The sequence below is a fragment of the Candidatus Manganitrophus morganii genome, from assembly GCA_021651055.1.
Lineage (GTDB): Bacteria > Nitrospirota > Nitrospiria > SBBL01 > Manganitrophaceae > Manganitrophus > Manganitrophus morganii.
In genome coordinates this window covers 2245015-2706387 of the sequence record JAJHOH010000001.1, presented here as the reverse complement: position 1 = coordinate 2706387, position 461373 = coordinate 2245015, and the positions used below count along the sequence as shown (strand labels likewise).

Genomic DNA, 461373 nt, shown 5'->3' with positions numbered 1-461373 from the left:
TCGCCCAGCGGGCGGCCCCTTCTTTTTGCGCGGCGGCCGCTGCTTCCGCCTCCGCTCGGAGGGCCTCCCACCGTTGTCGCTCTTCTTCCGCCTTACGACGTTCTCGCTCCAGTTCGGATATGATCCGTTCCAGCGTCGTCTCGTCGGGACGAAGATGTTCTTTCGCTCGCGCAAGGATCGAGTCGGGCAGCCCCAAACGGGCCGCCATTTCCAGGGCGGCGCTTCGACCGGGAGTTCCTAACACCAGGCGATACGTGGGGGCGAGTTGTTCCAGATCGAAGGCAAGACTTCCATTCAAAAATCGAGGATCGGCCTGGGCCAGTCCTTTGAGGGAGGGATAATGCGTCGTCGTCACGATCCGCATTCCCCGATCGGCCAACTCCGTTAATATCGCCGCGGCGAGGGCTGCCCCTTCGGCGGGATCGGTCGAAGTGACCAATTCATCGAGCAGAATCAGCGATCCACCCGGAGCCGTTTCCAGGATGGCTAAAATTTTAAGGAGGTGGGCCGAGAAGCTCGAAAGGTCGCGCGAGAGATCTTGATCATCGCCGATGTCGGCAATGACCGCCGGGAAGAGGGGAATCTCCGAACCCTCCCGGCATGGAATCGGAAGACCGGCTCGAACCATCAGCGCCAAAAGGCCGACGGTCTTCAAGAGGACCGTCTTCCCGCCGGTATTCGGACCGGAGAGAATCAAGGCGCGGCGCCCCTCTTCCAAAAGGATGTCGTTGGGAACGATGCTTCCCTTCCAGAGCAGGAGGAGCGGGTGCCGGGCCTCGAAGAGACCGATCGCACCCCCGGCATTCACCTTCGGGCAGATCCCGCCGATCCGTTCGGCCAGGTTCGCCGACGCGCGGAGCAGATCGATCTCGGCAAGGATCTCCAGGTTCCGCGTAAGCCGCCCCGCTTCTCTTCCGACCCCCTCGCTGAGCGATCGCAAGATCCGCTCCACTTCACGGGAGACCGCCAACTGGGCGACCCTCAGGCGGTTGTTCGACCCGACCAGCTCTCTCGGTTCGACGAATGCGGTCGCCCCGCTCGCCGAGAGATCATGAACGACCCCTCCCTCTTTGTTCTGATCGGCGATCTTGAAGGGGAGGACATACCGTCCCTCCCGCTCGGTATAATACGGCTCCTGCAAAAGTTTTTCATAACGGGCCGATCGAAGAATCTTTTCGAGCTGATCGGTGATCGCCTCCCGCGCCCGGGCCGCCTCGGCGGTCAGGGCGCGGAGGGCCGGCGTCGCTCCCTCCTGAATCCGTCCCTCCGGGTCGACGGCTGCCGCGATCTTTTGTCTTAAACCGGCCGGCGGCTCCAGTTGCACCGCGATCTGAAAAAGGCGGGAAGCCTCCTCTTTTTTTCGGATCAAGAAAGAGCGGACCGACTCGGCCTGTTCGAGCAGATCATGGATCCCCCGCAACTCGATTCCCTCCAGAACCGCTCCTTTGGTCGCGCGGGCCAAGAATGGGCGGGGATCGGTAAAAGAGGAGAGAGGGATATGGCTCCCCTCCTTTAAAAGGAGAACCCCCTCCCAAACAACCGCAAGCCGCTCCCGAACCGTTCCCGGTTCCTCCAGGAAAGGGAGGGCGCGGCAGCGCTCCGCCGTGATCGGCAACGCGGCCTGCCGGGCGAGAAATTCAACGATCTCGGGCCAGCCGAGTGAGGTGAATGACTGTTCGTAGAGAGGGTTCGATTGCATGTCGATCTTGTTCCTTCTTCTAATGATCCACTTCAGCGATGCGCAAGCCTGACCAGGTTGCTTAAATAAAAACGTCCCGGTACAATCAGGACTTCGCAACGAGGTAAATTAACACAACGCTTGGAAAAGGGTCAAACGAATGTCGCTCAGCGCCGGACAGATTGGGGAGGTCCTTGCAGAGATCGGGGACACGCTGCGGGGCGGGGTCCTTCAGAAAATCGATCAGCCCCAACCCTGGAGCCTGGTTTTCGAGATTCATCATCGGCGGGAGAGATATCACCTCTACTTTTCCGGACAGCGGCGCTTCTCCCGAATCCACCTGACCAACGAAAAACATCCCAACCCCTCCTCCCCTCCCCGGTTCTGCCAACTCCTGCGGGCGCATCTTCGATGGAAACAGATCGTCTCTCTTGAACAGATCGGAGGAGACCGGATCGTCCGAATGACCTGCGCCTGGCCTTCGACCCGAACGGAGATAAAGACGGAAACGTCACAAGAAGTCGGAGGCGATGCCCTACCACCTTCATCAACGAAAGAAGGAGAGACGCAAACCCTCTCTCTGGTCGCGGAGCTGATGGGGACGGCGTCGAATTTCTTTTTAATCGACCATCAAGGGATTGTTTTGGGCTCGCTCTTCCCCCCTCCCGCCGGGCGCGCCTTACAGGTCGGTCTCCCCTACCTCCCTCCTGCGCTGCATCCGACCGGTCTCTTTAAAGAAACGGAGATTCTCCTTGTCGAACCGGGTCCCCACCGATTCAACCGGTCGGTGGAGGCCACCTATCGCCCCCTGCAGGAAAAAACGGCCGCGGAGGAAGAGAAGAGGCGGCTGACGGCCCTGATCGATGAGGGAATTCGCCGCTGCCGGAAAAAGTTACAGCAGATCTCCATCGGCCTGGCCGAGGCCGAAAAAGCCGACCGGTTTCGCTACGAAGGAGAGCTCCTGAAGGGTCATCTTCGCCAAGTCCGGACAGGAATGACTGAGGTGAAGATTCCCGATCCAGCGCATCCGGATCAGGCGGAGATGACTCTTTCGTTGGACCCCGCCCTCTCCCCGTCGGAAAATCTGGAACGGTTCTTCAAGAGATATAAAAAAGCCCAGGCGGCGCAGGCGGCCCTTCAGACGCAGAGGGAGAAGACGAAAAAAGAATTGGAAGCGCTGGAACGGAATCGAACGGTCCTTCTGGAAGGGGGGACCGTCGCCATGGCGGGAAAAACGCCCGTCCCGACCCGAAGGGAGAAGGGGAAGCGGGCCGGCCCTCCCACCTTTCTCTCGGCAGACGGCTGGAGCGTGATCGTCGGAAGAAATCATCGGGAAAACGAAGAGATTACTTTCCGGACGGCGCGGGGAAACGATCTCTGGTTTCACGCCCGCGGCGTTCCCGGGTCCCATCTGATCGTCCGGATGGACCGAGGGAAGGAGATCCCCTACCAGACCCTGCTCGACGCGGCGACCCTGGCGCTTCATTTCAGCGACGGGAGGAAAGAGGGGAAGGGAGATGTCGTTTATACCTTTCGGAAGTATATCCAGAAACCGAAAGGGGCCAAGCCGGGGGCCGTCCTCGTCTCCCAGGAGAAAAACATCTACATTGAGATCGAACCGAAGCGGCTGGAGCGCCTCTTGGCCAGCACCCTTTGAGAAGAATAAAGGATGAATCGGATCAATCCGGAGGGAAGAAGATCAACTTTCCTCACACTAATGTCTTCAACGCGGGACAGTGCTCTTTGACCTTCAAGAGGATTTCATCCGGATTGATCGGCTTCACGATATAATCTTTCGCCCCCAATTCCATGCTGCGCGCCTTGGAAGCGTGATCGACTTTCGCCGAGATCACCACCACCGGAATCTGACTCATCCCTGAATCGCCCCGCATGACCTCCATCACCCCAAAACCGTCCAGCTTCGGCATCATGATATCCAAGAGAATAAGCGCCGGCGCCGCTTCCTGAATCTTTTGGAGGGCCTCGACGCCGTCCCTGGCCGCAAAGGTGGAATACCCCCCCTGATTTAAGATCACCGTTAAAATATGGATCGTATCTTGATTGTCATCGACAATCAGAATCCGCTTTGACAAAGAACCACCCTCCCCCATTCCCGCATCAGAGGAGACTTTCCCCTCACCCAACTGATGCAACGAAGCAAATGTTGTTATTCTAATCAATGGAGAAACCCGATTTCAATAAAATACGTAAAAATAGTGAGGCCCCTGTTTTTCGCAAGGAAAGAGGGTTTCTCTCATAGAAAAACGCCTCCGGCTGGGGTTAAATCCCGAAAGAGCTTGAAAAATATTTCTGAAGGATTAAGATAAGGCGTTGGCTCCTTATCAATTCGATTGTTCGCGCCGATTGCTCGCGGCAACCGCCGGTCCGACCAGAAGGGCGACCGCTTAACCGGCTTCGCCTTATCCTCAAAAGGAGAATCGATCCAATGAACTTGAGATTTGAAAAGCTCCCAGGCCCCATCTATCCCGCTTACCTCCACGTTGGAGATTATTCCATCGCGCTCGAGCCCGAACTGGTCCAGACCTTGAAAGAGAGTACGCAGCTCGACCAGACGCGATTCTTTGAAAATCTGATTCAAAAAGTCGGAATGAACCGATACCTGAGAGAAATGATTCAGGAGGCGGTTGCAAAGGCGGAAGATCCCGGATTGTTGGCAAAACAGCTACAAGCGGAGTTGCAGACCCTCTGACGAATGCGGAGCTTTTATGGGCGGGCTTCGATCGGGAGGTAAGGAAGCTCCCTGGGGCCGGTATAAAGGCAGCGCGGGCGGATCAATCGGTTGTGGTCGTGCTGTTCGATGACGTGGGCCGACCAGCCGGCGATCCGGCTGCAGACAAAAAGCGGGGTGTCGAACTCGACCGGAAGGCCGAGAAGGTAGTAGGCCGAAGCGGAATAGAAATCGAGATTGGGATGAAGCCCCTTCTCCTGCCGCATTCTCTCCTCGATCCGGCTTGAGAGCGCAAACCATTTTCGGTCGTTCTTCTTTTCCCCCAACTCCTTTGAATATCTCTTGATGATATCGGATCGGATATCCCCCCCCTTCAGCACCCGGTGGCCGAACCCCATGATCCGCTCCTTCCGGGCCAAGCGGTCACGGATGTATCGCTCCTCGTTTTCAATCCCGCCGATCTCCAGAAGCATCTTCATCACCGCCTCGTTCGCGCCGCCGTGCAGCGGTCCCTTGAGCGACCCGATCGCCGAGGTGATTGCGGAGTGCATATCGGAGAGGGAAGAGGCGGTCACCCGCGCCGCGAAAGTCGAGGCGTTGAATTCATGTTCGGCATAAAGAATCAGCGAGATCTCCATCACCTTCTCCGAGAACGGATCGGGCCGTTTTCCGGTGATCAAATAGAGAAGGCTCGCCGCGTGCGACAGGGACGGATCGGAAGAAGGAGGCTCTTCGGGCGCATGCCGGAACGCGGCCAAAAGCGAGGGGATCTGAGCAATCAGCCGGATCGCCTTGCGAAGATTGGCCGGGCGGTCGTTCGATCCCCGATCGGGATCGTTGAGCCCGAGAAAGGAAACCGCAGTCCGGAGCATGTCCATCGGGCCGGCGGAGGTCGGAACGGTCTTCAGAAAACGGCGGACGGTTTCGGGAAGCGGGCGCGACCGGACCAGCTCCCCCGAAAAATCGGAGAGCTCTTTTCGATTGGGCAGTTTTCCCATCAGCAGAAGATAGGCCACCTCTTCGAACGAGGCCCGCTCGGAAAGATCTTCGATCCGGTAGCCGCGATAGAAGAGTCCCCCGGTCGTCTCCTCCACGTCACAAATCTCGGACTCTCCCGCCAGAATCCCTTCGAGCCCATGATAAACCCGATCGGCGTCCCCTTTGCGAACGTCACTCATTTTTTCCTCCGGTTGCTTCGCCTCGGGCCGGGTTTCTGGGAAGCCAGATCCTGATCGAGCCGCTCATAATCGGCATATCGGATGACTTCATAGAGCTCTCGGCGGCTCTGCATCCGCCCCAGCAATCGCCTCGACGTCCCCTCCTTCTTCAGCACCTCCAGGGTCTCCTCCATCGCTTTTGCCGCCGTTCGAAAGAGGGTCATCGGGAAGAGAATCAACCGATAGCCGATCCTTGAAAGTTCTTCGGCGGAAAGAAGCTGGCTCTTGCCGAATTCGGTCATGTTCGCCAACAAAGGGGCCTTGATCTTCTCCGCGAATTTCGTAAATTCCTCTGCCGACTTCAACGCTTCCGGAAAAATCACATCGGCGCCGGCGTCGAGGTAACGGCGCGCCCGATCGACGGCATCACGAAAGCCGGTCACCCCCCTGGCGTCGGTTCTGGCGATGATCAGAAAATCGGGATCGCGCCGCGCGCGGGTCGCCGCTTGGATCTTCTGAACCATCTCCCTGGCGGGGATCAGACTTTTTCCGGGCAGATGACCGCATCGTTTCGGGAAAGCCTGGTCTTCGATCTGAATCCCGGCCACCCCGGCCGTCTCGAACGCCTCGACCGCCCGGACCAGGTGTATCCCTTCGCCGAAGCCGGTATCGGCGTCGGCAATCGCCGGAATCTTCACCGCCCGCGCGATATAGGCCGCCTGGGCCGTCACCTCCGCCAGAGAGAGAAGCCCGACGTCGGGAACCCCCGCCACCCCGTTTGCAAGGCCGGCCCCGGAGATGTAAACCGCCTCGAAGCCGGCCCGCTCGATCAACTCCGCGGAGAAGGCGTTGAACGCCCCCGGCAGGAGAAGGGTGCGCTTTTCGATGATCTGCCGGAGCCGTCTGCCGGGAGAGGTCATCCCTTCCCCCTCACCTTCAGCAGGTTTAAAATTTCCCCCATCGATTTCACCTTCTCCAACGCCCAAATCCGGGCCAGCACCCCTTCAATTTGTCTTTTCGAAAGGAGCCGGCCGGCCAACCGCCGGAATTTCTCCTCCACCTCGGCGTCGGTCATCGGATTCTTCGGATGGCCTCTCGGGTGGTCGACCCGCTCAATCTCGCGTCTTCCCCCCGCCTCCATCTCGACGATATTCGCAATGGCGCCGGGATAAGCGGCGGAGAGATCGGGGTCGGAGAGGACACGCACCTTCTGGATCAGGAGATGAAGTTTCGGATCGATCAAACGCCGCGGTCCAAACTGCCGAAGCCCCACTTCTCCATCCATCAGAGCGACCGCGACACAATAGGGAAGGGAGTGATCGGCCGTCTCCCGGGTCTTCGGATGCCACTTCTCCGGGTCGCGCCCGATGATCTCATAAGAGATATCGGGGGTGCGGACTGTGATCGCGTCGATCGAATCGATCCCCCCTCCCATTCGCTCCCGCAGCAGAAGCGCCGCCTGGACGGCGCTCTGGGCATGGTACTCCACCGGGAAATATTTGATGTACGTTTCCATGATCTTGAACGGACCGGACGGATGGAGCGGCGGGAGGTCGAACTCGCCCGAAACAATCCGCATGAAACCTTTCTCTCCCTCGAAGATCGGCGCCGGACCGGTCATCCCCAGCCGGGCGAGCTCCACGGCGAAAAGCCCGTTGCGCGCCGCATTGGCGAAGGCCGCCGCCTTCCACATCGAGATCTCCCCGACCCGCGTCTGGCGGAGCGCCTGATTGGGCGTGCCGGCCAGGCCGACGGCGTGGATCGTCTTTGCCTCTGTCAGTCTCCAGAGCTTGGTCGCCACCAGCGCGCTGGAGAAGGCCCCGTAGGTCACATGATCCCATCCCCGCGGACGAAGGGCGGCGGCGTCACAGAGACGGCATTGAATCTCGTAGCCGAGGACGATCGCCTCGATCAGCGCCTTTCCGCCCCGCCCCGCGGCCTCGGCCGCAGCCAGAGCGGCCGGAATGTTGTCGCTCGGGTGGGCCGGCTCCTTGGACAGGTAAGTGTCGTTATAGTCGAGATAGCGGACGGCGGTGCCGTTGGCGAAGGCGGCAAGGTCCTCCGTCGTTCGATGCGCCTCCCCGAGGAGCGTGGCACCTTCTCGGAACCGGACCGACCGGGTCACCTTGCGTGCGATCTTCGCCGGGGGGTCTTTCCAGCCGCCGAAGGCGCAGCCGAGCGTGTCGATCAGGCGGCGCTTCACCTCATGAATCACTTCCGGCGGCAGATGGCGGTAAGATAATTCGCGGCTAAAACGCGCGAGCCGCTCTGCCAACGTGGAATCGACTTTGGGATGGGCGGTGTGGGCCATCGCTCCTCCTTGTTTTATTTTCGATGGTTTTAGTCTACAAACCTTTGCGGGAAGTGTCAATGCAACCGTGGATCGTTTGCTTGAACCGCCCCTCTTCCTCCCCGTTAACTCACCATGTTATAATCAATATGCGTTCGTCCTTCTCGATTTTTTTCTGAGTTGCGCGTCGCCAAGCCTCTTTTCCACCCGGGAGTATTTTCCATGCAAACAGAACCATCCCCACGCAAATTAATCGAAGATGACGACATCCAAAGCGTGCTGGATGATCTCATCCTAGTGCAGGAACGAACCCAAATACCTTATGTGTTTGGAGGAGGCCTTGCCGCCAAATGTTTGGGAAGGGAGCGACGGACAAAAGATATCGATATCTTCGTGCGGCCGGAGCATGCCGAGCGGCTGCTCAGCGCCCTGGACCAGATCGGGTTTAAGACCGAGATGACCGACCCGAAATGGCTCTACAAAGCCAAGAAAGACGACGTTCCCATCGATATCATTTTTAAATCGGCGGGAAATATTTATCTCGATGACGAGACCTTTCGAAGGGCGACGCCGATCGATTTTATGGGAAAGCGAATTCCGATTCTTCCCGCCGAAGATCTCATCGTCATGAAGAGCCTGGCCACGGAAGAGTTCGGCCCACACCACTGGTTCGACGCCCTCGATGTAATCAAATCCGGAAAGATCGATTGGGACTATTTAAAACGGCGCGCCAAACATGGACCCCGCCGGGTCTTGGGTCTTCTCTTCTATGCGCAATCAATCGATCTGCCGGTCCCCGATCGCGCCGTCTTGGACATCTTGCATACCTATCTTGAATGATTTGAGGAAGCGATGACAGAAGATCATTATCTCCGGGAAAAAATCAGGCAGACCCTTGCGACCGACCCCCATGTCGGCATTCTGAACGTCCGGGTCCAGATCGAGGGGAAGCGGATCATTCTCTATGGAGAGGTCTCCTCTCCGGAGAAAGGAGAGTACGCGCGAACGGTCGTTCAGCGGCAATTGCCCGATTTTGAGGTCATCAGCGAGCTCACCCCGCCGATCCCGCCGGAAGCCCCCCCACCGGAAGGCCCCTATGTGAGGATCGCGGCAGCGGGCGACCTTCACTACGACGCGCTCTCACGCGGGAAGCTTCGTTCTCACTTCCAGAAGCTGGAGGGAGAGGCCGATCTTCTCCTTTTGGCCGGCGATTTGACCGACACGGGAACCGCTAAAGAAGCCGCCGTCCTCGTCGAAGACTTAAAAGAACTCCGGATCCCGATCGTCGCCGTTTTAGGGAACCACGATTATCACTGCAATCAAGTCAAAGAGGTCCATCGACTGTTGGAAGAAGCCGGGGTCACGGTCTTGGAAGGAGATTCCACCGTGGTTCACTGCCGGGAGCTGTCGATCGGCATCGCCGGGACGAAGGGGTTCGCGGGGGGATTCGAGGGGGCCTGCGGGACCGTCTTCGGCGAGCCGGAGATGAAACATTTTATCGCCCATACCGAAAAGGTGTCCAGCCGGTTGAAGGAAACCCTCCTCTCCTTGGAGACCGATCTCAAAATTGCGCTTCTCCATTATGCGCCGATCCGAGAGACCCTTGCCGGCGAGCGCGCCGAGGTCTTCCCCTTCTTGGGGAGCTATCTCTTGGGAAAAGCGATCGACGAAGCGGGAGCCGATCTTGTCGTTCACGGCCATGCGCACCACGGTCGAGAACGAGGCATGACCCGCGGAGGAATCCCCGTCCGCAATGCCGCCATCCCGATGCTCAAGAAAGCCAACCTCTTCTATTCTCTCTCTCCACGTGCAAAAAAAACACATTCGTAAGAGGAGAAATACCGAATCTGACGTGATCCTTCCCATCCAGGCGGGCGCATTCTGGCCCGGTCTACCACATTGCCTTCAGACTCCATCATCCCCTTCACTTCCTTAGAGGCACCCTTTTTGCAAAATCTTATATAGGGGTATTACAAATCCATTTTTCCTTTTTCAATAGCAGCAATTTATTGTCGAGGAAGAGGAGGTTCATAATGGAAATGGAACGTGAAGGAGTCAGGGAGCCGTATAGAGAGCCTTATCCAACAACGAGAGAATCTTCCCTCTATCCGGTGAGTCGAATCGGGTGGGGTGCGGTGATTGCCGGGTTTTTTATCGCTACGGTGACGCAGATCTTACTCAACACACTCGGTGTCGCCATCGGATTAAGCATGGTCGGCGCAGAGGGACAAACTTCCGGAGCCGCGATCGGCATCGGGGCCGGAATTTGGACGATTCTCTCGTCGATCATCTCTGTTTTTATCGGTGCCTGGGTCGCGGGCCGCTACACGTCGATTCCTGAACGGGGTGAAGGTTCCCTCCAGGGCGCCCTCGTCTGGTCGCTCTCGCTGATCTTCTTTATTTGGATCGCCACGATGGGGGTCGGCACGGCCCTTGGGGGTCTCATGGGCGTGGTCGGGCAGGGTGTCCAGGCAGGCGCACAAGGGGCCGCCTCACAAATGGGACAGGGGGATCAAAACGTGGGACGCGGTGCAGGTGGCGGAGCGGAGATGGACCGTGAGTCGATGATTCAAAACCTGATGAATACCACCCAGATGTCGCGGGAACAGGCGGAAAGCGCCGTCGATCAACTCGGCAATCCCGAGCAGATGAAGCAGCAAGCGGCGGAGGCTGGCGAAACAACCGCGAAGTTTGGTGCCGCCGCAGCATGGTGGTTCTTCATCACGGCGCTCTTGTCTCTCGGGGCCGCTGTCTGGGGAGGACATCTCGGATTCTCGCGGCGCGGTTATTACGACCGGCCGGTAAGAACCTGAGGGGGGATTCTGAAAGATTCTCCTGAACGATCAAGGCGCGTCGCCCTCATCGATCTAATGATAGATCGGGAAGCGACGCGTCTTTTTTAAAGCGGTTTGTTTTGGAAGGAGCCGCGAACCGCCGGACCTCCGCCGGGGTCAACGGTCGATGCCCCCCCGTCGGGAGATCTCCCAATGCCAGATCGCCGATTCGGACCCGGATGAGATCTTCAACCTGATAGCCGAGCGCCTCGCACATCCGGCGCACCTGGCGGTTTCGCCCCTCCCGGAGGGCCAGCGAAATACACTCCTTACCTTCAGCCTGCCTCAGGCGGGTCGCTTCCGCGGGGGCGGTTTGCCCCTCCTCAAGAACGACACCCGACCGAAGCCGCTCCAAATCGTTCTCTGAGATCTGCCTGTTCAGCTTCACATGGTAGATCTTGGAAACTTTTGATTCCGGCGCCGTGATTCGATTTCCCCACTGCGTATCATTGGTCAGGAGCAACAGTCCGGAGGTCTCTTTATCGAGACGACCGACCGGGAAGAGCCACTGTTCATCTTTTCCAAGGAGATCATAGACGGTTTTCCTTTCCCTTTCATCCGAACGGGTCGTCACCACCCCTTTCGGCTTGTGCATCATCAGATAAACCGGGGCCGCAGAGCGGATGATTTGCCCATCCACCCGGATCACCTCCCGATCGGGATCGACGCGGACCTCCGGATTTCGAATCAATCGCCCATTCACGGAGACCCGCCCCGATTCGATCAGCGGCCGCGCCTGGCTGCGCGAGGTAAAACCGAGCTTCGAGAGGGCGCGCCCCAGACTCACCTTTCGCTCCAGCGGGCGTCCCGGAGAGCCGGGGCGACCCCTTTTCGCTATTTTTTTTTCTTTTCCAGAAGAAGGGTGATCCATTCTCCCCTTTGTATTCTTCGAACCAGGGTAAAGCGCTCGCGATATCGGAGAAACACGCCGCGCCATTCCGATGCCAGTATTCCGGAGAGAATCAGCGTTCCTCCCGGGCCGACCCGATCGGTCACGGCTTCAGAGAACGCGATCAAGACCGGCGCCGTGACATTGGCAACGACCCACCGATAGCGGGAACGGGAAGGAAGCATCTCGCGGAAAACGATTTTGGAAGCCACCCCATTGATCCGCGCATTTTCTCTGGCCACGGCGAGAGCGACCGGATCGACCTCGACCGCCGTCACTCCAATCGCGCCCAATTTCGCCCCGGCAATCGCCAGGATGCCGCTCCCCGTCCCGATATCGAGGAGCCTCCCCCGCTCCTCATCCCCGAGCCGTTTTTCCAGGAGGATCAGACAGCTTTTTGTCGTCGCGTGTGTTCCGGTTCCGAAAGCCATTCCCGGCGTCAGTCGAATAACCTCTCGCCCGGAACGGTTCGCAAGGGGGAAATGCCATGTCGCGCCGATCAACAAACGTTTCCCGATCCGCTGAACCGGGACGGAATGCTTCTGCCAAGCGGTTTGCCATGCCTCCTCCGGCCGGAGCGCGGTGAGGAATGCGACCTTCCCCTTCGAGACCAGTCGGCGAAGCCCTTTCCGGACGGCGTCGACTCTTCCCCCCTCTTGGAGAGGGAAAAAAACATGGAGATGCACCTGGGAGCCATTCGATTCAACCCATACTCCACCCGCTCCCTGTTCAATGAGAAAGGCAGAAACGCGCGCTTCATCCTCGGCCGGCACGGTCGCCGTGATCTCTCGCCAATGGGCGCCTTCGGTGGACATGGGGCGATTGTAACATGGAACCGGGCGGAGGCTCCATTCCGATCCGGAAAATCATTGCATTTATTCTGCAAAGAAAATCAGGCCGTTGTAACCGAGGCGCCACTCCTTCGCTAATTTCCGAATGATTCGGAAATTAGCGGATGGCATCGGCTTTGCTACTCTCTCGGAGTAGTTCCGAAAGAGGGTGAACCATCATTCGATCGGAATAGACCTTTCTGTAAGAAAGAAACTGTGAACCCTGTTTTCTCTCGCCGTCTCATCTCGTTTCTATTCAAACTCACCACTTCTTTCCGGGTCTTCGCGCCGTTTTTCTTGTCACTCTTCCTCATCGCCTGCGGGAGCGGCGCCTCAACCTCTTCACCCAATCCCAAACTGCCCGATTCCCGATCGAAACAGCCGTCGGTTGTCTCAAAGATAGAAATCGCCCCGACGGAAGCGACCCTTCTGGTCGGAGAGATCCGGCCGTTCGCGGCGACCGTCCTCGATGAAGCGGGTGAAGCAATAAGGGGGATCGCGGTCTCCTGGAAAATCGCCGATCCGACGGTCGGGCGGGTCTCTTCGGACGGCTCCGTGGAGGGACTCAAAGAGGGGACGACGACGTTGACCGCCTTCATTGGAGAGGTAACCAGCAACCCCGCAACCTTAAACGTCGTGCCGCCCTCCCCTTTCCCTCCCGTTGCCTCAATCGATCTGACCGGCCCATCTCAGCCGCTCTTCGTCGGCAACCAGGCCCAGTTCGTCGCAACGGCGGAAGATGCCGATGGAAAACAAATCCCCGGCGTGACCTTTACATGGACTTCCAGCGCTCCGGAGGTCATATCGATCAACCCGCGCGGATCGGCGACGGCGCTGGCGGCCGGAAGCGCCACCGTCACTGCGACGGCGGAAAACGGCATCAACAATTCAACGGTGGTCATGGTGAGCGCCGACAACATTGCTCCCACCGCTCGGATCACGACCACCGCGACGAGCGGGATCGCCCCCCTCACGGTCACCTTCGACGCCGCAGGATCGTCCGACCCCGACGGTTCAATTCTCTCTTATACTTGGACTTTTGGTGACGGCTCTCCCTCCGTACAGGGCTCGGTCATTAACCACACGTATGAGAGCACCGGCGAGTTCACGGCCACGCTCGAAGTGGCCGACAACAGAGGGGCTCTCGGGAGAACGTCCGCCACCATCACGGCAAATTCGCCGTCTCCTCCCCCGCCGCCCGGAGCCGGTTGGCGGCGCAGCGGGGTGAATGGCGATCTCTTCGGGGTTCACTTCGTCTCCGCCTCCGAAGGATGGGCCGTCGGAATCGACGAGGTGATCGCCCACACCACCGACGGCGGCGCCACTTGGGTACTCCAGAAGAACCTGGTTTTCAACGGATCGCCTTCGCCAGACGCCGCGCCGATTGATTTCTACGATGTTTTCTTTACCGACGCCCGGACCGGATGGGCGGTCGGCTGGCCGGAGGCAATCTTTAAGACGACCGACGGCGGCGCCACCTGGGTAGAGCAACATCTGCATCGCGTTTACTGGGGAGACCGCAACGGAGACGGAACATGGGACCATCAAGACTGGTGCACGACTTGGAACAGCACAGAACAATATTGCAGCAAAAAGGTCGGCGTCTACCTGCGCAAGGTCGGGTTTGCCGACGCCCGGAATGGGTGGACCGTCGGACGCTTCGGATTCATTTTCAAAACCGACGACGGCGGGGCGACCTGGCGGGCCATCCCGCAGACGAGCGCCGTCCGCCCCCTTCCGGTGCCGTGCACCTATCCGGCGGGACATTCGCAGGCCGGTCAGCCGCGGCCGGACGTGGTTTCTTATAATCCCCATCTCTTTACGGTCGATGTCATTTCCCCGAACGAAGTCTGGATCGGAGGCGGATCGGAGGCGGACGAACCGTGCGCGACCGGCTGGCTTCGGATGCTCGGGCACACCACCGACGGCGGGCAGACGTGGCGGTACCTCTATGAGGCCGAAAACGGCGGACAACTCGAAGGAAACGGCCGTCTCTTTGACCTTAAATTCAGCCGAAACGCGGACGGCTCGGCAGGGCCGATCGGCTGGGCGGTCGGGGGAAACGGAACGGCCCGCGCCAATGCCCTGCAGACAACCGACGGGGGTCAAACATGGCGTCAGGTGAGATCGGCGTCGAACTTCTCCAACGCCTATTACGGTCTTGCCTTCCTCTCCCCCTCCGACATTTGGATGGCGGGGTGGGGCGGGCTGATTCTCCACAGCGGTGACGGAGGAGCAAGCTGGAGGCAGCAGACAAGCGGGACGTCCAGCCAACTGCGCCGGGTCTTTTTCTTCGATCAGAACAACGGCTGGATCGCGGGTCAGGGTCAGGTCTTCAGGACGGTGTCCGGCGGGGATTGACCCGCCCCCCTCTTTCGAGGGGATTGCTCAAAATGAATTTATACCATACAGTAATATACAACATCGGGAGAAATGATCGCCGGATCGTTTCCCTTCCTTCAACACGAAGAAGAAAACGCGTTTCATCGGAGGAACCTTTAACATGTTCACCCCCTTTGTTCAATTACGGATTCATTTTAAGATTTGGCTGCTCCAACGCGCGGTCCGGGCCTTGGAGGTCAAAACCGCCAAGCCGGAAGTCGCCCAGAACACCACCCATCTTCAGAGATAATCCCGCCCATCTTACCGGCAGGTAAAAATCACGCACTTTCATGCATGTTGATCCAAACTTCCTGCCACCGACACACTCATCCTCTTCCGCCCCAGTGATGTCTCTCTCAAATTAAGATCACTCGATCCCCTCTCCCTCTTTCTCTTGGCGAAAGCAAAGGAGAAACAGGCACCTTCATCCGGTACGGATATTGCTTTTTAATCATCCTAAATATCCCACTTATTCACCGGCAAGGAGGGTTCGATGCGTAGGAGGATCAGCGATTCGGTGATCGTCATTACCGGTGCCTCAAGCGGTATCGGCCGCGCCGCCGCGCTGGCCTTCTCGAAAAAGGGAGCATCGGTCGTCATCGCCGCTCGGCGGGAGCAACCGTTGCGTGAAATTGTCACGCAATGCAAAAACTTGGGTGGAAAGGCGCTCGCGGTGCCGACCGACGTGACCGATGAAGCGGCCGTTCGGAATCTGGCGCGGCGCACCGTGGAGCATTTCGGTCGGCTCGATGTCTGGATCAATAATGCGGCCGTCACCCTTTTCGCCCGTTTTGAAGATGCACCGATCGAGGCCTACCGGCGTGTGATTGAGACAAAACTGTTCGGCTTTATCCATGGGGCACGGGCCGCGCTCCCCTACTTCCGCGAGCAGGGAAGCGGCGTGCTGATCAACAATGCCTCTCTCGCCGCCAAACTCTCTCAACCCTACCTCAGCGCCTATGTCGCCGCCAATCATGGCGTCCGAGGCCTGAGCATGAGTCTGAGACAAGAGCTCCTGCTGGAGGGGGCCGAGAACATCCATGTTTGCACGGTGGTTCCGGCCAGCATCGACACGCCTCTCTACCAGCATGCCGGCAACTACACCGGCCGCGCCGCCAAGCCGCTCCCCCCGGTTTATACGCCCGACCAGGTCGCCGAAACGTTCATCCGTCTGGCAGAGAATCCGCGCCATGAGGTTTACGTCGGCAATGCGGCCCGCACGCTGAGTTTCGAATCTCTGCTGGCGCCTGAAATGACGGAGCGACAACTTGCGGTCATGACCGACAAAATGCAGCTCATGAAAGATCAACCGATTCCTCCCACGGCGGGGAACCTCTTCGAACCGATCCCCGAGTGGACCGGTATTCGCGGAGGATGGAAGGTCAACGGTCACCTCTCCCTTCGCCGTTCCGCCGTAGGGGGAGCGGCGATCCTTGCACCGATCTTGCTGATGGCATGGTTTCGTCTCGGCATGAGAACCGCTCTTCCGAGGAGAAGCGCGCCACGCATGATCGATTTCCTAAGCCCGCTGGCGGAAGCCGTTGGACACGCGATCGCCGGTCGGATGTTCGGTCGCTCTATCCCTTAAGGAAAAGGATGGCGTTGCATCCTCATTTTAGAAAATCCCTTTTATAGAGAGAAAGAGATGGCGAAGAAAGAAGATCCATGCGGCGAGTCGGCCTTGTGGCATGTCGGTATCGATGAGTTTCCCATGAACGATGAAAATCAGACCGCTTACCGGGTTGCGACCTCGGAATTTACCGCCGCCGAGAAAGCGGAAAAATTCGATTGGTGGTTTGCCGATCGGGCCGAGGCCGATCAAGCGAAGATGGTCCTGGAGCTGCACGGCTTCACCGTCTACGGGCCGGACCACGTCCCTTAGAATCATTCAGGTTGGTTTTTAAATGAGAGACGGGAGAGGGATCTTTAGAATCCCTCTCCCGTTCAACGTTTAGCGGAGTCGAGCCAAAACCCGAATCTTCCTCCAAACCACCCCGCAGAAGGGGGAGAAAAAGAGGAGAAGATAAGCGACCGCTTCCATCGGGCGGGATGCCTCCCCCGTCGTTCGCAAGAGACTGCACCCGCCAAATTGCACACCCGAAGAAGATCCGCTCTCTCCAGTGGAGGGGGTAATCGGACCGGGATCTTTTGAGATTGGATCGGGATCTTTCGAAATGGGAGGATCCGATTCCGAATCAGGATCAGGGTCCGTTCCCGATCCGGCCCCCGCCCCGGCGTCAGGGTCCGGATCGGAACCGGGATCGGCCGGCGGAGGGGGTTCGGGGGTCGGTGCAGGATTCGCTCCACCCTGGAGAACCGATATCCGCGTCCCCATTTTCTCACGGGCGTCGTAGAGGAGGAGCGGGTTCTTGCTCCAGGTGTAGACATTCGTGACCACCTGGGCGACCTGCTCATCGGCATAAGCTTCCTCCCCGAGGGTCTTTAGGAGATGCATATATTCGTAATCTTCCATCCCCTCCCGAAGAAGCTTCAACCGGATCGACTCGATTGGAATGTGGCTCGTCCCGCCGATCTTGTTCGGCCGCCCCGGATAGTAGAGGGTCCCGTCGCCGTTGCCGCCGAAATCATACTGGCCGACCCAAGGATCTCTCTGTCCGAAGGCGTAAACCATGTCGTAGTAGAGCTCTCCCTGAAGATTATATTTGAAGCTCATCCACTCCATGATCCGGCTGAACAGAGCGGGGAGATCGATCATATAGCTGGGCCAATCGAGATGGTACCCCTCCGAGTCGAACACTCCCCCCCCCACCATCCCGCAGCCGTGACTGCCGCAGGCCTGATACCACCAGGTCTCTTGGGGATATTTGCTCCGCTGATTCCCGATGGTTCCCGCGCCGCCGGGGACCTCGCCCCCCGGTTCCCGTCCGTACGGCTTGTTGTCCATGAACCGGATGGTCGGGATGAACAGGTCGATGAGACCCGCCACGTTGTTCGAGGTGGCGTTTTGAATGCTGGTCGTGACCCCCGCCATAAGTTCGGGGTCGGCCTGATGGAGGGCGTTGGCCCGGGTTCGAATCGTCTGCCAATGGGCGCTCGTGCTCGGCTCATCGAGGGTGTACTGGAAGAGACGATCGAACCATCCCTTCGCCTTCGCATGCGTCGCGATGCCTCGGAGAAAAGTGGTGTTCGTATCTTGTCCCGAGAAAGACATACTATAGCTCGTCATCTTTGCCCCCGGGAGCTTTCCCCCCGGAAGCGTCTCCGTCCCATCAAAGAGGGGGCCGAAGGTCGTATCGAACGGTCCCCAGTCGATCTGGCTGTTGGAGAGCCCCCCCATGGCTTGCGGCGCCGGCAGATAATTTGTCGTCAGCCGATGAAGCAGATTGGCTTTCGCGTAGAGCTTTACCAGTCTAAGATGGCTCGAACTGGGGGGGGAAGTATAAGAACCCAAACCGTGCCCGACCGGCACAAGGTGGTAATCGATGGAGTGCGCCGACTTGAGGGTTGAAGTGGAAGGAAGGGTAAAATTCCAGACGGTCAGCTGAATCGGGACGATCACCGGGCTCCGTCCGGAGGCCGTCACGGTCGCCGAGCCGGAATAGACCCCCGCCGTCGCCGTGGACGGAACGTAGACCTCGATCCAGACCGGTTGGCTTCTGCCGGATGCGACAGAGAAGGGGAAGGCGTTTCGGACTTCGCCGAAGTAGGCATCCTTCTTCGGAATCAACGCGTCGGGCCACTCTCCCGTCCCCCCCTGGATGGTCGAAACGGTGGCCACGTTGATGTAAGCCTGATTATAAATCATGATCTGATCGGCGGGGATCGTATTGCCGTGAGCGTCGCGCAAATCGCTCACATTTACATCGACACCCGAAAGGGCGCCGCTGTTCGCCGTCACCACCAGCTGGAAGGCTTCGAATTCGTTTCTGGCCGCTTTCAGGACGGCGGCGGTCTGGTTTGTTTTCGGAGAAGTTGTTCTTCGAATTTTGACGGTGGCATGCTCCGTCCAGACGGTCATCGCATCGGCCGCGCCGGCGGACCAGAGCAACACAAAAAGGGTGAGCGCGGCGAGGGCCGTGGTTGCGAAAACAGACTTTCTCTCTCTCATTCCACCTCCATTACATAGGCGTTGATGATAAGGAGGGGGAGCGCCCCCCCTCCGGGCGATGATCGCGGAAAAGTCTCCTTACCGAGAACAAGCTCTACAGTAAGCCCACGGCCAAAGATAACAGAGATTATTTTTGTGACTATTGGGAATTGTCTTAGTACAGGGGTGTGAAAACACTTAGCAGGGTTTTATCGATGATTTTTGTAATGAAGAGGTGCGAAAAAAAGTGACGAGGGACACACCTTTTGAGAAAAGGCGAATGAGGCAAGCTGAGAGAAGGTCGGCTATGAAGCCGCTTTTAAATCGGTCGAGAACTGAACCCGGGACAAAAGCTGCATGAGGTCCCGCGTCCGGAGCGCTTCGATCCGTGAGACCCCCTCCCGAATATCGCGGCGCAGGGAGGCGTCCGCGTATCGTTTGCTGAGCTGCTCGAATTTCCGGGAGACGGTCTCCCACTGCATCGGGCGGGTGTAGAACCCTTCATAATCCCGTTTCTCTTTGATGAGCATCCGCCCGTCTCGTAGAGAGACGATCAGCCGGCACGGCATCTCGTCGGGAAACCGGTCGCTGAAATCTTTCCGGGGGCGGACGGTGATCTTATGAAGGAGCGTCTGAACGTCCCGCCGCTCGATCCGGTCAGGGAGATATTGTTCCGGCATCACCTGGTCATCCAGGAGGGCGGCGGCGACCATATATTGCAGGCTGTGATCGGCCTGCTCTTTGTTTAAAACGATCGTCTTGTCCCCTTCTTCTCCTCCGCCGATAATTTTGTGCGCGACGTCGAAGATCTCGATCTCGATCCGTTCCACGTCGGCCGGAGAGAAAGGGTCCTCCTGCTTGAGCTCCAAAATTCCTTCAATCGCCGATTGGGAATGAATCTCGGCGTTGTACTTCTTGATGATGGTGCGCGTCACCCGTTCGAGATCTTCTCTCTGCCAATCGATCTCAAACCGCCCCGCGATGCTCTCCATGAACCCCTTGTTCCCCTCGAAGACCTCCAAAGGACCGGTGATCCCGCGCATCGCCAAGAAGGCCGCGTGGGTTGCGCCGAAGGCGGTGTTCGGATAGGCCAGCCCCTTCCAATGGGAGAGGAGCCCCGTCCGGGTCACCCGAAGCGCGTTGAAGGCGGTTCCGCTGATGGCGACGGCATGCGCGGTCCGGGTTGGGTCGAGACCGAGCGCCCGGGCTACTCCCGCCGCGGCGGCGTAGGACCCCTGGGTGGTATGATCGAACCCCTTGTCCCGGACGGGAGCGACGTCGCTTAAGCGACACTGAACCTGGTAGGCGACCGCCAGGGCCGCGAGGAGATCTTTGCCCGATCGATCCGAATACTCGGCGGCGGCCAGGACCGACCCGAGGTTGTCGCTCGGATGACAGGTTTCCCCCTTTGCCAGATAACTGTCGTTGAAGTCGAGGTAGCGGACCAGGGCGCTGTTGTAGAAAGCGGCCCGATCGGGGGCGTTCCGCCCGCCGCCGACGAGGGTGCAGCGCTCGGCGCCGCCGAAGTCTTCCAGATGCGCTCGGATAAATCGGATCGGCTCTCCATCGAGCGCACCGATGGCGCAACCGATCGAATCGAGGATGCGGATCTTCAGCGCCTGACGGGCGGCCTCGGAGAGGTTTTCATAAGATGCATTGACGACGAATGAAGCGAGCTGTTCGACAAGGGTCATGGACGTCTCCCCTATTTTGAGAAGGATGCCGAGTGCGGCTTACCTCTAGCGTAAGGAATAGATAAGGGAGGTGTCAAGGAGGGCGATTGACTCTCCGGCGGTTCGTCTGTACACTCCTTCTTCGAAATGAAAAAGAAGGAATTGCCAAAAGAAAAAAGGGCGAATCCGCTTTTATGGATTGTGCTTCTGGTGGGAGCGGCCGCGGGTCTCTTTGCGATCTACACCTTCCGTTCGGAAGCCCCCGTCCAAGCGGAGCGGCGTGAGGCCGAGAGCGCTCCCCCTGCTCCACCCAAACCGGTCCCGGCCCAATTTCCGGTCCGGGGAGCACCGGCGGCGCCGGTGACGATCGAGGAGTTCTCCGATTTTCAATGTCCCTTCTGCGCCCGGAGCGTTTCAACCGTCAAGCAGATTCTCGAAGAGTACCCCGGCGAGGTCCGATGGGTCTTCCGCCACTTTCCGGTCTTTGAATCTCATCCAAACGCCCCGGCGATCCACATGGTCGCCATCGCCGCCGGCGAGCAGGGCCGCTTCTGGGAGATGCACGATCTTCTCTTTGAAAACCGGGACCGCGTCGCCCGAGACGACGTTTTCGGTTATGCCCGCCGGCTGAATCTCGACATGGCGCGGTTTGAGTCCTCCCTGGGCGATCGGAGTCTTATCACCCGGATGGAGGCCGATTATAACGAAGCGATCGAACGGGGGGTCCGGGCGACGCCGACCTTCTTCATCAACGGGCGCAAGGTGGAAGGGGCGATCCCCTATTCCCTCTTCAAACGAGAGGTCGAAACGGCCCTCGCCTCCATGAAGAGAGCCGTGAAACCCTAATGCGGATGGGAAATCCGTAGAGACGTCCCGGCGGGACGTCTCTACGCCTACGCCGCTTCTTCGTATTCCTCCATCTCTTGATAGTCGGAGAAAAGCTCGATCATTCCTTGATTAAAAATCGGGATATCTTTCGGAAAGCGGCTGCTGACCCAGTTATCGTCATGTACCAGCGGCAGATCCCACCAGCGTCCTCCGGCGTTGCGGATGTCGTCCTGGAGAGTGTAGTAGCTGGTCAATGTTCGGCCGTTGACCAGCCCCGCCGAGACAAGCAGCCACGGCGCGTGGCAGATAAAAGCGATCGGCTTGTTGGCCGCTTCGATCATCCTCACGAACTCCTGCGCTTTCCGCTCCATTCTCAAGGCATCGGCGTTGATCACCCCGCCGGGCAAAAGAACCGCATCATAATCATCGGGGTTCGCCTGATCGAGCGTCTGATCGACATTGAAGCGGTCGGCCTTCTCATCGTGATTCATCCCCTGGACCTGACCGGGATGGGGAGAGATAATGGCTGTTGTCGCACCGGCCTCCTCCAGTGCCTTCTTCGGCTCCGTTAACTCCACCTGCTCAAAATCATCCGTGACCAAAATCGCAACCCGCAGTCCCTCTAATCTGATATTCTCTGCCATGACGAACCTCCTTTCTATTAGAACAAACTTAGTCTTTTGCCCGGCGGCCTGTCTATTTGCCGCAAAGAGTTAACTCTTTCGAGTATGAACTTCTTCAATCTCCTCCAGATCCTTTCGCCGGCAAAATTCGCTTGACAGGAACGCCGCAACCGGATAGTATTCATTTGAATACTATCCGGAGATTAAGATGACTCAGTCGCTGACAGACCGTCAGGCACAGGTCCTCCAATTTATTACCGGCTACCTCGCCGACCACGGATTTCCGCCGACGCAGCGAGAGATCATGCGGCGGTTTAAGATGAAGAGCACCCGGGGGGTCGCACGCCATCTGGAAGCGCTGGAGAAGAAAGGCCATTTGAGCCGGCCCCATCGCGGCGCGCGAGCGCTGGAACTGCGCGGAGCAACCCGCGGCATTCCGGTGGTCGGAAAGGTCGCGGCAGGGGAGCCGATTTTGGCGACCGAGAATATCGAAGGGAGAATCGACCTCAATCGAAGCCTCGCCCGATGGAAAGATGCTTTTCTTCTGAAGGTAAAAGGAGACAGCATGATCCAGGCCGGGATCCTGGAAGGGGATTATCTTCTGGTGAAGCCGCAGCCGGGCGCCGAGGAGGGAGAGATCGTCATCGCCCTCTTGAATGGAGAGGCGACGGTGAAACGTTTTGAAAAAAAAGGAGAGCGCATTCTCCTCCACTCCGCCAACCCCGCTTATCGACCGATCGAAGTGACCCCGCAAAGCGGCGACTTCCGGATCGTCGGAAAGGCCGTCGCGGTCATTCGCTCCCTGGAAAGCCCGATCGACTGACTGAACCGGTCACTCTGAGCATCCGCGCTCATGAAAACCCCGCGAAGGATTTCTAATTTCATCATGTAAAAACCATCACACCCGGGAGGACCGAATGAAAATGCGGTTTCTGGAGAAGGTCGGAATCGATACCGACGTCATCCCGATCTGGGAGAAGCGCTACGGACCGGAGCTCCTCCCCGTCCAGGAAAAGGCGATTCAACACACGTCGCTCCTTCAAGGGGGCAACCTCGTCGTCTTTGCTCCCACGACTTCCGGAAAAACCTTCATCGCGGAGATCCTGTCGATCTTCGCGATCCGGAAAGGGAAACGGGTCTTCTATCTGGTCCCCACCAAGTCGCTCGCCGAGGAAAAGTTCGCTCAATTCCGGGAGGCGTACCGATCCCTCGGCATTGTCACGGCGATCTCCACGCGCGATCATCGGGAGTGGGACGCGGCGATTCTGTCGAAGGGTTTCGATATCGCGATCGTTGTTTATGAAAAACTTCAATCGCTCCTGGTGACCCGTCCGTGTCTGCTGGAGGAGGTCGGCGTGGTGATCCTCGACGAGTTGCAGATGATCGCGGACGAAGAGCGGGGCCCCACGATCGAGCTGCTGCTGACCAAGCTCCTTCACGCACGGGTCCGGCCGCAATTTCTGGGGCTCTCGGCGGTCCTCGGCGAGGGAGAGGCGCTGGCCCGCTGGCTTCAGGCCGATCTTTTAATCGAGGAGAAGCGGCCGGTTGAACTGCGGAAAGGAATTTTCTGCCGCGGGATTTTTTCCTATCGGGAACACAACAGCGGCAAAGAAGGAGAAGAGCTCTGGAAAGAAATGCGGGGGGAGGAAGAGATCGATCTGATGGTTCCCCTCGCCTCTTTTCTCGGCGGGGAGCGGGAAGAGTCGACCTTGCTCTTTCTCAAAGACAAGCCGACGGTGGAGAGAGTCGCCGTCAAAATCGGCGAGCAGGTCGGCCTTGCCCCCGCCGAGGAGGCGGTTGAGGAGCTACTGGCGTTGGAAGAGACCACGGCCCGCGACTTCCTCATCCGGCTCCTTCGAAAAGGGATCGGAATCCATCATGCCGATCTTCCCCTGGAGCAGCGGCAGGTGATCGAGCGCCACTTTCGGATGGGGGCGATCCGCATCCTCGCTTCGACAAGCACCTTGGCGATGGGGATCAACTGCCCGGCGAAAAATGTCCTGATCGAATCCCGCCAGTGGCATTACTTCCGGCGTTATCACGGGACCGACACCCGGCCGCTTCCCCGCTCCCTCCATGAGAACATGGCCGGCCGGGGAGGGCGTTACGGCTACATCGGCGATTTCGGCCGGGCGATCCTGGTGACCCATTCTTCGTTCAGAAAAAAAGTCTGGATGGATCAATATATCGCCGGGATGATCGAGCCGCTGGAACCGGCCCTCCGAATGGAGGAGATAGAAGAAATCCTCCTGAACCTGGTTGCCTCCGGCGAAGCGGCAACGTCAAAGGAGCTGGCGGGGTTTCTCAAGTCGACGTACACCGCTCAACGAAGGTGGGGAGAAAAAACGGACGGTCTCGAACCGCTGATCGAATCGGCCGTCGAGAAGTGCCAAAACCAGGGAGCCCTTCAAGCGGTCGGAGAGGATCGTGTTGTCGCGACCGAACAGGGGAAGATCACCGTGCTGAAAGGAATCCGGCTCGCGACCGCCGTTGAAATCAGCCGTTGGATAAAGGCAACCGATCCGAGCCGCCTGACCGAGATCGAGATACTCTACGCGCTCGCCCTCACCGAAGATGCAAAGCGGATCTACGTTCCCCTCCCCTACCGGGAGCGCCGGGCCAGGAATTACCCGACCCTCCTCCGGAAAGAAATTGCGCATCAACAGGAAGGGGGGAAGAGCATTTTTCAGCCACGCTCCGACGCCGTGCGGCCGAGCGAAGCGGAGGAAGCGCGCGCCGTCAAAAAAGCGCTGATTCTCCGGGAATGGATCACCTCCCGATCGACTGTCGAGATCGAACAGTCGTACGACATCCATGCCGGCGCGATTTCGCGGATCGGCGAGGCCTTCTCCCGGCTGGCGGAGGCGGCCTCGGCCCTTGCCCGGGAGATCGGCTGGACGCCGGAGACGGTCCGGAGCCTCTCCGAGCTTTCCGAGCGGCTCCTCCAAGGGGTGACCGCCCAAGGGCTGGCGTTGTCGCGAATACGCATCAGGGGGTTAAGTCGAACCGCCATCGCCCGTCTGGTCAGAGAGGGCTACGACAGTCCGGAGGCGCTCTTCTCGCTTCCGATCGAGATTCTGGAGAAATACCTATCGGAGCGGGTCGCCGCGGCCCTTTCTCTCAGCCCTCTGGAGAACGATCCCATTCAGCAGGAGATTCCGGATTTCCACCGGCAGAGGGATCACGCCCGCGAGCCGTCGCCGGGATACCCCCGCCGGTCCGAGGCTTCCCCCGTTTTGTCGATCGATTTGGATCAGCAGTTGATCACTTACAAGGAAATTCGGGTCGAGCTCTCCTCCTATCCCTTCAAGCTCCTGGCGGCCCTCGCCCGAACGCCGGGCCGGGTGGTCAACAAGGTCACCCTCTACGATGCGCTTTATGGAAGCGCGGAGAAAGAAGACGAAGATGACAGGCCGTATGAGCGCCAGCTCGCCGATCACAAGAGAAAAATTTTAGCCCAGATCCGGAAAGCGGTGGGAAACCAGAAGAAGCGGGTGATTCTCTCCGAAGAGATCGAGAATCTGATTGCGGTCCGCCGCGGGGTGGGGTATACCCTGAACCTAAACCATACGGAAGTGTCGATCCATAAAGAGGCAGCACTTCAATAAAACGACCGAAGACATCGCCTTATCCCTCCTGATCCAATTGCATCGACCATGGAGCGCTTAGTTTTTTCTCAAGCGCTTCGGAGGAAAGCGGCTTGCTGAAGTAATACCCCTGCATTCCATCACACCCGTTTGCGCGTAAAAATTTTAGCTGCGCCGCGCTCTCAACCCCCTCTGCGACCACCCTCAGGCCGAGGTTCCGCGCGAGGGCGATGATGGAGGTGACAATCGCCGCGTCGGTGGCATTCGTTTCAATCTCCCGAACAAAGGATTGGTCGATCTTCAGAATGTGAATCGGAAAACATTTCAGATAACGAAGGGAGGAGTAACCGGTGCCGAAATCATCGATCGAAATCTGAATCCCCAGCTTGTTCAATTGGGTTAATGTGGCAACCGTTCTCTCTTCATTCTCCATCAGCATGCTCTCCGTTAATTCCAAACCAAGATGCCGCGCGGAGAGGCCTGTCTCTCCTAGAATCCGTTCAACGGTTTCGATGAGTTGCGGCTGTTTGAACTGCCGGATCGAGAGGTTGACCACCATGTGCATCAAGGGGAGGTTCGCCTTCTGCCAGGCGGCCGCCTGCGCGCAGGCGGTGCGCAGCACCCACTCCCCGATCGGCACGATCAGCCCCGTCTCCTCCGCAATTGGAATAAACTCTTGTGGGCTCACCAGTCCCAACGAAGGGTGTTGCCAACGCAAAAGCGCCTCCACGCTGGCAATCCGACCGGTCTTCAGATCGACCTGGGGCTGATAGTGAATGAGGAACTCTTCCCGCTTCAATGCATAACGGAGACTGCTCTCCAGCGTCAGCTGCGCGATCGTCGCCGTGTTCATCTCGGCGGAGTAGAATTGATAGTTATTGCGGCCCATCTGTTTGGCGCGGTACATGGCGGTGTCTGCATTCTTCAACAAAAGATCAATGTCGTCGCCGTCGAACGGATAAAGGGTGATTCCGATGCTCGGTGTGACAAAAAGCTCCGGCCCCTGCAACCCAAAGGGGCGCGAGAAATCATCGAGGATTTTCTGGGCCACTTTGGCGGCATCATGAACGGAGGTGATATTGGTCAGAATCACGATAAACTCATCGCCGCCGAGGCGGGCAACGGTATCGCTTTTCCGGACGCAATGCGTCAACCGGCCGGCGGCCTCCTTCAGCAACAGATCGCCGACGGTATGCCCGAGCGAATCGTTGACAAGTTTAAAGCGATCCAAGTCGAGAAAAAGGAGCGCGACCAGCTTTCCGTTGCGGCTTGCCTGAGGGAGCGCTTGGCGTAGTCGATCCTGGAAAAGCGTCCGGTTCGGAAGCCCGGTCAGCTGGTCGAAATGAGCCAGCTCGATCAGCCGCTCCTCCGCCCGCTTCCAGTCGGTTACATCGCGGAAACTCCAGACCCGCCCGACCGGTTCCCCGTCCAAAAGGTGGGGTTGCGAAAGTTGTTCAAAGACCCTTCCATCCTTGAACTCCAGCAGATCGAAACTCTCGGCAAGAGGGTTGGCATAGACCTCTTTGATCTTGGTAAGGAATCGCTCCGGGTCCTTCAGCTGCGTCATGACGAATTTGAGAGCTTTCGTGTTGTCCTTCGTGTCGAGGATCTGCTGTGGAATCCGCCACATCGTTGCAAATTTCCGATTAAAGCGGATCATCTTCCCGTCTTGATCGACGACCAAAACGCCGTCTGCCGTCGCCTCCAGGGTCGACAAAATCAGGGAGGCCGAACGTTTGAGCTCACCCTCGGATCGCGCCAGCGCCTTCTTCGTTCGCTCGTCGGAAAGCACCCGCTTAACCGCCTCCGGAAGATAATCGAGATATGCGGTTGATTTCGTCACAAAATCACGAACGCCCGCCCGCAGCGCTTTGATAATGGTCGCCTCATCGCTGAATGCCGTCACCATGATGACAGGAAGATCTTGTCCCTTCACCTTTAGATTCATATAAAAATCGAGGCCGGTCATTCCCTTCGGAAGGGTATAATCGAGCAGAACCAAATCGATCTCTTCCTGTACCACCCTTTCCTCCCCCTCTTCAGCGGTCGCGGCGGTAAGGATGCTGTAACCGGCCCGCTCCAAGCACCTGCGCTCGAGGACCGCCGTGGTCTCGTCGTCTTCGACGATGAGGATGGTTTCTTGAAGTTTGTCGGTCATTGGCGAGTCAATCCGGATGGACCTATCAAGGAGAGGGCGATGTTGTTCTGTCCGAAGTTCAACCGGTATACCGGGCGATGCAGAAAAAGAACGACGGCACTTTGCCCACATTCCTCAAAAGATTAACAGGTTTTAGTCTGTTGTCAATTTGGGATAATGGCGAGGGGAACCTTCACAAGGACGAGCGGACAAACAGATAAAACAAGGTTTATCGTTGAGACACGGCAGGCGGCGACTCCGGGTTGGCGCCGGGGCGGATGATGTTCATCGCCATCGCGATCATGGCGCTCACGTCGCTGAGCGTGGCGGGGACCACGAGGGTATTTCCCTCTTTGGCCAGATTTCCGAATTGGTTGATGTATTGTTCGGCCACCCGGAGCTGAACCGCCTGGTAGCCGCCGGGGGATTGGATCGCTTCGGCGATCTTGCGAATCCCCTGCGCGGTCGCCTCGGCCACGGTGAGGATGGCGGCGGCTTCCCCTTCCGCCTCGTTGATCTGCTGCTGTTTGTTCGCTTCCGAGGCCTTGATCACCTGCTGCTTCTCCCCTTCGGCCGCATTGATGGCCGAATCGCGGACCCCCTCGGAGTTGAGGATCACCGCCCGCTTCTCCCGCTCGGCCCGCATCTGTTTTTCCATGGCGGCAAGGACATCTTCGGGTGGGGTGATGTTCTTGATCTCATAACGGAGCACCTTGATCCCCCATGGCTCCGTCGCCTTGTCGAGCTCGCTGACGACCGCCAGATTGATTGTGCTTCGCTCCTCGAAGGTCCGGTCCAATTCAATTTTTCCGACTTCGCTCCGGAGAGTTGTTTGCGCCAGCTGGATGATGGCAAAGGTATAATCGGTGACGCCGTAGGAGGCCCGCTCCGGATTCATCACCTTGAGATAGAGCACCCCGTCCACGCCGACCTGGACGTTGTCCCGGGTGATACAGAGCTGCTCCGGGATATCGAGCGCTTGCTCTTTGAGGGAATGGCGGTATCGAATGACATCGAGAAAAGGAAGGAGGATGTGGAAACCGGCGTCGAGTGTCCCGCTGAACTTTCCCAGCCGCTCGACGACGTAGGCGCTCTGCTGCGGCACGACCACCGCGGTCTTTGCCAGGACGACGATCACGACCGCCGCGAGGACCAGAACAACAATCATCCCTTCACTCATTGTTTCTCTCCCTTAGATTCATTCCGTTTCTAGAACGACCTCCGTTAGAGACCCTTCAGGCGCTCCGCACCCACAAGGTCAAACCTTCCACCTGAACGACCTTGCATCGCTGTCCTTTCGTCACCGGGGTTTCTCCGACATTCCGCGCGCTCCAGGCCGCCCCTCTCAGCTCAACCTTCCCGATTGCATCGACCGCAATCGGATCGAGAGCAACGGCAACCTCCCCGACCAGACTGTCGATCTCTTTGCCCGTATCGGCCGTTTGAAACCTTTTCAGCAGCGGCTGCCGGAAAAACAACAATGTAACGATCGAAAACAGAGAGAAAAGCAGCCATTCCATCCACTCGGGCCCGGTGAGTTTGAATGCTGCGAGCGTCCCCACGATCAGGGCGCTGGCGCCGAAGAAAATGAGATAAAATCCGCCCGGCGTCATCATCTCCGCCAGCAAAAAGAAGAGGCCGAGTAACAGCCATCCCCACCAAGGCATCATTTCACGCTCCAATCTACACGCTGCAAGAGAAACCGGCTAAGTATAAACAGAGGCGAACGAAGTATATCAAAGGGGAGTCCTCTGTCAAGAAAATCCGCTAAGGCCCGAAGCCGATCGAACGGCTCTTTTTGACGGCTATCAATCAATCTCTATCCAGAATCCAACTAAAAACCGAAGAAAGACCATTCAAAGACCAAGATCACTCTCTCCTCCTCTGTTACCCTCCGGGATGAAAGAAGAGAACGCTTCAAAATCGATCAACCATGGAGGTGCTTCAATGTCAAAAGAGATCCTATATTTTCTCCTTTTAATCGCTCCGGTCTTTACGGCGTTTGTGGTGCTCACCCACGACACAGACTTGCCGAAAGAAACCAGGAGAGGCGGAGCCGACCGGCTGCGTAAGGACTAGGGGAATGATGCGATATAAAGGGAGGGGGTGGGATTTCATCCACCCTCTCCACGCGCTTTCGGATCTCCGATATTCGAAATCGGATTCCGGGGATCGGAACATCTCCCTCGCGCAGGAGTTTTTTCACACCAGGAGAAACCCCCTCCTCAAACGTACGCTCCGAATTGAACCGACGCCTCGGTTCCGCTGCTCTGAAAAGAAGGCCCTTTCTTTGCAAAACAGCTTGATCGAGGCTGCACGGACAAGCCTCTGAGTAGGAGAATCTCACATGATCGTTCCACTCTCCGAACTTTATAAAACGGTCGATCCCGCGCGCATCTACTTTGTGATTCTCGATCGGGAAATTCCCCTCCCGCCCGACGGCGCCGCCTCTTCTTGGAACTCAACCCAAATCGGAATCTGGGCGAGCAAAGGGCAGGTGATCGCGGTGCGGAATTCTCGATTCATTCCGGGCATCGATAATGCCCCGGTGGAGGTGGTCTCCTTCCATCAGGCCTATCTGGTCAAGCCTGACCTGAGCGATTTGATTCTTTATCAACGCAAAACCAAAAACGGCATCCTGATCAGCGCCCTCGAAAAAAGATCGCTCTCCATGGTCGTGAAGAGAGCCGGCGAAGCCATCCACCTTCCGGAGAGCGCTCCCTTCGATCAGACGGCGGAGCGGCTCATGGAAGGGAGGATGACGCTTCAGCAGCTGACAGCCGGGCGGTCCGGAAATATCATCGTCGATCCTCGCGAAGAAACATTGGATAAAACCGGATTGATCGAGCTGGTGATCGTTCCGCGCGGCCTTCTCTTCCGATCCCTCAAGCGACAGTCGGTCGAAAGCAGCCCCATTTCCTAAGTTCATTTGACAGAATTCAGCAGCCGGGCTATCTTAATGATTATTGAGGATGGAACAACCGGTCAAGCGGCTCGAATCCCTGCGGATACACTCTCCGCTCTTATTCGCTTGTCTTCCCGTTCACTCCTTTTCGATTCCATCCATTTCCTCCAAACAGCTCATTACCGCATAACGAAAGGATACCGATGCGTCGATCGACACTCCTCCTTTTGGCCATTCCGATCGGGTTATGGTCGACTTTACCTTGGGGCCTTTCTGTTTCTGCAGAAGATTCGGCGATAGACAAAATCATGGAAATGGCCGATGACGAAGAAACGACTTCATCTCAACTTGAGGATCAAGCGACCATTCGGAACCATCCGCTCTGGCGGGGAAAGCTTCGCAGACAGGAACAAAGTATTCGGATGAGAGAATTCATCACCGCCTTGAAAAAGATTCAGATGAGAACCGAGCGGTCTCTTTTTCAGGAATTCATCGACGATCTCGGCGTCAGAAGAATCGTCGAATATATTGAAGGGATAAACCCCTTCTGCCATGGCGAGCTCCACGCCCTCGGAAGCATTATCCGCGAGCGGACCAACAATCTGGAGACCTCTTTTCAGCTTTGTCAGGATGCCTGCACTTATGCCTGTCTTCATGGGGTCCTGAAGGCCCACTTCTCAGACTATCAGATCGAGCAGGCCGATTTTTCTCTGAACGAGGGGGGGCTCACCCCGGAGACCGAGCGGCTGAAACAAGATGTCCACCAGCTCTGTAAAGAGGACTCCACCGTCATGGAGGACTTTTATCGCGGGAATTGCGCCCATGCGGTGGGACATGCCTTCGCCAACATCGCCCAGAACGTCCCGACGGCAAAAGAGTACTGCACCCTTTTCGAGGAGGCCGCCATGCAGTATTATTGCCAGTCGGGTCTCTTCATGGACCTGCGAGATGAAATTGGAAAAGAGCTGACCTCCCATACCGTAGGAGAGAGATGGGAAACAGCAGTGGCTTTTTGCTTTGACAACTCCCAGTGGCCGAGCGCCTGCCTTCATTTCTTCCTGGGACATGCGACCGCGCTTCGCCAAATCGATGCCGTCGCCCTCAAATGCGCAGAATTGAAGGGAAGGTCTCGCCTGAGCTGTTTTTTCGGAGTAGGCGTCTTTAGCAGCGCCTATGTTGCCGCAGCCCCCAAGGAGGTCAATTATACTTGTCAGTATGGAAACACAACCGATCGCAAACTCTGCATCAGCGGCCTCTTCCTTCGAAAGAAGGGCCATAGCGGGGCGGCGGCGCTGAAGGTCGCCTGCCGAACGATGAGAGACGAGGAGCTGAAATCGGTCTGTCAAGATCAAACGCGGCGTTACCTCTACCAGATCGACAATCCGGTAATGGGTCTGATGTTCGACGAAGGATAATGCATTTCTCGTGATGCCTCGAAAGCAGAGCAGCGCTATTTTTTATTGACAAAAACAAAATGACCGGGTTATCTTAGCTATGATTTATGAATGAAATCAGTCCTCAACGATAATACATCCTGCGGAATGGCTTTCCCTCTCTCGTTAAAGGTTTCTCTTCTCCCTCTTTTCCGATCCATTCATGTTTCGTAATATTACTTTGAAAAATAAAGGATCTCTATGCTTTTGAAACTTTCGAAGTTCACTGTTTTGGCGACTCTGGTCGGGTTGGGGTTGGCTTCATTCTGGAGCCTCTCGATTTCAGCAGAAGAGTCGACGATGGATGCGATCGAGCACGAAGTAACCCATGAAATGACGCATGGAATGGCCGATGACGGGGAGATGACTCCATCCCGATTCGGAGATCAAGAAACCATTCGGAATCATCCTCTCTGGCTGGGAAGACTTCGGGGGCAGGAACAAAACCTTCGGATGAGAGAGTTCATCACCGCGTTAGAGCAGATTAAAACGAGGACGGAGCGATCGATTTATCTGGAGTTCATCGACGATCTCGGCGTCAGAAGGATCGTGGAGCACATTCAAGGTCAAAACCCCTTCTGCCATGGCGAGCTCCACGCCCTCGGAAGCATTATCCGCGAGCGGACCAACAATCTGGAGACCTCTTTTCAGCTTTGTCAGGATGCCTGCACTTATGCCTGTCTTCATGGGGTCCTGAAGGCCCACTTCTCAGACTATCAGATCGAGCAGGCCGATTTTTCTCTGAACGAGGGGGGGCTCACCCCGGAGACCGAGCGGCTGAAACAAGATGTCCACCAGCTCTGTAAAGAGGACTCCACCGTCATGGAGGACTTTTATCGCGGGAATTGCGCCCATGCGGTGGGACATGCCTTCGCCAACATCGCCCAGAACGTCCCGACGGCAAAAGAGTACTGCACCCTTTTCGAGGAGGCCGCCATGCAGTATTATTGCCAGTCGGGTCTTTTCATGGAACTGCGCGAGGAGATTCAGAAGAAGTTGGCACAGAATGCCACGGGAGAAAAATGGGAAGCGGAGATGGATTTTTGCCTCAATAACACGCAGTGGCCGAGCTCCTGTCTTCATTTCTTTTTGGGACGCCCGACCGCGCTTCGCCAAATCGATGCCGTCGCCCTCCAATGCGCCGGATTAAAGGGGAAGTCCCGCCTGAGTTGCTTTTACGCGGCGGGCGCCTATGGCCATTCTTACATCGCTGCGCATCCCAAAGAGGTCAATTTTACCTGTCAGTACGGAAATGCAACCGATCGAAAACTTTGCGTCAGCGGCCTCTTCCTTCGAAAGAAGGGCCATGAGCGGGCGGAGGCGTTGAAGGTCGCCTGCCAAACGATGAGAGACGAGGAGCTGAAATCGGTTTGCCAAGATCAAACGCGGCGTTACCTCTATCAGATCGACAATCCGGTAAAGGGTTTGATGTTCGACGAAGGGTAATGCTCCCCTCCCACGAACATTAAATGCAACCTTTTCTTACCCCCCGAACGTCTTCCGATCCAAGCTCCGGTATTGCACCGCCTCGGCGATGTCGGTCGCCGAGATCCGCTCGCGCTGCTCCAGGTCGGCGATCGAGCGGGCCACTTTTAAAATGCGATTGTACGCGCGGGCGGAGAGACCCAGCCGCTCCATCGCCATCTCCACCAAGCGCCGGGAAGGCTCGTCGATCGGACAGTATTTCTTGATCTGTCTCGGCCGCAACTGCGCATTGCAGCGGATTCCATCCTTCTCATAGCGCGCCCGCTGGACCTCGCGCGCGGCGAGGACCCGCTTGCGGATGATCTCGGAGCTTTCATCTTGGGTCTCGGTCGTCAGATCGCGGAACGGAACGGCGGGGACTTCGATATGCAGGTCGATCCGGTCGAGCAAGGGGCCGGAGACCTTGGCGCGGTAGCGCTGGATCGCGACCGGCGTGCAGGAGCAGCTTCGGGTGGGATCGGTCAGGTAACCGCAGGGGCAGGGATTCATTGCCGCCACCAACATGAACTGTGACGGATAAGTCAACGATGCGCTCGCGCGCGCGATTGTGACCCTTCCTTCCTCCAAGGGCTGCCGTAATACCTCCAAGACGTTGCGCTTAAACTCCGGCAGCTCATCCAAAAAAAGAACCCCGTTGTGGGCCAGGCTCACCTCGCCGGGCCGCGGGAGTTGCCCGCCGCCGATCAAGCCGGCGTCGGAGACGGTATGGTGCGGGGAGCGGAAGGGGCGGGCGACGATCAACGGCTTCTCGGTGAGAAGACCGAAGATGCTGTGAACCAGCGTCGTCTCCAGCGACTCCTCGAAGCTCATGTTCGGAAGGATCGTCGGGAAACGCTTCGCGAGCATCGTTTTTCCGGAGCCGGGGGGACCGACCATCAAAATGTTGTGGCCGCCGGCGGCCGCGATCTCCAACGCCCGCTTCGCGTGCGCCTGGCCGCGGACCTCTGAAAAATCCTCTGCATAAAGCGCCTGCTCGGCAAAGAGGGGGGAGAGGGGGGTCTCGACCGGCGAGAGGGGAAGCTGGCCGTTGAGGAATTCGACCACCTGCGGAAGCGTCTCGACCCCGAGGACTTCGATTCCAGAGACGACCGCCGCTTCGGGACCGTTTTTCGCGGGCACGACCAGGCCGCGCTTTCCGGCCCGCTTCGCCAAGATCGCCATCGCCAATGTCCCCTTGATCTCCTTGATCCGGCCGTCGAGCGACAACTCTCCGACGATCAGGTAATGGCCGAGCCGGTCTTCTTTCAGCACCCCGTCGGCGGCGAGAATGCCGAGCGCCATCGGCAGATCGAAGGCGGCGCCTTCTTTCTTAAGATCGGCCGGGGCCAAGTTGATCGTGATTTTCTTGATGGGAAAGTGGAAGCCGGTGTTCTTGATGGCGGAGCGGACGCGGTCTTTGCTCTCTTTGACCGCAAGGTCGGGAAGGCCGACGATATTCAGCAGCGGAAGGCCCTGAGATAGATCGACCTCCACGTCGATCGGCTGGGCCTCGATTCCATACAGGACGGCACTGAAGATCTTTGAGAGCATGATCGGACCCTCGGGTGGGGTCGAGCGGGCACGTCAGAACTGAAGCTTGGAGCTCATGTCTTGGGAAATCTGGGCCAGGAGCGGGTCATTCGTCTCTTTTACCCATCGCCCCAACTCCATCGAGAAGGCTTCCACCTCCAGGGTGAGATGGAGGCGAAAAGGAGATTTGCTGGCGACATGGCCGATTAAACGGTTGCGTCTCACCGGGATTCCGATGTTCAAACCGCTCTTTTCGATATTCCAGGCGGTCTGAAAAAATCCCCCCTCTTTATCCTCGACGGCGATCCGTTCGTAATAGTTCAGGCTGGTATTGAGGGCGACCTGCCAGGCGCGGTCGTAGGGAACAGTCGATTGAGGAAGGGCGACACGGGCCGCCATCGGAGCACAGCCGAAAAACAAAAAGAGGAGGAGGAGAGAAAACCACTTTTGATACATGGTTCGATTCCTATGAGGAGGTCTCTTATCGTCCCTGACGACAACAAGAGGAGAGCCGTGCGAGACCGATCCGCAGGATGATCGGGCAGTCTCTGGGATGGAGGATCAGTTATCCCTTAAAAAGGAGGTGATTCCTTTTTTTCGGCTCCCCGTCACGGAAGCAAGGAGGAACGGCTGACGCGACTCGTCAAGATAAGCGCCGAATTGAAGCCCAAAGGAATTGCCGGCGCTGCCTCGGTGAACCGCCACGATTCTCCCGGTCACCTTTTCCTCGAACTCTTTTCCTCGATGGGTTCCTTTGATCTGAATGACCATCTCCTTGCCGAGTTCAAAGTCTTTTTTGGAATGAAAGAGGAGACCGCCGAGGCTAATGTTGCTGATCATGACCTCGACCGGTCGTACGGCCGTGGAGATCTTTGCTTTGCCGAAAAAAGGAATGCGTGAATGCCGACGCTTCTCCATAACTTTGACCTTATACCATATCTAAATGGATTTCACAACCTTTGCCTTCAACAAGGCAAGAAACCCTTCGGTTCATTTTCTCGATCCATTTTTTTGAAGCGGATGGATCTCTTCTGAATTCCTCCAAAACCATATATGGTGTTCTTTTCCCCCGCTTTTCAACATATAGTGCTCTATCTAAAGGCCTCATTTGGCGACTTTTACGAAGAAACCCGAAGTGGCCCCCAAAATAGACATAAGGCATTGAAATATAAATGAAAGTTAATGCCTAATTTTTGAGCAATCTTCTTTTCAAGCCGGAAAGACGCGTTAAATATGACGTTCGGAACAATTTTATCCACAGTTTATACACATATTCTGTGGAAAACGTGGGGAAACCCCTTCCAATCAAGAAAAAGGGTGACTCATTTGCGTCCATAGGATGATTTTCCATCGGTCTCTTTCTTTACCCGATCGTGACTTGCCTGATGAAAAAGATCATCATCGAGGTAGGTGGTCGAATAACCGATCCCTTCCTCCAATTCATCTCTCTCCAAAATCAGGCGGGTCTTTCCGTCATCCCAGAAGAATAAATCGGTTCCGGGAAGGGAATTGATCCGGGGAGGTCCATAACGCGCGGTGATCTGCGCTTTCAGCTCTTCTACGGCGCTCGATTCCTTATCGACAGGGCGATAGTTGATCTCAATTCGAAAAAGCTGCCCCTTAAAAAAATCGGCAAGAACACCGGAAGCGGCCGGCGCAAAAAGAGCGGGATCGGCATGGAAGCGTTTTTCTTCCTCAAACTGTCCAATTTCTAACGCTGCCTCCTTGCTTTTGACCGCTTGAAGAAAATCGGGAAGGGCCATCCCCAATTTCAGCGGGCCATGTTCTCGTTGAATACGCTCATTGCTGTTGATGACAAAATGAATCGCATGCAGATCAGGCGGACGGAGCATCAAAAGCAGCATTCCCGCACAGAAGGCTCCCCTCCAGAGCGGTTTGAAGCCTCCCCGATTCACCCGAAACCGGTCAACCATAAACACCTTTTATATAAAAGAGAGAAAAAGCGCTCGGAAAACCCGACGGGTGGGAGAGAGCGACGGAATCGGCGCGACGCCACACTCTAAAACTTCCACTGCCTTAACATCGAGGCGAGGAAGATGATAATGAGTCCGATAATCAGCGTCAATCGGGTGTTTACAAATTCGGGAAGGGCCGGTTGATTCTCTCTCGGTCTCTCATCCTGCTCATCTTTATAACGAGAACGAAGAATACTGAAGAAATAAATCGAGGCAATCGCGGCGAACAGAAAGACCTTCACCCCCAGCGCAGAGATATAACCGGGAGGGACGAATTCATATCCTTTGGTCCGGACCCCGAAATTGATCCCGCCGGTGACAACCAAGATGAAGAGAAGCGGACCAACGATGCGACGGAATCGATGGTTGACCCCTTTCAGGAAATCGTAAGAGGGGTCTCCCGTTTTGAGCAGGGGCGCGGCGACAAAAACCAGAAAAGCCGCTCCCCCCACCCAGATGACGACGGAGATCAGATGAAGCCAGTGATTGAGGACAGCGAAGAAATTCATTTACACCGAAGTAACGTGAGGGGTGAGGAGTGAGGCGACAAACGCCCCACGACATTACATCTCCTTTTTTGTCGGGTCTTTGAGGTAGTCCTTCATCTTCTGAAGCATCTCTTCATCGATGAGACCGACCTTCCCCCGTTTTCCCATATAATCTTTTATATCATCCAATCGCTTCGACGCTTCGGTGTTGTCTTTGAGACGGCGGATCTTCTCTTTCGCATCTTCGAAGGCGTCGAAGGTCATTTCATCGTATCCGAAGGCGCGAAGCCGCTTCATCGCTTTCATCATCGCTTCATTGCGGAACTTGGTCAACAGCTCTGAAGTCACGGTGGTGACCCCCATCTTGCGGGCGCGGCGCTCGGCCGCTTTCTTGATTCCGCTTCGGACAAAATCGGGCGAGGTCATCAACCGCTTGTGGGCTTCTTCAGTCCAGGTCACGTCGGCGCGCGGCGCGTCCCAAATCTGGGTCAGCGCCGCCATGTCGATCCGCGCGATCCCCAACTCCCGCGCCAGATCCTCCGCGTCATTCTTCAACATCGTCCGGACGAAATCCCGGGCCATCTCGGGAGATTCGGCGATCTTCTGATCAAGGCGGACCTTCGCCGCATCGGTCCAAGGAAGCTCCGGATGCGCTTCTTCCTGAGGTTCATCTCCCAACGCCTCCGCTTTTTCCAAAAGGGCCAGGTCGACTTCGAGATGCCCCCGCTCCAGAGCAACCTCCTCCGCGATCTGCTTGATCATCGCCCGCATGAACTCCGGAACTGTCTCAAGGCGCTCCTGCGCTTCGCGCGTCCAGGCCAATGGCTTCGTCTCGACCCCCGCCGCCTTGTGCGCCGCGCCGGTCCCGGCGCCGGCCATCGGGTTCATCATCTTATCTTTAAATCCGGCGAGGACCTCTTCGGTGATGGTGGTGATTCCGAGCTCCCGCGCTTTTTTCTCGGAGAGCTTGCGGACCATCCCCCGTAGAAAGAAAGGCGCTTTTTTCAGGCGATCTTCCGCGTCCGGCGTCCAGGTGATTTCGTTTTCATTTGCATTTCCCATATCATGACCTCAAATTCTTAAAATTAACCGGGGAAGAGATCTTTACCAATGGCCGATGTCTTCTCCGGAACCGTTCGGGTGAATTCGGAAAATTTGAAGCTCCTCCCGAGACGGACTTCGGCCTCCTCCTTGACCTTCTGCATCACCTCCGGGGTGATCAGATCAATCTGGTGTTCGGTCGCATACCGCTCCACACTGCTCGCCACCATTCCCCTTGCGAAGGAAGGAAGCCTGTTGAGACGCTCTTTTGCCGCGATCGACCAGTTCAAGGTAAACTTCGCCTCGAACCCAAAGGTCTGCTCCGCCGGAAGCTCGATTCGTTTTCCCCCATATTGCCCCGGCTGATAATCGCAGGCGGGATCTTCCGCCAGGTAGCTGCCGTTCACGGCATACGCACGGCAGCGGCAGCCGCCGCAAATCTGAGAGAACTCGCACTCTCCGCATCGCCCACCGAGCTGCGGCTCGCGCAGATCATTTAAAATGGGAGAGGTATTCCATATTTCGTCAAAGGTCTGCCTCCGAAGATTTCCCGCCGAGACCGGCATGTACGGACAGGGGGTGATGTCCCCTTCCGGTGTGATCCGGCAATAATGCTTGCCGGCGGGGCAGCTCCCCTGCGCATAATTTTTTAACAAGGGAGAATTCGGATCGAGCTCATAGATGATCTTGCGGAAATGCGGGGCGCATTTGGCCCGAAGGATCAGATCGCCCAGCTGCCCGGCGGAGGAGGTCCAGGGGTCATCAAAATTTTGGAAGAGGCTCGGATTGTTTTCCTTGGCACCGACCCCCTGCGCCCGCGCGAGATAGGTCAGGATCTCCCGATACTGGCTGGGACGGATATCAATCAGGTTTTCGCCGCGGCCGGTCTGGACGAGAAAGAAAAAGTTAAGAACCTTCGCCCCGATGTTGCGCGCGAGCTCGATCATCGGCGGAATTTCGGAGACGTTCCACGACATCACACTCATGTGCAGGGAAAAATCGAGCCCTTCCGCTTTGAGATGCTCAATGCCGCGGAGCGCCGACTTCCACGATCCGGCCAGCTGACGGAAGTTGTCGTGCCGTTGCGGATCGACCGAATCGAGGCTGATCGAGGCCCCTTGCAGGCCGCTCTCGCGCATCCGTCTTGCTTCCCGCTCACCGAGCAAGACGCCGTTGGTGCCGAGAACACAGGTAAAGCCCTTGTCGGAAGCATACGAGGCGATGTCGAAGATGTCTTTTCGGACAAGCGGCTCCCCTCCGGTCAGGATCAGGAAGAGATTCGGGTTGACCTTCGCCATGTCGTCGATGACCTTGAAGCACTCTTCGGTTGTGAAGTCGTGCGAGATATCGGCGTGGGGAAAGGCACTCATGTAGCAGTGGGTGCAGAAGAGATTGCAGCGCTGGGTGAGGTTCCATGAAACGGAGTACGCTTGATGTGCCATTGAAAGAATCTCTAATGAAAATACAAAACAGTAAGCCTGTTCAGGAATGGCCAGATGCAAGGCCGCAGGGAGCGAGGCAACCGGAATGTACTGTGTGGTACATGAGGATTGCCGAGCGACCGAGAACGTAGCAGGTGGCCGTTCATGGACAGGCGACTAGAAACCTTGCGACCGCATCGCTTCCGCCCACCGCTCGGTGACTTGATCGAGGATCTCGATGGTGATCCGGCCGATTCCCTTCTCATTGGCGTACGATTCAATCTCCTTGATCACCGTTCCCCGGACGAAAGAGGGGATGCGGGCGATTCGGCCCTCCGCATCAGCATCCCAGGCGTGATGTCGCTCGACATTCCGGGAAAGCTGCGCCCATTCACTGTATTTTGCATCGATAATCGAGGGGTTAATCTCGCGGAGCCCCTTCTTGCGGGCATCCACCTCGATCCGCCAGCGGGTCATCTCTCGAATCAATCCTTCCGGGATCTCCAGGAGCTTCGTATTTGCCGCATCGGTCCAGCTGATGGGGGCGAGCACTTTGTCCAGTCCGCTCTCCTTACGCTCCAGTTTTTTATAATATTCCCCCGGGGCGCCGCAGAGAGAGCAATGGTCAGGAATATGCTGCGAGGCAACCTGGCTGCAAAGCGTACAGACGAAGTAATCAAGCTCTTTCTTCATAAAGATGAACCGCGATGCCTTGGCCTCGCAGACGGGACACTGCGACGGAACCTGTCGGACAACATGGCCGCACATTCCGCAGAAATGGAAGCTCTCTTCCGCAGCCGGTTCCCCCTTCGTCATGGTGGCAATTCGCTTTTTGATCTCTTCGAGGCTGGTCGCGCCGGAAAGAACCGCCTCCATCTCCTCGGTCGCCTTTTTAATTCCCGCCTCTGCGACCTCGAGCGTAATCTCGGTAATCGCGTGACTGAAGGCATAATTCTCGATGTGCTGACGGGTTCCGTCCCGCATGAAGCCGACCGGCACACGCGCCAGCCGCTCCTGCGCATCGGCCGTCCAGGTGAACTGGGGTGTCTTTACTTCAGGGGCCTTTACTTCAACTTTTGGCGTGCTCTGCGGAAGAACCGCCTCGGCGATCGCCTTGGCACTCATCTCAATCGCCTGATCGTCGTCCTGGCCTCCTTCGATCATCCGAACGGCAAATTCTTTTGTGATCGTTTGGAAGCCCATCTTTCGGGCCATCTTCTCCGCCTTCGCTTTGGCGCGACGGCGCTCGAAACCGGCCGGAACCTTGCGGATAATGTTTTTGGCATCTTCGGTCCAGTTCAGCGGGACCCCGTCGTAGCCGACCTCTTGAACCAATCCCCCCTCGGCCTTGGCCGCCGCTTCGAAGATCGACTTATCAAGAAATTGGAAGGCGCTCCCTTCGGCGCTGCAGATCGGGCATCGGACCGGCTTCTCCCCTTTGGCGGTATAGCCGCAGCCGCCGCAGATAAAGAAATCCATCTTCGCCTTCTCGTCGTAGCTCGCGGCGCGCTCGGCATCGCGGTCGCCGACGATCTGGGTCATCATCCCGGCAAGACCGTTCCCCTCGAGGGTTTGAGAAACCCCTTCGGCGGCGGTCATCTTGTTCCGGTCGATCCCCTTCTCATCGAGCACCCGGCCCAAATTCTTCATCGCTTCGATCGCCGACTTCGGCAAGATATCCCCCATCGCCGCATCGACAACCGAATTGCTGATGATGGTGAAACCCTTTTCGATCGCATACCGGTAGACGGCGGTCTTGGCGACCCCCCGCGCGAAGATGGGAACCTTCTCCATCCGCTTGGAGGCCTCTTCGGTCCAGGCGACAGTATACTCGGCGATGGCATCGATCGGCGGAATATATTTCTGGTTCGAGACCAGCACGTTGCACGGCGCCATCCGGATCAGGTTCTCCGAGTTGCTCCCGACATCCATCTCTTCATCGGAGTGGACGCCGATCCGGCCGACGACGAGAAGCCACGGTTTCTCTTTCTTCACATATTGAAGGACCTTCTCGAAAGGCTTGCCGTCGAGGAGCGAGGTTTTGACCGTCACCCCCTCCGCCTCGGCGATCTTAAGGCAAATTTCAAGGTGGGACTGATAGATCTTGGCGAGGCCGGAGTCGATCACCTCTTCGTGGAGTTTCTCCTGTTCCTTGAACCGGAAGACTTTTCCCGCCTCTTCGGAGAGAACCCCGGAGATCGAATTGAAAACGGCATAGTGATAATAGGGATCGAAGGCCGAAACGACGTCGATCTGAAGCTGATACGCCTTGGCGAGATCAAGGGCCGTTTTGAAGCCGGCGAAGGAGAAGTGGCTTCCATCGACCGCCACGACGATCTTTCCCATTTTTCCCGGCTCGGGCGGCTTCGTCTCCTTGACGACGAAAACATCCGACTTGCGGACCCGGCGAATCGTCCGCTCGGTCACGCTCCCGATCATGCTCTCACGGACGGCGCCGACGCCGAGGGCGCCGAGGATCACCAGATCGTAGCCGTTCTTCACAATGTCATCGACCAGAACCTTGTAGTTCTTCCCTTCGAGCGAGACCCGCTCCATCGGGATGTTTCCCTCTTTGCATTTTTCGTCGACGATATCCAGGTAGGAATCGGTGATGATTTCCAGTCCGCGGGTAATCAGGGAGTCGTGGATCTTTCTCTGCCGCTCCAGTTCGTTCTCGTCATGATACTCTTCGGGGAGGCCCGCCTCCATCTGCTTGAATCGCTTGTCGTGGAGCTTGGCGGCATAGGCGTGGCTTCCGATGACCTTCGCCCCAAATTGCTTCGCCAACATCACACCGATATCGATGGCCGTGTTGGAATAGTCTGAGTTATCGACAGGGATATAGATCGACCGATACATATGAGAAGCCTCCCCCTTGAATGCAAGCCCCGGAGATCGAAGCGGATCATGCCGAATATTCAGGCATCCTATCAAAAGTGGCTGCATTATAGCACCCTCTTTTTTTAAAAACAACTTTTTTTCTATTGACAGTAAGCGCGGAAAGGACAACGGTCATCCCACTTACACTGGCGAAAATTCGGAGGAAATCACCCGCGGGATCGAAATGGTTTTTATTCTGAAACCACCCCGACGCCCCCCCCTTCTTTATCGACCACCGGCATCGATTTATTGCAGTGGGGACATTTGACATAGACGAGGTTATCGAAGAGGCCGATACTGTAATGGTTGACGAGCAGGTCGAATTCCTTTTTACAGGAAGGACAGGCAGCAAGGTAACGCTTTAAAAAGAGCTTTACTTCCGATTGAAGGGTTTGAAGCTGGTGTTGTAGCCGAAGGACTTCCGATTCGAGACGATCGATCCGTTTCTCTATTTCTTCCGCCATAGTGGTCGTATCATAGACAAAAAGAGTTGACCTGTCAATCGAGAACTATCCACCCGACCTAAGCGTGTCCTTTGTGTTTAGGGGGGATAAAACGTGTCTCCGACCCCTCCATTCCACAATCAACGTCCCCGCCTCTTAAAAAAGCGGCATTGAACTTGTTATTAGAAAAATACGCAAAAAGTTGGATTGACAATGGGTCAATATAGGAGAAGATTATTCCACAAGAGAATTTTCCGGCGAAGAACTCATCTCAGACCATCTAGAGGAGGTGGAATGATCAAAGCAACGAGATTTCCCGTGTTATGGTATGGGCTCCCGGCATTAATTGTAACGGTCCCGTTACTGTTCCTCTGGCCGGGATGGTTCAAGAACTTATTCGCTTCAGAGGGTTTTTTACCCCACCTTTACTGCTATCTTGAAAAACCGGGTCTCGTTCTGCTCCATGTCGTTTCTGATTCACTCATCGGATTGGCTTATGTTGCCATTTCAGCCACCTTGACCTATCTTGTCTATCGGGCGCGACGAGACATCCCCTTTCACTGGGTCCTTCTGGCATTCGGACTTTTTATCATCACCTGCGGCGCCACCCATTTCATGGAGGTCTGGACCACTCTCTGGACGCCGGTCTATTGGTTGGCCGGAAATATTAAATTGATGACGGCGATCGCTTCGGTTGCAACCGCCGTCATCCTTCCCCCCCTGATTCCCAAAACCCTCGCGCTTGTTCAATCGGCAAAGATTTCCGAAGAACGCCGGATCAAATTGGAGAGCACCCACGCGGAGCTGGCCGAGCTTTATACCCAGCTCAAAGAGCAGGACCGATTGAAAACGCAATTCTTCGCCAACATCAGCCACGAATTGCGAACCCCCCTCACGCTCGTCCTCGGACCGGCCCAACGGCTTCTCGAATCCGATCGATTGACAACAAACGAGCGACAGAATCTGGAAACGATCGACCGCAACGCCCGGCTGCTGCTCAAACATGTCAACGACCTCCTCGATCTCTCGAAGATCGAGGCCGGGAAAATGACGGCCAACGCGATCGAAACCGACCTGGCGCAACTGGTCCGTTTCACCGCGGCTCACTTCGAATTATTCGCGACGGAGCGACAGATCGCCTATACCGTTGAAACCGCCGAATCGGCTCCCGCCCGGATCGACCCGGAAAAGATTCAGCGCGTCCTCTTAAACCTTCTTTCCAATGCTTTTAAATTCACCCCGACCGGGGGAAAGGTGCGCTGTCTTCTTCGCATCGAAGAAGGAGACGCCCGCCTCTCCGTCCAGGACAGCGGCCCCGGTGTACGTCCCGAACTGCGTCAGGTGATCTTTGAGCCGTTCCGGCAGGGAGATGAAAGCGCCACACGCCGGTTCGGCGGCACCGGTTTAGGACTCTCCATTGCCAACGAGCTTGTCGCGCTGCACGGCGGCAAGATCACGGTCGGCGATGCCCCCATTGGAGGCGCGCAATTCGATATCACCCTTCCCCTTGTCGCCTCGACTGGAGAGGAGAAGAGACCAGCGAGTGGACCGGTCGCTGAGATTCCCTTCCCGCTGTCACAACCATTCATCGATCTGGAAACCGAACGAAAACGCCCCGCACAGGACATGCAATCGGTTCAAACGCCATCCGCTACGGCGAACGGAGGGGTCGGGACAACCCTCCCCCTGGTTCTCGTCGTTGAAGACAATCCGGCGGTGAATAGCTTTATCACGGAGTCATTGACCCCGCATTATCGGGTCGTGAATGCCTTGAATGGACAGGAAGGACTGGAAAAAGCGCTGGCCCACAAGCCCGACCTCATTCTCAGTGATATCATGATGCCGGAGATGAGCGGTGACCGAATGATCCGTGAAATACGCGCTCACTCGGAGATGGATATGGTCCCGATCATTGTTCTGACCGCCAAAGCCGACGATGAATTGAGCGTCCGAATGTTGCGGCAAGGGGCGCAGGAATATTTAATTAAGCCTTTTCCCGTCGAAGCGCTTCGGGTCCGCGTCGGGAATCTCATCGCGATAAAACAAACTCGAGAGCTCCTCCAACAAGAAGTCGCCGCCCAACACCAAGATCTGGTGATATTGGCCAATGAAATCGTCCTTCACAAGCGGGCGCTGCAACAGAAAACCGCTCAGGCTGAAGAGGCGAGCCGCCTGAAGACGCAATTTCTCTCCAACGTCTCTCACGAGCTCCGGACCCCGCTTCATGCCATTATCGGTTATACCTCTTTGGCGCTCGACGGAACATATGGACCTCTCGATCCGGCCCTCCGGCCTGCGATGGAAGGGGTGACCCGAAATGCGGAGGGTCTTCTCTTATTGGTGGACGACCTGTTGGATCTGACGCGGATCGAGGCGGGAAAGTTGGCGATCGAACCGTCGTCCCTCGACCTCATTCTATTGCTCCGAGAGACCGCCTCCGGCATTCAACCGCTTCTGGAGGAGAAACGACTCGTTCTCCAATGGCGCCTCGCCGATCCAACCCCGAATATCGAATCGGATAGAATACGGGTCGGGCAGATCTTGACGAATCTCCTCGCCAACGCCGTGAAGTTCACTCAACAAGGGAAAATCACCATCGGAACGGAAGATCATCCGGAAAGAGGCGGCATCGCGATTTGGATTCAAGATACAGGGGTTGGTATTCCAGAAGAAGAATTGCCGAAGATCTTTGATACCTTCCATCAGGTCGACGGCGCCAGCACACGCGAGTTCGGGGGGGTGGGATTGGGACTGGCGATCGTCAAGGAATTGGCCGGACTGCTTCAAGGGAAAATTCGGGTCGAGAGCAGGGCAGGAGAGGGATCGACCTTCACCCTCTTCCTGCCGTACCGCCTCGAAGGAAAAGGGTGATCCCGCTCCGGGAAGGCGCCTACGCCGACTCCATCTCGGCGACGGTCATCGTCTCCACTCGATTTCCTCCCGCGCGCTTCGCCCGGTAGAGGGCAAAGTCGGCGGCCAGGATCGCCTGGCGCGCATCGCGCAGTTCCGGATCGGGGAAGCCGGCCACCCCGATGCTGACGGTGACCCGGTGTTTCTTTCCAAGAATCGGAAACGCCGTGCCGCCGACCCGTTCCAAGATCCGCTGGGCGACCTGGGCGGCATCCTCCCGGAGCGATTCAGGCAATAGAACGGCGAGCTCATCCCCCCCATACCGGGCCGCCAGATCGACCTTTCTGATCTCCATTTGAATGATCTTCCCCAACTCCTCCAGGACCTTGTCTCCCGCTTCATGGCCGAATTTGTCGTTGACCTGTTTGAACTCATCAACATCAATCAACAAACAAGAGAAGGGGGTACAGTACCGCTGCGCGCGGGAGAACTCCTGGTTGAGCACCTCTTGCAGGTAGCGCCGGTTGAAGAGGCCGGTGACCGGATCGGTAATCGCCAGGGTCTGTACCTGCTTGAGGAGGACTTGATATTCTTGGTTCTTTCCGGCCAGCTCTTTGTTTTTCTGGATCAGCTCGTCCTGAAGGCGCTTCATTCGAAGGGCGGCGGCGACCCGCGCCTGCAGCTCCGCCGGATCGAACGGCTTGGTCACATAATCGGTCGCCCCCTCTCCCAGACCCAACACCTTGTCCTCCGTTTTTCCCTTGACCGTGACGATGATGATCGGGATGCCCCGGAGTTCCTCTTGCCCCCGGAGATGGCGGCAGGTTTCGCGCCCGTTCATGTCGGGAAGAACCATATCGAGGAGAATGAGATCCGGGAGGACCTCTCGGGCCAGCTTCAGCCCCTGAATGCCGGTATTGGCAAAGAGAACCTGATAGCCGACTGCTTCCAAAGCGGCCTTGATTTGTTCGAGCTCAAAAGGGCTGTCTTCGATCACCAGAACACGCGGCACCTTCTCCTCCATCTCCGGCCTCCATCCCTTAAGGTGAGGATAGCATAGAAAAAAGGGATGTCAATTTATACTTCATCGCCGTACTAAGGACAAGGTGACTTCATCTTTGTGAATGAGTTTTCACTCTTTTGCACATATTTGCATCCCATCCAAAACCGATCACCTTACATCTTCAATAAGATAGACCTTCTTGGAGTATTCCGAACGGTACCGGATGGATCTCGTACGGAATGGTGTTTGCATTTTTTTAATTTCTATCTGCAAACTTCCTTGACACTTTCCGCACAGCTCCCCCCTTTCCGCAGGTCGATATTTAGGGAGATTCTATGCTGAGTTTGCTAACAACAAACATACAAAACGCTTATTCTAATCCGCCTTCTCAAGAAGTTCCTCAGGTTTTCATCTTCTTCCTTTTTCTTTTCCTGATTCGTTTCTACCTCTTTATCTCCCGACGGTCTATCCCCGCCGCCACCCTCTCATACTGGTCTTCAGCGGAATCTGCAAAGCGCGAAGAGACCCGCGCATCCCAAAATACCTCCGAAACTGACAGCGGGCTCTAAGACAGACCACTGCATCCCGCTCGAACAAGGCGATAGAGGGGGGGCTCCGGTCGGATCGAGATGGTTTTGATGCGCGGAAAACGTGCGGTGATCGGTCGGTATCTGCTTCAGCGTCTCTTTTCGCTTTCGCTTGCGGAGGAAGCGGAATCGGTCCGAAATATATGGACGCGGTTGCGGCCGGCGCGCTTCGCTTCGTAGAGCGCTTTATCGGCGCGATGAATAAATTCCTCGGGGGTGGGAAGCGTCTCCTCGTTCCCTTTCATCGTGCTGATTCCGAAGCTGCACGTCACGGTAGTATCCTCCGGAAGGAATCTCTCGGCGGCAGTCGCCTCCCGCAGCCGCTCCGCCGCGGCGAGGGCTTCCGCTTCAGCCGTATCGGACATCAAGATGAGAAACTCCTCTCCTCCATACCGGGCCACGGTGTCGTAAGGCCGGACGATGACGCCCAAGAGCCTCGCGAGCCCATTGATCACTTGATCCCCCATAAGATGTCCGAAGCGGTCGTTGACCGACTTGAAGTGGTCGATATCCATCAAAAGAAGGGAGAGAGGCCGATGCAGGCGGAACGCCCGGTCCATTTCGGAGACGAGAATTTCATTCAGGTAACGGCGGTTGTAAAGACCGGTCAGGGGATCGCGGATGGAAAGGCTTTTGATCTCCTCGAATGCCTGTTGTTTTTGAATTGCAATGACGGCCAGCGTCGCCAGCAGCCGGAGGGCCTCGAGCATGGAGGGGGTGAATGTCCTGGGCTTAAAATCATCATTGTAGAGAATGCCGACCGGTCCCTTCTCGGAGAGAAGCGGAACGGCGATCAGGGAGCGGACCCCCTCTTTAAGGAGAATCGGGTTGTTGAAAGAGGGGAATTCGGAAATATTCGGGATCACGACCGGTTCATTACGCGAAAGAATATGTTCCGTCAGTCCCCCGGCCCGGACGGAATAGATCGCCTGCCTAAAAAAATCGGACGAAAAGCCTTTGGCCGCAACGAGGAACAGTTGCTGCTTGTCCTTGTCAAAAATCGAGAGGGAGCCGGCCGGCATTCCGGTCATCCGGATCCCCCCCATCACGATCGCTTCGAAGATCTGCTGGGAGGTTTCGGAACGGGAGAGGAGCTGGTTGATTTCCAAGAGAACCCGATGCTCCGCCAGATGCGCCCGTAATTGGATCTCCTGCTCCTCCAATTCATGAATGACGCTCCAAATAAGAAAGGAGACCTGTCCCGTCACCACATCAAAGGAGCGGGTGGGGATATTGATCAGGCGCGTGTGCATCTGTTGATTCCCGGTCAAATCGAAAACCAGATCGACATCGATCCCTTGCATGTACTGAACGGGATCTCCGATGAAAACGGGAAGCGCCGCTTCTTGGGCGAGAAGGATGCCGGGCGCCTTTGGGTCCAGATCGGAGACCCCGGCGATTTGCACCCAGTTAAACCGCAGCAAGCGGCTTAAGACCGCTCTTCCTCCTCTTCCCGCTCCGATCAGGAAAATTCTTGTAAGACCCTCTTTGTTTACATTGTTTTCGATTTTTGTGCCGTGGGACATGCGCCTCACTCAGGTAAAAGATGGTTCACACTCGTCAGATTTCGATGATCCTGTTTCAGAAGTTTATCGCAAGCTTTCCCATTGTCAACTTCGTCTCCTGGGATTTCTTCTTCCGGAATTAGGGTCGATTCCCAATACCGCAACGAGAATAGTTTGCTACCCTTATTGACGGACCGCACATCCTCAAGGCTTTTAACATAAAGAAAGATCAACGGCGAGAGGGTTGAATACTTTTAGCGGTCCTTACATTCAGCAATCTTATCGTAAGATCCTAATTGGCAATAGGTATTCATCTGTTAAGGAGAAAAAATGAGACGTGTCGAATTTATGCTCGGTGGCGAGGATTTTAAAAAAATGACCGCGGCCCACTTTATGGAGTCCGATGTTTATTACTACTCCCAAAACGCGCCCGCGACCGAGTTGATCAACGCCATGACGCGGGGCGGATTCGGAAGCTTACCGATCGTGGCGCCCGGCAAAGTGCTCGTCGGCATTGTCAGCGAGTACGATTTATTAAATGCGATCATGGCCGGCAGAGATCTTAAAACACTCACAGCCGGGGAGATCATGACGGCCGATCCGGTCACCGTAAGCGAGGAAACCCCGGCGCAAGACATCCTGGCGATCCTCCAGGCGAAGCACTTTATTCGGGTGCCGGTCGTTGATGAGAACAGGATTCTGGTCGGCGTTGTCGCCCGACGGGATATTCTTCTCGGATTTAAGAAGTCGATCGAAAAGGCCCCCCAGATGGCATTCAATCTGTTGTAAGAGACCCTGCGATGATCTAAGGCCCTGCTTTCTTTGAAAGCAGGGCCTTTTCATTCCCGGAACCGAATCAACAGAAGAAAATGCGGCCTGTTTTGGGTAAAAAATTTTTCTTGAGACCGCCCGGGCGAGTATGTTATATTCGGTTTCGCTCGGCAATCTGACCGCTGAGCGCCTCCGGAACTCTCATGGGGGTTCTATTCATCGGGAATATACATTCACGATGACGTTCAGAACAAATACGGCGGCGCTTAAGGGGGCGCCGTCGGGATGGTCGGATCACTCGTCAGCAACAAGGGAGAAGAAAATGGCCACAAACACAGGCTCAAAAACAATCGTCGCCCCAGGTTTTGACCTCTTTTTTGATATGATGCATAGATATGGGTTACTTCTCGTGTTATTTGGCAGCTTGGCGTACTTTGCCTACGTCCAGTTTAACGTCACCACCTTTATCCCAGGCTCCGCTTGGAGCGTTCCCGCTGCCGCTCCGGCCGCCCCAGCGCCGAAGTAACAGAGAAGACTCGAGTACCGCTTTTTGTTCGGTCCTAGCGCCAGGATCGTCTTTAAGATCGTTGCCGGGTGGAAAAGGGGGTTAGACTCCTTTCCACCCGGCGCTCGTCCCGCAAAAGACCTCAGAGTTGAAGTTTGTCCACGCCGTTCTTTCCCTCCCTGGAGCTCCAAAATCTTTATATTCCAAGCGTTTCTGATTCCTACGACGTAACCTGACGCGGCGCCTTTTTGCGCCTTCAGTCATCGGAAAATTCACACTCTCCGGCCCTTCCATCCCCCCCTGCGAAAAAGGAATCCCCCCGCCACCGCCAGGGTGGAGTAAGCGGCGGTCACGGCGATGAAGACGCCGCGCGGACCCATCCCCGCCGTCACCGCCAGCAGGTAAGCCGCCGGGATCTTGAACAGCCAAAAGCAAAAAAAGTTGAGGAACGTCGGGGTGGTCGTGTCGCCCGCGCCGTTGAACGCTTGGGCGAAGACAAAACCATAAGCGTAAAAGAGAAATCCGAGCGCCACGATCCGAAGACAGTCGACGGCAAACGGGACGACCGCCGGATCGACGGTGAAGAAATGAACGATCGGCCCCGGCAAAAGGACAAAGACGACGCTGACCGATCCCAAGAAGACGAAGTTGTAGAAAGCGGCGATCCAGACCGATCGTTCCGCGCGCTCCGGCCGGCCCGCCCCCAGGTTCTGCCCCACCAGGGTGGCCGCCGCGTTGGCAAAACCGAACGAGGGAAGGAGCGCGAAGATGGCGACACGGATTGCGATCGTGTAGCCTGCCAGCGCCGCGCTTCCGAAGCCGGACAAAATTCGCACCAGGCCGAGCCAGCTTGCGCTCTCGACCAAGGTCTGCAAGATGCCGAAGGCCGAGATGCGCAGCAATCGAACGGTCACTGAAACGTCGAAGCGGAGGTGCCGTCTTCCGATCGACAACGCCGCCTCGGAGCGGGACAGGTTCGCCAGCTGATAGAGCACACCGACTCCGCGGCCGATCGTCGTGGCGACCGCCGCCCCCGCGACCCCCATCTCCGGAAACGGCCCCCACCCGAAGATGAAGAAGGGATCGAGGACGATGTTGATCACATTCGCCAGCCAGAGCGACCGCATCGCCGCCGCGGCGTCGCCTGCCCCGCGGAAGATCGCATTCACAAGAAAAAGGAGAACGATGGTGACACTCCCGCCGAGCATCATCGCCGTGTAGCCCGATCCGCGGCTCACCACAGCGGGGGAAGCCCCCATCGCGGAAAGGAGCTGAGGCGCAAGCCAAATGCCGGCCCCCCCGATGACGGCCGAAATCACCACCCCGGCCCAGATCGCCTGAACGGCGGCAAGGGCAGCCCCTTCCCGATCTTTCTCGCCAAACCGGCGCGCCACTGTCGCGGTCGCCCCCGCCGACAGCCCCATCGCCACCGCGTAGACGACGGAGAGCATCGCCTCGGTCAGACCGACCGTCGCCACCGCTTCCGCGCCGAGCTTGGAGACCCAGAAGATGTCGACGATCGCGAAAAGCGACTCCATCGACATCTCGAGCACCATCGGCACCGCCAGGAGGACAACCGCCCGCCGGATCGGCACCTCGGTAAAGTCCTGCCGGCTCCCGCGGACCGCTTCGCGAAGGGTCGCCCAGACACCGGCGGATAGCGCGGGCCGGGACGAAGGGGCCGTCACCGAACCGCCGGGAGAAAGCAGAAAAAATTTTGCCAAGAAACGCCATACACGATCGATCATCGGTTTGTTTTTCCCACCTTCATTCTCACGACAGAATAAGCGGTCCAGTTTACAACCAACTTCAATCAGGTGCAATACGGTCCCAGGGGGCGTTCTTTTGTAGGGGCGTATTGCAATACGCCCCTACCGCCGTGATGCGTATTCACCTGTGAGAGGACTTTTCCAGAGGAGGAATGACGTCAAACCTTCATGCTCAAAATAATCTCTTTGAGCAGATGGCGATGGCACTGTTTTTCTTCTTCCGCGCAATGGCAGAGCAATGTCACCGGCTGGGTCTCCGCCAATTTCTTGATCAGTCTCAATGTAAACTTCTGCCCGTGGTTTCGGATGACCCTGTTCTGCCGATCGGCCCCGCCGCGCTGAAACATCTCCGCCTTATATCGGCGCGTATAGGTTTTCCAATCGATCTCCTCGTTCAGAAAACCTCTCAGCAGCGGTTCGCTCGGTCCCAAATTCGCCATCCAGACGTCGTAGCGATCTTTCTTTATCCCGCGACCCCGAAAGCGGGCCACCAGGATGCGCAAGCCGTCTCTTTTCGGATCGAGGGGGGAATGGATTGATTTCGTCTTCAACATCGCCTTTCAAGCTCCATACAAGGCTTAGACTTAGGTCAGCAATGCGTCTCGTTCCGCCTACTCCATTGGAGGGCCGAAGACTCCTCCTTCCGTCTGATTGACTCATTCCCGAAAGGTTCCTACGATAGAAATTGGAAGTCATTCGGCTCGAACCAAACAGCGATTTTTGACGCCGAGGACGGAGGAGAAAGCCTCTCCGGACGACCCTTTCGGAACGCCCGGCCGGAGGGCTTCGTCTCACCACGATTATGACTCACCCAAACACGTTTGAAAAGGAGACCTTTATGAGAAAGTTGTTTGCGACGATTGGATTGTTAGTTTTGCCCCATCTGGTTCATGCCCAAGAGGCGGCGGTCGTTACGCCGGGAGGCGCGGCGATCCTCTTCTCGGGTCCCCATTTTTTCGCCGCGCTTCTGGTCGGAATTGCCCTTGCGGTGGCGTTTCAGCTGGCGCTCACCCATCTTTCCGTGGCGGCCGGCGTCAGCGCCGTCGGACCGGTCGATAAGAGAGAGACCGACACCTCCCGGGACGAGAATAAAGAGAAGGAGGATCAAGGGGCGATGGCGACCGTTCGCAAGATCACGACCGGGTACGGCCTCTGGACACTGGTCACGGCGAGCATCGCCCTCTTTTTTGCCAGCTGGCTCGCGGTCGAGATCAGCTTGACGCCGAGCGTCTTGATCGGCGCGATTTTGGGCCTAACCGTCTGGGGGCTGTTTTATCTGGCGATGACCTATCTGCAGTTGGGCGCCGCCACCTCGCTGATCGGCTCGCTGATCAATACCGCCACCTCGGGGCTCCGCTCCATGGGGGAAGCGGCCTCCTCCCTCTTCGGGACCTCCCCCGAAAAACAAGCGGCCGACACCGCCGCGCAGGTGACCGCCGCGGTGCGGGACGAAATCTTCGGGGAGATGGCGCCGGAGGATGTCCGAAACCGGATGCAGCAGTTCATTCAGGAGCTCAAGCCCAAGCCGATCGACCCCCGGCAGATCCGCGAGGAGTTGGAGCAGCTCTTCAGCGAAACCGAAATCCGGGCGATGACCGTTCACGACGATCGATTGGACCGCGATAAACTGATTGCGTCGTTCGACACGAAATACGGCTCTCCCGAACGGAGACGGGAGAAGATGGCGCGGGCCAAAGGGGCCGTCGCCACGGCGCAGGAGGAGGCAAAATCGAAAAAACCGGTCGCCGAGAAAGTGGTCGATGCCGGATTGCGCGTGGCCGCCGGCTACTCCAAAGAAGAGGCGGAACGAACCCGCCGGGAGTGGGAGCAGTATCTGCGTAACACCGGCAAAGAGGCGCTCAACCCCGACAGCATCAAGCGGGAAATCGAAACGCTTGTCCATGATCCCAAGAAAGGGGCGGCCCTCCTTCAGAGCCGGGCCAACGAGGCCTTCAACAAATCGACGGTCGTTTCGCTCCTAGAACAGCGGGAGGATATGTCGCACGAAGAGGCGGAGCGGACCGCCGATCGGGCCGAGCAGATCATTCGGGAGTTTCGACAAAGAGGGGGCGGGGTCCAGGAAAGTCTGAGCGCCCTCCAGGAGAGCGCCGTCGCCCGGGTGCGGGACTATCTCGACTCCCTGAATCGCCCCGACCAAAAATACGGCGGATTGCGCGACGATCTGATGCGTCTTTTCCGCGATCCGAAACGGGGGGCGGAGGCATTGGCCGATCGTCTTAAATCGATCGACCGGGAGACCCTCAAATCGACCCTCGCCTCCCGCACCGATCTTTCGGAGGAAGATGTCGAACACATTCTCAACCAGATCGAATCGACGCGCGACAAGGTGGTCGGAAAAGCGGAAGAGATGAAGGCCGAGGTGGAGCGCCGGATGAACCGCCTGAAAGAAGAGGCGCTGAAACAGGCCGAAGAGACCCGGAAGGTCGTCGCGGCCGCGGCCTGGTGGACCTTCATCACCGCCGTGGTCTCGGGCGCGGCGGCCGTGGCGGGAGGGATCGTGGGAGCGACGTGACGCAGAAAGAAGAGGGATGCGTTCCATTCCTGAGAAGAAAAAAGAGGAGAGACGCCGACGAGAAGATCCCCTCTGGCTGACACGGTCGGAAGCGAGGAAAACGGAACGACGGTTCGCCCTCCGCCACAGTCGGAGGTTGTGCGTGCAATGCATACTCTTCACGGAAATCCTCGTTTTATATCCTCCATATGACAAAATAAAAGGGGTGGCCGAAAACGGCTACCCCTTTCAGTTGAAGACGAGATGAAGCATCGCGAAGAAGCAATACGAGGTTAATTCCCATCCTCGCGAGACTTATACGACTTGTCGGCGCCCAGCATGATCTCGCCTCCCTCCACCGCCTCTTTAAAGTTGTTCAGATCGTCTTCGATCTTCCGGGCCGGATCTTCGCCGAAGAATTCCGCGAGCGCCTCGCCGATCTCCCCGCCCGGAAGGGTGTATTCCATCGACACCCGAAGCTCCGTCTGTCCATCGCCGGCCTTTTCAAAATAAACCGTCCCTTCGTTCGGCACATCGGCATCGGCCAACGCGCGCCAGGAGATCATCTCATTCTTTTTATCTTCCACAATTTCGGCATCCCATTCGATCGGAACGCCGGCCGGGCCTTTTGCCACCCAGTGCGATCGTTTGCCGCGGGTACCGGTGACCGATTCCAAGTGGCTCATGATGTTCGGAAGGTTTTCAAAATTGCGCCAGAATGCATAAAGTTCTTCGGGTGATTTGGCAATAACGATCCTTTTTTCCACCTGAATCGGCCCGCTTTGGCCTCTGAACCGCTCGATTTTCCCTTTGAACTCGTCGGCCCATCCTTGGGCCCATCCCTTGGCCCGCTCCGTCAGGCTCTGAATTTCTTCGGTCAGGCGCTCGGTCCCGATGGCGGCCTTGATATTGAACGGGCGATTCGTGACCCCCCGATAAATCAAAGCTCCCGCAGCGCCGACCAGCAGGGCATCGGCCAAGCTCACCTTTCGAAGGTAATAGAAGAGCAGCGCCCCCCCGCCGGCCGCGGCTGCAATCTGCTCGATATTGTTGACGGAGATTCCTGCCATATACGACGACCCGCTCCGGGAAACAGCCGCCGGCTTTTGTTTCGCGTGATTTTTGTTTTTAGACGACATACCCATCCTCCTCATTTCTGATCCATTCAGAATTTTCAGAACGTGGTTCCTAAATGCGTTCAGACTCGGTTTTCTTCATTTTGCCGGAGACGGAAAGGAATACCCCTCCTCCGGATCGGGAGGAGACAATGACGGACTTCCCTTCACTGGTATTAGCATAACGTTTCAGTCGAGGCGGAGTCCATGCAACTTCCGGGTTAATACAAATGGGTGATAAGGCAGTGCGGAGTAGGTCGGCAAGGGATGGAACCCGGCGACCCTCGTCATAAGCCGATTACCGATTAATTCTTAATTCATAATTCCTAATTTATAATCTCCTTCTGTTTTTCGAATTCCGAATTATGCTACGATTTTTAGGGATAGCCATCTTTGGTCCTCTTAAATGCACTTCGAAGAAAAAATAAATATCTTGTTGGTGGATGACAAACCCAATAATCTTATCTTATTGGAAGCGATTCTGGATTCCCCCGAGTATCGTTTGGTGAAGGCGTCTTCCGGAAGGGAGGCGTTAAAACATCTCCTTAACGAGGATTTCACCCTCATTCTGCTCGATGTCATGATGCCGGAGCTGGATGGATTTGAGACGGCGGAGATCATTCGGCAACGCCCCCAATCCAGGAACACTCCAATTATGTTTATCACCGCGATGGACCCGGATGAAGAAGCGATGCTCAAGGCCGACTCGGTGGGGGCGGTCGATTATTTCTTCAAACCTTTTGATTCCGATCTATTACGGGCGAAAGTGTCTCTCTTCGTCGATTTGTACAAAAAGAATCGGCTGCTCCGGCGCAATTGAAACGCTTTTTCATCCGGAAGGATACGGATCAACCGCGCGTCCATGACCCGCCCTTCTTCACCCTTCCCTCTAGTAAAAAACCGCTCCGCTTTTTGATCTTGGTAAAACAGCGGTGAAAGATATCTTCCAACCAACGGCGGTCCCTTCCGATTAATTCCATATCATCAACGGCGCACGTCTCACTCCTGAATGGTATACTAATCGGCATCAATCCGCGCCCTCGCCGCTTGAATCGAACACGAGTGATCGACCGGGTCTATTTCGACAGAATCCACGAAATCACGACGGCGCGATAGAAGATCCAAATAACATCCAGTGAGAGGTAAACATGGCCTTACCGATTCAGATTCATACCCTCATCGTCGAAGACTCCGAAGAAGATACCGAGCTGCTGTTGCGGGAACTTCAGAAAGGGGGGTATGACCCGATCCATGAACGGGTTGAAACGCGGGAATCGCTGCAAGCGGCGCTCGACAACCGTCGGTGGGACATTATCTTCTCCGATTATACGATGCCCCAATTTAAAGGAACGGAGGCGCTGGCCCTCTTGAGAGAGCGCGGGAACGACACCCCCTTTCTTTTCGTGTCGGGGACGATCGGGGAAGACCGGGCCGTGGCGGCGATGAAGGCGGGTGCCGATGACTACATCATCAAAGGGAATTTAAAACGGCTGATTCCCGCCGTAAACCGGGAGCTGCGTGAAGCCGAGGTGCGGCGGGAGCGGAAGAAAGCGGAGGAAGCGCTTCAGGAGAGCAATCAGACCCTGGAGGCGGTCGTCCAGTCGTCGCCGCTCGCCATCATTGTGATCGATCCGACCGGAAATGTTCAGATGTGGAATCCGGCCGCCGAGCAGATCCTCGGCTGGAGCGCACGGGAGGTCCTGGGACATCCGATCCCCATTCGCCCGGAAGAGACAAAGAAAGAGACCCGGAACAGGGGGGCGGAACGCGAGGTGAAGCGATTCGTCAACTTGGAGCGCCGGTATAAAAGGAAAGACGGCGTCTTGATCGACACCAGCATCTCGACCTCCCTTCTCTGCAACAACAATGGGGAGATCAGCGGCGTCATGTGGATCATCGCCGATATCACCGAGCGCAAGCGCGCGGAGGCGACGATCAAACAGATGGCCTATTACGACACCCTGACCGCGCTTCCCAACCGGACCCTTTTACACGATCGGCTGCAGCAAGCGATTCCGGCCGCCGCCGACGAAAATAAATCGGTCGGCCTGCTCCTTCTTGATTTAGACCGCTTCAGAGAGATCAACGACACCCTGGGGCACCCTCGGGGCGACGCGTTATTGCAACAGATCGGGCCGCGGCTGCACGCGGTCCTGCAACCCTCCGATACGATCGCACGTTTGGGCGGGGATGAATTCGCCGTGATGCTCCCCCGGATCGATTCCGAACAGGCGGCCCTCGCCGCGGGCCGGCTTCTCAAAGCCTTGGAGAAGCCTTTTTTGATCGAAGGGATTCCGATTGTGATCGAGGCGAGCATCGGCATCGCCCTCTCGCCGGAGCACGGCGAAAATCCCGACAGCCTGATTCAGCACGCCGACATCGCCATGTATGTCGCCAAGGAAAACAAAAAAGGGGTCGCCCTTTACTCCTCAAAGGTGGACAAACACAGCCCGCGCCGCCTCGCCCTTCTCGGAGAGCTGCGGGACGCGATTGAGAACAACCATCTCTTTCTGGTCTATCAGCCCAAGATCCACCTCTGGACCCGACGGGTGATCGGGGTGGAGGCGCTGGTCCGCTGGCAACATCCTCAGTACGGTGTGATCCCCCCCGATCAATTCATTACGATTGCGGAACATTCCGGACTCATTCAACCGCTCACCCTTTGGGTGGTGAAAACCGCGCTCGACCAATGCAAGATTTGGCAGCGGGAAGGGAAGGCTCCCAATGTGGCGGTCAATTTGTCCGCTCGGAACCTTGAAGATCCGGAACTTCCGGATCAAATCGCACGATTGTTGGAGGCCAGCGGCGTGGGATCGGCCTCTCTGAATCTGGAAATCACCGAAAGCGCCCTGATGGTCAACCCCGCGCAGGCGATGGAGACCTTAACCCGTCTGAACAACATGGAGATTCAGCTCTCGATCGACGATTTTGGCACCGGCTACTCGTCTTTAGGATATCTGAAAAAACTGCCGGTCCATCAGATCAAGATCGACAAATCATTCGTGAAAGAGATGGCGACCGACGAAGAGGATGCCATCATCGTCCGCTCGACGATCGAGCTCACCCATAATCTCGGTCTCAAAGTGGTGGCGGAGGGGGTGGAAAGCGAAGAGGTGCTGGAAAAACTCGCCGCGCTCGACTGCGACGCGGCGCAGGGATATCACATCAGCCGCCCCCTTCCCCCGTCCGAGCTGAATGCCTGGTTCACCGAAACGGCGCCGGCCAAGGGATGGAATCTGTGAAAATCAACGAGGATGAAATAGGATTTAGAAGAACGGATTAGGAGTGCAATTCCACGCGCAGGCTCGTTTCTCTCGATTCATCAAACAAATTCTTCGGCAACGAAAAATAAAAAACGGCCCCTTGATCGACCTCTCCCTCGGCCCAGGTCCGGCCGCCATGGCGGTGGACGATTCGGCGGACGTTCGCCAGCCCGATGCCGGTCCCCTCGAACTCGTCCGCGCTGTGCAGCCGCTGGAAAACGCCAAAGAGCTTGCCGGCGTATTTCGGGTCAAAACCGGCGCCGTTGTCCCGAACAAAGAAGATGTTCTCTTCCCCCTCCGAGAGAAGGCCGATATCAATTTCGGCGCGCGCGCGGGTTTGGGTGTACTTCACCGCGTTGCCGATCAGGTTGGCCCAGACCTGCCGCAGCAGCGCGGCGTCCCCTCTCACTTCGGGAAGATGCCCGATCGTCCAAGCGATCTGCCGCCCCTCGACATCCGGCTGCAATTCTTGGATCACCTCCCGGACGGTGGAATCGATGCTGACCGGCCGAATGCGCATCTCGATCTTTGCCGTCCGCGAGAAGTCGAGCAGATCATCGATTAACCTTTCCATTTTTTTGGCTGACTTCATGATTGTGTCGATATAGCGACGTCCCTTTTCGTCGAACTGCGCCCCGCGATGTTCTCTCAGCATTTCGACGAAGCCGCTGATGTGGCGCAGCGGCGCCCGCAGGTCGTGCGAGACGGAGTAGCTGAACGCCTCCAATTCCTTGTTCGCCGCTCCCAGCTGCCCAGTTCGCTCCTCAACGCGCCGCTCCAGACTGAGATTCAACGCCCGGACCTCCGCTTCCGCCGCCTTGCGCTCCTCATTCGCCCGGTCGATCGCCCCCCCGATGATCCGGGAGAGCTGCGAGACGATCGCGCTCATCACCAAAACCGAGAACAGCGCGAGCAGCGCGGCCATCATCGCCGGGTTCGTGAATCGCCGGAAGCTGAGCGTATTGAGCCAGCCGCCGATCAGGATGACCCCGGCCGTAAAAGGGAGGAACACCCGCATCAAGCGCGCCTGCGTCGATTCGCCGATCCAGGAACGAAGCGGCCAGCTCTCGGGACCGCAGACCGAGATAATCCCGATGCCGAGGATCAGAAAGGCGATCGCCGTCGTCAGCGCCACCGGGATGACGGTGCCGCCGTACAGCAGCGGGGTTCGATACAGATAACCCAAGCTCACGACGAATCCGACCGACAACACCCCCGTTGCCAGGAAAGCCGCGAGGCCGCGCCGCCGCGGCCGTTCCGGGGACGCCGACCAGAGGAAGAAGAGCGAAAGACCGGCGAGGAGGAAATTCGCCGCCGTCACCGGAGACATCCGGCCGATGAGGACCGCCCCGAATTTCTCGGAGCTGCTCACCAGCCACTGATCGATGTCGATTTGGAAATCGAAGAGGTGCTGGCCGAGGGTGAGAGCGGCCAGGACCAAAACAAAACCGCTCCCTCCCCTTCCCAGTTTTCGTCCCCAGGGGGAGTCGGGCCGGTGAACCTGGAGGAGCAACGCGCTCCCGAGCATCACAAAAGCGAGGGCGGTGTTGGGCGCCATCGGAATATACTCCAGCCGGATGCTGGCGAGCAGGTGGAAGCGGATCATCCAGCCGATCAGGGCGACGCCGCCGATGGCGCAGGCGATCCATCCGCACAGATGCGCCGCCCGGCCGAACGGATCGGCTGACTTTGTTTCCGATTGCATGGGGGCCTCTTCAAGGGTGGAAGGAATTCCATCCAAGTATATCGGGAGAGACCGATCTGTCAATTTTTCGGCGGGTGAGGTCGGGACGCGGCTGAAGAAGATCAACTAGGAATGATTCACGAGGAAACCTCCCGATCCATGACAAAGAAGCGTCGGCGGGTCACCCTTCTTGTTGATCGTCCGATTCGGTTTCTTCCTCGGGCGGGGCCAAAATTGTTTTGCGGCAGTGGGGGGTGCCGCATCGGCAGGCGTAGCGTTTCTCGGCGTCCGGATCTTCTTCTCCGTCTCTTTCGTAGGCGTAATCGAAGAAGAGCTCTTCCCCCGCGGCGATGTCGCGGATCGCGTCGATGAAGACCCGCCCCTCCTCGACGACCGATTCGCAGTTGGGGTCGCAGGAGTGGTTGATGAACCGGGCGTCGTTCCCCTCGTGGGTGGCGTCGATCACGGTCTGCTCGTCGACGGCGAAGAGATAGGTATGGTGCCGCTCCATCTCGAAGTCGTTGTAGCGGGCGTCCGCTTGCGCGTGGGTGATCCGCTCTCCGGTATATTCGATGATCCGCGTTCCGTTTGGAATCGGCCGGAGGGCGAAGGCGCCGGACCCCTGGATTTGAGAGGAGCGGATCTCGAACCAGGGCCGGGTCCGTTGACGCGTTATTTTTTCGGTGACAATCTCATTCGGTTCGACCAGCATAAAGAGGTGGCTTTCTAGAATCCCTTCGAGTGGGCCGGCCGACGACAATGACGGACAGAGTCAGGCGGGGTGATCCCTACTTCCGAGGTCGATTCTGTTTTTATATGGGTTTGAGTGATCTCTGACCAAGCGGTTACAGCAGCGAAGTCTAACAAAGAGTTTCTTTTTTGTAAAGAAGAAGGGAGGAGGTTCTTCGAAATTGGGATCTGTTTCTACTTAGTGAAGGGTTCATTGGAATGGGGCCACGGTGCTTGTTACCGTTGAATGTCGTCCTGCTGATTCGTGGAGAAAGATCTAAACTAAAACAGCGATGAACTTTCCAGATCAGGGGTCAGATGATCCCGGAGCAACTACAATACTCTTCCCCTGCCACCCGCGCGATGCACTTACATTGGGCGCACTTGGCTTTCCGCAGACAGGCCTCCCCTCCGCCGCAGTCATCGATAATTTTGGTGGCCATCTCGAAGCACTCGGGAATCATCGGGGCATTGGCCGCGTAGCAGCAGACGCCAAGCCCATTTGCGACCTGGCACGGATAGCACTTTTCCTCCCCCGCCGGCGAGGCGCCGCTTTCCCTCTCCGGCGCGGCGACCTGCCGCTGAACCTGCCGGTTTGAAAACCCTTGCTGCACCACATGGGCCAGCTCGTGCGCCAAGAGCTGCCGGCCGGATGTGGTTTGCGGCGAATAAGACCCGGCTCCGAACACCACATCCCGCCCAACGGTATACGCCAGGGCATTGATCGATCGCGACGATTCGGCGGCTTTCAGATCGGCATGGACCCGCACGCGGCTGAAATCCTGTCCGAAGCGGGGCTCCATGAAGACCCGCGTGGCGGCATCGAGCGGCTGTCCCCCGGAGCGAAGGGTCTCCTGTACCATCGGCGGCACCGTCGCGGGGGCGGCGGGATCGGCGGTCCCGCGCTTCATCGAAAGCTTTTCCTCCGCGGCGCACTTGGGGCAAGACCCGCCGCCACCGGCACAAGGGGCACATTTCTTCTGCAGCTTCTCCCCTCCCGAGCCGGAAAGACCGGCGACTTCAGCATCCGGCATCCGCATCACCTGCTCGGCGACGCGGTCGGCCTCCTGTTCATGGATGTCTCCGGGCGTGCTGACGGTGAGCTTGGCCTGGAGCCGCTGCACCGCTTGGTTTCCGATGGTGCGCTGAAGGCGGAGAAGAGAAGGGGCGGGATGATCCGGCACGGAGGGTGTTTTATCCGGTCGGGTCGGCTGGGAGGAGATTTTCTTCTGAAGGGGCGTCTGGGTTTGTACAGCGGTTCGCACGGTCTCTCTCCGATTGCTTGCGCCGGCGCAGGGTTACCGACTTGAATTTAATTTGAGAATATTAATCGATCAGATTCCAAATTGCAATTCGATAAAGCGGTGGGGCTTGGACGAAGCCCCTTCCAGAATTCAGGCAGCCGAACTTTGACCCCCGGCGTGGGTTTGCACCCACTTCACAATCGCTGCCGCGTTCATCGCGCCGGATTGGCGGGCCACCTCCCGCCCGCCGCGAAAGAGCGCCATGGTCGGAATGCTCATCATGTTGAAGCGCGCCGCGAGGCCTTGCTCTTCTTCCGTATTCACCTTCGCGAAGCGTACATGGGGCTCAAGGGTCTTGGCCGCCTTTTCGAATTCGGGGGCCATCATCAGACAGGGCCCGCACCAGGGGGCCCAAAAGTCGACGACCACCGGGATGTCGTTGCTTGCGATCTGGCGGGCGAAGGCGGCTTCGTTCAGTTCCACCGGACGGCCGGTAAAGAGGGGTTGATGGCATTGGCCGCATTTCGGCCCCTGTCCGAGACGCTCCGGCGGAACGCGGTTGGTGGCGTTGCAGTGGGGGCAGACGACGCGAAGGGAGGCGCTCATGGGAGATCCCTTATCGAATGGATGGTCATGACTCCAGGTTAAATCCGATTCTCACACCCTGTCAATCATGTCATTGAACAAACCTGTCGGCGGCCTCTCGATCCCTCTTTCGCGCGATCTTGACATCGGTCAAACGAAATTGTAATTGCAATCGGGGTAGTCGCTCCGGAGGCGCTGGAGCCAGCGGTTGAAATAGAACTGGCGCAGCCCCATCCCTTCCCCCATCAGGTCGCTTCCGGCCACATCGCGGCCGTGGATGTCGCGCCCGGTGTATTGATACTCGGCCTCCGAGCTTCGCGCGATCCCGGCGATCCCCCGCCCCGGGTGCTCCAGACCGATCGAATGCCCGAACTCGTGCACGGCCGGCGTCTGGCCGCCGGACGATCGGACGTCGGCCTCGTCGAGGAAGCCGAGCTCGTCGGACGTGGTCCCCGCGCTCGACCGATGGTAGGTGCCGGTCGGGTTCGCGAACACGGTCGTATTCCAGTCGCCGGAGCGCGAATTGATCCCCCCGCGCCGCGGCGTGAGGTCGACGCGCGGCGAAAACCCGGTGCCGTGACAGGGGCAAGCGGAGGTCCACAACCCCATCAGGCTGCTGTAGCTGCTCGCGGAGGGGGTGATACGGTAGGGGTTCGCGTTGAACGCCGTTTCGATCGCGCTCTTGAGCTCCGTCATGAAGGTCTCTTCACGCGGCGGCGTCCACCCGTGGCTCGATGAGGACAAGAAGGCGAGCGAGGCGGTGTAGTGGGCGGTGAGGGTGCAACTCGACGCATCCTCCGTGTAGCTCAGGCGCTGGATCGCCGGGCGGCCGGTGCTCCCCTGCTGGACCACATGCGCCAGCTCATGCGCCAAAAGCCTTTGCCCCCGGTCGGTCTGCGGCGCATATTGGCCCGCCCCGAAGACCAGATCCCTTCCCACCGTATAGGCAAAGGCATTCACCGCATGGGCCGACGCCGCCGCTTCCGCGCCGGTATGGACCCGGACGCCGCCGAAGTCGTACCCGAAGCGCGGCTCCATGAAGGCCCGTGTCGCCGGATCGAGCGGCCGCCCCGCGGAGCGAAGCGCCGCATGGACGATCGGCGGCGCGGCGGAAGGCCCGGCCGGATCGGCCCTCTCCCGTTTCGGGGAGAGCTTTTCCTCCGCCGCCGCGCATTTCGGGCAGGGCCCCGCCCCGCCGGCGCAGGGGGCGCATTTTTTCTGCAGCCGCTCCCCCTTCGAACCGGAGAGATCGCCGGACGCTTCGTCCGGCATCCGCATCACCGCTTCGGCGATCCGGTCGGCCTCCCGTTCATCGCTGTCGCCGGGAGCGCTGACGGCGAGCTTCGTCTGAAGCCGCAGGGCGGCCTGATTTCCGATCCTCTGTTGCAGGAGGAGGAGAGAAGCGAGGTGATCTTCGGGAACGGAGGGGGTTCTGTCCGACCCCGCCGGGTGGGAAGAGGTTTTCTTCTGAAGTCCCGTTTGATTTTGTACGGTGGTTCGCACGCGCACTCTCTGATCGTTTGCAGCGGGGCCGCTTCGGCGGGTCGGATTTAATTTTAGAATATTAATCGATCGGATTTCAAATTGCAATTCGCGATTGGAACGGAAGGCGGTGTTGCAGTGGAAGCCTTCAGCCGAGCCATTGCGGGAAGAGGGCGGTGCCGTCGAACATCGAAGAGGTCTTGAAGCGTTCGTATCGCCCCTCGGCGGCGGCCCCGGCGGTCCGCTGAAGGAGGGCGGCCACTTCCGCCGTCGTCATCGGACGGAAGGTGCGGGCCGCTTCGAGCGCCTGATCGAGAATCGGAAGGCTGTCGATCCCGGTGATGACGACCGACGTCGGCAGGTTCATCGCATAATGGAGGCACTCGATCGGGGTGACCGCCTTGCTCTCCAGGATGATCTTCCCCCCCATCGACTTCATCCCGAGCACCCCGATCTGGTCTTTGACCAAGAGGGGAAGCACTCTGTTTTGAAAGCTGCGGAAGTGGGCGTCCATCACATTGAGCGGCATCTGGACGGCATCGAACCGGAAATTATATTTTTCCGCAATCTCCAGCATTCTCAAATGGACGAGCGGGTCTTTGTGGCCGGTGAAGCCGATGTAGCGGATCTTTCCCGCCTGCCGCGCCGCCAGCAGCGCTTCGTGCGCCCCTCCTTCGGCAAAGATCCGGTCGGGATCTTCCAGGCGGATGATTTCGTGGTGTTGGAGCAGGTCGATGTGGTCGGTCTGCAGCCGCCGGAGCGATTCATCGAGTTGTTGGGCGGCGGCCTCTTTGGTGCGGCTGTCGATCTTGGTCATCAGGAAGACCTTCTCCCGGTAGCCGTCGCGCAGCGCTTTCCCCATCCGGATTTCGCTTCCGCCGTCATGGTAGTCCCAGCAGTTGTCCATGAAGGTGACCCCGTGGTCGATCGCTTTGCGGATGATCCGGATCGCTTCCGCCTCATCGGGCGGATCGCCGATATGGTATCCGCCGAGCCCGATCAGGGAGACCTCCTCGCCGGTGCGGCCGAGGGTGCGGTAGAGCATTTCACCTTTGCGGGTAGAGGGTGGGGTTTGAAAGACCGGCGTCTGGGACACCATGGATGACTCACTCATTCATTTCCTCCACCTGAAAAAGAACCAAAAGTAATATGAATGACTTTATCTTCTTTCTTGTGAGGAGGACTGTAATGAGGATTACAGTTGGAATGGGGCTTTGCCCCAAACCCCACCGTGGAGAATAATGTAGCGGGGCTGCTCGCCCCACACCCCCGCCGCGGGGGGTGCGTGCCCACCCCCCTTCGGATTCCCAGGGCAGCGGGGGCTGCCGCCCCCCAGCACCCCCCACGGTCACAACTCGCACAACGCACGGAAGAGCACCGTGGATTGTGCTTCAAACAATGGTGACCTGATTTGGTAGATGAAACGTCTGGACAGAAGAACGCAGGAGAATGGGGGGCACAGAACGCCCACGACGCGCAGGCTCTTTGCTCTGGGGTGTTGATTTAATTCTAACAGCACTGGATTTAGTGGGTAATGTTCTGTGGGCCTCTGTGCCCGCAGCGCAAGGGACCCACTGGGGGATGGGTGGAGCGAGGACGCAGAGGCCCACTATAAATCAAATCGTCTCACCTACCCTACAAGGTCAGCTGTCTGAAGCACAATCCATCGGTGCTCTTCCGTGGGTGTGCGAGTTCTGACCGGTATGGGGGGTCCAGGGGGTTTACCCCCGGTGTCCCTTAGGAAGCCGAAGGGGGTTGGGCAAGCAACCCCCGCGGTGGGGTATGGGGCGAAGAGCCCCATTCCAATATTCATCGGTCATCCCGGATAAGATTCTTTAGTTCGGGGTGCGCCGGGCGCCTGTTCGTCGAGCGACTGGCGATACTTGATGCACCCTTGCAGGAACTGCGGCCAATCGGGGACGACCGGAAGGGGGTCGCTCTTCTCCGGCAAGAGGCCCCAGAGGGCGGGGTGATGCCAGCAGAGCGCATGCTGCGTGCTGTCGCGATGCCGGCGGATGCCGTTTCGCAGCTTCTTGGCCTCTTCGATCAGCTGCTCCCGCGACATAGTTTCCAGATCGTTGTCCATCGGGTTCTCTCCGCTCTCTTTGGTTTGACGCGCTGAGCCGAAACGAAAGCCGGCCTCCCTGCTATGGGCGGGCAAAATCGGGGATGCGGAAGCGCTTGCGGTAGGCGCCGGGGGCCATGCCGGTCGTCCGCTTGAAGAGGCGCCGGAAGAAGGCCGCGTCCTCGTAGCCGACCTGCCAGCTGATTTTGTCGATCGGTGCCTCGGTCCGCTCGAGCCGCCGTTTCGCATCTTCGATCCGCAGGCGCTGGACATAGACAAGCGGGGTGAGACCGGTCGCCTGCATAAAGCGCCGCTTGAAGGTCCGCTCGGCGAGCCGCGAGCGCTTGATCATCTCCTCCACCGGATGGGCGACCGAGAAATGGGTGTCGAGCCATTGCTGCGCGCTCTGGATGTCGCCGTCGCCATGGTCGCGCTTCCCTTCGAAAACGATGTACGGGGTCAGCCCCTCCTGGTGCCATTGCAGCGCATAGAGGCGGGCGACCTCCTGCGCCGCGGTCGCCCCGGCGTAACGGGCGATGAGGTAAAGCACCATGTCGTGCCAGCTCGTCGAGGCGCCCGAGCTCACGAGTTCTTCGCGCGCGCCCGAGATGATCAGCACCCGTTCCGGATGAACCGGCACCGCCGGATAGGCCGCCGCGAACGCGCCGGCGTAGCCGAAGTGGACCGTGGCGTCCCTGCCGTCGAAGAGGCCCGTTTCGGCCAAGAGAAAGATCCCCGAGCAGGCGGAGCAGAGGACCGCCCCGCGGTCGTACATCGTCCGAAGCCAGTCGACCAGACCGGGATAGCGCCCCTTCTTCCACCCTTCGGGTCGCAGCAGGACCGAGGGGACGATCACGATATCGGTCGTCTTAATTTCGGCGACCCGACGCTGCACCTGGATCGGAACCCCGCTCGCCAGCGCCAGGGGACCTGTCTTTTCGCCGACGATCTCGATCCGAAACGGCGCTTTTGGATTCGGCAGGTTCATAAGCGCGAACGCATTCATGACATCGTAGATGCCGCTTAGTGTCGAGACGACCGCATCGGGCAGCGCGACGAGGCTGACGTGAAGCGGATCCGATCCGGGGGAATGCGAATGTCGGGTCATGGCGAATGATTCCGAAGTTGGCTCTGATCAGCGGGAGGTTACCACAAAACCGGCCGGCGGCGCCACGGTCGCGCGGTGGCATAAAGGGACCGATTCGGGGCGATTCCGCCTCTGGCGGCATGTCTGTTCCTGTGCGATCCTGTGAACGTCCACTGAAACTTACAACAGGAGGTGAAGATGAACACACAGACGATCGATCAAACGAAGCTCGACACTTTTATCAACCGCGCCATCGGCGACCTCTCCGCCGGCTACGGCGGGGTGATGGTCAGCCTGGGCGCCAAGCTCGGTCTCTACAAGGCGATGGCCGGGGCCGGTCCGATCAGCGCGAAGGAGCTGGCGGCGCGGAGCGGCTGCGCGGAGCGCTACGTGAGCGAGTGGCTGAATGCCCAAGTCGCCGGCGGCTACGTCGACTATCACGCCGTGAGCGGGACCTACGAGCTTTCTCCCGAGCAGGCGATGGTGCTGGCCGACGAAGAGAGCCCGGTGTATATTCCCAACGCCTGGAACGTCCCGGCCTCGATGTGGCTCGATGAGGAGAAAGCGGTCGAGGCGTTCCGCACCGGGAAGGGGGTGGCATGGGGCGATCACGCCGACCGGCTCTACTGCGGGGTCGCCGCCTTCTACCGCAACGCCTACCGGGGAAGTCTGCTGTCGGCCTGGCTCCCTGCGCTCGACGGCGTGGTGGCGCAGCTGGAGGCCGGCATCGCGGTGGCCGATATCGGCTGCGGCCACGGTCACTCGACGGTCTTGATGGCCGAGGCCTTCCCGAACTCGCGCTTTTACGGCTTCGATACGCACCGGGCGTCGATCGACGCGGCGCGGGGCATCGCGGCCGACGCCGGTCTCGATGGGCGGGTTCACTTCGATGTGGCCGGGGCGATGAATTACCCCGACAAGCAGTACGGGCTGATCTGTTTCTTCGACTGCCTGCACGACATGGGCGATCCGGTCGCCGCCGCCCGGCACGCGGCCGAGGTGTTGGCGCCCGGCGGGACAGTTCTGCTGATCGAGCCGTTCGCCAACGACCGGGTTGAAGAGAACATCTCGCCGGTGGCGCGGCTTTACTACGCCGCTTCGACGACGCTCTGCTGTGCGCATGCGGTCTCGGAGGGGGGACGTCTCGTTCTCGGGGCTCAGGCGGGAGAGGCGCGTCTGGCGGAGGTCTTCCGCAAGGCGGGGTTCACGCACTTTCGGCGCGCGGCCGAGACGCCGTTTAACTTGATTCTCGAAGTGAGGCGGTAATGACTTGAGGGAGGAGCCGGGCTGGATCAGGGGCTCCTCCCTCGTGGGTGAATTTTTCAAGAAAGGAAAGTCAATAATTTTGTACGGTGTCCCCGGAATTCAGGGAGAGCGTCCTCCATTATTTATCCAGATCTTGCTCAATCACTCGTTAAACTATCTGGGGTAATAGTCAAAAATCAAGACCGACACCAATTCGTTGTGCTTGATTGAAAGGCCCAAATTCCTGTATAAGAAAGTCTTTTAAGATTTAATTCTTGCTGACTAAACCCCGAACTTTTCATGTTTTCTTATCTCTCGCCTTCTTCTAAATATTCCGAGTAGCATATTTTGCACCATGACCTATATCGAGGGATAAGACCTAATTTTTCATCTTTCTCATCAAACACTTTTTCAAATTCAGCCTCTAGAGCAGACTTTCCGCAGTGTTCACAGTTCTTAGGTGGGCGGAGAAGGTATAGAATAGGTTTTTGGCTCATTAATTTTCCTTCACATATACTAAGGTTTCTAATTGTCGCAGAATGGGAACTGCCCAAGGAGATGCACGAGGTTAATTGCAGCCTCCCGAAGAGTTCCGAGAAACACCATACTTAATTCAGTTTTTGCTTAGGTCTTGTTGTTTTGCGACGGAGAATAGACCCCGGAATTCTATACGCTTTTGGCGGCATCCCGATGGGCGACGTTAACACATACAGGTAAATAGGAAGAATTTAGGAATTTATAAGGAAAAAGAATGGAGAAAGTTAAGGCACCTTTACTCTCTCGGATGTGTTATTTTTTGTTCATACTCTTTAATACCTGATACGATCTGAGATCGCTTTGGCTCCTGACGACAGCGATCTAGTATTGTTAACATCCTTTCAGATTGCTCAACACATGCTTTGGCTGTTGCCTGGTTTTCTACCGACTTATCTGCCATATTATAATCTGCTTTGTTCCTCTTTACACGCAATTCGTCCAATTGTGATCCAACCCGCATAACTTCAAGGTCTCCACAGTTATGAAGTCTATGCTGGACCTCGCCATGGCCTCCTGGACCCTTTTGTACTTTAAAACCCATTGACTCCAAGATCTCTGCGCTAACATTGAAGACTGCATAATAGGCTCGACCAATCGCCGTACGGTAATCAACTGGGCTAGAACGATTTACCAGTTCTATCGCAATACGATGGAAGTCGCGTGGGTCCATTTGTTAGAGAATATTATATGATAGTCTGAACAGAACCCTTTCGGGCCAAGGGACAGCGGAGATCCACGAATCGGTATATTGATCGTATTTATCTAATATCTGCGAGACTTCCCCTGAAACCGTAATATTAATTGCAAGCCATTCTTCCTCGGTTTCCGGGTCTTCTTCTATTTCAAATGAAACTTGATTAACAGGAGAAAAGAACTTCTCGATTAGACGAAGAGCAATAGGGAAAAATTGTAGAATCCCTCTTTCTTTACAGAAGCGCAGGGCCTCAATAGAGACTTCCCTTTGTAGCACCTGATAGTAAACTGGAACATGAACAAGCAAACCTGAGGAGAGCCAGGATGATATCCCTCGGACAACAGGTAAGGCACTAGCCTCCACCTTTCTTACGTGGACATATACAGTCCCGGAACCAAGTCCTTTCTTCTCCAAACCGTCTAAAGTAATAAATAGCCTGCGAAAAGTATCCGCATTATTCTGACGATTTGATAAAGCACTATGTAGGGAAGATACTGAAGAGAACAGCCGCTCTCGGTCATAGTCAAACGGCTGAGTATTGTCCACGCTTCCGGATGGAGCCGGCAAATTTTGCATTGCGGCAACTGCTAGAATTTCTTCTCCTGCAGCAATCGTTGTTTCTTCCAATTTACTGAATCTCCATCCCCAGCCCACCACATAGCTGTTTAAATCTTACCAATATTTCTGGGAATAAATCCAAATTCCTTAAAAAGGAGTCAATGTCCTTGTAACGGAACTCATAATTAAATGTCATTGCTGCTGGTTGTGATCGGTCTTTCAGTTTGGTAACTTGAACTTCTATCATTCCTTCTTTCCATGGAAAACTGAAGGAGAGACCACTCCGTATATCACTAACCCCGGAAAGGGCGATGAGTCTATCTCTATTGATTCCCAATAACTGATCCAGTTTCTTCTCATCCTCGGCATCTTTGAAATGTATGTTTCCAATTAAATTAACACCGCCAAGTTGCAGAGGAGTATAGCGTAACAGATCTCCAAAATATTTTTTAGTAATCCCAAGAATAGGGCTCGACGTCGCATTCGTGAAGATGGAATCTGTTATCTGATACCTATTCTCTTCCACAACAATCGAGATGGGACCATATTTGATCATTGAGAGGACAGGGGTCGATACAAACTCTGAAAAAGGTGCCGCATCTTTTTTGTCTAAAAGGCTTCGGAACGGTTCTATATTTTCGGGAAGGGCATGATGTGATTTCAGAAAATCATGGTTTAAGATCTGCGGGTTCTGTCTTCCTATAAAAACAATGTTGAAGGCTTTCCCTTCGAATTTCGGCATTTATACTCCTTCAGCAACTACTTTAGTATAACCTTTATTGTGAGCAAGTGAAAGGCCCCTAAACCAATTGAAATTTCGTGGGAAATCCACCGAAACCATACTATTTGAGGCGCCACAACTGAAATATGGAGCTGAATTGCCTTTTTAAGGACGGCCATTAAATCTAACTATTACTAGTGATCAAGGCGTTGGTTCTTTGTTGCGCTCTTTTACAATTATCTTCTTAATAAAACGGTCATTCTTTTTAGTTTGAGCCGTAATGGTAGCAGAATCACTGTGGGCATTAGCTGCCCTTTTAGAATAATAGACAAATCCTTTAGCTTTCTCATTATCGAAAGGAGTAATCTTTCTCGGCGAACGCTGTTTGAAGATCGCCACCGTGTTAATCTTATGGTCTCTCTTTTTATGTTTTCTAACAAGTTGAACAGTTTTTCCACGGTCTTTGGATATACTGCTATTTCGAATAAAAACATTCTGACCGTCAAAATGAAAGCCAAGATATTGAGCTTTAGAAGGTTTAAGATTTAGGTCAAAGACTCCGAAGCCATTCTTCGGCTTCGACTGATAGATTCTCTTTTCAGTTTTTTTATCATTGAGCTGAATGCTCCCGGCACAAGACTCATTAAGTTGTTGTTTGACGAAATCTTCTATCTCGCTAAACCCTACCGTAGTCGGAACAGCAATAAGGATATCATCGGAATATCTCCTGTAAATTCCCTTTTTTGATTCCACATAGCCTTTAACTGCTATATCAAAATCCGCCATAAAAATATTCGATAACAGGCCTGATATGGCAGTTCCTTGAGGAATGCCTGTAATCGACAAGATTTCTTTTTCTTTAATCAACTGGTTTCCTTGTTGTCTAAGTATCTTCTTAAGCTCTCTTAAGTCACGGCATTCACAAATTCTGTTTTTCAAGCTTCCCCCAGAACCTCTATCGAGTCCATGCTGTCTGGGGTTCGTTTCAAATCTATCCTTGAAGTGTCCAACTAATTGCGCTTCCTCTATATAACAAAAATTAACTAAACTCTCGTACACCTTAAAATGATCACTGGGCAACCATTTCTTACCTAGAACTTGAGCCCACTTTTCCTTCAAGACGCCCACAGAGAGCTTGTCGAAAAACTTACTGATATCGAAGCAAAGAATATGGCATTCACTCATTGACCGTATGAAATTAAATGCTTCATCGGCCAAATGAGAATTACAAAACTTTATTCCATTTTTGGTGATGGGTCGATAAGCGATTACGTTACTGGTAAGTTTTTTTTCTAGCAGAAACTTCTCGTAGGCTTTTTGGATTTTAAATCCGTAGTAACTGTAGATATATCCATCCACATGGCTGGTATAAAATATATTCCGAGACTTCTCCTCGACTATTAACTTCGGTTTTTCTCCTGTTTTACCACCGAGTCTATATGCCTTCTCGCTATCCTTATCTCGCCGAATTTTTCTTGAAATCTTGAAGTAGTGGATCAATGGCGAAAAGCGGTGTCTTAAAATATTTTCTGGTCGGGTAACATACTTCTCAGCCTCAGATCTTTCAAGCGCTAAATCGAAATGAAGATAATTTTTTCGTTTGAACCATGGATGTTTTTTGGGCTTACCTTTAGCGGTCCTACGCAAAGTTCTCCCCAAAATGCACTAAGCGGGAGACCGACAACGGCATGTCGAAAAATGTCTCCCGCTTAACTGACCAATCCAGCAACTGGTAGGATCAGACTATAGTCATGGCTTACCCTACAACCCTTCTCCAATCGTTTCGCCTAAGGGTAAGCTGGTTATCCTTTTGGCTAGCCGCAGCCCTATTAGGCAATAGCCTAATCGGGCTTGATCTGCATGATCTGTGTTATTATCGTCAATCAAGGAGCTATCCCTATCATGGCTTTCATAACATTCAGCATACGCATAGTTGTTCTCTGGCCGGAGCCGCTCGAACACTTATGTTTCGAGTCAAGACGATTTCTCTTGCTCTTCAGCTGTCATCGTTAACGCCATTTGCGCTAAGCGTTAACAGCATACCAAGATTGTTTTTCTCTTTCAAGATAAAAAACTAAATCGTTATACCGAAATCATTTTACCTTTATTCAAGCTGTGAGGAACACTTCCAGTGAGCGACAAGGGGTCAGGTCTTGCAATCAAACATTCACTCACATATGTGGTAATGCAAGATCAGGTTTCGGGTTAGGTTGAATATTGACTTGCACAGATGGCACCACGTCTTTCACCTCGCCCCGGCTTGTAAACAAAAATGCGTTTCATTAAACTAAAATGAGTTATATAGATCGCATCCGACTTCCCAATCGATGGAGGGTTTGAAGATGGAAGATGGACAGGTGTTAAAACACATCGATGAGCTCGCAAAAGAGGAACACCAACTCTATTCCAACGAGAACTTGAGCGACGAGGAAATGAAACGCCTCAAAGAAGTCACCACGGAGTTGGACCAATGCTGGGACCTGCTGCGACAACGGCGCGGCCTGCGGGATGCCCAGGCCAATCCCGATACGGCGAAAGTGCGTTCCGCGAAGGTGGTTGAGAACCAACAGGGTTAACCTCGGGCGCCGCGAACGAATGAAAATCCACCTGATCGACGGCACCTACGAGCTCTTCCGAAACCACTTCGGCGCCCCGCCGAAGAAAGCTCCCGACGGCCAAGAGATCGGCGCCACCCTCGGTCTGGTAAGAAGTCTCCTCGCCCAGTCCCTCTCGCCAAGAGGCGGTCTTCCGTACGCGCTCCATTGCTGAAAGAGATTCGTTTTCCTCCGGAAACCTGCTAAAATGTGGCTTAAGAACTCACTGGAGAGGGCAATGAGCAAAATCGAACAGATTGAAAAAGAAATCCAAGCACTCACCCCGGAAGAGCTTGCGGCCTTCCGCAAGTGGTTCCTTGAATTCGATGCCGCAATTTGGGATCGGCAGATCGAAGAAGATGTGCGGACAGGAAAACTCGACACCTGGCGGATAAAGCACTGAAAGACTTTAAATCCGGGAGAGGCTCGGAGCTGTGAAGCACTTTGCTTCCCCTGATTTTTGGGCCTGCTATAAGGCGCTCCCCCAACCGGTTCAAGACCTCTCCACTTCAAACATAAGCGACACCAATGAAAATCCACCTGATCGACGGCACCTACGAGCTCTTCCGAAACCACTTCGGCGCCCCGCCGAAGAAAGCTCCCGACGGACGGGAGATCGGCGCGACCCTCGGCCTGGTAAGAAGCCTGGCCGCATTACTGGCCAGGCCGGAGGTGACCCACGTCGCCTGTGCCTTCGATCATGTCATCGAATCGTTCCGCAACGCGCTTTATCCCGGATACAAAACCTCCGCAGGGATCGATCCGGACCTCCTCGCCCAATTCCCCCTGGCCGAAGAGGCGGTCGCCGCCCTCGGCGTGGTCGTCTGGCCGATGGTGGAATTTGAGGCCGACGATGCGTTGGCCGCCGCCGCGATGAAGTGGAAGAACGACCCCGCCGTCGAACAGATCATCATTGGCTCGCCCGACAAAGACCTGACGCAATTGGTCTCCGGCAATCGGATCGTCTGCTGGGACCGGCGGCGAGATATCATGTTGGATGCGCCGGGGGTGATGGAGAAGTTCGGCGTGAGTCCTCAGTCGATTCCCGACTGGCTGGCGCTGGTGGGAGATGCCGCCGACGGCTATCCCGGCATTCCGGGCTGGGGGGCCAAGTCCGCATCGGCCGTGCTGGCGCGTTATGAACATCTGGAATCGATCCCGAACGACCCGAGTCAATTCGGGCTCGGCCCCGGCCGCGCCGCCCGCCTGGCGGAGAGCCTGGCCGCCCACCGGGAAGAGGCGCTCCTCTACCGGAAGCTCGCGACGCTGCGCGAAGACGTTCCGCTTGCGGAGAAGTTGGATGATTTAGAATGGCAAGGCGCCCGGAGCCGGCTTAAAGAAATGTGTGAGACGTGGGGTGTGACAGATCTTCCAAAGCGGATCTCCCGCTGGAGTTTAGATAATTAGGAATCTGAAAATTAGGAATTAGGAATTTGAAATCCAAGAGCAAAGAGCCCACGCGTCGAGGGCGTCCTGTGCCCCCCATTCTCCTGCGTTCTTCTGTCCAGACGTTTCATCGACCAAATCAGGTCACCATTGTTTGAAGCACAATCCACGGTGCTCTTCCGTGCGTTGTGCGAGTTGTGACCGTGGGGGGTGCTGGGGGGCGGCAGCCCCCGCTGCCCTGGGAATCCGAAGGGGGGTGGGCACGCACCCCCCGCGGCGGGGGTGTGGGGCGAGGAGCCCCACGACTTTGATCCTCGCAGATGAATCTTGGAGCAAAGCCCCATTCTAATTCTTTACTCCTGTCGCCGGCGTAGAAGCCGAACGTTATCTGTGCGCAACGAAATAGGGGTTCTTTCCCCCGGCATGGTCGGTAACATCCAAAACATCGACGATTTCAGGAACCGCCTTCTTGATAGCGACGATTACCCCCTGCTTAAGCGTCACCTCCGCACTCCCGCACCCATGACACCCTCCCCCCAAACGAAGATAGGCGACATGGTCGCGCACACCGACCAGGGTGATCACCCCGCCGTGGCTCGCGACCGACGGATTGATCTCCGTGTTCAAGAGGTGCTGGATCGCCTTGGCCTCCGGGTTGTCTAAATCGGCGGTCGGCTCCGGCAATGCCCCCTTCGGATTCTCCACTTTAAAACCGGTCTGGTCGAGCGTGGTGACAAAGTCGATTTTCACATCTTCCAGAAACGAGGCGTCCCGCGGCTCCATAAAAAAGGCGAGGCCGTCGGCCTCCGACACGACATCGTCTTCCTTCCGCTTGCCCGCTTCTACGAAAGCGAGGCTGTATTCGGTCTTCGCCGCCCCCCCCTTCATCGTCAGGCGAAGCCCCTCAATCTTTGTCTTCTTTTGCGTCTCCTGGTCCTTCGTCAGCGCGTCGATCTTCTTCCTGGCCGCTTCGGTCACTTGAATCATTGGACAGTCCTCCTTAATGTAGCCGGATCATAGCATACCTCTGTGGGGATGTTCCGTAAAATTGTGAGGTTAGGTTGAGGCAAACTAAAACCACGTCGTGGGGTGGAACCCCGCGACGTTGGATTCAAGCAGGGGGGCTTGGACCGGTTCACTCTCCACTTTTCTTCTCCTCCTCCCCCCACTCCCGCAACCGCGCCACATTCCGCTCCCAATAATGATCACCGAGCCATCCCACCCCCAACTGATCGCTGTAAGTGGTATGCAACCCCAAGATCCAAAGATGCCGCACCTTCACCATCGCAGGCAACGCCGCGCGTTCCGCCTCCGAGAGGGGCCGGACCGTTTCATAACCCTGCAAAACATCGGTCCAGGTCGTGCCCATCTCCGGCCGAAGCTTCGTCGACCAGAGAAAGTTCGCCAGGTCGTAAACGCGCCAGCCGTACCCGCACATGTCAAAGTCGAAAAAGGTGAGCCGATTCTCCGAAGAGAAGAAGTGGTTCCCCCCATGAAAATCCCCTCCGATAATGCCGTAGAACGGCGCCGATCGGGGCAGACCCCGCAGGGTCTCTTTTAAAGAGGGAGCGAGCCCGCGGAAGAACGCGACCGCCTCCGGCCGGCGGCCTTCGAGAAAGGTGTCGATGCGCGCCAGCGGCGCGTCGATGAGCCAGTCGGTGTCTTGATGAAAGCGGCGTTGCTTTGGCTGAAAACGGTCGGAGGCCAGATGAATCCGGGCGATCCCTTCGCCGAAAAGACGGCTTTGCCCGGCATTCATCGGATGCACAACGCAGCCGGGGGCAAAGCTGAAGAGCGCATAATAACGCTCCCCCTCCGGGGCGTCGAGGCGGCCGAGAAGATCCCCATTCCGCCGTGGGATCGGATAAGTCACCGGCAGGCCCTGTTCGTGCAGATAGGCCAGCCACTCCAGTTCGAAACGGTAGTCGGACTCCTTCGTCAGCCAGTACTTTCCGCGGCGGTAGATGCGGAAGACAAAGTTCGTCTCACCCGCCGTCAGCAGATAGTGGTTATTGTCGGTGTCGCTGAGCAGCCGGCCGGTCGGCAGAGCACCGAGGTCGTACTCCCGTGCAGCGATCTTTGCGACCTCCGCCGCCGCGATGACAGAATGGGTCACCCGCATCCGTTTCTCCTGAAAGGGGAACGAAAATAAAAAACCCAGAGATTTTAAAATCTCCGGGTTCCATGATCCGGATCCGCATTCCGCATTGCCTCTGTCGGTTCCTCATTGGTCATTTCTCCGCGCTTTCTGCGGAGAAAGCGGAATCTGGACGGAAAGGGTGGTTCCTTTGCCCGGCTCTCCTTGAATCGACACCGTCCCCCCCCAGAGGAGCGCCCGCTCCCGGATGCCGAGCAATCCGAGCGATTTCGAATTGACGATCTGCCCCTCGGTGATCCCCTTTCCGTTATCGCCGACCTCCAGAAGGAGGTGATCTCCCCTTTTCTCCAGCCGGACGTCGATCTCATCGGCGCCGGCGTGCCGGACGATGTTCGTGAGGGTTTCCTGAAAGATCCGAAAGACGGTCGTCGAGCGGTCCCGGTCGAGGGTGATCTCCTCCGGCCGGGCGGTGAACCGGCAGCGCATTCCGGTCCGGCTCTTGAAATCCTCGACCTGCCATTCCATCGCCGCCGTCAACCCCAGATCATCGAGGACCACCGGCCGCATCTCCGTCGAGATCTTCCGGACGGTTTGAATCGTTGCGTCGACCAGATTGACCATCGATTGGGTCCGCTCCCGGAGCGGTTTCTGATTTCGAGACAATTGCTTCTTCAACCAGGAGAGATCCATTTTCAGAATCGTCAGCTGTTGCCCCAGCTCGTCGTGGATCTCGCGGGAGATCCGCGTCCGCTCCTCCTCCAGGATCGTCTGGAGCCGCGCGGAGAGATCCCGCAGTTGCTGCCGAGAGTTCTTCAGCGCCTCTTCCGCCCGCTTTCGCTCGGTGATCTCGACGAAGGTGACGATGGCGCCGGAAAGTTTTCCGTTGTCCGGATCTCTCATCGGAATGGCGCTGTAGATCGCCCAGGAGGTGTTCCCGTCGGGACGGCGGACGCCGATGATCACACCCGGCTGGGGCCGCCCCGTCGCCATGCATTTCGAAACGGGGTAGTCCTTGCTCTCGCACGGGGTGCCGTCTTCCCAAATGGTTTTGGTGTCGAAATCGGCGACGTATAAATTCTTCAGCGCGTCGAACCGGAGGCCCAAAATCTCCTGGGCCTTCTCATTGGCCATGCAAATCGTCCCGTCGGCCGCCACCTGGACGATCCCGGCCGAGACCCCCTCGATCATCCGGCGGTTGAGCTCGCTGCTTTCCAAAAGGGCCCGTTCCGTCCGCTTCTGCGCCGTCATATCGGTGGCGATGACCAGGGCCGATTCCACTTTTCCGCCCCGCTGGATCGGGAAGATCCGGGTGAGCCAATGGGTGGGGCCGACGGCAACCATCTCCACGCTCTGGGGCTCTCCGGAATCGAACATCTTTTCCAGCAGCCGCTGAAACCGCGCTGCATCCTCCGGCGTGTGATAGTCCGAGGCGTTCGTCCCGATCACCCGCTCGACCGTATATTGGGGCAGCGTACGGTTGATAAATAAGATCGTACCGCGGCGATCCAGATTCGAGATGACGTCGGGAGAATTCTGAAGGAGGGCGCGATAGTGATGTCCCGACCGGTGGACGGCCGGCCTGTTTCGCTTTCGGGGGGCCGGCGCCGAAGCGGCCGATTTTTTTTCTTTCTTAGGCATGAGGAAAGAGCCCTTTCGGTTTCATCTCTGTCCGTTGCTCTTTAATAAAACCTGCGGGATGGGAGTGGTTTCTCGGATTCAGCGGGAGAGGGAAGCCGGACAGAGAGCCGAACGAACACCGGGCGAGCAAAACGGTCGTACCGGGTCACAAAAGCGGAGATCAAGCCGCTTCAGTGCACATCGCTGCGGACTTTATCATATCGTTTGGAAATATTCAAACGCCCCCCCGCTCCTCCGCCGCCCGCGCCGCCCGCTGCCCCTCCTCCACCTTGACGAACGACAAAAGAATCCCCCCCGCCACGAAAAAGAGAACGATCAACAAAATCGCGTTGCGGGTCGAGCCGGTCGCCCAGATCGAAAAGGCGAAGACGGCCGGGCCGGCGATCCCGGCGAACTTTTCGAAAATGCCGAAGAAGCCGAAGAACTCGGCCGATTTGTGGCGCGGAATCATGCTGGCGAAAAGAGAGCGGCTCAACGCCTGAGCCCCCCCTTGAACGGTGCCGACGAGGATCGCCAGGAGCATGAAGTGGAAGGCGGTGGTCATGAAATAGCCGAGCACCGTGATGCCGGCATAGACCGTCAGCGCCAGAAAGATCGCCCGCTTCGCGCCGATTTTTCCGGCGAGCGCGCCGAAGAGAAACGCGAAGGGAATGCCGACGAACTGCGTGATCAGGAGGGCCAGGATCAGCGCCCCCTGGGAGATGCCGATCTCCGCGCCGTAGATGGTGGCCATCCGGATGATCGTCTGGATGCCGTCGTTGTAGATCATGAAGGCGATCATCATCAGGAAAGCCTGCTTGTAGCCGCGCAGATGACGGAGGGTCTCCCGCAGGCGTCCCAAAGCGATCGCCGCCCAATGGCCCGCCCGGGGTGGCCCCGCCTCCGTCCGCGCGGCCGGTTCCGGCACCCGCCGGAAGAGCGGAAAAGAAAAGAGGAGCCACCAGATCGCAACGCTGAGGAAAGAGAGCCGGGTGGCGGTTCCGGCGTCGGGAATCCCGAAACGCTCGGGCATCTGGATGCAGGCCAGATTGATCGCCAACAGCAGCCCCCCGCCGAGGTAGCCGAGGGCATACCCCGCGGCGGAGACGCGGTCCATCTCCTCATCGCGCGCGATGTGGGGGAGGAGCGAATCGTAGAAAACGTAGCTGCCGGCCGCCCCGATGTTGCCGAGGACGAACAGTACCGCCGCGAGGAGCCAGTCGCCCCGCTGGATGAAGACCATACAGGCGGTGGCGACCACCCCCAGGGCGGCGAACGCGCCGAGCATCTTTTTCTTGAGGGCGGCGTAGTCGGCGAGGGTGCCGAGAAGGGGCGAGGCGACCGCGATGAGGATCAGTCCGAATGTAGTGGCGAGGGCGAAGCGGGTGGTCGCGCCGGCCGGATCGAGATCGGCCCCCGCGACCCGCTGAAAGTAGATCGGAAAAACCGCCGCGACGATGGTGGTGGTAAAGGCCGAGCTCGCCCAATCATACATGGCCCAGGCCCGCAGCTCGGAACGGTCCAGCCCCAGGCGCCGGAGCAATTTCGCGATCACGCTTCTTTTTTTCCTCCCAACCCTTTGGATAAAACGGCCCCGACAACCGGCCGGGGGGTCGATCTCATGCCGAAGCGTCCACTATACCATCAGAGAGGGTCCGCTCACTATAGGGATCTACATTTTAAAATGGAGGGCAGGAAGGACCAGATCAAGAGAGGGGTAGAGGCGGCGTTTAGGCCGCCTTTTTCCCTTTGAGTTGATCTTTCACCGACTCCCGGCTGACGAGCTTATTGAAGGTGCTCGGCTCCCCGTCGGCTTTTTTCTCCTGATAAAGGAAGGCCAGCCCCTTCTCTTCGAGCTTTTGGAAAAACTCCGGCCACGAAATATTCTCCAACTCCGCCTCGGCCCCGCCGGGAAAGTTGATCCGTAAGATATCGGTCCCCTTCACTACCGCCGGTTTTCCCCCGCGCGCCTCCGCCCACCGGCGGATCTCCTCGGGGTCGGTGGTCACTTTCGATTCCGTTTCCGCTGCCATGGCATCCTCCTCGATTAAATCTGTTTTAGTTCATCTTAGCGCCCCTCCGGAACGAGCCGCAATTAGACCCAATGGAGTAGATTACTTACGAATGAAGCACGATGGATGAGGAAACGGTGGGGAAATTGACAAATCGTGCGTCACGATATACTCTGTCATTTGATGCGCGGCGATCTGAATTGATAGAATAGAAGAAGCTTTCCAAGGCATTATTTTAGGAGGACCGAATGATAGAATCTTTGCTTCCGGGGATGACGATCCTGAAGAACAACCTTCATCCCCTGATGATCCACTTCCCCATCGCCTTCTTTGTCGGGGCGCTGGCGATGGAAGCGATGGCGGTGTTCCGGGATGAGAAATTCCACTTCGCCGCAACCTGGATGCTCTACCTCGGAACGATTTCGGCGTTAATCGCCCTGCCGACCGGCTTCATCGCGGGGGAACTGGCGGCGCAGAACGACCCGCGCGGCCACAGCGCCCCCGGCCATGAACTGATCCATGTGCACCGGGACTGGATGGTCGCCACCACCGGGGTCGGGATTCTTCTTACCATCTATCTTTTCTGGATCAACGGATGGGGAAAGTGGCGCTCGCAACGGTGGGCCTTCCTCTTCGGGCTGATGATTCTGTCCGCCCTCGTCGCCATGGGAGCCGACCGCGGCGGCCGGCTGGTTTTCGAATTCGGCACCGGGATCAACCCCGAAGTCCTCGCCAAGCCGACGGAAGAAGAGGCCCACGAGGACGACGGCCATTCGCATTAGCCTGTTGGCTCTGACTCTTAATTCCTAATTCCAGATTCCTCATTGTCTGTTGCCTCTCCCCGCGCCACATAGACCGCCGCCGCCAGATCTCCCGTGACGTTGAGGGTGGTCCGGCACATATCGAGCAACCGGTCGACCCCCAAGATCAAACCGAGCCCCTCCAACGGAATGCCGAACATCCCCAAGATCATCGCAATCACCGGAAGCGACCCGGCCGGCACCCCGGCTGTTCCGATCCCCCCCAGCACGGCGATCAACATGATCAGCGCCTGCTGCGACAGATCGAGCGGCACGTCGAAGAGCTGCGCGAGAAAAAGGACCGTCACCCCCTCGAAGAGGGCGGTGCCGTTCTGATTCATCGCCGACCCCGCGGTGAGAACGAACCGGCTGACATGTCGGGGGAGCTTCAAATCTTCTTCGGCGACCTTCAGCGCGGTCGGGAGGGTGGCGCTGGAAGAGGCGGTGGCGAAGGCGGTGATCATCGCCGGCCGGATATCCCGAAAGAAAGCGCGGGGCGACCGCCCCCCCAAGAAGCGGACGGAGAGGGAATAGACGACGAACATGTGGAGCGAGAGGGCCAGCAACACCACCCCGACATACGCCGAGAGGGGACGGAGGAGATCGACCCCCAGCCGGGCGGTCATCGTAAAGAGAAGGGCGCCGACGCCGAACGGCGCCAGCTTGAGAACGCCGTGGATCAGGGTAAGGCTGACGTCGTAGAGCCCCTCGATCGTTTCCCGAAGCCGAGCCCCCCCTTTCGTCTCGGTCATCGACAGGGCGATCCCAAAGAGGAGCGAGAAGAGGATCACCCCGATCATCTCTCCTTCGGCCGCCGCCCGGATCGGGTTGTCGGGAAACATCGAAACGATCAGCGCGATCCCCGACCGCTCCGGCGGCTTTGCGGCGAACGGTGCCGTCCCCGACGCGGCGAGGGCGCGGAGCGACGCCGGGACCCCTTCCCCCGGGCGGATCAGATTGACCAGCCCCATCCCGATCGCCACCGCGATCAGAGAAACAACGACCGTATACGCCAACGTCCGGACGCCGATCCGCCCCAGCCGCAGCAGGTCCAGCCCCCCGATGCCGACCACCAGCGCCGAGAAAAGCATCGGAATGACCAACATAAAAAGAAGCCGAAGAAAAATCTGTCCCACGGGGAGGACGATCTGGTTCACCAGCGGGTCGAACCACGGCGCTCCTTCCCCCAACCACCGCGCCGCGATGCCAAGGAGCGTCCCGGCCAAAAGACCGATCAGAATCGGGGCGCTCGGGTTCGAATGTTTCCTTTTTTCTCGTGTCATCCCGAAACTCATACACTGTGGCGGCGATCAAGCCGCCGAAGCAGCCCAAAAAACGTCGCACAAGAGGTGAAGCCCAAAAGCAAAACGGCGCGCGGATCGGCTCCCCTTTAAGACGGCTCTCCCTGACGGGTCTTCTCCAGCAACCGCTCCGCCTCCTGCCAGCGTTGAACCGCCGGAGGGAGATCGGGCGAGGGGTGGGTGACGCCGACCGCTTTCAACACATCGGCGATCGGGACATTCCCGTTCCGGCCCCGGAACAAGCCCTTCACCAATCCGATCGCGATCAGCTCTCCGTTGCGCTCGAAGCGCTGCTCGACAAAAAACCACTTCTCATCCCAGCCGACGACCCGGCTCTTTAACCGATACTTTTGGAACGGATTCAGCGGGCGGAAGTAACGGATGAGGGCCGAGGCGACGATCGGCTGCCATCGGAATCGGACGACCGTTCTCCCCAGCGGGGTCCGCGCGATCAGATCGAGCCGGCCGAGATCCATCACCGTCAAAAATCGGCCGTTGTTCATATGGGCGTTGATGTCGAGATCGGTCGGCCAGACCCGCAACGTCAAAACCGAGGTGTCGAGCGGTTTTAAAGAAGGCCGGAAGAAACTGCCGAACAAAATGGCGACCAAACGGATAAACAGATTCATAAGGATGCTGCGGAAAATCCTCTTCTCGGGGGGCCGTTCATTCTGCTCCCGGCCGGCCCCCCGCATCCGGCGTGAACGGTAAACCGGAGCCGAATTCCATGAGAGGATATAATACTCCCGGAGGAAGGGAGAGTCAAAGAGAGAGGACCCATCATTCCCCGGTGACGCAGGGCACATTTTCGCCTCCTACTCGAACGAGGGATAAAAAGGCAAGCGAATTTTCATCTCTCGGTCGCGCAACGCCGGCGCGGGGTTGATTTTTATTCTTCAGAACCTTCATACTTAATATGAGTCATCCACTGTGGCAATACTCACTTCATATTGGAATGTACCGATTTCAAATCGACCGACAAGTCGTTCTTGGAAGCTTCGATAAGGAGGAAACGGATGGTTGCTGTTCTCGTTGTCATCGCTTTGGTGCTCTTGATTGTCTTTTTGGCTCAGCGGGTGTGAGAGGCCGTTCAAACGCGCCCATTTCAAAAAAAAAGGAGGAACGGATGAGTGCGATCGGTATTCTGGCGGTGGTTGCTTTGGTGCTGGTGATTATCTACTTGGCTCAGCGGGTATAAGCGAGCTCCCCGTCCCTGACGCGGTCAGGGACGGGCAAAGAATAAAAGGAAATAAATCGAAGGCACCCCCGGGGAAGATTCGATGCAGATTGAGGCGCACCAGCTGAAAAAGATCTATCATAGCGAAAAGGGGCTTCACGCCGCCAGCTTTAGCGTAGAAAAGGGGGAGCTTATTGCGGTGGTCGGCCACAACGGCGCCGGCAAATCGACTCTTTTGAAAATCTTGGCCAACTGGATTGTCCCCGATAGCGGGCATGTCTTGGTGAACGGAGTCGATCTGAAAAACAGGCGGGCGTTGGCCAGAACAATCGGTTTTGTCCCGGAGACGCCGAACCTCTTCGATCTCTTTTCCGTCGAATACAATCTCAAACTCTTTGCCCGGCTTTTTCAAATTCCCTTTTCACGCATCGACGAAACGTTGAAGGAATTTAATTTGCGCTCCTTCCGTCGGCATAAAGTCGCGGAACTGTCGAGGGGGCTCAAGCAACGGGTCAGCATCGGGCGCTCCCTTTTACCCGATCCGCCGGTGCTCCTTTTCGACGAGCCGACCTCCGGCCTTGATTTTGAAATGACGAAAGAGATTTACAAGCTTCTGATGCAGCTTCATGCCTCCGGGAAAACCATCCTTTTTACCTCTCATCGGCCGGAAGAGATTCAAACCCTCGCCACACGGATAATGGTGCTGCACCAAGGGGGGGTCGTCTTCGATGGGTCGCCCCAGAAGTACTTTCAATCCAACATTCATCAGAACCTCTACGCATGATCAGAAATATCATCACGCTGACCTCAAATGATCTGGCGATTGCATTGAAGAACAAGACCCTCTACCTGATCCTCTTTATTCCTCTGTTTGTTTTCTTCACCTTGCAACTCGTCGATCAGACCGATGCCGGCTTTCAAAAAATAAAAATCGGGCTGATTGAAAAAGAAACCGATTCCTCCGCCATCATCAAAAGTATCCAATCCGCCGATCAGACATTCGAGATCTTCCGGTTTGCCGATGAAGCGGAAGGAAAAGGGTGGCTCAAAGAAAAAAAAGGGGACGGCCTTTTAATCCCGTCCGAGAAAGAGCCCCCCCGTTTGGAGCTGATCGTTTTGACAAAGGCCTCTTTCCAAACGCTCGCCATTGTCGAAAGCGTTTCCGCGTTGCAAAATGCCGTCGAGGGAAATCGCGAACATTGGATTTCCGAGATTCGGCCGCTTCAGGAAAGCGCGGTCCAAAAGCAGACACTGTCGACTTGGGTCTTGATGCTGGTCTTGCTGGTGGGTTTTATTATCTTGCCGGCGCAAGTCGCCGAAGAAAAAGAGAAGAAACTCCTCTTGGGGCTTCTGCAGACGCCGGTCCGGGAAACGGAGTGGCTGGCGGCGAAGTTATTTTTAGGGATGATTTTAATCTGCACCGGCGTGCTCTTCCTCCATCTGCTCGGAAGATTCGGTTTCGATCTGGGAGGGGGCTTCAGTTATGCGGCCTTTCTGATCGCCGGGAGTTTCTGCTTCAGCGCCTTTGGAATTTTTGTCGGTTTTTTATGCCGCAACCAGGCGAGCGCCCGGACGCTCGGGGTTCTCGTCTATCTGCCGCACCTCCTCCCTTCCGCGCTCTCCGATTTTTCGCAAAAACTCACGGCGGTGGCGCCCCTTCTCCCCTCCTACTGGTTTTATGAGCCGATCCGGTCGATCCTTTTGGAGGGGAACCGGTTCTCGAATTTCGCCCCGGAATGGGCCTACTTGTTTTTGGTCGGACTGGCCGCCTCTTTTTTCTCTTATTCGTTGATGAAAAAGCGGTGGCTGATGTAACCCAATGCGGGAGCGCGCCGGCTCAAGGGGTTTCGGAAAGCCCGAAGAAATAAAAGAGATAAATATCGCGGTGCGGAACGTCCTTCCGATTTACGATCGTCCGGAGAGGGTTTCCTTCGGCATCTTGGTAGACGAGGATGACGTGCGACTCCCCTTTGGTCGTTTCGCTGTACCAGAGGGGGATGGAAAAGTTCCCGCCACTGCGAAGGCGAAAGCTCCTGCTGAAAGCGGCAATTCCGGCGGCATCGATCTTCGCGGTGATGGAAAGCTCTCCTTCGGGAACCACCGCTCCCCCGGCCGTTTCGACCTCTTCCACCAACACCGACCGCGCATAAGCGCGGATCGCCGAGGAAAGCGACACCTCCCCCAACGTTTCGACACGCACCGAAACCTTCTTACCTTCAACCAGATCGGTCTCTAAGGCAAGATTATGATCGAGCGCCGCCGCGATTCCCTTTTGGGCGGTCGATCCCATTCCGGAGGTCGGCTCGGTCGGGATCATCGTCGCACAACCAGCCGGGAGGAAGATCAGAAAAAAGAAAAGAACGATTCGAGGAGATCTCATTTAATCCACCGTCCGATTCGGCCCGATGATGTAAAACCAAAAACTCTCGCGAACCGAAACCCGCTCGAAGCGGTCGAACGTGGCAAGGAGGCGTCCTTCCTTCAGATCGTAGAGGGCGAAGTGGAAATCGGCCAGGCCGCGGGTAACCTCCGCGTAATAAATAAAAGGGAGATCGCGTCGGATGCGATCGACCCCGAACGCGCGGGCCCGGGCGGTCAGCCTCAGATCGGCGTCGGCCTCGGCGTCAACCACGCGAACCCCCTGGTCGAAGAGCTTCTCCGTCAACCAGGAATGGATAAACGCTTCCTCGGGACTGCGCTCCGTCAGTCGCTCGGTGAGGGTCACAACATCCAGGAAGACATTTTTTCCGGAATACCCGCTGAAATCGAGCCGATCGACCACCTTTCCAAGGGCCAACGTCTGTGTGAGCTGGGCGTTGGCCGAGATGCCGCTGACCGGCCCCTGATACCGCTCCGTCGCACAGGCGGAGAGGAAGAGGAGAAGAAAAACAACAAGAACCGGCGAAACCGCCTCTTTTAAATAGACGACCCTTTTCCCTTTGTGGAATATCCCCATCAATGCGATCCCTCCCGCGACATCGGCTTGCGATGGATAGTATACCATCTTAGGAAATTCCGTTCGGCAAAGTCAAATTTTCAAATCAACGGACGGCCATAACGATCTTGCCGGTGTGCCGGCCCGACTCCGTCGTAAAAATTCCGGAAACAACGGCCCCCGCTCCTCCCTCTCCTTGGCCGGTCCTCCCGCAAAACACCCCGTTTGTGGTGTTGCCCCTCGTTGAGGGATGAGGCAGACTGGGGATTGTAAACGATTGACCCGTCCACCCACTCAAAACAAGGAGGTCTGCTATGGAATCTGTGGCCTGGTTGACATCGGCGCTCTCCCCCTGGATCGGCTTTCTGTCCGTGGGAGTTTTCGCTCTGATTCCGGCCGTCTATTTTCTCTCCGTCGCGCGGCCGGCGCGCAAGCGCGTTCCGGTGATCTGTCCCGAAACGGGAGACCCGCTCCGGGTCGGGATGGAAATCAACATTTTCCGGAATCCCCGAAAAATCGGCAAAGGACTTGACGTCGTGAGCTGCCCGCTCTTTTGCAGCGAGGAGATCCTCTGCTCGAAAGAATGCCTGCTCGAGAGCAGACCGCAGCAGATCCACCGGAGGGCGGTCGAGCGGCACCTTAAAAAAACGGCGATGGTCGTCTCTTAACCCACGGAAAAGGAGTGGACAATGAAGGTGGCAGCGTTGGTCCTGATTTCTTTCATCCTTATCGGCGCCGGAACGGCCCACGGCAAAACGTATCTCCTCAAAACGGAGATGTCGGGCGAGTTCGCATTTATCGGAGAGGATGGAACCAAGAACCCGACCCTGGAGGTGTATGAGGGAGAGGTGGTCGAATTAATCATCGAAAACGGCGACGGGGCGCCGCATGTTTTGTCGATCCCCGAGCTGGCGGTGAAGTCGGCGCGGGTCGACACGGTGGGCGAACGGACGATCATCAAATTCGTCGCGAAGGAAGGAGCGTTCCCCTACTTCTGCCCTCTCCCCGGCCACCGAAGACTCGGCATGGAAGGGAAAATCATCTGCCGGCACAAAGAGGCGAAACGTCGGCCCGCTTGAAGCGGGCAACGTCTTCGCCCTTGATTCCGAAGGGTCCTCTAAGAAGGCCGGACAGTCATAAAGAAGGTCCGGCCTCCCCGGTCGATCAATAGGAGCACCGTTTGATCTTTCTTCATTTTTGAGATCACCTCTTTGTACTCCTTCACATTCCCGAGCGGTTTTCGATTGACCTCCACAAGGATATCCCCCTGCCGGAGCCCCGCCTCCTCTCCGCCGCTCCCCGATGCCACCCCCTCCACGACGACCCCCTCCCGGCTATTGTTCAGGATACGCTCTTCCAACGCCTCCGGGGAAATGTCGCGGACCTCGATGCCGTCCATCGGCGCGCTCGTCTCCCTCTGCTCGACTTGGGGCGGCGCTTCCCGAACGGCTTCTCCCACATTTTCCTCGACGGTGACGCCGATCGTCTGCGGACGCCCTTCCCGGTAAATGTTTAGCTTGAGCGGGCTTCCGACCGAAGCGGAGGCGGTCAAGTTCCGAAATTGCCCCACGCTCTCGACCGGCTCTCCGTCCGCCTCTAAAATAATATCCCCCCGCCGCAGCCCCGCCTTGTCGGCGGGACCGTTGATCAGAAGATCTCCGACGAGGACCCCTTTCGGATTGGAGAGACCGAACTCTTTCGCCAGCTCCGGGGTCACCTCCTGAATCGAGATCCCTAGCCAGCCCCGAACGACCTTTCCCGCTTTCATTAAACTCTCCATCACCGGTTTCGCCATGTTGCTCGGAATGGCGAAGCCGATCCCCATCGATCCTCCCCCCTCGCTGAAAATCGCCGTATTCACCCCGATGAGCTCCCCCCGGATATTCACCAGCGCGCCGCCTGAATTTCCGGGATTGATCGGCGCGTCGGTCTGGATAAAGTCTTCATAATCGGCGATGCCGACATTCGCCCGCCCGACGGCCGAGATGATGCCGAGGGTGACCGTTTCCATCAGTCCGAACGGATTGCCGATCGCCAGCACATATTCTCCGACTTGCAGTTTTGAAGAATCTCCCCAGGAGGCCGACGGCAGGTTCCGGGCGTCGATCTTCACCACAGCGAGATCGCTCTTGATATCGCTCCCCACGACCTTGGCGGAAAATGCCCTTCGATCGTTTAAGATCACCCGGATCTCCTTCGCGTCGGCAATGACATGGTGATTGGTGACGATGTATCCATTCGGATCGATGATGACCCCCGACCCGATCTGGCCTTGCACCTGATGGAGATGAGAGGGGGAGTCGCCAAAGAACCGCTTGAAAAACGAGTCCTCGGAAAAGGGGTCCAACGAGGGGAGATCGCGCCCGCTATGGAGACTGGTGGTCGAGATGTTCACAACCGTCGGGATCATCCGTTCCGCGATCTCCACAAAAACCGGTTCCGACAGAGGGGGATCCGCCGGAAGCGAACGGCTCTCCCTGGGCGGCTCCGCGGCATGGGCGAGGAACGGAAGAGGGACCCCTTCGGAAATAAATCTGAGAATGAAAAAGAGAGCTAAAACCGTTTTGAACAGATGGTTCATGACAGCCCTCCGTATCGGATGTAATTAGATTAACACCGACATGGAGGGGCGGTCCGTGAAAGCGCTTACAACGGAGAGGGAGGCGAATGGTTCAGGGAGTGGTGGGATTGTGTTGAAGCAGCAAACCGGATCGGCGCCCAAATGATGGGGAGCGTGCCGAGGGGAAGCTTCGCTTATTGTATTCGTCGTGGAACCCACAGAGGGTCGCGGGTAACATCGGCAGGAATCGATCGCTTCTACTTAAAATTGATGAAAATTTGGAGCGGGAAACGGGATTGGCTCCCATAAAGACGGGAGCGCGCCGTGTGGAGGCTTCGCTTCAATTATATTCGGCGTGGAACCCGCTGAGGATCGCGGCATCCCTCACCCTGTTAGCCCTCTACACGTGTTTGGGATCAAATTGGAGCGGGAAACGGGATTTGAACCCGCGACCCTCGCCTTGGCAAGGCGATGCTCTACCGCTGAGCTATTCCCGCATAGGAGGTCAAAATGCTTGGAAATATTATCGCAGAGAGGGGGGGGCTGTCAACAGATCAATTAGGAATGCTGGAATGTAGAATTTGATTCCTCATTCCTAAGCGAAGGGAGTGGGGAAAACGTCCCACTCCCTTTCGCTCTAGCTCGTTGCGTCGCCGTTTCGGAGAAAATTACCGCGGCCGGTCGGCCAGAGAACCAAGTTGGTGCCGGAGCCGGGGAGATCATAAATTAAGATTCCGCCCGCGGGGGTATTGTCTTTCAGGTTCACGATCACCTCCAACTCCCCGTTGCGGTAGAGATCGGCCACGGTCGGCGCCGCCATCGCTCCCCGCCCCGGGAGCGGCACCTGGGCCAACTTTGCGCCGAGGCGGTTCAAAACAATCAATGCCCCTTTTCCGGCCGTCGTTTCATATGTCGTAAACAGAATTTCCGGAAGGCCGTCCTTGTTGAGATCGGCCACGACCGGCTCCGAGGCAAACCGGGCGCCGTTGGCCGCAAAAGAGAACTTCCAAAAGAGCTTCCCGTCGGAGCGGACGGCGTACATATTCCCATCGTACGACGGGAAGAGGATCTCCTTTTTCCCATCCCGGTCGAGATCGACCACCGCGGAAGCCGGAGTCACATCGACGATATTCGCGCCGGGGTCCCCATAAACCAGCGGCCCGCCGGTGTCAAAGGGCCACTCGAAACCGGGCGCGCGCGTGGCGTCGGCCTGAAAGACGAAAAGGGAATTCCCCCGATTGACGGTGTTTCCGGCGAGCTCATGGTCTCCCACCAGGATCAGCTCTCTTTTTCCATCGCCGTTGATGTCGGCGACGACCGGGGGAGAGTCGGTAAACTCGCTCCGATCGGTCCCGTTCAATCCCCATCCTTGGACCGCCAACTGCGGATTGTGAAACGCCGGAACGCCCGGAAAATAGCGGCGCTTAAAGTGCGGCGCGGTTGGAAAAGGAACGCCGTTCATGTGGAAGACGCCGGCATAGGCGTTATCGTAACCGATCAGCATGTCGTTCTTTCCATCGCCATTCAAATCGGCGATCCCGACATTCTGATTGTAAGTGCCCGCTTCGAAGCAGGTCACTTTCGGAGTGCAGCCGGTGGCGCTGGAGAGCTGCGGCCAACCCGGTTGGATCGCTCCCGACGAATTGAGTAAAAACGCGATCGGCTTCACGAGCGTCCGTGAGGCGAGGAGCCCTAACTTTCGGTCGCTGCCGATCTGGCCGGCGGCGATTGACCTGATTTCAGTGTTCCCTCCCAAAACCTTCGGCCATCCCGCTTTGGGTTGTCCGTTCCACTGCCAGACGGAGATTCGCTCCTGATGGCTGCCGACCGCCACTTCCAGCCGTCCATCCGCATCGAGATCGGCGACGACCGGCGGCGCCCAGATCCGTCCACTGGTGGCGGCGACGGCCTTCCAGTAAAGGGTCCCGTCCGAATGCCACACATAAACGGTTCGATCTCTCGCCGCAATAATCTCCGGATACCCGTCTTTGTCTAAGTCGGCCACCGCGGGAGAGCCCATCCACCCTTCGAATCCGCCGCTCAACGTCTGGTGAAGTCGCGGCGCCCGCACAGGGGAAATCAGAGATGCGGCCTGTTGCGCGGCGATGGAATCTTGATCAGCCGGTTGGGTGGCCGGAATGGAGTCTTGATCGGTCGGCTCGGTCGGTGTCGCGCCGCCGTCTGCGATCCGATCCGGGGTGGATGGGAGAGAGGAGTCGGAACAGGCGGCCAGGGAAAAAGACAATGAAAAAAACAGACCGATAAAAGTCCTTCTGATGAAATTGCAAGAAAAGATCAATACACACCTCCTTGGACGAAACAGACACAAAGCGTTCATTCTACCCTTTTCAAACGAAAAGGATAGTCTGCCGGGACATGCCTGTCTTGACTTTAAAGTGGGAGTGTGATCCAAAGGAATGGGATATCAGTGACTTGTATCACCATTCCGCAGGAAATTACCGCGGCCGGTCGGCCAAAAGAGCCGGTTGGTTTTCGATCCGGGGAGCGCATAGATCTGCACCCCGCCTTGGGATGAAACATCTTTGAGGCTGACGATCGCTTCCAACTCCCCGTCGCCGTCGAGATCGGCGAGCGTCGGCGCAGCCATGGCGCCACGGCCCGGCAGGGAAATCTTCGTCAGCTCCGCGCCGAGATGATTCAGAATCACCAGAGCCCCCTTCTCTCCCTCGGTCTCATAGGTGGCAAAGAGAACTTCCGGGACCCCGTCGTTGTTCAGATCGGCCACGACCGGCTCCGAAGCAAACCGGGTCCCCAAATCGGAAAACGCAAACGTCCAGAAGAGCTGCCCGTCGGAATGGACCGCATACAGCACGCCGTCATACGCGGGGAAGAGGATTTCTTTCTTCCCATCCCCGTCGAGGTCGGCGACGGCCGGCGCGGGGGTGACATCGACGATGTTCCCGCCGGGGTCTTCGGTCACCCGCGGGGAATGATGGCCCCTCGTCTCAAACGGCCGCTCGAAACCGGGAAAACGGGTGGCGTCGGAGCGGAAGACGAAGAGGGAGTTTCCCAAAATCGTGGTGATCCCGGCCCGTTCATGATCCCCCACCAGAATCAGCTCGCGGGCGCCGTCGCCGTCGAGGTCGGCGACGACCGGCGGGGAGTCGGTGAACTCGCTTCGGTCTTCTCCGTCCGGCCCGAACCCCTGGATCGCCAACGCCGGATCGTGGAAGGCGGGAACACCGGGGAAGAAGGGGCGATTGAGAAAAGGGGTTCCAAAGGGAACGCCGCTGAGATGGAAGAGGCCGACATAGGCGTTGTCGTAGCCGATGATCGCATCGGTTTTCCCGTCCCCGTCGAGATCGGCGAGCCCCACGTTTTGATTGTAGGTCCCCGCCTCAAAACAGTTTGCATCTTGGGCGGGAAGAAGGACGCACCCGCCCGACGCGGCAAGCTGCGGCCAGCCGGGGAGAACCGTTCCTTGAGAATCGAGCAGAAAGGCCACCGGGACCTTCGTCGTTCGGGTCCGCGACGCCAGCAGGGCCGATTTGCCGTTGCCGAGGGGGCCGGCCGCGAGCGACCGGATCTCCCGATCGGCCGACCCCGCCTCTCCCCCGACGATCTTCGGCCAACCCGCTTTCATCTTTCCGTCCCAGCTCCAGACCGAGATCATCTCCTTGTGGCTGCCGGCGGCGATTTCAAGTTTCCCGTCGCCGTCGAGGTCGGCCGCGACCGGCGGCCCCCAGATCCGCCCGCTGATCGTCGCCGGGCTCGTCTCCGCCGAAAAACCGTAGGCCGATTTCCAAAAGAGGGTTCCATCGGCATGCCAGACGAAAAGAAAACCGCCGCGCGGCGCGATGATCTCCATCCGACCGTCGCCGTCGAGATCGGCCGCCGCAGGAGAGCCGAGCCAGCCTTCGCCGCCGCCCGCCAGCGTCTGCCTTAGCTGCGGAGCTTGAACTTGAACCGGAGGTGGAGAGGTGCCGGCCGGCGGCGCCCCGGCGGCGGGAGCGGTTTCGGCCGAGCGGGGAGTCGAACTCGAACAACCCTCAAGGAAAAGAAACGCGAGGAAAACCGGGAGGAAAAACCAAAATCGGGAGCGAACCTGCAAAACCAAAAACAAATTCCTATTACAAGCAAGTGAAAACCGGATGAAGCTGTTTCTACTCTAGGAGGAGAGGGCCCTTCTGTCCATCTAAAAACGGGAGAGACTTAGACCGGACTTTTGTCATCTTGGGTCCTTCGCGGAGAACTAGAAAATCTCGCGGCTGAGGTCGGCCTGCTTCAGGATAATGATCTCTTTTCCCTCGGTCCGGATCGATCCGGCGCGCTCGAACTCTTTCAGAACCCGGATGAAGGTCTCGCGCGTGACGCCGGCCATTGCCGCCAACTGCTGCCGGGTGAGCGCCAGCCGCACCCGGATTCCCTCTCGCTTCCCTTCCCATTCCCCTTCGGGGATCAGGTCGAGGAGGACCCGGCTCACCTTGCCGTGGGCATCCGAGAGGATGGCGGAGCTGATCCGCTCGTTCGCTTTCCGGAGCCGGCGGCTCATCGTGGCGAGCATCTTCAGCGACCACTGGGGATGACTCTGAATGAACCGAAGAAACGAGTCGCGGTCGAGGGTGGCGGCGTAGCTCTTCTCCAAGGCGGTCACTGTCGCGGAGCGGGGATATCCATCCAGCACCGCCATCTCTCCGAAAATCTCTCCCGGCTGCAAGACCCGAAGGATCACCTCCCGCCCGTGCCGGTCGGTCAAGGTGACCTTGACCCGCCCCGACCGTAAGATATAAAGGGTGTTCCCCGGATCGTTCGTCCGGAAGAGAACCTCATTTTTCCGATAACTCGTCTCCCTGAGCAAAGGGGCCAACTTCGCGAGCTCCTCCGCAGAGAGATCCTGAAAAAAAGGAACATGCCGCAGCACGAGCTGCCGATCATCCGTCATACGTCGAAACTCCGGGTAAAACATGGAAGGAAAAATGCCGAAGCGTAGTATAGCGCTCCTTTCGAGAGGAGGCAAGGGAAATTACAATTATGAATGCTCCAACTCCGCGCTTCTCCTTGACTTCAAAAGGCCTCAACGTTATAGTGTCCCTTAAGTTTTAGGGATGATGAGATGGCCAAATTCGCATCGTTGAGAGGCTTCAAAGACATTCTTCCGGAGGAATCCGACCGCTGGCTCTGGGTCGAATCGACCGCGCACGAAACCTTCAACGTCTTCGGCTTCTCCCACATCCGGACCCCCATTCTCGAAAACACCGAGCTCTTCACCCGAAGCATCGGCGAAGCCACCGACATCGTCGAAAAAGAGATGTACACGTTTGAAGATTGGGACGGAAAGAAAGTCACCCTCCGTCCCGAAGGGACCGCTTCGGTTGTCCGCGCTTATCTGGAGCATCACCTCAGCGAAAAAATTCCCCTCTCGAAGCTCTACTACATCGGCCCCATGTTCCGGCACGAGCGGCCTCAAGCGGGCCGCCTCCGCCAGTTCCACCAGATCGGCGCGGAGATCATCGGCGATATCGATCCGCGCCAGGATGTGGAGCTCCTCTCGCTGCTGACCCGCTTCTTCGAGCGGATGCAGGTGACCGACCTGACGCTGGAGATCAACTCCCTCGGCTGCCCGGTCTGCCGGCCGACCTATCGCGCGGCATTGCAATCTTATTTCGAGAAGTATCTTCCGGATCTCTGCGAAGATTGCCGGCGGCGCTTTAAGACCAATCCGCTCCGCATCCTCGACTGTAAAAAGGAGGCTTGCAAAGCAATCGCCCGGAACGCTCCTTCACCTATTGACCACCTCTGCGCCGAATGCCGGGAGCACTTCAAGGCCGTTCAGGAGGGGCTCGACCAACTCGCGATTCCCTATCAAATCCAGCCGCATCTGGTGCGGGGACTCGACTACTATACCAAAACCGCCTTCGAGCTGACGACCAATAAACTCGGCGCACAGAACGCGGTCGCCGCCGGAGGACGTTACGACGGCCTGGTCGAAGCGCTCGGCGGACCGCCGACGCCGGCCATCGGCTTCGCCATCGGGGTGGAGCGGCTGGTCCAGTTGATCGATCCGGCATTGGTTCCCACTTCGCGCCTCCAGCTTTTTCTCGCCCCGTTGGGGAAGGCGGCCGGCGCGGCGCTTTTCCCGCTTCTTCTGGCCCTCCGGCGGAAGAATATCCGGAGCGAGATGGGGAACGACGCGATCGGCCTGAAGAGCCAGATGAAACGGGCCGACCGGTTGGGGGCGGCGTATGTCTTGATTGTCGGCGAAAACGAAATGACGCAGGGAAAAGCGATTCTGCGGAACATGTCGACCAAGGCGCAGGAGGAGATCCCATTATCGACCCTCATCGAAACGCTGGCCGCAAAACTTTCTTAAATCTCCTCTTCGTCCTCCCGCTCCTCTTTTTCTCCCTCCTTCTCACCGCCTGCCCGGACGGCGGCGGAGACCAATCGATCCGCATCCCCCGGACCTACTTCGTCGCTCCCTCTTCTCAGGGAGGAAGCGACCTCCAGCCCGGCACCGCCGACTCCCCCTTCGCAACGATTACACACGCGCTGAATGCCGCAGACCAAGGAGATACCGTTCAGGTGGCGGCGGGGACCTATCGGCCCGGCAGCAGCGGACTTCCGACCGATCCCGGCGAGCGCTTCCCCCTCCGGATCAAGGAGGGGGTCTCGCTCGTCGGAGAGCCGACCGGCGCAGCCCAGGGGACGGTGATTCAGGGAAGCGGCGCCCACACCAGCGCGTCCGCCGGCGCTTTCCAGGCGGCGATGATCCTCACCGAGGGGGCGGCAATTTCCCGGTTGACCGTTCGAAGCGACGGAGAGGTCGGTGTGGTCGCGGAGGGGGTCAACGGAGAGATCAGCAACGTTCAGTTCACAAACAACGAAACCGGCGCGCGGCTCATTTCAAGCAACGTCTCCATCTCGAACAATACCTTCAGCGGGAATACGATCGGGATTCAATCGATGTTGGGGGATTCAAGTCGGATCGAACAGAATACGATCCAGAGCAACACAGGAGATCCGGGGATCGGTGTCCAAATCGTAAATGCCGGTCCGGCGCTCCGTCAAAACCAGGTAACGGGCAATCCGGGAGGAGGGGTGGTGGTCGACGGACAATCGAACCCCGATCTCGGGGGCGGGGGAAGGAGCGACGGCGCCAACACGCTCAGCTGCAATCCCGCGGGCGACCTCATCAATAACGATAATAATACGATTTTTGCCCGGAATAACTTGTGGGATCATCTCAATCCGGACGGGATCGACGCCGTCGACAACGGCGCCGGAATCATCGATACCACCGGCGCCGGGATCGCTGCGCTCCCTTGCGGATAGGATTCATTAAAGGGATCGGGAGAGAAGAGACAAGGAGAAGTCGGGAAGAGATCATTGAAAAGAAGATCAAGTCTCGCAGAACGGAAAACCGGTTATCCCCGGTCGACCAGTTCCTTCAGCTCTTTTCCGGCCTTGAAGAAGGGAACCTTCTTCTCGGGGACCGAGACCAATGCGCCGGTCTTCGGGTTTCGCCCCTCTCGCATTCTTCGGTGCCGGAGCCGGAAGCTTCCAAACCCCCGGATCTCGATCTTGTCCCCCTTGGCCAACGCCTCTTTGATACTGTCAAAGAAAGTGTTGACCAGGATTTCCGTCTGACGTTTGGTCAGGACGGTGTAATGTTCCGCGACTTTTTCGATCAGTTCTGCTTTGGTCATCATCCCCCCATGTGACTGGATTGTTCCTTGATGGTCAGGCTCTCTGAACCGTGACGATCGACTAGAAGGAGAAAAGATAGTTCAGCCGGACCGAACCGCCCGGGAAGCGAGCCCCCTCCCACTTTCCCAGAAACCGGTTTTGCAGAAACTCAAATAACGTCGACCGCTCCTGCTTCTCCACTGTCTGGGGTTCCCCTTCAATCCCCGCCAGCTCCGCCGTCCGCTGGATGGCATCCTGAAGGTTCCCCAGCTCATCGACCAGACCGATCTCCTTCGCCTGGCGGCCGGTAAAGATTCGCCCGTCGGCGTAGGGACGAACCGTCTCGATCTTGAGAGAGCGCCCTTCGGCGACCGCTTCGATAAATTGCGCGTGGACGTCGTCCATCACATTCTGCAGCAGCGCACGCTCCTCCTCGGTCATCTTCCGGAAGGGGGAGCCGACATCTTTATTCTCTCCGCTCTTGATGACCGTTCCCTCCACGCCGATTTTTTGAAGAAGCCCTTCGACGTTGACCAGCTCCATAATGACGCCGATGCTGCCGGTGAGGGTCCCGGGGTTGGCGATGATTTTCTCCGAGGCGGCGGCGATATAATAGCCGCCGGAAGCGGCCACCGTCCCCATGGAGGTGACGATCCTTTTCTTTCCCGCGTCGCGAATCCGCTTCACCTCATCATAAATTTCTTGGGAGGGGACCACGGCGCCGCCGGGGCTGTCGATTCGGATGAGAATCGCCTTGATACTGTCATCCCGGTGGTAGCGCCGCAGATCTTCGACCACGGTTTTTGAATCGGCGATGACCCCTTCAATACGGATGAGGGCGATCCGATCTCCGCCCCCCCACGCCGCTCCCTCCCCGCCGTCGATGTAACGGCTGGTCCAGAACATAAAGGCGAAGAAGAGGAGGAGGAAGAGAAGAAAGTAAATTCCGCCGATCAGAATTGATTTTCGATTCATCGTTTAATTTTGGGGTAAACGGGCAGCGCTTTTCGAGGAGGGTTCCGCCGATCCGCCGGCGGAGAGCATAGACCCTCCGCCGGCGTCTCAACCGGTTGGAAAGAGAGGAAGGCTTCGGACCTTACGACTCTTTTCCCTCGTCGTTTTTCTGCCGCCGTGTGATCTTGCTGGCAACCGCCCCGATCGATTGATCGAGCTTTCCCTGCGTGTGATGGAAGCGGTCGACCGCTTCTTTGTCCGAATCGCGCCGGTGCTCTCGAACCGACAGGGCGATCTTTCTCTCCGCCGTATCGATCCGGATGATCTTCGCTTCGACCTCGTTTCCGATGTGGAAAACATCCTCCACGCGAGCGGGCGCTTCCACCCCCGATTCGCTGATATGGATCAGGCCCTCCACATTCTCTTCGAGCTCGACGAAAACCCCAAAGTCGGTAATTTTGGTCACCTTCCCACGAACACCGCTGCCGACCCTGTATTTCTGCGGGATATCGGTCTCCCATGGATCGGAGGTCAGCTGCTTGAAGCCGAGCGAGATTCGCTCCTTCTCACGATCGACCTTCAGCACGACCGCTTCAATCGGCTGTCCTTTTTTGAAGACCTCCGAAGGATGTTTGACATGGCGGGTCCAGGAGATATCGGAAATATGGATCAGCCCGTCGATTCCCTCTTCCAGGCCGACAAAGACGCCGAAGTCGGTGATGCTCCGGACCTTGCCGGTGATCTTCGCCCCCGGCGGATAACGCTGCTCGACGACGTTCCAGGGGTTCGGCTCGACCTGCTTCATACCGAGCGAGATTTTTCTTCCCTTCCGATCGACGTTGAGGATGACGGCGTTGACCCGATCGCTGACCGAAACGATCTTCGACGGATGCTTCGCTTCATGCGCCCACGACATCTCCGAGATGTGGACCAGCCCTTCGACCCCCGGCTCCAACTCGACGAAGGCGCCGTAATCGGTCAGGCTGACCACTTTGCCGGTGATGCGGGTTCCGACCGGATACCGCTCCTCGACATGGCTCCAGGGATCGGGCATCTTCTGCTTGTAGCCGAGCGAGACCCGGCCGGTCTCCTTGTCGTATTTGAGGACGACGACCGAAACCTTGTCCCCCACCATGAAAAGCTCGGAGGGATGGCCGACCCGGCCCCACGACATGTCGGTGATGTGCAGCAGACCGTCGATGCCGCCGAGATCGATAAACGCGCCGTATTCGGTGATGTTCTTCACCACCCCTTCGACCACCTGCCCCTCTTGGAGCGAGGAGAGGGTCGTCTGCCGCTTCCGATCGCGCGACTCCTCCAGGAGAACCCGGCGGGAAACGACGATGTTGCCGCGGCGGTGATTCATCTTGATGATCTTCATCGGAAAGGTTTTTCCGATCAGCTGGTCGAGATCGCGCACCGGCCGAAGATCGATCTGAGAACCGGGTAAAAACGCCTTGACCCCGATATCGACGATCATCCCCCCCTTGATCCGGGAGATCACCTTTCCTTCGATCACGGCATCTTTCTGGTAGACCTCTTCGATCTCCTTCCAGATCTTCATCCGGTCGGCTTTTTCCTTCGAGAGGATAATGTTTCCCTCGGAGTCTTCCCGCTCTTCAAGGTAGATCTGGATCTTCTCCCCCGCTTTGAGCTTGCCGATCTCTTCGGGGGTGAATTCCTGTCTGGCGACCATCCCTTCGGACTTATATCCGATATCGACCATGATCCCGTCTTCTTGAATGGAAAGGATGATCCCTTCTACGACGCTCCCCTCTTGGAGATTTTTGAACGTCTCGGCATAGAGCGCTTCAAGCTCCATCCGCTCCTGGCTCTTCTCGGAGTCAAGCATCTCATCGGCATCAAAAACCGTTCTTTTTCCTTTTGCCATAAAAACTATTCTCTCCCCTCTTCTTCGAATTTAGCGGCCGGCCTGTGCGGAGTGGAATCAGGCCCTCCGATGCCGGCCTCTATATTGGTCATTTCTCAAACAACGGAAACGGCGGCCTGAGGCCGCCTCTGATTCCTTTAAATCGTTTTTAAATAACTGATCACCTCTTGAATAATCCAATCGGGCGTTGAGGCCCCCGCCGTCACCCCGGTCTTCTGAACCCCTTCAAACCAATGCCGATCGATCTCCTGCGCCGTCTCAACGTGGTAAACCCGGACCCCCTTTTCGCGGCAGATATCGGCCAGATGGGTCGTGTTCGCGGAGTTCTTTCCCCCCACCACCACCATCACTTCCACCGTTTCCGAAAGGCTCTGCGCCTCCGTCTGGCGATCCTCGGTAGCGTAACAGATGGTGTTGAAGATTTTGACCTCTTCGCAGATTTGGAGGCATTTTACTACAATTTCAGAAAATTTTCCATAGGTTTGCGTCGTTTGGGAAATGATGCCCAATCGCTTCCGGGTGAACCGGTTCAACATCTGCTTGATCTCGTCGAAATCCTCCGTCACCAGGATCTCTCCCCCGGCATGCCCGAGGACGCTCTGAGACTCGGGGTGATTCCGATCCCCGACCATCACCACCTGATATCCTTCATCGACCAGTTGTTTTGCATATCGCTGCGCGTTGGTCACAAACGGACAGGTGGCGTCGATGATGTGCAGCCCCTGTGCTTCGGCATCCTGGACTACTTGAGGGGAAGAAACACCGTGCGATCGAAGAATGACCACTCCATTCTCAATCTGGTCCAAACGCTCGACCTTTTGAACCCCCTTTTGTGCCAGCCGTTCGACGACCTGCGGGTTATGGATCAATGGCCCGAGGCTATGGACCTCTCCTTGATAGCTCTCGGCCGCGTCGAACGCCATCTTCACCGCCCGCTTCACCCCGAAACAGAAGCCTGCATTTTCAGCAACGTAAATTTCCATCCCCACCCCTCAACGATTGGTCTCCGCCAATGTCCGTTCTAGTGCCGCAATCTCGCTCATGATTTCCTGTGAAATTGTAGCATAAAGTATTTTGGGATTGATACCTTCTTTTTCAACCCTTTCAATCTCTTGAATTTGACCCTTAAAATCGATCGGCTTGCCGAAGACCACCGTCACCCGCCGAAAGGGACGGACCGGCGCAGTTCCATCGATATAGGCCGGAATGACCTTCACCCCCGAGAGCGCCACCATCATTCCGATCCCCGGCTTCGGAGACTGGAGCCGGCCGTCCTTACTGCGTGTTCCTTCCGGATACATCGCCAGAAGATGCCCTGCTTTCAATCGCCGCACCGCCTCGCCGATCGCCTGCCGATCGATTGTCCCGCGCCGCACCGGAAATCCGCCGAGCGTCCTGAAAAGGGCGGCGAGGAGCCGATTTCGGAAAAGCTCGCTCTTCGCAATGTTGTCGGCCCGGCGGGAGAGGACACAGCCGAGAAGGGGAATATCAAAATAGCTGTTGTGATTGGCTGCGACAATCACCCCCCCTTCCCGTGGAACGTAAGACTCACCGATCACTCTGATCCGGAAAAAGAGCCTCGCCAGGGTCCAAACCACCACATGCGCGATTCGATAAAGCATCATTTGGAAACTATTTCAGTTTCTTCGCCTGTTTGGCCGTGAGCTTTTTCTCGACTTCTTGGACCATCTGCGCGATCACCTCCTCCAGGTTCAGCGGGGTGGAATCGATCACAATGGCATCCTCGCTCTTTTTTAACGGGGCAACGTGCCGACGGCTGTCTTTGAGATCCCGCTCCTCGATCTCCCGGGTCGTTTTCTCCAGGTCGGACGGGATCCCCTTCTGCTCGAGCTCTTTGTGCCGGCGCAGCCCCCGGACCGGGGTGGTCGCATCGAGATAGAACTTCAGATCGGCCTCGGGAAAAACGACCGTGCCGATATCGCGTCCTTCCATCACGACCCCGCCGCCGCTTCCGATCGACCGCTGAATGGAGAGGAGCTTCTTTCGAACGCCCGGATAGGTCGACGCAATCGAAGAGACCCGGGTCACTTCCGGCAATCGAAGGGAAGGGGTAACATCGATCCCCCCGACCCAGATCTCGGTCTGCTCTCCCTTCAGTCGGAACTCGATTTCGATTGATTGGGCCGCCGCCTCGACGTTCTCCTGGGACTCCGGATTGATCTTTTCTTGAAGAAGCTTCCAGGCAATGGCGCGATAGAGCGCACCCGAATCGAGATAGAGATAGCCGAGCCGTTTGGCCAAATTCTTCGCCGCAGTGCTCTTACCGGCCGCCGCCGGACCGTCAATGGCAATGATTAGTTTTCGCACACGCAATCTCTCGTAGGGGCGGACCTTTGTTTCCGCCCTATTCTGTCAACGTTGCCAACAACCCCAAAAATCCCGGGAAAGAAGTGTCGATGCAGGCAACGTCGTCGATCTCATTTCCCCCCTCCGCGACAAGCCCGGCGATCGCCATCGACATGGCGATTCGGTGGTCTCCATGTGTCTCGCAGAAGGTTCCCTTCCACTTTTTCTTCCCTTCGATCCGCATCCCATCGGGAAACTCCTCCACCGCGATCCCCATTCCCCGCAACGCCTGGGCCATCGCGGCGATCCGATCGCTCTCTTTGACCCGTAGTTCTTGCGCGTCCCGGATCACCGTTTCCCCTTCGGCCGCCGCCGCCGCGACGCAGAGGATCGGGAACTCATCGATCGTGCGGGGAATCAGATCCCCCCCGATCACTGCCCCGTGGAGTGAGGTGGAACGGACGGTCAGGTCGGCGACCGGTTCGTCTCCCATCGGCTCAAGAGGGGTCACCGTGATCTCCGCCCCCATCTCCTTCAATACTTCCAGGAGACCGGTCCGGGTCGGATTGACCCCGATTTTTCGGATCGTGATCTCCGAACCTTCGATGATCGCCCCGGCGACCAGAAAAAAGGCCGCCGAGGAGAGATCCCCCGGAACCTCGATCCGCTTGCCGGGATAAGACGAGCCGCCGACGACGGAAAGCCGCCCGTTGTTTTCCTCGAACCGGACACCCAGGGAACGCAGCATCCGTTCGGTGTGGTCACGCGACCGGCTCGGCTCGGAGAGGGTCGTCACCCCCGAGGCGGTCAGGCCGGCCAGCAGGATCGCCGATTTCACCTGGGCGCTTGCGATCGGGAGTCGATAATCAATTCCGTTGAGTTTCTTTCCGGAGATCGCCAGCGGAGCCAACGTCCCTCCCGATCGGCCGAGGATTTCCGCCCCCATTGTCTGGAGAGGATCGATGACCCGCCGCATCGGCCGTTTCCGAAGCGAGGCATCTCCCGTCAGCACCGAGAAAAACGGCTTCCCGGCCAGCAATCCGGTCAGAAGGCGCAGCGTCGTTCCGGAGTTGCCGCAGTCGATGACCCCTGTCGGCTCCGTCAGTCCCCAGAGCCCTTTCCCTTGCACATGGAGAGAGGGAAGACCGTTCACCGTCTCGACGGAAATGGCAATCCCCATCTCTCGAAACGCAGTGATCGTCCGCTCGCAATCTTCAGAAGGAAGATAGCCGATGACCTCGCTCGACCCCTCCCCCAGCGCCGAGAAGATCACCGCCCGATGGGTGATCGATTTATCCCCAGGAACCGTGATCGTTCCCCGCAGGGGGCGTTTTTTCACAGGCGTTTTCATTCTAAATTTTTTATCTCGTAGGGGCGATCCTTGTGATCGCCCTGACCCGTACCATGGGCGAATACCAGATTCGCCCCTACAAACAGACGTTCATGACAGCGCTTTCTGGCGGATCGCCTTGGCCCGTTCGAAAATTTCCATCAAGCCCGCCGCGTCCCCCTCCAGGATCTTCTTCTTCACCTTCTCAAGCGACTCCTGGTAGAGATCGACCATCTCGACCACGGCGTCCCGGTTGAGCAGAAAAATATCGCGCCACATCTCCGGGGAGCTCGCCGCGATCCGGGTGAAATCGCGCAGCCCCCCTGCCGAGAACTGGACCGGATTTTTCTTCGCGATTTTCGGATGGGTTAATGTTTCCATCAACACATAAGCGACGAGATGAGGAAGATGGCTGACCGCCGCCAAAATCTGGTCATGGTCGGAAGGGTTCATCTCCGAGACGCGCGCCCCCGCCTTTTCCCAAAGCGCGGCCACCTTCTTGAGCGCCTTCGGGTCGGTTTGAGCGGTCGGCGTCAGAATGCAGCGGCTTCCCTGAAAGAGTTCAGCCGTCGCCGCCTCGACCCCCGACTTCTCGCGCCCCGCAATCGGATGTCCTCCCACAAAAAAAGCGTGGCGCGGCATCAGCGATTCCATCCGGGCGACCCAGGCCCCTTTGACGCTTCCGACATCGGTCACGATCGCCCCTTCTTTCAGATGCGGGGCGATCGCCTGGCAGATTCGCTCAAAGGTCCCGACCGGCGTGGCGAGGACAACCAGATCGGCCCCCTCGACCGCCTTCGGGAGGGTAAGGACATACCGATCGATCACCCCCATCGCGGTCGCCTTCTGAAGGCTTCCCCGTTTCTTGCCGTATCCGACGACACTTTCGACGATCTTCTTCCGCTTGGAGATCAGGCCTAAAGAACCGCCGATCAGGCCGACGCCGATGATGGTCATTTGTTTGAAGAGCAATGGAACTCCTGTGAAAACATTTAACGAATGACGTTTTTATAATTCTCTATCTACTGCCGCCGCGATCCGCCTCAGCTGCGCCATCAAGGTTTTGAAATCCTTCGGCAGCATCGCCTGCTCCCCGTCGCAGTAGGCCTCCTCCGGATTGGAGTGGACTTCGATGATCAGACCGTCGGCCCCCGCCGCCACCGCGGCCTTCGCCATCGGGGCAACCAGGTTTGTTTTTCCGACCGCATGGCTCGGATCGATGATGATCGGGAGATGCGACAGCTCCCGGATCACCGGGACGGCGGAGAGATCGAGGGTGTTCCGCGTCGCCGTCTCGAAAGTTCGAATCCCCCGCTCGCAGAGAATGACCTGAGAATTACCGGCCGCCATGATGTACTCGGCCGAGAGAAGAAACTCTTTGATCGTGGCGGAGAGACCCCGTTTGAGCATCACCGGCTTGTTGTAAGAGCCGACTTCCGCCAGCAGACGAAAGTTTTGCATGTTCCGCGCCCCGATCTGAATAATATCGGCGTGTTTGAGCATCATCGGCATATCGCGCGGGTCCATGATTTCGGTGATAATTAAAAGACCTGTTTTCTTCTTCGCCTCGGTCAGATATTCGAGCCCTTCTTCCCCTAATCCCTGGAAAGCATAAGGAGAGGTCCTCGGCTTGAAGGCCCCGCCCCGCAGGATCACCGCCCCCGCCTCCTTCACCTCCTGGGCGATCGAGGAGAGGAGATCTTGCTTCTCGACCGAGCAGGGACCGGCCATCATCACCAGCCGCTTTCCGCCGATCTGGATTCCCTGCACATCGAGAACCGTGTTTTCTTTCTTGAACTCGCGGCTGACCAGCTTGTACGGCGCCAGGATCGGCAGAACCCCCTCGACCCCGGGGAAGGCCAAGAGCGGCTGGCTCTGGAGAGCCCGTTCATCGCCGACAACGCCGATGATCGTCCGCTCCTCTCCCTTGCTGATGTGCGATTTCAAGCCGGCCTCTTTGATCTTGGCGACGATATGCCCAATCTCCCGCTCGGTGGCGCTCGGTTTTAAGACGATGATCATTTTGAACTCCTTACTACTTTAAAGACAAAACTTCTTTCAGCGATTGAATGAATCGCCGATTCTCCTTCGGAAGGCCGATGGTCACCCGAAGATGGAGCCCCTCCAGATGCCGGATAATCACCCCCTTGTGGAGGAGCGCGGTAAAAACTTTCTTGCCGAGCGAAAGGTCGGAGCCGTTGAGATTAAAATAAATAAAATTCGTCTCGGATGGGAAATAGGAAAGTCCCATCTCATCAAACTGCCGACAGAGAGACTCCTTTCCCTCCTGGTTGATCCGAAGCGACTTGGAGAGGTGGGCCTCATCCGAAAGGGCCGCGAGCGCCCCCTGCTGCGCCGGCAGATTGGTATTAAACGGCTGCCGCACCCGGTTCATGTAGTCGATCACCTCCGGCCGGCTGATCCCATAACCGATCCGAAGACCGGCAAGGCCGTAAATCTTCGAAAAGGTCCGAAGAAAAATCACCGACGCCCCTTCTCGGAGGGAATCGATCGTCTGAGGAAAATCGGGGTCGGTGGCATATTCGGCATAGGCCTCGTCGAAAATCACCAAGATCCGCCTCGGAACCCGCAGCAGAAACCGGGCGACCTCTCTTTTGTCGACAATTGTCCCGGTGGGGTTGTTCGGGTTGCAGACAAAAACCAGCTTGGTCTTCGGGGTGATCGCCTTCGCCATCTGGGCAAGATCGTGTCTCCCCTCTTTCAGCGGAATCTGAACCGGCTTGCCGTGGCCGGTGGTAACCACCAATGAATAAAGCGAGAAGCTCGGATCGGCCATGATCGCCTCATCCCCCGGCAGGATGAACGTTCGGACAAGCAATTCGATGATCTCGTTCGAGCCGTTCCCGATGATCACCTGCGAGGGCTCGACCTTCCATTTTTCGGCCAACGCTTCCCTCAGATAATAACCGGCCCCGTCGGGATAGCGCTGGATCTTCTCCATCCCTTTTCGGATCGCCGCCACCGCCTTCGGCGAAGGCCCGAGCGGATTCTCGTTCGACGCAAGCTTGATCGATCCTTTGATCCCGAGCTCCCGCTCGAGCTCCTCCATCGGCTTGCCGGGAGGATAAGGAATGATGCCGGCGATATCGGGGCTGACTTTAATCATTTCTTCTCGTTTTTCATCTCTTCCGCCATCGGATAGGAGCCGAGGACCTTCAGAAAAACCGCCTGGCCCCGGAGCTCTTCGATGGCGGTCCGGATCATCTCGTCTTCCAGATGGCCGATCATATCGATGTAGAAGATATACTCCCACGCCTTCTTCTTCGACGGCCGCGATTCGATCTTCGTCAGGTTGATCTGTTGGGCGGAAAAAGGACGGAGCATCTCATAGAGGGCGCCGACCCGATCCTTGATCGAGAACATCACCGAGGTTTTGTCCCGTCCGCTCCGCGGCGCCCCTTTCTGAGAGACCACCAAGAACCGGGTGAAATTATTGATGTTGTCCTCGATCCGCCGCTTGATGACGACCAGATTATAAAGCTTGGCCGCCAGCTCGGAAGCGATCGCCCCGGCGGTCGGATCTTCCTGCGCCAGCTCGGCCGCCCGCGCGGTGCTGGAGGTCTCGGTCACCTGAATCCGCGGCAAGTTCGTCTCCAAAAAGTTTTTACACTGCGCGATGGCGTGCGAGTGAGAGTAGATCCGGCGGAGATCCCCGATCTGACCGGTCTTCGACATGAGGTGATGCGAGACCTCTTGCAGGATTTCTCCGAAGATCTTCAGCGGGGAATCGACGAAAAGGTCGAGCGTATGATTGACGACCCCCTCGGTCGAATTCTCAATCGGCACCACGCCGAAATCGGTCCGTCCCCGCTCGACCTCATCGAAGACCTCCTTGATGCTGTTGACCGGGATGTCGGTGGCCGAAAAACCGAAGCGCTGCATGGTGGCCAGGTGCGTGAAGGTCGCGCGAGGCCCCAAGTAGGCGACCTTGATCGGCCCTTCAAGGGAGAGGGAGGCTGAGATGATTTCTCGGAAGACGCTCTTGAGCGCTTCGTTCGGAAACGGCCCGGGATTGAGATGGGTCAATCGATCATAGATCGCCTGCTCGCGGGAGGGGGCGTAAAAATCGGCCTGCTGATTTTTTTTGATCTTTCCGACATCTTGGACGATGCGGGCCCGATCGTTTAAAAGCGCAAGAATCCGCTCATCGATTTCGTCGATCTTCCGACGAAGCGGGACCAGGGGATCTGTTTCGGACAAACGAGGCTACCTCCATTCAGGGAAATTTTAGGAGTATAGCCCATTTAAGCCTGTTTTTCAAGCGCTTTTGTAGGCTGTCCCAGATTCAAATCGGACCGGGAGGGATGATTCTTTATAAATGATCTGAACCGATGGGAGGGAAAGAAAAACAGAATATCGGGCCTCAATCAGTGAGAGGATGGTCCTTTTCCGCCCGATCGGTCGAGCAGAGCCCTCACCTTCCGGGCCAGATCGTCCGGATGGTAGGGTTTGGAGATGAACCCGGCGGCAGGGCCGCCGAGCGCGGACAAATCGCCGCCGGCCGGAGGGTGGCCGCTTGAAATGAGGATCTTCACGCCGGGGGCGAGGGCTCTCAATTCCCGGAACACCTCTTCTCCCGACCGGCGCGGCATCATCAGATCGAGAACGACGAGGTGAACCCGATCAATCTCGCGCTGAAAAATCCCCACCGCCTCGACCCCGTCTCCCGCCAGGAGGACACGGTATCCATACTGCTCCAAAACCGTCTTGGCCAATTGTCGGATGGCCACCTCGTCGTCAATAAAAAGGATCGTTTCATCCCCGCCGGCGACCCGCTTCGGCCGGCCCGCCTGTTGATCGAGGACCTGCGCATTCTGTCCTGCTGGGAGATAGATTTTGAAAACCGTCCCCTCGCTCTTTACGGTCTGCAGCTCGATCCATCCCAGATGCTGCCGGATAATCCCATAGACAGCGGCCAAGCCCAGGCCGGTGCCGCGCCCCACCTCTTTCGTGGTGAAGAAGGGCTCGAAAATCCGGTGCCGGATCGCTTCGTCGATCCCGATGCCGTTGTCGGAAACCGACAGGCAGACATACTCCCCCGGTTTGACCTTCGGGTGAGCGCGAAAGAAGTCTTCATCACAAGGGGCATTTTCTATCCCGATGACGATCCGGGGCTCCCAATCGGCCGGCTCTCTTGGGTTCTCCGTCTCCCCCAACCGCTCCAGGAGGGCATCCCGCGCGTTCACGCAGAGATTCATCAGGATTTGGTTCATCTGACCTGCATCGGCAAAAACCGGCCAGACCCCTTCGACCGATTCGACGCGGAGACGGATGCGCCGATCGAACGTCTGGCCGAGGAGACAGACCACCTCCTCGGCCACGACCTGCAGATGGAGCGGTTTCAAATCGATCCTCGATCGCCGGCTGAAGGTCAAAAGCTGCTGCGTGAGCACCGCCGCCCGTTGCGCCGCCTGATCGACCCGGGACAGGGTGGCGTGCAGACGTGATCCCGACACGGTCTCCCCCAGCACCAATTCGATATTGCCGATGATCGCCGTCAGGAGGTTGTTGAACTCATGGGCGATCCCGCCGGCCAATTGACCGATCCCCTCCAGCTTTTGAGCGTGGCGAAGCTCCGCTTCCAGGCGCTTCTCCTCGGTGATATCGGTGAAGATTCCCATGATGCCGTTGACCTTGCCGTCGGCATTGCGCAGGAGCGCGGTCGAAACCCGAACGTCGATCACCGTGCCGTCTTTTCGGACCCGCCGCTTGGGGGTATTCACAAACGTCGGTCCATCCTCCACCAAACGGTCGACGTAAAGCTGAAACTCCTCCTGCTTTTCCCGCGGGATAATCGGAAGGGGGCGGCCGAGGATCTCCTCGGTGCGCCATCCGAAGAGGTGTTCGGCCGCCGGGTTCCACATCTTCACATTCAGCTCGAGGTCGATGGTCACGATGGCCAGAGGAGACGCTTGAATCAGCGGACGGAGCGTCTGGTCGGTCTCCCGCAACGCCTCTTCCGTTTTCTTATGGGTTTCGATGTCTTCCACTTCGACAACGATGCAGGTCGGCCTTGCCCGGTCGTCCCGAAGCAGAGAAGCATTCAGACGGACCCAAAAGGGACGGCCGTCTTTTCGGATGTAGCGCTTTTCAATCTGCAGGGACGGGATCGGCTGTTCGAGAAGGGAGCGTATCCCTTTGAGGTTTTTTTCCAGGTCTTGGGGGGCGGTAATGCTTTGAAAATCGCGCGCCAACAGCTCTTCCCGGGAATATCCGGTCATCCGGCAGAATGCCGGATTGACCTGGATAAACTGGCCGAGCGGATCCATGGCCAGCACCACCATGCCGACGGAGGCTTGATCAAACGCCAGACGAAAAAGGATCCCTTCTTCCAAACGCGACCTCGGATGCTCGATTCCGGGAAAACCGGAAAGACTCGATCCCTTGAGAGTATACTACAAGAGCCATCGAAGGAAAAGAAGAGAATTTGGAAAACTAGACCCTCTCATTGCGCGGAGGGATTCCGCAATCTTCTTCATCCCCTTTCATTTTCTCAATGGCATGAGGGAGGGCCGGGAGGAGGATCTCAAAATTCTCCCGGACGGCGCGGGGGCTGCCGGGGAGGTTTACGATGAGGGTCTGCTTGCGGACGCCGGCGATGCCGCGGGAGATGATCGCCTTGGGGTTCTTTCGATATCCTTCCATGCGCATGACCTCCCCCATGCCGGGAATCAGGCGATCGAGGACTTGCATCGTCGCCTCCGGGGTGACATCGCGGGGAGAAACGCCGGTTCCTCCGGTCGTCAAGACCAGATCGACCTTCCATCGATCGGAAAAGGAGATCAGCTGATTTTGGATCGCCTCCTTCTCATCCGGGATGACCTGGTAAACCGTCACCTTACCCGGAAGCTGATCGACCAGTTGGTGGAGAAGCAGGCCGCTGGCGTCTTCCCGTTTTCCGGCCGAGCCCTTGTCGCTGATGGTCAGAATACCGACTGTAAACACAGTTCCTCTTTCCATTTACCAAAGCCTCGGCTGAGTGTTCTCGGGGCGCTTCACTCCGAAATGTTGATAGGCCAGGTCGGTCGCCATTCGCCCGCGGGCGGTCCGGTCGAGATACCCCCCTTGGATCAAAAACGGCTCGTAGACATCTTCGAGCGTCTCGCGCTCTTCACCGAGGGCGGTCGCCAAGGTTTCGACGCCGACCGGCCCGCCGCCGAATTTCTCGATCATGAGGAGAAGATATTTTCGGTCCATCGCGTCGAATCCGGCGGCGTCGATCTCCATCTGCGACAACGCCTGGCGGGCGACCTCCAGGAGAATGCGGCCGTCCGATTTCACCTCGGCAAAATCGCGGACCCGCCGCAAGATCCGGTTGGCGATCCGGGGGGTTCCCCGCGTCCGGGCGGCAATTTCATACGCGGCCGTCTGTTCAATCGTAATGTTCAGCAACTTGGCGGAGCGGAGGACGATCTGCTCCAGCTCCTCGGGGCGGTAGAATTCGAGGCGGCTGATGACGCCGAATCGCTCGCGCAGCGGCGAGGTAAGAAGACCGGCGCGGGTGGTGGCGCCGATGAGCGTAAATCTCGGCAGATTGAATTTCAGCGTCCGGGCCGAGGGGCCCTGGCCGATGATCAGGTCGAGCTGAAAATCTTCCATGGCGGGATACAAGACCTCTTCCACCGCCGGGTGGAGCCGGTGGATTTCATCGATGAAGAAAACATCCCCCTCGGAGAGGTTGCTGAGGATCGCCGCCAAGTCGCCGGGATGCTCCACCGCCGGGCCGGAGGTCGCCTTGAGATTCACCCCCAATTCCCGCGCGATGATGTTGGCCAGGGTCGTCTTGCCGAGACCGGGAGGACCGTAGAAGATGACATGGTCGAGGACATCGCCCCGCTTCTTCGCCGCCTCGATATAGATCCGGAGATTCTCCTTGATCCGCGTCTGGCCGACATATTCATCGAGCGAGGCGGGTCGAAGGCTCGCCTCCATCCGCTTTTCTTCGTCATTCAATTGCGTCGATAAAATACGATCCATCATGACCCGCCCGCTAACCCACCTTTGCTAATTTCTTCAGCGCTTTCTTGATCAGCCCCTCCACCGACTCGGAGTCGGCAGTTTCTTCGGCGATTTTATCGACGGTCCGCTTCGCTTCGGTTCGATGATAACCCAAGTTGACCAATGCCGAGAGGGCGTCCTCTTTGGTCTTATCCGATTCCGAACCGGCCGAGACCGGGGTTTGAAGGCCCGCCAGACTCAGGGCGTTGACCTTCTCTCTCAACTCCAGGACCAGCCGCCCGGCCGTCTTCGGCCCGACCCCCGGGATGGCCCGGAGCCGGTCGACGTTCCCGTCCCGCAAGGCCTGAACCAATTCGGTCAATTCCATTCCGGAGAGGATTCCCAGGGCCACCTTCGGTCCGACGCCGGAGATCCCCAAAAGAAGCAGAAAGAGTTCCTTTTCGAGCGGCGAGAGAAACCCGTAGAGTTGAAGGGCATCTTCCCGAACGTGCGTGTGAATGTGAAGCGAGACACTCTCCTTCACCTCGGGGAGTCGATAAAAAGTATTCAGCGGGATAGAGATCTGATATCCGATCCCATGCACCTCGACAATCAGGGCGCTGGGGGTTTTCTCAAGAATCGTTCCGGTGAGGAATGCAATCATCTTTCAACCGCATTTAATATCGCGTGAATTCGTCCGATCTCTTCTCGGCCGCTCCGACCTTCGCGTGAAATTGAGCGGAGTGGATGTGGCAAATCGCGACCGCGGCGGCATCGGCGGCATGCTCCGAGGTCAGGAGGCTCGGAAGCTGTAGCAGCCGGCCGACCATCTGCTGGATTTGATCCTTGGTCGCTCCCCCATAACCGACCACCGCCATCTTCACCGCCGTCGGCGTGTATTCAAAGACCGGGATCTGATGGAACTCGGCCGCCAGCAGCGCCGCCCCGCGGGCCTGTCCGAGCTTGAGGGCCGACTTGAAATTTTTGGCGAGAAAGGTATCTTCGATAGCGACGGCGGTCGGAAGCTCTTTCTGAATCACCTGCAAGAGGTCGTCGAAGAGATGTTTGAGTCGTTTCGGAAAGGGGTGTTTTGGAATCGTCCGGATCTCGCCCGATCCTTTCAAGATCAGACGGCCTGCGGGGGCTTCTTCCAGGATCGCATATCCTGTGGCACCCATTCCCGGATCGATTCCTAAAATCGGCATATTGGGTTAAATTACCCGGCCACCTTCGCCATCACCTCATCGGGGATATCGAAGTTCGCGTAGACGTTCTGAACATCGTCGTGATCTTCGAGCGCTTCCATCAACCGGAGCATCTGCTCCGCCTCTTTCCCATCGAGCCGGATATAGGTCTGCGGGAGTAAGGTCACTTCGGCATAGGACGGGGTGAGGCCGGCGTCGGTCATCGCCTTTTTGACCTTTTCGAAATCGGCCGGCGCAGCGATGACTTCAAAAATCGTCGGATCGTCCGAGCGGATATCCTCCGCACCCGCATCGAGCGCCACCGACATCAACTTATCTTCGTCGGCCTTCTGCTTCTCGATCGAGAGGTATCCCTTCTTCTGAAACATCCAGGCGACGGAGCCCGACTCTCCCATGTTGCCGCCGCTCTTGGAGAGGAGGTGGCGGATTTCGGAAACCGTCCGGTTCTTGTTGTCCGACAGGAGCTGGATGATGATCGCCACCCCGCCCGGCCCGTAACCCTCATAGGTCATCTCCTCATACGAGACGCCGGGAAGCTCGCCGGTCCCCTTTTGAACCGCCTTTTTGATGTTATCGGCCGGCATGTTGTTTTCTTTGGCTTTGAGGATCGCCGTCCGAAGGCGGGGATTTCCTTCCGGGTCTCCTCCCCCGATCTTTGCCGCAACGGTGATCTCGCGGATGATCTTGGTGAAAATTTTCCCCCGCTTCGAGTCCGCCGCCGCCTTTTTATGTTTGGTCGTCGCCCATTTAGAATGTCCGGACATGGCTTCTCCAATTGTATAGACATTTAAATAATCTGCGTATTTTTAGCATAATTGAACGCAAAGTGTCAATGTGGAAGGGCCATTAGGAATGAAGCGACTCAAATACTTTTTGGGCGACCGCCTTGTTCATGGAGGGGGCCGCTTCGAGCTCCTCCAGACTTGCCTCGCGAATCTTTGAGACACTTCCAAAATGCTTCAGCAGCGCCAGCCGCCGGGTCTTCCCAATTCCCTCAATTTCCTGCAGCGGCGACTCTAACATCTTCTTGTCCCGAATCTTCCGATGATAGGAGACCGCAAAGCGGTGCGCTTCATCGCGGATCTGCTGAAGCAGATGGGTTGCCGGGGAGCCGACCGGAAGCGCGATCGGATCTGAAAGATCGGGCAGATAGACCCGCTCCCATCGGTCTTCCCGCTCCTTCGCCAACCCGATCAGATCGACCGATCCGAGATCGAATTTCTCCATCACCTCCCGCACCGCCGAGATCTGCCCCTTTCCGCCGTCGATCAGGAAGAGGTCGGGAGGCGCCTCCCCCTTCTCTTTTAACGAATTTAATCTCCGCGTCAGAACCTCCGCCATCATCCCGAAGTCGTTTGCCCCCTCGATCGTTTTGATCCGGAAGTGGCGGTAATCCGATTTCTTCGCCTTGGCCTCTTCAAAAACGACCATCGACCCGACGGCGCTGGTCCCCATGATATTGGAGATGTCGTATCCCTCGATCCGGCGGGGAAGACGGGAGAGTTGCAAAAGATCTTTCAGTTTCTCCAGCGTCGCCTCTCCCCCCTCGCGGATCTGAACGTGGTTCGTCAGGGAGGCGCGCGCATTCTCAAGGGCCAAATCGAGCAGATGCGCCCTTCTCCCGCGCGAGGGAAAGACAAGATGAACCGGCCCGCCGCGCCGCTCCGAGAGCCACTCTTCCAGGACGGAGGCTTCCGTCAGCGGAATCGGAAGGAAGATCTCCCTCGGAATCAGCCCTTCCTTATTGTAGAACTGCTGAATGAAGGTGGCGCAGAGCTCCTCATCGAGCGTTTCCCCGACATTTTCGAAGAAGAAGTCTTTTCGACCGACCATCATCCCGCCGCGGATGAAAAGGATCTGAAGGTCGGCCGCCTCCCCTTCCCGTGCCAGGGCGATCACATCGTGATCCTCGATCTGCGTCGAGGTGACCCGTTGCTGCTCCAACGCCCGCTCGATCTTGGCGATCTGATCGCGAAGCCGGGCCGCCGCCTCAAAGTTGAGCTCGCCCGCCTTCTTCTCCATCAGCGCCCGCATCGCCGTGAGGAGGACCTTGTCCTTCCCTTCGAGGAAGAGGCGGACCTGCTGGATCATCTGGCGGTAATCTTCCTTCGATTGATTTCCGGTGCAGGGGGCCAGACATCTTTTAATCTCGAATTCGATGCAGGCCCGCTCGGCGTTGCCATCAATGTCGATCGTGCAGTTCGGAAGGGGGAAGATCTTCCTCAGCAGCCGGAGCATTTCATAAAGTCCGCCGGTCGGGACATACGGGCCGAAGTAAAGCGCGCCGTCCCGCTTCACCCGGCGGACGATCTCAAGCCGCGGATAGTCGTCCTTCATCGAGAGGCGAAGGAGCGGGTAATTTTTATCGTCCCGAAGAACGACATTGTACTTCGGGCGATGTTTCTTGATGAGGTTGCTCTCCAGAATCAGCGCCTCGAGGTTACTGACGGTGACGATATATTCCAGGTCGGCCACCTGCGAGACCATCGATCGGATCTTCGGGGTCACATCGGCATTGGGACGAAAATAGCTCCGCACACGGCTCGCCAGCTCTTTCGCCTTGCCGACGTAGAGGACCTCACCCTTTTTTCCCTTCATGAGGTAAACACCCGGGGTATGGGGAAGGGCTTCTATTTTTTGCTTCAGTTCCATCTATTCTTTCTTCTTTCTATTCCAGGCCGGAAATGCCGCCGATCCAGGCCCATTTTATCAAACTTCCGCGGCAAGGAATAGCGCCCTGTTTCCTGAACGACCAATAAAAAAGCCCCCCGGCTGAGAACCGGGGGGCTTTTCATTCGGAGAATTTGAGGAGAGTTAGAACATGTAATTGAGGGCAATGATCCCTTTGAGCTGATTGTCATCGCCGCCGGTGAGGGTCTGCCAAGCATCACCGGAGAGAAGATAGCCGAGGTTGACGGCCACGGCGACGTTGTCATCCAGTTTGTGTTTGTGGTTCAGGTCGATCTCAATCCCGAGGTCGCTGTCCCCAGCGGTACCAGTCCCATCAACCGGATCTTCCGACGTCTGGGCCCAAATGGCTGCCAACTCGGTGTGGCAGGTCTTGCCGAAGGGAACGCCCTCAAGTCCAGCCGAGACCTTCAACGCCATAATACCCAACCCGCCGACACAGGAGGAGCCCCCGGAACCGATGCGGGCCCCGCCGATGCTGGCACACTGTCCTTCCCGATCGCTGAGGATATTGTCATTCACCAAGATATTGCCGAGAACGAAATTGCCGGAGAGCCCGTTGATATTTGTTTCATCACCATCAGCATCCTGACCGGTCGTATAAAGAGCGGTGACGCCGACATCAACGGCGGCCACATCGAGTCCGATTCCCACCAAAACGTTCATTCCTTCCAGATCGACACCATCTCCGGCTGTTACATCCGCGCTGCCGGTCAGATAATTAAACTCGGCTCCAAGGTTGATCGCACCGAATTTTCCGTCGGCGGTGATACCGAAAACCATCAGATCGGTCTTATCCGCTCCTGGACCGGCGGGCAAGAAGAAAGGACCACGATCTTTAAGATAGGTCGCGAAAACGCCGATATTATGCATGTCGCCATGAGTGAAGCCGGTTTTCGCAATGTAAAGATCGGTATCGCTCCCTGTTCCTCCGCCTGTGGGGGCAACCGTCGAATTGGTGTCAAGCAATTTTCCATTCGCCAACGTCACCTCGAACCCGCCGACCATGAATTTTCCGACGATTGCATCCATCGTATCATCCAGGATGAGGCTATGTCCGAGTCTGAATGGCTTACGGCCGAAGGCGAGTTTTACCATGTTGAGATCAAGCTTGAGGTAGGCTTCCCGGACACCGACGATGTTGTAGCTCCCGCCGAAGTTGGCCGAGCCGAAGCGATAGTTTCCGGTCGTGCAACCTGTCGCAGTACAATCAGCGGCGCCGCCAGCTCCGGTTTGTCTCGGATCGCTGAAAGAGCTGGTGAAGTCAACCACCACGACCCCGGAGGTAATTCCAGCCGTCGCAGAGGTTCTTAATCTAAAACGTCCATCCGCAAACGCCTGCTGATCGTCGACATCCTCGTTCGCGTCGAGGTCGTCGGCATAAATCCCGCGGACGCGGAAGTCCCCTTCGAATTTAACATCTGCTGCATAGAGTGACGCGGTCTGTAGAAGAAACGCCGTTCCTAAGGCCATGACCCATAACTTCTTCATTCGTAACCTCCTTTTCCGAATTAACCAGAGTAGAACTAAACAGATTCACAACCGAATAGAGATATAGAGATATTAACGAACAAGCAAATAGAGTGATGCCTTGGTAACCCCGTCACCCCCTTTCAATCAGATTTGATAAGTAGTTTAAATATACTTAAGCGGAAATATACTGGCAATAGATTTAAAAAAACCGGCCCGACTATATCACTTACGTCATTCGGTTGTCAAGGTTTTTTTAAGACAAATTTGTCGGATGGTCCGCCTTGGCGGACTCGGTCAGGAGGACGACCTCGTTTTTGAGAATATCGAGAAAGCCGGGACCGATGAGGAAGGACTGCACTTTTCCTTCGGGAGAGGTGACCGAAAGCCGGCCGGTCTGGAGGGTGGTGATGAGCGGGGCATGATCGACCAAGACCCCCAGGCTTCCGTCGCCTCCGGGGGCCACGATCGATCGAACCGGGCCGTCGAAAAAGACCCGATCGGGTGTAATCACGGTGAGATGAAATGTTTTTTCAGCCATTGTCTATTCGTTAAACGTGGCTCGCGATTCGTTAAACGTGTGAGGATTCGGATCTTAAATTTACGTTTAACGAATAACAATTCACGAATAACGTTCCCCTTATTTTCTGAGTTTTTCCGCCTTTTCCTGCGCCTCTTCGATGGTTCCGACCATGTAAAACGCCTGCTCGGGGAGACTGTCGTATTTTCCATCGACGATCATCTGGAAGCTCTTGATCGAGTCGGCCAGCTTCACATATTTCCCCGGGATGCCGGTGAAGGTCTCCGCCACGAAGAACGGCTGGGAGAGGAACCGCTGGATCTTCCGGGCGCGCTGCACCGTGACCCGATCTTCTTCGGACAACTCGTCCATCCCCAAGATGGCGATAATGTCTTGAAGATCTTTGTAGCGCTGCAGTGTCCGCTGGACCGCGCGGGCGGTTTGATAATGCTGGTCGCCGATGATTCGCGGGTCCATGAGGCGAGAGGTTGAATCGAGCGGATCGACCGCCGGATAAATCCCCAGCTCCGCAATCTGCCGGGAAAGCACCGTCGTCGCATCAAGGTGGGAGAAGGTCGTCGCCGGCGCCGGATCGGTGATGTCGTCCGCCGGAACGTAAATGGCCTGAACCGATGTGATCGACCCCTTGGTCGTCGAGGTGATCCGCTCCTGCAGCTCGCCCATCTCGGTTCCGAGACTCGGCTGGTATCCCACGGCGGAGGGCATTCTCCCCAACAACGCCGACACCTCGGAGCCGGCCTGAACGAACCGGAAAATATTGTCGACGAAGAGAAGCACATCCTGCCCCTTTTCATCGCGGAAATATTCGGCCATCGTCAATGCCGAAAGACCGATCCGCAACCGGGAGCCGGGCGGCTCGTTCATCTGGCCGAAGACGAGAACGGTTTTGTCGAGCACTCCCGATCCGCTCATCTCCATGTAGAGCTCGTTCCCCTCGCGGGTCCGCTCTCCCACGCCGGCGAAGACGGAGTAGCCGCCATGCTCGGTCGCGATGTTCCGGATCAACTCCATGATGATGACGGTCTTTCCCACCCCGGCGCCGCCGAAGAGTCCGACCTTTCCTCCCTTCGCGTAAGGGGCGAGAAGATCGACCACCTTGATTCCGGTTTCCAGAATCGAAGCGACCGGCACCTGCTCTTCGAAAGAAGGGCTCGGCCGATGGATCGGCCAACGCTGATCGGGCTTGGCAATGCCTCCCTTGCCGTCGATCGTCTCTCCCAGGACGTTGAAGATTCGCCCGAGCGACTGTTCACCCACGGGGACGGAGATCGGCGCGCCGGTATCTTTGGCCTCCATGCCGCGCACCAGACCATCGGTCGACCCCATCGCGATGCAACGGACGATGTCGTTTCCGATGTGCTGGGCAATTTCCACAATCAGGTTAATGCCTAACTTGGCATCTTCGATCTTCACCGCATTGAGGATGGGAGGAAGCTGTTCGGCCGGAAACCGGATATCGACCGTCGGACCGATCACCTGAACAATATGCCCTGTCGTTGTTGCTGTTGCCATCTTCATCTCCTTGTCATCTTTAGTCATCGCTCCATCTAAAGAAGGAGCATTTCACCGGTGCTAAGCCTTCAGCGCCTCACCCGCCGTGACAATTTCCAAAATCTCTTTCGTAATCGCCGCCTGTCGCGCTTTGTTGCGCTGGAGGGTGAGTCGCTCGATCATCTCCTTCGCGTTATCGGTCGCCGTTTTCATGGCGATCATCCGCGCCGAGTTCTCCGCCGTGAATGCCTCCATCAGAGAGATATACATCTTGGACGTCACAAACTGCGGCAGGAACTGATCGAGGATTTCAGGAAGACTCGGCTCCAAAATCGTCTGGATCGGCTTGACCTCCCCTTCCTGCTGAAGGTTGAGGAACTTCACGCAGATCGGTTTGACCGACAGGGCCGAAATATAGCTCGTAAAAATCAGATAGACCGCGTCGACCTCGCGCGAGAGGTAGGCCTGGATAATCTGCTGGGTAATCTCGGAAATTCGTTGGAAGTCCCCCTTGCCGGCGATATCGAGCGCATTCAGATGGATCGGCCAATCCCGTTTTTTGAAATAGTCGTACCCCTTCTTTCCAATCAGCATCAACTTGACGGTCTGCGCCTTGTGCTCGGCAAGAAACTCTTCCGCCCGCGCGATTACGTTGCCGTTGTAAGCGCCGCAGAGGCCCCGATCCGACGTGACGACCACCAGGCCGATCGACTTGACCTCCCGGCTCTCGAAGAAAGGATGCGTAAACTCCTCGCTGAACTGCTGAAGATGGGAAAGGATCATCTCCATCTTTTTAGCGAACGGCTTGGCCTGCCGGAATTTCTCCTCGGACTTCTTGAGGCGGGAAGCGGCGACCATCTGCATGGTCCTGGTGATCTGCTTCGTCTTCTGGGCGCCGCGAATTCGCTCGCGGAGCTGCCGAAGGGTCAGAACCGGCATCTCTAACGCGCCTCCACCGGACGCCACTCCTTCTTAAAGGCGGTAATCGCTTCGTCCATCTTCCGGGTCAGCTCGTCGGTCAGCGCTTTGTTCTTTTCGATTTCGAGGCCGACCTCCGGATAGCGCTCATCCATCATTTTCAGATAAGCCTTCTCGAACCGGCGGACCTCCAGGACCTCGATATCGTCCAGGTGCCCGGACGTTCCGGCATAAATCGACATCACCTCATGAGAGAGCGAATACGGCTGGTACTGGTCCTGCTTTAAGAGCTCGACCATCCGCTCTCCACGCCGGAGCTGCGCCAGGGTCGCCTTGTCGAGGTCGGAGCCGAACTGGGCGAAGGCGGCCAATTCCCGATACTGCGCGAGGTCCAAACGCAACCGTCCGGCGACCTTTTTCATCGCTTTGGTCTGCGCGTTTCCGCCGACGCGGGAGACCGAGAGACCGACGTTGATCGCCGGCCGGATGCCGGCATAGAAGAGATCGGTCTCCAGATAGATCTGCCCGTCGGTGATCGAAATGACGTTCGTCGGAATGTAGGCCGAGACGTCGCCCGCTTGGGTTTCGATGATCGGCAGCGCCGTCAATGAGCCGGCGCCGAGGCTTTGATGAAGTTTCGCCGCCCGCTCCAGAAGACGGGAGTGGAGATAGAAAACGTCGCCCGGATAGGCTTCGCGTCCCGGCGGACGCCGGAGCAGAAGCGAGAGCTGCCGGTAGGCCGCCGCATGCTTCGAGAGATCGTCGTAGATCACCAGGGCGTGCCGGTTGGTGTACATGAACTCTTCGCCGATCGTGCAGCCGGCATACGGAGCGATATACTGCATCGAGGCCGCTTCGTTTGCGGTCGCGGAGACCACGGTCGTATATTCCATGGCGCCATATCGTTCCAATGTCTTCACCACCGCCGCCACGTTCGACGATTTCTGGCCGACCGCGACATAGACGCAATAGACGCCGCTTCCTTTTTGATTGATGATGGCATCGAGCGCGATCGCGGTTTTTCCGGTTTGGCGGTCGCCGATGATCAGCTCCCGCTGGCCCCGGCCGATCGGAATCATCGCGTCGACTGCTTTCAATCCGGTTTGAACCGGCTCGTGCACCGACTGGCGCTGAACCACGTTCGGCGCGCGGCCTTCGAGGGGCCGGGATTTATCGGTGACGATCGGTCCTTTTCCGTCGATCGGACGGCCGAGCGCATCGACCACTCGCCCTACCATGGCATCGCCGACCGGAATCTGCGCGATCTTTCCGGTTCGCTTGACGACATCGCCTTCTTTAATGTTGTTGGTCGCGCCGAAGAGAATCGTTCCGACATTGTCCTCTTCGAGGTTGAGGACCATGCCCATCACATTGCCGGGGAAGGAGACCAGCTCGCCCGCCATCACATCGTCGAGACCGTACACCCGCGCGATTCCATCGCCGACCTGCAGAACGCTCCCGACACTTTCCAGATGGAGCTCGCTTTCATACTGCTCCAGCTCGGTCTTAATAATGGAGGTCACCTCTTCCGGCTTAAGTGCCATGCCACATTCTCCTTAGTCGTCATCTAAATATAAAGTAAATAAAAGAAACACACTGAAGGACCTTGAGCGATGTATAAGAGACAATTCGAACGGCTCAAGGCAAAAGACTGTATACTATAAACTTTTTTCAAATCGGTTGTCAAGATTGTGTGGGAGCATTTCTGGAATTAAATACGGACAAACAAGAGGAAATTCGTTCGCCGGCAGCGTATGGGGACGTGAACCGGGTTACGCACCTGCGGAGCGTTTCTTGGGAGGTCGGATATCGATCATTTTTTCTCCACGGATATACTCCAGCGTCTTATCCTGAACCTGATCGAGCTGTTTAATGATTTCGCTGATCCGAAGGCCCATTTCATACATGATCTTAAGCTTGCTCCGGACCTCCTCCGGGAGGTCTTTTCGTTGAAGAAGCAGCTGCGCCTGCCCGCAGATCACGGCCAACGGATTGTTGATCTCGTGTCGAACCGTCAGGCTGATCTGCCCGATCGCCTCGAGTCGTTCCAGCAGGACCTTTTCCTGGTAGGCCCCTTCGGTGGCAAGAAAGCGGCGGACCCGGGAGACGACTTCGCGCGGCTCGACCGGCTTGACCAGATAATCGTTGGCGCCCCCTTCAATCCCCTGAATCTTGGCGTCGATATCCGATCGGGCGGTGAGCATCAACACAATCAGCTCTTTTGTCTTGGGGTCTTTTCGAATTTCGTTGCAGACCTCGTAACCGCTCATCTTCGGCATCATCAAATCGAGGATCATCAGGTCCGGCGCCTCTTCGCGAACGCGTTCCAGCGCCTCTCTGCCGTCATAAGCGGAAGCGACGGAAAAACCGGCCCCTTCCAATGCATCCCGGATAATCCGGACGGTGTCCCGATTATCGTCGACGACGAGGACTTTCTTTTTTCCTTTCATGAATCACTCCACCTTCTCCCTGCAAGCAGGGAGTCTATCCTTACTCTCCGAACAGCCTCCGTCATAATCAAACCGACGCTCCGATGAATCTGCGGCAAGGAACTTTCCCGGTTGAGTGGAGGGACAGCTCAGGTTCGGCCGTCAAGAAATCCTCCTGCAAGGATACACACTTCCTTATAGCAATTCAATCCTCTCGTGGAGGATGCCCGATACGGAAGGAGGTCTTTATAAGGTCAGTGAGAAAGGCGGGTCGGGGAACCTGTTCACCCGATGATTAGGCAACCGGGAGGGTTCTTAACCTCTCTCCCAATTCGTCCAATTGTCGTTGAACGCTGGCATCGATGAGGGTGGTTCCGGTCGAGAAGACAAATCCGCCGAGAATCTCCGGGTCCTCCAAGTAGGTCAACTCCAATGTACGGCCGACTTCGGCTTCGAGTTTTGATTTTAACCGGGCGAGCACCTCCGGGTCGAGCGGGTGAACCGTCGTCAGCGTTCCCTTCAACACCCCGCGCTTGGCATCGTGAAGCTTCGGGTAGAGAGCGAGGATATCTTCCAGATAGTCGATCCGCCCCTTGCGGAGAAGAAGACGGACAAAGTGGATCATCACTTTTTTCGCCTCTCCCTCGAAGATCCGGCCGATCAACGCTTCTTTCTTCTCCTCAGGAACGCGGGGACTCCCAAGAAAGCGGCTCAACTCCGGATAGTGGGCGGCCGCCTGGCGGAATCGATCGATCTGCTCCAGGATCGACTCCCCGAGGGCATGCCCCTCCGCGACCTCCAACAGGGCTTGCGCATACCGTTCCGCCGTGACCTCGCTTTTCATTTATTTAAAACCCTTCAATTCGTCGATGTACTGCAAGACCAGCTCTTTGTCCTTCTGCTTGTTCATTTCCTGACGGACGATTTTCCCGGCGGCGGAGACCGCAATGGTGGCGATCTCATCTCGAAGCTGGGCCTTCGCCTTCGCCATTTCACGTTGGATATCTTCTTTTGCCTTTTCCAGAATCTGGTGCGCCTCTTCTCGAGCCCCTTCGGCGATCTCTCTCGCCATCCGCTGCCCCTCCACCACCGCCTCTTGAATCCTCAAGCGCGCCTGGTTTTCGATCTCCGAAAGCTTTGTATCATACTCCGTCTTTATCTGCGCCAAAGACTCTTTTCCCTTTCGGATCTCTTCGAGCTCAGTGACAATCTTTGTTCGCCGTTCATCTAAAACGCCGAGCAAGGGGATCCACGCGTATTTTTTCAATAACCAGAGGAGGAGAAGAAAACCGACGATCTGGGTTAAGACCTGTTGAATTTGAATATCCACTTCATTCCCCCTAAAACATCAGAGCCTGCTCCCGGGCTCGGTCGGCAGTGATTGATTCTCTATCCACCGTCCCGGCAAACCTCTTTATCCGGTGATACGGCCCTGAAGAATAAAGACGGTCAACAAGGCGTAGATGGTCAACGCTTCGATAAACGCGGCTCCGATGACCATCGCGAGCTGAATTCTCGGCGCTGCTTCCGGCTGCCGGCCGATCGCTTCCATGGCGGCGCTGACCGCTTTACCCAATCCGTACGCTGAACCGATCGCAGCCAAAGCAACAGCCAAAGGAAGTGCAAAACCTAACGCAACTGCAGGTGTCATGTGTCTCTCCTTTTTTAGATAGTAACGGGAACTTTTCCCGTCGGGTTAATGATGTCCTTCCTCCGCGTGAGGGAACATCAAGAAAATATAGATCGTCGAAAGCAGCGAAAAAACAAGCGCCTGTATGGTGCTGGTCAAAATCGCCAGAAGATAAAATGGAAATTGGAGCGGAAGCCCGACCGGGCTGTGCATGAAGGCGAGCGCGGCGACCCCCAGGACCAGCATCTGACCGATGAGGACATCCTCTCCGAAAATATTTCCGAAAAGACGAAGCGAGAGGCTCAGCGGTTTCGTCAATTCACCCAACGTATGAAGGACAAAATTAAACGGCACCGACACGAGCGCGATCAGAAAACCGATCACCCCGTGCGGACGGGGGCTTCCGGCCAGATGATCCAAATAGCCGAGGATCCCGTTCATCCGGATGGCGGTATATTGGACATAGAAAAAAACGGTCAGCGCCAGCGCGACCGTGGTGTTGATGCTGGAGGTGGGGGCCTTCATTCCCGGCACGATCCCGATCAGATTCTGGACAAGAATGTAGAGAAAGAGGGTCCCGATGAAAGGGGTGAATCTTCTGCCGGCCGGACCCATCACGCCGGTGACGAAATCATCCAATGACTCGACCGCCGTTTCAACGAGATTTTGGAGTTTCCCCGGGATTAATTGCGTTTTGCGCGTCGCCTGTCTGGCGACAAACACCAAAATAAAGATCACAATCGCCGAAAAAAACGGGTTCTCAAAGTGATGTAAAAACTCAACGATGGGGGAATGCGGAAAATAGTGATGGAGCAACAGGATAATATTAGGCGGCTCTAAACTCGCTGCCCCGCCGCCGGCGGCTTCCGCCGCTTGTGCTACGCCTACAAACATGATCGCTCCGTATGTGCCATTGAAGAAGGTCGCTTTCCGAACGAGACCTGCCCCGCCGTCTTCAAGACGATAACAACAAATGGCAAGATGAATCCGATGAAAAAGGCGCCGAGAGAAACAGGAATAAAAACCAAAACCAGAAGCAACAGACCGTAGAAGATGGGAAACTTCATCCCGAGATAAGAGACCGTCTTCACCTTGGAAGATCCCTCAAAAATCGATCCGAAGAGCGTTCGCAGGATCCAGAGATTCAACCCGCTCAGAAAAACTCCGATCGAGACCCCCCAGGTCACGGGGATCGGCGAATACGGGGTAAGAAAGACAAAAAGGACCGCCCCCGTCACCCACGAGAGCTGAATTGTCCGATCAATGAAATTAAGACCCATGGGACCCTTGATCTGTCGCTCTCTTGATTAAGGTAATCGTTTGTTTCACCCCCGAAAGAGCGCCCATTGCAGTAAAAATGATCATGAGCCAAGGGGAGGTGCCAAACAGTTGATCTAAAAAATCGCCGATAAAATACCCGACGAGCGGTCCGAACAAGAGGATCATCGGGATGCTGGTCAGCAACGCTACCTGCCGCCATCCGTCGTATTTCGGGTCCGGACCGTTCATTAAATTAGAGCGGGTCGGCGACACCCGCGTGCAGCAGACAAATTCTTGGAAATATAGATCATCCATCCACCGAATGTCAAGAGATTCCGCCGTGAATCTTAGATCAAAGTGGGGGGGGCCGTCAAGAATGGAGGAGGTCGTAAGAGGTTCAACACGATAAACCCTTACAAAAAACGGATCCGGTCCCTTCTGTTGGATCTTACAAAAAGATTTGGATGGAGTGGAGCGCGGCGCGGATGAGCGGTTCGGGATAAAGGCCGATAAAAAGCGTCGCAAAAGCGGTGACCCCGAGCGCCACGGTCAGCGGCGGAGAAAAAGAGAGGGGGGTGCTCCCCTGCGGCTCTTCCATATACATCGCCATGACGATCTTGAAATAATAGTAAAGAGAGATCGTGCTGTTGAGAATGCCGATGATGGCGAGCCAGTAAAATCCGCCCTGAATCGCCGCGTTAAATAAAAAGAGTTTTCCGATAAAGCCGGCCGTCGGAGGAATTCCGATCAATGAAAGGGCAAAGAGGACGAAGGCGGCCGCGACCGCCGGATGGGTCCGGGCCAATCCTTTAAAGTCGCTGATCTGATCCCCCCGCGAATTGATTCTGCAGAGGAGAATGACCATCGTAAAAGCGCCGATCGTCATAAAGATATAGGCGACCAGATAGATGAGGATCGATGCGAATCCGACCTTCGAGGCGGCGATCAGTCCGATCAGAATATAGCCGGCGTGCGCAATAGACGAATAGGCAAGCAGCCGTTTCACATTGGTCTGGAGCAGGGCGGCCACGTTGCCGACGGTCATCGTCAAGACCGCGATGATCCAAAGAAACTGCCACCAGGTACCGTAACTGAACGACAGCCCCGAGATAAAAACGCGCAACATCGCCGCCAGCGTCGCCGCCTTAGAACCGGTCGAAAGAAAAGCGGTCACCGTGGTCGGGGCGCCTTCGTACACATCGGGCGCCCACATGTGGAAGGGGACGGCGGCGATCTTAAAGGCAAACCCGGCGGTAAGCAAGATCAGCCCGAGGATGAGGGTCGGGCTCCCGCTGATATTCGCTTGCGACAGAAAGGCTTGGATCGCCTTCAGGTTCGTCGTTCCCGCGGCGCCGTAGAGAAATGCAATTCCATAGAGGATCAGGCCGGAGGTGAAGACGCCGGTCAGAAAATACTTCATCCCCGCTTCGACCGACTTCGCGTCTTTTCGCATAAAGGCGGCGAGGATATAAAACGACATCGACATCAGCTCCAACGAAAGGTAAAAGGAGAGGAGGTCGGTCGACGCCGGCATCAACATCATTCCGACCGTCGCGAAGAGAACCAAACCGTAATATTCTCCCAGATGAACCCGCTCGATCTTGAGATAAAGGGTCGAGACAAGGATCACGAGGAGCGCGATGATCAGAAAGAGGACTTTGAAAAAGATGGCATACGAATCGAGTGCGATCATCCCCGAGAAGGCCGAGACGGTTTTTCCCCAAAGGGGAATGATCAAGAGACCGGAGACGACCAGCGCTCCGATCGAGAAATAACCGAGCAGATCCCGCTTCTCTTTCGGCACAAAAGGGACCATCACAAAAACCAGACAGGCCAGTAGCGCCAGGACCAACTCGGGAAGAATCGCGATCATTCCGAGATCGGGCATCGGGGTCTTCATGGTTTCTCTACCTCAAGGGCCGTCTCGGCAGCCGGGAGCTCGGCCACGGCGGGAGCGACCGGCGCTTTTTCCTTTTCCGCCGCCATCGGTTTATTCTCCCAATTCGGATTCACCTTTTGAACGATGTTGAGGACCGCCGGCTCCATGATTCGGATAAACGGCTTGGGGTAGAGTCCGATCCAGAACATGAAAACAACCAGCGGAACCATGTAGGCGATTTCGCGCCGGTTCATGTCGAGGAGGTTTCTGTTCTCCGCTTTGTCGATCGTGCCGAACATCATTCTCTGGAAAAGCCAGAGCATGTAGGCCGCCCCGAGAATAATCCCGAGCAGGGCCACGGCGGCATAAATTTTATTGTATTGAAAAGCGCCGACCAGGATGAGGAACTCCCCGACGAAACCGTTCAAGCCGGGAAGTCCGATTGAGGAAAACATCGTGATGGCAAAAAATACGGCGAAGATCGGCATTTGATAAGAGAGCCCGCCGAAATCGGCGATCAGACGGGTATGGCGGCGCTCATAGATCATGCCGACGATCAGGAAGAGGGCGCCGGTCGAGATCCCATGGTTGATCATCTGAAGGACGCTCCCGGTAATCCCTTGGGGATTCAGCGCGAACATCCCCAACATCACGAAGCCCAAATGACTGACCGAAGAATAGGCGACCAGCCGCTTGATGTCTTTTTGCGCCAGCGCCACCAGCCCTCCATACACAATCCCGACAAGTGACAGAATCGCGATGAGCGGGACAAAGTAATGGCTCGCCGCCGGAAAGAGGGGGAGGCAGAAGCGGACGAAGCCGTAGGTCCCCATTTTCAGAAGGACACCCGCCAGCAAAACGCTCCCCGCCGTCGGCGCGTCGGTGTGCGCGTCGGGAAGCCAGGTATGGAAGGGAAACATCGGCACCTTGACCGCAAAACCGAGAAAGAAGGCGAGGAAAAGCCAGAACTGGAAAGGCCAGAGGGGAAGGTTCATTTTCGAGAGCTCGATCAGATTGAATGTAAATTCCCCGGTTCCGTATTCGGGATTCCGGTTGAGGAAATAGAGGGCCAAAATCGCCAGGAGCATAAAGAGACTGCCGAAAAGGGTATAGAGAAAGAACTTGATCGCCGAATAAAGCCGGCGCCCCCCGCCCCAGATCCCGATGAGGAAATACATCGGCACCAGCATGACCTCCCAGAAGATATAAAAAAGGAAGAGATCGAGCGACATGAAGACCCCCAACATGCCGGTCTGGAGAAAGAGGAGCGAAACATAATATTCTTTGACCCGCTCGTGAACGGCGGTAAAAGAGCTGACAACGGCGATGGCGCAGAGGATCGTCGACATCAAAATCAAGAGGAGGCTGATCCCGTCGATTCCGAAGTGGTATTCGACCCCCAAGGTCGGAATCCATGACCCCTTCTCGACGAACTGCATCTCGGCCCGGGAAGAATCAAAACCGAACAAAAGAAGAAAGGAAACCAGCATATCGACGATCGTGACGCCGAAGGCGGTGTACATGATCTTCTTGTGATCATCCTTGTTCAAGAACAATAGGATAAGGCAGCCGATGAGCGGGATATAGGCGACCAAGGATAAGATGGGAAAACCGAAACTGTTCATGAATCCTCCCTAAAACATGAAAACGACGGCAAGGACCACAATCCCCATCACCATCGCCAGGACATAATTTTGAACCGCGCCGGTCTGCAGCCGCCGCAACCCCCGCGCACCGACATCGAGGGTGGCCGAAACACCGTTCACCGTGCCGTCGACAATATAGATATCAAAAATTTCCGAAATCTTACTCTCCATGAGCGTGATCCAGCCGGAGGCGTTCACCAAACCGTCGAGGACCCATTGATCGAAGGTCCAGAGGAAATTCGCGAACCAAAGGAGCGGCCGAACGATCACCGCCTGATAGATCTCATCCACCCAATATTTGTTAACGAGGACCGTATAAAGTCCGTGTGCCCGCTCTGCCAGCATTTTAGGGAGCTGCGGTTCCTTGATGTAAAAGTGGCGGGCCAACGCCCATCCGGCCACGGCGATCACCGTGGAAAGCGCCATCAGCCCCAGCCCTACGGCGAGAGAGGGATGATGCGCCTCGTGGCCCCCCTTCGCGATAATCGGGGAGAGGAAATGGTGGATCCATCCCGACTCGGGGGGGAAACCGACCACCATCCCGATCAGCAGGGAAAAGGCGGCGAGAATCATCAAAGGGATTGTCATCGTCGAAGGGGACTCATGGATATGATGCGCCACCTCATGGTCGACCCGTGATTGACCGTGGAAGGTCATGAAGAGAAGGCGGAACATATAAAACGAGGTCATCAGGGCGGTAATGACGGCGACCCCCCAGAGAAGATAATGCCCCCCCACGAAGGTCGATACGAGGATCTCATCCTTGCTCCAAAATCCGGCAAGCGGCGGGATTCCGGCGATGGCGATGGTTCCGATCAAAAACGTCTTATAGGTAATTGGAATCTTGTTATAGAGTCCCCCCATCTTCCGCATGTCCTGCTCCCCGGAAAGCGCATGGATCACACTTCCGGAGCCGAGAAAGAGAAGCCCCTTGAAGAAAGCATGCGTGAAGAGATGGAACACGCCCGAGACATACGCCCCCACACCGCAGGCCAGAAACATATAACCGAGCTGGCTGACGGTGGAGTAGGCCAAGACCCGTTTGATATCGGTCTGCACCAGTCCGATCGACGCGGCGAAAATCGCCGTGATCGCCCCGACCACCGCGACCACCTCCATGGAAAAAGGGGCGAGGGCGAAGAGGGCGTTCGAGCGAACGACCATATAGATCCCCGCCGTCACCATCGTCGCGGCATGAATCAGGGCCGAGACCGGGGTCGGCCCTTCCATCGCATCGGGAAGCCAGACATAAAGGGGAACCTGAGCCGATTTCCCCATCGCCCCGATGAAGAGAAAGAGGGTAATCGCCGTGGCGACCGACTCCGTGGCGAGGTTTGCGTTCGGAAAAACATCGAGATAACGGACCGAGCCATACGTCACGAAAATAGTAAAGATGCCCATCAGGAAACCGGCGTCGCCGATTCGGTTGACGATGAACGCCTTGTTGCCGGCCGTGGTGGCCGAAGGCTTCTGGTACCAAAAGCCGATCAGCAGATACGAGCAGAGCCCCACCCCTTCCCAGCCGACGAACATCAAAAGATAGTTATCGCCGAGGATCAAGATCAACATCGAGAACATGAAGAGGTTCAGATAGGTGAAGAAGCGGGCGTACCCCTCGTCATGATGCATGTAGCCGGCGGAGTAGATATGGACCAGCAACCCGACCCCGGTCACCACCATCAGCATGATCGAGGTGAGCGGATCGATGAGGAAAGCGATGTTGACCCGGAAATTGGCCGAGGCGATCCACTCATAGAGGGTAATGGTCGTGGCAGGAGCGCCCGTCGCCATCGAGATGAAAACCAAGCATGAGATCAGGAACGACGCCGCAACCGCCCCGATGGCGACCAGATGGGCGCGCTCTTTGGTATGGGTCTTCCCGAAGAGCCCGTTAATCAGGGCTCCCAGCGCGGGGAAGATCGGAATAAGCCATGCAAGCTGAATCATTCTAAATCGTCCTACTTTCGATGAAGATGAGACGGGAGAAAAATTCTTCGAATTACCATCGCATCAGGTTGATTTCGTCGACATTCATGACGGCCCGAACGCGATAGAGCGCGATCACCAAGGCCAGTCCCAGCGCCACCTCCGCCGCGGCCATCGTCAAGACGAAAAAGACAACGACCTGGCCGGTGATCGATTGAAGATAATACGAATAGGCGACGAAGGTGATATTGGCCGAATTCAAAATCAACTCGATCGATAGAAGCACCATGATGATGTTTCGTCGAATCAAAACCCCCGTCACGCCGATGGCGAACAGGGCAAACGCGAGAAGAAGATACCACTCTAAAGGAACCATCTGATTACACCATCAAATCCGAATTATTGCCAGATAATCGTTTCAGCGACTTCTATCCTTCATTCACAATGCGGCGCGCTTGAACGGTCAGAGATTCATCCTCCTTCACCGTTTCACGAGAGGAGGACGATTGGGCGTGGACGGCTTTCCCGTTTTCCGCCATTCCATTGGATGCAGATTTCTTCTGAGGAGCGCCTCGCCTTCCCGCAAGAAGAATGGCGCCGAACATCGCGACCAGCAAGATAAATGAAGCGATTTCAAACGGGAAAATAAAGTCGGTGTAAAGGACCTTTCCAATCGACTGGGTATGCCCGGCCGCTCTCACCGACTCAACCGTAAAGGTCCCCTTCTGGGCGATGAGCTCGGTCTTGAAGGCAGCCAAAAACATCAGGCCGAGAATAACCCCTCCCAGAAAGATCCCCACCGGGAGCTGTCGGTGGAGATAAAATCGTTCCTGCTTGGGATTAAAGAGCATCAGGACGAAAAGATAGAGAACGAGAATGGCCCCCGCATAGACGATAATCTGGACCGCCGCAATAAACTCGGCGTTTAAAAGAACATAAATACCGGCGACATGAATAAAAGTCACCAGAAGGGCCAGGGCGCTGTAGATGAGGCTCGGCGACGCCACCGCCACAATCGCACCGGCCAGAATCATTGCCGCAAAATAAAGGAAGAGAAGTTGCGCCGTCACTAAGCCGCCCCCTTCTTTGCGGTCGGGAATCCTTCTTCCTTCACCTGATTGAAGAAGGCCAGCCGCTCTTCGGTATACTTCGGACGCTTCTGGCGGTTCGGGAAATATTTATCCCCCAGCACCAGCATCATCTCTTTGTCCATGATCAGGCTTCGCTTGTTGCCGGTCGCCATTTCATACTCTTTGCTCGACGCCAGCGCGTCGACCGGACAGGCCTGGACGCAGAAACCGCAGAAGACACATTTCGTCACATCGAGGATATATTGTTTCGCATAACGCTTTTGCGGCATATCCTCCCGCTCGGCGCTCTCCACCGTGATGCAGTGCGAGGGGCAGGCCGCTTCGCAGAGGGCGCAGCCGACGCACTTCTCGGTCATGTCGTCGTAGCGGAGGTGGACGATCACCCCCCGGTAGCCGTCGGGTAGATTCCGCTTTTGGTGCGGATACTGATTGGTGATCGGCTTCACGAACATATGTTTGAAGGTCAAGCCGAGTCCTTTTGCGATCTCCGCAAACGACACCTTCTTAACCCAGTCGACTAAATTAGGCATGATTCCCTCTAGCGATTAAGGAAATAAACAACTGTCGATGTCACCAAAATATTCGCCAAGGACAACGGAAGCATAATCTTCCAACCGAATGCCATCAGCTGATCGAAGCGGAGGCGTGGCACCGTCGCGCGAAGCCAGATGTAAAAGAAGAGGAAGAGATAGACCTTGCCGATAAACCAGACGACCGGCGGGATAAACTCCAAAAACGGGAGCGGCGCGTGCCAGCCGCCGAGGAACGCCACCGTCGCAATACAGGAGACCAGAATCATGTTGGCATATTCGGCCAGGAAGAAAAAGGCGAAGCGCATCCCGGAATATTCGGTAAAAAAGCCGGCGACCAACTCGCTCTCCGCTTCCGGCAGGTCGAACGGAAGCCGGTTCGTTTCCGCGATGGCGCAGATCAGGTAGATCACGAAGGCGATCGGCTGGACGATGATGAACCACTTCCAGAAGCCTCCCCCCTGCGCCTCGGTCATCTTCACCATCGAAAGCGACTGGGAAAGCAGGATCGGACCGACCAGCGCCAATCCGAGCGACAGCTCGTAGCTGATCACCTGCGCCGCCGAGCGAAGTCCACCGAGGAGCGAGTATTTGCTGTTGGAAGCCCACCCGCCGAGCAAGATGCCATAGGCGCCGAGCGAAGCAAAGGCCAGGATGTAGAGGATGCCGACGTTGATGTCGGTGATCACCGGTTTCAATTCAAGCGGGCCGATATGAAGGCTGTCTCTTCCGAACGGAACCACGGCAAACCCGATGAGCGCCGGAATGAGGACAAGAATCGGAGCCGCCGAGAAGATAATTTTATTGGCGCCGGCGGGGATAATATCTTCTTTGAAGAAGAGCTTCAAGCCGTCGGCGATCGGCTGCAGCAATCCGTGGGGGCCGACCTCCATTGGTCCCAAGCGATCCTGCATATCGCCCAAAACCTTCCGCTCAAGATAGGTCAAATAAGCCACATGCAGCAGGACCACCCCGAGCACGCCGCCGATCTGAACCAGAATGACGACCAATTTTAACATTACATCCATGTTTTTATATGACCTATACGACTTATAGGTCCTATCGGACCTATAGAATTAAATTATTTTACCGAGACCGACACCTTCGAGAGGGTGACTCTTCCCCGTTCGGTGTAGAGGGCCCGTGTTTTCGGGTCTGTCGACACAGGAAGCAGCCGCTTGATCTCCATCCCGAAATGCTCCGGGAAGAGGAGCGTTCCGATTGCCACCTTCTTGCTTAATTTCACAGGCGCCTGGACCGCCGCTTCCCCGCCGTCGGCGGAAATCTCGACGACCTCTCCATCCTCCAGACCCAACCGCTCCCCGTCGTCGGGATGCATCAACACCGCCTCTTTCGGGAAGAGCCCCAAAAGTCCGCCGGCATAGGTCGACATTTTCCCCGAATGGAAGAGAATCTGGCCGATTTGAAGATCGAAATGCCCGTTCGTCGCTGAAGGGGCCGGAGCCGACAGCCGCCGGGTCGCTCCCTGCGCATGCGCCGAAATTCTGGCGGCCACCCCTTCCGGTGAAGAAGACGGCCATCCGGCCGGCAGGGCCATGACGATCTCTTTCCAGATCGCATCGGCATCTTTGTAATTAAACGACTCTGCTCCCCCAAACTTCTTTCCGAGAAGGGAGAAGATCTCCCAATCGGGCTTCGCGTTCCCGAGCGGCTCGATCGCTTTCCGAACCTTCTGGATCTCCCCTTCATGGTTGGTGAAGCGACCCTCTTTTTCGGCGTAGCTCGTCGCCGGGAGGACGATGTGCGCCAGCGCCGTCGTCTCATTCGGGAAGAGCTCCTGGCAGATCAACAGATCGAGCTTACGCAGCGCCTCTTCCACCTTTTTCTGGGGAAGCGACCGAAGCGGGTTCTCTCCGACCAGATAGAGCGCCTTGATCTCTCCCCGCGCCGCCGCATCGATCATTTCGCTGAGGGTCAGACCGCCGGAGGTCGGCGTTAAACCGGGAAGGTATTCGGTGACACCCCCCATCTCAACCGCCCCCTGCGCGTTGTTCTCCTTCGCCAGGGCAAGGATGCCTGCACCGGGCTTGTTGACCTGTCCGGCCAAGATCGCCAACTCGGCGAGCGCCACCACATTCTGATAGCCGTTCTCGCTTCGGGTGATCGCCCGGCCGAAGAGCAACACCCCGCGCTTCGCCCCGGCATAAAGTGCCGCTGCGGCCTTGTAAGCCGATTCGGAAACGCCAGTGGCCGCCTCGATCTGTGCGAAAGAAACTGCGGCCGCCGACTGCTTCATCTTCTCGATAAAGGGGGCGGGCGCGGAAAGAGGGGCACTTCCTTCGACCAGCGCCTTGGTCAGCCCAAGAATCGCCGTTCCCTCGCTCCCCATTTTGATCTGAAGATGCTGCGCCGCCAACCGCGGCAGGTGGCTTCGATAAGCATCGCTCTGCCGGTTGAAGGCATCGACCGCGATCACCTTCGCTCCCCGCTTCTTGATCGCCTCCTTCACTTTGAGGCCGGTAATCGGATTCGACTCGGTCAACTCCCCGGCAAAGGCGAGGAGAACGTCGGCTTCGACGATGTCTTCATACCGCGCCAGCCGTGTGGTCCCGAAAACATCGTTGAGGCCGGCGACGGCATTGATGTGGCCGTAGCGGGCGCCGCTGTCGATGTTCGGAGTTCCAATGACCTTGCGCATCAGTTTCTGGAAGAGGTAAATCTCTTCATTGGTGCAATGGGGCGAAATCATCCCGCCGATCGCTTGCGGTCCGTATTGGGCTTTGATGTGCTTCAGACCGGCGACGATCTTGTCGGTCGCCCCTTCCCAGGTGGTCTGGAGCGGCCGACCTTGCACCCGGACGGTCGGACGGGTCAGACGATCGGGGTGATTGATCGTTCCATAACCGAAGAAGCCGCGGGCGCAGAGATCTCCTTCGTTTCGCCCGGTTCCCAACTCCGAGCTGACCCGCTTCACGTCGTCTTTCACCGCCTCAATCGTCATCAGACAGCCGTCGCCGCAGTAGTTGCAGATCGTCTCGGTCTTCTTGAGCTGCCAGGGGCGGTAGTCGTACATCGCCAGCCGGCTGGTCAAGGCGCCCACGGGGCAGATCTGGATGCAGCCGCCGCAGAATTCGCAATCGAGCTCGTGCTGGGCAAAAGCGCCGATTTGGTGGTAGGTGCTCCGGTCGATCGAGCCGAGCGCATTGGAGTCGATCACTTCATCGCAGTAGCGGACGCAGCGAAGGCAGGAGACACAGCGATTCATCTCCTTCTCGACCAGCGGCCCGAAATAGGTCTTCTCGAAGACCCGCTTCTCCTCGGTGAACCGGCTCGTGGTCGGGGAGTAGGCGTGGGCGAAATCTTGAAGCTGGCATTCTCCCCCTTGATCGCACTCGGGACAGTCGAGGGGATGATTGCCAAGGAGAAATTCCATCACGCCGAACTGCGCATCCTTCACCCGGTCGGAGACCGATGAGACGACCATCCCCTCCGTCGCGGGGGTGCTGCAGGAGGTCTGCAGCTTCGGCATCTTCTCCACTTCCACCAGGCACATCCGGCAGTTGGCATCGGGCTTCAGCTTCGGGTGATAGCAGAAATGAGGGATCTCGATCCCCGCGCGCTTGGCCGCCTCGATCAGGAGGGTCCCCTTTTCGACCTCGATTTCGACGCCGTTAAATTTGATTTTAATTAAATTGCTCATTAATGACCCCCCGCCATCGCCAGTACCACGTTGGGACGGAACGGACAGCGCCGCTCTTGGATGTGGGTCTCGTATTCTTCCCTAAAATGTTTCAACGTGGAGAGGGCCGGCGCGACTTCCGCGTCGCCGAAGGCGCAGACGGTCCGCCCCTCGATCCGCTTGGAGAGGCTGACCAGCAGATCGAGGTCTTCCATCCGCCCCTGACCATATTCAATCCGCTGCAGAATCTTCAGCAACCAGGCGCTCCCCTCGCGGCAGGGGGTGCACTTGCCGCACGACTCATGATGGAAGAACTCCATCAGGTTCATCGCCGCCCAGACCATGCAGGTATCTTCATCCATCACCGTGACCGCCCCCGATCCGAGCATCGAGCCGGCCTGCGCGATCGATTCAAAATCCATCTTCACATCAAGATGGGCCTGTGTCAAAAACGGCGCCGAGGCCCCCCCGGGGATGATCGCCTTCAACTGTTTATTGCCCCGCATTCCCCCGGCATGCTCGTAGATCATCTCGCGGAGGGTAATCCCCATCGGAACTTCATAATTGCCGGGCCGGTTGACATGGCCGCTGACGCAGAAGACCCGCATGCCGGCGCTCTTCGGGGTGCCGAGAGCGGCGAACCACTCCGGCCCGCGATTGATGATGTAGGGAATGTTCGCCAGGGTTTCGACGTTGTTAACCACCGTCGGCTTTTGATAAAGTCCATGCGTCGCGGGAAAAGGCGGCTTGGTTCTCGGCTTCCCCCGCTTTCCCTCGATCGACTCCAGCAGCGCCGTCTCCTCGCCGCAGATATAGGCGCCGGCGCCGCGGTGCAGGACGACGTCGAGATCGAACCCGGTCCCGAAGATGTTCTTTCCGAAAAGGTTCGCTTCGTACGCCTCTTCGATCGCCCGTTGGATGATCTCCGCCCCTAAATCAAATTCTCCGCGGATGTAGACATATGCATTGTGAGAGCCGATCGCGTAGCAGGCGATCCCGATTCCTTCCAGCATCTGATGCGGGTCGTTTTCAATCAATTGCCGATCTTTGTACGTTCCCGGCTCGCTCTCGTCGGCGTTGCAGCAGAGATACTTCGGTCCCGGATGGTCCTTCGGAATAAAGCTCCACTTCATCCCCGTCGGGAACCCGGCCCCCCCTCTTCCCCGCAGCCCCGACTTCTTGACCATCTCGATGACTTCCGCCGGGGGAATTCCTTTGAGGACCTTCTCGAAGGCGGTGTAGCCGCCGGTCTTCCGGTATTCATCGAGCGTACCGGTGTAGCCGGGCTGGGACATGTTTTTCAATAACACCAGTTCGTATTTCGGCATCAGGCCTTTCCTCCTAGCACCGGCAGCTGGAACGGCCCGGAGGCCATGGCACTTTTTCCCTCCCGCTTGAGATCATCCAAGATCCGGTCGACCTTCTCGGCGGTCAGGTTTTCATAATAGCGGTTGTTGATCTGGACCATCGGAGCGGTTCCGCACGAGGCGAGGCATTCAACCAACTTGAGGCTGAAGAGGCCGTCCGGGGTGGTCTCGCCGATCCGGATTCCAAGGCGGCTTTGAAGGTGTTCGATGATCTGCCCCGCACCAACCAGCGCGCAGGAGAGGGTTTTGCAAACCTGGATAACATGTTTGCCGACCGGCTTGAGATTATAGAGGGTATAGAAGGTCGCGACATCGTAGACCTGGACCGGCGTCAATTCCAGGAGCTCGGCGACATCGACCATCGCCGCCTCAGAAAGATAGCCAACCTCTTTCTGAGCGATATGAAGCGCAGAAAGGAGAACCGATCGCTTGTCGGGATATTTTGGAAACTCCGCTTCGATGGCTGCTTTGGCTTTATCGGATAAAACTTTGAGTCTCATGTTCTTTGTTTCCCTTTACTCAAACGACCTTACCTGTCGCATTCTCCCATCACGATGTCGTAGGTTCCGAAGATCGTGACGATGTCGGCGATCATATAACCCCGCGCCATGTGATCGAAGGCGCCCATATGAATGAACGACGGCGGACGAATGCGTAGACGATACGGCTTGTTCCCCCCCAGGCTCCGGATATAAAAGCCGAGCTCTCCCTTCGGGGCTTCCGTCCCGCAGTAGACCTCCCCTTCCGGCACGTCGAATCCGCGGGTGGCGATCATAAAATGGTGGATGAGACTTTCCATATCGGTCATAACCTTGTCGCGCGGAGGATAGGTGATCGTCGGGAGATTGGCGATGATCGGCCCCTGCGGGAGCTGGTCGAGACACTGCTTGACGATCTTCGCGCTCTGCCGCATCTCCTCGACGCGGATCCAGTAACGGTCATAGGTGTCGCCGTTTTTCCCGAGCGGAACTTCCCACTCCACCTTGTCGTAAACCCCGTACGGCTCAGCCTTCCGGATATCGTAACTGACCCCCGATCCCCGGAGCACCGGGCCGGTGAGGCCGAAGTTGATTGCATCTTCCGCCGAGATGACGGCGATGTTCTTGGTTCGGGCGATCCAGATCCGATTGGTCTCAAGGAGGGTATTGTACTCGACCACTTTCTCCGGAAAGGTCTCCAGGAACTTGTAGAGCCGATCGATGATCTCCGGGGTGAAATCGCGGTCGACCCCGCCGACACGATAGTAGCTCATCGTGAGGCGTGCGCCGCAGATCAATTCAAAGAGATCGAGCAGAACCTCCCGCTCGCGGAAGGTATAGAAGAAGACGGTCATCGCGCCGATATCGAGCGCCTGTGTTCCCAGCCAGAAGAGATGGCCGGCGAGCCGCTGCACTTCGGCGACGATCGTCCGGATATACTCCGCCCGCTCCGGCACCTGCACCTGGAGGAGCTTCTCGACCGTCCGGACGAAGGCATAGTTGTTGGTCATGGCGCAGACGTAATCGAGCCGGTCGGTCAAGGGGATGATCTGGGGATAGGTCGAATTCTCGGAGAGTTTCTCGACGCCCCGATGGAGGTAGCCGAGATGAGGGGTCGCCTTGACGATCGTCTCCCCTTCGAGATCGAGGACAATCCGGAGCACCCCATGGGTGGAAGGATGCTGCGGCCCCATGTTAAGGAGCATGTCTTCGACCCGCTTCACCCCCTTTTCGGGAACGAGAACCTGATCGAAATCGTCGTCGTCATCATACCGGATGATTTCGGGGGGGGCGGCTTCCATCTTCTTTTTCTGATCAAGCTCTTCCATTACTACCCTAAAATAGCCCGCTTCTATCGCAACGGGCCGAATACCGATTGTTCTGTTTATGAGGGCATAAACTCAAAGGTGTCCCGCCATCCTTTTCCCTCCACCGGAAAATCTTTTCGAAGGGGGAAACCTTCATCGTAATCTTCGGTCATTAGGATGCGGCGGAGGTCGGGATGGTTGTTGAAGACGATCCCCATCATGTCATAAACCTCCCGCTCCATAAAATTCGCCCCCTGCCAGATGCCGGTGACCGAATCGATCGTGCAGTCCTCTTCGGGGACACGGGCCTTGATCCGGATGCGGTGGTTCCGCTGAATCGAATAAAATTGATAGATCATCTCGAACCGAAGCTCTTCGTTCGGAAAGTCGACCGAGCAGATATCGGTGATCATGTCGAAGGAAAGGGCCGGATCGTCGTGAAGAAACCGGCAAATCGCGACGATCTTCTCCCGCTTGACCGAAACGGACACCTCCCCGAGGGCCTCGATCGACCCGACGAAGGCGTCGGGAAATTTCTCCTGAATTTTTTGGGCAATCGGATGCATAATAACGGCTCTGTAGGGTGTAAACCGAGCGGCCCCTGACGATCTCAGGCGCGCCACCGGCACGCTTCTACTTGGTAAAGACTTTTTGTTCCATGATTTTTTCCTGAAGCCGTAAGATTCCTGCAAAGAGGGCCTCAGGACGTGGCGGGCATCCTGGCACGTAGATATCAACCGGAACGAAGCGATCGACCCCCTGCACCACGCTGTAGCTGTTGTAAATGTTCCCCGATGTGGCGCAGGAGCCCATCGAAATCACATAACGCGGCTCCGGCATCTGGTCGTAAATTCTCCGGATCACCGGAGCCATCTTACGGCAGACCGTTCCCGCGACAATCATCAGGTCCGACTGCCGAGGGGAGGCCCGAAAAACACCGGCCCCGAATCGGTCGATATCATATCGAGAGGAAACGGAGGCGATCATTTCAATCGCACAACACGCAAGCCCGAACGTCATCGGCCATAAGGCCGATTTGCGAGCCCAGTTCACCAACGAATCGAGCGAGGCGGTCACAATATTCGACTCGAACTGCCGATCCATCAATCCCATTCCAGGGCTCCTTTTTTCCAAGCGTAAAAGTAACCGACAAACAAAATCGAAAGAAATAAAACCATTTCTACAAGGGCAAAAAGACCGAGCTGTTGGAAGGCCACCGCCCACGGATAGAGGAAAACCACCTCGATGTCGAAGATCACGAAGAGCATGGCGATCATATAATAACGAAGAGGAAACATCTGACGCGCATCAGTCAGCGGATGGATGCCGCTCTCATACGCGTAGAGTTTTTCTTTATAAGGGTTGCTGGGACGAACGAGGTATCCGACTAAAATGGTGACCGCGCCGAAGCCGAAAGCAATGGCGATAAAGACAACAATGGGAAGGTAATTGGCCGGTAAAAGATCGGTCGACACCGTCGTCTGAAACCTCCAAAAAGACAGCAGGTTTCACATCATAAAGAAGAAAAAAATTAATGTCAAGAGCTTAAAAAAAGGTTTAAATTGGAGTCCGTCCAATGAAGGCCCGGGTGGGATATTTTTCCCCTGAATTAAGATTTTGAAGACCCGTCCCATCCGTTCCGGGGCCATCAACTGCTTCATTGCGAGGAACTCTTTCTTGGCCTTTTCCGACCGATCCATCTCCATCGCGTACGGCTCCATTCGCTGTGCAATTCCGAGCCCCATGAGAAAATGGGTTTGATCGGTGAATCCGATCACGGAGAGCCCGGCCTCCTCTCCCGCTTTGGCCAGCGAAGTAAAATCAATGTGGGCGGTCATATCTTGCTCCCCCACATGATCGTAAGGATTCTCGTTGGTTGCATGCCGGTAATAACAGAGGAAGGTTCCCTGGGGGCGGCGGGAAGTATAAAGCATTTCCGCCGGATAGCCGTAATCGATTGTGACGACATACCCCCGCGCCAGCGATTGTCCGACCTGGCGCATCCAATCGACCGCTTGGAGATTGATTTCGATTTCGGTCGGTCGATCAAACTGGACTTCGATCTTTTTAAGATAATCGAGAAGCCTCGGCGTGGAGGGGGGGCCGAGTGTTTCGACAAACCGGTCGCCCTTCCAGTCGACATAGATCTCCTGAACCGATTGTTGCTCGACCCGAAGACGATGGACCGGCATCGCATCGAGCAGTTCGTTCGAGAAGAGGAGACCCACGAGCCGATCGGGGATTTCATTTTCCCATCGAACCTGATTCGGGAAAGAGGAATTCAATCGCTCCCTCTGCCGTTCTCTGAGCGCGGGGCTTTTTTCGATGATGATATATTTCAGGCGGCTGAAAAAGGGGGGGGATTCTCTCTGAAAATAGCTGAGAATATCGAAGCAGAGGCTTCCCTTTCCGGCCCCCATTTCGACCAGCATATAACCCGATTCACCCTCACCGAGGGGGAGGAGCATCTGATGGAATTGCTTGGCAAGAAGTTCCCCGAAAATGGGGTGGACCGAACTGCTCGTGTAATAATCTCCTTGGGGACCGATCTTCTCGCCGGGAGAAGTGTAGTAGCCGAAGACAGGGTGATAAAGGGCCTCCTCCATGAAGCGGGAAAACGGGATCGGCCCCTGTTTCACGATTTCTTCACGAAGGAAGGCAATCAATTCGGGTTTCGACATGGTCCTTACTCTACCGAAACGAGCCGGAAGAATCAATAAGTCCGGTTTCGTTTCCGTCAGGGGCTGGCGATACAACCACAAATCGCATATACTGCAAGCGTTTCGATTCATCGCCTCGTAGAAAAATGTTATAATGGCTTAAATGATCATTCTATTATTCCCCCTTCTCCTGCTCATCGCGAACCCCGCCCACGCTTCGGCATCTACCCCTCGATACGATATTGTAGCCGCCTATTCCGAGGAAGAGCACCGCATCTACGGCTCGGAGAAAATCGCCTTCACGAACACCGGCGACGAACCTCTCTCGGAGCTTTACCTCTTTCTTTATCCGAACCTCTATCTTGAAAGAGATCCGGACATCGATCAAAATCTATATAAGCGGGCCTACCCGGTCGATTTTAATCCGGGGGAGCAGATCATCACCTCCGTCCAAGACTTGAAAGGTCAAAACCTCCCCTATTTCCCGGAGCTTTTTAAAAAACGGATTCTGATGAAGATCCGCCTCCCGACCCCGATTCCTCCCCAGGAGACATTCGAGTTTCTGGTTCATTTCATTACTGTGATTCCGCAGAAGTACGGCGTCTTCGGTTATCATTGGAATCTCGTCACGCTTCAAGGAGGTTGGCATCCCTATTTGCCGCAGTTCTCCGAAGGAAAGTGGGATTTTCTCCTTCCCCCTCCCATCAGCCGATTTCAAATCCGTCTCACCTTGAGTGAGCATCTTGATCTTCTTGCCTCTTCTCCGCCGGAATTCGAAAGCCGGGAGGGGGGGGATGTGACCTATTCATTACAGGCCGATCTCCTTCCTTACTTTTCACTCTCCATTGGAAAGAAGCTTGCCAAAAAAGAGAAAAAGATTGACCAGGTTGACCTTGTCTACCATTTCCTACCGCGAGATCGCGCCTATGCGAACCAGGTGATGAAGGCCGCCCGGAAGGCGGTCTCTCATTTTCTAGAACATTCCGGTCCGCTCCCTCCGACGCGACTGCAGATGGCCGAGGCCTACCTTTACCAAGATTTCGTCACTGCAGGCGCCAAGCTCCTCTTTTTGAACAACCGGCTTTTTAAAGTCTTTCCGTTGTTGAAACGGTTCCATGAAGCCAGCGTCGCCCGAGGGATTTTCCTCCTGCTTTGGCGAGAGAAGCTTCCCTGGGAAGAAGCTTGGCTCATTGAAGGAATGGCCGATCTTGAAATGGAAAGATTCCTTGAGAAAACATACGGGGACAAACCGAATCTTGAAAAGTGGCTTCGGCCGATCGGATTCATCCCCGTCATCGACGAAATTCTCTATTCAAAAGATCTTCCGTTTCGGCAAAGTTACTTTAAAGAGAAGGTGGCGCCGATCATGAACGAGGATATCCAGTTTTTCAATCACCCCCGTCCGGAAGGGACCGCGATCTTTTCCAAGCTGGAAAACCTCTTGGGCCACGAGACGATCAGAAGGGTCGTAGAGGATTATCGCAAGGAAATCCAAACGGGCGGGCAAACCCCTTTCAGAAAGGTTCTTTATCGCGCCTCCGGGCATACACACGACTGGTTTTTCGAGCAGTGGTTGATGTCGAATCCGGCGCTCGACTTTGGAATAGAGGAAATCGATCGAGAGCAGGTCGGAGAGGCTTACAAAACCACGATCACTCTTCGAAAACATGGGGAAGGGGTGGAGCCGGTGGAGATCCTCGCGATCGAAGAAAACGGCTCCAGAATTCCGCTTGTCTGGGAGGGGGATGGAGAGGTTCATCAGGAGGTTTTAATCACCCCGTCCCCGATCAGCGTGATCGAACTCGATCCGGACAAGAACTCCAGCGATCCGAATCGGTTGAACAACCGCGACCCGAAACTCTGGAAGATCCTTCTGAATCGGTACGGCGCCAGCTACGATGTCAACACGGGTCAACTGAGCTACAAGGCGGGGCTTCTCTTCCAGCCCGTTTATGACAGGGAGAATCGGATCGGATTCGATTTTTCTCACAAAGAGGAAGGAGACACCGCCCGGGTGGAGTTCAGCCACATCTTTAAGAACAACCACACCGTCACGGTCGGGCTTTCCTATCAAGGTCCGCAAGTGCCGAAAGACAAGCCGCCGGAGGACCGGGCGGGGACCGTTCACGTCGGCTACTCCCTCAGCTACCCGAATATCCCGCTTCTTGCCAACTTAAACATCCAGCGGCTGACGGGACGATTCCCCAAATTCAACATTAACCTCGGTTATGATCAACGTTTTACCGGGGGGAAATATGAAAATCTCTTCCAGGTCACCCTCGATCTGCGCCGCGTTTTCTCCTTCTCGAATTATCACGAATTCGCGGGGCGCTTTCTGATCGGCCAATCGTTCGGTTCGCTTTTCGAGAACAGCCGGTTTTTCTTAGGAGGAGATGAAGGGATGCGCGGTTTCACGCCGCTTCGATTCGAGGGGGATAATATCGCGCTGATTTCGGTGGAACACCGTTTCCCGCTCGTCTACGACAGCGACATCAACCTCGCCGGGCTGGCGTTAACCCATACCTTGCAGGGGGCGCTTTTCGCCGACACCGGCATGGTAACCGACTCCCACAACGTCTTTCAGTTCGACGAATACGAGGCCGATGTCGGCGCGGGGATTCGGTGGCATGTCGACACGCTGGGGTTCTATCCCATTATTTTCCGGTTTGATGTGGCGATCCCGATCGGCTCCACGATCAAGGCCGAAAAGAAACCCCATTATTACATCGCAGCGGGATTCCCGTTCTGAGCGGATCGTTCTTCGTTCAACGTCAAAAGTGAACCGTAAAAGAAACAAGACGGTTCATCGGCTGGCTTTACATTTAACGATTGACGAATAACATTTAACGATTTTTTCACGCCAGGAAGATCTTATCTCGCCCCATGACCTTTGCCTTGTACATCGCTTGGTCGGCGAGGCGGATCAGATCGGTCTTATTCTTGGCATGCTCCGGAAATCCGGCGATGCCGAAGCTGGCGGAAAGGTGAATGGAAAGTCCCTCCCGCTTTAGGAATTCATGGGTGCGAATGGCGTTTCGAACCCGATGGGCGATCCGGGAAGAGGTCTCCACGTTGGTCTCCGGAAGAACGACGACAAACTCGTCCCCTCCATACCGCGCGATGATATCGACCTCCCGAAGCGTCTTTCGGAGGATCTGGGCCACCTCGATCAAAACCTGACTTCCCATCAGGTGGCCGTATTGATCATTAACCAATTTGAAATGATCCATATCGAGGAAGATCAGCGAGATACACGAGCCATAGCGCTGGCATCGCTTGATCTCGATATCGAGCGTCTGATCCAAAAATCGGAAATTGTAGAGGCGGGTCAGGTCGTCGGTCGTTGCAAGATCGGACATCTTCTGGTAGAGCGAGGAGCGCTCGATCGCCAGGGCCGCCTGGTCGACCAACTTTAACAAAAGATCGAGATCGTTCTGATCAAACGCTCTTCGGTCCGACCGGTTGATCATCTGAATCACGCCGATCACTTTCCGTTTGCTGATGATCGGCACGGAGAGGACCGATTTCACTTTTGTATGAGGATAAAACTCACTTCGCTGGAATTGCGTCTCCTTGGAGAAATCGGTGATGAGCAGGGGAATTCCCTTCTCCGCGACCCAGCCGACCGGTCCCTCCCCCCATTTGTAACGAACCCCCTTGATCGACTTCGGATTGATCCCCTTCGTCAACTCGAAATAAAGTTCATCCTTCATCTCATCGCTCAAGAGAAGCGACCACGATTCGCCTCGGACCATTTTCTGAGCGGTGCTCATAATGACGCGGAGCATTTTCTTGAGTTCAAGGGTCGAGGTGAGGGCCTTCCCGACACTGATGAAATAGGCCAGCTCTCTCGTTTTTTGGCGGAGCTCTTGTTTTAGGCGGGCATTTTCTTGAGCCAGAAGGCGAAGAGGAGGATCATTTGAAATAGACGTTTTGCGTGAAATAGATGTTTTGCGGCCTGATCGGATTTCGGTGTTTCTTTTCTTCACACTTATCTTCCGTGGCACTTCTTATATTTTTTCCCGCTCCCGCAACTGCAGAGATCGTTCCTTCCGATCTTTTTCTCGGAACGTTGAACGGTCCGAACCGGCGCCGAATCTCCCCGGTTCATCTGCATCTCTTGCGCCTTGGGGAAAACCTGAGCGATCGGTTTCTTCTCCTCCCGCATCACTTGCACGCGCAGAAGATGCTCAATGGTATCCCGCTTGATCCGGTCGATCATTGCGGAGAACATTTCAAAACCCTCCCGCTTGTATTCGCTGAGAGGATCTTTCTGTCCATACCCGCGCAGGCCGATTCCTTCCTTCAGGTAGTCCATTCCAAGGAGATGATCTTTCCAATGGGTGTCGATCATCCGCAAAAAGATCTGCCGCTCCAGATGCCGCAATAGTTCGGACCCGATCTCCGATTCTTTTCGGCCGTAGGCCTCCTCCACCCGCCGGACGACTTCCTCTTTCAGAGCCTCTCTTCCAACGGAGGGCAGACCCAATTCGTCTTTGGTGAAGGGGAGATTAAACTGGTGAGAGAGGGTTTCCAGAAGGCCGTCGGTATCCCATTCCTCGGGATAGGCCCCCTCCGGGCAATAGAGCCCCAAGATCTCATCGACCTGCTCTTCTCTGATCTCCTTCAAGTCCTCTTTGACCTGTTCACCAAAGAGGACCTCCCTGCGGCGATTGTAGATGACGGTCCGCTGCTTGTTCATCACGTCGTCATATTCGAGCAGCTGTTTTCGAATGTCGAAGTTGTGCGATTCCACCCGTTTCTGGGCGTTCTCAATGGCGCGGGTGACCATCCGATGCTCGATCGGAACCCCCTCTTCCATTCCAAGACGGCCCATCAAGTTGGAGATCCGATCCGATCCGAAGATACGGAGAAGATCATCTTCCAGGGCAAGATAAAATCGTGAAGAGCCGGGATCACCCTGCCGTCCCGACCGGCCCCGCAGCTGATTATCGATCCGCCGCGACTCGTGCCGCTCCGTCCCGATGATGTGAAGCCCGCCCAAGGCGATGACCTCCTGTTTCTCGCTCTCGCATGTCTTCTTTATTTTTTCCTTCGCCGCTTCAAGGACCTGCGGCTCCGCGTCGGGATGTTGCGCATGATATTGCTTGAACAAGAATTCCGGATTGCCTCCGAGAAGGATGTCGGTCCCGCGTCCGGCCATGTTGGTCGCAATCGTCACGGCCCCTTTGCGCCCCGCCTGCGCGACGATTTCCGCCTCCTTCTCGTGATACTTCGCATTCAACACCGCGTGGGGAACCCCCTTCCGCTTCAACAGAGCGGATAGGCGCTCCGATTTCTCGATGGAGATCGTTCCCACCAAGGCGGGATGACCGGTCTTGTTCAACTCGATGATCTCCTCGACGATGGCATCGAATTTCTCCCGCTCGGTCCGATAGATGACATCGGAGAAGTCCTTCCGGATCATTTGTCGATTCGGCGGAATGATCAAGACCTCCAAATTATAAATTTTCGAGAACTCGGCCGCTTCCGTATCGGCCGTCCCCGTCATCCCGGCCAATTTCTTGTAAATGCGAAAATAATTCTGGAAAGTAATGGAAGCGAGGGTTTGATTCTCATTGGCGATCTTCACCCCCTCTTTCGCCTCCACCGCCTGGTGCAGGCCGTCGCTCCAACGACGGCCCGGCATCAAGCGACCGGTAAACTCATCGACAATGAGGACCTCGCCGTCCTTGACCACATAATCGACATCCGCCTTAAAAAGGGTATGCGCCTTCAGCGCCTGGAGCACATGGTGCACCAAAGACATGTTTGTGATGTCGTAGAGGTTGTCGACACCGAGCAGTTTTTCGACCTTGGCATTGCCCTCCTCGGTCAGGGTCGCCGTCTTCGACTTCTCTTCAATCGTATAATCTTTATCCTGTTTCAAAGAGGGGATGACCTGATTGACCCGATAGTAGAGGTCGGTTGAATCTTCAGACGGACCCGAGATGATCAGCGGGGTTCGCGCCTCGTCGATTAAGATGCTGTCGACCTCATCGACAATGGCATAATTCAATTCCCGCTGGACGAAACTCTGCGGGTCAAATTTCATATTGTCTCTGAGGTAATCAAATCCGAACTCGTTGTTGGTCCCATAAGTTACGTCCGATCCATAGGCGATCTGGCGTTCGCGGTCGGTCGAATCGTGCTGGATGGTTCCCACCGTCAGTCCGAGGAATCGATAAAGCTCGCCCATCCATTGCGAGTCTCTTCTCGCCAGATAGTCGTTCACCGTAATCACATGAACGCCGCGTCCCGTCAGCGCATTAAGATAAACGGGAAGCGTCGCGACCAACGTCTTCCCCTCCCCCGTCTTCATCTCGGCGATCTTCCCCTCGTGCAGGGCCATCCCTCCTACAATCTGTACGTCAAAATGGCGCATCCCGAGGACGCGTTTCGATCCCTCACGAACCACGGCAAAGGCTTCCGGCAGAATGGCTTCGAGTCGTTTGGATAATTCTTCGTTGGTCGGCGTCCCCTCCGCAAGTTGTTGACGGAAGGCGGCTGTTTTCTCACGGAGCCCATCGTCCGAGAGCGGGGAAATCGACTCCTCAAGCTCATTCACTTTGGCTACGACGGGCCAAAGCCGCTTGAGCTCCCGGTCATTTCTGCTCCCGATGACCTTCTTTAATAGAATATCTAGCATTGCAATTCCCTTAACCTAAGAGAGTACTTCTCAAAATGTTTTGATTATATCATAGAACATTCACCGTTACTATCTGCCCCCAAAAAAAAACCCCGACAAGACCTTTCTTGTCGGGGTTGAAACCGCTCCATTCTATTCCTTTATCACGTTGGCAGCCTGCGGACCCTTCTCACCCTGGATAATCTCAAACTCGACCGTTTGTCCTTCAGCCAATGTCTTGAACCCCTCCCCCTTGATCGCTGAAAAATGGACAAACACATCTCCCCCATCTTCCCTTTCAATAAAACCATACCCCTTCTTTTCGTTGAACCACTTGACTTTCCCTTTCACCGCCATCTGACCTCAAACCCTCCTGCTGCCCATCTTGATCAGCCTCCCCGGCCCGAACCAGGATGGGGTGTTGATAATCCAGAGAGAAACCCGCGCAGTCTCTCCCCCCTTCAAAGAGAAGGAGATCTCCTTCTCTTGAGCTTTCTTAATTCAAAATATATCTCATTGGATTGACGGGTACGTCATTGACATAAATTTCATAATGGAGGTGAGGTCCGGTGGAGAGGCCGGTGCTTCCAACGTAAGCGATGACATCTCCCCGCTTTACTTTTTGTCCGACTTTCACTGCCGCCTTCGCCAGATGGCCATAATAGGTCATAATCCCATACCCGTGATTGATCTTGATCAGCTTTCCGAGTCCACTATCAAATCCGGTATAACTCACCACACCGGCTGCCGGTGCAATGACAGGGGTATCTTGGCGGGATGCGATATCAATACCGTTGTGCTTACTCACTCTCCCCGTAAAAGGGGAGACGCGATTACCATAACCAGATGTCAACCAACCGGTCGTCGGCCAGATCGAGGGGGTCGATGCCCACAAAGATTGGCGACTCTGGACTGCTTCGGTCAATTCCTGGAAACTCTTTTCTTGCGCGATCGCTTTGGCTTGGAGATCTCCTAAATCGAGCTGAATCGACGTCATTAACTTTGAGGAATCTGGATGAGACAGATCGACCTCTTCCTGCCCCCCTAACCCCATGACGCCCACTTCTTTCCTCGGTCCGATGTCGGTAATGACGCGCAATTTCTGGTCCAACTCGATCAGACGGTTCATCTGATTCTTCAAATCATCAATGCTCGTCAAAAAGCTCTGGATTTGGATTTTTTGGGTTTTTGTTTCTTTTCGAAGGTCTTTTAGTTCTGTGATTTGGCCTAACATTAAGAAGTATTGTACGAAAAAACCGGCAAGAACTAATATGAGGACCGATGAAAATCCGATTAAATATTTGCAGGTTTTTTTACTGAGCGAAAATCGGTATGGCTCTGATGTGGGACTTGGGAGAATTACAACCGTATAGGAGTCGTCCGTCTTCCCCATCACTCTCTCCTAAAAATTTGGCCGGGATGGTATCACAGCCATTTCCGCTTTGTCAAGCTGGATATCCCCCGAAATCATAAATCCCGGGCCGCGACACGTTTTATCGCCTCTCTACAGCACTTAAATCTAGCAGCTTTTAACCTCTTGTCAAGACAAAAGTAAGGCATTATGCCTAGCCATTTGTGACATAATTTTTATTTCATTTTTTGGGATATTTTTTATTAAAAATCATAATAATAACAATACGATATTTATTTAATATTTTATCTCGACTCGACGTGAAGAGCGGTATCGGGAAGTGACCCGTTTTTATCTTATAAAGTGATGCCGGAAGAAGATACCTTTTTGATTGATTTTCGAAAGTTTTAGACTCCTTTTCCAAAGTTCAAGGCAGGAGAAATGTCACGGCTGAGTATTCTCTCGAATCCAATTGAGATAGTCCGAAGAACCTTCCACCAGGGGAAGGGCGATAATCTCCGGCACGGAATAAGAATGGCGTCTTTTCACTTCTTCCGCCAGCCGGGCGAAGCACTCTCTTCTCGATTTTAGGATCACCAGCGCTTCCTGCTCCTGACATATTTTCCCCTCCCACGAGAAAATCGATGAAATCGGAGAGAAGATATTCGCGCAGGCGGCCAGCTTCATTTCAACAAGCGCCCGCCCGATCTTCTCCCCTTCTTCTTTGGAAGAGGTGGTCATCAGAACGACGATTTCATCCATAGGACAATTCGATTCGGCGAGAAAATAAACGGCGAGGCGGTTTCGTCGGCCCGGGTATCTTACTGCCGGGCGACCTCGTTCCCTCCTTTATAGACGGTCGGCGTAATGAAAATCAAGAGTTCATTTTGGATGTCCATTTTTGTTTCTTTTTTGAATAACCAGCCTAAGATGGGAATCTTTGAGAGCCAGGGAACGCTCTTCTCTCCGTGCGACTCGTTACGGGTATAAATTCCGCCGATTACGACGGTCTCATTGTCTCCGACTAAGAGATCGGTCTCGGCGGTGCGAGTCGTCAGGGGGGGGATGTTCTGGACTTGGCGGTTAAAATCGGGATCTTTTTTTTCGGTCTTCACATGAAGCAAAATTTGATTGTCCGGTGTAATGTGGGGCGTTACGGTGAGCTCTAATTTCGCATCGATGACAGTAACCCCTGTTGTCGTTGTGGCGCCGGCTGTTGTTTCCGTCGCCGAGGTTGCCGTCGATAAAATTGAAGTTGTCGGTATGAGGATTTCTGTTCCGCTGGAAATTTTCGCTTCTTTATTATTTAAAGTGAGAACACGGGGATTGGATAAGATCTTCCCCCGCCCGGTATCTTCCATTGCGGAGAGCTGAAGATCCAGCTGGAGGCTCGATCCCGCATTGGCGAAGGTAAAACCCAGCCCCCCGCCCGAGCCGATGCCGACCGCCGCCGGAAGATTGACTGCAAAGTTATTCCCGGAAAGACCGGCTCCCCCGGTCAGGGCATTTGAACCGGTTGTTGAGGTCGTTCCCCTCGTCGCTCCAGTCACCTGAAACCGATCCGACTCGTACGCTCCTCCCCACTGGACGCCCAACTCTCGGGTAAAATTGGCATTCACCTCGACGATCCGCGCTTCGATCATGACTTGAGGGGTCTTGCTGTCGAGTTCCTTCACCACCTCATTAATTTTCGCCATGTTCCAGGCATAATCACGGACAACCAAAGCATTGGTTCGGACATCGATCGTAAGGCTTCCTTTTTTGGTCAGCAGCCCTTTCACGCTCTCCTGCATCTCTTTGGCACTCCCGAAATGGATCGGGATGATCTTCGTCGCAAGATCAGCCTCTCCTTCTCCGAAAGGAGATTTCATCACGCGGATAATGTCTCCCTCCCGGAAAGAGGTCAGGTTGTTGATTTTCAAAATCGATTCGAGCGCCTCCTCGAACGTGACCTCCCGGAAGCTGAGGGTCAACTTCCCGTCGACATCGTCACTGATAATGATATTGAGATGATTCTCTTGACCCAGGGCGCGAAGGACATCCTTCAACTCGGCATTTCGGAATTCCATCGAAAAGAGGGAATCATCTTTTTTAAGCGAGATGGACGCGCGCTCGGCCGCTTCCTGTGCATCCGCCCGCATCGCTGCGGGGACAAAAATCAGGAAGAGGGAAAAGTATATCGCTACATTGATGAGAGCCCCTCTAGGCCGGGCCGTGAAAAATGCGTTCATCGAATATCCTCCGCATAAGCGTTCATTACTTCGCTAAAAATTGGTCTACTTTCAATTCCATTATCTTAGAACCTTCTCTGAGAACTACCCGATCGGAGAGAATTTCTTGCACCATCATCCCTTCAATCCGATCCCCCAGACGAAGAATACGGTGATTGATGATCGCCGCCCCTTCCCCATCCCGGTAGATGATCGCGCTCAAAGAAAATGCTTTTCCGGCATCGTTCTCGACACTGTTCAACAGCGCCTGCTCGGGGAGTGGGGCCGGAAGAATAAACGGATCCCTTCCCCAATCGGTCGCACTCTGCTTCTCTTCAAGAAAAGCGCGATTCATGTCGATCAATGAAGGGGCATTCTGGGCCGAGAAAACAGGCAGCGTGAGAAGGAGTAAACAAATGGACAGGATGACAACAGCCATTTTCTTCATACGCCTCCTCCCTTATAAACCTGTAGGACCATCTCGGCGATGACGTCGGGACTGGTCTCGGCGGTTGATTCAATTTTGAGACGTTCGATCACAATGGGGCGCGGGAGACGCTCCAGCGCCGAAATATAATCTCCCAGATTGAAAAATCGGGAGCGGCTCTTGATCTGAATCTGCAAAATTTCATAGCCCTCTTTCTTTTCAGCCGGACTTGGTTTGAGCTCCATCAGTTGGACCTCCTTGATCCGCGCCTGCCGGCTGAGCTCTTCCAAGATCATCGAGAGCGACGCATCCGAAAGGACCGGCGCCGGCTCGGATTCAGAGGGGTTGGCGGCTTCGGCTCTTCGCATCAGCACGGGGATCGTGGAGGAAAGCATCGAAATTTCTTGTTGAAGGGTTTTCTTTTGCTCATCGAGTCTCTGCCGTTCCGCCATCCTCGGCTGCAGGAAAAAGAAGACAAACGAATAGAGGAGCGCAAATAAGGTGGAGACGAAGAGAATTCGCTCTCTTTTTGATAATTTTGACCATTGTAGTTGGGTCAATGCGCTCATCTCTTTCCCAATTGGACTTCCGGATCGACCTTCTTCAATCGGGTGTTGATTGAGAAGTCAACCTTCCGCTCGGTATTCTGCCGTGAAAAATCAAGCAGCACATCTTGGAACATCCGGGAGGCTTCCAGTGAGGACAGAAGATCGGTCACTTTCTGATAGGAGACCGCGAAGCCATCGAAGCGAACCCCCTCCCCTGCATTGTTCTCAAATCCGGTGATCCATACCCCTTCCGGAACCACCCGGCTGACCTCGACCAACACCCTCGACCAGGCGATCCGCTCTTTTAAAATCATCTCTTCCGTCAAGGAACCCTCCCTGCGGGTGAGGATTCCCGGGGCCAGCGCCGCCATTTGCTGTTCGAGTTCTTGGCGCTGTTGTAAAATTGCATCGACCTCTCTTTTCAGCAGGATCTGCTTCTTCTCCTCTTGAATATAAAATAGAATGAAAAGAACAAGGAATATCCCGGCCGAGGCGACCGCCCACTGCTTTTTGCGGGGGGTCCTTGCCTTGGCGGATCCTTCAAGGAGATCCGGTTGAAAGAGGTTAATATGTTCTTTCATCATCCTCATCCGCCCGTTCCAAATAAACGGAAAGAGCGGCCTTAATTGTGAGAACGGAGGGCCAACCCAATCCCGCTCGAGAAGCGAGGGGCGATTGCCCGGATCGCGCCGACCGATTCCGTTCCGATGATCTCCGCAAGGGGATCATCAATTTCCATCTCGGCATCAAAATAACTACCAAAATAATCGGAGAAGCCGGGAAGAAGCGCCCCTCCCCCCATCAAGATCACCTTCTTGAAAACCCCTTCCCGGAACTGAGCCCGGTAATAATCGATCGACCGCTGGATTTCAACGATAAACCGGTCGATTTCATTTTTGATGATCGCCTGCGGCCCCTCTTCCGCGCCGAGCCCTTTTTCGCGTTTCAGCTTTTCCGCCTCGTCATACGGAAGGCCCATTTCCCGTTCGAGTCGGCGGGTAATCTGCTCCCCCCCCATTTCCAATCGCCGGGTAAATCGCAGGACACCATCTTTCAAAATCGTCATATCGGTTTTCACGGCGCCGATGTCGATATAGATGAAATTCCCCGTCAGCTCTTTCCCATAGCTCATCCGAATCGTATTCAGCAGAGAGAGGGGGTTCACATCGATGGCGACAATGTCGAGTCCCGCCCGCTGCATCATCGCCCACTGCTCGCGGAGGGAGTTCCTCTCAGCCACCACCAGAATCAAATCGTATCGCTTCGTTTCCCGCTCCTGCCGCCCCCCCGCGATGATAAAATCGAGGATCATCTCCTCCATCGGAATGGAAACCAGCTTTTTCGCCTCCCACTTCACCGCCTCCGCAAGCTCCTCTTTCGGCATGGCGGGGAGGGTTAAATATCGAATAAGAGGCGCCTGGCCGGAAAAATTAATGACCGCCTTCGGCCGCTTTTTCTCTTTGATCAACTCGTCCAGCGCCGCGGTGATATTCTCCTGCCGGAACTCCTGCTCCATCGGAAGCTCTTTGAGTCCGATGTCGAGCAGCTTCATCCCTTGCCGCGTCCGGCCAAGCCGGACCACCTTCACCGAGCTCGCCCCGATATCAATCGCCCAAAATGGCTTTTTAAACGGCAGCCACCCCATTAATTTCTCCCTTCTCCGATCCCTGGCGCCCGACACCGACCCCGGCATTTAACTCCTCCATCGCCATCTCGTAAGCGACCTTGTGTTTGAATCCCTTGCTTAAATATTTCCAGATAAATTTGATCTTGAGCAGATCTTCCCGGCTGTACTCCCGGGCTTCAAGGTCTCCCATCGGAATCCGTTTCGGCGTGACATATCCCTTCTGCTCCAGGTAGTAGAGTTTGTGCCTGGGGATATCGATCTCTTGTAAAATCTCCGATGTCTTCATCCAGCTGTCGTTTACCTATCGTTCTAAAAAGTGATAGATTTATTTTTCTAATGTTGCGCTAAAAACATTGTTTAGATCAGCGAAACTCCTCGCGGTACGATTCGGTGTTCGCCTCATTCAATGAGTTAAAATTAAATGCGTTCAGATTCACAACTTGTGATTGCGGCGGACTGGCGACCCCATTCTCGTCGGTCACCGTGACGGTGAATGTGCTGCTCGCTCCAGCGGTCGGCACCGCTGAAAAAACCAGTTCGAAGTCTCCTCCCTCGGTCAACGGAATCCGATCGGCGGCGGAAGGAGAAGCAAACTGAACGGGGCCGAAGGTCGGACCGGAGGCAACCCACGACTCGACCTGACTTCCAACCGCGTTCGTTACCAATGCGTAACCATCTTCCGCCCCTCCTCCCCATACCCAGCCGGATGGAACTGAGATCGAAACGCTCTGGGCCGGCGCGCAACCTTGATTCGTAATCGACCATGTCAATGGTTGGTTGGTGCTGGAAAGATTTGTTTCGGTGACATCGAGATTGATCACGTATCCACCCACATCCTCCGTACCGGAGACAACCGGACCGGTGCTGTTCCCGCCATTGCCGGTCGCAGAACCTGTGACAGAAAAGGTCGAACCGACCGCTCCTGTGACGGTCGCGGTCCAGGTAAAGGTGCCGGAGCTATTGTTGGCGAGGGAGGCGATGGATACCGGGGCCGGTCCGGTGAAGGCGCCGATCGTCGCAGTCCCCCCTCTCGTGAGCGCAGAGGGAACAATGTTGTTCACCGTCCCTCCTGTCACATTCGTCACCGTCAAGACAAAGGTCGCAACGTTCCCCGAAAAGAGGCAGGTCGGTGTGATCGAAAAGATTCCTGAAATAACGCCGATCGACACCGGGACGGAGATCACGGTTTTAGACGTTCTCGTGCCGACACCGGCATAGGCCTGGAATGTGACCGTACCGGGGCCGGACCCCGCAGTCGTGTAGCTCCAGACCATGGTTCCCGTGGCACCCGCATTAAGATTCAAGTTGGCCGGATTCGAAGTGGTCGCGACTGCGACCGGCGTCGGGGGATTGTTGAAGTGATTATACTGCCGTGTCGGCGGCTTCGGGTTCGAGGTCACGCCTGTTAAGTTGGACGTCGACCGATTGGTCACGGTCATCGTCAAAGTGAAGGTGCCGCCCACAGGCACTGCCGTCGTAGACGGCACCAGGGTCATCAAGAGAGATTTAAGGGTCCAGAGCCCGACGCTCGTTCCGCTGCTTTTGGTGACCGTTGAATCCGACCTGGAGGGAGGCCAGCGGCTGGTCGAATCCTGAAAATAGGCCCGGACATCCCGCAAGTCGTGGGTGACGTCCGATGAATACCGCCCGGCGACGATGTTTAACGTAAATGTCTTTGACGTGGACGGTCCCGCGGGACATCCGCCGATCGTGCAGACGATGGCATCGTTCGCCGTGTTGGCCCGGAAGGTGATCGAGGTGGTGGAAAAAGAGGTCCGGGTCCATCCCGCCGGGGCCGCGGTCGTGTTTGAGAAAACGGTCCCTCCAGTGGCGCTGGTCAGGCGAAACCGCATCTGATAGATCCGCTGATCCACTTCTCCCCCCGTGCTGCTGTTCGTAATCTGAAACGTCATCGAAGCGGGATCTCCCATGGTAAACTCGACCGGGGTCGGCGCATTAGTCATGGTCGATGTGAAGTTGTAAGCCGCCTCGGCCGCGCTCTGCCCAAAGGAGAAAAATAAGCCTGCCGTCATCAACATGATCAGTGTCACCCTTATTCGGGTTCTTTCGTCCATTATCGTTGCACTGTTTTGCGAACCGATCGGGCCGCGTTCCCCACTGCGGCCAGACTGACCGTTCCGGTCGAAATAATCTCCGCTTCAAGATCGGGGAGGGTCCCCTCCGCCAACAGCGGCGTCACCGGCCTGCCGTTGTTATGGGGGGCGGAGGCGGTCCCATTCTGGCAGCGCGTTACGCCGGTGAAGGTCATCGTGCCTCCGGCGATCGTCGACCCTGTGTAACTGATCTCTTCCTCGTCGATGTTGACCGTTCCCGCGCCGAGAAACTTTGGATGAGCAGCCACCGTGAATGATGCGGGGGCTGCGCAACTGTTGGCCAGCGCGACGGTGAGGGTCGTCACCGGATAAACCCGGTGGCCCCGTTCGTGGGCCGAAGCGCCGTTTGACACCCCGTCGACCGTCTGTCCCCGTGATATTCCGGTGAAGGTGTTTCCGACAATCCCACTGTAGAAGACGAATTCTGCGTCCCCGGTGAGGTCCTCCTCGATCTGTAAAAATCCGCTTGCCGGGAACCGGTTTGTGGTATAAACGCGGATCGGCGCGATCGAAGTGTCATCTGGGATGCGGGTTCTCAGCATCGTCGCCGGCAGGTTCACACTCACATTAAAAGACCCGGCTCCCAAATTCGTGGCCGGGATGAGAATCGGATCGACCGTGCTCCGATACCACTGAAGGTTCTGCGCCAGGAAGCGCTGGCTAAATTCCGTTCCTCCCTCCGCGACAAAAAAGGCTTGGTCCGATTTCACCTCGTTCATTGCGGAGAATCCCTGCGTGCCGACCAGGGAGACAACGGCAATGCCGAGGAAGCCGAAGACGACGATCAAGAAGACCGCCGCGATGAGGGCGATTCCACGCTCCGTCTTTAATACCGAATGACCCATGAAGAAAATCCTTCTTCTACTGAAACCGCTCGATCCAATCGATCCGAGGCTGCCCCCCGCCGCCCGACCCGAACTCGACGACAAACCAGCCGATGTCGGCCGACGAATTGGTATTGCTTCGCTGCATCGTGATCTGGGTCGGAGACAAGGCCATGGTGACCGAGCCGACGCCGACAAAATCGGAATCGGAACCGTTGTTCGGAGCATACGGAGAGCGGCCCATGCTCTGTCCCGCCGCCGGTTGAACCGACGCGAAGGCAACGGAACGGGTCACGTCGACCGGGGTCGCCAAGTTGACGGTCTCCAGTGGATCGCTGTTGGGAAAGGTCTCGCTTCCGTGTTGAACGTTGGAGCCATCTCTCAGTTCGATCGCCTGCCAGGTGATCTCTTCGATTCTGGCGGTCCGCCTTGTGGCGCGATCGATGGTGATGGTGGTCGGGCCGGTCAATTGTGCCCGCAGCATCCGGGCCCCGACGATGTCGTCTTCGTCTTGGCCCCTCGACGTCCGATATCCCACCAACACGAATGTCTTGCTGACATCGACTGCGATCGGAAGTGTCGCCGTAACGGTTTGAGCAGTAGGCCCCCCTTGATTCATCGCCGTTGGACCGATGGTCCCCTTCTGGACAAAAATGTCGGCCGGGTTGGTAAACTCGATCACCTGCCACCAGACGGTATGGGTATTATCGGCATCCGTCGCCCGAAATTGAAGATTGGTCGGACTCGTCAGCTCCCCGAGAATCGGGTCATTGTTATCCCAAGTGACATGGTCCGGGTCGGGCGTTTTCGACCAGGTCACGAAGGCCTGACTTAAAGAGGATACCCCTGCAAAACCTTGTGCAGCGCCGACATTCACCACCGCGTTGCTTTGGGTAATGGAGCCGCGCTGCACGTTGACACCGGCGGGGTACGCCACCACATACCACCGGATTGTGATCGGCCGGGACGCGTTTGTCCTCTGTTGAAACCGGATCGTATTCGCATCGAGGATCTGGCCGCGGAGCATTGCGCCGGTCGGCTCGTTGTGATTGTGACGGGTATTGAAAAGAAGAAAGGAGCGCGTCGGATCGACGGGAGTCGGTAACGGGATGTCCAGCGTTACGGTGTCCGAGGGATGACCCGAAATCGTGTTCTCGCCGGTTTGAACCGAGGGACCGCTGTTAGACAGACCCACCTCGATAACCCGTTGGCTGTTGCCGAGCGGTCCGCCGACCGTTCCGATCGAGCGGATCAGGCATTGGCTCTGAGTCACCTGGGCATTGTTTGCATGGGCGGCGGCCGTCGTTCCGTCCGCGCCCCGCTCCGCGCCGGTGAAACAGGCCGGGGCGCCGCAGACCAGCGCGTCCGTGGACGTTCCGGTATAATCGATCGACTCCGCATCAATGCGGATGCGTCCGTGCGGCGCATAACCCGCGATGGCGTCGACCGGAATCGTCGCCACGGAACTAGTGATCCCGCCGGCCTGATCGACAAGGGTGGACACCGGATTGTAGGCCGTCCCGACAGTGGTAAAGCTTCCTGCTCCCAGCGCCGTCGGAACGGCGTTGGTCAGCCCGGCGCAAGGGGTTCCCGTTTCGAACTGATACCGGGCCATCTGCATCCCCCCCGCGGCGATGAAAAAGGCCTGATCCGATCTCACCTCGTTCATCGCAGAGAATCCCTGCGTGCCGACCAGCGAGACGACGGAGACACCGAGAAAACCGAAGACGACAATCAGAAAAACCGCCGCGATCAGCGCGATTCCCCGTTCCGTCTCCAGAATCAAGAAGTGGCTCATACGAAATTCCTTGGGTGAACCCGAACCCGATACGCCTGCGATTCGCCGCTCTTTGTGACGGTCAGATCGACTTGGATGCTCCAAACCTGCGCCGCGGTCGTCGCTAACGTCACCCCATCCTGCTGGTAATGTCTAAAATCCACAGTGACCACATCGCCCGCCGCCAGAGGGATCAGGTTCCGAGTGATCGTGTTTCCAGTCAAAGAATAAGTGATGTTGCTCCCCGACATGTCAATAAAATTAAATGTCGTTGAAGGATTGGTACAGCAACCGGGAAGATCGGCGGCGGTTCGGCTTCGAATCATCCGCATCTCGCGCGCCATTCGCTCAATGGCAAGCCGTCCCTGGTTTGTGATGTCGGCCCGCGCATCCTCCGCAACAAACGCATTCAATCCTTGCCGGAGGAAAACCGATGCCATCCCGGCAATAATGCCGACCAGAATGATCGTGAGAACCAGCTCGATGAGGGTGAACCCTCGCTGGTCTGCAATCAGCAAACCAGCTCCGGCCGATCGCGTTCTCCGGCCTGAGAGATCTTCCCCTTTTCGATATCCTTCTCGATACTGCTGATCCAACACCGTTCATCCTTATGAGTAATTGGTAAAGAGCGTCACCGCCGTCAGACTTCCGATGGCTGCATGGCTGATCGTAACCTCAACCCTTTTGTAATCGGTCGGCGTTGGACCACAGGTTGTATCGTTCAAATTTCCCGCCGGGACATAACAGACAGTCCGAGTACAGGTAAATGCAGGAGACGGCATCAATCCCAGGGTACAGCCGGCGGTCACACCGGCGAAACCGCTCGCCCGTCTCTGGGCGACCGCCTGTTCGAGTTCCGCCTGCGCCAAGGCGAGCGCTTGCTGTGTCGACGTTGGCTGCGAGCTTCCTCGAAGGCTCACGGTGAATGGAATCAACACGCCGCCGAGAAAGCCGAGAACAACGATGAAGACGACGATCTCAATCAGTGTAAAGCCCCGCTCCAACATCAAACTCGATCTGATCAAAGTCAAACGCATTGGCCCTCACGGTAAACTGACCTTTCCCGTCTCCATGGCTACGGTCACAGAACGGGTAACCCCGCCCCCGGTCACACTAACTGACTTTGTTGCTGCCAAGGCTCCACCCCCATCAAATGGAACGCCGAGGGTGCTGAACTCAACGTACGACCCTGTAAAACCGACTGCAGAGATCGTGATCCCGGCGTAATTACCGGTGTTGAGTGTAAATGAAAGATTAGCCCCGCTGTTCGCCGGATCCGGTGCAACCTCTCCCGCCTCCGTTCCCCATGAACCGTTGCCGCTGACGTCATTCACCACGGCATAACCGCTTGCCGGGGTCTGCGGCGGGGTGTTGAAATAGACCCGATACCGCAGGTTTTGGATCATCGCCAACTGCTGGGCATAGGCGATATCCGATTGGAGCTTTCGGGCGGCGGCGGCCGCCTTCGTCCCGGCCATGTTCCCCGCGCGGGGAAGTGCCCCCGCAGCGAGGATCATGAGCAGAACGATGATGATCACTACTTCCACCAGCGTGAAACCGGCTTCTCCGCGCGGTCTGGCCACGGTTGTCCTCTCTTCCAGGCGAGGTGCGCCGGAAAAATAGGGCGGTCCTTTTAACCGGCTACGGCCCCCATCAATCGAATTACAGCCCTATGATTAACTACAGTCGCCCGTCAACGCAGTGACCAGGCCGGTTGTGTCATTGTATTCGACCCGACATGTTGCGCCTCCGCCACTGGGCACAAAAAGACTGGTCCCACCCAGCACGTAGGTAGGCGTAAACCCGCCGATGTCATTCATGGCGCTTTGAATCCCAGCCACCGATCCAGTCGGAACACCCGCCGCTGTACCCGCTGTCCCCACGGCAACCGTCGTTCCATCTGCCATTGTAACCGGAGAAGTGCCTGTTCCATTAATCATGTACTGCGCCTTCACGACAGCGACCGCCGCACGGAGCCCACCTGCAAAACCGTTGACGCTGGAGGTTCTGGCCGCAGTTGTGATGTCGATAAACCTTGGAACCGCAAATGCCGCCAATAGGCCAAGGACGACAATGACGACCACCAACTCGACCAAGGTGAAACCCTTTTCATTCTTCAGTGTCTTCATGAACCTTCTCCTCCTTATGGATTGATTGCCGTTGACTGACTTGCTTCTTGTTACCATGTTTCATAACCGGGGGTTCTCGAAGAGATCCGCCCGTTTCTCGGGTCATACCGATATCGATTTCCGAACGGATCCAGCAGATGTCCCTCCGGATCAGCTGTCACTGAGCTGAGATATTCCTCTTTGAAGAACGTATCTTCACGTGCCGGAAACACCAGCCGCTTCTGAACTAGGCTTCCCAGATCCGACGGATACTGATGTTCCATAAAATGGTAGAGTTGAATTGTCTTTCGGAGATTGACCAACCCTGCCTGCAATGTCACTTCCTTCGCCACTTGCACTGTCATAGAGTAATAAGAAAAGATAACGGTTATCATAATACCGATCAGAATACATACCAGTAGTGTGTCTAGAGCCCCTTTCCCCTCTTCGTTTTGAAATAGTTTGGCGGCCCGCGTCGATTTATCCTCATTTGACCACATTGATCAGGTTCCACCAGGGTAAAAAGATCGCGAGGGCAAGAAGGAGCACCGCGCCGCCAATGACGACGAGAAGTACCGGTTCTAGGCTGCTCGAGAGGTTCTTGATTGCATAATCGACATCCCGGTCATAATATTCGGACACCTTCATCATCATCTCTTCGGTTTTGCCGCTCTCCTCTCCAACCGCCACCATCTGCAGAACGATCGGCGGGAAGACTTTGCTGACCCGCATCGGCTGGACGATCCCACGCCCTTGCCGGGCAGAGTCCCGAACATTGTCGACAATCCGCGCAATCATCACGTTGCCGACCGTCTCCGAAACGATCTCCAACGTCTGAAGGATCGGAAGACCCGCTCGGTGGAGGGTTCCAAAAACACGGGCAAACCGCGAGAGAGCGACCTTCATGAAGATCGGTCCGAAGATCGGGATCTTCAGCTTGACGCCGTCCCACCAAAGCCTTCCGGACACCGTGTTGACGTGCTTCCGAAACCCGATGATTGCGGCTGCAACGACAACCAAGATCAGCAGACCATACTGGTGGGCCACCTGGTTGATCCCGATCATAATCCGGGTCGGCAGCGGCAGCTCGACTTTAAAGTTGGCAAAGAGCGCAGCAAATTTCGGAATAACGAAGGTAATCAAAATCCCAAAGGCGACGACCAAAGCTGTCACAACAATCTTCGGATAACGCGTCGCCGCTTTGATCCGGGCGCGCGTTTCAGCCTCATGCTCCGCCAGCAGTGCCAGACGATTAAGCATTTCATCAAGCACACCCCCCGTCTCTCCCGCCTTGATCATGCTGACATAGAGAGAACTGAATACCTTCGGATGCTTCGCAAGGGCATCGGCAAAGGTGCTTCCCCCCTCCACATCCCGCCGCACCTGGTTGATCACTTTTTTCAGCTTCGGGTTCTCCGTCTGCTCCTCCAGCGCGGTGAAACTCGCCATGAAGGGAATCCCGGCGCCGATCAGCGTCGCCAATTGCCGAGAGAAGATGATCAAATCCTCGGAAGAGATCCTCTCGAATTGCGGAAGAAGCTCGGCCAGCGAAAGGCCGGGCTTTTCCTCGTCGATCGCAACGGGGATATAACCGAGACTATCAAGATGCCCGGCCACCGCCTCTTTGCCGTGGGTCTCAAACGTTCCCATAAAGAGGGCGCCGTATTTGTCTCTCGCTTTGTACCGAAAAGTGGGCATGTCCTTCCCTATACCTGCGGTGATCCCATCGCACAGTTTTGCAAGTCATATGCCTTTGGGGTATTCTGGAAAGAAGTCGCTAAAATACTATAAAAGTCATGCGGTTAACGGCTTGATTCGAAGAAAGGAAGGACGTTAGAAATTTAAACTTATGTAGGCTGTGACCCAACCGGGCCGTTTTTTGTCAGGAAAAATCCGCATGGATTGTGATTCAAAGAGGGGAAGTCTTTAGGTGAGGTCGCCGTCGAATTCCTGGGTGACGCGGAAAACCTCTTCCACGCTCGTCATTCCCTGGACTGCCTTGAAAAGGCCTTCGACGCGAAGCGATTTAAATTTCATGTTCGCCGCATACTTGCGGACCTCGTTGGAGGCGGCGCGCGTCACGACGAGCTGGCGGATTGGATCGTCGGCCATCAGCAGCTCATAAATGGCGATCCGCCCGGAATACCCGCTCCCCCGGCAGTCGGGACATCCCTCGCCCCGGGCAAAGGTGATCTCCCGCTTCCCGTTCACGAGATGCGAGAGGCCGAGATCGCTTAAAAGCTGGGGGGTGGCGGCGTAGGACTTCTTGCAGGCATTGCAGACTTTTCGAACCAGCCGCTGCGCCGCAATGCCGATCAACGAAGAGGCGATGAGGAACGGCTCGACCCCCATGTCGACCAGCCGGGCGATGGCGCCGGCCGCATCGTTGGTATGAAGGGTCGATAAGACGAGATGGCCGGTGAGGGCCGCCTGAATGGCGATGGTGGCGGTTTCCCGGTCCCGAATCTCCCCGACCATCACAATGTCGGGGTCTTGCCGCAAGATCGAGCGAAGCCCGTTGGCGAAGGTCACGCCGACTTTCGTATTCACCGGCACCTGATTGATCAGCTTGATCTGATACTCCACCGGATCTTCAATTGTCACGATGTTTCTTTCAACCGAGCTGAGCTGTTTGAGGGCCGAGTAGATCGTCGTCGTTTTGCCGCTTCCGGTCGGTCCCGTCACCAAAACGAGACCATAGGGGCGGCGGATCATTTTCTCGAAAATCTGAAGCCCCTCGGTTGAAAAACCCAAATCGGAGAGAGAGAGGAGCAGCTTCGATTTGTCGAGCAGCCGCATCACGATCTTCTCGCCGAAGAGGGTCGGGAGGGTTGAGAGACGGATATCGATGTCGCGATCTCCCACCTTCATCTGGATGCGCCCATCCTGAGGAACCCGCTTCTCGGCAATGTCGAGATCGGCCATGATCTTGATCCGGGAAGCGACCCCCGACTGAAGATTGCGCGGGGCGGTCATCACTTCCCGGAGCAGTCCGTCGCGCCGGAACCGGATACGGAGGACCTCGCCGTCGGGCTCGATGTGAATGTCGCTTGAACCTTCTTTGATCGCCTGCGTGATCATCGTATTGACGAACTTGACGACCGGCGTGTCTTCAGCCAACTTGGAGAGCTCGATGACAGCGTCCCCTTCTTCGGCCACCCCGAATCCCTGACGGTCGGCTTCCCGCGCCGCCTCCTCCAAGGAGCCCGCGCCGGAGTAGTAGCGGTCGATCGCCCTCATTACATCCGATTCTTTGCTCATCACCGGCTCGATCTCGCAGCCGGCGGTCCGCTTCACATCGTCGATCGCAAAAACGTTCAAGGGATCGGCCATCGCCAGGGTCAGAATGGACCCTTTTTTGTAAAGAGGGATGATCTGATGACGGCGGGCCAGCATCTCCGGGACGATCAGGATGGTCTCCGGCTCGACGATGATGCCGGAAAGATCGACATACTGAATCCCCATCTGCTTCCCGAGAACTTTGATGATATCGTCCTCGGTGACAAGGCCCAGGCTCTTGAGGACCACCCCGATCCGCCCGCCGTGTGTCTTCTGCTCGGCAAGCGCGCGCTTCAGCTGTTCGTTCGAAAGGAGTCCCTCGGCGATCAACATTTCGCCGAGCATCTTTCTTTTCTGCTGCGGTTGCGGCATGGTTGGCTCTTTTTTCAGATGGGTAGGGGCATATTGCAATACGCTCCTAACTATAACAGCCGTCGGACATTTGTCAAGAATGGCGCGTGAAACACGGCTAAATTGATTTTTAGGCAGGGCTGTGGTAAATTCCGGTCTTGCTTAATCAGGATGAAGATCGATGGGAAAGTTTTTTTATTACCTCGGCAGAGTCGTTCAGGCAACGGGATTGCTTTTGATCTTAAATGTCTTGATCGTCTCCGGGCTTCAGAACGGCAGCATGGGATTTCTATTTAAGTTCACGGTGCTGGGAATGGGAATCTTTATGGTGGGGTGGTTCATCCAGCAGTATTCTTGAACGGAATGAACTTTCGAACAAAGGCCCACTGCACTTCCTTCCAAAATTGACAGTAAGTCCGCTCCCCCCGAAGAATCCCCAAATAGAGATCGACGGCCCCCGGATGAAGACGGATCGCCTCCAGATAGAGGCCGGGGAAAGCATAGACCCACTTCGCCATCCGCGCCGCCCGCTCGAAGTCGGGATAAAAAGTCTCCCGAACGGCCCGGTCGTAAGAGGTCGCCTCCCCGCGGCCGGCAAAGGCGGCGCCGATCGCTTCGGCCGCCATCTGTCCGCTGCGGACCGCATAAAAAATTCCTTCTCCGAAGAGCGGATCGACCAACCCGCCCGCATCCCCGATGAGGAGCACCCTTCCCTTCGCCAGGGGGGGGGAAGACCTCCGATAGATCGGAATCGTGCAGCCGTTCGGCGGGACCGAACCCGCTTCGGAAGAGAGCGGGTGCCGTCCAAGAAAATCGGAATAAAGCGCCTGTGGCTTTGAAACCTTTCCTTTAAAATCGGCCACCCCGATCGCCGCCCCGTTCTCCTTTGGAAAAATCCAACCGTATCCCCGCGGAACCGCCAGATCGATCCAGACCGCTTCCTCTTTGTTCCGGAGGGGAACCTCCGTTTCCAGGGCGAAGGCAAGGTGTTTCTTCCAATCGGGATGGAACTTCCGGGCCACACGGCCGGCTGCGCCGTCGGCGCCGATCAAAAACGAAGCGGTATCGGGGCCCCGGCGGCTTTGCACCTCCACCCCTTCCGGCGTTTGGCGCCAATCGCGCACCGGGCAATTCTCGACGATCTCCGCCCCCGCCTTTCGCGCTTTCTCGGCAAGGTAGGCGTCGAATCGATCACGACGCACCAGATAGGCGACCGGCTCGGCGGAAGAACCCGACACCTCTTTTTTTCGGAGAAGAAAAACGACTTTTCGGATTTCCCGCTCGACGATCTCTTTCAGGTCGGCGTCCAGGTAGGGAAGGAGGCGAGCGGAGAGCCCTCCCCCGCACGATTTATGTCTTGGGTGAGCGGCCTTCTCCAGGAGAAGGACCGAACGCCCCTGCCGCGCGAGGGCCGTTGCCGCCGCAGATCCCGCGGGGCCGGCGCCGATGATGATGACGTCGTAGTGCATGTTCATTCCAGACGACAAGAAGGTCGCCCTTGCAGCTTCCCTCTATTCTTCGTCTTTTAACTGGAGAATTTTGACCTTCATTTGAAGCGGCGCGCCATCCCGGACAACGCGGACAAGGACCGTCTTTCCAATGGGGGTTTCCGCCACAATCGCGGGGAGATCATGCATCTGGGTGACCTTTTTCCCGTCGAACTCCACAATGACATCCCCCCGGACAATCCCCCCCTGCTCGGCCGGGCTCTCCTTCATCACCTCGGAGACCAATGCCCCCTGGTCATCGCTCAACTTAAACGCTTTGGCCAGATCGGTGGTCAGTTGCTGAATCATCACCCCCAGCCATCCGCGGGTCACCTTTCCTTCTTTCTCCAAGGCCGGAAGGATTTTTCGGACCATATTGATCGGAATGGCGAAGCCGATCCCTTGCGCGGAGGCGCCGACCGCCGCGTTGACGCCGATCACCTCCCCCCGGATGTTGAAGAGCGGACCACCGGAATTGCCGGCATTGATCGCCGCGTCGGTTTGGATGTAGCTGTCATACGGGCCGGTCCCGAGGGCGCGGCCGATTCCGCTGACCACCCCCACCGTGACCGTCTCCTCGAGACCGAAGGCGTTTCCAAGCGCCATAACCCACTCGCCGATGTCGAGTCGGTCGGAATCGCCCAAAACCACGGAGGTGAAAGGACCCACCCCCTCGATTCGAAGGATCGCGACATCGGTTTTTGCATCCTTGCCGATGACCCGCGCCGAGAATTCCCTCCGGTCGGAGGTTCGGACGATAAGCTCTTCGGCCGGACGATTGCCCGGCGCGATGATGTGATAGTTGGTGAGAATCAAGCCGGATGAATCGATAAAGAAGCCGGTCCCCAAACTCCCCTCTCGGATCTCCGGCTTGAGCCGGTCGCCGGGGAGGGAGAAAAAATCTTTGAGCGGTCCCCCCCCCTCCCGGGCCAGCTTCGCGGACCGGATGCTGACGATCGCCGCCCGCTCTTTGTGGACCAGTTCCGCAAAGGTATAGTTTCGGGAGGATTCCGCCGCATGCAGAGGAGAGATCACGAAAAGGATAAAAAATAAAAGAGGGAAAAATCGCCGCATGCGCCACCGTCATAAGAGAGAAAATGGAGGGGAGACCGGGCCGGTCGCCCTACTGCCCGATCGACCAGCCGATGCCGACCTGGGTGAAAAATGAAGTGAGCCGGGTCAATGAGTTCGTAAAGATGAGGAGGCCGACCACCACGAGGAAAACGCCGCTGGTCGCGGAGATCCAGCGCATATATCGGGCCGTTTTCCTGGAATAGGCCAAAAACGACTGAACCCCGATGGAAGAAAGAAAGAGGGGAAGACCGAGCCCTAAAGAGTAGACGGTCAGAAGCATGATCCCGGTCGCCACCGATCCGGAGGCGCTCGCATAGAGGAGAATCGACCCCAGGATCGGGCCGACGCACGGCGTCCATCCGGCGCCGAAAGCGATCCCGACCAGGTACGACCCAAGATAACCGGCCGGCTTGTTTTGGAAATGAAACCGGGCATCCCGCATCAGCAGAGAGGGTTTGATGAGACCCATGATATAAAGGCCGAAGAAGACGATCAGAAGCCCGCCGATCTGCCGAATGGCCGATTGGTACATCAGGAAAAACCGGCCGATCAGCGTCGCCGAGGCTCCCAAGAGGATAAAAATCGTTGAGAACCCGCCGATGAACATCAGCGAGTTTTTAATTGCCACTTCTCGCGCCCGCGCCCTTCCCTCGGGCGAGGTCAATTCTTCCAGAGAGAGCCCGGTGATATAGGAGATGTAGGAAGGGACCACCGGCAAAACACAGGGGGAGACAAAAGAAAGAAACCCGGCCGAAAACGCAATAAAAAGTGAAATATTCTCCGTCGCCTGCATTTCAATTCACTCTGGTTAAAATGCCCTTCATCGAATTTCCAATCAACCCTTCACCTGCACCAGCTTTTCGATGACGCTTCGGCTCTCCTTGTTGTTCCAATCTTTTGCGCCGAGAAACCGCTGCACGACCACCCCTTTCCGGTCGATCAGGATGCTCGTCGGGACGACGCGGACCTGAAACCGGTCGTTCACCTCGAACTGATCGTCCATCAACACCGGAAAGGTGAATCCGAAATCTTCGACAAAGAGCCGAACCGGCGGCTCTCCCATCGTATCGATGGAAACGGCCAACATCTCGAAATCATCCCGGGAATAACTCCGATAGAGCGCCTCCATCGACGGCATCTCCATCTTGCACGGGCCGCACCAGGTCGCCCAAAAATTGATCAGGACGACCTTTCCCCGATACTGCGAGAGCGATGTCATTCCGCCCCGCAGATTTTTGACCATGAAATCGGGGGCCAAGAATCCGGCTTCGACGCCGACCGCCAACGGCCCCTTCGCCTCTCCCCCCTCCTTTTGCGAACAGGCCATCAACAGTGGAAGAAGGAAAAAGATCGCCAGCGTTCTTTTGATCATCTGTGTGTGACATCCGTGATCAGGTTCCGAAGAGGCCCTGTCCCTCTTCCGACCTCTCTGTTTATTATACTCTCTCTGACCGGTCGTCCAGCGAAGATCCCTTAGAAGAGCGGCGCGCGGCCCGATCGGAGATCCTGCAAGGCCTTTTTGACGAATTCGGCGCTTTCGGTCTGGGGGGGGATATATTTATACGCCTCGGTCCAGGCCTCGTCTGCCTCTGTGTATCGTTCCAGGTGAATCAGCACCACCCCCTTCGCCCAGAGAACCGACGCGTCTTGAGGGACATTGATCAGCGCTGTGTCGAGGTGATCCAAGGCCTCCTGATAGGCGGTCCGATTTCCCGGCTCGGCGGTGCGGATCAGGACCTCGGCGAGTCCATAATGGGCGGCGTGGCTGCGCCGGTCGAGCTCGATCGCCTTCCGCCACGCCTTCTCGGCATCTTCCCACCGCTCCAGCGCCACATACGATCGGCCCGCCATCAATTGCCCTTGAAGGTCATTCGGGTTGTTCTTCAGCCGCTCTTCCAGGCGCGCCACCATCTCCGCCGGATTGATCGGGGGCATCGTCGCCGCCCCCTCCGCCCCGGCCTCGGCGAACTGTTGCCGCTCCAATTTCCACTGGACGAGCTGATGCATGCCGACCGCGCCGGCGATGATCACCGTCCCCAGAAAGCCGATGAAAACGGGGCCCGCGCCGCTCGGCGACGGACGAGATTTCTTGTTTTTCGGCGGGACGAGACCGATCCCAACCAGCGCATCGAGCCGATCGAGTATCTGGATCAGCCGATGTTCATGCCCGAGCTTCTGCCGATGGTAGTCGGCTTCAGCGACTTTGGACTGAGCATAATCGAGTTCCAGATCGGAAAGGGTGCGCAGAAGGCTCTCTTTCTCGATCTGAAGATTGATCCGTTCTTCATCCAGCGCAGCCTCATCGCCGACGATCAACGCCGTTTTAGAGCGTTGCCACATCGGGGAGAGAAGAACCATGATGACCGCCAATAACATGAGACCGGCGGCGATAGGAAGCATATACTTACTCCTTCGGTAATTGCGTTACTATTTATCCGGCTCCAGCCCGCGGATCTCTTGCTCGATCCGCCGCCGGCTTTTTTCATCGATCGGGGAGAGCTCTTCAGGCGAGGCGGGCGCCGTCTCGGCCACCCACTTCCGCAGGGTGCGGAACAAGAAGGTCCCGCCGATGATCAGAAGAAGAAAGGGCCCTCCCCAGAGGAGCAGATTTAGGCCGAATGCCCTTGGCTTCAGTAAAATATAATCGCCATAGCGGCTGACGAAATAGGCCCGAATCTGATCGGGCGATTCTCCCTGGATCAAGCGCTCCCGGACGATATCTCTCATCTGTATCGCCAGCTCCGCATTCGACTCCCAGACCGATTCCGATTGGCAGACGGCGCAACGGAGGGTCTTTGATACCTCTCTCACGCGCTGTTGAAGCTGGTCTTCATTGAGGGTCTGTGCCGTCGAAAGGGAGGTAAAAAGAATGAGGAACAGTGGGATAAAAAGAAGACGCTTCATGACGTGGTTGCCGTTCCATTCAATAAAGGTTCGATCATCCGCTCGACCAGGAAGGTATAGGTCTCCCCGACAATCGGCCCGATCTGTTTATGACGGATGACTCCGTTCTGGTCGATGACGAAGGTTTCCGGAACCCCGTAGACACCGTAGTCGATGGAGATCCTCCCCTTCACATCCCGAACATGCTCGAAACTATTCCCATGCTCCTGCAAATACTGCCGGGCGAGATCTTCTTTGTCCTGATAATTCACCCCCAGCAGGACGAAGTTCGGATTCTGAGCAAAACGCTTCTGGATGGCAAGGAGGTTCTGGTGTTCCAGCTTACACTCCAGGCACCAGGAGGCCCAAAAATTGAGCACCACGACCTTCCCGCGAAATTGAGAGAGCGACACCTCCTTCGGCTGATAGAGATCGGGCCCGGTGATCTCGGGCGCTTGGGTTCCGACGAGGACAGGGGGGATGAAGTTCGGGTTTCCCCAAAGCCCCTTGTAAAAAAGAATAATCAAACCCAAAATGCCGACGAGGAGCGCAATCTGCCAGCCGCGGATGCCGACGGAGGGGGATTTGGTTTCAGCCATCTCTTTCATACCTCTTTTCTCCCCGGCCAAACGGCGTTTAGTAACGTCTGCCATCGATTCGAGCGATGCAGCACCTCTTCCCGCGCCGGCCGCGACAGGGAAACCGCCACTTCCGCTCCTGCGGCCTCGGGACGCGCCGCCGACACTTTTATTCGCGACTTTCTCAGCATGTTTAAGATCACCCCGATCCCCATGATCCCCCCGCCGTACCAGACCCAGAGAACTAACGGATTGTGGAGCGCCCGCACCCGCGCCCAGGTTCCATCGGGAGAGACTTCCGGGATCGTCAGGAAAACATGCCCCATATAAATTTGATGGATCGCCGTCTCGGTGGTCGGCGTTTGGGAGACGGTATAAAACCGCTTTTGGGGACGAAGCTGCGTGATCAGCGTCTCTCCTTTATAGACATTAAAGAGTGCCTCTTGCCCCCCCCAATTGATCCCCTCGGCACCATACAGCCGGATCAATTTGATTCGATAAGCGCCGAGTCCCGTCTCCTCTCCTGGTTTCATGATCAACACCTTCTCGGTCTGGTAAATGGTCGAGAAGATAATCCCGATGATCATAACGAGGACACCGATATGGGTCAGGATTCCGGAAAGGCGCCGTGGATTCTTTTTGTAGGCGGTCAGGAATCCCTGGAGCGTGCTCACCTGTTCCCGCTTCGCCCAGAAGGAAGAGATCTTCGCGAAATCACGGAAAATCGCTGCGGCGACAAAACAAACCACGGTCAAACCGGCCAACGCATAACTGTTCCGGATCCCGGCGAGCGCAAAGAGAACCAGCCCCCCCAAGGCAATCAGTCCCGGCATCAGGAGCAGCTCTTTCAGGTTCTGTGCCGACGCCTTCCGCCATGGGATATAAGGCCCGATTCCCATCAGGAAGACCAAACCAAGCGCCACCGGCATGAAAACCGTATTGTAGTAAGGGGGACCGACGGAGACCTTTTTAAACTGCAGCGCCTCGGTTAAAAGAGGATAGAGAGTCCCAGTGAAAACGGTGATCAATGCCACCAAGAAGAAGAGGTTGTTGAAGAGAAAAATCGCTTCCCGCGAAATGACCGAATCCATCTCGATCTGGCTCTTTAACTTGCCCGATCGAAGCATCAAGGTTCCAAAGGAAAGGAGCAGCATAAATGAGAGGAAAGCAAGAATAAAAACCCCCCGTCCCGGATCAGCGGCAAACGAATGAACAGAGGAGAGAATGCCGCTTCGAACCAGGAAGGTCCCGATCAGCGAAAGGGAGAAGGCGAGGATGATCAGGAAAAGATTCCAGACCTTGAACATTTTTCTCGCTTCCTGAACCATCACCGAATGAAGAAAGGCCGTCGCGACGAGCCACGGCATAAACGCGGCGTTCTCAACCGGGTCCCATCCCCAATAACCTCCCCAGCCGAGCTCGTAATAGGCCCAGTAGCCTCCCATCAAAATCCCGATCGTCAAAAAGAGCCACGCCGCCAAGGTCCATCGCTGCGTCGCCTTGATCCACTCCTCCCCCAAACGCCCGGAGAAAAGGGCCGCCATTGCGAATGAGAAGGGAATCGAGAGGCCGACGTAACCGAGGTAGAGAAACGGCGGATGGAGCACCATCGCCGGGTCTTGCAGGAGGGGGTTTAGATCTCGTCCATCGGCGGGGACCGGGAAAATTCGCTCGAATGGATTGGATAGAAACAGGATCAAAAGGAGAAACCCGGTCAACACGGTCGACTGCATAGAGATGAGGTAAGGCATCACCGCCGGCTGTGTTTTCCAGTGAATGTGAACCGCCATCATGCAGAAGAGCGCGAGAACCCAGGCCCAGAGGAGCAGAGAACCTTCGTGACCGCCCCAGAGTCCGGCGATTTTGTAAAAGATCGGCAGCTTGGTGTTGGAGGTGGCATAGACGTATTTGACCGAATAGTCGTGGGTCAGGTAGGAGTAGAACATCGCCAGCATGCCGACCGAGATGAGAACGAAGTTCAGCGTGACCGCTTGGCGGCCAACTCCCACCCAAACAGCATCTCGCCGCTTCAACCCGACAATCGGGGAAACAATTCCGAGGACCGCGAGAACCAGGGCGGTAATGACGGCGAAATGGCCGAGCTCAATGATCATTGATTTGGACCTCCGATTTTGCTGGCCCCCGGCCCCTTTCGGGGCGACGCATGCGCCGCCCTACTCGACCTTGAGGGTTTTAAAGAAATCCTTCTTCGGGAGCTCCGCCCCCGCATTCTTCATTTCGACCGGCATATAATCTTCAGAGTGCTTCGCCATGATCATATGGGAATGAAACGTCCGATCGGCATCCCAAAAACCTTCCACCACCGCCCCCTGGCCTTCCTTAAAAAGATCGGGCGGCACCCCTTCAAACGCCACCGGAATCGTCTGGGCCCCATCGCTTAGGTCGAAGGTAAGCCGTAAGGTATTCGGGACCACTTTGAGGCTATCCTTCACCACCATTCCGGCGACCCGAACTTTCTTCCCGTAATGTTCGGATGAAAAGGCGACCACTTCCGACGGGGTGACAAAATAGATCAGGTTCTTTCCGAAATTTCCAAAGACCAAGTAGCCGACCCCGGCCAGAACGATCAGGGTGCTGATAATAATGGCTGTTTTTCTACCTGACTTCAAGCGGCTCCTCCGGTTGATAGACCTTTTCCTCTTTAATCTGAATATATAACATTGCGACCTTTCGTTCCATATTAAAAAGAAAGAGGCCCATCGGGATCAAAGAGGCCAAATAGGCCGCCGTGATGAACCCATAATTTGGGACCACGGAGATCTTTTCTGCTTCCAAGGTCCGCGTGGTCGGATTCCACTTTCCTCCGACGACGACCGTTTTCAAATCCCTTATATTTTCAGATTCTTCTCCGAGATATTGGACCGACAGCTTTACCCCTTCCGCGGAGAGTTGAAAGGCCGCCGGGCCCCCTTCCCCTTCCTTAAGAATGCTCCCAGCCTCGATCATGCCCAAGATGCGAACGGTTTCGGTCGGCTGATCGTGGAGAAGGTGATGCGGGGAGATGGCGGTGACCTCTCGATTATATCGCTGAATTCCAAGAACCCCGATGATCGCCGTGATGATCAGGACCCCTCCCCACCGGATGTAAAACCGCTTCATTGTCTGGTGGCCGCTCCTTCCTCTAGGCTACTGGTGGCCGCTCCTTCTTCTAAATGATCGGTTCTCATACATGAACCTTACTGAGCATCCGCCCTCGTTTGGCTTCGAGCAGGCGCTCAAGATAGAGCATTTGCGTCCGGACCATCAGCATGTAGGTGAAGAGGAGATAAAAACCGATCGACATCAGAAGCAGCGGGATGAGCATATCGGAGGCGATGCTGACCCCTCTCGTCGAAATCGAGAGGGGTTGGTGTAATGTCCGCCACCATTCGACGGAAAAATGGATGATCGGAAGGTCGACGAAGCCGACAATGGCGAGGATGGCGCCGTAAGTTGCCTCTTTTTCTTTATCCTCCAAGAAGGTTCGAAGCATCAGGTACCCGACGAGGATTAAGAGCATGATCGTGAAGGAGATCAGCCGGGGATCCCAGGTCCACCAGGTATTCCAGGTCGGCTTTGCCCAGATCGAGCCGGTAATGAGGGCGATCAGGGTAAAGAAAACGCCGATGCCGGCGGCCGCATGAGACATGTTATCGACAATCGGATCGCGCTTCCAGAGATACCAAATGCTGCCGCCGAAGAGGACCGTATAAGCAAACATGGCGCTCTGGGCGGCCGGGACATGGATATACATAATGCGGACCACCTCGCCCTGATAATAATCGGGGGAGGAGGTCACCAGCCCCATATAAAGGCCGACCATGATGAGAAGTCCGGCGGCAACGCCGAACCACCCTTCATACCGTTGAAGCCTGGCAATAAGACGACTGATCACCATCCCTAATAATCCAAGATGAATTCAAAAACCCAAAAAGAAACGACCATAAAAATACCGTCGAAAACGACCAATAACTTGATCCAATCGACATACATCGGGAGAGGATCGCCGCTGAACACGCCGCGGGTCGCTTCGACCGCGCCGATAAAGATCGGGACCGCCATCGGCAGGAGGAGGATCGGAAACATCACCTCCCGCGCGCGGATCTGAACGGTCAAAGCGGAGAAGAGGGTGCCTAAGGCGGAAAGACCGATCGTGGCCGCCACGAATATTAGCAGAATTATCGGAATTTTTTCAAGTACGTCCAGATTGAAGAAAAGAATAAACAATGGGAAGAGGATAATTTCCACAATCAACATAAAGAGGACGTTCCCTGAAAACTTACCTAGATAAATCGCCCCCTTCGGCGCCGGAACGATTTGGAAATATTCCATGCAATCATTGTGGACCTCCGCCAGGAAGGACTTTCCGAGGCCGATGATTCCGGTGAAGCCGAAGGCGATCCAGATGATCCCCGGCATCAGCTCATGGGTGGTCTTCGGATCGAGCGAAAAGCTGAAACTGAAGATCAGGATGACGATCAGGGCGAAGAAGAACATCGAAGAGATGTTCTCGCGATTGCGCAGCTCGCTTAAGAGATCTTTCCAGGCGATCCACTTTATGACATTAAAAAAGTGCATGGGCCGTCAACAATTCATTTACTGCCAGTTCGCGCAGCTCCCCCCGGTTCAAGACGCCGGCGCGATGAGCCACTTCCGCTGTTTTGGCCCGATCATGCGCCGTGATGAGGACGGTCGTCCCCTCCCGGGTGACCTCTCGAATATAAGCATTCATCATATCGACCCCCCGCTCGTCGAGCGAGGCATACGCTTCATCTAAGAGGAGAACGCTGGGCCGGGCGAGCATCGCCTTGGCGATGGAGAGGCGTTTTTTCATTCCCGCGGAAAGATGCCGGCTCTTGAGGGAGCCGAATGCGCCGATCCCGACGCGGTCAAGGGCCCGTTTGATCTCAGGACCGGTCGGCTCCGCTCCACGAAGGCCGATCGCAAACCGGATATTCTCTAAGACGCTGAGATCATCGTAAAGGTAGGATCCGTGGCTGATCAAAAAAAGGGCCTCCCGGACCTTCATTTTCTCCCGGAGCCCGTCGTGTCCGCAGATCTCGAATCGCCCGCTCGTCGGACGATGGAGTGTCGCCAGAATTCTCAGGAGGGTCGTCTTGCCTGCGCCGTTCGGTCCAAACAGGGCATAACATTCACCCTCCTTCACCTCAAATGAGACCCGATTCAGAACTTGGAAATACTGGAAAGACTTACTCAGCTCTATTCCTTGGATGGCTGCCATTCTACAGTAAGTCCGTCTCTCCCCGTTGATTCCAGAGGTTAAAACAGGCGAAGAAACCGATCCACGCGCCTGTAAAGTGCTGAATCTTAGCATGCTTGAAGAGAGGGGTCAAGCAGCGGGAAGCATGCGGAAAAGCAAGATCCGTCCTTACGTCAAGAGGAAGAATTCTGTTCCCTCTTTCTCCGTAGAGACGGTTTCAGTTACGCTAGAGTGAAATACTAATTTGTTGACGTCTTACGTCGGCAGGGAGTAATCTTCCAGTCGTTCGAAGAAGCAAGAGGGCTACGGTCTTCACAAACGGCATAACCTATCCGCATCCGCAGCCCCCGCTATGGGAATGACCGGTGGAGGGAGGCGAGGAGGAAGTTTCGCCGTTCGGTTTGGAGGCGAAGGTCGAAAAGAGCCGCCGGCTCTTCCGCTCTCCGCAATGGGGGCAAGGGGTCTCTTCCGCTTTGGCTGAAAGAGACTGTAATAGGGTAAACTGTTCTTTACATTCTAAGCAGGCATATTCGTAAATCGGCACGGTTTCCTCCAGAGATCGTTCTGACCGATATTGATAACACACTGCGTCGATCGTTTTCAAGGAAATCGAAGCCCCTCTTCGGAATAAGTCATGCGGACCCTCATACACCGACTCTTTCTGGCTTCAATCTTCCTGTTTACGTGGACCATCCCTCCGGTCCAGACGGCCCTTCTAGAGGCCGTTCCTCACACCTTTCAAGAAAACGGGGCCATACCGGCCGGGACAATCGTTCCCCAGCCCTCCCCGCCTGAAACCTTCTCGGAAGAGCCGACACCGGTCTCGCTTCGGATCATCAATCTGCTGAAAAAGCCGATTTACCTTCAAGGGTTTCGCCAAGTCGACGAACGGGTCCAGATCTATCTTTATCACCGGGAAGGAAATAGGGGTTGGAAGCCCTTCTTCGAATTCCTCCCCTGCGACCTCCCCACCTGTCGCGGTCTTCATGCTCCTAAAAAGAGTTGCCCGAAGCCGATGCCCTTCGTCATCTCACTCGGTCCCGCGGGGAGTGCGAACTCATTTAAAGAAGTTCCTTGGGATGGACTCCTCTACGAACGAAGCGAAGCGACCCAAGAAGACCGGAAGCATCGATATTGTTATAAAGGAAAGGTTCCGAGGAGGGGACGGATGCGGGTTGAGATCGAATTCTCCGACACCCTTCAGAAAGGAAGCGAGAAAAGCGGAATCATCGGCGGACGGGATCATGCCGTCCTCGAGTTCGACCTCCCCCCCTCCCGCCCCAACTATGAGATTGTAATCGATGCAAACTCTTTCCGAGGCGCTTCATCCCCTCCCCCATGACGAGGGGATGGTGTTGGAAAAGCGCTTCGGCTTCGGACCGCTCTTCGTCCCCTTTGACATCCGTCTAAAAGGGAACATCCGCGGCATTTCTCTCGATCCCGCTCGATCGGACAGGCTCCCGAAATTCCAAGGTGACAGAGACCAAAATCATATTTAAGCGGATCGATGGGATCGAACGCCTTTAAGCTCTCTGTGATCTCTTTGGCCATCTTCCAATCGGGGCTCTTTCGCCGCGTCAGACCCAGGTAGCGGGAAATGCGGACGATATGAGTATCGAGCGGGATGATCAGCTTACCCGGCGGAATTTCCTTCCAGAGGCCAAAATCGATTCCGTCTCTCGGACGGACCATCCAACGCAGATAAAGATTCATCCGCTTGCAAGCGCTCCCCTGAGCAGGGGAAGAGAGCAGCTGGCGGAGGCCGTCGGGAATCCCCTTTTTGCCGTAGACCGGTCGGGAATCGATCGAAGAGACAACCCCCATAAACCGAGAGAGGGTGGGACCGAGGTCTTCTTCCTCTTCCCGATAGAGCGACCGGAAAAGCGCCCCGACCGACCCAAACCGCTGGACGACCCGGCTCATCATGTAAATGAAGCAGAAGAGATCATCGGTTGAGTTGAGCCGGTAATAAATTCCCTTGAAACGGGGACGCTCGCGAACCGGATCGAACCGGGCCAGATAAGCATACGGCCCTCCCTCCATCAAGGCCAACATCTTCTCCACCGCCGCCTTAAAGAGATCGACCCGGCCATACGCAAGGGCCGCGGCAAGCCATCCGACCAGCTCGATCTCCCTCGGGTCGGTGTAGCGATGCGGAAACTCCACCGGATCGGCTTTGATCCGCTCGGCATGAGGATGACTTTGAAAAAACGATTCAATCAAGGGCGCCAGTCGTTCTTTTTGCTTGGACGTCATCAATTGAAGCTACCCTCCGCCGGACCGGTTGTCAATGAAGATCAGAAAATCCCCGCTTCCTTCTGAAGCCATCGGACATAACGGATGATCTCATTGACCTCTTCCGGCTGAACCGCTTCGATTTTCGGCATATCGCCGAAATTCCAATGATGAGCGCGGACTCCCCGTTGAGGGGCCATTTGAAACGCCGCATCGCCATGATGGCTCGGCTCATAGATCTTTGAAAGAAAGGTCGGCCCCTGGTTCGTCCCCTTGGCTCCTTCTCCATGGCATCGCGCGCAGTGGGTGTTGAAGAGCGCCTCTCCCTGGGCGAGCTCGGCCGGCGCTTTCGGAGCCGGACCCGATGGGGACGATTTCGACTCGCTGCAGCCGACCCAGAGGAAAGCCGCCAGCAGCGATATAAAGATGATTCTCCGATTCATTCTCTTCTCCAAATAAGGGACGGTCGGCGCTATCATATCGACCCGCCGCGGCGCTGTCAAACAGCGGTCCATTCGTAATGATCAGGTCGCGTTTGGAATAAACCGTCTCAGACTTGACTCCCCCGCGCCGCACCGATATGATCGTAATCATTTAGATCGAAAGGGATTCGGAACATGCAGTTAAAAGATCGCTCTTCCCTCTCTCAGAATGCGATCACCGTTCTGGAGAAGCGATATCTTAAAAGGGACCCGGAAGGCCGCCTGATCGAAACCCCGGAGGAGATGTTCCGCCGGGTGGCGAACAATATTGCGGAGGCCGACCGGCGGTATCGATCGGATTCCCAGGCCGCGGAGACCGCCGAGACCTTCTACGATCTTCTCTCGTCTCTCGCGTTTCTTCCGAACTCCCCCACCCTGATGAATGCCGGAAGAGAATTGCAGCAGCTTTCCGCCTGTTTCGTCATCCCGGTCGAAGACTCGCTCGAATCGATCTTTGAAGCGATCAAGGATACCGCCTTGATTCATCAGAGCGGGGGGGGGACCGGCTTTTCCTTCACGCGGCTTCGGCCGCAGAACGATCGGGTCCTCTCGACCTCGGGGATCGCCTCCGGACCGGTCTCCTTTATGAAGGTCTTCAACATGGCGACGGAAGTGATCAAGCAGGGGGGCGCCCGGCGGGGGGCCAATATGGGGATCCTCCGCGTCGACCATCCCGACATTCTCGATTTCATCACGATCAAGGAGGACCCCCGGGAGATGGTGAACTTCAATCTCTCGGTCGCCGTGACCGATCTGTTCATGGAAGCGCTCCAGAAAGACGAAGCCTACCCGCTCGTCAGCCCACGGACGGGGAATGAAGTGCGCCGGCTCCCGGCCCGAATGGTCTTCAATCAGATCGTTCAGGCCGCCTGGAAGAGCGGAGATCCCGGGATTATTTTTATCGACCGGATCAACCGAGACAATCCGACGCCGGCGCTCGGGAGCTTTGAGTCGACCAACCCCTGCGGAGAGCAACCGCTTCTCCCGAACGAGTCGTGTAATCTTGGCTCGGTGAACCTCGTCAAGATGCTCTCCCACAAAAGAGAGATCGACTACCCGAAGTTAAAGGAGACCGTCTGGAAAGGGGTTCACCTCCTCGACAATGTGATCGATCAAAACCAATACCCCCTCCCCCAGATCGCCGAAGCGACCTATCGGACCCGAAAAATCGGATTGGGGGTGATGGGGTTCGCCGATCTCCTGACCGAGTTGAACATCCCTTACGACAGCAACGAAGCGCTCGGGCTTGCAGAGGAGATCATGTCTTTCGTTCGGAGGGAAGCGCGGGAAGCCTCCGCGGCGATTGCGAAAGAACGGGGCGTCTTCCCGGCATACGATCAGAGCATTTACGCCGGCCAAGGACTCCGGTTACGCAACGCGACCACAACAACGATCGCTCCGACCGGGACCTTGAGTGTCATCGCAGACTGCTCCAGCGGAATCGAGCCGCTGTATGCCCTCTCCTACCATCGCCGGGTTCTGGGAGGCGTTCGCCTTCCTGAATTAAACGCCCGCTTCGTGGGAGCGGCCCGCCGGGGAGGCTTCTATTCCGAGGCGCTCATCGCCCGGGTCGCCGCGACCGGATCGGTACGGGGGATGGCCGAGGTCCCAGAAGAGATTCAACGCATTTTCGTGACCTCCCATGATCTCGCTCCTGAATTCCACATTCGAATGCAGGCGGCCTTTCAGAAACATACGGATAATGCGGTCTCCAAGACGGTCAATTTCCCCAGAGAGGCCACCCCTCAAGATGTCGAGAAGGTTTTTCTTCTCGCCTATCGCGAAGGGTGCAAAGGGGTCACGATCTACCGGGACATGAGCCGAGACGAGCAGGTTCTCGCCTGTGCACAAAGCGACTACTGCTGACCCGTTTGTATGTGGGGGCCCCTGCGGTTCCTGCTGCGCAGGAATCCTCCGATGCCCACGCCCCTGGCGCTCCCGCTGGCAAAGCCAGTCGCTCGCTTTGCACTGATAACCAGTCAAATCAAAAGCCGCCTTGACAAGCCGGGTTCGATTCTTTATCTTTTCCCTCCAGTGTGAGGGAAATGATCATCGAGCTACGGGTCTGTCTGCTGGGGAGCGGAAGCGGGGGAAACACAGCCTACATCGGCCACCCCGGCAACGGGAAGAAAGAGGGAGAAGGCGTCTTGATCGATGCCGGTCTTCCCGCAGGGCAGATCGTCTCCCGCCTTCGCGCCATTCAGGTCGATATCCGCCAGATCAAGGCGGTCCTCATTACCCATGAACATCACGATCATCTCCACGGGGCCGGTCCTCTCGCCCTGAAGTACAATATCCCGATCTACGCCAATGAAGAAACCCGCCGGTCCGCCAAGAGCCTCAGAAAGCTCCCGATGTCGATTCACCTGTTTGAAACCGGCTCTTCCTTCTGGGTCGGTCCTTTCCAGATCCATCCCTTTCCGATTTCTCACGATGCCGCCGATCCGGTCGGTTATACGGTCCAGACCGACCGGCATAAAGTCGGCATGGTGACCGACCTCGGTTGTCTGACCCCCTCTTTAGATGCGATGAAAGAATGTGATCTCCTCATCCTTGAATCGAATTATGATCCCCACTTGTTGCTCAACGGTCCCTACCCGCTTCACATCAAGAAGCGGGTCGCCGGCGACCGGGGTCATCTCTCGAACGAGGATTCCAGCACGCTGCTCCGATCGCTTCTTCACCCCAAATTAAGAACCCTCTTTCTGGCCCATTTGAGCCAGAAGAACAATCTTCCTCATCTCGCCTACCAAGCTGCGGAAGCGGTGTTGAAAGAAACCGGCGACGCGGTTCAACTTCACCTCGGCTGGCAGGACTTCATCAGCCCGGTGGCCACCCTGACGTAAGCCCTCCGCGTTCGAACTGTTTCGGCCAAACCCTGCCTTCCATTCCTGCATCAAGGAGAGTAATCTCCTGGGAAAGAATGATTTTTCACTCGATAAACCAGGCCGATTCCTTGACAGGAAAAAGATCCTATGGTAGGTTTTGGTCGCTTTTTCCGTCCTTGAAATCTGGACTTCGTACCCCCAAGAACCGGAGGCGAAATGCCCCGAAGAGTGCTCCTCATCGATGATAATCTGGCCGTCCAAAAACTGGTCGAGCTGACCCTCCGAAAAGAGGGGTACGATGTCACCTCCATCGACAACGGCCTCTCCGCCCTCGATCTTGCATTTAAAAATCAGCCCGATTTGATCCTCGCCGACTATAATCTCGAGGGGATGAACATATTTAATTTCGTTCAAAAGATACGGCAGCGCGGAAGCCTCGTCGAAACCCCGATCATCCTTTTGATCAACTCCACTGAAAGTTACGATCCCGCGCAGCTTCAATCCGCGGGAATTCAGGCCTTCTTGAAAAAACCGATCGATTCAAGGGAGCTCATCCAGGAAGCCAAACGGCAGACCGGAACCGCCGAGGCGGTTATGGTCGATCTCAACGCTTCCGGGAAAAAAGAGGGATCGAGCCTTTCGGAACATTTCTCAAACCCGGGAGGTGACGCCGTTAAGATCGAAGAGCTGCTCGGCTGGTCGAGCCCGGGAAGCCTGCCGGAGGAGCCGGAAGCGATCGTTGCGGCGGGACAGACCCTTCTAGAGTCCGCTCCTCCCGCGGCAGACGAACCGAAGGCCTCCTCCGGAGAGATGGGAGAAGAAACACAGTTTTTCACCGATCCGGTCGTCCCTCCGCCGGCTGCGGCGCCGACGGAATCGGCCGAGGCGTTTCATGAGCCGTCTTTGGAAGAAACCCGCTATTTTCAAGAACCCCCTTCCCCCGCACCGACAGAAGAACCCTCCATAGAAGAACCGTCTATCTTGGAGAGCTCCCTTCCGCAGATTGATGTCCCCTCCCTGGAAGAATCCCTTCAAACGAACAATGAGGAGGTGGAGATGAATGAACCGTCGGTTCCGCCAATGGCCGATCCCTCCCCCTTTTCGGGAAAAATCCCTCAGACGGCCGCCGCGTCTTCCGCCGCTCCGATCGATCCTGCAGAGGTGAACGAACTGATTCGGAAGAATGTCCTGGAGATCGTCGAGAAGGTCGTCTGGGATGTGCTTCCGGGCATGCTCCAGGCCGCCCTGCCGAAGGCGGAATTAAAAGAAATTATCGAGAAGGTTACCTGGGAAGTCCTTCCTTCCCTTGCAGAAGTCGAGATTAAAAAAGAGATCAAGCGCCTTCAGGAAGAGGAGAAGTAACTCCTCGCCTCCTCCCGTTTAAATCGCTCCTATCGGACCAAACTCCTCTTTAAGATGCTCCCGTCACTCAATAAATAAAGAGAAAGCGGCGGGAATTTTATTTGACGCACTTTTTTTTCTTTGTTATACTGTTTCGCTAATTGCTTTCACAAAGGGACTGGGGCAATGGCGACGGAAAGGAACAATCGGATGAAAACGAAGAAGAAAGAACGGGTGACAAATCCCTACGAGGAGATCAAGAAAGATCTTGAGAAGCAAAAAGAAGCGCTGCTGGCCGATGCCGGCGTGATTCTTGGAAGCGGTCTGAATCAGGGGAATGAAACGTTGACCGATCTGGGCGATCAAGCCTCCGCGGAAGCGGATCAAAACTTTATTCTCCGGCTTCGTGAGCGCGAGCAGAAGCTCCTGAAAAAAATTGACGAGGCGATCGATCGGATCAACGAAGGAACGTTCGGCGTCTGCGAATCGTGCGGCGGGCAGATCTCTGTGAAACGACTGAAGGCACGCCCCGTCACAACGCTTTGCATCGATTGTAAAACCAAACAAGAGGCGGAAGAAAAAATCAGGCAGTAGAAAAGTCCTCCCCTTGGAAATATCGAGCGGGCCGATTCCATCTCCTGCCGCGCAACCGTTCCGGAATACCCGATTATGAAGGGAATGGGAGGTTGCTTTCTTGTTTTCCTCGGACTTTTCGGACTATTTTTTTCTATCACTCTTGCCTTCACCTTTTATCTGCTCCCCCTCGCCTTTCTCTTTTTTATCGGCTCTCTCCTCCTTATCTCTTTTGCGCTCGGACCGGTCAGGGATGAGAAAAAGAAAAATGTCCGAGAAGAGAAGACCGACCATCAAAACAACACAGATGAAGAAGGACCATGACTGAGATCGGACTTTGGATTCAAACAGACCAGGGGGAATCTCTTCTCATCAAGAAAGATCCCAACGGCTATCCGGACCTGGTCTCGCTCTCCCCCGATCTCCCGCTGGCCGACTTTCAGGCGAAAAAAGAAAAAGCGAAAATTCTTTACGAGCAGTTGACCGGGAAAAGCTACCCCCACGCACACGCCACCACGCGTCAAGTATTATGGGATTTTCTCGAGGTCGCCATTCAACACCTTCCATGACCGATGAAAAAATCGGCTCGGAGGGACCTTACTCGCTCATCGGATACTTGACACCGTCGAATGATGAGATACACTGAAATTTGTGATAAAAGAGCATTACAATACGGTGTTTACCTGGGTCTTCCTCCTTTTTCTCGCCGGATGTTTTTCCAAGCCGACACCGATCGATCATGAGAACCATCTTTTTACATCGAACGAAGCCGGCATTTTAATCACCTTCCCCCCGCAATGGCATCTCTCCGCCCCGGAAAATACGCTGTTCGTCGGAAAATTAAAACCGAACGGGACGGAGATCGCCCGCTTGACCGGGATTTTCTTGCCGGACATTCCTTCACTGGAAGATTACCGAAAAATCGAGGCGGCGCTCCCGCTCCCTCAGCGGCTTCAAAAATTTATCCGGAACGAGCTTTCCCACTTTCAGGAAATCTCCTCCCGCGAGATCGAGAGAAAGGGAGAAACGTGGAGAGAATTGGTCTGGATGGGTCAAAGAGAGGGTCTCCCCAAAATTTTTCATTCGTACACGGTTTCGATCGGACTGAATTTGGTTCAGCTTCACTTTGAGCTTCCGGCCCCTTTTTACGAAAACCAACAGCAAATGATCGATGATGTCCTCGACGGCGTGACCCCTCTCCCAGGACAAACACCATCCAACGAGCAGTATGCACAGGCCTATCGCGGTGTGGGAGATTTGTACAGGGTGAAAGAATTATGGAGAGATGCGATTAAATCGTATCGGGAGGCCCTCTCCAAAAAGCCCCGAGATCCGAATCTGCATGTCCTTCTCGGAGAGAGTTATTTAAAGAATGAAGAAGCCGATCTCGCTCTGGAATCGTTTCAAGCGGCGATCCGATTGACCTCTCAGAGTGCGCGGGCCTATGAGGGGCTGGCCGACGTTTACTTCAAAAAGGGGTCGACCAATGAAGGAATCTCCGCCATCAAACGGGCGTTGGTGCTTTCTCCTGAGAACATCGGACTCTATGTGAAGCTGGGGGAAGCCTACTTGAAGCAGGGCCGGACTCAGGAGTCGATTAATACATTTCATAGGCTTCTCCGCAGGAAGGCCGACTCGGCAGATGGCCATCTGGGATTAGGCAAAGCCTATCTTGCGGTCGATCTCTATGAACAGGCGGTTCTTGAGCTGGAGCAAACGCTCAAGCTCAACCCTCAGTTAAACGAACCCCATTGTCTTCTCGCAAAGGCGTTCACCCATCTCGAATCAACGGCCGATGCCGAGCGGGAAAAAAAGCGCTGCACGCAAACGCCGGCCGCTTCCTAGCAGCGTTCCCGGATTACCCCGCCCCCATCCCCCTTTGACCCTCCCGATACTCCTCTTCCACCTCCGGGATCCATTTTGCAATCTGCTCGACACGGGTCTCGTCGCTCGGATGGGTGGAGAGAAACTCGGGCGCTTTTTCCTTCTCGACCTTCGACATCCTCTCCCAGAATTGAAGCGCCTCTTTGGGATCGTAGCCGGCCTTTGCCATATAGGTCAAACCGATCCGGTCGGCCTCCGACTCTTGTTTTCGGCTAAAGGGCAGGATCACCCCCACCTGGGCGGCGGCGCCGTAGGCGGCCAGGAGCGCCTGCTTCATCTGCGGATCTTGATTCTTCATGGCTAAACCGACATCGAGCGCCATCATTCCCAGTTGCGCCAGAAGCCCCGTCGACATCCGCTCGCCGCCGTGCCGCGCCGTCGCATGGGCCACCTCGTGCGCCATCACCGTCGCCAGCCCGGCCTCGTTCTGCGTGATCGGGAGAATTCCGGTGTAGATGGCGACCTTCCCTCCCGGCAAGGCGAATGCATTGACCTGGCTGTCATCTTCGATCAGATTAAATTCCCACTGATAATCGGGCTTATCCGCAGCAGCGGCGATCCGCTCGCCGATCCGCCGGACCATCGCCACTTTTTCAGGATCGTCTGAAAGTTTTGACTCGGATAAGATTTGCTGATACGCGGTGAGTCCCATTTGGATTTCTTGAGATTCCGGGACCAGGATCAACTGTTCCCGATCGGTCACGGGAGTGCTCCGGCAAGCGACCAGGATCGAGAGGAACGCCAGAAGGATCATCTGTTTTTTAATTACATTCGCAAATTTCATAGAGACCACCCTGCTAGTTGATTTTTGCCAAGGATAAACAGTACTTTTATAGTAGCATAAGCAAAAGAGACGAATCAAAGAGCGTCGTATTGTCTATATGAATTCTGCCGAGGAGAAAAATGATATTCTCTAAAACCATGTTGATTCTGTTGCTGTTATTGACTCCATCCAAACCTTCGGCCATGGCGGGGGAGATCTTTCGATGGTTGGATGAAGACGGCACGCCTCACTTTACCAATGTTCCTTCGAGAATCCCGCCGGCCTATCGGGAACATGCGGAGGTCCAGCCGCTTCCCGACCTGCCGGTGGTAAAATCGATCGCCCCCTTGGCATCCGTCCCACGTTCAGCGAATGTCGATCTGAACGGACATGATGAGCGTTGGTGGAAGAAGCGAATCCAAGAATGGCAATCACGAAAGAGTGAAATAATCATCCATCTGACGGAAGCGGAAAAAGCCCTTGGCCGGCTTCGATTCGAGAATAAAACCATCTTCTTCAGGGAGGCTGAAACCGACCGGCTTCTGCGGGAGATCGAAGCGATGAAACAGGAGGTCCGGAAGGCCGAAGAGGCGCTTCAAACCGCGCTACCGGAAGCGGCCAGAAAAGCCGGCGCGCCGCCGGGATGGCTTCGGTGAGAGGGAATGAGATTTTAGGGATTGGTAGGCGATGCTGGGATTGAACCAGCGGCCTCTTCCGTGTGAAGGAAGCGCTCTACCACTGAGCTAATCGCCCGATACCGAACGGGATGCTCATATTTAACAAATTAGCCCCCCGCTGTCAACCGCTGAATCAGGGATCATGCTTCTCAATGGACTGACGAAGCCGAAGCGCCATGCCCCTTCTTCCTACGCCCCTCTGGATGGGTTTTCCAAAGAAAATAAATCGGAAGAAGAGTTAGGGGAAGATAACTCACCCCCATGCCGATCCAGGCGGCCATCTGCGCATAAGCCGCCTGAGGAGAAAGATACCTGATCAGCCAAGGGGAGGCCAGATCAAGAAACGTGCTCCCGAAAGAAAGACCGATAACCCCCAGTTTGATTCCTCGTGGAAGCGGAACACCGGCAAAGAGGTGAGCTAAGACAAGAAGAACAATCCCTTCGATGTACGCATGGAAATGGGTGACTTCCAGAAGCTCCGGGAATTCCTTTGGAAAGGACATCTCCTCACCCGCTTCTCCCCCCCCGCGGTAATGCGCGACGATCTTGCCGTAAGTCGGACCGATCCGGGAGAGCGAGATTAAGATAAAGCTCAGATGTCCGGCCAAAGCAAACGCAATGAAAAGGGTATAAATCAGCCGGATTTCCAACGACGACTTTGATAACCAGCTTTCTTGTCTCGTAAAATTCTTCAAACGTATTCCGTAATCGAGAGGAAGTTGCGATCAACCGGGCGCCGGTTGACGATAGGCGACCTCTACAAGGGCGAGCGCCTTTCGGACGACATAGACCGCCGCCCGGGCGGAGAGGGTCGCGCCGCTGATCGATGCGACATCATGCCCGAGACGGAGCGGATTGTCGAGCCCCTTTTTCAAGAATTGTCCCATGAACCGGGCATTTCGGATCTCGGACCCTCTCGATTCCCGATAGATTAAGACCTCCACCCCCATCACCTCGCCGTTCGGTTCAATCCCGACCAGGAAGGTAATCGGCCGTTCCTTTCCGATCACCTCCAGCACCGTCGCATAGCCGATCCGCTCCTCACCCCGGCGACCGATCCAGAAACGATACCGACTCTCCCGAAAACTCCGTCCGGCCAATTGCTGCGCCCGGGAAAGCTGATCGTCGGAGAGGACGATCCCTTCCGAATTGAAGCGGTCGGCCTCCGGCATCATCTTCCGAAGCGCCTCCTCTTCGGTTAAATAGACGATCGTCGCGCCGGCGTCGACCGGAACAAGCAGGCCGATCAATGCAACCGAAGCCATGGCCAGAAAGCGCCGGCGGCTTACCCGGTCTGCGGCGTAGAAGTACTCCCATCCCCTTGTCTCACGGCGCCGCAACGCTACTCCCTCCTCTCCCCCCTGAACGATCAGCCCCTCCACCTCAGGGAAGGATTCGAGGAACCGCTTCCCCTCTTCCCCGAGAATGAAAGCGGCGGTGGAGAGAGCATCGGCCTCCAGGGCGGTCGGCGCGATGACACTGACGCTGGCGATTCCTTGCGATGGAATTCCCGTGCGGGGATCGATCAGATGGCTGAAGCGCCGCCCGCCAAAAACAAAAAACTTCTCATAATCCCCCGACGTGGAAATCGCCTGGTCGCGAAGGAAAAGGGTCTCGATCGATTCCTCCTCCCGCCTCGGATGCCGGATATCGATCCGCCATGCCGCCTCCCCCGGCGGAGCGCCAAGAGCATAGATCGTGCTTCCACAACTGATCAGAGCGGAACGGATTCCGGTCTCGCGGAGCTTCTGCATTGCGCGATCGATTGCATAACCTTTTCCGACCCCGCCCAAATTCATCTCGATCCCATCCTTCAAGAGCGCGATCCGGCCGGAAGCCAGTTGGAGATATTGGAAGCCGATTCGATCCAAGGCATTTGAAATTTCGCTCGCAGAAGGAGGAATCGACCGCTCTCCTCCCGGACCAAATCCCCAAAGGCGAACCAGCGGCGCGGCGGTCGGATCGAAGGCCCCACCGCTTCGCTCCGCGTATTCGATCGCCTTGGCAAGCACCCAAAAGAGTTCCGGATCAAGCGAGAGGACCCCTTTCTTTCCAAAAGCGTTCAGACGAGACAGATCGCTCTGAGTGCGATAAACGCTCAACAGACGCTCAATACGGGCGATCTCCGTAAAGGCGGAAAGAACCCCCCGCGAACAGGCCTCCCGCTCCCCGTAGGTCGTGATCTCCACGAACGATCCCATGAGGTAGCGAATTCTTCGGTAACAATTATTCATCGTAATACCGGCCTTGATAATACGGGAAGGGCGACCCGACAGGTCGCCCTTCCATTGCAGTACCCATGAAATAGAAATTGCGATCAGAACATAAAGGCGAGGCCGACATTGAACCGGCTTCCATCATTGTCGGCTTCATCTTCCCAGACCTCCCGGTCGACTTTAACGGCCACCTGCGGATCGGGATAATAGGCCAGTCCATAGGTGAGCACCTGCCGATCGTTGGTCGGATCGGCGGTGAAACCGCTCGGGACCTGCTCCTGGGTGTTGAACGCTTCCCATCGGACAAAAACGACGGCATCATACGGGGAGCGCGGGGCAATGAGTCGAAGGAAATGATAGGCCCCCTCTACATACCATCCGACCATCTCTTCCCCGATCGTCTGGCTGGTCACTGTGCTGACGCTGTCGGCGTCATCCACGTTGACCTGCACATAGACGGCACGAAAATCGGCCCCCGCCATGCGGACCCGCACATCCCCCTCCCAGATCCCGACGGACGCATCGCCAAGGTCGGGATTGTTCGTCGCATTGGCCCCACCCTGATAGGCGGAGAGGCCCACATCGAGGCCGGGAATGCCGACATACTCCAAACGTCCGACGACGGCGAGATCATCGGAAGGGGCCTCGGCGGCCTTTCCGCGACCGCTCCGAAGCCCGGTCCGAGCGGTAAACCCTTCCGCATTCAGAGAGGAAACAAGGTAGACGCGGTAATTGAGCCCGGGGAGCGGCTCTCCAAAAATTCCCGCTCCCCCTTCCTGCCAGGTGGTCGGGATGATGTACGCTTGAACATAGGGACGCTCGACGCTGTAGAAGAGGGTCGGCTCGTGGAATTCATTCAATGGGCCGACCGGCATCAGAACAACCCCGCCACGGACGTTGAAGGCCGGATGGATCAAGAAATCCAGATAGGCAAACTCCAGCTCCATCGCCTGGGCGGCATGCTCAAAATCGACCTCGGCATGAAGCTGAATCCAATCGCTGAAAGCATACGACCAGCCGAGGACCAGCCGGTGGGAATCCATTTGGGCTGGCGCATCCCCGTCGGGAACGGTGGATCCGGTTTCGGGATTATTGTAGTGTATCTCTCCATATCCATGAAAAGTAAGCCGCGGCGTCGTCTCTTCCCCCTGGCCCTCCCCAACCCCCGGCTCGGGCGGAAGGCTTCTTCCGCCAGACGCGGCGGATGCCTCCCGCGCCCCCGAATAAATCCCGATCGCCAGAAAAAGAGCATAAAACAGAACAATGAACCCCCTGTACATTGATTCCTCCTGATGTGGGTAATGTGGATAACGGCGCGGGGTTCTGAATGATGACCTCTGGCCTTCGGGAAAATGCCGGGCGCAATCACATACCGGCCTGCAAATAATTATGGATCGACGTGTGAATGGTCGAACGTAATCTGATATCGGAACAGATCGGAATGGTTTTCTTCCAAAAGCGACTGCTCCTCCGCCGAGAACGGGATCAGAGCGACCCGTTTACAGCGGCGGCACTTGAGCTCAATCCCGTCTTTTCTGACCTTCGCGACGAGACTGCCACAAAGACAACGTAAATCTTCGATTCCCGTTTCCTGATCCTTCGGCATACACGACTCTCTTCTTTATTGAATCACCGACGCGTCTATTTACCAAAAGCCGTTCTCGATCGAACCTACCTTGGCCTGATCTTTAGGTTCGGGAATGGCGCAAGGCGTGAAGTTCATCTTTTCCCTTCTCAAGGGAACTGTTCGACTTGGAGCAATCGGAGCAGAGTCCATAGAGCTCCAATTTATGGCTGTAGATGGTAAAGCGATGCGCCTTTGCCACCTTCTCTTGGAGCTTCTCGATATCCATATTTTCAAATTCGATGATCTTCTTGCATTGGGTGCAGACCAAGTGGTCGTGATGGTTGACATTGTAGGTCAGTTCATACCGGGCATGGCCGTCGCCGAACTGCCGCTGCTCCGCCAAACCGCATTCGCAGAAGAGATTAAGGGTCCGGTAGATCGTCGCCAGGCCGATCGAGGCGTGCTTCTCCCTCATCATCCGGTATAATTCCTCAGCCGTGACGTGGCGCTCCGCCTCAATGAAGGCGCGGAGGATGGCGCTTCGCTCTTTGGTGACCTTCAAATGATGCTTCGCGATATGTTCTTGTAGCAGTGTTTCTTCCTTCATCTGGAGCCCTAATTGAGAATGATTATCAAATTCGTTCTCCATATTAGAAGAGCGCCTTGTGGTTGTCAAGCTTTTTTTCAGAGGGCGATTTCCTTTTTCACGCATTTTTCACTCCATATGGATGATGGAACCCCTGTTTAAAGAATTCATCGTCCTTTTTAAACAAAACCGTGTGCGTCACTTTTAATTTAAGGTCCACTCTCGTTTGGCCGGTATAAACCGCAAGGGAATGCTGGCTGCTGTGAAGAATCTGTCCGGAGGGAAGCGCAACGATGTAGCGGTTCTCCGAGCCTTTGAATTGGCGGCCCAAGACCGTGGCCGCTCCCTCCCCCCGGGGGAGCAAATCAACATCGTCGGGACGGATCATCACCATCACCTCCGTCCCGTCGGGAAAGATCGACACGTTCGGAAAGATCCCGATCTCGGTGAGAACCTTTCCGTTTTGAATGGCCCCGGGGATAAAGTCGGCCTGCCCGACGAAATCGGCGATGAAGGGGGTGGATGGAATATGGTAGACCATTTCCGGGGTATCGCACTGCTCCAGACGGCCCGCATTGAGAACGGCGACCTTGTCCGCCATGGCGAACGCCTCTTCATGATCGTGTGTCACCAGGATGGCGGTGCTTCCGGTCCGACGCAGAATCGCCGCCACCTCCATCCGCATCTGTGTTCGCATATCGGGATCGAGGTTGCTGAACGGCTCATCCAGCATCAAAACGATCGGATTGGGCGCCAGCGCCCGCGCGAGGGCGACCCGCTGCTGCTGCCCCCCGGAGAGCTCATGCGGGTAGCGTTGAACCAAAGGGGTCAGGCCGACCTGATCGATGACCTCTTGGACCCGCTTCTTTCGAAGCTCCCGGCTCAAACCGCCGAGGCCGAAGGCGACATTCTCTTCCACTGTCAGATGCGGGAAGAGCGCATAGTCCTGGAAGACCATCCCGACCCCGCGCTTTTCAGGAGAAAGGCAATGATGCGGCCGGCTTACTTCTTGGCCGTTTAGGAGAATATTTCCCTGATCGGGCTTCTCAAACCCCGCGATCAAGCGAAGAAGGGTTGTTTTGCCGCTGCCGCTCGGCCCCAAGAGCGCCAACACCTCTCCTTTCTCAACCTTGAAGGAAACGTCGTAGACCGCCGGCATTTTCCCGCCCGGGTATGTCTTCGTGATCTGAACCAGTTCGATGACAGTCATCCCGTTACGGTTCCCTGCTGGAATATCGGCTTAACAACAAAATCGGGATGAACCCGGTTAAGACAAGTGCGACGGCGGGGAGGGCCGCCCGCTCCCACTCTCCCTCGGAGGTCATCTCAAAAATCCGGACCGACAGCGTATCCCAGCCGAAAGGCCGGGTCATCAATGTGATCGGCATCTCTTTCATCACATCGACAAACACCAAAAGGGCGGCCGTGAGGAGCCCCCCGCGAAGCAGCGGCAGATAGACTTTCCGAAGCAGGGGAATGCCGCTGACACCCAGGCAGCGCGCGGTCTCATCCAAGCTCGGGGTAATGCGGTTCATCGCGCTGTCGACGGCGCCGTGCGCAACGGCCAAAAATCGGATCAAGTAAGCCAGGAGCATCGCGGCCAGTGTGCCGCTCAGGATAAATCCGATTTCTATTCCGAAAAGGGTTTGGATCCATTCGATCATTTGCTTATCGATCCAGATAAGGGGAATAAAAATGCCGACCGCAAGCACCGATCCGGGGAGGGCATAACCGAGGGTCGCCACCCGGACAGCGGTCCGCGTCATCAAATCATTTCGCAGCCGATTTGCGGAAACGAGAATCAGCGCGCCGGCGCAGGTGAGCAGCGCCGCCGCTCCCCCCAAAAAGACGGAATGGCCTAAAAAGGAAAGATACCGGAGATCGAAATCTTGCCGAAATACACCGAAAGCCCAGACGGAGAGCTGACCGACCGGAATGATAAAAGCGATCCCCAGGACCGATATTGCATAAGCAAACGCCAACCAGCCCCGCCCGCCCCGGAGCGAAATCCGATCGGCCACGCTGCTCCGTCCCGCGTGAGAAAACCGCCGACGGGAACGAGAGCGCTGCTCGATGAGCAAGACGACAAAGACGATGAAGACCAGCAGCGAGGCAAGTTGCGCGGCGGCGGAGAGAGAGAAGAGTCCGAACCACGCCTTATAAATCGCCGTTGTAAAGGTATCGTAGTTGAAAATGGAAACCGTGCCGAAATCGGCCAAGGTCTCCATGAGAACCAACGCCAATCCCCCTACGATCCAAGGCCGCGCCATCGGCAGCGCCACACCGAGAAACCCCCGGAACCGTCCCTGACCAAGCGATTGCGCCGCCTCGATGGCGCGCCTTCCCTGTGTCAGAAAAGCATTGCGGGCCAACATGTAAACATAGGGGTAGAGGGTCAGGGTCATGACGGCAATAACCCCTCCGGTCGATCGGATTCTTGGGAACCAAAGCCGCTCCACGCCGAGCCACAATCGCAACTGCGTTTGAACCGGACCGGTGAAATCGAGCAGACCGATGCTGACAAAAGCGACCACATAAGGGGGAAGCGAGAGGGGGAGCATCAAGGCCCAATCGAGCCATCTCCTTCCTGGAAAATCACACGCCGCCGTCAGCCAGGCCAGACTCACGCCGAGGAAGGTGGTTCCTACCCCCACGCCCAGAAGGAGCCAAAAGGTATTGGTGAGGAGGGTGACTAGGCTTGTCTGAACGAAGTGAAGCCAGACTTCATTGGTCTCTGAAAAAACCGAGAAGAGGACGACCGCGAGCGGGATTAAGACCAGACCGGCAATAGACAATGTCGCGGCCTGCCAGCGATCGAGAAAGGCGCGCTGAAAGAAGCTTACCCCCCGCTCGAAAGGGACTTTCAATACATCCGGTTTCATCATTCGGATCGGGCCCCTTCACGCCGTATTTATTTATATCCGGCGCGATCCATCAACTTCACCGCCTCATCCTGCAGCTCGCCCGCTTTGGAAACATTGATTAGGTTTTGCTTAAACGATCCCCACGACGCCACCCGTTTGTCCGGCGCGATTTTCGGGTTGGCCGGGTATTCCATATCGGTGTCTGAGAAAAGATTCTGCGCCTTCTGCGAGGAGAGCCACTCGAGGAGCTTCAATGCCGCTTGTTCATGTTTCGCATGTTTTATGATCCCCGCCCCTGAGATGTTCACATGGACACCGCTGCCGTTTTGATTGGGCCAAAAGAGGGCCAGAGGAAGGGTCGGCTCTTTCACGAGAAGGCGTCCGTAGTAGTAGGTGTTCACGATTCCGACGTCGCATTGTCCGGCCGCGATCGCCTTCATCACTTGGGTATCGTCGGAAAATACATCGGTGGCAAGATTGCCGACCCAAGATTTGATGATCTGCTCCGTCTTGGGCTCTCCATGTTCCGAGATCATCATCGCCACCAACGATTGGTTATAAACCTTTTTCGAGGTTCGAAGGCAGAGCCGTCCCTTCCATTTGGGATCGGCGAGGTCTTCATAGGTCGAGAGGTCCGACGGTTTGACTTTTTGGGTGTTGTAAACGATCGTCCGCGCGCGCACCGACAAGCCGAACCAGCGGTTCTCAGGATCGCGCAGGTGCGCCGGGATATTCTCCTGGAGGACTGTTGATTGGGTCGGCTTCAGCAATCCCTCCTGCGCCGCCCGCCAGAGATTGCCGGCATCGACGGTAATGAGGAGATCGGCGGGTGTATGCTCCCCTTCCGCTTTTAACCGCTCCAGAAGCGGGCCCTCTTTATCGGTAATAAACTTGACGCGCGCCCCGGTCTCTTTGGTGTAAGCATCGAAGAGCGGCTTGATGAGCTGCTCATTCCGGGCCGAATAAACAACCACCTCCTCTTCTGCATGAAGAGGAGACGTGAGGAACAGCGAGACAAGCAACCCGACGAACGATAACCTCGAAATGAATTGAAATATTGACTCTGTGGAAACAAAACGATCAGTCGGACGAAGACGGCTGAGAGGGGACATCGGTTTCTTATTCTCCTTCATTTTTTTGGTCAGGATTTCTTCCCGGGCGGGGAGGAATTCGGCGGAACGGGGGCCTTGCATCCGCAATTTTCCGATCCTTAACAAGTGAGAATGATTATCAAATTCATTCCCATTCTAGAACCGGGCGTTTTCCTTGTCAAGCTATATTTGGGCAAGAGGAGCACAGGAAGAAATCTAAGTGCGAAGGAGTAAATCAAGGATAAAGATCCCAAACCAACCGACCAGAAGGACAAACCAACCGGCGATTAGGATAAACTCGAGCGTGGTGGAAAAGGAGACTGAAAACTGCTCGGCCGCCATGGTATAGACATCCTCCAGGACGTCGAGCTTTTGAGAAATGCTTCTGCTCCAGGCATCCAGATGAAACTTCTTTGAAATCTGATTGAAAAGACGGGCCGAATACCAATCGCCGATCAGTTTGATATTGTGGTCGATGGCGTCGGATTCCAAAAGCGACTGAGTCCGAATTTGGATGATCTCTTTGAGATTGGCCCGAATCTCTTTGGAACGGAAAAGCATTCGTTGTGTTTGCTTCAGCAAAATAATCGTCTGCTGAAGCCGATCATCCAGCTGCTTATCCAAGATCCGCGACTTCAGAAGCTGAACATTGGCGATTTCAAATAATTCGATGTTGCTTTCGAAATCGCCGTGCGGATCGAACATAAAAGCGCCGTCCCAGTCGACCAGCGTCAGATCGTCTTTGGCATATTTCAATCCCGATTGAAGTGTGTTTTGAATTTCTTCTTCATCGAGTTGGATCCGCTCATTTTTGAGGATCTGGGCAATCCGCTCTCCGTAAAGGGTGAGATAGAGTTCCGGGTCTCCTTGATAATTGGAGACGCAGTAGATGCTGTAATCTTCTTCAAAATGAGGGAGACATTGGTATTTCACCAGGAACGCCCTGCACTCTTCCAAAAGCACTTTCTTGGTATTTTCCAATTGCTCGGAAAGAAGGTTCTCCAACTCCACGGTCGCCTCGACAATCACAATATCGGGCAGATAGGCTTTGACCAGAAAGGTCACCTCTTGGCCGAGCAGGCTGTTTTTCTCTACTCTGATGACCTTTTGCTTGGGGATGACGTCGGGATAGGCGGGAGAGCGCTTTAAAGTCTTGCTCTCAAAGACAGCCGTACTCTCCAAGTTGAGGTCGGTCTGGCCGACTAAAAAAGTAACCAGCCTTCCCGGCAACGCGACTCCTTTTTCCATGTTCATTTCCATAAAAAAAGCATATACCTCGTCTACTCTCCCGTCAACCAAGCTTGCTAAATTAGCAAGCCTATGTTAATTTTATCCAACACTCACACCATACATTGTATCCCTGAAGAGATGGAAAAAACCTATCAACCCAAAGAGATCGAGGCGCATTGGCAAGCCTATTGGCGCGATCGTCAGACCTTCAAGGTAGTCGAAGATCCGATTCGCCCCAAGTTCTACTGCTTGGAGATGTTCCCCTACCCTTCAGGGAGAATTCACATGGGCCATGTTCGCGTCTATGCCATCGGGGATGTGATCGCCCGCTTCAAGAGAATGCGCGGTTATCAACTCCTCCATCCGATGGGATGGGATGCTTTCGGTCTGCCGGCGGAAAACGCCGCCATCCAAAAGAAGGTTCATCCGGCCATTTGGACCGCCCAAAACATCGGCTATATGCGGTCTCAGCTCCAAAAGATGGGGCTCTCTTACGATTGGGATCGGGAGGTGACGACCTGCCAGCCGGAATATTATCGCTGGAATCAATGGTTCTTCATCAAGATGTACGAGCGCGGCCTTGCCTATCGGAAGATGGCTTCGGTCAACTGGTGCCCCTCCTGCGCCACGGTCCTGGCGAATGAGCAGGTGATCGAGGGACACTGCTGGCGCTGCGACAGCGTCGTGATCCAGAAAAATTTAGAGCAGTGGTTTTTTCGAATCACGGCCTATGCCGAAGAGCTCCTCTCGGAGTCCGACCGGTTGACCGGTTGGCCCCAGCGTGTCCTGGTGATGCAGAAAAACTGGATCGGGAAGAGTCGGGGGGTGGAGATTGCCTTCCCCGTCGCGGATCGATCCGAAAAGCTCTCCATTTTTACAACCCGTCCCGATACCTTATACGGCGTGACCTTCATGAGCATCGCGGCCGAGCATCCGCTCCTCCCGGCCCTCATCGCCGGCCGTCCGGAGGAGGCCGCCGTTCGCGCCTTTATCGAAAAGGTCAAAGGTCAGGATAAAACGGTCCGGACCGCCCTAAACCAGGAGAAAGAAGGGGTTTTCACCGGCGCCCATGCCGTTCACCCGATCACGGGGGAGAGGATTCCGATCTGGGTCGCCAATTTTGTCTTGATGGATTATGGAACCGGGATCGTGATGGCCGTGCCGGCGCACGATCAACGCGATTTCGAATTTGCCCGGAAATATCACCTGCCGATTCGGATTGTCATTCAGAATCCGTCCGGGACCTTGGCGGAACCGCTGGCGGCCGCCTACACCGAAGAGGCCGGCGCACTCGTCCATTCCGGACCGTTCAGCGGCCTCCCTCCCCTCAAGGCCCAAAATGCAATCGCCCGATTCGTCGAAGAAAAGGGGCTGGGCAAGGAAAAGATTCATTACCGCCTGAGGGATTGGGGGGTCTCGCGGCAGCGCTATTGGGGAACGCCGATCCCCATGCTCTATTGCGACCGCTGCGGCGTGGTGCCGGTTCCGGAGTCGGATCTCCCCGTCGCGCTTCCGGAAGATGTCCCTTTTACCGGAAAGGGAGGCTCTCCCTTGTCGGAAAGCCCCTCCTTTCTCAATACAATCTGTCCGAAATGCGGCGGGCCCGCGCGGCGGGAGACCGATACGATGGATACTTTTGTCGACTCCTCGTGGTACTTTCTGCGCTACACTTCTCCGCACGAGACCTCCGGACCGATCCATCCGGAAGGGGCCGCTCATTGGATGCCGGTCGATCAATACATCGGCGGGATCGAGCATGCCGTGTTGCACCTTCTGTATGCCCGCTTTTTCACCAAGGTCATTCGCGATCTCGGCCTGATCAAAGTCGGAGAGCCGTTCGCCAATCTCCTCACACAGGGAATGGTTATTAAAGACGGCGCCAAGATGTCCAAATCGAAGGGAAACATCGTCGATCCCGATCAGCTGATCGAGACCTTCGGCGCCGACACCTCCCGGCTTTTCTCTCTTTTTGCCGCTCCTCCCGAAAAAGATCTGGAGTGGAGCGATGAAGGGGTGCAGGGAGCCTTTCGTTTTCTGCAGCGGGTCTGGCGCATGGTCCACGAGTTTGCCGCATCCGGCCGGGCCTTACGCGAGCAGATCGATCTCTCCGAAACCTCCCCCCGCGTGAAACAAATCCGGAGAATGACCCAACGGACGATCAAACGGGTCACCGAAGATATCGAAAAGGGCTTCCAATTCAATACGGCGATCGCGGCGTTGATGGAATTCTACAACGCCCTCTCGCGCGACCAGTCGACGGCCCCCCCCTCTCAGGAAGAAGAACAAAAACATCGGGCAGCCTACACGGAAGCGCTCGATCATTTGGTCCTTCTCCTCTCGCCTTTCGCGCCGCATCTGTCCGAATCGCTTTGGGAGGTCCTAGGCCATTCCCCTTCGATTCTGGACGTTTCATGGCCTTCTTATGATCCGGCTTGGACCGAAGAAGAGATCGTGGAGGTTGTCGTGCAGGTCAACGGCAAGGTCCGGAGCAAATTCGCGGCCCCGGCGAACGCCGGCGAGGAAACACTCAAAGAGCGTGCCGTTTCCGATCCGAAAACACAGCCCTGGATCGAAGGCCATTCGATCAAGAAGGTCATCGTGGTGAAGGGAAAATTGGTCAACATCGTCGTATGAGAAGAGCGATTCTTCTCCTTCTGCTGAGCCTGGCCGGCTGTGGATACCACAGCGGACTCCGATCGGAAATGACCCCTCCCGATCAGACGATCGCCATTCCTCTTTTTGAGAACGCGACGTTTGAGCCGCTTTTGGAGAAGCGGGTCAGCGAGAGCTTCAAAGAGACTTTTCTCAGACAAGGTTGGCAGGTCGTCGCCCATCCCCACCAAGCCCCCCGGACCCTTTCCGGCCGCGTGACCCGTTTCGACAAAACCCCCATCTCGTTGAATCGGATCGGCCAAGCCCAGGAATACCGGATTACCATCGGCCTCGACTATACGCTTCTTTCCGGCGAAGGCGATCCACCGAAAGAGAGAAATCACGCGGAGGCGTCCGCAGAGTACATCGTGCATCCCGACCCGCTTGCAGATCGGGTCGCGCAAGACCGGGCCATTCGTGAAGCGGGGAAACAGCTGGCCGAGCGGGTGGCCGGTTTGATCAGCATCGCCCCACTTTCATCACCTCCCCTCGCAACGCCGGCGGACCGATGACCTACACAGAAGCCGTAAAGCACCTTGAGCAAGCGCGCTTTTCTCCCATTTATCTGCTCACCGGGGAAGAGCCCTTTTTCATCCAACAGATCCTGAGTGGCTTTCGGGAGAAGGTCCTCGAAGAGGCGTCCCGCGATTTTAATTATGATCACTTTCAAGGGGAGAGTCTCGATCCGCATCAGGTGTTGATGACGGCGAAGACCTTTCCTTTATTCAGCGCGCGGCGGTTGGTCATTATCCAAAACGCGGATCTCATCAAAGATGAGCGCGAGACGCTCTTGAGTTACCTCGAATCGCCTTGCGATACGACCGTTTTGGTGTTTGTTGCCGCGAAACCCGACATGCGTAAAAAACTTTTTACCGCGCTGAAAAAGAAAGGAACCGCGATCCACTGCGCCCCTCTCTCGGAACAGGCCTTGCCGGGGTGGATTGCTCAGGAAGGAAAGCGGCGGGGAGTCTCCCTTTCGGAGGAGGCGACATGGTACCTGAAAGAACGCCTTGGGAATGATCTCTTTCTTATTCAGCAAGAGATCGATAAATTTTCACTTCATTCTTCGGATAAAAAGGAAGTTTCTCTCGAGATGGTTCAGCAGTTGATCGCAGGGGGGCGAAGTCATTCAATTTTTGAATTGGTCCGAGCCGTCGGCGAGAAAAATCTGAAGCGATCTCTGACCCTTCTCTCCTCTCTGCTCGAAGAGGGGGAGCATCCCCTTTTCATTCTGACGATGCTGACGCGGCAGTGGCGGCTCATGGCGACGGCCCGAGAGGGAATCGACGCCGGGAAATCGGAAACGGCAGTCGGCAAGAAGGTTCCGATGCCCCCCAGCCTCCTTCCGGCTTTCTTCAAGCAGCTGCGGAATTGGAAGGAAAGCGAGATTCGGAGGGCGTTTGACCTCTCCTTGGCCGCAGATTCTCAATTGAAGGGGGGAAGACAATCGGCGCCGCAAGTTCTCGAGATGCTGTTGCTCGACCTCTGTCGGCCGCATCCGACATCCCAACGGACCGGCTACACCCTCCCTTTTCTGGAATCAAGGTCATGAGGCTCGCCCGATTTTCCCTTTTGAAGAGAACCGATCGGACCGCTTTCCACCTCGCCGGCGATCCGGCGAAAGGAGCGGGCCAAGCAAGGCGCCTTGAGAGAATCCGCTCGATATGCCGTGGTTTGATGTTAGGCCGAGGGGGATGTCTTCGACGACAGAAATTTATTGACCCTCGCCGCGAGGCGGGAGATTTTGCGGGAGGCGCGCCCTTTGGGAATCACCCCTTTGGATGCGGCGCCGTCGAGCGACGAGGTTGCGTCTTTGAGAGCCGATTTCGCCTGATCCTGATTCTTTTCGGAAAGGGCCGTCTGAACCCGCTTGACGGCGGTTCGAACGGCGGAAAGGACACCCCGGTTTCGCTGTCTCCTTTTTTTCGCCTGCCGGTCTCGCTTCAATGCAGATGGATGATTTGCCACGATTGAGATCTCCTTAATTTAAAAGTCGTTTTTTAACATAGCACGCTATGGAAAGTCAAGGAAAAAGCCTCGCTGCTCAAGGTCACGTCGAGAAAGGAATCGCCGGCGCGGCCGGTATTGTCGCGTTCGGGACGCTGATCAGCCGCATTCTCGGATTCATTCGGGATATGATCCTGGCCAACCTCTTCGGGGCAACGATCGCGGCGGATGCATTCTATGTCGCCTTCCGGATTCCGAATATCCTTCGGGAGTTGTTTGCCGAGGGCTCGATGTCGGCCGCCTTTATTCCGGTTTTTACGGAGTACCTCTCGAAAAAGTCACGATCGGAGGCCAAAGAGCTTGCCTCGGCGGCGTTTACCACCCTCCTTCTGCTTCTTTGTATTGTCGTCGCCTTCGGGATTTTCTTTTCTCCCCAACTGATCCGCTTGATTGCGCCCGGCTTTGTCGATGATCCCCATAAATTCTCGCTGACCGTTTCCATGACCCGCATCATGTTTCCCTTCCTCCTCTTTATCTCTCTGGCGGCCCTCGCGATGGGAATCCTCAACAGCACCCGGCGTTTCGCCCCCCCGGCGCTCGCCTCCGGTGTTTTTAATGTGGTCAGCATCCTTTTTGTCTTCGGTTTTACCCCGCTCCTTCCCGAGCCGGTTTACGGGGCCGCGGTCGGTGTTGCATTGGGAGGACTCGCGCAATTCCTAATCCAGGTTCCCGCCCTCTATCAGGAGGGATTCCCTCTTTCCTTTCGAAGACCGATCCGGCCGCTCCATCCCGGTGTTGTTCAAATGGGACGGCTCCTCCTTCCGACGACGCTCGGCCTTTCCGTCACGCAAATCAACGTCCTGGTAAACACCCTTCTCGCCTCATACTTGGTTGCCGGAAGCGTCACTTATCTTTATTTCGGGATGCGGCTCATCCACTTCCCGCTCGGCATCTTTGCCGTCGCCCTCTCCACTGCGATTCTTCCGACCCTCTCGGCACAAGCGGCGAAAGGAGAAACAGAAGGGTTGCGGCAAACCTTTTCATTCGGCCTTCGGTTGGTCTTTTTTATCACCTTTCCCGCCATGATGGGGCTCATCCTCTTTCGGATTCCGATCGTTCATCTTCTCTTCGAACATGGGGAATTCGGCCGCGTGGCGACACTTGGGACGGCAAACGCCGTTCTGTTCTATTCCATCGGACTTTGGGCGTTTGCCGGAATCCGAATCGTGGTACCGGTCTTCTACTCTCTTCAGGATACGAAGACCCCTGTAAAGATCGGTCTGGTTGCCGTGGTCGCCAATGTGATTCTGAATCTCATCCTGATGGGCCCGCTTCAGCATGGCGGCTTGGCCCTGGCGACCTCCCTTTCAGCAATCCTCAACTTCTCCCTCTTGCTCCTCATTTTGAGGAAACGGATCGGACGGATCGACGGAAAACGAATTCTCAACTCACATCTAAAGGTCCTCCTCGCCTCCAGCACCCTTTTACCGATCTCCTTATGGCTAAATGCCCAAGAGATGTGGCTCTCCAGCGGGAGCTTGCTCCTTAAAGCAGCGCTACTTGCTATAGCAATCGCTGTAAGTGCAGCATCCTATTTCTTGATACAAGCCTCGCTAAAAAGTGAAGAAATGTACTTTATCCTCAATCTTATCAAGAGTCGCTTTAAAAAACGCTCCCAAACTCCTCATTAGGCTCATTGGTAGAGTAAGTCAACATCCCATCCATATATAGTATACAAACAGTAGCCTTAGATATAGCATTCATAAAATTAATAGTAGTAGCATGGCTATAAATTTGTCTTGACTGTAATTATTCTATGTGCTATACATGTTCTATAGAGGTGTTACAGTGGAAGACTTCAAAGATATTATTACAGGTCTTGAACAGCGAATTCACGTTTACAAGTCGAAACTACAAGAGCTTCAAAAGAAACGTGAAAAAATTGAGGATGAAATTAAGACTGTCAAAAAATACCTAGAGCTCGCCGAAACACTCTACCGCGTCGAAATTGAAAAGGCCAAGTGGGCCCAGCCTTCTAATCAACTTACTTCAGAAACGGAAAAAGAGAAGGGTGGCAAACCAACCGCCGAAGGCCATGACCATTCAAAAGAAATCCTTCTAGAAAAAACCAAATATGCCGGACTCTCCGTCCCACAGGGGACCTTTTTGCTCTTAAAAGAGGCCGGTAAGCCGCTCCATGCCAAAGAAATATATCAAAAACTTACGGAGGGGGGTGTTCGAATCAGGGGGAAGACCCCTGTGACCTCGGTCGCCATCTCCCTTTCAAGGGATAAGCGCTTCAAGAAAATTGCGCCGAATACATTCACGCTTGTTGAGGAGACAGGGCCGGAAACCCTGTTTGGAAAAAACCCTGCTGGGTCATGAAAGGGGGTGAGAGAGAATTGGCGACAAAAAAGAAGACCGCCACAAAGAAAAAAGCGACAAAAAAGAAATAGTGTTAGATCGAAATGAATGGGGGGCCCTTCGGGGCCCCTCTGTTTTTTTATTTTTTGGAATTATATTGCTGAAGAGAGCGGCGAGTAGATCGGTACCGGTCGGGAAGGAACCCTGTGTGGTTCAACCGCGGGACCGGCGCCCAAGATTTTACAGGCTTTATTGTTTTGTAAAAGCGCTTTAATCAGCCTTGAATGAAGCAGGTGCCCCGAGCAAACCGCCTCGATCTTACCGAGGATCGGCATTCCGAGCAGCGAGAGATCTCCAATTAAATCGAGAATTTTGTGGCGAACGAATTCGTCCGGGAAGCGAAGGCCCCCCTCATTTAACACCTGCTCCTCCCCAATGACAATCGCATTCTCGAGCGAGCCCCCCCGGGCCAGCCCCATTGATTGAAGCATTTGGACATCTTTCAGGAACCCGAATGTCCTGGCCGGAGCGATCTCGGTCATGAAGGTTTCCGGGCTATGCTGATAACGGTATGTCTGGCTCGAGATCAGCGGATGATCAAATTGGATCTGATAGGAGATTTCGAAGGTGGACGCCGGAGAAATGGTGACATGTTTCCCCTTTTCCGAGACGGTCACCGGTTCGATCACTTGGACGATTCTTTTTGCCTTTTTTTGATGAACAACCCCAGCCGCTGATAAAAGCTCGGCAAAAGGGGCCGCACTTCCGTCTAAAATAGGAACCTCCGGACCATCTAATTCGATGATGAGATTATCGACGCCGAAAGCAGAGATCGCCGCCAGAAGGTGCTCAATCGTCTGGACGGTTGCTCCTTCCATCCCGATTGTGGTAGACAAATGAGTAGAAACCACTTGGGAAGCATTCGCAGGGATCAAAACTCCGCCGAGATCTGTTCTGCAGAAAAGGATCCCGCTCCCCTCGGCGGCGGGAATCAGTCTTAGATGAATCTTTTCTCCGGAATGAAGGCCGATTCCAGAGCAGGATACCTCGTTTTGGATTGTTTTTTCATTCATCATTCGTAAGAAACCTCGCTCGAACCTTCCTGATCTCCAATATGGGATATAATGACCATTGCCCGGAGAGGAAAAGCAACATCTATGCCAACCCCTTCCCACGGAGAATTTTATTTTATTTGCATAAACAATCGGTTAGAAAAAAGATCGGTGCCGCAATTTAGATCACGAGTGCGAGTTGTTGTAAAAAAAAGACGAGCCGGGCGAAATCTGTTGTCTTTAAGCAACGCTTTTATTTTATCCCTTTCCCATCATTACGGAATAAACCGGATCGAACGGGTAACTCCTCATATCGACTTTGACGACCAAAACGGTTAAGATAGCATCAACTCATCGGATAGAATATTCATGATCCCCGTGGAAGGAAAATTAAACATCATGATGGCGGCCTCTGAGGCGGCTCCTTATGCAAAAACAGGGGGGTTGGCCGATGTCGTCGGCGCCCTCTCGAAGGCGTTGGCAGCCCGCGGCGCATCGGTTTCCGTCTTCCTCCCCTTTTATTCGCAGATTGATCAAAGCCGTTTCCCCCTGAAATCGACGGGACAGACGATCGCCGTCCCGGTCTCCGGCCGGCTTGAGACGGGCGAGATTTTTTCTCACGAACTCGCCGGCGTTCAATATTATTTCATCAAAAACGATCCCTATTTTAATCGACCCGGATTGTATGGAACCAATGAAGGGGACTACACCGACAACGCGGCGCGTTTCGTCTTCTTCTCACGCGCCGTTCTGGAATCGGCCAAAACGCTCGATCTGCGCCCCCAGATCGTTCACAGCCACGATTGGCATACGGGGCTCATCCCCGTTTACTTAAAAACGGCTTATGCGAGTGAGCCCTCTTTCCAGGAAACCGCAACGTTATTCACGATTCATAATCTCGGCTATCAGGGGATCTTCTGGCATTACGACTGGCATCTTCTCAATCTTCCCTGGGACTATTTCAGCCATGAGGCTTTGGAATTTTATGGAAAGATCAATTTTCTGAAGGGTGGATTGGTCTTTGCCGATGCCCTCTCGACGGTTAGCCCCCGTTATGCCAAGGAGATCCAGACGGCCGCATATGGACACCGTTTAGAAGGGGTTCTTCGAAAACGAAGAAAAGATCTTTTTGGAATTCTAAATGCAATCGATACTGAAGAGTGGGATCCGTCCCGCGATCCTTGTATTGTCTCGGCCTACGACGCAAAGGCCATTCAAGGAAAAGAAAAATGCAAAGCCGCCCTCCAGAAGGAGCTCGGCCTCCCCGTTCAGAAAGACGTTCCGCTGCTGACGATGATCAGCCGGCTGAGCGAGCAGAAGGGGATTGATCTGATCGTCTCGGCCTTTGATCGAATGATGGCGACCGGGGCGCAATTGATCATTTTAGGAAACGGCGACAAGGAATATGAAATGCGGCTGGAAGCGTTGGCAAAGGAATATCCGCAGCAGGCGGTCGTGAAGATCGCCTATGATCATCCTCTCGCGCACCGCATCGAAGCTGGCGCCGATATTTTTCTGATGCCGTCCAAGTATGAGCCGTGCGGGTTGAGCCAGATGATGAGTCTCCGTTACGGAACGGTGCCGGTCGTCCGCGCGACGGGAGGACTCGACGACACCATTACCCAATTCGATCCGGATACATTGAAGGGAAACGGATTCAAATTCAAGGCGTACACCGCAACCGCCTTCTTTCGGCAAGTCCAAAACGCCCTCTCGCTTTTCAGAGAGAAAAAGAAGTGGCGGGCCCTGATCCGGAACGGGATGGAAGGCAATTACGCGTGGGACGCCTCCGCCGAAAAATACCTGAATCTTTACCGGCGGATCCACAATAAGAAACGGGGGGAACGATGAAAATCGGTGTGTTAACCGGAGGCGGCGACGCCCCGGGACTCAATGCCGTCATTCGCGCCATCGTCAAATCATCCAAAGTCAAATACAATTGCGAAGTGCTCGGGATCGAAGAGGGCTTCGACGGGCTTCTCTCTCCGGTCAAAGTCAGGACGATGACCCCCTGGACCATCCGCGGCATTCTCCCGACGGGGGGCACCGTCCTGGGGACCACCAGCACGATCAACCCGATGGAGATGACGAAAAAGATCGACGGGAAAGAGCAGCAGGTCGATCTTTCAGGAGAACTCAAAAAAAATGTCGAGGAACTCGGGCTCTCCGGCTTGATCGTGATCGGCGGGGATGGGACCTTAAAAATCGCCGATAACCTTTACAGAATGGGGGTCCCGACGATCGGCATTCCGAAAACGATCGACAACGATATCCCGGCGACCGACGTCACCTTTGGATTTCAAACCGCGGTGAACACGGCGACCGAGGCGCTCGACAAGCTGCATACGACGGCCGAAAGCCATCATCGGGTGATCGTGGTCGAGTTGATGGGCCGCTACGTCGGATGGATCGCCCTGGAGGCCGGCATCGCGGGGGGGGCCGATGTGATTTTGATCCCGGAGATCCCGTTCCAGATCGATCAGGTTTGCAAGAAGATCGTGGCGCGCTACGAGCAGGGGAGCCGCTTTTCGATTGTGGTCGTCGCCGAAGGGGCCAAACCGCTCGGCGGGGAAATGTCGGTCATCAAACGCTCCGAGACCGGCTACGCGCTGCGCCTCGGCGGAATCGGCAACAAGGTCGGAGAGGAGATCGGCAGCTGCACCAAGATGGATGTCCGGGTCACGGTGCTCGGCCACATTCAGCGGGGCGGATCGCCGACCCCCTACGATCGCATCCTGGCGACCCGCTTCGGTGTCGCCGCGATGGACCTTTTTGCGCAGGGTCGTTTCGGCGAGATGGTCTGCTTGAAAGGAGACGAGATTTGCTCGGTTCCCCTCTCAGAAGCGACGCGGGGGCTGAAATTCGTCCCGGCCGATGGGGAGATGGTCCGCGCCGCCGAAGCGCTCGGGATCTCCTTCGGTCGATGAGCGGATTGCGACATCAACAAGAAATCCTGATGGTCTCCACCCTCTCGCAACAGCGATATTGCGAGAAGAAGGTCGATCTTGCGATGCAGTTCCCCGAGGTGGAGCCGACCTCTCCGGCGATGGAGCACGGGGCCGAAGGCCATGCGCGGCTGGAAGAAGGGGCGACCCCCGTCACCCGGGAGGAGATCGAGGCTTCGCTCCATCGTGGGGAGAGCCTGACGCTTTTCGAATTTCCGATGGAAGGGGTCTGGGAGGAGATCCCGATTTGGGGACGGCCCGACCTGGTTCAATTGGAGGGGAAATCGGCCACACTGCTGGTCGAATTTAAATTCTCGCGCCGCTCGACTCTCTTCCCCTCGCAACAAACGCAGGCCAACCTCTACGGCTGGCTTCTCCAGCAGAATCGATTTGATGTCGATTCTCTCCTTTGCGCGGTCGCGATCTTCCCCGCGACGATTCCTCACGTCAAGCTTCTCCCCACCGATCTGACCGGAACGCTCCTGAAGGTCACGGAGCAACTTCGGGCGAAAACGTTCCGCTCTGCGGTCCCCATTCTCCGCCAAGAAAAATCGTTCACGCTTCACCTCTTCCCGTTCCGTCCGCAGATCGCCGAGCGCGATCTGCGCTGGGCGGTCGATTACTGGCGGGGGAAAAGGGAGCCCGAACCGAGCGGCTCGGTCAACAAATGCCGGATCTGCCGGTTTAACGCCGAAGCCCTCTGCAACCAGGCCTTATCTCCTTTTGCCCGCTAAGTACATCCGGAATAAGCCGGAACTACTGGGTCGTAAAGCTTCGCGTTGCGCTCTCGGTTGTTTTTCCCTGGCTGTCCTCCGCGATGACTTTCCAGAAGTAAGTCGTCTGCGGACTCAGATTGGATGCGTTGTGTGTAACCTCATTCACCGGGAGGGTCCCATTACTGCTTCCCCCGCCCCTGCCGCCGCACGAGCCGAGAACCATCCCCGCGACAATTAAAAAGGCGATGAGAAAAGCGCCCTTTCCCCGACGCGTTCCCCCGCCGATCAGGACGACCCCCAACACGAGGAGCGACGCCGCAGCGGCCATCGTGCCGGTCTGCTGCGCCAATTGCGGCTTCGATGACGCCACGTTCACCTCATCACAGCCGTTGAAATCGGCATCGGGACAATAGCGAATTTGATAGGTCACCGTCTCCCCTTCCGGATCGGTTGTCCCGTTCCACTTAAATGTCACGGCCGTACCGACCCCCGTTTCGCCGTCGGCGGGGAAGACAAGGTCCGGAGCAGCCGGGGCGGTGTTCGACGGCGCGCCGGCGCCGATTGCGATATCCTGGCTGAAATTCAAGCTCGCCGGAGCCTCTCCAGCTTGATCGTTGGGACCGTCGTTGTCCGGATCGACCGACGTGATCAGAGCTCTGGCGGTATACGTTCCGGAGGTGGCCGGGTTGGTCAAAATACCGGCGTTGATGACGGCAGAAAGCCGCTGTGCGAAAGGGGCTGCAACAGTGGTTGCATTACCATCGCCTCCAAGTGGGATCGTGATGGTAAAAATGTGCTTTCCGTTCGTCGTGGAATAACCCAATATGATATCCACTGCGGGGTCAAGGGCGTCAGGCGGACCAAAAGAGGTGGAAGCGGTAGTATCATCGATTGAAAATACGGGAATGGTGAAGTCATTTGTCTGATCAATAAAGAAATCTCCCGAAAAACTCCCGACCTGAGTCCCGGGAGTACCAAAGCCGTTAAAAGTAAACCCGGCGGGATAGGTAATGACGGCTTGATACGTCTCGAAATCTCCTGGTTGGACATCAAATGTCAACGTTTGTACGGCTTCGGCGCCGGCATCCGTAGCGCTCAACAGCAGTCCGACATTGGTGGGAGGCCCGAAAGCCGGCGCTTGATTCGGCACCGTTCTGACCTTCTCATTGATGCCATGCGCGCAGGAGGAACAGAAGAGTAACGCTACCAACAGACCATAATATTTTTTCATTTTTCCCTCTTTGGAATATGGACGGTTATTGTTCATCGACACAGGCTGTCTGCCACCTCGATGACCGGAAGTTCGAGACGGACACATCTGCCCTTTAAAGCTTTACGAATTCGTCGCTGGAATGGGATGAAACCAGACGTTCGCGGTATTGCAAGCCCTCTTCCTGAAATAAACCGAGGAGGAAGAGACTTTCGGCGGGATAATACTGAATAAGGATAAAAAAGGCAAGACTTTTCTTAAGTGAATCTTGTCACGGATAAGTAAATTGATCGGCTTATATTTGATATAGAGATAGACCGATTGACGCTTCGCCGATCATAGCGATCCATGGAGATCGTGAGACGCCCATGGTCCGGAAATCGGATGTTCCGAAGAGGATTAGACGAAGAATTCTTCGTTGAAGGGTCGCAGGTCGAGTTCCAGGGTCCAGGCGCTTTTCGGTTGGTTGGCGAGGTTCCAGTACGATTCGGCGATTGCATCGGGATCCAGAAGCGGCTCATCGGGGGCGGGCCGATACCTTTCGCGAACGGCGGGGGTATCGATCACCCCGTCGACGATGATATGGGTCACATGAATTCCCTTCGGCCAGAGCTCGCGCGCCAGCGAGTCGGCCATTCCGCGAACGGCGAATTTGGCGCTGCTGAATTCGAGCGCGCCGCCCCGGCCCCGGATCGAGGAGGTCGCGCCGGTAAAAAGGATCGCCCCCCCTCCATTCCGGAGCATGTCGGGAACCGCCTCGCGCGTGCAGAGGAGCGCTCCATAGGCCGAGACCCGCCATGCCTGCTCAAACTCCTGCGGCGTCAGTTCCAGAACCCCCTTCCATACCGCGCGGCTCGCATGGTTGATGAGGATATCGACCGGGCCGAACGCCTCCCGGACCCGGCCGAAACCCTCCGCCACCTGCTTCGGATCGGTGATGTCGGTCGGCACCGCCAACGCCGCTTCATTCCGGCCTCGAATTTCCTTTTCAAGCTGGCGAAGATACCCGGCCGACCGGGCAAACATCCCCACCCGGCACTGCTCCCTTGCGAATCTCCGGACCAGGGCGGCCCCCGTTCCCGGCCCCACCCCCGCAATGACGACGGTACGCGCCATCACCCCCTCCGCAGAGTCAACCTGCTTCAAGGCTTGAGAATGACCTTGATGCACCCCTCCTCTTTTTCGTTAAAGATCCGATAACCCTCCGGCGCTTCATCGAGCGACATCCGATGGGTGATAATGTAGGTCAGATCGATCTTCTCTTTGATGATCCGATCGAGCAGGAGCCCCGTATATTTTTGGACCGGCGTCTGCCCCATCCGAAACGTGATCCCCTTCCCGAAGGCGATCCCCATCGGCATCTTGTCGACATAGCCGGCATAGACTCCCGGCAGGGAAACCGTTCCCCCGTTTCGGCAGGCGCGGATGACTTCTCTCAGCGCAAAGGGACGATCGGTCTCCAGGTGAAACTTCTGTTTTAATTTTTCATACGCGGCCACCGGCCCTTTTTCATCGGCATCCATCCCGACCGCATCGATGCAGACGTCGGGACCCCGGCCGGCGGTAATGTCCTTGAGTGCGTCCACGACATCGACCTCCTCGAAGTTGAGGACCTCCGTGTGGTTCTGGCCCCTCGCCTTGTCGAGCCGCTCCGGAACGTGATCGATTGCGATGACCCGCTCCGCCCCGAGAAGATACGCGCACTTGATCGTGAGCAGTCCGACGGGACCGCATCCCCACACCGCCACCACATCCCCCGGCTGAATACGGCCGTTGATCGCCGCATGATACGCGGTGGGGAAGATATCCCCCAGGAAGAGAACCTGCTCATCGGTCATATCATCCGGGACACGGACCGGCCCCACGTCGGCAAACGGGACACGGACATACTCCGCCTGTCCTCCCGGGTAGCCGCCATAAAGGTGGGTGTAGCCGAAGAGACCGGCGGTCGGAAAGTCGGTCACTTTCTCCTGCATGAGGAAATTCGGATTGGAGTTGTCACAGAGGGTGAACGCCTCCATTCGGCAATAGAAGCAGTTGCCGCAGGAGATGGAAAAGGGAACGACCACCCGGTCCCCCACGCGGAGCTTCCGATTTCCCTTTCCCACCTCGACCACCTCTCCCATAAATTCGTGACCGAGAATATCCCCGCGCTTCATCGTCGGAACATTGCCGTGATAGAGGTGGAGATCGGAACCGCAGATCGCCGCCGTCGTCACTTTGACGATGGCATCGCGCGGATTGAGAATTTTCGGATCGGGAACATTCTCGACCCGAACCTCTTGTGATCCATACCAAGAAACAGCCTTCATTCTCTTTCTCCTTAAATCACTTCAGAATAATTTCCACGAAATAAACCGATCGTTCTCGTTCGGCTATTTGGGACGGGCCGGCTCGCCGTTGTTGACCGGGATCTCTCCCGTTTCCATCAGCGCTTTGAAGCGGCGCAGATCTTCATAGACCCGCGTCCCGGGATCCTCTCCGATCAGCTTTGCCGCCACCGCGCCGAGTTTCCCGCCCGGCGCGTTGTATTCCATCCTCACCCGAACTTCCGTCCCTCGGTCGCCCGGCGCCTTCTTAAAGGTCACGGCGCCGGCCTGCTCGACGTCGGCACCCTCCAGCGATCGCCACGCGATCCGCTCGTTGATCTGATCCTCGGTGATCTCCGCGTCCCATTCGAACACCTGAGCCGCCGGCCCCTTCGCCCGCCAATGAGAGCGCCGGTCCCCCAGCGGCGTGACCGCCTCGAGATTTTTCATGAAATTCGGAAGCATGTCGAACTTTCGCCAGTAACGGTAGAGCTCCTCCGGCGACTTTAAAACGGTGACTGCTTTTTTTATTTCCATCTCAAGGACCTCCTTGTTCTAATTTTTTGTTCAATGAGATCGTGACTGCAACACGAAGTATCCTTGATGGAAGGGTAGAACGCTAAGGAAGGGGGCGTCAATTAGCTTGAAGGGAGTAGTGATCCCTTTCGGGCGACCTCTGCATTGAGAGAAGATCGCCGAAGAGGGAGGATGCGCGGGTTGCTTTTGGAATTGCATGTGATGATGAAGGACGGAGTATCGATTGTGAAATCTTTTTTGTGAAAATCAGAACGTGACCGGCAGGCAATACCAACGAATGTCACGCTTTCAGCTACCAATCCTCACATCTCATTGCTCTGATTATTGATTATTTCGGAAAGAAACCTTTGTTGATTTCTGAAAGGTCTTGGCGTAATCTTCGGGGATCGGAAAAGGTGTTTTTGTCTTGGGGGAATATGGTCCCTGCTACACTCGGAATTTCAATTAAAATATCATCAGGTTTTATCTATGACTGACTTACCGACCTGGGAAGTAAGACTCTTAGTAGAAGGTTCAATCAAAGTCGATAGCACTATTAACCTAGAGGTATTGAAAGGTTTCCAGGGCGATCGTCCATTTTATAGTAAGATTATTTTAAAAAACGCAGCATCAGGAATAGAAGCCTTTCTAACAGCGTTTGCTTCCACAAGTGACCTTGCACATAAGGCTGCATTGATTTTCTTTGGACAAATGCTTGACGCCCTTGCCCTCGAAATTAAACAGCCCCTATTTTTAAGTTTTTCTGAGCTTGAGGTAGGAAGGAGGGCGACTTATGCGGTACGCCGAGTTGTAGAAAAAAGGGAATGGAAGACGTCTTTTTATACTGCAAACCAGTTATCTGAGCAAGAACCGACATTTCTAAGAGCTTTGGGCTGGTATAGAAAGGGCTTATATTCAGAAGATCCATTTGATAGGTTTCTAGCATTTTGGAACTCAATTGAAGTTACTGCGACAAAGTATCACCCCAAAACAGAAAAAACTTCTAGTGGTTCCATAAATCAAATTTGGGCGTGCTTTGAAAGTCTATGGGGGAACTGCAACTCCTGGCCAGATCTGATTCGTGGAGAAACTGACTGGATTGATAAGAATTATAAGACTAGAAAGGATATTGCTCATGGCATTACACGGGTAAATATTCACGACGTTGAATCGGTTATAGAGAGATTGAAAATCATTGAGGAAATATCTCAGACTTTTCTTTCAGGCTGGCTTTATAAGAAGATACAACTCTCGGATCATTTAGAGTCTTTAGTAGATTATATTTTAGAAAATCCACTATCATCAGATCTCAAGCCCTCCACTTAGTCATCGCTATTGGGTGACCGATTTGCGCATCGCAGAGGTTCACTGATCATCCCTCTTTCCTTCTCCACGTGGGAGACCTTGTTTTCACTAATTTCGGTAGAAATGTTCTATCCTGGGATAGACTTTTAGGTCATTTATTACAGGAAGGAGGTTGGAGAGGTGTTGCCGATTTACCAAAATTAGTTCTTATTTGATGAAAATCGGCAGCTGAAGCTTGCCCTAACAATTCAATAATTTCAGCATCTATTTTTCATAATATAAAGTTTATTAACGATATTTTCTGTCTCGCTCCTTCAAGGCTATTTTCTTATCAAAATAATAGGTTAAAACATAATTGTGACTTTCGTTGTTTTCGGTCCTACTGTAATAGTAGGACACACTAAAAAGATCTTTTAAAAAGTTTGGCTGATCAACGAATCCAAAACTATAAGAACCTTCAGCATCAATAAAACCAACAGATAAAAAAACGCGTATATTATCATTCGGGTACCACCAACCCGACACACCAAAGATCTTAAAAGTTCCAATACTTGCAGGATCGAAACGATTAAAAGCTTGTATCAATCCTAGCGTGAAATTACTGAGATAATAATCGGCTGATACACCATAGCGTTGTCTATCTATGGTATCGGGTGAAGGTGATCTTTGAGGTATATCAAAGTTAGTACGTTCAAAACCATAGAATGCGGTAATTTTCCCAATGCTAAAGTCCCGCAAAAATAATGAACCATCCAGGGAAAAACGTTCTGCATCAACGATATTTCCTTTCCCCCTGTCATGTTGAATGTTTGTATTTATCGATGCGCCAATATATTCCCTAATAGGTAAATTGAATCCGGCATTGAGTTGAATATCATTGCTGAGATCACCAATGCTATATAGAAGTTCTACTTCCGCATTGCTTTCAATTACGCCCCCTTTTTCAGAAGCGAATAAGTTATTCTGAAACATTATTAGAAAGAATAAAAGCAGACCTACCTGCAGCATATATCCTTCTTACTATTTCGTTACATAACGACTGAACTGTGCGCATGAGCGAAGCCATGCTGTAACTGCGAAGGCTAATTGCCGCTGGAACGCTGGCCAGACGGTTTCATCACTCTTCGAAGGTCATTTCCAGAGACAAAGTTTTCCTGGGACGGACAGTCCATGATCTAAAAGATTGCGTCCATGATGGCGCCATTTCATACCATATTGGGGTGCTAAATACAAGATTAGAATTGGAAACCTTTATTTCGGATCGCTGATTTTATGCGAGGATTACAGGAAGAAAGAGCTGACCTTACAATATGTGAAAACAACATTATTATGATTTCTACAGCTGCGCCTTACCCCAAGGTGAAATGGTCAGACGAAATTCTGAGGATCGACATTCACCTCCAGCCGGACCCCCTTCCGCTCCATCCGCTTCCAGGAATTCAGCCCTTCTTTGAGAACGGCGGCGATTTTCTTCTGATCTTTTCCTTTGAGGAGAATCTGATAGCGGTATTCCCCCCGCAGGCGCATCAGCGGCGCCGGCGCCGGACCGAGGAGGGTCACCCCCCGTTCGGTCTCCCCTTTCTTCAGAGGGGGAAGCGCCTTCTCGATTTCTTTTAGAAGGGCCGCCGCCCGATCGACCACCCGCTTTTCTTCCGAATGGCTGAACAAGAGAAGGGTAAACCGGCAGAAGGGGGGATAACCCATCTCCTTTCGGAAGGCGATCTCCTGCGCATAGAACCCGAGATAATCGTGCGTGGTCGCCGCCGCGACCGACTCATGATTCGGCTGAAAGGTTTGAATGAGGACCTCGCCGGGCCGATCCCCCCGGCCCGCCCGGCCTGCCACTTGGGCCAACAGCTGAAAGGTCCGCTCGGACGAGCGGAAATCGGGGAAGTGAAGCGAGAGATCGGCGCAAAGAACGCCGACCAGCGTGACATCGGGAAAATCGTGCCCTTTGGTGATCATCTGGGTGCCGATGAGGATGTCGATCTCCCGCTGCGCCATCGCCGTGAGGATCTTGTGGTGGGACTCTTTTTTCTGCGTGGTGTCCCGGTCCATCCGGGCCACCCGCGCCGCCGGAAAACGTTGTCGGATCTCCTCTTCCACCTGCTCGGTTCCAATCCCAAGATGGACCAGCCGGACCCCCTGGCATTGGGAGCAGGCGGTCGGCGGGGCAAGCTGAAACCCGCAATAATGACAGACCAACTTTTGCAATTTCTTGTGGAAGGTCAAGGAGACGCTGCAACGGATGCAATGGGGGAGATAGCCGCAGTCGGGGCAGAGAAGCGAGGGGGAGAAGCCGCGCCGATTCAGAAAGAGGAGCGTCTGCTCTCGATTCTCCAAGCGTTTCTCCATCGCCGAAAGAAGCGATCGGGTCAAAAACGGCCGGACCCAATCCTCTTTCTTCCGAAGATCGACCACCGCCACCGCCGGCAAGGGACGGGCATCGATCCGGCCCGGAAGCGGAAGCAGGCGATATTTTCCGGTCTCGCTATTGTAGAACGACTCGAAGGAAGGGGTCGCCGATCCCAACACCACGACGGCGTCGGACTGCTTTCCCCGAACCAACGCGGTATCGCGCGCATGATAGCGGACGCCGTCATCCTGCTTGTACGACGAATCGTGCTCCTCGTCGACGATGATCACCCCGACCGATTCGAAGGGAGCGAAGATCGCCGACCGGACGCCGATCGCGATCTGTGCTTTTCCCTCCCGGATACGGCGCCACTCATCATAACGCTCCCCCGGCGAGAGGCCGCTGTGGAAGAGGGCCACCGCCTCCCCGAACCGGCTCTGAAACCGCGCGACCAATTGGGCGGTTAAAGCGATCTCCGGCACAAGGACAATCGCCCCCCTCTTTTGCGCAAGGGCCTTTTCGATAACGCGAAGGTAGACCTCCGTCTTCCCGCTCCCGGTCACCCCATGCAGCAAAAACGGGGTGAAGGTTTTCCCCTCGACGGCGGAGACAATCTGATCTACCGCGGCTTGCTGGGCAGAATTCAAGAGAATCGATGGCTGCAGCGGGAACCCCGAAGGACGCATCGGCGTTCGCGGGGCCTCTTCCTCCGCCTGATCGATCAGCCCTTTGTCGAGCAGGCGTTTCAGTGAGGCGCGAAGCGGTGCTTCAAACGCGCCGACCGGCATCGCCCCCCCGGCGGTCAGAAGAACCTGAAGGACACTGGCCTGCTGCGGGGCGCGTTTTTGTAACGAGGCGATGAGGGAAGCCGCTTCAGCCGGATCGGATTTCAAGAAAACAAGACGGCGGAATTTTTTCCGGACGGCGGGGCGATCGACCTCCCACGCTTCCGAGATCCATCCTTTTTTCTTTAATGTGGAGAGGGACCCGGCCAATTTCTCTCCCCCCGTCCGTTTGCGAAGCTGGGGCTCCGTCAGCCCTCCTCCCTCCTTGAGCGCCGCAATGATCCGCTCCTGGAGCGCCGTTTTCTTTTCTCCCCCGGCTTTCTCCGCCGTTTCCGTGAGATGGAAGCGTCTGCGGACCACCGCCTGGCTTCCCTGGGGGAAGGCCCCTTTGATCACCCTCCCCAAGGGGGCAAAGTAATAATCGGAAATCCAATGAAGGAGTTGAAAGAGAGAAGATGGAATCGAGACATCGCCGTCCAATAAGGCGAGAACTTCTTTGGTTTCTGGGACCTCCGGCCGATCGACGCGCCGAACATAATAAGCCAGGCGCCAGCCGCGCCCGAACGGCACCAACAGCCGGGTCCCCGGCGCCAACGGCGCCGCGGCCCAGGTTGATGGGAGATGGTAATGAAAAGTTCCATCCGCTTCGGCAAGCGCGACTTCGACAAATTGGGGGGCACTCATCGTTTCGGCCGTGAGGGTTGGCAAAAACCGATCCCGGCAAAGTGATCTCCGTCACCGAGAATCGACCGTATCCTAAAGAGGGGCTATTTTAACAACCTCACCCCGTCAAAACAAGAATAAACCGGACGAAGCGTTCGTCGGAATAAGGCCCGTGCAGGAATTCCCGTTGATCTTTTTCGGATAAACGGGTACAATGTCGCCACATATTTATGACTCGGAGGTTTCAATGAGTTTAAAACAAATGATCGCCCTTGTTTCCTTTCTTACTTTGAGCATCGTCGCGCAGGGGACGCTCTTTTCGATCGTAAACGCAGCGGAAGACGAGGTCGCCAACATCAACGGGGCCTCGATCAGCTCGGATGAATTTGAAAAGCGGATGGAGCGGCTGACCCGGGAGGGGCAGGGAAATTTCGACACGGCCGAGGGGAAGGAAGAGCTCCTCGATATCCTGATTTCACGCGAGGTCCTCAACCAAGAGGGAAAACGGTTGGGACTCGATAAGAAAAAAGAGGTGAAAGAACGGATCGAAGAGCTGACCAAAGAGGTGATGATCAGCGAAGTGGTCAACCAGATCGCGGCGGAAAAGCTGACCGACGCCGAGATGAAAAAATACTATAATAAAAACAAAGCGGAATTTAAAGAGGTCCGCGCCAGCCACATCCTGGTCAAGAGCGAAGAAGAAGCGAAAGAGATCAAGAAAAAGCTCGATCAAGGGGGAGATTTCGCCGCCCTGGCCAAAGAGAAATCGACCGATCCCGGAAGCGCCCCCCGCGGCGGAGACCTCGGCTTCTTCACCAAGGACCGGATGGTAAAAGCCTTCAGCGACGCCGCCTTTTCTCTGAAGGTCAATGAAATCAGCAAACCGGTCCAAAGCCCCTTCGGATTCCATATTATCAAAGTGGTCGAGACCAAAGATGCGAAAAACTTCGAAGAGCTCGCTCCGGCCCAACTTCAAAACATCCGGGGCACGATGATCAACGACGAAATCGATCAGCTGAAAGAAAAAGCAAAGATCAAGATCAATAAAAATCGCCTCATGCAAATCTCATCGGTCCCGCCGGATCACTCCATGGACGGTCCCGGCGAGCATTCGATGAGCGCTCCTCCCTCAGAGAAGTAGCCGAGTGGGTTCGACCATGCGCAAGCTGTTCGGAACGGACGGCGTCCGCGGCATCGCCAACATCGAGCCGATGACGAGCGAGATGGCGATGAAGCTGGGCCGGGCCGCCGCTCATATCTTTAAAAACAAGGCGGGCCGCCACCGGATCGTCATCGGCAAAGACACTCGCCTCTCCTGTTACATGTTGGAGTCGGCCCTCACCTCGGGCATCTGCTCCATGGGGGTCGATGTCCTCTTGGTCGGTCCCCTTCCGACCCCCGCCGTCGCCTTCCTCGCGCGAAGCCTCCGGGTCGATGCCGGGGTGATGATCTCCGCCTCGCACAATCCCTTCGAAGACAACGGCATCAAGTTTTTCTCCAGGGACGGGTTAAAGCTCCCCGACGAAATGGAACATCAGATCGAATCGTTGATCTTCTCGGGCGAAATCGACAACATCCGGCCGACGGCGGCGGAAATCGGAAAGGTCTTTCGGATCGACGATGTCGAAGGGCGATACATCGAGTTTGTCAAGAACTCCCTTCCGAAAGGGCTCGATTTTCAGCGGATGAAGATCGTCGTCGACTGCGCGAACGGAGCGGCTTATAAAGTCGCGCCGATGGTCCTCCGAGAGTTGGGGGCCGAGGTCATCGTCCTCAGCGACAGTCCCAGCGGGACCAACATCAATCTCAACTGCGGCGCCCTTTATCCCGAGGAGCTTCAAAAGAAGGTGATCGAGACCCAAGCCGACGTCGGCATTGCCCACGATGGGGATGCCGATCGGGCCGTCTTTGTGGACGAAAGGGGTCATGTCGTCGACGGCGATGCGCTTCTGGTCGCCTTCGCCCTGGCCCTCCACCAGGAGAAGGCATTAAAAGGAGAGACGCTGGTCTCCACCCTCATGAGCAATATGGGGATGGACTTGGCCCTCCGGTCGCGGGGGATTCAGGTCGTTCGAACCCCGGTGGGCGATCGATATGTACTCGAACGGATGATAAAAGACGGTTATAACCTCGGCGGCGAGCAGTCGGGCCATGTCATTTTTCTCGACTATAACACCACCGGCGATGGCTTGATTAGCGCACTGCAGCTCCTTTCTCTCATGAAACGAACGGGGAAAAAGGTCTCCGAGCTGGCCGCCTGCATGACCGCGCTTCCCCAGGTGCTCAAGAATGTTCGGGTTCAAAAAAAGCTGGAGATCTCGGAGATTCCGGGGCTTCAAAAAGCAATCGCCGACTGCGAGGAGAAGCTGAGGAACAACGGCCGAATCCTCATCCGGTATTCCGGAACCGAACCCCTTCTTCGGATCATGATCGAAGGCGAAGAGCAAACCGCGATCGTCGCGATGGCGGACCAATTGGCGGAGATCGTTCAAAAGAAAATCGGTTTATCAAAATAAGGAACGCTTGAGATGAAGCGACCGGGAACAATGCTTGGGCTTCTTTCCTTGGCCCTCTTTGCGGGGCTCGCCACGCTGGATGCCTCTCCGCTCGATGAGGTCGTCCGCTCGCGGCACAATCTGGCCCTTCCCTCGCTCCCTCCTTCCACCTCCTGTACGATCTGCCATATCGATCCGATCCCGGGAGCCGCGGCGGCGCCCAAAGCGGTCCCTGCCGAAACGGAGACCGCCGCTCCGCCGCAAAAGGCGCCGAGTCCGCCTCTTTGGGGAAGCCGGGAGGGAGCCGAATACCGCCTGACCGCCACCCTTTCGGCGAAGAGCCACCCGTACAATCAGCCGACCGGCTCCTCGCTCACCTGCTTGGCCTGCCATGACGGCGCCCTTGCCAAGGACATGCACGGCGTCAATGTCGATACCGCCCGTCTCGGGGCCGAAGCCAACACCTCCTGGGAAGGAGGTTTCTCCTCCAGGGAAGCGCCGCCATTGAGCCGCGTCGATCATCCGATTTCGATCCCCTATCCAAGAAAACCGAACGGCATGTTCGTCCCCGAGAATCCGTCGGTGACCTACGCCCGCTATTGGACGATCCCCGATCTCCGTCCGGAAGGGTATGTCCTGCCCCAACACGGAACCTCCTCCTACCTCGATCTTCCGAAAGAAAAAGTCTCTTCGCCGGAAATCCTCTCCACCCTGGTCCGAACCACCTCCGGCCGGATGGAGTGTGACAGCTGCCACAATCCCCACAGCGAAAAGATCCGTCCCTTTTTACGTGTTCCCTCCGCCTCGCTTTGCCTCGTCTGTCACGACCGTTAGACAAGATCCCTTTTCGGTACTTCCCTCCCCCCAATTCCCTAAAAGGTTCTGCACCATAAATCATTGATTCTTAACGTGTTTATTCTTCCGCAAGATCCCTCCACTTGACAGACCACCGAATTTTGTTATGGTTGCTTATAAGAAATCAAGATGGCAAATCGATCGGCCACCGCCTGGATTCTTCCGCAAAACCGGTCGAGAAAAGGAACGGCGATGAAACATCTTTTTTATAATGGATTTCTGCTCGGCTGGGTGCTCCTCCTCTCCGTCTCAGCGGAGGGGACGCACAGGCCGGCATGGGGAACGGAGAATCCGGCGGAGGGGACGCACAGGGAGATCGAGGCGCTCTTTCAAGAATCACTGAAGAGCGATGACTACGAACGGAACAAGACAAACCTTGGGAAAATTATCGATCTGGCCCCCGACTCCGCCTATGGTCATTTCTCGAAGGGATGGTTTTGGGCCCAGGAGGAGAACTACCCCATGGCCGTCGAGGAGTATCGAACCGCGCTCCAAATCCGGCCGCAGTTCGGCGAAGCGAGAAACAATCTCGCCTCCGCCCACTTCCATTTAGGAAATTGGTCCGACTCGATTCGGGAATATGAGGAGGTCCTTCGGCAAAATCCCGACTGGAGCGAGACACATCTTAATCTTGGATCGGCCTACTACATGGCCGGCCGCGCCTTCGCGTCGATCCAAGCCTGGGAGAAGGCGCTTCAACTCAATTCCGAGCTGTTCATCGTTCACTACTACTTGGGACTGACCTTTGATAAACTCGGGAGGAAAGCGGAGGCTCGCCATCACTATAAGCAATTCCTCGCGGCGGATAAAAACGAAGAGGAGTTCTCGGAATATATAGAACACGCGGGCCAACGCCAGACGGACATCTGGGTCGAACAAGCCAGTAACCAGACTTAATCAGCCTGATCGATGTATTGAAGATATGAAAGAAGCCGGGGGTGGGACGTTCGATTCACCTCCGAAAAAGAAATCCCAAGCGCATTGAAATTTCCATCGCGGCGCGCCCAGACGATTTTTCCTGAAAGTTTCTCCGAAGTCATCTCACCCGTACGTTGTTCGAAGAAAACCTCAATCTCGATCCCCTTGCCTGCTTCAACCGGATCTCGGGTGTAGCCTCCGATCCCTCCCCAACCGATATTGGGACGAAGGATCTCGATCACACCTCCCCCTTCCTGTATCAGAGCGATCTTCAGATTAAAACCGATTCGTTGGGACTTTCTTCTCTCTTGCATGGCGGAGAGACTACTGGAACCCCCTTCCCTTGTCAAGAGATTGCAGGGGTTCTATATGTCGAACCCGTACAGAAGATCGAATGGCCGATCCTGATGTCCTCTGAGGAAGAAGTGAGAAAAATCACGATTGATTGACTTTTGAATTTTCAAACGGATAAAATAAGAACCAATTCACCTCCAAGCCCTTGGAAACACCGCCCTCTCCATCCTCAACGACGGCGCATCCCGAACCGGCCGGATGGAGCGTAACAACCCGATCGACGCTTCCCTCAACTTTTTATTCCGCTCTTCAGAACCGTTCGGCCCGATCGGCCGAGAGGAAGAGGCTCTCCTCATTTTCAGACGAGGTCGGCGGCACTATTTTCATTTCGGCATTCGACGGACGGGAGCTTTTATCGGTTCCCGGCGCACCTCAATATTCAGCAAAAGGTGGACCGATGGAGAATGCAGTTAAGGGAAATGAGCGGAAGGCCGCAAAAAAGAGATTGGGAGATCTTTTGGTTGAAACCGGCCTTCTCTCTCAAGACCACATCCGGCAGGCCTTGGACGAACAGCGGAAGATCGGAAAACGGCTGGGCGAGATCCTCATTGCGCTGCAGATGATTTCAGAAAAACAGATGGCCCAATCCCTCGCCGCCCAACTCGATCTCAGTTATATCGAGCCGACGGGGATCCCCATCGATCCGGCCCTTCTTCTTTTGATCCCCGAATCGCTCGCCAAACGTCACCTCGCCGTGCCGTTGGAAATTCAAAGCAAAAAGTTGAGGGTCGCCATGGTCGATCCGCTCGATTATGAATCGATCAACGACCTCCAATTCCAAGCGGGGATGGCGATCCATCCGGCCATCGCCACGCGAAGAGCCATCTTGGAAACAATCGAGCAGAACTACCGCCTCGCCACTTCGGTGGAGAAAATCGTCGAGGCCTCCGCGAAAGATTTCGGAGAGGGATCGATTCAGGTCGTTTCACCGTTGGAAGAGGGGAACCTCCTCCATGCAGAGGCCCGCTCCCTTGAAGCGAAGAGCCGTCTTGCCCCGGTGATTCAACTGGCGAATCTGATCCTGAGCAAAGCGATCAAGCTCCAGGCGAGCGACATTCATCTTGAGCCGGGGCCGAAAGATTGCGGGGTGCGTTATCGGATCGACGGTCTGTTGAAAGATGAGATGCATCTTCCCAAGTGGGTTCAGAATCCATTGATCTCCCGGATCAAAATCTTGGCCAAGCTCGACATCGCCGAACGGCGCCTCCCCCAAGACGGCGCGGTCCGGGTCGTCGTGGAGGGCCATGAAGTCGACCTCCGCGTTTCAATCCTCCCGACCCTCTACGGCGAGAAGGTCGTCTTGCGCATCCTCGACCAGACACGGATCTTGATTCAGCTCGATCAGATCGGACTCGATGAGAAGTCGCTTCAGCTGATCCGCCAGATGAGCAAAAAAAAGAAGGGGATGATCCTGGTGACCGGCCCGACCGGAAGCGGAAAGACCACCACCCTCTACGCCATCATCAACGAATTGAAGTCGGAAACGAAAAACCTGACCACGGTCGAAGATCCGGTCGAATACACGATCGAAGGGGTCAACCAGGTGCAGATCAACTCGGAGATCGGCCTGACCTTCGCCGCCGCCCTTCGATCGATCCTCCGTCAAGACCCCAACATTATTCTGATCGGCGAAATTCGCGATCTGGAGACGGCGGAGATCGCCTTTCGCGCAGCGATGACCGGCCACCTGGTTCTCTCCACGCTCCATACGAATGACGCCGTCTCGACGATCACCCGGCTGATTGATATCGGAATCCCGCGATACCTCGTCTCCTCCGCGGTGGTCGGCATCGTTGCACAACGCCTGGTCCGAAAGCTCTGCCTCCAATGCCGGGTGGAAGCGCCGGCGGGTGGCGCTTTCTTTCAAGAAAAAGGATGCGCCGCCTGCCACTACACCGGTTTCTCGGGTCGGCGCGGCATTTTTGAGCTCTTCACCCTCTCCACCAAATTAAGGGAGCTGATCGCGAGCGGCGTAACCGAGCAAGAGATCCGCGCCATGACGGCCGCCTTCGGAATGAGCACCTTGCAGGAAGACGGCCTTCAGAAGGTCGCACAGGGGATCACCACGACGGAGGAGGTCATCCGTGTGGTTGAAATGGAAGAGACCTTTAGGAATCTTTGTCCTCAGTGTCACCGAACGCTTCACCTCGATTATCTGATCTGCCCCCACTGCGGCTGCGCCTCTCCCTATGTCTGCGCTTCCTGCGGGAAGTTCCTTCAGCCCGAGTGGACCGCTTGTCCGTATTGCCGACACGCCACCCAGGGCGCGCCGAGCCGCCCCGGATCACCCCAGACCACCCCACATCACCTGGATAAGGAATGACCCTTCGTAATGGATGATTGTACGATGCAGTGAAAAGTGAGGAGTCTTCATGAATCGACAAGAGCTTGAAAAAAAGAATATCGCCGCCCTTCGCTCTCTCGCCAAGACCCATGCGATTCGTCTTCGCCCTTCCATGCGTAAGAGCGAGATCGTTTCCGTTTTGCTGGAATCGCTTTCTCCGGCGGAAAAAAGGGAGCCCGCCCCCTTGACGGAGAAAGAAGCGGTCACGGCAAGCAGGATGACCGAACATGCCGGAGAGGGAGAAGCCGAAGAGGAAAGGGCTGGCGTCGGCACTGCAACCTATCCGGAGATTCCAATGGAATATGGCGTCAACCAGGTCGTCGCCCTGGTCCGCGACCCCTGGTGGATCTACAGCTATTGGGAGGTGACCCACGAAGGAATCGGAGAGACCCATCGGAAACTGGCCGATCCGGAAAGCCGCCTCGCCCTGCGGGTTTACGATCTTTCGGAGCGGAGCGATTTGACCCATTTTTGGGACATTGACGTCGACCACCGGATCGGAAACTGGTATGTCGATGTCGGCAAACCCGACCGGAATTTTTTGATCGATATCGGCATGAAGTCCCGTTCCGGCGCATTCGCGACGATCGCCCGATCAAACAGCGCCCACACCCCACCGGCCGGCCCTTCCGACCGGTTCGATGAAGAGTGGTGGTCGCCGGAAGGAACGCTTGCCTCCGACGAAGGAAGAAGGTTGCCGCTGGAGCCGTTCGAGCAAGAAAGAGAGGCGATCTCAAGCCTCTTCTCTCCGGGACTGCTCCGAAAAAGCGAAAACACGTGAGGCGTCAGGCGCTTTTACCCCTCACGCCTCACGTTCTCTTCTTTGTCGCCTCACAGCTCTGAACGGCCTTTAGGAGGTTCCCATGGAAAAAGGATCTCTCTCACTCATTCTCCATTCACACCTTCCCTTTGTGCGCCACCCCGAATATCCGGAGTTCCTCGAAGAGGATTGGCTCTTTGAGGCCATTACCGAAACGTATATTCCGTTCATCACGATCTTTGAAAAACTATTGAACGATCGGGTCCCCTTTCGGATCACCCTCTCGATCACGCCGACCCTGGCCGCCATGCTCAGCGATCCGCTTCTGCAGCGGCGTTATTTGGAACACATCGAGCGGCTGATCGAGCTTGCGGAGAAGGAAGTGCATCGGACGCGGAGCCAGCCGGAGTTTCATTCGACCGCCCGGATGTATCTCGATCGGTTCCGGGAAGCGCGGACCGTCTTCAACGATCGATACCGGCGGAATCTTCTCGCCGCCTTTCGCGCCTTCCAGGAAGAAGGCTCGGTCGAGCTGATGACCTCGGCGGCCACGCACGGATTTCTTCCGCTCATGGCGGTCAATCCGAATGCCGTGCGGGCGCAGGTCGAGATCGGCGCGCGGGAATATGAACGCCACTTCGGCCGGCGTCCCCGCGGGATCTGGCTTCCCGAGTGCGGCTATTATCCCGGATTGGAAGAACACCTGGCCGCCTCCGGGCTTCAATATTTCATCGTCGATTCTCATGGACTCCTCCACGCCGTTCCCCGTCCGAAATATGCCCTCTACGCCCCGATCTACACCCCCGCGAAGGTCGCGGCGTTCGGACGGGATGTCGAATCGTCGAAGCAGGTCTGGAGCGCGGAGGAGGGCTACCCGGGCGATTTCGTTTACCGCGATTTCTATCGCGACATCGGCTTTGACCTCGATCTCGACTACGTCCGGCCCTACATCCACGACGGCGGCATCCGCATTTCAACCGGAATCAAATATCACCGGATTACCGGGAAAACCGACCACAAGGAGCCGTATCACCGGGGATGGGCGATCGACCGGGCGGCGGAGCACGCGGGAAATTTCATGTTCAACCGGGAACGCCAGATCGCACACCTCCACGACGCCATGGGGCGAAAGCCGGTGATCGTCGCCCCCTACGACGCCGAGCTCTTCGGGCATTGGTGGTTTGAAGGACCGGAATGGATCGACTTTTTCATTCGGAAAAGCGCCTACGATCAGAACATTTTCCGCCTCACCACACCGGCAGAGTATCTCCGCGAGAATCCGAGGAATCAGGTGGCGACCCCGCCGATGTGCAGCTGGGGATGGAAGGGATACAACGAGGTCTGGCTGGAGGGGAGCAATGATTGGATTTATCGCCACCTTCATCAAGCGGCCGATCGGATGGTCTCACTGGCCCAACGCTTTCCCCAAGCGGACGGCCTTCAGAAACGAGCGCTGCGCCAAGCCGCCCGCGAGCTCCTCTTGGCGCAGGCTTCGGACTGGGCTTTTATCATGAAAACGGGAACGTCCGTTCCGTATGCCGTCAAGCGAACCTACGATCACCTCTCCCGCTTTACCCGGCTCTATGAAGAGATTTCATCGGAGCGGATTCATGAAATTTCGCTCAAAGAGATCGAAGAAAAAGACAACCTCTTCCCGGAGATCGACTATCGGCTTTATGCAGGCGCTTAGGTGTTCCCCCTGCTTGCGAAGAGAATATCGTCCGGTTAAGATAGGGGTATCGGAGTGGATCGCGGATCTGGAGATTTCATGGAACAGGCGATAGAAACGCTCAAGGGAAAATTGCTGATTGCAATGCCGATGCTCAACGATCCCAACTTCCGGCAGTCGGTGATCCTGATGTGCGAGCATGGACCGGAAGGGGCGTTGGGATTGATCATCAATCGCCCGACGGAAGTGGCGGTCTCGACGTTGATCGAAGATTTTCCCAAGCTGGCCGGCGGCGAGTGGGTTTACGCCGGCGGCCCCGTGGCGAAGAACGGAATGTTGATTCTCTGCCGGGGCGATGCAACGTTCGAAAATCACAGCGTCCTGGAGGACGTCTACCTGGCCAAGGATTTGGATGAGCTGAAAACGCCGGGAGCGCTCGGCCCCGACGGAGAGATCCGTTGTTGCTTGGGATATGCCGGTTGGGCGCCCGGCCAATTGGAAGGGGAGATGTCCTCGGGCGCCTGGCGGACGCTCCCGGCCGATGCGGCGCTGATCTTTGACGCCGACCCGACCCTCATTTGGCCGCAAATGATGCGCCGGTTCGGACCGGAATGGGCCTTTTATGCAACGATGCCGTTCGATCCAAACCTGAACTGATCCCACCTTACTTCTTTTCGCTACCCCATCATACCCTCTTGTAGAACCCTGTCGCCGGCTCCACATCCGCGGACAAAAGTGTGCAGATTTTCTTTAACTTTTGGAGGAAATCCAGACCGATCTCGCTTCTTTACAAAAGATCGAGACGGTCTGGGATTTGCTCTAAGAAGGGATAGGAACCGGAACGATTGAACACTTTTTCCAGGAGGAACGAGATGTCAAAACGTCCTCAGATTTTGATCATTGAAGATCAGCTCGGCCCCAGAAAATCGCTCGAAATGATCCTTTCCCCTTACTTCGACGTCCTCACCGTCGATTCGGGAGAAATGGGATTGGCCCAGCTGAAGGAAAAACCGGTCGATGTGGTGACGCTCGACCTCCGGCTTCCCAACCTGCAAGGAATCGATGTCCTTCGCCAAATTAAACAGATGCATGGAGACATCGAGGTCATCGTCATCACCGGTTACGGGGAGTTCAAAACAGTGCTCGATGCACTCCATTTAGGCGCCTCCTCCTATCTCCTGAAGCCCTTTAACATGGGGGACGTTTTGACCGCCGTGAATCGGGCCGCCGGAAAGAAGCGGCAGATGGATCAATTAAAAGAGTTCCTGATCCAGATCGGAGGATTGATCGGCGCCGAGAAAGAACTCTCCCAAGGGATCAAGCTGCTCGAACAGGACCACTCCCTTCTCGAGGGGGTCAAGAAGATGTTCGAAAAAACGGAGCAAGAAATCGAGGAGGAGCGGCGGGTCAACCATTTTGACTTCATCCGGGCCCTCATCGACACCGTTGAAAAAAGAGATCCGTACGCCTACGGCCATTCGAGCCGGGTCAACTATTATTCCTACCTGATCGCGCAACGCCTCGGACTGACCGATTCGGAGAAAGAAGAGCTGCAGATCGGCGCCTACATGCACGACATCGGCAAGCTCGGCATCGACCCGCAGGTGGTCCAGAAAAAGGGAGAGTATACCTCCGAGGAGATGGAGGCGATCAAAAGACATCCCGAAATCGGCGTGAATCTCGTCGCCCCGTTGAACCTTTCCCCGAACGTTCTCGCCTTGATCCGGCATCACCACGAGTATTACATCGGGAAAGGATACCCCGACGGCATCGGCGGAGAGGACATCCCCCTCCTGGCGCGGATCGTCGCCGTGGCCGACGCATTCGATGCGATGGTCTCCGATTACCCTTATGAATACAGGAAGGTTCTCTCTCTGGAAGAGGCGACGGCGGAGCTCAATCACTGCTCGGGAATTCAGTTCGATCCGAAAGTCGTGAAGGCGCTGATCGAAACGATCGAGGAGGAGCACGACCGGATCCTCCTCAAGTCGGCCCTCTTTGCCGATCTTTAAATTTCATCGCTCGGCAAACCGCGAACGGGCTTCCCAAGCGTGGTCCCCCACCCGGAGAATTCCCGGATGGATCGCGCGAATGCGATGGTTTGCGGAATCGGCGATGTAGATATTCCCCGCCGGGTCGATCCCGATTCCCGTCGGAAAGTCGAACCCGGCTGAAAGCCCCATCCCATCGATATCGCCCGGCTGACCGCTCCCCGCCAAAGTGCTCACCCGCCCCTGAGGGAGGAGGATCTTCCGGATGCGATGGTTCTTGCTGTCCGAGACGATCAGGTTTCCCTCGATATCGACGCTCACGCCGGTCGGCCAGTAAAACTGCGCCTCCTCTCGAAGCCCGTCTCGATCTCCCGGCTCCCCCGATCCGGCCACCGTCATGACGTTGCCGTCCGAGCCGATCCGCCGGATGGTGTGCGATCCTGCGTCGGCGACATAAACATTCCCGCCGTTGTCGGCCGCCACCGTCATCGGTTGATTGAATTTTGAAAAGTAGGCGAGGCTGTCGTGATATCCCGGCTCGCCGGTCCCGGCGACGATCATGACGATCCCCGTCGGGGTGACCCGTTTGATTCGATGCGCCCCCCGATCGGCCACATAGAGGCTTCCGTCCGGGGCCACCGCCACGCCGGTTGGATAGACAAACTCCGCCTCCTCGGCCGCTCCCTCTTTATTGCCCTGCCTTCCGCTCCCGGCAACTGTTGAAACGACCCCATCCGGCGTGATTTTTCGGATCCGGAAATTGTCGGCGTCGGCCACATAGAGGTTGTCGTCTCCATCCATCGCGAGCGTATCGGGACCGTGAAAGAGCGCCCCTCTTCCCTTCCCATCGGCGAAGCCGGGAACCCCCTGTCCCGCAAAAGTCGTCACCCAACCGAAGCGGTCGATCTTCCGGATGACATGGTTGTCATAATCGGCGACGAACCGGTCGCCCCGCCGGTTGATCGCAATCCCGGTCGGCCAGGCAAATCGCGCCAGCGACGCCGGTCCGTCTTGAAGGCCGCGCTGACCCGACCCCGCCACAATCGAAACGATTTTTTCGGGGCTTCCCTGAAATGTCTTCTGACCCGGCGTCGAGGCGGGAATCGCCCCTTCGGGGAAAGGGAAATAAGCGCATGCCGAGAAGAGAAAGAAAAGAGATACGATTAAAAAGAGGGGTCGCTTCATTGTCTCCTCACTCATAGATCATTCTATGAGATGGAGACAGGATCGCGCAAGGGAAACGTTCAAATAATTGGATCGTTCATGTGGTGGGCGGGCGAGGCACCGCCTCGCCCCTACCGTCCCCGTCCTAATCAGCGAGGTGAGAAGCGGACCCGGAACCCGATTGAGGAGAAGGGATCGTTCCGATCATTTCGGTGAGAAATTGGCTCGGCCGGTTTCGAACCGGCCGCCCGAAACGGGTCCGCTCCTTCGACCAGAGGAGGTAGAGGCGTTCCTTCGCGCGGGTGATCGCCACATACATCAACCGCCGCTCTTCCTCCAACTCTGCCTCCGACGAAAGCGCTGGCCGGAGCGGGAAGAGCCCCTGTTCGAGGCCGCAGAGAAAGACGGTCGGCCATTCCAATCCCTTGGCGGCGTGGATCGTCAGCAGCTTCACGGAGTCCTCTTCATCCCGCAACTCGTCTTGGACCGATCGGGTAAACTGCCACCGCAGAAAAGCGGAGAGCGAGTGATCTTCCTGATTCTCCGCCTGCCAACGGGCGATCTTCTCGAAGAGCTTCTGCAGATGGGCTTCCTTCAGCGGATAACCCTCTTTTCGGTAACGCTCGGAGAACTGAAATCGGCGATCGACCTCCTTCGCCAGATCCAAAACCGTCGGATACGCTCCCTTCGAGAGCTTCTCCTGAAGATCGAGAAGATGCTCTTTGAACCAGGAGGCGGGAAGCAGATCGAAGAGAGGCCGCTCGGCGCGGGCCGCTTCAAGGTTGAGCGAGGAGAGAACCTCCGGAGAATAATGCTCCTTCGGAAGGATCTTCTTTAAATGATAATCATCCCCCGGGTTGTAAAGGATGATCAGGAAGCTCAAGAGATGCCGGACCTCTTCTTTCTCCCAAAAGGAGGAGGTGACCACCTGATAGGGGATCTTTCGAAGCTGGAGCGCCCTGGCAAGTGGGACCGCCTGCGCATGGGTCCGATAGAGGATCGCCATCTCGGAAGGACGGCACTCCGCCTTTCCATAATCGCGTTTGATGATCGTCGCCACCGCCTCCGCTTCTTTCTCCGGGGTCTCGGCCTGCATCACGGAGACGGCGACCGATCCGGCCCAATCGGTCCGAAGCCGCTTTTCGAGCTGGTATCGATTGTGGGCGATCAGCCGGTTGGCCGCCTCGACGATCGGACCGGTCGATCGATAATTTTGCTCAAGCCGAATGACCTCCACCTCGGGGACCATCTTCGGGAAGGAGAGGATGTGGTCGATATTCGCGCCGCGAAACCGGTAGATGCTCTGATAATCATCCCCCGCCATGAAGAGATGCGCCGGCTGCAGCAGGTTGATCATCTCCCACTGATCCGAATCGGTATCCTGCACTTCATCGACCAAAAGATGGCTGAAGCGCGATCGGTAGGTCTCTCGGACGGCGGTGTGCTCACGAAGGAGGAGGTTGGCCGACTGCAACAGCCCGCGATAATCGAAAGCGTTTCCTTCCTTCAGCCGGCGCTGATATTCGCGAAAAAGGGGATCATTCTGGAAAAACCGGCCGGTCTGGAACTCCCGGACCGCTTCCGCCGGGTCGCGCTTGATCCCCAGCTCGTCGAGAATTTCGCGGAGCAGCTCCACCTGGTCGGATTGATCGTAGATGGAGAAGTTCTTTCGATAGCCGAGAATTTCCCCCCACCGCTCCAGCAAAGAGGCGGCAAACGCATGGAAGGTCAGAAGGCTCAGCTTGCGCTGCTCTCCGATTTCCGCCTCGATCCTGCGGCGCATCTCCCCCGCCGCATGGCGTGTGAAGGTAAGCGCCAGCATATTCCAAGGGGAGATTCCCTCTTTCAGGAGCCGGACCAACCGGAGACTTAAGACCGCCGTCTTCCCGCTTCCGGCGCCGGCATTCACGAGGATCACCTGTGCGCGGCTCTCCACCGCCCGCCGCTGTGCTTCATTGAGATTTTCAATTAATTTCATATTCGCTTTCCATGAAATGTGATTGTAGGGGCGACGCATGCGTCGCCCCTACGCAAACCCGGCCGATTGATTAAGCCGAAGCCATTGCCGGGTCGGCCATCTGGATCATCTTCACTCCAAGGCGGGCGGCATCTCCCGGCGGAATTCCTTCCACCCCCGCGACAATGAAATGATCGAGGTGCCCTTCATCGACGAAGGCACAGAGCGCCTCGATGAACCGCCGGCGGTGGTGAAGGTCGACGCTTTCGAGATTATCGACCAGCAACAACCGGCAGCGCGGCTCGCGGAAGAGGATCAACGCCGTCATCAGCGCGGCGGAGAAGAGCACCCGCTCGCCGGTCGAGAGGGCTTCAAACGGGATGAAATGCTCGCCCCGCTTCCACCCCATCTCGAAGATTTCGTTTCCCCGGACATCTTGAAAACGGAAGCTCAACTCTTTTTCAGGATCGATCGCGTGGAGCAGGTCATTGACGATCTTCGAAAAGGGCCGGATCATCTCCTTGATCATCTCCCCCTGAAGCCCCTTTGGGCCGAGGGCCACAATCAGCTGTTTCAGCGCCTCCACATTCGCGTCGGCCTTTTTCAGGTCGACCTGGTTCTGCTGGTAGGCGATCCAGAGGGAGCGCCGCTCCTCCTGTTCGGCGAGACGGCGCTTCAGTTCCTCCAGATGGCGCTCGAGCCCCTCTTTTTGGAGGATCAGATCGGCGGGATCGGCATAACCGCCGTCGGACGCCTCTTCCGCCTCCAGCCGGGCCAAGGCCGCCATCAGTTCCGCCTGCTTCTCCTCCCCTTGGCCAGCGCGCTGAAGCATCTCCTCCCAGACGGCGATCTGCTTTTGCGTTTCGCGTTCTTCCCGATCCAGCGACAGAGCGCGCGCCTGAAGGGGTCCGAGGCTCGCCTGCAATCCCCGATAGCGCTGCCATCGCATCGATTGCAACGACTCGCTCTCGCAGATCGCCGTTTCCTGCGCGGAGAGCCGATCCCGTCCCTGTGTAATCACCGGGGTGAAGTCGACCGGACATTGAATCCCTTCGACCACGGGACAGATACCCTGAACCGATTCGGCGCGATCGAGCCCTTTCTTCTCCATCTCCAATGCGATCTTCAGCCCATTCAGCCGCTTCTCCTCCTGCTCGATCTCGCCAAAGAGGGCGGCCGTCGCCTGCTCGACCTGGTCTCTTTCCGCTTGCAGCGGCACGCGATCAAACGACCGGCTCCGCAGTTCGGCGATCTGCGTTCGGATCTTCTCAACGGAGGCCGCGGCGGCCTCCCGCTCAATCAAACGGGACCGTAATCCTTCGATTTCTCGTCCCCGCGCTTCCGCCGATTTCCGACGCGCCTCATCCTTGGCAAGCTCTTCCCGGATGAGGATGATCCTTTCTTGAATCTCTTCGATCTCCCGTTGGGTCGTCCGTGCCGCTTCGGAAGGAACGAACGGCTCCTGATTTCGGGTGTGAAGCATCCGGCGCGCCGCCGAGATTCCTTCCTTCTTTCGAAGGGACCAGAGGGAGAATTCTTTCTTAAGATGGATCAGCATCCGATCGAAGTTCGACTGAAGATCGTGGCCCTCCGTCCAGAGGGCGAAGGCCTTGTCGATCCAGGCGTGCAGCGTGAGGGAGCTGACAGGCGCGCGGACCGCTTGGATCAGCCGGCTCTTCAGATGGGCTTTCTCCCATCCGAGCTCTTTCGTCGGCGAGAGCCCGAAGAGGAACGCCCGCTTCTTCGCATCGGAGAGGGAGAGAAACGCATTGAGATCGAAAGAAACTGCAAAATCACCCACTTCTTCGGCGATGCGCCGATGGGCGTCGGCCAGATTCTTCTCCCCTTGATGGGGCGAAACCCAAACCGAGGTCGAGACCGCCCCCCGGCTGAGCTTAAAGGTTCGGTGAAGGATGAATTTTGCTTCGGTCTCGATCTCCACCGACATCTCCCGGCCGGAGGCAAGTTGAACCACGGAAGCCGGAGTCCGGCCAAGGCGCGGCTCATAGCCGAGAATGCCGACCATGACCGCCTGGAGCAAGGCGCTCTTGCCGGCCCCGTTCGGTCCGACCAAGAGCATCTTGGGAGCGATCGCCCACTCGGACCGCTTCCCCTTAAAGTTATGAAGACGAAGACGTGCCAGCTTCGACATTTATCCCTCCTTGGCGGGATTCGCCGCGGGGGGATTCTCCGCCGGTTTGGACGGACCCGATATCCGCTCCTGATCTTCCGGCGGGATGGCGCCGTATTCATCCCCTTCCAGCGCCCCTTCCAGGCTGACCTCTTCGAACCGGGCTTCTTCGATCGCCCGTTCGACCTGGACCTCTCTCGGATCGGTCTGTCCCTTTTCGATCTTTTCGCCGAGCTCGGCGAATTTCTTGAAATCGAAATCGTGCTTGAAGCCATAGACCGTGATCTTGGCCACCCCGTTCTGGACCTCGACCGTTTTGGCGGCGATCGCCGGATGCTTCAACAGCGCGTTTCGGGTGCAAATCGACTGGGCGTGGCGGTCTCCGAATTTTTGCCGGCTGACATGCTGATTGAAAACCTCCTGGATCTCCCCATGCGAGAGATCGACCCAGAGGCCGACCGGATCTTCAATTTCGAAAAAGACGAGCGCACGTCCCGGACGATCGGGGGAGAGGGAAGCGGGCGGCTTCTCCTTCATCCCATAGGTCCCGCAGACCGGGTAGCGCCGGACCTTCACCTGAAGGTCCTGGAGAAAGTAGGTATAGACGTTGAAAAAAAGGGTATAGTCGACGCCGACCATATTCCCGATCGGGTTTGGACCGAAGATGATCTTCCGGACATAAACCGACTGGATCGCCCGCGTCTTCGGATGCCGTTCGATGTAGGGGTTGGACACTTCTTTTCCGTCGACGACGACGGAGGGGGGGGTCATGATGTTCAGGCCGGGAAGCTGGTTGAGTTTGTCGGCGCCGGCCGACGTGATCATCCAGTGCTCGCCGATCCGCTGGATCTCTTTGTTGCGCTCGGAAAGGGGGACCGGCATCTTGCAGGCGCGCATGACTCCGGAGGCGTCCCGGCGGATAAAAACTTCTCCGTCGCCGAGGAGGGCGACGTTCTGATTTCGGAGGGCTTGGTTTTCTTTCTGGAGGGTTTCAAACGAATCTTTCTTAGCGGTAGGAATACTCATTTTTTCTCCTTCTCTCCTGCGATGCCGTCGGTTCTAATTCGCAGGATGCAATTAAGATCAACTCGCGGCTCATCAAGGAGGTCCGCTCCCCATGGGGAGCTCCCGTGAGACCGCTCCTGTCACACATGTCGAATTGCACCTGAACGCGCAGTAAAACGTTCCTTGTGCAATCGTTTATGAGCAATAAACGGAGCCCAAGCGCTAAAAAACGCCGCTGGAAGGATCAAAAAATACGAAGAGGTTGGAAGATCTCAGAGGCAAACAGACGGAAAAGCAGGACAACGAGAAGGAGCTTACAAAATCAATTTCAAAAGCAAAAACCAGTCTTAAAACCTCACTCCGTTCTTACCTAAAACGCTTCTGTTTATAACATTTTACGACCTCATTGTCAACGGAGCCGAAGGGGGTTTCCCTCTTGAACCGGACCGATTCTCTTGACATGAAAATGCCTGAATGTTACTGTTTTTCAACATTTTCTAATATCACCCAAACCAGCGGTGAGGGTCTCGTTCGAGTGATGAAGACAAAACAAAAGGAGGCGCGCTCCGAACAAGACGCCCTCTCAAAAATGGACGGGAACGCCTCGGATCGAGATCCCTCTCCGAAATGGGCGCGCTGGATTGCAACCGGCTTCGGCGTCGGCTATTTCCCCATCATGCCGGGAACCCTCGGCAGCCTCCTCGGTTTCTCCTTCTTTCTCGCCCTTCGCCCCCTCCCGCCGGTTCTCTATTTATTCACCCTCATCGCATTCATCTTTTTGGGGGTCCATACGGCCGGTTTATCCGAATCGTTCTTTCAGAAAAAAGATGCATCCGAAATTGTGATCGACGAGATTGTGACGATGATGGGGGTCCTTTTTCTGATTCCTCCGTCGGTCGGATGGTGGTTCGCCGGTCTGATTGCCTTTCGCGTTTTTGATATCCTCAAACCCCCTCCCTGCCGGCGATTGGAGCGGCTTCCGGGAGGATGGGGGGTCATGGCCGACGACCTCCTGGCCGGCGCCTACACGATCGTCTTCCTTCAACTGCTCGCACTAATCCTCAACGATATACCGGGGGGTTAATGGAAATCCGAGAGGGAAAAACCCTGGAAGAGATCATCGGGAAACTTCTCCTGCAGCAGAAAAAATGGCTGGCGATCGCCGAGTCGTGCACCGGAGGAGGGATCGCCGCCCGGATGACCCGTATCCCGGGCAGCTCCCGCTATTTCGATTCGGCCTGTGTGACCTACAGCAACCGATCCAAAGAGAAGCTGCTGGGGGTCCCAAACGCCCTTCTGGCAGAGAAGGGGGCGGTCAGCGCGGAGGTCGCCGCCGCGATGGCCGAAGGAATCCGGAAAAAGGCGGGGGTCGATCTCGGCCTCTCGGTCACCGGGATCGCCGGGCCGGACGGGGGAAGTCCTCAGAAGCCGGTCGGGTTGGTCTACATCGCCCTCTCGGATGGCCGCGAAACCATTCCCGAGCAGTTCCAATTTCACGGCGATCGAGAAACGATCCAAGCCGAGGCGGTGCAGACGGCGCTGGAGAAAGTGAGAAGATATCTCACCCGCGGTTAAATCCCAAAGGCCGACCTGATCCCCTTTTTCTGCTTCGTATTCCGCACTTCGCATTCCGCATTTGTAATCCCCGCCTCTCTTTCAAAAAAAGTAAAAAAATGGTATAAGAGGGGATCGAAAATCAGAACCCCGATATGAGAATTCGTCTTTTTATTGCCTTGCCGATCTCGGAAGAAATACGAAAGCGCTGCGAGGCGCTGGAAGAGATCGGCCGGCAAAAGGCTTCTTCCATTCGCTGGGTCGATCCGGAACAGATTCATCTGACCCTCTTCTTTTTGGGTTGGACCGACCCGGCCCTGCAGCCGAGAATTGAAGCGCAGATTCGGGAGTCGGCCCGTGAGGCGACGCCCTTCTCCACCCAGATCACCGGATTAGGGGTCTTTCCGAAACCCTCCTCTCCCAAGGTCTTCTGGGCCGGCGTCTCGAATGAGCCGCCGCTCCTTGCCCTGCAGCAGAATCTCTCGGCGCGGATGGCGGCGTTGGGATTTTCCATCGAGACCCGCCCCTATCGGCCGCATCTCACGTTGGGTCGAATCAAAGGGCCGGTCCCCGAAACCTTTACACGCTGGGTCGCGGAGGGAAACGGGCTCCAAATCGGACGTTGTGAAATGGAGAGCGTCACCCTGATGGAAAGCCGGATGAGACCGGAAGGATCGGTTTATAGCCCGCTGTTTACCACGGCGCTGGGGGGAGCCCCTCGAGAACGGGTCATGGGGTTTTGATAAGAGACATCACTTACTTTATCAAGGAGAAAACATGGCAGAGCGAGAATTAAAGGAGAGAGAGAGCCAGCGAGGAAAAGCGCTTGAGCTGGCAATGTCGCAGATCGAGAAGCAGTTCGGTAAAGGGGCGATCATGAAATTGGGGGCCGATGAGATTTCGGCCAATATTCCCGTGATCTCAAGCGGATCGCTGGGACTCGATATCGCCTTGGGAGTCGGCGGACTTCCCCGCGGACGGGTCATCGAGATCTTCGGACCGGAGTCGTCCGGAAAGACGACCCTCTCTCTTCATGCCATTGCCGAAGCGCAAAAGGCGGGAGGGGCCGCCGCGTTTATCGATGCGGAACATGCCCTCGACATTCACTACGCCGGACGCCTGGGGGTGAAGGTCGATGACCTCCTTGTCTCTCAGCCCGACACGGGAGAGCAGGCATTGGAGATCGCGGAGACCCTCGTTCGGAGCGGCGCCCTCGACATCATCGTGATCGACTCCGTGGCCGCCCTGGTTCCCCGCGCTGAAATCGAGGGGGAGATGGGAGACTCCCATATGGGTTTGCAGGCCCGATTGATGTCGCAGGCGCTTCGGAAGCTGACTGCGGCGATCTCGAAGTCGCAGACCACCGTGATCTTCATTAACCAGATCCGGATGAAGATCGGCGTGATGTTCGGAAACCCGGAGACGACCACCGGCGGAAATGCGCTGAAGTTCTACTCCTCGGTCCGGCTCGACATCCGACGCATCGAGGCGATCAAAGAAGGCCAAGAGGTGACCGGAAACCGCGTTCGCGTGAAGGTCGTCAAAAACAAGATCGCTCCCCCCTTCCGGCAGGCCGAATTCGACGTTCTCTTCAACGTCGGCGTCTCCAAACTGGGGGAGATCCTCGATCTGGGGGTTGAAAAGAAGATCGTCGAAAAGAGCGGGGCCTGGTATTCCTACAAGGGAGACCGGATGGGACAGGGCCGGGACCAATCGATCAATTATCTGAAGGAGAATCCGGCCGCCGCAGCGACGATCGAGTTGGCGATCCGGGAAGTCAGCGGCCTTCCGACGAACGGAAAGAAAGAGCCGGTCGCCCCGGCGCCGGCCTTGGCCGCAGAGCGGACCAAAGTGAAAGCTTAAAAAGCTTAAGAAAAGATGTTCCCGGGAAGGAGGCTTCCCGGGAGCGGCTCATTCCATTTCATACATACCCGCGGGTGATTTCCAAGAGGGCCCTCCGGCCCCCAGAATCGCTTCCCTATGGTAAACTTTCAGGCGGAAGGTCTCCGGCTGATTACACCAGAGATATCAGGGAGATCGATTCTCGATGTGAACTCATTCTGGAGGGGAAACGTATGAAAATCGATGAGCTGTTGAAGGCCGCGATGGAGAAAGGCTCGTCCGACCTTCATTTGAAGGTCGGCGTCGCCCCAATGGCCCGGGTCCATGGATCGCTCGCTCCATTGGAGAAATTTCCAAAAATCACACAGGAAGAGGCGATCAGCCTCGCCTTTTCCGTGATGAACCCGCAGCAGAAGGAGAAGTTCAAAGAGCGGTGCGAGATCGACTTCGGCTACGGCGCGGCCGGCTTGGGGCGGTTCCGCGTCAACGTCTTTCAGCAGCGGGGGACGATCGGGATGGTCTTCCGTGTCATTCCGACCAAGATCCTCTCGGTCAACGATCTGCTCCTCCCCCCGATCATTGAGAAGCTGGCGTCGGAACATCGCGGTTTAATCTTGGTGACCGGAACCACCGGGAGCGGAAAATCGACTACGTTGGCCGCCATGGTTGATTACATCAACCAGAACCAGATGGTCAACATCATGACGATCGAAGACCCGATCGAGTTTTTGCACCGGGACAAGAAGGGGATCGTCAGCCAGCGGGAGATCGGCCACGATACCGAGTCATTTAGCGTCGCCTTGCGCTCCGCGCTGCGTCAGGACCCCGATGTGATTCTGGTGGGGGAGATGCGCGACTTCGAGACGATCTCGACGGCGCTCACGGCGGCCGAGACCGGGCATCTGGTGATGAGCACCCTGCATACGCTCGATGCGGTCGAGACGATCAATCGGATCATTTCGGTCTTCCCGCCGTACCAGCAGAAGCAGGTCCGGTTGCAGCTTGCCTCGGTCCTTCGGGGGATCATTTCACAGCGCCTGGTCCCCAAAGCGGACGGACGCGGGCGGGTCCCTGCGGTGGAGGTCTTGGTCGCCACCCAGACGATTCGGGAGGCGATCATCGATCCCGAAAAAACGCGGCGGGTTCACGACGTCCTCGCCGTCGGCGGAACGCAGTATGGGATGCAAACCTTCGATCAGTCGTTGTATCATCTTTATAAACAGCAATTGATCAGCTACGAAGAGGCACTGAAGTGGACGAGCAATCCGGAAGACTTCGCGCTGAAGGTCAAGGGGATTCAGTCGACGAGTGAGAGCTGGGAGGAATCGAACGATCAAGCGGATGGCGGAAAGCTACAGGTCGACCGCTTCTAGGCCCGCCCGACGCGCCGAAGCGCCGGCGGCCCCAAGCGGCGAAAGAGAAGCGCATCAAACGGCCGGCGCGTCGCGCCCGGCCGATCGTGCAAAACAGTCCGCCTACCGGCTCCTTTCCTATCGGGATCGGAGCGTCAAAGAGATCGAAACCAAACTCGCCGAGAAGGGTTACTCGGAAGAGATCATCGCGGAGGTGATCGCCTCGCTGAAAGAGGCGAATTATCTCGATGACGATCGCTTCGCCCGGCAGTGGGTCCGCTTCCGCACGGAACACCGCCACTTCGGTCCGATCCGCTTGAAAAGAGAGCTTCTAGAAAAGGGAATCTCCTCGGAAGAAGCCGATCGCGCCATCGAAGGCCGCTCGGAGGAGTGGGACTTAGTCGAGCAGGCGGAAGCGGCCCTCCGGCGGCGATTCAAAGACGCCTCTTTACTCCACGATTTGAAAACCCGGCAGAAAGCCTATGCTTTTTTGCAGCGGAAAGGTTTTAATACGGAGACGATTTTTAAAGTATTTAAGATGATGGCAAACCCGGCATCGGAATAGAATAGGGAAAGATGATGACCTCCTCAGAGATCCGTTCAAAATTCATTCGTTACTTTGTCGAGCACGGCCACACCGAGGTGCCGAGCTCCCCGCTGATTCCGGAGAAGGACCCGACCCTCCTCTTCACCAATGCCGGGATGGTTCAGTTCAAGGCGGTCTTTTTAGGGGAGGAAAAGCGTCCCTACAAACGGGCCGCCTCGTCTCAGAAGTCAATGCGCGCCGGCGGAAAACATAACGACCTCGACAACGTCGGCCAGACCGCCCGGCATCACACCTTCTTCGAGATGCTCGGCAATTTCTCCTTCGGCGACTATTTTAAAAAAGATGCGATCGACTTCGCCTGGGAGCTTCTGACGAAGGAATTCCAGCTTCCCCCCGCGCGGCTTTACGCCACTGTCTTTCGGGATGACGATGAAGCGGCCGAGCTTTGGAAGAAGTATCTCCCGGCCGACCGGATCCTCCGGCTCGGCGAGAAAGACAACTTCTGGCAGATGGGAGACACCGGGCCGTGCGGCCCTTGCTCCGAGATCTTGATCGATCAGGGAGCGCAGGTCCATCCCGACTGCCCCGGAATCGGAAAGTGCGACTGCGATCGCTATCTGGAGATCTGGAATTTGGTCTTCATGCAATACAACCGCGATGCCCAGGGAAAGCTGACCCCGCTGCCGAAACCGAGCATCGACACCGGGATGGGATTGGAGCGGATCACAGCGGTCTGCCAGGGAGTCTTGAGCAACTACGATACCGATCTCTTCCAGCCGATTTTCAAGGCGATCGCCGAACGGGCCGGCCAGTCCGAGCAGGCGGTCCGGGGAGCGATGGCGGGACGGGTCATCGCCGATCACCTCCGCGCGATTACTTTTTTGATCAACGACGGCGTAATCCCTTCGAACGAAGGACGCGGCTATGTTCTCCGGCGGATCCTCCGGCGCGCGGCCCGGTTTGGAAAACAGCTCGGATTCCATGATCCTTTTCTCCACGAGCTGACCGGTGTGGTGATCGACACGATGCGCGGCCCCTATCCCGATCTGGAACAGCATCGAAAACAGATCGCGCAGGCGGTTCTCCTGGAAGAAGAGCGGTTCATTCATACGCTGAACCAGGGGGTGCAGATCCTGGAAGGAATCATTGCCAAGGTGAAAGGCCAAGGGATTCAGGTGATCCCGGGAGAAGATCTCTTTACCCTCTACGACACCTACGGCTTTCCGCTCGATCTGGCCGCGGAGATGGCGCAAGAGGCGGGGCTCGGCGTCGACGAGACCGGCTTCAATGCTGCGATGGAAGTCCAACGGGAGCGAGCAAGGAAATCGTGGGTCGGCGCCGGCGAGGAAGAGCGGGGGGCGCCGATCTATCGAGCCTTGGTAGAAGAGATCGGAAAAAGCCAATTCACCGGGTATGAACATCTTGAAGAAGAGGTCACCCTCCTGGCGATTCTGAAAGGAACCGAACGGGTCTCTTCTGCAAAAGGGGGAGAAACCGTCGATCTCGTTTTCAATCCCTCCCCCTTCTACGCGGAAGGAGGAGGACAGGTCGGAGATCGAGGAACCCTCTCGTCACCCACAGCGCTGGTCGAAATCAACAACACCGTTAAACCGGTCCCCGATCTTCATCTTCATCGGACGAAGGTCGTCCAAGGAACGATCACGGTCGGCGAGCGGGTTCATGTGACTGTCGATGCCGAGGCGAGAAAAAATGCGGCGCGGAACCACACCGGAACCCACATCCTTCATGCGGTCCTGCGGGAGGTCCTCGGCGATCATGTCAAACAAGCCGGATCGCTCGTCGCCCCCGACCGCCTTCGGTTCGACTTCTATCACTTCTCCGCGCTGACCGAGAAAGAGATCGACCGGATCGAGGCGCGGGTGAACGAGCGGATTCGAGAAGATGCCCATGTCGAGACCGAGGTGATGGAGACGAAAGACGCGATCGCCACCGGGGCGATGGCCCTCTTCGGCGAAAAATACGGCGAAAAGGTCCGCGTGGTGCGGGTCGCCGACTTCAGCCGGGAGCTCTGCGGCGGCACCCACTGCCACGGCGCGGGGGAGATCGGCTTCTTCAAGATCGTCAAGGAGAGCAGCGTCGCTGCCGGCATCCGCCGGATCGAAGCGCTCACCGGTCCGGCCGCCTATCAGCATGTGAAAAATCAGGAGCGGGTCTTGCGCGAGGTTTCGAGTCTCCTCAAGACGCGGCCGGAAGAGGTCGCCCAGAAAGCGGAGCGGCTGAATACCCAGCTTCAGGAAAAGGATCGGGAGATCGAACGGCTCAAATCGCGCGCGGCGGCGCCCGCGTCCGATCCTCTTGCGAATGCCCGCAAGATCGGACCGGTCTCTCTGATCGCCGAGAAAATCTCCCCGGCGGAAATTAAAGATATCCGGGCGCAGGCCGATCGATTCCGCGACCGGCTCAAATCGGGGGTGATTATTGTCGGTGCGCCAGACCCGAAGGGGGAAAAGGTATCGATCGTCGTGATGGTCACCCCCGACTGGGCCTCGCGTCTTTCGGCCTCGGAAATCGTCAAAGGGATCGCCGGCCTCATCGAGGGAACCGGCGGCGGGAAACCGGAGATGGCCCAGGCCGGCGGCAAGCGGATCGAAAAACTCGACGCCGCCCTGGAGCAGGCCGTCCAGGTGATTGAGAAGCTGATCGGAGGAAATTAACACGCCGCAACGGGTCTTTTGACTTGTAGGGGTGCCATTCATGGCGCCCTCTGGCTGGGCGTGATAAATCACGCCCCTACAGCATCGTCTCCTAATTTCATTTTATTTTATTAAGGAGGTGCCTATGTTTACCGCACTCAGGAAAGCCGCTTTAATCGGACTTGCATTGACCGAGCGGGCCAAAGAGGTGGCCGACGAGCTCGCGAAGAAGGGGGAGGAGAGCCAAACCGAAGAGGCGCGGCGCGTCCGGGCCTTTTTCGAATCGGCCGAAAAAGGGGAGCAGGAGCTCAACCAGAAGATGTCCGACCTCGGCAAAAGAATCGCCGGGAATGTCCGGTTTCCTTCCCGGGCCGATATCGACCGGCTGGAGAAAGAGCTCGCCGATCTGGCCGCCCAATTCCGACGATGGGAGTCCTCCCGTCGCGAAAAAGGGGAGCCGGCCGCCTGACCGGGCTCCCTTTTCGTATCGGCCTTCATTCGTTATAATAGAAGTCATGAACCGATCCACAGCAGAAAACGACTCACCTGTCTGTCGGCGGAAAAGGTTGTCCGAGCAACTTCTTGAAAGATTTGGTGTCTGTATCCAGAGGGAAGCAACCTCCTTCGAGTGAGCGCGCATGGTCAAGGTTTGGATCACCCTTTTTTCTTTTACCCTCGTCATTGCCGTCGGGGCCGTTCGCGGCCTCCAATTTCTGAATCATCCCCCCTCCCTTGCAGAAACCCACAAAGTCATCGAAATCACCGAAGGGGCCACTTATAACAGCGTCTCCGAGCTTTTGGAGCGCGAGGGGCTGATCACCAGTCGAATTTATTTTCGTCTCCTCGGCGCTTGGACGGGAAATGAAAAAAACATCAAGCCGGGTGAATACGGCCTCCACACGGCGATGCGGCCGATGGAGCTGCTCGATCTCCTCGTGCGAGGCAAGATCCTTCACTATCAGGTGGTGATTCCGGAAGGATCGACCGCCCGGCAGATCGCGAAGCTGCTCGAAGCGGCCAAGCTCACCGAGGCCGAGGTCTTTATGAAAGTCGTGGTCGATCCGACCTTAATGAGTGAGTTCGGGATCGAAGGGGAAAGCTTGGAAGGATATCTCTTTCCCGATACCTACCAGTTTCCAAAGCGAACCCCGCCCCATGAGATCGTCCGGCGAATGGTCACCCAATTTCAGGCGGCCTATGATGAATCACTCCGTAGAAGGGCCGATCAACTCCGCATGACGCAGCGGGAGGTCGTCACCCTCGCTTCGATCATCGAGAAGGAGACGGGGCATCCTTCCGAGCGGGGCCTGATCTCCGCCGTTTTTCACAACCGCCTGAAGAAAAAGATGCGTCTTCAGAGCGATCCGACCGTCATCTTCGCTCTCACTGAATTCGACGGGAATATTCGCAAAAGAGATCTCGGCATCCCCTCTCCTTACAATACCTATCGTTTCATCGGCCTGCCGCCCGGCCCGATCGCGAATCCGGGGAAGGAATCGCTCTATGCCGCCCTTTTTCCGGCTTCTGTCGATTACCTCTATTTCGTTTCCAAAAATGACGGAACCCATGTCTTTTCGAAAACCCTCCGCGAGCACAACAACGCAGTGAACAAGTACCAACGCAAGAGGGCCTGAAAGCGATGACGCACGCCCCTCGGAAAAGGGTCATTCTCATTGTCCTCGACGGCGTCGGCGCCGGGGCCCTCCCCGATGCGGACCGGTACGGCGACGCCGGGAGCGATACCCTCGGCCACATATCTCGAGCGGTAGCGCTTCGTCTTCCGACGCTGGAGAAGTGGGGTGTGGGACGAATCGACGATCTCGAAGGGATTGCGCCGGTTCCTCATCCGATCGCCTATTTCGGGAAGATGGCGGAGCGATCGGCGGGGAAAGATACGGTGATCGGCCACTGGGAGATGACGGGGGTGATCACCCCCACCCCTTTCCCCACCTATCCGAACGGCTTTCCGCCGGAAGTGATCGGCCCTTTTGAAGCGGCGATCGGACGGAAGGTCCTCGGAAACAAGGTCGCCTCCGGAACGGAGATCATCAAGGAGCTCGGCGCGGAGCAGATGGCGACCGGGGCGCCGATCGTCTACACCTCCGCCGACTCGGTCTTTCAGATTGCCGCGCACGAGGCGACCCTCCCGCCCGAAAAACTTTGGGAGATCTCCCGGATCGCCCGCGATCTCCTGAAGCCGCCGCACCAGGTTGCGCGGGTCATCGCAAGGCCGTTCATCGGCGAGCCGGGGAAATTCGTCCGGACCGACCGCCGCCGCGATTTCTCCGTCGCCCCGCCGGGCGAGACCCTGCTCGACCGTCTTCAAGCGGCGCGGATTCCGGTCATCGGCATCGGAAAAATCGAAGATATCTTCTCGGGAAGGGGGATTTCGGAATCGGTCCACACCCACGACAACAACGACGGCATCGATCAAACCGTTCGGTTCATCGACCGGACCGACACCGGATTGATCTTCACGAACCTGGTCGACTTCGATATGCTTTACGGCCATCGAAACGATGCCGTCGGATTCGCGAAGGCGCTGGAGGAGTTCGATCGTCGCCTTCCTGAGATCGTCTCGAAGATGAAGGAGGGGGATTGGCTGATTCTCACCGCCGACCATGGGAACGATCCCCTTTTTCCCGGCACCGACCACACGCGGGAGTATGTGCCGCTGATCGTTTTTCAGAAAGGGGTTGAGTCTGGGCGCGATCTCGGGATTCGAGCGACCTTCGCCGACCTGGGACAGACCCTGGCGGAGATCTTTGAGGTCGGGTCGCTGCCGGTTGGAAAGAGCTTCCTTCCGCTGATCGCCGCACCCGCTGCATAAACCGACTTCTCATCCGGAGTTTTCCGATGGATTATGAAAAGAAGCTACAAGCGCTCGGCTTTACCTTACCCTCCCCGCCCAAGCCGGTCGCAACCTATGTCCCGGCGGTTCGAAGCGGAAATCTCTTATTTCTATCCGGGATGATTCCGATGGTGGAGGGGAAGATGGCGATGGTGGGGAGGCTCGGGAAAGAGCTGACGGTGGAACAGGGACAGCAGGCGGCGCGGATCACGCTGCTGAATGCGCTGGCAGTCATCAAGGCCGAGCTTGGCTCGCTCGATCAGGTCCAGCGGATCGTCCGGATCGGCGTCCACGTCGCCTCCGCCGAAGGATTCACCCAGCAACCGGCCGTCGCAAACGGCGCATCGGATCTCCTGGTTCAAATTTTTGGCGATGCTGGCCGGCACGCCCGCCTGGCGCTGGGGGCCGCCGAATTGCCGCTCGGCGCGCCGGTGGAGTTGGAGATGATCGTAGAGATAAGGTGATTGCCGCTTACTCCAAGTTTACTTGAATCTCCGCATGCGATCTCAGCCGAGCCAGGTACTCCATTTCCTTTGTCATCCGCTTTTCCTCGCTTAAGGTTTTTCGGATCATCGGCTCAACCTCCTCCTGCGTCTTCCCGCCGAAATCGGCCGCATGCTCTTGATAATACCGCGTCACCTCTTTCGGAGAAATGAAAACAAACGCGTGAATCCGTTCCTGGAGAAGTTTCTCCACCCAAAGCCACTCTTTGATCTCCTCTTTTAATTCATCTAAAGAAAGCCCGGTCTGTCCGAGAACCTCTTGGAAGGCGCTCTCCGTTTTGAATCGCTCACGGAGGGCCTTCAATCGTTGTTGAACTTCCGGTTCAGTTGGAACTTGAAGAACAAATCGATGCGCCTCGGATCGGAGGAGCCGGTTCTCGATGACCTGTTCCAATATTTTTTTTAAATCTTCCTCAGACTCGTTCTTTCCTAAGTCCTCAAAGAAGGCCTGATGGCGATGAAGGTCGGAGAGAAAAATAATCTTGCCGTTGAGGGTCGCCGCGATCCGCTCCGCCGGCTCTGAGGCAAACCCGATGGAAGAAAACACCGGAAGGGATAAAAGTAAAATGAGGATCAAACGGCGCATCTAGGCGAGGACCACCTCGGTTCGGGTCAGTAGATCGTGGAGCGCTCTTTTTTTTCTATTAAAAATGGTCATCAAAAACCCGAAGCCGAAAAAGAAGCTGGAGAGAAAGTAACCGAACGACCGTACGAGCGCACGGAAGGGGGAGAGGGGAGCACCTCCGGAGGCGACGACTTTGATCCGGACCAGCATCTTCGCCGGCGTCTGGCCGCCATCCGCGTGAAAGAAGGTGAAATAGCCGAGAAAGAGGCAAAACCAAGCGGCGATAAAAGGCGCCACCCAGGGGGTCAATGATCCCCCTTCGGTAAGAAAAAGGCCTTCTCCTCCGGTTGAATAGCGGATGCCGAGAAAACCGGCGGCCAACAGCGCGAGATAGAGAATTTCGATAATCAAGAAGTCGATGAGAAAAGCGACGACACGGCGAAGAAAACCGGCCGGTTGAACCGCTGCGGTCTCTGTCTTTTCTTCCGGAAACAACGACGCGGGAAAGAACTCGGGAAGCTCCCCTCCCATCGGCCGGTCAACGCGCTCCATTTATCTTCCCTTCGATTTCATATTGAACGATCGATAAAGCGGAAAGCGCGGCCGTCTCGGCCCGCAGAATCCGCGCTCCGAGAGAGAGCGCCTGATATCCCATCGCGCAGGCGGCATCGACCTCCGCTTTCTCCAATCCGCCTTCCGGCCCGATCAGAACAACCCCTTCGCGCGGAGAAGACGCGATCGCCTCCGCGATCCGTCCTCGCGGCGATTGAGGGGGTGCCCCTTCCCAGAAAATCAGCTTCAAGCCATAGCCGGCCGTTTTCGTCAGAAACGCCAGCAGCTCGGTCGGCGGGTCGAGCATCGGAATGCTCCAGCGCCCCGACTGTTGAGCCGCCTCCGTGATGATCTTCATCCAGCGCTCCTGCTGATGAGACAGACGGTCCGCTTTGGGCCGGACGACCGCCCGCTCCGTGATCAGCGGGGTCATCCGGGCCACCCCCAGCTCGGTTGCCTTTTGCAAAACCCATTCAATCTTCTCCCCTTTCAACAAGCCGATCCCCAAATGGAGGGCCGGAAGGGGAAAAGGGGGAGGGTTCTCCTCGTGCAGCACCTCCAGGGTCAGCCGCGCCGGATGCGATTCGATCAGCCGGGCGGTGTACCGCTTCGGTTGCTCATCGACCAGAAGAAGGGTCTCCCCTTCTTGCGAACGGAGAACATCGCGAAGATGGTGGGCCAGACGATCCTGGACGGTGATTTTTCCATGATCGACCTGCTTTGAGTGGATAAAATAGACAGGCATGGAAGTGAGGCGCTGATCACTTGTTTTTATTCGAAGAGGTTCTTCACTTTTTCGAAGAGTTTTCCCGAATCGGGCTCGATCGACTCTCCGCTGATTTTCGCGAATTCTTCCAGAAGCTCCCGCTGCTTCGCTGTGATTTTACTCGGAATCTCGACCTTGATCCGAACCAGCTCATCACCGATCCCGTATCCGCGGATATTCGCGAAACCCAGCCCTTTCAGACGGAAGATCTTTCCATCCGCCGTTCCGGGAGGAATCTTCACCGCCGTCGGCCCCTTCATCGTCGGGGCGTCGACCTTTCCGCCGAGGATCGCTTTGACGAAGCTGATCGGAACTTGACAGAGGATGTGATCGCCGTCCCTGGAAAACTGAGGATGCTCCTCCACGGTCAGGACCACGTAGAGATCGCCGGTCGGCCCGCCGTTGAGTCCCGGTTCCCCCTCGCCCATGACGCGCAGCCGCGAGCCGGTCTCGACCCCGGGAGGAATCTTGACGGAGATCGTCTTATCGCGCGCGATATACCGCTCCCCTTTACACTGCGGACAGCTCTCCGAGATGATTCGCCCCTCTCCCCGGCACTGGCTGCAGGTGCGGCTGACCGCAAACATTCCCTGCTGGAATCGAAGCTGCCCTGCGCCGCCGCAGGTCGGGCAGACCTTGGTGGCCCCTCCCTTGGCGCCCGTTCCCTTGCAGGCGCTGCAGGCTTCGGGACGGCGCAATCTGATCTTCGCCTCCTTCCCGAAATAGGCTTCTTCAAAGGTAATGGTCATGTTGTAGCGAAGATCGTTCCCCCGCTGCGCCCGCGTGCGGGCGCGCCCCCCGGCCGAAGCGCCGAAAAACTCTTCGAAGATGTCGCCGAAGATATCGGAGAAGCCCCCTTGATTGAAGTCAAAACCGCCCGCGCCGCCGCCGGCCGGTCCGGCGTGGCCGAAGAGGTCATAACTCTTCCTCTTTTCGGCGTCGGCCAAAACGCTGTAGGCCTCATTGACCACTTTGAATTGTTCCTCGGCCGCTTTATCACCCGGATTTCGATCAGGATGAAACTTAAGGGCCATCTTGCGATAGGCCTTCTTCAGCTCTTCCTCTGAAGCGGTCCGTTCGACACCGAGTACTTCGTAATAATCTTTTTTGCTGGCCACGGAACTCCCTAAGATCAATAGTGACATTAAAAACCAGCCGCCTGATCGGCTTTCGAGGACCGCCAGGCGGCTGGAGACTGACTCATACTTTACTACTTTTTATCCGTTTCTTCAAACTCGGCGTCGACCACGTTTTCATCTTTGGCCTGTTGTTGCCCACCGGCGGCCCCGCCGTCTCCGGTCGGTCCCGCCTGAGCCCCGGCCGCCGCGCCGGCGCCGGTCTTCTTATACATCTCTTCGGCCAATTTATGGGAGGCCTTGGAGAGCTCGGAAATGGCCGCCCGAATCTCTTCAATGTTATTCGACTCCATCGCCTTTCGTGTCTGTGAGATCTTCTCCAGAATCTGGTTTTTCTCTTCCGGAGAAATCCGATCGCCGAATTCGGTCACCGATTTTTCGGTGGCGTAGATTAGATTGTCGGCCTCATTGCGGACCTCGATCAGCTCTTTCTTTTTCTTATCTTCTTCCGCATGCGCCTGGGCGTCCTTCACGAGCTTGTCGATCTCTTCCTTATTGAGACCGCTGGATGCGGTGATTCGAATCGACTGCTCTTTTTGTGTCGCCATATCTTTCGCGGAAACATGGACGATGCCGTTGGCATCGATGTCGAAGGTGACCTCGACCTGAGGAATACCGCGCGGGGCCGGGGGAATACCGATCAGGTCGAATTGGCCGAGCAGCTTGTTATCGGTCGCCATCTCACGCTCTCCCTGGAAGACCCGGATCGTCACCGCCGTCTGGTTGTCCGACGCGGTGGAGAAGATCTGGCTCTTCTTCGACGGGATGGTCGTGTTCCGATCGATGATTCGGGTAAACACCCCGCCGAGGGTCTCAATTCCCAATGAGAGCGGCGTCACGTCAAGAAGAAGGACATCCTTCACCTCTCCCTTCAACACCGCCCCTTGGATGGCCGCTCCGATGGCAACCACCTCATCCGGATTGACCCCCTTATGCGGCTCTTTTCCGAAGAACTGCTTCACCACCTGCTGGACCTTCGGCATCCGAGTCATCCCGCCGACGAGGACCACTTCATGAATTTCCGCTGGCGTCAATCCGGCGTCGGCCAGCGCCCTTCGGCACGGCTCGATCGTTCTTTGAACGAGCGGATCGACCAGCTGCTCCAATTTCGACCGGGTCAATTTGATGACCAGATGCTTCGGACCCGTGGCGTCGGCGGTGATGAAGGGAAGATTGATCTCTGTTTCCATCGCAGAGGAAAGCTCGATCTTTGCTTTTTCCGCCGCTTCTTTCAACCGCTGAAGGGCCATGCGATCCTTTTTCAGATCGATCCCGTTCTCTTTCCGGAACTCCTCGATCATCCAGTCCATGATCGTCAGATCGAAGTCGTCGCCGCCGAGATACGTATCCCCGTTCGTCGACTTGACCTCGAAGACCCCGTCGCCGATCTCCAGGACGGAGACATCGAAGGTTCCCCCTCCCAGGTCATAGACGGAGATCCGCTCATCTTTCTTTTTATCCAATCCGTATGCCAGCGAGGCCGCCGTCGGCTCGTTGATGATCCGAAGGACATTCAAACCCGCGATCTGCCCGGCGTCTTTGGTCGCCTGCCGCTGGCTGTCATCGAAGTAAGCCGGGACGGTGATGACCGCCTCGGTCACCTTCTCGCCCAGAAACGCTTCCGCGTCGGCCCGTAATTTTTGCAAGATCATCGCCGAGACCTCGGGAGGGCTGTAGACCTTTCCCTGAATTTCAACGTGCGCATCCCCGTTGGGGGCCTTCACGATCTTGTAAGGAAGGCGCTTCATCGCCTCTTTTACTTCGGTCGAATCATATTTCCGTCCCATCAACCGCTTGATCGAGTAGATCGTATTGGTCGGGTTCGTGACCGCCTGCCTTCGGGCAAGCTGTCCTACCAACCGCTCTCCCTTATCGGTAATGGCGACGACGGAGGGGGTCGTCCGGCTTCCCTCTGCATTCGGGATCACCTCCGGCTCTCCGCCGGTCACCACCGACATGCAGGAGAACGTCGTCCCCAAATCAATTCCAATAACCTTTGCCATTGTCTCCTCCTTTAAGGATTCGCATGAATCCGCAACGCACGCCCCTGCTGTCTTTACGATACGATCGCTACCACCTACGCATGAGAAAGACGTGCCGATCTCACTATTCGCTTTTCCACCGGGTTTAGGCATTCCCCCGAGAGAACGCTTATTTTAGCCTATATTCCCTTCGCCGGCCCCCGCGCCATCCCCAGAGGGAGGGGCCTTCTTCTTTGCAATCATCACCAATGAAGGGCGGAGAACACGATCATTCAGATGATAACCTTTTTGAGTCTCTCCGATCACCTGGTTCTCTTTGGCATCGGAGCCCTCCTCCACCTCGATCTGCCCGATCGATTGATGGAGAGAAGGATCAAAGGGCTGATTTAAACTTTCGATCGGAACGACCCCGAACTTTCCCAGCGCCGAGAGGAGTTGCTTCCGAATCAGTTCGACCCCCTCCATCATCCGGTCAAAATCCCGCGTCTCCCTGGAATGGGCCAGCGCCCGCTCCAGATTATCGATGACCGGGAGGAGCTCTTTAATGAGCTTTTCATTGGCATATTTGAGCGCGTCCGATTGATCTCTCTGCGCTCTTTTTTTATAGTTTTCAAAATCGGCCAACGTCCGCATGAAGCGTTCTTGGGCCTGTCGCGCCTCTTCTTCCTTCTTTTCATAACCGGCACGAAGCGTCTCGATCACTTTTTCAGGCGACTCCGCCGGAGCATCTTCCGCGGTGGCCGGGCCTTTCGATTCTTCAAATCGTTCTTTTTCTTCACCTATTTTATTTTCATCCTGCTGGTTCAAGAGAACACCTCACTTCCCTGGCCCCCTCCGAGCATCAACAATAATAATATAATGAGAGGAAAGGCTCATTTTGTTTTTTCTCCCAGAGAAGATTCCTCTTCCATGGAAGATTCTTCTAATAGCCGACTGACCTTCTTGGCCGTCGAGTCGACCAGCGGAATAATTTTGGAGTACTCCATTCGGGTCGGGCCGAGGATCCCCACGGTCCCTAACACCTGATTCCCCCTTTTATAATGGGCCACCACCAAACTGCAATGGTGATCCCCCAGAAAGGGATTTTCGGAACCGATGTAGACCTGGACCCCTTCCGTTCCGATATACTTATCGAGGAGCTGAACGATCATCCTCTTTTCCTCGAACGCGCTGAGCAATCCTTTCATCACCCGGAAATCGGCAAAATCGGGATGGTCGATCATATGGGATGCGCCATCCATATAAAGCTCTGCGTCGATACCGCCCGAGCCGCCGTCCATGAAGGTTCGCCGCGTCAGCTCGAGGGCTTCCTGAAGAAGATGATCGTAGAGATCTTTCATTTTTTGAATTTGCGTTAATAATTTCTGGCGGATCTCCTGAAGGGTCAACCCCGAATAAAGGTGGTTGAGGGTGTCGGCGATTTTGTTGAGATCTTTCTGAGAGAGATCCTCCGGGACTTCAAAAAATTTATTCTGAACGAAACCGTCCTGAGAGATACAGACCGCCATCACCGAATTTTTTCTCAGCCGGACGAACTCCACCTGCTTGATCCGGGTGGATGAAAACTTGGGGGCGGTGACGATCGCGAGATATTGCGACGCATCCGAGAGGAGCTTGGAGGTATCCTGCAAGAGGGCCTGAATGGTCTCGCGCTGGATCAATTGCTCCGCCTGCCCAAGAATATCATCCTGCTCCTTCAATAATTCCGCATCTTGGAGAAGGTTATCTACGTAGAAACGATATCCCTTTTCCGTCGGAATCCGGCCGGCCGACGTGTGCGGCTGCATCAGGAATCCTTGCGTCTCCAAATCGGCCATGATATTTCGGATGGTGGCGGGACTCACTCCGATGTCAAAACTGCGGGTGATGGCCTGGGATCCGACCGGAAAAGCAGTTTTGATGTAGGAGAGGACAATCGCCTTTAAGACATATCTGCTGCGATCGTCAAGCGGCATCTTTACTCCTCAAACTCTATGATAAGTATATATTTTCTATCTTAGCACTCTCATAGATAGAGTGCCAGTACCCTACCAAATCATCCCCACACTGTCAAGCAAATTTCCCCCATTTCTCCCGGAAAACGCAGCTTGGACCGACCCATGGTTCAGGCTCAACTCAGTTGAAGGCGACTTAATTCAGATGATAAATAATCATGAGCCCTTCCAACGTCAAGGCGGGCCTCACCTTTTGGATAGTGCTGCATTCCGGCGCGATAAGATTGGAGAGTCCCCCCGTGGCCACCACAAGCGCTTCCGTTCCGATCTCCCGATGGATACGGCGGACGATTTCGTTTACCAGCCCGACATATCCGAAGATCATTCCGGATTGCATACTGCTGACCGTATCTCTTCCGATGATTCGCTTCGGCTTGATCAGCTCGACACGGGGGAGTTTTGCGGCGCGGGAGAAAAGGGCATCGGCCGAAATGATCAGTCCGGGGGCGATCGCCCCGCCCAAGTAGTCTCCCGTTTCCGAGACAACGCAAAACGTGGTCGCCGTTCCAAAATCGACAATGACGACGGGGCCGCCGTAGAAATGATAAGCGGCCGCGGCGTTCACAATCCGGTCGGCGCCGATCTCTTTCGGCTGGTCGTATTTGATCTGAAGACCGGTTTTCAGCGAATGGGTGACGACCATCGGATCGAGCGAGAAATACTTTCGGGTCATCTCCTGAAAGACCGGCGTCAAAGGGGGGACGACGCTCGAGAGAATCGCCCCCTTCACCTTCGAGAGGGGGATTTTTTGGGCAAGTAAAAGATCGATGAGCAGAATTCCATATTCATCGGCCGTCTTGTGAAGGTGGGTGGCGACCCGCCATTCTCCGACGAGCTTCTTTCGCTCGAAGATGCCAAACACCACATTGGTGTTTCCGATATCGATCACCAACAGCAGCGATTGTTTTCGTTCCGGTTTCATCTCGGCCTATGCAGGGGTGCTTCGTCCATGTGCGGAGGGGTCTTTTACTTCTCGAAGATGGGTCACATCTCCGACCAAGATCCGCCGCTGGTTTCCATCTCCCATCCGGATCAGCAGCGCCCCATCCTCTTGAAGATCCTCCGCCCAACCTTCAAACTCCTGGCGGGCGGTCTGGACGCGGACACGTCTCCCCAAGGTTTGGCAGTGTTGTCTGACGGCCTGGATCAGGAGGGCTTTGTCGTCCACAAGCCGGTATTGTTCCACCAACTGATTGAACAGTTCAATTAAAAGATCGGCCCGATCGACCGGCTGGCCTAGGGCAATCCGGAGGGAGGTGGCGCTCTTCTGGAGCTCCGGCGGAAAGTCGGTTAAGCCGATATTGACGTTCACCCCGACGCCTACCACCAAGGAGGGCGATTGGTCCCCCCTGACTTCGGACTCCAACAAAATGCCCGCCAACTTTTTATCTTCCAGGACAACATCGTTCGGCCATTTGATCTGAACGGCCAATCCGGTGGTCCGCTGAATCGCCTCAATGAGGGCGACCGAGGTCGCCAGCGAGTAGAGGGGAAAGTCGCGCGCCGGTTGATACGGACGGAGTAAGAGTGAGAAGTAAAGATTCATCCCTTCCGGCGAAAACCACTCCCGGCCGAGCCGCCCCTTTCCCTTCTCCTGAGCCTCGGCCAGGATCACGATTCCGCCCGGAAGACCCTGCGACGCCATCTCAAGGGCAATTCGATTGGTCGAATCGACCCGATCAAACAACATAATTTCCCGTACCCACTCGCGAACCTTGGTGTGGCTGCGGCAGTGCTTTTCAATTCTTTCCAAATCCAGCGCCACGTCTTCTCCTATTTCTTTTCCGAATGGGGTTTCATTTCAAAGCTGATATCGACCGCAGGCGCCGAATGGGTCAACGCTCCCACCGAGATCATATCGACGCCGCACCCGGCAATCGCCGCCACGTTCTCCAGCCGAACGCCGCCGGAGACCTCGATCTTCACACCGGAAGCGCTTTTTCGGATCAACTCGACCGATTGTTTTATTTCAGTGAGCGACATGTTATCGAGGAGGATGATCTCGGCGCCGATTTGGAGCGCCTCTTTCACCTCCGCCAGGGTCGTCGTCTCCACCTCGATTTTGAAAGGATGGGAGAGCGATGCATGCGCCTCCTTCAAAGCATTCGCAACCCCGCCCGCCAGGGCGATGTGGTTGTCCTTGATCAAAACCATATCCCCCAAGTGGAACCGATGGTTCCATCCGCCGCCGAGCCGGACCGCCTCTTTCTCCAGCATTCGAAGTCCCGGGGTGGTCTTCCGTGTATCAACGATCTTCGCCCCGGTGCCGGCTACCTGATCGACAAACCGCCGGGTCTGGGTGGCGACGCCCGAAAGACGCTGAAGAAAATTCAGCGCGGTTCGCTCCCCCTTGAGAAGAAGCCGTCCGTCACCGTAGACCGATCCGATTGAATCGCCCGGTTTGGCCTTCTGCCCGGCAGCGATGTGGGCCTCAATCCGAATCGTTGGATCGAGGAGTTCGAAGACCGTCTGAACAACATCGAGCCCGGCGACGACGAGATCTCCTTTGGCGATGATTTCGCCGACCGCTGGAACCGGACGGTGAAAGAGCGCTTCAGTCGTTCGATCGCCATAAGAAAGATCTTCGGCCAGGGCACGCTCGACCAGTTTTTTTAAAAGAAACGGCTCCATTATTCCGACCCTGAGATCATTTCGCGGAACCGGCGGAGATCCTCATTTAACTTCGCTCTCTTTGCTTGCAAATCTGCCCGCTGCGTTTCCAGCTTGGCGATGACCTCTTTTGGCGCCTTGGTCATGATATTCTGGTCCTGAAATTTTCGTTCCACAGGCTCGAGCTCTTTGTCGAGCTTCGCCATTGCCTTTTCCAGACGATCGATCTCCTTCCGCAGGCGGGCTTCATCGACTGGAATGTAAACCTTCGCCATATCCGTCAACACCGTGGCCGCCTGCTTGGGCAAGGGCATGTCGATCCCAATGGTTGGCTCGGAAAGACGCGCCAACCGTTGGATATAGGGGAGATGATTTCGGAAGAGATCACGCGCCCGTTCATTGTTCGCGCTAATATTGACCGCCAGTTCTTCTGACGGAGGAATGTTCATCTCTCCGCGAAGATTCCGAATCCTTACGACCGTCTCGATGACGATCTCTTGGACAATCTCCTCGATCACCGGATTCACCTTCGTCGAATCAGACGTTGGGTAAGGGGCAACAGCCAAGCTCTTCGCTTGGCGGGGAAAGTGGACCGCCAGCTCCTCGGTGATAAACGGCATCAATGGATGAAGCAGCTGCAACAGCGCACTGAAAGTCTCGCTGAGGGTATGGGCCGTGGCCCGCTTCTCGGCCTCGCTTCCTCCCTGAAGATCGACCTTGGCCAGTTCCAGGTACCAATCGCAGAACTCATGCCAAATGAATTGATAAAGCGCCTGCGCCGCCTCATCGAACCGGTAACGCTCCAGCGAATCGTTGATCGATCCGATGGCCCGATGAAGCCGGCTGGTAATCCAATGGTCGGCAGGAGATCGCTCCGCAAGCCCGGGCGCCGGCCCGGTCACCCCTCCTTCAGGGAGATTCATCAGGATAAATCGCGCGGCGTTCCAGAGCTTATTGGCGAAGTTCCGGTAGCCTTCGATCCGCTCCTCGGCGAGCTTCACATCCCGACCCGGCGAAGCCATCGCCGCCAGGGTAAACCGAAGGGCATCGGTCCCGAACCGGTCCATGATCTCGAGCGGGTCGATGACGTTTCCCTTCGATTTGCTCATCTTCTGCCCCTCGGCATCGCGGACGAGGGGGTGGATGTAGACATCCCGGAAGGGAACCTCTTTCATGAAATGAAGCCCCATCATCGCCATTCGGGCCACCCAGAAAAAGAGGATATCAAAGCTGGTGACCAGCGTCGAAGTCGGATAGAAACTCTTCAATAACTGTTCCGCCTCTTTCCGTTTCCGGGGGTCGGGCTGGTCCTCCGGCGGCCAGCCGAGGGTGGAGAAGGGCCAGAGCGCCGAGGAGAACCAGGTGTCGAGGACGTCGGGGTCTTGCCGCAGCTCGGTCGATCCGCAGCGGGGACATTTCTCCGGCGGGGTCAGGGCAACGATCGGTTCTTTATCAGCCTCTTTCAGACAGTACCAAGCCGGAATCTGATGCCCCCACCAGATCTGCCGCGAGATGCACCAGTCCTGAATATTCTCCATCCAGCCGAAATAGTTCGGCTCCCAGCTTTCGGGAATCAGCCGGATCTTCTTTTGACGGACCGCGTCGATCGCCGGGGCCGCGAGCGAGTTCTTCGGATCATTGATCCGGACGTACCACTGCGTCGAGACAAACGGCTCCACCACCGTTTTGCAGCGGTAACATCGCCCGACGGCATGGGTATGTTCTTCGATCCCGTGAAGGAGCCCCTCTTTTTCGAGATCCTGGACAACCTGATTTCGAGCCTCGGAAATCGTCATCCCTGCGTATCGGCCGGTCCGAGAGGTCTTTGCCAGATGTGCATCCTGAGTCAGAATATTCTCGAAAGGGAGCTGATGGCGCCTTCCGATCGCCTCGTCGTTGAAATCGTGGGCCGGGGTCACCTTGACCGCCCCGGTCCCGAAGGTCCGGTCGACCACCGAATCGGCAATAACCGGGATCTCGGCCCCGGTCAGGGGAAGACGGACCTTTTTCCCGATCAGTTTTTGATACCGTTCATCCTCAGGGTGAACGGCGACCGCCGTATCTCCGAGCATCGTCTCCGGCCGGGTGGTGGCGACCGTGACTTTCTGATCGGGATGATCGGCCAGCGGGTAGTCGATCCGGTAGAGCTTGCCGCGGGTCTCTTCATGCTCCACTTCGATATCGGAGAGCGCCGTCTGGCAGCGCGGGCACCAGTTGATCAGACGCTCGGCCCGATAGATCAGCCCTTCTTGATGGAGCCGGACAAACACTTCCCGGACGGCGGCGGAGAGTCCCGGGTCCAAGGTAAACCGTTCGCGCTCCCAGTCGCATGACGCCCCCAGGCGCTTGAGCTGGCGCAGGATCGTCCCGCCGGAGTGCTCCTTCCACTGCCAGACCCGTTTGATAAAATCCTCCCGTCCGAGCTGATGTCGGTCGAGCCCCTCTTTCGCGAGCTGACGCTCGACGACATTCTGCGTGGCGATCCCGGCGTGATCCATGCCGGGAACCCAGAGCACATTAAAGCCGCGCATCCGCTTCCAACGGGCCAATATATCTTGGAGTGTATTGTTGAGGGCATGCCCCACATGGAGGGAACCGGTCACGTTCGGCGGGGGGATCACCATCGAGAAAGAGGGGCGGTCCGACTCGGGCTCGGCATGGAAAAGCCGCTCCTTTTCCCAGAAGGCGACCCACTTTTCTTCGACCCGCTTGGGGTCGTACACTTTTTCCAAAATTTCTTGTGACATGGTCGATCCCAGCAAACAAGATTTGAGTCGGTTATATTAACATGGGCCGCCGGAGGTTGTAAACGGTTTACCGGTTTGTAGGGGCGACCCGGCGGGTCGCCCCGGACAGGCAGGGAAAACCAGGACGAGTGCAGGGCGAGGAAGCGCCTCGCCCCTACGTCGGTTCAAATGACGGCCACGATATCATGGAAATGCTTGACTACCGATTGGAAATCGGGTATGCAATAAGTATGTTTCTCTCCCGCTCCGACCGCGACAAGCTCCTCGAACTCCTCTTCCAACGGGCCTTCCGCTACAGCGAGGTACCTACCTTCAAGCTCACCTCCGGGAAGATGAGCTCCTTCTATATCGACTGCAAAAAGGTTTCGCTCGATCCCGAAGGGGCCTTCCTCATCGGAGAGCAGATCTTCGATCGGATTAAAAGTCTTCCGGTCGAAGGGGTCGGCGGAATGACCCTGGGGGCCGATCCGATCGCCACCGCCGTCTCCCTGATCAGCTTCCTCAAAAACAAGCCGATCCCCGCCTTCATCGTCCGAAAAGAACCGAAGGGACATGGCAGCGAGCAGCAGGTGGAAGGGGCCCTCCAGCCCAATGCCAAGCTCGTGGTCGTCGAAGATGTCGTCACCACCGGAGGCTCCACGGTTCGAACGATCGAGGCGCTCCGGAAAGAAAGCTACTCGGTTTTGAAAGTAATTGCCCTGATCGATCGAAAGGAAGGGGGAGCAGAGCGGATCGCCGCAGATGGAATCGGATTCGAATCGCTCTATACCATCGACGACTTCATGCGCCTCATCCGATTTCAAAAGAAATAATCCCCCGCCTCTTTTTTTCAAAGAGCACCCTCTGAAACCTTCATTAGGATCTCCACAGGAAAAAATTTTCACTTTTTTGAAGAATTCTGCAAATGGATAAAGGCCTCTTCACTCCATTCTCCCCAAAATAGCCATTTATTTCTTGCTGCGCATGGAGTTGCTCCATCCGTTCAAGGCATGTGAGTTGCATTACGTTCAAAAACGACCAACTTGGTATTTTTAACAAGATTTGCGGAGGGATGGATGCAGGTCAACGAAGCGACAATCGGCTATAACGGGGTTAAAACGAAAAGTCCGTGGGATTGGCTGATCACCGAGGTCTTTTTAGAGACAAAACCGAAGTGGGTGATCCAAATCGGAACCAAAGATAAGTACTCCGTCCTTTATTCCGCTTCCATTCTTAAAAAGATCGACAGCGATCTCTCCGTCATCACCGTCGTCAAAGACGCGAAAAACCTGCCGCAGAAAAGCAATGTTCGTTACATCGAAGGGAACCTGCTCGATTCGTCCGTGCTCGATTCGATTAAAAAAATGATCCACCCCAGGGACAAGGTCATGGTTATTTTAGAAGACGGCCTTCGGCAGCATCCGATCGTTGAAATTCAGACATATGCCCCATTGGTCACGGAAGGCTGTTATTTGATCCTCGGAGAGGAAGTCGCCGCATTCGCCGGAAAACACATGGAATTTGAGCCGGATTGGACCCCGACGAAGCCTCAGGTCTACTTAAGGAAACCCTTTTCCCGAGTATTCTAATTTTTAGAATAGAACAATGGGTCCCCTCCAGGGATTGAACCGCGACCCCGCGTCCCGCCTTTTGCCTTTTTGATGCCGCGCTCAATTATCCCTAAAGTAGATAATGATTGATATCTCTTTTCACTTCCTCTAGAATAAAGCTCCCTTATATCCGTTACGCCGTCACCCGCGCAAGAGGCGCATTCAAGATTTGGGCGAAAGGAACCGCCCGGGCGTTTTCGTATCGATATCGTCTAGCCCGGGAGCCTTTCTAATGATTCACAAGAACCTTCGCTATACTTTTCTGTCCCTCTTCCTTTCCCTCATATTATCCCCACTTACATTCACCGAAAAGGCGGAAGCGGCCGCGCAGATCACCACCAACGCCAATGACGAAGGGTGGAGCCTTCGGAACAGCGCCACCAGTCAAGGAAAAGTCCTCTGGTATGACCAGACGAACACGGTCTTTTTCCACGATGGAACCAGCACTGATCCGGTTCAAGACACCACAGCGGCGGCCGGGTCTATTGACAACGTCGTTTTCACACTGGGTAGTGGCGCCTCTGCCGACGAGGTGATCGGAGCTTGGCGAAGGGGAACGGATGACGTGTGGGTGTGGGTCAACGGCGGGACTCCCGTAAAGGTGAGCGCGACAAATCCAATCAACGCTAACGCAATGAATCCGGAAGCGGTCTCTGTTTCGGATGGTTGTGTTTTCATCCGGTTCCGGGTTCCTCTCACGGTTGGCGAGGCGAACCATGTCTTTAAAATCGATCCTCAGACTGGTGCTGCGATCAACCTGACTGGAAATGCTTCCGTCCCCGGCGCGGCCCGTGTTTCGTCGAGCGATTGCCAAGCTGCGTGGGTGTTTGACGATGGGGCAGGGACATATCATCTCCAGTTTTACAATGAGACGAATATCATCACTGTCGATACTGCCGATGAAAACAGTTTGAGTTCTAACCTTCGCGGGTTCCATCTTCAACATGGCCGCTTGGTCTATGAGAAGGTTGTTAATGGAATCAGACAGATCCTCCTCTATGACAGCACGGCCGAGAACCCCGCGCCCGTTCAACTGACAACCGACACGGACGCCTCTTTCGGGAACTTCTCCCCGCGGACCGACGGGCGACACATCGCTTGGCTGCATGGCAACGCCAACGGGACCGATGTCCATATTATTTTCAACGGCGGGGTTCAATTGACCGACACGACTAACCGGCCGACCGATTTAGGCATCACGACGGAACATCCTTTTCAACTTCATCGGGGGCAGCTTTTCTGGACCGACCTGGGCGGCTCGTTTCGTTACCACGATGGAAGCGGCATCGCAACAATCGATCCGACCCCTTCGACATCGGTGGTCACCCAGTTGGGAAGCCCTTGCTGTCTTCCTTGGTTGGCGGATGGATTCGTCCATTGGATCGGGCTCAGCAATGACGGCGACGCCGACAGTGAGGTCTTTCGCTTCACCGGAACCGCTCCGGCCGACGCGCAGCAGCTGGTTCCTCCGCTTCTGGTCACCCTGGCGCCGGGCGCAAACCAAATCACAATCAACTGGGACCAAATCCTCGGCGCCGATTCTTATAATCTCTACATTTCCGAGCAATCGGGCCTGACGAAAGAAAACTTTGCAACACTAAGGGGGGGAAGAAAGCGGAGCGGCGTGACCGGTCCGTATACATTAACCGGCTTAACGCCGAACCGAACCTATCATTTTGTCATCACGGCGGTAGACGGCGGTACTGAAGGGCCAGGCTCCCGTGAGGTCGCGACGGCATTAATAAACTGGGCATCCGTCGGAGGGTTGTCGGGAACCAGTCTCTTCGCAGTCGCGGCAGATGAAACAACCGAGGGAACCGCCTATGCGGCAGGGGGATCAAACGTCTATAAAACGACCGACGGCGGAAACAACTGGACGGCGCTTGCCGGCGGGATCAACGGGAAAGATGTCAGAGCACTTGCTGTAGACGGGGACAACGTATACGCATCAAGCCGAGACAATTTTGTCAGCTCGACGCCGGCAAAGATATCGAAGAGCACCAATGGCGGCACCTCTTGGACAGAAGTCCTTCCCAACGGGGGAAGCCCGGGTTCCGATAAGTCACTCGCAATTGATCCCAATAATCCCAACACTCTTTATGCGGGTAACTTTGAGATTCCCACTCTTTATGACGGCGGGACCGATTCTTTGGTAATTAAATCAACCAATGGCGGAGCCAATTGGGATCACCTGCCGAACTCAACAGTTCAGGGAGCGGAACTTGGTGCGAATGCTATCGTGTTCGACTCCGCCGGGGTTGTTTATGTGGGAGGATCGGGAACACCGAACGTTGCCAAGAGCAACAATGGAGGCATAACCTGGACCGACATTCGCATCCCAGGCACTAGCATGTTTGTCTACTCCCTTGCGGTTCATCCGACAAACACATCGATTCTCTATGCCGGAACCAGCCAGGGAATGCATAAGAGTGCCGATGGCGGCACCTCATGGATGAAGAAGAATACGGGCCTTCCTGAGTTGCCCCCAGCCGTTCGCGCGCTTCTGATCGATCCCGCCGATCCGAAATACATCCACGCCGGAACATCCGAAGGGTATTATTATACGCTCGACGGGGGGGAGACTTGGACCGCGGGAAACAACGGATCGCTGACAAGTTCCGAGACGGTCTACGGATTGGCCCTCACCCCTTCGCGCAATTTGATTGCCGCAACCAGCAATGGACTCTTTCTTCTCGATCTCTCGGCGGAGCCGACAACGACAGTCGTGTCGGACCTTGCACTATCGTCTACCGTCACACCCAACTCTGTTTCAACCGGAGAGAACCTGGCCTATCAGATCACCGTGACCAACCAAGGACCCGAAGCGGCGACCAGCGTGGTGGTTACGATGACCCTCACCGCCGGAACGAGTTTGGTATCGGCAGAGCCGCAGGGAGCGTGTCAGGGGACCGATACCGTGACCTGTAATTTAGGCGTGATTGACAACGGGGCCAACATAGTCGTCACCATCGTTGTAGCGCCGAGCGTCGCCGGCGATTTGAATCAACAAGCCCAGGTCTCGACCGGCTCCACCGATCCGAACGGCGCAAACAATTCGGTTTCGATGAGCGCAACCGTCAGCGGCGGGTCGGGAGGGAACGGAGGGGGAGCCGGCGTCGACCCCGGGGGAGACGATGGGAATGATGGGGTCTCCACCGGCGGATCAGATGGAGGCGGTGGTGGCGGCTGCGCGATGAAGAACGGCGGCGAGTTTGACCCGACGTTGATCGGTGCTATTTTGATGCTTCTGAGCTGGAGACGCCTAACGAGGAATAAACTGGTTCAGTTGAAATTATGGATCTTTAGTTTTATGGCGCTTGCATTGGCCGCTCCCAACTTCGTCGATGCAAGCCCTACAAATCTCGCCGATTTTAACAGCAAGTACAATACCTCCAGCACAACGCTCAATCATTGCAAGCTCTGTCATGTCAATGCGAATAGCGCAAGTTCTATTACAGCGGTCCGCCCTCTTACTTCTTACGGCGCAGATTATTTGGCCCAGGGACGGAACGCCGCATCGTTCACAACAATCGAGCCCAAAGATTCCGACGGAGATGGGTTTTCCAATTTAACAGAAATTCAAACACCCACCTTTCCAGGGGATGCGGCCAACAAGCCTACAATCACGGTTGGGATCACGCCGACCTCCGGCACCCGATTCGACAATCCGGGGGCAACGGTTTCTTTCACACTCATGGTGACGAACGCGGGAAACGCAACCGACAGCTACAATGTCACCGTAACCGGCAATGCCTGGACCACCACCCCCCCCGCCTCAATCGGTCCGGTCTCGGCCTCCGGGACCGCCGACTTCACGGTCACAGTGGCGATACCTGCCGACGCCACCGAAGGGGACTCCGATGCGGCCACGATCAAAGTGATCTCCCAATCGGCCTCGACGCAATCGGCAACCGCGATAGTGACTACGACGGCTTTTACCGCTTTGTCGTTCGGAGATTGGAGTTCCGTCGGTGGAGTATCGGGAACCACTTTCCATACGGTCGCAGCGGATATAACGAATGATGGAACCGCCTATGCGGCGGGAGGATCGAACGTTTATAAAACAACCGACGGCGGAAACAACTGGACCGTCCTCGCCGGCGGGATCAGCGGGAAAGATGTCAGAGCGCTGGCCGTGGAGGGCTTAACGGTGTATGCGTCGAGTCGGGATATTTTCGGCGTCACACCGGCAAAAATCTTAAAGAGCGTCAATGGCGGCGGCTCCTGGACGGAGGTCCTTTCAGATGGCGGAAGCCCGGGTGAGCAGAACAAGTCGCTCGCAATCGATCCCATTGATTCCAACACTGTTTATGCGGGCAACTTCCAGATCCCCTCCGTTTACAACGCCGGGCCCGATTCTCTGGTGATCAAGTCTGCCAACAGGGGAGCAAATTGGTCTCATCTGCCGAACTCGACGGCCGTGGGGGCAGCGCTTGGCGCCTACGCCATCGCCATCGATTCCGCCAGGGTGATCTATGCCGGAGGATCAGGAACTCCGAACCTCGCAAAGAGTACAAACGGCGGATCGACTTGGAGCGATATTCCAATCGCCGGTGTCAGTGTCTTCGTCTACTCCCTTACGATCGATTCGACCAACCCCCAGACGATCTACGCGGGGACGCGCGATCAGGGGGTCTTCAAAAGCACCGATGGCGGGACTGTCTTTTCTCCGGTGAACACAGGCCTCCCGGCAATCCTTCCGACGATCTACGCCCTGCTGATCCATCCGGACGAACACGACCAGATTTTCGCGGCCACATCAGCCGGCCTTTACTTCTCCCCCGACGGGGGCGACCATTGGGTCGCGCGAAGCAACGAGCTAACAGCATCGGCACAATCAATCAGAGCCCTTGCCGTCACCCCCTCGCTCATCTTAATCGGCGCAACGGAGGATGGGCTTTTCATTCTCGATCTCTCCTCTCCGACAACCGGAACAGGTGGGTCGGGAGGAACAGGCGGGTCGACAGGAGGCGGCGGCGTCATTAGCCCTGTCGGACCGGGCGGAACGTCGGGCGGCGGTGGCGGAGGCTGTGCATTGGGAGGAGATGGCGCGGCCGACGCACTCTTACCCGGTCTCTTCTGCTTTGCTTTGGCGGCGCTTGTCTGGAGAAAATGTTTTCTGAAAGATAAAAAATATGGTGCGCCTGGTAGGAATCGAACCTACAGCCAATAGCTTAGAAGGCTATTGCTCTATCCATTGAGCTACAGGCGCAAGATATTACGGATTGCGGAGCAGGAAAAACTTTCCGATTTAAAACTGGTCGGGGTGAGAGGATTTGAACCTCCGACTCCCTGCTCCCAAAGCAGGTGCGCTACCAGGCTGCGCCACACCCCGAAATGACTCTAAAGATACTCGATCGGCTCTGATTTCTCAAGAGGCCGTTTTCTTTATGGCCGCTTTCTTTAAAAGCGGAATCGCGGCCCGGACGGCCGATCCCCGATGGCTGATCCGATTTTTCTCCTCCGGAGAAAGCTCGGCGAACGTCTTGTTGTAGACCGGCAGGAAGAAGATCGGATCGTATCCGAATCCCCCCTCCCCTACATCCCGCCGGGTAATCCTCCCCTCGCAACGCCCTTCGACCACCTCGACCTTCCCATCCGGACCGGCCAGGGCAATCGTGCAGAGAAAACGCGCCGTCCGCTGGTCGTCCGGCCGGTCCCCCAGCAGATCGAGGACCTTCTTTCGGTTGTCGGCGTAGGTGACCCCTTCCCCCGCAAACCGCGCCGAGTAAAGCCCCGGCGCCCCGCCGAGGGCATCGATCTCCATACCGGAATCGTCCCCCATCGCCCAATGACCGGTCGCCTTCGCCGCGGCGAGCGCCTTCTGAACGGCATTCTCCCGATAAGTCGATCCCGTCTCGGGGGGAAGCTTCACGCCGGGAAAGTCGGCCAGCGTGCGGACGTCAATCTCCATCTCCTGCCGCAAGATCGACGCGAGCTCTTCCCCTTTGTGCTTGTTCTCCGTCGCGATCACCAATACCACTTAAACCAACTCTCCGACTAATTTTTTCTGGCTCGCCACCAACTTTTTGATCCCGCTCGTCGCCAGCCGGAGAAGATCGTCCAGCTCCTTCTTCGCGAACGCCTGCTGCTCGGCGGTCCCCTGAACCTCCACGAATTTCCCGCTGCCGGTCATGATCACATTCATATCGACCTCCGCGGTCGAATCTTCGGCATAGTTCAGATCGAGAAGCAATTCGCCGCCGACCTTCCCGACGCTGATCGCGGCAAGATAGTCGCGGACCGGCATTGCATTGATCTTTTTCTCTTTTCGCAAAAATTGAACGGCATCCATCAGGGCGATGAACGACCCCGTGATCGAAGCGGTCCGCGTCCCCCCATCGGCCTGGATGACGTCGCAGTCGATCCAAATCGTCCGCTCCCCGAGCGTCGTTGTATCGACCACCGAGCGAAGCGACCGGCCGATCAGCCGCTGAATCTCATGGGTCCGCCCGCCGACTTTTCCCCGCGCCGACTCTCTCGGAATTCGCTCGTGGGAAGAGCGGGGGATCATCGCATATTCGGCCGTCACCCACCCCTTCTTCTTGTCCCGGAGAAAAGGGGGAACCCGCTCTTCGATGGTCGCCGTGCAGATCACCTTGGTATCTCCCATCTCGATGAGGACGGAGCCTTCCGCATGCTTGATAAAGTTACGCGTGATCTTAAGCGGCCGCAGTTGGTTCTTTTTTCTTCCGTCGATGCGCATTCAGGCTCCTTCTCAGCAGGGGGATGAAGATCGGGTATTATAGCGGGAGCGCCTTAAAAGATCAATGAATAAAGCCGGAAACGGAGGCGCTTTCGCTTACCCCTTCCCGGCGCTTAGATCCTTACAACGATTGGCATCTAAATTCACTTCTGCTATAGTTCGTCTGTTCCATGACCCGGCGGAAAGGAGACGTTTGCAGGGGCCGATTATCGAGGTGGCGATTGCGATTATCGTCAGGGACGGGGAGATCCTCGTGACCCGGCGAAAGGAGGGGGTTCATCTTCCCGGGCTTTGGGAGTTTCCCGGAGGAAAACGGGATTCCGGAGAAACCATCACAGCCTGTCTTCTGCGCGAAGTCAAAGAAGAGCTCGGCGCGACGGTGGAGATCGAGCGGCTTTTCTGGGAAAGATCACACGATTACACAGATCGAACGGTGATCCTTCACGCCTATTTTTGCCGTCTCCTCTCCGGAGAGTTAATGCCGCTCGCCTCGCAGGAATTAAAATGGATTCGACCCGATTCGCTCCTCTCCCTTCCCTTCCCCGAAGCGAATCGGCCGCTCTTGGAAAAGCTTGCGAAAGAGCTCTCCCAGGATTCACTCGAAACAAAGGGGTGACGGTTTTCAATGCAGCGCGTAGATCTTTTAAAACGGACGGCAGAGATAAAATCAACGGCATCGGGACTCGGCTTTCATCGGGTCGGGATTACCTCCGCCGATCCGGTCGAAGAAGCGGGCCGCCGCTTTTCAGAATGGCTCGCGGACGGCTTTTCCGGAGAGATGGCCTACCTGCAAAAATCGCCCGAGGTCCGCTCCGATCCGAAGCTGCGATTTCCGGAAGCGAAGAGCGTGATCTGCCTCGCCCTCAATTACTACCCCTCCGCCTCGCCCGATCCATCCGTTCCGGAAGGCTCCCCGCGGGGGAAGGTCGCCCGATACGCGTGGGGAGAAGATTACCATACGATCATCGAGGAAAAACTCGCACTCCTGATCTCCGCCATCGAAGATCGCGGCGGCCGCTGCTGGAAGGGATATGTCGATCACGGCCCGCTGCTGGAGCGGGCCTTCGCCGAGCGGGCGGGACTCGGCTTCATCGGTAAGAATACGACGCTGATCACCCCCGATTACGGCTCGTGGGTCTTTCTGGCCGAAGTGGTGACCGATCTTGAATTGATCGAAGATCTTCCGATGACATCCCAGTGCGGCAGCTGCCGGCGCTGTCTCGACGCCTGCCCGACCGGAGCGTTGACCGAGGCCTACCGGCTCGATGCGCGGCGCTGTATCTCCTACCTGACGATCGAGAACAAAAAGGAAATTCCGGAGGAGTTTCACCCTCAGATGGAAGGTTGGCTCTTCGGCTGCGACATCTGCCAAGAGGTTTGCCCCTACAATCGCAACCCGGTTCAAACGGACGTCGAGCGCTTCTCGCCCGAGCGGGGCGCCGGGCCGTCGCTTTCGTTGGAAGAAATCCGCTCGATCGAAGACAACCGCCGGTTTAAGGAACGCTTCAGCCACACCCCCCTCGTCCGGACGAAGCGATCGGGACTAATCCGAAATGCAAAGGCGATTCAGGTTTCCCAAGGAGAAGACGATTGAAAAAGTATCAAGCCCTTCTGTTCGACCTTTGCGATACGATCATGCCCTTCCGGAACGACCGGATGCCGCTCGCCCGGATTCAAGGAAAAGAGATCCGGACGACCAGCCCCCTTCTATATGAGTGCTTCACGCAATATGCCGCTCCGATCGCTTATGAGGAGTTCCACAACCACTTCGTCGAAACGACTGAATCGATCTGGATCATCCGAGACCGATCGGGAGAGGAGATCTCCTCCGCCGTCCGCTTCGAGCGTTTTCTGGAACGCCTTGGAATGAGCCGGGGTGAGCATCGGGAAGCGCTTCACAAACGCTTTCTGGAAACCCATCTGACCCGGATCTCTCTTTGCCTGGAATGCGCCCCTCCGGTGCGTGAGATGCTCCTTCGCCTGAAAGAAGAATACCAAATCGGACTTGTCTCCAACTTCGACGACACCGACACCGTCCACCGGGTCCTGACGCGGGAAGGGGTCGATCACTGTTTTGAGACAGTCATTATCTCCTCCGAAATCGGAATCCGAAAACCGCGCCCGGAAATCTTCCTCGCCGCCTGCGAGAAGATCGGCGTCGTCCCCGCCGAGTGCCTTTTTATCGGCGACAGCTTCGAAAATGATGTGATCGGTGCGAAGCAACTCGGGATGGACGTAGCGTGGGTCAACCCAATCGGCCTCCCCCCACCTGCGGAAGAGCCCCGGCCGGATTACATTCTGACCCGGCTGACCGACCTTTCCCGATTTGTCTAATCATGAGATCGGTGCGACGTCGCTACCGTTTGACGCTGACCGACACCCCATCTCGAAGGGGGATGATCGTGGTGGTCAGTTGAGGGTGGGAGTAGATCGTTTTGTTGAAGATTTGAACGCCGACCGTGTCGGGATCGTCTGAAGCGGAGGCGACCCGGCCGCTCCAGAGGACATTATCGGCAATAAAGAGCCCGCCGGATTTGAGCAGGGGAAGACCGATCGCAAGGGCGTCTGGATACGACCTCTTATCAATATCACAGAAGATAATGTCGAACGAACCGTCCGCCTCTGTAATCAGGTTCAAGGCATCTCCCTGGCGAAATTCGACCTGACGATCCATTCCCGCCCGCCGGAGAAAGTCGATCCCCTGCCGGATCCGATCGGCCGACCCCTCCGTGCAGATCACCTTTCCCGTTTTGGGAAGTCCCTTCGCAAACCAATAAGCGGAGTAGCCGAAACCGGAGCCAAGCTCGGCGATCCGCTCCGCATGATGAACGAGGGTCAGCTGATAGAGTAGCCGCCCGACAAGCGGCCCGACGATGGGAAAGTGAATTTTCTCCGCCAGCGCTTCCATCTCCGCCACAACCGGCTCGCGCGGCGGGAGAAGAGAAAGAAGGTAATCCTCAATGGCCGGATCGACAATATCCATTTTGATTCCGTAGGGGCACACCTGCGTGTGCGCCCTCTGGTGGATTAGATGAAAAGGGCGGACACACAGGTCCGCCCCTACATCCATTGAAGATTATTCGCTCGGCTCGGTCATCTTCACCGGATCGAGGATTTTATCGACCTCTTTCGGAGAGAGGATTCCCTTCTCGATGATAATGTCGCGGAGCGGCTTCCCGGTCGCCGCCGACTCTTTGGCCACCACCGCCGCCGCCTCGTATCCGATCGTCGGATTGAGAATGGTCGCCAACCCGACGCTCGTCTCCGCATAGGCTCTGCACCGGTCACGGTTGACGGTGATCCCCTTGATGCAGCGCTCGGTGAAGACGTCGATATCGCGGGTGAGAATCTCGATCGATTGGAGGAGATTGAAGTTGATCACCGGCATCATGACATTCAACTCCAGCTGGCCCGCCTGCGCCGCCATCGTGATCGTCAGATCGTTCCCGATCACATGGAAGCAGACCATGTTCGTCATCTCGGCCATCACCGGGTTGACCTTTCCCGGCATGATGGAGGAGCCGGGTTGAACCGGCGGGAGGACAATTTCGGCCAATCCGGTCCGCGGACCGGAGGAGAGAAGCCGAAGGTCGTTGGCAATCCGGATCACCTCCACCGCCAGCTCGCGCAACGCGCCCGAAATTTCGACGAAGTCGGCCATGCTCTGCATCCGCTCGAAGAGGTTGTTGGAGGGGACGACATCGAGCCCGGAGATCTTTTTCACCGCGGCGACCATTTTCTTTTTGTAATCGGGATGGGTATTGATCCCGGTTCCCGCCGCCGACCCGCCGATCCCGAGCTCTTTTAATCCTTCCGAAGCCGCCGCGATCCGCTTTCGCGAACGGGCAATGGCCCGGGCATAGCCGGAGAATTCCTGACCGAGTCGAATCGGCACCGCATCTTGAAGGTGCGTCCGGCCCGATTTGATCACATCATCAAACTCTTTTGCCTTCTCCGAAAGCCTTTTTTCAAAACGGGCGAGAACCGGATCGAGGTCCCGGAGCATCAGCAGGGTCGCCACCCGCATCGCCGTGGGGAAGACATCATTGGTCGACTGCGACATGTTGACATGATCGTTCGGATGAACCAGCTTGTATTCGCCCCGTCGTCCCCCGAGCATTTCGATCGCCCGATTGGCGATCACCTCGTTGGTGTTCATGTTGTGCGAGGTCCCGGCGCCGGCCTGAAAGACATCGACGACGAACTGATCGTTCCATTTTCCGTCGATCACCTCCTCGGCCGATTTTTGGATGATCTTTCCGATCTTGGGGTCGAGCTTGCCGATTACCATATTCGCCTGGGCCGCCGCCCACTTCACCATCGCGCTGGCGCGGATAAAGGTGGGATGGGGACGCAGCCCGCTGATCGGGAAATTCGCCACCGCACGCGCCGTCTGCACCCCGTAATACGCCGACTCCGGAACTTCCAGCTCTCCGAGTGAATCTTTCTCCTTACGGACCTTCTTGGTTTCCATTCCTTTCTCCCCTCTCGAAACGTCATTGTAAAAGGTTGTAAAATGGAGCTTATTGTATGCTTCTCAGGTAAGATGATCAAGAAAAAAGGGAGCCGTGACTTGGACGCCGGCCGAAATTATGTTATAACCTGATGACCGGGAGGGAGTAGGAATGACTGAGAAAATCTTATTGGAAAAGGTGGAAGGGGGTTATATCGTTGCGGAAGCGAACCCCGAACCGAAACACCCGACCGATCTTTGGATCAACAAGGCGGTATTCACCGATTTCGTCTCCGCCATGGAAGACATTCGAAGAAGACTGCAAGTGTCGGATATTATTGCTTCGAAAGAAGGTAAGTTGATCACGTAATATTACAGGCAAGATCCGAACTCTTCCAAGTTAATCGAAAATCTAACCATTCATCATCGGCAGCTCCCGCGCTTGCTTCTCTGCATGGTAGGAGCTTCGAACCAGCGGGCCGGCCTCCACATGGGCCAGGCCCATTTTTTCGCCTTCTTTTTTCAGCAGAGCAAACTCGTCCGGGTGGACGAAACGGGCGACTGGCAGGTGTTTGGCGGTCGGCTGGAGATATTGGCCGAGGGTGAGAATATCGCAGCCGATCTCGACCAGATCGGCCATCACGGCCCGAACCTCGTCGATCGTCTCCCCCAACCCCAACATCAAACCGGTCTTCGTCAAAAGGCCGGCCTCCTTCGACCAAGCCAACACCTGCAGCGAGCGGTCGTACTTCGCTTGGGGACGAACATGCGAATGGAGCCGGGGGACCGTCTCGGTGTTGTGCGCCAAGATCTCGGGCCTCGCTTCAAGGACCAGATCGAGGGCTGATTTCTTTCCCTGAAAATCGGGAATCAGAACCTCAACAGTACAATTCGGAGAACGCTCCCGGATCCTCCGGATCGACGCGGCAAAGATCTCCGCCCCGCCGTTTTCCAACTCATCTCGGTTCACCGAGGTGACGACGACGTGGCCGAGCCCCAACGCGGCGACCGCCTCCGCCAGATGGTCCGGCTCGGCGAGGTCCAGCTCGGTCGGGCGGCCGAAGGTGACGGCGCAGAAGCCGCAGCTCCGGGTGCAGATCTCCCCCAAGATCATGAAGGTCGCCGTCCCGATGTTCCAGCACTCCCAAATATTGGGACACTGCGCCTCTTCACAGACGGTGTGAAGATTGAGATCTTTGACCAGTTGGCGAATCTTCAGGTAGTTCGCACCGGTCTTCGGCTGGACCTTAAACCAGGGGGGAAGCCGCTCCGTCCGCTTCTGAGGGGGGGTCAAGAAATGTCGATCAGGCATTGTTCTCCAAATGTTGGGGCGACGCATGCGTCGCCCCAACGATAAATCAATAATGAATCGCCTCGCCAAAGATGGCGCCGCCTGCTTCCATCACCGCCTCGGAAAGGGTCGGATGCGGATGGACTGCTTGTTTCAGCTCCTGCGCGGTCGCTTCCACCGTCTTCGCCAGGACAAACTCGCCGATCAGCTCCGTCGCCTCCGGTCCGATGATGTGGGCGCCGAGAATCTCGCCGTACTGCGCGTCGGCGACGACTTTGACGAACCCTTCGGTCTCGCCGAGCGCAACCGCCCGGCCGTTGGCGGACAGAGGATATTTCGCCACCTTGATTTCATGTCCCGCCTCGCGCGCCTTCTCTTCGGTCAGACCGACCGAGGCGACCTCCGGATGGCAGTAGACCGCGCTGGGGATGTTGAGAAGATCGACCGGCGGCCGCTCAATTCCGGCGATCGACTCGACGACCGAGACCCCCTGCGCCATCGCCCCATGCGCCAGCGCGGGCCGGGTCGTCACGTCGCCGAGGGCGAAGACATTCGGCACGTTCGTCCGCATCCGCTCATCGACCTGAATCAACCGGCGCTTTTCATCGATCGCCACACCGATCGTCTCCAGACCGATCCCTTCGATGTTCGGCGCCCGGCCGATGGCGACCAGAATTGCGTCGGTGGTCAGCGTCTTTCCCCCTTCCGCCGTTTGCAATTCGATCGCGAAGCCGCCGTTCTGATCTTTGATCGGCCCGACGCGGGTCTTCGTGAAGATCTCGATGCCGCGCTTCTTGAAGCTTCGCTCCAGCAGCGTCGTCACCTCTCGGTCTTCCAAGGGCAGAAGGGTCGGCATCATCTCAACGATGGTCACCTTGGCCCCGTAGACCGAGTAGACATAGGCGAACTCCACACCGATCGCCCCGCCCCCGATGATCGTCACCGAGCGCGGAAGATCCCGGAGCAACAACGCCTCATCGCTGGTGATCACCCGTCTTCCGTCGACATTCAGACCCGGCAGGCTTCGCACGCGGCTCCCCGTGGCGATGATCAGCCGCTCCGCTCGGATCGTTTTCTTCCCGTTCGATCCGGTCACCTCGATTTGATCGGGGGAGATGATCTTCCCGACGCCGGTGTGGATATCGACTTTGCCCTTTTTCATCACATGCTGAAGCCCGCTGTAGAGCTTCTGGATCACCTTTTTGCTTCGATCGATCGCTTGTCCATAATCAGGCCGGATGTTATCGACTTTGATCCCGAACGCTTCCGAATTTTGGATCAGAGAAAGAACTTCGGCATTCCGGATAATCGCCTTCGAGGGAATACAGCCATGGTGAAGGCAGACCCCGCCGACCGCTTCTTTCTCGACCACGGCCACCTTCAGACCGAGCTGCCCGCCGCGGATGGCCGCAACATATCCTCCCGGCCCGCCTCCTAAGATCATGACATCGTATCTCTCGTCCGCCACGTTGGACTCCTTTTCCTACAACGCCAAATAGAGTGGGTTCTGAATGATCTGCTTCAGCTCCTTGAGAAAGTTCGCCGCCTGGACGCCGTCAGCGACCCGGTGGTCGGTGGAGAGGGTCACCTTGACCGTCCTTCCGACCTCGATCTTGCCGTCGTTCGCGATCGGCTTCTGGAGAATCGATCCAATCGCCAAGACCCCCGTTTCCGGGGGGGTGATGATCGCGCTGAACGATTCCACGTCGAACATGCCGAGGTTGGAGACGCTGAAAATGGCGCCGGTATACTCCTCCGGCTTCAATCCTTTTTCGCGGGCCCGCTTGACTTTATCCCGCACCTCACCCGAGATCTGCGCCAGGGTTTTATGATCGCAGTCGCGGATGACGGCGGTGATCACCCCATCGGGGATGCCGACGGCGAGTCCGACATCGATCGACTTCACAATTCGAACCCGGTCTCCCTGGTAGATCGAACGATACGAGGGGAACTTCTGCAACGTCAGGGCAACCGCCTTGAGGAAGAGCTCGCTCAGCGTCAGCTTGACGCCGTCGGGCGATTTTTCCATCTCATCCCGGAAGGAGAGAATCCTCCCCATGTCGATTTCGGAAGTGACATAAAAGTGCGGGACCGGCGCCTTGCTTTGGACCATCCGCTTGGCGATCGCCTTTCGGATCATCGACAGCTCGACCTCTTCTCCCTCCGGCGCCGCCGTCTGCGGGCGCGCCTGGCCGGCCGGGGCCGCGGGTGCGGCTGCCGCTTGCGCCTCGGGCACGGCCGCTTCTTCGATATCGCGCTGTGTGATCCGTCCCCCCGGACCGCTCCCTTTGATGGTCCTGAGGTCGATTCCGCGCTCCTGCGCCATTTTTCTGGCCAAGGGGGAGGCCTTGATCTCCTCACCTTCCGCTCGGGGCGGTGCGGCCGGACGGGGGGCTTCCTTTCGTGGGGCCTCTTTTGGTGCCGGCGCTCTCACCCCAGCTTCCTCTTGGGGCGAGACTTCCGCCTGTGGGCCCGGGGGTTTCTCCCGCTCCGGAGGGGCCCCCTTCAATTCTTTTTTCCGCATCCGCGGCTTCGACTCGTGCGAGAGGACCTCGTCGATGTTTTCGTCCTCTCGCGCGATCAGGGCGATCAGGTCCCCCGAGGGAACGACATACCCCTCCGGGACCAGAATCTTCTTCAACGTTCCCGATGCGAATGCCTCTAGATCCATCACCGCTTTGTCGGTCTCCACTTCTGCGATCGGATCTCCGCTCTCTACCTTTTCACCTTCCTGTTTATACCATTTGAGGAGGACCCCTTCCTCCATCGTATCGGTCAACTTCGGCATCACTACACGATTAGCCATTAGAACCTCATCTTCTTCTATGTGGGGCCCGTGCGGTGGAGAGGCGCAAATGCGGCGCCACTCTATCCTCCGATGCCCCACGCCCACGCTCGCACTAACAGAGCCGCTTGCTTAAACTACTCTAGATACATCACTTTTTTGACAGCATGAATAATTTTTTCGGGACTCGGAAGCGCGGCCTGCTCCAGATTCTTCGCATAAGGGATCGGCGCATCGACACCGGTCACCCGCTCGACCGGGGCGTCGAGAATATCGAGCGCCTCATGGGTAATCCGGTCTGCAATTTCAGCGCTGACCCCAGCATAGGGCCAGGCCTCTTCCACGATCACGACACGGTTTGTCTTTCGAACGGAGTTCAAGATCGTTTCCATATCGAGGGGACGGAGCGTCCTCGGATCGACCACTTCGGCATCAATCCCCTGCTTCGCCAACTCCTCGGCCGTTCTCAAACACATCAAGAGCATTTTCGACCAGGCGATCAGGGTCACATCTTTTCCCTCGCGCTTTACGTCGGCGACACCGATCGGAATCGTATACTCGCCCTCCGGCACCTCCCCCATCGTTCCATAGAGGGCCTGTGCTTCAAAACAGATCACCGGGTTCTCATCCCGAATGGCGCTCTTGAGAAGGCCTTTTGCATCCTTCGGAACCGAAGGGGCGATCACCTTCAGACCGGCAATATGGCAATAGAGCGACTCCAGGCTTTGGGAGTGCTGGGCGGCGAGGCGCGCGGCCGAACCGCCGGGTCCCCGAACGACAAGCGGGACGGTGAACTGGCCTCCCGACATCGATCGGATCTTTGCAGCGTTGTTGATGATCTGATCCATCGCCAGGATCGAAAAGTTGAAGGTCATCATCTCAATGATCGGACGAAGCCCGACCATCGCCGCACCGATGCCGACGCCGGTGAAACCGGCCTCGGTGATCGGCGTATCGATCACCCGCATGGGGCCGAACTCTTCGAGCATCCCCCGGCTGACCTTAAATGCCCCTTGATAAAACCCGACCTCCTCCCCCATCAGGAAAATCTTGTCGTCGCGGCGCATCTCCTCGCTCATGGCTTGGCCGAGCGCATCACGATAAGCAATATGGGCCATTACACCTCCAAAAAACAGGTGAGGCGGTAAGCGTGAGGCGCGAGGGGTACAAGATTTAATCTTTTGACCTGACCCCTTACACCTAACGTCTCACGCCTAACGTTATTTAGAATAAACATACTCCGTCAGCGCCTCCAGCGGCGGCTCCGGACTCTTTTCCGCAAACTCGACCGACTCCAGGACAATGTCCTGGATCTCGCGCTCCATCTTAGAGACCTCCTCGGGGGTGATCTCCTTTTTCTCGAGCAAGCGTTGCTGCAAGGTTAAAATTGGATCGCGCTTTTTCTGTTCGTCGATCTCCGCCTTTGTCCGATAATGCCCGTGGGCCGGATCGGACATCGAGTGACCCATGTATCGATAGGTCCGCGCCTCTACAAAGATGGGTCGCTTCGAGGCCCGAACGCCTTCAATGACCTTCTTCATCTGGTTGTACACATCGATCACGTCCATCCCGTCGATGTGATGGAACGGCATGTCATGCGCCTTGGCGGCATGGGCGATGTCGTAGAGCGCCGACGACCGCTCCACCGGGGTCCCCATCCCAAATCGGTTGTTCTCACAAATATAAACGACCGGCAATCGCCAAAGCGAGGCGAGATTCAGCGCTTCGTGAAAGTTCCCCGAGGGGACGGAGCCTTCCCCGAAAAAGCAGAGGACCACCTGATCCTTTTTCTCGTATTTCATGGCGAAGCCGATCCCCGTCGCCACGGGGATATGCCCGCCGACGATGGCGTAGCCTCCCATAAAATTTTTGCCGGCGTCGAAGAGGTGCATCGAGCCCCCCATCCCCTTCGACACCCCGGTCGCTTTTCCGAACAGCTCCGCCATGACCCGCTTCGGCTCCAACCCGCGGGCCAGAGCATGTCCATGGTCCCGATAGGCGGTGACGATATAATCATCCGGATTCGCCGCCCCGATCGCCCCGACCGCCACCGCTTCTTCGCCGATATAGAGGTGGCAAAAACCGGCGATTTTTCCGAGGGCGTACATCTCGGCCGCTTTCTCCTCGAATCGACGGACCAGAATCATCTGCCGAAGAAATTCGATGAGCGGCGGTTTTTTTGAAGTCATAGTGCATTCTCCTTGAAGGTGGGAATCGCGTCGCAGCAATCAATCCCTGCGGAGGGGATTACCGAGGCGGATGGAAGTATCGATTTCATTGAATTGAAACTAAAAAAATTCTAGCAGGTTTGGCCCCAAAAATCAAAAGGGTCACCCAGAAATGCGGAAGGGGAACAGGAAAGGAGTAGAGACGTCCCGCCGGGACGTCTCTACCGGTGATCGAAAACCGTATCCGCACCCCGAAATCCTCAATCGACAGGTCTTATCCTTGACACCCTCAAAAAAAATCTGCTACGTTAGGAGTAGCTTGAACGACTTCTGATCCTTCCAACCTGTACCTGATCGATGAGAAGAATTTCCCGCCATGCGCGCGCATTTCAAATGAATCGATTCCCTTTAACGCTTCAGAGGCGACCTTGAAGAGACCCAGAATGCTCGGAATGGTGTTGGCCGGCGGCCGCGGAGAGAGACTCTTCCCGTTGACCCGTGATCGAAGCAAACCTTCCGTCTCCTTTGGGGGGAAATATCGGATCATCGATTTTGTCCTCAGCAATTTCATCAACTCCGGGATATATTCGATCTATGTCGTGGTGCAGTACAAGTCCCAATCCTTGATCGAACATCTTCGCGCCGCCTGGCGGTTGGGGGGGCGGATCAAACACCAGTTTATCACCATCGCCCCGCCCCAAATGCGGCGGGGGGAGGTCTGGTACCGGGGAACCGCCGACGCCGTCTATCAGAATCTCCACGTCATCCGAAATTTCGACCCCGAGCTCGTGGTCGTCTTCGGCGCCGACCATATCTATCGAATGGACATCGCCCAGATGATGGACTATCATCGGGAGCGGGAGGCCGACGTCACGGTAGCGGCGATTCCGGTGCCGATCGAGTCGGCCCATCGGTTCGGTGTCATCAAAGTAAATAAAGAGGGTCGGATCATCGGCTTTTTGGAAAAACCGAAAGATCCCCCTCCGATGCCGGGCAACCCTAAATTCGCCTACGCTTCGATGGGAAACTATCTTTTCAACAGAGACATTTTGATGGAGGCCCTTTCGCACGACGCCAAGCGGCACAGTGAACATGACTTCGGCCGGACCATCATCCCCGAACTCTTTCCGGAGGGGAGGGTCTTTGCATATGATTTCAGCCAAAACGAGATCCCGGGGCTGAAAAAATACGAAGAGCGGGGCTACTGGCGCGATGTCGGAAGCATTCAGGCCTATTACGATGCGCACATGGACCTACTGGGAGAACATCCCCGGTTTGACCTGAACAACTTCGAATGGCCGATCCTCTCCGATGCGGTGAACGCGCCGGCGGCGCGGATGATGGGGGGCGAGGTGGTCGACTCCTTCATCGGCGAAGGAAGCATTATTAGAGGGGCCAAGGTGAAGCGGTCCATCATTGGTCGGGGGGTGGTGCTCGAAGCGGGGTCCGAGGTGGAAGAGTCCATTCTCTTTGACTTTTGTGAGGTCGGATCGGGGTGCCGGATCAAACGGAGTATTATTGACCGGTTCAACCTCATCAAGCCGGGAGAAGAGATCGGTTACGATCTGGAGCGGGACAAACAGCGGTTCACGGTAAATAACAAAGGGGTGGTGACGATTCCACGCGCTCCGACACGGTTCTTCTACTGACGGGAGAGGGGACCAGAGACCAGATGACAAATGAAAACCAGAAGATCAAATTCGGGACATCGGGGTGGCGGGGAATTCTGGCGGAAGATTTCACATTCGATCGCGTTCGGGTGGTCGCACAGGCGATCGCCGATTATTTGAATGAAAATCGCAAAGGCTCCAAGCTTCAGGTGATCGTCGGCTACGACACCCGCTTCCTTGGAAAGCGATTCGCGGAAGCGGTCGCCTCGGTCCTCGCCGGCAACGGAATCGGCGTTATCCGATCGGCCGATCCGGTTCCGACGCCGGTCGTCTCCTTCGAAATTCTCCAACGCAAGCTCTCAGGGGGGATCAATGTCACCGCCAGCCACAATCCCCCGGAGTGGAACGGCCTGAAATTCTCCCCCGCCTGGGGAGGACCGGCCCTGCCGGAAACAACAAGGCAGATCGAAGAGCGGGCCAACGCACTTTTGAAGGAGCCGAACGCTGTTCGGCCACTGACGCGCGCCGAAGCGGAGAAGCAGGGGCTCTGGCAAGATGAACGGATCGGCGATGCGTACCGGGAGAAGGTTTCCCATCTTCTCGATCGGTCTGCCTTCGAACAAGGGAAGCTTCGCGTGGCGGTCGATCCTTTCTGGGGGACCTCGTTAGGTTATCTTGACCGGATTCTCCTCGACATGGGAGCGACAATCGATCTGATCCATGACGAGCGGAACCCGACCTTCGGCGGCATCCGCCCCGACCCGGAGGGGGAAAGCCTCTCGGAGCTCATCCTGAAAACGCGGGAAGGGAATTATGATCTCGGTCTGGCGACCGATTGCGACGCGGACCGATTCGGAATCCTCGACCGGGGGGGCATCCCGGTCGTGCCGAATTACATTATCGCCCTCCTCGTCGATTATTTAGTGACCGATCGAAAGTGGACCGGCAAGGTCGCCCGAAGTGTGGCTACTTCCCATCTGGTCGACGCCGTTGCACGGCACCACGGATTGGAGATCATTGAGACACCGGTTGGCTTCAAATATATCGGCGAGCTGATCGCAAAAAATGAAATTCTCTTGGGAGGCGAGGAAAGCGGCGGTATCTCGATCCGGGGTCACCTCCCGGAGAAAGACGGCATTCTCACCTGCCTTCTTGTCGCGGAGATGGTCGCCAAACGCAAGCGTCCCATCCGGACGATGCTCGACGATCTTTTCCGGCGGGTCGGCCCCTTCTCTCCGCTGCGGCGCGATTTGCACCTCTCGGAAAAGGGCCGGGAACGGGTCGCCGCTCTGCTGAAGAACCCGCCTGCTACAATAGAAGGGAAGAAAGTGATCTCTACCTCCAAGCTCGATGGAACGAAATTTTTCCTGGAGGGAGGAAGTTGGGTGTTGATCCGCCCCTCTGGAACCGAGCCGGTGGTGCGGATCTATGTCGAAACCGCAGAAGAGAAGGAGTCGGAGCGTCTGGCCGGAAGCTGCCAGGCCCTGATTGAATCGATTGAGTAGAGTGGTGGACCGGTTATCAACCTGCGTCATTGGAATCGACTTGGGAGGGACCTACATCAAGGGGGCGGCTCTCGACCTGACCGGACAGATCCTCTCGGAAGGGAAGATCGCGACGGAAGTCGCCCAGGGGCAAGAGCGGGTCCTCAACAATGTGGCCGGCCTCATCGCCGATCTATGCAAAATGAGCGGCGGACGATCGCTGGCCGGCGTCGGTCTGGGGGTTCCCGGCGCGCTCGATTTCAAAGAGGGCCGGATCATTGAATCCCCCAATTTCCCCGGATGGGATAATTTTCCGATCCGCTCCCGGGTCGAGAAGGCGGTCGGCGTTCCGGTCGTCATCGAAAATGACGCCAGTGCGGCGGCGATGGGAGAGCGCTGGGTCGGGGCCGCGCAGAACGTCGATAACTTCCTTCTCATTACGCTCGGCACCGGGGTCGGCGGCGGATTGGTGCTGGGTGGTAAACTATGGCCTGGAGAAACGGGGAAAGCGGGAGAGGTCGGTCACATGAAGATTACGCCCGACGGTCCCCCCTGTGGATGCGGCTCCACAGGCTGCCTGGAGGTCTATGCCTCTTCCACCGCCTTGGTCCGAATGGCGCAGGAGGAGTGGCGTCGGGTAGAGGGGAGCGCCGCGCCACCCGCAGCGTGGATCACCTCCTCCGGTCTCGCCGATGCGGCGGAGCAGCATCATCCGATTGCGGAAGCGGTCTTTCGGAAAATGTCCTATTACCTCGGCATTGGAATCGCGAACGTGGCCAACCTGCTCGACATTCACCATTTCATCCTTTCGGGCGGGGTCAGCAACGCCTTTCACCTCTTCGAAGAGCCGCTCCGACAGGAGGTGGCCCGCCGCGCCTTCGGTATGACGCCGGAGGAAGCCCTCAAGCGGATCATCATTCGAAGGGCGCTTCTCGGCGAGAGCGCCGGGATGATCGGGGCCGGGCATCTGGTCCACTTGGCCGCGAAGAACAATGGAAAATAATTTATGAAACGTTATCTCTGCATTCATGGCCATTTCTATCAGCCTCCGCGCGAAAACCCGTGGCTGGAGGAGGTCGAGCTCCAGGATTCGGCCCATCCCTATCACGACTGGAACGAGCGGATCTCGGCCGAATGCTACCTTCCGAATACCGCCGCCCGGATCGCCGATCATGAAAATCGGATTCTCGATATCGTCAACAACTACACGAAGATCAGCTTTAACTTCGGCCCCACCCTCCTTTCCTGGTTGGAGCGGGCCCAGCCGGAAGTCTATCGCAAAATCTTAGAGGCCGATCAGATCAGCCTCCGGGAGCGGGGGGGGCACGGGAATGCCCTCTCCCAGGTCTATAATCATCTGATCATGCCGCTCGCCTCACGACGGGATAAAGTCACCCAGGTTCGCTGGGGAATCGCCGATTTTGAGTCCCGATTCCAGCGAAAACCGGAGGGGATGTGGCTTCCCGAAACGGCGGTCGACCTGGAATCGCTCCAGGTCCTTGCAGAAGAGGGAATCCGGTTCACGATTCTGGCCCCGCATCAGGCCCGCCGGATACGCCGGATCGCGCCGGATGGAAAGAAGCGGGAGGCCGAAGGGGAGTGGGAAGGGGCGGAAGGGATCGATCCAACCCGATCGTACCGATGCTTTCTCTCGGACGGCCTCTTTATCGATCTCTTCTTCTACGATGGGCCGATCTCCCACTCGGTCGCGTTCGATCGGCTGCTCAGAAGCGGAGAAACCTTCGTCGATCGACTCAAGGGTGGTTTCTCCGATCAACGCGACTGGCCGCAGCTTCTACACATTGCCACCGACGGCGAATCCTATGGTCACCACTTTGCCCACGGCGATATGGCCCTCGCTTACACCCTGCAGGCGATCGAGCGGCAACAGATCGCCGAATGGACCAACTATGGAGAATATCTCTCGAAGAATCCGCCGGCCTATGAGGTGGAAATCGTCGATCAAAGCGCCTGGAGCTGCTTTCACGGGGTCGAGCGGTGGCGCTCGAATTGCGGCTGTCAGTCGGGGGGACATCCCGACTGGAACCAGCGCTGGCGCCAGCCGTTGCGCGAAGGATTTGACGCCCTGAAAGGCTCGCTCGATCTCCTCTTTGAAACGAAGGGAAAGAGGTGGCTCAAAGATCCTTGGGAGGCCCGGAACCATTACATCACTTTGATCCGGAAGCGGGAGGAAAACCGACTGACCTGGGAAGAGGCCGAACGTTTCCTCTCTCAGCAACAGGCTCGGGCGCTGAACCCCTTGGAACGGGAAGAGGCTATTCAGCTGTTGGAGATGCAGCGCAATGCTTTGTTGATGTTTACCAGTTGCGCCTGGTTTTTCGATGAGATCTCGGGTCTGGAGGCGACACAGAACCTCAAATATGCCGGCCGGGCGATTCAGCTTGCAAAAGAGCTCGACCCGATGGGATTAGGGGGAAAAGCGGAAAACCTCCTTCTAGAACGGCTGAAAGAGGCGAAGAGCAACCTTCCCGAATTCGGGGATGGAGCTTCGATCTACCGGCGGTTCGTCGGCGGTTCAGTCATCGGTCCGGAACGAATCATCGCCCATTATGCTATTGCCTCGCTCTTCGAGGAAAACCCGCAGAGCGGCGATTTGTATAACCACCAGATCGCGCTGCAAGATTACCGAAGGGTCACCGATGGAACAGTCACCCTGGCGATTGGGCGGGTTCTTGTGACCTCTAAAATCACATTCGATCACGAAGAGGCGGTTTTTGGGGTTCTTCACTTCGGCGGCCACGACTTTCACTGCGCCGTCGGCGGCATGCTCGGCGTCGAAGGATACGAAAAAATGAAATCCGATCTGATCGAAAAGTTTTACCGCGGCTCTCAGGCCGATGTCGTCCGCGGACTGAATCATGCGCTCGGTGAGAAGTCTTTCAGCCTCAATGACCTCTTGATCGAACCGAGAAGAAAGATCCTCTCGCACGTTTCCGGCTCTCTTTTCAGCCGTTATGAAAACCTCTGGCGTCAGATTTACCTCGATCACCAGCGACTCATGTTCTACCTGAACTCGACTCAGGCCAAAATTCCGAAATCGTACCTCGTGGCGGCGGAGCAGGTGCTTAACCATGATCTGAAAGAGGAAGCGGCTCGTCTTTCGGATCGACCCGTTTTTGACCGGACCATCCAGATTATCGATGAGGCGAAGCGCTGGGGAGTGGATATTGAAGTGGAGGAAATTGAACAGCGTTTGCGGAGTTTGCTGAACATGCAGATGCAGCGCCTGCTCGATATCGAATCACCCAACGGCAAAGATGCACTCAGCCAAGCGGATCATCTTTTAGACATCTCCGATCGAGCTCATGTTGAGCTAAACCTTTGGGAAGCCCAAAATTTCTTTCACCAATTCATTCAGCGATGGAAAATCCTTCGGACTGGAAATTCACACATTGATAAATCTTATGGGGAAGCAATCACCAAACTCGCCTCCAGGCTCTCCTATCATTGGGATGAAAAGACAGCAAAGCCCGATTAAAAGATTCGTATATGCTTGCCTCACACTCTGATTCTCCTTCTATATACTAGGTGCTAGTACTCATAATAATATAATAATCCTAAGTAAATTTTCTCATAAAAGCTATTTTAGTGCTCTTTTTTACTAAAAGAGTATCTATTTTCATATCTTGACATTAATAATCCCAAGAGAGTATGATAAAGCTAGCGTTGCTATTTTTGAGATAGTTTGCTCGTTAAACCTCCTCATCGCATCCTAAATATGGAGGTGAACGATGAAATCAAGAAAAATCGGATACTTAATCCCTGTTATCTTTCTTTTTTTAATGGTATTCTCTGTTCCAGCCCATCCTGCGACAGAGGGAGAGAAACAGGAAACACTCGGAAGGGCAATTCAAGAAGCGGCCCTCCTCAGTCAACATCGGAGCACCGAAGCAGGTTTCGCTCAGGAGAGGTTGGGCCAGGCCATTCAGGAAGCGGCCTCAATCGGCTTAACAGCCGAGGAAGGGGTGCTTCAGGAAGAGTTAGGTCGCCAGATCCAAGATGCGGCGATTCTCCGGTATGCTCAGGGGCAGACGCAGGAGAGGATCGGAGACACACTCTTACAGATGGCTAGGTCGTAACAGGCTGAAAGGGAAATCCCTTTTCGTTGGTGGATGAATGGCGCTGAAAAAGAAAAAGATCGGAGCACTTTCCAAAAAGGCGGTCGTTTCACGAAAGAAAAAAGCCGCCAAAAGACCTGTCTTGAAAAAGTCGCCCATAAAACCCATTAAAAAAGAAGAGGTCTCTGAAGCATCTGATCTTTATGAACGCGCTCGTTGGAAGAAGGAGCGCCGTGAGTATTGGAAAAATCGATTTAGAAAAATCTTGGCGAACCTCTCCACCGATTCAAAGGCAAAGAAGTAATCACCACTCGATCAGAGCGGTCCCCCACGTCAATCCACCTCCGAAAGCGCAGAGGATCACCCGATTCCCCGGTTTTAGCTTCCCCGTTCTGGTCGCCTCATCGAGCGCAATCGGAAGCGATGAAGAAGAGGTATTGCCATAACGTGGAATGGTGACGACGCTTTTGTCATGAGGTATGCCGGTTTTTTCGAATACGGTTTCTAGAATTCTTAAATTCGCCTGGTGAAAGATGAAGAAATCAATCTCGGATAAGGAGAGATTCGCCTCCTTGGCCAGAGAGAAAAGCGCCTCTTGCATCCGCTTCACCGCCATTCTGAAAAGCCCTTTCCCTTCCATTCGGATATAATGCAGACCGCCGCTCAGTGTCTCAGAGGTGGTCGGATATCGCGAGCCGCCCGCCGGGAGAGAAATCAAACGGTGCCGGGAGCCGTCCGCATGGAGGCGGATCAATTGAATTCCTCTTTTTCCCTCCGCCAGCACAACCGCGGCCGCGCCGTCGCCGAATAAAATCGCGGTGGAGGGATCCCCCGGGTTAATGGAGGGGGACTTCACCTCCGCCGCGATAATCAAGACCCGTTTTGCCGTCCCGCTCCGGATGAATTGATCCCCCACGGAGAGGGCATACAAGAATCCACTGCAAGAGGCATTGAGGTCCAAGGCCGGAATAGGCCGGGTCGAAAGCGCTCTCTGAACCAAACAAGCGGTCGAGGGGAAAGACATATCGGGAGAGGTCGTCGAGACAAGAATCAGGTCGATCGCATCGGGGAGGAGATCGGCCGATTGCAGGGCCTTCCGTGCCGCCTCCACTGCCAGGGAAGAAGTGGTCTCCCCTGCTTCAACCCAATGCCGGCTCTGAATACCGGTCATCTTCTCGATCTTCTTTTCGCTCAGACCGAGCCGACCCGACAGCTCCTCATTGGTGACGGCCCGTTTCGGGAGCGCAATTCCGGTTCCGATGATCTGAGATGGCATAGAACGGAATTATAGGAACTCCATGCCGTCTCTGTCAATTGAAATGGCCCTTGCGCTTTCCCCCGATATTTGTTATTTATTACTTCATTATTTTGAAGTGTGGATACGGAACAATGCCATTTTTCAAGGGATTTGCATTTCACCGCGGGGGAATCTTTCTTCTCACGCTTTTCCTCGCCGGCTGTGCGGGATCGGGAGAGAAGTCGGAGCTCCTTTCACTCCTCGGCGTCGATGAGAAAATCGTCGACAACTCCGATCAGGGGGTTGAGAAAATTTACGATGGCCTCACCCTGCTCAAACGGGGCGAGGCAAATTACGTCAAGGAAGATTACACCGCCGCGTCGGAGGAATACCAGCGTTTCCTGGAGCTTCACCCCTTCCACCGGATGGCCGCCTTTGCGCAGTACCGGCTGGGAATGAGTTATTACAAGCAGATGAACACCAACGACCGTGATCCCGGCCCGATGGAAAAAGCGATCGTGGCATTCGAGAAGGTCGTCAAGGATTATCCTCAAAGCCTTTATACGGGCGAAGCGGAGGAGAAGCTAAAAAAGTTAACCCGTCGTCAAGCGGCGCACCATCTTTATGTCGGCCGTTTTTATTATAAGAACGGCGCCTACCCGGCCGCCATCGCACGTTTTCAAAAAGCCCTCTCCAAAGGGGAAAGCCGGTCACTGATTGAAGAGAGCCTCTATTATTTAGGACTCTCACATTATCATGCCGAACATTGGAACGAGGCGAGAGAAACCTTCGAGAAGCTGCTGCAAGAACATCCTGAAACTGAATTCTCCCCCAAGGCGGAGCAGGTCCTCTCTCATCTCACTCCTTCCACCACCGCCTCTCCCTAATGAATTATTATCCACTCTTTCTCAATTTAAAAGGGCGTCCGGTAGTGGTGATCGGAGGGGGCGCGGTTGCAGAAAGAAAGACCGCTTCCCTCTTAAGGACCGGCGCAGCGATTACCGTCATCAGTCCTTCTTTGACCCCCCGTCTGACCCGATGGGAAGCAGAAAAGCGGATCATCGTACATAACCGGCCTTATCGGCGGGGGGATCTGGGCGGTGCCGCGTTGGCGTTCGCTGCAACGGATCAGCCTTCAGTGAATGAAGCGATTGCCCGGGAAGGAAGACGGAAGCGAATTCCGTTCAACCTGGCCGACCGAAGCGATTCGGACGGTTTTATTGTGCCGGCCGTTTTCTCAAAAGGGGGAATGACGATTGCCGTCTCCAGCGGGGGAAAGAGCCCGGCATTGGCAAAACGCATTCGGGATTACGTGAAAGACAACCTTCGCTCCGAAGAGCAACGTTGGGTCGAGCTCCTCGCACAGATCAAGCAGATACTGATCAGCAAAAAGGTGTCGCCACCAAAAAGGAGAGCGATCATGAATCGCCTGGCTGAATCCGACGGATCGGCCCTCTACCGGAAAGGAGAGATTCACGCGGCGAATACTCTCATTCTGAAGCTCAGCGGCCTGCGACGTACCGATCTTTCGCTCCCTGCCGTGACCAATAGCCTGGAGAATGGGGCCACTAGAGGGAAAGGGATCCGATGAAGAAGAAACCCGAGCTCCCCTGGAGTCAGCTGAAGACCTACTCCGTCAAACAACGGCCGAGCAAGGTGAAGAAGGAGGAGTTCGCCAAACCGCTCGCCCCCAACCCGGGGATACAGGCCTTCTTGGACTCCCTTCCACAGATCCTCGCCGCCAAAGACCTTCGCGCGGTCATTGCAGCGATGGCCGAGGCCCATCGGCGCGAGAAAATGATCGTCCTGGCGATGGGGGCACATGTCATCAAGGTCGGCCTCAACCCGTTGATCATCGATCTGATGGAGCGCGGCATCGTCTCCGCGCTCGCCCTCAATGGCGCCGGGATTATTCACGATTTTGAGTTGGCCTTCATCGGACAGACGTCGGAAGATGTCGCACCGGAGTTGGAGGACGGCACCTTCGGGATGGCGGAGGAGACCGCTTCCTACCTCAACGGCGCGATTTCGAAAGGAGCGGCGGAGGGAATCGGAATCGGAGAGGCGGTCGGGAAGATGATCCTCTCCGGCGGTTTTCCCCACACCGAGAACAGCCTGCTGGCCGCAGCGGCGCGTCTCGGCATTCCGGCGACCGTCCATGTAGCGATCGGAACCGACATCATCCATATGCACCCCTCGGCCGATGGGGCGGCGATTGGGAAAGGCTCTTATCTCGATTTCAAAAGATACACGGAGGTCGTGGCCGACCTTGAGGAGGGAGCCTACTTCAACATCGGCTCGGCGGTCCTTCTTCCCGAAATCTTCTTGAAGGCGCTCTCGATCGCACGGAACCTCGGCCGGACCGTCCAGAACTTTACGGTGGTCAACATGGATTTCATTCAACACTATCGTCCCATCACCAATGTCGTCAAACGGCCGACCCAAAAACATGGGAAGGGATATGCTCTCACCGGCCACCACGAGATCATGCTCCCCCTCTTGATCGCCGGTCTCCTCACCGAACTCGAGAAGAAGGGATGACCATTGCCAAACATCGCAGGTCGAAAGAGATGAAATCGAACGGCAATAAGCGCCTCACCCTTTCCGCCCTTCAACGGAAGGTCCGCGCGCTCCAGAAACAAGGGAAGAGAATCGTCTTTACCAACGGCTGTTTTGATCTTCTCCACGTCGGCCATGTCCGATATCTCGCCGCCGCACGGGCCCTGGGAGATTGTCTTGTCGTCGCGGTCAATTCGGACGCTTCGGTTCGCCGACTGAAAGGGTCCGCTCGTCCGATCGTTCCCCACCGGGAACGGATGGAGGTCTTGGCGGCGCTGGGGTGCGTCGATTATGTAGTTCTGTTCAACGCAAACACCCCCCATCAGGTCATCGATACTTTAGTCCCCGACATCTTGGTCAAAGGGGGCGACTGGGCCTTGGAGGAGATCGTCGGAAGAGAGACCGTCGAACGCCACGGGGGAAGGGTCGTGCGGGTTAAAATCGTTCCCGGCGCCTCAACCACCGGGATGATCGAGCGAATTTTGAAGCAATCTCGCCGAGGATGATTTCAGCCCGAAGTATGTTATAGTACGGAAATATGATCTACCAACTACAATCCTCCCTCTTTTCGCCTCTGTTTGAGGCGATTACCGAGGGAGAGCGGAAAATAAAAACGAGCGGCCTTTGGGGATCTTCAGAGGCCTTTTTTTTGTCCCGCCTCGCCCGGGAAGGGCGACCCTTTTGCGTCGTCGCTCCGTCGTATGCTCAGGCGGATCGTTTCTACCGGGAGCTTCGGTATTTTCTGGAGCTCGACGCCACCGCCGAGCATCCCTCCCCGGAGCTTCTTTTTTTCCCCCCCTGGGATATTCTTCCGTATGAACCGTCGACGCCGAGGCCCGATTGGATCGCGCAGCGGCTGGCGACCCTTCACCGGCTGACCCAAAATCCGGGCGCCTCCCTCGTCACCTCGATCGAGGCCTTCCTTCAGAAGGTCGTTTCCAAACCGTTCCTTCAGGAGCGGACTTTTACCCTCCAGGTCGGCGAAAGCCTCTCGAAAGAAGCGCTCATCGAACGACTCTATCAGGGAGGATATGAGGTGGTCGGCAGTGTCACGCAGCCGGGCGAGCTGGCCTTTCGCGGTGGGATCGTCGATCTCTCCCCGCCGACGTCGCCGCGGCCGATCCGAATCGAGTTCTTCGGCGATCAGATCGAGTCGATCCGGACCTTCGACCCCGAAACACAGAAGTCAATCGGACCGGCCGACTCGGTGGAGGTCATTCTCGGCCGTGAGAATCTCTTCGATCCGAACTTTTACCGGATTTCACTGACGGAGTATCTCTCCCCTCACACGCTGCTGGTGATGGATGAGCCCGACGAGGTCATTCAGAAGGGAAAGCGCTTCGTGGAAGAGGTCGAAGAGGGATCGCTCTTCGCCGCCCGCCGGAATCCGAAATATCCGAAGGTGGATGAACTCTACCTCCCCCTCGCCTTTCTGGCCGATGCAGGATCGGGCCGAACGACCGTTGATCTGGAATCACTTTCACTTCGGCCGGAGCGGGGCGCCAAGCGGTTTGCCTTTGATATCCGCTCTCTCCCCTCGCTCGGCTTGGGCCGTCCCGGACAACCTTTCTCCGAGGTCGTCAGCACGCTCGACATCCTTCGCCGCGATCACCTCGTCCTGGTCACGGTTCGGAATGAGACGCAGCTTGCCCGCTTCAAACACCTCTTCTCAGACCACGATCTCCCCTGGACGATGTGGGACCCGGAGCAGGGACCCGCGGCCGCTTTCCCAACCCCGATTTATCTGACGATCGGCACGGTGACGGAAGGCTTCTCCATCCCTGAAACCAAGATCGCTTTCTTGACTGAAGAGGCGCTGACCGGTCGATCCGGTGCGGCGACGCAGACCCGCCGGCGCGCCACAACACGCGACGGCAAGGCAAAGGAAGCCCGGGCCGGCTTCCTCTCCTCGTTCGAAGATTTGAAACCGCTCGATTATGTCGTCCACCTCGACCACGGGATCGGCCGGTACATCGGCCTCAAGCGGCTCTCGATCCGTCAGCAAGAGCGCGCGCCGGCGTACGACTCCGATTTCCTCGTCCTCGAATATTCGGGGAAGGACAAGGTCTATGTCCCCCTCAACTCGCTTCACCTGGTGCAGCGCTACGTCGGCCTGGAGGGGCATCCGCCGCGGGTCGATTCTCTCGGCGGGACGCAATGGGCCAAGACAAAATCGAAAGTCCAGGGGGACGTCCAGCGGATGGCGGAAGACCTCCTCCAACTCTACGCCGAGCGAGAGGTGGTCCAGGGCCATCCCTTCGCCACCCCCCCTTCCCTCTCAGAAGAATTCGCGGCAGCCTTCGAATATGAGGAGACCCCCGATCAGCTCCGGGCGATCGAGGAGGTTCTGGCCGATATGGAGCGGCCGAAGCCGATGGACCGGCTCGTCTGCGGCGACGTCGGCTACGGCAAGACGGAGGTCGCGATGCGGGCGGCGTTCGAGGCGGTCATGGACAACAAACAGGTCGCCGTCGTGGTGCCGACCACCCTGCTCGCCCAGCAGCACTACCAGACGTTCTCGAAGCGCTTCGCCCCCTTCCCGGTCCGGGTCGAGGTCTTAAGCCGCTTCCGCTCCCGCAAGGAGCAGAAGGCGATCCTCGAAGATCTGAAAACCGGCGCGGTCGATATTCTCATCGGCACTCACCGGCTCCTTCAGAAAGACATTCAGTTCCGCGATCTCGGCCTGGTGGTGATCGACGAGGAGCACCGCTTCGGCGTCCGCCACAAAGAGAAGCTCAAACAGCTACGAAAACAGATCGACGTTCTGACACTGACCGCCACGCCGATTCCCCGCACGCTTCAGATGGCGCTGGCGCAGGTCCGCGATCTCTCTGTCATTGAAACCGCTCCCGCCGACCGGCTGGCGATCCGGACAATCCTCTCCCCGTTTGATCCGACGATCATCCGGGAGGCGATCTTCCGCGAGCTGGTCCGGGGAGGACAGGTCTTCTTTGTCCACAACCGGGTCCACAATATCGAGCAGATCGGGAAATTTCTCACCGAGCTGGTGCCGGAGGCGCGGATCGGCGTCGCCCACGGCCAGATGCGGGAGCATGTCCTTGAAGAGGTGATGCTCAAATTCCAGGCGAAGGAATATAATCTCCTCTTGACGACGACGATCATCGAATCGGGGATCGACATCCCGTCGGCGAATACGATGATCATCAACGACGCCGACCGGTTCGGCCTCGCCGAGCTCTACCAGCTTCGGGGCCGGGTCGGCCGCTCCGGCGAGCAGGCCTATGCTTACCTCTTGGTCCGGGAAGGACGCATCCTGACGGAGGAGGCCCGACAGCGACTTCAGGCGATCCAGGAGTTTACCGAATTGGGGTCGGGGTTCCGGATCGCGGCGCGCGATCTCGAGATCCGCGGGTCGGGAAATCTTCTCGGCCAGGAGCAGTCGGGACAGATCGCGGCGGTCGGGTTTGAGCTTTATCTCAAGATGATCGATGATGCGGTGCGCCAGCTGCGGGGAACGCCGGTGGCGAAGGAGATCGAGCCGTCGCTTCAGTTCCAGATCTCCGCTTTCATCCCCGATCCGTACATTCCCGACACCTATCAACGCCTCTCGATCTACAAGCGCCTCTCGGGCTGTGAAGAGACCCTGGAGATCGATGCGATCCGGGCCGAGCTGGAAGACCGCTACGGCCCCCTGCCGGAGCCGGTGGGCCGCCTGCTGCAGGTCCTTCAACTGAAGGTGATGGCGAGAAAACTTCGGATCTTGAAGATCGACGAAAAAGAGCGGGTCCTCTCGTTTGTCTTCGATGAGTCGGCGCAGGTGACGGAGAACGACCTCCTCCGGCTTCTGAACACCTTTAAAGACCGGATTCACTTTACCTCTCACTTCTCGTTTGAAATCCGGATCAAAAATCGCGGGTGGGAAGATCTTTTTCTCGACGTCGCCCATTGCCTCTCCACCCTGCAGAAAGGGAAGGAATGACCCCGCCGACCCGACCGGCCTTGACCTTTGTCCTCTGGTTTCTCCTTGCCGGCTGCTGGCAGCAGAAACCTTCCCCGATGACCGCCACGGTGGCGCTGGTCAACGATGAGCCGATTACCGTGCAGGAGCTGCAAACCGCACTCTCCGAAACCGAAGACAAAGGATCCCAAACGATCGAAGCGACCCCGGAGGAAAAAGAAGAGCTCGCCCGGCGGCTTCTGGAGCAGCTCATCGAGCGGAAGATGCTCCTTCAGGAGGCGCGGCGGCTTCAAATAAAATTAACCGAAGGAGAGATGCAGGATCGGCTGTCGGAGATTCGCGAGGGAATGGAGGAAGAGGCGTTCCTTCGTTATCTTTCCGAGCAAAAACTGACCAAGGAGGACTGGGAGGCCTCGGCGCGGGAGATGTTGCTGATCGAGAAATTGCTGAACCAATTGGTCGGCGATCAAATCTCCCTTCCGGAAGAGGAGCTTCTCCAGTATTACAACAGCAATCTGGAGGAATGGAGCGTGCCGGAACAGATCAAGCTGCGCCAGATTCTGGTGGAGACCGAGACGGAGGCCGAAGCGATACGCCAGTCGCTGGCCGAGGGGGCCGATTTTGTCGAAGCGGCACAGACGCATGCCCAGACGCTCGAATTCGGAAAAGACGGCGACTTGGGTTATCGCGCCACCATGGAATTGCCGGTGGAGTTCGAGCCTCTCTTCACGGCCGAGATCGGATCGGTCAGCGGGGCGATCAAAACCCCTTTCGGGTATCATCTCGTCAAGGTGGAAGACCGCCGGCCCGCCCGGACCCTTTCGTTCGACGAGGTCAAAGAGCGCATCTACCAGACCCTTTTGGAGGAGAAACGGGAGGTCCTCTTCTCCCGCTGGTTTGAAAACATTCGCCGTAAAACGGAGGTTAAAATCAATGAAGAGCTCCTTCACAAAGCGCTATAGTTGGATCGCGGCGGCGATCGTGCTCGCCTCGGCGAACCTCGCCTGGGGGGGGGCGATCATCGACCGGATCGTGGCGGTGGTGAACCGGGAGGTCATCACGCAGAGCGAGCTCGATGAGGCGGCCCAAGCGCTTAAAAAGGCCCGGTTGGCCGATCCCGCCGCGCTGAGCCCCACCGGGGAGCCGGGGAACCCTAATTCGAACTTGCAGCGCGACCTGCTAAATCAAATGATCGAGCAGAAGCTCTTTCAACAGGAGGCGAAAAAGAGCGGGATTCGCGTCAGCGACGCCGAGTTGGATCTTGCCTTGAAGGACATCGAAGAGCGGAACCGCTTCCCGAGCCGGGAAGCGCTCAAACAGGCGGTCACGCAAGAAAACGTGCCGTGGGAGAAATACGTCGACGACCTTCGAAACCAATTGACTGTTCTCAAACTGATGAATCGCGCGATCGATTCCAATCTCCTGATCACCGACACCGAAGTTCGCGCCTACTACGACGCGCATCCCGAAGCGTTCCAGCTTCCCGAGCAGATCCGCCTGAAACAGATCCTGATCCGCATTCCGGAAGGGGCTTCGACAGAGGTGATCGAGCGGAAGCGGCAGAGAGCGGAGCAAGTCCTGGCCGAAGCGCGGAAGGGGGAGGAGTTCATTCAGCTCGTCGAAAAATACAGCGACGGCTCCGAGCGGCGCGCCGGCGGCGATCTTGGCGCGTTTAAGAAGGGCGATTTGACCCCGGAAATCGATCGGGTCATCTTCAGCCTGAAGGACGGCGACGTCAGCCCCGTCATTCAAACCGGCCTCGGCTTTCACCTCTTCAAAGTGCAGGTCCCCTCGGATTTACAGAAACAGTCCTTTGAGAAGGTCAAAAAAGAGATCGAGGAAAAACTCCTCAACGAGAAGCGGACGGCCCTTCGGCAAAAGTGGGTCGATGAACTCTGGGGCCGGTCGTTTGTAGAGGTGAAGTAAGCGCCCCCTTTTCACATTCTCGCTGACACGGAGAGATGAAAAATGACGGGACCCCTTTACCGATTCTTCATCGATGACCACCGGCGGCTGGAAGACCTGCTGAATCGCGCGGCCGCCGACCCGGTCCAAGTGGAGCCCGCTTCGTACGAGGCATTCCGCCGAGGTCTTCTCAAACATATCGGCATGGAGGAAAAGATTCTCTTTCCGGCCGCGCAGCAAGCGCGCGGCGGCGCGCCGCTTCCGACGGCGGAAAAGCTTCGACTCGACCACGGCGCCCTCGCCACCCTCCTGGTCCCGCATCCCTCTCCTCAGATCATCGCCGCGATCCGGGCGATTTTAGCCGATCACAACGTCATCGAAGAATCACCGGGAGGCTTGTATGAGATCTGCGAGCAGCTCGCGGGGGAGCACCTTGATGATCTCCTGCAAAAAGTCCGAAGCGCGCCGGACGTCTCGGCGATGCCTCACAAGAGCGATCCTAACGTCTTCGAGGTTCTCCGCCGCGTTCTTACGAGAGCCGGATACAACTTCGACGATTACGCCGATCATCCGCGGAGATAAGAACGGATCGACGGGACCCGACCCTCGGGATTGATCTGCACCACGAAAATCGGTTATACAAGACGGAAAGGACCAAATTTCTTCGGAACGTCTATCCCGTTCCCCTTTCAGTGAGAATGGACGCCGATGGATAGATACACCTGCAAACAAAACCAAACGAATAAAACCGATCCGGCCGCGAAATCCCGAAAACCTTCCTCCGCCTCCCGTCATCCGATCAACCCGATTGTCAATTTACAACGGACCGCGGGAAACCGGGCCGTGCAACGGCTCTTCCGCGCTCACGCTCAGACGGCCCCCCTCCCCGCCGGCATCAGGGTAAGCACACCGGAGGATCGGTCGGAGCGGGACGCCGATCGCGTTGCAGAAGAAATCCTCCGGACACCGGCGTCGCCTTCCGGTCTGAAACAGGACCAAGCCCCCCGAACACAAACGGGCCTCGGGTCTCTCTCCGCCGGACACCCCCTTCCCGATTCTGTTCGGACCTTTTTTGAACCCCGATTCGGTCACAACTTCAGCGCGGTCCGCGTTCACACCGACGCCACTGCCGCTCAGTCTGCCGCGTCGCTAAATGCCCGCGCCTTCACGCTCGGTCGCGACATCGTCTTCGGTTCGCGGGAGTATGCTCCCGGAACGGAAGCGGGCCGCCGGCTGCTCGCCCATGAGCTAACACATGTCATACAGCAAAACACCGCCTCGGAGCCTGGCGTTGTCCAGCGGCAGCCGGTTTGCGAAACCAGCGTCCCGGAGACCACGATCGATGTCTACGTCGTCGAGCTCCCCGGCGCCACCCGCGACGCCTCCGCCGACATCGCCCGCGCCAACGCCATTTGGCATCAGTGCTCGATCAACATCAACATGGTCGGCGGCGAATCGTGGGCAACCGATGTCTTGGACCGGGACGCCCCGACCGGCATTCTGAACGCCCCCTCCGGCACCGTCCGCCCGCTGACCACAGAGGAGACCGAGATGACCGGCCACAAACCGGGGGGCGCCGGCGCGATCCATACCTATTACGTCCCCGGCTTCTCCGGACCGAAGGTCGCCCAAGCTTTTTGGCCGGCGCAGCATGGCGATCAGGTGGTCGTGATCGGCAACAACGCCCGGACCGATTCCTTCGCCCACGAAATCGGCCACGTCCTCCTCGACCATGGAAACCACGAACCGGACGCCGACAACCTGATGGCGAGCGGGGGCATTCGAAACGTCGGGGTCGATAAATTGGAATGTCGGCAGTGCCGGTAAACCCTTCGAAGTAATCTTTCGCCCGTCAAATCTCTATCCCGAAATAATCTATTGACTTACCAGAAACGAGGGGCTATACAAATCATGTCCCGCCTGATTCAAGCCCCACGAATCGATCCGGCGGGCATATAAGGAAGCCATGCCGACATTAAATTGGATCGGGAAAGAGGCGGTGGTGAATCACCACCGGCACGTTCCCTTTCATCTGCTCAAAGACGTTCCCGACCTCGCCTGCGGCAAGCCGGGCGACGGCAATCTCATCGTTCAAGGAGACAACCTCGTCGCGCTCAAGGCGCTTCTCCCCTACTATGCCGGACAGGTCAAGTGCATCTACATCGATCCTCCTTACAACACGGGGAACGAGGGCTGGGTCTATAACGACAATGTGAACAGCCCGGTCATCCGCGAATGGCTTGGGAGAACCGTCGGAAAAGAAGGTGAAACGCTCGACCGGCACGACCGTTGGCTCTGCATGATGTATCCGCGGCTTGCTCTGCTCCGGCAGTTCCTTTGTGAAGATGGAGCAATCTTCATCAGCATTGATGATAACGAGAGTCCAAACCTTATCCAGATTTGTGATGAGATTTTTGGGATTCAGAACCGCGTGCTTCAAGGCGTTTGGATAAAGCGCGTTTCTCCTGCGAATGATGCGAAATACTTCAGCAGTGACCATGAATTCATAGTCATTTACGCGAAACATAAAGACCTATGGCGACCACAAAAACTAACACGTACCGAGAAACAACTGGAAAACTACAGAAATCCCGATAACGATCCAAGAGGTCCCTGGAATTCTGTCACTTATACGTGCAACAAATCCGCCGATGAACGCCCTAACCTCTATCACGGTATAACGAATCCCAACACGGGAAAAGTTATTTGGCCCAAAAAGACCGCCGTTTGGAAATATGATGCGGCACGGCATAGAGAGAATGAATTGAGTGGCTTAGTTTGGTGGGGTGCGGGCGGTACAGCAAGAATGCCGCGGCTAAAGCGGTTCCTACATGAAATGGGCGATGTTGTGCCTAGATCGTTCTTCCATTATGATGACACTGGCCACACACAGGAAGCACGGTCAGAGCTGCTTGAAGTTCTGCCTGATTGTCCATTTACAACCCCAAAAACATCGCGCCTCATCCGTAGAATCATTGAACTGGCTACTAATCCAGGCGACCTTGTTCTAGATTCATTTGCTGGATCAGGAACAACTGGCCATGCTGTCCTGAGCCTTAATCATTTGGCACTAAATGAGGGCCCACGCCGCTTCATTCTCGTGGAGATGGAAAAGAAGATTGCAAGCGAAGTTACTGCCGAACGTGTACGTCGTGTGACAGAGGGATACACCAATGCAAAAGGCGAGCGCGTGGAGGGGCTTGGCGGCGGGTTCCGCTACTGCGAGTTAGGCGAGCCGTTGTTCGACGAGAACGGGAAAATTCGTGAGACGGTCGGCTTTGCCGACCTTGCGCGGCACGTCTACTTCAGCGAGACGGGCGAGCCGCTGCCGCGAGAGCGCGTCAACAAATCGCCCTTCCTCGGCGCGTGTCGAGGCGTCGGAATTTACCTGCTCTACAACGGCATCCTCGGCGACCAGAGCGCCAACGGCGGCAACGTCCTCACGCGCGCGGTCCTCGCGCAGCTTCCGCCGTTCGACGGGCAGAAAGTCATCTACTGCGCCGGCTGCCTGCTCGGCCGCGACCGGTTGCAGGCGGAGCGGATCATCATCCGCCAGACGCCTTACGAGATCAAAGTGAGTTGAACCTCATGCCCAGAAAAAAACAGAATCCAACGAACGACCTGCTGGAGCCGCTGATCTTAACGATCCGCGGACAGCGGGTGATTTTAGACGCCGACCTGGCGCGGCTCTATGACCTGCCGACGTATCGTTTTAACGAAGCTTTTAAACGTAATAGGAAACGATTCCCGGATGATTTTGCCTTCCAACTCACAAAGGCCGAGTATGCCAACTTGAGGTCGCAAATTGTGATCTCAAGTTCGGAACCTGCAGATTCACAAGGGGATATTCCGAACTCATCGCAAATTGCGATGAGTTCCAGCCTCCATCGTGGCGCGGCTTATCGCCCCTGGGCCTTCACCGAACATGGCGCGCTGATGGCGGCGAACATCCTTCGCAGCAAACGGGCGGTCGAGATGAGCATCTTTGTGGTGCGCGCTTTCGTGCGGCTGCGGGAGCAAATTGCGGCCAACGCCGCCATTCTCAAGCGGCTGGCGGAAATCGACAAGACCCTTCTGGAGCATGACCATGCCCTCGGCACGATCTGGCACAAGCTCCAACCGCTCTTGCAGCCGCCGCCCGACCCGCCGAAGCGGCGCCTCGGCTTTCGTAAGGATGACCCATGATCGCCTTGAAAGAGTATCAAGAGCGCGTCCTCGACTCCCTTCGGGATTTCTTCCGGCAATGCGCGAAGGAAGGACGGCCCGAAGCGGCGTTCCAGGCGGTGCAGGCTCGTAACGGCCGGCCGCCGGCGCCTTACATTCCGGTCCAGGCGTCCGGTCTTCTGCCGGGAATGCCTTACGTCTGCCTGCGGGTGCCGACGGGCGGGGGGAAAACATTGCTGGCCTGTTATGCGACAGGGCTCGCGATGCGCGAGTTGATGCACGCCGACCGAGCCGTCATCCTCTGGCTGGTGCCGAGCAACACGATTCTCGATCAAACCGCCGACGCGTTGCGCGACCCGCGCCACCCCTACCGCCGCGCGCTGGAGTTGGCCTGCGGCCCGGTGGAAGTCGTCAAGATTCAGGAAGCGCTGCACCTCTCGCGCGCGACCATAGAGGGACAGACGGTCGTCATCGTCGCGACGATTCAATCCTTCCGTGTCGAAGACACCACGGGGCGGAAGGTCTACGACCAGAACGGCGCGTTCTCGGAGCATCTGCTGAATCTGCCCGCCGACAGGCTGGCCGACCTGTTTCCCGGCGCGGACGGAAAACCGAAACCGTCGCTGGTGAACATGCTGCGGCTGCGCCGGCCGATCATCATCGTAGACGAGGCGCACAATGCGCGCACCCCGCTTTCTTTCTCCACGCTCGGCAACGTGCTTCCATCGTGCATCGTCGAGTTTACCGCAACCCCCGCTCGGGAGGGACCCAGCCCGTCGAACGTGCTGCACCACGTCTCGGCGGCGGAGTTGAAGGCGGGTAAGATGGTGAAACTTCCTCTGCGGGTCATCACTCGACATCCGAGCCAGCGCGATCAACTCCTGGCGGAGGCGATCACCCTTCGCAATGATCTGGAGAGATTGGCAGTGGCCGAAGCGCAAATGACGGGCGAGTACCTACGGCCGATTCTCCTCATTCAAGCGGAACGTGTAGATATGTGCGAGCCGCTGCGGGATCGATTGGTGAGCGAGTTCGGCGTTGAAAAAGATCGGGTGAAGATCTCCGTCGGTACGCTCGACGAACTTCCGGCGGCCGATGAGATCAAATCGCCGAAGTGCCCGGTGCGCGTCATCATCACGGTGCAAAAACTCCGCGAGGGATGGGATTGCCCGTTTGCTTACGTTCTGTGCAGCCTCAAAGAAACACGCTCGGCCAGAGCGATTGAGCAGATCGTCGGGCGCATTCTTCGCCTTCCGGAGGCGCAGGAAAAGCGCCACCCCGACCTCAACTGCGCTTATGCCTTCTCTGTGTCCGATTCGATTGTGGAGGTGCTTGCCGAGTTGCGCGATGCGTTGGAGAGCAACGGCTTCACCGCGGCCGAGGCGGAGCGGATCATCATCCCCGTTGCCCAAGGCACCCTGCCGCTTGGGGCCTATCCAAAGACGGTACAGGTCTCGCCGGCGGAGATCGACGCAGCCGTGGCGCAGGCGCAGGTGGAAGCGTTGGATGGGAAGGCGAGGGTCGATGCCGTAAAAGGCGAAGTTACGGTGCTGGTGCCGCTCGATCAGGACGAGGAGGAAAAGCTCGCCAGTTGCATGAAGACGCCCGAAGCCAAGAACAAAGTCCGTGAGATCGTGACGCTGGTGCGCGAGGCGGAGAAGGCGTTCGGCGGAAGCGGGGAAACACGCGCGCCGTCGCCCTATGAACGGCAGATCGACTTCATCGTGCCGCTCCTTTGCGTCAGCGAGAACGGGAGGCTGTTCGAGTTCGAGAGCACGTTTCTGCTGGAGCATTCGTGGAAGCTCAGTGAGAAGGATGCCTCGCTCCCTGTCGGCTATCACCCCCTGCATCGCCCGGCCGGGGAAGGCGGGGTTGTCGATGTCGGCCAAAAAGGGGAGGTGCAGACGAGCATCGCATCAGAAAGCGAAACCGATTTCGTATCGACGCTCCACCAACAGGTGTTTGCGCTCGGAGACGCCGGCGACTGGACGATCGAAGGGCTGGTTGGATGGCTCGACAGCCACATCGATCACAAAGACATTCCGATGGGCGAATCGGCGGAATTTTTGAGGAAGGCCCTCCGCGGCCTCATGGCTAAGTTTGGCGTGGACGACGTGAGCGCGCTTGCGCTCGATCGCTTTCGCCTGCGCGACGAAATCGAAGCCCGCATTCAGCACTATCGGGAAGCCGAGAAGAAGAGCGCGTTTCAGTTGTTCTTGCTGCCCGAATCTCCATTGACTGTCGGCGACAATCGCGCGCTCAATTTCAAGACAATGATCTATGAACCGAGTTGGCTCTACGAAGGGGGCTTTCAATTCAAGAAGCACTATTTCGGGCTGAAACCTGGTGAACTGAGCGAAAAGACAACGGCCGGCGAGTCGACGGAGGAGTTCCGATGCGCGCAGTTCATAGAACAACTTCCGGAAATAAAATTCTGGGTGCGAAACCTTCCTCGAAAAGCCGCATCGTTTCGCCTGCTGACCTCAAAGGACTGGTTTTATCCGGACTTTCTCTGCCAATTGATCGACGGCCGCGTCCTCGCGGTAGAATACAAAGGGAAACATCTCTACGATACGGCCGATTCCGAAGAAAAACGTGCCGTCGGAGCGGTGTGGGCGGCGCGGAGCGGCGGACGCTGTTTGTTCGTCATGCCGACGGAGGGTGACTTTTCAGAGATTAAGAAAGTGGTCAGGCCGCGGTGACCACCCACTTGATGGGTCTGAGGATGTCGTGATTTAGGAAAGTCCTCCCAAAATCAATGTTCTCCCTGTCCTAACACCACCCGCTCCACCTCTTTCCAAAGAAGATCCTTCCCTTCTTTACTTTCCGCCGAGGTCACGATGACGTCGGAAATCCCGAATGAAGCCTTCACCGCCTCGATCTGCTCCTTTCTCTGATTCCGCCCGATCTTGTCGGCCTTCGTCGCCGCATAAAGGGTCGGCACCTGAAAGTGGTCGAGCCACTTCTTCATCTCCTGATCGAGGAAGACGGTCGGGTGGCGGAGGTCGATCAAGAGGACGATCCCCTTCAGCTGCTTCCGCTTCGTCAGATAGGTCTCGATCATCGGCCCCCACTGCATCCGCACCGACAACGGCGCCTTGGCGTAGCCGTAGCCGGGAAGATCGACGAGAAAAAAATTCCGGTTGATCTTGAAAAAATGAATCAGCTGCGTCTTCCCCGGCGTGGAGGAGACATAGGCGATCTTCCGCCCCAACAGAGAATTGATCAAGGACGACTTCCCGACATTCGATCGCCCGACGAAAGCGATCTCCGGAAGCGGCTCCTTGGGACAATCCTCGATCGCGACACACCCTTTGATATATTCCACCGAAGTCAATTTCATGAATCCGATGCTGCATGAAACGGCATCAAAAAGCAAGCACGTTTCTCTCCCTCTCTTCCTCCCCCCTTTGCATCGGCTCGAACGAAGCCGTTATAATCATAATCAGATATTGATCAGCGTGAGGATTCCAGCCATGAAAATCAAACTCTGCCCGGGCCACCCCTACCCCCTGGGGGCCACCTGGGACGGCGAAGGGACCAACTTCGCCCTTTTCTCCGAAAACGCCACCGCCGTCGAGCTCATCCTGTATGACGAAGTCTACGCGAAGAAAGCCGCCGCCGTGATCCGCCTGCGCGAGCAGACCGATCAGGTCTGGCACGGCTATCTCCCCGGCATCGGCCCGGGACAGCTTTACGGATACCGCGTCTATGGACCCTACCAGCCGGAACAGGGACACCGATTCAATCCGGCCAAGCTCCTGATCGATCCTTACGCCAAGGCGATTTCCGGGAACATTCAATGGAGCGATCTCCTCTTCCCCTATCCGTTGGGGAACCCCGACCAAGATCTGAAAAAAGACGATCGGAACGACGGGGCTTCCGTCCCGAAAAGTGTCGTGATCGACACCACTTTTGATTGGGGCGACGACCGCCTGCTTCGGACCCCGTGGCATAAAACGATTATCTACGAAGTCCACGTCAAAGGGTTCACGGCGCAGCATCCGGAAATCGACGAGCGGATTCGGGGAACCTATGCCGGGCTCGCCTCGGAACCGGCGATCCGTTATCTCAAAGAGCTCGGGATCACGGCGGTGGAGCTGTTGCCGGTCCATCATCATGTCGATGATATGTATCTGATCGAAAAAGGGCTCTCGAATTACTGGGGATACAACAGCATCGGCTTCTTCGCCCCCGACGTCCGCTACGCCGCCTCGAACGAGCGCGGGAGCCAGGTCGGAGAATTCAAGCGGATGGTAAAAGCCCTTCATGCCGCCGGAATCGAAGTGATCCTCGATGTCGTCTACAATCACACCGCGGAGGGAAACCATCTCGGCCCGACCCTCTCCTTCCGCGGCATCGACAACCTCGCCTACTATAAAACCGTTCCCGACCAGCCGCGCTACTACATGGACTACACCGGGACCGGAAACAGCATGAACATGAATCACCCCCGGACGTTGCAGCTGATCATGGACTCGCTCCGCTACTTCGTCAACGAGATGCATGTCGACGGCTTCCGTTTCGATCTCGCCTCTACGCTCGCGCGGGAGCTGCACGACGTCGATCGGCTCGCCGCCTTCTTCGACATCATCCATCAAGACCCGGTCCTCTCCCAGGTCAAGCTGATCGCCGAGCCGTGGGACGTCGGCGAGGGGGGCTACCAGGTCGGCAACTTCCCGGTCCTCTGGACCGAGTGGAACGGGAAGTACCGCGACGCCGTCCGGCGCTACTGGCGGGGCGACGACAGCCTCATCACCGAAATGGGATGGCGGCTCGCCGGATCGGGCGATCTCTATCAACACAACGGGCGGCGGCCGTATGCCAGCATCAATTTCATCACCGCGCACGACGGCTTCACGTTAAACGACCTGGTCAGCTACAACGAGAAACACAACATCGCCAACGGAGAGGAGAACCGGGACGGGATCAACGAAAACGACAGTTGGAATTGCGGGGCGGAGGGGCCGACCGACGATCCGGGGGTTGTTGCGCTGCGGGAGCAGCAGAAGCGGAACTTTCTGGCGACCCTCTTCCTCTCCCAGGGGGTCCCGATGCTCCTCGGGGGGGACGAGGTGAGCCGGACCCAACAGGGGAACAACAACACCTACTGCCAGGACAACCCCCTCTCCTGGCACCATTGGGAGTGGAGCGGCCGCCAGCGCGACCTCCTGGTATTCACGAAGAAGCTGATCCGCCTTCGCCATGAGCACCCGATCTTCCGGCGGAGGAAATATTTCTCCGGGCGGAAGATCCACGGCGCCGGCGTCAAAGACATCTCCTGGTACCGGCCCGACGGAGAAGAAATGACCGAAACCGAATGGAATACCTTTTTCGTAAAGGTCTTGGGACTTCGTCTGATCGGGGAAGAGCTGGATGAAACCGACCGGCATGGCGATCCGATCCGCGACGACGCCTTTCTCATTTTGATGAACGCCCATCACGAGCCGATTGAATTTACTCTTCCGAAAGAGCCGGCCCCCCAGCTCTGGGAGATCTGCATCGACACCGCCGCCCCCGATCGGGAGCCGGAGCGTTTTAAAAGCGGCGAATCTTTTTCCCTTCCGGGACGGGCGTTGGTGTTGTTCAAACGGGCGGACTTATAGGGCGATTCGGATGACACTGTAGAGACGTCCCGGCGGGACGGCTCTATGACTCTTTCGGCGGCGGAAGGCCGGTCGGCGTCTTGCTCTCCATCATGGCGCGGAGCACCTCGGCCACACTCCAGGCCTGGGCGATGCAGCCGCGGCCGGTGTGGGGGGGCTCGGCGTCGAAGATCTCGCTGATTGTGCCGACCCCGTTGTCGTAGAGGTGAGCCTCGAACGCCTTCAGCAGCGCCTCCGCCCGCGGCCCTTCTCCATACACCTTCCGCCAGGCGTCAAAGAAGGGGCCGATCAGCCAGGCCCAGACCGTTCCCTGGTGATAGGCGGCGTCCCGCGCACGGAGATCGCCGAAGTAGCGGGGCTGGTAATCTTTGTGGGCCGGATCGAGGGTCCGCAGGCCGACCGGGGTGAGGAGCCGCTCGGTGACGATATCGATCACCGGCTGCCATCGTCCTTGTTCTAGAACCGGGAAACGGAGCGAGATCGCAAAGATCTGGTTCGGACGAAGGCTAAAATCATCCCCGTTTTCCCCGTCGATGACATCATAGAGGTACCGGCCCGGCTCATACCAAAACCGGGCGTTGAACGATTGATAGACCCGATCGGCCAAATCGTTATACTCCTGCGGCGGCTCCCCCATCTCGCTCGCCCAAAGGGCCATCAGCCGCAGTGCATTGTACCAGAGCGCCTCGATTTCGACCGGCTTGCCGCGCCGCGGCGTGACGACCCAATCGCCGACTTTGGCATCCATCCAGGTGAGCTGGAGTCCCGGCGCCCCCTCCCGGACCAACCCGTCGCTCGGATCGACCCCGATCCCGAAGCGGGTCCCCTTAAGATGGTGCGTGATGACCGACTGGAGATCTGGGAAGAGGGCGCGCAATGTTTCCTGATCCCCGGTCACCCGCAGGTAACGGTCGATGGCGTGAAAGTACCAGAAGGTGGCATCGACGGTATGATAGAGGGCGGTCCGCGCCCCTTCCGGAAAGAGATTCGGCAGCAGGCCGTCTTTCAGATAATGCGAGAAGGTCCGGAGGATCGCCCCCGCCTCCCGGTAACGCCCGGTGCAGAGGGTCAGCCCCTCCAGGCTGATCATCGTATCCCGCCCCCAATCGGTAAACCAGTGATACCCCGCGATGACGGTCCGCACCTGATCTCCCGAGGCGCGCGCCAAGGCATGCTCTTCCAGCCGGCTTCCCGGAAGGACGATGAATTGATCGGCTGCAAGAGCGAGCTGCGCCGTCAGCCCGCTGCGCGCCGCCGAGGGCGCCAGCGCCAGGAGCTTCTCGTGACGGCGCCGTTCCGCTTCGAAGACGGCGGCGGGCGGAAGATCGAGCAGCTCCCACGGCTCGGTGCTGGCGACCAGCGCCACCGGCTCTCCCGGAAAGAGCTCCACGGTAAAATAACCGGGGCTATGAAGCTCCGCCTGATGATCGTGCCCCCGGTCCCGTTCCACCCGATAGAGGAGCGGCCCGCTGTTTTTCTCTTCGAAAGTGAACGCCCGCCCGCTCGGCCGAAGACAGAGCTTCAAGCTCGGCGCCTCTTCCACCAAATTAAATTCGCAGCAGCCCTGAAAGACCCGCACTGGGATCGGCCACTTCAGATCGTCCCGCAGCGGGCCGTCATGGCCGCGAAAGGTGACATACGGGCGGAGGTTCATCCGGACTGGCTTCGTTCCTTCCAGACGGTAGACGACATAGACGGTGTTTTGGCTGTACGGCATGATGATTCGTTTTTCGAGAAAGCCGTCGCCGAGATCGAACCGCCAGGTCGGAACCATCCACTCCAGCCGGAACGCTTTGAGATAGCGATGGCTCTCTCCTTCCAGCGTTTCATCGGCCCGCTCCGCCCCCCCGAACAAGAGGGTCCGGTCGGAAAAGACGATCTCCTCATCGAGCCGGGGAAGGAGGACGGTCCTCCCCCGCCGCGGGAGGTTCGGCGTGAAATGGGCGTGGTAACGGCGGGCCGGTATGCCGAGGAGGGTGCCTGAAGCATACCCGCCGAGCCCGTTAGTCACCAGCCATTCGCGCGTCCGGAGAAACTCCGGATCTTGCGCTCGGTTCCAGGGGAAGGTCAGAATCGGTTCGTTCATGGATCGCCCTCTGAAGCGAATTGCGCTGGAAGCTCGGTTAGGCGGGAACCGCCGAGAGAAAAACCGCCGATCCGCCGGGGAGTTGCCAGCCGTCCGGGCCGCAGGGGTGAACCGCCCCCGGGCCGCCGTAGCGCGGATCGTCGCTCGACCAGACCAGCCGCCACGCGCCCCCCTTCACCGGCGCCAGGAGCGGCTCCGGGGCCGGCCGCAGATCGAGGTCCGGCCCGAGATTAACGACCAATAAACGGTCGTCCCCCTCCTTTCCGAAAAACCGCAGGGCGAAGGCCCGCGGTCCCAGGACCGCGCCGTCGATCCCCTCCCGCGACTGCAAAGCAAGAATCGGATCTTCCCGGCGGAATGTGAGAAGGTCCTGATGGAGCCGGTAGATCCCGGCATGTTTCTCCCGCTCGGAGAAGTCGAGCTTCGATTGCAGAAAGGTGGAATCGCACCGCGGGTCGGGAATCTCCCGCTGCGCCTCCGGCGTCGCGTAACTTGGAAATTGCGCGAGAAATGCCTTTCGTCCTTTGTGAACCTCCGGCGCGAGCGCATGGTTGTGATCGGCGAAGAAGAGAAACGGACTCGACGCGCCGAACTCCTGCCCCATGAAAAGCAACGGCGTCTCGGGGGCGAGGAGAAGAAGGGCGGTCATCGCCCGGACCCGCGCCGGATTCGTCAACACGTGGAGCCGCTCCCCACGGAGATGATTCGCCACCTGATCGTGATTCTGAATGTAGTGGACAAAGGCGGCGGCCGGCTCCGCCGTCACCTGCGACCCCCTCGGCTTCTTCTGCCAAAGGTAGTGTTGTCCCTGATAGAGGAAACCCCGCTTCACGGCGGAGATGAATTCCTGCGCCTCTCCGCGATAGTCGGTGAAATAACCGTCCCGACGGCCGGTCAGGGCGACCAGCGCCGAATGGTGAAAATCGTCGTTCCAGAGGGCGTCGAGGCCGTGCCCCCCTTTTTCCACCGGCGCCAGCGCGATCACCTGCTGCGACTCGTTCTCCCCGATCAATACGATCTCCCGCGGCCGGGCGGCCTCGCGGGCGCGGCGCGACAGCTCCGCCAGGAGATGAACCGGGCCGGCGTCGAAGATCTGCTGCGTTGCATCGAGCCGCAGGCCGTCGAGATGGAATTCGGCGACCCAGTAGCAGGCGTTCCGGATGAAAAATTCCCGGACCTCTTTTGAGCCGGGCCCGTCGAAGTTGATCGGCTCGCCCCATTCGTTTTTGTAGCGGTCGGTAAAATAGTCGTCGCTGAAGGCTTTGAAATAATTCCCGTCGGGCCCCACATGGTTGTAGACGACGTCGAGAATCACCGCGATCCCGTGTTGATGGGCGGCATCGACGAAGCGCTTCAGCCCTTCCGGATCGCCGTATACATGAGACGGCGCGTAGAGAGCGACCCCATCGTACCCCCAATTCCAGCGGCCGGGGAACTCGGCCACCGGCATCAGCTCAATCATCGTAATTCCGATCCGCCGGAGTTCTTCGATTTCCCGCGCCGCCGCATCAAAGGTCCCCTCCGGGGTAAAGGCGCCGATATGCAGCTCATAGATCACCTGGCCGGGAAGGCGCGCGCCGGGCCACGCCGTATTCCCCCACCGATATTCTCCCGGATCGACGACCATCGACGGCCCGTGCGGCCCCTCCGGCTGAAAACGGGAACAAGGGTCGGGACAGCGCGTCCCATCCTCAAACCGGTAACGGTAACGCGCGCCGGCGCCAATGCCTGGAACGGTCCCCGAAAAATAGCCCCCTTCTTCCGCCTCCAACGGAAATGTCTTTCCATCGCTCCCCTCGATGACCACCTCCATGCGTCGGTGTTTGGGAGCCCATACGCGAAACGAAACCCCGGCCTCCTGAACCTCCGCCCCCAACCCCAATCTCCAGCCGATTCTGTTTTGCATCATCAATGCTCCACGAAATGAATGCACCCCCCTCTTTAAAATTATAGAGGTTTGAATCGAAGCGTTTCAAGGAAGGGGAACGGCGGCCTTTTAAGTTTGACTTGACATTCCTCTTTCTCACCTTGCCTTTTTCGCGAAATTTCGCTATCTTATCGACGGCTTTTCATCCGATTGCGGTCTGGATCAATCGATCGCCTCACTCAACCACCGACGGGAGTCCAAAATGGATATCACACGGGCAACCTATTTTTTGATTGCAACGGAAGATCGTCCCGGCCAGCTCGCACGCTTTTCAAAAGCGATGTCGGAGCATGAGATCAATCTGGCGGGGGTCTGGAGCTTCGGGACCGGCCGCGGCAATGCCGAGATCATCGCCATCCCGCGCGACCCGCACGCCTTCAAAAAGGTGGCGAGAGAGGCCGGCTGGAGCATCCGCGAGGGGAGCTGTTTTCACCTGACGGGGGAAGACCGGGCCGGGGCGCTCGCCGACACCCTCGACCGGATCGCCCAGGAGGGGATCAATCTTCACGCCGTCGACGCAATGGGGTTCGAAGAGCGCTACTCGGCGTATGTCTGGTGCGATGAGCAAGATGTGGAGAAACTTCGAAAAGTCCTCAAGGGATGGTAACCTTCTTAAGATAAGGGAACGATAAAAATGCCAAAAATTATTTCCGACTCCTGGGTCATGGCGGGTGTCCGCGACATGAAGAAATCGGTCGCCTTCTACACAAAACTCGGTCTGAAACCGTCGATCAATCGCCCCTACTATGTCGAATTGACCCTGCCGGGAGGGACGGTCCTCGGCCTCCATTCGATCGAAGATGAGAAGGGAAAGAAGCCGAAAGCGGCCAAGCGAATGGCCGACGGCGGCTGGGGGATCATGCTCCGGGTCAAAGACATCAAGAAGGTGGTGGCCGACCTCAAACGAAAACGGGTCCCCTGCAGTAAGATCGAGACGGCCCCCGGCGGCGCCGATTTCGCCTTGCTACATGATCCGGACGGCAATCGTCTGGTGCTTCTTGAAATGGCGTGATCTTGATCGAGGCACCTCCTTTTTTATACAATTAATCTATAAACAAGGAGGTGCAACATGACTTCGAAGAAACTTTACATTACGCTACTCTCCGGGATGTTGGCGTTTTTCTCTTTCTTCCCGATCCTCGGGATTTCCTCAACCGGTATCGTTCAAGCAGCCAATACCGTAGAGGAACAAACGCTGGAAGCGGTCAATGGTAAGATCGTTGCCGTCGATCCGCAGAAAAAGATCATCCGGATCGAGCCGGGAATTCTCGGTGCGGAGAAAGATCTGATGGTCACCGATCAGACCAAAATCGTTATCAAAGGACAATCGGGGAACCTCCAGGGGCTTCGGGAGGGAGATGAAGTCACGGTCAGATATGCCGAGAATGAGCGTGAAGAGCGGGTTGCAGAGTATATCGAGGTGACCGGCTAGAAGCGGGCTTTCAAAATGGCCGGGGCGTGAACGCCCCGGCCATTTTTTTGAATCCGCGACTCCAAGCGCCATCTCTCTTTCACCCCAACGACTGTTCTGGTCGAATCGACGGCGCTTGATTACCCCCCTTGGTTTCGCTACAATCACACTAAACAGCCTCACCTGAGGAAAGACGATGGCCCTCCGTTTGTTCTACATTGCGGTGATGCTCGCGATGATGACGATCCTCCCCTTTTTCCCGGCGACCGGGTTCCCGGTCGAAGAGACAGAGCCGTCGGTGGCGAAGTTGCCAAGGCGGAAAGAGCTAAAGGAAGAACGGGGGAAGATCGTCAAGATCGATCCCGCAACCAAGCGAATCCGCATTGTCCCTGGAATCTTCAGCCGGTCCATCGAGATCAAGATCACCGCGCGAACCGAGATTATGATCCAGGGCCGGCCGGCGACCTTCAGCGAATTGCGGCCAGGAGACAAGGTTCGGGTAAGATCCCTCGCGGATCATGAAAGTCAAACCGCCGAATCGATCGACGTCATATAACGGTATTTGATCTTTTGCAGGGGCGCCATTGATGGCGCCCTCCGGGCGGGCGCGATCCGTCATCCCCTCCCTTATCGGCTTTTGACATCCATCCGATCACGCAAGCCGTCCCCCAACAGGTTCAGCGCCATCACGACCGACATGATCGCCAGCCCCGGAACGGCGGTGAGATGCGGGGCAAGCAGGAGAAAAGAGCGGCCGTCGCTCAACATCGCCCCCCAGCTCGGCGTCGGCGGGGTGACGCCGAGCCCTAAAAACGAAAGGCTCGCCTCGGTTACGATCGCCCCGGCAATCCCGAACGTCGCTTCAACGATGATCGGCGCCGCGATATTCGGAAAGAGATGGCGGGTGATCATCCGAAACGGTCCCGCCCCGAGCGCCTGCGCCGCCGCCACATAGTCCAGCTCCCGGACCACCAAGATCTGCCCCCGGACCAGCCGGGCGTAGCCAACCCATCCCATCACCGACAAAGCGATGATCACGTTCCGAAGACTCGGTCCCAGAACCGCCGCCAGGGCGATCGCCAAAAGAATCCCCGGAAAGGCGAGAAAGACATCGACCAGCCGCATGAAGAGCTCATCAATCCACCCGCCGAAGAAGCCGGCCATCGCCCCCACCAGACAGCCGATCGTAAGAGAGATCGTCACCGTCGCCACGCCGACCCAAAGGGAAATCTGCGCGCCGTAGAGAATCCGGCTGAGCAGATCCCGCCCCAGCTTATCCTGACCGAGCGGGTGCTCGGTGGAAGGAGGCGCGAGCCCCTCTTTCAACTGTTGATCGAAGGGATCGTACGGCGCCAGAATCGGCGCAAAGAGGGCGGCGATTAGGAAGAACGCCAGGAGAATCAGGCCGAGGGTGATCCGTTTGTCTCTATTCATACTGCACCCTCGGGTCGACCGCCGCGTAGAGGAGATCGATCAGCAGGTTCACCAAAAGGTACGTTAACGCGATGGCGAGGATGCACCCTTGGACGAGCGGGTAATCCCGGCTTTGGATCGCCTGGATCGTGAGCCGTCCCAGACCGGGCCAGGAGAAGATCGTTTCGGTGATGATCGATCCGGTCAGCAGCGCACCGATCTGAAGACCGACGACGGTCAACAGCGGGACCAATGCGTTTCGAAGGGCATGTCTTAAAATCACCCGCCGCTCCGGGAGCCCCTTCGCCCGCGCGGTCAGGACAAACTCCTTCGGGAAGATCTCCAATAGCGAGGAGCGGGTCATCCGAACGAGGATCGCCGACATCCCAAGGCCGAGCGTCAATGCCGGAAGGACAAGAGAGGCGATCCCGTGGCGGCCGGAAACGGGAAGCCAATCGAGCTTCAGTGAAAAAAGAATGATCAGAAGGGGACCGAGCCAAAAAGTCGGCATCGAGACGCCGAAGAGAGAGAAAAGAAGCCCCCCGGCATCGACGGCGGTGCGGGGGCGAACGGCGGAGAGGATGCCGAGCGGCAGCGCGATCGAAAGGGAGAGGAGCAGCGCCGCGGCGGCAAGCTGGAGGGTGGCGGGGTAGCGCGCCAGGATCAGGCCGGCGACCGGCCGCTGGGAGGTGAGCGACCGGCCTAAATCGCCCCGGGCGACCCCGGCGAGAAATCGCCCGTATTGGGTCAGGATCGGATCATCGAGGTGAAGCGCCTCCCGAAGGGCGGCGCGGTCGGCCTCCGCCGCCCGCTCTCCGAGCATCACATCGATCGGATCCCCCGGGATGAGGTGGATCAGAAAGAAGACCAGCGTCAAGACGCCGAGAAGGACCGGCCCCGACCAGAGGAGCCGACGAATGAGAAAACGGGCCATCGCCTCTCTTAAAACAGGTCGATCCGCCGACCGTCCACCGATCGAAAAACGATCATTCCCCTTCCGGGGCGCTCCCTTTGATCAACCGGAAACCGAAGAAGATGACGACGCCGGTCAGTGCGGAGATATAGGCGCTGAAGAGCCAGAAGATCTTCATGCGACTCTGAAAAAGCTGGTAGCCGAGGAAGATCGCCACCATTAAGCCGAAGACGCAGGCCGTGGTGAACAGGGTCAAAACGAGTTTTCTTCGCTGCGGGGTCATACGCTAAAACTCAAACTGATTTTCCCGGGGATTATTCCATAAAGCCGCTCCGATTTTCAAGCTGAAAAATAGTTCCCCCGCCTCTCTTCTACGTAGGGCCAGCTTTCTTGACAAAGCCGGACGACATGTTACATTTTCGGTATTCGAACCCCATCTGTTACCAGTAAGGATTATGCATCTAAGAGGATTACCGGTCTCTCTTTTTTTTTCGCTCCTACTTCTCTTCCCATGCGCCGCATCCGCCGCCAAGGATTCCGCCGATGCTGTATCATGGTCGCCCATAGAGGGGGAGACCCTCCGTGTTTTAAAGCGCTTTTCCTCTGAACGCGGCCTCTCCCCTTCCGCCCCCCTTGAGGAGCGGGTCGGTTTTTATTTGAAAGCCGGGCTCTGGAACGCCGCCGAGCAGCTCCTTCAAAACCCGCCGCACGCGCCGCAGAGAGAAGCGCGGCAGCTTCTGATCAAACTCCGTGCCCTCCAGGGCCGGTTCGATCTGATCTACACCGCCTATCAAAAAGAACCTTCCCTCTTTCGCAATGAGCCGGCGCTCCTCGGATTGGCCGGACAGGGGGCTTTTCAGAAAAAAGCCTATTCGGAGGTGCTCACCATTGCCGGATCGATCTCTCCATCGAGTTCCTACGCGCCGTATCGCTACTACCTCTCGGCGCTCGCCTTTCTTTCCTCCGGCAATCAGAGCCGATTTGAGGAAGCGATGGCACGTTGGATTCAATGGGGAGAGCAACACCCTCGCTCTCTTTGGACCCTCCGAGCGCATCTCGTAAATGGATACTACCACCTTACCCGTAAATCGTATGCGCTTGCCTTCGCCAGTCTCGGCCGCCTTTTTGGCGAGACCCCTTATGCCGATCTGGCGATGCTAGGGATCGGCTGGAGTTACTTTGAAATCGGCGCCCCCGAAAACCTCGTCAGCATCCTAGAAGGGATGGAAGGGGGGAATTTCGAGGCGCGTCACCATGACCGGCTGTTTCAGATACTCCTTCGCTACCACCTCCGCCAAAAAGATCGGGTCGGAGCGATCGAAACGGTCACCCGGGCACGAACGGAAATCCGAGGGCGGATCGCGCGGCTTGAGCAAAATGCCGAGCGGATTCGAAAGGGGGAGCGCTCCCCATCCCCTGTTTTCCCTCCCGGATCGCTGTTAAAGCAGGCCCTGATACAGCTTCAAGAGGAAGTCGGCGAGAAACCCGAAATCACTTTCGTTCTCAATAAGGTCGATCTTCTCCTGCGCCAACAGGCCGTTGCTTATCTCAAAGAGGAAGCGAAGGCCTCTCGGGAGGAGGAGAAAAAACTTTCGGCTGAATTGGCCCGCCACTGCATCACGCTCCAGAGCGTCGGCGCAATATCCGGTGCGCCGGCTGCCGATCCGCTCTACCTTGAAGCGCGCGCCGCCGCCCTCCAGGGGAAAAAAGAAGCGGCCAAAGCTGCGCTGAAGCGGCTCCTTGAAGAAGCGCCGAGCGGGCCATATTCCGAGGAGGCGTCCTATCGGCTCGGCGAAATCGCCTTCGAGGAGGGAAGGTATGCCGAGGCAGCGGCCCATTATCAACCGCTGGTCGATCGCCCGGAATCCTATCTTCATCGCGCGGCGCTCTACAAGACAGCGTGGAGTTATTACCGGCAGAGCCAATCGAAAGAGGTCATTCCCATTTTCTTCCGACTCTGGTTCCCCGCCGAACAAGAAATCAAGCCGAAGGAAGGATCTCCCTGCCGATCGACCCCCGCGCCGGAGGAAAGGCAGGAGCACCTCCGTCTTCTCGCGTTGACTTTGCAGTCGGGCGGGAGCCCGGCCCGGTTGGTCGATTGGATCGGCGGCTGGTCGCCGGCGGAAAGCTTCTCTCTCTCCTCTGAAATGGCGAAATATTACGAAGCGGCCGGACAAAAAAAAGAGGCGGTGCAACTCATCCAAGCATGGGTGGCGGCCTACCCCGTCTATCTCGACACCCCCTTTCTCCACCGAACGATGATCGATTTTTACAATGAGCCGGTATCCGCTTCGACTCCCGAGGGAATTCAGGCCCGCGTCTCGTTCATCGAAAATTACCGGCCCGAGAGCGCATGGGCCAAAGAGAATTCTCCGGAACAGGTCGAGCGGGTGAAGCCGCTGCTGAAAGAACAGTTGCAATTTTTATTGACCTACTACCAGGTCGAAGCGAAGAAGGCGCAACGGGCGGCGCTCTATCAAAAGGTCCTCCCCTGGTATGATCTCTACCTTCAGATCTTCCCAAAGGAGAGTGAAACCGGCGAGGTCCGATTCGTTTATGCCGAGCTTCTCAGTGAGCTGAAGGAGGAGCGACGATCGGCCGAGCACTACCGGGCCAGCGCTTACACCGACCCGCTCCATCCCTTGGCGCCGGAGGCGGCCTACCGGGAGATCTTGCTCTTGGAGCGGCTCCTCTCTTCTTCCGATCCCGATCTCTGGGAGGGCTACACCCGCTTCATCCAAGGGTTCCCCTCCGATACGCGTCTCTCCCAGATCTATCTCAAACAGGCGGAGCGCGCGTTTCAACAGAAAGATTACGCCAAGAGCCGAGAATCGGCCGAGGTCGTCGCGATGGAGGAGGGGAGGCAGGGGTGCGCGAAGGAGACACAACGGAATTGCACCCTCTGGATCGCCGCGCAAAAGCTGATCGTGCAGGGATATTTGAACGACAACGATTATTCCGCGGCGATCGGACATTTAAATCGCTTCTTCGCCGACAAGGAACGTTTGCCTCTTCCTGAAAATGAGCGGGGGGCGCTCCAAAATCTTTTAGTCCTCTCTTATTATCAACAAGGAGAAGCGCTCAAGCAACAAGGAGAACCCGCAGAAGCGGCAGATTCGTTCTGGGGCGCCTACCGCGAAGACGATCGGAGCGAGTTAGCCCCGCTTGCCCTCTTCGAAGCGGCCGCTCTTTGGGGATCGGGCGAAAAGAAGGAAAAAGCAGAGGAGGCTTTCTCTACTTTCGCCAGGCGCTATCCTCAATCGGCCCTCTACCCTCTGGCGCTGCTGAGACTCGCTTCCCTTTACGAAGAGACCGACCGCCCTTTGGCCGCCGCGCAGGTTTACGAAGCGGCGGGGAGAATCGGAAACGATCCCGCTTTCTCCACACAGGCGTTGGGACAGGCCCTTTCACTTTATGAAAAGATGGCGGCGTGGGAAAAGGTCTATCTTCTCTCGCTTCAATGGGTGGAGCGCGCCCGGGGAAACAGAGCGCGTCAGATCGAAGGGATCGTGAGGGGAGCGGAGGCAAAATTAAAACTGGGAGAAGAGAAGAGCGCCGAGAAGATGCTCGGCGACCTCGTCCGGATCTTGGCGCAAGAAGCGGCAAAAAAATCGGCCAAGCTGAAAGAGACCCCTTCGTTTTATCGGGCGAAGGCCCATCTTCTGTTGGCCGACATCCAGATGAAGCGGTATGAAGCGATCCAATTGGTAAACCCGTTGGAAAAAAATCTCCAGAAGAAAAAGAGCCTCTTCGACCGGCTCCTTCAAAACTACGGCCAGGCCGCCGAGGATCCTTCGCCGGCGCTGGCCCTCGCGGCCACCCATCGGACCGGGGAGGTCTTTGAGGAGTTCAGCGAGTCACTCTTAAAATCAGAGCGCCCCAAGAATCTCTCCGCGGAGGAGAAGGAGGCCTACGATCGTCTCCTCATGGAACAGGCGCTCCCCTATCTTGAGAAAGCAAGGGAAGCCTACCGGCAAAACATCGACTGGGCCAAGGCGACAGGCGTCGAGAGTGATGAGAGCGGATGGATCGCCAAAAGCCGGGAAGGTCTCGAGCGGATTCACTCACAAGCCGAACGCTCTAAAACAGAGGAGGCGCACATTCGATGAAACCGACTCTTTTTCGAAAAGCGGGAATCCGATCGCTCTTTATCGTTCTAACCCTCCTCCTATTCCAGGCGCCGCTTTTCGGTGCCGACCGTCCGGCCCCTTCCGATAAGACGATCGTGCTGGATGAATCCCGGATCAAAGGGGCCGGGTCTGTCGCCAAAGGAGCCGGGGGAACCGGCTCGAATGAGCCCCTCCCCGCCCTATCGACCCCCCTTCCTTGGGAGGGAGAACAAGGAGGAGAGTCGAATATCGCCCAGGAAATCTTCCGGAAATTAGGAGAATCCGATCCTTCCTATTTCATGGAGGATCAGCTCAAAACAAGCGAATCATTTAAAGGAGAGAAACATGGAAATCGTTGAAATGCTGACGGCGGTTGCGAAGGAAGGGGGGATCTTTATCTCTCTGATCTTTCTGATTCTGATCTTCGGCATCGCGATCGTCATTGAACGGATCCTCTTCATCAATCGCTCCAAGGTCAACGGAACCGCCCTCTTGGGGACGATTCGCGAGGCGCTGAAGGGGAACAACCGAGAGGAGGCGCTCGCCGCCTGTAGTGTCTCGAAAGCCCCCCTGAGTCTGGTCTTCGCCAAAGGGCTCACCGAGGCGGCTCCGCCGATTCGGAAAGAGGCGGTCCAGGGGGCGGTCGACGAAGCGCTTCTGGAGATTGTGCCGCAGATCGAAAAAAGGATCGATTATCTCCCGACCCTGGCCAACACCGCCAATCTCCTCGGATTGCTCGGGACCGTCCTCGGCCTGATCAAGTCGTTCCAAGCGATCTCCGCCGCCGATCCGGCCCAGAAGGGGGCGTTGTTGGCGGAGGGGATTTCCACCGCGATGTATGCGACCGCTTTCGGCCTCCTGGTCGCCATCCCATTGATGTTCTTTTATACCATCCTTCAATCCCGGACCAGCCGACTGCTCGACCACATCGAGGAGTTCAGCTTTAAATTCGTAAAGATTCTCTCGGAAAAGAGCTGAGGGATGCGCAGGGAAATGTTCAAAAGAAAAAAGGCAGCGCGGACCGAGGCGACGGCCCTGTCGTTCAAGCTCGGCTACATCAATCTGATGATCACCCTCGTTCCGGTGCTCCTGACGATTGCCGTCTTCTCCCGGCTGGCGATTCTGGACCTCCACCTTCCCCGCCTGGGGGAGGAGTCAGGGGGGGTCACCCTTCAGCGTCCGGACGCGCCGGCCGCCGCCCCGCTCTCCTTGACCGTGGCGATTGAAGAAGAAGGGGTGGCGGTCTCGAACGGCCCGGAGCGGATCGCGATCATCAAACACCGGGAAGGGAGGCCCGACGCCGACGCCCTCTCGACGCTGATGCAGCGGTTGAAAAGGGAGCACCCCCACTCAAAAGAGGTCGTGATCTTGAGCCGGGCGAAGACAGTGTATGCCGACCTGGTCTCGGTGATGGACGCCTGCCGATCGGTGAACGGCGGACAGAGCGGCCTTCAATCCCTTTTCCCCGACGTCTCATTGGGGGAGATTTCCTGATGATTCGTCGAATGAAGCGGAAAAAGAGCATGGTCCCCTATATCAACCTGATTTCTCTGATGGATATATTTACGATCTTGGTCATCTTCCTTCTCTTCCAGGCCTCGAACGGAGAGGAGGTCCTCTCCGTCGCCAAAGATGTCATTCTGCCGGCGTCGACCGCCTCGCAGCCGCCGGAGCGGGCGTTGACGGTGACGGTCACACCCAAGGAGATCTTGGTCGACGGGACACCGGTGGCCGACACCGCAGCGGTCTTGCAGGAAAAGGAGGTCGTCATCGCCTCCCTCCAAAGGCGGATTTCGGCGGAAGGGGGAAAGAAGGTCACCATCCTCGGCGATCGAACGATTCCGTTTGCTCTTCTGAAAAAGGTGATGGTCACCTGCACCGACTCCGGCATCGAGCAGATCTCGCTGGCGGTTCTGAGCCGGGAGATGTGACGATGCGGGATGAGATGACTCTTCTCGATACCGATAAAACCTTCCGGCGCATCTTGACGGTGCTTCTCTCGTTCTATGCCGCCGTGGTGATCTTCGTTCAGGTGAAGGGGGAATCGTTTCATTTAAACACATTGGCCCGGATCGCGCCGCCGCAGGAGCCGCCCCGGGTGGCCCGTCTCCTCGTTGAGCCGCAAAAGGCCCCCGTTCTACCGGCGGCCCCGCCCGCTGTAGAGGCGCCGAAAGTCGGGCCGCTCAAATTAGAGCCCCCCCGAATCGAGCCGGCCCAAGTCGAAAAACCGGCGCTCCCCCCTTCGCCGAAGATGGCCCCGGGGGTGGAGCAGGCAGGGCCGGCCTCTTCGACGCCGGCCCCCCCGAAAGCGCCGCCTCAGGAACAGGTGAAGAATATCGGCCTTCTCGGATTGTTGGGAGGAAACAAAGGGTCCGGCTCGGCGTCCTCCGTAGGAAAAGGATTCTCTTCTCTGAAAGAGATCGCTCCTCCATCCGCGGAAAAGAAATCTTCCCCCTCTGCGCCTGCCGCTTCTTCCCCCCCGTTTCCTTCGTTCGCACAGGAGGAGATTGACAAAATCCGCCAACGGACGTTGGCCCAGCAGGAGACGACGTTGACACAGACACGGCAGGCGGCGGTTCAAGAGGACCTCTCTCAGGCGAAAATCACGCAGCAAGGAGGTATCGGAGGCGCGCAAAATCAGGAGGCCGTTTCCGGGATCGTTCAGCAGAACCGGGACAGATTACAGCTCATTTATAACAAACAGCTTCTGAAGAAACCGGGTCTGCAGGGATTTTTGACGGTCGAGTTCACCATCACCGCTCAGGGTCACGTCATTGAATGCCGGGTCGTCACCTCCTCGCTCTCCGATCCTCTCTTTGAGAGGGAGGTCCTCCAAGAGATCCTTCGATGGAAATTTCCGCCGACCGCTCAGGGAACCACCACCGTCCTCTATCCCCTTTCGTTCTCGCCCGCCGGCTGATAAACTCGGGGGTGTCTTCGATGACCCGACGAGTCGCCCCTACACCCCCCTACCGAATTGACAGGAAAAAGAATTAATGTCAGAATAGCATCGGTTTTGGGATATCCATGGTTGATTCAGAACACCTCCGGAAAATCTTAAGCGGCGCGCTCGCACTTTCGGCGAAAAAAATCGAAATAAACAGCCTTGCCGGGGACGCCTCCAATCGCACCTATCACCGGGTTTCGTGGGAAGAAAACGGGTCGGCCCGATCGCTGATCCTGATGGTGATGGCGGCGCCCGAAGGCTTCAAGGCCTCCGAGGAGGCGGTCAGCGGCGCGCCGACCGAGATCGCCGAACTCCCCTTCATCAATATTCAGCGGCACCTCCACGCCTGTAAGGTGGCGGTTCCCGAAATTCTCTTCTACGATGCGGCGCGCGGATGGATGCTTCTGGAAGATCTCGGCGACATCACCCTCGCCCAGGTGATTCAAGAGAAAGCGGCCGGCAACCCTGCCGTTTTGAAAGAACACTATCAAAAAGCGATCGATACCCTCCTGACGATTCAAGCGGATGCCACCGCCGCCCCGCCCAATGCCTGCATCGCGCACCATCGCGCCTTCGACCAGGCGCTCTTCGTCTGGGAGTTCGATCACTTTATCGAATACGGCATCGAAGCCCGAACCGGGATGCCGATCCCTCAAAAGCAACGCGATGCGATCCGGGCCTACTTTTCCGATATCGCCCTCCGGCTCGCCTCCTTGCCGCAGGTCTTCACGCATCGCGACTACCACAGCCGGAATTTAATGATCCAGACCGACTCCGTCGGGTTCGCAGTCCGCGTGATCGACTTTCAAGACGCCTTGATGGGCCCGCCGCAGTATGATCTCGCCTCGCTGCTGCGCGACTCGTACATCGATCTTCCGGAACCGGTGATCGACGATCTGATCGCCTATTACCTTCAACGGAAAGAGGCCCGTTCGGGGGAGCGGGTGCCGCCGGAGATGTTCCGGGAGTATTTTGATCTGGTCAGCATCCAGAGAAACTTAAAAGCGGCCGGCCGGTTCGTTTACATCGACCGGGTGAAGCAGAACCCGCGTTTTCTCCAGTATGTCCCGCCGACGCTCCGGAAGGTAAAGCGGAATCTTGAGAAACACCGGCGCCTCGCCCCGCTGCATGCCCTTCTGGCCGAATATGTAGAGGAGTTGCAACCGTAATGAAAGCAATGATTTTGGCCGCGGGATATGGAACGCGGCTTCGTCCCCTAACCAATGACCTCCCGAAACCGCTGCTGCCGGTGGGGCCGCGCCCCCTGATCTACTACAACCTTCTTCTCCTTAAGAAATATGGGATCACCGACGTCTTTATCAATGTTCATTACCTTGCCGATAAGATCATCAAAGAGGTCGGCAACGGTCTCCGTCTCGGAATGAACATCACCTACTCCGAGGAGTCGCAGATTTTGGGGACCGGCGGAGGAATTAAGAACATTCAGACGGCGATCGCGCGGGGGACCTTCCTCGTCATCAACGCCGATATCCTCATCGATCTGAACCTCGATAAATTGGTCGAGTTCCATCACCGGAAGAAAGGGGCCGCCACGCTGGTCCTTCGGGAAGATCCGGAGGTCGACCGCTTTGGAGCGATCGAAGTCGATCCCAAGGATCAGATCCGGAACATTCTCGGAAAAACGACCTGGAACGGGGAGAAGGCGCGCCGGATGATGTTCACCGGCGTCCATGTGATGGAGCCGCACGTGATGGATTATGTTCCCGCCCGGACCTTTTACTCGATCACCGATGCGTACGTGGAGATGCTCCGCAAAAACGAGAAGCTCTTCGGCTATGTGACGCGGGGCTACTGGAACGATATCGGCGAGATCGACCGCTACAAAAAGGCCGACCGCGATCTGAAGCAAGGGAAAATTCGTCTCAGCTACATCCGCTCCGAAACGGCGGTCTGATGATCCTCGAAGAGATCGAAGAGAATCCGAACTGCCGGCCCGCCGACATGATGCGGTTTCGCGAAATCGGCCCCGCCAAGAAAGTGGTTCAGGTCCGCCTCTACGATCAGGATCCAAACGGCCGGTGGTATCAGGTGACCGGATGGACCGACCAGAAAGAAGCGCCGGCCGCCGAGGCGTTCATCCAGCCGGTCGAAGACTCCGGCAGCGGCGTCGCCTATCTCCTCCACAGCGCCGGCAACTGCGGCCTTCGATTCAAACCCGACCCGGAAAGCCCCTGGAGCCTGACCGACCCGACCCAATGGGGAGAGCCGTTTCTGCTTCTGGGGGATCTACAGGATGTGGTGACGACGTAGGCTAATATCTCTCCCGCTGCTTTTCGAATGCCGCTTCATCTTCGGCGGTGTAGCCGAAGAGGCTCGGCGCAACCGAGGCGACGTAGTAGATCGGGCGAACGATCACATAGTCGAGCAGCACCCCGACCGGATGAAGGACGAAGGCGAGCAACCGGAAGGGATGGCCATACGAAGCGGCGTCGGCCGATACCTCGGCGCGCCGTGCCGCCTCCACCGGATAGAAATCGTCCCCCTTCTGCTTCCCGGCGCAGCCGGTCGATAAAACCGACATCAAGAGAAGCCCCGCCAGGAAGAGGCCTCCCCCTTTTATCCGAACGAACTTTTCCATGTCTCATCTCCTGTCTGATCAAAAGATTTTTGGTTTATCCTGCTAGGGATGAATTTGGCTGAGCGGCGTCGGCGGCCCTTCCGTCGTAAACGACCAGCTCTCCGCCGTCAAGAGGCGATTGCCGGCCCGATCTTCGATTCCCTCTTTTAAAATAACGGTGTACCGTTCTTCATAGGCCAGGAGCGATTTCGGCAAAAAGGTGACCGTTTGGGTCACAGGCTCATACGCAATGATTCCTTCCAGCTTCTCTTCATTAACCACAACGATCGAATCGGGTTTGAGACTGGTCGGCTCGATCGGTTTGTTAAAGGTCACCGAAATCAGTGTCGCCACGGGAACATGGGTCGCATTGTCCGTCGGGGTCGTCTGCTGAATATTCAGAAGGGTTTCTTCCGCCGATCGGGTCGTGAATGTCCAACGGTAGGAGAAGGGAAGATGGTGGCCTTCCAGATCGGCGACGTCGCCGGTGACGGCGGCCTGGTATTGCTTCGATGGCGCCAGCGGCGCGATCGGAGTCCAGGTGGCCGACTTCGTCTCGGGGTTGTAGTGGACGACCCCCTCGGCCCCTTCCACATGGAAGGTCTCCGCCGTCACGGTCCGCGGGTCGACCTGTTTTGTGAACTCCACGATAATCGGGGTGGTCGGCGCAACCTCGCTTTCATTTTCCCCCGGAACGGTCCGGACGATCCCGGGCGCCTCGCCGATCGGACCGATCGCCGCCGCGGCCGGAAAAGAGACAATCATTGCCGGGAAGATGAGCGCATAAAAAAATTTTGAGATGAAGCGACAGGGTCGGTCAATCATCGGCAGTCCTGTTTACCGAACGCCGGTGCAAAGGCCGGACCGGTTTTTCAGGGCCGAAGCGTGATCCGGCGGGGCCCTTCTTGGGAAAAGAGGGAAACACCCCACACAAAAGTGAACCTTTTTTGCGAGGTTTCCCTCCCGCCCCTTGTCTTCTTCGAAACGAATTGGCTATAATCCGGTTAACTTAAACGAGAGGGAGGGTTTACCATGGAGCTCTATCAACGTTCGCAAACGGAAACAACGGTCCAAGACGATCCCGCAGCGAAAGAATTACTTCGGCGGGCCTACGAGAAGACCTCGCGCTGGGGGAAGGAGTTCCCCGGTTTCACCGCCGATCTGGTCCTCAATGACAACGGCAAGGAATACAAGGGGAAGGTCAAGATCAAATCGCCCAAAGAGGCGGAGGTCACCGTCGACGGCGCCGACGAGCCGCTTTTGAAATGGGCCCAAAACCAGATCGGGATGATGGCGGTTCATCGCGCCTCCCGTCCTTTCGAGGAGGCCGATGGAAAATACGCCTTGACCCTCGCCCCGGAAGACCACCATCCCCTCGGCCGCCAGATCATCATCAACGGCGACGGAATGAACTCCCGCTACCGGATCAAAGACGACCGGATTCAGCAGATCTCCCGGAGCATGGGGAAGATGAGCTTCACAATCAACGTCGAAGAGGCGATGACCACCTCCGACGGCAAACATCTCACCACCCGCTATACCGTCTTCTACTTCTCCCCCGACGGGCAGCTGATGCAGGCGGAGGCCTTCACCGACCGCCCGACCGAAGTGAAGGGGCTCTATCTCCCCGGGTATCGCCGCATCATCTCGAACGACAAAGGAACGGCGATCGTCCGGATCCTGGAGTTTAAGAACCATCAGTTGATGTAATTCGGAGAGGCAAGGAGCCCTGCCGTGACCCGTCTGGAGCGGATGAGAAAGCTGGTCGAACTCGACCCGAAGAGTGAGATCACCCACTTCGGACTGGGACAGGCCTGTTATGATGAGGGGCTTTTTGCGGAAGGGGCGTCGGCGATGGCGCGGGCGATCGAAATTAAGCCCGATTACACCGCGGCCTATGAGATCTTGGGACGCTGCCTGGAGAAGATGGGAAATCTGGAGGAGGCCGAAGCGGTCTACCTGAAGGGGATCGAGATCGGAACCGTCCGGGGTGATATGATCCCGACCGAAAAAATGAAGGCGCGGCTGAATCGGGTGAAGGGAAAACGGGCCTTACCCGATTCCCCGGCCGGCCCTTCGTCCGGAGCGGCCTAGGAATTCTCCGCCTGCTCCATCATCAGCTTGAGCTCCTCGATATAGACCGTCTCCTCCAGCGGGCCGCCCCGGCGGACCGAGAGAAAGTAGAGATTCCCCCAGAGGCCGGCGATCCGATGGATCGCCTCGTGGCGCGGCACTCCCTTCTCGAGCAGCGCCTTAAAGACCACTTCGACCTCTTCGGGATCTTGCTGAAAGAGCTGTTTTTCCACGGCGACGTGGAGGCCGGTGTGGATGAGCGGATTGACGACGAAGCCGTCGATCTCCTGCGGGTGGAAGGCCGCTTCCCCCTGCGGCCACAAGGAATCGAATTCGGGATGCGCTCTCATGGCGTCGGCGATCAGCTCGGAATCGCCGGAGAGATCCTCCTCCCGCTTCATCCGCTCCCAAACGTTGAAGTAGATCGAAAGGGCCTGCTTTGAAAAGAGATAATCCATGCCTGACTCCTTCAAAAGATAAAAAGGCATCTTAACAGAGTCCGATCGGGATGATCAAGGTCGATCTCAAACCGTGAGACCAAAGAGAAATCGATGACCCAGGAGCAAAAAGAGGAATTTGAACGATTCGTCTTCCGGCACGCCAACCTGACCTTGATTGATTATGCCTTGGGGCACGATATTTTCGACAAGGTGGTTCAGCAACGGCTGAATCGGCTGGAAAAGAATTACTTCCTCACCCTCGCCGAAGCCGAAGAGGCCGAGCTGGTCGAAGCCCGCAAGACCGCCCCGAGCGAGGCGACCCGAATGAAGATCGACCGGCTTTTGAAAAATGCGAGGGAAGTCCGGGAGATTTTGAAGGAGTAGATTGCACCGATCGTCCGACCGCGCGTGGAACCGTTCGCTTCATCCCTCATCGCTCCCTCCTTTGCTTAAATAGCGGTCAGCTTTCAGCAGTCAGCCAAAGATTTAAAAGCTTCAAGCTGAAAGCTGAGCGCTGACGGCTGATTGCTTCTTTGAATTTTTCGTCACCATCACTGATCGACAAGGAGAAGAAATGAAAAGGAGAAGTTCGATTCTTTTTTGGCTGATCGCGTTCATCGCGGGGATCTGGTTCGGCGGAGGGTTGGCCCGATGGACCGGGACCGAACCGGCGTTCGCCCAGCCTTCACAGGCCAAAGCGGTTCGGGCGGAAGCCTTCGAGCTGGTCGATAAGAAGGGGAAGCTTCGCGCGAAGTTGATGATGGGAAAGGACGAAGAACCGATGCTGGTCGTCTACGACAAAAACGAAAAACCGGCCGCGGCCTACGGGCTTAACAGCGAAGGGCCGGTCCAAGATTTTCTCGGGAGGATTTTACGACCGTAGGTTGTCATGCGGGAATCGCTCACCGTTAGGGCATCGCCTTGCCAAAGCGGGGGTTCGTCATTTTCTTTGTTTCCTTTGAAACAAACCTGAGTGCTTTCTTGACACGGAAGCAGTCGTCTACTAATCGTCCAAGACCGATAACTCACCACTCCTGGTAATCCTTGAGATAAAGGGCCGAGAGTGCTTGATTATAAAGCGTCTGATTTTGGGAAGTGCCTTCACCAAAGTCTGGCCCATCTCCTCTCCCGTAAGATTTCCGGAAGTCAAAACAAACGCGCCGACTCCTGCATGAATCAGTGCATTACGTTCGATTGTCCTGTACCGAATGCGCTGATCATTGGTGATGACAAACCAGCCTCTTGCTCCGACCACTGAAAGCCAATCTTGGTCTTTAGCATTCGGCGGAAAGTGATCGTCATGGATTTCTACCTGAACGCCTGTCTCACGGAAGACGGCGGCACTTTTTTTCGAAAGGCTCCTGTCGAAAAAAAAAGTGATCGACTCAGGCGGCTTCGAGGGGGAGTTCGCAACGGATCGCTTCTTCGATCTGGGAGGGCGGAAGGCCATAATCCCCCGCAAGTTCTTTGATGGATTCCCCGGCTTTATATCTTTCTGCAATCACTTGAGTCGGGATCCCCGTTCCGGATAAAACGGGCCGGCCGAAGGAGATCGTCGGATCGATGACAACCGTCCTTGGCTCTTCGAGCTGGCGTTTTCGGGTGAAAGGATAAAGCTTAATCGGCAGGCCGGAAGGGTCACGCTCGATCCGGCGAAGATAAGCATGGAGCAACTTCTCCATCGCCAATTGGCCGTCCTTGGAAATATTTTCCAGGTGGCCGTATTCTCTTACAAAGAGATCCATCCCGTCCGTCTCAAAGAGATGATCGGCCAGGGGATGCTTTGAGGGATATTTTCGGTCGAGGTAATCGAGCGCCTTTCTTACGCTGACGAGCGGGACTCGGTGGTCCTTTCGTATTGCACTGAGAACATGCGCCTCCACCAAGTTAAAGAAGGAAAGCAGAGAGCTCCGATCAAGAGTAGCGATAAGCGGCTTAAAGTCGCGCTGGCCCTCCTTGACTGGATAACGCCGCCCACGAATCCAAGAACGGAGTGTCGTGAGAGGAATTCGGAGATAGTGAGCGGCTTCCTGGAGCGTATATGAAGGGACTTCCCTAATATCAGATTTAGCCTGGAGGTTTTTCTTCATGAAAGCGGACCTCTATTGGAAACAGTATTTGTGTATCATAATAGGAATAAAAGTCAAGTTTTGATTCCACTTTAATCGATCCGCCTTCCCGTTGCAGGATCGAAAAGATGTACCTTGTTCGAATCGATCGTCAGGCCGACCCGCTCGCCCGGCGCCCCATCGAAATCGGCCGCTGCCGTGGCGCGGACCCTTTGGCCTCCCCAATTTAACTCCACCCAGACCTCGGCGCCAATTGATTCGATCAGGACGATCTCGGCCGTCATCTCCCCCTCTCCGGCCGGACGGGAAAGATGGATATCTTCCGGACGGATGCCGAGAACCCCCTCTCCAGATGGCGCGGTGCCGAGCCGCTCCCCCTTCTCTCCCGTCAGCCGAAAGACAACCCCCTCGGCCATCTCAACCCCCTCCCCGACCCACCGTCCGCGGAGCAGATTCATCGGGGGGCTGCCGATAAATTCCGCCACGAAGAGGTTGGCCGGGCGGGCGTAGATCTCCTTCGGCGTCCCCTCCTGCTGGAGCGTCCCCTGGTGCAGCACCGCCATCCGGTCGGAGAGGGTCATCGCCTCGGCCTGATCGTGGGTCACGTAGATCATCGTCGTCTTCAATCGCCGATGCAGTTGCTTCAGCTCGCTCCGCATCTCGATCCGAAGGCGCGCGTCGAGGTTGGAGAGCGGCTCGTCGAAGAGAAAAAGGCGCGGCTTCCGGACGATCGCTCTTCCTAACGCCACCCGCTGGCGCTGGCCGCCGGAGAGCGATCCCGGCCGCTGCGGCAGGAGCGGCGCAAGTCCGAGCAACTCGGCCACCTCCCGGACGCGGCGGTCGATCTCGGCCGCCGGCTCCTTTTTCATTCGAAGGGGAAAAGCGATGTTTTCATAGACGGTCATGTGGGGATAGAGGGCGTAGCTCTGGAAGACCACCGCGACATCCCGCTCCTTCGGCGCCAGATCGTTCACCGGCGCGCCGTCAAACAGGATCTCGCCCGAGGTCGGACTTTCCAAACCGGCAATCAAATTCAGAAGGGTCGATTTCCCGCAGCCGCTCGGCCCGACCAGCGTGAAGAACGTCCCCTCCGCGATCGTCAGATCGATCCCGCGCAACACCCCCTTCTCCCCGAACTGTTTCGTGATCCCCGTCAGCCTCACTTCCGCCATGTAAACCCCCGGAAATATCTTAATTACGAATTAAGAATTACGAATTAGGAATTGGGTGAAGAATCGAGAGCGAAAGCGCTGCGTGTTAGAATTGAATTCCTCATTCTCAATTCTCAATTCTCAATTCTTAATTCCTAATTCCTAATTGGTTTATTTATCCCTTCACCGCCCCGGCCGTCAGCCCTTCCACGATCCGCCGCTGAAAAAAGAGGACGAGGAGGATCACCGGCAGGGTCACGACGATCGACGCGGCGGCCATGTCTCCATAGGGAATCTCGTGCAATCCCGGGAAGAGAGCGATCCCGACCGGGATCGTCCGCGACGCCTCGGTCGTCGTGAAGGTCAGCGCGAAGAGGAACTCCCCCCAGGAGAAGAGAAAGACGAGGATCGCCACCGCGGAGAGGCCCGGCGCGGCAAGCGGCAGGAGGACTTTCGTGAACGCTTGCAGCGGCGTGCAGCCGTCGATCTGCGCCGCCCGGTAGAGCTCCGCCGGAATCTCCTCGAAGAAGCGGGTCAGGATCCAGAGGGAGAGGGGGAGCGAGAAGGCGGTGTGGGTGAGGACCAGCGCCCACCAGGTGTCTCTCAAGCCGAGCGCCCGGACGATCAAATAGAGGGGGCTAACGATCGCCACCGGCGGGAACATTGAAACGCCGAGGGCCATGCCGAGCAGAAGCCCTTTCCCTTTGAAGTGAAGCCGCGCCAACGCGAAGGCGGCAAGGGCGCCGAAGGCGAGAGAGAAAAAGGTCGTCATCCCGGCGACCGCCAGGCTGTTGAGAATGATCCGGAAGAATGGGTGGCCGGTGAAAATCGAGCGATAATGTTCCAGGGTCGGATGTTGCGGGAGGATCGGCGGTAGGGTGATCAGTTCCGAATCGGGGGTGACCGACGTGATCGCCTGCCAGACGACCGGCCCGAGAAAGAAGAGCGCCGTCGCGAAGAGAAGGAGAAAAAATCCGGCCTGTTTCAAAGATCGCTTCATCATGAGGAGAGCCGCCTCTCCCGGCCGAGAAGGGCGAGATAGACCAGGCTGATCGCGGCGACGCAGAAAAACATCGCCACCGACAAGGCGCTGCCGTAGCCGAACTGAAGGGTCTGAAACAAAACCTTGTAGGTATAGATGGAAAGGGTCTCGGTGGTGTTCCCCGGGCCGCCGCCGGTGAGGACATAGATCGCGTCGAAGACCCGAAAGGCGTCGAGGGTCCGGAAGAGGAGGACCACCAGGATCATCGGCGTAAGCGACGGAAGGATGATGTGGCGGAAGACTCCCCATCCTCCCGCCCCGTCGACCCGTGCCGCGAGGTAAAGTTCCCTCGGGATCGTCTGCAGCCCGGCCGTCAGGAGAATCGCCGCAAAGGGGGCGCTCTTCCAGACGTCGATCAGGATCGCCGCATGGATCGCCCAGAAAGGATCGCCGAGCCAATTGACCGGCCCCCTCGCCAGACCCGTTCCGGTCAATATAAAATTGAAGAGACCGAACTCGACGTTGTAGAGCCACTCCCACATCCGGCTCGAAACGACCGTCGGGATCGCCCAGGGGAGCAGGACGATCGCCCGCATCGATCCCCGCCCCGGAAAGGCCCGGTCGAGAAGAAGCGCCACCGCCAGCCCCAGCGCCAGCTCCAAAGCCACCGCAACGAGGGTGAAGTAGAGGGTGTTGCCGAGGCTGTTCCAGAAACGGGGATCGATCGCGAGGAAGCGGTAGTTCTCCAGTCCGACGAAGCGGGCGATCTGAAAAATCGGCAGCCGTTGCTGAAGGCTGAGGAAGAAGGCGGCCGCGATCGGAATCAGCGCGACGGCGGCGAGAAGGAGGATGGCCGGGGCGATCAACCAATAACCGAGCCGCGCGGTCGCCGGTCTCATCGCACCGGATCCCCGAGCAGATGCTTCATCTGAAGCGCGGCGTCATGCAGCGCGCGCTCCGGCGGCTTGATCCCGACCAGCGCCGCGGAGAATTCGGGCTGCATGATCTGAGAGAGCATCGGGTAGTAGGGGGAGACCGGCCGGGGCCGGGCCGACAAGAAAAGATCGCGCAGGCCGGCGGTGAACGGCTGTGCGGCCGCCAACGCCGGGTCGTCATAGAGGGCTTTGCGCGTCGGATTGTAGCCGGTATCGATCGCCATCGTTCGCTGAACCTCCGGAGAGGTTAAATAGAGAAGCAACGCCTCGGCCTCTTTCGGATGGCGCGAGAAGCGGTTGATCCCAAGCTGCCATCCTCCCAGCGTCGCCGCGGAGGGGTGGCCCGGGAAGTGCGGCAGCGGGGCGACGCCGACCTTCCCTCGCACAGCCGATCCTTCCTTCTGAAAGAGGACCCACGCATACGGCCAATTGCGCATGAAAACCGCCCGCCCCTCGCCGAAGAGGCGCCGCGTCGTCTCCTCGTCGGCGGTCGTCACCATCGGCGGGGAGATCCCGTTCTCCCCGATCAAATCGCGCAGAAAGGTGAGCGCCTCGGTCGCCGACGGATCGGCCAGAATCACCCTGCCGTTTTCATCGAGGACCTCCCCCCCCGCCGACCAGATCACCTCCAGGACATTGCAGATCAGCCCCTCGTATTGCCTTCCCTGCCAGACATAACCTCTCAGCCGCGGGTCGTTCTCTTCCTGGAGGACCGTCCGCGCCGCGGCGGCCAGCGCCTCCCAGGTTTGCGGCGGGTCGAGCCGATATTTTTCCAGAAGATCTTTCCGGTAATAGAGAAGGCCAGCGTCCAGAAACCAGGGGATTGCATAGGCCCGATCTTCAAAGAGGGCCGCGTCGATCGGTCCGGGGAAAAAGGCCTCCCGCGCTTCGGGGGGGAGGAGGTGAGAGAGGTCGCGGACCCAGCCGGCCCGGGCGAACTCCTGAACCCAGATCACGTCGAGCGACATCAGATCGAAATCGCTCGATCGCCCTTCCAGGCCGATGACGTAAAATTGATGCTGCTGATCGGAGGAAGAGGGAAGGATCTCATCCCGGACGAGAATCCCCGGATGCGTCGCTTCGAATTTCCGCAAGAGCGCCTGGAAGGCGGCGGGGTTTCCCTCGATCTGGCCGTGCTTGAAGACGAGGGTGACCGGCCCTTTCTCCTGCTGGACCCGCTCGGCGGCGGGACAGCCCCAGAGAAGTCCGATCACCATCCCTGCGATTGCCAGCCAACTCATCGATCGGTGCCTTCTCCCCAACCGCTCCTCCGCCGTCACCCCTCTTCGCCCGTCCGGCGCTCTCCCCTCGCTTCTTTCCGCTCCGCCCCATTGCCAGGACGCTCCTCCGCCTGCGCCTTTCCGTCGACCTCGCGCGTATAGACCGTCCGGCTGGGGAACGGAATCTCGATCCCCTCTTTACGGAACCGCTTTAAGATCCGCTTCCGCAATTCGTGCTGCGCGAGGTACTGATCGGTGAACTCCCGCACCTGGCAAATCAGGGTAAAGTTCAGGGAGAAATCGCCGAAGCCGGGGATGAACCGGACAAACGGAGCCGGATCGGCGAGCAGCCCGGGGATCTCCCGCGCCCCCTCGGTCGCCTCTTCCACCAGGACCCGCTCAAGATGATCGGGGTCGGTCTCATAGCTGACGCCGATCGGGATCAAGAGCGCCATCCGCGTCTCGGGCAAATAATAATTGGTCAGAATGCTCTGGGAGAGTTTGTTATTGGGGATGATCACCAGGTTGTTCGGAAGCATCCGAATGCGGGTGGTCCGCCAGCCGATGTCGGTGACATACCCCTCCTGGCCCGACTCCAGACGGATGAAGTCGCCGACGCGGATCGGCTGCTCCACCAGGATATGGATTCCGGCGAAGAGATTCGAGAGGGTGTCTTGAAGGGCGAGCGCCACGGCGAGACCGCCGACCCCCAGGGCGGTGATCAGGGGGGTGATCGAGATGCCGAGGGTCCCAAGCAAGATGAGAAACCCGATCACGAGAACCGTCCCCTTGATAATCGTCTGAGAGAGGCCGGTCAGAGGAATCGAGATCGCCGCCTTCCTGATCGAATAGGCGACCAGTTGCGAGGAAACGTTGGCCAACACCAGCGTGACCGAGAGGATGACGAGGACATGGATCACCTTGAGGGAATAGGCGACGTAAGGGGCCGGGAGCGAGGAGGTGCCGAGGGCGACGTAGAGTCCGATGGCCACCCCCCAGCCGATCGAAGGGATGCGAAGGGCGGAGACGAACAGGTCGTCGATCTCCGATTCGGTTTTCTCGGACCATCGGCGGAGAAGGCGCAGGAGGACGCTCCGCACGGTCAGGGCGACCGCGGTCGCGCCGGCAAAGATGCCGAACGGGATCATGATGGTTCGGAAAAGTTCACTCGTCACAGGCTTCCTCCCGGGTCAAGGGCCGCCTTAAACCCATTGGGTGATCGATGCAGGGGCGAAATAGGTCTATATAAAGGGATTCTGTAGGGAGTGTCAAGCGCAGCCGGGATACCTTTACAGCTGCAGCTGCGCCTCGAACAGGGTGGCATAGGCGCCGTTGGTCCGGATCAACGCCTCGTGTGTTCCGCTCTCCACGATTCGTCCCTGATCGATCACCAGAATCCGGTCGGCGGTCCGGAGCGACGAGAGCCGATGGGCGACGATCAGCGTCGTCCGGTTGGCGAAGAGATTTTTCATCGCCTCTTGAATACTCCCCTCGGTCTCGGCATCGACGGCGGAGGTCCCCTCGTCGAAGATGATGATCGGGGGATTCTTCAAGAAGGCGCGGGCGATGGCGAGCCGCTGCTTCTGGCCGATCGAGAGCTTCACCCCCCGCTCCCCGATCCAGGTGTTATAGCCCTCGGGAAGCTGACGGATGAAATCGTCGGCGCAGGCGGCGGTGGCGGCGGCGATGACCTGCGCTTCCGTGGCGGTCAGATCGCCGTAGGCGATGTTTTCCCGGACGGTGCCGTTGAAGAGAAACGGCTCCTGGCGGACCAAGCCGATCTGATCGCGCAGCGCCGCCAGCGACATCGCCCGGACGTCGAAGCCGTCGATCGTCACGCTCCCTCCCTGCACGTCGTAGAAGCGCATCAAAAGCGAGACGATCGTCGTCTTCCCGCTTCCGGTGGCTCCGACCAGAGCAACCGTTTCACCCGGAGAGGCCTCGAAGTCGATCTGCCTCAAAACCGGGAGCTCCGAGACGTATTGGAATGAGACATTGTTGAACCGGACGAATCCCTGCAACCGGGCCGGGAGGACGATCGGGGTCTCCGGCTCGGCGACCTCCGGCTTCGTGTCGATGATCTCGAAGACCCGCTCTCCCGCTGCGATCGCATGCTGCAGCATGTGGTTGATCGAGTGGATCTGGTTGATCGGCGCGTAGAAAAGGGCGGCATAGGCGAAGAAGGCGACCAGCTCCCCGACCGTCATCGCTCCGGTCGACACCTTGTAAGAGCCGAATCCCAAAATCAGCACCGTCCCCATCGAGGCGAGAAAGGCCATCCCCGGCGAGTAGTACGACCAGAGGCGGGCGACCTCCAGACTTCCGTCGCGGCAGGCGGCGCTCTTCTCGGCAAACCGTTTTGCTTCATGCGATTGCCGGTTGAAGATCATCGTCTCACGGATGCCGGAGATGGAATCTTGGAGGAGCGCATTGAGGTCGCCGAGCCGCTGCCGGACATTTTTATAACAATGGTGAATCCGCCGGGTGAAGAGAACGGCGGAAAAGGCGAGGATCGGCAGCGGGAGCATCGCCACCAGGGCGAGCTGCCACTGGATTTTGAAGAGGACCGCCGTAATGCCGATCAGCGTCAACGCGGCGACCAGCAGATGCTCGATCCCGTCGATGAAGATCCGCTCCATGTTCTCGACGTCATTGTTGATCCGCGACATGATCTCGCCGGTGGAGCGGTTCTCAAAATAGGAGATCGAGAGCCGCTGGGTCGCCTGATAGACGGTGTTGCGGATATCGAAGATGACCCGCTGCTCGAAAACATTGTTCAGACGGATCCGGGCGGTGTTCGAAAGGGCTTTGACGGCGAAGGCGCCGATCATCGCCAATGTCAGGAGAACAATCAAGCGGGTCTCTCCGGAGCCGACCCCTTCATCGATCACCACCTTGATCAGCCACGGGGGAATGAGGTCCATGAGGGTGGTGAGGATCGCCGCACCCAGGGTCAACGCCGCAAGCCCCTTGTACGGTTTGATAAAGGTCAAAACACGAAGTGTAAATTTCAAGATCGATCCTTTCTTAAAGAAATAATGCGGAATGAAAAATAGGAAATCTTAAAGGAAGAAGTTTATCACTTCTGCTTCCAAATTCCCAGATTCCTCATTATATTTCTATCCTGCTTCCGAAGAGCGGCGACGTCGCCGAATGACAAAAAAGGTCGTTGCGGAGAGGGCGGCGAGGCCGCCGAGCGACCAGGGAGAGAAGAGCCATTTTCGCACCCTGCTTTGGACCGGAACCTTCGATCGGGCCTGAAGGAGAAGATCTTCCGGATGTTTGTGGGCCAGCCGTTTCTCGCCGTTGCTCTTTCCCTCCGGGAGCGAGCGCTCGATTTCGGAGTTGATCTCCGCGCCCAAGAGAATCATCAGCCCGCTCAGGTACATCCACGTGAGCAGGATGATCACGGCGCCGATCGCCCCGTAGGTCTTGTTGTAGTTGCCGAAATGGCTGACATAATAAGAGAAAGCGAGCGAGACGGCGATCCAACCGAGGACGGCGAGGACCGATCCGGGGGTGACCCACCGCCACTCCTGCTCGACATCGGGCCCGAAGTAGTAAATCGCCGCCACCACCGTGATCATGATGATCGTGGCGAGAAGAAGCCGAAGGAGGTTCCATCCGATCAGAAAAGAGGCGCCGAGTCCGGTCCAATTCGCCAGCCACTCTCCGATCGCCCCGCCGAAGATCATCAAGACCGCCGAGAAAATGATAAAAACGGAGAGGGAGAGAGTCAAGCCCAGCGCCGTCGCCTGAACCTTCCACCAGGGACGGCCCTCTTTTACTCCATACGCCTTATTCAGCGCATTGATCAGGGCGGCCATCCCCCGCGAGGCGGCCCAGAGGGTCACGATCAACCCGATCGAGAGGAGTCCGCCGCGCGGCTCCCGGACAATGTCGGTCAATGTCTCCTGAACCAGTTCCATCGCCTCTTGCGGGAGGACCCGCTGTAGATAGCCGAGGATCTCATTAAAGAGGTTTTCAACCGGCAGGTAACCGATCAATGTCACGAGAAACAGAAGGAGGGGAAAAAGGGCGAAGAGAGAAAAATAAGCGAGCTCGGCGCCGACGGAAAAGATATCGTCCTCATTCATCTGTTTCCAGACGTCGGCCGCAAGCTGTCGGAGGGTGAGGTTCCCGAGCGCCCACCGGCGGAATCGTTCCCGCCAGGTGGGCCGGTTCTGATCGTTTCCTTTGGCTTCCAAATCAAATCCTAAAAGCTACCCCCACATCTCTTCCGGAATTGCCAGGCGCTTCACCGGCCGGCCGTTCGAGATATGCTCTTCCATAATCTCGGCGACATCGGCCGGTTTCACCCCTTTATACCAGGTCCCGTCGGGGTAGACGACGACGGTCGCACCGATCGGGCAAGGGCCCAAACAGCTCGACTCGGTGACTAAAATTTGTCCGAAGAGCTCCCGTTTTTCCATCTCGGCGAAAAAAGCCGGGACGAGTTCTTTACTCCCCTTCTCGCCGCACGATCCGCGGGGATTCCCCGGGGGGCGGGTGGTTGTGCAAACGATAACATGATATTTCGGCTTCGGCATAACGTCTCCTTATATACTGTGGTTGGATCACTCGAAAGATCCTTAGTTCTATCACAGGGAGACACATCTCTTCAAGAAAAACAGGTGAGGCGTCAGGGGTAAATTCAAAAGATTTAATCTTCTACCCCTCACGCCTTATGGCATCTTCGCCGCGCCGCCGTCGATCCGAACGGTCGACCCGGTCATCCAGGTGACGTTCGGCGAGGCGAGAAAGACGACCAGCCGGGCCACCTCCTCCGGGCTCCCCATCCCCAGCGGGATGGCGGCGCCGGTTTCGCGCTTGAGCAGCTCCTCGGCCTCTTTCGCCGGTTTTCCCATCCGCTCCGCCAGGAGGGAGGCTTCCACCTCCCAGGAGGGGGTCCAGACCGCTCCGGGAGAGACGGTGTTGACGACGATCTTATCCCTGGCAAATTCCACGGAGAGATACTTCCCCAGCGCGATCAAGGCCGCCTTGGCCACCCGGTAGTCGGGAAATTTCTCCTCCATCTCGGTCCCGGAGGTCGAGGCGATATTGATGATCCGGCCTCCTCCCTGCCGCTGCATTGCGGGGATCGCTTCGCGGCAGCTCCGCACCGCCGCCATCAGATCGAGATGAAACGTCGCCTCCCACTCCGAATCGGTCAGGTCGAGGAAGTTCTTAAAATGGAGCGGTCCGCCGAGGTTGTTGATGAGGAGGTCGATCCGGCCGAAGTGCTTGATGGTTTTTTTGATCAATTGGCGGGGCCCGTCCGGCTTCGTGAGGTCAACGGGGACGGCAAGTACGCCGACCCCGTTCTTCTCGACCTCCGCCGCCGTCCGGGAAAGCGCCTCTTTTCCGCGCCCAGAGAGCGCGATCTCGGCCCCTTCGGCCGCAAGCGCGAGGGCGATCGCCTTTCCGATCCCTTTGCTCCCGCCGGTGATCACCGCGACCTTCCCTTTCAGTCCGAGATCCATCCTTTCCTCCAATTGTTTCCATTGTAAGACAGTTTCATTCCGCCTGTCCAGCCTGGGTTTGGCGGCGAGGCGCCGCTTCGTTCTACGCCAAACCCGATTCGATCACCTTTTGACTTGTTTCCCTCTAAAACAATAGAATAAAATTATGGAAGTTGTTTGAGTTCATTTTCATGGGTCTCAAAAATGATCAATAGCGCTGAAATCTGGCAAAAGGTAGCCGAGGCGATCCAATCCACCCGGACGGTCCGCCTTTCCTACATCAAGCAGCGGGGGCAGATCGTCGGGCATGAGATTGTTCCACTGGACATCCTGGTCAAAATCCGCCCGGAGGGAAAGCGGGTTGAGTACCTCTTCGGCCATCGGCTCGACTTCGGCTGGTGGGAGGATCGGGAGCAGACCCACCGCCAATTCCTCCTCGATCGAATCCTCTCCCTGCAGGTGACCGATCATCGTTTCAATCCCGCCGATTACCTCGATCTCTCCCGCTCGCAACCCCGCTGGTGCATTCCCCGAAACTGGGCCAAGGCCGCGTAGATGAAAACCGGTCGACTGCTGGCTTTTATCGTTATCGCCGGTTCTCTCGGCTACTCCCTCTCTTTGCTTCGTCCGGTGGCGGCGGAGAAAGTCGCTTGGGAAATGCGCGCCCCGGCGCCGATGCCACGCACGGAGGTGTCGGCCGCCGTCCTGGATGGAAAAATTTATCTGCTCGGCGGCCTCACAAAAGAGGGGGTCACGTCGCGGGTCGAGATGTATGATCCGGCGACCGACCGGTGGACTTCCCGGGCGTCGATGCCGGTCGCCCTTCATCATGCCGGCGCGGCGGTGTTGAACGGAAAGCTCTACATCGTCGGCGGCCTGGAGGGGGGGCGGTCATGGAAACCTTCCAGCGGTCTCTGGGAGTATAATCCTCGGACCGACCAATGGTCCGCCAAGCGGGAGATGCCGACGGCGCGAGGAGCGCTGGGGGTCGGCGTGTCGGAAGGGAAGCTCTATGCCGTCGGCGGATTGGGGGCGACCCGGCCGTTTGAGCTGCTCGGCAATACCGGCGCAAACGAGGCCTACGATCCGGCGACCGACCGATGGGAGAAGAAAGCGCCGCTGCCGACGCCGCGCGACCACCTGGCCGTGGCGGTCGTGAACGGAAAAATTCATGCGATCGGCGGGCGCTTCAACAGCGACTACTCCGAAAACCTCGCCCTCCACCATATTTATGATCCGGCCGCGAACCGCTGGGGCGAAGCGGCCCCTCTTCTCAAACCCCGGAGCGGAATCGCCGCAGCGGTTCTCAACGGGAAGATTTATCTCTTCGGCGGCGAGGCCCCCCAAGGAACGTTCGCCGACAATGATGTTTATGATCCCGGCCAAAACCAGTGGCAATCAGCCCCGCCGATGCCGACCCCTCGCCACGGTCTCGGCGCCGCGACAATTGGAAATCAGATCTTCGTTATCGTCGGCGGACCCAGACCCGGCGGCTCCGTCAGCAGCACGAATGAGGTGTTTCAGGTGGAGTGATGGAATCTCCACCTAACCCCTTGCTTCAGCAGCATGTACGGAATCATCACCCTCTTGCACGTTCAATACGACGATAGAAAGAGATCGCCCTTAAACCTTCCTCGTCCGCCGACCCGCTTCGCTGCAGGTGTTGACTCCGCGAAAGAATTGGAATATACAAAAGAGTCATGCGCTCGAAGTTAAACACCCTATTTTTCGACTCAATCACGGAGGGCTTCATGGAAATGAATATGGGCATGAAAGAAGAAGACCGCGCCAACGTGGCCGAAGGGCTGTCCAAGATGCTTGCCGACACCTATACGCTTTACCTTAAGACACACAATTTTCATTGGAACGTGACCGGCCCCATGTTCCAGACACTCCACCTTCTTTTCGAAACCCAATACAACGAACTGGCCCTCGCTGTTGATCTCATTGCCGAGCGGATTCGGGCCCTGGGATTCCCGGCCCCCGGCACATACAGCGAGTTTGCCAAACTCGGTTCCATCAAAGAAACCCAAGGGGTGCCGAAAGCGGAGGAGATGATCCGTCTGCTCGTAGAGGGTCAAGAAGCGGTGGTGCGAACCGCGCGCGCCGCCTTCCCGGCCGCGGAAAAAGCGGGCGATGAAGCGACGGCCGATCTGTTGACACAGCGGATGCAAGCGCACGAGAAAGCCGCCTGGATGCTGCGAAGCCACCTGGAAAAATAAACTCAGGCCGATTTTCAGAGAGAAACGGTCCACAAGCAACGGAGACCAAACCGGCCGTGCAAAGGCCTACGAAGGCTCCCCCTGTCCCAGGAAAACACAATGTCCGCTAGCCCCACTTCTCGGACAAGGCCGAACCCGAGCGTCTGGATCCGTCTCACCGCTTTGTTCTTGGGAATCCTGTTTTCCGTTCTCGTCGTCGAGGGGGTTTTTCGGTTACTGCCGGTCGCCAAGGGTCCCACAGCCGGGCCGATCAATGCAGAACACCCCATCTTTCGGTTTACGCCGAATAGCGAGTATCAATGGTCGGTGGGGTGGCGTTTCTCTCTCGTGAATCACGGCCGGACCAATAACGCGGGGTTCGTTAACGATCAGGACTATGACGCAAAAGATCCCCGGCCGTTGCTCGCCGTCATCGGTGATTCTTACGTGGAGGCGTTAATGCTGCCTTACCCTGAGACATTACACGGGCGGGTCCAAAAATTTCTCGGGGAGCAGGGGCGCGTCTACAGCTTTGCGGCTTCGGGAGCCCCCTTGAGCCAGTATCTTGCCTGGGCCGACGATGCCCGCGCGCGGTACGCGCCTCAGGGAATGATTTTTGTCGTGGTCGGCAACGACTTTGACGAGAGCGTCGCAAAATACAAAACGGCTCCGGGGTTTCATCATTTTATTGAAAAGAACGACGGGGGGCTCTCCTTGCAGCTTTATGATTACGCGCCGACGCTTCTACGCAAGACCGTGCGTCATTCTGCGCTGGCGCGGTATCTCGTCTCCAACCTACATGCGGATACGGCGCTGAAGATGTTCTGGCAGAGCCTGATGCGTTCGACGCCGGCGGGCGAGACGGAGCGGGCCGTGGGCAACACGGCCGCCGATGTTGCAGACGACCGTCTGCGGGACTCGGAACGGGCCATCCGCGCGTTTTTTGATGAATTGCCGCGACGCACGGCCCTCCCCCCAGGGCGGATATTTTTCCTCCTGGACGGCGTTCGGCCCGAACTGTACGGGAGCGAGGAGGATCTCAATGCGGTCAACGGGGCCTACTTCCCGCGCATGCGTCGCAGGTTCATGGAGGAAGCCCGGAGCCGGGGTTATTCGGTGGCAGATTTGCAACCGCTGTTCATTGCGGATTACCGAGAAAACGGAGCCCGCTTTGAATTTTCGGAAGACGCCCATTGGAATGCCCTTGGACACCAGGTGGCTTCGGAAGCGATCATGAAGAGTCGTCTCTTTAAGGCGCTTTTTACAAACATCGCGAAACCTTTAAATTGAAAGAGAACTGATCTTCGATGGCCGAACCGCTCAAAAATCACTTTGGCCCCGAGATCCCCCGGCGGATCGCCGGGATGATTTCGGCGGTGTTTCCGCGTTTTGACACGAACGCCTTCCTCGCAGAAGTACTCAACGGTTACGAAGCGCTCGATCTGACCCCGCGCGGACGGCAGATCGCCAAAGCGCTGCGCCGCCACCTGCCCGATGATTATGCCAAAGCCGCTGAAATCCTAATCGCTTCCCTCGGTCCGAAACTCGACCGGACCGAAGCGCTGGGGATGGCCCCTTTTCTCTATCTTCCGCACGTTTTCTTCGTCGCGGAATATGGCCTCGACCACTTCGAGATTTCGATGCAAGCCCAATACGAGCTGACACAGCGATTCACCGCCGAGTTCAGCATTCGCCCCTTCCTCGTCCGCTACCCGGAGCAGACGCTCGATCACCTCGAAAGATGGACGAAAGATCCCAGCCCCCATGTCCGCCGGCTCGTCTCCGAGGGAACCCGCCCGCGGCTGCCCTGGGCGCCGCGGCTGCGTGCATTCCAGAAAGAGCCGCGCCCGGTGCTCACATTGCTCGAACGGCTGAAGGACGACCCTGAACTGTATGTGCGCCGCTCCGTAGCGAACAATCTCAACGACATTGGGAAGGATCATCCCGACCTGCTTGTGGAAACGGTCCGGCGCTGGATGACCGATGCAACGGAAGAGCGTCGCCGGCTCATTCGTCACGCGCTCCGTTCGGCGATCAAACGGGGCGAGCCGGGCGCGCTCGGCGTTCTGGGCTTCGGCAAGAAGGTCAATGTGGCGATTCGCAACGCCACCATCACACCGAAACGTCCCCGAACAGGCGGCTCGGTCACGATCGGCTTTGAAGTGGTGAACAAGGGCTCGCGGCGGCAACGGGTGCTGGTTGATTTCCGTGTCCACTTCGTGAAGGCCAACGGCAAAACCAGCCCGAAGGCGTTTAAACTCAAAACAATCGAGCTCGCCCCGAAAGAAACCCTCCCGCTTGGAAAGACCATCTCATTGACGGAGATGACGACGCGGAAGCACTATCCCGGAACGCACCGGGTGGAGGTGGTGTTGAACGGAACGGCCGATCCGCTCGGCTCGTTTGAGTTGGTGGAGATATGAACCACGCCGCATGTCCAAACGCAGCAGTCGAGCGAAGCAAACGCGACTCTTGAGATGACCAAAGACGTTATTGATATTATCAGCGGGATCGTCACGATTTTAGTCGGGATTGGCGGCGCGCTGCTGGCGATCGGCATCTGGGCGATCGCCGGCATACCGAAGTTTCGCCTCCAGAAAATTTTTTGGTTTCCTCACACGCCAGCCCCGGATACGCCGTTTCCGATCGCTCTCCAGTTTCAAATCTTCACCGGCGCGGCCGGCTCAAAAGTCACCACGGAAATTGAAGTGGAGTGTCTTCAGATCGAACAGCCGGGAAAATCGAGTTGCAGCCTCACTCCCTTCACCGCTCTAGAGCTTTTAGAATTAACCGACAAGAAAACGGCCTTCGCCGCCCGGACGAAGGAGTTTTCGCAAATCTTTCTCTTGGAAGGAAGCGGCAGCGTCGTCAAACATATCGGCTTCCACTTTGACGCGGGTCAGAAATTCTTTCCATCAGAGGGAGAGATTGCAATCAAGCTGACCGTGAGCTATACAACGTATGATCCGATCCGCCAGACCTTGAGCTTGATAAAACTGGCGCGGAGTCCTATCCGCCGTCGCGTTATCTATCTTTTTGTAAGATCGATCGATTCAAAACAGGCGAACGAACTGGATCAAAAGATCACAACGATCTGGCCCTATTGGCAAGTAGAGATGCGAGAGGAGCGGCAAGCGGCATGAAACGAACGGAGGCTGCGGCGAGTCCTCCACGCCGGCCGACCGAACCCACGGCGAATACAGGTGTGACGCCGGGATTGATAATGCCATGAAGTTTACCCAGCCGTCAGACGACATCCTCATTGTCAAAGTGGAAGCCAATGCGTTCGCTTTTTTATTTCTCGTCTGCTTCATCGTCCTCGGCTCGATGGCCGCCCTGCAATACGCTCGGACCGGCTCGATGCATAGCGAGCGTTTTCAAGGTTCGGTCGGGGGAGCGGCGATGGGGCTGCTCGGTTTTCTCTTTATGTTCGAGCGGAGCGTTTTTGTTTTTGATGGCGTCCAACGGCAGGTTCGCTGGCATCGGCGGCGCGCGCTCAGAAAACGCACCGGGGTGATCCCCTTCGGCATGATTCAATCGGTCGCCATGCAGAGTCCCCTCGGAGACGAAGGGGTGCCGAGCCGGAGGATTGTACTGGTCCTGCCGGGGCAGGAGATTCCGATCTCGATAGGCTATTTCCCCGATCACGGCGATTCGTGCCTGATGTTGGGCGAGCGGATTCGGCAGTTGATTGGACTGTCCGAGAAGGATCGAGACCCCTTCATGGCGAGCGTTCGAGCGGCGATCGAGTCCGGTAGAATCACGGAAGCGGTGCGCTTGTTGCGGGAGGAAAAACAGATGAGCCTGGAAGAGGCAAAACAGCGGGTCGATGCGATGAGGAGCCAATAAATAGATCTGTCCCCTTTTCTTTTTTATTTCGGTTGCCTGAGCTGTCTGAGGAACAGTATGATGGAAATACCGCATCGGTCGAGCGGGATCGAAAGACGTTAACAATGCGCTCGAATCAATATCCTGATCAACATAAGTCCCCTAACAAGGCGCCAACCCTAAATAAGGAGAACCGCCATGGCCAAAGTCGCGCTGTTGGTTCGACTGGAAGCAAAACCCGGAAAAGAAAAAGAAGTGGAAGATTTCCTTCGCGGAGGCTTGTCGATCGTCCAAGAAGAGCCGGCCACAACTGCATGGTTTGCCATCCGATTGGGGCCATCGACATTCGGCATTTTCGACGCCTTCCCGGATGAGGTGGGCCGGCAGGCGCACCTCTCGGGCCGCGTCGCCGCGGCGCTGATGGCCAATGCGCCCGAGCTTTTGGCGAAGCCCCCCGACATCCAGAAGGTCGATGTCCTTGCGGCCAAGCTTCCGGGATAGACCGGGAGCATCAAACGAAAAGTCGGTCGATTTATAGAGACGAACACTCTGAAGCACAGGGAGGAGGAAAATCCAATGAAAGTGACCAGCCGTTCCATTCAGAACAACAAACGTATTCCCGTAACCAGTGCCGCGGGGGTCCCGGGACCGGACGGTCCCGTCCCGGGTCAGAACAAGAGCCCGCACATCGCGTGGTCGGACTTTCCGGCAAATACCAAGTCATTCGCAATCATCGTCCACGACCCCGACGTGCCGTCGAAGCCCGACGACGTCAACAAATCGGATCGAACCGTGCCGTACAACCTGCCGCGCGTCGATTTCTATCACTGGGTCCTCGTCGACATTCCGGCGAACATGACGGAGCTAGCCGAAGGACAAGACTCCGACGGCTTCACTCCCAAAGGAAAGAAGCCGGGGAAAGTCGCCTACGGCGTGCGCGGCATCAACAACTACAAGGAATGGTTCGGCAATGATCCTCAGATGGGCGGTGACTACGGCGGCTACGACGGGCCGTGGCCCCCCTTCAACGACGAGCGGCTTCACCACTACCACTTCACCGTCTACGCGCTCGATGTCCCGTCGCTCAAGATGCCGGAGCGGTTCAACGGGCCCGACGCGCTCAAGGCGATGCAGGGGCATATCCTCGATAAAGCGACGCTGATCGGGACCTACGCCCTGAACCCGAACCCGCGGGATTAGATTCCGAGAAGCCGTCGGCATCGCTTTTCAGTCGAGTCGATCGGACGAGGCTGGACGGCCGATCCAGGATAACCAGGTCACCGCTGGCAGCCGCGTCGAGACGGCGTCGGCCGCCGGCGGACACCGATCCGTTCCGCTTCTGAATTCGTGATATTCATTTAACTTAGCCTCTTTCCGGTCGATCTGATGATGCCCCATGACACTCCCCTGATTTCCACCCTCGCCGTCGGCCTCGGTCTTGCGTTTGTATTCGGGTATATCGCGGTCCTGCTTCGCTTGTCGCCGCTGGTCGGCTACCTGCTGGCCGGAATGGCCGTCGGGCCGTTTACCCCCGGCTTTGTCGCCGATGCCACGCTGGCCCCGCAGCTCGCCGAAATCGGCGTGATCCTGCTGATGTTCGGCGTCGGCATGCACTTTTCCGTGGGCGATCTTCTGGCGGTCCGTAATATCGCGCTCCCCGGCGCCGTCGTGCAAATCGCCGTCGCCACGGCGTTGGGAGCCGGCCTCGCTTCTTTCTGGGACTGGTCGCTCGGCGCGGGGCTGGTTTTCGGGCTGGCCTTGTCGGTCGCCAGCACCGTCGTCTTGCTCCGCGCCCTGGAGGCGCAAAATACCCTTTATTCGGAAAACGGCCGGATCGCGGTCGGCTGGCTCATCGTCGAAGACCTGGCCATGGTCCTCACCCTGGTCTTACTACCGCCGCTGGCGGGGCTGCTCGGGGGAGATCCGAACGGGGGCCATCCCGAAAAGGTCGAACAGTCCAACCTCGCCGCCGCCTTGGGACTCACCCTCGTGAAGGTGACGACCTTTATCGCTTTTATGCTGGTGTTCGGGCGCCGGCTCTTCCCCTGGCTGATCAAGCAAGTGGAGCGGACCGGCTCGCGCGAGCTTTTTACCCTTGGGGTGGTGGCGATCGCGCTCGGGGTGGCCTTCGGCTCCGCCCGGCTTTTTGACGTGTCGTTTGCGCTCGGCGCATTCTTCGGCGGCGTCGTCGTGAACGAGTCCGACGCAAGCCACCGGGCGGCCGTTGATCTTCAGCCGCTGGAGGACATTTTTGCCGTCCTCTTCTTTGTCTCGGTCGGGATGCTCTTCGATCCCGGCATCCTCTTGCGGCAGCCGCTCCAGGTGGCGGCGGTCGTCGGGATTATCGTGATCGGCAAGTCGTTGGCTGCGGCGGTGATTGTATTGGCGCTGGGCCGTCCGCTCAACACGGCGCTGATGGTCTCGGCCGCGCTGGCGCAGATCGGCGAGTTCTCGTTTATTCTCGGCGGGCTCGGCGTCGGGCTCGGCCTGCTCCCCCCGGAAGGGTATAACCTGATCCTGGCAGGCGCGCTGCTTTCGATCATTCTGAATCCGTTTATCTTCCAAGCGGTCACCCGCCTGCGACCCGCTGAAGCGGCTTGACCTACTCGTTGGAGTTGAACGATCGTGTCATCTCGCTCACTCATTCGTTTCAGTGATTGACTCGGCACAGAGGGTTGGATTATACAGAACCAAGCAACGACGCGATCGATCCGAAGAAATTCTCCCCAGCCACTTTATCGTGAAGGAGGAAAGAGAGATGGCGGTCAAGCTCAACAAAAGCGCCTATGAACATGCCAAACAACTGATTCACGAAGAAAAGATCGAAATCGATGAGAGAGATGCGTGGAGCGAACACCAACCTTCCACACAAGAAGAGAATGAGTTCGTCCGGCTGCACGGGTACGATGAATACGCCAAATGGCATCTTGGAATCGACGAAGAAGAACCCGATCAGACCAAAAAAAGATATAAATTTCCGTACGGTGATTTCGAAAGGGTCCATCGCTGCGGGGTTCTCTCCGCGGAAAGCAGGGCGGGGCAATACAAATATATCGACATCGAAAACGCCGCCGCCCATTTGCATGGGATGATCGATGCGCTGAAGTCGTCCCACGCCGCATGATCACCGGCTGAATCATAGAACAGAATGGCTGCTGAACCTCAGATTCGCATCAATGTTTGGAGCGACTATGTCTGCCCGTTCTGCTACCTGGAGGTCCCGGTCCTCGACCGGCTCCAAGAAGCGTTCGGGCCGGCGCTGCAAATCGATTGGCATGCGTTTGAACTCCGACCCGAGCCGATCCCGACACTCGATCCGGCCGGGGACTATTTAAAAACGACCTGGGCCCGTTCGGTTTACCCGATGGCGGAGCGGCGCGGCATGGCCCTTCAGCTTCCGCCGGTGCAGCCCCGCAGCCGAAAAGCGTTGGAGGCGGCAGTGCATGCGCGTGCCGAAGGATCATTCGATCCGATGCATCGGGCGATTTTCCGCGCTTTCTTCGAGGAGGGCCGGGACATCGGACAGATGGAAGTCCTGTTGGAAATCGCCGCCTCGGCAGGTCTGGATGTGGAATCGCTCCGACATGCACTGGAGACAGACCGCCACACGAAAGCGGTCTTGGAAGAGGAGCAGCTTGCGCAGGAGCTCGGGATCTCCGCCGTCCCGACGATGCTTCTTCGCCGAGGGGATACTCCTTTGCATGATGCGACGGGTTTGCGGGGCGCCCTTGCGTATGAGCACGTTCATGCCGTTGCGGAGAGATTGCTGCGCGGAGAGGGACCTTTCATGACGGCATCGGGATAATGGCTTTTTCCGACGACTTCTCCGAATAGCGCAGGCTCGGGGCGTCGATTTCAAAACGACGGAGCAGGAGTTCTTCGAGACGGCCCCGCCCTTCCTTGCTGCTCAGGTGCTTTGCCACTCCATAGACTCTCTGCTTTTTTGAAAATATAAAGAAGGATTTTTTACAAAACAAAAAAAGGAGGATTTTCACATCATGGAAACACGCCCGCCGATTCCCCCGTTTACCCTTGAGACGGCAAAGAAAAAAGTTCAGGCGGCCGAAGATGCCTGGAACAGCCGCGATCCGGAGCGGGTCGCCGGTGCTTACACCGAAGACTCACAGTGGCGGAATCGATCGGAATTTTTCAGCGGCCGAGAGAAGATCAAAGAATTTCTCAAACGGAAATGGACGAAAGAGCTCGATTATCGTTTGAAGAAAGAACTTTGGAGTTTTACCGAAAATCGGATTTCGGTTCGTTTTGAGTATGAATGGCATGACGACGCCGGATTCTGGTATCGCTCTCATGGAAATGAACAGTGGGAATTCGCCGAAAACGGCCTCATGAGAAGACGCGAGGCGAGCATCAACGATGTTCCGATCAACGAGTCCGACCGCAAGTTCCGGTGGGAGCGCACGCCGCCCACAGTCATTGGTTGAAGGCGTCCTCTGCAAAAATCCCTGCATCATTGCTATTTATCATGAATTAAGGTATAGAGAAAAAGTCAGTGGTGATATACTATCTTGCGAATAAAAACATAAGCCCGCCGATGACGGCGAGCGTTAAAACACACTCCATCGGATCGCGTTTTGAACAGCAGAGTCATACACATCGATATCGCCAAGGGAATCGGTATTCTCCTGGTCGTCTTAGGACACAACTGGATCGTCACTCAGGACGGGGCAAAGGGAGAGCTCTACGAAATAATTTCTTCTTTTCATATGCCCCTCTTCTTTTTTTTGTCAGGCATTTTTTTTAAGCAAGACCAAAAGCTCCTCCCTGCGCTGCTAAAAGGGGTGGACGCGCTTCTTAAACCGTATTTCGTCACATTGGCGATGCTCGGGATCGTCTTGATCATCTTTGAAGGAAAATCACCTTTAAGATATTTTATCGGTGTCGCCTATGGGACCGGCCCCATGATTCCGTGGGGGCCCCTTTGGTTTTTACCCCACCTTTTTGCAATCCATATTTTTTCTCTTTTGCTTCTGAATTGGACAAAGCTTAATGAAAGATCGGTTTGGGTGAAAAGCGCCGTCGTGACAACCCTGCTCACCATTGGATATCTCATGCTGCCTGTATTCTGGCAGATGCCCCTGACCATTCTCGGCAAGCAAATCGACCTGCCCGGCCTCCCCTTTAGTGTCGACATTCTGTTGGTGACCGGCTTTTATTTTCTGCTCGGTTTTTTACTGCGCGAGCGGCTCATCGAATTCGAGTTCAATCTGCCGTTATTCTTGCTGGCACTTCTGTTATTTTTTTTAATCCACCTCCGATTCGATTACATCACCGATCTCTTCTTTCGAACCTACGATCATTTGGTGTTTTCAACCGTATCCGCCCTTCTGGGTATCTATATCGTCCTCTCTTTTTCTAAAATCCTTTCCAGGGGGGCCGGATTCTCCGCACTTTTCTCATACATTGGCGTCAATACTCTGATCATTCTCATTTTTCATGATTTCCTTCAGGACAAAATTTTTACAACACTCAGAGTTCTCCCCGGTCCTGAGATTTTATATGGCATCGTCGCCTTCCTTTTAGGTGTGGCGCTGCCGCTGGCGATCTCAGAAATCATTCGAAGCAACACCCTGCTGCAGCGATGCTACCTCCCGATAAAATCAAGCAAACAAATCGAGCAGATTCAGTAATCTGCGCCGGCGATTCTCTAGGACACTAATGGAAGTTGTCATACAAGAAGAGCCGACCGGCTGCGGCTTCGCGAATGTGGCGATGTTGGCAAAACGGCGTTATGCGGAAGTAAAGGCGCTTGCAAACAGCATCGGCATCTTTGCGGCGGATCCCCGGCTTTTACTCCGACACGACCTACGTGAGGCGCATTCTTGCGGAATACGACATCCGGGTCTCTGAGCAAGAAACGCCGTTCACTTCCTGGGAGAGCCTCCCGGAGAGGGCGCTTCTTTCAATCAAATACCACGTTGATAACGGGCAGCCCTTTTGGCACTGGGTGGTCTTTGTCCGGGAAAGCGGAACGCCGGCGGTTCTGGACCCGGCGAAATATCTCTCGAACAACCGAAGAACCGATTTAGATGAGATGCAACCGAAGTGGTTCATCGAAGTCTACGACCGATAGACCCGCCGTCTCCTCGTTTGCAATTTCCCCCTTCCTGAACTAAGATATACCCATCCATTTCCGCACGAGAAAGCGCTTCGCTGATGAACCATCACTTAACCCAAACATCCGATCGTCAGGCCCGGCGATACCGCTCTTTACTGGAGGTCGCGGAGGTGATCTCCCTTCGCCGGGATCTTGACGAATTGTTCCGAGAGTTGGCACAGCGACTTCCCGCGGTCGTTCATGTGAATTATGTGGCCCTCTCGCTCTATGATCCCGATCGCAACCTGATGCGGCTGCACACCCTTCAGGCCAATGTTCCCGCCGAGATCGTAGGGGGCCTCGAAGCCCCGATTGATGCGTGTCCGGACGGGTTCGTCTGGAAAAACCAGCGGTCTGTTCTTGTTCCCGATCTTTCCAAAGAAGTGCGTTGGTCGAGGGTCATTCAGTTGATGCGGGAAGACGGCGCCCTCTCCTGTTGTTTCGTCCCATTGACGACCGCCCTTCGCAAGCTGGGCGCGATGGGATTTACCAGCTCAAAAAGCGAAGCATGGGATCGGGAAGATCTGGAATTCTTGGAGCAGGTGGGAAGACAGGTCGCCGTGGCCGTCGAAAACGTCCTGGCCTATCAAGAAATCAGCCGGCTCAAAGACAAGCTGGCGCAGGAAAAACTCTACTTAGAAGACGAAATTCACACCGAGCATAACTTTACGGAGATCATCGGAGAGAGCAAGGCGCTGAAGCGTGTTTTGAAGCAGGCGGAGACGGTCGCCTCGACCGACTCGACGGTGCTGATCCAGGGAGAAACCGGCACCGGCAAGGAGCTGATCGCGCGCGCGATTCACAACTTAAGCGGGCGGCGCGAGCGGACCTTCGTGAAAATCAACTGCGCGGCGATCCCGATGGGCTTGTTGGAGAGCGAGCTCTTCGGCCATGAGCGGGGGGCTTTCACCGGCGCCATCGCCCAGAAGATCGGCCGGTTCGAACTGGCCCATCAGGGAACGCTGTTTATGGATGAAGTCGGAGACATCCCGCTGGAGCTGCAGGCAAAACTGTTGCGGGTGCTTCAAGAGCAAGAGTTCGAACGGCTGGGGAGCAATAGAACGATTAAGGTCAACGTCCGCCTGGTGACGGCGACGAACCGCGACCTGCCCCGGATGATTGCCGATAAAGCGTTCCGAAGCGACCTCTACTATCGCCTGAATGTCTTTCCGATCTTATTGCCGCCGCTGCGCGAGCGGCCCGAAGACATCCCTTTACTGGTGAGATACTTTGCCCAGAAATATTCGAGACGGATGAACAAACAGATCGAGGCGATCTCCGCCGAGACGATGGAAGCGTTGACAGGGTATGACTGGCCCGGCAATATTCGGGAGCTTGAGAATATGATCGAACGCGCGGTGATCCTCTCGCAAGAATCGACCCTTTTCGTTCCGCTCACGGAACTGAAACGTTCTTCCGAGGCGGCGCCCCACCGCGTCTCGACGCTCGAGAGCGCCGAGAGAGAACATATCCTTCGAATTCTGAATGAGGCCAATTGGGTCATCGCCGGGCCCGCCGGCGCAGCCGCCCGCCTCGGAATGAAACGGACCACCCTTCAACATAAAATGAAAAAGCTGAACATCTCCCGTCCCTCTTAGTGCCCGCCGGTCGGCATCTGACGGCATGTGGGCAGATCCAGGTTGGCACGCTCTCCTCCACAGATCCCCTCTCAATTTATAACGCTTTGTTTTAACTCTTTTATGCTCCCGATCTGGAGGTTCAGTCCTCCTGGTATGGGCTTTGCTATTTATTACCGGCAAAACCGGCACCAAAGAGCGTATCGACAATTGACTCGTTTGCAATCCCTTCCTTTCCTGAACTAAGATAACTCAGTTTAGTTTCGAAGGAAGCATTCTCTTGTATGGTTCAGCATCATTGCTGATTTTGTCTCTTAATCTAAATGGAGGAGGATATCATGGCCAATAAAAAGATCATCGCAGTTGTCGGCGCCACCGGCGCACAGGGGGGCGGCTTGGTCCGCGCGATCTTGAATGATAAAGAGAGCGGCTTTGCAGTGCGAGCCCTGACCCGAAACGTCAACTCCGATAAAGCGAAAGCGCTGGCGCAACAGGGGGTCGAGGTCGTCGCGGCCGATATCGACGATGTGGAAAGCGTCAAGAAAGCGTTCGACGGCGCCTACGGCGCATTCTGCCTCACCAATTTCTGGGAACACTTTTCGGCCGAGAAAGAGGTCGCCCAGGCCAAGAACATGGCCAAGGCGGCGAAGCAGGCGGGCGTTCAACATGTGATCTGGTCGACCCTCGAAGACACCCGCAAATGGGTCCCGCTTTCGGACAACCGGATGCCGACCCTCCACGGCAAATACAAAGTCCCCCATTTCGACGGCAAAGGGGAAGCCGATCAGGTTTTCGGACAGGCCGGCGCGCCGACGACGCTGCTGCTGACGTCGTTTTACTGGGACAACATGATCTACTTCGGGATGGGACCCAAGAAGGGGCCGGACGGGAAACTGGCGATCACCATGCCGATGGGGGATAAGAAGCTCCCGGGGATCGCCGCCGAAGATATCGGCAAGTGCGCCCTCGGCATCTTCAAGAAAGGCCGGGAGTACATCGGCAAAACGGTCGGCATCGCCGGCGAGCATTTGACCGGCGCCCAGATGGCCGCTTCCCTGACCAAAGCGCTCGGCCGGGAAGTCCGCTACAACGATGTGCCGCCGGAAGTTTATCGCAGCTTCGGCTTCCCCGGCGCCGACGATCTCGGCAACATGTTCCAGTTCAAGCGCGATTTCAACGACGACTTCTGCGCCGCGCGCAATCTCGCCGTCTCTCGCGCCCTCAACCCGGAGTTGCAGACGTTCGACCAGTGGCTCGGACAAGCGAAGAACCGGATTCCGCTGGAGTAACGGAAACGATGATCTAATTCAATATGCGAGCAAACGCTCAGGAGGGAGGAGAACGATGAAGAGATATTTCAGAAAAGTGGATTTCGTCAATGGATTCAAGACGCATCGCAAGAGGATCGGCCTCTTGCTCCTGGCGTCCCTGTTCATCGGAACGGTTTACACCGGCCTGGGTATCGCAAAAGACCCGGCTTCGCCGCAATCCAAGCAGGTCCAACGCGGAGAGTACCTGGTCAATACATCCGGCTGCCACGACTGTCACACGCCATGGATTATGAAATCGGGCGGCCCCGGTCCGGATATGTCCCGGGCGCTCTCGGGTCACCCGGAAAAAATGGTCATGCCCCCGCCGCCCAAATTGGAAGGTCCCTGGGTCTGGATCGGCGCCGGCTCGAACACCGCCTTCGCCGGACCGTGGGGAATCAGCTACGCCAAAAACCTCACGCCCGATCCATCCGGCCTCGGTACCTGGACGGAGAAAGAGTTTATGACCGCGATCCGAACCGGGAGAGACCGAGACACCGGCCGTCCCATCCTCCCGCCGATGCCTTGGCCGGTCTACCGAAATTTCACGGATGAAGATTTAAAAGCGATCTTCGCTTATCTGAAGACCATTCCGCCGATTAAAAATATCCCGCCGCAGGTTCATGCAACCGCTCCTGCGGTCACACCGGCTCCGTCTTAAAGGACGAAGCCACCGGTGGCTTCGTCCCTGATCCTATTCGTACAGGCCGGCCGCCCGCTTATCGGGCGGCCGGCCCTCATTGAAATGCCGCACCGATTCTGATTGATCAAAATGGGAGAGGATCGTCCATCCTTCTCTCATCCCTCTCCGTTGCAGTCACCCTCTACTCGGATAAGCTAATCTAAACCACTTCCGGCCGCAGGAAAACAGGCGCATCCTTCAAGAGGAAGGTTTTTACGTGAAAGCTTTTTTCATCCTTATCGGCTCTTTCACCCTCCTTGCGACCCTCCTTCCCCTACTGCGGACGGAGGTCTGGTGGATTCGCATCTTCGATTTTCCGCGCCTGCAGATCACCCTTTTTGCCGTCGCCGTGTTGATCCTTTATCCACTTGTTTGGGAGTCCGGCTCCGTTTGGGAAACGCTCTTTATCGTCCTTCTCGCCGCTTCGACCCTCTATCAAATCGGACGGATGCTTCCCTACACACCCCTCTGGAAGAAACAAGTCCCGGAGAGCCGGCGTCCTTTCAAAGAATCGTCGCTACGCCTTCTGATCGCGAACGTCTGGATGCCCAACAAGAACGCGCCGCGGCTCCTGGAGATCATCCGGAAAGCCGACCCCGATTTGATTCTCATCCTTGAGGCAAATCACTGGTGGCAGAGCGAACTGGATCAATTGGAGAAGAGCCATCCTTCCTTGGTCCACCACCCTCTCGAGAATACCTATGGGATGCTCCTCTATTCGCGGCTGGAGCTGGTCCGGCCGGAGGTCCGATTCCTTGTTCAAGAAGATGTTCCCTCGATCCATACCGGCGTGCGGCTTCCGTCGGGCCGGGAGATCGCGCTCCACTGTCTTCACCCGCGCCCTCCGGCGCCGACGCAGCATCCCCGCTCGACGGAGCGGGACGTGGAGTTGCTGATCGTCGGAAAAGAGGTGCGCGGATCGGACAAGCCGGTGATTGTCGCGGGGGATCTCAACGATGTCGCCTGGTCGCGGACCACCCGGCTCTTCCGGAAGATCAGCGGCCTCCTCGATCCGCGGATCGGGCGGAAATTCCTCAACACCTTTCATGCAAAGTATCCATTCATGAGATGGCCGCTCGATCATGTCTTTCACTCGCCGCATTTTCGCTTGATCGAGTTGAAGCGGCTCCCTTACTTCGGGTCGGATCACTTTCCGATCTTCGCCGCATTGAACTTGGAGCCGGAGGCCGCCGACGAGCAGGAAAAACCGCGGCCCCGCCCGGGCGATCGAAAAGAAGCCGAGGAGAAAATCGGGAAGGTCAAACAAAATTGACTCCGGCGAGAAATTCGACTATACAAGGGGAGCTCCCCTTAGATCGCAACTCGAATCAATCATCCCGGAGGAAAATGCACGATGGATTGGTTTTATCTTTTTATCGCCGGTCTTTTCGAAGTGGCCTGGGCGGTCGGGCTCAAGTTTACCGAGGGATTTACCCGCCTCTGGCCAAGCGTCTTGACCGTCATCGCGATGGCCTTTAGCTTCATCCTTCTCGCCCAAGCGTTGAAAACGATTCCGGTCGGAACGGGTTATGCCGTCTGGACCGGGATCGGGGCCACCGGCACGGCGCTGATCGGCATCCTCCTCTTCGAGGAATCGCGCGACATCGGCCGGATCGTCAGCTTGATCCTGATCGTCGCCGGGATTCTGGGACTCAAGCTGACCGCTTCCCCTTGAAAGCGGCCGATCCTCGTCGCCGGGCTTCCCGGCGGAGAATTGACTTCTCTCCTGAAATGGAATATACAAAAAAGAGGAGCGGGCCGTTCCCTCGTCCCAACTTCCTCCCGTCCAGGATTCAATCGGGAGAAAATCGCTTCCAATCTCTTCAGTGAGCCGTTGCTCTGTGAGACAAATCAAAATTTTCATCGGAATCACCCTTCTCTTTCTGGTGATCCTCTTTGTGCTTCAAAATGTCGAACCGGTGACCCTCCAGTTCCTCCTCTGGAGTTTTTCACTCTCCCGCGCGCTGATGTTCTTTATCATCTTCGCGCTCGGGATCATCGTCGGATGGGCGCTCGGGAGCCTCTCCCGGGGGCGGCCGAGGTAATCCCGGACCGATCATGGCGGTCTTTCATTTAAAAAGGGATGCGATGGTGCGCCCCTCTGGCGTTCAAACGAACAAATACGTTACAATTTTCACTAGAAAGGATCTGGATGCGCTATTACGCACTTGCGACCGATTACGACGGAACACTCGCCACGGAAGGCCGGGTAGACGAAGCGACGTTGGAGGCGCTGGAACGATTGCGGAACTCCGGCCGGCGGCTGATTCTCGTCACCGGCCGAGAGCTGGACGAGCTCCTTCAGGTCTTCCCGCAGGTCGATCTCTTTGAAAGCGTGGTCGCCGAGAACGGCGCCTTGCTTTATCGCCCGGCGACCCGCGAGATCAAACTCCTCGCCGAAGCGCCGCCGGAACGCTTTGCCGAGACCCTGCGCGCTCGCGGGGTCGGCCCTCTCGCGGTCGGACGGGTGATCGTGGCAACCTGGACGCCGCACGAGACGGCGGTCCTTGAAACGATCCGCGAGCTGGGTTTGGAGCTTCAGGTGATCTTCAACAAGGGGGCGGTGATGGTCCTCCCCTCCGGGGTGAACAAGGCGACCGGACTTGCCGCCGCCCTCGAAGAGCTCGGTCTCTCGCCGCACAACGCCGTCGGCGTCGGCGATGCGGAGAACGATCATGCCTTTCTCCATCTCTGTGAGGCCTCCGTGGCGGTCGCGAACGCCCTCCCGTCGTTGAAAGAGCAGGCCGACTGGGTCACCCGGGGAAGCCGCGGCGCCGGGGTGACCGAGCTGATCGACCATCTCCTGGCCGCCGATCTGGCCGATCTGGAGCCGCGGCTGACACGGCATGAGATCCCTCTCGGCCAGCGCGAAGGAGGAGAGACCGTTCGTCTGAAGCCGTATGGGGTGAGCGTCCTCCTCGCCGGCACATCGGGCGGGGGCAAGTCGACCTTTGCCACCGGTTTTCTGGAGCGGCTCTCGGAACAGGGATACCAATTTTGCATCATCGATCCGGAGGGAGATTACCAGAACTTCGAGGGAGCCGTCGTCCTCGGCAACCCTCAGCGGGCGCCGACGGTGGAGGAAACGATTCAGCTTCTCGAAAAGCCGGGCCAAAATGCGGTGATTAATCTGCTCGGTATTCCCATGGAGAGCCGTCCCGCCACCTTCGAGGGGTTCCTCACGGCATTGATGGAGTTGCGGGCCCGGACCGGCCGGCCGCATTGGATCGTCATCGACGAGACCCATCATCTTCTCCCCGCTTCGTGGGCCCCCGCCCTGCTGACCGTTCCGAAAGAGCTTTATGGATTTCTGCTGATCACGGTTCATCCTGACCAAGTTTCCCGCGCCGTTCTCTCATCGGTCGATCTCATCATTGCGATCGGGTCGACCCCGCAAGAGACGATCCGCACTTTCAGTGCAACGCTCAGCGAGCGCACCCCGTCGGTCCCCTCCGTCTCGCTGGAGCCGGGGGAGGCGATCGGCTGGTCGCGTCGGCCGAAAAGCGAGCCGTTCTGGTTTCGAAGCATTCCGCCCCGAATGGAGCGCCGGCGCCATCTCCGCAAATACGCGGAGGGAGAGCTTCCTCCCGATCGAAGTTTTTTCTTCCAAGGGCCGGATGGGAAGCTCAACCTGCGCGCACAGAACCTAACCCTTTTTATGCAACTCGCGGACGGCGTGGACGATGAGACCTGGATGCATCATCTTCGGCAAGGGGATTACTCCCGCTGGTTCCGCGAGGCGATCAAAGATGACCCTCTCGCCGAGGAAGCGGCGCGGATCGAAGCGGAAAAACTTTCCGCCCAAGAGAGCCGCGCCCGCATCCGGGAGAAGATCGAGGCGCGTTATACCCACCCCGCCTGATCCTGGGATCTTCACCGATGGACGATTACTCTCTTGATAGGAGAAGGCGATGCCTTTTCAAGGGGTCGATTTCCTCAACCTGGATGACGAGCTGAAACCGGAAGAGCGGATGATCCGCGACGAGGTCCGGCGATGGGTTGAAGCGCAGGTGCTTCCGATCATCGTCCCCCACTATGAGGCGGGAACCTTTCCAATGGCGTTGGTCCCGCAGATGGCGGCGATGGGGCTCCTCGGCGCCAACCTCGATCCGAAATACGGCTGCGCGGGACTCAACAGCGTCGCCTACGGCTTGATCAATCAGGAATTGGAACGGGGCGATTCCGGCTTGCGGAGTTTCGTCTCGGTTCAATCGGGCCTGGTGATGTGGCCGATCGCCGAGTATGGATCGGAAGCGCAGAAGCACTTCTGGCTCCCGAAGATGGCGCGGGGCGAGGCGATCGGCTGCTTCGGCCTGACCGAGCCCGATTTCGGCTCGAACCCAGAGGGGATGATCACCCGCGCCGAAAAACGCGGCGCCGAATATATTCTCAACGGGACCAAGATGTGGATCACCAACGGGACAATCGCCGACGTGGCGCTGATCTGGGCCAAGGACGACCGGGAGATCATCCGCGGTTTTCTGGTGGAGAAGGGAACCCCCGGCTTCCGACAAAACAAGGTGACCGATAAATTTTCTCTTCGCGCCTCCGACACCGGCGAGTTGGTTCTCCAGGATGTCCGCATTCCGGAGGTGAATCTCCTTCCGGGAACCGACGGGATCAAATCGACCCTCCGCTGCCTGAATCAAGCCCGATATGGGATCGCCTGGGGGGCGATCGGCGCCGCGATGGCCTGTTACGATCGGGCGTTGACCTACGCCAAGGAGCGGGTCCAGTTCACCCGCCCGATCGCTGGCTACCAACTTGTCCAGCAAAAGCTGGTCGAGATGCTGACCGAGATCACCAAAATGCAGCCGCTCGCCCTTCGTCTCGGGCGGCTCAAAGATCAAGGCCGGTTGAGCCACGTCCAGATCTCGATGGGAAAGCGGAACAATGTGTTTCATGCCCTTCAGATCGCGCGGGTCGCCCGCGACATCCTCGGCGCCAACGGCATCATGTATGAGCACCAGATCGCGCGGCACCTCTGCAATCTGGAGTCGGTCTACACATATGAGGGGACGCACGATATCCATACCCTGATTTTAGGGGAGCAGATCACGGGGTTGTCGGCGTTTACGTGAAACGCATCATTCCGGTTTGGATCAAGATCGCAACCACCCTCTTTGTGATCGTTCTGGTGCCGGTCTACTGGGCGCATTACGGCCCGGCCAACTTCCTCTGGTTCTCGGACATCGCCCTGCTGACCGCCGTCGCCGCCCTTTGGCTGGAAAGCCGGTTCCTCGCCGGCACGATGGCGGTGGGGGTTCTCCTTTTGGAGCTGACGTGGAATATCGATTTCTTCGCCCGGCTCCTTACCGGCGCCGAGCCGATCGGTCTCGCCGGCTACATGTTCGATTCGTCCAAACCGCGCTACCTGCGGGGGCTGTCGCTTTTTCACCTCTTCCTTCCGATCCTCCTCGTCTGGATGGTCGCGCGCCTCGGCTACGATCGCCGCGCTTTTCTCGCGCAAACGCTGCTGGCCTGGATCGTCCTACCGGTCTCCTACTTCTTCACCGATCCCTCTAAGAACATCAACTGGGTCTTCGGCCCCGGAAGCGAGCCGCAGACATGGATGCCGCCGATCCTTTATCTCGCCCTGTTGATGCTTTTTCTCCCGGTCCTTGTCTATTTTCCGACCCACCTCGTCCTCGAAAAGCGGTTTGGAAAGTCACGGTGAATGTAATGAAGATGACATTCCCAAGCGCATCGGTCTTGGTATAGTAATCGTAGAGCGCTGCGGGTTCGCCCGCAATCGCGTTCACCCCTTTACCAATCCTCAATGAAGAGTTTCCCATGAGCCGGCAACGTCTTCTCGATTTTATGCGATGGCCGATTCTTTTCCTCTCCCTTCTGATCGTCGTCGGGTGCGCCTCCTCCGGGGAGAAGAAGAACCAGGCCACTCAGCCCCTTCCGACCGAACTTGCAAAGATGCGTGCCGCGCTCGAAAAATATAAAGATCCGATTGTGGCGGTCCGCGACGGGTATCTCTCGATGGTCGGATGCATCGAGTATCCCTCCGGCGGCGTCGGGATCCGCTTTCTCAATACCAGCCTGATGAGCACGGTGGCCAACCCCGATTACCCGCCGATCCTGATTTACGAGCCGAAGGGAGAAGCGCTCCGGTTGGTTGCGGCGGAGTGGCTGATTCCGGTGGCGATGGGGGTCAGCGAGCCCCCCACGCTCTTCGAGCAGCCGCTCGATGGGCCGATGGAGGGACTACACCCGTTGATGCCGAAAGAGATGGTTCACTATAATTTACGGATGTGGCTCTTCAAAAGAAATCCGTCCGGCCTCTACAGTCCGACCCACCCGGACGTCGAGTGTCCTCGAACGCTCACCTATCGCTTCGAGGAAAAACCGCCCCGGTTGGTCAAAGAGCAGCCCCCTTCCCCTGAGCCCCCCCCGTCGTGAGAAAGACCTGCGATTGACTCCTTTCACGAATTGGCTTATACACAAAGGCGAACCCGCCCTCTTGAAATCGCCTTCAAGAGGGCCGGCGTCGAAAACCGTCGCATGAAAAAGGAGAAGATCGAATGGCAGCGTCCGTCCATGAATTCAAGGCCCGCGCGATCACCGGCGAGGAAATCCCGCTCGATAATTACAAGGGGAAAGCGCTTCTGATCGTCAATACCGCCAGCGCGTGCGGCTACACCCCGCAATACGCGGGGCTCGAGGCGCTTCACAAAAAATATCAAGACCGGGGCTTTGCGGTCCTCGGTTTCCCCTGCAACCAGTTCGGAAAACAAGAACCGGGGAGCGAGACGGAGATCGCGGCGTTCTGCAAGAAAAACTACGGCGTGACCTTCCCGATGTTCGCCAAGGTCGATGTCAACGGCGATCAGGCCCATCCCCTTTTTGATTACCTCAAAAAGTCCCTTCCTGGTCTCCTCGGCACCGAGCCGATCAAATGGAACTTCACCAAGTTCCTGATCGACAAGGAGGGAAAGCCGATCGAGCGCTTCGCGCCGGCGACGAAGCCGGAGTCAATCGAGAAAACGGTCGAGACGCTTCTTTAATCGGGAGAGGACAACCGGGATGGAGCTGCTATTAGGGTTGCAGGACAGGCTAAACCGGACATGAGAAAAATCATCATCGGGGTGATGGGGCCGGGAGAGCGGGCGCGGGAAGACCACATTCGGAACGCTTTTGAGCTCGGCCGGCTCATTGCCCTGGAAGGATGGGTTGTTTTAAGCGGGGGCCGAAACGCCGGGGTGATGGACGCCGCCAGCCGCGGGGCGAAGGAGGCCGGCGGCCTGACGATCGGGATCCTTCCGGCGCGGGATCGGAGCATGATTTCCGCCGCCGTCGACATTCCGATCATCACCGACATGGGGAGCGCGCGAAACAATATCAACGTTCTCACCAGCGACCTGATCATCGCCTGCGGCCTGGGAACCGGGACCGCTTCCGAAGTCGCGCTCGCGCTGAAAGCGAACACGCCGGTGATCCTCCTGACCGAGAACGAAGAGGGAAAGCGCTTCTTCAAAGCGCTGAAGCCGAAGCTGGTCTTTATCGCGAAGGAGCCGTCCGAGGCGATTCAGATGGCCAAAGGGATTCTCTCCCCGTAAGCATCTCCTTCTCTCCCAATAGCGATTGGGCCTTCGCGAGAGACCCAATCGCCGCCGGAGCTCCTCATTTCTGAGATTCGACCTTGATCTCTTTCGGCATCGCTTCCTTCGACTTGGGCAACTCGATCGTTAAGACGCCGTTTTTCACCGTGGCGCGGACCTGATCCGCATTCACCGCCGAAGGGAGGGGGATGTCGCGGGAGAAAGCCCCGTAGATCCGTTCGCTGTAAATAAAGTTCCGATCCTCTTTCTCTTCTTCTTGCCTGACCTCTCCTCTGAGCTGAAGGGTATTGTCGGTAATCGAGATGCGGATATCCTCCTTCTCCATGCCGGGGGTGTCGACCTTCACGATATACTTATCCTTCTCTTCAACCATTTCGACCGTCGGAAAAGCCGAGGCCAATGAAAGCATCGACTGCGGATTCCATGAAGCAAGATCTCTAAAATCTCTGAAGAAATCCTGAAAGACCCGCTCCATCTCGGTCCGCGGGCTCCATTGACTGACCGCGCGCGATCGCTGCTGCTGCCGGGGCGCCACTTGTTGTCCTGTAGCCATAGAACACCTCCTCGTTTGATTTGGTTTCTTTGGATCGATAATGAATGTGAGAGTACCACCAATGAAAAAGAGGATTCCGTGGGCGTCCTTACATAAGAAGAGATAGACGGCGCGGATAGACTCAACCTGATGAACGAATGATTGCGGAATTTAATCCTACTCGGTTCCGCTCCTGAGCAAGAGCCCTTTTTCTTTAACGATCCTCAAATTTCGATAGAAGAAGGAGAGGGCCAAAAAGAGATAGAGGAGATTCAGGATAACCGCCTTCACCAGCGCCTCGACCGGAAAAGCGCCGGTTTCTACCACCGCCCGCATCCCTTCGAAGACGTGAGACGACGGCATCATCCAGGCGATCGGCTGAACCCAGGCCGGCATGACGGAGACCGGATAAAAAACGGCGGAGATCGGCTGGACAAGAAAGGCGAGCCCCCACGCCATCACCTCCGCCTCCTGGCCGTAGCGGAGGATCGACGCCATCGTGATGATCCCGATCGACCATCCCATGACGGCAAGGTTGAGGACGAAGGGAATGAGCGAGACGCCGAGGACGAAGACGTTAAAGGAATAGAGAAACCACGCCAGGAAGGCGCTCGCGAGTCCCGCGGTCAGGAGCTTCAAGACGCTGATCGACATCAACGCCGCCAGAAACTCGCTCGGCCGCATCGGGGTGACGAAGAGGTTCAGAAGATTTTTCGACCAGACCTCTTCCAGAAACGAGACGGAGATCCCCTGCTGCGCCCGATAAAGGATATCCCAGAGGATCAAGGCCCCCAGGAAAAAGGTGACGAACTTCGGAAGGTTTTCCTGAAAGCGCTGGAGATAAAGGGTGACGAACCCCCAGAGGAGGAGATCGATCAACGGCCAGAAAAAAACCTCCGTCATTCGGGGAAGGCTTCGCTGGTAGAGATAAAGATGCCGCTGGATGATCGCCGTCACCCGATGGAGCTTCATGGCGCGATCTCCGGCCGCTCCGGCAGGTGGCTCCCCCGCGCCACCTTGAGGAAAACATCTTCCAGGTTTTTCTCCGCGAAGCGCCGCACGATCTCGGCGGGCGTCCCGCTCGCGAGGATGCGCCCTTGATGCAAAAAGAGAATCCGGTCGGAGATCTCTTCCATCTCTTTCATGTTGTGAGAGGTATAGAGAAGGGTCAGCCGGCTTTGATCCCGGATCGATTTCAGCAGCCGCCGGGTCTTGTCGGCGATATCGGGATCGAGGCTCGCGGTCGGCTCATCCAGGAAGAGGACCTTCGGATGATTGAGCAGTGCTTTGGCCAGCGAGAGGCGCGTCAACTGGCCCGAGGAGAGATGGCGGGTGAGGGTCTTCTTGAGCCGTTTGATCTCGAAGATCTCAAGAAGCTCGTCGATCCGGCGCTCCGGCTTTCGGATGCCGTAGAGCTTGGCGAAGACGGTCAGGTTTTCACGGACTGTCAGCGACGTCGGCAAAGAGACATATGTCGAAGAGAAATTGACCTGGGAGAGGATCTCCTCTCGATGCCGCCTGAGATCGAGCCCAAGGATGCGGATCTCGCCCGCGGTCGGCGTGATGAGGCCGAGGAGCATCTGGATGAGGGTGGTTTTGCCCGCGCCGTTCGGCCCGAGCAGACCGAGGATCTCCCCCGTTTCGATCGAGAAGGAGAGGTCGTTGACGGCGACGAACCCGTTGAACGCTTTGACGAGGCGGCTGACTTCGACGACCGGATAACCCATGAACCGATTCTACGTTCTTTTTTGTTGTCTTCGACGCGATCCTTCTTTACTATAACACACTCCACGAGGGCGACACATGCCACGCTACTACTACAACGCCTACAGCCGCGCGCTGAAAGAGCGCTTTCCCTGGAAGGTGTACAAGCTGCCGCTCGACGCCGGCTTCACCTGTCCCAACCGGGACGGACGGGTCGCCTTCGGCGGCTGCACCTTTTGCAGCAACGCCAGCTTCAGCCCCAACAGCGGCGGGCCCTTGAAATCGATTCGCGAACAGGTGGAAGAAGGGATCGCCGTCTACCGAAAGCGGCGGTTCGGCGGGGAGAAGTTCATCGCCTACTTTCAGGCGTTCACCAACACCGACGCCCCGGTCGACCGCCTGGCGGCGCTCTACGATGAGGCGCTTTCTCATCCCGACGTGGTCGGCCTGGCGATCGCGACCCGTCCCGACTCCCTCCCGGAGCCGGTCCTCGATCTGCTCAGCGACCTTCAGAAGAGAACGGCGCTCTTTTTAGAGGTCGGGCTCCAGTCGATCCACGATGAGACCCTTCGGCGGGTGAACCGGGGCCACACCTTCGCCGATTTCGTCGACGCGGTCGCGCGGATCAAGAAAAGAGGTCTCTATCTTTCAACCCATCTGATTCTGGGATTGCCGGGGGAGAATCGCGGAATGATGCTGGCGACGATCGAACGGGTTGCGCCCCTGCCGATCGACGCCGTCAAGCTGACCCATCTTTATATTCCGAAACAGGCTCCGCTGGCGCAGGCCTATCGACGGGGAGCGCTCTCGCTCCTGACCCTTTCCGATTATATTCAACTGGTCTGTGATGCGCTGGAGCGCCTGCCGGAGCGGCTTGTCATTGAAAGGTTGATGGGGGAGCTCGACGGAGAAGATATTCTCGCCCCCCGATGGGGAAAACATAAAGGGGAGATCCTGGAGATGATCGAGGCGGAGTTCGCCCGGCGCGGAACCTGCCAGGGGATTCTCTTCCGAGCGCCTCAGTGGTGCGATCCGGCGCAGGTGCAGCGGTGCATCCCCCCCATGACGGCCCCCATCAAATCATAGAGATACTCCCGCTCCCCCTCATCGATACGACTGAAGTAGGCCCCCTCCCATCCCTTTAGATAAACACTCTGCAAGAAGAGAAAGACCGGCGCCGATTCTTCGATCCCCTCCCGCTTCATCGCGCGCCGGATCCAGGAGACGACCCCGGCCTGTGTTTTGGTGGAATCGGTTTGAAGGACGTTGTCGGCTTCGGTGAGGATCTTGGAAAATTTATCGAAATGGTCGGGGTGGGCATCCAGATGCTGCGTTGCGATCATCTCCAGACCCAAGAGGTTGAGCCTTCGGTCCGGAATGGGGAGATGATCGTAAGACGGCCCCGACCGGCAGGCGGCAAGAATCAGGAGGAGAAAAAAGAGGAGCGATTGTTTGTATAGAAAAGCGGTCATCGGGTCCTCATGCGGCCTTAGAATACATCGATTGCGGGCCGGAATCAACCTCAAGCTGAACCATGGTCTTGCATCGTCCGATTTTAATATGCTAAGTTTTTTTTATCTCACTTTCACACGACGCAATCAACCATCGAACGGAGGTATAGGATGAAGCGATTCCAGTTCATGTTCCTTTTGGTCACTATTTTCATTGCAACAATGGCGACTTCGCTCTCTGCGGCGATGATCGGCGTGCCGGGGGCGACCGCCGGCGCCAACAAGTCGGTCATCAGCGCCGAGTTGAACCTTCTCACCGATCGGGATCTCACCGGCGGCGGTGAGGTGGAAAGCACGCAGGCCTTTGCAAAAGGAGAGGTCGGATTGACCGAACGGGTCGATCTGATCGTCCGGCTCGGGGTCGGTGATTTCGAGGGAGGGGGGGTCGATACCGACTTCGGACCCGCTTTCGGCGTCGGATTTAAGACCACCTGGGCGGAGATCTCCGATATCAACTTAAAGATCGGCACGGTCTTCCAGACAACGCGCATCCGGGCCGAGGACGAGGCGATCCGGCTCGGCTGGGCCGAATACGACGCCGCTTTGGGCGCTTTCCTCGACAGCCGCGGTTCAAAACAAGCGGTGATCCCTTACGGCGGGGTGGCCTGGTCGGCCCTCGATGTGGAAGGGGGCGCTTCAGAAGATGATGCCTTCGGGTTCTTCTTGGGCGCTCTGGCGAGGCTCGGCGGGAATTTCCAGGTCGGGGTCGAGTTTCGCATTGTCGATCAGACGGCGATTTCAGCCAATGCCGGTTTTGTATTCTAGTCCGAACGGGGCGCCTTTGCGTTCATCTCGATCAAGGCGCCGACCGGCGGCTTTCCAAAAGCTTCCCAAGCACTCCCACCGCGGAGAAAGAGCTCCATCCAACGGAGCTCTTTCCCGCTCCCTTCCCGCCAGCCGCTGCTGCCGGGGGCGAGCGCCATCTCTCCGATCGAAACCTCAAAGCTGGCGGGAACCGCCACGGCCTTGTGGCGATGCTTTCCGATTCTAATTTCGACAGAAGCCCCGGACGGAAAAGGGAGGCTCTCCCGGTCGAGGGTCGTCTTCAAATTGCCGTAGCCGTCGATGTAGGCGATCCGATTTTTCGGTATTTCCAGAATTTGATCCGGCGGGATTTTCTCCGCCAGGATGGCGGCATGGCCCTGCGCGATCTCTGCGACCGCCTCCGGGAAGAGATCCCGCGAACGGAACTGGGAGCCCTCCGCCGGAACGGAGACCCACCGAAGCTCCTCCGAAGCGCCCCGAACGAACGAGAAGGCGTACCCTGCGTTCACGCCGACGACACGAACCCCGGTGATCAAACGGGCAAATGCCAACCGCTCTCCGGCATTGCCGGCGCGGACCCGTTTGTCATCCATCCGGGGTGCGACGTTATGGAAAATGAGGGTGCCGGCGGGGGGATCGTTTAACCCCAGCTGCGCCGCGCAGAACCCGGCCGCCAGCGTCGAGAAGGGGGGAACGGGGGTCAATACGATCTCCGCGTCCGGGAGGTGGCGCTTGATCCGCTGCGCCACCTCCGCAAAGGCGAGATCTCCGTGGCCGTAATCGGCAATCAGATGAACGAGCATGCGTGAAAGATCGGGATGAGGTGAAGAAGGATGAATAAAGAGGAGCCGTTATTCTTTTCCGAACACCTTTTTCAGAAGCGGTTCGATCTCCCCCTTTTTCGCCATCTCATCGAGGATGTCGGTATCGCCGTAAAATTCTCCGCCGATGAAGACCTTCGGGAGGGTCGGCCAGTTGGTCATCTTGGAGAGGGTTTCCCGCTTTTCCATGTTTCTTAACACATCGACCACTTCAAAAGGAAAGCCGTATTTGTTGAAGAACTGAATGGTCTCCATCGTAAAACCGCACATCGGCATTGCCTTGGTGCCTTTCCCGTAGATCACGATCTTATTGTCTGCCACTTCCTTCTTGATTTCTTCCTCAATGGGATTGCTCATCGTTCATTTCTCCTCTGATTCTGTTTATGAATGACCTCATCAATCGCCCGAAAGCGCTACGCAGGGGCCTCTTCGTGCGTGTATGATTTAATCTCCAAAGCATGGATCCGTCCATCCTTCATCGGCTCATCCAGCGCCTGGTAGACGAAGCGTTGACGGTCGAGGAGGTTTTTCCCCCGGAAGGCTTCGGAGATGATCTGAAGGCGATAGTGGTCCATGGTGCCGGTCCGGTCAACCACCGTGACCAGGGCATCCGGCATCGCTTTTTTGATGTAGCTAATCAACATTTCCTGACTGATCATCTGTTTCGACTCCGTACATCGGCTGTGTGAAGAATTCCTCACAGAAAGGAGATTATACCTCATTTTATGCCGATCTTAAAGTGGAAAGAAGGAGACGCTTGACAGCGGATCGAGGTTGATTTATATAGACGAGGGCCCGGTCGCGCCGGCGTCCGAACGTCTCAACCGCCTGGGGGGAAAACCGCTATGGAATATGTTCCGGAACCGGACATCGATAAGGAGGTCGCCCGCATCATCGCCTTCTTCGAATGGGACCACCTCGATCCGAAGCGGGTCCGGACGATCCGAAGCCGAGGATCGCGGAGCCGAAGGATTCTGGCCCGCTGCCATGCCCTCCCGAAAGCGATGCAGACCGGCCTGGCCCTTCCGGCGCATTATGTGATCGAGCTGGTGTCGGAAAATTATGATCGTCTCTCTGAGGTGGAAAAAACGAAGACCCTCATCCATGAGCTTCTGCACATCCCCGCCACGTTCGGTGGCGGCTTTCGGCATCATGACTATGTTCACGGCCGCCGGGTGAACAAGCTTTATGAAGAATATGCCCGGCACCTTTCCACCCCCCCGCCGGCGCCGGAAACACTCCCCGCCCAGGTCACGATTACTTTCTGAAGACTGTTTTAAAGAAGGGCTTCAATCTTTCTGCAGACCACCTCCGGGTCGCGGATGCCCCGCAACCGCTCGGCCGGTTCTCCCCCTTTTAAATTGAGGACGACGATCCCGATCCCGAAGAGGCGATCGAGCGGGCCTTGCTCCGCCCCGACGGCGGCGATTTTTTGCAGAGGGATGATCTTTTCGTCTCGACCGAGAAATCCGGCCGCGCGGTGAACGGCGGCCCGGGTGACGGCATAGCGGCTGGTGCGGCGAAGAAAAAGGGCGAGCCAGATGAAGAGACCGGCGCCGAGCCCATAAATCGCCCCGGTGCCGGGGTCCCCCATCGGCAGGAAGAAAATAAAAAGGGCTCGGATCGCCGAGATCAGGGCGAAGAACCAGAGGAAGATATATTCACCCCAAGAAGGCCGCCCCTCCCAAATGACGCGCCGATCTTCCTCCGTGGGAAAATTGCGAGAGGTCATTCCGTCGGCATTCATTTGGATCTCCGAAGGAGGTGAGAAGGGGAAAAGTGCCGGAGGTTCAACCGCCGGCTTGCAATGTTTTGAGCACCTGATGGATCTCCCGGGCATGATCTTCCGGCTCGACGGAGGGGAAGAGCTTCCGGATGGTTCCCTTCGGATCGATCAGGACGGTGCTGCGGCGCGCGATCGTCATCCCCATAAAACGGGTGAGGGGGCCGTATTGCCGGGTCACCTTGAATTGATCGTCGGCCAGAATTTGAAAGTTGAGGTTGTGTTTGTCGGAAAATTTCTTGTGCGAGGCGACCGAATCGACACTGACCCCGAGGACTGTGGCGTTGAGATGTTGAATGGCGACGATATTGTCCCGGAAGGAACAGGCCTCTTTGGTGCAGCCGGGGGTGTCGTCTTTCGGATAAAAATAAAGGACCACCCATTTGCCGCGCAACGCGGAGAGGGTGACCGGCTTTCCTTCCTGATCGGGCAAGGTGAAATCAGGGGCGGGCTCCCCCTCCCGGACGGCAAAAACCGGTTCGGCAAAGACCGACCGGGTCTCGCTGATGACGAGAACGGCGACGACGATCAACAGACTTACATGGACCATCAGTTTTTTCATCGGAATGTCCCTCCCGGCCTCAAGGTTAGCATAATAGGTGAGAAAAAGGGAAGTAAGGAAGGGGGAATGAAACAAAAAAGCCCCGTTCCTCCGCTTCGGCGCCCGAAAGGGGTCGATGTGATTTGACACCCTCATTGAATAAGCTAAAATTCTATCTATAATCGCTCCAAATTATAATACATACTCAAATACATTGCTGATACGTTATTCCCGTTGTGAAGCCGAAACTCGAGTTGTCTCAAATACCTCCAGTACGGGTGGAAACGATATGAATGATGAATCAGGTAGGCTTTTCAAGGAGGAAATAAATGGGCGTTGAGAAAAAAAACAGGAGCGAAACCCTTTACCGAATCGCCGCCGATCTCTTTGTGAAATCGGAGGGGAACGAAGAGCTGTCATTCAAAATCGATCTTCTCCGCAATGAAGTAAAAAAAATAATCGAAGGTGAGAATACAATATTCGGAAAATTCCGCGAACTTGTGGAGTCGTTCGAGGAAATCATTCCGGAGGAGAACCAGCGTTATCACGCCGCGATCAAAGCGTTGTCGACGACTTCGAAGCTAAGCCGGCAAGAGATCGTTAAGGCCGTCAACATTCAGCTTGAGGAGCTTAAACCGCTCGAGAAGAGCTTGATGTCCGCCCTCCCCGGCTGGCGCGACGAGTTTAAGGTCATGAAGGCCAAATCGCTGGAGATTAAAGACGAGATATCGAGACTCCGCGAAAAAATAGGGCGGCTTGAGGGTGAAGAAAAAAGGATTCTCAACGAGATGGTGGCGCGGGAAACGGAAATGGAACTCGTCGAGAGGGCCGTGGAGGAACTCTTCGCCGATCTCGGGGCGGAGATAACCTATATCAAAAAAAAGGTTGAGGAAGTTACTTCTGAAAGCGCGGCCGCTCAGCCCGTCCCGCTCGGGGCTTCTCTTCATAAAAGCGATCTTCCCGGCGAGGAAGAGGAAAAGGAAGGCGGCGAGCAGAAAAACGAAACCGGTGAGTCTTCTGCGCCGAAGGATACGGAATGGGAGAAAAAATGCCCTATGTGCGGGGGTCGAATGAGTTTCCTCACGAAGGATGAAATGTGGCAGTGTTATAGCTGCGCATACGAAGAATCAAGAACGGACGAAGTTCGGGGTAAGAGCGAAAAGAAAAGTGAGCATCCGAATGCGCCTAAACCCACTCCCGCTTCGAAGCCGATTTTCGATCCATCTCCGCCCCTTGCCGTCCCTTTGTCACCTCAGTCTTCCAACGAAATCCAGAAATCAAAAAAGGGATTATCGCCGTCCAATAACCAGCCCTCGGGCAAAAAAAAGACCTGCCCGGCCTGCCGTGAGAAAATGGATTGGTACCAGACGGAGAAAGCCTGGCGGTGCTCCTTCTGCGGATACTCGAGAAGCATTTAAATCGCGCACAAGGGGTCGTCGCTTTACTTTCGACTTTTACTGAATTGATGGTCTTCCCCCGATTTAACACCTCCTCCGCCTCAGCGGACGGTTCCAGAGCAACGCGTTCTGTTCGTAAAATAAGGTCGATGACTCTTCCGGAAAATTGTCCGTTTTTCAATCTGGGCCGCTCGCGAGGCCGCGGCTCGGTTAATTGGGTATCAAAAGACGCTTGATGCGACCGGAGGGTGCCCCTTCGATGTATGAACATCGCGGTGAGGATCTTGACTTCCAGTTGTGCCGGTATGATGCGGCAGCGATATCGCAATGCTCTTGCCGCTTCATCGTTTTTACCACATGCGTCTCCACTGCTTCTGTGGCTCTCCTTACATTTTTACTCACGCCATCTTTGTTTTATATTTCCATCTGATATCTTGGAGATCCATTTTGGAGAGAGAACATGGCGCGTCCCCTGCGGCTTATTTACCCCGGCGCCCTCTATCACATTACCGCGAGAGATTGCTGATCGGAAACACCTTAAAGTGAGTCCGGGTTTTGAGGAAATCCGGGCGAGCGTTCTGGAGGCTTCACCTGAGCTTGAATAAAACCGAGCCCCGATCGAATCCAGCGAGGGGCGTCTTATTTTATTTGGGGAGAGAGAGGAGGATGTCGCTCAAAGCATTGGCCGAGCGATTTGCTCTGGACGATTCTGCGGTCAGTCAGGGGCGAAGCGTCTGTAGCGACTCCGATCTGAGAGTCCGAAGCTGGATCGGATTCTTCGTCGAATCGAAGAGGGATTAATCTCAAATCGCTAGACCTGCCCCGCCGCTTGAATTGGATTACGATTAGGCCGCCCTGTGAAACACGATCTTTGCCTGAACACCCAGCGATGCAATAATACGAAGCATCAGATCGGTCGAAATGTCCTTCGTATTGCGATTCATAACGGCCGTGATACGAGATCTGGAAGTGCCCGCAAGCTTTGCGACTTGGGCATGGGTCAATCCCTTTTTTTCGACAACCTCGATAATTTTATCGTTCAGGTCGCTCCGAATTTGGATCTCAAGGCCGTGAGCGGTTGAGAGTCCTAAAGCTTGAGCAAGTTCAAACGCATCTTTAGTAATAATGGCCTTCGTTTTTTTCATGACATCTCCTCTAATCTTTTTCGTCCTAACTCGATTTCCTTCTGAGGTGTTTTTTGAGTTTTCTTTTGAAAAACATGAAAGATCAACACGGCATCTGCTCTTCGAGCGAGGTAGAAAACTCTGAAAGCGCCTGTACGATCCTTGATCCTTAGCTCTTCCACTCCCGGCCCTACGGAGGGGATCGGCTTCGAAAGCGGCATCGACAGCTTCGCCCCTTTCTGGAGATCAAAGATCACCTTACCAAGCTCTCGCCGCACCTCTTCGGGAAATCTCCGCAAAACATCCCTGACCTTGGGGTGAAATAGAGCGGCTTTCATCCATATAATGTCTCATATCTGGGACATATCGTCAAGTTCTAGGCGGAGCACACACGCTATCAGAATAGAATCGACACGATGTATATCGACAAGCTTGACGGGAAAGCGGAATATATTCTGAAGTCAAAAACAAAAGAGCCGTTGGGGTCGCTCCAACGGCTCTTTATTATAACTGGCTCCCCAGGCCGGATTCGAACCAGCGACCCGACGGTTAACAGCCGTCTGCTCTGCCAGCTGAGCTACTGGGGAATAAAGGAAAAATAAGGAAAGCGGGGTGTATTTTATCCGCACCTAGGCAGAAAGTCAATCTCTTTGAGCGGATGAGCCCGCTTGAAGAGCCCGCTTTCTTCCTCAACAAATCTTCTTTTCCCGTTCCCCAATCGCGCGGCTCAAGCGGCTTTTTGAGCGAGCCGATCCTGGACCGCCTTCACCTCATCTTCGAGATGAATCGCTTTGTCCCGCCGGTCGTCGATCGTCAGATGCGTGAGGACCCGGGAGATGCCGCGGTTAAATGGAATTTCGTGGAGCATCTTGGCCGCGGAGAAAATCGTATCGGCATCCCCCTCGATGATCGTTCCCATGTCGGTTAAATTGTATTTAAGCCCATGCTGATCGCAGACTTTGACCACCTCGGCGACGTAGTCGCCGATGCTGGGGGTGTCGGTTCCGATCGGAACGATGCTGATTTCTAAAAGCGCCATTTTCATCCTCCTTTTATTAAAACCGCTTGCGCCTGAGTCGCGTCCGCAAGGGTCATCTTTTTATTTTAGGAGAAATCGTCGGCGAAAATCTAGACGGCACTTTACATGACCATGCAGCGATTTATTTCGTGCAGGGTTCTTTCAGCGGAATCGATGCGAGGGCCGACTCCGGGATCGATGGGAACGGTCCGGGGAAGGGAACCGCCGCCTGCTCGAACGCGTCCTTGAGAGAGGCATTCAGCCCATCGATGGCGTGGTTCAATCCCTGCGCGGGGGAGGGAGGGGCGTAGAGCAGAAGATCGTAGCCGGGGATCAGACCCAAGGCAGGATAGATGGCGTTCTGGAAGGCGACCCGGCCGACTTCACTGAGCTCTTCGGAAAGCCGCTCCGAAAAATCCTCCAGCGCCCGGTCCTGGACCAGCGCAATCATCGGAAGAATGCCGAGTTGGGGCGCTCCCTCCAGATCATTATCGGCGGCAAGTCCCATCGGAAGGACGCCTGAATTTGAGAACATCTCCGCCAGCCGCGCCGGGCGCGATTTGAACCCCCATGAAAGATACTCGGCCAGCGAAAGAGGCCGGTCGGCCAGGATCAGCGTCTGCTCCAGATGGAGTTGAAGGGCGCTTCGAATGGCGTCGGCCCCTTCGAGCAGATGGCGGAAATCTTTTCCCTCCCGACGGGGACCGTGGAGGGCGGTGAGGGCTATCACCAGCGGAACGGCATAAGTCGCTTTGGGGCCCTTCTGAATTTTCTTTTTTATTTTTTTTACCACGGGGTCGATTCCAGGCGGAAGGAGGGTCGTTCTGAAAAGTGTCAGGGAGCCGCAGCCGGCGTCCCTTCGGAGGTGGAGACCGTCCGAGGGACCAGATCGGGAGAATAAGGATTGGTGGGGTCCAAAGCGACCATCGTCCCGTTGCTGAAGACAAGAAGGCGGATGGTCGGGTAGAGATGGTTTTGGGGATTGAGATTCTTGACGTGATAGACCCAGACTTCTCTGAGCTCATCTCCCGTTTGGCGGCGGGCGATTTCGGCGGGCGTGCCGATCAGCTCCGTGACCGCCTCCCGCGACATCCCCGGTTTCAACTTGCCGAACCAGGTCGCCTTGTAAAATTTGTAGGAGGGCCCGCCGCAGCCGACGGCCCCAAGCAGTATCAGGCCGACGAGGGCCCATGCTCCGCGTCTGATCAATCGGACCTGACTCCATTTTGTCTCGCCGTTCATGAAAGGAATTTTATCCCGATCTCGATTCTTTTTCAACCAAAATGTGGCTCCCTTCAGGAAGGATCCACCTCTTGGAAAGAGGCCTCATTCTTGACGAAGGAAATCAAAACGTGTTACAAGGAAGTGGTTTTTCCGCGCTGTAACGCCGGAGTGGCGGAATTGGTAGACGCAAGGGACTTAAAATCCCTCGCTCCGCAAGGGGCGTGCCGGTTCGATTCCGGCCTCCGGCACCAGGAAATCTCTTCGTAAATTGAATTCTTTTAGAAATGGTCTGTATCCCTCCCCTTTCCCCCTTGCAAAAGAGGATCGTGTTGTTTAGAATGACGTGCGGTCTCCTCAGACCGTGATTCGGATCGGCTCCAGTCGGTTACATGGTATGGACCCTGGGGCCGGTCTTATTTCTTCCCCTTCCTGCCTTTCGTTCTCCTCCATACTGTTCAAGCCTTTCGATCGGCCGATCATGCGTCTTTCTTTTTAATTCCATAAAATCTCTCTTTCTTCTCCCCGATTTCCAATTGCTTCATCGGCGTTTCTAGTATATAAGAGTAACTCTATTTCACTTTATCGAAGGATGGTTCACCGCATGGACATTTCGCAACGGATCGCCGAAGAATTAAACGCCCGCACCGCCCAGGTGGAGGCGGCCGTCCGCTTGCTGGACGAGGGGGCGACCGTCCCCTTTATCGCCCGTTACCGCAAAGAGGTCACGGGAGGGTTGGACGACACCCAGCTTCGCACCCTCGAAGAGCGGCTGATCTACCTGCGCGAGATGGAAGAGCGCCGCGCGACCATCTTAAAAAGCATCGAAGAGCAGGGAAAGCTGACACCCGAGCTGAAGACGGCGATCCTCGCCGCGGAAACGAAGACCCGGCTGGAAGATCTCTATGCTCCCTATCAACCGAAGCGCCGCACCAAGGCGCAGATCGCGCGGGAGGCGGGGCTGGAGCCGGTGCTGAACGCATTGTTGGAAGATCCGAATCAAATCCCGGAGAGCGTGGCGGCCGGATCGCTCAACCCGGAAAAAGGCTTCGCCGACGCAGCGGCGGTGCTGGACGGCGCCCGGCAGATCTTCATGGAAAAAGCGGCGGAAGAGGCCGATCTGGTCGGAGCGCTCCGCGACCTGATCTGGGAAAAGGGGCGCCTCCTCTCGACGGTCGTCCCCGGAAAGGAACAGGAAGGGGCCAAGTTCTCCGACTACTTCGAGTTCTCCGAGCCGCTCAAGCAGATTCCCTCGCACCGCGCGCTGGCCCTCTTCCGCGGCCGGGCCGAGGGGATGCTGCGCCTGGTGATTCAGCTGCCGGGGCAGGATGATCTGGAATCGACGAACGCGTTCGGTGTTTGTGATGCGATGATCGCCCGGCGGTTTTCCATCCGCGACGAAGGCCGACCGGCCGACCGGTGGCTCGCCGACGCCGTCCGTTGGGCCTGGCGCATCAAGATCAAATCGCAGCTCGATACCGAATCGTTCCTGCGGCTGCGGGAGATGGCCGAGGAAGAAGCGATCCGGGTCTTCGGAGAGAATCTGCGCGATCTGCTCCTTGCCGCCCCCGCCGGATCCCGCCCGACGATGGGGCTCGATCCCGGTCTGCGGACCGGGGTGAAGGTCGCGGTGGTCGGCGCCACCGGAAAGGTGCTCGATCATACGGCGATCTTTCCGCATCCCCCTAAAAATCAGTGGGAGGAGTCGCTCGCCGCGCTGGCGGCGCTGGCGCGCAATCATCAGGTGGAGCTGATCAGCATCGGAAACGGCACCGCCTCGCGCGAGACCGACAAGCTGGCGAAGGAGCTGATCAAGCGTCACCCCGAATTGAAGCTGACCTGCCTGGTGGTGAGCGAGGCCGGGGCGTCGGTCTACTCCGCCTCGGCGATCGCGGCCAAGGAGTTTCCCGATCTCGATGTCTCTTACCGGGGGGCGGTCTCGATCGCGCGGCGCCTGCAAGACCCGCTGGCCGAACTGGTGAAGATCGAGCCGAAGGCGATCGGCGTCGGCCAATACCAGCACGACGTCAACCAGACACGCCTGACGCGCAAGCTGGGAGCGGTGGTGGAGGACTGCGTGAATACCGTGGGGGTCGATGTCAACACCGCCTCCGCGCCGTTGATGGCGCGGGTCGCCGGCTTGACCGAAACGACCGCCGCCAACATCGTCGCCTACCGCGAAGAGAAGGGGGCCTTCCGCGGACGGCGGCAGCTCCTGGAGGTCGCGCGTCTGGGGCCGAAGGCCTTCGAGCAGAGCGCCGGCTTTTTGCGGATCATGAACGGCGAGAATCCGCTCGACGGCTCCGCCGTCCACCCCGAGGCCTATCCGGTGGTGGAGCGGATTCTCAGCGCTACCGGCCGCGCGCTGCGCGAGGTCATCGGCAACAAGCCGTTCTTATCGTCGGTGTCGGTACAGGACTTCATCGATGAAAAATTCGGCGAGATGACCGTGCGCGACATTCTCCGGGAGCTCGAAAAGCCGGGGCGCGATCCCCGGCCGGAGTTCAAAACCGCCGTCTTCCGGGAAGGGGTCGAAACCCTGGCCGACCTGGTTCCCGGCAGCGTGCTGGAGGGGGTCGTCACCAACGTCACCAACTTCGGCGCTTTTGTCGATATCGGCGTTCATCAAGACGGCCTGGTGCACATTTCGGCGATGTCGGAGCGCTTCATCAAAGATCCGCGCGAGGTAGTGAAGGCGGGCGACGTCGTAAAGGTGAAGGTGATGCAGGTCGATTTGGAGCGAAAGCGGGTTTCCCTCACCATGCGCTTGAGCGAGGGAGCGGTGCCGCCGACCGGAAAAGAAAAAAGCGGCCGGAGCGCCGGGGGGAAACCACCTGCCCCAAAACCGCCCTCCGGGAAGAAACAACCTTCCGCTCCCGCCCCCATGACGACGATGGCGGATGCGTTTGCACGGTTCAAGGAGCGGAAGCCGTAACCTGTTCGAGCCGTGTGATCCAATCCAAGAGGACCGGCTCAGACATGTTGGAACCGAGAGGGCGATCAACTTTGATCAGGATGGCGCTCCCGGGAGAGCAGCGCCCGTTTGCGCTCCACCCCCCATCGGTATCCGGAGAGGGCGCCGTCATTGCGGACCACCCGATGGCAAGGGATCGCAACGGCAATCAGGTTGGCGGAGCAGGCCTGCGCCACCGCACGCACCGCTTTCGGGGAGCCGATCCGTTCTGCGATTTCGGTATAACTCACCGTCGCGCCGGCGGGGATCTCGCGCAATGCCTGCCACACCCGCCGCTGGAAAGCGGTGCCCCGGACGTGAAGCGGCAGATCGAGACCGATCGCCGGCGCTTCGACGAACGCGATCACCTTCGCCACCCATTGTTCAAAATCGACATCGCCTCCGATCAATTCCGCCTTGGAAAAGCGGTCCTGAAGATCGCGCAGCAGCAGCTCGGGGTCGTCCCCGAGCAGAATGGCGCAGATCCCCTTCTCCGTGGCCGCCACTAAAATAGCGCCCAACGAACATTCCCCGACAGCGAAACGGATCGAGGCGCCCCGGCCGCCGGCGCGAAAGTCGGAGGGGGTCATCCCGAGCACTTCCGAAGAGATCTCATAAAACCGCCCGCTGGAATGAAACCCCGCTTCAAAGATCGCCTCTGTAATGGTTTCACTTCGGGACAATTCTCCACGCACCCGCTCTGCGCGGTAGGCCGCCGCGTAGGCTCTGGGGGTCACGCCGGTGATTGTCTTGAAGACACGATGGAAATGAAACCGGCTCATCCCGGCCGCTTCCGCGAGCAGATCGAGGTTCGGCAGCACTTCGGCGGCTTCGATGAGTCGGCATGCTTTCGCCACCGCCGCGGCGTGTTGTTCGGCGAGCGGAGGCGCGTCGGGCCGGCACCGCTTGCACGGACGGAATCCGGACCGGACCGCCGCTTCGCGCGTCGAATGGAACCGGACATTCTCCCGTCGCGCCGATCGCGCCGGGCAGGAGGGCCGGCAATAAACCCCGGTTGTCCGCACGGAAAAATAGAACACGCCGTCTGCGTTCCGGTCTCGGCGCAGCACGGCGGCCCAACAATCGTCGTCGCTTCGAAAAGTCTGCGGAGCCCTCTCATTTTTTGTCAATGGAACGTCCATCATCGTCTCCTCTTCAGATTTCTACGAGCGGAATGGCCCGTTGAAACCAGCCTAGACGAAAAAGCACCCGCCGGCACTCCGTTTGTTGCTTTCAAATCCATTCAATATTTGACCTAATTTCATTAAAAAATTCAAGTTCCGGCTGTGCACAACTAAACCACGAACAGTGCTCATTCCGGACTGTTTCTATTTAGGAGGGTTTTTACGAAGCTTCGGAAGGAATGCCGTTCTTAAGGAGCGACCGTGATCGTTCCACGCATTTCCATGTGGATGGCGCAAAAGAATTCGTAGATGTTCGGTTTGTCGAACTTCATTTGAAACGTCTCTCCGGGGGGGAGAAGGTGGTGGATCAAAAGATCATCGACGACTTTGGCAGGCTCTTTGCGATTCGGATCGGCCGCGGTGAGAAAGTGGGTCCGCTTATCTTCATTGATCCAGGTGACCTGCGCTCCGGTCTTGATCTGTTGGGCCTTCGGCGAAAACTCGGTTTTTCCATCCGGGATCTTGAATTCCGCCGCATCGGCCCCCTGTCCATTTCCCAGGCCGATGAGGATCATGAATAAAAGAAAACTGAATCGAGATAAAAAAACCTTTTCCATCATTTCCGATCCTCACTGATTGCGCGGGCATCTCTGCCGATAAACCCCGATTAGATTAATTTTAACCGGCAGGGGCGAATAAAGCAATATTGCGGGAACGGGAAGGAGACCCTTTGCCATGAGAAATTCTCCCGATGAACACCAAGCAAAAGGACCCTAGGAAATGTGAGCGAATAAAAAAGCCCCGCCGGAAAATATTCCGACGGGGCTTTTGGATTAAAAAATTTTTGTTAGGAGATCAATCGGACGTTCGTCGCTTGCGGACCCTTCTGGCCTTGGGTAACTTCGAACTCGACCGCATTTCCCTCTTCGAGAGATTTGTATCCCTCACCGGCAATGGCAGAAAAGTGGACAAACACATCCGCTCCTCCATCTTCACGCGTGATGAATCCATACCCTTTGCTGCCGTTAAACCACTTGACGGTTCCTTTGATCATTGAGTGTTTCTCCTCTTTTTTATCAGCGATTCGCTGACGGAATGTCCACTGTCCCCTAAGTCGAGAAAATAAAAAAAAGGCTACAGCGAGTTGTAATAGCTGCAGCCGATCAGTTCTTCCACTCAACTTTTACAATGGACTCCCGTCCTTTTTACCATGACTATTTGGAAAAGGTCAATGAAAAATTAACGCCTATTTTGTTCAATGTGGCTGTCTCATTCTCCCCTATTTTATAGAGGAGGTGTATAATCGCAAACGATTGCGCTTGGTTTTCGGTAAGATTCGCCCCTCGCCAACCTGTTGACTCGGAACGTCAATGTCCCCACTACCAATAGATGAAGTCCTCCCCTCGCTGCGGCAGGCGCTTGCGGCGCACCCCTCCGCCGTGCTTCAGGCGCCGCCCGGCGCCGGCAAAACCACCCAGGTTCCATTGGCCCTGCGAGACGAACCCTGGCTGAAACATCGGTCGATTTTGATTTTGGAGCCCCGCCGGCTGGCGGCGCGCGCCGCGGCGGCGCGAATGGCGTTTCTCCTCGGCGAGTCGGTGGGGGAGACCGTCGGCTATCGGATCCGCTTCGAGACCAAGGTCTCAAAAAAGACCCGGATCGAGGTGCTGACCGAAGGAATCCTCACCCGGCGCTTGCAATCCGATCCCGCGCTGGAGGGGGTGGGGCTGGTGATTTTCGATGAATTCCACGAGCGACATCTGCATGCCGACCTGGCGCTGGCCCTCTGCCTCGACAGCCGGCGGGTTTTGCGAGAGGACCTCAAGCTCCTGGTGATGTCGGCCACGCTGAAGGGGGCGGCCGTGTCGGCGCTCCTCGGAAATGCGCCGCTGGTGACGAGTCAAGGACGGAGCTTTCCGGTGGAGGTGCGCTACGCCGCGCGCGATCCGGAACCGGGAAACCGGCTGCCGCAGGCGGTCCGTCAGGCGATCGTGCAGGCGCTCGAACACGACAGGGGGGATCTTCTTGTTTTCCTTCCCGGCGCCTGGGAAATACGCCGGACGCAGGCGCTGTTGGGAAACCTCTCGACGCAAGGTCCGCAAAGTCGGGTTGACGTCTATCCGCTTTACGGCGATCTCCCCTGGGAAGCGCAAGACCGGGCGATCAAACCATCCGGGGACGGACGGCGGAAGGTGGTGCTGGCGACGCCGATCGCGGAGACCAGCTTGACGATTGAAGGGATCGGCGTCGTCATTGATGCGGGGTTTGCGCGGGTTCCCGAGTTCGATCCCCGCAGCGGCCTCACCCGGCTGACCACCAAGCGGATCTCCCGCGCCTCGGCCGAACAGCGCACCGGCCGCGCCGGGCGGCTCGGTCCCGGCGTCTGCTACCGGCTCTGGAGCGAGGCGACACAGCGCGGGCTGATGCCCCAGCCGATCCCGGAAATCCGCGCCGCCGACCTGGCGCCGCTGGCGCTGGAGCTGGCGCAATGGGGGGTGCGCGACGCGGGGACGCTCGCTTGGCTCGACCCGCCTCCCCCTTCGGCACTGGCCCAGGCGCGTCAATTGCTCGTCCAGCTCGGTGCAGTCGAAGAGGATGGTTCGATCACCCCTTCGGGCCGGGCGATGGCCCCCTTCCCCATGCATCCGCGTCTGGCCCATATGTTGGATCGGGCCGAGGCGCGGGGTCTCGGGCCTCTGGCTTGCGACATCGCGGCACTGCTTTCGGAAAGAGATATTTTCATCGGGGAGCGCCGGCGCTCCACCAGCCTTGTCGAACGGATGGAAGCGCTCCGCGCCTTCCGGAAGGAGGGGAAAGGACGAGCGCAACCCTCGGGGGTGGACCCGGCCGCCTGTCTGCGTGTCGACCAGGCAGCCCGCCAGTATCAACGGCTGTTGCGAAGCGATGAACCGGAAAGCGGAAAGGATCTGGAAAAAACCGGTCTTCTCCTCGCGTTTGCCTATCCCGACCGGATCGCGCAGCAACGCGCGCCGGGCGAGATTCGCTACCTCCTCGCTTCGGGCCGGGGGGCGCGCCTGCCGGAGCATGAACAGCGGATGCGCCTCCCCTATCTTGTCGTCGCAAGCGTCGACGCGGGCGAGGTAGAGGGAGCCATCTATTTGGCCGCCGCCGTCGATGTCGATACGCTGCGCCGGGAGCTTGCCCCCGAGATCCGGACCGAAGCGGTCATTCGCTGGGACGCTCGGCAGCAGCGGGTGATTGCGCTGGGTGAAGAGCGCCTCGGGGAGCTGCTCATCGACAGCGCCCCCCTTTCGAGTCCCGATCCGGAGAAATGTCTCGCGTCGATGCTGGAGGGGATTCGCCAGCTCGGCATCGCGGCGCTTCCCTGGTCCCCCGAAGCCCGCGACTGGCAAGCGCGGGTGCTCTCTCTGCGCCATTGGTTTCCGGAGGAAGGGTGGCCCGATCCCTCCGATGCCGCGCTGCAAGAGCGTCTCGAAGAATGGCTCGGGCCTTTTTTAACCGGCATCACCCGCCGGGAGCATCTGAAGCGACTCGACCTGCTCGCGGCGCTGAAGGCCCGGCTCGACTGGAATCAAAGCCGGCGGCTGGAAGAGGGAGCCCCGACCCATCTGACTGTTCCGAGCGGTTCCCAACTTCGGCTGGAATACCGGCCCGGCGACTCTCCGGTATTGGCGGTGAAGCTGCAAGAGATGTTCGGCCTGGCCGAAACGCCTCGGGTGGGGTGGGGAAGGGTCCCGGTGACGCTCCATCTTCTCTCCCCCGCCCGGCGTCCGATTCAGGTGACGCAGGACCTGCGCGGCTTTTGGGAGCGGACCTATGCCGAGGTGAAGAAGGAGCTGAAGGGACGTTATCCGAAACATCCCTGGCCCGATGATCCATGGAATGCGCCGCCGACGGCGCGCACGAAGCGGCGGCCGTCTTAAGGTTGCTTTAGGCCGATACGAACATCAACGCCGCTGAGTTGATGCAATACCGCAACCCGGTCGGCGGCGGACCGTCATCGAAAACATGTCCCAGATGGCCGCCGCACCGCCGGCAGTGGACCTCCGTCCGAGAGAAGAAAAGCTTCCAATCGGTCCTGGTTCCGACCGCCGTCGGTTCGATCGGCTCCCAGAAGCTCGGCCAGCCGGTTTTGCTGTCATATTTGGTCTTCGATGAAAAGAGGGGAAGGTCGCACCCCGCGCAGTGGTAAATACCGGGGGCCTTGTGGTCATGGTAGGCGTTCTTAAAAGGAGGCTCCGTTTTCTCTTTTCGTAAAACGCCATACTGCTCCGCCGTGAGAATGGCCCGCCACTCCTCATCGGTTTTCGTAATCTCGAAGCCCCCTTCCGGCTCCTCCGCCCCGGCCGGCCAAAGATCAAGAAAATAGGCGAGGATGCCGACCGTCCCGGCTTTTAATACGTTTCTCCGATTCATCGGTTCTCCTTCGTATACTCATACAGACGCAATAAATGGTGCTTATCTTTTGTAGGGGCGCAATTTATTGCGCCCTCTGGCTGGGCGTGATGAATCACGCCCCTACATAAACAGTTACAAAATATTTCTGCGTTTGTATTAAATTCTGTTCTGCTAAAACCATATACCCTATTTGCCGTTCCATCCATTTGTCGCACGCGCACGACATTCCTTACAAAGGCATCGGAAAAAACGGAAGAAAGGAAAGATCTCAAATAGACAGCGTCGGTTTTAACAGCGAAGGATGGGTGTAAAACTCGGAGGAAAAGCGCATCTCTTTTTTAATCGGTTCGGGTTGAGATCAACCGCGATTCCGCAGCCTTAAGGAAAACCGGTTCGCTCCGGTTGCCGGCACGAATCATGTCTATATTCTATGGGATGAAATTAGGATCCCTTTGATTCAAAAGCGTTGTTGAGCCGTGGTTACTCTTCTTTTTGCTTGTTGTTCTTTCCGGTCAGCCGATCGGACAACGCCTGAATCTTGGCCTGATAGCGCGGATCATTTAAGCCCATTTCATCGTAGGCCTCCAGCGCTTTGAAGAGCTCGTCGATTTTCGCTTCGATCTCTTTCAACGTCGTCGGGTCGTCGACCACTTTCACCATCATATCGGTCGCAACCAGCCGCATCGAATCGACCCGTCTGCGGCTGCTGCATTCGGCCGCTTTTTCCAGAAGAAGGAGCTCCACCATCCGGGTGGTGATCCAATCCCCGTCTTCCCGGAACCGGAGCCGGTCCGGATTCTCATCGACCCAATTGATAAACGCTTGCTGGAGTCGATACGCTTTCTCTTCAAAGGTCCTCGGTAATTCTCGGTCCTGCCAAGATTTCGCCTTTTCCGCGGCCTTCTCTTTTGCCATTCCTTGCCTCCTCTCGTTAGGACCTATAATTAAGAAGGAATCCCTTCCTCTTGAAGTCGTCCATCGGCGGTGAGCGGCCGATCGATGCGGGCTGGATGCCGATCTGTCATTGAACACGCAGGCGCGTCGCATTCCCCACAGCTTGCTGCGGGGAGCTTCAATGTTTTGTAAAGATAACATATCCTAAATAGAAATGGGGATCATTTTTTATTTTTAAGATTGATACAGTATATACACCCTCGATCCATCTGTCATCCCCCGCCGTCGCAAAGCGTTTGTAGCGAACCTCTTTACAAATAAAATATGTGTGGCCCTTGACGTGGGCGATTTGTTAAAATCTTGCCAGATCCGATCAGGATGTTTGGTCTACCACATTTATGGGAGGAGACATCATGGCTACTTCGATCTCTCAGGAGACCGTCCCGGTTCGTCAATCCGTCCCGGCCGATCTTATTTTTTTCGGCGTCTTGATGATCCTCTCCGGAATCATGGATACCTACATCATTCTTGCGAATCCGACCTATGGGCTTCCTGTCTTCGGAATGAAGCTGACCGGGGGAGTCGGATGGTTTTTCAAATTTCTCTCCCCGGTCCTCCATTTCGCCTCCGGATATGGCGCCATTCTGGGCCGCCGGTGGGCTTATCCTCTTTTCATGTTTTATTCGCTTTACGGCCTGGCCAGCGCGACGGTCAGCCGCCTGGTCCTCCCGCCCCCCCACCGGATCAGGACGGTCTTTATGATCGTCCTCGTCGGTTTTATGATTTATCTCTACGCACGAAGAAAGGCGTTCCGAAATTAAGACAAAAAAAATCCCCCAGCTTGTTCCGGCTGGGGGATTGGATATTTGATTACTCAACCTGGACCGTAATGCTTCTCGGTTTGGTCTCTTCCCGTTTCGGCAGGGTGATCGTCAAAACGCCCCGGTCATATTTCGCTTTGATTTTATCCTGCGCCACCGTGTTCGGAAGCCGGAACGAGCGGGAGAAGCGCCCGAACACCCGTTCGATCCGGTGGTAGTTCTCTTTCTTCTCCGTTTGCTCGATCTTTTTCTCCCCCCGAATTTCCAGGGCATTGTTCTCGATTCTGACCTCGATCTCTTTCATCTCCATGCCGGGCAGCTCCGCCTTTAGCTGGATCGCCTCGGCGTCTTCATAAACATCGACCGCCGGCACCCAATCTTGAACCAGTCGGCCGTTTTCCGTCTCATAGTTATTCAAGGTGTCCGATAGGAATTGATTCATTCGATCCTGCAAGGTCACAAAGTCTTTGAGGGGTTCCCATTTTACGATCGCCATATTTTCCTCCTATTCAAAAGACCGCCAGGCGGCGGATGTGATTTATTTTTTAGATAATCCGTATCGGATGAAAGTCAAGGCCCCTTTCCATGAGCCACACCGGTAAGATAATTCTTCTTTGGGAGCGGTCAAGGGCCGGGAGCCACTTTTTTATCCCCCCTTTTTTTGTTATACTTTTTTCCCTGATAGATTCAGAATGGAAAGACCATGGAAGAATTTGAAATCGAAAACATAGAAGCGACGCCGGAGGCCGATATCGAGCCGGTGGAGCCCGATGAACAGGGGCTCGCCGTTTCTGATCCCCTGCAGCGATATTTGGCGGAGATCCGGCAGTATCCTTTTCTCAGCCGAGAGGAGGAAAAGCGGCTCGCCGTCAAATTCAAAGAGGGGGGAGATCTCCAGGCGGTCACGGAATTGATTCTCTCCCATCTCCGATTGGCCGCCTCCATTGCGATGGAGTATAAAAATCTTCCTTTCAACCTGATGGATTTGATTCAGGAAGGAAACGTCGGGTTGATGCAGGCGATCAAGAAGTTCGACCCGTACAAGGATATTCGGGTGTCGACATACGCCTCCTGGTGGATCCGCGCTTATATCCTCAAATATATCCTCCACAACTGGCGGCTGGTGAAAATCGGCACGACCGAGGCGCAGCGAAAACTCTTTTTCCGGCTCTCAAAGGAACGGGAGCGTCTGGAGAAGATGGGGTATGAGGCGGGACCGAAACTCCTTGCCGAACGTCTCGACGTGAAGGAGCAAGAGGTGGTGGAGATGCAGCAACGGCTCGGGGGGTGGGAGTCCTCTCTCGATGCGCCGGCCGGCCCCGAATCGGATGAAACGCTGGCCAATCTCCTTCCTTCGGATCAGGAAGCGGTCGATGACCGTTTGGCCAAAGATGAGCTTCAGGAGCTCTTTCAGGAAAAGCTGAAGGAATTTTCAAAAACGCTGAAGCCGCGGGAGTTAGAAATCCTCAACGAACGGATTCTCTCCGAGAATCCGAAAACGCTGGAGGTCTTCGGCAAGAAGTACAAGATCTCCAAAGAGCGGGTCCGTCAGCTTGAAGAGAATCTCATCAAAAATTTGAAAAAGTTCATGAAGCAGGAGATCAAGGACTTCAAAGACATCGGGCCGCTGTAAAAACGCGGCCCCCCGGCCGTTTACATTTTCCGGTCGGTATGGTATAAACCGCCAACCTTAAGGAGCGGATGTGTTTCATCATCTTTTTGTCTGCACCGGCCCGACCTGCAGCCAGCAGGGGGCGGAAGAAACATTGCAGATCCTACAGCAAAAACTAGAAGAGCACCACCTTCGAAAGAACATCCGGGTCACCCTTTGCCGCTGTTTGGGGCAGTGCGGAAACGGCCCCAACATGGTGATCTATCCGGAAGGCACCTGGTACGGCCACGTGGAAGAAAAAGAGGTCGGCCCACTGGTCAAAGAGCACCTGATCGAAGGGAAAGTCCTCTCCCGTCTCGTTCAAATCCCCGTCGATTAAACCTTCGCTCGGAGCAATATGGACACGCTGGCGATCTATCAGATTGAATTCCACGGCCATTGCGGCGTCACGAAAGAGGAGCGGACCATCGGCCAGCGGCTTTCGGTGGACGTGGAGATGAAATGTGATGTCGCAGGCGCGGCGCGAACGGATCAGCTCAAGGAGACAATCGACTACGATCAGCTTTGCGGCGAGATTGCGAAGATCGGACGGGAGAGCCACGTTCGTCTCATCGAGACCCTTGCGGAGAGGATTGCCGGCAAGATATTGGAAGATCGGCGGATTGCCTCCGTGACCGTCCGCGTAAAGAAATGCCTCCCCCCCCGCGAAGAGATCCGGGGAGGGGTTGTCGTCGAAATCGTCCGGAGCCGCAACTAAAGCGCTCCCTCCCCGCTCTCGCCGGTCCGGATCCGAATCGCCCCTTCCAGATCGGTCACGAAAATCTTGCCGTCGCCGATGCTGCCGGTCTTGGCCGAGGCGAGGATCGTCGCCACCGCCTTATCGACATCTTTATCCGACAGAGCGATCTCGATCTTTAACTTTGGGACGAACTCCACCGTATATTCCGCGCCGCGATAAAGCTCCTTGTGTCCCTTCTGCCTTCCATATCCCTTCACCTCGGTCACCGTCATCCCGACAATCCCCACGTCATTGAGCGCCTTCTTCACCTCTTCCAGCTTGAACGGTTTGATAATCGCCTCGATCTTCTTCATGGTCGCCTTCCCCCTACGCTAAGGATAGTTCATTATAATCGAAAGCAATCAAAGATTGTAGCCGGTTTCTCCATGCTCCGACATATCGAGTCCGGTGATCTCCTTTTCTTTGGAGACACGCAGCCCCATCGTCGCGTCGAGGATTTTCAGCAGAATCATCGTCATCACAAAAGCAAAGACCCAGGTGGCCACCACGGTGATGGCTTGGATGACCAGCAGTTTCGGATTCCCGAAGAAGGCCCCATCATTCCCCGCTGCGTTCACCGCTTTGGACGCGAAGAGACCGGTCGCCAACGCCCCGAAGGTTCCGCCCAGGCCGTGCACACCGAAGGCGTCGAGGGAATCGTCATAGCCGAGCTTGTTCTTCAAAATCACGGCGCCGAAATAACAGACCGCCCCGCCGCCGATCCCGATGAGAAGGGCGGAGATCGGGCCGACGAATCCGGAGGCCGGCGTGATGGCGACCAGACCGGCCACCGCGCCGCTGACGGCCCCGAGCACCGTCGGCTTTCCTCGGTGCGCCCACTCCACAAACATCCAGGTGAGGGTCGCGGAGGCGGCCGCGATATGGGTCACGACAAAGGCGCTCCCGGCGAGCGCGCCGGAGGCGACCGCGCTGCCGCCGTTAAACCCGAACCAGCCGAACCAGAGAATCCCCGCCCCCAGCACCGTCATCGGGAGGTTGTGCGGCGGCATCGGCTCTTTTCCGTAGCCGTGCCGTTTTCCCATATAGAGGGCCGCCGCCAGCGCGGAGACCCCGGAGCTGATGTGCACCACCGTTCCCCCCGCAAAGTCCAGAGCGCCGAGATTGCGCATCCACCCGCCGACCCCCCAGACCCAATGCGCCAAAGGATCGTAGACCAGCGTCGCCCAGAGAAGCGAAAAAACCAAGAAGGTGGAGAATTTCATCCGCTCGGCAAACGCCCCGGTAATCAGCGCCGGCGTGATGATGGCGAACATTCCTTGATAAATCATAAAAACCTGATGAGGAATCGTCCCCGCGTAGTCGGGATTGGGATCGAGTCCCACCCCATTTAATCCCAGCCAGGCCAAGCTTCCGATAAGTCCCCCCTGGTCCGGACCGAAGGCGAGGGTATATCCGAAAAGGACCCACTGGACGGTGATCAACGCGATCATAATCATGCTTTGCATGATGGTGCCGAGCGAATTTTTCGTTCGAACCATCCCGCCGTAGAAAAGCGCCAGGCCGGGGGTCATCAGAAGAACCAGCGCCGCGGAAGCGAGCATCCAGGCGGTGTCGCCGGTATCGATCGTCGGAGGAGGAGCGTCCTGAGCGAAAGCGGTTGAAAGATTAAACCCGATCGATGCCGTGAAAAACAACAAAACCAGCAGCCATTTCAGATGGACCTGCATGCGTCGATTCGTTGCCATTGTTCCCCCCTGATGGTTGTGAGCCTACTTTCCTTTGCCGGTCGAACCTTGCTGAATCTCGTTTGTGAGCCGCTCCTTCACCTTCCGGATCATTTCCGAATCGGTGATCTTCTTCCCCTCGGGACCTTGCACGTAGAAAACGTCGACGATCTGGTCGAGCCGCGTCGCAATTTTGGCCGAGTGGACCGAGAGACCGAGATCGAAGATCGTTTTCGCAATCACATAAAGGAGTCCCCGCCGATCGGGGGCAAAGATATCGATGATCGTGAAGTGATGGGAGCTGTCGTTGTCGAGCTCCACCCGGACGGCGACCGTCGGAGGGAGTTCCTTGTGAGACCCAAACCGTTGCCCCCGCGTGAAGAGGGCTTCAATCGTTTCCTTGCCGATCAAAACGCTCCGGACTTCCTGCGAGATCTTCTCGATCCGTTCGGGCGGGACCGGTCCGGCGTAATCGGGATCGATAACCCGAAACGTATCGACGACCATGCCGTTCGATTGGGTGAAGACCTGCGCCCCCATGATCTGAAGCCCCTTGGCGGCGAGCACGCCGGTCATCTTTGAGAAGAGGCCGGGTGTGATCTGATCATAGGTGTAGAGGGTATATTCGGTCATCCCGGAATCGGGGAGGTAGCGCGCCGCGACATGGATCGGATCGATCAAGAGGTGGAAGAGGGCCGACAGATCGGCGAGCATTTTCTCAAAAGGGGTGGCCAAGAGGTAGCGCGGTATCAATCCTTGAAGGGTCTCTTCCAGCCACACCTCCGGGTACTTCCCTTTCGCTTCCTGGCGAAGGCGCGCGGCGATCATCTCCACCTTCCGCTCCTCCGGATCGGCCTCTTCCCCCGCCAAGATCGAAAGCGCTTCCCCATAGAGTTTGAGCAGAAGTTCCCCCTTCCAACTCGTCCAGGTGCCGGGGCCGACCGCGCGGATATCGGCGCAGGTTAAGACGAACAGTTTTTTAAGCGTTTCCGGCCGGGCGACCTCGCTGGCGAATTGAAGGAGGACCGGCTCGTTTGAAAAGTCGCGGTAGAGCGCCACCTCGGAGAGAATCAGATGGCGCCGGACGAGAAAAACCAAAAGAGCACGCTCCTCATCGGTATATCCCAGCTGAATTCCGGCCGCTTCGGCAAGAATCGCTCCGACCGCGCTGTGGTCTTCATCGCGTCCTTTCCCGACATCGTGCAGGAGAAGCGCCAGGTGGAGGAGATCTTTTCTTTGGATTCCGGCGTAGATCTTTCCGATCGCCCCCCCCTCGGCGGCCAAGCGCTCCCCCTCTTCCACGGCGCGGAAGCTATGCTCGTCCACGGTGAAAAAATGGGACCGGCTCTCCTGAACCAGCCGATGAACGCGCGCGAACTCCGGGATGATCCGCCAGAGGACATGGGTCCGGTGCATCACGCGCAGGGTGTCGGCGATCCGTCCCGGCTTCGAGAGGATTTCCCGAAAGAGGACGGCCGCCTCCGGTGAAATCGGCCGGTCCCGCTCCTGATCGGCGACCTGGTGAAGGACTTCGAGGACCGGGCCGGGGATGCGGGCGCCATGTTCTTTCACAAGGAGAAAAATCCGAAGGAGATTTTCATCGTTCCCGAAGAATTGATGAAGATTGGTCGTCTGCGGAACAATCTCCCCGGCGGAGAGTTGAAAACCGGGGGCCGCCTGACGGGTCTGCCATGCGCGTTGCCACTTCTGCCATCGGCTGACCGGAAAGGCGTCTCGGATAAACCGATCCGAAATCTCAATGACCCAACCGGTCAGGATGTAATACTGGCGCATCAGCTCGCGCCGGTTCTCGAAATGAAAGAAGGGGGCGAGCTCTTCCTGCAGCTCCATCGTCAGATGGTCGGAGGCCCTTCCCGCCTTGAAGTGAAGCTGGTTCCGAATTTTCCAGAGAAAATCGAGGGCGGTGGTCAGGCTTGAATATTCCGCGTTGGAGAGAAGCCCCCACTGAAAAAGCTGCGCGAGAGAATTGGTCCGATAGCGGGCCAGCGCGACCCAGCGAAGGTGATGAATGTCGCGAAGCCCGCCGGGGCTCTGCTTGAGGTTCGGCTCCAGAAGATAGGGGGTGGCGCCGAACTCCTTTCGCCCCGCCGCTCTTCCGTTGTCGAGATGGACCAAAAAATCTTTTAGATTTTTTCCGACCACCTTGGAGAAGAATGCTTCGTGAAACTGCTGGAACAGGCCTCGGTCGCCTGTGAGGAGCCGCGATTCAAGAAGGGAGGTGGCGATCAGGGTGTCCTGTTTTGCGGCGGCGATGCACTCTTCCACGCTGCGCACACTGTGGCCGACTTTGTAGCCGAGGTCCCAGAAAAACGGAAGCAGCTCCGAGGCGAGTCTTTCGGCCTGCCTCGCGCGTCCTTCGGGGAAGAGGAACATCAGGTCGATGTCCGAGGCCGGCGAGAGCTCCCGGCGGCCGTACCCGCCGATGGCGACCATCACACCCCCCCACTCCTGGATCAGCGTCGGGTTGATCGATTGAAATCCCCGCAGGAGGAGATGGTCGGCCAGATCCGAGAGGGCCTCGACAACGCGAAGACCGGTTCCGCCCTGATCGTGAAAGGCACGGATCTCCTTCTGCCTGGCCCCAAAGAGGAGGCGAAGATCAGCAAGAATATTGGCCTGAGGGTGCATCCTGCTCCATTCTTAGGTGGTTCATTCTACCATACATCGCGGGGGGCCCTCACCGCAAAAGAAGGGGACCTATCCCGGAACAGAACCGACAAGAAACGCTTTGATATAGAGAACGACGATCAGGGCAATCGAGATGATGACGACCAGCCGCCACATCGCCTTGATCCAGCCCAACGGGGTGAAGGAGGGATCGACATACCGGAGGATGTAGGCGAAGGCGACCACCGACTGGGCCGAGCCGATGTGGGTGAGCGAGCCTCCCGCCGCATATCCGGCGATTTGGGCCGCGGCGAAGAGGAACATATCCGGCATTCCCTGAATGGCCCGGGAGGCGAAATCGGCGACGACGTTGTTGTCCAGCACCGCCGAGAGAAGCCCCGATCCGAGGAACTGGATGACCGCCACATGGGCGGGGCCGAGAAGGTCCACCCCCCGTTCGATCGCCGCCTTCAACTGATCAAAAAATCCGACCGCCGTGAGCATCGTAATCGAAAGAAAAAGAGGAAAGAGAAAAAGGTACTCCTTGTATTCGTGGGTCGCTTCCCGGATTGCAAGTTTTCTCATCTTCGTGTGGGCCAAAATCCCCAACAGCGCGAAAGAAAAGGCGGCGATCGACGAGATAAAGAGGGGAACATCGTGATTCCGGGCGTGCCAGAACAATAAGCCGAGGAACGGAATAAAAGCGAGCTTGCCCCATCTCTGCGCGGCGTTCCGTTGAACACGGGTGTCCTCCAGCAAGCGTTCGATCACCCCCGCCTCCCGCAGCTCCAACTCCCGCTCTCCCGGACTCCCCCTTTGTTTCCGATGATGATAATAGGACTTCACCGGCGCGACAAACGCTTCTCCCAAAAAATCCCGGATGAACGCATTCACGGTCTCTTCATCGACCTGGGCCCGGATCATGGCCGAGATCGGATGATGTCCCTCATGGTAGAGGGCTTCCACCGCCGCCGTTTTATCTCCAAAGCGTTCGGCGTATTCCTTGAACATATCCTCGATCTCTTTGACCTCTCCTTTCCGCGCGGCTTGATGGAACCGGACATCGGCGATATTCTTCTCCAGAACGTCGAGCTCATCCAGGGGGATCATCGCCCCCTTCAACCAGCGGGAAATAAAATGGGAGACGATGAGGAAGGTAACGACCGCCATCGGCAACGCATATTTCAGAAAAAAAGTATCGGGGAGGCTGAGATTGGACTTCATGATCAGGTTCGGGGGCTCTCCGTAAGCGAGCCACATTCCGCAGACAGTCGTGAGGATCACCGAGACCATGATGATAAATTCGATCCCTTCGTACCGAATCCGCGCCATCACCAGGATAATCACCAAGACGCGGATCGTCAGGCCGATCATCGAGACGCCGTCCAAGATGCCGGAGGCAAAGGAGACCAATCCCGCGATGGTTAGAACCGTCGCCAAAACGCGCCCCTCGAAGATCCGGAGGAGATTCATGCTCACCGTTTCCAGCAAGCGGGTCTGGGAGATGACGCTGACGAAAAAAGTCAGCCCCAGGATAAAAAGCATCGTATCGCCATGGATCAACTTCTCAAGGCCGTCGATGGAGAGAAGATTTTCCCGAATCGCACGCCACAAGGCGGCCCCCCCTTCCCGAGACATCTCCTCACGCAGTTGGGATTGGGGCCACCAAAGGGGGAAGAAGGTGACGAAGATGATCGGGAGCGCTCCATACGTGATCGCGTTTTTGTCGATCCGATAACGGATCGACCCGAAGAGGAAAAGGATCAGAATGGTCGCCAACACCTCTATTCCGAGAAGATTCGGACTGGGAGGGTTCTTCCAGGTGAAGATTCCGATCAGGGCGGCAATGACGAGACAGACGCCGAAATACCACTTCGACTCTATCTCAACGATGTCGTTCGATGATTCTGTCACAGGGTCCATTGAACCGATCTTTTACCACGCCGGTATCGCGGAGAGGCGCTGATTTCGGGACATTATATAGCAGAAAATGCTCCGGAACAACCGGATAATCTGATCGCGAGCCGCGGCACCGGAGGCAAGCCGACACGGAGCGGCCCGTGATGAAGATTCTCATCCTCACACGGGCCGCTCATCCGAACCAGACCAAAACCGATCTACAGCGCCGCTTCCCCGCTTTCTCCCGTTCGGATCCGAACGGCGTCGCTCAGCGATGTAATAAAGATTTTTCCATCCCCGATGCTCCCGGTCTTGGCGGCCGCCATGATCGTGGCGACCACCTTCTCCTCGTCCTCGTCCGACAGGGCGATCTCCACCTTGATCTTGGGGACGAACTCAATCGTATATTCGGCCCCGCGGTATTGCTCTTTGTGTCCTTTTTGGCGTCCGAACCCTTTCACCTCGGTGATCGTCATCCCGTAGATTCCGATATCCGAGAGGGCTTTTTTGACCTCTTCCAGCTTAAACGGCTTGATCACCGCCTCGACTTTTTTCATTGGCGTTCCTCCCTATCGCATTACTTTTTCGGCCGGTTTCTCAGACGCTTTTGGTTTCGATGAGGCATAGCCGATATTCATTGCACCGCTGCTGGAGATCATGCTGACGGAAAATTCCGGATAGGCCGAATTGCCATGCTCGCCGAGATCCAATCCTTCCAACTCTTCCGTTTCACTCACGCGGAGGCCCATGATTGCTTTGACGGCCATCCAGACGACCAATGAAACGACAAAAGTAAAGGCCCCGACGGCGGCAATCCCGATTAACTGGTTGATCAAAAGCTTCGCCCCGCCGCCGAAGAGGAGGCCGTTGCCGGTGGTGTTCGGCAACATCGCATCTTGCGCGAAGAGGCCGACCGCCACTGTTCCGAAGATTCCGCAGACCAGATGGACCGAAAGAGCCCCCACCGGATCGTCGATCTGAAGCCGATCGAACATCATGACCGCCAGAACGACGATCACCCCGGAAATCGCGCCGATGATTACCGCGCTGCCGGGAGAGACGAAGGCGCAGGGAGCGGTGATCCCGACCAAACCGCCGAGCATCCCGTTGATCGACATGCCGAGATCCGGCTTCCCAAGCAGGGTCCAAGCGGTTCCGGTCGAAAAAAGAAGCCCCGCCGCCGCAGCCATCGTGGTGGTGATGATGATTCGGGAGATATCGCCCGGCGCGGCCGCCATCGTGCTTCCGGGATTGAAGCCATACCAGCCGAGCCAGAGGATCAGCGCCCCCAGGGTGCCGAGCGCCATGTTGTGGCCGGGGATCGCCTGCACCCGTCCATCCTTATATTTTCCGATTCGGGCGCCGAGAACCAGCGCCCCGGCCAGGGCCGCCCATCCGCCGACCGAATGAACCACGGTCGACCCGGCGAAATCCCACATCCCCAGTCCCGCGAGCCAACCGCCCCCCCAGATCCAGTGTCCGATGATTGGGTAGATGAAGGCGACCAGAACGAAGGAGAAGACAATGAAAGAGAGGTACTTGATCCGCTCGGCCACCACCCCCGAGACAATCGTGGCCGCCGTTCCGGCAAAGACAAGCTGGAAGAAGAACTTGGCGAGCAGGGGGACCGTCGCCCACGCGATGGCGCCGTAGACGCCGCTGTAGCCGTCGCCGGTCATCGGCGAGTTATCCTCTCCGCCGAGGAAGAAGAGACCGCTCGTCCCGACGAATCCGTTCCCGTCGCCGAACATCAACCCCCAGCCGATGAACCAAAAGGCCAGCGTGGAGATGGCGAAGACGATGAAGTTCTTCGAGAGGATGTTGACGGTGTTCTTGCTCCTGCAGAAGCCCGATTCCACCATGGCGAATCCGGTGTTCATGAAGAAAACGAGCATCCCGGCAATCACCACCCAGAGGGTATCGAGCGCCACCTTGGTTTCCGAGGGGCCTTCGACCGCCGGTGGAGCCGCTTCTGTGGCGGGCGGGGCCGGTGGAGCGCTCTCTGTGCTCTCCATCGTCATCGCAGGGGCCTCTGCCGCCGGCGCCGCCGCCTCTTCCGCCCAGACGGGCAGGGAGAGCGACAGCATCACCGCAGTGAATATTCCCATCCAACTTATCTTCTTTAACAATTCCTTCATTGTCTTCCTCCTTCTATTACAGATGAATTTAGAAACTATAAACCACGCCGAGGACGGCGCGGCTTTGGCTATCGGTCACCACTCCACCCTCGTCTGCGAAGATATCTTCATCGGCCATATCGTGCCGGAATTCGGCCCGGATCAGAAGATTGTCGGCTACTTTGACCTCTCCGGTGAGAGTGGCCGATTGGACCGTATTGTCGGCGGTTCCGTACATGACGCCGTCGTCATCGGTCCCATTTTCAAGTCGAACGGCGACCGCATATGGATCGAACCCCATTCGGGCATACACTGCGATCCCCGACCAGGTCATGCTGTCTCCCCCGCCGATCGGATCTTGTGTGCCGTAATCGTAGTTGGCTGCGAAAGACAAGGTGTCGGTCGCGTTAAAGATCGCGATCACGTCGTAGACTTGGCGGTCCTCAAAGCCGCCCCCGGCCGATTTTTCCGGTCCGATCCAGTTCAGAATAACGGTGAGCGGTTTGATCGGAATAATTCCGACTTGGGCTCCGAATGTTTTACCGTTGTTGTTCTCGACGGTGTTGTTCCAGCCGTTCAGGACGTAGCCGTTCACCCAGATCATGTCGGAGATGGCATAGTTGGCGCGCAGGCCGGTATGGTAGTAGGGGATCGCACAGCAGAAGAGAATCCCCCGGGTGTAGTTCCAGTTGTCCTTCGACTCGATCACTTCCAGCCCCATATGGGTGACGAATTTACCCATGTCGAGGGTCAGGCCGACCGGCGTGGCCCAGGTAACATAGGCCTGCTGAATATTTTTATACGGCTCTTCAGCCGCGCCGCCCGGGCAGGAGAAGGCGCCGCAGTGAATAAAATCGGTGGTGGTTCCAAAATTCAGATCGATCCGAAAACCGACCGGGGCGGCAGCCTTCGATAAGACGATTTCAGCCAGGCTGACGCTGAAGGCGTTGTGGTAGAAATCGAAGTTGCTCGCGCCGGCCCCGACTGTATTGAGATTGGAGTCGGGTCTGTTGAAGTTGAAACTGTAATATGTATCGACGAATCCGCTGATCTGAAATGGCGATTCTGCCGGTTCCTCCGCAAACAACCTTCCGGTCGACAAGATCAAGAACAGAACGACAAAACCCCACCCCCATGTCTTTTTCATCTCTGCTTTTTCCTCCCCTGTATGAATGTGATCGGTTAAGTTAAAAAAAAGGCGCCGCAGGATAGATAAACATCCGGCGGCGCCCTTGCCTGCCTACATTGATTACGTCAGCGTAGTCGATCTCTAATTTTTATCTGCTCTACAACAACTCAAAAAAAGGCGCCGCAGGATGAAGGATCAATCCGGCGGCGCCTTTGCCAGCCTTTAAACGATTACATCGATGTAGTCGGTTTCTCCAGGATACTAGAGCAACTGGTATGCCAAATTTAAATATCTTGAAAAGTCCTGAAAGATCTGTATTTTCTGAAAGCGCCTGAACAGCCGACCCGACAAATATGGTCTGAATCTCTACAATTACGTCGCATTCACGACAAAACTGTCCACTAAAATGGGTTTTCTGGAAAGAGCTTGTACTTCTTGATCTTATAAGCGACTTGCCGCGGGGTCATTCCAAGCAATCGGGCCGCTTTGGCCTGGACCCATCCCGATCGTTCCAGTGCTTTTTTAAGGGCCTCTTGTTCCATTCCCTGCATTTTTTCAGTAAAAGAGCCCCGCTTGTCGGAGGCGATGGGAGGGGTAACCGTTTTGATGTCGTTGAAATAAGTCTGTATCGCCGGGGGGATGGTCTTGAATGTCACCGATTCATCTTCCGCCAAAACCACCAGCCGCTCGATGCAATTCTCCAACTCGCGGACGTTTCCCGGCCAATCGTAGTGGATGAGAAGCTGGATCACTTCATTGGAGAGGTGGACTTTTTTATTGTTTTCGTTATTGAACTTTTCGAGAAAGTGCTCGATCAGCAAGGAGATATCTTCCCGTCTCTCCCGGAGCGCCGGAAGATGAATCGGCACGACATTCAGCCGGTAGTAGAGGTCCTGACGGAAGCTCCCCTCCAGGATCGCGTTTTCAAGCTGACGATGGGTGGCGGCAATGGTCCGGACGTCGACCGAGATGGTATCAACCCCGCCGACCCGCTCGAACTCCATCTCCTGCAAGACCCGCAGCAATTTCACCTGGACCGGAAGAGGAAGATCGCCGATTTCATCGAGGAAGATCGTCCCCCCGTCGGCCAACTCGAACCGGCCCTTTCTCATCTGAATCGCGCCGGTGAAGGCCCCCTTTTCGTGACCGAAAAGCTCGCTCTCCAGCAGCGTCTCCGAAAGGGCGGCGCAATTGACCTTGATAAAGGGCTTGTGGGCGCGGGGGCTATTTTCATGGATCAACTTCGCGATCAGCTCTTTCCCGGTCCCGCTCTCCCCGCGAAGGAGAACCGTGGCTTTGCTCTGGCTGACGCGAATCAACTCCCGATAGATATCTTTCATGACGGGGCTGCGGCCGATCAGCGCGCTCGAAACCCGAGACTCTATGGCCATAAAACTCTTCCTCCCTGCAGTCGTCCTCTTGGAGATTCGTGCCCGACGTGGACGGGCTGTCTTCCCCCTAAAAACAAAACGTCCCACCCAACGGATGTTGGGATGGGACGTCCTCGTCAGAACACATCTTTGTGTTGTGATGTATCGTACCTCAATCAAATAAGTGTGTCAAGCCGGTTTTTTTCTGTATCTCGATTGGATACCAGATTAGTATTAGAACGACGCCGTTCGGCGTTGACTCCCGTGTCCGAATAGTGGTATAGCCTGGAATGGCGGACGGAAAGGAGCCGGTCAAGAGATAATGTCGGACATGAATCACTCCGGGATCTTCCTGCAAGGGATGATCTTTCTGCATCGCGGGCAATTCGAAAGCGCCCGGCGCTGTTTCGGGCAGGCGCTGGAAGAGGCGCGCGCCGGGGGGAAGGCCGATCAACTCCGCGCGGTGCTTCTGAATCTGGGGAATGCCTCCGCAGCCCTCGGAGACCGGGAGAAGGCCCGCTCCTGCTATCTGGAAATCTTAGCGCTCGACCGGGAGCAGCCCGACGCGAAAACGGTCGGACAGACCCTCGTCAACCTCGGCAATCTCTGCCGGGAGGGGGGAGAGTTCGAACGGGCGCGGGCCTATTATCTGGAGGCGGCCGATCTCCTCCAAGAAAATTCGGATGACCTCTCCTCCGGGGTGCTCTACAGCAACCGGGGCCTATTGGAAGAGGCGACGGGACATCTGGAAGAGGCGATCACTCTTTTCAGAAAAGCGATCGACTTTCACAAGAAGGCGGGGCATGAGGAAGGGTTGGCGGCGACCTGGGGACAGCTGGGCCGGGTCTTCCTCCAGCGGGATCAGGATCGGGACGCGGAAACCTGCTTTAACTACGCGACGACCCACTTTAACCGGCTAGGAGATCCGGCGGGCGAGAGCGAAGCCCTCCGGGGCTTGGCGGCGGTGTATGAACGCCGGGGCGATCGGGAGCTGGCCCTTCACTGTCTCGAGCGCATCACCGAAATCGAGGAGAGATATCGCCTCCCGCCGGATGCACGTGATCATGAACAAAACAATCGGCTCCGGAGAAAATAACGGTTCTGCTTATAAACCGATTTCACTGAGACCGATCGGCTCCCTGCTCACGCCGGCGGCGCCGACTCATTTTTCAGCTTCTCAATGAGGGCCCGCATCCGCTTCACATGTTCCCCCTCCCAAAAAAATTGATCGCAATGAGGACAATACGCATACTGCGCGATCGTTTCATAAACGTACGGAGGGACCCTCTCTCTCGCCGCTTCCTTTGATTTTGAGAGGAAAAGGGTGTTGCACTCGAGACAGCGGATAAACGAACCGCCGTCTCCCCAACCGAAGGTTCGAACGATCAGTTGGAGCTGGGCGCGATGGTCCTGATTGGTGTCGATCAAAAGTCCCTTGACCCTTCCGGAGCGGATCAGCTTTCGATCGAACAGCCTTCGATCTCCGCTGATAACCACCCTTCCTTCCCGGTCGGCCGTTTGGACGAGGGCTGCATCATCCACCGGATTGATAAAGAGGGTGTCATAACCGAGCATCCGGAGCTTTCGAACCAGATGGCCCACATTGGTATCGATGATAAATCGCGTCTCGATCAAATTCCTCATAACCAAAAAAGAAGGGACGTTGGCGTGGGGGAAAACACCCGATAAACCTCGCTCCATTTTTAATCTTTTCCATTTGAGATGCAACTCCCGCAGGCGACGGCTTCGTCCAACGCAACAGGGTCTCCTCTCCCCCCTCTCGTCTTTTCCCCCCGATTCGTGTCAAAATAAATAAAAAGCCCGGCGCGCGGCATCTCTTCTTTCTCCCGACGGAATGGGGTTTGTTTGAAACCGGAAACACGGAATTGGATTAATACAATCATCGGCCTGGTCGCCCTCCTGGCGGCGGGCTTCTTCCTTTACAGGCGATTTCGAACCATCGATCTGACGGAGGTCACCGCATATCTCCGCTCCCTGGAGGGGATGCGGCTGGCGATCGTTGGTTTTTGGACGACGATCAGCTACCTGGTCCTCACCGGTTATGATTGGCTGGCCCTTCGTTTTCTAAAGAAGCGGATCTCGTACCCTCGGGTTGCGCTCGCCTCTTTTGTCGGATATTCCATCAGCAAGAATCTCGGGATCAGTTGGCTGACCGGCGGGTCGATGCGCTATCGATTTTATTCCCGCTGCGGAATGGACCTCAAAGATGTCACCAAACTGGTCCTATTCAACACCGTCACCTTTCTCCTCGGTTTCTTCTTTTGGGGCGGTTTTTCGTTTCTTTTTTACCCTCTGGAAGAAGAGGTTGTCCCTCTTCTTCCGAGGTCGCTCTTCCCGATGGTGGGTTTCTTGGTCTGGGCGATCCCACTCGTCTACCTCGGGATCTGCAGCCGATCCAACAAGGAGATCGCATTCCGGGGGAGACGATGGTCTCTCCCCCCTTTCCGGATTGCGCTGTCCCAATTGATTCTGGGGGCGATCGATGTCTTTGTGACCCTCTGGGTTCTCTATTTAATCCTTCCAGCGGGGGCGGTTTCGATCGGAACCTTCATCGCGGCCTATTTCATCGTGGAGGTGGTGGCGATTCTCACCCATGCCCCCGGAGGAATCGGGGTGTTTGAATCGAGCATGTTGGTGCTTCTCGACGGCCGACTCTCCGAAGCGGCCCTTCTCTCTTCTCTTCTGCTCTACCGTGTGATTTACTTCCTCATCCCCATGGTGATCGGGATCGCTCTCCTCGCGATCGATGAGATCCGCTCTCGGCCCCACTCGCTCGATGCCGTATTGCGTCAAAAAGCCGAAAATCGCTAGAATAGTAGTCAAGGATGACCTACAGCCTGCATATATCCGATCGTTTTTACCACCGCATCGAAAGAGGTTTGTTCCTCATTCTGATGCTGACCCTCGTCGCCTGCGGCGCGACCCCCAAGCGACTGGGACAAGACCCCTTTCCTCTATCCCACCCCTCTTTTTTCGATACCCTCGAGGCCTACACCGGCGCGCCGATTCTGCCGGGGCACCACGTTCGTGTCTTACTCGACGGCGATGAGGCCTTTCCCGCCATGTTGAAGGCCATTCGGGAGGCGGAGAAAAGTATCACCTTCGTCACCTACGTTTATTGGAAGGGGAAAATCGCGGATGAATTTGCCGATGCGCTCGCCCGGCGCGCGCGCGACGGCCTGCCGGTTTACCTGCTCCTCGATTCTCAGGGGGCAAAAACCATGGAGGAGAAGAATGTCACGAAGATGAAGGAGGCGGGGGTTCGCTTCGCCTGGTTCCGGCCGCTGAAGTGGTACAAACCTTTCCAGTACAACTACCGGACACATCGGAAGGTCCTCATCATCGATGGACGGATCGGCTTTACGGGGGGCATCGGGATCGGCGACGAATGGCTCGGCCATGCGCAGGACAAGGATCATTGGCGCGATACCTGCGTCGTTGTCGAGGGACCGGTCGTTCACTACCTGCAGGCGGCGTTTGCCGAAAACTGGCTGGAGGCAACGCGGACCATGATTGTGGGAGACCTCTATTTCCCCCCTCTCCAAGAGATCGGTCCGGTCAAAGCGCAAGGGATTCGAAGCTCCCCGATGGAGTCAAGCTCCGAAGTCTACATGCTCTACCTCCTGACCATCGCCTCGGCGGAGCAGACCCTCTACATCACCACCGCCTACTTTCTCCCCGACGGCCTTCTTCAGGACCGATTGATCGAGGCGGTCGAACGAGGGGTCGATGTCCGGGTGATCGTCCCCGGCCGGTATAACGACAATTACCTTCTCTACCAATTGAGCCGAAACGGTTACGGGAGATTATTGAAAGCGGGGGTGAAAATTTACGAGTACCAGCCGACCTTCATGCATGCGAAGACGTTGGTGGCCGACGGCATCTGGGGATCGATCGGCAGCACCAACTTCGACAACCGTTCGTTCAGCCTCAATGATGAGTTCAACCTGAACTTCCATAGCCGGGAGGTCGCTCAACGCCTGGAGGAAATTTTCGCGGAAGATCTGGAGCGGTCACGTCCGATCTCTTATGAGGAATGGAGAAAGCGGCCCTATCGCGAGCGTTTCGTCGGCTGGCTGGGGGACTGGATCAAAAACCTGTTGTGAGGAAAAGGGAACGAAGGCTCACTTCAAAATATAGTGGAGCGCAAAATCGGCCGCGATGGCGACCAGGGCGACGCCGTTGAGCCAGGCGATGTCTTTCCATCCCTTCCGGGCAAAATAGACGATGTTGAAGAGAATAAAGAGTTCGGCGATGTTCGACACCGGCATGTGCAGCCATCGCATCCCCATTTCCCCGACCACCCAGGTCATCAAGTAGAAGAAGAGCGCAAGGGAGAGGGCCAGCCACCCGTATCGCGTGGTTCCGCCGCGGCGCTTCACCCGAATCAGGGCGGTGATCAAGCAAACGAGGACGATCAGGAAAAGAAGCGGGAATAAGGGCCACCAGACTTTGACTGACATGGTCCTAATGGTACTGAAACGCCGGGGGAAAGATCAAGGAGAAAGCGTTGGGAAACGGCGATCCTTAAAAGTCGTATCGATCTTCGCTAAATAAAAAATGTTGCAAGCCTCCCCCTCAATCATTGTAGAATTTATGTATGACACAGGACCGTTTTGATAAGCTGATCAAAGACTACAACGAAGACTTCCAGACCCTTCTTTTCCGGGCCAGCCGGAAAAACTATGGAAGGCTTATCTCATCGTTCAAGAGGCTGAGGGATCTGTATTACGCCATCGTTGAATTCCAAGACTCCGGAAATTATCTGTTCCGCATTCTTCCATACCCCTTGTCTTTTCGGGCAAACGACGATCTTCTGAAAGCGATGGGGTTTGATGATAAGGGAATTAAGAATATCTATGGGTTTCTTGAATTCGTAAAACAATCCGAAGGGAAAGAGTTCGAGGAATGCATTAAAATCTATGTAAACGGCAGCCCAAAGATCGATGACCGCAAACGAAACGATCCGCGTATTGCCGGAAACAAACAGGGCCCAGCGCTCCGAAAAGTGGAGGGCGCGAAGTGAGGCCCGGAACAATCTGGATGAATTCTATCCGTTAGCGCTTGCGTTTCCTTGCGATCTCCGTTCGGCAGGCGATCGCCCGCTCGGCCCATCCCCTCAACGCTTCCGGATCTTCGATCACATCGACCGGCACCTCATAATACGTTTTGAGGGTCTGCTGGGCGCTGGGGCGGAACGGCTTCATCCCCATTTCGACATAGTCTGAACGGCTGGCGTCGTCGGTTTTGAAGTAAAGCCGGCCTTTAAAGAGGATGCCGAAAAAGTGCTCGTCCCGGTAGAGACCCTGCCCGCCGAACATCGGCCGGCAGTGAATTCCTTCAAGCGGGCTCAGTTGGTCGAGAACAAACTCCCGAAACGATTCGTCTTTCATCCTATCCCGGCATTCCCGTGATGACATCGTGAACGGTTTTGCTCAGCTGCTCGAGTTGGTAGGGCTTGGCGATCACCCCTTTGAAACCGTACCGGGCATAATCACCCATGATCGGATCGTTGGAGTAGCCGCTCGAGACGATCGCCCTCACATGCAGGTCGATTTCAAGGAGGCGCTGGATCGCCTCTTTTCCCCCCATCTTCCCCGGCACGGTCAGGTCCATGATGACCAGGTCAAACGGTTCCCCGGAGGCCGACGCCTCCCGGTAGCGTGCGATCGCCTCGGCGCCATCTTCGGCGTATCCGACCCGGTAGCCGAGAAAGCCTAAGAGCTCTCCCGCCACCTCCCGGACCGCCTGCTCGTCATCCATGATCAAAACTTTACCCTTGCCCCGAAGCGGCGCCTCGGATCGCCGCTCCGGCTCAACGTCGTGCGAGGAGGCCGCCAGGTAAATGGAGAAGGTCGAGCCCTTTCCCAGCTCGGAGTCGGCCGTCATGTAGCCGTCGTGTTTTTTGATGATTGAATAGGAGGTCGGCAGCCCCAGTCCGCTTCCCTTCTGTTTGGTCGTAAAATAAGGATCGAAGATCTTCGAGAGGTGCTCCTTCGGAATGCCGATTCCAAAGTCCCGAATCGAGATTCGAACGTATCTCCGCGGCTTGAGGAAAATCCGCTTGTCCCCTTCTTTGACAAGATCATTCTCCGCCCGCACTTTGATGATCCCGCCTTGGGGCATCGCCTGCTGGGCGTTGATGACCAGATTGTGGAGGACCTGACTGATCTGACCCTCATCGATTTCGACCGGCCAGAGATCGTCCGAGATGACGAATTCAACCCCGACATTCGATCCGTGCAGAACGAACTCGATTGAATCCTTCAGCAGCCCTTTCATCGAGACGGTTTTCTTGATCGGCGTCCCCCCTTTGGCGAAGGTCAAGAGCTGCTGTGCCAGATCCCTTGCCCGAAGCGAAGCGGTCTCCGCGTCGCTGACCCGCCGATGAAGGGGATCGGTCGGACCGATCGACATCTTCACCAGGGAGAGATTCCCCAGAATCGCGGTCAAGATATTGTTAAAGTCGTGTGCGATGCCGCCGGCAAGCAATCCCACCGCTTCCAGCTTGCTCGTTCGAAGAAGATCTTCCTCCATTTTTTGCTGCTGGGTGGTGTCTCGGAACACCAAGACCACGCCGATGATATGTCCTGCTTTGTCTCGAATAGGGGCGCCGCTGTGGGCAATGCTCCGCTCTGTTTCTTCTCGAGAGACCAGAACCGTATGATCGGCCAATTCGACGGTCGCGCCGGTTTGCAGAACCTGGACGGCGGGACTCTCCAGAGGCCGGCCGGTTTTTCCGTCGATCATATGAAAGATTTCCTGAAGGGGGCGGCCGACGGCCTCTTGTTGGGTCCAGCCGGTGAGGCCCTCGGCCACTTTGTTCATCAGGACAACCCTCTCCTCCATGTCGGTGGTGATCACCCCATCGCCGATCGACCCCAATGTCACCGCAAGGCGTTCTTTCTCCGACGCCAGCGCTTCCTCCGCGCGTTTCCACTCGGTGATCTCGGTGGTAAAACCCTCCAACGCCAGCAATTCGCCCCCCTGGGAATACACCCCGCGCCCATGCTCCCAAACCCACTTCTCCTGCTTCGATGCGGTAAAAATCCGGTAGACCAATTCGTACGGTCTCTTCTCGCGAAGGGCGGCTTGGGTCTCTTCCCAGACCCGTTCCCGATCTTCGGGGTGGATCAAGCTCCCATAGGAGAGGGTTTTATTTCCGATAAAATCATCCTGAGCATAACCGGTGATGGCCAGGCATCCCTCGCTGACGAACTCGGTCGTCCAGTCCGGATCGTTCCGGCACCGGTAGGCCAAACCGGGGAGATTGCTCATCAAGGTCGTCAGCGCCCGCTGGCTCTCGCGTAGCGCCGCTTCGGCCTCTTTTCGCTCCTCGATTTCTCTTTGGGCCCCCCGGTAAAGACGCGCATTATCGACCGCCACGGCGACGCGGCGCGCGAGGTCTTCCGCCAGGGAGAGATCGTCCTCTCCGAAATGGCGGCCCGATTCCATTGTGACAAAAGAAAGAGCCCCCAACGTTTTCCCTCGCGCCGAGAGGGGGACGATCATCGCCGATTTGATCCCCAGCGCTTTGGCGAGCTTCAGATGTTCGGGATCGCGCGCGATGGTCTCCAACAACGCGTCTGGAATATCGGAGAGAATCATCGTCTTTCCCGAGGTCAGCACCTGCCGAAGCGGGTGAGCGCCTCCCCGTTCGGGAGGGTAGCGCCGCATCAGTTCCAATCCGAGCGCTTCTTTGGCCGGATCGGTGGCGACCGCCGCCACCCGGCGGATCGATTGGTCTTCTTCAACGATATCAACGACGCAACCGTCCGCCAGAAAGGGGATCGCCAAACGCGCCACGCTCTCCAAGGTGGTTTCGTAATCAAGCGAAGCGGAGAGGATCTCACTCGCTTCCGCCAGGAAAGTAAAGCGCCACTGCGCCTGCACCGCCGCCGCACGCGCTTCCCGCTCGCGATGAAGAAGGCGCGCGTGCTCCTCCTCCGCCTTCTTTCTTTCGGTCACGTCATTTGCCAAGGTAAGCCCCGCCTGCTTCCCCATAAAAGGGATCAGATCGCGGGTAATCTCCACGTCGATGATCGTTCCATCCTTCTTCCGGTGCCGCCAGACGCCGGCCCGAGCGACTCCGGGGGACATCTTCTTAAAATCTTCCAGCAAGCGGGGAATGTCTTCCGGCGGGCGGATGTCTTTGATGGTCATGGAGAGGAACTCTTCGCGGCTGTAGCCGTAGTGCCGGATGGCCGACTCGTTGACCGCCAGAAAGGCGAGCGTCTCCGGATCGAACACCCACATCGGATGCGGATTGTTCTCGAAGAGGATCCGATACTTTTCCTCCGATTCCCGCAGCGCCTCCTCCGCCTCCCGGAGGCCGGTCACCATGCGCGACGACGCCGAGAGCTGACGGCGAAGGTCCAGCAGCAGCATCGTCTCGTGCGCAATCGTTTGGAGCCCTTCGATCTGCTTGGGGCGCAGCTCTCGAGGAGCGTAATCCATGACGCAGACGGTTCCGAGGGCATGCCCTTCGGGGGTCAGCAGCGGGGCGCCTGCGTAGAATCGGACGTGGGGGTCGGAGGTCACCCAGGGGTTGTCCGAGAACCGGGGGTCGGAAGCGGTATCGTGAACAATCAACGGCTGGCGCTGCAGGATTGCGTGGGCGCAAATGGCGCTCTCCCGGGGGGTCTCAGTCGGGCGCACACCTATTTTTGATTTGAACCACTGACGATGATCATCGATAAACGTGATCACTGCAATCGGCGCTTCACAAACGTCGGAGGCCAACCGTGTCAAATCGTCAAACACATTTTCCGATGGGGTATCAAGGATCTGATATTGCCGAAGCGTTTCCAGCCGCTTTGGTTCATCCTGGGGAAGGGGCGGTTTCATCAGACGCTTTCTCCACAGGGAGAGAAGACCCCTTCCGGAAAGCGCTTACGGCAAAGAGCATCAATCCGGGATCTTCTTGCGGAAAAAAAGGGTCTTTGAAAGAAGCGGTCAGGAAGACGGCCTGATCGGAGGGGCTGAAGACTCGGGAAGAAGGAGCGGATCATCTCGTCTACCTCCGACTCTGAATCCTTCCCTCGTTCTTGACGAATCCTAATCTCGCGAGGGGTGTTCTATTGAGGTATTTCAGCAGCCCTCTCAATAAGAGAAGGAAGATGTTCAGCCTCTGCTGAAGGAGGCCATACAGGATTGTTATTATTCACTCAGAGTAGGTTCAATATACAGAATTGACCCTGAGTGAGTCAATCAGGGTATTTATGGCCTCTGAGGCCGAAAGAAGAGGGAAATTTATCGACGCTGGCGAAGTCGGATTCGGATCGGCGTGCCGGTGAAGCCGAAGGTCTCCCGAAGCTGATTTTCAATGTAGCCGAGGTAATGATCGGGAACCCCTTTGGGAGCGTTTGCAAAGAGGACAAAGGTCGGCGGGCGCACCCCTGCCTGGGTAATATAGTAGAGTTTGAGCCGCTTTCCCTTGTAAAAAGGGGGAGGATGGCTCTCCATAATTTTCTCAAAAAAGCGATTTAGATCGCCGGTGGAGACCCGCTGAGTATATCCTGCGTAAACCGTATCGATCAGCTGGAAGATCTGGCCGATCCCTTCTCCCTCCCGGGCGGAGATGGTGGCATACTGCAGATCGTTCATAAACCGGAACCGAAGGGCGATCTGGTTCAGAAGCTGCTCCTTGGCCCTTTCTTCTTTTTTTGCCAGATCCCATTTATTGATCAGAACGACCGATCCCTTCCCCTTCTCGATGATCAACCCGGCGATCTTCGAATCTTGCTCGGTGATCCCTTCGACGCCGTCGATCAGAAGGAGGGCGATGTCCGACCGCTCCAACGCCTCTTTCGCCCGCGCGATGCTGAATTGCTCCACCCCATGTTCGATTTTTCCCCGCCGCCGGATGCCGGCCGTATCGATAAAAAGATAAGGCTTGTCGTGATAGGTGACCCAACTGTCGATCGTATCGCGGGTCGTCCCCGGAACATCGCTGGTGACGAGCCGCTCCTCCCGCAGGAGGGTATTGATCAGGGTCGATTTCCCCACATTCGGCCGGCCGAGGACGACCACCTTGGGGGCTTCGACCTTCTCCTCTTCTTCCTCCGGGGCCATCCGGGGATAGAGGGCATCGAGCAGATCGCTTAAACCTTCGTTGTGCTCGGCCGAGATGGCATACAGCGGATCGACGCCCAACTCATAAAATTCGGTGAATCGTTGGATTCCCTTCCCTTCGGCCTTATTGATCACATAATAGACCGGCTTTCCGCTTTTTCGAAGCAGATCATGAATCGACCGGTCGATCGGCGTCACCCCGTCCCGCGCGCTCATGACGAAAAGAAGGGCGTCGGCCTGCTCGATGGCGATCTCCGACTGCCGGCGGACCTGGGTCTCCATCTCCTCTTTCGATTCGGGGACCAACCCGCCGGTATCGATCAGCGTAAACTGCCGATCCCGATAATGGCCGAGCGCCTCGTTTCGATCGCGCGTCACCCCCGGCATATCTTGAACGATCGCCTTGCGCCTTCCGACCAGCTTGTTGAAGAGGGTCGATTTTCCGACGTTCGGCCGCCCGACAACGGCGATAATCGGCCCTTTTATCTCTGCCATGGATTGATTGTCCCTTCCGCCGCCTTGTTCCGCGCAACGATCTCCCGCCAGTGCTCGGGGAGGCTCTCCTCTTCGACTTTGAAATTGTGGGTCGCGACGAAGGTCATCCCGTGATAGAGATTGATCTTGTATTTTCCCCGGCCGTAGGTTTTGGCGAGATACGCCATCAGCTGCTCTTTCTCCATCAAGCCGGTCAATTCCGCCGTCGTCCGGCTTTCGAGATCGTTGAAGATCACGATCATCCCAACCTTCTCCTCCACCAAGATCTTGATCGACGCCTCATTGAAGATCTCCTGATATTTCACCTTCATCTCGCTCACCTCCGGCGCGCCGTGCGAAGCGGTCCGCCGGATCTTCCGGACATACTCTTTGAACATCTCCCAGAGCCAGCCGGTGAAAAGATTATCTTGTGATTCCATGATGTCTCTCCTTGAAGATCTTCATTGCGGATTTCGGATTGCGGATTTAAAATAAGAAACCGAAGAAGGCTTCTGTTCCTCTTTCAATCCGCAATCCGCATTCCGCAATATTCTTTTATGTGGTCAGCCTCTTATAAATCTGCGGCAGCTTCACCGGGAGGGTTTCGATTTGGTCGATGACCAGATAGGCGACCTCGCCATACATGCCGCGCAGATACTCCGGTCCTTCCCGGTCGACCGTAATGCAGTAGGGATGAATTCCTTGCCGTTTCGCTTCGCGAAGCGCCATCTTCGTGTCGGCGGTCGAATAAGAGCCGCTGTATTGGTCGTCGAGCGGCTTGCCGTCGCTGATGAGGGCCAACACCTTGACCTTGGACGGCTGGGCCGCGAGCCGCCGCGCCGCATGACGGATGGCGGCGCCGTCGCGGTTCTGGGCCGCCGCCTCGATCCGGCCGATGCGGCGGTCGATCTCGGCGCCGTAGCGCTCGTCGAAATCTTTGATCAGATAGAAATCGACCGAATCTTTTCCGCGTCCCGAAAAACCATAGAGGGCGAAGCGGTCGCCGACGGCGTCGATCGCCTTCGACAAAAGGACCAGCGCCTCCTTTTCGATCTGGACGATCCGCTTTCCGCCACCGGGGAGGGGCTGCTGCGTCGAGCCGCTGATGTCGATTAAAAAAGCAATCGCGACACTCCGCTCTTTCTTCTGGCGGGCAACATAGATCCGATCCGAAGGAGAACGTCCCGATTTCGCCTCGACCCGGCTGTTGAGCAGCGCATCGAGATCGAGCTCGTCCCCCTCCCGCTCCCCTTTGATCCGCTTGAGCCCTTCCGGGCGGAGGTGCTGAAACGCCGTTTGAATCGACTGGATCATCCCGCCGTACTCGGCGAGGATCGCCTCGACCGCATCGGGGGTTCCCGCCGCCACCGGCCGCTCGATCACCTGGCACCATCCCGGCCGGTAGTCATTGCTCTCGCAATCCCATTCATCGTACCGGAACCGCCTGCCGCCTGCGGTCCCTCCCGGCGCCGAGCGCCCCGCCGTCATCTGCTCGGCGAGGCTGTCGAGCGCCCCTCCCTGCTGAAGCGATTCGAGCGTGGTCTCCCCCCGTTGGATCGATCCGGAAAGCGCTGCCACGGCCGCTTCGGTCGAGAGATCGACCCCCGCCCCCTTGAGTTTCTCCAGCAGGGCGTCAGCCTGGGCCTGGGTGGCTTTCTTCGTCTCCTCCACCCGCTTCGGATCGATCACCCCGCGAGTCGAGGGGGCGATCATTCCGGCCCCTTCTCCTTCGCCCCGAACCGGGCTTCCCCGCTCATCGAAGGTCTCCATGTCGCCGGTGGCGGGGGTCGGCTCGGCCTGGTCGATTTCCAAAAGATCGTAGACCCGCGCCGCCGCCGCCATCGCGTAGGCGACCGGGACCGGCGCATCGGGGTTTTGAACCGCCCCCAGCATCCGGCAGGCCTCGAAGAGGGTCGATTGAAGCGCCGGCGGAATCGGCTCTTTTGTCTTCCCCGACAGCGAAATCTGATGGAGCAGCTCGACGACGGCCCCGCGCGGGCTCAACCCGGTGAGCGGCGGACGGCGGGCGAGGTCGGCCTCGCGCATCCGGATCAGCGCCGATCTTAATCCGGGATACTCCTGCTTCAGCAAGTACTCGATCCGGGCCCCCTCGGCGATCTCAAAAAGCCGCTGGATCAGCGCCGGCTCGGGAAAGAGGGAGAAGAAGGAGGTCAAACTCGAGAATCCCCCCCGGCGTTTGTATTTCATCTGAAGCGCCTCGATCAGATCGGCGGTGTCGGCGATTTTCGGCGTGAAGGTGTTGAACTCCAGGTAGCCGGCCTGATAGGCGGTCGCAACCTTATACCATTCGAGATTGAGCGCCTTGTCGGGGAATTGGTTGACATGGTCCGGAAGATAGATCGTCTGGCCGTCGGTCGTCGGCGCCTCGGACTCCTTTCCTTCCTGTTTGAGGCTTGAGGTCGGCTGGATCGCGACCGGCCGGCCGGAGAGGGCCTCCGCGAAGAGCTTTAACATCCGTGAGATCGAGGCGAGGGAAACGCCGGTTCCGAAATGATCGACCGCCTCGCGCGCCCCCTTCGATTCAAACGCGAAGAAGGCCTTCGCCTGAGCCGATCCGTTTTTAACGAGGGCCATCCCCGCTTCGACCCATTCGGGGAAGTGGGCCGCGGCGCGCCCCATCTCCTTCAAAATCTTGGGACCGCTTAAAAAAAAGGCCGCCGCCAGCTCCCCGTCGAACCGCGCCAGGGTCAGCGCTTTATCGAGCAGCACCCCTTCGAGATGAAGGGTCTGAAAGGGGGGGAGGATGGCGGCCGCCTCGGTGAAAAGCTTGGCGGCGAGCGCCGGATTCCGCTCAGCAACCTCAGCGGTCAGGTCGAGGAGCCGGACGCGGTCGGCGTTCGATGAAATTTTCGTAAAGAGCTCCGGACTCGTCCGAACAAACTGCAGCGTCGCGAGGACCTTTCCGGAGGAGAGCTTCTGTCCCGCCGCGATCCACTTCGGGAGGAGCTCGATCGGCAGGAGAATCAGGAGCGAGGGGGTCGTTCGGAAATACTCAACCGCCAAGGTGTAATCTTGTTTCCCAAGGGCGAAGCCGTGCTCGGCCCATTCGGCCAGCGCCGCCTCGGTCAAGACAACGTTGGCAAGCAGGGCGGGCGCTTGTTGGTAATATTCCAGCGCCAGGTTGTAGTCGCGCGGCGCCAGGGAAATCCCCAGCTGAAGGAAGCGGTCGCGGAGCGGCTTGGAGGAGAGCTTTGCGAAGACCGCCGGTCCCTGTTTGAAAAACCGGATTCCTCCGGCCGACGATTGCTGCGCGATCTGAATCCCCATCCCGACCCAGCCGGCCAGCTCGTCGGGGCCGATCGACTGCAGCACCGAAGGGACCGCGCGAAAGTATTCCGCCGCCGCCTTGGTCGAGAAATCGGAGAGGATGAGGCCGATGTTCACCGCGTTTTTTTGGAGGGATGGATCGAGCCGGGAGAGCGCCGAGAGGATGCGTACGACCTCGTCGGCGTCGAGGGTCGCCGCCAGCAAAGATTGGATCGATTCGAGGGGGGATGACGGGCTCATTCGAAGAAACTGCGGACAATTTCCATGAGGGTTCTGTGCATCTCGGCATCGTCGGTCATGGCGTCGGCGATCGCCGCCTCGCAGGCCCGATGCGGCGGAATTCCCTTCCCGATCAACTGGCCCGCATAAATCAAAAGGCGGGTGCTGACCCCTTCTTCCAGGCCGTGGTTTTTAAGATTCCGGACCTTCTCGCCGATCCCGACCAATCGCCTCGCGACCTCTTCCGAAATCGCCGCTTCCCGGGCGACGATCTGGATCTCCGTTGCGCGCGGGGGATAGTTGAATTCCAATGCGATGAACCGCTGGCGGGTGCTCTGCTTGAGGTCTTTCAAAACACTCTGATAGCCGGGGTTGTAGGAGATCACGAGCATAAAATCGTCCGACGCGGGGACGATCTCCCCTTTTTTCTCGATCGGGAGGATCCGGCGATCGTCGGTCAGCGGGTGGATGACGACGGTGGTATCTTTGCGGGCTTCGACGATCTCATCCAGATAACAGATCGCCCCATGTTTCACCGCCAGCGCCAGCGGGCCATCGGCCCAGACCGTCTCGTCCCCCTGGAGCAGATACCGCCCGACCAGATCGGAGGCGGTCAGATCCTCATGGCAGGCGACCGTGATCAACGGGCGCTTGAGATGGTAGGCCATGTAGGCGACGAACCGGCTCTTCCCGCAGCCGGTCGGCCCCTTGATCAGCACCGGCCGCTTCGACTCATAGGCCGCTTTAAAAAGAACGGCCTCCGTGCCGACCGGTTGATAATACGGCTCCTTGGAGAGATAAAACGGCTCCATGATCGATGGGTGTTGCATGGGACCTCCTGTGCTCAAATCGTGGGGGGATTATAACCTTTCCGGATTGATAAAACAATCGTTTACCCTGCTGGCGATCGGATCTCCGGGGATGATCGGAGGGAAAAAACTTTTGACTCTTTTCCGCTTTTAAGGTAAGTTTGGTCTACTTCAGGGAGTTTTCGGATGGACGATTTCGAAAAAATCTACGAGCAGGCCCGCGCCGCCTTCGACGAGGGAAAGATCATCGAGGCAGAGCGGCTCTTTCTCAAGCTCCTCCAGAATCATCCGCAAGGATATGCCGATATTTATAATAAGCTCGGCATCATCACCTTTCAGAAAGGAAATGCGGAGATGGCGGTGGTTTACTTCAAAAAAGCGCTTCAGATCAATCCCCGCTATACGGAGGCCTCCCTCAACCTGACGATCGCCCTCAACGACCTCGGCCGATACGACGAGGCGGGCGAGACCTTTTCCAAAGCGGCGCGGGTCGTCCGGTCCGAGGTGAAATCGATCGATCCCTTTATCCAGGGAAAGCTCGCCAACGAACATGCGAAGCTCGCCGATCAGTATTTTGAGATCGGCCTCTATGACGGCGCGCTGGAAGAGTACCGGAGGGCTCTCTCCATCCGGCCGAAGTTCGTCGACGTGGTCACCAAAGTTGGAATTACCCTGCGGGAAAAGGGAATGTTCGATGATGCCATCGAGACCTTTCAGCAGGCCAAAGAGATTCATCCGAAGTACATTCCCGCCATCATCCATCTCGGTGTCACCTATTATATGAAGGGGTTTGTCGATCTGGCCCTCGCCGAATGGGAAGAAGCCCAGCGGATCAACCCCGAGGGGAAAGAGGCGCAGGTTTATCTCGCGATGGTGAAGAAAGAGATCATCGAGGGGTGATCTCGTTTTGCCTTTCCCGCCGGTTCCTTTCCGCTCAGAAAAGAGTCCGCCATGGTAGTGAGCACGGCCCCGTCCGTCCTTCCGGAGCTTTCAGAAGAAACCCGCTCAGAGATCGAAGAGATCCCCCCGTACAAGGTCATCCTGCTGGACGACAACGTCACGACGATGGAGTTTGTCATCCGGATCTTAATTCAAATTTTTGGAAAAGATCCCGACACCGCTCAAGCGATAATGTGGCAGGTTCATACAGAAGGAGCCGCCCATGTCGCGACCCTCTCCAAGGAGCAGGCGGAGCTGAAGCAGGAGCAGGTCCACAATGCGGCGCGGGCGGAGGGCTTTCCGTTTCGCTGTGTCATTGAGCCGGCGTAATTAGCAGATCTTCGTCACGATCTTTATGATCTCTTCCGGAAGGCGTTTCGGCTTGAAGCGCTCGTCGACGCAGACGAGCCGGACCCATCCCTCCGCGACCACCTTATCGGTGTCGTGCAGCCGGATGACGTGGGAGAAGGTGAGGCTGGCGCGGCTGAAGTCGACGACCTCAGTCTCCATGTCGAGCAGGTCGTTGTAGCGCGCCGCCAGGCGATAGTCGATTTCGGCGTGGGCGACCACGAAGAGAACCCCGGCCGCGGCATAAGCAGCCACTTCCAACCCCCGTTCCCGAAAATATTCGGTCCGCCCCCGCTCAAAATATTTCAAGTAATTGGCGTAGTAAACCACCCCGCCCGCGTCGGTATCCTCATAATAAACACGAATCTGCATCAATCCTCCATGACCTTTTGAAATTGACCGCCAACCTTGCGGCGTCGCCCGGCCCGGTATCCCCCGGGCATATAGTCGGTCGTGTGAAGCAGGGCGAAGCCGCCGTCGGCCGAGAGGATGATCGCGCCGGCCTCCCCGCCGATCCGGCGGCGCATCCGGATCAAAGCGCGTCTCCCGGCCTCTTCCGCCTCAACGCCCCCCTCCATCTCCAACGTGATCTCCTTCGCAAGCCCCGCCCGGATGATCGCCTCGCCGAGGCCGGTCATCGAAACGGCGCCGGAACGATTGTCGGCGTACGTTCCGGCCCCGATCAAGGGGCTGTCGCCGACCCGTCCCGGGAGCATCAGGCGGATTCCTCCGGTCGAGGTCCCCGCCGCGACATTCCCCTCTGTGTCGCGCGCCACCGCCCCGACAGTTCCGCGCTTTCCCTTTTCGTTTTTCATCGCGTCTTGTAGGTTCCGGAAAAGCGCTTCCCACTTCCCGAAAGAGAGCTCCTCGGAAGGGGGGTTCGGAGCGGCGAGCGAAGGGGAAAGAAGGGGGAGACGGAAAAGACGGGCCAATCCCTCCGCCGATTTTCCGACCAGGAGAAGATGCGGCGTCCGCTCCATGACAAGGCGCGCGGCGCGAATGGGGGTGAGAATCCCCTCCATCGCGGCGACCGCCCCGGCGGAGAGGTCCCGCCCGTTCATGACCGAGGCGTCGGTCCGGATGACCCCGTCCATCTGCCGTTTCGATCCCTTCCCGGCATTGAACCGGCCGCTCTTCTCCAAAACGACCACAGCCGCCTCGACCGCATCGAGGGCGGAGGCCCCCTTCTGCAGCAGGCGCTCCCCCCGGTCGAGGGCCGTTTCGATCGTTTTCATCTGCGCGGCGGTCGGCGGGGTCGACCCGCAGCCGCCGTGGATCAGCAGAACCGTTGCGCGTGTTTTCTTCTTCATCGGTTTGGTTACTTTACATCAGCGCGACGGACGGCGACAAGCGAAAAGAAATTATCTATTTTTCTTCGTCGATTTGGACGGAACTTTTTTCGGAGGGGTTTTTGACGATTTCTTTTTTGCGACGGTTTTCTTTTCAGGCGAGGGGAGCGCTCGCTTTTTGATGAATTCGGCTGGAATCTTTTTCAGTTTCTCGGGGACTTTCGAGTAGCTGAGATACCGCCACGGGCCTTCATGCGTCTCTCCCTGGTACCACTTCTCGTTGTGCAACAGATACCAGGCCTTGTCCGCCATGTAGAGGTTGTAATTAAGGCCGGTGGCATAGTAGATGTTTAAATTGGGAATCCGGGCCAGTTTGGGACGGCGCGAAACCCGCAGCGGCGCGGCCATTTGATTCGAGGATTGAATGGAAGCGGCCCGATCGATTCGGGAATGAACAAACCCGCTCCCGGAGGCCTCCCCGGAAGAAAAGATCCCTACAGAGAGGGCGACGATTCCGATCGATTTAATGAATCGACATTTCATCTTCTCTCAATCGTAGCAAAGGAAGGAGATGTGTCAAGTTTGCCGGGGGGCGTTTGTGATGCGATCCTCTTGCTGCTCCGGCGATCCTGCGGAGAAAAAACGCTGAACCGCTTCGAACCGATCGGTCCGGGGAGAGGGAGGAAGGCTCGCGAGAAAATGCCGGCCGTATTCTTTTCTCGTCACACGGTGATCGAGAATAGCGAGAAGCCCCCGGTCCTCCCGATTCCGGATCAGTCTTCCAATCCCCTGTCGAAGGGAGAGGATCGCGGAGGGCAATTGAAACGTCATGAAGGGATCTTTCCCTTGATCGATCAGCGATTCGATCCGGGCGGCGATGAGGGGGTCGGAAGGAGAGGCAAAAGGGAGTTTGTCGATGATGACGCAGGAGAGCGCTTCCCCTTGAACATCGACCCCCTGCCAGAAGCTGGTCGTTCCGAGGAGAACCGAGGAGACCTCGTTCCGGAACGTTTCGATCAGCGCATGCTTCGGCTGGTCTCCCTGCTTGAGGAGGAGATAGGGAACCCGGGGGGCGATCAATCGATAGACCTCTTCCAGATTTTTCCAGCTGGTGAAGAGGAGAAAGGCTCTCCCTTCACTGGCGGCCAGGATTCGGACGATTTCCTCCGCGATCGCCGGAACAAACGGGGGGCTCGTCGGGCTCGGAAGATGGCTCGGAAGATAAAGGAGCGCTTGTTTTTCGTAGTCAAAGGGGGAGGGAAGAACCGCCTCGTCGGCCTGCTCGATCCCTAGACGCTCTTTCATAAAATCGAAAGCCCCCGTCGCCGTAGGGGCGTATTGCAATACGCCCCGGCTTTGCATACCGGAAGAGAGGGTCGCGGAGGTGAGGACGATCGGGATCTCCTGCTCAAAAAGCTTTTGGCGGAGGAGGGCCGAGACGTCGAGCGGCGACGCATGAAGAAAGACCCCCAGCCTTCGGCTTTCTCCCCAGAAGACGAACGGGGTCGACTCATTCGCCGTCAGAAAGAGCTGCAAGTCGGCCGAGAACAATTCGATCCGCTCCGCAAGATGAGAGAAACCGTTGCTTTTTACCTGCGCGGCGTGGATCTGCTGGCGAAGCAGGTCGAGCGATTGGAGAAGATCGTGCCCGGCGGTGACCGCTTCCCGCGAGAAAAATGCGCGTGTCAGACGGTATCGCTCTTCCCCTCTCCTGAAAAATTGAAAGAAACGGTTCGACTTCGCCAAGATCCGCGCGCACTGGTCGAGATACCCTTTCTCCTGCGGTTGGGAGAAGCGGACCTCCCGCTCGGTGTCGCGGAGGAAATCTTCCACCCGGTAGCTGCTGATCGAAACACCGAAGTATTGGGTGGCGACCTCTTCCAGCAGATGCGCTTCGTCGAAGATCACGGCGTCGTAACGGGGAAGGACCTCCCCGAAGGAAAAATCTTTCAGCGCCAGGTCGGCGAAGAAAAGATGGTGGTTCACGACAATCAGGTCGGATGCGGCGGCCGATTGCTTCATCCGGGTGATGTAGCAGCGGTCGTAGTCGGGACATCCGCTCCCGAGGCAGGCCTCCCCCTTCACGGAAACTTCCGGCCAGAGGGGCGACCCCTCCGGGAGCGCCGTCAATTCGGCCCGATCGCCGGTGGCGGTCTCCATCGACCAGCGGTGGAGCTGTTCAAAATCTGATCCGACTTCCAGGTCGGGAAAGGTCGGCTGCTCCAGAAATTGTCCGAACCGGTGAAGGCAGAGGTAGTTCGCCTTTCCCTTCATCATGCTGTAGGTGAAGCGGCGCGGGAGCGATTGCGCCAGGAGCGGGAGATCTTTTTGGTAGAGCTGGTCCTGAAGGGTTTTGGTCCCGGTGGAAATCACGACCCGTTTTCCGCTGAGGGCGGCCGGAATCAGGTAGGCCCAGGTTTTTCCGGTCCCGGTGGGGGCCTCCACCAAAAGGGTGCTCTGCCCCTCCAGCGCCTCGGCAACCGCGGAAGCCATCCGCATTTGCCCTTCGCGGTATTCGTAACGATTTAAAAGGGTGGAGAGGAGCCCGCCGGGAAGGAAGAGCTTTTGACAGGAATCGGATGATCCGGTATCTTTTATCTTATTCCTCGCCAACAGAAAATCCTTTTTTTGAGGTCGAAATGGCCGAAGGTCAGATCCGGGGAAAGAGCGTCGTCGCCGTCGCGAAAGATATCGCAGAGGGATTCATGGTTCTCAATCCTCTGGTCCTGAAGCGTTTCGAGAAGGAGATGTACAAAACCCTTCATCAACAGCTGAAGAAAGTGCAGCGAGAGGTTCGGTCGGAAAGTTTCCCCACGCACGATACGATGGGGATTCGAAAACGGAACACCCGCCTTCAGCGATTACACACCGCTCTGGTGGTCCTGGAACATGCCGCCAAGGAAAAGCGGATCCCCCTGATGTAGGGGCGCATTCATGGCGCCCTCCGGCCGGGCGTGATATCACACCCCTACAGAAATCATGTCACAAGACGAACTTCCGTCTCGAATCCTACTTTCCCGAATCGGTTGTAATTAAGAAACTCAGTTTCTCCGCCTCCTGAATCCCCTCCGCCGCTTTCTGCGCCTCCGCGCGACTTGGATAATGGCCGATCCGAACCCGATACCGGGTCCCCTTCTCCGGGACCTCGCCGGCCGCGACATAGGCATCATACCCTTTTTTCTTCAACTTTTGGGAAAGGGTCTCCGCCCCTTTCTGGTCTGCAAAGGAAGCCACCTGGATCGTGTAGGCGCCGGAGGGTCCGGAGGTCGGCGGCGGGACGGAAACCTTCTTGGGGTCGCTCTTTTTTTCCGGCGGCCGCTTTGTTTTTTGGGCTGCCGGCTTGGTCTCTTTCTTCGGCTGCAGCGCGACGTTTTTCTTTTCTTTGTCCTTCAAGGTATCGAAGAAGGTCAAATCCTCTTTTGGGATCGGATTGCCGGGGGCCTGAGCGGACAGATCTCTCTTGGGAGGAGGTGGTGATGCTGGGAAGGGTTCCGGCTTTGAATCAAACCGCATCTCTCCCGCCTTCAGCGCAGGATCTTGAACCACCGGCTCTTCCTTCTCCGAAAGCTCCGTCGAAGCGGCCGGGCTTTGATCGGGTGTCAGCTGGCTCACCGGTGGGGAGGGGGGGGGCTCCGGGCTTTCCTCTTTTGTTCGGAAGACAAAAACGAGCGTGAGAAAAACCAAAACCCCCAGCAGGCCGATCATAAAATAGGGGGGCTTCTTCTTCGGGCCCATTCCTTCGTCTTCTCGCTTCAAATCCTTCAAGTCACGCATGCAAAACCCCCTTCCTGACAAAAAAGGACTTTTAAAATCGCCTTACAAAATCAGCGTTGCATCGCCGTAGCTGTAAAAGCGGTAGCGCTCCCGGATCGCCTCTTGGTAGACGGTCCGGATCGCCTCGCCTCCGGCAAAGGCGGAAACCAAAACCAAGAGGGTCGATTTCGGAAGATGAAAATTGGTGATCAAACCGTCCACCACTTTGAAAGGATACCCCGGCGTGATGAAGAGCTCGGTCTCCCCGGGCCCGGATTGAACGGTTCCGTCGGACCGGGAGGCGCTCTCCAATGCGCGGGTCGCTGTCGTGCCGACCGCAATCACCCTTCCCCCGTTCCGTCGCGTCGTCTCCACCGCCTCCGCTGTTTCAGAAGGGATATGAAACCACTCCCGATGCATCGGGTGATCGGCGATTTTTTCTTCCCGCATCGGTTGAAAGGTGCCGACGCCGACGTGAAGGGTCACCGTGGCAACTCGTATTCCTTTTCGTTGGATCTCATCTAATAACGCCTTGGTGAAATGAAGCCCGGCGGTCGGGGCCGCGGCGGATCCGGAAACCTTGGCGTAGACCGTCTGATAGCGCTCCCGGTCGGCCGGGTCGCTCCGGCCCGCGCGCTTCTTCACGATGTAGGGCGGAAGTGGAACCTCGCCCCAGCGCTCCAGAAAGGTATCAAGATCAGGGGTTCCCTCCGGCAGTGCGAAGCGGATCTCCTTATGGCCTCCGTCGATCGTCCGAATGATGTGCGCAACAGCTCCCTCTTCGAGGAGAAGCTCAGCCGGGGGGGTGATTTTCCCTTTGATCATTACCTCCCAGGTCTCTTCCTCCAAGGGGCGGAGGAGGAGCATTTCGATAAGTCCCCCCGACTTTTTCTTCGCGCGAAGGCGCGCCGGGAAAACCCGGGTGTCGTTGAGGACGAGAAGGTCCGAAGAGTGCAGATATTCGGGAAGCGACGAGAAGCGCCGATGTTCGATCGTTTCTCTTTTTCGATGGTAGACAAGGAGCCGCGATTGATCCCGCTCGGCCGCGGGCGACGCTGCGATCAGGGAGGGATCAAGGGAATAATCATAAGCCGCAAGGTGCTGTTCATTCTCTAGAGAGATTATTTTATTTCCTCGTACGGTTGCAGCGTAACGCCTGGGTAGTAATATAACAGAATCTCATCAAAATTCAACCCGCTTTCGGCCATCACCTTCGCCCCCCATTGGCAAAGCCCGACGCCGTGTCCGTAGCCCATCCCCCGGATCTGAATTTTTCTTCCAAAACTTTCGATGGTGAACCGGGTGCTCGGAAGGATCTTGTAGCCGAGGGCTTTTCGGAGGTCTTCGGCCTTCACGATCAACTCCCCGCCCGAGTAGAGAATCCGAACGGTCAGCAGCCGTCCGGCCCGGCTCCATTGCAGGGGGGTCAGCGTGGCGATGGCGCCGACCGGATGACCGAGCTTTCCCAAGGCCGCCTCCAGATCATCGAGGGTGATCGTCCGTTTCCATTCGTGATAGGGGGAATCTCGATCGAGCGGACAGCTCACCCCTTTCAGATAGGGAAGGGCGATGTTCCAGCGCTCGGCGGCATCTTCGGTCGGACCGGCGGAGGTGGAGTGAAAGAAGGTCAACGCCAGCCCCCCGTCGTAAGAGAGAATCTGTCCTTTGGTCTGCGCAATCGCAAGCGAAGCGCGGCTGTCTTCGACCGACTCTCCTTTGTAAACCTGTCCGAGGATGGTGTTGACCAGGTCGTACTCTTTTCCCTTTCGGCTTTCTCTCTGATAGAGCGCATAGGTACGGGAGATGACCGCTTGAACTTTCAGCGCTTCCATCTCCCAGTCGGGGGGCATCTCCGCGGGAACGACCCCCTGGAGGTATCGCTCAATATCGATTTCATTGATGACGAGGAGGCCGCCGTTTTTCTTTTTAATCTGGATTGTGCCGTCGTAGAGTTGGCGGTTGATCGCGATCTTGCCGCCGCGCCTGGGTGAAAAGAAAAGGGCTTCTTCCCCCGTTTCCTGTCGATTGAGCGTAATCCCCTTTTGAATCCGGAGATCGGCGGAGGTGATCGGATGTTTGCTGAGGAGGTCGCCCGAGGCGGTCTTGACGAAAAAACCTTCACCGGAGGTGACGAGCACCTGCGCGGCATTCTCCAGGAGGGCCACACGGATCGTCTCCCCGGCCCATGCGGCCGTCGGGAGGGAAAAGAGAAGGAGGGCGATCAGTATCGAATGCATTACCTTCGACTCAACAGCCAGAAGATCAGCGAGAGGACGATGCTGATGAGAATGCTGGTAGCGATTGGAAAATAAAAAGTCACGTTGCGCCGTTGAATGAGGATATCGCCGGGAAGGCGGCCGAGGCCGGGGATCTTCCCCGCGAGGAGAACGATGCCGCCGAGAAGGGCGAGGATCAACCCGAGAAAAATGAGGATGCGCCCGATGTCGGCCATCTGATCCTCCTTATTTTGCCTTGCTGATTTCCAACATCCGATCGATCGCCGTCTTTGCGCGCACGGCGACCGACGGGGGAACGGCGATCGGAAACTGCATCTCCTCCAAGGACCAGAGGAGCTTCTCGAGGGTATTCACCTTCATGTGGGCGCAATCGCACCACTTGCAGGCGGGAATGAATTCTTTGTCCGGATTTTCTTTCTGAAGCCGGTGCAGAATGCCGATCTCGGTCGCGACGATCACTTCGCTGTGATCGGTTTTTCTCGCCTCGGTGCAGATCCCGCTGGTCGAAAGGACCTGATCGGCCATGGCGCTCACCTGGGGGGTGCATTCCGGATGGGCCAGGACCAATGCGTCGGGATGTTCCGACTTCGCCTCCGCCAGTTCGGAGGTCATGATCCGAAAATGGGTGGGGCAATAGCCGTTGTATAAAATCAGCTTTCGGCCGGTCTGCCGCTCGACGTGGGCGCCCAAGAACTGGTCGGGGATGAAGATCACCTCCCGATCGGCCGGAATCGATTGAACCACCTTCGCCGCGTTCGAGGAGGTGCAGCAGATGTCCGACTCGGCCTTCACTTCGGCGCTGGAGTTGACATAGCAGACGACGACCGCGCCGGGGTGCTTCGCCTTCAACGCCCGGACCTCCGTCGCCGTGATCATCTCCGACATCCCGCAGCCGGCATCGAGATCGGGAAGCAGCACCGTTTGATTGGGACAGAGGACCGCCGCCGTCTCCGCCATAAAATGAACGCCGCAAAAGACGATCACTTCCGCGTTGGTCTGCGCCGCCTTCTGAGAGAGCTCCAGCGAGTCGCCTATGAAGTCGGCGACATCCTGGATCTCCCCGATCTGATAATTATGGGCGATGATGATCGCCTGCCGCTCTCTTTTGAGCCGCTCGATCTTGGCGATCAGACGTTTTTCGGTGGCGACACTCATCCATCAATCCTATGAGAAAAGTGAATTTAGTTTAACATAGGGGGGGTGGCTGATCAAGCAGCAAAGCGGGCCCCTTTTGGAATCTTTCCCGATCATTTCCAAGTCTTTATGCCGCTCCGGCGGTTTGTGATCACACGGGGTTTCCAGGGCGGGTCTTCCCTAAAGTTGCATCAGAGAAGAGGCCATGCCGTAAAACAACCTAGTGGCAGAAACCGCTTCCTGAATCGACCACCCGCATCCGTCCGGGAAAGAGCATCGCGATGAATTCCCACTGATACGTCCCGTCGTTGAGGACCAACCGCAAGACACCGTAAGCCCGGTTATATCTGAATTCACTGTTGGCCGCCGTTGTCCTGAAGCGGTCGAGGCCCGCCCCGCCGGTCCCGACCACGAAGGCTCGAATTCCCCTGCCGGGATCGGCCGCGCCGTCAGGCGTTTGCGGCGCAAAGCGCTCGTAGACGTGATCGTGTCCCGCGAGGACGATCTCCGCCTTCGCTTCGTAGAGGGCCTGCCAGACCGGCTTCATGGCGGCCTTGCCGCGCCTCCCGGAGCTGAAGAGCGGATGGTGCCAATAGGCCAGCGTGCATCGCTTGGGATGGCTTGCCAGATCGGCCCGCAGCCACGCCTCCTGAGGAGAGCCGGCGCTCACATCGATGTTGCTGTTGAGAACGATGATATGCCACCCCCCGAGGTCGTAACTGTAATAGCCTTTATCCGGCTCGCCCGCTTTGGCGCCGAAGTAATCAAAATACCCGGCGGCGCCGGAGGTCCGGTAGTCGTGATTTCCGGGGGAAGGACGGGTCCGCTCCTTATGCCGGCCCCAAAAAGGATCGTAGCAGTCGGCGAAGTCTTCAGCAGACCCTTCCGGATAGGCGTTGTCCCCCGTCGTGAAAACCAGGCCGGGGATCCGATCGAGCAGCCGGGCGGTCGCCTGATTGCCCTTCCAGAGACAATGGCCGATGTCCCCGGCGCCGACCAGAACGGAGGAGCCCTCCGGTACGGAGAGAGACGCGGGCGCGGGAAAGCGTGCACATCCGAAGAGAAAAAGCGGGAAGAGGATGAGGAGAAATAAAGAGAGACGTCCAAAAGGGATGCGGCGTATTCTGGGGGGGACCGGATCCATCGAATCACCGGGCGGCAGGTGTCATTCGGCGCGATTTACGCGATTTAGAAGAAACGAGATAAAAGCGCCTATCGGATCAACGCCTCGGCGATCTGCACCGCGTTGAGCGCCGCCCCCTTTCGCAGGTTATCTCCGACCACCCAGAGATTCAGGCCGTTCGGAACGGAGCGGTCTTCGCGCACGCGGCCGACGTAGACGTCATCCTGTCCGGCGACATCGATCGGTGTGGGATAAAGCTTGCGGCCCGGATCGTCCATCACGATCACGCCGGGAAAGGCGGAGAGAAGCGCGCGCGCTTCGTTCGGCAGAAGCTTCTTTTCGGTTTCAATGTTGACCGCCTCGCAGTGGGCGCGGAAGACCGGGACGCGGGTCGTCGTGGCGGTGATCCGGATCGCATCGTCCCCCATGATCTTCTTCGTCTCGTTGACGATCTTGGTCTCTTCTTCGGTATACCCCGTCTCCGGATCGGCATCCCAGTTGACGATGCAGTTGAAGGCGATCTGCTGCGGGTAGACCTTGCATTCAACCTCTTGGAAATTCATCAGGGCGCGCGTCTGCTCCATCAGCTCTTGCATCGCCTCTTTCCCGGTCCCGGAGACCGACTGATAGGTCGTCACGATCACCCGCTTGATCCGGGCGGCGTCGTGGAGCGGCTTAAGCGCCATGACGAGCTGGGCGGTGGAACAGTTGGGGTTGGCGATGATGCCGCGATGGTTTGCCAGGGTGTGGCCGTTGACCTCCGGCACCACGAGCGGGACGGCCGGCTCCATCCGGAAGGCGCTTGAATTGTCGATCACGACGGCGCCGGCCTTCACCGCGTGCGGGGAGAACTTTTTGCTGAGGTCGCCGCCGGTCGCGCCGAGGACGATGTCGATCCCGTTGAAAACCTCTTCGCTCAGTTTCTGGACAACGATGTCTTTGTTTCTAAAAGTGAGGGTGGAGCCGGCCGACCGCTCCGACGCAAAAAGGTGGAGCGCCTCAACCGGGAACTGCCGCTCCTCCAAAATCTCAACCATCTCCTGTCCGACGACCCCCGTCGCCCCCATGACGGCGACGTGATACGCGTTCTTTTTCTGAAGCGCCATAAGCGTTCCCCTCTTACTTGAGTTCTTCCAAAATCCGGCGGCCCATCTCGACGCATCCGACTTTCTTCGTCCCCTCGGAGTAGATGTCGGCCGTCCGATAACCTTTTTCCAGGACCCGGACCACCGCCGCCTCGATGGCGGCACCCTCTTTATCGAGCCCGAAGGAGTACTGCAGCATCATCGCGGCGGAGAGGATCGTGGCGATCGGATTGGCGAGGTCCTTCCCGGCGATGTCGGGGGCGCTTCCATGAATCGGCTCGTACATCCCCCGCAGACCCTTCCCATCCGCTCGCTCTCCCATGCTGGCGGAGGGGAGCATCCCGATCGAGCCGGTCAACATCGCCGCCTCATCGGAGAGAATATCCCCGAAGAGATTCGTCGTGACCAACACATCGAACTGCTTCGGGTTTCGGATCAGCTGCATCGCGCAATTGTCGACGTACATATGGCTGAGCGCCACATCGGGATACCCCTTGTGGACTTCGGTGACGACCTTGCGCCAGAGCTCGGTCGCTTCCAAGACATTGGCCTTGTCGACCGACATCACCTTCTTCCGCCGCTTCCGGGCGACCTCGAAGGCGACTTTGGCGATCCGGACAATCTCCGGCGTTGTGTAGACTTCGGTGTTGATCCCTCGTTCGCCTCCCTCGTATTTCTCCACCCCGCGCGGCTTGCCGAAATAGATCCCGCCGGTCAGCTCGCGGACCACCAGCAGATCGATCCCGTCGATCACCTCCCGCTTGAGGGTCGACGCATCGGCGAGCATTGGAAAAAGCTTTGCCGGCCGGAGATTGGCATAGAGTCCCAGTTTCTCGCGCAATCCGAGCAGCGCCCGCTCGGGGCGGATCGAATAATCGAGCCCCTCCCACTTCGGCCCCCCGACGGCGCCGAGCAAAACGGCATCGGCCTCAAGCGCCAATTTGAGGGTCTCCTCGGGAAGGGGCTTCCCGAACTGATCGATCGCCGTTCCGCCGACAATGGCATTTTGAAATTCGAACCGATGTCCGAATTTTTTACCGATGGACTCCAAGACGGCCACCGCTTGGGGAACGATTTCCTGGCCGATCCCGTCTCCGGGGAGAACGGTAATCCGATACGCTTTTGTCATCTTCCTGGTCCTTTTGAATTTTAAAAGTAATATTGAGCGTCTTTTAGATTAATCCGACCTTCGGCTCGGCTTTCCCCCCGCGTGCGGCGCGCGCGGCGAGCTTGTTGAGAGCATTGAGATACGCTCGGGCCGAGGCGATGATGATATCGGTGTCGGCGCCGTGTCCCATGGCGGTCTTGCCTTCCTCCTCGATGGAAACGGAGACTTCGCCCAATGCGTCGGTCCCGCCGGTGATCCCCTTGACGTTGTACGAGAGAAGACGGCTCTTCGTCTGGGTGATCGCCGCAATGGTCCGATACGCGGCATCGACCGGACCGTCCCCCTTGCCGACCATCTTATGGACGGTCTCCCCGATCGACATCTCGACCGTGGCGGTGGGGGTGACATCACTCCCGCTCTCCACATGAATCGCGATGAGCTTATAGGTTTCGGAGGGGCGGTCCATCTCTTCCGTGATGATCGTCTCGAGGTCCTCTTCGAAGATCTCCTTCTTCTGATCGGCGAGACGCTTGAGCCGCTCGAACGCCTGGTCGAGCTCGGCCTCGTTCGGATGATAGCCCATCTCTTCCAGCCGCTTTTTGAAGGCGTGGCGGCCGGAATGCTTGCCGAGAACGATATGGGTCTTGCCGGCCCCGACCGACTCGGGCCGCATGATTTCGTAGGTCATTTTCTCCTTGAGCAGCCCGTCTTGATGAATTCCCGACTCGTGCGCAAAGGCGTTGGCCCCGACGATCGCCTTGTTCGGCTGAACCATCATCCCGGTGATCTTGCTAACAAGACGGCTCGACTTGGTGATCTCTTCGGTATTGATCTTCGTATCGGCGCCGAAGAGATCTTTGCGGGTCCGAAGCGCCATGACGACCTCTTCGAGCGAGGCGTTCCCGGCCCGCTCTCCGATGCCGTTGATGGTGCACTCCACCTGCCCCGCCCCGGCCAAAATGGCGGCGATGGAGTTGGCCACCGCCAGCCCCAGATCATTATGGCAGTGGACGGAGATGACCGCCTGATCGATATTGGGAACGCGCTTGCGGATCGCTTCGATCAGCCGCCCGAAATCCTGCGGGATCGCGTAGCCGACCGTGTCCGGGATGTTGACCGTCTTGGCCCCCGCGGCGATGACGGCCTCCAAAACTTCACAGAGATAGGTTTCATCGGAGCGGGTGGCATCCATCGGGGAGAACTCGACATCCTCGACATAACCGCGCGCGTGCGCGACCATCTCAACCGCGCGTTTGAGCGCCTCCTCCCGTGTGAGCCGGAACTGATGCTTCAGATGAATATCGGAGGTGGAGATGAAGGTGTGAATCCGGACCTTGCCTCCCCCCTTCAGCGCCTCCCAGGCGCTGTCGATGTCGGCCGGCTTGGCGCGGGCAAGACTGCAGACGGTCGGCCCTTCGACCTCGTTGGCGATCGTCCGGACCGCTTCAAAGTCTCCGGGCGAGCTGTAGGCGAATCCGGCTTCGATGATATCGACCCCCAATCGGGCCAGCTGCTTGGCGATCGAGAGCTTTTCCTCGACATTCATGCTGGCGCCGGGAGATTGCTCTCCATCGCGAAGGGTGGTATCGAAAATTTGAATCATCCGTGACATCGCATCTGCCTCAATTGTGAATGAATAAATAAATGGCCTTCACCCATGGACGAAGGCCAGTCTACCTAAATGGACTCCTGAATGAAAGCGAGTCCAATTTTAGTTTTTAAGGAAAATCTCCTTGTCCTCGATATCCTCGACCCCTTCGCCGGCGGGGGGAGGCGCTTCGCCCGTCTTCTTGGAAAGGCGGTTGTAGAGGGCGACGACCGGTTTCTCAGTGATTCCTGAGAGGACATAGATTGCGAAGAGGGAGAAGAGCATCACCTGAGGAGCGGTCACCAGGACCAAAAGGACCAGGACCAGGCTGACCAAAACGCCGAACGGCTTTCGATCCTTCAAGTTGAATTTTTTGAAGCTGCGATAACGGATATTGCTGACCATTAAGAAGGCGAGCATATAGGTGACCGCCAAGGTCAACGCGGGACGGATCTCTTTGCCAAAGTGGAGAATATAACTGTCGAGCATGACCAGGGTGGCGATCAGGCTTGCCGCCGCCGGAATCGGCAGCCCGACGAAGTCGGTCGATTCCGGGCCGGAGACCTGGACGTTAAAGCGGGCAAGTCGGAGCGCGCCGCAGACGATGAAGAGGAAGACCGCAACCCAGCCGAGGCGTCCATAGCCGCTCAAGGCCCAGGAATAAATCAAAAGACCGGGGGCCACGCCGAAGGAGACCAGATCGGCCAGAGAGTCGTATTCGACCCCGAACCGACTGGTCGTTTTGGTCAGACGGGCGAGCTTGCCGTCGAGTGAATCGAAAATAGAAGCGACTAAAATGGCAATGGCAGCCATGACATACTCGGCGTTGAAAACGGCGATAATCGCGAAGACACCGCAGAAGAGGTTTCCGCTGGTGAAGAGGTTGGGAATAATGTAGATCCCCTTCCGTCTTAGCTCCTTCATTTCCGGCCTTTTTTTCTGATTCATCTTAAAATTCCCAGAATGGTTTCGCCTCCCCGGACCTTTTGTCCCATGGAGACGCGAATTTCCGTCTCAATCGGAAGAAAGAGGTCGACGCGGGAGCCGAAACGGATCAGGCCGAATCGCTCGCCCCGATTCAAGACACTTCCTTCTTTTATCCAGCAGACAATCCGCCGGGCGATCAGCCCTGCGATTTGAATGCAGACGACCCGCTTCCCGGACGGCATCTCCATCACGACCGCATTTTGCTCATTCTCGAGCGATGCCTTCGGCACGTTCGCCGCAAAGAAACGTCCGGCGTTATAAAAAACGCCGATCACCTTTCCGGCAACGGGGACCCGGTTGATGTGGACATTAAAAACATTGAGAAAGATGCTGATCTTGATCGCCGGTTTATTGAGAAAACGCCCTTCCTCCGTTCGCGAGATATCGACAACCTTCCCATCGGCCGGAGAGACCAACGCCCCCTCTGTTTGCGGAACAGATCGACGGGGGTCCCTGAAGAACCAGATGCAAAAGAGAGTGAGCGTCCCGAAGAACCACCCTGCCGCCGGGCCGAGGAAGAGTCCCCCCAGCAGGGTGAAGAACGCTCCGCTTGCAATAAATATGAAGCCCTCTTTTGCGATCGGAAATTGTGTTTCTTCTGTCATGCTCAACCTCGTCCGGTCCGGAATGCCCAAAATGCTTACGGTTCCGATTCTATCATTTTGGGGAAGAAAAATATAGCCCGGGGCGGGAGGTTAATTCTTGCTCCGGTCGACAAGTCGATCCTTCTTGAGCCAAGGCATCATCGCACGAAGCTTCTCCCCGACCTGCTCGATCGGATGGGCCTCCCCTTTCTTTGCAAGGGCATTGAAGACCGGTCTTCGCGCCCTGTTCTCCAGGATCCACTCCTTGGCGAACTGGCCGCTCTGGATCTCGTTGAGGATCTTCTTCATCTCTTTTTTGGTCTCATCTGTGACGATCCGCGGCCCCCGCGTCAGATCGCCGTAACGGGCCGTGTTCGAAATAGAGTAGCGCATATTCGAGATGCCGCCCTCATAAACCAAATCGACGATGAGCTTCACCTCATGCAGGCATTCGAAGTAGGCCATCTCCGGAGAATAGCCGGCCTCAATGAGGGTCTCATACCCGGCTGTAATTAATGACGTCAGCCCGCCGCAGAGAACGGCCTGCTCTCCGAAAAGATCGGTCTCGGTCTCTTCCCGGAAGTTTGTTTCCAGCACACCGGCCCGCGTCCCGCCGATTCCTTTGGCATAAGCGAGGGCGATCGCCTTGGTCTGCTTGGAAGGATCTTGATGGATTGCAATTAAGCTCGGGACGCCGCTTCCCTTTGTAAATTCCGAGCGCACCAGGTGCCCCGGTCCCTTGGGCGCCACCATGAAGACGTTGATATCCTCGCGTGGAACGACCTGTCCGAAGTGGATATTAAATCCATGGGCAAACGCCACATAAGCCCCGGTCTTGAGATTGGGGGCGATCTCGTTCTGGTAGAGATCACCGGCAACCTCATCCGGGGTGAGGATCATGACGATCTCGGACGACTTCACCGCGTCGGCGACCGGCATGACCTTGAGTCCGGCACGCGCCGCTTTGTCCCAGGAACGCCCCTCGCGCAAACCGATGACGACCTTCAGCCCGCTGTCCATGAGGTTCAAAGCGTGGGCATGTCCCTGGCTGCCATATCCGACAATGGCGATCTGTTTCTCTCTCAACAGGGAGGTATCGGCGTCTTGATCATAATAAATTTTCATGGAATCCCCTTAGTTATACGGATGGACTGTGGAAATAAATCTTATTTTGACACCATCTTTTTCTCTCGTTCTTCCTTCGAGGAGATGGTCTTGATCTCTTCACGGGCGATGGCGATCCGGCCGGTTCGAATCAACTCCTTGATCCCGAGCGGCCGGAGCAGATTGATGATCGCGTCAATTTTTTGCACATCGCCGGTAATTTCGATCGTATAGGTGTTCGGCGTGGAGTCGACGATTTTTGCCCGAAAGATATCGGCGACCCGGAGCGCTTCGGCGCGGTCCTGCTCGCGGGTGTTGATTTTGATGAGTGCCGTCTCCCGCTCAACATACTCTTTTTCCGTGAGATCGACCACCTTGATCACATCGACGAGTTTGTTCAGCTGTTTGGTGATCTGCTCGATGATCCGGTCGTCCCCCTGCGTCACGATGGTCATCATGGAGACCGTCGGATCGAGCGTCGGCCCCACGGAGAGGCTCTCAATGTTGAAGCCCCGGCCTGAAAAAAGGCCGGAGACACGGGAGAGAACGCCAAATTTGTTCTCGACCAAAACGGAAATAATGTGTTGCATGAATCCTCATCAGTTAGGGGGAACAAACGGAAGAGATTACGCGGTGAGCACGCCGTCCGCTTTTTCTTCCTGCTTTTGACCCTTCGCCTTTTTCGATCCCTTGTCAGGGTCGGAGAAGACCATCTCGTTGATGGCGGCGCCGGCAGGAATCATGGGGTAGCAGTTTTCTTCTTGATCCACCTGAAAATCGATCACGACCGGTCCGCTGGCGGCGAGTCCTTCTTTCAGAACATCGTCCACCTCGCTCACCTCCGTGGCGCGAAGCCCGACGGCGCCGAAAGCTTCGGCCAACTTAACGAAATCGGGAGAGTCCCCCATGAAGCTTGAGGAATATCGCCCATCATAGAAAAGCTGTTGCCATTGACGGACCATTCCCAGATATTTATTGTTGATGATGGCGACTTTCACCGGCAGCTTGTACTGGACCGCGGTCGCAAGCTCTTGAATATTCATAACGATGCCGCCGTCGCCGGCAATACAGACGACCTGTTCATCCGGATAGGCGCATTGGGCCCCAATCGCTGCGGGGAGTCCGTATCCCATCGTGCCGAGACCTCCTGAATTGATGAAGGTGCGGGGCCGATTGAATTTGTAGAATTGGGCCGACCACATCTGATGTTGGCCGACATCGGTGGTGATGATGGCATTTCCCTGCGTGGCCGCATAAATCTTGTCGATCACGTATTGAGGCTTGATGATCTTGTCTCCCTGTTCATAAGCGAGAGGATGTTCCTTCTTCCACGCTTCGATCTGCTCCATCCACGGCTGATGTTGTCCCAAATTTCCATTGCCGGAGGTCCGCAAAAGCTGATTGAGTTCACGGAGGACCAGCTTGGCATCACCGACGATGGGCACATGAACGGCTAGGTTCTTGTGGATCGAAGTGGGATCGATGTCGATATGGATGATCCGTGCGTTCGGGGCGAAGTCGGCGACCCGGCCGGTGACGCGATCATCGAAGCGGGCGCCGACTGCAATGATAAGATCGGAATTGTGGATCGACATGTTTGCCCAGTAGGTTCCATGCATCCCGAGCATGCCGAGAAACTGAGGATGCGTTCCCGGAAAGGCGCCGAGTCCCATCAATGTAAGGGTCACCGGGATTTTTGTGATCTCCGCCAGCTCGCGAAGCTCTTGATGCGCATCCGAGGAGAGGACTCCCCCGCCGGCATAAATGACCGGCTTTTTCGCCTTTAAAATCTCTTGGGCCGCCTGCTTAATCTGCCACTTGTTTCCTTTGTAAACAGGGGAATAACTTCGGATATAAACTTTATCAGGATACTTAAACTCGGTTTTTGCCAACACAACATCTTTCGGAAGGTCGACCAAAACCGGCCCGGGTCTTCCGGAAGTGGCGATGTAGAAGGCCTCTTTAATCGCCTGGGCCAGATCATTTACATCTTTCACCAGAATATTGTACTTCGTACAGGGACGCGTAATGCCGACCACATCCGCTTCTTGGAAGGCATCATTGCCGATCATTTTCGTCGGGACCTGACCCGTCAGAATAACCAAGGGGGTTGAATCCATATAGGCGTCGACGATACCGGTGACGGTATTCGTGGCGCCGGGACCGGAGGTCACCAAAACCACGCCCGGCTTTCCTGTCGCCCGGGCATATCCTTCCGCCATGTGTGTTCCCCCCTGCTCATGCCGGCAGAGAACGACCTGGAGATCCTTTTCGTCATAGAGAACATCGAAGACAGGAAGATTGACCCCTCCCGGATAGGCAAAAACAACCTTGACCCCTTCCCGCTTGAGGCACTCAATCAGAATTTGTGATCCCGACAATTTCATTGCGATTCTCCTTTGGTCTCGGCCCGGTGGTTTTTTATCGGCCCTTACCTTCAAAAAAATGCGAACGGCTGACCGCGCCTTTACCGAGTCTTCTAAGTTTCATACCTTTACAAGTACTTTATATTTAAAGGGAATAAGAGTTACGATGATAACATGAGAGTAATATTATTACCATAGCCCGGAGGGGGAGTCAACCGGAAATATTTGGGAAATCAATGTGGATAGAGCGGAAAGGAATGAACTATTCCTTAGGAAGGTATTGAAGAGGGTCCCCTTTTGAAATCGGTTCAGAGCTCAGGGTGATCCGGGCGGTGGCCGTCTCCTTCTGGCTGGTGAGAACCAGAAGACGTCCTACGCTCCGCTTTGGAATACGGCCGGCGCCGGCTTTTTCTCCGCCGTGGATAATTTCAAACTGATCCCCGGGGAGAATGCCACTCTTCCATCCCTGGTCGATGTAGACGATGTCATGCTCTCCATTACTTAAACGATCGTCACGCACTTCAGCGATCACTCCCCCCTTTTTATCGGAAGAGACCTGCTCGGAAGGGGTTGAAGAACGGATGAGGGCTCCGAGTGCCGCGATCTCATCATCCATTGAAATGGCCTCTTTCGAATGGACAACCTGAGCGGTCGCAGTATCCTCATTGCGCTCGATGACCTTGATTGCTCCGGTAATTTCAATCAGATCTCCCAGCAATTTTCCCGTTTTGGGATGGTGGACCTTCTTTATTTTACGATAGAGCACCCATTCATCGGAAGCGGTTTCCGCTTTTGAAAGCTGGAGATAAACGATATCCCCTCGAGAAAAAATGGTCTTCGAATCCTTTGCCCCGACGAGTTTTCCGTCTGCCTTTAGATCCTGCACGACCATTCCGTTCGAGAGAGAGGACCAAAAATCGACCTTTCTGGGCGAAGCGATCTCATTTTCGACCAGCTCCGAGAGGGGCGACATCGGCACCTCCGCAGGGATCTCTTCCGCCGACAGGTTGAAAATGCCGATGGAGATAAGAAAAACAAGTGAGATCACCGGAGCCATCCGCTGAAAAAACCGCTTTCTCAATGCCATTTTGTCCTCCTTGCCGTCTTTGGAGAAAGATATCAAATAATCGCGAATTGTCAAGAAAGAGGATCTTCCCCCGACCCGGCCTCCTTGCCGAGGCCCAGCATTGTTTTTGGAAAGAAAGATATGTTAACATGACGGCGCATTTTATTGGGAAAATGGATGAAGCCGCTCTCTTTGTCAATCCGCTTGATTCTTTGGTGCTCCCTTTTTGTTGCCGTTGGATGCAGTCGGGGTGAAACGGTCCTCTCCGTCACACTGAATACCCGCAATCCGGACACGGTCTATGTCGGCACAACGGGGGGTGGATTCTACAAAAGTACCGACCGCGGAGGGACCTTTCAAAGAATGAGCAACGGCTTGACCTCCTACAATATCACCTCTATTGCGGTGAATCCCTCCCTGACTACGATTCTTTACGCCGGCTCATTTGGAGACGCCGTCTATCGAAGCATCGACAGCGGCCGGAATTGGATGATCATCAATACCGGTCTGGATGATAATGTCGGGACGCAGGCGGTGAATGCCGTTGTCTCCAACCCTTTTATCTCGGACATTCTTTATGTCGGAACGAACCATGGCGTTTACAAAAGTATGGACGGCGGGGGAGAGTGGAAATCGGCCAACATGGGTGTCGCCAACCGGTTCGTGATCGCCCTGGTGATGGACCCCCGGAATCACAGCATCCTGATGGCGGGGACAAACGAAGGGATTTTTAAGACGGAAAATGCCGCCAAGACGTGGCGATTGGTCCATCCGGAGACGAAAAAATGGGCGGTGAATGCGGTCGTTTTCGACAAGTCCGATCCGAACATCGTCTATGCCGGGACAAATCAGGGGGTCTTTAAGACGACCGATCAAGGGAACACATGGCAGCCGCAAAACAACGGCCTCGCGAACAGGTTTATCGTCACCCTTCTCATCCATCCGGAAAAGACACAGGTCCTCTACGCCGGCAATCAAGACGGTATTTATAAAACAGTGAACGGCACCGAATCGTGGGCGCCCCTCGCCGGCTCACCGCGCTCCGTCACTTCCTTGTCGATTCATCCCCAATCGCCCGAGATCCTCTTCGCAGGGACCACACGCGGTCTTTATCGGAGCACCGATGCCGGCGCCCGCTGGGAGCAAATGAAGTTGCGTTGAGATCGAAAAACCCTCGAACAAAGTGAACGTTCATTTATCTTCATAAAGGAGCACGATTGAAATATTTTTCAAGCAAAAAGATTTGGCAGTGGACCCTCCTCGCATTTCTCTTCACCGGCTGCAGACCCCCTTCTCCCGTCCCGGATGCGCCCGGCTCCCCGACCGGGTGGGAAACCCAAAACAGCGGCATCCAGGCCTCATTGGGCGGCATCTACTTCTTGGATGCTCAAAACGGCTGGCTGACCGGAAATAAGGGGATCATTCTTCACACGACGGACGGCGGCCAGCATTGGTCGGTGCAGGAAACCGGCACACAGACGCTGCTGGTTTCGATCTTCTTCGTCACCCCGAAGCGGGGATGGGCGGTCGGAGAAAAAGGGCTGATTCTCTTCACCGAGGACGGCGGACAGAAATGGGAGCTACAAAAATGGGCGCTTCAGGACGGCAGTCAACTGAAGAAGAATCTGTTGCATGTCTTCTTCGCCAGCCCGGACCAAGGATGGGTGACCGGCGAGAAGGGACTCCTCCTCTCCACCACCGACGGCGGGCAACATTGGGTATCGGCCGAGGTCAAGCCGGCGGTTTCTTTTAATTCCATTTATTTCGTTAATCAGAAGCAAGGGTGGATCACAGGGGACGCCGGGAACATCTTTTATACGGAAGACGGCGGCGTCAATTGGACTCGGCAGGAGTCGGGAACGCAGAAGGATCTTCACCGTATCTTCTTTTCACGGCCCGAGATCGGCTGGGCGGTGGGGGGCGCCGGAACCATTCTCCACACCAAAGACGGCGGAAAAAGTTGGTCTCCCCAAACGAGCGGGGTGCCGAGCTTTCTGCTCGGCCTCTTCTTTATCAATGATCAGGTCGGCTGGGTCGTCGGCGCTTCGGGGACGATCTTGAATACAAAGGATGGAGGAGCCACCTGGCAGCAGCAGGTTTCCGGAACGATTAATTTCTTGACCAACGTCTTCTTCGTCGACCCTCAGGTCGGCTGGGTCATCGGGATCAAAGGGACTATCTTCCATACGAAGCGGGGCGGCGAGCCCCCGCCCATCGAGGCGAAGGAAGTCAAAGCGGAAGAAGAAAAGAAGTGAGCGTCAACGAGGTCGGCGTAAAACCAGAATCGCCCCTTTCCGAAAAATTCCCGCAGGAGGCGGGCGCGCCTGCGGAGAAGATCTACCGGTGTGATCTTTGCGGAGCGCCGATGCTCGATCTTCACTGTAAGCTGATCTGCCGTCGGTGCGGCTTCAAGCGCGACTGCTCCGATCCTTAAATTCGTTATGTCTTCAGCTTTCGCCCGAGCGTCTTCTCCACACTGGCCACTTTGCTCGTCAGCCGCCCCGTTTTTCCCTTGCGATAATCGATCTTGATCACCGTCGAGACCCGATCGCAATCTTCCTTCATCCGCTCCCAGCAGGCCTTCACGACACCGAGCACCTCTTCCCAGGGACCTTCGATCACCGTCCCCATCGGGTTGAGACGATACTCCAAGCCGCTCTTGTCGATAATTTCCAGCGATCGGGAGACATACTCGCTGACGCTCTCCCCTTGGGTAAGCGGAGACATGGAGAATTCGAGCAAAATGGTTTCATCTTTTTCTTTCCGGCTTGCCACGTGACCTCCCTCGATCTTGAAATGAACTGCGCTACTCTTTTGGAAAGACCTGTGTAAACGGTTTAATCTCGTATCGGGAAAACACCCCTCCTGAAACATACGGGTCTGCCTCCCCCCAAGCAACCGCCTCTTCTAAAGAGCCTGCCTCAAAGACGATGAGACTTCCACTCTTGTCCCCGAAGGGGCCTGCCAAGATTAATTTCTTTTCAGCCGTCAACTTCTCCAGACGCTCCAAATGGGATGGGCGAAGCTGTTTTCTTAATTCAGCGCCATCCGGGCCATCCAACCCGATCATCACAAATTTCATCAAACGCTCTCCTGCTTTCCGGATCGGGTGTGACCCCTTTTACGGTACAAGACGGTAGAACGGAAGGGGGGATACTTGCGCGGTCTTTCGGATCTGAGCGATCTCCACCTCGACCTCGGTGCCGGGAATCGCGATCTGAGGCCGCACGTAGCCCATCGCAACGATCTTTCCCGCAGAGGGAGACCAGGTTGCGCTGGTAATCCAGCCGAGTTCCTTCTCCCCTTGGAAGATCTTGTCCTCTCTTTTGGGAAGATCCGACCCTTCGATCGTCAATCCCATGAGCTGTTTGTTCACATGACCGTAGGTCTGGATGCGGGCCATGACCTCTTGGCCGGGATAGCACCCCTTGGTATAGCTGATCGCTTCCTTCTCAAGGCCCGCTTCAATCGGAATGATATGCTCATCGATGTCGATCCCATACCGGGGTTTTCCCGCCTCAATCCGCAAGATCTCGAGGGCGGTTTGGCCGAAGGGCTGAAGGCCGAACGCGCCGCCCGCCGAAAAAAGGCCTTCCCATAATTTCTCCAGCCCCTCCGCCGGAAGATAGAGATGGTAGTCTTCCCCTCCCGTCGTCGATTGTTTGACGCAAAGGAGGGCCGCTCCGTCGCGCTCGCTTTGAAAGAACGATTTTTCTTCATGGATCGGAAGCGGACCGAGGAGCGCTTCGAGGAGCGGCCGGGCCTGGGGGCCGGATACAAGGAGTCGCCCCCAAGCGGGGGTTTCAATCTTGATCTGGGATCGGAACTTAAACCGCATCAGCTGATCGCGTGTTTTTTCCGCGTTCGTCCACTCCACATCCATCAGAAAGGCCTCGGGGAGCAGGTAGAGATGGAAGTCGGAGAGGACCCTCCCTTTGGCCGTCAGGAGGGTGGCATAGAGTCCTTTTCCCTGTTGCAACGGATTGAGATCGTTGCTGATGATATTTTGCAGAAAAGGAATGCGGTCTTTCCCGGTGATCAGAAAGGGAGTCTGATGCGAAAGATCGGCCACGCCGACCTTCCGTCGGACGGCTTGATATTCCGAGAGAGCATCTCCGTAATCGGACGGAAGCTCCCATTCGCCATAAGACGAGAAACGGGCGCCCCGCTGTTGGTGTTTGGCCTGTAAAGGCAGCGTCGGCATGGATCTCCCTTGAAAAGCGGTTTAATAAGTTAAAAATCATACCACGCCCGGGAAGACCGGGTCAAATCGAGGCTTTTCGTAAAGCTTGACTCTCCCCTTAGAATTCAGATATCTTAAAACATAAGGAAGTTTTAGAGGTGTCTGACAAAATGAGAGAATCTGCGATCAAGAAATCCCATCTTGCCCTCGTTCGAAGCGAGATCCGCCTCCTCATCGTCGATGATGAGGCCCTTACGCGAAAAGGACTGATCTCTCTCTTCCATCTCCAGAAGGGAATGAAAGTGGTCGGCGAAGCGCAGCACGGCATCGAGGCGGCGGAGCGAGCCAAGGAGCTCAAGCCCGATGTGGTTCTGATGGATTCGCAAATGCCGGTCTGTGACGGTCTGAAGGGAATCGGCCTGATCCGGGAAGCCCATCCGGCCGCGAATATCATCATTCTCGCGCTTTCGGATGAAGAGTCGAATATCTTCGCCGCGATGCGGGCGGGAGCCAAGGGGTTCATCTATAAAAACATCGATCCGGAGAAGCTCTACAAATGCGTCTCCCTGGTCCATCGCGGGGAGTTGGTTTTGCCCCGGCAGATGGCCTCGAAGCTCTTTACCTCTCCCTACATCACCTCCTCGGCACCCTCCACGAACCATGGTCCCCTGACCCCGAGAGAGCGGGAAATTCTCAGTTGTCTCGGGGAAGGCGCCAGCAATAAAGAGATCGGAGCAACCTTGGGGATCTCGGAGCACACCGTCAAAATCCACCTGCGCCACATTCTTAAAAAGCTCCATCTGAATAATCGCGTCCAGGCCGCTATTTTCGCCCTGAAGGAACGGACCTTGCCGCCGGAGGTACCACCACAGACGGATTCAAAAAGGGAAGGGGCCAATCCAACGATTTAAATCCTTCCCGATCACATCCCGGAGGTTGACTTTCGACGAGGGTCTCCCGGGGTTCTCGTTTTTAAACCCTCACTCATTTGATTCATGGACAACGCCAGCAACGCCTCGGAGAGCGGATCTTGGCAAACATTGCTCCAAGTTGCCAATCGCCTCTTTCAGGCGCGACGATTCAATGAAGTCCTCTACCAGGTCGTCCGCGAAATTGCACACCGGATCGAAGTGGTCCGCTGCTCTATTATTTTCGTCGATGAGCGAAAAGAGACCGCCTACGTTGTCGCGACACACGAGACGCCGGAAGCGAAGCGGATCCCCCTCGATCTAAAAAAGTATCCTGAGATTGTACACGCGGTCCACGCCCGGGAACCGATCTTTATCCCCGATGTGTTGAGTCATGCCATGTTGGCTCCCTTCGAGGAGGTATTGCGGGGAGTCTCCCTCGGTTCAATTCTGATTCACCCCCTGATCCAGGAAGAGAAGGTCCTCGGGAATCTGATCTTGAGGATCTCGGGCGCCCGAACCTTTACACCGGAGGAGCTTCAGTTGACGGCCTGGGTCGCTCAGCTGGCGCCGGCCGCCATCCGAAACGCCCATCACTACGAAAGCCTTCTCCAAGAGAAGAACGACCTGGAACGGCTGGCGATGATCGATTTTCTGACCGACACCTACAATCACCGCTACTTCAGCGCCCGGCTGGAGGAAGAGTTCAACCGGGCCGTTCGCTACAGCCTCTCCCTCTCCTGTATCTTGCTCGATATCGACGATTTCAAATGGGTCAACGACACCTACGGCCACCGGCGGGGAGATACGATTTTAAGAGAGGTGGCATCGGTGATCAAAGGAACGATCCGGAAGACCGATTTCCTGGCGCGATACGGGGGAGAGGAGTTTGTCATCATCCTTCCTCAGACCGATCTGGCCGGCGCTTATCAAGAGGGAGAGCGAATCCGTCAGGCGGTTCGGAGCCACTCTTATGGCGAGACGAATCAAACGAAAAGGATTACCCTCAGTCTCGGTGTCGCAGCCTTCCCCGGCCGGACGATCGCGACAGTCGATGATCTGATCCGGGCCGCCGATTCGGCCCTCTACCAAGCGAAGCGCCAGGGAAAAGACCGAACCGAGGCGTTTGTCGCCCCCGTCTAACCAGCCCCTCTCCTTCTGATGCTTTCCAACAAGGAGGCCGGCTTAAACTTCGATGAGACCCGATTGGTTTCGAATCAAGAAACGCAACCGCTCCCGCCAAAGGGGATTCCGAAGCGCATGAAGGTGATATTGACCCGACTCCCGAATCGACATCTTGATTAAGAAGAGCGGAAAGAGCTGAGAGAAAAGCCGCGGGCTCAATTCCCATTGAAAAAAGAAACGGACCATGAGATCTTGAATTCCCCGCCGGAACCAATGCTCCTTGAAAAAGAGGTTCTCGAAAGAAAGCAGGGGGTCCCCCTCCTCTTTTCCGACCGGGAGGGAAGAGAGAAAGAAGAAAAGATCATCAAACGGCGATCCCTTTTTTTGGGAGAAGCTCCAATCGCACATCGAGAGGGAAGCGCCGTCGGTCAACATGTTCCCAAGCCAAAAATCACCATGCTGGCCGGTGATCGGAATCGCCGTTCGCTTCCATTCTTCCCAACCTTTTGAATGCTCGTTCAAGAAATGCGCTTCCGAAGCATCGACCGGATAGAGCGAGCGATACTGCTCGATCGGTCCCCTCACCTCTTCTTCAATCCAACTTTCGGTGACCTCCACCGTCCCCTCCTGCGTCTCCTTCTGAAATTGCAGAAGCCAGGCGAGAACGCTCTCGAGCATCCTGTCGATCTCCCTTTGGTGCGCAACCCCTTCATCAGGTTTCACCACAGCGGGAAGGCTCTTCCCCTTGAGTCCCGTCTCGACGAAGAGAAACCGCCCCGGATCTTCCCGGCTCAAGAGCGGCTTGGGAATGGTCGCTCGAAACGTCGGCGTAAGCCGATGGTAGAAGTAGAGCAGGTTTTCATACTCCTGCGTCAGCATCGAGGTGGTCTGGTGATCCCGGGAAACCTTGACCACCCATCTCGGCGTGGAGCCGTTCTGATCGAAGAGCAAGAAGACCACCGGTTGTGCGGTGGGGTTTTTCTTCGAACCGGCCGTCTTGGTAAAGTAGAGGGCGCGGGGGGGGAAAAAAGGAATCTCCCAGCGAGGTCCGTTTTCAACGATCACTTTTTCGATTTCTTTAAGCATAGGGTCCTTCCTTCCAAGCAATGATGCTGAAATGAGGGGAGAAGAAAGAGGTGACGCCGAGCGATGTCCCCATGAGAGCGAGCTTCTTCTTGATTTTTCCCAAGCGAGAGCTGGGGGAGATGGCGTGGTTCAGATAAAACCGCAGCGGCGCGGGATGATCGAGCGACACGAGCTCCACCGGCCGGTTGTATCCCGGGACCGGCATAAAGAACTGGTTGTCGACGAACCCCGACTCCTCCAGAAGCTTTCGATAGCCTCCCTTCCCGTAGGTGTAGGTCCGATAGCTGCTGTAAGCGCGGCTCACCCGGTAAGGCTGCTTGATATAAAACCGGCAGCAGAGATCGGCCATCCAACGGGGCATCAGGCTGGTGTACTTCAATCCGCTGTGATCCTTTTCACCTAAAAAATTGTCGAAGCCGAAGCGGTTTTCAATCCCGATGTAGACCGCTCCCCCCGGCTTGAGCAGTCGATGGAGCTGCTCCAGGAAGCGTTTCTGAAGGACCCGCGGATTTTCGTTGTAATCGGCCAATCCGACCCATTCCAGATAGCCGTTCACGATGATGAAATCGAATGTTCCCGGCGCGAAGGGGAGGTTCAGCCCGCTGGCGATCGCCACCTCCATGTTGTCGAGCCCTTCTTGTGCCCGGCGGGTTTCGATGAATTTGGCCCGTTCCGCAATCAGTTCCACCGCCGTGATCGAGCCGCAGTGCGGTTGCAGGCCGAAGGAGATCGTTCCGAAGCCGGCCCCGACATCGAGCACCTTCGAATGGGGAAGGAGGGGAAGCACAAAACGGAAGTCGGCCCGCGCCTCATCGGTCATATAATCATAGATGCTCGGATAAGCCTTGGCGACCTTTTCATCGAGCGCCTTCTTCCAGCCGGCTTTCCGGGCCAGATCGTTGATTTGGATCATCTCTTTTTCGGGGATCTCTCCCCAATAATAATCGCTGGCCGCGAAACAGGGTATCCCATCGACCTCCTTCCAGGTAAATCGGCACTCTTTGCAGGAGAGGGCGCCGTCGTGCGGAAGGGGATGGAAGCAATGAGGGCAAGCCAGTGTCGATTCTTTCCGGATTCGTTGGGTTGCCGGTAACGGCAGGTCTTTCTTCAATGCGCTTTGAAACATCTCGATTACCTCATGGAATATGTGCGCGATTTAGGAGTGAGGAGAACGGAGTTCCCTCTCGTCGCAAGACGACCTCCAGATCGAAGGAGCTCCGTTCATGAACAGGAACGGTAATTTGCAAGGAGTGTACCGGTCTATTTACAAAGTTTTAACATTCCCTTTACAGGCAGGGCCGGCCCGGCCGATTGGAAAGAGAGCGAGGCTTGCATTTATTTTGCATTTTATTGCAATTTGATTATAATGATTCGGTTTGTCGGAAGGGGCCGACGGGAGAGAGATGCTCTACTATATTTTATTCAACACATTCCTGGTTGCGCTCGGCTGCGTTCTTCCCTGGATTCATCCCGGTCTGTTCGTCGTCGGCCTTCGGGGAATCGACATGATCGATGGGAAAATTGCCTTGGGCCTGGCTCTAATTGGACTTCTTGCAGCCTCTTACCAGCTTCTCCAGAAAAGGGGGCGTTTTTACTGGGTCTATGGTCTGATCGGCTTTTTAATCCTGATGATTGCAACGCTCGACCTATACACCTTCTACCAGAATCGCTACCCAATCGGCCCGGGGATTTACCTGGTTGCCCTGGGAGGGCTTCAACTCACCGGCGCCTACATCCTCTTTTTACTTCGGCAGGGGAAAGGGGCCTCTCCCCCGCCATAAGCGCGCACTCACACAGATCTTCCCCCCTGTTTATTCCGGCTGATCAATCTGGAACGTATCAATCACCGCCCCGGTGATATCGATCGCTTTCAACCTGAGTGTATTGGCAGTCACATCGACCGAGACAAATTCATGGGTCGCGCTTGAAATCACGGTCCGCGCATTCCGCCCCACCGGATAAAGCGGCGCTCCCCCCCCGCCGGTCACGACGTAGGTCACCCCATTGATCGGAACGGTCCGCTCATAGCCGTGGGCATGGCCGTTGAACACCAGATCGACGCCGTATTGCTCGAAGAGGGGAACCCAGTGTGATTGAACCGAGGGGGTGTCTCCATATTCCGCGCTGCTGAAGGCGGGGTGATGGAAGTAGACGATCTTCCACCGGGCGGGGGCCTTCAGCGCCGTTTCCAGCCATCTCTTTTGCGCCGGGTCGGCCACTTTGTTGCTGTCGAGGCCGATGACATGCGTCTCCCCCCAGAAGAAGTCGTAGTAGAAATTCCCCCGAGGAAGATAGAAATTTTGTTTAAACGGTTTTCCGCCATCGGTCACGATATCATGATTGCCGGGGACCGGGAAAAAGGGAAGATGGTCGATCAGTCCGGCATACGGTTGAAAGTAGCCCCGATCATACTCGGTATCGGCCCCTTTATCATAGATGACATCCCCCGCGATCAGGGCGAAGTCGAACGACCGGCTTTTCATCACCTCCGCCAAACGCTTCTGATGGACGCTCCCCGTTCCGCTGTCGGCGAACGCGATAAAGGAGGTTTCGCTCCCCTGCGCCGGCGCGGTGGTGAAGGTGGCGACCGGCCCGAAGCGCTCCCCGTCGATCGCGACCTCGTAGGAGTAGGTCGTCTCCGGGGTGAGACCGGAGAGAAGGGCGAAGTGCTGGTCTTGGACCGTCCGATCGGTCAGGGCCTCGTTGCGCTCCTCTCCCGGTCCCCAACGGACCGTCCCGCTGGGGCTGCAACGCCAGGCGATCACCGCCGATTGGGAAGAGACCCAAGCGAGGTAAGGCCGCCGGGGAGAGGCGCTGCAGATGATCCCTTTCGGAAGAAGGGAAGAGACCGTGACCGTCGCCTCTCCTTTCAGAGAGGGATCGGATCGGCCGGTCGCCGTCACATGGTAGGTTCCCGCCGCCGTCGGGGCGGTGTATTCCCCTTCTTCCGTAATGGCGCCGCCCCCTTGCTCCCGAACACTCCAGAAGAAGGTCTTGTCGGGGGCCTCCGTGACCTCCGCGGAAAAGCGCGCCTTCCCGCCGGGGCCGAGAAACCGGGCGGCCGGCTGGACCCGGATCGCCCCCTGCGAGATCACCGTCACCTCCGTTGCAGCCCATCGGGCTTCATCGCTCCGGGAGGTTGCAATCAGATGATAGGTACCGGGCCGGGCGGGGGCGGTATAGATCCCGTCGTTCGTAATCGATCCCCCCGCCTCCCCTTCCTCAATACGCCACGCGACATTCGACTCGATCCCCTCCGAATCGGGGAGGGTGTCGGTCGTCGCCGAAAAATGCTGCTGTCCGCCGACCGGCAGACGGGCCCCCTCCGGTTGGATCGAGAGCGATCCCGGCGACGCGGGAAGATCTTCGGCCGGCGTATTGACGGGGGGCGCGGAGGGAAGCGCTGCGGAGGGAACGCTTTCTTCTTCTCCTCCTGCTCCTCCTGCTCCTCCTGCTCCCCCCCCTCCCCCGCACCCGACGACGAGAAAGAGCGCCGCAACGATGGAAAGGATTGACATGAACCGTGCATTGGATAAAAACCTGCTTCTTTCTTTCAAATCTAAATACATCCTAAATCCCAGATAAAATGATTTTATAAAAATGGAGCGTCCTGAGAAGGACGCTCCAGAATGGACCGGATCGAGCCGCCGAGAAGGGAGATCCCCTCCCCGGCGGGGACGCCGTCGGTCATGCCCTCTTTTTCCCGATTCTTCTCCAGAGGGAGCCCCAGAAGGGGGAAGAGAAGATCAAGAGAAACGGAATCGCCTGGCGGAAATCGGTCGGCCCGGCAGTCCGGTTCAGGCTGCATCCCCCTCCGCCGCCCCCCCCGCCGGAGGAATCGTCCTTGATTGCCGTGGTCGCATTCGGGCCGACATTGCCATTGTCCGAAAACGGTCCGGCGTCGGGAGTGGCGCCGGCGATCCGCGCAGCCATTTTTTCGCGGGCATCGTAGAAATCGAGCGGGTCCCGATTCCAGGTGTAGGTGTTCGTCACCACGAGCGCCAGCTGCTCATTGGCATACGCTTCCTCTCCCATCGTTTTTAGAAGATGAAGATACTCATAATCTTCCATCCCTTCCCGAAGGAGCTTTAAGCGGATCGACTCAATCGGGATGTGCTTCGTCCCGCCGATTTTGCTCGGCTTGCCGGGATAGTAGAGGGTGCCGTCGCCGTTTCCGCCGAAGTAGTGCTGTGTCCGCCAGGGATCGGCCTGGCCGAAGGCGTAGACCATGTCATAATAGAGCTCGCCCTGAATGTTGTATTTAAAGCTCATCCACTGCATAACCCGGCTGAACGTGGCCGGCAGATCGATCATGAAGCTTGGCCAGTCCATATGATAACCCTGCCGATCGTGTGTTCCGCCGCCGACAATGCCGCAGCCATGGGAGCCACAGGCCTGATACCACCAGACCTCCTGGCCGTATTTGCTTCTCTGGTTGCCGACGGTGGCCGCGCCGCCGGGGACCTCGCTTCCCGGCTCCCGGCCGTTCGGCTTGTTGTCCATAAACCGGATCGTCGGGATAAAAAGATCGATCACATCGGCCGCTCCCCCTTCAGTAGCGTTCTGGACGCTGGTGGTCACGGATGCCTTCAGATCGGGATCGGCCTGATGGAGCGCGTTGGCGCGGCGTCTAATCGATGCCCATTCCGAGGCTGAGTTCGGCTCATCAAGGGTATATTGGAAAAGCCGGTCGAACCATCCCTTCGCCTTGAAGTGCTGCGCGTATTCCCGCAAGAAAGCGACATCTTCCCGATGGTTGAAGTCGCGCGTCTGAATGGTGGTCTGTCTGTTGCCCGGAAGCTTGCCCCCGGGGAGGGAGACCGTTCCGTCGAGAAAAGGACCGAACGCGGCATCGAACGGCTCCCAATTAATCTTTCCGGCCCTCATTCCCCCCAACGTCTCCGGGGAGAGGAGGTAATTATCGGAAATCCGATGGAGGAGGTTCGCTTTGGAATACATCTGACTCAGCTCCAGCGCAACGCTGCCGGGGAGACCGTGACCGTTCGGGATAAGGCTGTGATCGATTGAGTAGGCCGACTTCAGCGTCGAAACCGAGGGGAGCGCAAAATCCCAGACGGTCAGTTTGATCGGAACGACCAGCGGGCTCTGCCCGGTCGCCGTGACCGTCGCCGAGCCGGTGTAGATGCCGGCGGCGGCTGTGGGAGGAATATAAATTTCAATCCAGATCGGCTGGTTCCTTCCGGCCGCCACGTTCAAGGGGAAGGCATTGCGGACCTCGCCGACATATTCATCTTTTTTCGGAATCAGCGCATCGGGCCACTCCCCCGTCGCTCCCTGGAGGGTCGAGGGGGTCGTGACGTTGATGAAGGCTTCTTTATAGATCATGATGCGGTCGGCCGGGATCGTGTTGCCGCGGCCGTCGGCCAGATCGCTCACATTCACATCAACCCCCGAAAGGGCGCCATTGCCCGCCGTCACCACGAGTTGGAACGATTCGAATTCATTTCGCGCCCCCTTCATCTCCGCGGAGACCTGATCGGTTTTCGGGGGGGTATTGGGACGGATCTTCACGGTCGCATGGTCGGTCCAAACGGTCATGGCATTGGCCGCAACGGCCGTCGCGAATAAAATCATAAAAAGGTGAAATACAATGTGGGTGATCGGCGAAAAGCGCTTCTTTGTTTCCATGTCTCCTCCTTGCTGCGTCGATGACAATCGATTTCAAGCCGAAATTGCCGAACGATCTGAAATGGACAATCTTGGCTCGATCGAGGTGGCAGCCTCTCTCCCAGTTAGACAGAGAGGTCCGTTTTTGAAGAGGCGTCCCCTCTCAGCGAGAAAGAACGCCTTTCACGGGGGTAATTCGCTTTTTTTTGACGAGATATTGAGGGGGGAAAAAGGAGTGGATCGATTGCGTGGTTCGTTGAATCATCAATTGAATCATCATGGGCTGCATTTCTCCATGGAGGACTCGATGAGGGTTCGGATGGTCGGCACCAGGGTGCGGACCATCTCCTCTTTGGCCAGGAAGGTCACACCGAGCATCTTCGCCTGCCTAATGAGGTTTGGATTTTCAGGGATCGTCAACGCCAATAATCGGCTCTCAGGCGCCTGCATTTTGAATTCTTTCCAGATCTTCGTTGCGTGTCTCCCTGATGAAGCGAAATTAACGAGAATAATGTCGGGCTTTAACATCTCCAGGGCCATGACCGCCTCGACTTCGCTTCTCGCCTCCCAGACAATTTCGATATCCGGGGCGGTCCTCAGGAGACGCCGAAAGACCTGGATAATCCCTTCGTACTCTTCGACAATGAGCACTTTGATCTTTTTCAAACCAACCTCGTGACGTGGTAACAGCTTGCCCTAATCGGTTTGCAAGCCTACCAGATCTGGTTCAAATGACCATTGGGAAACGGCCCTAATTTACCTAAAAAAAGAGATGGACTGTGGTGTGGAGAAGGATCAAAAAAGATCGGGAGAGACCCGAAGAATGGAGAAAACAGTGGAAAGACAAAGGAAGGGAGGAAGCCCGGAACCTATTGAAAGGGCTTAATTAAGTGATTTGCAATTCATCTTCTGAAGCGCTCTTCTTGCTTGCCCAGGGGGAGTCGGCAACCCAGCCGAGGAGATCGGCCGGCGAGACCGGCCGGCTGATGTAATAACCCTGCGCCGCATCACACCCCAAGGCGACCAGCCGGTCGTAAATTTCCTGCGTCTCAATCCCCTCTGCGACAACCTTCAGACCGAGATTGTGGGCGAGATCGATGGTCGATCGGACGATCATCGCATCGTCTTTTTCGACCGCCATCTCTTTCACGAACGACTTATCGATCTTGATCTCATCGACCGGAAGCTTTTTGAGGTACCCCAACGACGAGTAGCCGGTTCCGAAGTCATCGATGGAAAGATGGACCTCCATCTTGCTCAGCTGATTCAAAATTTCCATCGCTCGGGTCGGATCGGCCATGATGACGCTTTCGGTGATCTCAAGATGGAGCCATCCCGGTCCGAGGTCGTATGCTTGGAGCAGGCGCGCGACCTGATCGGGGAGTTGGGAATCTTGCAGATTCCGGGCGGAAAGGTTGACCGCGACCGATAACTTCAATCCGGCTTGGTGCCAGGCATGACACTGCGAGAGCGCCGCCTTGAGGACCCAGAGGGTGAGCGGTTTGATCAGCCCTCCCTGCTCCGAAAGGGGAATGAATTGATCGGGAGGGACGGTTCCGCGGGAGGGATGTTGCCATCGGACCAACGCCTCCACCCCGATGATCGACCGGTTCCGAAGGTCGATCTTCGGCTGGTATTGCAGAAAAAGCTCGTTTCGATCGATGGCATGGCGCAGGTCCCCCATCAAGATCAGATGGCTGGAATTGTGCCGCTCGTGCTGCGGGGAATAGACGGCATATCCCGTGCTTTGCTGTTTTGCTTCGTACATCGCCATGTCGGCCCGGCGCAGGAGCGTATTGGCATCGTCGCCATGATCCGGGAAGAGGGAAATTCCGATGCTGGTCCCCACTTCGAGCGACAGGCAGTCGACAACGAACGGGGTTAAAAAATATCTCAAAATCTTTTCCGCGGTCAGGATCGCCCCGTCGAGGCCGATCGAGAGCAAAAGGACGGCGAATTCATCTCCTCCCAGCCGGGCGACCGTATCCGATTCACGAAGGACCTCGCGCAGGCGGGGCCCCACCTGCTGCAGCACCAGGTCGCCGTAATGATGGCCCAGGATGTTATTGATCTCTTTAAACCGGTCGAGATCCATGACGAGAAGGGCGAGTGTCTTTTTGTCACGCTTCGCCGCGAGGATCGCCTGCTGGAGGCGGTCCTGAAGGAGGGTTCGGTTGGGGAGGTCGGTCAAGGTATCGTAGTAGGCCAGATGCTGGACGGCCCGCTCGGTCCGTTTCTGTTCCTGCCGCAGCTCTGCCTCTTTCATTTCCCGCGCCACCGCGGGAACCAGCCGCGACAAATTTCCTTTCAGGATGAAGTCATGGGCGCCCGCCTTCATCGTCGCCACGGCGGTCTCTTCCCCCTGGGAGCCGGTCACGATAATACAAGGAAGATCGATTCCGCTCTCTTTCAAAACGGCCAGAACGCCCGGCGCGCTGAAGTGGGGCATGTTGTAATCGGTGATGACGAGGTCCCAGCTCTGTTTTCGGAGGGCGGCGCGCAGGGCGGACTCCGTGTCGACCCGCTCGGAGTTGACACGGTACCCGCCGCGTTCCATCTCGCGCACCAAGAGCATTTTGTCTTCTTCCGAGTCCTCGATAAACAAGACACGGAGGGGGCTTCCCATCGCTGGTGACCTCCTTATTATTCAGCGGCGCTTCACTTAAAAGGGGACCCGACGGTCCTTATTGGCGAACCACGCCAAGCGTGTCGCTCGACCAGATCCAGGTTCTCCTTAAAGGGTCAGTAAATGATATCAGGAGGTATGTTGGAGCGGCTGAAGCGTGGCGTTTGTGGTCAGGAATTGAACTTTAGTATATCGTCCGGTTTTTCTACTGTCAATGAAGGGAAGCATGGGGAGAGCCCGTCCGCATAGGAATGTCGATCGGAAGGGCCGGTCGGTGAGGCAGGGGTTCAACATGTTGAACCCTTACAGAAGCTCTCATTGCCTGATCTGGCATCGAACGCGTATCAAGCCGCCTTGGGTTGAAGTCGCCGTTGATACGCTTCGGTCGTGATCAGCTCTCTGAATTTGGTCAGGGGGATCGCCCAGCACTTCTCCAGCGCCGGGATGTCGACGCTGTAGCCGACTTCGTTGAACCAGCGATACATCACCGCCGCATCATGCCCGAACCGCTCCTCCGCCTCATCGATCGGAAGGGGCTCATACTGAATCGGCACGCCGATTTCCTTGCCCAAAAGTCCGAGCGCCTCCGGCATCGTCAGCGCATCGCCGGCCAGATCGATCTCCTGCCCGAGGAACTCCTTCGGCCGGATGAAGGCGGCCGCGGCGAAGGCGCCGATATCGTCCAGCGCAATCATCTGGAGCGTTCGGTCGGCGGCGAGGGGAAGAACCACCTTTCTCTGTTGAATCGCGGGAATCATCCAAGGAGCGGTGAAGTTCTCCATGAAGAAGACCGGCCGGAGGATCGTCGCCGGAAGACCGCTCTCCCGGAGATGCTGCTCGACCCGTCGCTTCGTCTCAAAATGAGGAATCCCGGTATTTTTATTCGCGCTTCCGACAGAGCTGAAGACAAGATGGGCGACCCCCGCCGCTTTGGCGGCATCCACCATCTCGATCCCCTGCCGAACCTCCGCTTCCAATCCCGCCTCAAAAGGGGTCGTAACGAGGAAGACCTTTTGGACCCCCCGCAAAGCCGGCTTGAGCGACGACTTGTCGGTGAGATCGCCGGCCGCCACCTCGGCCCCCAACTTCTTCAACGCATCGGCTTTGGCAGGGTGCCGAGTCAGCGCGCGGACCTTTTCTCCCTGCTGCAACAAATACCGTGCCACAATCCCTCCCTGCTGCCCCGTCGCCCCTGTGACAAGAATCGATCCTTCCGCCATGGTTGCCTCCATGAATAGTTCGACTTATATCCTTGCGGACTCGGGTCGAATGGCTTAAGGCGCTTCCGCCGGAACCACCTCCAGCCGCTGCCGCTCGATCCCGCGCAGAACCGCCAGGATCGCCCTGTCGCCGATCGGCCACTCCGCCAGAAATCGGTGGAGATCATCGACACTCATGACGATCCGCTCGTTGATCGAAAGAATCAGATCCCCTTCGCGAAGGCCGGCCCGCGCGCCCGGTCCGCCCGGCTCCACGGAGATCACCTCCACGGCATGGGACTGATTTAAGTGGAGGGCCCGTGTCAGCCGTCGGTCCAGCGGTCGTTGCTGGCCGCCGATCGCCAGGAGGCCGCGCCGGACGCGGCCGTGCCGGAGCAGCTGCGGGATGACCCACTTCGCAGTGTCGATCGGGACGGAAAAACTGATCCCCTGCGCCATCCGGATGATCGCGGTATTGACCCCGATCACACGGCCGCGCGAATCGACCAGCGGTCCGCCGGAATTGCCCGGATTGAGCGGAACGTCGGTCTGGATGATCTCTTCAATTAAACGCCCGCTCACGCCGCGCAACGATCTTCCCAGGGCGCTGACAACCCCGGTCGAAACGGTCGATTGGAATCCCAATGGGTTCCCGATGGCGATGACAAGCTGGCCAACCCGCAGCGAACGGGAGTCGCCGAAAGAGGCATAAGGGAGGCCGAAGGCATCGATCCGGATCACCGCCAGATCGGTCGAGGGGTCCTCGCCGACAAGGGTCGCCCCAAATTGACGGCCGTCGGTCATCATCACCTCCAACCGGCTTGCCGTATGGACCACATGGCTGTTGGTCAAGATATAACCGTCCGGCGTGAAGATCACCCCGGAGCCGGCCCCGGTCATCTCCAATTTCAGTCCGCGCGCCGATCCGCCGATCATCACGCTCACCACGGCGGGTCCGACCCCATCGACGACGTTGATCACCGCCCGCGAATAGGCATCGAGCAGCTCCAGATCGGAGCGCTCCATCGGATCGGCGGCCGGGTTCCCGGCGCCGGCGACAGGGTGCGGCCCTTTTCCATCCTTCTCTCTCACCGTTCCATCCTCGGTTGTTTCATGTTCGGCGGCGACAATTTCTTCTGTCTCAATCATCATATCCTCCTTCTTCTGAAGGGGTCAATGTGAAGCGCTCTTAACGTTTGGAATTTACGGCGCGCTTTGCGGGTTCATCTCCCAGATCAAGAGCTCCGCGCCGGAGGCTGGATCGGCCGTGACGGCGGGTGTCCCGGCGGCGGTCAGCCGGACCGCATCCCCTTTTTCGAGCCTCCCCGCCCCTTCCAACGCAACCGCTCCCTTTGGAACAAAGAGGTGAAGATAGGGGGCCTCCGGAAGGCGGACCGACTCTCCCGGTTTGAGCCTCCCTCCCCAGAGGACCGCTCCCTTTTGGCGGATCTGAATGGCCGCCTGATGTCCTTTTCCAGATGCGATCGGGACCAGCCCGCCGCGATCGAGCTCGCGATTGATGTCGAGCTGTTCATACGATGGATCGATCGCTTCGGTGTCGGGAAAAACCCACATCTGAACAAGATGGACTTCTTTATCGCCGCTCGGGTTCATCTCCGAGTGCCAAATCCCCCGCCCCGCGCTCATCCGCTGCGCCAGCCCCGGATAGATGATCCCGGCATTTCCGAGGGTGTCTTTGTGTTCCAATTCCCCGTCGAGCACCCAGGTAACGATCTCCATGTCCTGATGCGGATGGGTCTGAAAGCCGGTGCCGGGCCGGACGATGTCGTCGTTATTGACCAAGAGCAGCCCATGGTGGGTGTTCTTCGGATCGTAATGATGGCCGAAGCTGAAGCTGTGGCGAGACTCCAGCCAGGGGATCTCGGTCTGAAACCGCTCTTTGCTCCGTCGAATATCGATGTTCGTTCGAATCATTTTTTCCCTCCTTTGGGGGCGGGAGGTGTCGCATCCTTGCCTCCTGCTCCCGTTTGGATCTCTCCTTCCGATCCCTTCCCCAATTTTTTGCAGAGCCGGCCGAGCGCCTTCTGTTCGGTCTCGGTCAACACCTGCATCTCCCGGACCAGGGCCTCCAGATGTTTCGGAAAGATCTTCTGTATCAGTTGCCGTCCCTCCTTGGTCAGATGGAGGGTGATAAATCGGCGATCTTCTCCCCGCTCCCGCCGGACGAGCCCCCTTCGCTCCAGATTGTCGACGACCATCGTAATATTGCCGCCGCTTCGGAGGAGTTTCCTCCCCAGCTCGCTCTGGCAGAGCGGTCCGAGATGAAACAACACCTCCAGGGCGCCGAACTGGCCGGGGCTGAGCCCGGCGGAAGAGAGGATCGGGCTCAAGCGGGAGGTGAGCGAATCGGCCGCCCGCATCAATTTGATAAAGGTGTCGAGGGCGGTGACTTCTTCCCGTGTTCCGCGATAGTGTGTTCCCATGAACCGCCAGACCAGTATTTTAAATTTGAATCATTTAATATTAAAGTATTAATGAATATAAATCGCCCCGTTCCGGTTGTCAAGGGGGGAGGCCGCTTCACGATATTTAGTGTTTAGAATGTATGAGGGCGACCCGATGGGTCGCCCAAGGGGGGAAGGGCAAGTCACCGCCTCATTTAGATCCCCGCTTTGATTTCAGCAAAAAGCCGCTCCGCCCGCCTGAGATCGTCCGAGGAAAAGGCCTTTCCTCCAAACCGCGCCTCGCAATAAAGCGCGGTCAACTTTCGGACGGCGTCAATCGGCCATCCTTCTTTTCCTCTGACTGTCTCGATAAATTCCAGCGGCGTTTGATCTTCCCGTTTCCGAAGGCCCCGCTTCTCCAACAGCCGAAGCATCCGCTCGTAGACCACCGTCGCCCCGCGCTTCGGCGATTTTCTTCGGATCGATCCGCCCCATCCCCATCCGCTTCGGTAAAGAAGCGCCATCAAGACGACCACGGCCCCTCCCAAGACGAGGGCGAGGACCGGAACGTTCTCGATCGATTGCCGGGCGCGGAAGAGCCACACGCCGATCCCTTCCGAAAAACGGCCCACCTGATCGCGCGTCCCCTCCAGAAGGGCGAACTGATCGCGGAGAGAATACCGGACGATATACCGCTCCCACTTCATCTGCATCCAATCGACATACGCCGCCATCGCCGTCCAGGGGCTCTCGACTTTTTGGCCGACCGACGGCGTCGGATCGAAAGGGAGCCACCGTCCCCCCGAAAAATAAACCTCCACCCAGGCGTGGGCGTCGCTCTGGCGAATCAGATAATACTTTCCGAATTCATTCCACTCCCCCGGCAAAAATCCGGTGACCAATCGGGAGGCGATCCCGATGCTTCGAAGCATCATCACCATCGCCGAAGCGTAATATTCGCAATAGCCTTTCTTTTGGAAAAAGAGAAAATCCTCCAGCGGGGGGCGATCCGACGGGGCCACTTCCAGCGTGTAGGTATACTCCGTCCGAAGATGACGCTCGATCGCCTGCACCTTCTCGAAAACCGTCGGGAAGGGATCGGCGATCTCGTGCGCCAACGCCACGATGCGCGGATCGATTCCGCCGGAGAGATAATATTCCCGAACGTCGGAAGGGTAATCGATCCGCGCGGCCGATTGGTCTCTCTCGGAGGGCAACGCGTGGACCGCCGTGATCTCATATTCGATCCGCTGGCGGGGAACCGCCGGAAGGTAGAAGCTCCCCGGCTGATCCCGCAACAAGGAGGGAAAATTTCCCCGAACGGCCGTCGGCGATCCGACGGTAAAAAGAACGGTGGTGTCGATCGGCTCCAGGAGAATCGTCTTCTGAAAAGGATCGGAGGGGGAAGACTCCGGACCGATTTCGAATCCGCGATCGAAGCCCTTCGGAAGCGCGGTCTTCCGATTGAACGTGTTCTTCCAGGCCTTCCCGTCATAGGCGTCGAACGACATCCCGCGCAGATAGGGGGGCCGATCTTTCTGCCCGCCGGAAGGGATCACCCGCATCACCAGGGAGAGGTCCCGTATCACCGCCCCCATCGAGCCGAGGTCGACCTTCTCGGAAAATCCCGAAATTTTCTTGGGGGAGGCCTGCCCCGTCTGAAAGAGACCGATCCCGATCCGGGGGATGAGAAAAAAGATCAGCAGCGTCGGCAGCAGCGCTCCGACCGAGAGGAGATGAATCGACATCATCAGAGGGAAAGGAACGACCGACCGGAAGGAGCGGGCCGGCATGGCCGGAAGGCGCGACTCTTCTTGCTTCTTCAAGTGTTGGACGACCAGCCCCCAGATCAGCAGCGCGGTCGAAACGACGAAAGAGAGGGCATATCCGAACCCGCTCCCCGCTCCGGAGGCGGCGAGGAGCTGCAAAAAACAGATTAGATAAAGCTGGAGATGGTCTTTCGATTTTTCAAGATGGAAGAGGCGATAGGCCATCAGATAGACAAGAAAATGCATACAGGCCGCGAGAAGCGCCCCGGAGAGCCAGAGGTCGACCAGAAAGATCAGGCAGAAGAGGACCGAGGCTCCCCACCAGAAAAAGGGAGAGAGCCTCACCGGACGGTCGGTCAGAATGAAATAGAGCGACGCCAGAATAAGCCCCAGCCCCGCCCCGCTCCAGGCCCATCCAAATTGGTTGTTGATGATTAGCGCCGAGAAGCAGGCGAGCGCCGTCAAATGGCTCAGCAGCCGGGCCCCTTTATCAAACGGCATCGACCCGCTCCTCTCCGGAATCGATCCCGACAACCACCTCATCGGAGATCGCCGCCACCTCCCCCTCCTCCCATTCGATCCGGATGACCCCCCTTCCGTCCGCCCCCGCGATCGGCATCGGCGCCGGTACCGGCGGAATCGGCTCGGTTAATGCGAGGAGCTTGAAGATCCGGTCGAGATGGGCCGGCCCCTCCCCCGGCGCGACGGTTTGATCGGCCGTCTGAATGGAGACCTTCATTCCGGCCTGGATCATCGCCGATGCGAGGGAAGCGGCCGTTTCGACCGCCCGCTCGAACCGCGCTTCCCATCCATCGGTCCGCCCGGCGGGAATCTGATTGTTCAAGACCAAGAGGACCCCGCTCCCCTCTTCCCGCTCTCGCTCTTTGATGATCCATCGTCCTTGCCGGGCCGAGAGCTTCCAGTGGATCAGCCGGCAGTCGTCCCCCCGCTGATACTCCCTAAATTGATGAAAGGCCGCCGCCTGTCCGTTCCGCTGCGAAGAAATGTCCACCGCCCCGGAGGAAGCGGGAAGGATCGGCCGCTCCGCCGGCCGCGTCTTGGGGTAGACCCACAGCTCCACCGGCTCCCGTTTCGCCGCCGTCTTGACGAAGAACCCAAAGGGAAAAGTGGTCGAAAGGGTGATCCCCTCCAGCCGATAACATCCTCTTTTCGAAAAGGTCATCCGCAACGGCTGAGACCCGGTCGATTGGGGATCCAGGGAGATAAAGTGGGCCGCTTCGGAGGTATACCTCCCCTCCGGCAGGTCGGCGCCCGGCACCGGATCGACGCGGAGCGAGAAGGAGGGAAACCGGCTCTTCTCGTTTCGAAGCCGCACGAGGAGGGAGACCGGCTCGCCCGGAAGGGCGGGGGGGGGCGGATCGGCGGAGAAGGTCAGCCAACGAAGCGATTGTTCGGAGAGAAGCCCGGAGACGATAATGATGCTGAGCATCAGCGCGACAAGAAGATAGAGGAGGTTGTTGCCGGTATTGATCGCGGCAAACCCGATGCCGAAGGTCAGCGCGATAAAATACCACCCCTCTTTGGTCGGCCGGATGGTCCGTGGAAGGTATCTGAAAACGGCAAGGCGGGAAGACATGGCGCGCTCCGTCCGCGAATCAGAGCGGCACCGGAATCGCCCCGAGGATCTCCGTCATCACCGCATCGGCCCCGTGAAGGGCCTGTCCGGGAGAGAATCCTTTCAGGAGAATCCGATGGCTGAAAACCAGGGGGGCCAGCCGTTTGATGTCGTCGGGAAGGCAGTAGCCGCGCCCCTCGACAAAGGCAAGGGCCCGCGCCGCCCGTTGCAGAAAGAGGGCGCCCCGCGTGCTGATCCCCAGCGAGAGCCCGCGATGGTCCCGCGTCGCATGGACAATCGCCAAGAGATAATCGACGAGGCTCTCTTCCAGGGTCACCTGCTCCGCCTCTTTTTGGAGAGAGAGCAATTCGTCCCGCGTCAGGACCGGCTTCACGATTCCGGAGGAAGCGGCGGCTTGCAGCAGGATCGCTCTTTCATCCGATCCGTCCGGATAACCGAGACGGATCCGCATCGTGAATCGGTCGAGCTGCGATTCCGGAAGAGGGTAGGTTCCTTGGTGATCGGCCGGGTTCTGCGTCGCGATGACCATGAACGGATCGGGGAGCGAATAGGTCTGGTTCTCCACCGTGACATGGCCGTCGTTCATCGCCTCCAGCAAAGCGCTTTGCGTCTTGGGAGTGGTCCGGTTGATCTCATCGGCCAGCAGGATGTGGGCAAAGATCGGGCCGGGACGGAACTCGAAGGTATTCTTCTTCGAATCGAAGATCGGCACGCCGAGGATGTCGGAGGGGAGGAGATCACTGGTGAACTGGACCCGCTTGAAGGTGCAGTCGATGGAGCGGGCCAGGCTCGCCGCCAGGGTGGTTTTGCCGACGCCGGGGACATCTTCGATCAAAAGATGGCCCCGGCTGAGCAGGGTGACCACCGCCATCTTGACCGCCTCCGTCTTTCCCTTGATGGCCTGTTCGATATTCTGCCGGAGGGCGAGAACCTGTTCGCGCGATTCCATGTCGAAGAGTGTAACAAAGGGGGTTCGGTGCGTCAATGAAGGGAAGAGGACATCGAACACCGCTCCTGGATCACGACAGGAATCGTAAGACGATCACATTGCCCCCTCTTACGTGAATATGCTAATATCCCCTTTTGTTATGTCTTGGAGCGGGAATGATCTGGGTCGGGTTGACGGGGGGGATCGCAAGCGGAAAAAGCACCGTGTCGCGCCTTTTTCGAGAGGCGGGGGCCTTTGTCATCGATGCGGATGAAATCGCCCACGCCGTTATCCGTAAGGGAGCGCCCGCTTACGCCGGCGTCGTCGAGGCCTTCGGGGCCGCCATTCTTGACAAAAAAGGGGAGATCGACCGGAAGCGCCTCGGAGAGATCGTCTTTAACGATGCGCGCCGGCGTGAGCGATTGAATCAACTCGTCCATCCGCACGTCTACGCGCAGGCGGAGAAGGAGAAGACGGCGATTGCCGCCGCCCATCCCGAAGCGGTCATCCTCTTCGATGTTCCCCTCTTGATCGAGACCGGGGCCCATCGGGAGATGGATCTGGTTATCGTCGTTTATGTCGACCGCGCCACCCAAATCGACCGGTTGATCCAACGCGACGGCCTTACCCGGAAGGAAGCCGAGCGTCGGATCGACGCCCAGATGCCGCTGGATGAAAAGCGCCGATTTGCAGATGAGATCATCGATACCCGCGTGCCGTTGCCGGGGGTCGAAGGGGCGGTCCGATCGCTCTATCAACGGCTGCATGATCGGGCAAGCGCCAAGCGAATTTCTTGACTTCTTTATCCACCGCCGATAAAATGTCGGCAGTTCAGGAGGGAAACAGATTGGGCCGACAGATCACGAAAGCCGTTATTCCCGCAGCGGGGTTGGGAACGCGATTCCTCCCGGCGACGAAGGCATCCCCCAAGGAGATGCTTCCTTTGGTCGACAAGCCGCTGATCCAATATGTTGTCGAAGAAGCGGTGGGGGCCGGCATCCGCGAGATCATCATCATTACCGGGCGCGGCAAACGGGCGATTGAAGATCACTTCGACATCTCGTTCGAGCTGGAGGAGACCCTGCGCCAGAACGGCAAGCTGGAGCTGATGGAAAGCCTGAGAAAAATTTCCGACATGGCCGACTTCTGCTACATCCGGCAGCGGCAGGCGCTCGGGCTCGGACATGCCATTCTCAGCGCGAAGAATCTGATCGGCGATGAGCCCTTCGCCGTCCTGCTGGGAGACGACATCATCGATCATCCTACTTCCGCCCTGCAGCAGATGATCGACCTCTATCAGAAAAATCAGGCGCCGTTGATCGGCATCCAAAAAGTTCCCAAGTCGGAAGTCCGCCAATACGGGGTGATCGACGCTGAAGCCGCCGTCGATGGGCTTTACAAAATTAACGATCTGGTCGAAAAACCGTCTCCCAAGGAAGCCCCGTCCAACCTCGCCGTGATCGGACGCTACATTCTGACCCCCGAAATCTTTGAGCTGCTGGAGAAAACAAAACCGGGGAAGAACAATGAGATCCAATTGACCGACGCCCTCAAAGAATTGGCCCGGCTGCGGAATATGTATGGATATGTCATCCAGGGGAAACGCTTCGACGCCGGTGACAAACTTGGATTTCTCAAGGCGACGGTCGAAATGGGGCTGAAAAACCCCGAGTTGGGAAAAGAGTTTCGGAAATATTTGAAAGACCTCCCCCTCTAAACCGGCCTGCTCCACCGTAAAGACCCCGCTTGCAGAGTCCCACCAACCTGTGTAAAATGACCAGACGATCCTGGTCTGCTTGGTTTCAGCTTAAGAGATCAAGGCAAGATCGATCTCTTTCGTTTTCCCGAGAGATCGACCCTGTCATCCGAACCAACGTTAGGAGTTCCCCGTGTCTTTGAAGGATCAAGAGAAACAGAAACCGGATATCCCCGAGAAGCTTCCCCTTCTCCCCGTCCGGGACATCGTCGTCTTCCCCCATATGGTTCTTCCCCTTTTCGTCGGCCGCGAGATTTCAATCAAGGCGATTGAAGAAGCGCTGGCCGGAAACCGGATGGTCTTTCTGGCGGCGCAGAGGTCGTCGGAAGTAGAATCCCCTGAGCCGGATGATATTTATACCATCGGCTCGGTCGGGACGATCATGCGGATGCTGAAGCTTCCCGACGGACGGGTCAAGATCCTGGTCCAGGGGATCGCCAAAGCACGGATTACTTCGTTCGAGCAAACCACCCCCTATCATACGGTTCGGATCGAGAAGTTGACCGATCCGTCCGCCGAGAGCGGTCTCGAGGTTGAAGCGGCGGTCCGGACGGTCAAGGAATTGATGGGCAAGGTCGTCGCCTTCGGGAAATTCACCGTTCCCGACATCATCTCCGTGATCGAAAACCTCGACGACCCGGGGCGTCTGGCCGACATGATCGCTTCGAATCTCGGATTGAAGGTCGAAACGGCGCAGGAGGTGCTCGAGATTCTCGATCCCGTGAAGCGCCTTGGGAAGATCAGCGACCTTTTGGCCAAAGAGGTCGATGTCCTGACGATGCAGCAGAAGATCCAGGCCGAGGCCAAAGGGGAGATGGACAAGACGCAGCGCGAATACTTCTTGCGCGAGCAGCTGAAGGCGATCCAGAAGGAGCTGGGGGAATCGGATGAGAGGGCCGAAGAGGTCCAGGAATTCCGGAACAAAATCGAAGAGGCGGCGATGCCGGAGAAGGTCGCCAAAGAGGCGGAACGGCAGTTGAAGCGCCTTGAGAAGATGCACCCCGACTCCGCCGAGGCCTCCACGGTTCGAACCTATCTCGAATGGCTCGTGGAGTTGCCGTGGAATGTGGCGACCAAAGATAACCTGAACTTGATTGCGGCCAAAAAGACCCTCGATGAGGATCATTACGACCTGGAGCGGGTGAAGGACCGGATCCTGGAATATCTCGCCGTCCGCAAGATGAATGAGAAGATGAAGGGGCCGATCCTCTGCTTCTTGGGGCCCCCGGGGGTCGGGAAGACCTCTCTCGGCAAATCGATCGCTCGCGCCCTGGGACGCGAGTTTGTCCGGGTCTCGCTCGGCGGGATTCGGGACGAAGCGGAGATCCGCGGACACCGCCGGACTTACGTCGGCTCGCTTCCGGGCCGAATCATCCAGGGGATCAAACAGGCCGGGACGAACAACCCGGTCTTCATGATGGACGAAATCGACAAGGTCGGCATGGACTTCCGGGGAGATCCCTCGGCCGCCCTGCTGGAGGTCTTGGACCCGGAGCAAAATCATAGCTTCTCCGATCACTACCTCGGCGTCCCGTTCGATCTCTCGAACGTCATGTTTATCATGACCGCCAACCAGATCGATCCGATTCCGGCGCCGCTGCGCGACCGGATGGAGATCATCGACATCTCCGGATATACCACCGAGGAGAAGGTCGGCATCGCCCGGAATTACCTGATCCCGCGCCAGCTTTCGGAGCATGGGGTCAAGACAGGCAAAGTGGCCTTCACCGACGCGGCGCTCGATCTGATGATCATGCAGTACACCCGCGAGGCGGGGGTTCGCAATCTGGAGCGGGAGATCGCCAACGTCCTCCGGAAAATCGCGCGCAAGCTGGCGGAGGGAAAAGAGAAGCGATTCAAGATCACCCCTTCCAACGTCAACCAATATCTCGGCATTCCGAAATTCCTTCCCGAAGCGGAGCAGGAAAACGATGAGGTCGGCGTGGCGACCGGGCTCGCCTGGACCCCGACCGGCGGCGATATCATTCGAATCGAAGCGACCTTGATGAAGGGGAAGGGAGGGCTGACCCTCACCGGGCATCTGGGGGATGTGATGAAAGAGTCGGCCCATGCGGCCCTCTCCTACATTCGATCGAAGGAGAAGGAGCTTGGGATCAAGAGCGACCTCTTCGCCAAGAGCGATATCCATATTCATGTCCCGGCCGGGGCGATTCCGAAAGACGGACCTTCCGCCGGCATCACGATGGCGACGGCGCTCGCCTCGCTCCTTACCGGAAAAGCGGTCCGCCGGGATGTGGCGATGACCGGAGAGGTGACGCTGCGGGGCCGGGTCCTCCCGATCGGCGGCCTGAAAGAAAAGATCTTGGCCGCCAAACGGGCCGGCATGAAGACGGTGGTCCTTCCGAAGCGGAACGAAAAAGATCTGGAGGAGGTCCCCCGCCACGTGCAGCGAGGACTCGATCTGGTCTTCGCCGAGCACATGGATGCGGTTCTGTCGGCGGCCTTCAACATGAGGAAGACCCCCTCCGTCATGGCCAAGACGATTACAAAAACCCAACGGGAAAAACAGCGAAAGCGGGCGCGAATCGCTTCTACGGTCGCGACGGTTTAAACATCGGCTCGGCGCCCCGCGTCCAGCCCGGAACAGGACATGGACCTCCGTCAACTTGGTGAGTTCGGTCTCATCGACAGGATTCAAAAGCGCTTTCCCCCTCCCGCTTCAACCGTTCTCGGCATCGGCGACGATGCCGCGGCGATCCTCCCCTCCAAGAAACAGCACCTTCTTCTCACCACCGATACGCTGATCGAAGGGGTTCATTTCGACCCCGCCTTCTCGACCTTTCAAGAGGTCGGCTATAAATCGGTGATGGTCAATATCAGCGACATTGCGGCGATGGGGGGAACCCCCCGTTATATACTGATTTCACTCGGCCTGACCGGCCGCCAGACGGTCGAAGCGATCGACCAACTCTACAAGGGGATCGAAAGAGCAAGCCGCGAAACGGGGCTCGATCTGATCGGCGGAAACATCGCCTTTTCCACCGGACCGTTTTTTATCTCCCCGACCGTGGTCGGCGAAGTTCCCAAAAAGGAGATGGTTACCCGGGCCGGCGCGGAAGTGGGAGATCCCCTCTACGTCACCGGAACGCTGGGGGACGCCGCGGCGGGGCTGGCCTTATTGAAAAAAGGGATCGACACGAAGCCCTTCGGCCGGCTGACTCGGCGCTATCGCGCGCCGCAGGCCCGCTGGCAAGAGGGGTGTCTTTTGGCAAAGGCCCGGATTCCGTCGGCGATGATCGATCTGTCGGACGGGTTGAGCTCCGATCTCGGTCATCTGATGGAACGGAGCGGGCTTGGGGCGGAGATCGACGCCGCGCGAATCCCCCTCTCCCCTCCCCTCCGACGGGCCGCTTTACAAATAGGGGTTGATTCGATAGAGTATGCTTTAAATGGGGGCGAAGATTACGAGCTCCTTTTTTCGGTCCCGGAGCGGAAACTCAAGAAGCTGGAGCTGATGATAAAAACCGGGTTGATCAAAGCATACCGAATCGGTAAAATGGCGCCCCGGCGGACCGGTTTGAAGCTGATCGATCCGAGCGGACGCCGCCGGTCCATTGCTCCAGGGGGGTGGGACCACTTAAAGAAAGGCGAAAAGGGATAAGATGGGCTTGATGGCAAAGGTGAAGGAGCAGATGCGGCGGGTGTTGGGATTGAACGACACCCCGCATCGGACCGCGCTCGCCTTCGGGCTCGGCGTCTTCATCGCCTTTTCCCCCCTGCTCGGCCTTCACTTTATCTTGGCGATCGTTTCGGCGTGGCTCTTCCGTCTCAATCGGGTCGCCATTCTCGTCGGCGCCTTCGTCAACAATCCCTGGACCTTCACCCCGATCACCCTCTCTTCCACCTGGTTCGGGATCGAGCTTTGCTGTAAGACAGATGAAATTCCCCCGATCAGCTTCGAGAATCTGACCTTCTCGTCGATGGGGACACAGCTTAAATCGTACTTCTTCCCGTTCGTGCTTGGATCGACCCTATTGGGAGTGGCTTTTGGGGTGGTTTCTTATTTCGCGATGCTCTGGATGATCGCGCAATATCGGAAGGTGAAAAAACCCGAATCGATCGAGTCTTCCCCCTCTTTATGACATGACGATGGACAAGCAATTCGATCAGTTCCGCGCCTCCCTTCTCTATTGCAACAAATGCGGCCGCGCCATGCCGGTGCGCGAGCGGCTCCTGCTGGTCCTCCCCGACGGAGAGCTCTACGATTACCTCTGCCAGGGATGCGGCAGCTCCCTCGGCTCCAAAACCGAGCGGGCCACCGGCCCGAAGGTTTCCCCCGCAAAGATGCAGGCCCCGCCCCCAGGTCAACAAAGAAGCGCTCCCAAGAGAAAGCGTTAAGCGCCCCGATTCACAGCATGACAGGCGAGGGGCTCAAGATGGCAGAGAGGCTTTCTTCCGTCCTTGCAAACCTGAGAGGAGGAGCAATCCGCCTATAATCAGGAAGGTTGCGGTCAGACGGAGGTGGGCCCTCGGGTTGGGGTCGGTTTCCGGGTGGAGAATCAAACCGGCCAATCGATACGTCCAGAATCCGATGGTAAAGAGGGCGGAGGAGATGAGGAGGTTGTAGTCTCTACGGTCGGCTTTGCCTCCCTTGATCCCCATCCAGATGAGAAATCCCCCGATCAAGATCGAGACGATGCAGGTGAACAGGGTGATGAACCGGTTGGGATCGGTCTCCCACTTCAGAGAAAGAATATAAAGCCGGAATCCCCACGAAGGAAGGATCAGAATCCCCGACACGATTAACAGGGTACGGACTTTCTTGGTCATCTTTGATGAT

Annotated in this window: 437 protein-coding genes, 6 tRNA genes and 4 pseudogenes (1 of these 447 only partly in view); 169 read left to right on the top strand and 278 right to left on the bottom strand. The window is 56.9% G+C overall.

The window, feature by feature from the left end; genetic code table 11:
• Positions 1–1699 carry the 5' portion of an endonuclease MutS2 gene (locus MCM46_12485; GenBank protein ID MCG3112624.1) on the bottom strand. The gene continues 656 nt to the left of window position 1, outside the view, so 1699 of the gene's 2355 nt are visible here — the first part of the coding sequence; it begins with the start codon at positions 1697–1699; its stop codon lies off the left edge, out of view.
• 139 nt (positions 1700–1838) lie between these two features.
• Here MCM46_12485 and MCM46_12480 point away from each other — a divergent pair, with 139 nt between their 5' ends.
• Positions 1839–3335 carry an NFACT family protein gene (locus tag MCM46_12480; GenBank protein ID MCG3112623.1) on the top strand — a complete coding sequence of 499 codons (1497 nt, stop codon included), beginning with the start codon at positions 1839–1841 and terminating at the stop codon, positions 3333–3335.
• Between the two features lie 52 nt (positions 3336–3387).
• On the opposite strand, the gene MCM46_12475 is transcribed toward MCM46_12480, so the two are convergent.
• The gene (locus tag MCM46_12475; protein ID MCG3112622.1) at positions 3388–3771 is read right to left on the bottom strand and encodes a response regulator; all 384 of its coding nucleotides are present in this window, start codon (positions 3769–3771) and stop codon (positions 3388–3390) included.
• Between the two features lie 353 nt (positions 3772–4124).
• On the opposite strand from MCM46_12475, the gene MCM46_12470 reads away from it, so the two are divergent.
• On the top strand, positions 4125–4388 hold the full coding sequence (locus tag MCM46_12470) for a hypothetical protein (protein ID MCG3112621.1): 264 nt from the start codon (positions 4125–4127) through the stop codon (positions 4386–4388).
• 14 nt (positions 4389–4402) lie between these two features.
• Here MCM46_12470 and MCM46_12465 read toward each other — a convergent pair whose 3' ends face one another.
• The 3 genes from MCM46_12465 to MCM46_12455 are packed head-to-tail and all read right to left on the bottom strand — an operon-like array spanning position 4403 to position 7835.
• Positions 4403–5545 (bottom strand): citrate synthase, encoded by a 1143-nt coding sequence (locus MCM46_12465; protein MCG3112620.1) that lies wholly within the window; start codon positions 5543–5545, stop codon positions 4403–4405.
• Positions 5542–6444, bottom strand: a complete 903-nt coding sequence (gene prpB / locus MCM46_12460; GenBank protein ID MCG3112619.1) for a methylisocitrate lyase — start codon at positions 6442–6444, stop codon at positions 5542–5544. Before prpB ends, MCM46_12465 begins: the two co-directional genes overlap by 4 nt.
• Entirely contained in the window at positions 6441–7835 is a 1395-nt protein-coding gene (locus MCM46_12455; GenBank protein MCG3112618.1) for an MmgE/PrpD family protein, read from the bottom strand. The genes prpB and MCM46_12455 overlap by 4 nt, the downstream gene beginning before the upstream one ends.
• A gap of 201 nt (positions 7836–8036) precedes the next feature.
• Here MCM46_12455 and MCM46_12450 point away from each other — a divergent pair, with 201 nt between their 5' ends.
• The 3 genes from MCM46_12450 to MCM46_12440 all read left to right on the top strand — a co-directional run bounded on the left by MCM46_12450 (position 8037) and on the right by MCM46_12440 (position 10627).
• Positions 8037–8654 (top strand): nucleotidyltransferase, encoded by a 618-nt coding sequence (locus MCM46_12450; GenBank protein MCG3112617.1) that lies wholly within the window; start codon positions 8037–8039, stop codon positions 8652–8654.
• Positions 8655–8666: 12 nt separating this feature from the next.
• A complete protein-coding gene (locus MCM46_12445) occupies positions 8667–9644 on the top strand; it encodes a metallophosphoesterase (protein MCG3112616.1) in 978 nt (325 codons plus the stop codon).
• A gap of 209 nt (positions 9645–9853) precedes the next feature.
• On the top strand, positions 9854–10627 hold the full coding sequence (locus tag MCM46_12440) for a hypothetical protein (GenBank protein ID MCG3112615.1): 774 nt from the start codon (positions 9854–9856) through the stop codon (positions 10625–10627).
• A gap of 46 nt (positions 10628–10673) precedes the next feature.
• Here the strand turns inward: MCM46_12440 and MCM46_12435 are convergent, their stop codons facing one another.
• Together MCM46_12435 and MCM46_12430 are read right to left on the bottom strand one after the other, a co-directional pair.
• The gene (locus MCM46_12435) at positions 10674–11435 is read right to left on the bottom strand and encodes an rRNA pseudouridine synthase (protein ID MCG3112614.1); all 762 of its coding nucleotides are present in this window, start codon (positions 11433–11435) and stop codon (positions 10674–10676) included.
• A 47-nt stretch (positions 11436–11482) separates the two neighbouring features.
• Positions 11483–12352, bottom strand: coding sequence for a 50S ribosomal protein L11 methyltransferase (locus MCM46_12430; protein ID MCG3112613.1), 870 nt, complete (start codon positions 12350–12352; stop codon positions 11483–11485).
• Positions 12353–12583: 231 nt separating this feature from the next.
• On the opposite strand from MCM46_12430, the gene MCM46_12425 reads away from it, so the two are divergent.
• From MCM46_12425 to MCM46_12415, 3 genes are all read left to right on the top strand, one after another.
• On the top strand, positions 12584–14728 hold the full coding sequence (locus MCM46_12425; protein MCG3112612.1) for a YCF48-related protein: 2145 nt from the start codon (positions 12584–12586) through the stop codon (positions 14726–14728).
• A gap of 514 nt (positions 14729–15242) precedes the next feature.
• Positions 15243–16337: an SDR family oxidoreductase gene (locus MCM46_12420; protein MCG3112611.1), complete on the top strand. Its 1095-nt coding sequence runs from the start codon at positions 15243–15245 to the stop codon at positions 16335–16337.
• A gap of 57 nt (positions 16338–16394) precedes the next feature.
• Entirely contained in the window at positions 16395–16631 is a 237-nt protein-coding gene (locus MCM46_12415) for a hypothetical protein (GenBank protein ID MCG3112610.1), read from the top strand.
• 69 nt (positions 16632–16700) lie between these two features.
• Here MCM46_12415 and MCM46_12410 read toward each other — a convergent pair whose 3' ends face one another.
• Positions 16701–18818 carry a DUF6067 family protein gene (locus MCM46_12410; GenBank protein ID MCG3112609.1) on the bottom strand — a complete coding sequence of 706 codons (2118 nt, stop codon included), beginning with the start codon at positions 18816–18818 and terminating at the stop codon, positions 16701–16703.
• A gap of 284 nt (positions 18819–19102) precedes the next feature.
• The gene (locus MCM46_12405) at positions 19103–20491 is read right to left on the bottom strand and encodes an MmgE/PrpD family protein (protein ID MCG3112608.1); all 1389 of its coding nucleotides are present in this window, start codon (positions 20489–20491) and stop codon (positions 19103–19105) included.
• Between the two features lie 141 nt (positions 20492–20632).
• Between MCM46_12405 and MCM46_12400 the strand changes: the two genes are divergently transcribed.
• Positions 20633–21316, top strand: a complete 684-nt coding sequence (locus MCM46_12400) for a DsbA family protein (GenBank protein ID MCG3112607.1) — start codon at positions 20633–20635, stop codon at positions 21314–21316.
• Positions 21317–21363: 47 nt separating this feature from the next.
• Here MCM46_12400 and MCM46_12395 read toward each other — a convergent pair whose 3' ends face one another.
• On the bottom strand, positions 21364–21942 hold the full coding sequence (locus MCM46_12395) for a type 1 glutamine amidotransferase (GenBank protein MCG3112606.1): 579 nt from the start codon (positions 21940–21942) through the stop codon (positions 21364–21366).
• Positions 21943–22129: 187 nt separating this feature from the next.
• Here MCM46_12395 and lexA point away from each other — a divergent pair, with 187 nt between their 5' ends.
• Both lexA and MCM46_12385 read left to right on the top strand, forming a co-directional pair.
• Positions 22130–22744, top strand: a complete 615-nt coding sequence (gene lexA / locus MCM46_12390) for a transcriptional repressor LexA (protein MCG3112605.1) — start codon at positions 22130–22132, stop codon at positions 22742–22744.
• 94 nt (positions 22745–22838) lie between these two features.
• Positions 22839–25529: a DEAD/DEAH box helicase gene (locus MCM46_12385; GenBank protein ID MCG3112604.1), complete on the top strand. Its 2691-nt coding sequence runs from the start codon at positions 22839–22841 to the stop codon at positions 25527–25529.
• 19 nt (positions 25530–25548) lie between these two features.
• Here MCM46_12385 and MCM46_12380 read toward each other — a convergent pair whose 3' ends face one another.
• The 3 genes from MCM46_12380 to MCM46_12370 all read right to left on the bottom strand — a co-directional run bounded on the left by MCM46_12380 (position 25549) and on the right by MCM46_12370 (position 29315).
• Positions 25549–27666 carry an EAL domain-containing protein gene (locus MCM46_12380; GenBank protein MCG3112603.1) on the bottom strand — a complete coding sequence of 706 codons (2118 nt, stop codon included), beginning with the start codon at positions 27664–27666 and terminating at the stop codon, positions 25549–25551.
• Between the two features lie 208 nt (positions 27667–27874).
• The gene (locus tag MCM46_12375; protein MCG3112602.1) at positions 27875–28825 is read right to left on the bottom strand and encodes a paraslipin; all 951 of its coding nucleotides are present in this window, start codon (positions 28823–28825) and stop codon (positions 27875–27877) included.
• 55 nt (positions 28826–28880) lie between these two features.
• Positions 28881–29315 (bottom strand): NfeD family protein, encoded by a 435-nt coding sequence (locus MCM46_12370; protein ID MCG3112601.1) that lies wholly within the window; start codon positions 29313–29315, stop codon positions 28881–28883.
• 677 nt (positions 29316–29992) lie between these two features.
• Here MCM46_12370 and MCM46_12365 point away from each other — a divergent pair.
• The 3 genes from MCM46_12365 to MCM46_12355 all read left to right on the top strand — a co-directional run bounded on the left by MCM46_12365 (position 29993) and on the right by MCM46_12355 (position 33429).
• Positions 29993–30568, top strand: a complete 576-nt coding sequence (locus tag MCM46_12365; GenBank protein ID MCG3112600.1) for a hypothetical protein — start codon at positions 29993–29995, stop codon at positions 30566–30568.
• 404 nt (positions 30569–30972) lie between these two features.
• Complete coding sequence (locus MCM46_12360) at positions 30973–31965, top strand: hypothetical protein (GenBank protein ID MCG3112599.1); 993 nt, start codon at positions 30973–30975, stop codon at positions 31963–31965.
• Between the two features lie 219 nt (positions 31966–32184).
• Positions 32185–33429, top strand: a complete 1245-nt coding sequence (locus tag MCM46_12355) for a hypothetical protein (GenBank protein ID MCG3112598.1) — start codon at positions 32185–32187, stop codon at positions 33427–33429.
• 36 nt (positions 33430–33465) lie between these two features.
• On the opposite strand, the gene MCM46_12350 is transcribed toward MCM46_12355, so the two are convergent.
• The 9 genes from MCM46_12350 to MCM46_12310 all read right to left on the bottom strand — a co-directional run bounded on the left by MCM46_12350 (position 33466) and on the right by MCM46_12310 (position 43247).
• A complete protein-coding gene (locus MCM46_12350; protein ID MCG3112597.1) occupies positions 33466–34998 on the bottom strand; it encodes a YifB family Mg chelatase-like AAA ATPase in 1533 nt (510 codons plus the stop codon).
• A 33-nt stretch (positions 34999–35031) separates the two neighbouring features.
• A complete protein-coding gene (locus MCM46_12345) occupies positions 35032–35433 on the bottom strand; it encodes a hypothetical protein (protein MCG3112596.1) in 402 nt (133 codons plus the stop codon).
• Between the two features lie 105 nt (positions 35434–35538).
• Positions 35539–35895, bottom strand: a complete 357-nt coding sequence (locus MCM46_12340) for a PilZ domain-containing protein (protein ID MCG3112595.1) — start codon at positions 35893–35895, stop codon at positions 35539–35541.
• Positions 35896–36299: 404 nt separating this feature from the next.
• Positions 36300–36911 (bottom strand): hypothetical protein, encoded by a 612-nt coding sequence (locus MCM46_12335; protein MCG3112594.1) that lies wholly within the window; start codon positions 36909–36911, stop codon positions 36300–36302.
• Positions 36912–36997: 86 nt separating this feature from the next.
• Positions 36998–37462 carry a hypothetical protein gene (locus MCM46_12330; protein ID MCG3112593.1) on the bottom strand — a complete coding sequence of 155 codons (465 nt, stop codon included), beginning with the start codon at positions 37460–37462 and terminating at the stop codon, positions 36998–37000.
• 54 nt (positions 37463–37516) lie between these two features.
• The gene (locus MCM46_12325; protein ID MCG3112592.1) at positions 37517–38503 is read right to left on the bottom strand and encodes a hypothetical protein; all 987 of its coding nucleotides are present in this window, start codon (positions 38501–38503) and stop codon (positions 37517–37519) included.
• Positions 38504–38526: 23 nt separating this feature from the next.
• Positions 38527–39924, bottom strand: coding sequence for a radical SAM protein (locus MCM46_12320; protein MCG3112591.1), 1398 nt, complete (start codon positions 39922–39924; stop codon positions 38527–38529).
• Between the two features lie 156 nt (positions 39925–40080).
• Positions 40081–42762, bottom strand: coding sequence for a universal stress protein (locus MCM46_12315; GenBank protein ID MCG3112590.1), 2682 nt, complete (start codon positions 42760–42762; stop codon positions 40081–40083).
• Between the two features lie 212 nt (positions 42763–42974).
• Positions 42975–43247: a hypothetical protein gene (locus MCM46_12310; protein ID MCG3112589.1), complete on the bottom strand. Its 273-nt coding sequence runs from the start codon at positions 43245–43247 to the stop codon at positions 42975–42977.
• Positions 43248–43520: 273 nt separating this feature from the next.
• On the opposite strand from MCM46_12310, the gene MCM46_12305 reads away from it, so the two are divergent.
• The gene (locus tag MCM46_12305) at positions 43521–46097 is read left to right on the top strand and encodes an ATP-binding protein (GenBank protein MCG3112588.1); all 2577 of its coding nucleotides are present in this window, start codon (positions 43521–43523) and stop codon (positions 46095–46097) included.
• A 19-nt stretch (positions 46098–46116) separates the two neighbouring features.
• Here the strand turns inward: MCM46_12305 and MCM46_12300 are convergent, their stop codons facing one another.
• Positions 46117–47100: a diguanylate cyclase gene (locus MCM46_12300; protein ID MCG3112587.1), complete on the bottom strand. Its 984-nt coding sequence runs from the start codon at positions 47098–47100 to the stop codon at positions 46117–46119.
• Between the two features lie 655 nt (positions 47101–47755).
• The gene (locus tag MCM46_12295; GenBank protein MCG3112586.1) at positions 47756–49192 is read right to left on the bottom strand and encodes a sensor domain-containing diguanylate cyclase; all 1437 of its coding nucleotides are present in this window, start codon (positions 49190–49192) and stop codon (positions 47756–47758) included.
• 309 nt (positions 49193–49501) lie between these two features.
• Here MCM46_12295 and MCM46_12290 point away from each other — a divergent pair, with 309 nt between their 5' ends.
• Positions 49502–49960 (top strand): CBS domain-containing protein, encoded by a 459-nt coding sequence (locus MCM46_12290; GenBank protein MCG3112585.1) that lies wholly within the window; start codon positions 49502–49504, stop codon positions 49958–49960.
• A gap of 759 nt (positions 49961–50719) precedes the next feature.
• Here MCM46_12290 and MCM46_12285 read toward each other — a convergent pair.
• Together MCM46_12285 and MCM46_12280 are read right to left on the bottom strand one after the other, a co-directional pair.
• Positions 50720–52195: an MATE family efflux transporter gene (locus tag MCM46_12285; protein ID MCG3112584.1), complete on the bottom strand. Its 1476-nt coding sequence runs from the start codon at positions 52193–52195 to the stop codon at positions 50720–50722.
• A 179-nt stretch (positions 52196–52374) separates the two neighbouring features.
• On the bottom strand, positions 52375–52770 hold the full coding sequence (locus MCM46_12280) for a DUF488 family protein (GenBank protein ID MCG3112583.1): 396 nt from the start codon (positions 52768–52770) through the stop codon (positions 52375–52377).
• A gap of 284 nt (positions 52771–53054) precedes the next feature.
• On the opposite strand from MCM46_12280, the gene MCM46_12275 reads away from it, so the two are divergent.
• Positions 53055–54749: a hypothetical protein gene (locus MCM46_12275; protein ID MCG3112582.1), complete on the top strand. Its 1695-nt coding sequence runs from the start codon at positions 53055–53057 to the stop codon at positions 54747–54749.
• Positions 54750–55021: 272 nt separating this feature from the next.
• On the opposite strand, the gene MCM46_12270 is transcribed toward MCM46_12275, so the two are convergent.
• Positions 55022–55867, bottom strand: a complete 846-nt coding sequence (locus MCM46_12270) for an SRPBCC family protein (protein ID MCG3112581.1) — start codon at positions 55865–55867, stop codon at positions 55022–55024.
• 415 nt (positions 55868–56282) lie between these two features.
• Between MCM46_12270 and MCM46_12265 the strand changes: the two genes are divergently transcribed.
• The gene (locus MCM46_12265) at positions 56283–56663 is read left to right on the top strand and encodes a response regulator (protein ID MCG3112580.1); all 381 of its coding nucleotides are present in this window, start codon (positions 56283–56285) and stop codon (positions 56661–56663) included.
• A 328-nt stretch (positions 56664–56991) separates the two neighbouring features.
• Positions 56992–59085, top strand: a complete 2094-nt coding sequence (locus tag MCM46_12260) for an EAL domain-containing protein (GenBank protein MCG3112579.1) — start codon at positions 56992–56994, stop codon at positions 59083–59085.
• Positions 59086–59122: 37 nt separating this feature from the next.
• On the opposite strand, the gene MCM46_12255 is transcribed toward MCM46_12260, so the two are convergent.
• The 8 genes from MCM46_12255 to MCM46_12220 form a co-directional block, all read right to left on the bottom strand.
• Positions 59123–60811, bottom strand: coding sequence for an ATP-binding protein (locus tag MCM46_12255; protein MCG3112578.1), 1689 nt, complete (start codon positions 60809–60811; stop codon positions 59123–59125).
• A 160-nt stretch (positions 60812–60971) separates the two neighbouring features.
• Complete coding sequence (locus MCM46_12250; GenBank protein ID MCG3112577.1) at positions 60972–61502, bottom strand: SET domain-containing protein-lysine N-methyltransferase; 531 nt, start codon at positions 61500–61502, stop codon at positions 60972–60974.
• 331 nt (positions 61503–61833) lie between these two features.
• Positions 61834–62784 carry a DUF4157 domain-containing protein gene (locus MCM46_12245; GenBank protein MCG3112576.1) on the bottom strand — a complete coding sequence of 317 codons (951 nt, stop codon included), beginning with the start codon at positions 62782–62784 and terminating at the stop codon, positions 61834–61836.
• A 129-nt stretch (positions 62785–62913) separates the two neighbouring features.
• On the bottom strand, positions 62914–63369 hold the full coding sequence (gene trxC, locus MCM46_12240) for a thioredoxin TrxC (GenBank protein ID MCG3112575.1): 456 nt from the start codon (positions 63367–63369) through the stop codon (positions 62914–62916).
• A gap of 129 nt (positions 63370–63498) precedes the next feature.
• Positions 63499–64851: a DUF4157 domain-containing protein gene (locus MCM46_12235; GenBank protein MCG3112574.1), complete on the bottom strand. Its 1353-nt coding sequence runs from the start codon at positions 64849–64851 to the stop codon at positions 63499–63501.
• A 127-nt stretch (positions 64852–64978) separates the two neighbouring features.
• Positions 64979–65944 (bottom strand): aldo/keto reductase, encoded by a 966-nt coding sequence (locus MCM46_12230; protein ID MCG3112573.1) that lies wholly within the window; start codon positions 65942–65944, stop codon positions 64979–64981.
• Between the two features lie 702 nt (positions 65945–66646).
• Positions 66647–66916 carry a hypothetical protein gene (locus MCM46_12225; protein MCG3112572.1) on the bottom strand — a complete coding sequence of 90 codons (270 nt, stop codon included), beginning with the start codon at positions 66914–66916 and terminating at the stop codon, positions 66647–66649.
• A gap of 61 nt (positions 66917–66977) precedes the next feature.
• Complete coding sequence (locus MCM46_12220) at positions 66978–68003, bottom strand: helix-turn-helix domain-containing protein (GenBank protein MCG3112571.1); 1026 nt, start codon at positions 68001–68003, stop codon at positions 66978–66980.
• A 177-nt stretch (positions 68004–68180) separates the two neighbouring features.
• Here MCM46_12220 and MCM46_12215 point away from each other — a divergent pair, with 177 nt between their 5' ends.
• Positions 68181–69248, top strand: a complete 1068-nt coding sequence (locus MCM46_12215) for a class I SAM-dependent methyltransferase (GenBank protein MCG3112570.1) — start codon at positions 68181–68183, stop codon at positions 69246–69248.
• A 751-nt stretch (positions 69249–69999) separates the two neighbouring features.
• Here the strand turns inward: MCM46_12215 and MCM46_12210 are convergent.
• The 4 genes from MCM46_12210 to MCM46_12195 form a co-directional block, all read right to left on the bottom strand.
• On the bottom strand, positions 70000–70305 hold the full coding sequence (locus MCM46_12210; protein MCG3112569.1) for a hypothetical protein: 306 nt from the start codon (positions 70303–70305) through the stop codon (positions 70000–70002).
• Positions 70306–70437: 132 nt separating this feature from the next.
• Entirely contained in the window at positions 70438–71085 is a 648-nt protein-coding gene (locus MCM46_12205; protein MCG3112568.1) for a hypothetical protein, read from the bottom strand.
• A 1-nt stretch (position 71086) separates the two neighbouring features.
• Positions 71087–71758, bottom strand: a complete 672-nt coding sequence (locus MCM46_12200) for a hypothetical protein (protein ID MCG3112567.1) — start codon at positions 71756–71758, stop codon at positions 71087–71089.
• A 180-nt stretch (positions 71759–71938) separates the two neighbouring features.
• Positions 71939–73384 (bottom strand): hypothetical protein, encoded by a 1446-nt coding sequence (locus tag MCM46_12195; GenBank protein ID MCG3112566.1) that lies wholly within the window; start codon positions 73382–73384, stop codon positions 71939–71941.
• A gap of 695 nt (positions 73385–74079) precedes the next feature.
• On the opposite strand from MCM46_12195, the gene MCM46_12190 reads away from it, so the two are divergent.
• The 4 genes from MCM46_12190 to MCM46_12175 all read left to right on the top strand — a co-directional run bounded on the left by MCM46_12190 (position 74080) and on the right by MCM46_12175 (position 75738).
• Complete coding sequence (locus tag MCM46_12190) at positions 74080–74313, top strand: DUF2630 family protein (GenBank protein ID MCG3112565.1); 234 nt, start codon at positions 74080–74082, stop codon at positions 74311–74313.
• Between the two features lie 19 nt (positions 74314–74332).
• Positions 74333–74506, top strand: a complete 174-nt coding sequence (locus tag MCM46_12185) for a hypothetical protein (protein ID MCG3112564.1) — start codon at positions 74333–74335, stop codon at positions 74504–74506.
• Positions 74507–74569: 63 nt separating this feature from the next.
• Positions 74570–74734 carry a hypothetical protein gene (locus MCM46_12180; protein ID MCG3112563.1) on the top strand — a complete coding sequence of 55 codons (165 nt, stop codon included), beginning with the start codon at positions 74570–74572 and terminating at the stop codon, positions 74732–74734.
• Between the two features lie 125 nt (positions 74735–74859).
• On the top strand, positions 74860–75738 hold the full coding sequence (locus MCM46_12175) for a hypothetical protein (protein ID MCG3112562.1): 879 nt from the start codon (positions 74860–74862) through the stop codon (positions 75736–75738).
• 363 nt (positions 75739–76101) lie between these two features.
• Here the strand turns inward: MCM46_12175 and MCM46_12170 are convergent, their stop codons facing one another.
• From MCM46_12170 to MCM46_12150, 5 genes are all read right to left on the bottom strand, one after another.
• A complete protein-coding gene (locus tag MCM46_12170) occupies positions 76102–76704 on the bottom strand; it encodes a NifU family protein (protein ID MCG3112561.1) in 603 nt (200 codons plus the stop codon).
• Positions 76705–76852: 148 nt separating this feature from the next.
• On the bottom strand, positions 76853–77839 hold the full coding sequence (locus tag MCM46_12165; protein MCG3112560.1) for a phosphotransferase: 987 nt from the start codon (positions 77837–77839) through the stop codon (positions 76853–76855).
• Between the two features lie 102 nt (positions 77840–77941).
• The gene (locus MCM46_12160) at positions 77942–79453 is read right to left on the bottom strand and encodes a PAS domain S-box protein (GenBank protein MCG3112559.1); all 1512 of its coding nucleotides are present in this window, start codon (positions 79451–79453) and stop codon (positions 77942–77944) included.
• A 214-nt stretch (positions 79454–79667) separates the two neighbouring features.
• Entirely contained in the window at positions 79668–80987 is a 1320-nt protein-coding gene (locus tag MCM46_12155; protein ID MCG3112558.1) for an MFS transporter, read from the bottom strand.
• A gap of 175 nt (positions 80988–81162) precedes the next feature.
• Positions 81163–81465, bottom strand: a complete 303-nt coding sequence (locus MCM46_12150) for a hypothetical protein (GenBank protein ID MCG3112557.1) — start codon at positions 81463–81465, stop codon at positions 81163–81165.
• A 227-nt stretch (positions 81466–81692) separates the two neighbouring features.
• Here MCM46_12150 and MCM46_12145 point away from each other — a divergent pair, with 227 nt between their 5' ends.
• Positions 81693–82226 carry a hypothetical protein gene (locus MCM46_12145; protein ID MCG3112556.1) on the top strand — a complete coding sequence of 178 codons (534 nt, stop codon included), beginning with the start codon at positions 81693–81695 and terminating at the stop codon, positions 82224–82226.
• A gap of 17 nt (positions 82227–82243) precedes the next feature.
• On the opposite strand, the gene MCM46_12140 is transcribed toward MCM46_12145, so the two are convergent.
• A complete protein-coding gene (locus tag MCM46_12140) occupies positions 82244–83527 on the bottom strand; it encodes a dicarboxylate/amino acid:cation symporter (protein ID MCG3112555.1) in 1284 nt (427 codons plus the stop codon).
• 107 nt (positions 83528–83634) lie between these two features.
• Complete coding sequence (locus MCM46_12135) at positions 83635–84351, bottom strand: thioesterase family protein (GenBank protein MCG3112554.1); 717 nt, start codon at positions 84349–84351, stop codon at positions 83635–83637.
• A 474-nt stretch (positions 84352–84825) separates the two neighbouring features.
• On the opposite strand from MCM46_12135, the gene MCM46_12130 reads away from it, so the two are divergent.
• Positions 84826–85506 (top strand): ABC transporter ATP-binding protein, encoded by a 681-nt coding sequence (locus tag MCM46_12130; GenBank protein MCG3112553.1) that lies wholly within the window; start codon positions 84826–84828, stop codon positions 85504–85506.
• On the top strand, positions 85503–86537 hold the full coding sequence (locus MCM46_12125) for an ABC transporter permease (protein MCG3112552.1): 1035 nt from the start codon (positions 85503–85505) through the stop codon (positions 86535–86537). The genes MCM46_12130 and MCM46_12125 overlap by 4 nt, the downstream gene beginning before the upstream one ends.
• Positions 86538–86559: 22 nt before the next feature.
• Here MCM46_12125 and MCM46_12120 read toward each other — a convergent pair whose 3' ends face one another.
• Positions 86560–87102, bottom strand: coding sequence for a hypothetical protein (locus tag MCM46_12120; protein MCG3112551.1), 543 nt, complete (start codon positions 87100–87102; stop codon positions 86560–86562).
• Positions 87103–87726, bottom strand: a complete 624-nt coding sequence (locus MCM46_12115) for a hypothetical protein (protein MCG3112550.1) — start codon at positions 87724–87726, stop codon at positions 87103–87105.
• Positions 87727–87971: 245 nt separating this feature from the next.
• Between MCM46_12115 and MCM46_12110 the strand changes: the two genes are divergently transcribed.
• Positions 87972–88325: a hypothetical protein gene (locus MCM46_12110; GenBank protein ID MCG3112549.1), complete on the top strand. Its 354-nt coding sequence runs from the start codon at positions 87972–87974 to the stop codon at positions 88323–88325.
• A 21-nt stretch (positions 88326–88346) separates the two neighbouring features.
• The gene (locus MCM46_12105) at positions 88347–88736 is read left to right on the top strand and encodes a cupredoxin domain-containing protein (GenBank protein MCG3112548.1); all 390 of its coding nucleotides are present in this window, start codon (positions 88347–88349) and stop codon (positions 88734–88736) included.
• Between the two features lie 38 nt (positions 88737–88774).
• On the opposite strand, the gene MCM46_12100 is transcribed toward MCM46_12105, so the two are convergent.
• The 5 genes from MCM46_12100 to MCM46_12080 all read right to left on the bottom strand — a co-directional run bounded on the left by MCM46_12100 (position 88775) and on the right by MCM46_12080 (position 95120).
• Positions 88775–90238 (bottom strand): DegQ family serine endoprotease, encoded by a 1464-nt coding sequence (locus MCM46_12100; protein MCG3112547.1) that lies wholly within the window; start codon positions 90236–90238, stop codon positions 88775–88777.
• A 401-nt stretch (positions 90239–90639) separates the two neighbouring features.
• A tRNA-Gly gene (locus MCM46_12095) sits at positions 90640–90714 on the bottom strand.
• A gap of 140 nt (positions 90715–90854) precedes the next feature.
• Positions 90855–92516: a VCBS repeat-containing protein gene (locus MCM46_12090; GenBank protein MCG3112546.1), complete on the bottom strand. Its 1662-nt coding sequence runs from the start codon at positions 92514–92516 to the stop codon at positions 90855–90857.
• Between the two features lie 126 nt (positions 92517–92642).
• On the bottom strand, positions 92643–94295 hold the full coding sequence (locus tag MCM46_12085; GenBank protein ID MCG3112545.1) for a VCBS repeat-containing protein: 1653 nt from the start codon (positions 94293–94295) through the stop codon (positions 92643–92645).
• A 135-nt stretch (positions 94296–94430) separates the two neighbouring features.
• Positions 94431–95120: a Crp/Fnr family transcriptional regulator gene (locus MCM46_12080; protein ID MCG3112544.1), complete on the bottom strand. Its 690-nt coding sequence runs from the start codon at positions 95118–95120 to the stop codon at positions 94431–94433.
• Between the two features lie 171 nt (positions 95121–95291).
• Between MCM46_12080 and hisS the strand changes: the two genes are divergently transcribed.
• Complete coding sequence (hisS, locus tag MCM46_12075) at positions 95292–96548, top strand: histidine--tRNA ligase (protein ID MCG3112543.1); 1257 nt, start codon at positions 95292–95294, stop codon at positions 96546–96548.
• On the opposite strand, the gene MCM46_12070 is transcribed toward hisS, so the two are convergent.
• Positions 96545–96724, bottom strand: coding sequence for a hypothetical protein (locus tag MCM46_12070; GenBank protein MCG3112542.1), 180 nt, complete (start codon positions 96722–96724; stop codon positions 96545–96547). The genes hisS and MCM46_12070 overlap by 4 nt on opposite strands.
• A gap of 3 nt (positions 96725–96727) precedes the next feature.
• Between MCM46_12070 and MCM46_12065 the strand changes: the two genes are divergently transcribed.
• Complete coding sequence (locus tag MCM46_12065; GenBank protein ID MCG3112541.1) at positions 96728–97510, top strand: DUF1565 domain-containing protein; 783 nt, start codon at positions 96728–96730, stop codon at positions 97508–97510.
• 92 nt (positions 97511–97602) lie between these two features.
• Here MCM46_12065 and MCM46_12060 read toward each other — a convergent pair whose 3' ends face one another.
• The 45 genes from MCM46_12060 to MCM46_11840 form a co-directional block, all read right to left on the bottom strand.
• Positions 97603–97887, bottom strand: a complete 285-nt coding sequence (locus MCM46_12060) for an integration host factor subunit beta (protein MCG3112540.1) — start codon at positions 97885–97887, stop codon at positions 97603–97605.
• Between the two features lie 58 nt (positions 97888–97945).
• A complete protein-coding gene (gene sppA / locus MCM46_12055) occupies positions 97946–98839 on the bottom strand; it encodes a signal peptide peptidase SppA (GenBank protein ID MCG3112539.1) in 894 nt (297 codons plus the stop codon).
• 121 nt (positions 98840–98960) lie between these two features.
• Positions 98961–100709 carry a 30S ribosomal protein S1 gene (locus tag MCM46_12050; protein MCG3112538.1) on the bottom strand — a complete coding sequence of 583 codons (1749 nt, stop codon included), beginning with the start codon at positions 100707–100709 and terminating at the stop codon, positions 98961–98963.
• 137 nt (positions 100710–100846) lie between these two features.
• Positions 100847–101692 (bottom strand): 4-hydroxy-3-methylbut-2-enyl diphosphate reductase, encoded by an 846-nt coding sequence (gene ispH, locus MCM46_12045; GenBank protein ID MCG3112537.1) that lies wholly within the window; start codon positions 101690–101692, stop codon positions 100847–100849.
• A 9-nt stretch (positions 101693–101701) separates the two neighbouring features.
• Positions 101702–102334, bottom strand: coding sequence for a 1-acyl-sn-glycerol-3-phosphate acyltransferase (locus MCM46_12040; GenBank protein MCG3112536.1), 633 nt, complete (start codon positions 102332–102334; stop codon positions 101702–101704).
• Positions 102335–102341: 7 nt separating this feature from the next.
• Positions 102342–103037: a (d)CMP kinase gene (gene cmk, locus MCM46_12035; protein MCG3112535.1), complete on the bottom strand. Its 696-nt coding sequence runs from the start codon at positions 103035–103037 to the stop codon at positions 102342–102344.
• 37 nt (positions 103038–103074) lie between these two features.
• Positions 103075–104355 (bottom strand): 3-phosphoshikimate 1-carboxyvinyltransferase, encoded by a 1281-nt coding sequence (gene aroA / locus MCM46_12030; GenBank protein MCG3112534.1) that lies wholly within the window; start codon positions 104353–104355, stop codon positions 103075–103077.
• Between the two features lie 102 nt (positions 104356–104457).
• The gene (locus MCM46_12025; protein MCG3112533.1) at positions 104458–105318 is read right to left on the bottom strand and encodes a prephenate dehydrogenase/arogenate dehydrogenase family protein; all 861 of its coding nucleotides are present in this window, start codon (positions 105316–105318) and stop codon (positions 104458–104460) included.
• Positions 105319–105354: 36 nt separating this feature from the next.
• On the bottom strand, positions 105355–106368 hold the full coding sequence (gene aroF, locus MCM46_12020; protein MCG3112532.1) for a 3-deoxy-7-phosphoheptulonate synthase: 1014 nt from the start codon (positions 106366–106368) through the stop codon (positions 105355–105357).
• A 13-nt stretch (positions 106369–106381) separates the two neighbouring features.
• Positions 106382–107473, bottom strand: a complete 1092-nt coding sequence (gene hisC / locus MCM46_12015; protein ID MCG3112531.1) for a histidinol-phosphate transaminase — start codon at positions 107471–107473, stop codon at positions 106382–106384.
• Positions 107470–108567, bottom strand: coding sequence for a prephenate dehydratase (gene pheA, locus MCM46_12010; protein ID MCG3112530.1), 1098 nt, complete (start codon positions 108565–108567; stop codon positions 107470–107472). Before pheA ends, hisC begins: the two co-directional genes overlap by 4 nt.
• 167 nt (positions 108568–108734) lie before the next feature.
• Positions 108735–110702, bottom strand: a complete 1968-nt coding sequence (locus MCM46_12005; GenBank protein MCG3112529.1) for a PAS domain S-box protein — start codon at positions 110700–110702, stop codon at positions 108735–108737.
• Positions 110703–110802: 100 nt separating this feature from the next.
• The gene (locus MCM46_12000; GenBank protein MCG3112528.1) at positions 110803–111312 is read right to left on the bottom strand and encodes a MogA/MoaB family molybdenum cofactor biosynthesis protein; all 510 of its coding nucleotides are present in this window, start codon (positions 111310–111312) and stop codon (positions 110803–110805) included.
• A 15-nt stretch (positions 111313–111327) separates the two neighbouring features.
• A complete protein-coding gene (ruvB, locus tag MCM46_11995; protein MCG3112527.1) occupies positions 111328–112347 on the bottom strand; it encodes a Holliday junction branch migration DNA helicase RuvB in 1020 nt (339 codons plus the stop codon).
• Between the two features lie 10 nt (positions 112348–112357).
• Entirely contained in the window at positions 112358–112969 is a 612-nt protein-coding gene (gene ruvA, locus MCM46_11990) for a Holliday junction branch migration protein RuvA (GenBank protein ID MCG3112526.1), read from the bottom strand.
• Positions 112970–112982: 13 nt separating this feature from the next.
• Entirely contained in the window at positions 112983–113483 is a 501-nt protein-coding gene (gene ruvC / locus MCM46_11985; protein ID MCG3112525.1) for a crossover junction endodeoxyribonuclease RuvC, read from the bottom strand.
• Between the two features lie 38 nt (positions 113484–113521).
• Positions 113522–114274, bottom strand: a complete 753-nt coding sequence (locus MCM46_11980; protein MCG3112524.1) for a YebC/PmpR family DNA-binding transcriptional regulator — start codon at positions 114272–114274, stop codon at positions 113522–113524.
• 82 nt (positions 114275–114356) lie between these two features.
• Positions 114357–116162 (bottom strand): excinuclease ABC subunit UvrC, encoded by a 1806-nt coding sequence (uvrC, locus tag MCM46_11975; GenBank protein ID MCG3112523.1) that lies wholly within the window; start codon positions 116160–116162, stop codon positions 114357–114359.
• Between the two features lie 162 nt (positions 116163–116324).
• Positions 116325–117689: a hypothetical protein gene (locus MCM46_11970; protein ID MCG3112522.1), complete on the bottom strand. Its 1365-nt coding sequence runs from the start codon at positions 117687–117689 to the stop codon at positions 116325–116327.
• 235 nt (positions 117690–117924) lie between these two features.
• Positions 117925–118209 carry a F0F1 ATP synthase subunit epsilon gene (locus MCM46_11965; protein ID MCG3112521.1) on the bottom strand — a complete coding sequence of 95 codons (285 nt, stop codon included), beginning with the start codon at positions 118207–118209 and terminating at the stop codon, positions 117925–117927.
• A gap of 99 nt (positions 118210–118308) precedes the next feature.
• On the bottom strand, positions 118309–119721 hold the full coding sequence (gene atpD, locus MCM46_11960) for a F0F1 ATP synthase subunit beta (GenBank protein ID MCG3112520.1): 1413 nt from the start codon (positions 119719–119721) through the stop codon (positions 118309–118311).
• 60 nt (positions 119722–119781) lie between these two features.
• Positions 119782–120639, bottom strand: coding sequence for an ATP synthase F1 subunit gamma (atpG, locus tag MCM46_11955; protein ID MCG3112519.1), 858 nt, complete (start codon positions 120637–120639; stop codon positions 119782–119784).
• A 2-nt stretch (positions 120640–120641) separates the two neighbouring features.
• Complete coding sequence (atpA, locus tag MCM46_11950) at positions 120642–122162, bottom strand: F0F1 ATP synthase subunit alpha (protein ID MCG3112518.1); 1521 nt, start codon at positions 122160–122162, stop codon at positions 120642–120644.
• Between the two features lie 228 nt (positions 122163–122390).
• Positions 122391–123068, bottom strand: a complete 678-nt coding sequence (locus MCM46_11945) for a response regulator (GenBank protein ID MCG3112517.1) — start codon at positions 123066–123068, stop codon at positions 122391–122393.
• Between the two features lie 274 nt (positions 123069–123342).
• Positions 123343–123891: an ATP synthase F1 subunit delta gene (atpH, locus tag MCM46_11940; GenBank protein ID MCG3112516.1), complete on the bottom strand. Its 549-nt coding sequence runs from the start codon at positions 123889–123891 to the stop codon at positions 123343–123345.
• The gene (gene atpF, locus MCM46_11935; protein MCG3112515.1) at positions 123892–124377 is read right to left on the bottom strand and encodes a F0F1 ATP synthase subunit B; all 486 of its coding nucleotides are present in this window, start codon (positions 124375–124377) and stop codon (positions 123892–123894) included.
• Positions 124378–124461: 84 nt separating this feature from the next.
• Entirely contained in the window at positions 124462–124698 is a 237-nt protein-coding gene (gene atpE, locus MCM46_11930; protein ID MCG3112514.1) for an ATP synthase F0 subunit C, read from the bottom strand.
• A gap of 45 nt (positions 124699–124743) precedes the next feature.
• The gene (atpB, locus tag MCM46_11925; GenBank protein MCG3112513.1) at positions 124744–125571 is read right to left on the bottom strand and encodes a F0F1 ATP synthase subunit A; all 828 of its coding nucleotides are present in this window, start codon (positions 125569–125571) and stop codon (positions 124744–124746) included.
• Positions 125562–125957, bottom strand: a complete 396-nt coding sequence (locus MCM46_11920) for a hypothetical protein (GenBank protein MCG3112512.1) — start codon at positions 125955–125957, stop codon at positions 125562–125564. The genes atpB and MCM46_11920 overlap by 10 nt, the downstream gene beginning before the upstream one ends.
• Positions 125947–126252 (bottom strand): AtpZ/AtpI family protein, encoded by a 306-nt coding sequence (locus MCM46_11915; GenBank protein MCG3112511.1) that lies wholly within the window; start codon positions 126250–126252, stop codon positions 125947–125949. The genes MCM46_11920 and MCM46_11915 overlap by 11 nt, the downstream gene beginning before the upstream one ends.
• Positions 126253–126385: 133 nt before the next feature.
• On the bottom strand, positions 126386–127837 hold the full coding sequence (locus MCM46_11910; GenBank protein ID MCG3112510.1) for an NADH-quinone oxidoreductase subunit N: 1452 nt from the start codon (positions 127835–127837) through the stop codon (positions 126386–126388).
• Positions 127834–129441: an NADH-quinone oxidoreductase subunit M gene (locus MCM46_11905; protein ID MCG3112509.1), complete on the bottom strand. Its 1608-nt coding sequence runs from the start codon at positions 129439–129441 to the stop codon at positions 127834–127836. Before MCM46_11905 ends, MCM46_11910 begins: the two co-directional genes overlap by 4 nt.
• A 9-nt stretch (positions 129442–129450) precedes the next feature.
• A complete protein-coding gene (gene nuoL, locus MCM46_11900; protein ID MCG3112508.1) occupies positions 129451–131409 on the bottom strand; it encodes an NADH-quinone oxidoreductase subunit L in 1959 nt (652 codons plus the stop codon).
• Positions 131410–131461: 52 nt separating this feature from the next.
• Positions 131462–131764, bottom strand: a complete 303-nt coding sequence (gene nuoK / locus MCM46_11895; GenBank protein MCG3112507.1) for an NADH-quinone oxidoreductase subunit NuoK — start codon at positions 131762–131764, stop codon at positions 131462–131464.
• A 52-nt stretch (positions 131765–131816) separates the two neighbouring features.
• Entirely contained in the window at positions 131817–132458 is a 642-nt protein-coding gene (locus tag MCM46_11890) for an NADH-quinone oxidoreductase subunit J (protein MCG3112506.1), read from the bottom strand.
• Entirely contained in the window at positions 132458–133009 is a 552-nt protein-coding gene (nuoI, locus tag MCM46_11885) for an NADH-quinone oxidoreductase subunit NuoI (GenBank protein ID MCG3112505.1), read from the bottom strand. Before nuoI ends, MCM46_11890 begins: the two co-directional genes overlap by 1 nt.
• A gap of 8 nt (positions 133010–133017) precedes the next feature.
• Entirely contained in the window at positions 133018–134028 is a 1011-nt protein-coding gene (gene nuoH, locus MCM46_11880; GenBank protein MCG3112504.1) for an NADH-quinone oxidoreductase subunit NuoH, read from the bottom strand.
• A 62-nt stretch (positions 134029–134090) separates the two neighbouring features.
• A complete protein-coding gene (nuoG, locus tag MCM46_11875; GenBank protein MCG3112503.1) occupies positions 134091–136670 on the bottom strand; it encodes an NADH-quinone oxidoreductase subunit NuoG in 2580 nt (859 codons plus the stop codon).
• A complete protein-coding gene (gene nuoF, locus MCM46_11870; GenBank protein MCG3112502.1) occupies positions 136670–137977 on the bottom strand; it encodes an NADH-quinone oxidoreductase subunit NuoF in 1308 nt (435 codons plus the stop codon). Before nuoF ends, nuoG begins: the two co-directional genes overlap by 1 nt.
• The gene (gene nuoE / locus MCM46_11865) at positions 137977–138516 is read right to left on the bottom strand and encodes an NADH-quinone oxidoreductase subunit NuoE (GenBank protein ID MCG3112501.1); all 540 of its coding nucleotides are present in this window, start codon (positions 138514–138516) and stop codon (positions 137977–137979) included. Before nuoE ends, nuoF begins: the two co-directional genes overlap by 1 nt.
• Before the next feature lie 29 nt (positions 138517–138545).
• Entirely contained in the window at positions 138546–139823 is a 1278-nt protein-coding gene (nuoD, locus tag MCM46_11860; GenBank protein MCG3112500.1) for an NADH dehydrogenase (quinone) subunit D, read from the bottom strand.
• A 56-nt stretch (positions 139824–139879) separates the two neighbouring features.
• On the bottom strand, positions 139880–140368 hold the full coding sequence (locus MCM46_11855) for an NADH-quinone oxidoreductase subunit C (protein MCG3112499.1): 489 nt from the start codon (positions 140366–140368) through the stop codon (positions 139880–139882).
• A 67-nt stretch (positions 140369–140435) separates the two neighbouring features.
• Positions 140436–140915: an NADH-quinone oxidoreductase subunit B gene (locus MCM46_11850; protein MCG3112498.1), complete on the bottom strand. Its 480-nt coding sequence runs from the start codon at positions 140913–140915 to the stop codon at positions 140436–140438.
• Entirely contained in the window at positions 140906–141277 is a 372-nt protein-coding gene (ndhC, locus tag MCM46_11845; protein ID MCG3112497.1) for an NADH-quinone oxidoreductase subunit A, read from the bottom strand. The genes MCM46_11850 and ndhC overlap by 10 nt, the downstream gene beginning before the upstream one ends.
• A 33-nt stretch (positions 141278–141310) precedes the next feature.
• Positions 141311–142483: an SAM-dependent methyltransferase gene (locus MCM46_11840; protein ID MCG3112496.1), complete on the bottom strand. Its 1173-nt coding sequence runs from the start codon at positions 142481–142483 to the stop codon at positions 141311–141313.
• A 142-nt stretch (positions 142484–142625) separates the two neighbouring features.
• Between MCM46_11840 and MCM46_11835 the strand changes: the two genes are divergently transcribed.
• Complete coding sequence (locus MCM46_11835; GenBank protein MCG3112495.1) at positions 142626–145211, top strand: BamA/TamA family outer membrane protein; 2586 nt, start codon at positions 142626–142628, stop codon at positions 145209–145211.
• 106 nt (positions 145212–145317) lie between these two features.
• Here MCM46_11835 and MCM46_11830 read toward each other — a convergent pair whose 3' ends face one another.
• From MCM46_11830 to gspE, 22 genes and pseudogenes are all read right to left on the bottom strand, one after another.
• Complete coding sequence (locus MCM46_11830) at positions 145318–146451, bottom strand: sensor domain-containing diguanylate cyclase (protein MCG3112494.1); 1134 nt, start codon at positions 146449–146451, stop codon at positions 145318–145320.
• Between the two features lie 2 nt (positions 146452–146453).
• Positions 146454–146573 (bottom strand): SEC-C domain-containing protein, encoded by a 120-nt coding sequence (locus MCM46_11825; protein ID MCG3112493.1) that lies wholly within the window; start codon positions 146571–146573, stop codon positions 146454–146456.
• 117 nt (positions 146574–146690) lie between these two features.
• Positions 146691–149039: pseudogene (gene secA, locus MCM46_11820) on the bottom strand (preprotein translocase subunit SecA).
• Positions 149040–149243: 204 nt separating this feature from the next.
• Positions 149244–149447 (bottom strand): cold shock domain-containing protein, encoded by a 204-nt coding sequence (locus MCM46_11815; protein MCG3112492.1) that lies wholly within the window; start codon positions 149445–149447, stop codon positions 149244–149246.
• Between the two features lie 139 nt (positions 149448–149586).
• Entirely contained in the window at positions 149587–150483 is an 897-nt protein-coding gene (locus tag MCM46_11810; GenBank protein MCG3112491.1) for a M23 family metallopeptidase, read from the bottom strand.
• 402 nt (positions 150484–150885) lie between these two features.
• Positions 150886–151203 (bottom strand): divalent-cation tolerance protein CutA, encoded by a 318-nt coding sequence (locus MCM46_11805; GenBank protein MCG3112490.1) that lies wholly within the window; start codon positions 151201–151203, stop codon positions 150886–150888.
• A gap of 59 nt (positions 151204–151262) precedes the next feature.
• A complete protein-coding gene (pilQ, locus tag MCM46_11800; protein MCG3112489.1) occupies positions 151263–152672 on the bottom strand; it encodes a type IV pilus secretin PilQ in 1410 nt (469 codons plus the stop codon).
• 25 nt (positions 152673–152697) lie between these two features.
• A complete protein-coding gene (locus MCM46_11795; protein MCG3112488.1) occupies positions 152698–153099 on the bottom strand; it encodes a hypothetical protein in 402 nt (133 codons plus the stop codon).
• The gene (gene pilO, locus MCM46_11790; GenBank protein ID MCG3112487.1) at positions 153096–153647 is read right to left on the bottom strand and encodes a type 4a pilus biogenesis protein PilO; all 552 of its coding nucleotides are present in this window, start codon (positions 153645–153647) and stop codon (positions 153096–153098) included. The genes MCM46_11795 and pilO overlap by 4 nt, the downstream gene beginning before the upstream one ends.
• Positions 153644–154207 carry a PilN domain-containing protein gene (locus tag MCM46_11785; protein MCG3112486.1) on the bottom strand — a complete coding sequence of 188 codons (564 nt, stop codon included), beginning with the start codon at positions 154205–154207 and terminating at the stop codon, positions 153644–153646. The genes pilO and MCM46_11785 overlap by 4 nt, the downstream gene beginning before the upstream one ends.
• Before the next feature lie 41 nt (positions 154208–154248).
• The gene (pilM, locus tag MCM46_11780) at positions 154249–155271 is read right to left on the bottom strand and encodes a type IV pilus assembly protein PilM (GenBank protein ID MCG3112485.1); all 1023 of its coding nucleotides are present in this window, start codon (positions 155269–155271) and stop codon (positions 154249–154251) included.
• Positions 155252–155539, bottom strand: a complete 288-nt coding sequence (locus tag MCM46_11775; GenBank protein MCG3112484.1) for a MerR family transcriptional regulator — start codon at positions 155537–155539, stop codon at positions 155252–155254. The genes pilM and MCM46_11775 overlap by 20 nt, the downstream gene beginning before the upstream one ends.
• 76 nt (positions 155540–155615) lie before the next feature.
• Positions 155616–157292, bottom strand: coding sequence for a hypothetical protein (locus MCM46_11770; protein ID MCG3112483.1), 1677 nt, complete (start codon positions 157290–157292; stop codon positions 155616–155618).
• 35 nt (positions 157293–157327) lie between these two features.
• Positions 157328–158212, bottom strand: coding sequence for a hypothetical protein (locus tag MCM46_11765; GenBank protein ID MCG3112482.1), 885 nt, complete (start codon positions 158210–158212; stop codon positions 157328–157330).
• 16 nt (positions 158213–158228) lie between these two features.
• Positions 158229–159989 carry a hypothetical protein gene (locus MCM46_11760; GenBank protein MCG3112481.1) on the bottom strand — a complete coding sequence of 587 codons (1761 nt, stop codon included), beginning with the start codon at positions 159987–159989 and terminating at the stop codon, positions 158229–158231.
• The gene (locus tag MCM46_11755) at positions 159986–160567 is read right to left on the bottom strand and encodes a type II secretion system GspH family protein (GenBank protein MCG3112480.1); all 582 of its coding nucleotides are present in this window, start codon (positions 160565–160567) and stop codon (positions 159986–159988) included. Before MCM46_11755 ends, MCM46_11760 begins: the two co-directional genes overlap by 4 nt.
• 9 nt (positions 160568–160576) lie before the next feature.
• A complete protein-coding gene (locus tag MCM46_11750; GenBank protein ID MCG3112479.1) occupies positions 160577–161005 on the bottom strand; it encodes a type II secretion system GspH family protein in 429 nt (142 codons plus the stop codon).
• A 6-nt stretch (positions 161006–161011) separates the two neighbouring features.
• Entirely contained in the window at positions 161012–161551 is a 540-nt protein-coding gene (locus tag MCM46_11745) for a prepilin-type N-terminal cleavage/methylation domain-containing protein (GenBank protein MCG3112478.1), read from the bottom strand.
• Positions 161552–161644: 93 nt separating this feature from the next.
• The gene (locus MCM46_11740) at positions 161645–162097 is read right to left on the bottom strand and encodes a prepilin-type N-terminal cleavage/methylation domain-containing protein (protein ID MCG3112477.1); all 453 of its coding nucleotides are present in this window, start codon (positions 162095–162097) and stop codon (positions 161645–161647) included.
• A 50-nt stretch (positions 162098–162147) separates the two neighbouring features.
• On the bottom strand, positions 162148–162576 hold the full coding sequence (locus MCM46_11735) for a type II secretion system protein GspG (GenBank protein ID MCG3112476.1): 429 nt from the start codon (positions 162574–162576) through the stop codon (positions 162148–162150).
• A complete protein-coding gene (locus MCM46_11730) occupies positions 162563–163774 on the bottom strand; it encodes a type II secretion system F family protein (protein ID MCG3112475.1) in 1212 nt (403 codons plus the stop codon). Before MCM46_11730 ends, MCM46_11735 begins: the two co-directional genes overlap by 14 nt.
• 228 nt (positions 163775–164002) lie before the next feature.
• Positions 164003–165727: a type II secretion system ATPase GspE gene (gene gspE / locus MCM46_11725; GenBank protein MCG3112474.1), complete on the bottom strand. Its 1725-nt coding sequence runs from the start codon at positions 165725–165727 to the stop codon at positions 164003–164005.
• A gap of 160 nt (positions 165728–165887) precedes the next feature.
• Between gspE and MCM46_11720 the strand changes: the two genes are divergently transcribed.
• Positions 165888–166064, top strand: coding sequence for a hypothetical protein (locus MCM46_11720; GenBank protein ID MCG3112473.1), 177 nt, complete (start codon positions 165888–165890; stop codon positions 166062–166064).
• Here the strand turns inward: MCM46_11720 and MCM46_11715 are convergent.
• The 14 genes from MCM46_11715 to MCM46_11650 form a co-directional block, all read right to left on the bottom strand.
• Complete coding sequence (locus tag MCM46_11715) at positions 166045–167175, bottom strand: geranylgeranyl reductase family protein (GenBank protein MCG3112472.1); 1131 nt, start codon at positions 167173–167175, stop codon at positions 166045–166047. The genes MCM46_11720 and MCM46_11715 overlap by 20 nt on opposite strands.
• Positions 167176–167217: 42 nt before the next feature.
• Entirely contained in the window at positions 167218–168267 is a 1050-nt protein-coding gene (locus MCM46_11710) for a trypsin-like peptidase domain-containing protein (GenBank protein ID MCG3112471.1), read from the bottom strand.
• 49 nt (positions 168268–168316) lie between these two features.
• Positions 168317–169060, bottom strand: coding sequence for a cytochrome c biogenesis protein CcdA (locus tag MCM46_11705; GenBank protein MCG3112470.1), 744 nt, complete (start codon positions 169058–169060; stop codon positions 168317–168319).
• A 42-nt stretch (positions 169061–169102) separates the two neighbouring features.
• Positions 169103–169639 carry a TlpA family protein disulfide reductase gene (locus tag MCM46_11700; protein ID MCG3112469.1) on the bottom strand — a complete coding sequence of 179 codons (537 nt, stop codon included), beginning with the start codon at positions 169637–169639 and terminating at the stop codon, positions 169103–169105.
• A 101-nt stretch (positions 169640–169740) separates the two neighbouring features.
• A complete protein-coding gene (locus tag MCM46_11695; protein MCG3112468.1) occupies positions 169741–170667 on the bottom strand; it encodes a tetratricopeptide repeat protein in 927 nt (308 codons plus the stop codon).
• A gap of 27 nt (positions 170668–170694) precedes the next feature.
• Complete coding sequence (locus tag MCM46_11690) at positions 170695–171171, bottom strand: cytochrome c-type biogenesis protein CcmH (GenBank protein ID MCG3112467.1); 477 nt, start codon at positions 171169–171171, stop codon at positions 170695–170697.
• Positions 171168–171749: a redoxin domain-containing protein gene (locus MCM46_11685; GenBank protein ID MCG3112466.1), complete on the bottom strand. Its 582-nt coding sequence runs from the start codon at positions 171747–171749 to the stop codon at positions 171168–171170. Before MCM46_11685 ends, MCM46_11690 begins: the two co-directional genes overlap by 4 nt.
• Before the next feature lie 5 nt (positions 171750–171754).
• The gene (locus tag MCM46_11680) at positions 171755–173842 is read right to left on the bottom strand and encodes a heme lyase CcmF/NrfE family subunit (protein ID MCG3112465.1); all 2088 of its coding nucleotides are present in this window, start codon (positions 173840–173842) and stop codon (positions 171755–171757) included.
• A 60-nt stretch (positions 173843–173902) separates the two neighbouring features.
• Entirely contained in the window at positions 173903–174358 is a 456-nt protein-coding gene (ccmE, locus tag MCM46_11675) for a cytochrome c maturation protein CcmE (GenBank protein ID MCG3112464.1), read from the bottom strand.
• The gene (locus tag MCM46_11670) at positions 174345–174848 is read right to left on the bottom strand and encodes a cytochrome c maturation protein CcmE (GenBank protein MCG3112463.1); all 504 of its coding nucleotides are present in this window, start codon (positions 174846–174848) and stop codon (positions 174345–174347) included. Before MCM46_11670 ends, ccmE begins: the two co-directional genes overlap by 14 nt.
• A 64-nt stretch (positions 174849–174912) precedes the next feature.
• Positions 174913–175626: a heme ABC transporter permease CcmC gene (gene ccmC / locus MCM46_11665; protein MCG3112462.1), complete on the bottom strand. Its 714-nt coding sequence runs from the start codon at positions 175624–175626 to the stop codon at positions 174913–174915.
• 2 nt (positions 175627–175628) lie between these two features.
• Positions 175629–176306: a heme exporter protein CcmB gene (locus MCM46_11660; GenBank protein ID MCG3112461.1), complete on the bottom strand. Its 678-nt coding sequence runs from the start codon at positions 176304–176306 to the stop codon at positions 175629–175631.
• Positions 176293–176970, bottom strand: coding sequence for a heme ABC exporter ATP-binding protein CcmA (ccmA, locus tag MCM46_11655; GenBank protein ID MCG3112460.1), 678 nt, complete (start codon positions 176968–176970; stop codon positions 176293–176295). Before ccmA ends, MCM46_11660 begins: the two co-directional genes overlap by 14 nt.
• A gap of 307 nt (positions 176971–177277) precedes the next feature.
• Positions 177278–177493: a zinc ribbon domain-containing protein gene (locus MCM46_11650; protein ID MCG3112459.1), complete on the bottom strand. Its 216-nt coding sequence runs from the start codon at positions 177491–177493 to the stop codon at positions 177278–177280.
• Positions 177494–177583: 90 nt separating this feature from the next.
• Here MCM46_11650 and MCM46_11645 point away from each other — a divergent pair, with 90 nt between their 5' ends.
• Positions 177584–178291, top strand: a complete 708-nt coding sequence (locus tag MCM46_11645; protein ID MCG3112458.1) for a hypothetical protein — start codon at positions 177584–177586, stop codon at positions 178289–178291.
• Here the strand turns inward: MCM46_11645 and MCM46_11640 are convergent.
• Positions 178234–179205: a TIGR02757 family protein gene (locus tag MCM46_11640; GenBank protein MCG3112457.1), complete on the bottom strand. Its 972-nt coding sequence runs from the start codon at positions 179203–179205 to the stop codon at positions 178234–178236. The genes MCM46_11645 and MCM46_11640 overlap by 58 nt on opposite strands.
• Before the next feature lie 41 nt (positions 179206–179246).
• Positions 179247–179627: a cytochrome c gene (locus tag MCM46_11635; GenBank protein MCG3112456.1), complete on the bottom strand. Its 381-nt coding sequence runs from the start codon at positions 179625–179627 to the stop codon at positions 179247–179249.
• A gap of 174 nt (positions 179628–179801) precedes the next feature.
• Here MCM46_11635 and MCM46_11630 point away from each other — a divergent pair, with 174 nt between their 5' ends.
• The 6 genes from MCM46_11630 (at position 179802) to MCM46_11605 (ending at position 186253) form a co-directional block, all read left to right on the top strand.
• Positions 179802–181532: a vitamin B12-dependent ribonucleotide reductase gene (locus MCM46_11630; GenBank protein MCG3112455.1), complete on the top strand. Its 1731-nt coding sequence runs from the start codon at positions 179802–179804 to the stop codon at positions 181530–181532.
• A gap of 179 nt (positions 181533–181711) precedes the next feature.
• Positions 181712–182512 carry an MBL fold metallo-hydrolase gene (locus MCM46_11625; protein MCG3112454.1) on the top strand — a complete coding sequence of 267 codons (801 nt, stop codon included), beginning with the start codon at positions 181712–181714 and terminating at the stop codon, positions 182510–182512.
• Between the two features lie 198 nt (positions 182513–182710).
• Entirely contained in the window at positions 182711–183856 is a 1146-nt protein-coding gene (locus MCM46_11620; GenBank protein MCG3112453.1) for a response regulator, read from the top strand.
• Between the two features lie 189 nt (positions 183857–184045).
• Positions 184046–184429, top strand: a complete 384-nt coding sequence (locus tag MCM46_11615) for a TraR/DksA C4-type zinc finger protein (protein ID MCG3112452.1) — start codon at positions 184046–184048, stop codon at positions 184427–184429.
• A gap of 299 nt (positions 184430–184728) precedes the next feature.
• Positions 184729–184977 (top strand): hypothetical protein, encoded by a 249-nt coding sequence (locus tag MCM46_11610; protein MCG3112451.1) that lies wholly within the window; start codon positions 184729–184731, stop codon positions 184975–184977.
• 82 nt (positions 184978–185059) lie between these two features.
• A complete protein-coding gene (locus tag MCM46_11605) occupies positions 185060–186253 on the top strand; it encodes a tetratricopeptide repeat protein (GenBank protein ID MCG3112450.1) in 1194 nt (397 codons plus the stop codon).
• A 13-nt stretch (positions 186254–186266) separates the two neighbouring features.
• Here the strand turns inward: MCM46_11605 and MCM46_11600 are convergent, their stop codons facing one another.
• The gene (locus MCM46_11600) at positions 186267–187076 is read right to left on the bottom strand and encodes a M48 family metallopeptidase (GenBank protein ID MCG3112449.1); all 810 of its coding nucleotides are present in this window, start codon (positions 187074–187076) and stop codon (positions 186267–186269) included.
• A gap of 119 nt (positions 187077–187195) precedes the next feature.
• Here MCM46_11600 and MCM46_11595 point away from each other — a divergent pair, with 119 nt between their 5' ends.
• Positions 187196–187711: a DUF4124 domain-containing protein gene (locus tag MCM46_11595; GenBank protein ID MCG3112448.1), complete on the top strand. Its 516-nt coding sequence runs from the start codon at positions 187196–187198 to the stop codon at positions 187709–187711.
• 22 nt (positions 187712–187733) lie between these two features.
• Here MCM46_11595 and MCM46_11590 read toward each other — a convergent pair.
• The 10 genes from MCM46_11590 to MCM46_11545 form a co-directional block, all read right to left on the bottom strand.
• Positions 187734–187808: transfer RNA gene (locus MCM46_11590), tRNA-Val, on the bottom strand.
• 73 nt (positions 187809–187881) lie between these two features.
• Positions 187882–188427, bottom strand: a complete 546-nt coding sequence (locus tag MCM46_11585) for a hypothetical protein (protein MCG3112447.1) — start codon at positions 188425–188427, stop codon at positions 187882–187884.
• Positions 188428–188457: 30 nt separating this feature from the next.
• Positions 188458–189933 (bottom strand): FAD:protein FMN transferase, encoded by a 1476-nt coding sequence (locus MCM46_11580; protein MCG3112446.1) that lies wholly within the window; start codon positions 189931–189933, stop codon positions 188458–188460.
• Positions 189934–190049: 116 nt separating this feature from the next.
• Positions 190050–191228 carry a hypothetical protein gene (locus tag MCM46_11575; protein MCG3112445.1) on the bottom strand — a complete coding sequence of 393 codons (1179 nt, stop codon included), beginning with the start codon at positions 191226–191228 and terminating at the stop codon, positions 190050–190052.
• Positions 191229–191335: 107 nt separating this feature from the next.
• Positions 191336–191554, bottom strand: a complete 219-nt coding sequence (locus tag MCM46_11570) for a hypothetical protein (protein MCG3112444.1) — start codon at positions 191552–191554, stop codon at positions 191336–191338.
• A gap of 82 nt (positions 191555–191636) precedes the next feature.
• Positions 191637–192122, bottom strand: coding sequence for a transcriptional repressor (locus tag MCM46_11565; protein MCG3112443.1), 486 nt, complete (start codon positions 192120–192122; stop codon positions 191637–191639).
• A gap of 97 nt (positions 192123–192219) precedes the next feature.
• Positions 192220–193311 (bottom strand): ABC transporter ATP-binding protein, encoded by a 1092-nt coding sequence (locus MCM46_11560; protein MCG3112442.1) that lies wholly within the window; start codon positions 193309–193311, stop codon positions 192220–192222.
• Between the two features lie 4 nt (positions 193312–193315).
• Complete coding sequence (locus tag MCM46_11555; GenBank protein ID MCG3112441.1) at positions 193316–194986, bottom strand: iron ABC transporter permease; 1671 nt, start codon at positions 194984–194986, stop codon at positions 193316–193318.
• Positions 194987–195012: 26 nt separating this feature from the next.
• Positions 195013–195939 (bottom strand): Fe(3+) ABC transporter substrate-binding protein, encoded by a 927-nt coding sequence (locus tag MCM46_11550; protein MCG3112440.1) that lies wholly within the window; start codon positions 195937–195939, stop codon positions 195013–195015.
• Positions 195940–196272: 333 nt separating this feature from the next.
• Positions 196273–197304: a hypothetical protein gene (locus MCM46_11545; GenBank protein MCG3112439.1), complete on the bottom strand. Its 1032-nt coding sequence runs from the start codon at positions 197302–197304 to the stop codon at positions 196273–196275.
• 120 nt (positions 197305–197424) lie between these two features.
• Here MCM46_11545 and leuS point away from each other — a divergent pair, with 120 nt between their 5' ends.
• From leuS to holA, 3 genes are read left to right on the top strand one after another with little or no spacing between them, the layout of a single operon-like run.
• Entirely contained in the window at positions 197425–199920 is a 2496-nt protein-coding gene (gene leuS / locus MCM46_11540) for a leucine--tRNA ligase (GenBank protein MCG3112438.1), read from the top strand.
• Complete coding sequence (lptE, locus tag MCM46_11535; protein MCG3112437.1) at positions 199917–200450, top strand: LPS assembly lipoprotein LptE; 534 nt, start codon at positions 199917–199919, stop codon at positions 200448–200450. Before leuS ends, lptE begins: the two co-directional genes overlap by 4 nt.
• On the top strand, positions 200447–201490 hold the full coding sequence (gene holA / locus MCM46_11530; protein ID MCG3112436.1) for a DNA polymerase III subunit delta: 1044 nt from the start codon (positions 200447–200449) through the stop codon (positions 201488–201490). The genes lptE and holA overlap by 4 nt, the downstream gene beginning before the upstream one ends.
• 128 nt (positions 201491–201618) lie before the next feature.
• On the opposite strand, the gene rpsT is transcribed toward holA, so the two are convergent.
• A complete protein-coding gene (gene rpsT, locus MCM46_11525) occupies positions 201619–201906 on the bottom strand; it encodes a 30S ribosomal protein S20 (protein ID MCG3112435.1) in 288 nt (95 codons plus the stop codon).
• A gap of 47 nt (positions 201907–201953) precedes the next feature.
• On the opposite strand from rpsT, the gene murJ reads away from it, so the two are divergent.
• Together murJ and MCM46_11515 are read left to right on the top strand one after the other, a co-directional pair.
• Complete coding sequence (murJ, locus tag MCM46_11520; protein MCG3112434.1) at positions 201954–203576, top strand: murein biosynthesis integral membrane protein MurJ; 1623 nt, start codon at positions 201954–201956, stop codon at positions 203574–203576.
• 157 nt (positions 203577–203733) lie between these two features.
• Positions 203734–204270 carry an HTH domain-containing protein gene (locus MCM46_11515; GenBank protein ID MCG3112433.1) on the top strand — a complete coding sequence of 179 codons (537 nt, stop codon included), beginning with the start codon at positions 203734–203736 and terminating at the stop codon, positions 204268–204270.
• Between the two features lie 131 nt (positions 204271–204401).
• Here the strand turns inward: MCM46_11515 and lpxC are convergent, their stop codons facing one another.
• On the bottom strand, positions 204402–205322 hold the full coding sequence (gene lpxC / locus MCM46_11510) for a UDP-3-O-acyl-N-acetylglucosamine deacetylase (protein ID MCG3112432.1): 921 nt from the start codon (positions 205320–205322) through the stop codon (positions 204402–204404).
• A 348-nt stretch (positions 205323–205670) separates the two neighbouring features.
• Here lpxC and glgA point away from each other — a divergent pair, with 348 nt between their 5' ends.
• Genes glgA through MCM46_11495 form a run of 3 tightly spaced genes read left to right on the top strand, consistent with a single transcriptional unit; the run spans position 205671 to position 208980 of the window.
• A complete protein-coding gene (gene glgA, locus MCM46_11505) occupies positions 205671–207152 on the top strand; it encodes a glycogen synthase GlgA (GenBank protein MCG3112431.1) in 1482 nt (493 codons plus the stop codon).
• Positions 207149–208228, top strand: a complete 1080-nt coding sequence (locus MCM46_11500; GenBank protein ID MCG3112430.1) for an ATP-dependent 6-phosphofructokinase — start codon at positions 207149–207151, stop codon at positions 208226–208228. Before glgA ends, MCM46_11500 begins: the two co-directional genes overlap by 4 nt.
• Complete coding sequence (locus MCM46_11495; GenBank protein ID MCG3112429.1) at positions 208225–208980, top strand: PD-(D/E)XK nuclease family protein; 756 nt, start codon at positions 208225–208227, stop codon at positions 208978–208980. The genes MCM46_11500 and MCM46_11495 overlap by 4 nt, the downstream gene beginning before the upstream one ends.
• 22 nt (positions 208981–209002) lie before the next feature.
• Here the strand turns inward: MCM46_11495 and MCM46_11490 are convergent, their stop codons facing one another.
• The 4 genes from MCM46_11490 to MCM46_11475 all read right to left on the bottom strand — a co-directional run bounded on the left by MCM46_11490 (position 209003) and on the right by MCM46_11475 (position 213018).
• A complete protein-coding gene (locus MCM46_11490; protein ID MCG3112428.1) occupies positions 209003–210193 on the bottom strand; it encodes a hypothetical protein in 1191 nt (396 codons plus the stop codon).
• A gap of 378 nt (positions 210194–210571) precedes the next feature.
• On the bottom strand, positions 210572–211288 hold the full coding sequence (locus MCM46_11485; GenBank protein ID MCG3112427.1) for an SDR family NAD(P)-dependent oxidoreductase: 717 nt from the start codon (positions 211286–211288) through the stop codon (positions 210572–210574).
• A 26-nt stretch (positions 211289–211314) separates the two neighbouring features.
• Positions 211315–212484, bottom strand: coding sequence for a glutathione-dependent formaldehyde dehydrogenase (locus MCM46_11480; GenBank protein MCG3112426.1), 1170 nt, complete (start codon positions 212482–212484; stop codon positions 211315–211317).
• Between the two features lie 63 nt (positions 212485–212547).
• Positions 212548–213018, bottom strand: a complete 471-nt coding sequence (locus MCM46_11475) for an SRPBCC family protein (GenBank protein MCG3112425.1) — start codon at positions 213016–213018, stop codon at positions 212548–212550.
• Positions 213019–213486: 468 nt separating this feature from the next.
• On the opposite strand from MCM46_11475, the gene MCM46_11470 reads away from it, so the two are divergent.
• Entirely contained in the window at positions 213487–214323 is an 837-nt protein-coding gene (locus MCM46_11470) for a hypothetical protein (protein MCG3112424.1), read from the top strand.
• A gap of 267 nt (positions 214324–214590) precedes the next feature.
• Here the strand turns inward: MCM46_11470 and MCM46_11465 are convergent, their stop codons facing one another.
• Together MCM46_11465 and priA are read right to left on the bottom strand one after the other, a co-directional pair.
• Entirely contained in the window at positions 214591–215310 is a 720-nt protein-coding gene (locus MCM46_11465; protein MCG3112423.1) for a hypothetical protein, read from the bottom strand.
• Positions 215311–215670: 360 nt separating this feature from the next.
• A complete protein-coding gene (gene priA / locus MCM46_11460; protein MCG3112422.1) occupies positions 215671–218151 on the bottom strand; it encodes a primosomal protein N' in 2481 nt (826 codons plus the stop codon).
• Between the two features lie 202 nt (positions 218152–218353).
• Between priA and MCM46_11455 the strand changes: the two genes are divergently transcribed.
• The 4 genes from MCM46_11455 (at position 218354) to MCM46_11440 (ending at position 222353) form a co-directional block, all read left to right on the top strand.
• On the top strand, positions 218354–219247 hold the full coding sequence (locus MCM46_11455) for a peptidylprolyl isomerase (GenBank protein ID MCG3112421.1): 894 nt from the start codon (positions 218354–218356) through the stop codon (positions 219245–219247).
• 4 nt (positions 219248–219251) lie between these two features.
• A complete protein-coding gene (gene glmM / locus MCM46_11450) occupies positions 219252–220622 on the top strand; it encodes a phosphoglucosamine mutase (protein MCG3112420.1) in 1371 nt (456 codons plus the stop codon).
• A 12-nt stretch (positions 220623–220634) separates the two neighbouring features.
• Positions 220635–221435, top strand: a complete 801-nt coding sequence (locus MCM46_11445; protein ID MCG3112419.1) for a hypothetical protein — start codon at positions 220635–220637, stop codon at positions 221433–221435.
• 150 nt (positions 221436–221585) lie between these two features.
• Positions 221586–222353 (top strand): tetratricopeptide repeat protein, encoded by a 768-nt coding sequence (locus MCM46_11440; protein ID MCG3112418.1) that lies wholly within the window; start codon positions 221586–221588, stop codon positions 222351–222353.
• On the opposite strand, the gene MCM46_11435 is transcribed toward MCM46_11440, so the two are convergent.
• Complete coding sequence (locus tag MCM46_11435) at positions 222350–222688, bottom strand: PilZ domain-containing protein (protein ID MCG3112417.1); 339 nt, start codon at positions 222686–222688, stop codon at positions 222350–222352. The two genes, MCM46_11440 and MCM46_11435, sit on opposite strands and share 4 nt — an antisense overlap.
• A 437-nt stretch (positions 222689–223125) precedes the next feature.
• Between MCM46_11435 and tadA the strand changes: the two genes are divergently transcribed.
• From tadA to MCM46_11410, 5 genes are all read left to right on the top strand, one after another.
• The gene (gene tadA / locus MCM46_11430) at positions 223126–225051 is read left to right on the top strand and encodes a Flp pilus assembly complex ATPase component TadA (protein ID MCG3112416.1); all 1926 of its coding nucleotides are present in this window, start codon (positions 223126–223128) and stop codon (positions 225049–225051) included.
• Positions 225052–225100: 49 nt separating this feature from the next.
• Positions 225101–225853 carry a DUF4912 domain-containing protein gene (locus MCM46_11425; GenBank protein ID MCG3112415.1) on the top strand — a complete coding sequence of 251 codons (753 nt, stop codon included), beginning with the start codon at positions 225101–225103 and terminating at the stop codon, positions 225851–225853.
• A gap of 82 nt (positions 225854–225935) precedes the next feature.
• Positions 225936–227522: a DUF1957 domain-containing protein gene (locus MCM46_11420; protein MCG3112414.1), complete on the top strand. Its 1587-nt coding sequence runs from the start codon at positions 225936–225938 to the stop codon at positions 227520–227522.
• Between the two features lie 78 nt (positions 227523–227600).
• Positions 227601–228158, top strand: a complete 558-nt coding sequence (locus tag MCM46_11415; protein MCG3112413.1) for a YqgE/AlgH family protein — start codon at positions 227601–227603, stop codon at positions 228156–228158.
• A gap of 215 nt (positions 228159–228373) precedes the next feature.
• Positions 228374–229513, top strand: a complete 1140-nt coding sequence (locus MCM46_11410; GenBank protein MCG3112412.1) for a response regulator — start codon at positions 228374–228376, stop codon at positions 229511–229513.
• A gap of 3 nt (positions 229514–229516) precedes the next feature.
• On the opposite strand, the gene MCM46_11405 is transcribed toward MCM46_11410, so the two are convergent.
• The 4 genes from MCM46_11405 to MCM46_11390 form a co-directional block, all read right to left on the bottom strand.
• A complete protein-coding gene (locus MCM46_11405; protein ID MCG3112411.1) occupies positions 229517–230677 on the bottom strand; it encodes a hypothetical protein in 1161 nt (386 codons plus the stop codon).
• 124 nt (positions 230678–230801) lie between these two features.
• Positions 230802–232634, bottom strand: coding sequence for an ATP-dependent helicase (locus MCM46_11400; GenBank protein MCG3112410.1), 1833 nt, complete (start codon positions 232632–232634; stop codon positions 230802–230804).
• Between the two features lie 70 nt (positions 232635–232704).
• Entirely contained in the window at positions 232705–234765 is a 2061-nt protein-coding gene (locus MCM46_11395) for a hypothetical protein (GenBank protein MCG3112409.1), read from the bottom strand.
• Positions 234766–235770 (bottom strand): hypothetical protein, encoded by a 1005-nt coding sequence (locus MCM46_11390; protein MCG3112408.1) that lies wholly within the window; start codon positions 235768–235770, stop codon positions 234766–234768. It abuts the gene before it with no gap.
• A 517-nt stretch (positions 235771–236287) separates the two neighbouring features.
• Here MCM46_11390 and MCM46_11385 point away from each other — a divergent pair.
• The 11 genes from MCM46_11385 to MCM46_11335 all read left to right on the top strand — a co-directional run bounded on the left by MCM46_11385 (position 236288) and on the right by MCM46_11335 (position 247013).
• Positions 236288–236833: a phosphatidylglycerophosphatase A gene (locus tag MCM46_11385; GenBank protein MCG3112407.1), complete on the top strand. Its 546-nt coding sequence runs from the start codon at positions 236288–236290 to the stop codon at positions 236831–236833.
• The gene (locus MCM46_11380; GenBank protein MCG3112406.1) at positions 236833–237324 is read left to right on the top strand and encodes a CinA family protein; all 492 of its coding nucleotides are present in this window, start codon (positions 236833–236835) and stop codon (positions 237322–237324) included. Before MCM46_11385 ends, MCM46_11380 begins: the two co-directional genes overlap by 1 nt.
• 134 nt (positions 237325–237458) lie before the next feature.
• Complete coding sequence (thpR, locus tag MCM46_11375) at positions 237459–238046, top strand: RNA 2',3'-cyclic phosphodiesterase (protein ID MCG3112405.1); 588 nt, start codon at positions 237459–237461, stop codon at positions 238044–238046.
• A gap of 34 nt (positions 238047–238080) precedes the next feature.
• On the top strand, positions 238081–239166 hold the full coding sequence (gene recA, locus MCM46_11370; GenBank protein MCG3112404.1) for a recombinase RecA: 1086 nt from the start codon (positions 238081–238083) through the stop codon (positions 239164–239166).
• A gap of 212 nt (positions 239167–239378) precedes the next feature.
• Positions 239379–240518 carry a type IV pilus twitching motility protein PilT gene (locus MCM46_11365; protein MCG3112403.1) on the top strand — a complete coding sequence of 380 codons (1140 nt, stop codon included), beginning with the start codon at positions 239379–239381 and terminating at the stop codon, positions 240516–240518.
• The gene (locus tag MCM46_11360) at positions 240487–241062 is read left to right on the top strand and encodes a regulatory protein RecX (GenBank protein MCG3112402.1); all 576 of its coding nucleotides are present in this window, start codon (positions 240487–240489) and stop codon (positions 241060–241062) included. The genes MCM46_11365 and MCM46_11360 overlap by 32 nt, the downstream gene beginning before the upstream one ends.
• An 11-nt stretch (positions 241063–241073) precedes the next feature.
• A complete protein-coding gene (gene alaS, locus MCM46_11355) occupies positions 241074–243719 on the top strand; it encodes an alanine--tRNA ligase (GenBank protein ID MCG3112401.1) in 2646 nt (881 codons plus the stop codon).
• Between the two features lie 124 nt (positions 243720–243843).
• Positions 243844–244167, top strand: coding sequence for a hypothetical protein (locus tag MCM46_11350; protein ID MCG3112400.1), 324 nt, complete (start codon positions 243844–243846; stop codon positions 244165–244167).
• A gap of 169 nt (positions 244168–244336) precedes the next feature.
• Positions 244337–245332 (top strand): endolytic transglycosylase MltG, encoded by a 996-nt coding sequence (mltG, locus tag MCM46_11345; GenBank protein ID MCG3112399.1) that lies wholly within the window; start codon positions 244337–244339, stop codon positions 245330–245332.
• Positions 245333–245337: 5 nt separating this feature from the next.
• Positions 245338–246528, top strand: coding sequence for a phosphopentomutase (locus tag MCM46_11340; GenBank protein MCG3112398.1), 1191 nt, complete (start codon positions 245338–245340; stop codon positions 246526–246528).
• A 26-nt stretch (positions 246529–246554) separates the two neighbouring features.
• Positions 246555–247013 (top strand): RidA family protein, encoded by a 459-nt coding sequence (locus MCM46_11335; protein ID MCG3112397.1) that lies wholly within the window; start codon positions 246555–246557, stop codon positions 247011–247013.
• A gap of 7 nt (positions 247014–247020) precedes the next feature.
• Here the strand turns inward: MCM46_11335 and MCM46_11330 are convergent, their stop codons facing one another.
• The 11 genes from MCM46_11330 to MCM46_11280 all read right to left on the bottom strand — a co-directional run bounded on the left by MCM46_11330 (position 247021) and on the right by MCM46_11280 (position 259404).
• Positions 247021–247638 (bottom strand): SurA N-terminal domain-containing protein, encoded by a 618-nt coding sequence (locus MCM46_11330; protein MCG3112396.1) that lies wholly within the window; start codon positions 247636–247638, stop codon positions 247021–247023.
• Positions 247639–248169, bottom strand: a complete 531-nt coding sequence (locus MCM46_11325) for an RDD family protein (protein ID MCG3112395.1) — start codon at positions 248167–248169, stop codon at positions 247639–247641.
• Positions 248156–248914 (bottom strand): 16S rRNA (uracil(1498)-N(3))-methyltransferase, encoded by a 759-nt coding sequence (locus tag MCM46_11320; GenBank protein MCG3112394.1) that lies wholly within the window; start codon positions 248912–248914, stop codon positions 248156–248158. Before MCM46_11320 ends, MCM46_11325 begins: the two co-directional genes overlap by 14 nt.
• A 26-nt stretch (positions 248915–248940) precedes the next feature.
• Positions 248941–250053, bottom strand: coding sequence for a molecular chaperone DnaJ (gene dnaJ / locus MCM46_11315; protein MCG3112393.1), 1113 nt, complete (start codon positions 250051–250053; stop codon positions 248941–248943).
• Positions 250054–250145: 92 nt separating this feature from the next.
• Entirely contained in the window at positions 250146–252074 is a 1929-nt protein-coding gene (dnaK, locus tag MCM46_11310; GenBank protein MCG3112392.1) for a molecular chaperone DnaK, read from the bottom strand.
• 153 nt (positions 252075–252227) lie between these two features.
• Complete coding sequence (gene grpE, locus MCM46_11305) at positions 252228–252860, bottom strand: nucleotide exchange factor GrpE (protein MCG3112391.1); 633 nt, start codon at positions 252858–252860, stop codon at positions 252228–252230.
• A gap of 65 nt (positions 252861–252925) precedes the next feature.
• Positions 252926–254008 carry a heat-inducible transcriptional repressor HrcA gene (gene hrcA, locus MCM46_11300; protein ID MCG3112390.1) on the bottom strand — a complete coding sequence of 361 codons (1083 nt, stop codon included), beginning with the start codon at positions 254006–254008 and terminating at the stop codon, positions 252926–252928.
• Positions 254009–254183: 175 nt separating this feature from the next.
• The gene (locus MCM46_11295; protein ID MCG3112389.1) at positions 254184–254945 is read right to left on the bottom strand and encodes a type III pantothenate kinase; all 762 of its coding nucleotides are present in this window, start codon (positions 254943–254945) and stop codon (positions 254184–254186) included.
• Positions 254946–254975: 30 nt separating this feature from the next.
• A complete protein-coding gene (locus MCM46_11290; protein ID MCG3112388.1) occupies positions 254976–255812 on the bottom strand; it encodes a biotin--[acetyl-CoA-carboxylase] ligase in 837 nt (278 codons plus the stop codon).
• An 8-nt stretch (positions 255813–255820) separates the two neighbouring features.
• The gene (nadC, locus tag MCM46_11285) at positions 255821–256678 is read right to left on the bottom strand and encodes a carboxylating nicotinate-nucleotide diphosphorylase (protein ID MCG3112387.1); all 858 of its coding nucleotides are present in this window, start codon (positions 256676–256678) and stop codon (positions 255821–255823) included.
• A complete protein-coding gene (locus MCM46_11280; GenBank protein MCG3112386.1) occupies positions 256678–259404 on the bottom strand; it encodes a valine--tRNA ligase in 2727 nt (908 codons plus the stop codon). Before MCM46_11280 ends, nadC begins: the two co-directional genes overlap by 1 nt.
• Positions 259405–259595: 191 nt before the next feature.
• Here MCM46_11280 and pyrE point away from each other — a divergent pair, with 191 nt between their 5' ends.
• The 3 genes and pseudogenes from pyrE (at position 259596) to MCM46_11265 (ending at position 264000) form a co-directional block, all read left to right on the top strand.
• The gene (gene pyrE / locus MCM46_11275; GenBank protein ID MCG3112385.1) at positions 259596–260216 is read left to right on the top strand and encodes an orotate phosphoribosyltransferase; all 621 of its coding nucleotides are present in this window, start codon (positions 259596–259598) and stop codon (positions 260214–260216) included.
• Positions 260217–260459: 243 nt separating this feature from the next.
• Entirely contained in the window at positions 260460–260972 is a 513-nt protein-coding gene (locus MCM46_11270) for a cephalosporin hydroxylase family protein (protein ID MCG3112384.1), read from the top strand.
• 2473 nt (positions 260973–263445) lie between these two features.
• Positions 263446–264000, top strand: a pseudogene (locus MCM46_11265) (DUF11 domain-containing protein).
• Between the two features lie 68 nt (positions 264001–264068).
• Here the strand turns inward: MCM46_11265 and MCM46_11260 are convergent.
• From MCM46_11260 to rph, 5 genes and pseudogenes are all read right to left on the bottom strand, one after another.
• A pseudogene (locus MCM46_11260) lies at positions 264069–264179 on the bottom strand (energy transducer TonB).
• Between the two features lie 1950 nt (positions 264180–266129).
• Positions 266130–266205: transfer RNA gene (locus MCM46_11255), tRNA-Arg, on the bottom strand.
• Between the two features lie 46 nt (positions 266206–266251).
• Positions 266252–266328 (bottom strand) — tRNA-Pro (locus MCM46_11250).
• Positions 266329–266364: 36 nt separating this feature from the next.
• The gene (locus tag MCM46_11245) at positions 266365–266976 is read right to left on the bottom strand and encodes an XTP/dITP diphosphatase (protein ID MCG3112383.1); all 612 of its coding nucleotides are present in this window, start codon (positions 266974–266976) and stop codon (positions 266365–266367) included.
• Positions 266977–267699 (bottom strand): ribonuclease PH, encoded by a 723-nt coding sequence (gene rph / locus MCM46_11240; GenBank protein MCG3112382.1) that lies wholly within the window; start codon positions 267697–267699, stop codon positions 266977–266979. It lies immediately after the preceding gene.
• A 193-nt stretch (positions 267700–267892) separates the two neighbouring features.
• On the opposite strand from rph, the gene MCM46_11235 reads away from it, so the two are divergent.
• The 3 genes from MCM46_11235 to MCM46_11225 are packed head-to-tail and all read left to right on the top strand — an operon-like array spanning position 267893 to position 270033.
• Positions 267893–268315: a (deoxy)nucleoside triphosphate pyrophosphohydrolase gene (locus MCM46_11235; GenBank protein MCG3112381.1), complete on the top strand. Its 423-nt coding sequence runs from the start codon at positions 267893–267895 to the stop codon at positions 268313–268315.
• A gap of 9 nt (positions 268316–268324) precedes the next feature.
• Complete coding sequence (gene queG / locus MCM46_11230) at positions 268325–269293, top strand: tRNA epoxyqueuosine(34) reductase QueG (protein ID MCG3112380.1); 969 nt, start codon at positions 268325–268327, stop codon at positions 269291–269293.
• Positions 269290–270033 (top strand): HAD family hydrolase, encoded by a 744-nt coding sequence (locus MCM46_11225; protein MCG3112379.1) that lies wholly within the window; start codon positions 269290–269292, stop codon positions 270031–270033. Before queG ends, MCM46_11225 begins: the two co-directional genes overlap by 4 nt.
• A 22-nt stretch (positions 270034–270055) precedes the next feature.
• Here MCM46_11225 and MCM46_11220 read toward each other — a convergent pair whose 3' ends face one another.
• Positions 270056–270682, bottom strand: a complete 627-nt coding sequence (locus MCM46_11220) for an O-methyltransferase (GenBank protein ID MCG3112378.1) — start codon at positions 270680–270682, stop codon at positions 270056–270058.
• A gap of 93 nt (positions 270683–270775) precedes the next feature.
• Positions 270776–272173 carry an aspartate ammonia-lyase gene (locus MCM46_11215; GenBank protein MCG3112377.1) on the bottom strand — a complete coding sequence of 466 codons (1398 nt, stop codon included), beginning with the start codon at positions 272171–272173 and terminating at the stop codon, positions 270776–270778.
• Positions 272174–272324: 151 nt separating this feature from the next.
• Between MCM46_11215 and MCM46_11210 the strand changes: the two genes are divergently transcribed.
• Positions 272325–272522, top strand: coding sequence for a hypothetical protein (locus tag MCM46_11210; GenBank protein ID MCG3112376.1), 198 nt, complete (start codon positions 272325–272327; stop codon positions 272520–272522).
• Between the two features lie 42 nt (positions 272523–272564).
• Here MCM46_11210 and lipA read toward each other — a convergent pair whose 3' ends face one another.
• From lipA to pdhA, 5 genes are all read right to left on the bottom strand, one after another.
• Positions 272565–273464, bottom strand: coding sequence for a lipoyl synthase (gene lipA, locus MCM46_11205; protein ID MCG3112375.1), 900 nt, complete (start codon positions 273462–273464; stop codon positions 272565–272567).
• A 46-nt stretch (positions 273465–273510) separates the two neighbouring features.
• Complete coding sequence (lpdA, locus tag MCM46_11200) at positions 273511–274911, bottom strand: dihydrolipoyl dehydrogenase (protein MCG3112374.1); 1401 nt, start codon at positions 274909–274911, stop codon at positions 273511–273513.
• Positions 274912–274926: 15 nt separating this feature from the next.
• Positions 274927–276249: a 2-oxo acid dehydrogenase subunit E2 gene (locus MCM46_11195; protein MCG3112373.1), complete on the bottom strand. Its 1323-nt coding sequence runs from the start codon at positions 276247–276249 to the stop codon at positions 274927–274929.
• A 116-nt stretch (positions 276250–276365) separates the two neighbouring features.
• Entirely contained in the window at positions 276366–277346 is a 981-nt protein-coding gene (locus tag MCM46_11190) for a pyruvate dehydrogenase complex E1 component subunit beta (GenBank protein ID MCG3112372.1), read from the bottom strand.
• Positions 277347–277448: 102 nt separating this feature from the next.
• Positions 277449–278417, bottom strand: a complete 969-nt coding sequence (gene pdhA / locus MCM46_11185; protein ID MCG3112371.1) for a pyruvate dehydrogenase (acetyl-transferring) E1 component subunit alpha — start codon at positions 278415–278417, stop codon at positions 277449–277451.
• Positions 278418–278824: 407 nt separating this feature from the next.
• On the opposite strand from pdhA, the gene glgC reads away from it, so the two are divergent.
• The 6 genes from glgC to MCM46_11155 all read left to right on the top strand — a co-directional run bounded on the left by glgC (position 278825) and on the right by MCM46_11155 (position 285873).
• The gene (gene glgC / locus MCM46_11180; GenBank protein MCG3112370.1) at positions 278825–280045 is read left to right on the top strand and encodes a glucose-1-phosphate adenylyltransferase; all 1221 of its coding nucleotides are present in this window, start codon (positions 278825–278827) and stop codon (positions 280043–280045) included.
• 23 nt (positions 280046–280068) lie between these two features.
• Positions 280069–281511, top strand: coding sequence for a phosphoglucomutase/phosphomannomutase family protein (locus MCM46_11175; protein ID MCG3112369.1), 1443 nt, complete (start codon positions 280069–280071; stop codon positions 281509–281511).
• A 4-nt stretch (positions 281512–281515) separates the two neighbouring features.
• Positions 281516–282493, top strand: coding sequence for an ROK family protein (locus MCM46_11170; GenBank protein ID MCG3112368.1), 978 nt, complete (start codon positions 281516–281518; stop codon positions 282491–282493).
• A 3-nt stretch (positions 282494–282496) separates the two neighbouring features.
• Complete coding sequence (locus MCM46_11165; protein ID MCG3112367.1) at positions 282497–284989, top strand: DUF3536 domain-containing protein; 2493 nt, start codon at positions 282497–282499, stop codon at positions 284987–284989.
• Between the two features lie 253 nt (positions 284990–285242).
• A complete protein-coding gene (locus MCM46_11160) occupies positions 285243–285590 on the top strand; it encodes a hypothetical protein (GenBank protein ID MCG3112366.1) in 348 nt (115 codons plus the stop codon).
• Between the two features lie 37 nt (positions 285591–285627).
• The gene (locus MCM46_11155) at positions 285628–285873 is read left to right on the top strand and encodes a hypothetical protein (GenBank protein MCG3112365.1); all 246 of its coding nucleotides are present in this window, start codon (positions 285628–285630) and stop codon (positions 285871–285873) included.
• Here the strand turns inward: MCM46_11155 and MCM46_11150 are convergent, their stop codons facing one another.
• Entirely contained in the window at positions 285874–286845 is a 972-nt protein-coding gene (locus MCM46_11150; protein ID MCG3112364.1) for a ketoacyl-ACP synthase III, read from the bottom strand.
• 113 nt (positions 286846–286958) lie between these two features.
• Between MCM46_11150 and bamD the strand changes: the two genes are divergently transcribed.
• The 12 genes from bamD to MCM46_11090 all read left to right on the top strand — a co-directional run bounded on the left by bamD (position 286959) and on the right by MCM46_11090 (position 302055).
• A complete protein-coding gene (bamD, locus tag MCM46_11145; protein MCG3112363.1) occupies positions 286959–287693 on the top strand; it encodes an outer membrane protein assembly factor BamD in 735 nt (244 codons plus the stop codon).
• Entirely contained in the window at positions 287693–288397 is a 705-nt protein-coding gene (locus MCM46_11140; GenBank protein MCG3112362.1) for a bifunctional precorrin-2 dehydrogenase/sirohydrochlorin ferrochelatase, read from the top strand. Before bamD ends, MCM46_11140 begins: the two co-directional genes overlap by 1 nt.
• Positions 288394–289347, top strand: coding sequence for a hypothetical protein (locus MCM46_11135; protein ID MCG3112361.1), 954 nt, complete (start codon positions 288394–288396; stop codon positions 289345–289347). The genes MCM46_11140 and MCM46_11135 overlap by 4 nt, the downstream gene beginning before the upstream one ends.
• A complete protein-coding gene (gene rfaE2 / locus MCM46_11130; GenBank protein ID MCG3112360.1) occupies positions 289344–289871 on the top strand; it encodes a D-glycero-beta-D-manno-heptose 1-phosphate adenylyltransferase in 528 nt (175 codons plus the stop codon). Before MCM46_11135 ends, rfaE2 begins: the two co-directional genes overlap by 4 nt.
• A 32-nt stretch (positions 289872–289903) precedes the next feature.
• Positions 289904–293305, top strand: a complete 3402-nt coding sequence (gene mfd, locus MCM46_11125; protein MCG3112359.1) for a transcription-repair coupling factor — start codon at positions 289904–289906, stop codon at positions 293303–293305.
• A complete protein-coding gene (locus MCM46_11120; GenBank protein ID MCG3112358.1) occupies positions 293302–294246 on the top strand; it encodes a SurA N-terminal domain-containing protein in 945 nt (314 codons plus the stop codon). The genes mfd and MCM46_11120 overlap by 4 nt, the downstream gene beginning before the upstream one ends.
• Positions 294218–295210: a peptidyl-prolyl cis-trans isomerase SurA gene (locus tag MCM46_11115; GenBank protein MCG3112357.1), complete on the top strand. Its 993-nt coding sequence runs from the start codon at positions 294218–294220 to the stop codon at positions 295208–295210. The genes MCM46_11120 and MCM46_11115 overlap by 29 nt, the downstream gene beginning before the upstream one ends.
• Positions 295211–295252: 42 nt before the next feature.
• Positions 295253–295771 carry a hemerythrin domain-containing protein gene (locus MCM46_11110; GenBank protein MCG3112356.1) on the top strand — a complete coding sequence of 173 codons (519 nt, stop codon included), beginning with the start codon at positions 295253–295255 and terminating at the stop codon, positions 295769–295771.
• Between the two features lie 126 nt (positions 295772–295897).
• Entirely contained in the window at positions 295898–297016 is a 1119-nt protein-coding gene (locus MCM46_11105; protein ID MCG3112355.1) for a DUF4157 domain-containing protein, read from the top strand.
• A gap of 139 nt (positions 297017–297155) precedes the next feature.
• Positions 297156–298772: a site-specific DNA-methyltransferase gene (locus tag MCM46_11100; protein MCG3112354.1), complete on the top strand. Its 1617-nt coding sequence runs from the start codon at positions 297156–297158 to the stop codon at positions 298770–298772.
• 5 nt (positions 298773–298777) lie between these two features.
• Positions 298778–299374, top strand: coding sequence for an ORF6N domain-containing protein (locus MCM46_11095; protein ID MCG3112353.1), 597 nt, complete (start codon positions 298778–298780; stop codon positions 299372–299374).
• A complete protein-coding gene (locus MCM46_11090; protein ID MCG3112352.1) occupies positions 299371–302055 on the top strand; it encodes a DEAD/DEAH box helicase family protein in 2685 nt (894 codons plus the stop codon). Before MCM46_11095 ends, MCM46_11090 begins: the two co-directional genes overlap by 4 nt.
• Positions 302056–302108: 53 nt before the next feature.
• On the opposite strand, the gene yihA is transcribed toward MCM46_11090, so the two are convergent.
• Positions 302109–302696: a ribosome biogenesis GTP-binding protein YihA/YsxC gene (yihA, locus tag MCM46_11085; protein ID MCG3112351.1), complete on the bottom strand. Its 588-nt coding sequence runs from the start codon at positions 302694–302696 to the stop codon at positions 302109–302111.
• A 133-nt stretch (positions 302697–302829) separates the two neighbouring features.
• On the opposite strand from yihA, the gene glgX reads away from it, so the two are divergent.
• Positions 302830–304959 (top strand): glycogen debranching protein GlgX, encoded by a 2130-nt coding sequence (glgX, locus tag MCM46_11080; protein MCG3112350.1) that lies wholly within the window; start codon positions 302830–302832, stop codon positions 304957–304959.
• A 43-nt stretch (positions 304960–305002) separates the two neighbouring features.
• Here glgX and MCM46_11075 read toward each other — a convergent pair whose 3' ends face one another.
• Both MCM46_11075 and treZ read right to left on the bottom strand, forming a co-directional pair.
• A complete protein-coding gene (locus MCM46_11075) occupies positions 305003–307045 on the bottom strand; it encodes an amylo-alpha-1,6-glucosidase (GenBank protein MCG3112349.1) in 2043 nt (680 codons plus the stop codon).
• 37 nt (positions 307046–307082) lie between these two features.
• Positions 307083–308954, bottom strand: coding sequence for a malto-oligosyltrehalose trehalohydrolase (gene treZ / locus MCM46_11070; GenBank protein MCG3112348.1), 1872 nt, complete (start codon positions 308952–308954; stop codon positions 307083–307085).
• A gap of 220 nt (positions 308955–309174) precedes the next feature.
• Between treZ and MCM46_11065 the strand changes: the two genes are divergently transcribed.
• From MCM46_11065 to MCM46_11050, 4 genes are all read left to right on the top strand, one after another.
• Positions 309175–309579, top strand: coding sequence for a hypothetical protein (locus tag MCM46_11065; GenBank protein ID MCG3112347.1), 405 nt, complete (start codon positions 309175–309177; stop codon positions 309577–309579).
• Between the two features lie 27 nt (positions 309580–309606).
• On the top strand, positions 309607–309984 hold the full coding sequence (locus MCM46_11060) for a VOC family protein (protein ID MCG3112346.1): 378 nt from the start codon (positions 309607–309609) through the stop codon (positions 309982–309984).
• 57 nt (positions 309985–310041) lie between these two features.
• Positions 310042–310404, top strand: a complete 363-nt coding sequence (locus MCM46_11055) for a hypothetical protein (protein ID MCG3112345.1) — start codon at positions 310042–310044, stop codon at positions 310402–310404.
• Positions 310405–310579: 175 nt separating this feature from the next.
• Positions 310580–310939 (top strand): hypothetical protein, encoded by a 360-nt coding sequence (locus tag MCM46_11050; GenBank protein MCG3112344.1) that lies wholly within the window; start codon positions 310580–310582, stop codon positions 310937–310939.
• Between the two features lie 71 nt (positions 310940–311010).
• Here MCM46_11050 and MCM46_11045 read toward each other — a convergent pair whose 3' ends face one another.
• The 3 genes from MCM46_11045 to MCM46_11035 are packed head-to-tail and all read right to left on the bottom strand — an operon-like array spanning position 311011 to position 312992.
• On the bottom strand, positions 311011–311817 hold the full coding sequence (locus MCM46_11045; GenBank protein MCG3112343.1) for an ABC transporter permease: 807 nt from the start codon (positions 311815–311817) through the stop codon (positions 311011–311013).
• A complete protein-coding gene (locus MCM46_11040; GenBank protein ID MCG3112342.1) occupies positions 311810–312730 on the bottom strand; it encodes an ABC transporter permease in 921 nt (306 codons plus the stop codon). Before MCM46_11040 ends, MCM46_11045 begins: the two co-directional genes overlap by 8 nt.
• Positions 312731–312782: 52 nt before the next feature.
• Positions 312783–312992, bottom strand: coding sequence for a hypothetical protein (locus tag MCM46_11035; GenBank protein MCG3112341.1), 210 nt, complete (start codon positions 312990–312992; stop codon positions 312783–312785).
• A gap of 172 nt (positions 312993–313164) precedes the next feature.
• Here MCM46_11035 and MCM46_11030 point away from each other — a divergent pair, with 172 nt between their 5' ends.
• The 9 genes from MCM46_11030 (at position 313165) to MCM46_10990 (ending at position 322036) form a co-directional block, all read left to right on the top strand.
• The gene (locus MCM46_11030) at positions 313165–316818 is read left to right on the top strand and encodes a hypothetical protein (GenBank protein ID MCG3112340.1); all 3654 of its coding nucleotides are present in this window, start codon (positions 313165–313167) and stop codon (positions 316816–316818) included.
• Positions 316815–317177: a hypothetical protein gene (locus tag MCM46_11025; GenBank protein MCG3112339.1), complete on the top strand. Its 363-nt coding sequence runs from the start codon at positions 316815–316817 to the stop codon at positions 317175–317177. The genes MCM46_11030 and MCM46_11025 overlap by 4 nt, the downstream gene beginning before the upstream one ends.
• A complete protein-coding gene (locus MCM46_11020) occupies positions 317164–317796 on the top strand; it encodes a MotA/TolQ/ExbB proton channel family protein (protein MCG3112338.1) in 633 nt (210 codons plus the stop codon). Before MCM46_11025 ends, MCM46_11020 begins: the two co-directional genes overlap by 14 nt.
• A 15-nt stretch (positions 317797–317811) precedes the next feature.
• Complete coding sequence (locus tag MCM46_11015; protein MCG3112337.1) at positions 317812–318312, top strand: biopolymer transporter ExbD; 501 nt, start codon at positions 317812–317814, stop codon at positions 318310–318312.
• Positions 318312–318749 carry a biopolymer transporter ExbD gene (locus MCM46_11010; GenBank protein ID MCG3112336.1) on the top strand — a complete coding sequence of 146 codons (438 nt, stop codon included), beginning with the start codon at positions 318312–318314 and terminating at the stop codon, positions 318747–318749. Before MCM46_11015 ends, MCM46_11010 begins: the two co-directional genes overlap by 1 nt.
• Positions 318750–318751: 2 nt before the next feature.
• Positions 318752–319738, top strand: a complete 987-nt coding sequence (locus tag MCM46_11005; GenBank protein MCG3112335.1) for a TonB family protein — start codon at positions 318752–318754, stop codon at positions 319736–319738.
• Between the two features lie 107 nt (positions 319739–319845).
• Positions 319846–320934, top strand: a complete 1089-nt coding sequence (locus MCM46_11000; protein ID MCG3112334.1) for a phosphotransferase — start codon at positions 319846–319848, stop codon at positions 320932–320934.
• Positions 320934–321680: a nucleotidyltransferase family protein gene (locus tag MCM46_10995; protein ID MCG3112333.1), complete on the top strand. Its 747-nt coding sequence runs from the start codon at positions 320934–320936 to the stop codon at positions 321678–321680. The genes MCM46_11000 and MCM46_10995 overlap by 1 nt, the downstream gene beginning before the upstream one ends.
• Positions 321680–322036, top strand: a complete 357-nt coding sequence (locus MCM46_10990) for a hypothetical protein (GenBank protein ID MCG3112332.1) — start codon at positions 321680–321682, stop codon at positions 322034–322036. Before MCM46_10995 ends, MCM46_10990 begins: the two co-directional genes overlap by 1 nt.
• Position 322037: 1 nt before the next feature.
• Here the strand turns inward: MCM46_10990 and MCM46_10985 are convergent, their stop codons facing one another.
• Both MCM46_10985 and MCM46_10980 read right to left on the bottom strand, forming a co-directional pair.
• Positions 322038–322364, bottom strand: coding sequence for a hypothetical protein (locus tag MCM46_10985; GenBank protein MCG3112331.1), 327 nt, complete (start codon positions 322362–322364; stop codon positions 322038–322040).
• A gap of 42 nt (positions 322365–322406) precedes the next feature.
• Positions 322407–323168 (bottom strand): Ig-like domain-containing protein, encoded by a 762-nt coding sequence (locus tag MCM46_10980; GenBank protein MCG3112330.1) that lies wholly within the window; start codon positions 323166–323168, stop codon positions 322407–322409.
• A gap of 207 nt (positions 323169–323375) precedes the next feature.
• Between MCM46_10980 and MCM46_10975 the strand changes: the two genes are divergently transcribed.
• Together MCM46_10975 and MCM46_10970 are read left to right on the top strand one after the other, a co-directional pair.
• The gene (locus MCM46_10975; protein MCG3112329.1) at positions 323376–324053 is read left to right on the top strand and encodes a DUF3386 domain-containing protein; all 678 of its coding nucleotides are present in this window, start codon (positions 323376–323378) and stop codon (positions 324051–324053) included.
• Positions 324054–324077: 24 nt separating this feature from the next.
• Positions 324078–324437 (top strand): tetratricopeptide repeat protein, encoded by a 360-nt coding sequence (locus MCM46_10970; GenBank protein ID MCG3112328.1) that lies wholly within the window; start codon positions 324078–324080, stop codon positions 324435–324437.
• On the opposite strand, the gene MCM46_10965 is transcribed toward MCM46_10970, so the two are convergent.
• Complete coding sequence (locus tag MCM46_10965) at positions 324434–324874, bottom strand: DUF1841 family protein (GenBank protein MCG3112327.1); 441 nt, start codon at positions 324872–324874, stop codon at positions 324434–324436. The genes MCM46_10970 and MCM46_10965 overlap by 4 nt on opposite strands.
• A gap of 93 nt (positions 324875–324967) precedes the next feature.
• Between MCM46_10965 and MCM46_10960 the strand changes: the two genes are divergently transcribed.
• Together MCM46_10960 and MCM46_10955 are read left to right on the top strand one after the other, a co-directional pair.
• Positions 324968–325240, top strand: coding sequence for a hypothetical protein (locus tag MCM46_10960; protein MCG3112326.1), 273 nt, complete (start codon positions 324968–324970; stop codon positions 325238–325240).
• Positions 325241–325430: 190 nt separating this feature from the next.
• Positions 325431–325739, top strand: coding sequence for a hypothetical protein (locus tag MCM46_10955; GenBank protein ID MCG3112325.1), 309 nt, complete (start codon positions 325431–325433; stop codon positions 325737–325739).
• A gap of 502 nt (positions 325740–326241) precedes the next feature.
• Here MCM46_10955 and MCM46_10950 read toward each other — a convergent pair.
• The 10 genes from MCM46_10950 to MCM46_10905 all read right to left on the bottom strand — a co-directional run bounded on the left by MCM46_10950 (position 326242) and on the right by MCM46_10905 (position 336696).
• Entirely contained in the window at positions 326242–326946 is a 705-nt protein-coding gene (locus tag MCM46_10950) for a DUF433 domain-containing protein (protein ID MCG3112324.1), read from the bottom strand.
• A gap of 71 nt (positions 326947–327017) precedes the next feature.
• Positions 327018–328097 (bottom strand): ABC transporter ATP-binding protein, encoded by a 1080-nt coding sequence (locus tag MCM46_10945; protein ID MCG3112323.1) that lies wholly within the window; start codon positions 328095–328097, stop codon positions 327018–327020.
• A gap of 154 nt (positions 328098–328251) precedes the next feature.
• Positions 328252–329079: a carbohydrate ABC transporter permease gene (locus MCM46_10940; protein ID MCG3112322.1), complete on the bottom strand. Its 828-nt coding sequence runs from the start codon at positions 329077–329079 to the stop codon at positions 328252–328254.
• On the bottom strand, positions 329076–329957 hold the full coding sequence (locus tag MCM46_10935) for a sugar ABC transporter permease (protein MCG3112321.1): 882 nt from the start codon (positions 329955–329957) through the stop codon (positions 329076–329078). The genes MCM46_10940 and MCM46_10935 overlap by 4 nt, the downstream gene beginning before the upstream one ends.
• Positions 329954–331234 (bottom strand): ABC transporter substrate-binding protein, encoded by a 1281-nt coding sequence (locus MCM46_10930; protein MCG3112320.1) that lies wholly within the window; start codon positions 331232–331234, stop codon positions 329954–329956. The genes MCM46_10935 and MCM46_10930 overlap by 4 nt, the downstream gene beginning before the upstream one ends.
• 35 nt (positions 331235–331269) lie before the next feature.
• The gene (locus MCM46_10925) at positions 331270–332388 is read right to left on the bottom strand and encodes a mechanosensitive ion channel family protein (protein ID MCG3112319.1); all 1119 of its coding nucleotides are present in this window, start codon (positions 332386–332388) and stop codon (positions 331270–331272) included.
• A 114-nt stretch (positions 332389–332502) separates the two neighbouring features.
• Entirely contained in the window at positions 332503–334227 is a 1725-nt protein-coding gene (locus MCM46_10920; protein MCG3112318.1) for an ABC transporter ATP-binding protein/permease, read from the bottom strand.
• 105 nt (positions 334228–334332) lie between these two features.
• Positions 334333–335421: a YihY/virulence factor BrkB family protein gene (locus MCM46_10915; GenBank protein MCG3112317.1), complete on the bottom strand. Its 1089-nt coding sequence runs from the start codon at positions 335419–335421 to the stop codon at positions 334333–334335.
• 15 nt (positions 335422–335436) lie between these two features.
• Positions 335437–335763 carry a (2Fe-2S) ferredoxin domain-containing protein gene (locus MCM46_10910; GenBank protein MCG3112316.1) on the bottom strand — a complete coding sequence of 109 codons (327 nt, stop codon included), beginning with the start codon at positions 335761–335763 and terminating at the stop codon, positions 335437–335439.
• 135 nt (positions 335764–335898) lie between these two features.
• Complete coding sequence (locus MCM46_10905; protein MCG3112315.1) at positions 335899–336696, bottom strand: SDR family oxidoreductase; 798 nt, start codon at positions 336694–336696, stop codon at positions 335899–335901.
• Positions 336697–336879: 183 nt separating this feature from the next.
• On the opposite strand from MCM46_10905, the gene MCM46_10900 reads away from it, so the two are divergent.
• From MCM46_10900 to MCM46_10860, 9 genes are all read left to right on the top strand, one after another.
• Positions 336880–337230 (top strand): WYL domain-containing protein, encoded by a 351-nt coding sequence (locus tag MCM46_10900; GenBank protein ID MCG3112314.1) that lies wholly within the window; start codon positions 336880–336882, stop codon positions 337228–337230.
• Positions 337231–338208: a hypothetical protein gene (locus MCM46_10895; protein MCG3112313.1), complete on the top strand. Its 978-nt coding sequence runs from the start codon at positions 337231–337233 to the stop codon at positions 338206–338208.
• A 218-nt stretch (positions 338209–338426) separates the two neighbouring features.
• On the top strand, positions 338427–338897 hold the full coding sequence (locus MCM46_10890; protein ID MCG3112312.1) for a DNA starvation/stationary phase protection protein: 471 nt from the start codon (positions 338427–338429) through the stop codon (positions 338895–338897).
• 99 nt (positions 338898–338996) lie between these two features.
• Positions 338997–340166, top strand: coding sequence for a hypothetical protein (locus MCM46_10885; protein MCG3112311.1), 1170 nt, complete (start codon positions 338997–338999; stop codon positions 340164–340166).
• A 17-nt stretch (positions 340167–340183) separates the two neighbouring features.
• The gene (locus MCM46_10880) at positions 340184–341299 is read left to right on the top strand and encodes a DNA alkylation repair protein (protein MCG3112310.1); all 1116 of its coding nucleotides are present in this window, start codon (positions 340184–340186) and stop codon (positions 341297–341299) included.
• A 54-nt stretch (positions 341300–341353) separates the two neighbouring features.
• Entirely contained in the window at positions 341354–342019 is a 666-nt protein-coding gene (locus MCM46_10875; GenBank protein ID MCG3112309.1) for a hypothetical protein, read from the top strand.
• An 85-nt stretch (positions 342020–342104) separates the two neighbouring features.
• On the top strand, positions 342105–342725 hold the full coding sequence (locus tag MCM46_10870) for a hypothetical protein (GenBank protein MCG3112308.1): 621 nt from the start codon (positions 342105–342107) through the stop codon (positions 342723–342725).
• 177 nt (positions 342726–342902) lie between these two features.
• Positions 342903–343205 carry an antibiotic biosynthesis monooxygenase gene (locus MCM46_10865; GenBank protein ID MCG3112307.1) on the top strand — a complete coding sequence of 101 codons (303 nt, stop codon included), beginning with the start codon at positions 342903–342905 and terminating at the stop codon, positions 343203–343205.
• A 75-nt stretch (positions 343206–343280) separates the two neighbouring features.
• Positions 343281–343904 carry a YbhB/YbcL family Raf kinase inhibitor-like protein gene (locus tag MCM46_10860; protein MCG3112306.1) on the top strand — a complete coding sequence of 208 codons (624 nt, stop codon included), beginning with the start codon at positions 343281–343283 and terminating at the stop codon, positions 343902–343904.
• Between the two features lie 27 nt (positions 343905–343931).
• On the opposite strand, the gene MCM46_10855 is transcribed toward MCM46_10860, so the two are convergent.
• The gene (locus tag MCM46_10855) at positions 343932–344102 is read right to left on the bottom strand and encodes a hypothetical protein (GenBank protein MCG3112305.1); all 171 of its coding nucleotides are present in this window, start codon (positions 344100–344102) and stop codon (positions 343932–343934) included.
• Here MCM46_10855 and MCM46_10850 point away from each other — a divergent pair.
• From MCM46_10850 to MCM46_10840, 3 genes are all read left to right on the top strand, one after another.
• Positions 344091–345305, top strand: coding sequence for a cation:proton antiporter (locus MCM46_10850; protein ID MCG3112304.1), 1215 nt, complete (start codon positions 344091–344093; stop codon positions 345303–345305). The genes MCM46_10855 and MCM46_10850 overlap by 12 nt on opposite strands.
• A gap of 157 nt (positions 345306–345462) precedes the next feature.
• On the top strand, positions 345463–345828 hold the full coding sequence (locus tag MCM46_10845) for a hypothetical protein (protein ID MCG3112303.1): 366 nt from the start codon (positions 345463–345465) through the stop codon (positions 345826–345828).
• Positions 345829–345852: 24 nt separating this feature from the next.
• Entirely contained in the window at positions 345853–346509 is a 657-nt protein-coding gene (locus tag MCM46_10840; GenBank protein MCG3112302.1) for a DsbA family oxidoreductase, read from the top strand.
• On the opposite strand, the gene MCM46_10835 is transcribed toward MCM46_10840, so the two are convergent.
• A complete protein-coding gene (locus tag MCM46_10835) occupies positions 346490–346627 on the bottom strand; it encodes a hypothetical protein (protein MCG3112301.1) in 138 nt (45 codons plus the stop codon). The genes MCM46_10840 and MCM46_10835 overlap by 20 nt on opposite strands.
• 75 nt (positions 346628–346702) lie before the next feature.
• On the opposite strand from MCM46_10835, the gene MCM46_10830 reads away from it, so the two are divergent.
• The 15 genes from MCM46_10830 (at position 346703) to MCM46_10760 (ending at position 359956) form a co-directional block, all read left to right on the top strand.
• Positions 346703–347146, top strand: a complete 444-nt coding sequence (locus MCM46_10830) for a nuclear transport factor 2 family protein (GenBank protein ID MCG3112300.1) — start codon at positions 346703–346705, stop codon at positions 347144–347146.
• 150 nt (positions 347147–347296) lie between these two features.
• Entirely contained in the window at positions 347297–348352 is a 1056-nt protein-coding gene (locus MCM46_10825; protein ID MCG3112299.1) for an acyltransferase family protein, read from the top strand.
• A 119-nt stretch (positions 348353–348471) separates the two neighbouring features.
• Positions 348472–348795 (top strand): hypothetical protein, encoded by a 324-nt coding sequence (locus MCM46_10820; protein ID MCG3112298.1) that lies wholly within the window; start codon positions 348472–348474, stop codon positions 348793–348795.
• Between the two features lie 83 nt (positions 348796–348878).
• Positions 348879–350417, top strand: coding sequence for a sigma 54-interacting transcriptional regulator (locus tag MCM46_10815; GenBank protein ID MCG3112297.1), 1539 nt, complete (start codon positions 348879–348881; stop codon positions 350415–350417).
• A 317-nt stretch (positions 350418–350734) separates the two neighbouring features.
• Complete coding sequence (locus MCM46_10810; protein MCG3112296.1) at positions 350735–351685, top strand: NmrA/HSCARG family protein; 951 nt, start codon at positions 350735–350737, stop codon at positions 351683–351685.
• Positions 351686–351740: 55 nt separating this feature from the next.
• Positions 351741–352367, top strand: coding sequence for a hypothetical protein (locus tag MCM46_10805; protein ID MCG3112295.1), 627 nt, complete (start codon positions 351741–351743; stop codon positions 352365–352367).
• 238 nt (positions 352368–352605) lie between these two features.
• The gene (locus tag MCM46_10800) at positions 352606–353661 is read left to right on the top strand and encodes an endonuclease/exonuclease/phosphatase family protein (GenBank protein MCG3112294.1); all 1056 of its coding nucleotides are present in this window, start codon (positions 352606–352608) and stop codon (positions 353659–353661) included.
• Positions 353662–353742: 81 nt separating this feature from the next.
• On the top strand, positions 353743–354063 hold the full coding sequence (gene sugE, locus MCM46_10795) for a quaternary ammonium compound efflux SMR transporter SugE (GenBank protein MCG3112293.1): 321 nt from the start codon (positions 353743–353745) through the stop codon (positions 354061–354063).
• A 166-nt stretch (positions 354064–354229) separates the two neighbouring features.
• Positions 354230–354433 (top strand): LapA family protein, encoded by a 204-nt coding sequence (locus MCM46_10790; GenBank protein ID MCG3112292.1) that lies wholly within the window; start codon positions 354230–354232, stop codon positions 354431–354433.
• A gap of 107 nt (positions 354434–354540) precedes the next feature.
• The gene (locus MCM46_10785; protein ID MCG3112291.1) at positions 354541–356250 is read left to right on the top strand and encodes an HAD-IIB family hydrolase; all 1710 of its coding nucleotides are present in this window, start codon (positions 354541–354543) and stop codon (positions 356248–356250) included.
• Positions 356251–356299: 49 nt separating this feature from the next.
• Positions 356300–357469 (top strand): acyl-CoA dehydrogenase family protein, encoded by a 1170-nt coding sequence (locus MCM46_10780; GenBank protein ID MCG3112290.1) that lies wholly within the window; start codon positions 356300–356302, stop codon positions 357467–357469.
• A complete protein-coding gene (locus MCM46_10775) occupies positions 357466–358065 on the top strand; it encodes a hypothetical protein (protein MCG3112289.1) in 600 nt (199 codons plus the stop codon). The genes MCM46_10780 and MCM46_10775 overlap by 4 nt, the downstream gene beginning before the upstream one ends.
• A gap of 116 nt (positions 358066–358181) precedes the next feature.
• A complete protein-coding gene (locus tag MCM46_10770) occupies positions 358182–358799 on the top strand; it encodes a hypothetical protein (GenBank protein MCG3112288.1) in 618 nt (205 codons plus the stop codon).
• A 122-nt stretch (positions 358800–358921) separates the two neighbouring features.
• The gene (locus MCM46_10765; GenBank protein ID MCG3112287.1) at positions 358922–359404 is read left to right on the top strand and encodes a glutathione peroxidase; all 483 of its coding nucleotides are present in this window, start codon (positions 358922–358924) and stop codon (positions 359402–359404) included.
• A 60-nt stretch (positions 359405–359464) separates the two neighbouring features.
• Positions 359465–359956 carry a hypothetical protein gene (locus MCM46_10760; protein ID MCG3112286.1) on the top strand — a complete coding sequence of 164 codons (492 nt, stop codon included), beginning with the start codon at positions 359465–359467 and terminating at the stop codon, positions 359954–359956.
• Between the two features lie 64 nt (positions 359957–360020).
• Here MCM46_10760 and MCM46_10755 read toward each other — a convergent pair whose 3' ends face one another.
• The 3 genes from MCM46_10755 to MCM46_10745 all read right to left on the bottom strand — a co-directional run bounded on the left by MCM46_10755 (position 360021) and on the right by MCM46_10745 (position 362218).
• Entirely contained in the window at positions 360021–360512 is a 492-nt protein-coding gene (locus MCM46_10755; protein MCG3112285.1) for an Hsp20/alpha crystallin family protein, read from the bottom strand.
• Between the two features lie 156 nt (positions 360513–360668).
• Positions 360669–361463 carry an ABC transporter permease gene (locus MCM46_10750; protein MCG3112284.1) on the bottom strand — a complete coding sequence of 265 codons (795 nt, stop codon included), beginning with the start codon at positions 361461–361463 and terminating at the stop codon, positions 360669–360671.
• On the bottom strand, positions 361460–362218 hold the full coding sequence (locus MCM46_10745; GenBank protein ID MCG3112283.1) for an ABC transporter ATP-binding protein: 759 nt from the start codon (positions 362216–362218) through the stop codon (positions 361460–361462). The genes MCM46_10750 and MCM46_10745 overlap by 4 nt, the downstream gene beginning before the upstream one ends.
• A 76-nt stretch (positions 362219–362294) precedes the next feature.
• Here MCM46_10745 and MCM46_10740 point away from each other — a divergent pair, with 76 nt between their 5' ends.
• Positions 362295–363281, top strand: a complete 987-nt coding sequence (locus tag MCM46_10740; GenBank protein ID MCG3112282.1) for a TIGR01212 family radical SAM protein — start codon at positions 362295–362297, stop codon at positions 363279–363281.
• Here MCM46_10740 and MCM46_10735 read toward each other — a convergent pair.
• A complete protein-coding gene (locus tag MCM46_10735) occupies positions 363215–363667 on the bottom strand; it encodes a hypothetical protein (GenBank protein ID MCG3112281.1) in 453 nt (150 codons plus the stop codon). The two genes, MCM46_10740 and MCM46_10735, sit on opposite strands and share 67 nt — an antisense overlap.
• A 150-nt stretch (positions 363668–363817) precedes the next feature.
• On the opposite strand from MCM46_10735, the gene MCM46_10730 reads away from it, so the two are divergent.
• On the top strand, positions 363818–364471 hold the full coding sequence (locus tag MCM46_10730) for a hypothetical protein (protein MCG3112280.1): 654 nt from the start codon (positions 363818–363820) through the stop codon (positions 364469–364471).
• On the opposite strand, the gene MCM46_10725 is transcribed toward MCM46_10730, so the two are convergent.
• From MCM46_10725 to MCM46_10715, 3 genes are read right to left on the bottom strand one after another with little or no spacing between them, the layout of a single operon-like run.
• A complete protein-coding gene (locus tag MCM46_10725; protein ID MCG3112279.1) occupies positions 364468–365274 on the bottom strand; it encodes an SAM-dependent chlorinase/fluorinase in 807 nt (268 codons plus the stop codon). The two genes, MCM46_10730 and MCM46_10725, sit on opposite strands and share 4 nt — an antisense overlap.
• Before the next feature lie 48 nt (positions 365275–365322).
• A complete protein-coding gene (locus MCM46_10720; protein MCG3112278.1) occupies positions 365323–365649 on the bottom strand; it encodes a glutaredoxin in 327 nt (108 codons plus the stop codon).
• A 56-nt stretch (positions 365650–365705) separates the two neighbouring features.
• Complete coding sequence (locus MCM46_10715) at positions 365706–365951, bottom strand: BolA family transcriptional regulator (GenBank protein ID MCG3112277.1); 246 nt, start codon at positions 365949–365951, stop codon at positions 365706–365708.
• Positions 365952–366137: 186 nt separating this feature from the next.
• Here MCM46_10715 and MCM46_10710 point away from each other — a divergent pair, with 186 nt between their 5' ends.
• The gene (locus MCM46_10710) at positions 366138–366560 is read left to right on the top strand and encodes a hypothetical protein (GenBank protein ID MCG3112276.1); all 423 of its coding nucleotides are present in this window, start codon (positions 366138–366140) and stop codon (positions 366558–366560) included.
• A gap of 8 nt (positions 366561–366568) precedes the next feature.
• Here MCM46_10710 and MCM46_10705 read toward each other — a convergent pair whose 3' ends face one another.
• The gene (locus tag MCM46_10705) at positions 366569–367039 is read right to left on the bottom strand and encodes a PH domain-containing protein (GenBank protein MCG3112275.1); all 471 of its coding nucleotides are present in this window, start codon (positions 367037–367039) and stop codon (positions 366569–366571) included.
• A gap of 43 nt (positions 367040–367082) precedes the next feature.
• Positions 367083–367637, bottom strand: a complete 555-nt coding sequence (locus MCM46_10700) for a peroxiredoxin (GenBank protein ID MCG3112274.1) — start codon at positions 367635–367637, stop codon at positions 367083–367085.
• A gap of 368 nt (positions 367638–368005) precedes the next feature.
• Here MCM46_10700 and MCM46_10695 point away from each other — a divergent pair, with 368 nt between their 5' ends.
• On the top strand, positions 368006–369034 hold the full coding sequence (locus MCM46_10695) for a hypothetical protein (GenBank protein MCG3112273.1): 1029 nt from the start codon (positions 368006–368008) through the stop codon (positions 369032–369034).
• A gap of 824 nt (positions 369035–369858) precedes the next feature.
• Here the strand turns inward: MCM46_10695 and MCM46_10690 are convergent.
• From MCM46_10690 to MCM46_10670, 5 genes are all read right to left on the bottom strand, one after another.
• Positions 369859–370158 (bottom strand): helix-turn-helix domain-containing protein, encoded by a 300-nt coding sequence (locus tag MCM46_10690; protein MCG3112272.1) that lies wholly within the window; start codon positions 370156–370158, stop codon positions 369859–369861.
• A 490-nt stretch (positions 370159–370648) separates the two neighbouring features.
• Positions 370649–370724: transfer RNA gene (locus MCM46_10685), tRNA-Asn, on the bottom strand.
• A gap of 140 nt (positions 370725–370864) precedes the next feature.
• Positions 370865–371176: an MTH1187 family thiamine-binding protein gene (locus MCM46_10680; protein ID MCG3112271.1), complete on the bottom strand. Its 312-nt coding sequence runs from the start codon at positions 371174–371176 to the stop codon at positions 370865–370867.
• 121 nt (positions 371177–371297) lie between these two features.
• Positions 371298–371948 carry a hypothetical protein gene (locus MCM46_10675; protein ID MCG3112270.1) on the bottom strand — a complete coding sequence of 217 codons (651 nt, stop codon included), beginning with the start codon at positions 371946–371948 and terminating at the stop codon, positions 371298–371300.
• Between the two features lie 41 nt (positions 371949–371989).
• Positions 371990–372433, bottom strand: a complete 444-nt coding sequence (locus tag MCM46_10670) for an outer membrane protein assembly factor BamE (GenBank protein ID MCG3112269.1) — start codon at positions 372431–372433, stop codon at positions 371990–371992.
• Between the two features lie 108 nt (positions 372434–372541).
• Here MCM46_10670 and MCM46_10665 point away from each other — a divergent pair.
• Positions 372542–372630 (top strand) — tRNA-Leu (locus tag MCM46_10665).
• 365 nt (positions 372631–372995) lie between these two features.
• Positions 372996–375311, top strand: a pseudogene (locus MCM46_10660) (RNA-binding transcriptional accessory protein).
• Between the two features lie 65 nt (positions 375312–375376).
• Here MCM46_10660 and ada read toward each other — a convergent pair.
• The 3 genes from ada to MCM46_10645 all read right to left on the bottom strand — a co-directional run bounded on the left by ada (position 375377) and on the right by MCM46_10645 (position 377507).
• The gene (gene ada / locus MCM46_10655) at positions 375377–376474 is read right to left on the bottom strand and encodes a bifunctional DNA-binding transcriptional regulator/O6-methylguanine-DNA methyltransferase Ada (protein ID MCG3112268.1); all 1098 of its coding nucleotides are present in this window, start codon (positions 376472–376474) and stop codon (positions 375377–375379) included.
• A gap of 227 nt (positions 376475–376701) precedes the next feature.
• Entirely contained in the window at positions 376702–377073 is a 372-nt protein-coding gene (locus tag MCM46_10650) for a plastocyanin/azurin family copper-binding protein (protein ID MCG3112267.1), read from the bottom strand.
• A gap of 227 nt (positions 377074–377300) precedes the next feature.
• Complete coding sequence (locus MCM46_10645) at positions 377301–377507, bottom strand: cold-shock protein (GenBank protein MCG3112266.1); 207 nt, start codon at positions 377505–377507, stop codon at positions 377301–377303.
• A 316-nt stretch (positions 377508–377823) separates the two neighbouring features.
• Between MCM46_10645 and hrpB the strand changes: the two genes are divergently transcribed.
• A complete protein-coding gene (gene hrpB / locus MCM46_10640; protein ID MCG3112265.1) occupies positions 377824–380358 on the top strand; it encodes an ATP-dependent helicase HrpB in 2535 nt (844 codons plus the stop codon).
• A 7-nt stretch (positions 380359–380365) separates the two neighbouring features.
• Here hrpB and msrB read toward each other — a convergent pair whose 3' ends face one another.
• Positions 380366–380851: a peptide-methionine (R)-S-oxide reductase MsrB gene (gene msrB / locus MCM46_10635; GenBank protein MCG3112264.1), complete on the bottom strand. Its 486-nt coding sequence runs from the start codon at positions 380849–380851 to the stop codon at positions 380366–380368.
• Positions 380852–381313: 462 nt separating this feature from the next.
• The gene (locus MCM46_10630; protein ID MCG3112263.1) at positions 381314–381748 is read right to left on the bottom strand and encodes a hypothetical protein; all 435 of its coding nucleotides are present in this window, start codon (positions 381746–381748) and stop codon (positions 381314–381316) included.
• A gap of 392 nt (positions 381749–382140) precedes the next feature.
• On the opposite strand from MCM46_10630, the gene MCM46_10625 reads away from it, so the two are divergent.
• Entirely contained in the window at positions 382141–382548 is a 408-nt protein-coding gene (locus MCM46_10625) for a hypothetical protein (protein MCG3112262.1), read from the top strand.
• 49 nt (positions 382549–382597) lie between these two features.
• Here MCM46_10625 and MCM46_10620 read toward each other — a convergent pair whose 3' ends face one another.
• The gene (locus MCM46_10620; protein MCG3112261.1) at positions 382598–383044 is read right to left on the bottom strand and encodes an Hsp20/alpha crystallin family protein; all 447 of its coding nucleotides are present in this window, start codon (positions 383042–383044) and stop codon (positions 382598–382600) included.
• A gap of 207 nt (positions 383045–383251) precedes the next feature.
• Here MCM46_10620 and MCM46_10615 point away from each other — a divergent pair, with 207 nt between their 5' ends.
• From MCM46_10615 to folB, 3 genes are all read left to right on the top strand, one after another.
• The gene (locus MCM46_10615; protein MCG3112260.1) at positions 383252–384181 is read left to right on the top strand and encodes an RNA polymerase factor sigma-32; all 930 of its coding nucleotides are present in this window, start codon (positions 383252–383254) and stop codon (positions 384179–384181) included.
• A 70-nt stretch (positions 384182–384251) separates the two neighbouring features.
• On the top strand, positions 384252–384539 hold the full coding sequence (locus MCM46_10610) for a (2Fe-2S) ferredoxin domain-containing protein (protein MCG3112259.1): 288 nt from the start codon (positions 384252–384254) through the stop codon (positions 384537–384539).
• 18 nt (positions 384540–384557) lie between these two features.
• Positions 384558–384917: a dihydroneopterin aldolase gene (gene folB / locus MCM46_10605; GenBank protein MCG3112258.1), complete on the top strand. Its 360-nt coding sequence runs from the start codon at positions 384558–384560 to the stop codon at positions 384915–384917.
• On the opposite strand, the gene MCM46_10600 is transcribed toward folB, so the two are convergent.
• The 8 genes from MCM46_10600 to MCM46_10565 form a co-directional block, all read right to left on the bottom strand.
• On the bottom strand, positions 384914–385252 hold the full coding sequence (locus tag MCM46_10600; GenBank protein ID MCG3112257.1) for a P-II family nitrogen regulator: 339 nt from the start codon (positions 385250–385252) through the stop codon (positions 384914–384916). The two genes, folB and MCM46_10600, sit on opposite strands and share 4 nt — an antisense overlap.
• Positions 385253–385300: 48 nt before the next feature.
• Positions 385301–386644, bottom strand: a complete 1344-nt coding sequence (locus MCM46_10595) for an ammonium transporter (protein MCG3112256.1) — start codon at positions 386642–386644, stop codon at positions 385301–385303.
• A 24-nt stretch (positions 386645–386668) separates the two neighbouring features.
• Entirely contained in the window at positions 386669–389272 is a 2604-nt protein-coding gene (glnD, locus tag MCM46_10590; protein ID MCG3112255.1) for a [protein-PII] uridylyltransferase, read from the bottom strand.
• Positions 389273–389341: 69 nt separating this feature from the next.
• Positions 389342–391174, bottom strand: a complete 1833-nt coding sequence (locus MCM46_10585) for a hypothetical protein (protein MCG3112254.1) — start codon at positions 391172–391174, stop codon at positions 389342–389344.
• Positions 391175–391368: 194 nt separating this feature from the next.
• A complete protein-coding gene (locus MCM46_10580; GenBank protein MCG3112253.1) occupies positions 391369–391707 on the bottom strand; it encodes a P-II family nitrogen regulator in 339 nt (112 codons plus the stop codon).
• A gap of 12 nt (positions 391708–391719) precedes the next feature.
• Positions 391720–393288 carry an ammonium transporter gene (locus tag MCM46_10575; protein ID MCG3112252.1) on the bottom strand — a complete coding sequence of 523 codons (1569 nt, stop codon included), beginning with the start codon at positions 393286–393288 and terminating at the stop codon, positions 391720–391722.
• A gap of 28 nt (positions 393289–393316) precedes the next feature.
• Positions 393317–394414, bottom strand: a complete 1098-nt coding sequence (locus tag MCM46_10570) for a porin (GenBank protein MCG3112251.1) — start codon at positions 394412–394414, stop codon at positions 393317–393319.
• A gap of 383 nt (positions 394415–394797) precedes the next feature.
• Positions 394798–395787: a sigma 54-interacting transcriptional regulator gene (locus tag MCM46_10565; GenBank protein MCG3112250.1), complete on the bottom strand. Its 990-nt coding sequence runs from the start codon at positions 395785–395787 to the stop codon at positions 394798–394800.
• Between the two features lie 301 nt (positions 395788–396088).
• On the opposite strand from MCM46_10565, the gene MCM46_10560 reads away from it, so the two are divergent.
• On the top strand, positions 396089–396862 hold the full coding sequence (locus tag MCM46_10560) for a tetratricopeptide repeat protein (protein ID MCG3112249.1): 774 nt from the start codon (positions 396089–396091) through the stop codon (positions 396860–396862).
• Positions 396863–396909: 47 nt separating this feature from the next.
• On the opposite strand, the gene MCM46_10555 is transcribed toward MCM46_10560, so the two are convergent.
• Positions 396910–397467 (bottom strand): Mut7-C RNAse domain-containing protein, encoded by a 558-nt coding sequence (locus MCM46_10555; GenBank protein ID MCG3112248.1) that lies wholly within the window; start codon positions 397465–397467, stop codon positions 396910–396912.
• A 165-nt stretch (positions 397468–397632) separates the two neighbouring features.
• On the opposite strand from MCM46_10555, the gene MCM46_10550 reads away from it, so the two are divergent.
• Together MCM46_10550 and MCM46_10545 are read left to right on the top strand one after the other, a co-directional pair.
• Positions 397633–398598, top strand: a complete 966-nt coding sequence (locus tag MCM46_10550) for a lysylphosphatidylglycerol synthase domain-containing protein (GenBank protein ID MCG3112247.1) — start codon at positions 397633–397635, stop codon at positions 398596–398598.
• A gap of 14 nt (positions 398599–398612) precedes the next feature.
• Positions 398613–399893, top strand: coding sequence for a phospholipase D-like domain-containing protein (locus MCM46_10545; GenBank protein ID MCG3112246.1), 1281 nt, complete (start codon positions 398613–398615; stop codon positions 399891–399893).
• Positions 399894–399911: 18 nt separating this feature from the next.
• Here the strand turns inward: MCM46_10545 and MCM46_10540 are convergent, their stop codons facing one another.
• The 7 genes from MCM46_10540 to MCM46_10510 all read right to left on the bottom strand — a co-directional run bounded on the left by MCM46_10540 (position 399912) and on the right by MCM46_10510 (position 410672).
• Positions 399912–400250, bottom strand: coding sequence for a hypothetical protein (locus tag MCM46_10540; protein ID MCG3112245.1), 339 nt, complete (start codon positions 400248–400250; stop codon positions 399912–399914).
• Positions 400251–400844: 594 nt separating this feature from the next.
• The gene (locus MCM46_10535) at positions 400845–401180 is read right to left on the bottom strand and encodes a TfoX/Sxy family protein (protein MCG3112244.1); all 336 of its coding nucleotides are present in this window, start codon (positions 401178–401180) and stop codon (positions 400845–400847) included.
• Between the two features lies 1 nt (position 401181).
• Positions 401182–404634 carry a PAS domain S-box protein gene (locus tag MCM46_10530; protein ID MCG3112243.1) on the bottom strand — a complete coding sequence of 1151 codons (3453 nt, stop codon included), beginning with the start codon at positions 404632–404634 and terminating at the stop codon, positions 401182–401184.
• Between the two features lie 405 nt (positions 404635–405039).
• On the bottom strand, positions 405040–406356 hold the full coding sequence (gene der, locus MCM46_10525; GenBank protein MCG3112242.1) for a ribosome biogenesis GTPase Der: 1317 nt from the start codon (positions 406354–406356) through the stop codon (positions 405040–405042).
• On the bottom strand, positions 406344–406775 hold the full coding sequence (locus MCM46_10520; GenBank protein MCG3112241.1) for a hypothetical protein: 432 nt from the start codon (positions 406773–406775) through the stop codon (positions 406344–406346). The genes der and MCM46_10520 overlap by 13 nt, the downstream gene beginning before the upstream one ends.
• A gap of 115 nt (positions 406776–406890) precedes the next feature.
• On the bottom strand, positions 406891–409863 hold the full coding sequence (locus MCM46_10515) for a VWA domain-containing protein (GenBank protein ID MCG3112240.1): 2973 nt from the start codon (positions 409861–409863) through the stop codon (positions 406891–406893).
• Positions 409860–410672 (bottom strand): CbbQ/NirQ/NorQ/GpvN family protein, encoded by an 813-nt coding sequence (locus tag MCM46_10510; GenBank protein ID MCG3112239.1) that lies wholly within the window; start codon positions 410670–410672, stop codon positions 409860–409862. The genes MCM46_10515 and MCM46_10510 overlap by 4 nt, the downstream gene beginning before the upstream one ends.
• Before the next feature lie 165 nt (positions 410673–410837).
• Here MCM46_10510 and MCM46_10505 point away from each other — a divergent pair, with 165 nt between their 5' ends.
• Together MCM46_10505 and MCM46_10500 are read left to right on the top strand one after the other, a co-directional pair.
• On the top strand, positions 410838–411551 hold the full coding sequence (locus tag MCM46_10505; protein MCG3112238.1) for a tetratricopeptide repeat protein: 714 nt from the start codon (positions 410838–410840) through the stop codon (positions 411549–411551).
• A gap of 51 nt (positions 411552–411602) precedes the next feature.
• The gene (locus MCM46_10500) at positions 411603–411920 is read left to right on the top strand and encodes an ATP-dependent Clp protease adaptor ClpS (GenBank protein MCG3112237.1); all 318 of its coding nucleotides are present in this window, start codon (positions 411603–411605) and stop codon (positions 411918–411920) included.
• Here MCM46_10500 and MCM46_10495 read toward each other — a convergent pair whose 3' ends face one another.
• From MCM46_10495 to MCM46_10480, 4 genes are read right to left on the bottom strand one after another with little or no spacing between them, the layout of a single operon-like run.
• Complete coding sequence (locus MCM46_10495; protein MCG3112236.1) at positions 411921–412310, bottom strand: YbgC/FadM family acyl-CoA thioesterase; 390 nt, start codon at positions 412308–412310, stop codon at positions 411921–411923.
• A complete protein-coding gene (locus MCM46_10490; protein ID MCG3112235.1) occupies positions 412310–413248 on the bottom strand; it encodes an isoaspartyl peptidase/L-asparaginase family protein in 939 nt (312 codons plus the stop codon). The genes MCM46_10495 and MCM46_10490 overlap by 1 nt, the downstream gene beginning before the upstream one ends.
• Before the next feature lie 51 nt (positions 413249–413299).
• Complete coding sequence (locus tag MCM46_10485) at positions 413300–413770, bottom strand: hypothetical protein (protein MCG3112234.1); 471 nt, start codon at positions 413768–413770, stop codon at positions 413300–413302.
• Between the two features lie 33 nt (positions 413771–413803).
• Complete coding sequence (locus MCM46_10480) at positions 413804–415840, bottom strand: ATP-dependent DNA helicase (protein MCG3112233.1); 2037 nt, start codon at positions 415838–415840, stop codon at positions 413804–413806.
• Between the two features lie 26 nt (positions 415841–415866).
• Here MCM46_10480 and MCM46_10475 point away from each other — a divergent pair, with 26 nt between their 5' ends.
• Entirely contained in the window at positions 415867–416151 is a 285-nt protein-coding gene (locus MCM46_10475; GenBank protein MCG3112232.1) for a hypothetical protein, read from the top strand.
• A gap of 85 nt (positions 416152–416236) precedes the next feature.
• Here the strand turns inward: MCM46_10475 and MCM46_10470 are convergent, their stop codons facing one another.
• From MCM46_10470 to MCM46_10400, 15 genes are all read right to left on the bottom strand, one after another.
• Complete coding sequence (locus MCM46_10470) at positions 416237–417001, bottom strand: SPOR domain-containing protein (GenBank protein MCG3112231.1); 765 nt, start codon at positions 416999–417001, stop codon at positions 416237–416239.
• Positions 417002–417043: 42 nt separating this feature from the next.
• Entirely contained in the window at positions 417044–418042 is a 999-nt protein-coding gene (gene queA / locus MCM46_10465) for a tRNA preQ1(34) S-adenosylmethionine ribosyltransferase-isomerase QueA (protein ID MCG3112230.1), read from the bottom strand.
• A gap of 59 nt (positions 418043–418101) precedes the next feature.
• Positions 418102–419217: a SpoIID/LytB domain-containing protein gene (locus MCM46_10460; protein ID MCG3112229.1), complete on the bottom strand. Its 1116-nt coding sequence runs from the start codon at positions 419215–419217 to the stop codon at positions 418102–418104.
• Positions 419217–419432 carry a DUF2905 domain-containing protein gene (locus tag MCM46_10455; protein MCG3112228.1) on the bottom strand — a complete coding sequence of 72 codons (216 nt, stop codon included), beginning with the start codon at positions 419430–419432 and terminating at the stop codon, positions 419217–419219. Before MCM46_10455 ends, MCM46_10460 begins: the two co-directional genes overlap by 1 nt.
• A 10-nt stretch (positions 419433–419442) precedes the next feature.
• A complete protein-coding gene (gene nadA / locus MCM46_10450; GenBank protein ID MCG3112227.1) occupies positions 419443–420372 on the bottom strand; it encodes a quinolinate synthase NadA in 930 nt (309 codons plus the stop codon).
• Between the two features lie 199 nt (positions 420373–420571).
• Entirely contained in the window at positions 420572–421495 is a 924-nt protein-coding gene (locus MCM46_10445) for a metallophosphoesterase (GenBank protein MCG3112226.1), read from the bottom strand.
• Positions 421496–421563: 68 nt separating this feature from the next.
• A complete protein-coding gene (locus MCM46_10440; protein MCG3112225.1) occupies positions 421564–422580 on the bottom strand; it encodes an aspartate-semialdehyde dehydrogenase in 1017 nt (338 codons plus the stop codon).
• A 13-nt stretch (positions 422581–422593) separates the two neighbouring features.
• On the bottom strand, positions 422594–423688 hold the full coding sequence (gene leuB, locus MCM46_10435; protein MCG3112224.1) for a 3-isopropylmalate dehydrogenase: 1095 nt from the start codon (positions 423686–423688) through the stop codon (positions 422594–422596).
• 43 nt (positions 423689–423731) lie between these two features.
• The gene (locus MCM46_10430) at positions 423732–425279 is read right to left on the bottom strand and encodes a 2-isopropylmalate synthase (protein ID MCG3112223.1); all 1548 of its coding nucleotides are present in this window, start codon (positions 425277–425279) and stop codon (positions 423732–423734) included.
• A gap of 99 nt (positions 425280–425378) precedes the next feature.
• A complete protein-coding gene (gene pssA / locus MCM46_10425; protein MCG3112222.1) occupies positions 425379–426203 on the bottom strand; it encodes a CDP-diacylglycerol--serine O-phosphatidyltransferase in 825 nt (274 codons plus the stop codon).
• Positions 426200–426847 carry a phosphatidylserine decarboxylase family protein gene (locus MCM46_10420; GenBank protein ID MCG3112221.1) on the bottom strand — a complete coding sequence of 216 codons (648 nt, stop codon included), beginning with the start codon at positions 426845–426847 and terminating at the stop codon, positions 426200–426202. The genes pssA and MCM46_10420 overlap by 4 nt, the downstream gene beginning before the upstream one ends.
• Before the next feature lie 90 nt (positions 426848–426937).
• Positions 426938–427951: a ketol-acid reductoisomerase gene (gene ilvC / locus MCM46_10415; protein MCG3112220.1), complete on the bottom strand. Its 1014-nt coding sequence runs from the start codon at positions 427949–427951 to the stop codon at positions 426938–426940.
• Positions 427952–427992: 41 nt separating this feature from the next.
• Positions 427993–428520 (bottom strand): acetolactate synthase small subunit, encoded by a 528-nt coding sequence (ilvN, locus tag MCM46_10410; GenBank protein ID MCG3112219.1) that lies wholly within the window; start codon positions 428518–428520, stop codon positions 427993–427995.
• Positions 428521–428556: 36 nt separating this feature from the next.
• Entirely contained in the window at positions 428557–430317 is a 1761-nt protein-coding gene (gene ilvB / locus MCM46_10405) for a biosynthetic-type acetolactate synthase large subunit (protein ID MCG3112218.1), read from the bottom strand.
• 241 nt (positions 430318–430558) lie between these two features.
• Positions 430559–431383, bottom strand: a complete 825-nt coding sequence (locus tag MCM46_10400) for a hypothetical protein (GenBank protein ID MCG3112217.1) — start codon at positions 431381–431383, stop codon at positions 430559–430561.
• A gap of 156 nt (positions 431384–431539) precedes the next feature.
• Between MCM46_10400 and MCM46_10395 the strand changes: the two genes are divergently transcribed.
• From MCM46_10395 to MCM46_10385, 3 genes are read left to right on the top strand one after another with little or no spacing between them, the layout of a single operon-like run.
• Positions 431540–432523 carry a hypothetical protein gene (locus MCM46_10395; GenBank protein MCG3112216.1) on the top strand — a complete coding sequence of 328 codons (984 nt, stop codon included), beginning with the start codon at positions 431540–431542 and terminating at the stop codon, positions 432521–432523.
• A 56-nt stretch (positions 432524–432579) separates the two neighbouring features.
• Positions 432580–433617 (top strand): YCF48-related protein, encoded by a 1038-nt coding sequence (locus tag MCM46_10390; protein ID MCG3112215.1) that lies wholly within the window; start codon positions 432580–432582, stop codon positions 433615–433617.
• Positions 433614–433796, top strand: a complete 183-nt coding sequence (locus tag MCM46_10385) for a hypothetical protein (GenBank protein MCG3112214.1) — start codon at positions 433614–433616, stop codon at positions 433794–433796. Before MCM46_10390 ends, MCM46_10385 begins: the two co-directional genes overlap by 4 nt.
• 5 nt (positions 433797–433801) lie before the next feature.
• On the opposite strand, the gene MCM46_10380 is transcribed toward MCM46_10385, so the two are convergent.
• The 3 genes from MCM46_10380 to MCM46_10370 are packed head-to-tail and all read right to left on the bottom strand — an operon-like array spanning position 433802 to position 435566.
• Entirely contained in the window at positions 433802–434137 is a 336-nt protein-coding gene (locus MCM46_10380; protein ID MCG3112213.1) for an MTH1187 family thiamine-binding protein, read from the bottom strand.
• Positions 434138–434168: 31 nt separating this feature from the next.
• Positions 434169–434444 (bottom strand): YciI family protein, encoded by a 276-nt coding sequence (locus MCM46_10375; protein ID MCG3112212.1) that lies wholly within the window; start codon positions 434442–434444, stop codon positions 434169–434171.
• A 39-nt stretch (positions 434445–434483) separates the two neighbouring features.
• Positions 434484–435566 (bottom strand): aminomethyltransferase family protein, encoded by a 1083-nt coding sequence (locus MCM46_10370; GenBank protein ID MCG3112211.1) that lies wholly within the window; start codon positions 435564–435566, stop codon positions 434484–434486.
• Positions 435567–435703: 137 nt separating this feature from the next.
• Here MCM46_10370 and MCM46_10365 point away from each other — a divergent pair, with 137 nt between their 5' ends.
• Together MCM46_10365 and MCM46_10360 are read left to right on the top strand one after the other, a co-directional pair.
• Positions 435704–436456, top strand: a complete 753-nt coding sequence (locus tag MCM46_10365) for a response regulator transcription factor (protein MCG3112210.1) — start codon at positions 435704–435706, stop codon at positions 436454–436456.
• A 129-nt stretch (positions 436457–436585) separates the two neighbouring features.
• Positions 436586–437596 (top strand): sensor domain-containing diguanylate cyclase, encoded by a 1011-nt coding sequence (locus MCM46_10360; protein MCG3112209.1) that lies wholly within the window; start codon positions 436586–436588, stop codon positions 437594–437596.
• Between the two features lie 42 nt (positions 437597–437638).
• Here MCM46_10360 and MCM46_10355 read toward each other — a convergent pair whose 3' ends face one another.
• Both MCM46_10355 and MCM46_10350 read right to left on the bottom strand, forming a co-directional pair.
• Positions 437639–438664 (bottom strand): hypothetical protein, encoded by a 1026-nt coding sequence (locus tag MCM46_10355; protein ID MCG3112208.1) that lies wholly within the window; start codon positions 438662–438664, stop codon positions 437639–437641.
• Positions 438657–439790, bottom strand: coding sequence for a methyltransferase domain-containing protein (locus MCM46_10350; protein MCG3112207.1), 1134 nt, complete (start codon positions 439788–439790; stop codon positions 438657–438659). Before MCM46_10350 ends, MCM46_10355 begins: the two co-directional genes overlap by 8 nt.
• A gap of 277 nt (positions 439791–440067) precedes the next feature.
• Here MCM46_10350 and MCM46_10345 point away from each other — a divergent pair, with 277 nt between their 5' ends.
• The gene (locus MCM46_10345; protein ID MCG3112206.1) at positions 440068–440445 is read left to right on the top strand and encodes a hypothetical protein; all 378 of its coding nucleotides are present in this window, start codon (positions 440068–440070) and stop codon (positions 440443–440445) included.
• Between the two features lie 30 nt (positions 440446–440475).
• Here the strand turns inward: MCM46_10345 and MCM46_10340 are convergent, their stop codons facing one another.
• The 11 genes from MCM46_10340 to MCM46_10290 all read right to left on the bottom strand — a co-directional run bounded on the left by MCM46_10340 (position 440476) and on the right by MCM46_10290 (position 454897).
• Positions 440476–442182 carry a metallophosphoesterase family protein gene (locus MCM46_10340; protein MCG3112205.1) on the bottom strand — a complete coding sequence of 569 codons (1707 nt, stop codon included), beginning with the start codon at positions 442180–442182 and terminating at the stop codon, positions 440476–440478.
• A gap of 169 nt (positions 442183–442351) precedes the next feature.
• Positions 442352–444313, bottom strand: a complete 1962-nt coding sequence (locus MCM46_10335; protein ID MCG3112204.1) for a DUF4091 domain-containing protein — start codon at positions 444311–444313, stop codon at positions 442352–442354.
• Positions 444314–444568: 255 nt separating this feature from the next.
• The gene (locus MCM46_10330) at positions 444569–444958 is read right to left on the bottom strand and encodes a hypothetical protein (GenBank protein ID MCG3112203.1); all 390 of its coding nucleotides are present in this window, start codon (positions 444956–444958) and stop codon (positions 444569–444571) included.
• A 220-nt stretch (positions 444959–445178) separates the two neighbouring features.
• Positions 445179–446918 (bottom strand): EAL domain-containing protein, encoded by a 1740-nt coding sequence (locus tag MCM46_10325; protein MCG3112202.1) that lies wholly within the window; start codon positions 446916–446918, stop codon positions 445179–445181.
• A 344-nt stretch (positions 446919–447262) separates the two neighbouring features.
• Positions 447263–448138, bottom strand: coding sequence for an NmrA/HSCARG family protein (locus MCM46_10320; GenBank protein ID MCG3112201.1), 876 nt, complete (start codon positions 448136–448138; stop codon positions 447263–447265).
• A gap of 54 nt (positions 448139–448192) precedes the next feature.
• Entirely contained in the window at positions 448193–449266 is a 1074-nt protein-coding gene (locus tag MCM46_10315) for a trypsin-like peptidase domain-containing protein (GenBank protein MCG3112200.1), read from the bottom strand.
• Positions 449267–449320: 54 nt separating this feature from the next.
• Positions 449321–450052, bottom strand: a complete 732-nt coding sequence (locus MCM46_10310; GenBank protein MCG3112199.1) for a pirin family protein — start codon at positions 450050–450052, stop codon at positions 449321–449323.
• Positions 450049–450561 (bottom strand): MarR family transcriptional regulator, encoded by a 513-nt coding sequence (locus MCM46_10305; GenBank protein ID MCG3112198.1) that lies wholly within the window; start codon positions 450559–450561, stop codon positions 450049–450051. Before MCM46_10305 ends, MCM46_10310 begins: the two co-directional genes overlap by 4 nt.
• Before the next feature lie 176 nt (positions 450562–450737).
• Positions 450738–452792 (bottom strand): DUF3488 and transglutaminase-like domain-containing protein, encoded by a 2055-nt coding sequence (locus MCM46_10300; GenBank protein MCG3112197.1) that lies wholly within the window; start codon positions 452790–452792, stop codon positions 450738–450740.
• Positions 452782–453888, bottom strand: coding sequence for a DUF58 domain-containing protein (locus MCM46_10295; protein ID MCG3112196.1), 1107 nt, complete (start codon positions 453886–453888; stop codon positions 452782–452784). The genes MCM46_10300 and MCM46_10295 overlap by 11 nt, the downstream gene beginning before the upstream one ends.
• 19 nt (positions 453889–453907) lie before the next feature.
• Complete coding sequence (locus tag MCM46_10290) at positions 453908–454897, bottom strand: MoxR family ATPase (GenBank protein MCG3112195.1); 990 nt, start codon at positions 454895–454897, stop codon at positions 453908–453910.
• Between the two features lie 95 nt (positions 454898–454992).
• Between MCM46_10290 and coaE the strand changes: the two genes are divergently transcribed.
• From coaE to MCM46_10260, 6 genes are all read left to right on the top strand, one after another.
• Entirely contained in the window at positions 454993–455613 is a 621-nt protein-coding gene (gene coaE, locus MCM46_10285; GenBank protein ID MCG3112194.1) for a dephospho-CoA kinase, read from the top strand.
• A gap of 50 nt (positions 455614–455663) precedes the next feature.
• Positions 455664–456533, top strand: coding sequence for a UTP--glucose-1-phosphate uridylyltransferase GalU (gene galU / locus MCM46_10280; protein MCG3112193.1), 870 nt, complete (start codon positions 455664–455666; stop codon positions 456531–456533).
• 172 nt (positions 456534–456705) lie between these two features.
• A complete protein-coding gene (gene lon / locus MCM46_10275; GenBank protein ID MCG3112192.1) occupies positions 456706–459144 on the top strand; it encodes an endopeptidase La in 2439 nt (812 codons plus the stop codon).
• A gap of 39 nt (positions 459145–459183) precedes the next feature.
• Positions 459184–460194 (top strand): thiamine-phosphate kinase, encoded by a 1011-nt coding sequence (gene thiL, locus MCM46_10270; GenBank protein ID MCG3112191.1) that lies wholly within the window; start codon positions 459184–459186, stop codon positions 460192–460194.
• A 10-nt stretch (positions 460195–460204) separates the two neighbouring features.
• On the top strand, positions 460205–460675 hold the full coding sequence (locus tag MCM46_10265) for a DUF2062 domain-containing protein (protein ID MCG3112190.1): 471 nt from the start codon (positions 460205–460207) through the stop codon (positions 460673–460675).
• A 7-nt stretch (positions 460676–460682) separates the two neighbouring features.
• Positions 460683–460931 carry a hypothetical protein gene (locus tag MCM46_10260; GenBank protein MCG3112189.1) on the top strand — a complete coding sequence of 83 codons (249 nt, stop codon included), beginning with the start codon at positions 460683–460685 and terminating at the stop codon, positions 460929–460931.
• Positions 460932–460964: 33 nt separating this feature from the next.
• Here the strand turns inward: MCM46_10260 and MCM46_10255 are convergent, their stop codons facing one another.
• Positions 460965–461363 (bottom strand): hypothetical protein, encoded by a 399-nt coding sequence (locus MCM46_10255; GenBank protein MCG3112188.1) that lies wholly within the window; start codon positions 461361–461363, stop codon positions 460965–460967.
• Between the last annotated feature and the right edge of the window lie 10 nt (positions 461364–461373).

Bases quoted from the DNA above. Each gene is read 5' to 3' on its own strand.
- MCM46_12480 (MCG3112623.1), top strand. From the start codon at position 1,839: ATGTCGCTCAGCGCCGGACAGATTGGGGAGGTCCTTGCAGAGATCGGG.
- MCM46_12470 (MCG3112621.1), top strand. From the start codon at position 4,125: ATGAACTTGAGATTTGAAAAGCTCCCAGGCCCCATCTATCCCGCTTAC.
- MCM46_12465 (MCG3112620.1), bottom strand. From the start codon at position 5,545: ATGAGTGACGTTCGCAAAGGGGACGCCGATCGGGTTTATCATGGGCTC.
- prpB (MCG3112619.1), bottom strand. From the start codon at position 6,444: ATGACCTCTCCCGGCAGACGGCTCCGGCAGATCATCGAAAAGCGCACC.
- MCM46_12455 (MCG3112618.1), bottom strand. From the start codon at position 7,835: ATGGCCCACACCGCCCATCCCAAAGTCGATTCCACGTTGGCAGAGCGG.
- MCM46_12450 (MCG3112617.1), top strand. From the start codon at position 8,037: ATGCAAACAGAACCATCCCCACGCAAATTAATCGAAGATGACGACATC.
- MCM46_12445 (MCG3112616.1), top strand. From the start codon at position 8,667: ATGACAGAAGATCATTATCTCCGGGAAAAAATCAGGCAGACCCTTGCG.
- MCM46_12440 (MCG3112615.1), top strand. From the start codon at position 9,854: ATGGAACGTGAAGGAGTCAGGGAGCCGTATAGAGAGCCTTATCCAACA.
- MCM46_12430 (MCG3112613.1), bottom strand. From the start codon at position 12,352: ATGTCCACCGAAGGCGCCCATTGGCGAGAGATCACGGCGACCGTGCCG.
- MCM46_12420 (MCG3112611.1), top strand. From the start codon at position 15,243: ATGCGTAGGAGGATCAGCGATTCGGTGATCGTCATTACCGGTGCCTCA.
- MCM46_12415 (MCG3112610.1), top strand. From the start codon at position 16,395: ATGGCGAAGAAAGAAGATCCATGCGGCGAGTCGGCCTTGTGGCATGTC.
- MCM46_12410 (MCG3112609.1), bottom strand. From the start codon at position 18,818: ATGAGAGAGAGAAAGTCTGTTTTCGCAACCACGGCCCTCGCCGCGCTC.
- MCM46_12405 (MCG3112608.1), bottom strand. From the start codon at position 20,491: ATGACCCTTGTCGAACAGCTCGCTTCATTCGTCGTCAATGCATCTTAT.
- MCM46_12395 (MCG3112606.1), bottom strand. From the start codon at position 21,942: ATGGCAGAGAATATCAGATTAGAGGGACTGCGGGTTGCGATTTTGGTC.
- lexA (MCG3112605.1), top strand. From the start codon at position 22,130: ATGACTCAGTCGCTGACAGACCGTCAGGCACAGGTCCTCCAATTTATT.
- MCM46_12385 (MCG3112604.1), top strand. From the start codon at position 22,839: ATGAAAATGCGGTTTCTGGAGAAGGTCGGAATCGATACCGACGTCATC.
- MCM46_12380 (MCG3112603.1), bottom strand. From the start codon at position 27,666: ATGACCGACAAACTTCAAGAAACCATCCTCATCGTCGAAGACGACGAG.
- MCM46_12375 (MCG3112602.1), bottom strand. From the start codon at position 28,825: ATGAGTGAAGGGATGATTGTTGTTCTGGTCCTCGCGGCGGTCGTGATC.
- MCM46_12370 (MCG3112601.1), bottom strand. From the start codon at position 29,315: ATGATGCCTTGGTGGGGATGGCTGTTACTCGGCCTCTTCTTTTTGCTG.
- MCM46_12365 (MCG3112600.1), top strand. From the start codon at position 29,993: ATGATCGTTCCACTCTCCGAACTTTATAAAACGGTCGATCCCGCGCGC.
- MCM46_12360 (MCG3112599.1), top strand. From the start codon at position 30,973: ATGAGAGAATTCATCACCGCCTTGAAAAAGATTCAGATGAGAACCGAG.
- MCM46_12355 (MCG3112598.1), top strand. From the start codon at position 32,185: ATGCTTTTGAAACTTTCGAAGTTCACTGTTTTGGCGACTCTGGTCGGG.
- MCM46_12350 (MCG3112597.1), bottom strand. From the start codon at position 34,998: ATGCTCTCAAAGATCTTCAGTGCCGTCCTGTATGGAATCGAGGCCCAG.
- MCM46_12345 (MCG3112596.1), bottom strand. From the start codon at position 35,433: ATGTATCAAAAGTGGTTTTCTCTCCTCCTCCTCTTTTTGTTTTTCGGC.
- MCM46_12340 (MCG3112595.1), bottom strand. From the start codon at position 35,895: ATGGAGAAGCGTCGGCATTCACGCATTCCTTTTTTCGGCAAAGCAAAG.
- MCM46_12335 (MCG3112594.1), bottom strand. From the start codon at position 36,911: ATGGTTGACCGGTTTCGGGTGAATCGGGGAGGCTTCAAACCGCTCTGG.
- MCM46_12330 (MCG3112593.1), bottom strand. From the start codon at position 37,462: ATGAATTTCTTCGCTGTCCTCAATCACTGGCTTCATCTGATCTCCGTC.
- MCM46_12325 (MCG3112592.1), bottom strand. From the start codon at position 38,503: ATGGGAAATGCAAATGAAAACGAAATCACCTGGACGCCGGACGCGGAA.
- MCM46_12320 (MCG3112591.1), bottom strand. From the start codon at position 39,924: ATGGCACATCAAGCGTACTCCGTTTCATGGAACCTCACCCAGCGCTGC.
- MCM46_12315 (MCG3112590.1), bottom strand. From the start codon at position 42,762: ATGTATCGGTCGATCTATATCCCTGTCGATAACTCAGACTATTCCAAC.
- MCM46_12310 (MCG3112589.1), bottom strand. From the start codon at position 43,247: ATGGCGGAAGAAATAGAGAAACGGATCGATCGTCTCGAATCGGAAGTC.
- MCM46_12305 (MCG3112588.1), top strand. From the start codon at position 43,521: ATGATCAAAGCAACGAGATTTCCCGTGTTATGGTATGGGCTCCCGGCA.
- MCM46_12300 (MCG3112587.1), bottom strand. From the start codon at position 47,100: ATGGAGGAGAAGGTGCCGCGTGTTCTGGTGATCGAAGACAGCCCTTTT.
- MCM46_12295 (MCG3112586.1), bottom strand. From the start codon at position 49,192: ATGTCCCACGGCACAAAAATCGAAAACAATGTAAACAAAGAGGGTCTT.
- MCM46_12290 (MCG3112585.1), top strand. From the start codon at position 49,502: ATGAGACGTGTCGAATTTATGCTCGGTGGCGAGGATTTTAAAAAAATG.
- MCM46_12285 (MCG3112584.1), bottom strand. From the start codon at position 52,195: ATGATCGATCGTGTATGGCGTTTCTTGGCAAAATTTTTTCTGCTTTCT.
- MCM46_12280 (MCG3112583.1), bottom strand. From the start codon at position 52,770: ATGTTGAAGACGAAATCAATCCATTCCCCCCTCGATCCGAAAAGAGAC.
- MCM46_12275 (MCG3112582.1), top strand. From the start codon at position 53,055: ATGAGAAAGTTGTTTGCGACGATTGGATTGTTAGTTTTGCCCCATCTG.
- MCM46_12270 (MCG3112581.1), bottom strand. From the start codon at position 55,867: ATGTCGTCTAAAAACAAAAATCACGCGAAACAAAAGCCGGCGGCTGTT.
- MCM46_12260 (MCG3112579.1), top strand. From the start codon at position 56,992: ATGGCCTTACCGATTCAGATTCATACCCTCATCGTCGAAGACTCCGAA.
- MCM46_12255 (MCG3112578.1), bottom strand. From the start codon at position 60,811: ATGCAATCGGAAACAAAGTCAGCCGATCCGTTCGGCCGGGCGGCGCAT.
- MCM46_12250 (MCG3112577.1), bottom strand. From the start codon at position 61,502: ATGCTGGTCGAACCGAATGAGATTGTCACCGAAAAAATAACGCGTCAA.
- trxC (MCG3112575.1), bottom strand. From the start codon at position 63,369: ATGAGCGCCTCCCTTCGCGTCGTCTGCCCCCACTGCAACGCCACCAAC.
- MCM46_12230 (MCG3112573.1), bottom strand. From the start codon at position 65,944: ATGAGTGAGTCATCCATGGTGTCCCAGACGCCGGTCTTTCAAACCCCA.
- MCM46_12225 (MCG3112572.1), bottom strand. From the start codon at position 66,916: ATGGACAACGATCTGGAAACTATGTCGCGGGAGCAGCTGATCGAAGAG.
- MCM46_12220 (MCG3112571.1), bottom strand. From the start codon at position 68,003: ATGACCCGACATTCGCATTCCCCCGGATCGGATCCGCTTCACGTCAGC.
- MCM46_12215 (MCG3112570.1), top strand. From the start codon at position 68,181: ATGAACACACAGACGATCGATCAAACGAAGCTCGACACTTTTATCAAC.
- MCM46_12210 (MCG3112569.1), bottom strand. From the start codon at position 70,305: ATGGGTTTTAAAGTACAAAAGGGTCCAGGAGGCCATGGCGAGGTCCAG.
- MCM46_12200 (MCG3112567.1), bottom strand. From the start codon at position 71,758: ATGCCGAAATTCGAAGGGAAAGCCTTCAACATTGTTTTTATAGGAAGA.
- MCM46_12190 (MCG3112565.1), top strand. From the start codon at position 74,080: ATGGAAGATGGACAGGTGTTAAAACACATCGATGAGCTCGCAAAAGAG.
- MCM46_12185 (MCG3112564.1), top strand. From the start codon at position 74,333: ATGAAAATCCACCTGATCGACGGCACCTACGAGCTCTTCCGAAACCAC.
- MCM46_12180 (MCG3112563.1), top strand. From the start codon at position 74,570: ATGAGCAAAATCGAACAGATTGAAAAAGAAATCCAAGCACTCACCCCG.
- MCM46_12175 (MCG3112562.1), top strand. From the start codon at position 74,860: ATGAAAATCCACCTGATCGACGGCACCTACGAGCTCTTCCGAAACCAC.
- MCM46_12170 (MCG3112561.1), bottom strand. From the start codon at position 76,704: ATGATTCAAGTGACCGAAGCGGCCAGGAAGAAGATCGACGCGCTGACG.
- MCM46_12165 (MCG3112560.1), bottom strand. From the start codon at position 77,839: ATGCGGGTGACCCATTCTGTCATCGCGGCGGCGGAGGTCGCAAAGATC.
- MCM46_12160 (MCG3112559.1), bottom strand. From the start codon at position 79,453: ATGCCTAAGAAAGAAAAAAAATCGGCCGCTTCGGCGCCGGCCCCCCGA.
- MCM46_12150 (MCG3112557.1), bottom strand. From the start codon at position 81,465: ATGGCAGCGGAAACGGAATCGAAAGTGACCACCGACCCCGAGGAGATC.
- MCM46_12145 (MCG3112556.1), top strand. From the start codon at position 81,693: ATGATAGAATCTTTGCTTCCGGGGATGACGATCCTGAAGAACAACCTT.
- MCM46_12140 (MCG3112555.1), bottom strand. From the start codon at position 83,527: ATGACACGAGAAAAAAGGAAACATTCGAACCCGAGCGCCCCGATTCTG.
- MCM46_12135 (MCG3112554.1), bottom strand. From the start codon at position 84,351: ATGTGCCCTGCGTCACCGGGGAATGATGGGTCCTCTCTCTTTGACTCT.
- MCM46_12130 (MCG3112553.1), top strand. From the start codon at position 84,826: ATGCAGATTGAGGCGCACCAGCTGAAAAAGATCTATCATAGCGAAAAG.
- MCM46_12125 (MCG3112552.1), top strand. From the start codon at position 85,503: ATGATCAGAAATATCATCACGCTGACCTCAAATGATCTGGCGATTGCA.
- MCM46_12120 (MCG3112551.1), bottom strand. From the start codon at position 87,102: ATGAGATCTCCTCGAATCGTTCTTTTCTTTTTTCTGATCTTCCTCCCG.
- MCM46_12115 (MCG3112550.1), bottom strand. From the start codon at position 87,726: ATGGTATACTATCCATCGCAAGCCGATGTCGCGGGAGGGATCGCATTG.
- MCM46_12110 (MCG3112549.1), top strand. From the start codon at position 87,972: ATGGAATCTGTGGCCTGGTTGACATCGGCGCTCTCCCCCTGGATCGGC.
- MCM46_12105 (MCG3112548.1), top strand. From the start codon at position 88,347: ATGAAGGTGGCAGCGTTGGTCCTGATTTCTTTCATCCTTATCGGCGCC.
- MCM46_12100 (MCG3112547.1), bottom strand. From the start codon at position 90,238: ATGAACCATCTGTTCAAAACGGTTTTAGCTCTCTTTTTCATTCTCAGA.
- MCM46_12080 (MCG3112544.1), bottom strand. From the start codon at position 95,120: ATGACGGATGATCGGCAGCTCGTGCTGCGGCATGTTCCTTTTTTTCAG.
- hisS (MCG3112543.1), top strand. From the start codon at position 95,292: ATGGCCAAATTCGCATCGTTGAGAGGCTTCAAAGACATTCTTCCGGAG.
- MCM46_12060 (MCG3112540.1), bottom strand. From the start codon at position 97,887: ATGATGACCAAAGCAGAACTGATCGAAAAAGTCGCGGAACATTACACC.
- sppA (MCG3112539.1), bottom strand. From the start codon at position 98,839: ATGAATCGAAAATCAATTCTGATCGGCGGAATTTACTTTCTTCTCTTC.
- MCM46_12050 (MCG3112538.1), bottom strand. From the start codon at position 100,709: ATGGCAAAAGGAAAAAGAACGGTTTTTGATGCCGATGAGATGCTTGAC.
- ispH (MCG3112537.1), bottom strand. From the start codon at position 101,692: ATGGAAATTTACGTTGCTGAAAATGCAGGCTTCTGTTTCGGGGTGAAG.
- MCM46_12040 (MCG3112536.1), bottom strand. From the start codon at position 102,334: ATGATGCTTTATCGAATCGCGCATGTGGTGGTTTGGACCCTGGCGAGG.
- aroF (MCG3112532.1), bottom strand. From the start codon at position 106,368: ATGATCATCGTCTTAAAACCGAGCGCCACCGAGCGGGAGATTGGGCAT.
- hisC (MCG3112531.1), bottom strand. From the start codon at position 107,473: ATGATTAAAGTCAGCCCCGATATCGCCGGCATCATTCCTTATCCTCCC.
- ruvB (MCG3112527.1), bottom strand. From the start codon at position 112,347: ATGATGGATCGTATTTTATCGACGCAATTGAATGACGAAGAAAAGCGG.
- ruvA (MCG3112526.1), bottom strand. From the start codon at position 112,969: ATGATTGCATTCCTCACCGGAACGATTCTTGAGAAAACCCCCAGCGCC.
- ruvC (MCG3112525.1), bottom strand. From the start codon at position 113,483: ATGGGTGCCACAGGATATGCGATCCTGGAAGAAGCCCCCGCAGGCCGT.
- MCM46_11980 (MCG3112524.1), bottom strand. From the start codon at position 114,274: ATGTCCGGACATTCTAAATGGGCGACGACCAAACATAAAAAGGCGGCG.
- uvrC (MCG3112523.1), bottom strand. From the start codon at position 116,162: ATGGAACTGAAGCAAAAAATAGAAGCCCTTCCCCATACCCCGGGTGTT.
- MCM46_11970 (MCG3112522.1), bottom strand. From the start codon at position 117,689: ATGAAGAAGTTATGGGTCATGGCCTTAGGAACGGCGTTTCTTCTACAG.
- MCM46_11965 (MCG3112521.1), bottom strand. From the start codon at position 118,209: ATGGCTGAAAAAACATTTCATCTCACCGTGATTACACCCGATCGGGTC.
- atpD (MCG3112520.1), bottom strand. From the start codon at position 119,721: ATGGCAACAGCAACAACGACAGGGCATATTGTTCAGGTGATCGGTCCG.
- atpG (MCG3112519.1), bottom strand. From the start codon at position 120,639: ATGCCGGTTCTGACCCTTCGGCAGCTCCGCGAGCGAATTCGCGGCGCC.
- atpA (MCG3112518.1), bottom strand. From the start codon at position 122,162: ATGGCACTTAAGCCGGAAGAGGTGACCTCCATTATTAAGACCGAGCTG.
- MCM46_11945 (MCG3112517.1), bottom strand. From the start codon at position 123,068: ATGAAAGGAAAAAAGAAAGTCCTCGTCGTCGACGATAATCGGGACACC.
- atpH (MCG3112516.1), bottom strand. From the start codon at position 123,891: ATGAAAAGCGAGGTCACGGCGGAACGGTATGCGCAAGCCCTGTTGGAG.
- atpE (MCG3112514.1), bottom strand. From the start codon at position 124,698: ATGACACCTGCAGTTGCGTTAGGTTTTGCACTTCCTTTGGCTGTTGCT.
- atpB (MCG3112513.1), bottom strand. From the start codon at position 125,571: ATGTTTGTAGGCGTAGCACAAGCGGCGGAAGCCGCCGGCGGCGGGGCA.
- MCM46_11920 (MCG3112512.1), bottom strand. From the start codon at position 125,957: ATGGGTCTTAATTTCATTGATCGGACAATTCAGCTCTCGTGGGTGACG.
- MCM46_11915 (MCG3112511.1), bottom strand. From the start codon at position 126,252: ATGGATGATCTATATTTCCAAGAATTTGTCTGCTGCACGCGGGTGTCG.
- MCM46_11910 (MCG3112510.1), bottom strand. From the start codon at position 127,837: ATGAAGACCCCGATGCCCGATCTCGGAATGATCGCGATTCTTCCCGAG.
- MCM46_11905 (MCG3112509.1), bottom strand. From the start codon at position 129,441: ATGAACAGTTTCGGTTTTCCCATCTTATCCTTGGTCGCCTATATCCCG.
- nuoL (MCG3112508.1), bottom strand. From the start codon at position 131,409: ATGATTCAGCTTGCATGGCTTATTCCGATCTTCCCCGCGCTGGGAGCC.
- nuoK (MCG3112507.1), bottom strand. From the start codon at position 131,764: ATGGTTCCTTTAGAGTGGTATCTTCTTCTCGCGTTTGCCCTGTTCGCC.
- nuoI (MCG3112505.1), bottom strand. From the start codon at position 133,009: ATGCCTAATTTAGTCGACTGGGTTAAGAAGGTGTCGTTTGCGGAGATC.
- nuoH (MCG3112504.1), bottom strand. From the start codon at position 134,028: ATGTTAAAATTGGTCGTCATTCTGGTTCAGATCGGCGGCGTGCTCGGG.
- nuoG (MCG3112503.1), bottom strand. From the start codon at position 136,670: ATGAGCAATTTAATTAAAATCAAATTTAACGGCGTCGAAATCGAGGTC.
- nuoF (MCG3112502.1), bottom strand. From the start codon at position 137,977: ATGCCGAAATACGAACTGGTGTTATTGAAAAACATGTCCCAGCCCGGC.
- nuoE (MCG3112501.1), bottom strand. From the start codon at position 138,516: ATGAGACTCAAAGTTTTATCCGATAAAGCCAAAGCAGCCATCGAAGCG.
- nuoD (MCG3112500.1), bottom strand. From the start codon at position 139,823: ATGGAAGAGCTTGATCAGAAAAAGAAGATGGAAGCCGCCCCCCCCGAA.
- MCM46_11855 (MCG3112499.1), bottom strand. From the start codon at position 140,368: ATGCATCCGATTGCCCAAAAAATTCAGGAGAAATTTCCCGACGCCTTC.
- MCM46_11850 (MCG3112498.1), bottom strand. From the start codon at position 140,915: ATGGGATTGATGGATCGGCAGTTCGAGTCGAATATTGTGACCGCCTCG.
- MCM46_11840 (MCG3112496.1), bottom strand. From the start codon at position 142,483: ATGTCGAAACCCGAATTGATTGCCTTCCTTCGTGAAGAAATCGTGAAA.
- MCM46_11835 (MCG3112495.1), top strand. From the start codon at position 142,626: ATGATCATTCTATTATTCCCCCTTCTCCTGCTCATCGCGAACCCCGCC.
- MCM46_11825 (MCG3112493.1), bottom strand. From the start codon at position 146,573: ATGAACCGGGGAGATTCGGCGCCGGTTCGGACCGTTCAACGTTCCGAG.
- MCM46_11815 (MCG3112492.1), bottom strand. From the start codon at position 149,447: ATGGCGGTGAAAGGGAAAGTCAAGTGGTTCAACGAAAAGAAGGGGTAT.
- MCM46_11810 (MCG3112491.1), bottom strand. From the start codon at position 150,483: ATGGGGAAGACGGACGACTCCTATACGGTTGTAATTCTCCCAAGTCCC.
- MCM46_11805 (MCG3112490.1), bottom strand. From the start codon at position 151,203: ATGGATGAAATCGTCGTTCTGATGACCACCTCTTCCAAAGAAGAAGGG.
- pilQ (MCG3112489.1), bottom strand. From the start codon at position 152,672: ATGAACGCATTTTTCACGGCCCGGCCTAGAGGGGCTCTCATCAATGTA.
- MCM46_11795 (MCG3112488.1), bottom strand. From the start codon at position 153,099: ATGAAGAAAATGGCTGTTGTCATCCTGTCCATTTGTTTACTCCTTCTC.
- pilO (MCG3112487.1), bottom strand. From the start codon at position 153,647: ATGAGCGCATTGACCCAACTACAATGGTCAAAATTATCAAAAAGAGAG.
- MCM46_11785 (MCG3112486.1), bottom strand. From the start codon at position 154,207: ATGAAAGAACATATTAACCTCTTTCAACCGGATCTCCTTGAAGGATCC.
- pilM (MCG3112485.1), bottom strand. From the start codon at position 155,271: ATGGGGTGGCTGCCGTTTAAAAAGCCATTTTGGGCGATTGATATCGGG.
- MCM46_11775 (MCG3112484.1), bottom strand. From the start codon at position 155,539: ATGAAGACATCGGAGATTTTACAAGAGATCGATATCCCCAGGCACAAA.
- MCM46_11770 (MCG3112483.1), bottom strand. From the start codon at position 157,292: ATGTTGATGACGGCAGGCTTATTTTTCTCCTTTGGGCAGAGCGCGGCC.
- MCM46_11765 (MCG3112482.1), bottom strand. From the start codon at position 158,212: ATGGGTCATTCGGTATTAAAGACGGAGCGTGGAATCGCCCTCATCGCG.
- MCM46_11760 (MCG3112481.1), bottom strand. From the start codon at position 159,989: ATGAGCCACTTCTTGATTCTGGAGACGGAACGGGGAATCGCGCTGATC.
- MCM46_11750 (MCG3112479.1), bottom strand. From the start codon at position 161,005: ATGCGTTTGACTTTGATCAGATCGAGTTTGATGTTGGAGCGGGGCTTT.
- MCM46_11740 (MCG3112477.1), bottom strand. From the start codon at position 162,097: ATGAAGACACTGAAGAATGAAAAGGGTTTCACCTTGGTCGAGTTGGTG.
- MCM46_11735 (MCG3112476.1), bottom strand. From the start codon at position 162,576: ATGTGGTCAAATGAGGATAAATCGACGCGGGCCGCCAAACTATTTCAA.
- MCM46_11730 (MCG3112475.1), bottom strand. From the start codon at position 163,774: ATGCCCACTTTTCGGTACAAAGCGAGAGACAAATACGGCGCCCTCTTT.
- gspE (MCG3112474.1), bottom strand. From the start codon at position 165,727: ATGCCGCAACCGCAGCAGAAAAGAAAGATGCTCGGCGAAATGTTGATC.
- MCM46_11720 (MCG3112473.1), top strand. From the start codon at position 165,888: ATGGGAAAGTTTTTTTATTACCTCGGCAGAGTCGTTCAGGCAACGGGA.
- MCM46_11715 (MCG3112472.1), bottom strand. From the start codon at position 167,175: ATGCACTACGACGTCATCATCATCGGCGCCGGCCCCGCGGGATCTGCG.
- MCM46_11710 (MCG3112471.1), bottom strand. From the start codon at position 168,267: ATGCGGCGATTTTTCCCTCTTTTATTTTTTATCCTTTTCGTGATCTCT.
- MCM46_11705 (MCG3112470.1), bottom strand. From the start codon at position 169,060: ATGCAGGCGACGGAGAATATTTCACTTTTTATTGCGTTTTCGGCCGGG.
- MCM46_11700 (MCG3112469.1), bottom strand. From the start codon at position 169,639: ATGATCAAAAGAACGCTGGCGATCTTTTTCCTTCTTCCACTGTTGATG.
- MCM46_11695 (MCG3112468.1), bottom strand. From the start codon at position 170,667: ATGCTTCCTATCGCCGCCGGTCTCATGTTATTGGCGGTCATCATGGTT.
- MCM46_11690 (MCG3112467.1), bottom strand. From the start codon at position 171,171: ATGAAGCGTCTTCTTTTTATCCCACTGTTCCTCATTCTTTTTACCTCC.
- MCM46_11685 (MCG3112466.1), bottom strand. From the start codon at position 171,749: ATGGCTGAAACCAAATCCCCCTCCGTCGGCATCCGCGGCTGGCAGATT.
- MCM46_11680 (MCG3112465.1), bottom strand. From the start codon at position 173,842: ATGATCATTGAGCTCGGCCATTTCGCCGTCATTACCGCCCTGGTTCTC.
- MCM46_11670 (MCG3112463.1), bottom strand. From the start codon at position 174,848: ATGAAGCGGTTTTACATCCGGTGGGGAGGGGTCCTGATCATCACGGCG.
- ccmC (MCG3112462.1), bottom strand. From the start codon at position 175,626: ATGGTGATCAGTCGTCTTATTGCCAGGCTTCAACGGTATGAAGGGTGG.
- MCM46_11660 (MCG3112461.1), bottom strand. From the start codon at position 176,306: ATGCACTTTTTTAATGTCATAAAGTGGATCGCCTGGAAAGATCTCTTA.
- ccmA (MCG3112460.1), bottom strand. From the start codon at position 176,970: ATGGCAGCCATCCAAGGAATAGAGCTGAGTAAGTCTTTCCAGTATTTC.
- MCM46_11645 (MCG3112458.1), top strand. From the start codon at position 177,584: ATGCGGACCCTCATACACCGACTCTTTCTGGCTTCAATCTTCCTGTTT.
- MCM46_11640 (MCG3112457.1), bottom strand. From the start codon at position 179,205: ATGACGTCCAAGCAAAAAGAACGACTGGCGCCCTTGATTGAATCGTTT.
- MCM46_11635 (MCG3112456.1), bottom strand. From the start codon at position 179,627: ATGAATCGGAGAATCATCTTTATATCGCTGCTGGCGGCTTTCCTCTGG.
- MCM46_11630 (MCG3112455.1), top strand. From the start codon at position 179,802: ATGCAGTTAAAAGATCGCTCTTCCCTCTCTCAGAATGCGATCACCGTT.
- MCM46_11625 (MCG3112454.1), top strand. From the start codon at position 181,712: ATGATCATCGAGCTACGGGTCTGTCTGCTGGGGAGCGGAAGCGGGGGA.
- MCM46_11620 (MCG3112453.1), top strand. From the start codon at position 182,711: ATGCCCCGAAGAGTGCTCCTCATCGATGATAATCTGGCCGTCCAAAAA.
- MCM46_11615 (MCG3112452.1), top strand. From the start codon at position 184,046: ATGAAAACGAAGAAGAAAGAACGGGTGACAAATCCCTACGAGGAGATC.
- MCM46_11610 (MCG3112451.1), top strand. From the start codon at position 184,729: ATGACTGAGATCGGACTTTGGATTCAAACAGACCAGGGGGAATCTCTT.
- MCM46_11600 (MCG3112449.1), bottom strand. From the start codon at position 187,076: ATGAAATTTGCGAATGTAATTAAAAAACAGATGATCCTTCTGGCGTTC.
- MCM46_11595 (MCG3112448.1), top strand. From the start codon at position 187,196: ATGATATTCTCTAAAACCATGTTGATTCTGTTGCTGTTATTGACTCCA.
- MCM46_11580 (MCG3112446.1), bottom strand. From the start codon at position 189,933: ATGGGATCGTTCGTGGAGATCACGACCTACGGGGAGCGGGAGGCCTGT.
- MCM46_11575 (MCG3112445.1), bottom strand. From the start codon at position 191,228: ATGTACAGGGGGTTCATTGTTCTGTTTTATGCTCTTTTTCTGGCGATC.
- MCM46_11570 (MCG3112444.1), bottom strand. From the start codon at position 191,554: ATGCCGAAGGATCAGGAAACGGGAATCGAAGATTTACGTTGTCTTTGT.
- MCM46_11565 (MCG3112443.1), bottom strand. From the start codon at position 192,122: ATGAAGGAAGAAACACTGCTACAAGAACATATCGCGAAGCATCATTTG.
- MCM46_11560 (MCG3112442.1), bottom strand. From the start codon at position 193,311: ATGACTGTCATCGAACTGGTTCAGATCACGAAGACATACCCGGGCGGG.
- MCM46_11555 (MCG3112441.1), bottom strand. From the start codon at position 194,986: ATGATGAAACCGGATGTATTGAAAGTCCCTTTCGAGCGGGGGGTAAGC.
- MCM46_11545 (MCG3112439.1), bottom strand. From the start codon at position 197,304: ATGGAAAAAGGAGTCGCGTTGCCGGGAAGGCTGGTTACTTTTTTAGTC.
- leuS (MCG3112438.1), top strand. From the start codon at position 197,425: ATGGAAAAAACCTATCAACCCAAAGAGATCGAGGCGCATTGGCAAGCC.
- lptE (MCG3112437.1), top strand. From the start codon at position 199,917: ATGAGAAGAGCGATTCTTCTCCTTCTGCTGAGCCTGGCCGGCTGTGGA.
- holA (MCG3112436.1), top strand. From the start codon at position 200,447: ATGACCTACACAGAAGCCGTAAAGCACCTTGAGCAAGCGCGCTTTTCT.
- murJ (MCG3112434.1), top strand. From the start codon at position 201,954: ATGGAAAGTCAAGGAAAAAGCCTCGCTGCTCAAGGTCACGTCGAGAAA.
- lpxC (MCG3112432.1), bottom strand. From the start codon at position 205,322: ATGAATGAAAAAACAATCCAAAACGAGGTATCCTGCTCTGGAATCGGC.
- glgA (MCG3112431.1), top strand. From the start codon at position 205,671: ATGATCCCCGTGGAAGGAAAATTAAACATCATGATGGCGGCCTCTGAG.
- MCM46_11500 (MCG3112430.1), top strand. From the start codon at position 207,149: ATGAAAATCGGTGTGTTAACCGGAGGCGGCGACGCCCCGGGACTCAAT.
- MCM46_11495 (MCG3112429.1), top strand. From the start codon at position 208,225: ATGAGCGGATTGCGACATCAACAAGAAATCCTGATGGTCTCCACCCTC.
- MCM46_11490 (MCG3112428.1), bottom strand. From the start codon at position 210,193: ATGAAAAAATATTATGGTCTGTTGGTAGCGTTACTCTTCTGTTCCTCC.
- MCM46_11485 (MCG3112427.1), bottom strand. From the start codon at position 211,288: ATGGCGCGTACCGTCGTCATTGCGGGGGTGGGGCCGGGAACGGGGGCC.
- MCM46_11480 (MCG3112426.1), bottom strand. From the start codon at position 212,484: ATGAAGGCTGTTTCTTGGTATGGATCACAAGAGGTTCGGGTCGAGAAT.
- MCM46_11475 (MCG3112425.1), bottom strand. From the start codon at position 213,018: ATGGAAATAAAAAAAGCAGTCACCGTTTTAAAGTCGCCGGAGGAGCTC.
- MCM46_11470 (MCG3112424.1), top strand. From the start codon at position 213,487: ATGACTGACTTACCGACCTGGGAAGTAAGACTCTTAGTAGAAGGTTCA.
- MCM46_11465 (MCG3112423.1), bottom strand. From the start codon at position 215,310: ATGCTGCAGGTAGGTCTGCTTTTATTCTTTCTAATAATGTTTCAGAAT.
- MCM46_11455 (MCG3112421.1), top strand. From the start codon at position 218,354: ATGAGTTTAAAACAAATGATCGCCCTTGTTTCCTTTCTTACTTTGAGC.
- MCM46_11445 (MCG3112419.1), top strand. From the start codon at position 220,635: ATGAAGCGACCGGGAACAATGCTTGGGCTTCTTTCCTTGGCCCTCTTT.
- MCM46_11440 (MCG3112418.1), top strand. From the start codon at position 221,586: ATGGCAAATCGATCGGCCACCGCCTGGATTCTTCCGCAAAACCGGTCG.
- MCM46_11435 (MCG3112417.1), bottom strand. From the start codon at position 222,688: ATGCAAGAGAGAAGAAAGTCCCAACGAATCGGTTTTAATCTGAAGATC.
- tadA (MCG3112416.1), top strand. From the start codon at position 223,126: ATGGAGAATGCAGTTAAGGGAAATGAGCGGAAGGCCGCAAAAAAGAGA.
- MCM46_11425 (MCG3112415.1), top strand. From the start codon at position 225,101: ATGAATCGACAAGAGCTTGAAAAAAAGAATATCGCCGCCCTTCGCTCT.
- MCM46_11420 (MCG3112414.1), top strand. From the start codon at position 225,936: ATGGAAAAAGGATCTCTCTCACTCATTCTCCATTCACACCTTCCCTTT.
- MCM46_11415 (MCG3112413.1), top strand. From the start codon at position 227,601: ATGGAACAGGCGATAGAAACGCTCAAGGGAAAATTGCTGATTGCAATG.
- MCM46_11410 (MCG3112412.1), top strand. From the start codon at position 228,374: ATGTCAAAACGTCCTCAGATTTTGATCATTGAAGATCAGCTCGGCCCC.
- MCM46_11405 (MCG3112411.1), bottom strand. From the start codon at position 230,677: ATGAAGCGACCCCTCTTTTTAATCGTATCTCTTTTCTTTCTCTTCTCG.
- MCM46_11400 (MCG3112410.1), bottom strand. From the start codon at position 232,634: ATGAAATTAATTGAAAATCTCAATGAAGCACAGCGGCGGGCGGTGGAG.
- MCM46_11395 (MCG3112409.1), bottom strand. From the start codon at position 234,765: ATGTCGAAGCTGGCACGTCTTCGTCTTCATAACTTTAAGGGGAAGCGG.
- MCM46_11390 (MCG3112408.1), bottom strand. From the start codon at position 235,770: ATGAGTATTCCTACCGCTAAGAAAGATTCGTTTGAAACCCTCCAGAAA.
- MCM46_11385 (MCG3112407.1), top strand. From the start codon at position 236,288: ATGAAGACAAAACAAAAGGAGGCGCGCTCCGAACAAGACGCCCTCTCA.
- MCM46_11380 (MCG3112406.1), top strand. From the start codon at position 236,833: ATGGAAATCCGAGAGGGAAAAACCCTGGAAGAGATCATCGGGAAACTT.
- thpR (MCG3112405.1), top strand. From the start codon at position 237,459: ATGAGAATTCGTCTTTTTATTGCCTTGCCGATCTCGGAAGAAATACGA.
- recA (MCG3112404.1), top strand. From the start codon at position 238,081: ATGGCAGAGCGAGAATTAAAGGAGAGAGAGAGCCAGCGAGGAAAAGCG.
- MCM46_11365 (MCG3112403.1), top strand. From the start codon at position 239,379: ATGAAAATCGATGAGCTGTTGAAGGCCGCGATGGAGAAAGGCTCGTCC.
- MCM46_11360 (MCG3112402.1), top strand. From the start codon at position 240,487: ATGGCGGAAAGCTACAGGTCGACCGCTTCTAGGCCCGCCCGACGCGCC.
- alaS (MCG3112401.1), top strand. From the start codon at position 241,074: ATGATGACCTCCTCAGAGATCCGTTCAAAATTCATTCGTTACTTTGTC.
- MCM46_11350 (MCG3112400.1), top strand. From the start codon at position 243,844: ATGTTTACCGCACTCAGGAAAGCCGCTTTAATCGGACTTGCATTGACC.
- mltG (MCG3112399.1), top strand. From the start codon at position 244,337: ATGGTCAAGGTTTGGATCACCCTTTTTTCTTTTACCCTCGTCATTGCC.
- MCM46_11340 (MCG3112398.1), top strand. From the start codon at position 245,338: ATGACGCACGCCCCTCGGAAAAGGGTCATTCTCATTGTCCTCGACGGC.
- MCM46_11335 (MCG3112397.1), top strand. From the start codon at position 246,555: ATGGATTATGAAAAGAAGCTACAAGCGCTCGGCTTTACCTTACCCTCC.
- MCM46_11330 (MCG3112396.1), bottom strand. From the start codon at position 247,638: ATGCGCCGTTTGATCCTCATTTTACTTTTATCCCTTCCGGTGTTTTCT.
- MCM46_11325 (MCG3112395.1), bottom strand. From the start codon at position 248,169: ATGGAGCGCGTTGACCGGCCGATGGGAGGGGAGCTTCCCGAGTTCTTT.
- MCM46_11320 (MCG3112394.1), bottom strand. From the start codon at position 248,914: ATGCCTGTCTATTTTATCCACTCAAAGCAGGTCGATCATGGAAAAATC.
- dnaK (MCG3112392.1), bottom strand. From the start codon at position 252,074: ATGGCAAAGGTTATTGGAATTGATTTGGGGACGACGTTCTCCTGCATG.
- hrcA (MCG3112390.1), bottom strand. From the start codon at position 254,008: ATGCCGCTTGACGATCGCAGCAGATATGTCTTAAAGGCGATTGTCCTC.
- nadC (MCG3112387.1), bottom strand. From the start codon at position 256,678: ATGGAGCCGTTTCTTTTAAAAAAACTGGTCGAGCGTGCCCTGGCCGAA.
- MCM46_11280 (MCG3112386.1), bottom strand. From the start codon at position 259,404: ATGTCACAAGAAATTTTGGAAAAAGTGTACGACCCCAAGCGGGTCGAA.
- pyrE (MCG3112385.1), top strand. From the start codon at position 259,596: ATGCTTGACTACCGATTGGAAATCGGGTATGCAATAAGTATGTTTCTC.
- MCM46_11270 (MCG3112384.1), top strand. From the start codon at position 260,460: ATGCAGGTCAACGAAGCGACAATCGGCTATAACGGGGTTAAAACGAAA.
- rph (MCG3112382.1), bottom strand. From the start codon at position 267,699: ATGCGCATCGACGGAAGAAAAAAGAACCAACTGCGGCCGCTTAAGATC.
- queG (MCG3112380.1), top strand. From the start codon at position 268,325: ATGCAGCGCGTAGATCTTTTAAAACGGACGGCAGAGATAAAATCAACG.
- MCM46_11220 (MCG3112378.1), bottom strand. From the start codon at position 270,682: ATGGATATTGTCGATCCGGCCATTGAGGATTACCTTCTTTCTCTTCTC.
- MCM46_11215 (MCG3112377.1), bottom strand. From the start codon at position 272,173: ATGGAAACCAAGAAGGTCCGTAAGGAGAAAGATTCACTCGGAGAGCTG.
- MCM46_11210 (MCG3112376.1), top strand. From the start codon at position 272,325: ATGACTGAGAAAATCTTATTGGAAAAGGTGGAAGGGGGTTATATCGTT.
- lipA (MCG3112375.1), bottom strand. From the start codon at position 273,464: ATGCCTGATCGACATTTCTTGACCCCCCCTCAGAAGCGGACGGAGCGG.
- MCM46_11195 (MCG3112373.1), bottom strand. From the start codon at position 276,249: ATGGCTAATCGTGTAGTGATGCCGAAGTTGACCGATACGATGGAGGAA.
- MCM46_11190 (MCG3112372.1), bottom strand. From the start codon at position 277,346: ATGGCCCATATTGCTTATCGTGATGCGCTCGGCCAAGCCATGAGCGAG.
- pdhA (MCG3112371.1), bottom strand. From the start codon at position 278,417: ATGACTTCAAAAAAACCGCCGCTCATCGAATTTCTTCGGCAGATGATT.
- MCM46_11175 (MCG3112369.1), top strand. From the start codon at position 280,069: ATGACAAATGAAAACCAGAAGATCAAATTCGGGACATCGGGGTGGCGG.
- MCM46_11165 (MCG3112367.1), top strand. From the start codon at position 282,497: ATGAAACGTTATCTCTGCATTCATGGCCATTTCTATCAGCCTCCGCGC.
- MCM46_11160 (MCG3112366.1), top strand. From the start codon at position 285,243: ATGAAATCAAGAAAAATCGGATACTTAATCCCTGTTATCTTTCTTTTT.
- MCM46_11155 (MCG3112365.1), top strand. From the start codon at position 285,628: ATGGCGCTGAAAAAGAAAAAGATCGGAGCACTTTCCAAAAAGGCGGTC.
- MCM46_11150 (MCG3112364.1), bottom strand. From the start codon at position 286,845: ATGCCATCTCAGATCATCGGAACCGGAATTGCGCTCCCGAAACGGGCC.
- bamD (MCG3112363.1), top strand. From the start codon at position 286,959: ATGCCATTTTTCAAGGGATTTGCATTTCACCGCGGGGGAATCTTTCTT.
- MCM46_11140 (MCG3112362.1), top strand. From the start codon at position 287,693: ATGAATTATTATCCACTCTTTCTCAATTTAAAAGGGCGTCCGGTAGTG.
- MCM46_11135 (MCG3112361.1), top strand. From the start codon at position 288,394: ATGAAGAAGAAACCCGAGCTCCCCTGGAGTCAGCTGAAGACCTACTCC.
- rfaE2 (MCG3112360.1), top strand. From the start codon at position 289,344: ATGACCATTGCCAAACATCGCAGGTCGAAAGAGATGAAATCGAACGGC.
- mfd (MCG3112359.1), top strand. From the start codon at position 289,904: ATGATCTACCAACTACAATCCTCCCTCTTTTCGCCTCTGTTTGAGGCG.
- MCM46_11120 (MCG3112358.1), top strand. From the start codon at position 293,302: ATGACCCCGCCGACCCGACCGGCCTTGACCTTTGTCCTCTGGTTTCTC.
- MCM46_11115 (MCG3112357.1), top strand. From the start codon at position 294,218: ATGAAGAGCTCCTTCACAAAGCGCTATAGTTGGATCGCGGCGGCGATC.
- MCM46_11110 (MCG3112356.1), top strand. From the start codon at position 295,253: ATGACGGGACCCCTTTACCGATTCTTCATCGATGACCACCGGCGGCTG.
- MCM46_11105 (MCG3112355.1), top strand. From the start codon at position 295,898: ATGGATAGATACACCTGCAAACAAAACCAAACGAATAAAACCGATCCG.
- MCM46_11100 (MCG3112354.1), top strand. From the start codon at position 297,156: ATGCCGACATTAAATTGGATCGGGAAAGAGGCGGTGGTGAATCACCAC.
- MCM46_11095 (MCG3112353.1), top strand. From the start codon at position 298,778: ATGCCCAGAAAAAAACAGAATCCAACGAACGACCTGCTGGAGCCGCTG.
- MCM46_11090 (MCG3112352.1), top strand. From the start codon at position 299,371: ATGATCGCCTTGAAAGAGTATCAAGAGCGCGTCCTCGACTCCCTTCGG.
- yihA (MCG3112351.1), bottom strand. From the start codon at position 302,696: ATGAAATTGACTTCGGTGGAATATATCAAAGGGTGTGTCGCGATCGAG.
- glgX (MCG3112350.1), top strand. From the start codon at position 302,830: ATGAAAATCAAACTCTGCCCGGGCCACCCCTACCCCCTGGGGGCCACC.
- MCM46_11075 (MCG3112349.1), bottom strand. From the start codon at position 307,045: ATGAACGAACCGATTCTGACCTTCCCCTGGAACCGAGCGCAAGATCCG.
- treZ (MCG3112348.1), bottom strand. From the start codon at position 308,954: ATGATGCAAAACAGAATCGGCTGGAGATTGGGGTTGGGGGCGGAGGTT.
- MCM46_11065 (MCG3112347.1), top strand. From the start codon at position 309,175: ATGGATATCACACGGGCAACCTATTTTTTGATTGCAACGGAAGATCGT.
- MCM46_11060 (MCG3112346.1), top strand. From the start codon at position 309,607: ATGCCAAAAATTATTTCCGACTCCTGGGTCATGGCGGGTGTCCGCGAC.
- MCM46_11055 (MCG3112345.1), top strand. From the start codon at position 310,042: ATGACTTCGAAGAAACTTTACATTACGCTACTCTCCGGGATGTTGGCG.
- MCM46_11050 (MCG3112344.1), top strand. From the start codon at position 310,580: ATGGCCCTCCGTTTGTTCTACATTGCGGTGATGCTCGCGATGATGACG.
- MCM46_11045 (MCG3112343.1), bottom strand. From the start codon at position 311,817: ATGAATAGAGACAAACGGATCACCCTCGGCCTGATTCTCCTGGCGTTC.
- MCM46_11040 (MCG3112342.1), bottom strand. From the start codon at position 312,730: ATGGCCCGTTTTCTCATTCGTCGGCTCCTCTGGTCGGGGCCGGTCCTT.
- MCM46_11035 (MCG3112341.1), bottom strand. From the start codon at position 312,992: ATGACCCCGCAGCGAAGAAAACTCGTTTTGACCCTGTTCACCACGGCC.
- MCM46_11030 (MCG3112340.1), top strand. From the start codon at position 313,165: ATGCATCTAAGAGGATTACCGGTCTCTCTTTTTTTTTCGCTCCTACTT.
- MCM46_11025 (MCG3112339.1), top strand. From the start codon at position 316,815: ATGAAACCGACTCTTTTTCGAAAAGCGGGAATCCGATCGCTCTTTATC.
- MCM46_11020 (MCG3112338.1), top strand. From the start codon at position 317,164: ATGGAAATCGTTGAAATGCTGACGGCGGTTGCGAAGGAAGGGGGGATC.
- MCM46_11015 (MCG3112337.1), top strand. From the start codon at position 317,812: ATGTTCAAAAGAAAAAAGGCAGCGCGGACCGAGGCGACGGCCCTGTCG.
- MCM46_11010 (MCG3112336.1), top strand. From the start codon at position 318,312: ATGATTCGTCGAATGAAGCGGAAAAAGAGCATGGTCCCCTATATCAAC.
- MCM46_11005 (MCG3112335.1), top strand. From the start codon at position 318,752: ATGCGGGATGAGATGACTCTTCTCGATACCGATAAAACCTTCCGGCGC.
- MCM46_11000 (MCG3112334.1), top strand. From the start codon at position 319,846: ATGGTTGATTCAGAACACCTCCGGAAAATCTTAAGCGGCGCGCTCGCA.
- MCM46_10995 (MCG3112333.1), top strand. From the start codon at position 320,934: ATGAAAGCAATGATTTTGGCCGCGGGATATGGAACGCGGCTTCGTCCC.
- MCM46_10990 (MCG3112332.1), top strand. From the start codon at position 321,680: ATGATCCTCGAAGAGATCGAAGAGAATCCGAACTGCCGGCCCGCCGAC.
- MCM46_10985 (MCG3112331.1), bottom strand. From the start codon at position 322,364: ATGGAAAAGTTCGTTCGGATAAAAGGGGGAGGCCTCTTCCTGGCGGGG.
- MCM46_10980 (MCG3112330.1), bottom strand. From the start codon at position 323,168: ATGATTGACCGACCCTGTCGCTTCATCTCAAAATTTTTTTATGCGCTC.
- MCM46_10975 (MCG3112329.1), top strand. From the start codon at position 323,376: ATGGAGCTCTATCAACGTTCGCAAACGGAAACAACGGTCCAAGACGAT.
- MCM46_10965 (MCG3112327.1), bottom strand. From the start codon at position 324,874: ATGGATTATCTCTTTTCAAAGCAGGCCCTTTCGATCTACTTCAACGTT.
- MCM46_10960 (MCG3112326.1), top strand. From the start codon at position 324,968: ATGACCCAGGAGCAAAAAGAGGAATTTGAACGATTCGTCTTCCGGCAC.
- MCM46_10955 (MCG3112325.1), top strand. From the start codon at position 325,431: ATGAAAAGGAGAAGTTCGATTCTTTTTTGGCTGATCGCGTTCATCGCG.
- MCM46_10950 (MCG3112324.1), bottom strand. From the start codon at position 326,946: ATGAAGAAAAACCTCCAGGCTAAATCTGATATTAGGGAAGTCCCTTCA.
- MCM46_10945 (MCG3112323.1), bottom strand. From the start codon at position 328,097: ATGGCGGAAGTGAGGCTGACGGGGATCACGAAACAGTTCGGGGAGAAG.
- MCM46_10940 (MCG3112322.1), bottom strand. From the start codon at position 329,079: ATGATGAAGCGATCTTTGAAACAGGCCGGATTTTTTCTCCTTCTCTTC.
- MCM46_10935 (MCG3112321.1), bottom strand. From the start codon at position 329,957: ATGAGACCGGCGACCGCGCGGCTCGGTTATTGGTTGATCGCCCCGGCC.
- MCM46_10930 (MCG3112320.1), bottom strand. From the start codon at position 331,234: ATGAGTTGGCTGGCAATCGCAGGGATGGTGATCGGACTTCTCTGGGGC.
- MCM46_10910 (MCG3112316.1), bottom strand. From the start codon at position 335,763: ATGCCGAAGCCGAAATATCATGTTATCGTTTGCACAACCACCCGCCCC.
- MCM46_10905 (MCG3112315.1), bottom strand. From the start codon at position 336,696: ATGGATCTCGGACTGAAAGGGAAGGTCGCGGTGATCACCGGCGGGAGC.
- MCM46_10900 (MCG3112314.1), top strand. From the start codon at position 336,880: ATGATCAATAGCGCTGAAATCTGGCAAAAGGTAGCCGAGGCGATCCAA.
- MCM46_10895 (MCG3112313.1), top strand. From the start codon at position 337,231: ATGAAAACCGGTCGACTGCTGGCTTTTATCGTTATCGCCGGTTCTCTC.
- MCM46_10890 (MCG3112312.1), top strand. From the start codon at position 338,427: ATGGAAATGAATATGGGCATGAAAGAAGAAGACCGCGCCAACGTGGCC.
- MCM46_10885 (MCG3112311.1), top strand. From the start codon at position 338,997: ATGTCCGCTAGCCCCACTTCTCGGACAAGGCCGAACCCGAGCGTCTGG.
- MCM46_10880 (MCG3112310.1), top strand. From the start codon at position 340,184: ATGGCCGAACCGCTCAAAAATCACTTTGGCCCCGAGATCCCCCGGCGG.
- MCM46_10875 (MCG3112309.1), top strand. From the start codon at position 341,354: ATGACCAAAGACGTTATTGATATTATCAGCGGGATCGTCACGATTTTA.
- MCM46_10870 (MCG3112308.1), top strand. From the start codon at position 342,105: ATGAAGTTTACCCAGCCGTCAGACGACATCCTCATTGTCAAAGTGGAA.
- MCM46_10865 (MCG3112307.1), top strand. From the start codon at position 342,903: ATGGCCAAAGTCGCGCTGTTGGTTCGACTGGAAGCAAAACCCGGAAAA.
- MCM46_10860 (MCG3112306.1), top strand. From the start codon at position 343,281: ATGAAAGTGACCAGCCGTTCCATTCAGAACAACAAACGTATTCCCGTA.
- MCM46_10850 (MCG3112304.1), top strand. From the start codon at position 344,091: ATGATGCCCCATGACACTCCCCTGATTTCCACCCTCGCCGTCGGCCTC.
- MCM46_10855 (MCG3112305.1), bottom strand. From the start codon at position 344,102: ATGGGGCATCATCAGATCGACCGGAAAGAGGCTAAGTTAAATGAATAT.
- MCM46_10845 (MCG3112303.1), top strand. From the start codon at position 345,463: ATGGCGGTCAAGCTCAACAAAAGCGCCTATGAACATGCCAAACAACTG.
- MCM46_10840 (MCG3112302.1), top strand. From the start codon at position 345,853: ATGGCTGCTGAACCTCAGATTCGCATCAATGTTTGGAGCGACTATGTC.
- MCM46_10830 (MCG3112300.1), top strand. From the start codon at position 346,703: ATGGAAACACGCCCGCCGATTCCCCCGTTTACCCTTGAGACGGCAAAG.
- MCM46_10815 (MCG3112297.1), top strand. From the start codon at position 348,879: ATGAACCATCACTTAACCCAAACATCCGATCGTCAGGCCCGGCGATAC.
- MCM46_10810 (MCG3112296.1), top strand. From the start codon at position 350,735: ATGGCCAATAAAAAGATCATCGCAGTTGTCGGCGCCACCGGCGCACAG.
- MCM46_10805 (MCG3112295.1), top strand. From the start codon at position 351,741: ATGAAGAGATATTTCAGAAAAGTGGATTTCGTCAATGGATTCAAGACG.
- sugE (MCG3112293.1), top strand. From the start codon at position 353,743: ATGGATTGGTTTTATCTTTTTATCGCCGGTCTTTTCGAAGTGGCCTGG.
- MCM46_10785 (MCG3112291.1), top strand. From the start codon at position 354,541: ATGCGCTATTACGCACTTGCGACCGATTACGACGGAACACTCGCCACG.
- MCM46_10780 (MCG3112290.1), top strand. From the start codon at position 356,300: ATGCCTTTTCAAGGGGTCGATTTCCTCAACCTGGATGACGAGCTGAAA.
- MCM46_10770 (MCG3112288.1), top strand. From the start codon at position 358,182: ATGAGCCGGCAACGTCTTCTCGATTTTATGCGATGGCCGATTCTTTTC.
- MCM46_10765 (MCG3112287.1), top strand. From the start codon at position 358,922: ATGGCAGCGTCCGTCCATGAATTCAAGGCCCGCGCGATCACCGGCGAG.
- MCM46_10760 (MCG3112286.1), top strand. From the start codon at position 359,465: ATGAGAAAAATCATCATCGGGGTGATGGGGCCGGGAGAGCGGGCGCGG.
- MCM46_10755 (MCG3112285.1), bottom strand. From the start codon at position 360,512: ATGGCTACAGGACAACAAGTGGCGCCCCGGCAGCAGCAGCGATCGCGC.
- MCM46_10750 (MCG3112284.1), bottom strand. From the start codon at position 361,463: ATGAAGCTCCATCGGGTGACGGCGATCATCCAGCGGCATCTTTATCTC.
- MCM46_10745 (MCG3112283.1), bottom strand. From the start codon at position 362,218: ATGGGTTATCCGGTCGTCGAAGTCAGCCGCCTCGTCAAAGCGTTCAAC.
- MCM46_10740 (MCG3112282.1), top strand. From the start codon at position 362,295: ATGCCACGCTACTACTACAACGCCTACAGCCGCGCGCTGAAAGAGCGC.
- MCM46_10735 (MCG3112281.1), bottom strand. From the start codon at position 363,667: ATGACCGCTTTTCTATACAAACAATCGCTCCTCTTTTTTCTCCTCCTG.
- MCM46_10730 (MCG3112280.1), top strand. From the start codon at position 363,818: ATGAAGCGATTCCAGTTCATGTTCCTTTTGGTCACTATTTTCATTGCA.
- MCM46_10725 (MCG3112279.1), bottom strand. From the start codon at position 365,274: ATGCTCGTTCATCTGATTGCCGATTACGGCCACGGAGATCTCGCCTTT.
- MCM46_10720 (MCG3112278.1), bottom strand. From the start codon at position 365,649: ATGAGCAATCCCATTGAGGAAGAAATCAAGAAGGAAGTGGCAGACAAT.
- MCM46_10715 (MCG3112277.1), bottom strand. From the start codon at position 365,951: ATGATCAGTCAGGAAATGTTGATTAGCTACATCAAAAAAGCGATGCCG.
- MCM46_10710 (MCG3112276.1), top strand. From the start codon at position 366,138: ATGGAATATGTTCCGGAACCGGACATCGATAAGGAGGTCGCCCGCATC.
- MCM46_10705 (MCG3112275.1), bottom strand. From the start codon at position 367,039: ATGAATGCCGACGGAATGACCTCTCGCAATTTTCCCACGGAGGAAGAT.
- MCM46_10700 (MCG3112274.1), bottom strand. From the start codon at position 367,637: ATGAAAAAACTGATGGTCCATGTAAGTCTGTTGATCGTCGTCGCCGTT.
- MCM46_10690 (MCG3112272.1), bottom strand. From the start codon at position 370,158: ATGAAAAAAACGAAGGCCATTATTACTAAAGATGCGTTTGAACTTGCT.
- MCM46_10680 (MCG3112271.1), bottom strand. From the start codon at position 371,176: ATGGCGCTTTTAGAAATCAGCATCGTTCCGATCGGAACCGACACCCCC.
- ada (MCG3112268.1), bottom strand. From the start codon at position 376,474: ATGATGGACGTTCCATTGACAAAAAATGAGAGGGCTCCGCAGACTTTT.
- MCM46_10650 (MCG3112267.1), bottom strand. From the start codon at position 377,073: ATGATGGAAAAGGTTTTTTTATCTCGATTCAGTTTTCTTTTATTCATG.
- MCM46_10645 (MCG3112266.1), bottom strand. From the start codon at position 377,507: ATGATCAAAGGAACCGTCAAGTGGTTTAACGGCAGCAAAGGGTATGGA.
- hrpB (MCG3112265.1), top strand. From the start codon at position 377,824: ATGTCCCCACTACCAATAGATGAAGTCCTCCCCTCGCTGCGGCAGGCG.
- msrB (MCG3112264.1), bottom strand. From the start codon at position 380,851: ATGAATCGGAGAAACGTATTAAAAGCCGGGACGGTCGGCATCCTCGCC.
- MCM46_10630 (MCG3112263.1), bottom strand. From the start codon at position 381,748: ATGGCAAAAGAGAAGGCCGCGGAAAAGGCGAAATCTTGGCAGGACCGA.
- MCM46_10625 (MCG3112262.1), top strand. From the start codon at position 382,141: ATGGCTACTTCGATCTCTCAGGAGACCGTCCCGGTTCGTCAATCCGTC.
- MCM46_10620 (MCG3112261.1), bottom strand. From the start codon at position 383,044: ATGGCGATCGTAAAATGGGAACCCCTCAAAGACTTTGTGACCTTGCAG.
- MCM46_10615 (MCG3112260.1), top strand. From the start codon at position 383,252: ATGGAAGAATTTGAAATCGAAAACATAGAAGCGACGCCGGAGGCCGAT.
- folB (MCG3112258.1), top strand. From the start codon at position 384,558: ATGGACACGCTGGCGATCTATCAGATTGAATTCCACGGCCATTGCGGC.
- MCM46_10600 (MCG3112257.1), bottom strand. From the start codon at position 385,252: ATGAAGAAGATCGAGGCGATTATCAAACCGTTCAAGCTGGAAGAGGTG.
- MCM46_10595 (MCG3112256.1), bottom strand. From the start codon at position 386,644: ATGGCAACGAATCGACGCATGCAGGTCCATCTGAAATGGCTGCTGGTT.
- glnD (MCG3112255.1), bottom strand. From the start codon at position 389,272: ATGCACCCTCAGGCCAATATTCTTGCTGATCTTCGCCTCCTCTTTGGG.
- MCM46_10585 (MCG3112254.1), bottom strand. From the start codon at position 391,174: ATGGACCCTGTGACAGAATCATCGAACGACATCGTTGAGATAGAGTCG.
- MCM46_10580 (MCG3112253.1), bottom strand. From the start codon at position 391,707: ATGAAAAAAGTCGAGGCGGTGATCAAGCCGTTTAAGCTGGAAGAGGTC.
- MCM46_10575 (MCG3112252.1), bottom strand. From the start codon at position 393,288: ATGAAGGAATTGTTAAAGAAGATAAGTTGGATGGGAATATTCACTGCG.
- MCM46_10570 (MCG3112251.1), bottom strand. From the start codon at position 394,414: ATGAAAAAGACATGGGGGTGGGGTTTTGTCGTTCTGTTCTTGATCTTG.
- MCM46_10565 (MCG3112250.1), bottom strand. From the start codon at position 395,787: ATGGCCATAGAGTCTCGGGTTTCGAGCGCGCTGATCGGCCGCAGCCCC.
- MCM46_10560 (MCG3112249.1), top strand. From the start codon at position 396,089: ATGTCGGACATGAATCACTCCGGGATCTTCCTGCAAGGGATGATCTTT.
- MCM46_10555 (MCG3112248.1), bottom strand. From the start codon at position 397,467: ATGGAGCGAGGTTTATCGGGTGTTTTCCCCCACGCCAACGTCCCTTCT.
- MCM46_10545 (MCG3112246.1), top strand. From the start codon at position 398,613: ATGACCTACAGCCTGCATATATCCGATCGTTTTTACCACCGCATCGAA.
- MCM46_10540 (MCG3112245.1), bottom strand. From the start codon at position 400,250: ATGTCAGTCAAAGTCTGGTGGCCCTTATTCCCGCTTCTTTTCCTGATC.
- MCM46_10535 (MCG3112244.1), bottom strand. From the start codon at position 401,180: ATGAAAGACGAATCGTTTCGGGAGTTTGTTCTCGACCAACTGAGCCCG.
- MCM46_10530 (MCG3112243.1), bottom strand. From the start codon at position 404,634: ATGAAACCGCCCCTTCCCCAGGATGAACCAAAGCGGCTGGAAACGCTT.
- der (MCG3112242.1), bottom strand. From the start codon at position 406,356: ATGGCAGAGATAAAAGGGCCGATTATCGCCGTTGTCGGGCGGCCGAAC.
- MCM46_10520 (MCG3112241.1), bottom strand. From the start codon at position 406,775: ATGGAATCACAAGATAATCTTTTCACCGGCTGGCTCTGGGAGATGTTC.
- MCM46_10515 (MCG3112240.1), bottom strand. From the start codon at position 409,863: ATGAGCCCGTCATCCCCCCTCGAATCGATCCAATCTTTGCTGGCGGCG.
- MCM46_10510 (MCG3112239.1), bottom strand. From the start codon at position 410,672: ATGCAACACCCATCGATCATGGAGCCGTTTTATCTCTCCAAGGAGCCG.
- MCM46_10505 (MCG3112238.1), top strand. From the start codon at position 410,838: ATGGACGATTTCGAAAAAATCTACGAGCAGGCCCGCGCCGCCTTCGAC.
- MCM46_10500 (MCG3112237.1), top strand. From the start codon at position 411,603: ATGGTAGTGAGCACGGCCCCGTCCGTCCTTCCGGAGCTTTCAGAAGAA.
- MCM46_10495 (MCG3112236.1), bottom strand. From the start codon at position 412,310: ATGCAGATTCGTGTTTATTATGAGGATACCGACGCGGGCGGGGTGGTT.
- MCM46_10490 (MCG3112235.1), bottom strand. From the start codon at position 413,248: ATGAAGAAGAAAACACGCGCAACGGTTCTGCTGATCCACGGCGGCTGC.
- MCM46_10485 (MCG3112234.1), bottom strand. From the start codon at position 413,770: ATGAAATGTCGATTCATTAAATCGATCGGAATCGTCGCCCTCTCTGTA.
- MCM46_10475 (MCG3112232.1), top strand. From the start codon at position 415,867: ATGGCCGAAGGTCAGATCCGGGGAAAGAGCGTCGTCGCCGTCGCGAAA.
- MCM46_10470 (MCG3112231.1), bottom strand. From the start codon at position 417,001: ATGCGTGACTTGAAGGATTTGAAGCGAGAAGACGAAGGAATGGGCCCG.
- MCM46_10460 (MCG3112229.1), bottom strand. From the start codon at position 419,217: ATGCATTCGATACTGATCGCCCTCCTTCTCTTTTCCCTCCCGACGGCC.
- MCM46_10455 (MCG3112228.1), bottom strand. From the start codon at position 419,432: ATGGCCGACATCGGGCGCATCCTCATTTTTCTCGGGTTGATCCTCGCC.
- nadA (MCG3112227.1), bottom strand. From the start codon at position 420,372: ATGAGTGTCGCCACCGAAAAACGTCTGATCGCCAAGATCGAGCGGCTC.
- MCM46_10445 (MCG3112226.1), bottom strand. From the start codon at position 421,495: ATGGATCCGGTCCCCCCCAGAATACGCCGCATCCCTTTTGGACGTCTC.
- MCM46_10440 (MCG3112225.1), bottom strand. From the start codon at position 422,580: ATGGCGCTTCAGAAAAAGAACGCGTATCACGTCGCCGTCATGGGGGCG.
- leuB (MCG3112224.1), bottom strand. From the start codon at position 423,688: ATGACAAAAGCGTATCGGATTACCGTTCTCCCCGGAGACGGGATCGGC.
- MCM46_10430 (MCG3112223.1), bottom strand. From the start codon at position 425,279: ATGTCACGGATGATTCAAATTTTCGATACCACCCTTCGCGATGGAGAG.
- pssA (MCG3112222.1), bottom strand. From the start codon at position 426,203: ATGAATCAGAAAAAAAGGCCGGAAATGAAGGAGCTAAGACGGAAGGGG.
- MCM46_10420 (MCG3112221.1), bottom strand. From the start codon at position 426,847: ATGACAGAAGAAACACAATTTCCGATCGCAAAAGAGGGCTTCATATTT.
- ilvC (MCG3112220.1), bottom strand. From the start codon at position 427,951: ATGAAAATTTATTATGATCAAGACGCCGATACCTCCCTGTTGAGAGAG.
- ilvN (MCG3112219.1), bottom strand. From the start codon at position 428,520: ATGCAACACATTATTTCCGTTTTGGTCGAGAACAAATTTGGCGTTCTC.
- ilvB (MCG3112218.1), bottom strand. From the start codon at position 430,317: ATGAAATTGTCGGGATCACAAATTCTGATTGAGTGCCTCAAGCGGGAA.
- MCM46_10400 (MCG3112217.1), bottom strand. From the start codon at position 431,383: ATGGCATTGAGAAAGCGGTTTTTTCAGCGGATGGCTCCGGTGATCTCA.
- MCM46_10395 (MCG3112216.1), top strand. From the start codon at position 431,540: ATGAAGCCGCTCTCTTTGTCAATCCGCTTGATTCTTTGGTGCTCCCTT.
- MCM46_10375 (MCG3112212.1), bottom strand. From the start codon at position 434,444: ATGAAATTTGTGATGATCGGGTTGGATGGCCCGGATGGCGCTGAATTA.
- MCM46_10370 (MCG3112211.1), bottom strand. From the start codon at position 435,566: ATGCCGACGCTGCCTTTACAGGCCAAACACCAACAGCGGGGCGCCCGT.
- MCM46_10355 (MCG3112208.1), bottom strand. From the start codon at position 438,664: ATGCTTAAAGAAATCGAAAAAGTGATCGTTGAAAACGGACCTCGCTGG.
- MCM46_10350 (MCG3112207.1), bottom strand. From the start codon at position 439,790: ATGTTTCAAAGCGCATTGAAGAAAGACCTGCCGTTACCGGCAACCCAA.
- MCM46_10345 (MCG3112206.1), top strand. From the start codon at position 440,068: ATGCTCTACTATATTTTATTCAACACATTCCTGGTTGCGCTCGGCTGC.
- MCM46_10340 (MCG3112205.1), bottom strand. From the start codon at position 442,182: ATGTCAATCCTTTCCATCGTTGCGGCGCTCTTTCTCGTCGTCGGGTGC.
- MCM46_10335 (MCG3112204.1), bottom strand. From the start codon at position 444,313: ATGGAAACAAAGAAGCGCTTTTCGCCGATCACCCACATTGTATTTCAC.
- MCM46_10325 (MCG3112202.1), bottom strand. From the start codon at position 446,918: ATGGGAAGCCCCCTCCGTGTCTTGTTTATCGAGGACTCGGAAGAAGAC.
- MCM46_10320 (MCG3112201.1), bottom strand. From the start codon at position 448,138: ATGGCGGAAGGATCGATTCTTGTCACAGGGGCGACGGGGCAGCAGGGA.
- MCM46_10315 (MCG3112200.1), bottom strand. From the start codon at position 449,266: ATGATTGAGACAGAAGAAATTGTCGCCGCCGAACATGAAACAACCGAG.
- MCM46_10310 (MCG3112199.1), bottom strand. From the start codon at position 450,052: ATGATTCGAACGAACATCGATATTCGACGGAGCAAAGAGCGGTTTCAG.
- MCM46_10305 (MCG3112198.1), bottom strand. From the start codon at position 450,561: ATGGGAACACACTATCGCGGAACACGGGAAGAAGTCACCGCCCTCGAC.
- MCM46_10300 (MCG3112197.1), bottom strand. From the start codon at position 452,792: ATGCCGTTTGATAAAGGGGCCCGGCTGCTGAGCCATTTGACGGCGCTC.
- MCM46_10295 (MCG3112196.1), bottom strand. From the start codon at position 453,888: ATGTCTTCCCGCCTTGCCGTTTTCAGATACCTTCCACGGACCATCCGG.
- coaE (MCG3112194.1), top strand. From the start codon at position 454,993: ATGATCTGGGTCGGGTTGACGGGGGGGATCGCAAGCGGAAAAAGCACC.
- thiL (MCG3112191.1), top strand. From the start codon at position 459,184: ATGGACCTCCGTCAACTTGGTGAGTTCGGTCTCATCGACAGGATTCAA.
- MCM46_10265 (MCG3112190.1), top strand. From the start codon at position 460,205: ATGGCAAAGGTGAAGGAGCAGATGCGGCGGGTGTTGGGATTGAACGAC.
- MCM46_10260 (MCG3112189.1), top strand. From the start codon at position 460,683: ATGGACAAGCAATTCGATCAGTTCCGCGCCTCCCTTCTCTATTGCAAC.
- MCM46_10255 (MCG3112188.1), bottom strand. From the start codon at position 461,363: ATGACCAAGAAAGTCCGTACCCTGTTAATCGTGTCGGGGATTCTGATC.